This window comes from Paenibacillus sp. FSL R7-0652, from assembly GCF_038595045.1.
In the GTDB taxonomy this organism is placed as follows: domain Bacteria; phylum Bacillota; class Bacilli; order Paenibacillales; family Paenibacillaceae; genus Paenibacillus.
The window spans coordinates 2374116-2835488 of sequence record NZ_CP152001.1 but is presented as its reverse complement, the minus strand read 5'-3'; the positions used below and the strand labels follow the sequence as shown (position 1 = coordinate 2835488).

Sequence of the window (461373 nt, the reverse complement as noted above, 5' to 3'; positions counted from 1 at the left end):
CTTCGTCCGTCCAGTTGAGCAGGTCTTTGGAAGAATACACGCGTATGCCGACCGCAGGCCAGCCGCCTGTATGATGCTCCCCGTACCAGTAGTACTTTTCTGTCTGTTCATCGTAAAAGAAACCTGCGCCATGAGCATCAATCGGTTTGCCGTTCTGATCCGGCCACAACTGTCCAGGCGTAAAGCTTGTGCGCACCGTGGATATCCCCAGCGGTGCGGAGACAGGGGTATCCTTTCCGTCTACGCTGGCCTGAATGGTATAAAAATATCCCGTGCCCATCGTCAGCCCCGTGTCGTCTAAGGCAGCTGCACTTCCTGTGTAGATCTGCTGATAAGTACCTGAGGTACCTGCTGCCCTTGACACCTTATAGGTGACATCCGATCCGGGCAGCGCATCCCATTTCAAGGAAATCGTGGTATCCATCACAGCGGCAGCTGTAAATCCGGAGGGGGCGTCTGCGTCATACGTCTGTACTTCCGCCGTACGATATGGGGATTCCCCGGCGGCATTGTACGCGGTCACTCGATAGCTGTAGCTCTTCCCAGGTTCAAGTGACTGATCCGTGAAAGATACATCGCTGCCGTCGTAAACTAATTCATAGTCTTCTGTGCCTTGTTCGGCACGAACAATACGATAACCGCTCGCCTTATCTACTGCTTTCCAGGACAATTGAACACTTTTCGATGTTAGTGCCGCTGCCTGAACATCACCCGGAGCTTCCGGAGCTTGTGCTGTCGTTCTTGCTTCCAGCGGTATAGACCACTGGGACTCGGTTAATCCTCCATAGGCATAGGCAAGTCTGTAATAATAAACGGTGTCCGAGCTTAATCCTTCGTCCACATAATGGGCTGATGTCGGTTGACTAACAAGAGAGTAACCTCCTTCAAGCGTACTTGATCGATACAGATGATACCCCGCTGCCCCTTCGATATCAGGCCACTGCAGTGATATTGAAGATGACGTCTCCCCGTCAGCTGTAAGCAAAACTTCATTCGTCCGCGGTGGTTCCGCAATCACGACATCATCAATATGTACGGTCTGCCATTTGTTCCGAATGCCGACTTTACCTGTGGGAATCGAAGAATCGCTCAGATCAAAAACCAGCCGGTTCATTCCATTCTCCACAATGTAACCGCGAATTGAAGTGCCAGAAAGCACCACTTTAAGCGTATACCAAGTATTTTTACTAAACGAATAGTCCACCGTTTTCAGTGCTGTATCTGCGCCATTGACCTTTTTGCTGAAAACCAGTTTGTTATTGGGCACATGCATTTGAAAATAGTAGTAGTTATTTCGGTCCTGGAATCGCGGTAAAATGCCTGGAAACCCCTCACCCGCTCCTGTGTAAAAACGCATGGATACTGTCTTGTCTGCGGCAGGTTCTCCCGTCGTTATGAATCCTTCATCTGTATTGGTTTGGAAAAGAACCTGATTGCCTCCATCCGCAGGATCGGGTACTACCTCCCAAGTCCCTGAGATGACCTGCCATCCAGGTGAGGACGTATAATCGCCATCGGAAAAGTCATCTTGTATCCACGAGCCGGGCACAAGAGCTTCATCTGCGTGAACCTTGTCTTGATACATGAGTGGTCCTGAAGAGAATACAAGCACAGCGGATAACAGAATTGCAATCGGTTTTCTCAGTTTATCCAATATCGATTCGCTCCTTTACACTAAGAAATACATCATACCAATGAACCTTAAAAATACGATTCCAATGAAATCGGTTTCATTTTTGGATAAAAAAGAACCTGTCTTCTCTGCCAAGTGCAAACATCAACGTCACGAAGTACCGTTCTTAGCTGCCCATGTCATATAACAGGTTTTCTGGATAAAATATGTAACCGCTTTCTAAAATAGAATATCGTTTGTCTATCAGACTGTCAACCATCCTTTTTTCCTATTTCCCGCTTTCGCAATTTTGTGGCAAAAAACGCGTATCCAACCGCTAATGCAGGTCAAATACGCGTCATATCAATATTCGAACGGTCTCTCGAGTTTATACAAACAATCTGTTTTGCGGGCGTGTCTTGAAACACGCTGAAGTGCATCTTTTACCCCTTTTTCGCCCCCTGCAGCGTTACTTTCCCTTGACGTGCCCCTGCACGCCTGCGGTAACTTCCTGGCGTGGAACAAAAATTCGGTAAAATTGGCTTCCTTCAGCGTTTAAGGCATACATTAGAATACTTTGGTTGTCCAGGATTCACAGTTCCATGTCTCCGTCACAACATCACGGTAGAATTCCGGTTCGTGCGAGATCAGCAGAATGCTGCCTTTGTACGCTTGAAGCGCACGTTTCAGTTCGTCCTTTGCATCCACATCCAAGTGGTTCGTCGGCTCGTCGAGTACAAGCAGATTGGTTTCGTTGTTAATCAGCTTGCAAAGACGCACTTTTGCTTTTTCCCCACCGCTGAGGACAGCGACTTTACTCTCAATGTGTTTGGTCGTAAGTCCGCACTTCGCAAGGGCTGCGCGTACTTCAAACTGGGTGTAGGAAGGGAACTCCTGCCAAATTTCTTCGATACATGTATTGTAATTGGCATCCTTCATTTCCTGCTGGAAATAACCGATTTCCAGATGTTCTCCGCGCTGAACGTTTCCTTCCAAAGGCTGAATCTCTCCCAGAATACTGCGCATCAGCGTCGTTTTACCGATACCGTTAGCACCGACAAGCGCAATTTTCTGGCCGCGCTCCATACGAAGGTCAAGGGGTCTCGACAACGGTTCGTTGTACCCGATCACAAGCCCTTTTGTTTCAAAAATAAGCTTGCCGGACGTTCTTGCATCACGGAAATTGAACTGCGGCTTCGGTTTTTCCTTGGCCAGTTCGATCACGTCCATTTTGTCGAGCTTTTTCTGTCTGGACATCGCCATGTTCCGTGTAGCTACACTGGCTTTGTTACGCGCTACGAAGTCTTTCAGGTCCGCGATCTCCTGCTGCTGACGCTTGTACGCCGACTCCAGCTGCTGTTTCTTCATCTCGTAAACTTCCTGGAAGTGATCGTAGTCACCCACATAACGAGTCAGGTCCTGATTTTCCATATGGTAAATGAGGTTAATTACGCTGTTTAAGAACGGAATATCGTGTGAGATCAGAATGAAGGCATTCTCGTATTCCTGCAAATAACGCTTCAACCATTCAATATGCTGCTCATCCAGATAGTTTGTCGGCTCGTCAAGGAGCAGAATGTCCGGTTTTTCAAGCAAAAGCTTGGCAAGCAGCACTTTTGTCCGCTGTCCTCCGCTCAAGTCGTTAACGTCTTTGTCCAGACCGATATCGGTCAAACCCAAACCACGCGCGGTTTCATCTACCTTGGCATCAATCATGTAAAAATCCTGGTTCGTGAGCGTATCCTGAATTGTACCTACATCCTCAAGCAGCTGCTCGAGTTCTTCAGGTGTAACGTCTCCCATCTTGCCATACATTTCGTTCATTTCCTGCTCCATGTCGAACAGGTACTGGAATGCGCTGCGCAGCACGTCGCGGATCGATTGTCCCTTGCTCAGCACCGCATGCTGGTCGAGGTAACCTACACGCATCCGTTTGGACCATTCAACTTTACCTTCGTCCGGCTGCAGCTTGCCTGTAATAATGTTCATGAAGGTTGATTTACCTTCCCCATTCGCCCCGATCAGACCAATGTGCTCGCCCTTAAGCAGGCGGAATGAAACGTCGTTAAAGATAGCACGGTCACCAAAACCGTGACTTAATTTTTCTACATTTAATATACTCATTCATGGCACCTTTTCTATATAGACTTAATTCTTTGTATATTATAAGCGTTATCTTCCCTACAACTCAACGTCCTATTTTAAAATTAATGCATATTCACCTGTGTGTCTTCAAACTCATGCTCTAATATGCTGCAGCTGCATACGGCAGGCGAATGAAAGTGATGTTATAGTTGCCTTATCGCTGCGTATGAGTTAAAATTTTGCCTTAAACGAAATATAACCATTATATAGAACGGAGCTCTCCGAGAGAGCATCAGGTGAATGTCATGATTGAAGTAAAACAGTCCAAACTGGGTGATGGCGGCGAGTTTAATCGCGGAGTATTTGCATCAGTGGATATTGCCAAAGGTCAACTGATCCATCAGGCGCCCGTTGTGCCTTATCCGAATGAGGACCACGAACACATTGAAAAAACGATTCTGGAAGATTACGTCTTCGAATACGGAGCTAATCATACCGCCATCCTGCTGGGATACGGCAGTCTGATTAATCATTCTTATGAACCCAACGCCACATACGATATTAACTTTGAGAATCACACCTTTGATTTCTACGCATACAAAGACATCAAAGCTGGCGAGGAAATCCTCATTAACTATAATGGCGAGGAAGACAACATGGACCCGCTGTGGTTCCTCGATGATTATGAAGAGCGGATGCGCGAGATGCAGGAGAATGAAGAGAACCGGACCGAAGAGACAACCGATAAAGAAGATACCGAGACTAAATGACAGGCTGCAGTGAAAATGGTATTCGAAGGTTCATTCATTTAGATGCTGAACAGAAGCCAAACTAATAACATCTTCATAGTTAGTTACCCCGATCGCGCTGCAGGTTGGAATTACACATAATACTTTCACGCGTTAGATAGTGAATATCCATGGAAACGCACGTAAATATCTATGGTCTCGCAAGCAAATATCTATGAAAATGAACTTGTGAGCTTAAAAGATTGTTTCTGATGTTGATACTTACGAGCAGCTTATACGAAGAAGAAAAAAACAGAAGAAGCAGATTCCTCTTAGGAAGTCTGCTTCTTCTGTTATACATACCGTTAAGTTTTCAAACATGGTGTATACCTATCTGCTGATATTCTTCAAAATCAAGAATGCTCGTCCAGTCTTTAATCGTTAATGGGTGGATCGGTATGCAGGTCCACATCCGGAGCGGTATAGGCCCATTTTGTAAAAGCAACCTCAAACCCTGACCGCTTGGGAGCACACAGGAACGGGCCTGCGTGTTTGTCGGAAGGATAAGCGAATCTGGCTACCCGGATGGTCCGCCATGGATGCTCGTCAGTACGCGCACGAATGACAACGGACTCTTCATGGTATGACGCACGAATTGTAACCATTCGTCCTCCCCACTCCGGCACAGGTGAAAGCGACCAATCCGAGTACTGATCGGTTACAACAGCACCGACATGTACAACGCCATCATTGACTTCAACCCCGGCTTTGATCCACTGATTCTCTCCATGCCACAGCATTAACCCTGCTTGATCGTACAATTCCGTAAATGAACTCAGATCAAACGACACTTCAACCGCTTCCCTACCGTCCCAAGGAGCAAGCATGGCATGTCCATTTCGATGGCAGAAGCCATAGAACGTTTCCTCCCAGAAATCGCTGCCCTCCTGCGCTTGTACAATGAATCGTTCCCCGTCAAGCTTGGTATGAACAGGCTCAGTTGTCCATTTTCCTTCGTGAAGCTGCACGAAATTCGATGACATGGTGTTCTTCAACCCTTTCTTCTATAGCATAATTACCTATTCGACATCTGCTGTATATTTACCTCGTGTCTTTTAACTGCGGCTCCTTACCGGAATCATCCCTTGTTCAAGCATCCTGATAAGCATCAATCGAGAATCGTGAAGCCTATGTATATGTACATTCATAAGTATAAGACATGATTTAATTTTCGACAAAGTGGTATAATGGCATAAGAAGCACAGTACATTTTTTTCATTCGCCAAGAGTTTATTTAATAGAGGAGTGTAGCCCTATGCATATTCAAATTACTGATCTGGCAGCACAACGTTTGACGAAAAGTCTGAACGATCAGCCCGGTTATTTCAAAGTATTTTATGATATGGAAGGCTGCGGCTGTAACGGTGTTGTCGTGTTACTCATTGCAGACGAACCTGCCGCGCTCGATGAACAGATTGAAACCAACCTTGTTCCATTCTATGTAGATCCCAAACACCAGCTCAATCTGGAACCCAACATGAAGCTCGACGCACAAGAAAACTACCCTGCTTTCGTGCTGAGCAGTGATTCCGGTGTAATCAGCAGCAACCTCCGCCTCCGTGATGCACGCAAGGCAGCCGTCGGGACCCCGAGTGCATCCAACGCTTGTAACTTGTAAGCCCTTTGTAAGTCCACTCTTGTCATGAAACAGGCACCGCGTGCCGGGAGCTGCACGCGGTGAGAAATTACACTGCGACTTTACTCTTTGTGCTTCACTCCCACTTTCTTTTTGGCTTCTACTCCGGCCCAGTTGAACAGCGCCGCTATATGAGAAAAAGAGATTCTCGCTAACTTTGTTTACAAGTCGGAAACATTTGGAGAACCTATGGATATATTCCTCAAGTATACTTGGTTTATAGATTCATATATTCCAAGGAGGAACTTCCATAATGCCATCCTTTACTCGCAAATCGATTATATCAACACTTCTTCTCAGTTCGGTGCTTGCAGGCACAGCCTTTACTGGGCTGCCTATTAGCCAAGTGCTCAACCCACCCGCTTCTGCGGCAAGCTCAAGTTTCTCCCGTTTCCTGCAGGATAATGCACCAAGCCGTACCATAACGACCCCGAGCAAAGGCTTAGCGACGGTGACAAATCTCTCCAGCACGGTTGTGCTCGTCAATAAAAAGCGGAACCTGCCATCCACATATGAACCGAAAGATCTGGTTGTTCCTAACATCCCGTTCAGCTTCTCCGGCTCCAGCCCGAAAAAGCAAATGCGCAAAGTGGCAGCATCCGCCATTGAGAAATTGTTTGCTGCAGCCAAAAAAGACGGTATCGATATCAAAGCCGTCTCCGGCTATCGTTCGTACGCAACCCAAAAATCGATCTTTGACCGGAATGCGAGCATCAAAGGCGAAGCAGCTGCTAACAAAACGAGTGCCCGCCCGGGACAGAGCGAACATCAGACCGGACTTGCTATGGATATTTCCAGCGCTTCGGCTGGTTATGATCTGCAGCAAAGCTTTGGAAACACCAAGGAAGGCAAATGGCTGAAAGCCAATGCCCACAAATACGGTTTTATTATCCGTTACGGCAAAGACCAGGAGAAACTAACCGGCTATTCTTATGAACCGTGGCATGTTCGTTACGTGGGTGTATATATTGCTGGTGAGATCACCAACCAGAAGCTCACCTTAGAACAATATCTGGAGCGTGCTAAATAAACATTTAACGGTATTGATGCTTTGTTCAAATCTATGTTTTTTCTGTAAGCCATTTGGGCTGCACTTGAAGCTGATGCACTTTGTATCGGTAAAAGGAACCACGAGAAGGGGCATGTTTTGCTCCTTCTCATATCAAGTGCTTCAATGACTCCGCGAGTCTACTCGATATAAAGTCTGTTTGCACTCTTACGCTGCAAATGTATTCCAGACATGTCTTTCCTGGATCGCAGTTGAAAGCTTATACACCGTTACTCTACTCAAACTCCCACAATACGCCGAAACAAAAGCGGCAGCCGTTTCACACCTTCAGTACCTGCCCAAGAGCTTGCTCCTGCCAATAAATCATTGTGACACAGATAAAGGGCTATTTCGTATACAAGATACCCCAGTATGATTTCCACCACTACAAACCTTTTGAGCGAAGAGGATTCAAAGACATATACTCGAAATTCATGATGGTGGCGTGCTGATTTTAATCTGCGGATGAATGATATCATAGCTCACCTCTGCTGTTTTCTACTAGCGTATGGCGAGCATATCTTGTCTTATTCAAAAATAATACTTACATAAAGTAACCAAGTATGCTATATTCACTTTATAAGCAGGCAAACTATACATAAGTGAGGTACACATCCATGAGCGAATTAGACCATTTGATTAAGAACCGCAGATCGGCTGTTATTTTTGAAGAAGGAATTGAAATTTCGGAATCAGAACTGGAAGAGATGTTTGCCTTAAACAAATTTGCCCCGTCCGCATTTAATCTGCAGCATACCCATTATCTTGTTTTAACCGATGACACGCAAAAAGAGAAGATATATGAAGCTTCGCAGCAGTATAAAGTGAAAACAGCATCCGCAGTCATCGTAGTGCTGGGTGATGTTCACGCACACCATCATATTCGGACCATTAACGAGGGACTGCTTAACCTGGGAGCACTGACGCCTTTTCAATATGAGCAGGAATCACAGAGTGTTGCTGAATTTTACGAAACTCGCGGCCGCTTTTTCCAACGCGAGGATGCGATTCGTAACGCCAGCCTGTCAGCGATGCAGTTCATGCTGATTGCACAGGACCGCGGCTGGGATACGTGCCCGATGATCGGATTTGATGCGGAAGAGCTGCAGCAGAGCCTCAACATTCCAGACCACTACGTACCTGCCATGCTGATTACAATCGGCAAAAAGTCTGAATCCAAACAGCGCCCTCGCGGATATCGCAAGCCTATTCACGAATATGTCAGCTTTAATAAAATGAACGCCGAATAATTTATTATCGCATCATCTTCAATAAGACAGTTCTTAAAAAGCCACGAATCCGTGGCTTTTTGTCATTAACAGCAGCAGGTTGCCCACGGAATGGTCCCGAATGCTCTTCATGAATAAACCGTCTGCATAATTCGGTTTATTTATCATGAATTCTCTCTGCGCATTCTCAGCTGCTTAATCACGTCTTCTCAATCATGCATCACTGCATGCACTTCAATACATTTCATAGATCAATTCATCCGAAATGTGAAGATTGTTATCAAATGCAGCGTAGATATAGAGCTGTCCGGCTGGCGTGTCCCCTGCATCAAACCCGAGCTTTAGGCTGCCATCGGCTTCAAATGCCGCATCAGCCAAGAGCAATTCACTTACATCCTCCTCAGGATTAGCCTCGGCAATAACATGAAGTGCACGTTCACATAAATGGTCCCACTGTGTCCAGGCAGCTTCAAGGTAAGGAGATACAGCCTGCATGCCTGACTTCGTTGAGATCTGAACGTTGATCCGCAGCTCTCTCTTCTCATGCTGCAGGTTCATGTTCATGTAATAAAGTGTCGTTTCACTGTCATATTCAAACGTTCCCATACCCGGAACTTCATGAGCGGGTTCAACGATTAGATTATCTCCATACTGGATGTGCTTCAGCTTGGCATTCCGGCTTACATCCAGCGACTTCAGTTTATTTTCGGAACAATACAGCTCCACCAGCTCCGTAAGGGGATGAAGATGCAGTTCACGGATATGATTATGGAAACAGCGCACACTCTCCAGCCTAATATTGGACTGAAGGTCCAAGCTTTTGAGATGGTTGTGATGACAGCGAAGTTCGATCAGAGCCGGGCAGCCTGTCACATCCAGCTGGATAAGGTCATTGTTGGCACAGTCCAGATGAAACAGCTGGTTATGATCAGCCGTATCCAGCGAGAAAAGCGTATTGTAACTGCAGGCAAGTTTCTCTAAATAGGTTAGATGACCGACTTTCAGTTCGGATAACAGATTCCACTGGCATTCAATCGATACAAGCCTGTGATTATGGGATACGTCAAGTTTGCGCAGGCGATTGAAGCTGCAATCAAGTGTCTCCAGCTCCGTATTCGCATGAAGCTGCAGCTCAAGAAGCTGATTTTCTCTGCATAATAACGTTCTCAACTTCAGATTATGTTCAATCTGCAGGTTGGTCAGCGCGTTATATGCACAATCCAGCAGCCGAAGCTCCCTGAAATATTCAATCCCTTGAAGGCTCTTTATGCCGATTTTTGGGAGCTGCAGTGTCTCTACTCCACCTACATCCTGTTCCAGAATATATCCTCGTTGATCACAAAAATGCTCTACTATGTATTGTCTGAAAAGTTCGTCCGTAAAAGCATTCGTTATATCTATACTCATGTCCGAATCTCCTCTCTTAATGCTTACTTGTGAGTTTCCAGCATATGCAATCTATCCATATTATTCTATGAGTTCCAGCGAAGCTTTTCAATGAGACCGCGCTATCATTTCGGTGCTGCGACTGCATAATGCAGCGGGGTTACCACCTTTTCATGAAAAAGATTATGCAATTTTTTTTATAACATGTTAGCATGCTTGAGGTAGGCATTATACTTGAAAAGGATGATGATCATGGATAAGAAAAATGTATATCTGGAGCAGATTCAACCCGCTAGAATGGCTTATGTTCGCCAAACTGGACCTTATGGACCCTCCAACATTCAGACCATGGAAAAGCTGAAACAATGGGCGGACCAGAACAAGCTGCTGAATGAAGATGCTGTTTTGTTCGGTATTCCTCAGGATCATCCAGCAGCAGTCCTGCCCCAGCTCTGCAGATACGATGCGTGTATCGTGATTGAGGATCATTTTCATCTAGATAAGGATAACAGCAAGGATACTGGCTTTGAGATTAACGTCGGCAGGTTTCGGGGAGGAAGCTATCTCATTTTCACAGTTCCGCATACGGCCGAGGGCATACAAAATGCCTGGAACGATATGATTCCGCGATTACAGGCAGAAGGCTATCGCATGGATGATAAACCGGTTATTGAAAGATATCGTCCGCGGCTCCTGAATCAGCATTTATGCGAGCTTTGTGTTCCTGTAACAACCCAATAAAGCGATTTTTCAAACTCTGAAAATGGCCTTTATCCCCAAAAACAGAATGATCTCATCCAATGCCCCTGCTTCTGGATTGAGAAAAAAAGTGACTTCGAGATCGAAGTCACTTTTCGTCGGTTCAAATCATAGGTTCATATCATACCTTTTTAACAGGTACCATTCAACTTTATAATTTATCGTTCGTGTCTTTCTTACCAACTTCAATTTCTTCATAAACTCAATTAAAATGCCCAGTTTCCTTTACGGAATACAGGTTCAATCGTACCGTCCTGCAACTCTCCGTCGATGTCCAATTCAGCGGAACCGATCATAAAATCAACATGTGTAAGACTGACATTGCATTCATGTTTCAACAGCTCTTCATTCGACATCGTTGTGCCATTTTTCATATTGAACGGATATGCACTTCCAACCGCCAGATGGCAGGATGCATTTTCATCAATGCCGGTATTGTAGAAAATACGGTTCAGATTCGAGATTGGGGAATTATGGGGTACAAGCGCCACTTCTCCCAGATAACGAGCACCTTCATCTGTCGCAAAAAGATTTTTCAAGTGCTCCTCGCCAGAAGCCGCTGTATACGCAACAACCTGACCCTCTTTAAATGTGATACGCATCTGGTCTACCAACTGTCCATTCAGGTTCAGCGGCATCGTACTGCTCACATACCCGTTCACACCGCTGCGCTTAGGCATCGTGAACACTTCTTCTGTCGGCATATTGGCTACGGTGTAGACCCCTTGTTTGTTTTCGCTGCCACCGCCGCCCCAGATATGATCATTAACCAGTTCAATCTTCAGATCGGTACCAGGTGCACGATAGTGCAGGCTCTTGTAATTTTTCTCATTCAGCACTTCACTCATCTTATTCAGCGTCTCAAGATGATCTCTCCAGTTCTGTACGGCATCGCCGCCATCCACACGATTCATCTTGAAGATCGTATCCCACATAACGTTAATACGATCCTTCTCAGGAATATCGGCAAATACTTTATTTGCCCATGCTTTCGTTGGGGCCTTGATCAGACACCAGCTAATTTCATGGTTACGGGTGTACTTGGAATATCCTTTACGCGCTTCCGCCGCTGCTTTCGTTGCACGCGATACCTTAGCCGCTTCAATCCCGTTATACAGATCCGGGTCTGGTACTTTAATGGTCAGTGTCGCTCCCCCGGCTTCAGCGAACCGTTCCATCATGTCCCCTTTCCATGCCGGATAATAGTCAAAACTATCGTCCGATCCATGCTCAAACCGGCTGCGTGTAATGTGATCGTCCTCGAAATCCACTTGTACATAATGGGCCCCGGCTGCATAAGCTTTTTCAACGATCAGACGGGTAAACTCCAGCGTTTCGATTGGGGCTGTCACCAGCAGGTCTTGTCCCTTTTGAATGTTTACTCCGACTTTAACTACCAGTTCAGCATATTGTTCCAACGATTTTGCAAAAGACTGCTCAAATGAACTCATGTGAATATCAACTCCTGCTTCGATTAGATTTAGTTTGGCTGTACTCCAGAGATCCACACGATGTGAACTACCTGCTGCGTTTTTCCTGCTCACGCAGTTCGATCCGGCGAATTTTGCCCGAATTCGTTTTTGGCAGATCCGTCACAAATTCAATTTTGCGCGGGTATTTATAAGGGGCTGTCCATTCCTTTACATGTCTCTGCAGCTCATGCGCCAGTTCGGTGGAAGCCTGCGATGCATCTCGCAGCACCACAAACGCTTTGACCACATTACCCCGAATTTCATCCGGGCTTGCAACGACAGCACATTCCTTCACACTGGCATGTTTCATGAGTGCTTCCTCTACCTCAAACGGACCAATTGTATATCCCGAGCTGATGATGATATCGTCACTCCGCCCTTCAAACCAGAAGTAACCTTCCTCATCTTTGCTCGCCCGGTCACCTGTGACAAAATATTCTCCACGCTGATTCGCTTCCTTACGTCCTTCATCTTCATAATACGCACGGAACAAGGCCGGCATATCCTGATGCACAGCAATGTCACCCACTTCGCCGGTAGGCAGCGGTTGTCCATCTTCACCGATGATCTCGATGAGTCCCGGAGTAATGGACTGTCCCATGGAACCAATGCGTACAGGTGCATCCTTCAAACTGCCGATCAGCAGTGTGCTTTCCGTCTGACCGTATCCATCCCGGATGGTCAGATCGAAATGGCGCTGGAAGATCTCGATGACTTCCTGATTCAGCGGTTCGCCGGCAGATACTGCGCTGCGCAGACGGGATAAATCATAGCGGCCAAGATCATCCGTTTTGGCCATCAGGCGGTATTCGGTTGGCGTGCAGCAGAGCACGTTAATGTGATGCTCCTGCATCAACTCCAGATAACGTCTAGGCTGGAATGAGCCGTTGTATACGAGGCCTGTTGCGCCTCTTCCGAGTACGGACAGGAACGGACTCCAGATCCATTTTTGCCACCCAGGCGCTGCGGTTGCCCAAACCGTATCCGAAGGCTGAATATCCAGCCATAACGACGATGCAATGCGCAGATGAGCATAGCCCCAGCCGTGGCTGTGTACGACTCCTTTGGGATTTCCCGTTGTTCCGGAGGTATAAGCCAAAATCGCCATATCATCGCGATGCGTCTGTACGGCGGCCATTTCTTCCGGCTGATTCTGCATCAATTGATGTACGTTAACCCAGCCTTCACCCGGCACGGTATGGTCACCGTCAGGTGATGCCACGATACGATAAGCAAGCGCTGGTAAGTCGGCATTCATTTTTTCCACTTCGGATGTTGTCTCGGACCATACGATTACAGCCTTTGCTGAGGAATGCCGCAGACGATACTCCAAATCTTTTGCACGCAGCATCTCCGAAGATGGGATCACCGAGATGCCAAGTTTCAGACAAGCAATGTATATGACATAGGCAATAATTCGGCGTGGTACCATGACCAGCACCCGATCACCTTTCACCAGTCCAAGCTCACGCAGGCCTCCGGCCAGACGGTTGGCCTGCTTCAATAAATCACCATACGTAATCTCTTCCACTTCCTGTTGATCGCTGAGCCATCTAAGTGCAATCCGATCTGACGGGTGATTCTCCATCTCGGATGTCAAGTTATAGGTTTCAGGCGCAATCCACTGTTCAAAATTCACATGGAGCCTCTCCTTTATCATTCAAATATATACAAATTGAACCAAAGATGGTTTACACGGACACTTCGCTTTTTTTAGAAAGCTTTCAGGCGAACGCTTTGCTTTTTCAGCTTTTTTCTGTCCTCGTCGTTTCTTTGTCTAAAAATAGTTCAACTTATACAGCGTCATTATATTATACATCAAATCCTAGGACCAGGTACTATGAACAGCGCACTTTTTTGTAAAGAATATAAGAGAACGCTTTATTCACACACCGCTTCTCCGTTTTGGTCATTCACGTCTTTTTAGAAGTATCCTCCAAAATCGAACACCAAAACCCTCCGCTCATTCAGAAATTGGTTCTCTCACAGGCATGTGTACCGCAGGCGTTAATTCATCGCTCTCTATCACAATCGCCGTCAAGCCAGCTGCCGTTTTGGTTTCATGCCATTCTCCTTTTGCCCAGAAAACAGCCTCTCCCGCTTTCACACGAACCTCATTTCCGTTCCCGCTTCTGACTTGACCCTCCCCTGACATAATGATCATGAGCTGCGGTGAAACTGCCTGATGATACCCGACAACACCATTAGCCGGTAAATGCATGCAGCCTATATGTGCATCTTTGCTGGTTTGAATGAGGCGGGACATCACAAAGTTGGAGTCAAATTTCGTAATCTGCATGCCAACCTCTTGATCAAATCGATAAAATTCCATAAGACATTCCCCTTTCTCTTCCTGCTGCTCCCATAACGAATTATTCCAGTATAAACGTTAGACTGACGCTTATGCCAGTTTCCTCCCCCCGCACCATACAAAAAGCACCTCTTCTCCATAGAGAAAAGGTACTCGTTATACTTGTTATGACATTCACCAAGGATAATTTCCAATTCCATCCAAGATGGAATCGATCTCACTCAGCTCTGCCGCTGTGAGTTCAGGAGCTTTAAGCGCAGCAGCATTCTCTTCGATCTGGGATACCCTGCTGGCTCCGATTAATGCAGACGTAACCCGGTTACCGCGTAATACCCAGTTGAGTGCAAGCTGGGAAAGGGTCTGGTTTCTCCGCTCCGCTATCGCTTGCAGCGCTTCAAATTTAGCAATGCGTTCATCGGTATAAGACTCTTTTTTCAGCGTTCCGGTTGGATTGCTGCGTTCCGCTTTAATTTTGTCCACATATTTATTGGTTAATTGACCGCGACCGAGTGGGCAAAAGGCGATGGAGCCCACACCCTGCTCATCCAGTACATCCTGCAGCCCATCCTCAATCCAGCGGTTTAACATCGAGTAGTTTGGCTGATGAACCAGACAAGGTGTTCCGAGTCGACGCAAAATAGTCACTGCTTCCTGGGTCTGTTGTGCATTATAGTTGGACAAGCCCACATAGAGCGCTTTTCCTTGACGTACGATGTGATCAAGCGCCATCATCGTCTCTTCCAGCGGTGTATCGGGGTCTGGGCGGTGATGATAGAAAATGTCCACATAGTCCAGTCCCATTCGGCGCAGGCTTTGATCAAGACTGGCGATCAGGTTTTTGCGGGAACCCCACTCCCCGTATGGACCGTTCCACATATGATATCCCGCCTTGGAGGAGATCAGCAGCTCATCCCGGTAGGGACGCAGATGTTTGTGATAGATCACACCAAAGTTCTCTTCTGCCGATCCCGGGGGTGGTCCGTAATTATTGGCAAGATCAAAATGGGTGATTCCAAGATCGAACGCACGTAAAATCATCTCTTCCTGTACATCCTGCGTCCGGTTGCCGCCAAAATTCTGCCATAACCCGAGTGCAATCTGCGGCAGTTTAATGCCGGATTTACCGGAACGTACATAGTTCATGTCATCATATCGTTGTTCATTCGCAATATAAGGCATTCTTATTCACTCTTTTCTGTAAGGTTGGTCAAGCCATAACTCCCTTTCATCTTAGTCATTATCCTGTCAGAACGGTATGGTTTATCACTATAATGATATGGAACAATGATTGTTATGATCTCATTCACATTTGAAATAAAGTACCATTTCAAACCTTAGATATGTTAAAATGCAAGAATTGACCAACTAACACAGAGGTGAACGCCGTGATTACGTATATGTTCAAAAACAATCATTCTCAGGAGCTGCAGCTCCTTCATTATGGCACAGAGGCCTGTACACCTGGACACCATTTTGGCCCGGCGATGAGAGACTACTATAAAATTCATTATGTGCTGCAGGGCAAGGGTACTTTTGAAGTTTCGGGCAGGACGTATCATCTGCACAAAGGTCAAGGCTTCCTCATCGTTCCTCACTCCGTTGTACATTACAAAGCAGATCTGCATGATCCCTGGGAATACAGCTGGGTTGCATTTCAGGGTACCCACAGTGCTTCCTTTTTACAGCAGGCCGGTATGTCTGAGCTGCATCCTGTCTTTGATCTCGGTGATGAAGACGATGAGATGCGCTCATGTCTGCACCGGATTGTTCATTCCCGAACTGCACACAAAGGCTGGGAGATCAGTATGACGGGGTGGCTGTATCAATTTTTCGCGATTCTGATTGATCATGCTCATGCCGAGAACCTGCAGCCTGCCGTAGATTATGGTAAAGAAACGTATGTTACGCAGGTCATTGATTTTATCGAAATGAATTATGCTAACGCCGTTACCGTTCAGTCCATTGCTTCCCATGTCGGGCTGCAGCGCAGCTATCTGTGCTCACTCTTCAAAGAGCAGATCGGAAGCAGCATCCAATCTTATCTCGTCCATTACCGTATGCGCAGGGCAGCCGAACTGACGATGGATCTTAACCTGAGCATCGGCGATATCGCGCGTTCCGTCGGTTATTCAGACCAGCTTCTTTTCTCCAAAATGTTCAAAAAAGTAATGGGTGAGGCTCCAACCTATTATCGTAAAAACAAAACAGCACCTTCTCCGTAAACGCTATACAGGAAGATGCTGTCTATCATGATATGAAATTGGATAGAATCTCGGTGAAAATTACACGTTTTCAGGCATGGCAATGCCTACAACCTGCACTTTAACTTCTTTTACGATTACGCCTGCCATCTGCTCCACCGCCTGCTGTACATTATGCTGCAGTTCCTGGCAGACCTCGTGCATTTTGCGTCCGTACTGCACATTAATGCGCAGCTGAATCGACGCTTCATCATTTTGAATATGAACGTCGATTCCTTTTTGCAGACTTTTGCCGCTAATGCTCTTGGCAAGCCCTTCCGTCAATCCGACCGACATGGACGACACACCTTGAGTCGTTTGTGCTGCCATACCTACAAGTTTAGACACGACGTCATTGGAAATATGGATTGTCCCTAACTGAACCGCTGGAGGTGCAATATATTCTGCTTCCGGTACTTTTTTCTCAATCATTTCAGACATAAGTTCCTCTCCTTATGATCTTTTTTTGGGGATGTTCTAAGTATGGATGTTATCCCTTCTATTCTACCACGGTTTACGCACAGTTACATTTCTGCACTCTAAGTGCGTTAGCGAAGGGAGTTAGGCGTTCTGCCACTTCTCTTTGAAGAACATCTGATAGATTCGAACCAGCAATATTTTTACAATCATATACACTGGAATAATAACGAGAATACCGATAATTCCGCCCAGATCCCCGGCACCGAGGACAAGTATAATGGTCGTCAGCGGGTGGATATCCAGCTTTTTTCCGAATACGTACGGCGCAACGAGATTATCTTGAATCTGCTGGGATACGAGAATGATAACCAGTGACCAGATGGCAACCGATGGTGATACGACCAGCCCCATAATCACGATAGGAATGGAAGACACAATGGCTCCGATGAAAGGTACAAAGTTCATGACCACCGCCACCACGGTCAACAGCAGCGCATACGGAAGGCCAATGAGCAGAAAACCAATATACATCAGCACTCCAAGAGCAAGATTGACTAATACTCTACCTACAATAAATCCACTTAAAGCCTGATCGATCTCAAGCACCACTTCACGGCTGTCCTTCTGGAAACGTTTAGGGGCAATGTTCACCAGTTTACGTCCAAACAGCTTGTCCTGTTTCAGCATATAAAAGAGAATGATCGGAAATGTAAACAGGATGATTGCAAAACCGGAAATGAGCGAGATCAGTCCGCTCACATAATTGGTTACAAACGTAAAACCTTTATTGATGTACTCTGTAACCTGTGATAATGGTGTCGTATCGTTCGGGAACAGCGCCTGAATCGCTCCGTTCTGCTCCAGTTCTCTTAGCTGCAGACTGAGTGAGTTCAGCAGATTGGGGGCATTCTCTACCAGATTAACCAGCTGCTCACGCAGCGATGGCCACAACCCTACAATAAACAGGACGCCCAGTGCAAGAGCCACGACGTAAATCAGCAAAATGCTCAGTGTGCGATTCAAATATTTTAACTGCTCCATCGTTTTCACGAGCGGCCGCAGCAGGTAATAAAAGAATACGGACAGCATCATCGGCACGGTAATCACCGTAACCATTGTGACAAGCGGCTGAAAGATAAAGCTCACACGTGATAATAAATAGATATTAACCAAAATTAGGGCCAGTGCAATACTAAACCGGACAAACGAGCTGCCTTTAAACAATAATTTCCCCTCCACATCGCCATTCTTTATTCTGCTTCTATCTTGTGTCTATTTATTATTACTATATAACAACTCCCTTCATTCCTACTATTCCTTCTATCTTATGTGCTGCTTATATCTTCCTTATTTCGATCTTACCTAAAAAAGAAAAAGCCCTGACCTCCCGGCCAAGGCTGATAAAAGCGGTGAAGTATATTATGTGCACTGCTCATTTACACCAGCTTTGAATACATATGACGCAGATAACGCCAACGTACCAGTGCAAAGAATACAATCTGCATCGAGACAAACACCATGAAGATACGAAGGCTGTGCTCCAGAACGGAGAACTGAACCAACTGATAGAGCGCCGTAAATGCCACCGTGCTGTGAATTAATGCTACCAGAAGCGGCAGGAAAAACATAAGCAGCAGCTGTCTTGTTACGATTTTGCGAAGTTCCGGGCGGCTGAGTCCCATTTTCCCAATCATGCGATACTGTGCCTCATCTCGCTCCAAATCTGCATACAGCCTGAAATAGGTGAAACTCGCCGCGAAGGTGAAGAATACGATACCGATCAATCCACTTACGATGAGAATAATGCCATTGGTTTGTTTATTATTCAGCCAGTCCACGACAAGAGAATTGAACTGAACATATCCCTTCTCCGGGCGGTCTTTCTCAATCGTCTCCAGCAATTCCGGAGCAAAACTGCGCGTCGACATCCAGTCTTTTACCACAAAAAACGTCGTCTGATCGGAGTAAAAATCAATATCCATCTTAATCTCTGCAATGTATGCTTCTCGAATCTTGGAATACAGGTCATCAGAAACAACGTAGACGCCCGCCTCACCATCCATCGGAAACACGATATCGGCTGCCGGTGGCAGCATTTGCACTTGTATATGCTGCTGTTCACCAACATACAAGTCAGCGGAGTATGGGTAACTGTCCTCTTTCGTATCTAACAGTTTATTGCGTGCTGTAATATTGGGTGCTGTATTAAACGCCAGATCATTGCGATCCAGTACCCGTTCTTCATAACCAAGTGCTTTGGCGAGTCGGTTATATTCACTGAGTTTTACGATATAGTTGTTATTGTTCTCATAGAGTGGCTGATAACTACCTTTCACATATGGAACTTCGCGATTAACCAGGGTCTCTTCAATTTTTCGGATCTGACGATCAATGACCGCTGAATCCGTAAAGCCTGAGTTCGTATAAGTAAAAGCATATGGATTCGTCATGGAAGACAGCCTTGGATCACCTATAGTCAGCATGCTGCCAATGCCTGTAAACGCGGAAGCAGAGATAACACTGACCATAAAAAACATCACGGCATTATCTTTCATGCGATAGGTAAGCTCGGACAGGAAGAGCAGATTGGTTTTACGTAAAAATAACCCTTCATTCTTTTTCAGTGCCCGAATGACATACACGCTAAGCTGCGTAAACAGTAGATACGTACCTGCAATAACACTAAGCACACTGCCAAAAAGCAAAGGGAAAATATACGAACCCCAAGCAAAAATAAATACGCCGGTATATCCTCCACCAATCAACACTACTGAGAGAAACGAAAGCAAACGCGATGCTTTAGGTTCAGGCTTTGGTTTTTCCTCTGATTTAACGAGATCAATCAGCGTTCCCTTACGGATCAACAATGACGATGATAGAGCAATGACCACAAAGAGCAGCAGAAACGCTCCAGCTGTTAAGAGGATTCCTTTGAGAGGAAAATAAAATTTCAGACTATTCTCCACCGCAAGCATGGAACCGCAAATGAGCAAAACTAATTTACCAAATATGAGTCCAAGTCCGATACCTGCCACGATGGAGGCTAAGCCAATACACATATTTTCCATAAACAAAAGCCGGTTCATCTGTTTCCGAGTCATGCCGAGGATCAGGAAGATACCAAATTCCTTCTTCCGAGTCTTCAGAAATGAACCGACCGAATACAGCAGAAACAGGAAAGAGAATATGAAAATAATGATTTCGGCAATCATCAGTCCCTGGTTGGCAAGCACCGTCACCGTCTGTGACGAACCTTTCAAACCATCTTTTAAGTCTGGATGAAACAGCAGCAGGGCATAGATAAAAAAGATCATGACCGAGAATGTGCTGCTTAGAAAATGAGCCAGATAAATCCGTTTGTTTCGAACAACGTTATTAATGGCGAACTGGCGAAAATTCATGTCCGGAGCCTCCCATCAGGGATAATACATTAATAATTTTCTGATAGAAGGCCGCCCGATTATCACCGTAATGAATTTCGTTATATAACTGACCATCCTTAATGAAGACCACTCGGCTGCAGAAACTGGCTGCCACAGCATCATGGGTTACGAGCAGCATCGTCGCTTGATCCTCTCGATTGCGCTTTTCGAGAATCTCCATCACATCCTTGGCTGCCTTGGAATCCAGATTGCCTGTCGGCTCATCCGCTAGAATCAGCTTGGGAGAATGGATCAAAGCCCGGGCAATCGCTGTTCGCTGCGCCTGACCTCCCGAAATTTCATACGTGCGTTTGTTCAGAATACTTTCAATGCCCAGCTTGCCTGCCAGATCTGCTGCTCGTTCGTTCATCTCTTGAACTGAAACGCCATCCAGAGTCAAAGGCAGCACAATATTTTCCTTTACCGTCAATGTATTGAGCAGGTTGAACGATTGAAAGACAAAGCCCAGCTCTCTGCGACGGAACAAAGCCAGCTGATCCGAATCCAGCTCAAACGGGTTCTGACCTGCGATTTGCAGTTCCCCTGAAGTGGGATGATCAATCGTTGAAATCATGTTCAGCAGCGTTGTTTTGCCGCTGCCGGATGGCCCCATGATACCGACAAATTCTCCTTTTTGAATACTGAGGTCAATGCCTGATAAGGCTTCATAGGATACAATCCCTTTATAAATTTTGCTGATCTGTTTGACGGAACATATCTCCATACGTACAACTCCTTTAACGATTAACGTCTCATTTTAACTACTTCGTATTTATCTTCTAGCTAACCTTCTGACTTCAGTCTACCTGAAACCCCACTCATTCTCCTATGGGTTAACCTTTCACCAACGTGACAATATTGTAAGGTTCCGCACCTCTCAGAAATCACGAGAAAAAGACGCCTTCCTCGCATCTAGGCAAAAGGCGTCGTGATCATTCACATGCAGCTCATATTCAACTCATTTATAATTCTTCAGGATGACATTCATGATTTCTTCCGTTCATGTCGGAAATGTGATTCGCACGGTTGTTCCTTCCCCATACACCGATTCAAGCTCAATCTGATGATTCATACGTGTCAGCACTTCTTTCGCGATGTACAGCCCCATGCCTGTAGATTCCTTAAAATGCCTTCCGTTCTCCCCGGTGAAAAAAGGTCTGAACACCCGATTGAGGTCCGATTTGGGGATGCCAATCCCATGATCCTGAACTTCCAGTACAATGTTGTACTCCGCTCTGTAGGCGCGAAGATGCACTTTCTGTTCACTGCCTGCTGCATATTTAATAGCATTGGATAACACTTGTACCAGCACAAATCGAAGCCATTTTGCATCAGACTGCACCGCCAGCGAAGCATCAATCTGCATCTCGGGATACACATGGTTGCGAATGAAAAATCGTTTCAACTCATGGATCGCTTCTTCACCTACCGCCCGGAGTTCAACCGGCTCAACGCTGAAGTCCTGCTCGAAGGTATCCAGCCTTGCGACATATAGAACCGTTTCCAATCCCCGGCGCATCTGATCTGCTTCCTCACGAATACTGCGAAAACGAGCATCATCGTCCTCCTGCTCTTCCACCGTCAGCTCAATGACAGATAACGGTGTTTTCATCTGGTGTACCCACTGGTTCATAAACGTAAGATATTCCTGCTGCTTCTGTTCCAGACGGCTCAAATGTGCGTGATACTGCCCATACTGGGAATCCAGCAGTTTCTCCAAGGAGGCTGATAGCGGCGCTGTTTCATGTAACGCTACCAATTCATTTAGCGAATTCACCGGCTGTGTCATCCGGCTGTAAAAAGCTCGGTGTGACATGTAGCGATACACCAGATACCCGGCATACAGAAACAATCCTAGTCCCACAGCGTACAGGGCCGTCTTCCAATGATCGTATCCATCGTACCAGAAGACCGCTACCACAGTCAGCATCATCGCTACCACCCAGCACGTCAAAGCGAGATGTTCTCGGATAAACAGCTTCATAACGATGATGCTGCTTTCCAGTTATTAATCAGCCTGTATCCGGAGCCTCTCACCGTTTCCAGCGCATCGGTAATACCCAGTTCGGCAAGACGTTTGCGTACCCGAGTAATATTGACGCTAAGTGTATTATCATCCACAAACGAGTCATCCCAGAGCTTCTCCAGGATCGTTTCCCGACTGACCAGCTTTGGACTGCGGCGCATCAGCGTCTCTAGTAAAATTGTTTCCTTCTTGGTTAGCTGCACTTTCTGATCGCCGAGTTCAATTTCGAGCCTCTCCAAATACACCACAAGTCCGTTCAGTTCGACCTTACGCTCTTCATCATGGACAGCATAATCTCCATACACCCGGCGCAGCTGACTGCGAATTTTAGCCATAACAATCTCATGTTCGAACGGCTTGGTAATATAATCATCGGCCCCGTTCTCCAGTGCCATAACCTGATCCATCTTGCCGCTCCTTGCAGAAATAAACAAAATGGGACATGTCGATATCGTGCGGATCTGTCTGCACCAGTAAAACCCGTCATAGCTCGGTAAGTTGATATCCAGTAAAACGACATGAGGCTGGATCTGCTTGAATTGTTCCGCCACCTGCTCAAAGTCCTCAACTAATACAGCTCGGTCACCGTAACGTTCAATATGTGATTTTAGTAGTCCCGCGATCTTGGGATCATCCTCGATAATCATAATGGTATACATGAAAAACTCTCTCCTCTAACCTGTTATGATAGCACATTCCCCTCTACTCATAGCCAAATCATAACACAGGATAGATCAGCGGGCATCGACCTGCTTGCGCCAGCTTCGAATATCTGCGTTTAACTGTTTCACATCTCCGGCGGCCTGTTGATCGTCCGATAACTTGTAATGCTGCTTCAATGCCAAAATACGATATACACTCTGATCAATACGGGATTCCTTAATTTCGCCTGACTTCACGGCACTGATTAATGTGTCGAAAATCGTTCTGGCACTTTCATAACTGTGAGCCACCAGCAAAATATCACTTCCCGCTTGAACGGTTGCAACTGCAGCCTTGTTCAATGGGTAGTTTTTGGAGATCGCTCCCATGCTTAAGTCGTCTGTGATCACTACACCATCATACTTAAGCTTTTCGCGCAGATGATCCCCAATAATTATTTTAGATAAGGAAGCCGGATATTCCGAATCCAGCTTGGGAAATAAAATATGGGCAACCATTACCGCCTCGGCATTCTCTTTCACCGCCGCCTGAAATGGAATCCACTCCAGTTCCGCAAGCTGCTTTTCCGATTTATTCACCACGGGCAGGTCCAGATGGGAGTCTACTGAAGTATCACCGTGACCAGGGAAATGTTTCACTACCGGGATAACGCCTTCACTACGCAGGCCCTTCATCTCGGCAATCCCCATACGTGTAACAAGGTCAGCCGTAGTGCCGAAGGATCGATCCCCGATGACTGGATTCTTCGGATTACTGTTAATATCCAGTACAGGAGCAAAATCAACATTAAAACCCGCAAGTTTGATCTGTCTCGCCAGCAGTGTGCCCATCTCCTCAGCAAGTGCTGTATCATTCGTTTTGCCTACTTTTCGATTAGATGGAATGGACTCGACCGTGTCTGGCATTCGGCTTACCTTGCCGCCCTCTTGATCGACACTCATCAGGATGGGAACCGGATTATGCCCATTCGTCTGTTTGATCGATTGTACAAAAGCAGCCGTTCCCTGAAGCGTTGTTACGTTGCTCGCGTAGAAAATAATGCCGCCAATCTTCTGGTCAGCAATCATTTGTTTCGCCTGCTCATCCAGCGCCGTTCCCTGCACACCAGCAAGAATCATCTGACCCACTTTTTCTTCCAGCGTTAGCTGCTGCAGCTTCTTCTTTACCGGGTCTGTTTCGTCCTGGCTTGCTTCCTGCTGAGCTTCTTCTTCCCCCTCATCCTCAGAGGGAGCCGTATTCTCATCACGATTCTCTGAGGCTGTATTCGGACTCGTGTTAGACCCGTTACTAGAGCCTGCTTCAGGTACTGGTTTGGAGGCCTGTCCACATGCCGCCAATACGAGAATGACCGCTGTAAGCAGCACCAGCACCGGTAATAATTTGCTCTGTCGTTTAAAGCGTACATTTCTATATCCGTTCAAAGGATATTCCGCCTCCTCATCTATTGTGCATTATAGCGATTTTTCAGTTTTCCGTTTGTTTGGCCTAACCTTACCATAAGGTTAGTGATTTTCAAAATAAGTCTCAGGATCCAAACTTTTTCTGTCACTTCGTATTGAGGTGTGGTAGATATATTCGTTTTAACGTGAGCGAGTGCAGCTGTAGCACAATATCAAAATGATGCGCGGCATGGAAGTTTATTATTGTGAATTTTTCATATGTTGAAATAATCATCTATAGGTAGAATCAGCAGCAGTTACGCAAGTTACAAATTTAAAAATCAATTAAAAAAGCCGCCTTGCGGCGGCTTCATTGTGACATCTTACAAATTACTTTATTTACCATTTCAATAACTTTTATTAAGGTTTTGATACGTTTGTTTTGTGATTTTTATACGTTTGCTTTAAAATTTTCGTTGTGGCTGGTTATGGATTAAAGTAATCTTTTTGAATTTTCTTTTATGAATTTTTCATATGTTGAATTTTTAGGGTGTGTCTGAAAACGCTGAGGAAGCCAATTTTGCCGAATTTTCGTTCCCAGCCAGGAAGTTTACTGCAGGCGTGCCGGGGCACGTCAAGGGAAATTGACGCCGCAGGGGGCGAAAAGGGGGTAAAAGATGCACTTCAGCGGGCTTCAAGACACGCCCTAGTATAATTTCGATAACACTTCATTGGAGAACGGAATGATATCCGAGGTCCGCCCCTCCTGAACCTTGAGCGGCCATTCGGGATCACTAAGGAGTACACGTCCAAGCGCAATCAGATCAAATTCCCCACGCTCCAGCTTCTCATTCAACAAATCGAGATGTGCATCACCTGTTCCCTTGTTTTCAGCCGATCGCTCCACAAACTCCGACTCAAGGCCTACGGAGCCAACTGAAATAGCTGGTTTACCGGTGATTTTCCGGGTCCAGCCAGCAAGGTTAAGATCAGATCCTTCGAATTCCGGAAGCCAGAATCGGCGTGTGGAACAGTGGAATATGTCTACACCAGCAGCACTGAGCGGCTGCAGGAACTGTTTCAGCTCCTCTGGCGATTCGGCTAACTTAGCCTCGTAACTTCCCATTTTCCATTGTGAGAAACGAAGAATAATCGGGAAATCGGGTCCTACAGCAGCTCGGCAGGCTTCAATGACATCCACTGCAAACTGTGTTCGGCGTACCAGATCACCGCCATATTTGTCAGACCTGCGATTCGTCTGTGCCCAGAAAAATTGGTCAATCAAATATCCGTGAGCACCGTGAAGCTCAATGCCGTCAAATCCAATTCGTTTGGCATCAGCCGCCGCATGGGCGTACGCTTGTATTAGCTCTTGAATCTCCGCTTCAGTTAACGGTTCATATGCCGCTTCACCAGCCATGCTGATTCCGGATGGACTTACCGGCTGAGCATCTGCATTAGGCAGGTCTCCTGAGCGCCGCGCGGTGCCGACATGCCAGAGCTGAGGCATAATTTTTCCGCCTGCATCGTGGACAGCCTTGACAACTTCACTCCACCCCTGCAGTGCCTGCTCTCCATAGAAAAGCGGAATGCTCTCGCCACTTACCGAGGACGGATGGTTTATGCCCGTGCCTTCCGTAATAATAAGTCCCACGCCGCCAGCCGCTCTCCGGCGGTAATATTCAGCCACATCGGGCCCGGGTACACCGTTCGGTGAGAATCCACGTGTCATCGGTGCCATAACAATTCGGTTCGGCAAGGTAAGCTTGTCGGAAGTGAACGGTTCGAATAAAGATAAAGGTATGTTCATGATTTAGTCTCCTTTGCATTGGAAAGTAGATATTTCGCACTTACCTTGAGATGCAGCATGCTGTAATGAATCCGGCAAATCTCGGCCGCCTAGGACTGTCATGAGTCGTTTCTTTATCCATTTTATAGATTATTATTTTTATTTTCAAACAAATTTCTCACATGAACTTAGGCAAAAAAAAGAACAGCCTTGTAAAAGCCGCTGTCCATTGACCTCGATACTGCAAACTGCTCTGCATTTTATGCATATCGTCTGCATCTCTCCTGGTCACCAACAATGTGGATGCAGCATATAATATAATCCATAATCTTCCTGAATATTTAATTTGATTTTGCGGGAATATCATACCGATTGACCCGCAGCAGCTTTCCAGAAGAAGCAGAACCTACATCGGGGTCCGTTCCCAGACCAAAGTAAAAATCACCATCATGCTCTTCAAATGATTTCGCATAGGTATCCTGTGTAAAACGTAAGATTTCATCCCATGCTGTTAGATCGCTTGTTTGATAAACCCGGTTCACATAAACATTCGCCTGCTTCCGTGTATACGTCAGCACATACACCTTGTCGCTGCGCACGAGAAGATCCGTCGGCAGTGCATTGGCATCTGGCAGATTGACCCTTTTTGCCTGATTGATATCTGTCATCACATTTAATGATTTGGGCAGCAGCTGGCTGTCATTAAAGACACCACCCGCAATATACACCAGCTTATTATTGAAATTAATATTTTTGCCGATTTTATTGTACGGCACCGTACCTTGCTGATACGTCAACCCAGGGAGCATTTTACTGCCATAGATGACCACGTCTCTTTTTTCCAAGCGTTCATTAATCTCCAGAATATTCGTCTTGTCATTCCACAGTTTATTGGCAGGATACATCATGGCAGAAGCATACAATTTGCCTTGGATTTCAAAAAGCGTGTACGCTCTGAACCCAAATGTGTTGATCGTGGCAAAATGCTGCCAGCTCTCCCCTTCATTATGCGAGATTAGAACGGTTGGTTTCGTTTCCGTACCAAGTGCGGCAAACATTTTCCCTTTATAATATGCGAGATCATAGACGTGCACTCCTTTAGGCAGGTTGCGATACTTGGTCCACACTTCCCCATCCAGCCGGTAAAAGTTTCCCCAGTCCCAGCTCTCGCCATCGGAGTCATGGCCGGGAATATAGAGCTTTCCATTCATTACTTTAAAGAGATCAATCTGTTCTTCATCCACATACTTTCTCGTTGAAGGTACTATACTCGGGTTACTGTTAGTCACCGCCTGTGTCTCAAACTGGGCATTCGCAGTATCAAAATAGATGACAGGAATTGGCCCTGCGTTTTGTGCGGGTCCTACATTACTGCTGTTCCCATGACCCAGATAGATTTTACCGTTGTAGAGCTGCATGTCCCAGACGTTGTTGGCGTAAGGCGATTTCTTAAAAGGTTTTCCGAGCAGCTCCAGTCTATGGGTTACATCCACCGATTGGAACGGGGCGTTAGACACCTGGACAGTCCCTCGATCCGCTGTCTCAGGTCTTGCTGCCGGTGTGTTCGTTTTAGGCTTCGAGTTCCCCGTAAACATCCAGCCAGCACCAGCGACAAGAGCCAGTAAGATCGCTGTCCATGTAACTTTCCTTTGCATGTCCACATCCTCCTTTAACATGTTAGCCTGAAATCATTTGAAAACGATACAAATTGTATCTTTTTATAGTATGTAAAAGGTGCTTACACTGCAACAAATTTCGCCCTCTTTAAGCAAAAAAAGTAGACTCTCACATCCGAAGATATGATGTCTACTATAATAATGAAGATCTACTCTGCTTTAACCAGGATTTTCACCTGATTTTTCTCTTTCAACAGCGCTTCGAATCCATGTTCTACGACCTCATCCAGCACAATTCGTTTGGTCACCAGCTTGTCCGCAGGGAAAAATCCTTTTTCCATCAACCGAATGACAGCCGGGAACACATCACGATAACCGATGATACCATTCACAGTACGTTCTTTCATTACGATCGAGTTCGGCTGAATCGGAGCTTCCTGTTCGAAAATACTTACAATCATCAGCTCGCCGCCGATGCATGTTGAGTCAATAGCCTGCTGCAGCACACGTGGAACTCCGGTTACTTCATAAGCCACATTCACACCGCCATGGGTACGCTTGTGAATCTCCTCAACCACATTACATTCGGTTGGGTCAATCACAACTGCACCCAGCTCTTCTGCTTTAGCTTTGCGTTCCGGTGACAGTTCGACAACATAAATATCTGAAGCACCGGATGCTTTAAGCGCCTCGATCACCAGCAGTCCAATTGGTCCTGCACCGAATACCGCTGCAGTATCGCCAACGTTCAGCTTGCTTTGGCGTACTGCGTGAAGGGCTACTGCAGAAGGTTCAACGAGAGCACCCTGCTCGTAAGAAATTGAATCCGGAATCGCATGAACCATGTTCTCATCGGCTGTCACGTACTCGGAGAAACCGCCTCCGCCTCCGGCCAGACCCAAAAATCCCATCTTGTCACAGAGATTGTATCTGCCCTGTTTACAAGCCTCACAATGACCACATGCATAAATTGGCTCCACAACTACACGGTCCCCCGCTTGAAAACGACTTACCCCTTCACCCACTTCAACAATTTGCCCGGAGAATTCATGCCCCATCACAATCGGTGCTTTCTCCCCTGTTAGCGGATGCGGATCTTGAGCAGGGATAAAAATAGGTCCAGCTGTATATTCGTGCAGATCGCTGCCGCAGATGCCGCACCATTCCACTTTTATTTTCACCTTGCCCTGTTCAGGTTGAGGTTCAGTAATATGTTCCAGACGAAGATCTTTAACACCATGCCAACGCAATGCTTTCATTTCATTCATCTCCCAAATGATTATTACGTGTATATTCGGAAACGTTTCCGTAAATTAAATATGTCACATTTGAGATACCCTGTCAAACATATTTCTCCAGAAATATGTCGATCAAGTGAGTATTATTGCGCTGCAGCCTATTGTTAAATCAAAATTTAAACAGTATATAACAAAAATCTTGCATATAATCGTTCATTTTTAATGATTTATTAGGAAATTAAACATAAAAATGCATAAAATTACATGAATTTCAGTCCGTTGACGAGCTGCAGGCCTGCTCCAATGGTATAATCAAGTTATATGCCTACCTTACAAAACATACATCAGTCGAAAATACGGAATCGTTTCCGATGAAGTGAGGTCAACTATAACGTGAGTAAAGATCAGAAAATCACAATTAAAGATGTCGCTGAACGTGCTGGGGTGGGAATTGCGACGGTATCACGAGCGATTAATAATTCGGACGGGATCAGCAGCGCAACACGGGAAAAGGTGATGCAGGCTATCGAAGAGCTGGGATTTGTGCCAAACACTTCAGCCCAGAGTCTGAAGATCCGCCAAACACACCAAATTGCACTTGTTGTTCCAGACATCCGAAATGCAATCATTCCCGAAATCTCTTGGTCTGTTGAACAGACCGCGAAACAGCATGGATACCATGTTGTACAGATTAATACGGCAGGCAATGCCAGGACTGAGCTTGAAACGATACGTAACGTCAAGAAATTACACGTAGACGGTCTCATTTTTATGCCACTAGCATATCCCAAAACGCTGCCTGGATTAATCGACAAGGCTCCCCTCCCCATCTCCATCATTAACTACGGGAAAAAACTGGAGCCGGGCATCAAAGCGGATATCGTCTCCTTATCACAGCCTGAAGGGAAACTGGTCATGGATCATCTGTTCAAAATCGGAAGAACTCGGATCGCTTATGCCGGAGCCCCGAAAGATATCATCGAAGAACGTTATCGCGCTTATGAACAGGCTGTTGGACATGTGGATATTTCGCTTGTGTATTTCGGCGAAGATTTCTCACTCGCGACAGGAGCAAGTGCGGCGGACTATTTCTACGGACTCACACATATGCCGGATGCTGTTTATGCGATTAATGACATGGTCGCGATTGGACTTGTAAACCGCTTCAAAGCACTGGGTGTGCGCGTTCCCGAAGACGTCGCTGTGGTGGGGGTGGATAACAATCAGTGGACGACCGTTTCATCGCCTCAGATCAGCTCTGTATCAATCATGGGGGAGGAGGTTGCCCGGCTCGCGACTGAACTGCTGCTCAAGCGAATTCGCGAGATGAGCACTGTGGATTATGAACATATCCAGTTTGAGCCGCGCCTGATTGTGCGTGAGTCCAGCGTAGCCATGATCCGCTCTTCTTCAAGCTAGACAATCCAGCTTATACTGCTAAAAGGTGCTCACCAGGTCTTACCTGTGCGAGCACCTTCTTTGGTTTAACTCTATATTTTCATCATTGTTTCATTCTTGCTTCAATTTCTCTATGAATCTTTGTTTCTCACACACTGTTCCAGCATCACTTTGAGTTTAGCATTACGACTTTCCAGAAAAGCCTTCATGTATCTTTTTAATACAAGCCGTTCTGCTGCCCAGCCAAGAAATCCGAGCGGTGCTTCAAAGCGGAGTGTATCTGTCATACAGGTCCCCTTCTCCCCACAACTGCTGAAATGATGTTCATGCCGCATGCTTTTAAACGCTCCACGCTTCATCTCATCAACAAACAGAAAAGGCCGCTCGTAGGCAGTAATCCGTGATGTCAATCTCTGTCTTATGCCAAAATGCACGGCTTCGAACGTTACCGTATCTCCTGACCCAATTCGTCCGCTGGTTACCCCGGCAACAGCTCGTTCTCTTGTATGCTTCCATACCGTCTGTGTATGAACCTCAATGTCACGAGCCAGATCAAAACAATCTTCAATGGGAGCATAAATTTTCGTCACAGTAGTCACTTCGACCATCAGCTGTTACGCCTCCGCTCTTTACGAGTTGAATGGTTAAATTCGCGTTAGCCGTTAAAACGGGCCCATCACGGCTAATGATGCTTGGATGCTCTGCTCAATAAACGAACGCTCCGGCCCTGACTTCATCAACACCGTTAACCCAATCATGGAAACTACCAACGATTGGGCCATAAGCCCCGTGTCTGCATTACCTGCCAACTCTCCGCTCCGCTGGCCTTTTTCAAGAGCCTCTCTGAAAATAACCGCTAAATACATCTGATGCTCACGTGTTAAAACAGCAAATTTGGGATCATGTGGAGCGAGTTCAACCATCGTGTTGATACAAAAACAACCGTGACTGGGTCTGTTTCCATTACCTTCTGATGCAATCTGTTCAAATATTCCCCTAAAAGCCTTCTTTACAGAGTCACCCTGAGTAAGCTTTGCTCTTATTTGTGCTGCATGTGCAGACGTATACCTTCGCAGCACACGTTCAAACAAATCTTTTTTATCGCCAAAAGCTGCATACAAGCTGGGCCGTTGAATCCCCATTGCCGTCGTTAAATCCGTTAAGGACGCTGCCTCAAACCCTTTGATCCAGAATACGTGCATAGCAGCATCAAGTGCTTCATCTGTATTGAACTCCCTTTTCCTAACCATAACACCGCCCCTTTATTTATCGAACAGTATAGATTTATTCTAACTCAACAATGTAAAAAAGTCCAAACGGAAAGGCTCTTTTTTAATATCAGTCTAAAAGATAAAATTATATTTATAGTAAATTTCCATGCTACAAGCGCCTTGATCTTACATACGATCCTTCTTCCGAATTGTCCATCAAGTTCAAACTTTCGAGACTATTGACAATCCATTTCAAAAAATATATTGTTAATCCCGATTATATTATACTGATCAGTACATTAAAGAGAGGAGATACCAATGCACACATCACATCAACATTTACAAGCATCCAATCAAAAGAAAGAGGGCATGACCAGCGCACTCGCTTGGGTTATTGCCGTATGCAGCGGTTTATCTGTCGCAAATATCTATTACGCGCAGCCCTTGCTGGATTCCATTGCCCTTGAATTCGGACTGTCTACTGCTTCAATCGGTTCTGTGATCACGGTTACTCAGATTTGCTACGCCCTAGGTTTGCTGCTGCTTGTTCCGCTAGGAGATATCGTCGATCGTCGAAAACTGATCATTATACAGATGCTTTTCTCGGCTTTGGCTTTAATCTTTGCTGCAGCTTCTGATTCGTATCCCATACTGCTAATAGGGCTTGCAATCGTTGGATTGTTAGCTGTAATCACACAAACATTTGTTGCTTATGCCGCCCATTTATCGGCCGATTCCGAGCGAGGTACGATGGTCGGCCGAGTCACCAGCGGTATTGTGATTGGCATTCTGCTCGCGCGAACTGTGGCAGGTTCCATGAATGACTGGCTGGGCTGGAGATCGGTTTATCTATTATCTGCGAGCCTTACTTTGATAAGCATACTGGTATTAATACGCATACTCCCTCACCGACCCGTCACAGACAACAAAATAAGCTATTTTCAATTACTTGGCTCCACCCTGCGGCTGTATACATCGTTACGCGTGCTTCGCGTTCGCGGTTTACTTGCCATGCTGATATTTATGGCATTCAGTATCCTTTGGACTGCCATGGTGCTGCCGCTCAGTGCCCCTCCATTATCTTTGTCACACACATTCATAGGTGCCTTTGGACTTGCAGGCGCTGCGGGCGCCTTGGCTGCGGCTAAAGCAGGCAAACAAGCAGACCGAGGTTACGGGCAGGTGACTACCGGAGTTTCCCTTGTCATTTTGATATTATCCTGGATACCGATCGGATTGTTACATACGTCTCTATGGTTTCTAATCCTCGGTGTTATCCTGCTTGACCTTGCTGTGCAGGCAGTACATGTCACGAATCAGAGTTTGATCTATCAAGTCCGTCCCGAAGCTCAGAGCCGATTGACGGCATCGTATATGATCTTTTATTCGATTGGGAGTGCGGTTGGTTCTATCACTTCTACCCATGTCTACGCCTGGTCAGGCTGGACAGGTGTTTGCTGGTTGGGTGCGGCTGTTAGTACAGCAGCTCTACTGTTATGGATTGTCGATCGTCAGTTCGATCGCTCCCTTCAATCCAGGGTTAACCATAATCACCGTAACAACATGTGATTCCACTAAAAAACGAACCCCTTATCGAATGACGAGAGGTTCGTTTCCTATGACTTTTTTGCGGTTCAAATGAGCAGTTCATTAATGGAGAGGGTGCGCTCTTTGGACAGATCCCGATATTCTTCCGACTCGACTTTAATCAGCGGTTTGAAGATATCTGATGCATTGTTCATCACAATAACACCTTTTTCTCCATTGCTGAGCAGCACTTGTTTGCCAATAAAGTTAGGCAGCAGATGCTGCATTAACGCCTGAACCGGTTTCTCATTTAATTTGCCAAATCCCATGCTGTAGATATCTCTGAGGTTGTTAATCAGATTCGGATTGCTCGCGCCATGATTACCGGATCGCATACCTATGTATATATCTGCCACGGACACAATTTGGGTATACGGATGAATCTCGCCTTTTCCAAGCTGCATCGGAAAGCCTGAACCGTCTTCCCGTTCATGATGCTGCAGAGCGACCAGAGCTGTGGCCTCATCAGTCATCGAGTTTTTAATGATCTCGTGCCCATAGATGGTGTGACGCTGCAGTTCAAGCTGTTCATCCGCCGTCAAAGGTTCTGTTTTATTGCGAATCCGGTGTGAAACTTTACACTTTCCGATATCGTGCAGGTAACCTCCGCGGCTGATCAAGTAACTTTCTGACTGGGAATATCCCATCCAACTTGCGATATAAAAGGATAAAAGACCTACCTGAATGGAATGGGTGTAATTATTAACGTCATCCCGTTCCAGCATCATCAGGAGATGCACAACATCCTTCTGCTCATCAAGACCTTCGACCATAGGCTGCAGGGCATCATCCACCATTGTGGCATTAAACTTGCCTACCGTCAGCGCTTCCAGAAATGCATTTTGATAATTATGTACAGTTTGAAGGAATTGAGATTTCATCTCTTCTTCAGGAGGTTGTTCTTTACTGCTTGTGCCGTTTGTACTGCTGCTTGATCCCTGTGTCTGTTTCATTGAAGCAGCAAAAAATTCGGCTTCTGTAATGCCTTCGTCACGCAGTTCAATATCTACGTAATCTACACGATGCTGCATAAGCAGGGTGATATCATCGCTTCGAATGACAGTCCCCTTTCCGAGAATGTGCAGCCCTGCATCACTAAACGTATCCGCTGTCAGACGGTCTCCGTCCTGCAGGTTCATAATATGGATTCTCAATCGGAACTCCCCCTGGACAATTGTTTATAGTTAACAGCCCCGGATGGATCGGAGCCAAGACATACTTCTACTTCTTATATCGTTTGAATTCCAACTATTTTACATAGTCCAAATGACCTTAATCATTTAGGCAAATATGAACATCTAAGACTTTATTCTTATAATAAAAATGTTTGTTTGTCCCGGTTTCTGTACGGAATACATTATTTCAACCTACTTCAACATCTTCTATATACCGTTTTCTATAAAAAAGGAAGCCCATGCTGCTGATGGACTTCCTTGTCTTCATGTTCCATTTATACTCGTTCTTCATCTGTCTTATCCACCATGTAAAAAACGACATCCTATCGACGAGATGCTCTCCCTCGACAACAAAATACCGCTAGAGTTTAATGGATTCCAGACTTGCACCCTTCGCGAAAAAGCGTTCGATAGCCTTCTCAACAGATGCATCGGGAACAAGCGGCGGTGCCTGATGTGGTTTGACCCGCGCGTCAATAATGATCTGATCACAGCCCCAGTGTTTGTGATGATAACTGCTGTTCACACCATACATGTCGTGTGACGGGTTACTGCGCGTAAACGCAGCCCACAAGAAATTGCTCAGGTTGGCGCTCAGGAACGAACTGTCGTCACATACAATAATCATCGGACAACTTTCCAGTCCTCCACGTTCCTGCAACAGCTCCGTGAAGTCTTTCATTTCCTGTGCCGTATTTGCATAATTCGTAAAGGCAGCTGTCTGAATCGAAACCATACCCGGCATGATCAGCTGCGGATTGTCATAACCTTGAATACTTTTCAGCGCTTCCGGCACTTCCGTACACAGTTCACGAATTTTGTCACCATAAGCCGCCATAACAACCTTACTGCCGCTGTTCAGTCCGGTTCCCGAGTAATCCAGTGTATCTATCGTCGTATTCGTATAGAAATGAATGTCCCGCTGCAGGTTCATTCGCTCCAGAATATAAGTGAGGAATTCAACTTCTTTATGAGTGTCAAGCGGCTGCTTGTCTTCAGCAGTGATAAACAGATACTTCGCCAAACTGAGCTGTCCGGTTCCCAAAATACGGTTTGCAATGGTCAGCAGCTCGGTTGGCTGTTTCACATCCGTGTAAGGTGTATAACGCTCGCTGCCGATCGCAAACAGCAGTGGATGAACTCCGGCAGCATCAACGGCATGGACTTCCTTTACACCTGGAATTTCCTGTTTGATGGCGTCTCCCGTTATCTCATGAATCAGATCCCCGAATGCCGTGTCCTCTTGCGGCGGACGTCCCACAACCGTAAACGGCCAGATCGCATTGGGCTTGGCATACACTTTATGCACACGCATCAACGGGAATTCATGAGTCAGGCTGTAATACCCCAAATGGTCGCCAAACGGACCTTCCGGCTTCGTTTCGCCGGGATAGATCTCACCCGTTATAACAAAATCAGCATCATTGCTGATACAGTATCCATCCTTATAGCTGTATCTGAAGCGTCGGCCAGCGAGCAGACCTGCAAAGGTCATCTCGCTCAGACCTTCCGGGAGCGGCATCACGGCGGACAGCGTGTGTGCCGGCGGTCCGCCGATGAAAATGCTGACTTTCAGGGGTTCTCCTTTTTTCACCGCTTTGGCTTGATGGATGCCAATACCGCGATGAATCTGATAATGAAGCCCGATTTCTTTGTTCATCTCATAGTCGTTGCCGCTGAGCTGCACACGATACATTCCCAGATTGGAATTCATAATACCGGGTTTGTCGGGGTCTTCTGAATACACCTGTGGAAGCGTTATAAATGCTCCGCCATCCATCGGCCAGTGTTTAATCAGCGGCAGGTCAGAAATCCGGATCTCCTGTGCCGTTACAGGCAGGCTGATGGATTCCTGCTTAGGCAGCGCCTGCCACGCCGCAAGACCTGTACGAATATGTTTGAATGGCGTCTTGAGTGCCTTCATCGGGTCGTCTCGTACAGCCATAACCCGCTGCACACCTTCCAGTGTCTCGCGGAACATGAACTTGCTTCGTTCAACCGTGCCGAACAGATTGGAAACGGCTTTGAACCTGGAACCTTTTACATTCTCAAATAACAGCGCCGGTCCCTTCGCCGCGTGCACTTTCATATGAATCGCCGCCATCTCCAGATTGGGATCAACCTCTTCCTTGACCCTGATCAGATGACCATGCTGCTCCAGATCGTTAATGCAATCTTCCATATTTGAATATTTCATCGGATGGCTCCATTCTGTGTATACTAAATTCAAAGGATTATGTTCATATATTCACATAGACGCTTGACATGAAATACAGCAAAAACATATGTAATCCACTGCTGAACCTTGTCTGTAAAAAATCATCGGGGCGCCTCTTCTATTTTATCAAATGATCTGTCATGAAACAAAGCATTAGTTTAAACTCGAAGCTGCACGCCATCGCAAATATAAAAAACACCTGTCTTCCGTTTAACGATTAGGTTAAACGAAAGGCAGGTGTTTCATTTGGTCTAGATCAATCCGGCTTTGGCTAACAAACGTTTAACTATAGCTGCGGTCTGCGCGCGGCTAACGTCGGCGTCCGCCATCAGTTTGCCGTCTGCACCCTGCACCAGACCTTGTTTAATAGCCGATGCTGCCGGCTCTGCAGCCCACGCCTGAACTTTACTGCCGTCACTGTACGCACCAAGCAGTGCTGCCGTTTCGGAAGCATCCGCTTTGGCCAAGTCTACCAGCTTCATTGCACGTGAAACGATGGTCATCGCTTCAGCACGGGAAATCTCGCTGTTTGGACGGAAGCTGTTATCCGTGTAACCGGAGATCAGTCCGTACGAAACTGCCGTTTGAACTTCATTTTCATACCAGCTGTCGGAACTCACGTCTGTAAATGTTGTCGTTACGTCATTTTCCGGGGAATGCAGGCCCAGACCTCTCAGCAGTACAGCTGTGAATTCTGCACGGGTAATGCTGCGATCCGGTGCAAATGTATGATCCCCTTGCCCTTCTACGACCAGACGGGAAGCCAGATCTTCAACATCGGTACGGCTCCAGTGGCTGGAAATATCACTGAATGTGGTTGGATGGTAGATCAAAGCGTAGGTGCTGTTCGTCAAACTGTTGATGACTGCAGCATCGTTCACTTCACCTTTGATTACTTTGGTCGGCACATGCAGCATCGTTCCATCCGCCTGAAGCACAACTCCCGTTGTAATCTTGGAGCCATCTGTATCTTTAGGCAGCGTAATGGAACGTTCAACATACGCATTGAAACGATTTACGTCAACCTGCTGTCCGTTGTATACGGCTTTGACTTCGAAGTCTACGGGAGCGCCAACTACAGTGGTATTGCTCATTTTACTCGCTGCCGCTTCAAGTACCGCTTTCTTCGTATCACTGCTTGGAGCAATCGTAATCTGAATGGTTACGTCTTCCAAGGGAGCCGAGCCGCCAAGCTGTTTTACAACTTGATCAACTTTGATCTGGCTTGCTGGCAGGGTATATGTTCCTGTATCTGTCTGGATAATAACTTCAGCGTTACTGTCTTCCATAGTTTTAATTAATTTACCGTTCAATTCCCCTACGACTGCGTTAGTGCCAGTCCCCGTAACCGGGAGCAAGACGCTGCGCAGTCCACTGCCCACCTGATTGATCACTTTGTTATTATCCACATGAATCGTGGTCGTCACCTTATTCCCTGATGTGGAAGTAGAAGCGGTTGCGGACTGTTCCTTTTTCTGGCCATTCACATAAATATCTACTCCTTTGGCTGCCGCCGGAGTGGAAGATGTGGTTGGTGCAGAAGACGACACGGGTGAGGACACAGAAGATCCCCCGCCAGAAGAACTGCCCGTGTCAGGTGTCGAAGGTGAACCGGAATTGCCGCCACCCGAGCTTGCTGCTGTAATCGTGATTGTTCCTCCTAACATTTCAGAAGGTGGACTCTCATCTATCGTGTTAACACGCCAGTGCTCGCTGTCCGCTTGGTTAACGGTAAGCTTTGTTTTGCCTGGCACAGCACTGCTTTTCGCCTGAATCTCCAGATCAAACATTTGCTCGCCCGTATCAATGAGATGATTGTTTCCTGTTAAATCAACCCAGATAATGCGCACCCAGCCTTCTTCGTTATTAATATAGTATTGGAATTCAGGCGTCGTTTCTTCCTCAGGAGAAGATGCGATGGTGCTGTACGTTCTAGGTGTAATGCGTACAACTTCTAAAGCAGCTTTATCAAAATCAATCTGCATATTATATGCTTTTACCGGATATTCCGCATCTTTCAGCGTTACTGGCAAATGGACCGTTTTCCCCGCTTGTACGCTTACATCGGAAAATTCAACTTGAGAGTTCTTGGCAGTATAAGCACCAGCTAAACCAGGCGCAACAAGCGATGATAATAACGTCAGCATGATCAGACCTGACATTGTTTTTCTCATTTTTGGACGTTTCTTTTGGGGTTGAAGCATGTAATAACCTCCATATCTAAATTCGGGTGACTGACAAATTTAATGAGTAATTATAAACAGTGACATAAATATGTTCAGATCATGGCGGAGGTGGTGGACCCTCCACAGCTTGTGTTCCACGAATTACTAAAGTTTTCCCCTCTAACTGCTGATTCAAGTACGAGCGTGGTGTTACCTTGAGAATGAGATATTGATGTTCGTCTATGTCTCTTATCGTGTACTTATCCGAGGTTGCTCCTTGAATGATTTCTTCCCCATTACCAAGCTCATCTGTGGCTGTGTACCATTGGTACTTCGTATTAGGTGGGTAATTAATAGGATTGTATCCATCAATGTCCAGATGTGTATATGTGCCAGAAATGGTCTGCTGGGTTTGCATAGTGCCTTCTAATTTGCCGTTGAACGCATAAGGAGCATCATATACCTGCTGGAAAGTCAGCACATAGCTGTTATCCTTCGCTCCAAGGGCCCCGCTGGCATATCCTTTCAGTAACGCATTCATATCTTCCGCCGCAGGTTGACCGTTCCGATCGATGTCTGCCTGATTCATTTCAACATATGAATAACCACGACGGGACGTCATATCACGCAGATATCTGAACAGCAGCGCTGCATCGGCAGAATCAACCTTGTCGTCCCCGTTTAAATCCCCTTTTTTACTGATATAGAGTTCGATGTTATCTGTAACGGGTTCGAAAACCGGATCTAATGCCTCAGACAACCGATACTGCGCTTTTAACTCGATCTTGATATGACCACTGCGGAAGGGAACAACAACCAGTTTATTTTCATCATTTACATATGCTCGAGCCACTGTAGTATCATTTGAAATGGCGCTAAGTTGAGTAAACTGATCGGTCGGGAAATGAGTGCTCAAATCAATCATGACTGTGTTATCTCCTGCTTCAATGGCTGCAGAAGGTACCAGAGATGGATCCGATGTATAACTTAACCATTCGATACCATCATTAAGTACCGGGCGGGAAATTTTGATTAAGGGTTCAATTTCTCCTGCTTGAACCTGAGGAAGCGCGCCGACTGCGGGCAGGGCAATGCCAAGACTGAGTGCGGCCAGCATGCTTTTTTTCAATATCGGCTTTAATTGCTTATGTTTATTTTTTTTCCCCTTCAATTCATGTTCCTCCTCGTGTATATCTCATATTTGAACAATTACAGACTGAGTATAACGTTCTATTCTGAACCGATTCTGAACAGGTCTTACGAACTACTTCCAGTTGTAAATCGACAAAAAACGCCATAGGATAAGCTCCCACGGCGTTTTGATCCTTAAAAAATTCCCATTTTATATTAAATTCAAGAAAAAAATATTTTCAAATGCCTTCAACAATGCGTTTTGCACGCACATTTACCTCACGATACAGCTCATCCTCATCAATCGTCAGCAGCTTTCTGTCCTTCATCAGCACCTGTCCATCAACAATTGTCGTGTGCACATCTGCCCCGTTAACACTATAGGCCAGCAGCGCCTCTACATCATGTATTGGCTGCAGATGAGGTTTGGCGAGATCAATCAGAATCAGATCAGCTTTGTATCCGGGAGCCAGCATACCTGCTTCATCCTGAAGTGCCAGCAGTTCTGCACTGCCCCGGGTTGCCATCCGGAGCGCCCGAGCAGCAGGCATTCGTGTCGGATCACCGTAGTCCAGCTTTTGCAGCCAGCTTGCCGCCTTAATCTCTTCAAACATATCGAGTGTTGTCGCACTGCCTGCGCCATCTGTCCCGATTCCTACCGTAATCCCTTCGGCCAGCAGCGCTTCAACCGGTGCAGTGCCGCATCCAAGTTTCAGGTTGCTGACCGGATTATGAGCTGCACCGCCGCGCATACCTTTCAGTCTGCTAATGTCAGCGGCATTCAGATGAACCGCGTGAGCCAGCAGCACGTGCGACTGTTGAAACATGCCTGCCTCCTCCAAGTATTCTGTCGGAGTCATGCCATAACGGCTGCGTATTTTCTCCACTTCTTCTTTCGTTTCCGCCAGATGGATGTGGAGCGGTACATTCTGCTGCACGGCCATAGCAATCACTTCACGCAGCGGTTCGATTGGACACGTATAAGGGGAGTGCGGCCCGTACATCGTTGTAATTCGTCCATTCGCCGCACCGGACCAGCGCTGCACCAGATCGATCGCTTCCTGCAGCCTGCGTCCTCCGTCATCCTCCATAAAAACCATGCCGCGTGTCAGTGATGCACGGATTCCCGTCTCGGTGACCGCTTCGGCAATTTCATTCATATGAATGTACATATCCGCAAATGATGTCGTTCCTGAACGGATCATCTCCGCAATGGATAATTTTGCTCCCCAATAGATATCTTCGGGTGTCATTCGGGCTTCAGCAGGCAGCATTTTACGCTCCAGCCAGTCCATCAGCTTCAGGTCATCGGAAAAACCTCGCAGCAGGCTCATGGGCGAATGCTGGTGGGCATTAATCAGACCAGGCATCGCGAGTTTGTTCCGACCATCCATCACATCATCCCCCGGCTGGGGTCGGATATGGGCAGCAATCTGCACAATCCGATTTCCTTCAATACGAATATCACCCGTAAAGGGGGCTTCGGTTTCCTGCATTGTTAGAATCGTTGCTTGTTGAATTAAAATACTCATAATTATACACAGCTCCTCTGGATTGGATGTAGTTCTTCCAATACCAGCGTAAGCCTTTACGCAGCGGCAAGGTCAATCATTTTAATCGACCGGCAATCGCCACTTGGTGAAAGGTTTGGATGAACGGTCCGGGATCAATCTCCACCATATACGGATATACTCCTGTACTCGTATGCAGATAGAAAAATCCACCCTTCTCCCCCATTCGGCGGAAAGACATATCGAACACTTCTGTGATCAGAAACTCCCTGTACCTTGTCACGATCCGATCTGCATAAAGGGTCATGGTTCGGGCATTCCTCTCGACTTCCTGTGCAAGACCAGTCACCTCTCGCTGTACTCTGTAATAAGGCAGTACGGCGATCGCGTCCATGTTATCCCTCCAATCATGCATTGATTACTAGTTTCATCATAGCAGATTGCAGTCTCAAGACAAAAATGACTTTAGGTAATCTTGGTCATCACCTTTAACGGCTCGGAAAGTTCCTCCTGAATTTCCTGCAGGGAAAAACACTGCTCCACATGGTATACACCCGGTGCCTGGGAATGGCGGTATATACGCTTCGCCACAGCTGCAGCCACCTCTGCTGTCACAGCGGCTTCCTTTTCCCCAACCACGAGCTGTTCCACGCTCATTCGCTCTCCGTTTTTCCAGCCCGCCGCATCTACTTTCACTGCAAACATCGGCTCGCCACCCGGAACCAGCATAAAAGCCTTCACCACAGCGTTACGAATCCAGCCGAAACGCAGCAGCTTCAACAGCCCTGCTCGTCTGGCAATCGACAGTGTACGGGTTATCCAGCGAGAATCCAGACATAGCCGGGTTGACACCGTGGGAATGTGAAGCGTCTGAGCAGCCGCCAATTGATCCGAAAAAGCAAATCGATAGGCAGCCCGCCGCCCTAATTCCCCACCAAAATCAATCCATTTCCCATCGCTCAGGCTCTGTACTCTCGTCAGCTGCCCCTGCTGCATAACGTCATATGAAGTGTTCATCTGATCCACGGTCCATTCTACGGCGGCTTTGCCGTGTTTCTCCCCGAGTCCCAGCATCACCGTAATGTTCGCTTCTTCCGTCTTATCCATATGCATGGATGCTTCTCGTACGAGCAGGTTCGTTATACCAGGAGACAATCCGACACTAAGAATTGCTGTTGATCCGGAAGATTGCATTGTTGAATGCAGCCGTTCAACCTGCTTCAAAAAATCACCCTTGGCCGAAATATCGATATAATCTGTTCCAGCCTTCGCACAGCTTTCGACGAACCGTGTGTCGTTCTGGTCCACACACATAATGACAAGTTTCACGTTTCGCAGCACTGCAGGGTCTACTGCTTTCATGATATCCAGCCGCATTGGCTTCACAGCTCCACCTGTCTGGCGGCTGAACTTCTCGGCTCGCTCCAAGCGTGTACCCGCTGCCCACACTTTGCCGGGAAATACCTGTGCAAGCTGCGTGCAGACCATCTGTCCCACCTGACCATATCCACCAATGACCCAGATCTGATCCTTCATGCTGCCTTGTTTCATCTCAGTCTCTGATCGCATAATAAGCCTCCACCCATAAAGCTCCGAAATATCGGGTGATCTGAGAAAAACCACACTCCGCAAGCAGCAGCTCCAAGGTTTCAGATGACACCGGATCGGATTGCTGACCAAGAGAAGCGGCAAACCACTCCCATTCTTCAGCAAGCACACCCGCCTGCAGCATATAATCCTTCCACGCCTGCATCATGACCGCATAGGCTGGAGAAGCAGGGTTTGCATTTACCGCTGCAATAATTAGAGGTGAACCGGGTTTGAGCCTTTTGGCCAGATGCCTGAGAAACGTTTTTTTCGCTTCCAGTCCATGAATAAAATGCAGCATCAACATGCTCGTCGCCCCATCGTACATCAAGTCCACTGGCAGTTGTTCCATCGTTACGGGGAGTAGTTTGACTTTGTTCGTAATACCGGCTTCTTCTGCCCGTTTCTCTGCCAGCGTTAACATCCGGGGAGAAGTATCCATGCCTGTCAGCTGCCAATCGGGATGTCTCGTGCCAAGCAGACTAACCTCTTTGCCCCCTCCAGCTCCTGTTATAAGTATATTAATACTGTTGTTATGGGCTATGGATGCTGTAAGAAGCTTTTCCATCAGATCGTGCATGTGGGCATAACCTGGGATTTTAAGAGCTATGGATTGTTCGTATCGATCGACATCTGCAGTATCCCAGCTGTTTACGGCCGAATTCACCTGATTTCCCGTCTCGATTCGATCCGCTGCTGCACTCTCTTTATGTTTTGGCGTACCATTCCATCTATTGTCCAAGCTGTCGCTCATTGTTACTGCACCCCTCTGTTATGAAGTAAGACTTGACTGTCTATTCGTCTAATTTCATTATAGAAGGATACACACAGGCGACCATCCCACAAGTTTGGGATATAGAGCACTTGGAGAGGAGTTAACTCGTTTGGCTGGTTTATACGGACAACAACATGTACATCGAATAACTTCACTTGAAAAGGGAACCTGGACGTCCCGCTCTTACAGGGAAGCTGTGCTCAGGCACCTGCAGCCCGTCATTCCTTATGATGCATACTGTTTTACCACAGTGGACCCCTCCACACTGCTCTCTACAGGCGCGGTGACGGAAGATGGCGTCGAGGCCATTCATGATCAACTATTTATTAACGAATACATGGAAGAGGATATTCATAAATACGCAGATCTGGTCCAATCCGATCAGCATACAGCCATCTTATATGCCGCCGTTCACAGCAATCCCGAATCCAGTGTGCGTTATAAAAACATTCTGCTTCCGGCAGGGTTCGGTGATGAAATGCGCACGGTTTTTATCAGTAACGACTCCTGCTGGGGATACCTGACACTATACCGCAAAGCCGATCAGCCGGCATTTACAGAGCAGGAACGTTCCCAACTAGAAGAATGGACCTATTCTATTGCGAAAATGCTGAGAATAACCAGTTTGACGTTGATTGAAGAAATGAAGCGTGAAAGCCCTGCGGAACCAGGTATCCTGCTCGCATCGAATGCATTGAAACTCGTGTCCCTCAATACGTCTGCCGAATATTGGATTTCGCAGCTGCGTTTGATGGAGGGCATCTCACCGAATACTTTGCCGCGTCCCGTGCGAGCCGTTGCCTCCCATTTGTTGAGTCAGCTGCAGCTTGAACAGTCTGCAGCTTGCAAATCGTTATGTGCGTCCCCTTCTAAAGTGTGCATCCAGCTTCCGGATGGCCGGTATTTGATGCTGCAGGCAAGCCATCTGAAGCAGCTTGACGGATCTGATCAGATCGCGGTTATGCTTAACCAGGCGATGCCTCAGGAACTGCTCTCCGTCCTTGCAGAATGTCACGGTTTATCCCCACGGGAACGGGAAGTGTTAGGATATGTACTGCGCAGCTATTCTTCGAAGGAAATTGCCGCAGCCATGTATATATCCGCCTATACCGTACAGGATCATCTAAAATCGATTTTTGACAAGACGGGTGTATCCTCACGCCGGGAGCTTATATGGTATTTTGTATCTCGATTTCAGTTGACGGATGAACTAACGATAGGCTAGCGATGGTTTTAACCTTTAAATCCCCTTCGTTTTATGTACTTGCAGCCCAAAAATCCTCTTCACGCAAAACGCAGTGTGCTGCATGGACTGCGTTTTATGTAAGAGGATTTTGACTGAACGGTGCTGAGCTTCTAGTGCTGAATGTATTATGAACCTTGAATAGAGAACATAGATACAATATGTTTGCTCGTATATCACGCCCCCCTTTTTTTCAGACAAAACTTTTGGCGTCAGGCTGATTTTTTCTCATACGAAAAGCCACGAACTGTTCTTCATCAAAAATATTAAAATAGATGTTTCTTTCCAGAACAAGATAGAGTTTCTGCCCGGGTTCAACTCCAAACGAATGTGCCGGGTATACATGTACAGATGGATGGACTCGATTCCGTATGGTTTGCAAACTGTGATACATAAGTGCCGGGTCACCTCCGCGTTCAGAGCATATGCCGCATCCTTCTGCAAACAATGTATCTCCTGTAAAAATACAATTTTTCAATGAAAAACAGATAGAACCTGGTGTATGACCAGGCGTGTGTATGCAGGAAATCAGCGTGCTGCCTAATAAAATGGTATCCTGATCCTTTACAGCATGTAAATTCGCACACTGGTAATTGAAAAATTCAATTTCTGCAGCACCCATATACACTTTAGGATCAAAGCGATCCAATAAAGCCTGTACAAGATGTACATGATCAGGATGGGAGTGAGTCAGCAAAATGTGTGTAAGCTCCGCGCTTTCCGCTTCAAGAATATTGAGAATAGACGCCAGATCCCACGAGGGATCAATAACGGCCGCCTCTTGAGTTAATGCATCAATAACAATGTAACTATAATTAATAAAGACTCCATAACTTGATTTAATAGGATACACTTTGTATTCACTGGTTGTCATATGCAGTTCTCCTTAGTAGGTAAATGGGATAATTATATAGAGACACGGATAACCAACCCTCAGTGTCAGGCGTATCTGGTGAAAACAACTCTGCCAGTGCTGCTGTTATGTACATGAATAGAAAAAACTGAGATTGGATCAGCCTACCGATTAACAGTTAAATGATTGAGATGTGAAGAATTCGTTTTCAGAACAAGAAAATGATCGCTATATTCCTAAAACATTTCTACCAAAAACTTCTAAATGAAATGGTAATTGATGCATAAAATTTTGTCAACAAAACCCAAAAAATAATTTTTTTCATTTTTCTTTTATTATCTCATTCTCAGGATCAGGACAAAAGAAAACACCCTGTAAGCAGACGTTATATCCGCTTCACAGGGTGTGATATTTAATTCATGCAGAACAATCGGTATCGCCAGTCTTAAGACTTGACAGGTTTGACAGACTTGACCTTCATCGCTTCTGAAGAAGCAGTATCCTGCGGATGTTCTACGGGATACATTTTACGGAACAACAGCGTCTGTAATACCAGAAATGATCCCCCAACCGTCCAATACAGCGGCATCGCTGCCGGCGCCGATAAAGAGAAAAATGCCATCATGAGCGGGGAAATGTATCCCATAATCGCAAACTGTTTGCGCTGTTCAGGAGCCATATTAGCTTGTGACACCTTAGCCTGAATCAGATAAATAATCGCAACGACAATGGCCAGCACATAATCAGGCGCACCGAGCTTAAACCACAAAAAGGAATGAGATGACAGTTCAGGCGTCAGCCGGATGGCTGTGTATATGCCCGACAATATCGGGAGTTGTATAAGCAGCGGCAGACAGCCGATATTCAGCGGGTTGAATTTATGCTTTTTATACAGCGCCATCGTTTCTTCGGACTGTTTCTGCCGATTAGCCGCATCATTCTTACCCTCGTATTTTTTCTTGAGTGCATCCAGTTCAGGTTTCATTGCGTTCATGATCACGCGCGTTCCCTGCTGGGATTTGGCCTGGCGCATCATCAGCGGCAGTAGAGAGAGACGAATGGCTAATGTAATCATGATAATCGCAGTACCATAGCTTCCGTGAAATAGAGCGGCAATATGCTGAATCAGATATGACAGTGGGAAAACGATGTAGTGATTAAAGAATCCCGGCGTCGAAGAATTAATCTCCGATACATTGTTACTGCACCCGGCAAGCAGCATGACTGCGAAGAAGATTGCAATCAGGCCATAGATCCGTCCCCTGCCAGATGTAAGTGTGAACCCCTTGTTTGTCTTATGTTCCATATAGATCCTCCTCGTTGATTGGTTGATTCCAGTCTCAACGAGGAATGACAATCTGGTTCGTCTTCATCCGGTGCTTCTTTTCGTCTGACCATGCGGCTCCCATTATCCGTCCTGTACTGCCTGTGCAGGTCTACAGCCGGGAATACGGGTTCAATTCCGTTTCCAGCGCCGCTCCCCATCCAATACTCCGTCATACCGCAGTGAAGATGCGCAATATAAGCGTAACTGACGGTAAAGATCAAACCAATGGAGAAGATATACGGAAGCAGCTCATGTAATTCAAACAAGAGATTCACCCCCTTCATACGTTTATTTTTACATTATAGCACTTACATATTCGGTTTGCACAAAGGAACTCACTGCAAATCAAAACTTCCGTTAATTCCCTTCTTCATTCGGACAATTCCAGCCGGGCCCTATATCTCGCTGCATTAAAAGAAAACCAAGCTGCACCATCCGCATGCAGATCCAGATACTTTTTACGCTCCACTAGATTTGTTTTCAATTCCGGGTAATCATTTTCCGCAAAATCCTGCAGTAAAGGCAGGGCATCAGCAGATAAACTTGCCAGATAAGCAGCATCAATACTTCCGGTTTGATGATACCGTTCGATGTTCAGCTCCGCTATTCGGATATCCATCCCGATATAGTTGATGACTGTATACGCTGTCAGCCCAAGCACAATATAACAGCGAATCAGGGGCAGCTTGGTGCAGCGAATTCGCAGTGCAGCAATGACTAACAAAAGAGCCAGAAAAATCATAAATGCATGTACAAGGAATCGGATGTACGTATATCCGTAAGCCTGTTCGTACAAGTTCAGACGCACAAAGGCGGAACTTAACATCACGGCAGAGCAGCAGACCAGAATCAGGAGCAGCGCCTGCTGTACGATTACACCTTTTTTGCCTTTTGCATGTGTATACTGCAGTACAACGACCAGCATAAGAAAGTTTAGACTCGTAACCAGAATCAGTTCAGTAAAGCCGTTTCTTGCATACTCGGCGTAAGACAAATCCACCGGAAGATGTCCTTCCCCCGTCCCGAACAAGTATGAAAACTGTACGAGTACAAACAAAATATAAACACTGTTCATGACGGTTAATATCGTTCCCGTAATTACCGGATCGAGCCGGAACGGCTCACCGTCCGGCGAAGTCTGAATCCGAGAATCCACCGGCGTAAAGGCTGGTGTAATTTTCCTCTCCGTATCAGGGTTCGATGTCAACGGCTCGGCAGCGGGATGAAGCGGCGTTAACGGGGAGCCTGTACTATCTTTCCAATGCGCATTCTCCCGCTTCTCGGCTTCATACTGCATCGGATGCACATATCCCCACACGTAACTGAAAAATAAAACTCCTGCGACAATAATCCAGATAATTCTTGGCAGCATGGGAGTAACCGCAATTTGATCCAGCCACTCCGGAAAGCCTGATAAATACTCATTGAAGATACCGTCCGCAGAAGACAATAAAGTAAGTACTACGAGAAGCATAGGTACAGAGGCAAGCAGACCGATCAGCACTTTGAGTACAACCGCTTTTTGGGTTTTATCCATTTTACGGCCCCCGGCCTGCACCATCATCGACCCGATCGTTCCCCAGTGCCGGATGGTTTGCGGAAGGGCATGGTCTATCGCTGTACCGATCAAACCAATCTCCCACCATGCTCTCTTCTTCCTGCCCATTACATACGTTAGATGCGTCATAATCAGCCCCGGAATAACCATGAAGTTAAGCACTTGAAACAGAACATTATCGAACAGAAGATATGTCAGCGATAACAGCAGAATAACAGCTGCGATCCAGGCATCAAAAATCGTCAAAGCTCTCATGCGGTCTTTGGCAAACGTGTACATGAAGCAGTAAAACAAGATGACAAAGATCGGGTACGATACGCCGATATGGAAGTCGTAAAACAAATACTGATGCAGGATTGCAAGCAAAAAAGCACTGGTTAAGGTGATGAACGCACGATGCGGGGAAGACATTATTTTATCAATCATGGGAAATACCTCCATTAATCTATCTACGTTTTATTCTAGGTGATAAAATAGGAATATAAATAGAAAGATTGATCGATAAACTTTCTTATTTTAGATCGTGTACCGGATTCGGTCATCAAGGAGGAAGCTTTTAGATGAAACTTCATCAGCAGTATCTGCAGCTGCACAGTCAGTTGGGAGATACATCAGCACATACAATTACACTGGCGGAGCTTGCTGTACTGCTTGACTGTACCCACCGCAACACCCTCACTATAATTAAAAAAATGGCTGCTCTTGGCTGGATCCATTGGCATTCCCAGCGGGGACGCGGACGGCGTTCGACCTTGTCCCTGCTTGTTCCGGCAGATCAAATCGCCGCTGAATATATGATGGGGGCCATGAATCGCCGCGAGTTACAGGAAGCTGCCGATCAAGTTCGGGCTTTTTCTAATTCTACGTCGATGCATCATGCTCTGAACCAGTGGCTGCTTGGATACTCAGGTCATCATACTGAAGCTGGAGCCAACAATGAGCCAATTGACACGCTGCGTTTACCTGTACGTCAGCAGCTTCATGCGCTTGACCCGCTTTATATTAATCTGCTTGCTGAATCTTTTGTAACAAGCCATGTGTTTGATGGACTTGTTCAGCGGGATGAACACGGACAGATTATGCCCGCCCTGGCGCATACATGGGATGTTTCACATGACCGTCAAACATGGATTTTCCATTTGCGTAAGGGGGTTTATTTTCACGATGGGAAGCCTCTTACGGCTTCAGATGTCGTTCATACGTTTGAGCGTCTGCAGTCCACGAAACGACGAACACTGTACCGTGAGGTTGTTCAACAGATTCACTTGGTCGAAGTGTTAGGTCCCTTGGCTGTACGTTTCCGTTTAGAAAAACCTCAGGAATTGTTTTTGTCTTTTCTCTCGACAAGTCGGGCAGTCATCGTGGCTTCCCCCAATGGCGCTGACATGGCTGTAAAACAGGTTGATCTGATCCAGCCAATGACCAAACCCGTCGGTACAGGGCCTTTTAAAGTAAGTGTATGGGATAATCATCTGTGCAGGCTCGAAGCCTATCCAAGTTACTTTCAAGGCAGAGCTCTCATTGACCGAGTAGATATTTTGCAAATCCCTTGGGGAACGCCAGAGATAGAACGTCGTAAGGATCAACCTCCGGAAGCGGAGGAACATGTGGAATCCCCCTTCTTCCATCTCGTTCATAATCCGTCCAAAAAAGCAGGCACAGACTGGACACAAGCAAGTTCGGGGGTAACCGTTACGAAACTGCTTACGTGTAATACACGAAAAACCGGACCGTTAAACGATCCGGGAGTACGAGCGTATTTGCAGCAGTGCATCCAGCTGGCGAAAGAAAATGTTTCGAAGACAAGTAACGAAGAGAGCGATTCAGATATGGACTCCAATGTACTTGTTCGTGCAATCCCAATTTATGAAGGGGGCATTCCGTTAGACATCGCTACGATTCCACAGTATCGGCTGGACGCGGAGCAGCTGGCACTGGCTCTGGATCAAGCCGGTTTCTCCTGCACCATACGCACAGGCGGCATGGAGCAGTTCAAAGGAGATTGGCGTCTTGATTCTGATCTGATCCTCTTCTCTCTGATTCAGGATCGGGATGTGGAACTTCGCAGATATGATCTGTACGCCACACTGTCCGAACATCTGCAAACCCAGTCTAAGAAACAGGTACGACTCATGCTGCAAACCGCCGCTGTGACTGCACATGCCGCAGACCGAAAGCAAACGCTTGACGACATTCAACGCTATCTGATCCGAGAACATCTCATGTTCAGCTTGTCTCAAAAGCCTGTCGAAACAGCATATCTGCCTTCCGTGCGCGGACTATCGTTCAACAGCCAGGGGTGGGTTAACCTGCGTCACATCTGGTTCCCTTCTGAGAATGTCCAAATGTGGTAATCGATCGTGAACTTTCAGTTTATTTGTTCGATTATCATCTAGGTAAAATCATGCGCTCTCCAGTGTGATTACGTGTGCGACTGCCGCTTAACAATACTGTATCCTTGCGGCGGTAAACACCGAGAAGCAATCCGATCATGGCGTATTCAAGTATCACATGAGACGAGTATCCAATAAGAGGGAATCTAATACTCAAAATGGGCATGATTCCAGTAACGGCAGCAGCGGAATAGATGAGTTGAAGCGCAAGGACTGTCGTTACAGAAACGACGATAATTGAACCAAACGTTTCTTGGATGCGCGGCAGCATTTTAATCATCGTTCTAACAAGCCAGACGATGCCTACAATGAGCAGCACGCATGCTGACCAGCCAAACACTTCAACCAGCATTACGCCTGGAAAATCGAGATAATAATACCTAAAAGGAGAATTTTGTGGAATCGTTATGCCATTTCCCCACCAGCCTGCTGTTCTGACAATATCAATAATCGCGTTATTCGCGTAACCTTCTCCCTTCGAGGCATTATCCAGATTAAATAGAACAGATAACCTTTCGAATCGTCGGTACTCGTCTGTTAACAGGAATATAAGAACTGCCGCGACTCCGCAAGAACATGCAGCGATTACAGTGTACAGCCACTTTCTCGTAACCCAACCAAACAGCAGTAAAGCTGTGAAGCCGAATAAAGATAATCGAACCCAATCTGAGATTTGATAGATGAGCACCATAGGTAAAGCTGCTAGTGCAGTATAAGTACATATCATTTGCTTACTCGGAACCAGACGAAATCGATCCATCATGATTGCGCCGATTGCCAGCGGAAGTATCCAAAGGGCAGATGTAGTCACATCAATGGAAATGCCAAACGGTAAAAATAAGAATCGATTCGATCCGCCGTAAGCCTCTGCTAACATCGGGGTAATCCATAACATGACATTGATCAGAATATAAATCGGCCATGCCCATTTAATCCATTTACGATAATCAAAAAAGATGAAGAACAGCATGGTCATTATCCCCACACTTGTGTACATTAAATGAGTAGATGAATAATCAAACCCCAAGCCTAATGAGCTGTTGGTATAAATCCAGGTCAAAACCATGCCAATGACACCCATCATAATCACTGCAGCCAGCAATCTCCAGTGCATCCGGTGACGGTGAAGCTTATTCATCCTTTTGCCTAACTCGGCCGGATCACCCATCTGTTGAACAGCATAAGCTGCTGCTTCGTCGGGTTTATATCCTTCCTGCTTCTTATCACGTATCATCTCTTCCAAATGGCTGCCCAGCTCTTCACGAAGATCGTTATGTACTTCCTTCACCTTCACCTGACCGCAGATTTGATCCAGATATTCCTTAATCTGACTGTGTTTCTCATTCTGTTCTTCATGCTTGTTCTGGTTCATCAGGTTAAACCTCCTTCCCCGATCACACGATCTACAGCGCGGCGAAATAGAGACCACTCAGCTTTTTTGTGCTGCAGTGCCTGTATCCCCTGTTCCCGAATAGCGTAATATTTTCGTTTTCTGCCCTCCACTTCAGCCCAATAGGCCTCTACCCATCCTTCGATCTCCATCGCATGCAGTATAGGATACAATGTGCCTTCCTTCAAACTGAATACGCCTTCCGACTGGCGGTGCAGCTCTTTAATCAATTCATAGCCGTACATGGGCTGTGCTTGCAGCAGGGTCAGGATTAGCGTCTCTGTACTGCCTTTGATCATTTGTTTATTGATCTGCAAAAGTTTACCTCCTTTAAACTGCATGTAAGTATCTACATCAGATTTCACGTTTATATACCTTGGAAACCTATGCATAGTTAATCTAGGTATGATACTACCTTATTCATCCTTTTATGTCCAGCCTTTGGTTAATTAATTATGTTAAAATAATACTATCTTCGTTTGCTTCTCACGCGTATGAACCGTATTCATCTCGACAATCTTGGCAGTGTACAGATCGTTATCACGAATTAAAGGAGAACTACAAGTATGAGCAAAAGTAAACTTATTTTCTTTCTCGGCGGAGCGGGAAGCGGCAAAACTACGCTTGCCAAAGCGCTCTCCCGCAAATATAAAGCAGCCTTTCTAGACATGGATATCCTGCTTCGTCCTGCCGCGGAGGCCATTATGACGTTACAGGGACTTGATCCGTCAGATCGGGATTCGCCCGAGTATAAACGTTTGTGCCGTGATCTTGGATATCGCATCACCATGGATGCAGCGCTGGATAATGTGGATCTTGGTGTGGATACGATCGTCGTTGGGCCCTTCACCAAGGAGATTGAAACACCCGAGTGGATCGAGCAGGAGCTGTCTCGGATCGGGCGTTCACTTGGTAACACCGACGTTCGAGTGGCATATATTTATTTGCAGGACGAAGCGCAGTATTATAAGCGTATCACAGCCAGACATTCTCCATTAGATGAATGGAAACTTGCAAACTGGGACACCTTTATTACTTCTCTTGCTCGAAAAAAAGTAACCTGGCCGCTCCCGGCGTCATCCATTGCGTATATTGACAACTCTAGTGACAATCCTGCCGTGGCATTTGCTGAACTGGAACGACGAATATATGAGTGAAAGAACGATTCCTTTTATGATCATCTTGGTGCGTTTGCGGCAGTTCGTGTGAAGATACAGCGGGAAGGATGTCAGGTGCGCGGCGTCCAAACTCTAACGATTCAGAGAAGCCTTGTTTAGGCTTTTTTAGAGGATTTAAAGCTCTAACGATTTCACATAACGCTATTTTCCAAAAAACGGCCTAAATACCACTCAAAAGTCACTGTAACAGTGAAATAAGGTATCTGGAGATCGTTAGATTTTTATGTCATTTAATATGGAGGAAATAACGCTTCTGGGAATCGTTAGTGATTCGCCCCCTTGATATTGGACACCAGCTAGCTCGTTCTCAGATTGATTGGCGCAATATAACGCAAGCGATTTGGGATCAGAGGCTTCGCTCTGTATACTACCTCCCGTTTTCAATGTTACGGGGTACGAGGATGAAAAACTACAAAAAGAAAAGGATCGGTCTCATCCAACCTGTGAGGCTGACGATATCGATCCTGTTAGGCCCTGCTCTGCACCTCTGCCATTTTGTATTTAACATAACTTCATATCACTTTTCTTTGCTTTACTTTACTTTACTTCATTTCACTTAACATCAATTTATTTTCTTGCAGCAAATCACTTCCCGCACTTCCATGATCATTCTAGTCGCTGATTCCCAGTTCAAATCTCATCCGATTCTCGGACTTACCCGGGACATAACGGTAAATAATTTCAGCATAATCGGTATACATCAGCATGGTTGGTTCCGGTGCTTCTGTCTTCACCGTACAAGTCAGTCCCGGCAGCTCCCAGCGCTCTGGTTGTATATCCTGATGACGAATAGATGGTCCTTTGATTTCGAAATATACCTCAATCTCTTCCGCTGTATCCAGCTGCACATCAATGTTCAATGAGTCCGGTGTTACCTCTGCTTCAAATGTAATTCCACGCAAATGACTGTTCCAATCCCCGCCAGTTTCGCGCCGAATAAGACGCAGATAATAACGCTCTCCCGTCTCTGTCTGCCAATGAATGGTCGCCGGATGCATCTGACCGTTCGTATTACGGCTGCCTGACATCGCACCCATCATTCGATTTTCGCCAATCCAGGCCGAAGCCGTGCACAGATTTCGATTTGCTTTTGGATCATCGCGTTCACATAATTCCAGGAACTGTTTCTGCACAAGGCGATCTCCTTGATGAGCTTGGAAATACGGCACAGCCTCGGCAGGAACATCAATGCCAAGCAGCGCGATCATCGGGTCATGCCCCGATTCGCAATTCATCCCGGTTAAATGTTCGTACCCTTTTCCCAGCAAAAGATAGAGAAACACACCGATCGAACTGTGCTCCCGCATCTCCATATCATATGCCCGTGCGAATGGACCTGATAAATTCTCCAGCTTCGCATTGTAATACAGCGCGATATTATTCCACAATCCATGCTCAAGCCGATTAGCGATTTCAGTCATGCGCTCCGTGAATGCATACCTCCTGAACATGCCAAGTACAGCTAAATCAACCCCGTAGTAGGTCGTTGTATTAAATTCGGCAAACGTGCCGCCATACTGCTCGAATTCATGCAGCAAACCTTCGGCCTGTTCATCCGCATGCTGCATCCAGTCGGCACGCTTCAATCGATGTCCATAGTAATGGGTGATGAAGATATGCATCAGTTCAATGTTCGTGTTCATCGGGATTGCATCGGATAATCTGCGGTCCACGGAGCCTTGAACGGCACGTTCCATCGCTTCATCCATTCGCTGAATAAGTGCATCCGGCAGAAGCTCCGAAAATGCTGCGGAAGCAATGGCACACACACATGCGATGAACTCGCGCCAGTTTGGATCATAGCTAATCCAGACCGGAGGCAAAACCCCATGGACGGACGCATAAAACAGCTGTCTTAATTGTTTGACATCTGCTTCTTCCTTCAACAAATTATTTTCTTCCTGCAGCTTATGAATGAACGCTTCCGACACCTTCTCAAAGGTGCGTTCCAGGAAATATGCTGTTCCTGGGGCAAATGATTTCCACGCATAATGACCGGCGGGCGGATGCTCGTCAGTCGACTGGGTTGCGAAAGTTCCGTGATAGATTTCTTCGGGAGCATCATATTGGTAGTCAAGTACTTTATGAAGCACACGGACAGCTCGTTCGACATCACCAGACTTTTGACGAATCAGCAGTCCGAGCGCATAATGTGCGCTGCCTCGTGTGCCGTGTGCCGATGATTCCTCCCCAGAACTGCGGAGCAGGCCAAACTCTTCATCATAAAATCGGTCCATCATGTCCATCGACTGCATGACCAGATGCTGCTGTTCTTCCGACATCTTCTTGACCATGGGTTGTGTCATATTCTGAGACCTCCTGTAACGTTACCTTTTAGAGTATGATTGCCTGCCGTTACAACTGCCGTTATTTTTTTGTTGAAATCCAGCATTCATGCATAATATCTCTACTATCTTCCCGTTTACCCTGCTCTTCTCTCTGAACATTAGTTCTTGCCATGACTAAAGGAGTGGGTAAACCCTCCGCTGTTCTTTGGCCTGTCTGCTGACCATATACAAAATAACTGCACCCATCGCGGCACTAATGGTACAAGCCAAATACATGACCGACGGTCCCCCTGTGTCCAGTAAATAACCGTTAAGCATGCTGCCCACGATACCGCCAAGTCCTGCAAACACCATATTAAACAAACTTTGCCCCGTTGCCTGCATTTCACGTCCGGTGACGGAAGCCACATATTCTACAGCCGCGATATAGAAAAATCCAAAGGATAACCCGTGCAGCACCTGAACGCCGATCATCACTTCCGGACTAGGCCACAGCCATTGAATTCCCCAGCGCAGCACATAGGCACCAGCCGCAAGCAGCATGGTTCGCTCATGCCCCCACTTGCGAAGCACATACGCGGCTGCCAGCATCGATGGAACATTCGTGATGGACGCAATTAGAAGAGCTGTCCCCGTCCAAGCAGCCGACCCGCCAGCCATCTGAAATGAAATAACAAAAAACGAGTTAAACGCCGTCAGCGTTTGATTTACCAGGAAACAACCGGTAAGAAAGAGAAGGAACGTACGATTACGAAGCAGTCCTGCCAAACCTACAGAGAACGTTACAGAAGACGAGGAGATGCTCGTCTGTTTGGGGAGAGTGCCCGCCAATAAAGCACTTAAAATATTGAAAAAAAGAAAAGGAAGCCATAACATATGGATTGAAAACTGGGACAGATACATTCCTGCAGCAAATCCGCCAAGCCCTGTCCCCAGGCTTCCAAACAACCGGATCATCCCGTAAGAGGTATTTGCCGCTCTTGCTGCCGTTACCGCATAGGAATCCGCTGCAGGGATTTGTGTGACTTGAAATACAGTGCATAATGTATAAATCAGAATCAATATAATATACACCTGAATATTATAAAAGTAGGCTAGTGCCGCCGGAACAAGCAGGCTGATTACGAGTACAAGACGCGTCTTTTGGAATTTATCCACCAAAACCCCCCAGATTGGCTGGAGAATGACGGATATTAATGTTCCAAAAGCCATAATAAAACCGGTATCTTTACTGGAAAAGCCCTGTGAAACCAAAATCGGATTGATTTAAGGGTTAAAGATGCCTCCAGCAAGTCCCATGAACAGATACAGGCCCTGCAATTTAATTAATACGGCTTTTGCTTCATTATCATCGGCTTTTCTTTTTTTAGTATCAGCCTTCATATGTCTATCTCTCATCCGAATCTCCATCCTTCTATTTCGGTGTCTCTGCGTTCGGACCCTACCTCTATCTATCCGTCTGCTTCAGGCTGCGTCTAATGGACGCCAGTGCTCCGATTGCCCCTGCCCTATTACCAAGCTCAGCAATGACAATTTGCACCGGAAGTACAATATAACGTTTCAGTCTGGACTGAACTTCATTTAGATAAAAGCTCGGATTGGACGCAGCGACACCTCCGCCCAGCACAATAATCGACGGGTTCAGCAGCGCCGTAATATTGGCAAGTCCTCTTGCCATGTAGCGCATAGGAAGTTCCAGAATCTCAAGGGCTGTCACATCACCTGCTTCAGCTGCCTTAAAGACATGTCTTGCTTCAATTTGATCCGCCTGTCCTCCGGCGAGGCTCCATATCAGAGATAACGGGTTTCCTTTGCCTGATGTAAAATAACTCCTCGCGTGCTCCGTAATTCCCGTACCAGACGTAACTTGCTCAAACACTCCGAACGCATCGCCATCTGCTGCATATTCGGAAGTCAATCCTTCGTCTCCTGCAATGAAGTGTCCGATCTCACCCGCAGCTCCGTTCTGTCCGCTGTATAACGCTCCATTCAGAACCAGCGCAGCACCAATCCCTGTACCCACAGTTACCATTACACTATGACGATGCCCTTTCGCCGCACCCTGATCCACCTCTCCCATAGCTGCCATGTTTACATCGTTATCCAACACGATACCGCCGCTGTAATACTTTGCAATAACAGGACGGATGTCTTCTTCCGGCCATTGAAAAGCAGGTGCATTGCGCATCACACCTTCATCCTGCAGTACGACACCCGGGAATCCCAGTCCTACGCCAGCCAGCTGTTCCCACGGACATCCAATGTCTTCGCAGAATGTTTTTAATTCAGCAAACAGCCAGCGAAAAAACGATTCCGGTTGATCGGCGGCCTGGGTTTGCAGTTTGCGTTCGTGAATTTCTCCCCCCTCCTTCTGAGTGGACAGCAGCATCAGCGTTTTGGTACCGCCGATGTCCACACCTGCAGTCCATGAAGTCTGCAGCTCCATCCTTTCAACCTGCGCGTTTTCAGTGATGTTTGCGTCTAACTGCTGACCAGCTGCACTTCCATGATCTTTATTTGTCATTCCGATTCCTCCTTGGAGAATATCTTTTTTGGCCCACCTTTTAAAACGCTTTGAGAATGCTCGCTTTGTTCGATATAACCTGGAGAGTGGACGTAAAAGAGCTTATTGGCGTCTATTAAAACCATCTAAGGCACCTACCACATACAGTACCAGTGGTGACTACGGGGTTACTACGAATTAATTTGGACTTGCTTCTTACCTCTATTTCTTACTTTCTACCTCTTACCTTTTACCTCGATTCTACAAGCGCTTCCTGCTGCAGATTCTGCAATGTCTGCTGCAGTGCCACCTGCACAGCACCTGTGACAACTGCCCGTTCTCCAAGAGCGGAACAGATCAACTTCGGCTGCACTGGAAATTGCTCCCCAGCCATTTGCCTTAACAAAGGCAGCAATACATCCCCGTTCCCGCCAATTCCGCCGCCCAGCACGATCAGTTCAGGAGCAAGCACCGTGCTGATCTGTCGCAGTGCCGAAGCAATCGTCCGACTGTACTGCTTCATTACTTCCACGGCCTGAACTTCTCCACTGCGCGCGGCTTCAAAGATCACTTCCGGCGTCAGCAGGGTATCCGAAGTGTCCGATGTATCCAGATTATCTGGCGTCTCAAAACCTGCAGCTGACGAGTTCTCTATATCTGATCTAACAAATGTCTCCAGCCCATAATGCTTCGCCAGATGCATCAGTCCGTCTGCTGACAATACATCTTCCAGGCGTCGGCCATCCTCCAGCAGCATCTCGGCTACTTCACCCGTTAATCCGCTTAGACCATGAAGCAGTTGGCCCCGAACCATGATACCCGCACCTGTTCCCGCCCCAATCGAGAAAAAAACAAACAGTGGCGAGTCTGTCGCCGCGCCGCTCCTGTACTCACCAAGCGCAGCAAGATTGACGTCATTATCCAGAATGACATCGCATGGAAAAGCTTGAGCCAACGCATCGCGCGAGAAACTCTGTTCCAAGCCTGCAAGCGGGTCTACAATCCGGCTAATTTGTCCCGATCCCGGCAGGACAACACCAGGAATCCCAAACCCGATACAGCGAAGATCACCCCACTGCAGATCATTCTCCTGCAGCAGCTGCCCCACATAGCTGTACAGCAGGTGAAGTACAGACTTTTCACACGTTTGAGATGATTCTGACGTTTGGTACATCTCCTCCGCTGCTGCCTCTCCATTGAACTGATTTAATCCAGGTTCTGGACTTGGATATCGTTTCGACTTCGATTCTAACTCTCGTTCTGACTCTGATTCCGGCTCTTCCTTCTTTTCCGGAACAATCGGCGGGTAGACTGCATACGCCGTAATCTGTCCGCTCAGGTCTGATAGAGCAATCCGAATCCGTGTGGCTCCAATATCAACACCGCAGACATAATAAGCTTTTTCATTGAATTGAATAAGCGTAGCCTTGCGGCCTTGGGCATTATCAGCCCTGCCCGTCTCTTTCACCAGATTCCGCTCGATCAGATGTTCGACCGCGGATGACACCGTTGGTTTGCTGAGTCCTGTCTGACGGCTGATGTCCGCTCTTGACATGCTGCCTTGAGTAATCAGGGCATCCATAATCAGATTTTCGTTCAAATTGCGGATATATTGCGGCGTGCCAGCCATTGGATCACCTCCATTTTATAGTTTTTATAGTTAGTTAAGTTTCTTAACGAATTAAATTCAATATATCATTCACTTCGGAGTGTGTACAGCTTCTTTTCTGCCAAAACCTATCTTCATCCTGCCATCTGCAGCCGCGACCTATGAGATACGATAATCACTGAAGATCACTTTCATGGTGTAATGAAAAAACGACATACTTCATAAAAGCAAAGGACGAAGCAGTAATCTTGCTCTGCTTCGTCCCTGAACCGCGGCTCTATGGAAATGTTAAGACTTCGAAAGCTCGATAAAGCCTTCTCCGAATACGTCACGTACATCATGGATCGTGATAAATGCGATCTCATCTTCTGCCCGCACAATTTTTTTCAGCATCGGTACCTCTTGTTTACTGATAACAATATACAAAATCTCTTTTGGATTCTTAGTATAGTAACCATGCCCCGATAGAACGGTTACTCCGCGGTCCATCTTTTCAATAACCTGCTTCGCAATCTGATCCTGTTTGGATGAGATAATCATCACGGCTTTTTTGGGATTCAGTCCTTCAATAATAAACTCCATCATTTTTGTACCGACAAAGAGCAGCACAATTGTACACATCAAACCCTGTGGTCCAATAATAAAGTACGACGAGAATGCCACAATTAGGTCAAAAAACAGCAATCCATAGCTGATATTCCAGTCCAGATATTTGTTCGCAAGCCGCGCCAAAATAACCGTGCCTGCTGTGGTCCCTCCCACTCTGACAATCAAACCAATGCCCAGACCGGCGAACACCCCTGCAAAGATTGTATTAACCCACAGCTCATCTGAAGCAATGCTCCAGCTTTCTGTCAGGTGCAGGAACAGGGAATTAAAGATAACCGCTATAATTGTGTACACCGTCGTTGTTCGATCAAGAAACTTGTAACCTACAATTAACAAAAGACCATTAAGAATCAGGTTCATAAGCCCCGGGGACCAGTGGAACAAGTAATACAGAATGATGGTAATTCCTGTTACGCCGCCCTCTGCGAGATCATTCGGGATGACAAACAAGTTAACCGCCAGTGCAAACAGAAAGGCACCAGCCATAAGAAATAAAATATCCGTAATTCTTTTTTTCATGCAGCGCTCCACCCTATTCATCCAGAATTAAACTCTTACTTATCTAACCTTCGAATAAAATATTTGTGATCTAACTTCATTTAAATAAATCTGTTACTCAGCTTCATCTAAACGCACTGTCATATACACTCAAGGTTAGATTCTACCACGCTCTTCGCAAAATTTGTATACATAATACAAATTGTTGCATCATTTGTACAAAGGAAATTTGTAACCTCCCTCTTTTCGCAGCTCCGTATCATGAATTCTAAGCTATTAACCATGACAAATGTCATGGTCCATTATTGATATTTATCATTACAACAGGCTGACGTTTATGACTTACGATCAAGAACGCTTTCTTTTACAATGATAAAAACGCTTCCCAAAAGGAGAGTCCTGCCGGGAATCGCAAGATACATCTATTACCGTTGTATCGAATTAAGGAGGAACATACATGAGCAGAAGCAAAGAAATGGCTCTGAAAAAAGAAGTCACCCCTTTTGAAAAAAATGATCTCAAACTAAGCATTCGTCAACTAATCAATACATTGCTCCCGCTCTTCTTATTGTGGGCAGCCGCCTACTACAGCTTATCGATATCCTACTGGCTTACGTTTCCGATCGCACTTGTGGCCTCAGGATTTGTCCTGCGCACGTTTATTATTTTCCATGACTGCTGTCACGGATCATTCTTCAAGAGCAAACGGGCCAACGATATTCTCGGCACCATTACCGGTGTGCTAACTCTAACTCCCTACCAGCAGTGGAAGGCTGAACATTCCATTCACCATGCGACAAGCGGCAATCTGGACAAACGCGGTGTAGGTGACATCTGGGTCATGACCGTGGATGAATATAAGTCTGCCACACCATGGATGCGTCTCTTCTATCGTGTATACCGGAATCCGGTTATCATGTTTGGCATCGGGCCGATCTATGTATTCCTGCTTGCTTACCGCTTTAACCGCAAAGCGGCAAGACGTAAAGAACGAATCAATACCCATTTAACAACCGTTTTAATTATTGCGCTGTATGGCTTCATGTGCTGGCTGATTGGCTGGCAGGCCTTTGTTATGGTGCAGGCACCTGTATTTTTCTTCTCCGGTTTCTTCGGCATCTGGCTGTTCTATGTCCAGCATCAATTTGAAGAGACGTATTTCGAACACGAAGATGAGTGGAGCTATGTGAAAGCAGCCGTAGAGGGCAGCTCCTATTACAAACTGCCCAAACTGCTGCAGTGGGTCAGCGGAAATATCGGATTCCATCATGTGCATCACTTGAGTCCGCGTGTACCCAATTACTATCTGGAGGAAGCACATAATGCAACACCGCCTCTGCAGAAGGCAACAACGATTACGCTTCGTTCCAGCCTGGTTGCGCTTCGTTTCCGTCTGTGGGATGAGGACAGCAAACAGTTTATCAGTTTCAAAGACCTGCGTCGTAATACACGCAAAAGCTACGTTCCGAACCCAATTCGTGTAACTAATCAAGCGAGTCTGACAGAGAAGCCTTAGGCTCTGTCAGATTCGTTTTCTTGTATTCAGACGATAGTCATGCTACAGTCAGGCTAAAAGCTTATTACTATTGTAATGATTCAAGGAGGAGAATAATATCCAGAAGTGGTCACAGCTTTTTTATAAAAATACAGGCTTGAATCCGTACGTATGGCTCGTCTTTTTTATTCTGCCCTTCTATTACATCTCTCAATATTCTCAATTATGGACAATGGTGACCGGCATTATTATCATCCTTGTATTCTTTGTCTGTTATCTGCTGGCCTTCATCACCAAAGGATGGCAGGTCTACATGTGGATCGGACTGCTGATCGCTATATCCATAACGATGACGATTGCATATGATTATGCTTATTTCTCATTATTCCTAGCTTTTTTTATTGGCAATATAAAAAATAAAGCCGGTTTCTTCACACTCTATTCGGTGAATCTTGGTGCAAGCTTCCTGACGGTCAATTTTGGTTTTATCAATCAAAATTCCATGCTGCTTAGTCAGTTTCCATTTGTCTTTATCAGTCTGATGGCTTCTATCCTACTTCCGATCAGCACGTACAACAAAAACAAACGGGAACAGCTGGAAGGCCAGCTGGAAAGTGCCAATAAAAGACTGGATGATCTGGTCAAAATGGAAGAAAGGCAGCGGATCGCAAGGGATCTTCACGACACACTCGGACAGAAACTCTCTCTGATCGGGCTCAAAACCGATCTTGCCAAACGCCTGCTTCGCAAAAATCCGGACCAAGCCATCGTTGAACTGAACGAACTTCGACAAACAGCAAGTACAGCTCTCAAAGAAGTTCGCGAGATGGTTACGACGATGCGTGGAACGCAGCTGGTCGATGAGCTGTTCCGGGCGGAACAAATTCTGAAAGCTGCTTCCATTGAATTTATTTTAAAGGGCAGCTCGAAGCTGCAGGACACCTCTCAGTTGAATGAAAATGTGCTTGGTATGTGTCTGAAAGAAGCGGTCACCAATGTAGTGAAACACAGTCAGGCCTCGGTATGCACCATTACAATAGAAGAAACCCCTTCCCATAATGTTTTAACGGTCCATGATAACGGGATAGGTATCGAAGGTACGCGCAAGCAGGACCGCCGGGGAACCGGAATTCTCGGTATGAAAGAACGACTGGAATTCGTAAACGGATGTATGGACATTCGAACAGGTGCACAGCTGGAAGGCACAGCAGTAGTCATTCATGTACCCAAGCTGGTACGCAAACCTATGAAGGAGGCCGAAGAATGATCAGAATCGTCATTGCCGAAGATCAGCGTATGATGTTAGGCGCATTATCATCCCTGCTGAATCTGGAGGAGGATATGGAGGTTGTCGGACAAGCCAGCAATGGCCAGGAAGCCCTTGCACTTGTGCAGCAGCATGCCCCTGACATCTGTTTAATGGATATTGAAATGCCTGTGAAGAGCGGGCTGGAAGCTGCTGAGGAACTTAAGGGCATGAACTGTAAAGTCATTATCCTTACCACGTTTGCCAGAACCGGATATTTCGAAAGGGCACTCAAAGGGGGAGTTCGGGGATATCTGCTGAAAGACAGCCCGATTGAAGAACTGGCTGAGGCAATCCGCCAAGTGATGAATGGAAGACGTATCTTCGCTCCCGATCTGGTGGATGAAGCTTATGTGGAGGAAAACCCGTTAACTGAACGGGAACATGCCGTGCTCGGTCTCATGGCTGATGGAAAAAACACAAAAGAAATCGCTGGTCATTTGTTCATTACTACAGGGACTGTGCGGAATTACATTTCCATCATCCTGAATAAGTTAAACGCGAGCAACCGCATAGAAGCGATCACCCGATCTAAGGAAAAGGGATGGTTTAAGTAAGCGGAACGGAAAGATGCTGTAACGAATAGTAAGCTGAGCAGCAGCGATACCCGTTATAGATAACAAAAAAGCTTGGTCCAGGAGTCACTCCCCTGTGCCAAGCTTTTTGTGTTACTCACCTGAATTATTTTACCGACACAACCATCTGCAGTGCATCCAGCGGTACCTGCTCCGTTTTCAGCTGATGAATTTGCTTGCCGTCCTGCCATGAGATGGTCACGCGAACCGTTTTGCCCCCACTGGCATACTCCACGTTAACATATCCTTTGTCTTTAGGAGCAGGCAGCATATGTGTCTCCAGGTAGTCGACCATTTTCTTCGCGATCCCCGGGTTATTCATCTGATCTTCGGAGACGGAGCGAATTTGCATCGTCCACCGACCTTCCTGCCACGTCAGGTACTGACTTCCAGCGGCCCCTTCAACCATACCTTTAATACCGTGTCCAAGATCAACCGTCATATCCTCTGGAAAGTTGTCCAGATTCGTTTCCGGAAAGATATCCGTTTGATTCGGATTGGAATATGTTTTCACCTCGTAGCTGGCGAGCCAAGGCACTTTACTATTTGATTTGGTTAGTGATGGATCATTTAACCCAGCAGGTTTGGAAGCCTTGTAGAAGTTCACAAGAAATGCATCGGATGTGTTTGTCGTAATCACCGCGCCCAAATATCGGTCTTTGGGTAGTGGAAAAGAAGTTGGCAGCACAGCGCCGGACATCTTCAACTCACTGCGTACCGACTTAACAACGTCATTGACATCGGATAACTCTGGATGGGAATTACTTCCGTTTGAGTTCGATCCGGCTGTCTCTGTGCTCCCTGACGCGCCCGAATCCCCTGAATCAGAAGCAGCGGTATTCCCTTTTTCGGCCTGAGTAGAATCTCCGGCTGCTGCTGGGGGTGTGCTTCCGGCGGCAGATGTCTGATTCGAGTTTGTTCCTCCGCAGCCAGCCAGAGCAAGCAGAACAGCCGTCGTCACCGGAATCGTCATCCATAATGTGTGTTTTTTCATGATGTGCACCTCCTGAGTTAGAACTGAACTCGTTGTAACGTTAATACAATGTTACCGCTTGTCATTCCAGAAATTCACCGGCTGTACACTCTTCGTTAAAATCTCGAATTGATATCCTTCAGCCTTCAGTGTTTTCAACACTTGAGGCAGTACTTTCAATGTCGCTTCCTGATCATGCATCAGCACGATCGGAGTAATCCCGTTTTTGTTCACCTTGTGAACCTGCGACATCACGTTGTTGTACACTTTCTGATGATCTTTTTTGTATTTCCAATCCAGGGAATCGACGTTCCAGTCCCACAAATGGAATCCGCCTTGACCGAGAAGCGCATTGCGATAGGCCGTCTTGAGATATGGCTTGCTGCCATATGGCGTACGCACAAGACTCGTTTTAACTCCCGCAGCTTTGTTCAGGCTCTCATTAGCCTGCTGCATTTCTTTTAATCCACTATAAGCTGTTTTGTAAAATTTACTAACCTCATGTGTTACACCGTGCAGGCCAAGACCATGTCCTTCCTTTACAATACGCTGCGTGCTTTTTTTATATTGTTCCATATGAGGTCCGAGCATAAAAAATGTAGCTTTGACTTTATATTGATCCAAAATATCGAGAAGCTCTCCGGTATGAGCTGAAGGACCGTCATCAAATGTCAAGTAGATGATCTTGGCGTTAGCCTTGCTGACCGCTTTCTCCTTGGATGATGCAGCCGAGGCAGAATGCGGCATGAATAACAGTGGAAACAAAAGTAAGATGGCAAGTGTGGTAAGTAATGATTTACGAATGTGCAGCATAATAATAGTCTCCCTTATGTGTGTTTTTCCCCGGGTGTGTGTAATCGTTTCTACTCGTATCCCATGGCGATTAATTTTAATAGTATCAGAGACACGACCAGCTCTTCTCGCTTCAAAGGCTACGGTAGAGTTACACTTTTGTCAGATAAACTTAAAAATTAAAACGATTTTGATAGATTTGATCTTGTGTATGCGCCCGTAAGAATAGATCAATTCTGACATATACTCTATTACCCTATTTTAGCATTTTGATAGACTTCTATTTATTTTCATTCAGCACAGCAAAAAAAGCCTGCACGTATGCAGGCTTTCTTCCGTGAAGCCGCGACCTGAAGGGACGATGACCATTTTCTCAAACGCCCTCGCTGCTCTTCTTTAAATATTGCAGCTGGTATACGGTATGTACTGTTAATGAAGCATCCGGTTATCGAGTTATTAAGCTGTGCCAAAACCGTAACAGCCATGATATTCGGAAGTTCTGCTCTCCTTACTCCGCAGGAGCCGTAAATGAACGTTTGCCGAACTCTGCATCCAGCATGTAGAAAGCGTTGCTGTCATTTTCGATACGGCGGAGCTTTTGAATGATATTATCAAACAGAGCTTCCTCTTCGACCTGCTCATCAATGAACCACTTCAAGAAATACATTGTAGCGTGTTCACGCTCATTCAATGCGATATCCGCCAGGGCGTAGAACTTCTTCGTGTTCTGCTGCTCATGCGCATAACCGTGTTCAAATACATCCAGCATGGAGCTGTATTCGTTCTTCGGTTCAGGCATCGCCGCAAGGGTAGCGCGGTGTCCGCGATCATTCAGGAACTTATAAATTTTCATACCATGGAAACGCTCTTCTTCCGCCTGCACGATGAAGAAGTTGGCAAATCCATCCAGACTTTTGCTGGAACAATATGCAGCCATCGCCATGTAGACATGAGCGGAATAAAACTCAAAGTTCATCTGCTCGTTCAACGACGCAGTCAGTTCTTGACTCATGAAAAGCACCTCTTTCTTTCTGTGGGAATGCTTTTATTTTAACATAATATGAAAGCCGCTTGCACCCGCTTTTCTACATCATTCGTCAAGGATTGACGAGAACACGCTGGAATAAAAAAAGCTCTGCCGTGACGGCAGAGCTTCTTTTCATCATTTCGGGTAGAAATGATTATACCAAGAACGCTTTGGAGATGATTACCAACAGGATGAACAGAACCAGAATCGCGCCTACGGAAGTAAAACCACCATAGCCGTAACCTCTTGTTTCTCCACCTACAACTTCGCTCATTGACTGTACCTCCTCTGCAACAGGTATGGGTTATCTTATGCAGAGAAGGATACTTTGACAGGGCGAATGCCCTATTGTTTAAATCCTGTTTACCTATTTTTTAATCAGTAACGCGGCGACTGCACCTGCATAATATCCATAAATGGCACTTTCGCCGTGAATTCTTCTTCCGTATGCTCTACATGAACAAGACGCGTGCGGGAATCCATCTTTACAATAATCCCCTGCACCTGCTCTTCTTTGCCCCAGACCGTGAGCAGCACTTCTGAGCGTTCATGAAAAGCCTCTACTAATTGGTTCCCCAGTTCCTCCAGTTCAAACTCATCCCGTGTGGGTCTTTTTGCAACTTTTGCTTTCGCCAATGCGGCTGCCTCCTCTACTACGACGTCCCGATTCCACGGTTGTGTGCCGAGTGCATATTCAATCAGTATACCATTCATTTACGTTTGTGTAATGTCATGACACCTTTTTTCGGTAAAAACATTCGTATGTTTCCACTTGTATTCGCTCTCCATCCCCTACTCATCCTGGTCTTCTACCAGAATGCTGTATTCATTGGACCTGGTCTCTCCAGAACGCTTTTGTTCGTTCCACTCATACGTGTAGAGAGCCGTCAAATATCCCTGCTGTATACCGGTTTGTTCAGGGGCCAGCTGCACAAGGTAAGCAAGCTCCTTTTCCGAATTCGGACCCAGCTCGCCGATGTGAAGATACCTTGGTGTGGAATATTCCGGAACGTTCAGCTGCATCTGACCGTCCTCCTGTCCCACCCATTTGGCACCCTGAGGCAGAATATTCCCTACCTGCACGCGTGCAGGCAGCGAACCCGTGTTGCTGACCCTTACATTGAAAGTGACTGTTCCTCCCTGCTCTACAATGGCAGGAAAAACCTCCACATAAACGTGAATAACAGGTGCTCTGAATTCCAGAACAGCTTCATTCGAAACAAGTCTTCTCTGAACTACGCGAGAGTCCGGCAGGCGGAATGTATAGAGCAGTACCGCCCGATTCACGTAACTGCGCTGAAAATTATTAACTTCACCCTCTGTACCCGCTGCCCCTGCAAGTTGGGCTTCAAATTGAATATGCAGCTCCGAGCGGGCAGTTAATGTACCCAGATCTATCACTGTGTTCGGGTTTGTGCCTGGACGTTTAACTCCGTTCCAGCTGAGGCTTCCTTCAACAAAGAGCAGCGAGCTGGGAAGGACATCCTGAAGTTTTGCATCCACCGCATAATGACTTTGATTAGACAGAGTAATATGATATCGTACCCGTTCTCCAGGTGCCGCCGCTGCAGGCGCCACCGTTTTGACAATCGATATCCGAGGTTCAACAATAACCAATGTGACTTCGTTCGAATCAACCGTTTCCTGGGCGCCGGCTGTAGCTGTAAAATATCTCAACACAGCCGTACTTGTTAATTGATCCCCCACCTGACCACCTGTGACCTGTACCCGATACTGTACGCGAATAACACGACCTGGTCCAATGTCTCCAAGATCAATTCCAGCATCCGGTGTGACCTGCGGTGCGAACATATCGTTAATCGTCACACTCGCCGGAATAAAAATAACACCTGCTGGCAAAGCCACGATCAACACAGCATCTGCTGCCGCAGCAAAACCCGGATTATTCACAAGAACCGTGTACATTAATATATCTCCGGCAAATGTGTGAGTTCGGTCTACTTGAAGACTCACTTCGAGCCGCGATGTTTCGATGTGCACTTCAACCATGTTGGATCTCTCTGAGCCGCTAACCGTTCTGCCTTCTGTAGTAACAAACTCATAATTCACCTCTGCCTGGTTCAGCAGCTTGAGTGCAGATGGAACCCGCACAATAACGACCTGAAAGTGATAGTTCAGCACCGCACCCGGTGCAACTTCTGCAGGAGGCAGCCCCTGTACTGGAGAGACTCCCGGCAGGGGAATGCCGTCACGAAGTACACTGTTCGGTAGAAGTGATGTCTCCGAGGAGATCGGGTCCACTACACGGACAACGGCCGTGCGGTTTCCCGTATTTATAATTTCAATCTGGTACGTCAGAGATTGACCCAGAACGGCTGTTGTTACACTGCATCTTTTGCTTACTTTAATTCGAGGGCCAATCCATGGCGTGACGACCGTGTTGGAATATGCCACCTGTTCCAGTTCAGTCGTACCCGAGCTGAATCGAACCAGTGACTGATTCTTTAACCAGTGGGACAACGTACCTGGAATCTCGCTCATATCACCACAACCTCTACATTAAATGTAACGGTGGTTGAAGCTCCGGCAGCAATGGAACCCAGCGTAATTCCCGTATTCGGATTACCTGTGGGTCTCGCCACGCCGTTAACTACGACACTTCCCGGTACAAATACAGTACCCGCTGGCACAGGGTCAACCATGACCACATTGTTTACCGTTTCTATACCGCTGTTGGTCACCACTACGGTATATGTGATTACATCGCCCACGACAGCATCGATGGCACTGGTGCTTTTGACAACAACCACATTTGGAGCAGATACAGGAATGATCAGTACGTTGGACGATACCGTTCCCGTCAATACGCGTCCGTCTGGCGGACTGAATGTATAGTTCGCGACAGCCTGGTTGCTCAGCTGCTGGTTTTGAGGCAGTGAATCGACAGTAACGCCCAGAGTGACGGTTACATTCACAGAACCACCAGGAGGAATGCTGCCTACAACGATACCGGCTTCGGGATTGGCACCCGGCTGCGGTATACCATCAATCAGTACACTGTTCGGGAGCAGTACAGCACCAGCTGGGATGTTATCGGTTAAGGTAAGATCCGCAACCAGATTGCCGCTGTTATTGATCGTAAAGGAGTACACAATGTCGTCACCGATGGTCGCATTCGATGTGCTGGCTGTTTTGGCTACCGTAATAATCGGCTGGTAGATCGGAGTAACAATCGTATTGGAATACGCTGCACCAGAAAACACACCCGATGTAAAGCTTACAGAAGATTGACTGCTGACTTGCGGCGGCGATGGAAGTGAGTTGACACGTACAGCATATGAAACGGCGATGGACTCTCCAGGAGCCAGTGTACCGAGTGCAATACCTAGTGCAGGGTTCGCCGAAGCACGCGGTGTACCGTTAACCAATACACTTCCTGTAACAAAGGTGGTTGCAGGGTCGATTGGATCGGTCAGGACAATGTTGTTCACCGGGTCAATACCGCTGTTGGTCACCACCATCTCATAAACAATCGTATCGCCTACGACCGCATCTGTAGATGTTGTTGTTTTTACAACAGTCACATTCGGTGCAGAGACCTGAATAATCAGTGCATTCGATGTAATGCTCCCCCCAAGTGTTCTTCCGTCCGGCAGCGTATACGTATACGCAGCTGATGCCTGATTGGTAATGGACTGGCTTACTGGGAGTGTTGTGATAACAATGGAAAATGTCACGATTGTCGTGGTGGATACCACGCCAAGTGAAATACCTGAAGCAGGATCAACGCCTGGTGCTGATGCTCCATTAATAATGACACTATTAGGCACAAACTCTGTACCCGCAGGAATGGTATCGGTCAGTGTTACAGAAGCACCATAGTTTCCGGTATTCGTTACAGCAATACTGTAAATGACGGTATCCCCCACCGTGGCAATAGCTTGATCTCCTGTTTTGACTGCTGCCAGAATAGGTTGATATACCGGGGTCGAGACCGTGTTAGAGAACGTAGTGGCAGAAAACGCTCCGGATGTAAAACTCACTGTCGATTGATTGTTTAACACAGCACTCGACGGCAGACTTGTAACTCTTACGCTGAATACAACCGTAACTGTCGCCCCAGGTGCAATGGAGCCCAGTGTAATCCCCGTAGAAGGGTTGGCATTAGGACGCAGCACGCCATCCACAAAAACACCGCTTGGCGCGAGTACTGTACTTGCTGGCAAAGCATCCGTAAATATGACATTGCTGACATTCGCAATGCCATTGTTCGATACTGCAATGCTGTACGTTACGATATCCCCTACAGATGCTGCTGTAGAAGTGGTTGACTTGACAACAGCCACGTCAGGTGCGGATACAGGGATCGTCAGCACATTGGAAAGTACGGATCGAGTGATACTTCTTCCATCCGGCAGAGTGAACGATAGCGCAACTGAAGCCTGATTGACAAGCTGCTGCGGACTAGGGAGTGTCTCAATCACAACGGAAAAAGTGATGGTTGTGGTTGCTCCGGCTGCAGCTGTTCCGGCAGGAATTCCCGCCGCAGGACTTGCGGCTGGCAGGGGCTGACCGTTAACAATGACGCTGTTCGGCACAAGTGCGGTACCCGCTGGCAGATTGTCTGTCAGATTAATCTGTGCTCCGAAATTCCCCTGATTGCTCACACTGATCGTATAACTGACCGTATCCCCAACGGTAGCATTCTGTGTGCTGGCTGTTTTCTGGGCTGTTAATACGGGCTGAAACACCGGAGTTAACACGGTATTAGAGAACGTTGTACCCGAAAATGTGCCGGAGGTGAATGTAATGGTTGAGCGATTGCTCAGCTGATTGTTCGGAGGAATGTCGTTAACAATGATGCTAAACGTAACGGCTGCCGTCCCGCCTGGTGCAAGCGTCCCCAGCGGTATTCCGCCCGATGGACTGGCCGCCGGTTGTGATACACCGTTCACCGACACACTACCTGAAACAAATGAAGCACCGGATGGGATGGGATCAGAAAACTGCACACTGTTCACAGGTGCGATACCGCTGTTAGTGACCAGTACGGAATAAACGACCGTGTCACCCACGGTTGCGGCTGTAGATGCTGTGCTTTTTACCACACTTACGTTAGGCGATGAAACAGGAAAAGTAAGTGTGTTTGAAGTCGCCGTGCCAGTCAACGTTCGACCGTCAGGCGGTGTAAAGGTAAAGGTGGATGATGCAAAATTACTGAGATGCTGTGGAGATGGCAGAGAATCCACAACTACGGCAAACGTGACAACCGCTGTGCCTCCCGCCGCTACAGTACCTACCGGAATGCCAGTGCCGGGCGTAACTCCCGGCTGCGGCACACCCGAAACCACCACACTGTTGGGCACAAAGGTCGTCGCAGCCGGGATCGTATCCGTGACAGTAACATTCGCCTGAAGGTTACCCGCATTACTCACCGTTATGGTATACACGACAGTATCACCGACAGTCGCATTTATCGTGTTTGCTGTTTTAACAAGAGCAATCTGCGGCTGTATGACAGGGGTCTGGGTTGTATTCGAAGATGATGATCCCGAAAATGAACCGGAAGTAAAGCTGACCGTCGACTGATTGTTAATCTGGGAAGGAATCGGCATAGTTATCCTCACCTCAAAAGTTACGGTTACTTCAGCTCCCGGGGCCAAAGTACCGATTGGAATGCCGGCGGTCGGATTGGAGAGCGGTGATGCAGTGCCGTTCACCAGGACACTTCCGGGTATAAATGGGGTGTTCGAAGGCAGTGAATCAATAAATATGACATTGTTGACCGCGACTGTTCCGTTATTTCGAATCAAAGAAGTATAACGGATTACATCCCCGACCACGCCATAATCAGCGTTATCACTTTTAACGATGCTGACATTGGGCAGGGACACAGGGATCGCGACCGTATTGGATGAAGCAAAACCTGCAATGACCCTTCCGCTTGGCAGTGTGCAGCTGTATGAGGCAGCAGCTTGGTTAATCAATTGTCTTGGATCTGGCAGACTTGCAGCAGTTGCAAGGAAAGACACCGTCACAGATGCTCCGGCAGCCAAGGAGCCGAGACTGATTCCCGAATTGGGACTTACCCCCGGAGCCGGGTTTCCATTAATCAAGACACTGTTTGTAACAAATACAGCTCCGGCAGGAACCGGATCGGTCAATGTAACCAATGCCGGAATATTACCTGTGTTGGTGATTTGAACATTGTAATTAAATGTGTCTCCGACAGTCAGACTCGACGTACTCGCGGACTTCAATGCTTGAATGACCGGTTGGTAGATGGGGGTGTTCACCGTCACCGATGAAGACACACCGTTGAAACTGCCGGAAGTAAAAGCAGCGCTTGCCCTATTGCTCACTACACCTGATGCGGGAACAGCAGTGACCCGCGTCTGATAAGTTACCGTGACACTGGAGGAATTGCTTAAGGTCCCCAGGGCGATGCCTGCGACCGGACTGGCATTACTCTGCACCACTCCGCCCACTGTGACCGTCCCCGCTATGAATTCAGATCCTGATGATGGTGTGTCGGAGAGCACCAGATTTTGCACAGCACCCCCACCGGCATTTGTGATGACTACCCTGTACGTGAGTGCATCTCCGACTGTGCCATCTGTCGTGTTGACCGTTTTGGATACAGTAATATTGGGCGCGGAAGCAGGGATGCGAATGACATTGGAAACCGAGCTGCCGGATAAATTCCTCCCACTTGGAAGCTGATAGGTGTATGCGGCAGTCCCCTGATTCTCTAATACAGGTGGAGAAGGAATTGTAGTCAGAGTGGCTCGGAATATAACGCTTGCGCTTCCTCCGGGCGCAATACTTCCCAGTGTAATCCCGGTCAAAGGACTCGTTCCCGGTCTTGGAGTGCCATTAACGGTTACCGAATCAGGTACAAAAGTCAGACCCGCAGGAATGGTATCTGTTACATTGACTTGTGCAGCAAGATTTCCGGTATTGCTGACCACGAGTGTGTAGGCAAGCTGATCCCCCTGTGTTGTATTGGTTTGGCTTGCCGATTTCACAATGTTAATCACAGGCTGGTACACAGGTGTTGTTACTGCGTTTGAGTTCGAAATGCCCGTGAATGCTCCGGAACTGTACGAGACCGTGGCTCGGTTAAGCAGCGAGCCGCCCGCTGGTAGAGACTGCACACTGACCTGAAACGTCACCGCTGCGGAGGTCCCGGCATTGATGGTTCCCAGCGCAATTCCACTTGCCGGATTGGCTGAGGGTACACTTGTACCCCGAACCGTTACACTTCCAGGCACAAAAATCAGCCCTGACGGAAGACTATCCGTCAGAATTACACTGCTGATCGGTTGTATGCCTCCGTTCGTTGTGACCACCGAATACGTAAATGTCTCTCCAACTGCGACATCCATAACTGTGGCTGTCTTCAGAACAGTAACATTAGGCAGCGTTACCGGAATGGTCAATGTATTCGATGCCGCAGTCCCCGTAATCGTCCGTCCGTCTGGCGAGTTAAACGAGTAAGTCGCGGAAGCCTGGTCAACCAATGTCGGCGGTGTAGGCAGGCTGGTCACCAGTACCTGAAACGTAATTGTGGTTACACTTCCCGCAGCCAGTGTACCCAAATTCACCCCTGCAGCCGGGTTAGCTCCTGCAATAACCGTTCCATTGACACGAAAGCTGCCAGCGACATACGTACTTCCAGCGGGAATATTATCACTAATAGTGACATTTGCTCCTACATTTCCTCCGTTAGTCACCTGAAGCGTATAGGTCACCTGATCGCCCACTGTAGCATTCGTTGAGTTGGCAGATTTCACAATGGACAGGTTGGGTGAGTATACAGTAAGTGCTGCGTTATTCGAAGGAATAACACCACTAATGACGGGACCCCCGGCAACACTTTGAAACGTAAATGCTGCATTCGCGGAATTGAAGAGCTGCAGAATACCTGCATCATTTGCAATCTGGGCACGGTAGGTGACGACCACACTGCTGTTCAGATTCAAAGAACCTAAGGGTATACCTGATGTCACATCCAGCGTGGGCCTAGACACCCCGCCTACCGTAATACTGCCAGGCACAAACGTTAGGCCTGTCGGCAGCGTATCCGACAGCACTACACTGGCCGCACTTGCCGAGCCGCCATTGGTAATTGTTGCTGTGTACGTCACAATATCCCCGGCCACAGCCCCCGCAGCCGTAAAAGATTTCGCAACAGTAATTCGTGGTGCATTAATGTCCACTTGTATGGCGTTGGCATTGACGATATATGCATCACCGGATGTAGTAAGAGTTAACACTGCCGAAGACTGGTTGTTGATCAACCTGGCAGACACATCCACATTGGTGATATCCCAGCCCTGACGCCCTCCGACAATATTTGTTCCGGGTGCTCCATTGATCTGATTGCGGGTTCCAAACGTACCTGTAGTATTGAGCGCGCCTGTATCGCCATTAATTTGTGACGCAAAAAAGTTAGCCGCCAGATTATTCGGTCCGGAGAGTGCGACTGAGGCAGCTGAAGTCGGCCCAAACAACGCCTGATCCCCTGTCCGATTCGCATCCCCCTCCTGCGCACTGAACAGGGCTCTGCCACCCAGCGCTCCGGATATAGGTGTAGCAAAACCTGTAAGCGTAGTTACTACGGGCGCCGAAGAGGCTTGAACCAGTACCCCGCCCGCACGCAGGGACATATTCCGAAAAGGCAGATTTCCATTTTGGTAGATCACGCCCAATGTCCAGCCTGCATGATTGGCTGTTGAATCATTAGTGATGACGATCGTGCCTACGACTCCACCTGTGATATATGTACCTGCTCCTCCATTTTGTACAAGGGTGGTGACGTTAGCCGACCGCACATATCCTGCTGCGTTGCTGCCAAGATCGAACTGATTATATGTGGCTGGGTCTGGCGTAACACTGAATGTTCCCGCAGGGGTCGTAAACGAAACCGGATTGTTGATTGCCGAACTGAGGTTAACCGTTCCATTAATATAACTTCCGCCCCAGATCAGCTCCGCATACAGAACTGTAGTGCCTGCTGGCAGAACCAGAATTGCTGCTGAACTATTGCTCTGGTAAAGACTGGTTGTTCCCGCAGGATACGTCCCGTATGTCAAAGCTGTATTCGTGGTTGTAAATCCTCCGATACTGTCCAGAGTTCCTGGTACTCCTGCCGTATCGGAACGGCTTAGTCCAAGTGTGTTACCCGTAAACGTAATTGCCCCTGTAGCGTTGACGGTGGAACGAACGACAAGAGGAATGAAATTCACCTGCCCTTCAGCAAAATAATACTCCGGCACGGCAGTAGAGCTTGTTGTTAGTCTATGAAGCATCGCCCATAAATTTGTATGTCCACATCCGAAAGTTTGGTTGTCCTGTGGGTTTGGGTAACCTGTGGATGATTATGTAAGGTTAATTATCATACTTCACATTTTATCGCTTGCGTTTTGCCGATTGTATCTTATAATCAACTTATACGAGAGTTGTCTGTCGTATCATTTTGATGCAGTCAGCGGTGATATATGAACAATACATCAGAACAAAACAACTATATTCCAAGTGAGTATGAGATCAAACATTCCAAATGGATACGTAAAATGCTTCATGCGTACTGGGTTGTTATCGTTTCTCATTTTTTAATTCAGATTGGTTGTTATCTTTTTCTTAAATATGATCTCGCCCCCCTGGATTTTATAGTAAACGTCCTATTTTGGCCCACGGCTATAGCTGCGTTTTGCATCTTGTTTGCCAGCTATGTGGATCGAAAATTTCCTTCCTACTCGTTCTATACCATGTCAATAACCAGTACAGTGATCGCCTGGACCACTATCCATGTCAATTACGACATTCGGATTATGCTCGCCATATGCCTGCTGCCGATCTTTGCCTCTGTGCTGTTTTTTGACCGAAAGCGTCTGTGGTTTGTTTTCGGGCTGCAGATGGCAGGATATGGTCTGCTTTTGTTCGATTCGGCCTACCGAGCCTATCTGAACTCGTTCGACATGGTTTCAATTCCGGCCTTTTTGGTTATTGCAACGTATGTTGCACAGATCATTGTGACCAGCGGCGTCGAAGTGCTGGAAGATCTGCAGGCCAGTATGAATGCCGAAAATGACCTTATTGTCAAGAATGCGATTATCGCCAAACAGTCAAAAACAGACGGACTAACCAACCTATATAATCAAAGCTCCTTCAAAGATTATTATGAGAAGGCACTTGAATATGCGCATAATGGGATGAGCCTGCATCTGGCACTGATTGATATTGATGATTTCAAAATAATCAATGATACGTATGGTCACCGCGTTGGTGACATTATATTGGAGAAGGTGTCTTTGATTATTCAGGAGAGTATTACAGCGAGTGACATTGCTGCACGGTATGGCGGAGAAGAATTCGCTTTGTTAATGTTTGAACAATCCTTTGAGGAGGCCTATGGTCTGGTCGAACACATCCGGCAAAAGATTGCACTTATCAGGCATCTTGAACTCGGTGGATCTTCCATAACAGTAAGTATTGGTCTCAAAGGCTACCGTCTTAATCTGAGCAAAGACAAGTTGTTTGAAGAGGTAGATGCCTGCTTGTATGCGGCCAAACGTACGGGTAAAAATAAAACCGTAACATCAATGGTTTCAGCTTGATTCGATCCATCATCATTCCAGGAAATAAAGTTGTGCTGTATCCGATTTACCCGGGTCTACAGCACAACTTTTCTGTTTGCAGCGATCCGCTTTTTCCTCTGGATTCGCCTTTTTCCACTAATCTGCCCACTCCCAGCGGTGACGATATTGTTCCAACCTTGGGTGCATCTCTCCGGGTTGACCGTCAATGATAAGCCGCAGCTCCTTAATCCAGTCTGTGAAAGAGTCAAAGGAAGCCCATTGATTGGCCATCGCCGCAGTCATATATAGAAAAAGAGGTGCAGGGTATTCGGCTTGAATATGCCTAAGTGCTGTGTCCATGGGAGTATACTTTTTACGTTTCCCTTCCAGACCCTCTACACGGATCATGGAAGAGGACTGATCTCGCCGCCATTCATGAAGACGGTCCTCCCTTTTGTAATACGGCTGTACCGCATCTCGGCTCATTCGTCTCACTGTGCTCTCGTGTAACGGAAACAGCACCAGCTGTGCAAAAGCTCGCGCGTCCATGATCACCGCTGCTCGTTCAAGCTGCTCGTCCGTCACATGCTCAAACGAATCATAGAAGACCAGTGTGCCTTTACGGCTGGACGCAGCAGGTTCATAACCATAAGGTACATTCGTGTATTTTCCAGTCAATTGAAATCCCGCCCTCCGTTCAAACAGCGTTTGTACAAAATCTGAAGCTCGCTGAATTGAATAGTCACCGCTTTAGTATATGCTAAGGTGTCTCATCCAACTCGGAATAAAAGGTCACTCTGTTCTTGCCCGCACGTTTGGAACGGTAGAGTGCCTCATCGGCCATTCGTATAATATCACTTGGATTGGTACTATTGGTCGGATACTCGGCTCCGCCAATACTGCACCCGATGTGAACCCGTTCGTATTCGATAATAAAGGGTTTGTTCAGACTTTGAATCACGTCTTGGGCATACTGGATCGCTTCCTGCCGTGGATCATCTAAAGCAGAGCGAAATACGATCAGGAATTCGTCACCGCCAAGTCGGACCGTAATGCCATGCTCATGACTCAGAGCGGTAAGACGTTGAGCTACTTTTTGAAGCAGTATATCTCCGGTCTGATGCCCAAGCGTATCATTCACACTCTTGAAACCATCCAGATCCAGATAGAGAAAAGTAAGTGTGTGATCCTCACTTTCCATTTCAAGTGACTCCTCAAGATACACTTCAAGCGCTGTACGATTCTTCAATCCGGTAAGCTGATCATAATGTGCCAAATTTTGCATAACAACCAGTTCCGAGTCCTTATCCAGAATGGAAGATAACATGTTGCGCAGCGAACGTGACAATGCTTCAATCTCCGTTATGCCTTTATTCTCAGGGATATCTACATTCTCTCCAGCACCGAGACGGTCTGCAACTCTGGTCAGCCGAACCAGCGGGGCCGAGATCTTTCTGGATAGAAGCCAGCCAATCAGTGCAAACAGCAGTGTCACAATGAAACCTGAACATATGTTAAACCACATCAGATCCATAACAGAAGCAAATGCAGTCGATTGGACCTGTCGAATAACGATCGTCCACCCTAGTCCCGGATAATCTTTATACCCCTGACTATACGCAAATCCAGTAACATAATCTTTTCCATCCGGCCACTTCTCGCTTGACCAGCCGATTTTGCTCTTATGGCCTTCACCTATTCGATCCAATTCAAGGGGTTTACCTAACCAATCTTTGGGGCCGAGCAGAACCGTGTGCTCTTTCCTGCTAACGATAAAGAATTCAAGATCCTTCTCATCCCGTTCTAACGGAACGAGCACGGAGGACTCGACCTCCTTGGCCCATGCCCAGCTGAGATGTGCTGCTAATACACCACGAATCTGACCGCGGCTGTCCAATAGCGGAAAGCTGATATCCACGAACTGCAGCGGCTCGCCGGACGGGTTGGGCAGCAGTTTGGCCAGCAGCACCGCATTATGTACATCTCCAATAAATTTACCCTTGATTCCCTCCTGAAACACAGGCCGTTCGGACAAATTTTTCCCCAAAAGAATGCCATCGGTAGCTGCGAGCACTTTTCCTTTGGGGTCGATGAATCCAACCCAGGAGAATGAGGGAAAGCTATTCTGGAGCTGATCCAGCAGAATCTGGATATCTGCAGGTTTAAATTGATCATTCAAGGATGCCATGCTGCCCAGAAGATCCATTTCACCTGACCGGGCATACATGAAACGATCCAGCTTGTCTGCTGCCTGTGCGGCTGTACTCTCCAGTGAATGGCCGATTTCGGTTTCCACAGCGTCGAATGATTTTTGACTGAAAAGGGATCCGATTGTCAATATAACTAACAAGGATAATACTGCAAAAATGACGGTAAGCACCGTTCTAAGTTTGAATGACATACAACCTCCTGCATATACGGTGAACCGCTCTAACCATTTTACCAGTCAACTTCTGTTTGATGCAAAAAGGGAAAAACAGCTCTATCTTCTGTTGAACTAATATCGGTATTTTTCACTGCTTTATTAATATATGTATCCATACAATTTCGGGCCAAAACAGCACCGAGTTTCTTCCATTCAAAGAATAGTCACGATTCTGTATATACAAACTTGGGTTATGAATATAGAGAGCAAGCATATCCTTAGGGGATTGCGCCTGTATGTCACAGAGAGAACGACGAGAAAATAAACATTGGGGGTGTAATTATTTGAGCCTGCTTCACGCTGCTGTTATTTTGCCTTTTGCAGCTGGCATCCTTCTGTCCCTGCTGCACAGACTATTCAGTAAAATTCATCTGGGATGGCTGGTACTGCTTGTACCGGCATCGTTATTCGTTTATTTTGCAAATCTGATTCCTGCTGTATCCCAGCGCCAACCGGTATCCGGTCAGATCCCATGGATTCCTTCCTTGGACATCGGATTTAATCTATATCTGGACGGACTGAGCTTGCTGTTAACGCTTCTGATTAGCGGGATCGGTGTACTTGTCGTCTTTTACTCCATTTTTTATATGAGCAAAACAGAGGCACTGAACCGCTTCTACCTCTATCTGTTAATGTTCATGGGAGCGATGCTTGGCGTCGTATTGTCAGACAATATGATTGTACTGTATGCCTTCTGGGAGCTCACAAGTATTACTTCATTTTTGTTAATCGCCTTTCACTACAAGCGCAAAGCTTCAACATCCGGCGCACAAAAATCATTCCTGATTACCGTCTTTGGCGGGTTCGCCATGCTGGCCGGATTCATGCTGATGTATCTGATGACAGGCACCTTCAGCATCCGTGCAACCATTATGGAATGGGGACAGATTCAGGATAGTTCGTTGTTCCTGCCCGCCCTTGTTCTGATTCTGATTGGAGCGTTCACGAAATCGGCACAATTCCCGTTTCACATCTGGCTTCCCGATGCCATGGAAGCTCCAACACCTGTTAGTGCGTACCTGCACTCTGCCACCATGGTCAAAGCTGGACTGTACGTGGTTGCCCGCTTCACACCCATCTTTGGTGGTCAGGGATTATGGTTCTGGTTGGTAACCGGAGTGGGACTGCTCACATTGAGTTACGGATCATTTCTAGCTGTGAAGAAAAATGATCTCAAAGCCATTCTTGCCTATTCAACCATCTCTCAACTGGGTCTGATTATGTCCCTATTCGGGGTCGGATCTGCTGCTCTCTATTTCGGATATGGCGAATCCTCGGCATTGTATACCGCAGCAATCACGGCTGCGCTGCTCCATCTATTCAATCACGGGACATTCAAAGCCGCACTGTTTATGGTTGCCGGCATTGTCGATCACGAGACAGGCACAAGGGACATCCGCAAACTTGGCGGACTGGCAGCATTCATGCCGATCACGTTCAGCCTGGCTCTCATCGGCTCACTCGCCATGGCAGGTATCCCGCCTTTTAACGGATTTATCAGTAAGGAATTGTTCTTTCAAGCCATGGTACAAAGCACAGATCTCCGTATCTTTGGCTTAGGTTCATGGAGTATCCTGCTCCCTGTTATCGCGTGGCTGGCCAGTATATTTACCCTGATCTACGCTCTCATTTTCGTGTTCAAAACATTCCTCGGTCGTAGCCGAAATGAGCTTCCAGCCGAGAAATTACATGAAGCGCCTGCCGGTCTGCTCATTCCACCGATCATTCTGGGAACTCTCGTCATCACATTTGGACTCTTTCCAGACCTCCTGTCGGGGTCGCTGATCGAACCGGCGATGGCAGCCGTTCTTCCTTCCCTCGTGAATGGAGATGAACGCTTTGATGTACATTTCTCTTTATGGCATGGCTGGACTCCCGAATTGTTCATGACCATCGGTGTTGTTGTACTCGGTGTCATGCTTTACAAGCTGCTGCCACGATGGAGGAATATTTATGAGCACTATCCACAGGGATTGACGATCAACAACATGTACCATGTTGTTCTGGACAACGTACAGCACTTTGCACGCAGGTGGACCGAAGCTTATATGAATGGCTCCGTTCGTAATTACCTGGTTTATATTTTTTCCTTCACAGTCGCTTTGCTGGTCTACGCATTTTTCCGCTCTGGAGAAAATATTACCTGGAATGTACAGGATCATGCACCTTACTCGTTCTATGAAGTGGTGCTGCTGATTACATTGATTGCAGCTGCTGTCTCTATCCCTTTTGCCAAGAACCGGTTATCTGCCGTCATTATGACCGGCGCTGTCGGTTATCTGGTTACGTTGCTGTTCGTCCTGTTCCGTGCACCAGATTTGGCACTGACACAGATGATCGTAGAGACCGTCTCCGTAGCGCTGTTCCTGCTCTGTTTCTACCATCTGCCTGAGTTACAGCGTGGGAAGTCAAGTCCCCGTTATATAACGGTCAATATGATTGTAGCCATTTCTGTCGGAGTGGTGATGACCATGGTTGCTCTTGCTGCCAGCGGTACAGCTTCACTCGACAGCATATCCGCTTTCTTTCTTCAGGAAGCATACAGTTCAGCAGGCGGGAAAAACGTCGTGAATGTGCTCCTGGTTGACTTCCGCGGCTACGATACGATGCTGGAGATTATGGTTCTTGGTGTGGCCTCTCTATCCATCTATTCCATGATCAATCTGAACCTCGAAGCCAAAGATCTCGGAGCCAGACTGAAATTCCGTAAGAAAGAAGAAAAACAAGACGAAGAAGCCGAACTCGATGACGAGGCAGACAACACCAAAAAATACGGAAACCGCGAGCGCAGTACATTGTCTTGGGACACGGTACCCCTGCAGAGTAATGATGTGCTCCTGCAAACGACGACAAAAGTGGTTGTATTTATCATCCTGACCTTCGCGATGCATCTGTTCTTTGCCGGACACCATAATCCAGGCGGAGGATTTATTGGCGGCCTCGTCACAGCAGCAGCCCTTGTGCTTATCGCTCTTGCCTTCAGTACAGATACGATACGCAAAGCGCTGCCCATCGATTTCCGAAGTTTGACAGCCATCGGTTTGGGCATAGCCCTGCTCACTGGTGCAGGTTCATTCCTGTTCGGTGTTCCATTCCTCAGCCAGACATTCGGATATTTCGAACTTCCGCTGCTGGGTGAGACGGAACTTGCCACAGCGATGCTGTTCGATCTTGGCGTATATCTCGCTGTTCTGGGCGTCACCATGACTATCATTTTACAGATCGGGGAGGATCGTTGATATGGAAATTTTGATGTGTGTGGCCGTAGGCATTTTGTTCGCGGTTGCCGTCTTTCTCATCTTGTCACGGAGCCTGCTCCGCATCGTGCTTGGCATGTCCATTCTGACACACGGGGTGCATCTGCTGTTAATTACCATGTCTCGTCTCAAAACCGGTGCTCCTCCATTACTCGGAGAAATGGCTGAGAAATATGTTGATCCGCTGCCTCAGGCCCTAATTCTGACGTCAATTGTTATCAATTTTGGCCTGACTGCTTTCTTCTTTGTTCTGTCTTATCGTTCTTATCTGAAGCTGAAGACGGACGATATGGAAGAAGTAAGGAGGCGCCCATATGAATAATCTTGTCGTGCTGCCGATCCTGCTTCCACTGATCACCGGGGTTCTTGCCCTGCTGTTCTTCCGGAGAGTATATATACAGCGTTTCGTGAGTGTTGTCGGGCTGTTGGCTGCGGCTGCGGCCTCTACGATACTTATCATTCGTGTAGCTCAATCTGGCGTTCTGACGCTGAATATGGGCGGCTGGTCAGCTCCTTACGGCATCGTGCTTGTTGCCGACATGGTCGCAGCTCTGCTTGTGGTGGCTGCATCCATTATTGCGCTGGCCTGCCTGCTCTATGCGTTTCGAAGCATCAACAAGGAACGGGAGCAGCATCATTTTTATCCATTTTTTCATTTTCTGATTGCAGGTGTGAATGCCTCTTTTCTCACCGGTGACTTGTTCAACTTGTTTGTCAGCTTTGAACTGATGCTGATCTCCTCCTATGCACTTATCGTGCTTGGGGGAACGGAAAGACAGCTGCGCGAGACGATCAAATATGTATTGATTAATATAGTATCCTCCGCTTTATTTGTAGCTTCAATAGGCTTTCTCTATTCGATCACAGGTACGCTGAACATGGCCGACTTGTCGGTTCGAATTGCGGAAGTCGGTCAGAGCGGAGTTGTCACGCTGATTGCCGTCCTTTTCCTCATCGTATTCAGTATTAAAGCCGGTTTATTTCTATTCTTCTGGTTGTCCGGCTCTTATGCAGCACCGCCCGCTGTTGTTACTGCACTGTTCGCAGGTCTGCTCACCAAAGTTGGCCTGTATGCCATTGTGCGGACCTTTACTCTGATTTTCTATCATGATCCGGACTTCTTCCATGCCTTGATTGGCTGGATGGCTGGTGCAACGATGGTTCTGGGAGTGGTTGGTGCGATCTCGTATCGTGATGTGAACAAGATTCTGATCTATAACGTCGTGGCTGGTGTTGGATTCGTTGCATTCGGAATGGCCGCGGCCAGCCGTACTGCGCTGGAAGGGCTGCTGTTCTATATGCTGCATGATATGCTGATCAAAACGCTTCTTTTCCTGCTCGGGGGTGCTCTAATTGCCGTAGCGGGTACATCGAGACTCGACAACATGGGTGGACTGATCCAGCGTTATCCGGTGCTGGGGTGGATGTTTTTCATCAGCGCACTTGCACTTGCGGGCCTGCCTCCATTCAGTGGATTCCCCGGAAAACTGCTGCTTTTTGAAGGCGGCCTGGAGGCTGGATTATATGGTTTAACCGGTATAGCCGTGCTCTCAAGTCTGCTCATGCTGTATTCTGTACTCCGCATCTTCATTCAGGCATTTTGGGGTGAGCCTCCTGCGGGTATGGCCAGACGTCCTTACGCGGTGAACGGCCTGCTGATTCCTGCCGGAATTTTGTTTGCATTCATCATCGTCATGGGCCTGGGCGCTGAGGGCATGTTCCAGCTGACTTCCCGCGCTGGCGATATTCTGCTGCATCCCAATATTTATATTGATGCCGTATTGAAGGAGTAGATGTCTATGGCCTTTCAAATTGTACTCAATCTTATCATTGCCTTTGTCTGGATGTTTCTAAATAATGCCTGGAACGGTATTGGTTTTCTGATTGGATATATGCTCGGGCTGCTGTTGATCGGAGGTATGCGCCGTTTCTTCCCGCAGCGCTTTTACATTGTTCGGGTATGGGCGATCCTTAAGCTAATTATGCTGCTGTTTAAAGAACTCGTTCGAGCAAGCATCGGGGTTATTCGCGAGATTATCAAACCTAAGCTCGACATTCGTCCAGGCATTTTCACCTATCGAACCCAATTATCCTCAGATTGGGAAGTGACCCTGCTCTGTCTAATGATCTCATTGACACCAGGATCGCTGCCCCTCGAAATCTCGGGCAATCAGCGTAAGCTTTTTATACACGCACTGGACATCAAAGATGAAGAAAAACTGAGAAATGACATCCAGAATACCTTTGAAAAAGCAATCATGGAGGTGACACGTTAATGTTATCCTCACTGCTGTTTATCTCGCTGCTCATTCTATCTTTGGCGATTCTGGCCTGCTTGTACCGGGTTCTTCGCGGACCTTCCATGGCCGACCGCATTACCGCACTCGATACGATCGGTATCAATGTCATCGCCATTGTAGCCGTACTTTCCATGATGCTGCAGACACAAGCATATTTGGATATTATTTTGCTGATCGGCATTCTCGCTTTTCTAAGCACGGTGGCATTTGCACGCTATATCGAACGAGGGGCGGTGTTTAAAAATGAAGGAGATCGTTAGCGGAACGGCTGAAACAGCGATTGGTGTGCTTGTACTGCTTGGTGCCCTGCTCAGCGCTCTTAGTGCATTCGGACTCCTTCGCCTGCCTGACGTATACTTGCGTGCTCACGCTGCCACCAAAAGCATGACGCTTGGCGTGTTTTGTGTACTGAGTGGTGCATTTTTCTTCTTTTGGTACTTTGACAACTATATCAGTGCCCGCCTGCTGCTCGGTATTCTGTTTGTGTTCATCACAGCGCCTGTAGCCGGACATCTGAATGGCCGAGCTGCTTACCGAACCGATGTGCCTCTGTGGGAGCAAAGTGTGCAGGACGAACTCGAACCGCTGTTAAAAGGGAAAAAGATGAATCACGAAGCGAAGGACATGATGGAATAGCTTATATAAATTGATTAAACGGTTTACACGGAACACTCCGATGACAGAATAACCTTCCGACCGCTGTTATCCACAGATTTTTTTGATTCCCTTTCCAAAGGGGAAAATCCGGGGATAAAGGCGAAGTGTATGCTTCCGATGTTAGCTTTCTTTCAGAAAGCTTTTAGCTTCGCTTGTTCAGGTTTTTTCTGTCCTCTCCGTTAATTTGTAAAAAATAATTCAACTTATATCGTGGCAAATATAAAGTGAAACAACATACCCCGGAGGATGTATCGCTTCTTTAGCGACTTTCCTCCGGGGTATTTCTGATACCATTTCATTGGGTTAGTATACTCCGATTCAGCTCAAAAGTATCGACTCGTCATTCTTTTCTCAAAAGCCGTTTAAACCTTGGCGTTTCAAATCCGCAGCCACAATGCGAGCAAGCTGCGCAGCTCCCTGACGATTCGGGTGCAGGCTGTCGCCATTCATATACAGTGCCAGCGTTGCAGCCGGACCAATAGAAGTAAAGTATGCAGAGCTTAACTTGTTCAAGTCCATGAGAGTTACACCCTCTTCTTGTGCCAACGCACGTGTAGAGGCATTATACCAGCGGTTCTCCGCTTGATGCACATTTGCCGAGTTAAAGTCTGTGGCCCGGCCCTGAGGTGTAGAGAGAACCACCGTGGCTCCTTTACTCTTCGCCTGACGAACCATATCCCGCATAATTTCCTTGAATTGTGCTTCTGTTGTATTGTTTTTGGCATTGGTATCGTTAATTCCAAGCTGCAGTATGAAGTAATCACCCGGTTTGATATACTTCAGAATGGCTTCCATCTGTCCGTCATTACGGAATCCTCTGGCAATCTGCCCGCCTGTCGCCATATTACGAACCTGGAAGGTCGCATTATTCACATAAGATGGGAGCATCTGTCCCCAGCCTCCCTGCACGCTGCTGCCAAGCGGATAATAATTGCACACCGTCGAATCTCCGCCGATATAGATTGTGCGATTGGTCACGGGCTGGTTGGACAGTTTTCTTATTTCAAGTGCACTAAGCGTAAACGCGGTGCCCTCCTTGCCCTCGGTGATCAGCAGATTCAGCTGTCCGTCGGTCACCGGAATCTGAAATTGATCTGATGCTCCGTTTCCCGTCATATTCATGATCTGGTAGACCCCCTCTGCCGCTACACTGGCTCTGGAGGTATTACCCAGAATCACTTTGACCTCATACAACCCGTTCGGCAGATCAACATTAAAGGTGTTATCACTTTTTGTTCCAAACTTCAGGAATTGAACTGCATCACTACGAACACCACTGCCTGAAGCGGAAACATTCCTCATATTAGCAGGTGTGTTGAAACCAAAACCCTTTGAAGGGGTATAGGCGGTTGAGGCAGACACTCCGATATATCCGTTCTCTACTGCTCCAGCACCAAAATCAAATTTGTAGTGATCCGATGCAGCCTCGGCTATCTCTCCTTGATCACCGCCAAATCCAACTGCAAGCGTACATGCAGCAAGTACAGTACATAACATCATCCGTAAAGAAGTTGACCATTTCATCATCAAGCACTCCTCTCGAATTAAAATGACACGATTTGTACCCCTAAGGACCCTGATTGAGATAAAAATTATAAGACTTGCTGCAGCCAGTCATAGGCTCTTGCACCGCTAATCTCATGTCCTCCTGCAAAATAATCGGCATCCAGTGCCTGTCCAGCATCCGCATGTGTGTAGATCTTTTTCAAGCGTTCGTGAGCCTCCTGCGCCGAATGAAGTGGAAACACAAGGTCTTCACTCCCAATCTCCAGAAAAAGAGGTCTTGGAGCAATCAGACCGATGATATCCGGCAGCTCGGCTTCCTGTAAAATCCCCGGGATATAGTTATCAAGACAATGATTGCGATCCAGTATACTCCCGTGGAAAGTGCTTGCATAGCCGCTAACAACAGCAGCTTTACATCGTTCATCCAGAGCAGCCGTGAAAGCTGTAACCAATCCGCCGCCCGAAATACCCATACTTCCGATTCGCTCTGTGTCCACTTCCGGACGCGTCAGCAAATAATCCAGTACACGTCTGGTTTCATATACACGATGTCCTGCAAGAGTGTGACCTGACATAAGCAGATGCGCAGCGATCTTGGTGCATGAGCTTGTCCCTGGTGGCGCTTCACGGTCCTCCTCCAACCTTCGATCACCAAAACCCAGCAGTTCCGGCGCCGCAACGATGTAACCCCGCTTCACGAGAGCTAACGCGAAATCTTTGTGTAATCCTGGCTCTCCCTTACGCGGTGAACCATCCGGCTCCAAACCACAGATTTCCCGGCTTCCGTACCCATGGCCATGACAAGCAATAACAGCGGGTATCTCCTTGTAGGTAGCGCTTACATTTTGGGGTGTCAGAATATACACAGGCATACGCAACCCTGCATAGGTTGTAATTTCAATCCTTTCCCGGATGTACCCATCACATACGTTATGCTCCAGTACGACAGGATTTAATGCTGCTGTCACCGTCGGAGAACCACCTAGTCGCTCTTGTACATGTGTGCGCAATTCTTGCTGCCATAACGCCAAAGGCTGCTCCGCGTCATAGGCAGAACGACCCCGAAGATTGGTTTGCTGCTGCAGATAAGCTTCGATATCGGACATCGTCCAGTATCCCTCCTGTATGTGCTGGTATAATACAAATCTAGAATTGAAATATTTGGTAACCTCACTCTATTATAGTACTAGAAGTAAACTCCCCGCCACCTTTAGTTTATGACTTCAGACCACTTTTTCAACTTTAAAACATCGTGTCAGCAGGCTTGAAAGAAGTAAAGTTATGACCAGTACGCCGGCACTAAGTAAAGCATAGCGGAAGTCCAGGAAACTGAAATCCATCCGTAAATAGTTGACTGCTGGAAATGCGGCGACGATGCCAACCAAAATCATAACTCTATACATCTTCAGCACCATTTCACTCCCATTAGTGGCCCACACAACAGCATTGGCAAGGTAGAGAAATGCACCGATGCACAGTAATATGGTTAAACCGGAAGAAAAAAAATGGACTGATCCTATAGATCTGAACCCCAAAGCGGTAAATACAAACCAGATGAGAACACCATTAATCAATGCCATCGCGACCACACGAATGAATGCAAATAACCACACAGCAAGCATGATTTTATTAGGCTTCGACACTACTGCCAGCAGAAAACTCAGATTTTTTTCGGCCTTTTCTTTGGTAAAGAACTGCAGTACGTGTGGAATGCCTACATAAAGTGCAAACACTAGTGCAGACGATAGGAAACCGACCGCCATTATAGAATTTGTAAAGATCAAACGATGCTCCTGGCTTTTATTTAACTGATGCAGCAGCGGAATCATCCCATCGATAGACAGGCCCAGATCAGCTTCTATCTCCCCCAGCTGACCTAACGTAAACACAAAAAATATGCCGAACATCAACGCCTGCATCGTCAAAGATCTCTTCCAATTCAGGGTTTTTATATCTTTCCTTAATAATGCGAGCAAGAATAGCCCCTCCCTCTCCAGCAGATTACTTTAAACTTTAGTTTTGACGGCAGCTTGTTTGGTTTCCCTATAGAAATCCTCCAGCGAGCCTTTCTCCTTGAAAAACTCTTTTACTTCAATACCCTCCTGCAGGAGCAGCTGCAGCGGCTGTTTAATAAGCTCTGGCTGGATTACCAAGGTTACAGATTGCTCATCGTGACTCAGGACTTGGATTCCAACCATATTATGAAGAACATTTACCGCCTCATCTGGTCGACTGCATACAGCGATATAACGTTCGGTAACCCCGCTTATGGTCCCCAGTGTCTGATCTGCCACGATCCGGCCTTGATGAATCATCATAACGTGATCGGCAATTTTCTCTAAATCAAACAAATCATGAGAACTGATAAAAATTGAGGTTCCCTGCTTCAAACAGATTTCTTTCAGTTGATCCCGCAAAAATATTTTGGAATCCGGATCAAGTCCCGTAAATGGTTCATCAAGAACGAGCAGCTCGGGCTCATGCAGTAACTCACGTATAATCATCAATTTTTGTTTCATACCCTTGGAAAACCGTGCTGCCTTTAAAGTGGATTTCAGTTCAAAATGCTGAGCAAGGCTGCTGAATCGCTCTGCAATTGTCTCCTTGCGCATCCCGCGAAGACGTCCAAAAAACAACACATTCTCCCAAGCTGACATTTCCCCGTATAGTCCGCCCTCATCAAACACCACACCAAAACGGTTCCTGCTCTTCTGGGTCATATTATAGGCAGGTTCTCCGAACATACTGCACATTCCCTTTGTTGGAGGATAAAGGCCTGTAATGCATCGGATCGTTGACGTTTTGCCTGCTCCATTTTCTCCAATTAAGGCGCTAATCTGTGCCGGACGGATTGCCATGTCAACATGATCAAGTACAGGTCTGCCCTGCAGGCTCAGACTTAATCCACGTAATTCAACAACTGAAGATACCATGATTCCCCTCCTAACATTACAATAATAAGCAAATCATAGATTAAATAGGTTCGTGTTTTATGTAATATACATCACTTTTTTACTGAATAAGTTAAATATTGAAGTTAGTGATGTCTGTTTCAAAATGTCCGTTGAACTAAAAAGGATATTCCTGACCCGTGTACATGCAGCGGGCTGTGGAATATCCGTTCTTTTTAACATAAGCTTTGGAATGGATTCAATCTCAACATGTTTTTCCAGGTGAAGAACATTACTTCTGGCCTGGCAGCCACCAGTTCCACCTACCCATCAATTTCATTAAGGACGGGACAAGCACAAGACGGATTAAAGTAACATCAATGAACACGGCGGCCGTGATTCCGATCCCCAGCTGCCTCACTCCTTCAACTTCAGCAAAAGCAAAAGGGACGGTTACTGCGAGTAAAATACCTGCAGCAGATGTAATTAGACGGCCTGTTGAAGATAGGCCCTGCTGCACAGCCTTGTCACTGTCGCCAGTTCGTCTGTAAACTTCCTGAATTCGGCTTAACATAAATACGCCGTAATCCATCGATATGCCAAATACCAGTCCAGCAATGAACACAGGAATCATTACAGCTACAGGTGACGGTTCCACTCCCAAATGCCCTTCGTTAAATACCCATACCAGTATGCCAAAAGAAGCAGCGAGACTGAGCAGATTCATTACGATTGCTTTCACCGGAATCAGCATGGAACGGAATGCGAGCAGCAGCACCAGATAATTGCTCACGACTACAAATACAAGCACTTTAGGCAGCTGCTGATACATTTCATGCATGATCTCATCCTGATTGACCGCTTCCCCGCCATAACGGATCGGAATACCTTCGAGTCCGCCTGTTAAATCATTGGATCTCGTCTGCCGCAGCCAATCTCTCATCTCAGCCGAACCCGGTTCTCCGTATACGCCCACTGTTAATCGAATGAAAGAAGCAGCGTTAACCTGCGGCAAATGAATGCTAACGACTTTGGGGTCCTGTTGAAGCTCCTCTGCTTTGCGTTCAGCCTTTTTCCGGTGAACGGCCGTTAATGGTACTTCTTTTTCTCCAATGAGGATTTCGACCATAGAAACCCGATCCTGACCAAAACTGCGCTGCAGCTGCTCAGCTGCCTGACGTGACTCCATTCTGGATGGCAGCGAAGAAGCATCCGGAACAGATAGCTCCATCCGAGCCACCGGGGAGACACACCATAACAGAATCATCGTGCCTGTAAGTCCCATCCACACGGGACGTCTCATAATCATTGCGGACCAGCGATGCCAGAAACTTCGTTCAAGCCTATTATGATCTGCTGATTGTTCTGAAGCGCTGGCGTTTGTTAATTCCTCTCCAAATATTCGGCGCGCGCCCAGTGAAAGAACAGAAGGTAATAACGTCATGTTAAGCAGAAAAGCCAGCAGCAGCGCAATCATCGCACCAATAGATACACTGAGAAACATCGGCAGTCTGATCCAGAACAGCCCGAGCAGACCAAGGAACACACAGGCAGCCGAGAAGAGGACAGCCCGGCCAGCTGTGCGAAAGGTTTGGTCCAGAAGCTGACGCTGCTTAACTACACTCCTCGAGCCCCCTATCCCTGTCTGGCCTCCATTTCGCTTAAGTTCTTCTCTATACCTGCTCAAAATAATTAGTGCAAAATCGATGCTGAGTGCCATTCCCACCATCGGAATAACATTAATAATAAAATTGGACAACTCCAGGTAATGACCAAGAAAAGCCGTTACTCCCATCGCTGTAATTACTGAACCAATGCCCATCATCACTGCGATCCATGCTGCATACCAACCTCTGAATGCAAAGCACAGAACCATTAGAGCAATGGGAAGCCCAACAACCTCTGCACGTTCCAAATCCCGAAAGCTCAAGTCATTTACATCCTGCTGCACGACGGCTTTCCCTGTCAGGTGTATGGTTCCCGGAAGGTGAGCATGCTCGTCCCGTATAAGAAGTTCACGCAGCTGCTCCAGCGAAGGGCCTATTCGATAAGACTCGATATTCATATGAATCAGCGCGTAGGCCTGATCTTCACGCAGCATCATTCCCTGTGTATGAGCATCCAGTGGAGAAATAATCGACGATATGGCTGGCAGATTCTGAACTGCCGTGAGACGTTCTTTGATCCACTGCCTGAACGCCGTCAATGAAGTATCGGGATACTTCTGAAACAGCAGTATGACCGGATCAGACGGGGAATTAAATTCCTGCTCCAATATCCGCTCTACTGCTTGTGCCTGTCCCTGAGCAAGCTTTAGTCCGTGATCCTGTACAATGTCAGGCAGCTTCCATGCCCAGGCCCCTGCCACCCCAATGACAAACACCCAGAAGAGAATAATAAACCGCGAATATCGGCTGATAAAGGCAGCTAGGCTTCGGTACCCCATACCCCAAGCTCCTCTGCATATATATTGGAATTCTTGTTCCTTAAGCATAGAGCGACATGTTCATTGTGTAGTACAAGTCTATTCAGATCCGGACATGATTATGTTTACAACGAAACAAAGACGAGCCATCCATACCCTGTAGGCATGGGATGCTCGTCTTACTCGGTTGGCGGTCCTGATTTATTCTGGTCGGATTACGGTGAAGCGGTCTCCCAGTTTCGCATAATCGTTACCTGCCAGACGGCTGACCGGCTTCAGTTCATCCATCAGTATATAACCTTTGTCTGCGCGATAAACCTGTTTACTAAAATGATACTGCACAATGCGCACCAGCAGCAGATCGCTTACAGGGATACCTGCATCATTCGAGATCGGAATATGCTGATACAGTTTGCATTCCATTCGGATAAGAGCTTCCTGAACACCGGGTACAGAAACCATTGAACTAGGCACCGTAGTAAGTCTAGTTCGTTCCAGCTCACTTTCATGGGGCAGCAAAAGAGCTGCCGTTTCGTTTACCTCTTCAATAATACTCTCGTCACAGATGTGTACAACCAGTTCCTGGTGGGCAAGTACATTGCGAGCAGTATCTTTCATGACCCCATTTTTACGTCCAACCGAGATGGACAGCAGCGGGGGATCCGAGCTGACCACATTAAAGAAGCTGAACGGAGCTGCGTTAATGACACCATCATGATCTGACAGCGTAGTTACAAAGGCAATCGGACGCGGCACTATAGAACCGCTCATTAATTTATAATTATCTTTAGCCGAGAGTTCTTCCGGATTTAGTGAATACATATGTAAGTCCCCTTTTCTGCTCGCATGAAGTTCATTCCACTTTCCCTTATTTATATATTTCATCGTTATTATATCATCCCTTTTCGCTGAATCACACATAGGCGAATGCCATCATATGCTGTTTGCAGAATAAGATAAGATGACAGGAAGGATGTATCTGAACATGAATAACGTATATTCCCCTACAGGTTATTATGATGATCGCTATACAGGTTACGGAGATCAACGCTCTATTCAATTCCCTCCATTCTTTCCCGGTGGGGGCACTCTTCCGGGAGGGCAGACTCCGCCAGGCATCCCTGGAAGCCCCGGCTCGTATCCTCCTTTCATTCCAGGCGTGGGAACACCTCCGGGTCCTTATTTTCCGGGCGGTATTCCGGGCCCCGTTCCGGGTTCAACTCAAGGTGTACCTGCCCAGCTGGCTCAAGGGAATCTGCCATCCCTGCTCAGTGCCTACCCGCGCCCGGTTGGTCAGCCGCCAGCCGAAATGTTGTTCTTATATAACCTGATCAAAAGCAGCCCCGGCCTGCTGCCTCTTTTCCTTCAGCAGCAGCCTCAAAGCCTGACTCAAGCAGTTCAATTTGCGCAGACCGGCGCTGCCGCTCCACGTGACCAGGAGCAGCGTCTACTCCCCAATTTCTGTTATAACCGCTGGTCCCTCGTGTTTACGTATAATGATGTGTATTTGATGTGGCCTGCCATTAACCTCTTTGGTTTTGTCGTTGGCTACTTCTATCCATTCCAGACACCAGGAATTCTGTTGAATACCCAGATTTTATTTGCCCTCTGCTAGAGGCGACGCTCCACTTTTCCATGTTTTCTGTCCTGTTAAACAAAACACTGCCCGCACTCGGAAACTATGCTTCCATGCGGGCAGTTCGTGGTTATACCAAAAAACGTACTATGCAGATGTGTAGTTGTCCAGTTTGGACTTGCTTCTGCCAATCATGATGAAATATAGGAGTAAAGCCCCTAGGTCAGCACATGCGATCACAATTCCCATGGGTACAGCCGTATGATCGCCCCCAAGACCAACGAGGGGAGCGACAAGTCCGCCGAACAGAAAGGTCATGACACCAATGAGCGCTGATGCACTTCCTGCGGATTTGGCCTGATCCGCCATAGCTAATGCAAACGAAGCCGTATTAATCAGACCGACACTGGAAACCACCAAAAATAAGGGAATCAACACCGAAACCAGTCCGCCACCTGCCAGGATAGCAATAAGAAGGGATGTTCCTCCTGCAGCTGCTGTAATCAGTCCCGCAATTAACAGCCGGGTCTCCGACACTTTCCCAGCGAGGCGACCAGCGATCTGACTGGCGAGGATGATGCCAAGCCCATTAATCGCAAAACATATACTGAACAGTTGAGGTGAGACCCCGTATATTTTCTGAAGCACAAACGGTGATCCCGATATGTAGGCGAACATTCCTGCCGAAGCAAACCCTTGTGTGAGCGCATAACCCATAAACCGGCGATCCCTGGCCATTCTGCCAAATGTCAGTAAAGTCTGCTGCAGTCCCCCACTCGATCTTTTGGGTGCGGGAAGTGTCTCTCCCAGACCAAAGATAACCGCAAGAAGTGCCAGCACACCGATAAAGCCCAGTAAAATAAATACGCCCCGCCATGACGTATACGTAAGTATTTGTCCACCTATTATCGGTGCTGCGATGGGAGCCACTCCGTTAATAAGCATCAACAGAGAGAAGAAGCGGGTTAGTTCAGGTCCTTCGTACACGTCCCTGACCACCGCACGTGAGATGACAATGCCTGCTGCCCCTGCGAGTCCTTGAATGAAGCGCAGTACAACAAAGGAGCTCATGGATGGGCTGACAAGACATAATGCGGACGCGATCGTGTAGAGCAGCAGTCCAGCAATCAGCGGTGTTCTGCGGCCTCGTACGTCACTTAAAGGTCCTGCCAGCAGCTGTCCAAGCGCAAGGCCGATCATACATGCTGTCAAACTGAGCTGAGCATATGAAGCGGACGAGCCGAATTCATCCGCCAGCGTTGGCAGGGCGGGCAGATACATATCCAGAGACAGTGGTCCGAATGCCGAAAGTGTCCCTAGAATCAATGCCATCCTGATTCGGGGCGCAGCATGAGTGTGTAATGAAGCTGGTGTACTTTTCATTTAAAAAACATTTCCTTCATATTGCATACCGTTTCCGCTCCTTAATTCTCTCCATCTCCAAGCAGTCTCAGCAGATTGTTCGGCAGCGTAAACTGTTGATTATTAATAATAATCCGGCGCAGCTCCTCTTCATCCCGTTCGTTCTCGGCGTCCTTGATCTCCTGAATCTCGCGGTGAAGCCGTTCCATCTGGTGATCCAATGCATTAGCTGAGTCCGCCGCATTTTTCAATTCTCTTGTCAAATGTTCGGGAACATCTTTGTTGTATTTATAAAAAATTTTATGTTCCAAACTAGCCCAGAAATCCATGGCAATGGTCCGAATCTGAATCTCCACACAGGCACGTTCCTCGCCATTAGACATGTATACCGGAACTTCAACGAGCAGATGAAGGCTCTGATAACCGTTTGGCTTCGGATTTTGGATGTAATCTTTCACTTCAAGTACACGCAGATCGCTCTGATTGCACAGCATATCCTTGATCCGATAAATGTCGGAGATAAAAGAACAGGTAATTCGCACACCGGCGATATCCTTAATATTTTGTTTGATGCTTTCAAACGTCAGCTCGTGATTTTTGCGGAACATTTTGTTCATAATGCTCTCGGGGGACTTCAATCTCGACTTGGTATGCTCAATCGGACTGTAGTCGTGCAGGGACTGAAATTCCTCTTTCAGCACTTCTATTTTAGTTTCCATCTGATCCAGAGCAAATTTATAGATCATCATAAAGCGTGTGATTTCGTATTTGAATTTCTTGAACTGATCAATCGGATGCGGAGCATTCATCATTGGTTTCTTCCTTTCTTTTGACACGTCTTGAGTTTGTTCCTTGAAGTTCACTGCTGCATAAGGACACGGGCCTCAGCGCATCTCTTCTATCCCATTATAAAACATCTGAAACTAATAAACGAATTTTGGGCGTGAAGCGCACGGCTTCTTTTCATTTTCATTTTGATGAGAGCGTGACGATGGCTGTATACTGGAGGAGTTATGTTTGCCTGAAAGGACTGAAAAATATGAAGCAAAATCATCTGCAAAAATACGCTATGCTGCTGCTCTGTATGTCTGCCGGTATGGTCGATGTGATCGGATACCTCGGCCTTGGGCATGTACTCACAGCCAATATGACAGGGAACATCGTGCTGCTCGGGATCGCAATTGCCCGCGCTCAAGAATTTGTTGTACTGCGGGCCATGCTTGCACTTATTGGTTTTATAGCAGGAAATGCTATCGCGGCGCATATGATTGGACATGTCAAAACAAAAAATGGCTGGTCTTCCCGGGTCACCGCCGTCTTCACCGCAGAAAGCGTACTGCTTCTGCTGTTTGCTGTTATTATGGTCGGCCCGTTCTCCGGGCAATTATCTTATCTGTTAATTGTCATGCTGGCAATTGCTATGGGTATGCAGACAACAGCAGCTCGCCGAATCGGCATTGCGGGCATCTCCACTACCGTGCTGACTAATAATCTGGCAGCCGTTATTGAAGATATTACAAGCATTTTGCACCGTTTGAGGCATGCGGATATCCGCTCCCTGCTTAAAGCTTTGTCTCTGGATTCCTATCTTCGTGCAGGCGCAGTCGTGATATATCTTGGAGGTGTTATTTTGGCAGCCCTGCTGTTCCATCACATCCCGATGATCGCTGTCTGGGTGCCTGTTCTGGTCACTGCTGGTGTAACACTTCAGGCTCGCTTTGCTTCCCGGGCTACGACGGAGCACGCGCGTCACAATTCAGATGAGAAATAAGAGGCGCTGGGAAACGCTGAACATATGAATGTGCTCCTTCTGGCGAAGTCGTCCTTATTCATCGTGAATCGCAAGTGCCTCCTGTTTGATCCATTGAACCAGCTGCCCCGCTGCTGGCGACAGACTCTCTCCTGCCCGTGTACAGATCGCGATAACATTCTCCAGTCGAACATCTTGTACGAAGACACGGGCGAGTTTGCGCTGCTGAACGTCTTCTCTCACGACGAGAGAGGAGATGAAATTAGCTCCATATCCTGCCTTAACTGCACTAATTGTTTCATTCAATCCGTTAAACTGAAGCGCAATTCGCGGAGATGGCAGATTGCTGCTTGTGCACAAAGCAGCAAGCCGTTCACGCGTTGCGCTGCCTTTCTCTCGCATAATGAATGGTTCTGCTACCATCTCGCGCAGTTCGATTTTTTGATCTGCATATGGATGGTCTGGATGTACCACAAACCACATTTCATCCTCAAACAGCTTATCCCAATGCACGCCAGGATGGCTGATTCCGCTGCCTCCATAGATTGCAATTTCAGCCTCGTAAGACAGCAGTTGATCAAAAGCCGTCTGTGTATTGCTTGTGCTCACCACAAGCTCCACATCTTCATGGGCCTGTTTGAAACGGGCGATCCAGCTTGGCAGTAAAAAATTGGAGGGCAAATACGTCGCGGATAGACGAATCAGACCTTTCCTGCCCTCCCTCATATCCTCTACTGCTTGCTCTACTTCCTGCTCCAGCATAAACATACGCTCGGCATATTCCATTAATTGTTTACCGACATCGGTAAGGACCAGTTTTCGCCCTTCCGATCCAAACAGCTTCATATCAAGTTCACGTTCAAATCGCTTAACCTGTGAAGATACCGCGGGCTGGCTGATGTTCAGTTCCTCCGCAGCCCGGGTTACTCCGCCATACCTTACGATGGCATGAAACAATCGCAGACCGTGCAAATTCATATGTTCTCACCTCTTCTGCTTACTGAATACAGCTTACCAATTTTGACTTCCCATCAAGACACATAACTTAATTATATATTAACATAAAATATATATATTTTATTTATGCATTAGTTCCGTCTATAGTTGAATTACAAGAAAGCCCAATTCAGCTGATGGAAAGGAAGATGCTTGATGAGTCATTTGAACAACAGCAATACTGCACAATCCGCAATATGGGGGCAAGTCGATGATTATATGAATACACTGCTCATCCCGAATGACCCCATTTTTCAGGATGCCTTACAGGCCAATGCAGAGGCAGGATTACCGTCTCACGATGTCACACCGAATCAAGGAAAATTCCTTCAACTGCTGCTTCAGATCCAGGGAGCTTCCCGTGTACTTGAAATCGGAACATTAGGAGGATACAGTACGATCTGGATGGCCAGAGCCCTGCCGGAGCATGGACGAATCGTTTCCATTGAATCTGAACCCAAACACGCGGAGGTTGCACAAGCCAATCTAACCCGTGCGGGACTTATGCATAAGGTGGATCTGCGTACAGGTCCCGCACTTACGACCCTCCCCGATCTTCAAGAAGACTACCCTGAACTTTTTGATCTGATTTTCATTGATGCCGACAAACCCAGCAATCCGGATTACCTGAGATGGGCACTGCGCTTGACTCGCCCCGGCAGCTTGATTATCGGGGATAACATTGTAAGGGACGGTGAAGTGATCCGTTCGCACAGTGAGGATGCAAGAGTCCAAGGGGTTAGAACCTTTCTTGAATGTATCGGGAGTCACCCCAAGCTTGAAGCCACTGCACTGCAAACCGTGGGCAGCAAAGGATATGATGGATTTGTGATTGCTCGTGTAAAAGATATACCTGTAACAAAATAAACAGTGGTCAATTCTTCCGAAAATCTGCCTTTCCTGTTAAACTGGTATCACTGCAAAGGCAGACTGGAGGGAATCACTTGAGAGCTTTACGACAGATCCATGTTGAGATTCGCGGGTGGTCCCGCAATATTCAACTCTTCTTTCTGGCAAGTCTGCTGTATCAGATCGGAAACGGCATGTTCTCGGTTCTTTACAATCTTTACATTCAAGGCCTGGGGTACGATGACACCATGAATGGTCAGATTGTCAGTATCCAATCGCTAGCTACAGCAATCATGTTCATCCCTATTGGATTCAGCGGTGACAAATTCAGCCGCAAAAAGTTGTTGATTATAGGGGCATTATTCAGCGGCGCTTTTCTAATCGGGCGTTCCTTCGATTATGCCGCAAGCGGATTAATCTGGTTTGCCGTATTTTCCGGCCTGTTCGCTGGTGTATTTCAAGTGCTTGCCATCCCTTATCTGGCAGAGAACGTTAAAAAAAGCCAGCGCCTCAAAATGTTCAGCTATTATTCATCTCTCGTGCTGGCTTCACAAGTTCTTGGCAGTCTAGGCGGCGGCGTACTTGCAGACCTGCTTCATTCCGCCGGCATGGCCAAAGTCACCAGTCTGCAAACGGTTCTGTTTATGGGCGGCGCTGCGACACTTGCCGCATTTATTCCACTGCTGTTTGTAACCGAGAATCCGGTGTCTCAGACGGACGCAAATAAAGGGAGTACGGCAGAAGATGCATCGCTTCAAACCAGACATGCTGTACATGCACCATCCTCAGATCCTGACACGCTCCTAAAAAAAAGAGATACCAAGCTGATTGGTCAGTTTGTAATAACGCAGCTGCTCATCGGATTAGGCTCGGGCCTCGTTGTGCCTTATCTTAACCTGTATTTCACAAACCGCTTTGCGGTATCTTTGAGCGGCATGAGTCTGCTCATCGCACTCGGTCAAATTATGACTATTGTTTCGATGCTGATTGGTCCCACTTTAGCTGCCAAAGTTGGTAGTGTACGGGCTGTAGTCATTTTCCAAGTATTATCGCTTCCATTCCTGTTGTTAACCGGATTTACAAACCTGCTTATTATTGCATCCATCAGCTTTTTGTTCAGACAGGCACTCATGAATGCAGCCAACCCGATTCAATCCGCCATATTGGTGGACCGGATTTCGGATAGACGCCGAGGGATTGCCAACTCCATGATGCAGACCTCATTTATGATTGGCTGGGCCACGATGGGACCCGTGCAGTCTTATCTGGTTACCACATACGGCACGTATTGGGGATATGCTGTCACCTTCAGTATTACAGGCAGTCTTTACGTGATTTCTTCGTTAATGTACTTCTTCATGTTAAAGGAACCCCGGCCTGTGGCTGTACGGCAGTAAAATAAACATACAAAAAGAGCATCCTCCCATGCATGCATGGACTGGATGCTCTTTTTGTGCTCTATTTGTACTTTTATAAATTCGTTTTGCATATACCGTTGTTACCTAACCTCGCTTGGAGCGGTTTGCTCTTCCATTCGGGTCAAAATATCAAATGCTTCCTGATCGCTAAGGCCGCACATATCTTCAGCAGCCTGCAGTTCGCTGCATACAGCGGGGCGGTCTTCTCGCCCAAATATACCGCATCGGTTTTCCTCCGTCAGCTGTACACAGCGTATGCCTGCGGGTTTGCCTTCGGGCATGCCGGGAATGGGCGATGATATGGAAATGGCAATACAACATGCGGCGCATCCAGCTCTGCATTCCATGATGATCCTCCTCTGTGCGTTACATTGAACGGTTCACCCAAGTCCACGTCCTTGCCAGACCTTGTGCTATTCTACGATTCATGCTTTTACTGGTAAAGTAGCCTCCGTGACTCAGTGGATTCCAGCTGGTTACCGGACCGCCCACATGCACTTCAATATCTTCTTTTACCGCAGACGCATAGGCCGGGTCAATGGGACGCAGCGGATAACCTAAAATATCGTTACGTTCATAAAAGTTGATCCATTCCCCCTCCAATCCCGAGAAAGTTCGAGCCGCCTGAGAAGAGGGGACCTGAATTGGACTGCTGAAGTCATGATAACGCAGACTCCACAGCGGCAGGGTTGTACCAAAGGAGTAGAAGTTCGTCAGTGTATCCCCGCGCTCCAATGCCGAAGTGCTGTCAATAATGGCAGGTGTGCGGCTGGATGAAGGATACTGCAGGTCATAAAAGAAGTTGCTTGCGATGACAGCACCGAGACTGTGTGCGATGACACAAAGCGGCGTCTCTGGCCCATTGCGTCTGGAAAGCTCATGCATCGCCCGGTTTAACGTTTGATGCACCGCATCATATAGATGGCCCTGGTTCTCCACAGGCTGATAGGCAACGGCATCGGCGAGATAGTGTATGACAAAACGGCGCAGCGCCTGATAATTCAATCCCTGTGAACGTACCAGCTGTTGGAACAGAGCCTCTTCCCGCTCCTCGAACACATCGGCCCAGAACACGGGTTCTATATCCAGCATCTGTTTGGCGGCTCCCGGCAGCACCATTACACGATCCATTTCTCTGCTTAAACAAGTCATAAGCTTGTCAGCATAATTTTCTTTTTGCATACCCAGTCCATGAATGACCATCACCGCTACCCGAATCATGCCCTTCCTCCTTATCAATCGAATAGGAACGCTCCTTGTACAATTGCTATGGTTTACTTACAGCATGACAGATGTTTACATCAGGGCTGGCTGCCTCACAATGGGTGAATCGCATAAATTGCAATAACTTAGTTGATTTAACTATTTTATCTGATACGCCTGGAAAATAACACCTGCAAACAGCAAAAGAAGCTGCAGGTTGCGCAGCCTCTTGCTTGACATTCAATATATCCTTTAACCTTTCAAATGGATCTTCAGTACACCGTTCCGATTGGAAGTAACCTCTCCCGTCATCACTTCAACCCGTTCGACCATCTCTTGACCATCCGGGATAATAACGGGTGTGATGACTGGGAATCCTGCATCCTCAATCACTTTACGATCGAACTCAAGCAGCTTCTGTCCTGCTCTTACACGATCGCCCGTATTTACGAACATGGAGAAACCTTCGCCTTTAAGTGATACCGTATTAATGCCGACGTGAATTAATACTTGAAGTCCGCTCGCATGTTCCAGAATAACGGCGTGTTTGCTCTTGATAACATGGGCTACTTGTGCGTCAAATGGGGCGACGACCTGATTGCCGGAAGGTTCAATCGCTATACCTTCCCCCATCTGTTTTTCGGCAAAGGCCGGGTCGGGAACTTGTTCCAGCGGCACCGCCTCACCTGTTAATGGCGCCATGACTTCGAGTATATTAACACGAGAAGCCGATGACTTGGGGTTGGTAGAGCTGGCTGCAGACATGTCTTTGGATTTAGCGTCAGTAGAAGCAGCCTTCTGACTTTGGATTTCGGCGGACTCTCCGTTCGCCTCAAGCCGGTCTTCTTTTCTCAGCTTCGCCCGCCCAAAAACGACCGTCAGCAGAAATGGCACAACCAGGACAATGGCCATACCGATGAAGAAAACACCCCATTTATCCGGGAAAATAGACAGGAATCCAGGCACGCCGCCTACACCGATAGAGGTTGCTTGCACGTTATTCATCGTAAGCAGCACACCACCGATGGCAGAACCGATCATACCGAAGATAAACGGATATCGATAACGGATATTTACACCAAAGATCGCCGGCTCGGTTACCCCCAGAAAAGCGGATACGGAAGAGGTTGCCGCGAGCCCTCGCATTTTTTTCTCACGCAGCACCAGCATCATCGCAAGCGCCGCAGAACCCTGTGCAATGTTGGACAGAGCCAGCATCGGCCACAGGAATGTACCACCTTGACTGCCGATCAGCTGTACGTCTACCGCCAGGAATGTGTGGTGCATCCCCGTAATAACGAGCAGTGCATACAAACCACCATAGATCAAACCGCCCAGCGCAGCATAAGAATTATAGACATAGATCAGGCCGGAGGTGATGGCGTTTGCAATTGCAAATGTTACCGGACCGATAATCGTAAAGGCCAGAAAACCGGTAATCAATAATGTAACGGGAGCGACTACCAGCAGTTTGATGGAATCATGCACACGTTTGTTCAGGAAAATCTCCATCTTGGCCAGCAGATATGCCGATACCAGTACAGGCAGCACCTGACCCTGATAACCGATTTTCTCAATCTCCCAGCCAAACAGATTCCAGGTCGGAACCGTACCTTTGTTCACCGCATCAGCGTAACCATATGCACTCAGCAGATCGGGATGTACAAGAATCAGGCCCAGCACAATCCCGAGCAGCGGACTGCCTCCGAATCGTGTCACGGCTGACCAACCGATCAAAGCTGGCAGGAAGGTAAAGGCAGTGCTCGCAATCGTATTAATAATGGATGCGAGATCTTTCCAAGCCGGGTACACATCCACTAATGATTTTCCATCAAAGAAAATGCCTGGCCCAGTCAAAATATTGTTAATCCCGAGCAGCAAACCCGCTGTAATGATTGCCGGCAGAATCGGAATAAATATGTCCGAAAGTGTCTTGATTGCACGCTGCAGCGGGTTTTGCTTTTTGCCTGCAGCTGCTTTTACATCATCTTTGGAGGAACGCTCTCCTCCCGTAATCTGAATCATCTCATCGTATACTTTATCCACAAGCCCAGGGCCGATGACCACCTGAAATTGACCTTGAGAGGAGAATTGTCCTTTGACCAACTCGTTCTGATCAAGCAGCTCTGTATCCACTTTGTCCTCGTCATATAAAGCAAACCGCAGCCGTGTTACACAGTGTGTTGCTGCTTCAATATTCTCTTTGCCTCCGACCGCCCGGACGATCTCCTCAACCTGTTTTTTATCGATTGCCATAGTGTCACTTCCTATTTATAAAATGGAATTAGTCCTGCTGCTGTACCAGCCACATATAGGACGCGTACGGACTTAGCGAAATCTCCTGCGTCAATTCAGGCTTGGCATCGGTATTTCCAATAAGCAGTTCAGGTATTTTACCTGCAATATGATCATTCCAGACTGCATCAGGCAGCTGGAACACGGTATCCTGTTTACGGAAGTTTGATACGACAATTAACGTCTCGCTGCCGTTAGAACGTGCATATGCAAACACCTCCGGGTGAGCCTCATCCAGGCGTTCATACAAGCCGTCCGTCAGGACATCTACCTCTTTACGCAGAGCAATCAGCTTCCGGTAGTGATGATAGATCGAATTCGGATCGGCCATCTGTGCTTCCACATGAATGTACGGATACCTCTCATCCACCTTGAGCCATGGTGTTCCCGTCGTAAATCCGGCGCTCGCGCTTCCGTCCCACTGCATCGGTGTCCGTGAATTATCACGGGAACGCTCTTTTACGATCTGGAACGCTTCCTCAGCAGATTTACCACGCTCTTCCTGAAGCAGCCGATACATGTTCGTTGACTCAATATCGCGGAACTCGCTGATATCATGCCAAACCGGGTTTGGCATACCAATCTCCTCGCCCTGGTAGACATAAGGGGTACCCTGCAATCCATGCAGCGTTGTCGCCAGCATCTTGGCGCTCTCGGACCGATAATCGCCATCGTCAGCGAAACGGGATAACGCACGGGGCTGGTCATGGTTGTTTAAAAACAGTGCGTTCCATCCGCCCCCGGCCTGCATCCCCGTCTGCCAATCGCTGAACAGCTTCTTCATCTCTTCAAAATCGTACGGCATCAGTTCCCACTTCTGCCCGTTCGGATAATCTACCTTCAGGTGATGGAAGTTAAACGTCATCGAGAATTCTCGTGAAGCCGGATTCGAATACCGTATACAGTGCTCCAGCGTTGTCGATGACATTTCGCCTACAGTGACCATGTTGTAAGGTCCAAACACCTCTTCGTACATTTCAGTAATGTACTCATGCACGCGCGGTCCATCCGTGTAATACCTGCGCCCATCGCCCGGAGGCACGCTGCCGTCGTCGTTCGGAAAACGCTGGTCTTTGGAGATCAGGTTGATGACGTCCATACGGAAGCCATCCACTCCTTTTTCCGCCCAGAACTTGATCATATCTCGTACGGCCCTGCGAACCTCTTCATTTTCCCAGTTAAGGTCTGCTTGTGTTTTATCAAACAGCGTCAGAAAATACTGCCCGGTTTGTTCATCATACTGCCATGCCGGGCCGCCGAATTTGGATTGCCAGTTGTTTGGTACACCGCCGTCCGGCGCAGGGTCCCTCCAGATATAGTAATCCCGATACGGATTATCTTTCGACGATCGGGACTGCTTGAACCATTCATGCTCAGTGGAGGAATGATTGACAACGATATCAATCATGAGCTTCATATCACGCGCTTTTAATGCCGCAACCAATGCATCGAAATCTTCCATCGTGCCGTAGTCCGGATTAATTCGGTAGTAATCCGCCACGTCGTATCCGTTATCCCGCTGCGGCGAGACGTATACCGGCTGCAGCCACACGATGTCGATACCCAGATGCTGCAGATAATCCAGCTTCTCGGTTAGACCGCGAATGTCCCCCGTCCCCGATCCGGTTGTATCGTTGAAGCTCTTCGGATACACCTGATACACCGTAGACTTCTTCCACCACGATGACGGCTCTATATTGTTTAAATCCATGTTAACGCCTCCAATATGCTGTATTGCTCTAACCAGACTCCTCGGCTATTTTCATCATCTATATTACATAACTAAACATGTATATACAAGTTGAATCTAAAAAATGATTGTCCTATTTATTTTCTATGTACACACTGCACTTCGTTTCTTCTACTCATTCCCCATTAAAGGTTTCGCTGTAACATTTATTTTCGGAGTTCTATTTTGCAAACTCCATGATATCTGTATTAGATAGCCAAAAAAACCGTCTGTTCCTCCATACTGAGATGGGAAAACAAACGGTTATGTTTAAGGTCTTTCTTTATAATACCTCGGGCGCCAACAAGCTTTGGCCTTGTTTCTCCCGACCATTTAACTTTAATGCAGACTGTGCTGCCTTTTCTTCTGCTTCCAGTTCAGCGGCGCTAATCTCGCCGGAGAGCACAGCACGCATCCGTTTCTGATCCAGCAGACCTTCCCACTTCGCAACCACAAAAGCTGCCGCGCAGTTCCCCATCAGGTTAGTGAAAACACGCATCGTATCCATAAAGCGGTCTGCTCCAAGCAGCAGAGCCACTGCTGCTACCGGAAATGCATTCACTGCTGCCGCCGTAGCTGACAGAGCAAGAAAAGCTGAACCGGGAACACCCGCCATGCCTTTCGAGCTTAACATCAGCACCAGCAGAATGGTGATCTCCTGCCCCAAGGTCAGATCAATACCGACAGCCTGAGCAACAAAAACCGTCGCTAACGATAGATAGATGGAAGCTCCATCCAGATTAAATGAGTATCCCGTAGGCACCACCAGCCCAACTACTGCACGGTCACACCCCGCCTTAGTCAGCTTGTCCATCATGCGCGGCATCACAACTTCTGAAGAGCCTGTTCCAATCGCAAGCATCACTTCCGAACGAGTGTATCGGACAAACTGCATAAAGTTCAATCCCGTAATCCACCAGGCTGCCAGCGCTAACAGCAGCAGGAACAATAGAGCCGCACCGTAACAAGCCAATATTAGCAGTCCAAAGGACGAAAGGGTTGAAGCCCCGTACGCCCCTATGGTGTAGGCCATTGCACCAAAAGCGCCTACCGGGGCAAGCTTCATAATGTAACCGATCATCCGGAACACAATACCAAGCAGCTGCTCCACCAGATTCAGTACATTTTCCTTGGCCTTACTCTCCGTGGCTGCCAAGGCAACCCCGAACAGACAGGCAACAAGCAGCACTTGCAGCAGGGCATTCTGAGCAAAGGCATCCACGACACTTGTTGGAATAATGTTCATAATAAAATCAACCGTGTGCGGAAGCTCGGACCCCTTCGTTTTGGCTTCAATTCCGCTGGCGTCAATGCTGGCAGGGTCTACATTCATTCCCGCCCCTGGACGAAGCAGATTGGCTGTGCATAAACCAAGCACAAGTGCAACCGTTGTGGCAAGCTCGAACCACAGAATCGCTTTAAGCCCAATTCGACCTACAGACTTTAGATCGCCCATTTTGGCGATACCTGTAACAATGACCATAAAAATTAACGGTGCAATCAGCATCTTGATTAATTTGATAAAGCCTGTACCCAAGGGCTGCAAGAGACTCCCCAGATCGGGCCACAGAATACCTACTCCAATACCGATGATTACTGCTGCAATGATCTGAAAAAATAAAGATTTCACAAATGTCATGAACGCTCCCCCGTTTGCAATCGTTTCGGATGTCCGGTTGGTTTCCGTGTAACTTTTTATATCATTGCTGTCTTTGCAGCTACAATGTCATTCCATTCATTTTGTGATGATGACCAAAATTGCGCTCAAAATTGAATACTCAGCACAAAAAAAGCGAATGACGCATCATATTTCTTGACGCATCATTCGCCTTTTATATTTTTTATGATTATGAAACCTGCCTTAAATCCGCTTCCTTCTTACAGGGAGATGGAGTCGCCAGGTGCGAGCACGCGGCCCTCCAGTCCTTTCGCAGCCAGCTGCTGCACAAACTGCTCTGCATCCTGGCGAATCGCAGGGAAGGTATCATAATGTACGGGAATGGTCAGCTTGGCATTAAACCACTCTGCCGCCTGCAGTGCGTCTTCGGGTCCCATCGTATAGTGTCCGCCGATCGGCAGGAAAGCAACATCAATGTTATGACGATCCCCGATCATTTTCATATCACCGAAGAGACTGGTGTCTCCGGCATGCAGCACCGTTTTGCCACCAATATCAATGATGAATCCGGCAGGCAAACCTGCGTACATAATCCGCTGTTCCTCTTCCAGTACGATACCGGATGTGTGGAACGCCTGAATCATCTTTGCCTTGGCAAATTCAAGATCCACCGTACCGCCCATATTCATGCCAATGGTATCCAGTCCTTTCCACGACATATATGTGGCCAATTCCACGATTGCCACCACTTTGGCATCATTGGCTTTCGCAATCGGTTCGGCATCCAGAATGTGGTCCATATGTGCATGTGTTAGCAGAACCACATCTGTCTTGATCTCCTCCGGTTTGGTTACCGCAAGTTCATTGCCTCGCAGAAAAGGGTCAATAATAAGTGACTTTTCTTCCGTGCCCAGCTGTACACTGGAGTGTCCGTGGTACGTAATATTCAACAATTCGGGTCCCTCCTGACATCTGAATGATTTATTCCTGCTTTAAATTGATTATAATTCAGAACGCTCTGCGAGCGCAAAACTGTCACTTGCTGCTGCTCGAATGCCGATGAATAACCTGTCATCTCGCTGCAAACAGCCTACTCACCGCTCTCGCATTTCCTGCAGTATACCCTAGCTTCGTATGGCTGCAGCAAAATGGCACCTTCATCCGTAGAATAACGTCTGCTCACATTGCCAATCATTAATTTGGCTTGTTTTTCATTCCAACCTTCCGGCCAATTCATCTCGGGCTCATGACTGCTGAAATTCATCAGAATCAACCACTGCTCTTCCTCCAGTGTGCGTGTATAGGCGTAAATTTCCGGATCATCCGGCAAAAGCAGCTCGTACGCGCCATAGATCAGTGCCTGATTTTGTTTGCGCAGGGATATCAATTTACGATAATAATGGAGAATGGAATGTGGATCAACTTCGGCTTCAGCCACATTGATATCCGTATAATTGTGATTCACTTCGATCCAAGGCTCGCCATCGGTAAAACCGGCATGCTTTGAATCATCCCACTGCATAGGAGTGCGTGCATTATCCCGGCTCTTCAGCCAGATTGCCTCCATCACTTCATGCTTGGATTTCCCCTGACCAATATAGTGGTTGTAATAATTTTTGGTCTCAATATCCCTGTACTGGCCAATGTCAGGGAACGCCACGTTGGTCATGCCAATCTCTTCCCCCTGATAGATGTACGGCGTGCCTTCCAGCGTTAACATCCAGGTTGCCAGCATCTGTGCAGAACGCACTCTGTACTTACCGTCATCTCCAAAACGAGACACAGGACGCGGCTGATCATGATTCCCCATATAATTGGCGTTCCAGCCTCTGCCGTGAAGTACCGTCTGCCAGCGGCTCATAATCTCTTTCAGTTCTGTCAGCTTCCATGGCTTGTAATTCCACTTGCCAATGCCCGAAGACTCGGCATCGATAAACATATGCTCAAACTGGAACACCATGTTTAATTCATCCCGATCTGTACCTACATAAGCCAAGGCCTGCTCGGGTCCAAGTCCTGATGTTTCACCAACTGTCATCGGCCCATAAGGCTTGAGGATCATGTTATTCAGCTTGCGAAGGATGGAATGCACCTGCTCCAGATTTGAAAACAGCTCATACGCCTGCACGACAGGCAGGTTATTCGGATTATGGGCATTCGGCAGTCCATCAGCCTTGGCGATATGGGCTACTGCGTCAAAGCGGAAACCATCCACCCCTTTTTGCAGCCACCAATGCACCATCTCATACATCTCCTCCGCCATCTCCGGATTATTCCAGTTCAGATCGGGTTGATGCTCCGAGTATAAGTGCAGATAATATTCGTTCGTTTCGGGATCATGCTTCCACACTGAACCGCCAAAATAAGACTCCCAGTTGTTCGGTACCTGCCCGTTTTTACCCGTGCGCCAGATATAATAGTCACGCCTAGCATTCGTCTTGGAGGAACGAGATTCAGCAAACCAGGCATGTTCATCCGAAGTATGATTCAGCACAAGATCCATCATGATCTTGAGTCCACGTTTATGCGCTTCCGCAAGCAGGCGATCAAAATCCTCCATCGTGCCGTACTTTCGTAAAATAGCGTAATAATCACGGATATCATATCCGTTATCATGGCCGGGTGAATCATAGATCGGACACAGCCAGATCACATCCACGCCGAGGCTTTGCAAATAATCGAGCTTATCATAAATCCCCTGCAAATCACCGTATCCGTCTCCGTCAGCATCCTTGAAGCTGCTCGGATAGATCTGATAGACTACGCTTTCCTTCCACCAAACGATAACGTCCACCTCGCTTTCCTTTCTTGTGAAGCATTTCACCCGTTAATATGTTTTATCCGAAAAGAAACCCTTATAAACACCTGAGCCTGGGTTTTATGCAAAAACACAAAAAGACTCGTAAGCCTCAATCGCACCACGCGATCAGCTTCGAGTCTTTCCTCCCAAACCTGTAAATCGTCGAAATCCGCCAAATCCTATCCAGGCTCCAGCGGTATTGAGAATGATATCATCCACATCAAATGTTCCCACGCGTGTAATGAGCTGTAACGTTTCCACAAGCAGCAGGATGAGAACAACGATGGACGTCAACTTGGCCCAGGAACGATATCTGCGAAACAGCCACGGAATCCAGATGCCCAGCGGAATAAATAACACGATATTTCCAAACAGATTTTTGACCCAGGTATCCGTCGTGAAATGTTCTCTATGCCAGATCAGCGGGCCGATGGTCTCCATAGGTACGAGATTATACTGATAATTCAAGCCTTGTGACCTTCCCCTGAAAAAAAGAAGACTGCACATGATCAGCGCGTATATCACCGCTAATGTTATCATCACTGCACGCATCCGCTTGGAGTGAAGCCAGTCTCTTCTGCTCACGCATGATCCCTCCGACCTTATTTTCCGCCAAGTGAGCGGTAAGGTCTATTTTATAGGGATGTAGATCTTCATGTCCAGCCGCTCGGGCGTTGACTTCCACACATCGGTGACCTCAAAGTCCGGCCCTTCCCGGCGCTCGTATTTGGATGAAGGCAGCCAGCTGCCATAGATCATTTTGCGTACGTCCTGCTCGGAGCCTTCGGTTGTAAATTCCGCGTACAATCCGCCCGGAATCTCCAGACGAGTATATCCCGGCTCCAGCAAATCCCCATTTGCTGCGCTTTCTTCCCCGATAATAAACGAAAATACGCCATCGTCTTGGAAATGATCCGCGGCACCATAGGCCATATCCGGGCGAATCCGGTCTGGAATGCGCATGAACTTCTGTTCACGTCCAAACTCATCATAGAATCCAGGAACGTCCGCATAATGCTGATCATCATTGAGATTCGTCTTATATTCGTAACCGATAATTTGAATCGGCTCCAGCGTTACCATTCGCGGTGGGTTCATATGTAACGCTGTACCAAGCTGTGAACGGTATGCATTAAAGTCAATGCTCCGCTGCATCCGGGACTCGGCATCGGGCTGCTCTGTTTTACGAAACCGGGCGGGGGTGGTTCCAAAATGGATATCAAATGCCCGGGTAAATGCTTCCTGCGACTGATAACCATAGTTCAATGCAATCTCCAGTACACCCTTCGCTGTATTCCGCAAAGCAGAAGCTGCCTCCGTTAATCTCCGCCTGCGCACGTATTCCAATACAGTAAAGCCTGTAATCGCTTGAAACAAACGCTGGAAATGAAAAGCCGAGAAACTCGCTGCCGCTGACACATCGCTGATGTTGAAAGGCTCCTGCAGATGCTCTTCCAAGTGCTCAATCGCAAGTTGAATGCGTGAATAATGATCCATAATGGTCGTCTCCTGTTCATATGTAAGATACGTACTCTTTGCTTCTCTGTTTCTTCTCTTAGTATGACGGAGAAACGGCTTTGTTTTTTGATCTCGGGTGCGGACTTGATGTGTTAAAATGCTTTGGTTTCCTACGAAAACAAAAAAATCTTGTTCAAAGCCGCGCCCTGCAGCAATCCTAACTCACTGCAGGGCGCAGACATTGGAACAAGAGAGAAAATTTCTAAAGGTGCAGCGGGTCTTTGCGCGTACCGGCCTTCATGCTCACAACTTCTGTATACTAACCATTCCAGTGTCCGGACACGGGATGGATGCCCCAGATATCGGTGGCATACTCACTAATTGTTCGGTCACTAGAGAAGATACCTGAATGTGCCGTGTTGAGCACAGCTTTTCGGGTCCAGCCCGAGACATTACGGTATGCTTGATCAATTGCTGCATGTGCATCGGCATAGGCCGCAAAATCACGCAGTACAAAGTATTCGTCTCCATGGGCGAGCAGCGAATCATAAATATCCCAGAACTCCCCGTCTCGATCACAGAATGCCCCTGGATGTATTAACTGCTCCACTACCTGACGAATTCGTTCATCCTGATCGACGATTTCATTGGGTCTGTAGCTGCCGTTACGATAATATTCCATGACCTCATCCGCACGCAGACCATAGATGAACATATTTTCTTCACCTACCTGCTCCGCCATCTCGACGTTTGCTCCATCCATCGTACCAATCGTCAGCGCGCCATTCATCATGAATTTCATATTTCCCGTACCCGACGCCTCTTTACCCGCTGTTGAGATCTGCTCACTCACATCGGCTGCAGGGATAATCTTCTCTGCAAGGGAAACAGAATAGTTTTCCAGGAAAAAGACTTTCAATCGGTCATTTACCGCTGTATCCCGATTCACCGTGTCTGCCACCGTATTAATCAGTTTAATAATTTTTTTAGCAAAATAATAACTCGGGGCTGCTTTCGCTCCAAAGATGAACGTACGCGGTACCATATCAAACGAAGCGTCACTTTTCAGCCTGTTATACAGGTGCATGACATGTAAAATGTTCAGCAGCTGTCTTTTGTACCCATGCAGCCTTTTCACCTGTACGTCAAACACCGAATCAGGATCAATTGCCGTGCCGGTATGATCGAGAATGTAAGAAGCCAGACGGTTTTTATTATCCCGTTTGATCGCACGGAACTGTTCCTGGAATGCGGACTGATCGGCATACTCGGCCAGCTTCTCCAGCTTGCCAGGTTCCGTGATCCATTCATTCCCGATCGTTTCGGTAATGAGATCCGACAGTTTCGGGTTGGCATGCATTAACCACCGGCGATGGGTAATACCATTGGTTTTATTGTTAAAGCGTTCAGGATATAAAGCATAGAACGGCGCCATCTCCCGTTCTTTCAAAATCTCGGTATGCAGTGCGGCCACGCCGTTAACGCTGTGACTGCCTACGATAGCAAGATGGGCCATGCGGACCTGATCGTTTGCTACAATCGCCATATGCTCGATGCGATTCGAATCACCCGGGTAACGATCCAGCAGCAGCGCGCAGAAGCGTTTATTAATCTCTTCAATAATCATATAAATACGCGGCAGCAGCTTGCTGATCATGGCCACAGGCCACTTTTCCAGCGCCTCGCTCAGTGTAGTGTGATTCGTGTAAGATACGGTTCGCGTGGTAATGTCCCAAGCTTCATCCCAGCCGCAGCCCTTATCATCCATCAGAATACGCATGAGTTCGGGGATAACCAGCGTAGGGTGAGTGTCATTGATATGAAACGCCACTTTATCCGGCAGACGATCATACGGCAGCCCCAGCTTGTTAAATGTGCGCAAAGCACTCTGCACGCCGGCCGAGCACATAAAGTACTGCTGCTTCAAACGCAGCAGCTTACCTTCATACTGGGAGTCATCGGGATAAAGGAATTCAGAGATGGATTCAACCGAGCGGCTGTAATCCAGGTACCCGTAATAATTGGAAGGGGTATCCAATGACGTTTCACGTTTCGGCTCCGCACTCCACAGCCGCAGCGTATTAACATGAGGCTGACCATACCCGATAACCGGCACGTCATACGGTACGGCTACAACGGATTCTGCATCCTTCGTGACAAAATGGTAGTGTCCGTCCTGTTCATAGGCTTCGACGCGGCCCCAGAACTGCACTTCTACCTTTTTGTCGGGACGCCGCACTTCCCACTCATTGCCTTTTTCCAGCCAGTTATCCGGCAGCTCTACCTGATTGCCATTGATAATTTTCTGCTCGAACAGACCGTATTTGTAGCGGATACCGCAGCCATGTCCCGCATAACCGAGTGAGGCCAAAGAGTCCAGGAAACAGGCAGCAAGCCTTCCCAGTCCTCCATTACCCAGTCCAGCATCCGCTTCCTGTTCCTCAATACACTCCAGCGAAAAGCCAAGTTCCGCAAGACTGTCGCGAACCAGTTCCAGTTCGTTCACATTGAGCAAATTATTGCCGAGCAGACGTCCAATCAGAAACTCCAGCGAGAAGTAATACACCTGTTTATCCTGACGCTGCTTGAATCCCTGATTCGAGGCCGCCCAATCCTGACCCACATATTCACGAATCATACTGCCGAGTACATGGTACACGTCATCCTGCGTAGCTTCTTCAATTGGTTTGCCCAGTTTGCTGACGAGATTGCGTTGAAAGATCGACTTGAACGTTTCCTTGTTGTCAAACAAAAGTAGGTTCCTCCCGGTGAAACCCTGCGGGTTGAGGGCGGTTCGTGATGCTAAGAACTCAGTACTCAGGCGTTTCAGCAACGTGACCGTTTCGGTTACGAATCATTCTTTCGATCGCTGTTGTCTCTCCATTTCCTCATCACCCTTCACAAGGTAGAAATGGAGAGACAAAGGCGAGCGCTTCGCTTCTTCAGAATTGATTTCGTCCCCTGCACTACGCTGCACGTTAGCAAGAACGCGAGTCATGAGTTACTTCTAATGCATAAGAACCTGAAAACGAACCCGCAGGATTTTATTTTTTTATATCGTTATAGAAAATATCGGACGAATTTCTGCTTTAAATAATAGTGCTTTTCGCCAAAATATACGGATTGGACGGGTCGCCGATTAACGTCTGTCCGCCAGTCAGCTTCACGTCTTTATCCAAAATGACGTTCTCCAGCACCGTGCCTTCGCCAATATAACATTTCTGCATAATGATTGATCCCTTAATCTTAGCACCCTTCGCTACATGGACACCCCGGAACAGGATGCTGTCCTGTACCTCACCGCCTACGATGCAGCCGTTGGCAAGCAGCGAGTGTTTGACATCGGCCGATTCCAGGTACTTGGCAGGCGCTTCGTATTTAATCTTGGTCTGCACAGGATCTTCTTTGAACAGCTGTTCGTACTGTCCTGCATGGAGCAGGTCCATGCTGTTGCGATAGTAGCTGTCAACGGAATTGATCACCGCGTGATATCCTTCGTAAGCGTACGCTGCGATTTTCAAACCGCCCGGATTTCTCTGAATTGCGTCACGGAAGAAATGACTTTCCCCATGCTCAATGCATCGCTGCACCTGTTTGAGGAACAGTTCTTTTTCCATAATGAAAATCTCTGTATATATATTCGTGTGGTCCGCACATTGGTGAATTTCCACCACATTTCCATCCTCGTCATGGTCCACTTTAATGCAGGTGTCGTGTTCAGGCAGGAGTTGGTCTACCTTTTTGCAAACCAGTGTCACGTCGGCTCCTTTACTTATATGATACCGATAGACATCCTGAAGATCAGCTTTGGTCACATGCCGGCTGCCTGCGTGCACGACGTACTGCCCTGCGCCTCTATGGAAGAAGTCCAGATTGTTATGAAAATGCTGCAGGTCACCCTGTGACGTATCGGTCGGGTCGTTCCAGTCCGGTGGAAGGATAAACATGCCTCCGTGTCTGCGGTCCAGATCCCATGGCTTTCCATCTCCCAGATGGTCCATCAGTGAACGGTACTTACGGCGGACAAAGACGCCAATACTTTCAATACCCGCATTCATCATGTTGGACAGTACAAAATCAATCAGACGATAACGCCCGGCATACGGTACCGCGGCACCGCAGCGAAAGTACGTCAATTCCTTCAATTCTTCAAGCTCATGGTCAAGGTTAATTACTCCAATCAATGATTTCATCGCGCGCACCGTCCTTTTGAACCATATTGGAAAAACATAAAGTCGCATCTGCACAAAATGACTGAGGGACCTACGGATAACCTTAAATCAACCTTATTCCTTGAAAACACCATCTAATTCGTGATTCCTTGACGAAGCTGACGTTCCAATTCCTCCTGATCCACCAGTAAAATATCACTTTCGTCTCCCGGTGCAGGCGCAATCCGTGTTCCATCGGGAATCACTAAGCCTTCAGAGATGATCGATTTGTGAATAGATACGTTTTGGCCAATTTTGACCCTCGGCATCACAACCGAATCGATGACTGCACTGTTCTCTCCAACCTCGGTTCCATAGAACAGGACGGAATGATTGACTTCTCCATGTACGATGCTGCCCTCACTGATAATGCAGTTGCGCACCTTGGCGGATGGCGATATATATTGAGCGGGCTGGTTCGGATTGCGGGTAAAAATACGCCAGTTCGGATCATTAAGATTCAGGGGTGTCTCCTCGTCGAGCAAATCCATATTGGATTCCCACAGACTGCGAATCGTTCCAACGTCTTTCCAGTACCCCTCAAAAGGATAGGCGAATAATGATTTTTCATTTTCCAGCAGCAGGGGAATGATGTCTTTACCAAAATCGTAAGAGGTGGATGCCTGCTGTTCGTCCTGAATCAGGAATCGTTTCAGCACATCCCATTTGAAGAGATAGATGCCCATGGAAGCAAGCGTGCTTCGGGGCTGTGAAGGCTTTTCTTCGAATTCATAGATGCTGTAGTCCTCATGGGTATTCAGAATACCAAAGCGGCTTGCTTCTTCCAGGGTCACATCAATAACTGAAATGGTGCAGTCGGCATCTTTTTCCTTGTGATATTGAAGCATCTTGTCATAGTTCATCTTATAGATATGATCACCGGATAGAATCAGCACATGTTCGGGATCGAATTGTTCAATAAAATTCAGGTTGCGGTAAATGGCATCAGCTGTACCCCGGTACCAGTTACTTCCATCTTCCCGTTCATGAGGAGGAAGTACGTATACCCCGCCATTTTTGCGGTCCAGGTCCCAGTCACTGCCAATACCGATGTAAGAATGCAGAACAAGCGGTTCGTATTGCGTTAATACCCCAACGGTGTCGATCCCCGAGTTCGAGCAGTTGCTCAGCGGAAAATCAATAATACGGTATGTTCCTCCAAAATAAACAGCGGGTTTCGCCAGTGATTTCGTCAAACCCTTCAAGCGTTTACCCTGCCCCCCAGCGAGCAGCATTGCGACAACCTCTTTTTTTGCCATCATTACAGCCTCCTCCACGTGCATTCATTCTGATTCATCAGAGCCCATAATCGATATGCTGTTGTAAAACACGGCTGTCTTGATTAAGAGCATGCTGTACAGATGTGTAACGGAACAAGACATCACTCATATGTAACCGGACGTCTTTCGTAAGCAATAACTGGAATAGTGAGCTGGTCTTGCTGTCAAACCACGATGATGATTGTGTTGATGGACTGGATAATACAGATCATGCAGATGGTGTTGATGCTGTAATTCGCGTTGGTTATTCGGACTTCACTTGCATTGAAGACTGTTCAGTGGGTGCAAATAAACAATCCTATTACCCATTAAACAGGAATTCGATCGGGGAATCTTGCGGTAACGGCGACATCGAAATGTTTTAGGGCGCAGTACGTTTGAATCGTACTTTTTTTGCCCAGCCGCTGTTCTTTTAATCTATTCGATAAATAGGAATTAAAATCCTTTTGGTAATAATATGGTAAAATATTGCGGGAGGCAGGATCGGTTTATCCCATGCAAAAAGGCCGGATTTCTCCGGCTCCAAGCTTCATGCATTTATCAAGACAGGTTGGGAGCAGCTCCCGTAATTCAGTATGCATCCATTCCAAGTCATAAGCGATCATCTAGATAATTTTACGGAATAGCTCCATCACTTCATCCTTGGATGGCTGATGCGGATTGCCCGGTGCACAGGCATCCTTCATCGCATTGCTTGCAAGCAGCTCCACATCCGGATTTTGCACGCCGAGCTCGGACAGCTTCTCAGGAATACCTACTTCCTTCGTCAGTTCTCGAATCGCTGCGATAACATAATCAGCACATTCCTTGTCCGTGCGTTCCTTCACGTCCATACCAATCGCTTTGGCGATATGACGGAATTTGTCCGGCACATGTTTGGCGTTCATTTCTTCCACATAAGGCAGCAGCATCGCGTTGCATACTCCATGCGGCAGGTCGTACACCCCGCCCAGTTGATGCGCCATCGCATGAACATATCCGAGACCCGCATTATTGAAAGCGATGCCTCCCAAGAAGCACGCATATGTCATATATTCTCTGGCTTCCAGATCCGTGCCATCCTTCACCGCTCTTGGCAAATATTCAAAGATCAACTTGACCGCAGCTGCAGCTGTTGCACTTGTAACCGTAAAACCGCCAGGTGTAACCATCGCTTCCACCGCATGGGTTAACGCATCCATGCCCGTAGCCGCGGTCAGACTGGCAGGTTTGCTCAGCATCAGCTCGGGGTCATTCACCGACAGATCAACAAGACAATTTCGGTCTACCATTACCATCTTCACTCTTCGCTCCTCATCTGTAATGACGTAGTTCATCGTCACTTCGCTTGATGTCCCTGCAGTTGTATTGACAGCGACAAGCGGTACCGATTTAACCTTCGATTTATGCAGTCCTTCATATTCACGGATATGCCCACCGTTTGCAGCAACGATACCTATCGCCTTTGCTGCATCCTGCGGTGAACCTCCGCCTATCGATATAATGGCGTCACAGCCATGGTCTTGGAATACTTGTAATCCTTCATGCACATTAAGGCAAGTCGGATTCGGCTGTACCTCATCATATACGACATAATCTAACCCTGCTTTTCGCAGAGCAGACAATACACACTCAGCAGTGCCTGACGTAACCAGTGTCTGATCCGTAACAACAAGCGCCTTGCGTATACCCATCTGTTCAATCAATGGAGCTGCATCCTGCAAACATCCTCTGCCCATTAAATTCACGGGTGGAACATAATATGCATGTGTTGCCATCTGAACCAGCCTCCTGTAACCCTGATTTACTCCTTTTATTGTAACTGAATCCGTTTCCAGCTATAGTGAAATAAATCACAATTACTCTGATAAATGTTACAATGTTCCTTGGTGTTACAAAGATGTTCCGATTTCATCTGATTATTTTGCGTTTAATTTCGTGTGGATGCTGCTTCGTTAATCTGTTAACTTTCTGTACAAATAGCAAAAAGACGACTCGGATACCCGTAGGTACAAGCCGTCTCACATTTCTTGATTTTAATAGTGTTTACACCTCATAAGAGAATCATTCCGGACTGCGTTCCCTTGTCTTCCTGCTTACAAGGCTTTGTCGTTCACACCATCAAGCCATGCTTCAATCTCGCCAATTACGGACGACACACATCCGTCTTCAAACGGCGACTTCAAACCCGCAAGCTCTACCAGACCTGTGAAGGACAGGCTGCCGCCTGCTCTGCACAATGTCAGATAATCTGCCCATGCTGATTTCATATCTGCATTACTGCGTTTCCAGAACTGGAATGCACAGATTTGTGCCAGCGTGTAGTCGATGTAATAAAATGGTGATGAGAAGATATGGCCCTGTTTGTGCCAAAATCCGCCCTGCTCCAAATATGCATTGTCTTTGTAGTTGATGTGCGGCAGGTAGATCTTCTCAATGTTACGCCAAGCCTGTTTGCGTTCCGTCGGTGTCGCATCCGGATTCGCATAGACAAAATGCTGGAATTCATCCACAGCTACCCCGTATGGAATGAACAGCAGTGCTGAGGACAGATGATCGAACTTATATTTATCTGTATCTTCCTTGAAGAAAAGTTCCATCCACGGCCATGTGAAAAACTCCATGCTCATCGAATGAATCTCTGCAGACTCAAAGGTCGGCCAGTTGTATTCCGGCACAGCAAAATTACGGCTCTCATACACTTGGAAAGCATGTCCCGCTTCATGTGTCAACACGTCAATGTCACCCGACGTACCGTTAAAATTAGAGAAAATAAACGGCACTTTATAATCGTTCAGGAATGTGCAGTATCCGCCGCCCTGCTTGCCTTTTTTGCTAACCAGATCCATCAGCTCATTCTCGGTCATCATCTGGAAGAACTCATCGGTCTCTGGTGAAAGTTCGGCATACATCCGTTTCCCATTCTCAACAATCCAATCCGGATCACCTTTAGGTGTCGGGTTGCCTGTCTTGAAGCTGAAGCCCTGATCGTAAAAATAGAGCGTATCCACACCAATCCGGCTGCGCTGACGTTCTCTGAGTTTGGTAGCAGCAGGTACGATGTAATCGCGGACTTGAGCACGGAAATTAGCTACCATCTCCGCGTTATAATCTGTACGGTTCATACGGTCGTAACCCAGCTCTACATAGCTTGCATAACCCAGCTTCTTCGCAATCTGTGTACGCACCTTCACTAATTCATCGTAAATGCGGTCAAATTCTGCTTCGTGCTCAGCCATGAACGTGTAGCGTGCCTTCGAAGCGCGTTCCCGCATGGATCGGTCTGTGGACAGCTCAAACGGGTGGAGCTGAGGCAGTGTGCGCTCTTCCCCTTCAAACGGGATTTTGGCTGAAGCAATCAGCTGGTTGTATTCCGTCGAAAGTTTATTCTCCTTCTGGAGATCTTCAATGATCTCCGGGCTGAATGTTTTCAAAGAAAGGTCAGCGAGCTGGAACAGTTGGGTCCCCCACTTTTGCTCCAGTTCTTCACGAAACTTGGAGTTCACCAGTGCACGATAATAGTCGGTAATATATTCCTGAACAACAGGCTGACTTTCATCCAGGAACTCATTCTCTGCCTTATAGAACTCATCATTCGTATCAATCGAATGACGGATGTAGACCAGCTGTGCCTTCGTTTCAAAATCACTGCGCAGTGCATTGATCTTGTCCATGAATTCGCTCTGCTCTTCCACTGAATTCGCTGCTTCGAATCCCTTCAGCAGTTCACCGAAAGAGGTTTTGATATGTTCCAGATCGGGACGTGTATACGTATATTCGCTAAACTTCATTTATGTACACCCTTTCCTGTTTGACAAATTTCGGGCAATACCCGAGAAGCTATCCCCTATTATACAAAAGTAAAGCCTAAAAATCCCAACTTTACGAAAAATATTTGTCCATCGGTCAAATGGTTTCAAATAAGAACTGAACAGTTTACATCATTACGTGAGAGATCTAAATTTCCAAAAAAATAATAAAGCTGAACTAGACCAATACAAATAAGCCCGCTCCGCAGCAGCGAAGCCAGCTTATAGGCTTGTCTAATTTTCAAGTGTTTACAACAGGTTCGAAGATTAATGTTTATCCTCGTCAACGATCTTATAGAACCAGCCCATTCCAATCATACCCACAACCATAATAACAGCCAGAATAATAATATAAGTCATGAATGTACCCCCCTTGCCCGTATATTCATCTCTTTATCAGTTTACACGCCGAATAGCTGTTTGAATTGACCGAACATTGACAAAAATACGACATCTTTAATTTAAATCAAGGATATATGTCATATTGAATTGCTATTTTCAATTGTTTTTCACCAGATCATATGCTTGTTATGTCACCATCTGCCGTGCATTATACTTCATGTTAGCATCTGCAGATGTTCCGTTGTATACTATAATTCGGATTGGATGGATATGGGTAAACATAATTACAGCAGACATACACAGAAAGGCAGGAAACCATGTCAACTCGCATTCCTATACGTCAATTATTGCTCTCCTCTATGCTTGCCTTGATGCTCTTCATTTTATCCGCCTGTGCGGATGGAGAAGCTCATGTCACCGTAAATATGAACGGAACGGTAGACCTGAATCTCAATCTGAGTGTCACTGATGCAGCGCTTGGCAAGATTGGACAAGATAACCTTATGCCCCTGCTGGCTCAAAGTTTGGAACGAAATAACTTTAAAACGGAAGTTACGAAGCAGGGTGATCGAAACGTGCTGCAGGCAGCAAACCATTACGAAAAAGGCAGTATGACCGGATTTAACACTTCGAATATGCCTCCGGGAATCCGATTCGAACAATCCACGATTCCAGGGTTTTTCACCTCAAAAATGCATATTACTGCCGAGGCTGACCTTATGGAATCCATGCCGGATGGGGATATTAAAGAACAGATCAACAATGTCCCATCTTTTCTCAAACGGCTTTTGCTGAAGGATATGAATTTTGATTTCAAGTTGTCCCTCCCGATCAAAGCCGAAGATTCCAATGCAGATCAAGTACAGGACGGCGGTAAAACGCTGATCTGGAACATTGCTCCCCTGCAAAAAAATAAGATGGATCTCACGGTACAGATTCCGAATATCCGCAATATCCTGCTGGTCGCCGTCATCGGTCTTGTGCTGATCCTGGCACTGATCATCTGGTTCTTCGTTCGGCGCAGACGGACCAAAAAACAGCAACATCCGGGTTCGCATCGTAAAAATACATGACACTCCGCGGACAGTTGGATTTGTGACTTGCCAAACCGTGTTATGGATAGTAGAATACATCCGTACTGTGTGAACGGTTAACATGAAGATTGAGCAAAAGTTAAAGAGGTGAACAAGTTTCATGAATATTCGGGAATGCTCCCTGCCTGGTATCGGGGTAAAGTACCAATTTCATACAAAAGGCGGCAATCAGTTAGTCATCATCAAACATGAGGACGGACACCGGGAATTATATTCCGTGAATCCGCAGGATAACGAAGATCTCACGCTAATTGCCGAATTGGAAGATGATGAGTGTGTAACCCTCTCAGGGTTAATTGGTGGATGGTCTTAACTTCAAAAAAACCTTTATCTCGATGGAGATAAAGGTTTTTTTGAACAAATTTGTAATTCAACATAAACGCTCTACCCTGGTCAAGGGAGAAACCCCTGCTTTTTGTTCCGTTGTCATTTCACCCGCTGAGAATGAATGAAAGGTATCCACGTGTTCAAGACACGAATAATTTCTGCTGAATGGAAAGGTTTACTTATAAAGTCCTGCATTCCACACTGCAAACAAGCTTCCCGGTCACGATCCCCTGCAAAGGCAGTAATCGCAGCAATGACAGGAATCTCGGGATGCGTTTTTCTGATTTCACGAGTTGCTTCAATTCCGTCCATTACGGGCATCTGAACATCCATGAAGATCAGATCATACGGCGTGTTCGCCAGAGAATCTAGAGCCTGTGCCCCATTCCCCACGACATCGCATGCGCCTCCGAATCTGCGCAGCATCTCCTCCAGCAGATGACTGTTGACAGCTTGATCCTCGGCGATTAATATTCGAATCCCGCTTGCAAGATGGTTGCGATCCGGCAGCTCCCCTGCTGCGGCGACCTCATGTTCTGCATCTGTAGTTTCTTCGTTCCACTTCTCTAACACAAGGGTGAACTGAAATTCCGCTCCCTTGCCGATCTCACTCTGAACACCGATCGCTCCGCCCATTAATTCTACCAGTTTTTTGCTGATCGCTAGACCCAGCCCCGTCCCTCCGAATTTACGATTAATCGATGGATCCAGCTGCGAGAAGGACTGAAATAACTGATGCTGTTTATCCAGAGCAATGCCTATACCTGTATCCTTCACCTTGAACGACAGCATCAGATGATCTGGACCATGCTCTGGTGAATGATTCATTTCCGCACTGATCGTAACGCTTCCTTTTTCGGTGAATTTAACAGCGTTGCCGACCAGATTGATAAGAATCTGACGAATTCTTGTCTCATCTCCACCTACACGTTCAGGAATCTGCGATGAGATTTCGCTAAAAAGTTCAATGTTCTTCTCCGAGGCTTTAATGGAAAACAGCTCGATTACACTGTTCAGCAAGTCCCGGATATCTACAGGCCCCTGCTCCAGATCCATCCTGCCTGCTTCAATTTTACTGAAATCCAGAATTTCATTCAAAATGTAGAGCAGCGACTCTCCGCTATCAATCATGATTTCTGCGAATCCCCGCTGTTCCTCGTCCAGCTCTGTTTCCATTAACAGATGTGCCATTCCCATAATCCCGTTTAACGGTGTACGCAGTTCATGGCTCATAATGGCAAGAAACTCCGATTTCGCACGGTCTGCATGCTCTGCAGCTTCCTTCGCACGAATAATTTCTTTTACCGACGTCATATCGCGGAAAACCAGCACAGCCCCGCGTGTTTTCCCTTGATCCATAATCGGCTTGAGCTGGAATTCAGCAAGAAAGCTGGACCCGTCCTGACGCCAGAATACCGATTCTGTACGCGGCAGTGCTCTTCCTTCGCGAACGGCCTGCAGAATAGGTGTGCCTTTGGCAGGATAGGGTATGCCTTCACTCTGCATCTGAACCATCATTTTTTCCAAAAATTTGCCGTTCATCTCGTTTGGACAGATATTCATTATCTCTGCCGCCGCAGGGTTGGCGAAATTGACGTATCCATCCAGATTCAGTCCGATTACCCCTTCAGACATCCCATTCAAAATCAATGCTCTTTCATAACTCAGATTTTCAATTTCTTCTACATAACGTTTAGCTGCGGTTACATCACTTGTGATGCCGTAAACACCGACCACTTTGTCTTCCAGCAAAATGGGTACATTAATGACACTAGCCTCGATGCGCTGCCCGTTTTTGTGAATCATACCAATCTCGTAGCTCTGGGCTGCACCCTTTACCGACTCCTCAAAGTGGTACCGTGTCTTCTCCAGATCCACCGGATCAATCAGATGGTCAAAAGATCCGCTTAAAAGTTCATCCTTACTATGTCCTGTTAACTGTTCCTGTCCTATATTTGCTTTCAACAAATTCCCGTCCAAATCTAAAGAAGCTACTCCCAGCGGGTTGCAGTCGAACAAAGACTTGTACTCCTGTAAACTTAACTGCTGTTGTTTGCTTTCTGTAATATCACGCGTAACCGCAACCATCTCCTGCAGGCTGCCCGACTCATCACACACATAATGCGTCAATGTATCTGCCCATACTACAGACCCGTCTTTATGCAGCAGTCGATAACTGATTCGCTCGGGAGTGAGTCCTTCCGTCTGGCCGCGAATATAAGCCTGCACCATCGGGATATCTTCCGGATGAATACAGAACATTCCAGAGCGTCCAAGCATCTCTTCAGGTTCGTAACCGAGCATTTTTCTGCTGGCATCCGATACATATTTGAACGTGCGCTCGGCATCTGCTTCGTGAATGGCAATCAGATCCATGGAGGATTCCGCCAGAATGCGTGAAATACGACTGCTTTCTTCCAGCTGCTTACGCTGTTCAAGGAGTCGTTGTTCGGCTTCTTTTTGCTTGGTAATATCGGCGGCCTGTACAAGCAGGTACAGAGGCTCCCCTAATGTCTCATCCCTTACAATGCATGCTCTGATCGTAGCCCACAGCAGCGTGCCATCTTTTCGCTTCAGACGCACCTCCGTCTCATACATCGGCTGTTCGCCGTTTGTCATTTTCCAAAAATTGCTGCGAAATTCCTCGTACCTGAGATCTTCTTCATAAATCATATGTACAATTGAAGTGTGCAGCAGTTCTTCCTCTGTTGATCCAAGCATCTCGCAAAAGGCCGGATTCAACTGCACCCAAAGTCCATTAACGTGAGAAGCGACAGCAATGCCGATCGGCGCGTGTGTGTATAATTGTTCGAACAGAGACCGGCTCTGAGTGATGGAGTTCGACACTACATATCCTCCTTTATTAAAAGTATAAGATTACCCTAAAGAGAATGTAAAATTGCTCTAATGAGAATGTAAGATTTCTTTATTGAAAAAATGATGAATGCTGCTTTAATCATAATGTTACTCGTATGAACAGATCAACCTGAACATAACTTTATCTTATAGAGTAGTACCCCAAATGTCACGATAGTTAAACAATGCATCCATACTGCTTCTTACGAAACGAATACAAAATGTTGGACCGCAGTTGATGTGTTTGGATTTCACAGCGTTTTCATACGTAATGTTAATGATGAACGGAGGTTATGCCCCATGATTATTGTTGCGAATCAACCGATTCAGCTGTCGCCCTCCGAATGGTCTGCATTTGAATGGCACTGGTTACAGCAGCTTCAGAATCGCCCTACACCATATGTGTATCAATCCATGGAACACCTGCATTTTGAATGGAACTTACGTGAATCTCTCGTAGACGCTGCCGAAGGATTGAATCGAAGCGGAGTCAGCTTTGCCTCATTCGAAGACTCCAGGTGCAACCCTGCCTGCTGGAACCGTAATGCAGAAGGCGGATTTGAGCTGAGGCCAGATGTAACTCCCGCAGAGGGTATTCGAGATATATGGAGGAACGGGCGTTTATATGCATTTGAGTGCGCAACCGCTGCCGTCATTGTACTGTACGGTGGAGTACTTGGAAGTATCCGTGAAGAAGCTTTTAATTCATTATTTCGCAACCTGCTGCTGTTTGACTGGCATTACGATAGTGATCTTCGTTTGACCGAAAAGAACGGGAAGGAAACGGCACTGCCGGGGGACGTGCTTTATTTCAAAAATCCCGATGTCTCTCCGGAAACCCCCGAATGGCAGGGTGAGAATACAATTATGCTGCGTGAGAACGGGTACTACGGACATGGCATTGGCATTGCAAGTGCTCAGGAGATCATCCATACCTTAAACCAGTTTCGTTTTCCGGGAAGTCGGAACAGTGCGTATTTAATGGATATGGTTATATATCCGGACTTCCTCTACTTGTCCCGTTATGCCAAAGACCGACCTGACAGCAATCCAGACGTATCAACACCAGTGCTCCCTGGGCAGCTCTACGTCAGAGTGGGCGGAAGCCGTTATCTCCGTACTTGAATTGTACAGAAAAGCCCAATAGAAAGCAGCGATGAAGCTGTCTTGATATTGGGCTTGCTTCTATATGGAGGTAGGGACTGCTCTATGCCAAGTATCCATGTTGAATGTCGTCCCGACCACTCTGACTTCTCACCGCGTATGTTCGCAGCAAAAAAAACGGAGCTGCTCCATTTAAATCTCAGCAAGCGGGTCAAGCTGCACAACAACCTGCTTGCCGCTAACCTGTACTCCCGTTGATCTTCTGCCGTGTTCTTTCAGTGCGCTGCACAATGCTTCTGCCCAAGCTTTGCCTGCTTCTCCCTCTTTCGCTCCATGAACTTGAATGACAAACTTCACGGAGTCCCCCTTTTTCAGAATCCGCTCTGCCTGTGACTGCTTGACATCCCGATCATGATCTTCCATCTCCAGATGAAGCCGAATTTCCTTCACTTTTCGTTTCTCCGGGGCTTTGCCTGCTTTTTTCTTCGCCTGCTGTGCTTCTTCACGAGCGGCACCGGCACCGATCAATTTACATGGAGGGGGACTTGTCATAAGCGAAATGCAGACCAGATCCACATTGTGCTGCCTGGCCAGCGCCAATGCTTCCTTTGTTGGCATGACCCCCAAGTCTTCTCCATCCAGACCGGTGAGCTGCACCTCGGCTGCCTTAATTTTTTCATTTTTAATCATTTGAGCCATAACTTTTCCTCCTTGACATGAAAAGCCTGTCCTGATCACGCAAGATCAGAGCAGGCTTAAGTGAGGTACTCTATATTCATACATACGTTAAAACGTTAGATTACATTAAAGAAACGAGGCTTTCCTATAGATCATATCGGAGAACCTAATCCTAGAATTACAAAGTGTTAAATGCCTCTGTCAGAACCGGTACGATCTGCGATTTGCGGGATACAACGCCTTTGAGCAGTGCCTTGTTGTCTGCCAGTGTTACGTTATAGGCTTTCTCTACCGCTTTTGTAGAAGCACCATAAGCCAGTGCAACAGAATCGTTGTTCAAGATGTCGGTAACAACAAATACGAACAGATCAAGACCTTTACTGGAAATAATAGCTTCAATCGCTGCTTCAAGTTCTGGCTGTTTGACAAGCACATCATTGACGTCAACCGCATTTACCTGTGCAATTTCAACCTTCGCCGTACCCATAGCAAATTCCTTCGCATCCAGGGAGATCAGTTCAGCAATTGTTTTCTGACTTAGATCCGCCCCGGCTTTCAGCATATCCAGACCGTAACTGTCTGCATCTACGCCAGCAATGGCAGCCAGTTCACGAGCTGCAGCCACATCCTGCTCTGTGCACGTTGGAGATTTGAACAGCAAGGAATCCGAAATAATGGCGGACAGCATCAGACCTGCGATCGGTGCGCTGATTTCGATACCGTTCTCTTTGTACATTTTATTCAAAATGGTTGCTGTACAGCCTACCGGCTCGGCACGGAAATACAAAGGCTGGCTTGTCTCGAAATTGGCAATACGATGATGGTCAATAACTTCAACAACCGTCACGTCTTCAATATCACTTACGCTTTGCTGGCGTTCGTTGTGATCCACCAGAATGACTTTATTCACTTCGTTAGCCGCTGTTTTGATCAGACGCGGTGCTTCAACTTTGAATTGATCCAGTGCAAACTGCGTTTCGCCGTTCACTTCGCCCAGGCGCACCGCTTCCACTTCCTGGCCCAGCTTACTTTTCAGTTCTGCGTACGCGATTGCTGAACAGATCGTGTCTGTATCCGGGTTTTTGTGGCCGAAAATTAATGCTTTTTCCATATTCATAGCCCTCCGTCAATTCGAGTTTAAGTTCAATTCTACCCTTGTTTGAATCATACCTTACTGATTATAGCGCTTATACGTCTTAATTCCAATCCCTTTACAGCGAATTAATTATTCATCATGCAAAGAGCAGTTTTCTAAGCGGTAACCACCGCGAAGAGTATACGTCGTTCGCTGTATTCATCCATGTCTTGTCTATTCTAATTTGCAGTTGTATTAGCTACATTTGCAATTAGATGTTTGCCCAGTTTATCACCTTTACACAGCGCCTGAACAAGCTCGCGGCCTGATTCCGGGGTCATTTTACCGTACCAGTCTCCCTGCGGATACACAATCGTTACACATCCGTCATCACAGCGACCGTTGCATTTTGTACGTGTTGTATGAATGAATCCTCCAGCCTGTTGTTTTGCAATTTCGTCCCGCACCGCCTGAGTGACTTCTTCGCCCTCATTACGCATACATGTTCCACCGTTACATAGTAGAATGTGGTGCTGCAGTTGATCCAGATTATAGATAGCCAAACTCGCTTCATTCCTCTCACATCAATAGGATATGTATCTTCATATGATTGCACAGTGCTGCATTACAACTTTATAAATTAGCACATCGATCCAGGTTCGTGCAACGGATAACTTTAAACTACATCTCCGGGTTCAGGGTAACCTGTCCCCTTTTCACAAAAAACGTCTGCAAACAACCTTTATCATCGATCTCCAACAGGTTTAACTGCGCACCATAAGCACATCCGCCATCTATGCCAATCTTGTCTCCTCGCGGGTCCATCCAGACGCCAGACTCCTCATGCAGATGCTGCACAGGGGTATGTCCAAAAACAACCATTTCCTGAAGCGCTGTAGGTCTGCTGTAAAAAGGTTCACGAATCCAGATGAAATCCCGTTCAGATTGGTTTCTCCAATCCGCTTGGTCGGGGTTGATCCCGGCATGCACAAAGATATAGCCAGGAATTTCATAGTACAGCGGAAGCTCGTCCAGAAATTGAAGATGATTGTTATAATGTGAGCGCATCCATTGTTTGTCATGTGCATAAGCATGCCAGTTCATCTGGTCACCGTCATAGGAAACATCGAGATAGCTGGCTAGTGTCTGTAACCCTCCGTTGCGAATCCAGTGCAGGTCATACTCCTGCACATCATGAGTCAACGCTTTGACCATCATAGCATCATGATTGCCTTTGAGTATGATAATGCCGTGGTCCTGCTTTAACTTCATGATCTGCTCAATGACCTGCCTGCTTTTGGGGCCGCGATCCACATAGTCGCCCAGCAAAATCAACTCATCCTGCGCCGGGTTGTACTGAACCTGCTCCAGCAGTGCATTGAATTCATCATAACAGCCATGAATGTCACTCATAATACATCTGCGCAAGTGAATCTCCTCTCTTTCCGGGCGAGGCCCAACATATGGACCGGAACCGGAACCGACTGCAGCAGCTGCCCGCAAGCCAGGTTAAGTTCCAATCCCATCCATACTTATATTCCCGCTCCTATCGGCTCAGCCCTGCTGCAGTCCAAAAGCTTCTGCAATCAAACTAAAGGAACGAAGACGTGCCTCAAACGAATGAATCGCAGACGCAATAATCACTTCATCGGCTTCATGCCGTTCAGCCATCGTGATAATTTTGTCCTTTACCTGATCCGGCGTACCAATAATCGAGAAAGAGCGGCGCTGACGGATTTGTTCCATCTCCACAGCCGTGTACGGGTAGTTGTGAACCGTTTCCAGCGAAGGAAAGGAGCCCTGTTCCAACCCGCGTCCAAGCCGCAGGAAAAATAGTTCATTGCTGCGCGCCAGTTCAGCAGCTTCCTCTTCCGTATCTGCACAGAAAGCAGAGACTGCAATCATAGAATGCGGCTTGTCGTTTAGAATCGAAGGTTTGAAATGTCTGCGGTAATGCTTCATCGCTTCTTCGCCGCCCGGCGTTCCAAAAAACTGGGCAAATGCATAAGCTGTACCTTGTGCCGCAGCTATTCTGGCCCCTTCCGAGCTGGAACCGAGCAGCCAAACTTCGGGAACAGTAGGCACAGAAGGTCCGGCCACAAGTGAAGCAAAACGATGATCTTCAGGCAGCTGTTCGTGGAAATAACCACCAAGGTCCGCAATCTGCTGCGGGAAAAACTGTACATTCGACGATTTGCCCTCATTAAGCGCTCTGCTGGCAATAGGCATGCCTCCTGGGGCACGGCCGATCCCCAAATCAATACGTCCAGGATGCAGTGCCTCCAGCAGACGGAAATTCTCTGCCACTTTGTACGCACTGTAATGCGGCAGCATGACTCCTCCCGAACCTACCCGTATTCGTTCCGTATGCGCAGCCACATGAGCGATCATAATCTCCGGGCTTGAAAACGATAGTGCTCCCCCGCCGTGGTGCTCCGACATCCAAAAACGGGAAAACCCCAGCTGTTCGGCATGACGGGCTAACGTAACAGCCTCCTGCAGCGCATCCTGTACCTGGCGGCCCTCACTAATGTGTCCATGCTCCAGCACACTAAGTTTCATATATGTTCATTCCTCTCGTCCGTGAATTAAATATGCTTCAAACCGCTTTCTTCTCCATTGTAACATTATAAATTACAGTTTCAAACTTTACGCTAACCTTTCTTTATTACCCATACGTTTCGAAAACTATAAAGAAACACCGCCAGCATCCCTGCCAGCGGTGTTCCATTATAATGTTATTTCGTTAAATTCCATTATGGTGCTCGTTTGGGTAACAGCTTAACGTATTCGTCAGACAGTTTCATCAGGCTGAGCACATGTTCATAATCGGAACGGTAAGGTTCCAGATTGCTCACCGGTTCATAGGTTTTGAGCGAGTAGGCTGTTCCATCGTCAAAGCCCGCCCCAGGGATAAACATAATGTCATTGTTGACAAATGAACCTGTCGGCAAATAATAACGAATGCCGAACGCATTATGATCCATATTCAGCAGATCATGCCCAAATGCAGTGAACTTCTCCTGCTGCAGCGATACGCCCATCAGGTTCATGACTGTCGGCAGTATGTCCAGCTGACCTCCCGGCTGCTCAATCACCTGCCCCTTCGTTTGCTTTGGCGTATGAATCATCAGCGGAATATTGAACCGGCTCACTTTTCCATCATACGGAATGCCCAGATTGGCCTGAATCTGCTGTGTAATTTCCTCATCCTCAGGTAATCCGAAGTGATCTCCATAGAGCACAAGCGTGGTATTATCCCATAAACCATTTGCCTTCAGCTCATTAATAAGCTGACCGATCGCATAGTCTGTATAATTGATTGCCTGCAAATAATCATGCAGCAGTTGGTTTGTAATCGCCCCGGGAATCTCGATCCTCGCCCGGTCTGCAGGGACGGTGAAAGGCGAATGACTCGACGCTGTGATGAACTGAGCATAAAATAGCTGGTTCGCAGCGTGATGCGCAGTCATTTTTTCCATACCCACCCGATACAATTCTTCATCTGACGGCCCGAAATCATTAAATTTGTCATTCGTGAAGCTCGGCTTATCAAAGAATCTTGTGAAACCGAGGGCAGGATACATCTTGTTGCGGTTCCAGAAAGTCACATCGTTGACGTGGTATGTCTCGGACTCATATCCGTCTTTGGCCAGCAGCTTCGGCAGGCTTGGAAGGTCACGATCACTGTACCCCGCTGACATCGGCACAACCCCTGTAGGATATATAGACGTGTTCGACATAAACTCGGCATCCGACGTATTTCCTTGGCCGATTTGTTGGAAAAAACGAGTAAAATAATAGCTTTCTTTCGCAAGATTATTCAAAACGGGTGTTAATTCCTGTCCGTTCAGTGAAGCGTTAATCGGAAAATTTTGAAAGGACTCCAGCTGCAGCACAATCAAGTTACTGCCCTTGGCCTGACCAAAATATTTTGCTTTCACCGACGCACCATTCTTCGCTTTGTCCTGATAAGGATATTGACTGACCAATGCGTTGATCTTGGCAACCGTTTCGTTAATATTTCCATTCGCAATAGCTTCATTTTCCCTGCTTGTCAGAATAGCGGAAGACACTTGGTAGTTCAGAAAACCAAGATTTTCAGCCCGTACCAGTTCATTATCAATCGTTTCCCCTTTGACAATAAAACTGCCGGACAACACGATGCAGAACGCCGCTGTAAGCGCAACCCCCAGTTTGCCCCAGTAGCGGGAGCGGCTTTTGCCAAATGACAGGCTGTTATCGCTGAAGCTGCTGCGATATCCTGCCCGGCTGCGTCTGCTGCGCGCGATAAACCAGATGGGAACGGCAAGGATCATATCGGCAAAAAACAAAAAGTGCTGCGGCCGAATCAGCGGCCCGATACTTCCTCTGACCTGAGCTACCTGCCCCAGCTCACTCAGCGCGGTATACGTAGGAACCGAACTAAAATGTGCATTATAGAGCGCAGCTGCGAACAGAACCAGCGAGAAAAGCACATTAAATGCTCCGTATACCGTCCGCTTCCAGCTCATCGGCACAATAAGGTCAAGTACACATACAATCGTGAGCGCAGCGAGTGCATCGGTTAACAGCCCTACGCCAGATAATCCATTGAAAAAGAAATACCGCAGAAGAGATAACTTCAGCAGCATTAAAATAAATAAGACGGCAAATAAGACCCGTGAAGAAGTCTGCCTGCTTTTTGTAGTCGATGTAAACATGGCTGCGTTCAACCCTTATCTGAAATTTTTACGTTCATTTTACAAAACGCATATTTCAGTATAACAGTTTTCGGCTTTCTGTTCTATTGAGGTTATGCGGTTATCCCCGGATTTTTTGATCCATCTTCTCATTAAAAGGGAAATCCGGGGAAATACGCATGCTTCGGATGCACTTTATTTCAGAAAACTTTCAGGCAATCGTTGATACATCCTCATTTGCATCCTTCCTGTCATTGCGTAATGCTCGAATCACTGCCTGTGCTGCCGCAAGCCGGAACCCGGGAATCTGCTCCGGTCTGCAGCAAACAGCGTCCAGCCCGATATCATGTATAAATGCAATTGACCGACTGTCTTCGATAAGTTCACCGGATATGGATGTTTTCAGATGCGGCCTGCGGACTCGACCTTGAGCAGCAGCCGTCTTCACTAAGCTGCTGATTTCTTCTATATCAAGCTTGTGCAAAGCATGATATTCGGTGTGAGATATGTGGCCATAAAAATGTTCCTGCTCGTCTGCTTCTTCAAGGGTCCAGCCAAAGGTGGATTGTGTCATCTCATCCACAGCAAACGAGATGAAGTCCGCGCATCGTGCAAGCTGTGCTGCCATCAATGGCGATCTGGACGAAGCTATCGACACTCCCACTTTGTACACGCAGTGGCGTCTTTCTTCACCAAGCACTTGCTCTGCCACATGATCGACCAAATCCCTCATCTTCTGCATCTCATTCACATGTTCTACATGTGGAATCATGATCTCAGGACGCACCCACAGCCCTTCTCGGATGCTTTTGACAGCAGCCCGAAAGAGCGCCTCCAGCTGCATTTCATGGATTTCAGACAAAACCGCGTCCAGTTCTTCTTCATGTGCTTCCAGCGCATTTGGACCCGGAAACAACTCATGCAGCGGGAAATCAAATAATTGAATGGTCACCGGGCGTCCGTCCATCATTTCAAAGAGGCTTTCAATGTCCGACTGCTGCATCGGCAGCAACCGCTCCATCCCGCGTCTGCGGTCTGCTTCTGTATTCGCCATAATCATCTTTTGTACAAAGGGTTTTCTGGACGGACATAACAGCATCGTTTCTGTTGTGCAAAGACCGATTCCCTCCGCACCCCAGGCTCGTGCCTGCACAGCATCTGCTGCATGTTCCACCTTCGCCAAAATGGATAAGCCCTTCACTTCATCAGCCCATTCCAGCACAATTTTCAACTCTGGCATTTCCTGATTCATACACACTGCCAAATCTTCTGGTTTCAGCCGCAGAAGGGCATCTTCTTGATCTATCAGTCCCTCGTGTACCATGTCGACTGCACTCCTCACTGCAGCAATCGGACTTACATACGCCAGTTTCACAGAATGTATCCAGATTGAACCTGAGTCCACCGTATACATGATTTCCTGTACAGCTCCAGTACGCTTCTCCAGATCGATACAGATCTTCTCAAGATCTGTATAACGTGCTGGGTTATTTCTTTTTAAGTATGAGAGCGCATGCAGCATCCCCGAACGGCTTCTCGCGGGTAGGTAATCTCCAATTATGCCTTTTTGTCCCGTTTCGGGATTACGTGTATAAACGCTGCCTTTCCCCTTATAGTCAGTGTAATTACCATGTAAGAAGGACTGGATCAGCACTGGTGCTCCCGCTGTCTCGTTTTCTATATGTTTTTCTTTTTCTTTAGACCATTCCGTTCTATCACTCATCTTGTCAGGGGAAGCAAATACCGCCCGCACTGCTGCTTGAAGTTGAAGATTTACATCCTGGGGAAAAGCATAACCGCTTTTGACCTGGATCCGCTCTTTCCATTCAGCAATAAGCAGTTCAAGCTCGATCTCTGTAGAAACGAACCGTTTGGAATCAATGGAGTGCTCAGCGCTTAGATCAGGAATATCAAGGACCATTTGTCCATAATGCTGTAATGCAGCCAGATAACATTGAAGAGCATATAACCGATTGCCTGTCTGGCGAGCGAAACCTTCAACGGTACTGTCATTCAAACCTACATAAGGTATGCGGCACGCCTCAGCAGAAGAAGCAGTCACCGCCAGATCTGACTGGACCCCAAGCAGGAGCGGATCGTCTGGATCACCAAAATTCATACCGGTCTGCTGCTCAAGATACCGTACCGCGCTGCCCAGCTCTTCCATCATTTCACCGGAAAGAGGTCCTGAACGGGTACAGCATGCGCGGCAGCCATCCACTGTGACGACCATTCCCGCCGGAACAGACCATCCTGCTCGCTTCAGTTCTGCGAGAGCAGCTCCGATACTATGAGTCATTCCTTTCATCTCTGCTGTATCTTCCTCGATCAGCATTACCCGTTTAGTCATTACAGCTCTCCCATCTGCCGTCCATGGCTGTGTTCGAAAGTCAGCTTCGCTTGGAACCTATACTGCCTTCACTCTAATGTTATGTTGTAGGAGCGTATTCAAAGACTACAGGTTCAGCATTTTGTAATCGTTATTCCGCTTTTTTGTTATTGTTTAGATTTTTTTGCTGATCATTACTGCTTCGCTTCAAACTTATCAAGAAAAAAAGCCGTTCTTTTAAGAACGACTTTAATGAAATATGTAGATATAACCGCTGCTGCCCAAAAACATATGCTCCAAACCGCCTCAAAATCCCCTATACATTTTTGAATTAAGACATTCCAACATTTAAATTTCCCATAACGAATTGTATCACTTATGAATAAGCTGCAAAGGAAAATAGTAGCAGGAAAATAATACTAAAATATGTCTTCCCCATGACATACTTCCTGAAAACTTTAATTTTAATTAATAAATATTTACTATATCAACCCATTTTTAATTGTGTTAGCATAAAAACAGCACTAAATAAACCAGTTTTTAGGAGGTTAATATGAAAAGAAGAAATATACTGCTCAGCTTTTCGCTAACGACGCTTTTATTTTTAACTTCAGCTGCTGGCGCGTTTGCTTCATCTTCTGAAGTCGAGGTGCAGTCCATTCCTGATCGTCTCCCCGTGCCAGAAGGCTATGAAATAATTCAAGATTTCGAACCAAAGCAGGAAAGTGGTAAAAGCAATGTGCAAATTGAAGCTGCTGTCTCTGCTTCGCCAATGACCTTCGGAATTCAATCAACTGAAGCTGCTGATGAATCAGAACAGATTGATTATGAAGTCATCGAGAACACAACCAAGCATTATCAAGATTCGAAGAACGTTAAAACAAACGAAACTCTATCACAGTATAGAGCTGATGTTACTTTAGCAGCCGTTAATCGCCAAATGGGAGGCAACACTACGGACGCGAACCAATTAATAAAAGTAACGGTGACCGTCTTTTATCATGAAGTGACCAAGGGCTTACAGACTTTTGTAGGTCTAGATAAAGTGTATTACAGATACGATAAAGGAAGTAAATACAGCAGTTCTAAAGTGTTCTACGGGAATCGGTATGGTGGCGATCTGCTCCAAACTGGACCTGGAATTAATGGAACCGCCGTTCTTGAAAGAGAACCTCTCGTTTATATTATTGAAAAGATTACCTTGGGTAAGACTTATATGAGACAGCCATTCCCTAATGTAGATGAAGTTCTTGTAGGCGGACTGCTTACGGAGATGGGAGTGAAAACGCAATCCAGATGGTATGATCACAACTCCAAACTTTTGTTTAATCTTGATTTGAATGCCTTGATTCAAGGTAAAGTAACACCTTAGTTATTACGAGGCTGTTTCAAAACTCTTCAAACAAACCTTGGTGAAGAGCACTAACACGATACATCCAAACCGGACAAAGCAGAGGTTTATCCTCGTTTGTCCGGTTTGGATTTTTTTCTATTGCCGTTTCTTTGAATAGATTGTGAGCAGGGCAAAGCCACCCGACCTCTATGTTTTCTTTTTACAGGCCGCGAAGCAGGAATCTTCAGAAGCCCCGATTGTTATTAATTTGCCCAAACACACGTTCATGCTCAATCCTTATAGCCGGTTGAGCCTGGCTGGATTATTAGGGAAAGGCTCCACTCAGGCCTCCAGTTCCTCTTGGGTCCAGTGCAGCTGGACGCCAAGGGCAATCAGCTGCTGCTGATAGGCCTTAAGATGCGCGGCTGACTCCCTGACCTTAGCTGGCTCTACATGCTGCTTGATGGAATAGGCCGCGAGCGTTCCCGCCGCTTCGCCGATATTCCATTCGGTCGGATGCAGACGGTAGCAGCCGTTCGCAATCTGGGTCATGGATATGTTCTTGCAGGCCGGGAGCAGGTTCTTGACCCGCACCGGAATCAAAGCGCCCAGCGGAATCTCGTAAGGATGATTCGGAATATAGAAAGTCCGCTGGCTTACCGTGGTAGGATGAAGATCTAGATGATAGCTGCCTACGCCGACGCTGTCCTCATAACGCTTCGGTCCTTCCGGACCGCGCAGCTCCCTGCTCACATCCTGCTCGGCTATCGTGTACAGGCCGCGAATGCGCCGGGATTCCCGGATGTAAGGTGCCTTGGCCAATCCATCCTCTGTGCCGAGCACATCCCCGCGCAGCCGCACGCCCGGGTAGCCCTTCCCGCCGTCCAGGCGGGGCGCTTCGGTCTGAAGCCAGTACACGAGTGAGAGGGTGAGCTGCCGTGCTCCCTCCAGGTGCCGGTCCCGTTCCTCCGGCGATACGCCGATAATGGGTCCGGCATAATAATCGTTCAGCGCCCAGTTCAGCAGCGTGACTTCGCCATCATTTAACGGCTCGGTCCAGATGGCCGGGTCCACGATCCGGCGATAATCCCACAAAGAGACAATTCCCTGATCATTCGGGAACATCGTGAACTGCTTTAACTTGCTCGTATCATCAGCATCCGAAGCGAACCAGCTCAAGATCGGATACTGCGAAAACGATGGGACATATTCGCGCCAGTAATCATAATCTCTTGGGCGCGGAATCGTGTAGTCCCCGCCCGCCACATAGTCTACAGCCGCCACATGAGTGATAGACTGCATATCGAGCGGATCCGCTGCCTCCAATGCGTGAGGCTCCCCTGTCTCGCCGCGGGCTTCTGCGCCGCTGACATGCTCGACTCCAGCAAGCGGAAGCAGATCGCCGCATTCTGTGGCATCCAGATAGTAGTCTCCGCACAGCCGGATCAGGTTCCCCTCCATCCCCTGCCGGACAGTGACTCCAGTAATATGATCCCCTTCAGTATCAGCAGCCACTGGCACCGTATAATATAACACCTCGATCCGCCCGGTGTTCACATACGGAGCCAGCATCTCGTGGAGGACAGCCAGCGCCACCTTCGGTTCATGCGCCAACCGGCTGACCCAGCCGTTCCCGGGATTCAGCACGGGATTACTCCGAGCTTCATCCGTAAGCGGATAATTTCGCCTGTAATAGTCCCTGACCCTGCTTCGAAACTCCCGGTATGCGGCCGTGCTGCCCGATTGCTCAATCCAGCGGTGCTCATCCGGTGGTACAGCCTGCGAAGTTAACTGCCCGCCCAGCCAATCTGTCTCCTCCGTAACAAGCACGCGCAGCCCTGCCTTGGCAGCGGCCAGCGCAGCCGCCGTTCCGCCGAGGCCGCCACCGATAATAACAACATCCGAACGCTTCTCCTCTCCACTAGCCATGTTCCCTGTCCTCCTTGTCCCGGCAGGTATCCCCGCCTCTGCCTACCTCAATTCGGTGCAGCCGCTCCTGTGCCAGACGGACCGCGCCGAAGCATCCGGCCTGGCTGCCCAGCTTCGCCGGCACGATCCGGGCAGCCAGTTTTTCGCCTGCCTTAGCCACCAACAGCGGCCACCAGACGGCGCGGCTCTGGATAACGCCTCCGCCAATAATAATCGACTCGGGGTCTATAGCCGCCCCGATATTAGCTGTCACCTGCGCCAAATAAGCAGTAAATCGCTCCAGCACCGCCAGCGCAGCTGCATCGCCCTGCTCAGCTGCTGCCATAACCTCACGGCCGTGCGTATATTCCCGGCCGGTCTTCTCCTTTGCCAGCCGCAGCAGCGCCCGGCCGGACACATATTGCTCCACGCAGCCCCGCTTTCCGCAATTACAGGGGCAGCCATCCGGCACCAGCACCATGTGGCCCCAGTCGCCCCCGCTCCAAGCGGCCCCGCGCAGCAGCAGCCCGTCCGCCATATTGGCCCCACCGACCCCGGTGCCCAGAGTGAGCATGACCAGGTTCGGCCGTCCGCGGCCGGCGCCCAGCCAGGCCTCTCCCAGCAGCGCGGCGTTAGCATCATTATCGGCCGCCGCTGGACGGCCAGAGGCAGCTTCGGCCCACTGCGTAAGCTGCACTCCTTGCCAGCCGGGCAGATTATCGGTGGCGTAAACCACCTCGCCGGAGTCTGTGTTGATCCGGCCCGCCGAAGCAATCCCCACTGCCTTCACCCCAGGATGCCCCGCGAGCAGTTCCTCCACGAGGCTGTAGAGCTGGCCAAGAATCGAATCCCGGCCCAGCCGGGCCTCCGTATCGCGAACGGCTTCCGCTAGAACGGTCCCCTCTTCATCGGTCACAAGCCCCTTGATACTTGTCCCCCCGATATCCACACCTATGAATTGCTGCATTCGCACCGCCTCCACTACTGCGTCTGTATCCTGCAGAAACGGCTTTACAATCCTTTTGGGGATAGTACCGTTTCAGCTCTTAAGTGTCGTCATGAAGAGTAATGATACTCTTTATCCTATTTCTATTCAGTTTTCAGACTCTACGAACTCTAAATTTCTCACGCTGTTCCCTTAACCGGCCGGTATATTGGTGCATCATTTGTTATCGTTTCATTGCTCCCGCACTTTAATATATCCGGTCAATAACTGCCCGGGCAGTCAGCTCCTTCATCCGCTTGGTCTCTTCTCCATGCAGACGCTCCAGTCCCTGGCAGAGCAGGTCAATGATGAACAGTTGTGAGATCTTAGCCCCCACAGATCCGCCCTCCAGCGGCGACTCCTTCCCGGCGGTCAGCAGTACAATGTCGGCAATGGAAGCAATCGGCGACTTCGCATAATTGGTCATGGCAATGATCTTGGCCCCGTTCTGCTTCGCCTTCATCAGCATGTCATTCGTATCCAGCGTGCTGCCGGAGACACTGATCCCCACCGCAACGTCCCCCTCCCCCATCGTAACTGCCATCATCGACTGGATGTGGCTGTCGGAATTTGCTTCAACCCGCCGCCCGATACGCAGGAAGCGGTTCTTGGCTTCCAGTGCTGTAATTCCTGAAGAACCTACGCCGAAGAACTGGACAACCCGCGCCTGGTCCAGATCGTCTACGGCCTGCTGCAGCTGCTCCCGGTCAAGCATGCCCAGGCTGGATTGCAGCACACCAACCATCGAGGCATACAGATGGTCAGCATAGTCACCTTCGCCTGCCCCCTGCTCGCCATGATGCTGGGCCTGACGCTTTGGCAGTCCCTGGGCCAGCATAAGCTTGAAATCTTGATATCCTTTGAAGCCGATCTTGCGGCAGAAGCGCATCACCGTAGTCTCGCCCGTTCCGGCGAAGTCAGCCAACTCGGTGACTGACAGATAGATCAGATTGTCCGGGTGCTCCAGCACACAACGGGCAACCTTTTGTTCTGATTTGGTCATTGAAGGATAATACGTATTAATTCGGTCATTCATTTCCATTGCGGTTCATCCTCACTTTTCTCGCCGCTGCTGCGAACGGCTGGGTAATCAGCTGCGGCCGGGTAATGGCCGAGCCTACCACCACCGCGTAGGCTCCCAGGTCCAGCGCAGCTTCAACCTGGGCGGGCTGGCTGATCCGGCCTTCGGCAATGACCGGAATATTCAGCCGCCGGGCAGCCTGTTCCAGCAGCTCTAGATTCGGTTCCTTCTGCTGCCGCGAATACGGCGTATACCCCGACAAGGTGGTCGAGACACAGCTGACCCCCAGCTTTTCGGCATAGACCGCTTCCTCCAGCGTAGAAATATCCGCCATGGAAGCGGCCGGGCTTCTTCCCAGCAGGTCTATGATCTGCTCCAATGTACACCCCCCCGGACGCTTCTGCAGGGTTCCGTCAAAAGCAATAATATCAGCTCCGGCTTCCAACAGCTCTTCTATCTCCCGCAGTGTAGGCGTAATGTAGACAGCGGAACCAGGGTAATCACGCTTCACGATGCCGATCACCGGCAGCGAAACCGCCTGCTTGATCGCCCTTACGTCTGCCGCCCCGTTCGCCCGGATGGCGATAGCTCCTCCCTCCGCAGCCGCTGCGGCCATCCGGGCCATGATCTCCGACCCGTGCAGCGGCTCACCCGGCAGCGCCTGGCAGGAGACAACTAATCCGAGGTGCAGGCTTTCTATTATACTTTTGCTCAGGGTCCCCACCCTCTCTCTTATATTATAATCAGTCTGCTTCAACCGGACACATACTGTACAGATAAGCCCACCTCAAACATCCGGTTCCACGGCATATAGCAGTCGGTAATCTTTATGCTTCCCTCCGGACTGTCGATCCGCAGCGCCAATTCCTCGCTCAACCTTTCCTGTACACGGGCAGCCACACGGCCGCGCGGCCCGTCAAGCTCATATTTGCCGTAACCCATCTCCTGCACGGGGCCCTCACTAAGCTCTCCCCGCACAACCGAGCAGTAGCAGACATCCTCCGCGTATCGGAGTGCCAGAAAATCCAGATGCGCCTGTGTCCGACCGCATTGCAGATAGATCACCGCTTGGGAGATGACGGTTCCGAGTGAGTTCGAGCTTGTGTTCCAGCCAGCGTAACCGGCCAGGTCGAACAGTATGTTCTTCTGACGCAGCATTTTGACCAGCTTCTGGTCGCCTCCATTGGCATAGCCGACATCGGCTACAGCTACCGGAATCTTCTTGTGCCGCAGCAAGTATGCACCATATTCCACCAGTTCCATCAGGTTCCGGTGTATATCATAGCTGAAATAAGCATGATGCTGCGATACCGCCTCCGCCATCGTCTCGCCCGGTGTGCTGATCAGCAGGACCAGATCCGCCTCTGCAGCGCTGGACGCGATCAGCCCGCCTGCGGCCAGAATCTGATACTTCAGCGTCTCATAGAAGAAACGGTCCTCGAACAGCGGCGTCACGAATGCACCCTGCACAGCGGACAAACGCGGGTAGATCAGCGGCCTCCGCCCTTCGGCCATGTTCAACATCCGGGCAAGCAGCGTACAGCCCACCTCATCTGCTCCCGGATACATATACACCTTAAGCTCCAGATCAAGCGCCATGATCCGCGCCCGTACCTTCTCTTGATCTTTGGCGGTATGCCCGTATGGAGCCGAGTCATCTTGCGGCACAATCATGAAGTCAATCACTCCGTCCCGGACCAGTTCCAGCGCTTGCTTGTTGGCTTCAATATTAACGGCTCTGCGGCCGAGATAATCCTGCAGCACTGCGGCCGGGAGCCGCTGATCAATATCGGCCAGCTCACGGATTTCCTCGTCGGTGGCAATTCCAAGCTCCAGCCGGTGGCCGATAAAGCCTTTGCGGAAGATCTCCCGGCCCCAGTGGGCATAATAATCCGGCTCCTCGTCTGATAGAGAATACTGCGGACAGCGCATAATCAGCTGGAACGCATACAGCTTAAGCTGCGGATAGCGCCGCTTGATCTCCCGCAGCTGCTCCAGGCGGGCGTCCAGTTCATCGGGCTTCAGTCCATGCAGCCTTGACGGAATGATCCCGCCGTAGAGCAGCGTATCCAGCGCGACTACTGCGCTGTCCGCTCCTTCACAGGCAGCCTCGAACCAGGACCACAACTGTTCTACATCACCTGGTCGCTTCTTCAGCCCCATGATTACGGCAGGCGGGCGCTCCACTATATAATCTGTTCCCTGGGCCAGCAGATAAGGGAATTCATAATTGCAGGGCCGCTCATCCAGCGGGACCAAGATCAATTTCCTAGGCTTCGTCATGTCCGTTCTCCTCCTTTGTCTCCTCCGGCAGTTCGATCCCCAGCGCCTTAGCCGCGCGGACGGCCGGATCACTGCCAAGCCGTACGCCATAGCTGCGGCAGGCCTCCAGGCATTCATGGACTTCTGCTGCAGCCTGCGGCTCCAGCGGGTCCTCCAACTGCCTGCGGACCGCCCTCCAGAGCGCTGAATCTGCGATAGCCCGGCGCAGCCATGGCCCTGCTTCTTCGCCGAACCTGGCATTGTCTAATTCGCCAAGACGCATGACCGTCTGCTCCAGCCGGCTGAAATAAGCATCCAGCCGCTCGAGATCGCGCTCCGCCAGCGCATCGTCCAGCTCCGGGTAACCACCGGAGTACAGGCGGCTGTTCAGATTCTGGCGGCAGAAGAACAGCATTTCATCCGCCAGTTCCCCGGAGAATTCACGCACGGACAGCTCCCAGGACAGCTCCGGCATATAGCGCTCGCTGTTCCACATATAGTGGGACATGGTGGTGAGCGTAATTTTGGAGCATTCCCACTGGTTCATGGGATTAGCCACGACAGCTGTATGTCCGAGCTGGCCAAGCCGGGAGCTGCGCCCGCGCACCGGGTCAAGGAACAGCCGGTCCTTGTCGCAGTCATTTACCGGAATATTGTCCCACAGCCACAGCTCATGACCATAATAATTGAAGTTATCCGCCGCATGTTTGCGACCGATCTCCGGGGCGAAGACGAAGTAGCCGGTCCAGAAGACTTTGACTGCGGGATGAAGCTGCTCTCGGATATCCTTCTTGTACTCCGTATTCCAATACGACCAGTACTCTGAAGGACACATCGCCAGGGTGAAGTGCGGCAGACATCCGGCTAAGTAATTATAGACCCGGTTCGCCACATAGGCATGGGCTGCTCCGGAGCGCTCCAGGAACTGCTTGTTATCCCCCTTTAGCACATAATCAATGTCATCCATCAGAAGCGCGAAATGCCGCACCCCTATCGTGATCATCGCAGCAAGTTTCTCCTCCAGCTTCGCGAAGTCCTCCCGGCTGCGGAATTCCAGATCATTGCCCGGGCTGATACAATAGTAGAAATCTACCAGATGTTTGTCGCATTCCTGCTTCAGGTCATGAATCTTGTCGAACACATCGTCCGGGTACGGCTCACGCCACAGCTTCCGGTGATAGAGATCATCCTTCGGCGCGTACATGAAGGCGTTCATCCGGTGTTCACTGATGTATCTGACCGAATCCATACGGTCTGCGAAGCTCCATGGTACACCATAGAATCCTTCAATAATGCCCCTCACCGCAAAAGAAGGCTCATCCTCCACTGTAACCACCGGCAGGCGGCAGCAGTCCTCCTCCACAGTAAGCAGCCGCTTCAGCGCATCCAGACCGTATTTTAGCCCCCGTCGGTCCGATGCAGCAATGACTAGCTTCGCATCCTCTCCAATGACAAGGCGGTAGCCGTCTGCAGCAAGCCCGTCGTCGTACTCCAGCATCAGCTGTGCATTCCCCTTGTCGGCGGCAGCTGCACCCGGACCGGCAGGCTCCAGAATTACGATGCCGCCTTCCTCATGCAGCCCGTGGACGTCCTGATTCATCGCATACCGGGAAGCCAGCTCGCAGCGCAGCTGCGGACCCTCCACAATCAACTCTTTGCCTTGCGTATAATAGTCGCGGAACAGATACTGGCAGTCCCGTAACGAAATTCCCATTAAGTTGTTCCCCCTTAGTTACCCTTTAATTGCTCCGGCAATTCCTTCCATATAATACTTCTGTGTGAACAGGAACACGATGATGATCGGAAGCACCGAAATCATCGTCCCGGCGGCAATCCAGCCGAAGTTATAAGAGAATTGCCCGTTCAGATAAGTCAGCGCCGCGGCGAGCGGATACTTCTGCGGGTCGTCCAGGACAACAATCGGCCACAGGAAGTTGTTCCAGAACGCCATGACCTCCAGCAGCCCGATGACGGCAATCCCCGGCTTGACGAGCGGCATCACCAGTTGGATAAAGATCCGCAGCTCGGATGCCCCGTCCATTTTACCCGAATCCCGGATGTCGGCAGGAATGCCCAGGAACGTCTGCCGCATCAGGAAGATATTGAACACCGACACCGCTGCTGGAAGAACCACACCCAGGAAGGTATTGCCCAGCCCAAAAGCCTGAATCGTCAAATAATGCACAATCATAGCGGTAGCCGACGGAATAATCATGGTCGAGATCAGCAGCGTGAACACCAGATTCCGGCCCTTGAACCGAAAGACGGCCAGCGGGTATGCGGTCAGACAGGACAGCAAGATATTGAAGGCGACTCCGAGCAGCGTAATGACGACCGTATTCAGAATGTAACGCGGGAAATCCATGAAGTTCCACACCTGCACATAGTTCTCGAAATCGATGAAGGTCGGCAGAATGGCCGGCGGATTCGCAAACACGTTGCGCCCCGGCATTAGCGATACGCTGAGAAGCCATAAGAACGGCCCCATCATGAACAGGGCGAGCAGTATCAGCAAAACGTAATTAATCAGATAACGTAAACTGCGCGGCATCAATAGGAATTCACCCCGCCTCTTCGGTTGAGCCGGAATACGAGTAAGCTAAGCGCCCCCACCAGCACACTGACGATCAGCCCGAGCGCTGAGGCATAGCCGAAATTGAACTGCTCCAACCCTTTTTGAAAAATATAGACGCTTGAGGTCAGCGTGGACGTCCCCGGTCCGCCCTTGGTCAGTATGTAGACCTCATCAAATACCCGGATTGCCCCCATGACCGAGATCAGCGTGCAGAACAGAATATGCGGGCGCAGCAGCGGCAGCGTCACATGCACAATCAGCCTAACCGGCCCGGCTCCGTCTACTCTGGCAGCCTCATACAGGTCAGTTGGAATACCTTGAAGCCCGGCCAGGTAGAGCATCATGTAATAACCGAGGCCCTTCCACATCGTAATGAACATCAGGACATACAGCGCTGTGCTGCTGGTCGAGAGCCAGGAGACCTGCTCACTGAGAATTCCTACCTTCAACAGCAGATAATTGACCACTCCGTTATTGCCAAGCAGCCAGCTCCAGATCAGCGCCACTGCTACCATGGACGTTACAACCGGGATGTAGTAGGCGGCCCGGAACATTTTGACCCCCGGAATTTTACTGTTTACCAGAATCGCCATCAGGATTGAGAGGATCTGGATGACAGGTACAATCAGCACGTACACAAGTGAGTTCCATAGTGAAATCAGGAAATTAGAATCTTGGAAGGCCCGGGCGAAATTATCCAGACCCACGTAATGCGTCTCGGTAATGACCGAATAATCCGTTAATGAGAGCGGTATTCCGTATATAATCGGCCAAAAGGTAAACACCGCCAGAAACAGCAGGCCCGGTGCCATAAAAGCCCAAGCCGTAAACGTCTCGGACCGAATTCCTTTATACATCCGCTGCACCTCCCTCTCCTTCAAATAACCTCACAAAGTATGTCTTTAGCTTAGATGTTTACTCACACACTTTGCGGCGACCCCAAACGTATTATTTTTTTGAGGGGAATCCCTCATCCAGCTATGCTTAAGCAGCTTAGGAACCCTGACTTATGATGTTGTTAATTTCCTTCTCTACCTTGTTCAGCGTCTCTTTGATATCTGCGCCGTTCATCAGAATCTCCTGCAGTCCCCGCGTCAGCGCAGCGTTGATATCCGAAGCGCTTGGCACACCGACCATGTAATCAGTAGCCTTATCCAGACTCTGCGAGGATGCCACCTTCGCTTCAGCTTCCAGTGAGCCGTCCGAATCGGTGAAGAACGGGTCCTGAATTGAAGTCCGGCTTGACGGCAGTGTATTAGCGACTTTGGAGAAAGCCGTCTGGTTCTCGGCGTTCGTAATGAAGGCGGCGAACTCCACGGCTTCCTTCGGGTTCTTCGACTTCTGGGGCACGACCAGATTCATGGAGTTGGAGAGACGCAGATTTGCCTTGCCTGTCGGCAGCGGGACCGCAATGGTGTTCTTGTAGACATCCGGCGCGGAGGTTTTAATGAAGTTAATGAAGGTCGGTCCGGATAACTGGAAGGCTGTCTGCTCACCGGAGAAATATTGGATCTGCTTGCTGAAATCCGCGTCCTCCTTGAGCACCACGCCTTCCTTCATCAGATCACGCATCTGGGAAATCATCGCTTCGGCTTCCGGCGTATTGAACGCGGCGGCTGTCTTGTCTTCATTCAGAATCGGAATGCCATCGATCGGGAACAACTTGGAGACCAACTGCTGGGCATACCCGGCTGCTCCGGTCTTCTCATGAACCTGACGGGCCCACTCTACCAACTCCTCTCGGGTCTGCGGCGGGTTCGCGGGGTCGAGACCGGCTTTTTCCACCAGCTTCTTGTTCATGAACAGTACCTCGGTGCCTGTATACCAAGGAAGCGCATAAGCTTTGCCGCCGAGCACCGTAGAATTATAGATTCCCTCAAAATAACTCTTCGCTTGTTCATCCGTCAGATACTCACCCAGATTCAGCAGTGCCCCCTTGCTGCCTAACTGGCTGGCGAACTCGGTGTTCAGATTTACGACATCGGGACTCTTGTCGCTGGCCGTACTGGTCAACAGGCGCTGCGAGATGGCATCATACGGATAATCCTTCCACTCGACCTTCACTCCCGGGTGGTTCTCCTCATACTTGGCGATCAGATCATTGAAGTAATCATTGAACGTAGGCTGAAGTGCAATCGTCCAGAATTCGAGAGTCACGTCCTTCGCAGCAGCCGTTGACTGCCCGTTGCTTACTGTATCCGCTGCACCCTGGGTATTGCCGTTCCCTCCACAAGCCGCAAGCAGCATAAACATCGTCAGCAGCGCTGCCATAAAGCCCTTCCTGTTCGTTCTCACACAACATTCCCCCTTAGTATAAGTGTAAGGTGAGCGCTCTTCCCGCGTCAGTATTCCTGACTTGCTGCTCCTCTTCGCAATGAGTATAGCAGAATTTACATCAAAATAAAGTATTTTTTCTAAAATAAATTAAAAAGAGGAATATTTTTTCTTTATTGCGGTAGATTTTACCGCAGCAATTTCGCTAAAGGGTGAAAAATACAGAAAATAACGCAGCTTTCTTATGCCGCTTCTCAGCGTTGTCTCCCTTTTTCCCCGGATGCCTGCTTTCTGGCAGCATACATTCGGACCATGCGCACTCGCTCCCGCCGGCGCATTGTTTTCGATTTTTCGCATCTCGTTGATTCACCATATTGCTGATTTTCATCAGACGATTCAATGATTGAATGAACAGCAAAAAACTCCGTCTGCACCAGATACGTCTCCGGGCAAATCAGAGTTTTTAGATACGAGCCTCAGCATGTGCTTATTGAGCAGCAGCACCTGCTTGTTATCAAGAAATGAAAACTTACGTTCTTAATAAACGATAAAAAAACCATCAGCAATCAAATGCTGATGGTTCGTCATGCATACGTATGAATGGTAGATGAAGCTGAGGTGGAACGAGTCGGACATGACGACGCGAAAAGTACGCTTAATAAATTTGAACTCATGTGACCAACAAAATGAAAGAAACGATTAGATCGACTACAATTCTCAAGTGCATGTCGGTTGTGATTTTGCAGAGTATGTGTTTTTTCGGGACTTTCCAAAATCACATCCCCCAGTAATCTTGGCATAGTCTATCCGATAAACCGCAGGATATCGTCGATTTTCTTGCCATGAGAAATCACCCCGTAGTTCATCCAAGTCATAAAGTCAACCTCATACACGCAGCCGTACTTCACAGCAGAGAGCTGCTTCCATTCTTTTCTGTCCAGCAGTTGACGTTCTGCTCCAGCGGTTAAGGATTCACGGGTATCAAAAGTGATCAGCAGATGGTCCGCATCAAGCTGACTTAACTGCTCCAGTCCAATGCTGACTCTTCGCTCACGATGCGTCCACTTCTGTACATAGTGATGCGGGTTAAGACCGAGATCCCGGTAGATAACTGGCCCTACATAACCGCACTGATCGCCATAAAGCGTAATCCCCGAGGCTGAGATCCGAAGAAAAGCAACCGTTTGCTGCCGTACACGGCCATGCAGGTTCCTTCTGGCCTCGCCAGCTTTGTCTTCGTACATGTCAATCACTTCCTTCACCCGATTGGTTCTGCCAAGCACATCTGCGGCCGACTTCAAAATAGCACGCCAGTCTTCTCCGTTCTGCTTCACATAATATACGGGCGCAACCTGCTCAAACCGATCCAGATTCCATGTCTTGTATCCCATGTCCAGCATGATGAATTCAGGTACACGATCCGTCTGAAACTCGGCATCATGCTGACTGACATCGAATTCGGGGACATCGTCCAGCTGCAGGTAATGCTGTCTTCCCCAGGCATGATGTGAACCCTGCAGTACCGGCTTGACTCCCAGTGCCAGAAGGAAATCCTCCAGATAAGGAGCAAACACCCGGACCTCCTGTCGATGATGACGACGATACACGCCGGGTGTAATGCCAGCATATTGTTTGAAACGCCGGCTGAAATAATATTCATTGCTGAAACCTACATGACTCGCAATATCATGCAGACGGTCATCCGTTAATTGCAAAAGCTGCTTTGACCTCTCTAGTCGAACCGTGTTCACATAATCCAGTGGAAGCTGTCCTGTTAATCGCTTGAAATGCCTTGTGTAACTTGTTCTGGACAGGCCGGCTCTTAATGCCAACTCATCCACTGTAGACACTTGATCATAGTGAACATCAATATAATGTATAGATTGCCGAAGCCGAGTGCGGTCGTTGTGCAGCTGCAGCTCAGGATCATTTTGACGAATGATACTTTGAAACCACTGCTGGAATCGCATCTGTACATCCCATGTTTCATACAGGTCTGTGACATCCCGCTGCCGATACAGATGCTCCATACACTCCAAACATTCACTCCAAGGCGTATACGTAAATTCAAGTACCGACACAGCGTCCTCCAACTTAAGCTTACTTTCATTCATCTGCTGTTCCAAACGATCTGGTGTAGGCCTTGAACCCATCACCATGCGGTCAGACGCCATAGAAGCCCTATCCGCCATACTCATTGTGTAAAACTTCAACGCCTCTCCTTCCCCGCCATCAGCGGTTACAGAAAAAGAGACATCCGCCCGAACCAAACATATGGAACCGGGTTCCACACTTGTTTTGCCATTAGAATACTCCAATACACCCTTCCCCTTCACCACAATGATGAATGTATAAGCATTCTTCCGCTTGGCAGGATTCGTTGAACCTGTTTCCAACGGATCATCGACATATGTTATCCCTTGTAAGGAACAGAGCCACGGCTTGGTGATCATCTGCAGTATTGAAGCATACATTGTCCATCCATCTTCCTTATATGAGAATAGTTATCATTTAGATTCAGTGTAAACGAAAAAAGAAAGCTCTTCAAGCTGGGCTGAAGAACTTTCTCGATTTGAACAGCACCTTATGGCGTCATCTTTTCGAGCAAATCATCTATTTTCATTGAATTCGCGACGACTCCGCCGGACTGCCAGTGGGATCTTTCCATCATGTATACATGTTTATTTTTGACCGCAGGAAGTGACTGCCACAGTTTTCCGTCCAGCATCCGAACAGCCTCCTGATTTTCCTTGGAATCCCACGTTCCGTTGGATGGAAACACGATAATGTGGTCGGCATCCAGACTCGGAATGGCCTCTTCAGACAATATCTCTTGATATTCTTTCATATCACGTGCCAGGGGATGCGGTGTCAGCCCAAGTTCAGCGTAGATAAAACCCGTATATCGGTTGTTAAGCCCAAACAAAGCCAATCCTTTTTCAGCAACGTTTAACCTCACAACCGCCACCGTTTCATTCCCAATGGTCTGCTGTAATCTGGATTTTGCATCAGCAATTTTTTGTTTAAACTGTTCTTCAAACGCAGCACCCTTTTCCGGCTGACCTACAACATCGGCAACCGTAGTCAACACCTGATTGGAGTCCTGAAGAACGCTTTCCGGTAGACGGTAGGTTGGTGCCACTTTGCTGTATTGTTCGTACAGCGCAGCATCTACTCCACCATCCACAATAATCAGATCCGGATTGTACTGCAGGAGAGCCTCGGTGCTGCCCGTAATATCAAACTTCGGTACGTCGAGATTCAAATAGTCCTGTACTCCCCACGTGGGATGGTACCACTGCACAACGGGTTTAATATCCAGAGCTTTTAAATAATCCTCGACATATACACCCGCAATCCGCTGCGGATGAACAGGTATTGTCACTTCTCCATACTCATCCTGAACGACACGTGTCTCGGCTTTCGATGATCCCGTTTCGACATCGGTGTTCTTCTCCGCATCTCCCTGTTGTGCTGACGCTCCCGGTTTTGCACTGCAGCCCGATACCACCATGATAATGAGTAACAGCAGCACTAAGCACCCTTGAAACCCTTTACTCCGTCTTGCCATCATACGCTTCCCCCTATATGTAATCTGTAGATGTCATCATGAGAACACTTCAATTTATAATGATAATCATTCTCAAATAACTCTTTAGGTGAATTGTACATGATATGGACCTGGGCTCACAATACACATTTGAAGCCTCTTTTTTATACAAACGAAGCACCATGAACCAAACAACCCCCGCTATGAACGCAGGGGCAGTGTTCCTTGACGATAACTCTCCAGTAATTGATGCACAAAAGTGTCCTCTATTACTTCTTCCTGAAGCAAAAAATGGCCGATCAGTCCAAAATCATCGCTGACATAACCGGCTATCTCCGGGTCTCCTGTCAAGGATATCGTTTGTTTGAATGCAGTCTCCCTGATCTGCCGTAGCACTTCATCTTCGGCAGCTGCGGGTTCCCCGGCATATCGTTCATACGCCTGCATCCACTCATCTGCAAATGGAGCTTCATCACGCTTATCCAGATACGCCTCGATATCCAGTCCTTCGAAATGTTGATCATGAATCAGACGTCCATCCTGCAGCTCTTTCAGCCATGTGTTCACATCACTTCTGCTCATGATGTCACTCCTTCTTTGTCCTTCTTCAAATACATATCAGGGATTACAAAACGTTTCATCCGCTTGTTAGAAACGGCTGTGAAATGATCCAGTCCCCGTTCCTCGTATTCCTCAAGTACACATTCAAAAATTCGGGCAATGATGCCGCAATCGGCCAGAGCATCGTGTCTGTGGATCTCCATTCCCTCTATTTGCTATACCTCCTGCTCCGCCTCATTCCACAGTCTTGTAATCTGCAGCATATGGTTACCTGTATCCAAATCCATTCTGTATATATCGGGCATGGTGGTGCTCTCCCAGAACTCAAAACCGTATGCCGGATCATAATGCTGCAGAATCAGTGTCATCACATCCCCATGTGTGCCAATCACGATTTTTTCACCTGAGTGCTTGTGTAAAATTTGTTGAAGGATGTGAATGGCTCTGGCCTGAGCCTGATAACCAGACTCCCCACCTGGAAAAGCGAAAGAGGGGTCACGATAGAGCTGGCGTTTGGCTACATGAAAATGTTCATGTTGGACATGGGGGCCTGACAGGGCACGTTCACGTAAATCTTCCTCGGTCATGACAGGCTTTCCGCTTAGATCAGCCAAAGCTTGAATCGTATGCACAGCTCTGACATACGGGCTGGAGTAGAACACATCCATATCCTCCGAATATAACTGCTGGGCGATTTTCTCCGCATCCAGATATCCCTGCTCCGTTAGTCCACGCTCGCGTTCCCGTCCTTCGATGAACCTGGATTCCGCATGTCTTACCAAATACAAACTTGTATGAGCTGCTGTGCTCATTCCTCCACCCTTCCCTTCTTCTCAATCACAATCAGACAGGTACTGTCAGGCAGGGACACAGGTTCACCGTTTTCATCCATGAAAAGGACACGTTCTGCCAGCGCTTCGGTATAACCTTCCTGCAGGAAATGGCGCAGCATGATGATTTCCGCCTGCCGGCCCAGCGTTTCACGTATACACTGCTCATAGGCTTTCGGTGTAAATATGCCAAACTGCTCCTGAATCTCGTGCACATAGGCTTCTTCACCCCATGTATAGGTATAAAGAAACTCCATCGCGTCATTAATAGGCATCAGTACTTCCTGGTCCGAAAGACGTTCAAACGTAATCTCACGGCCTTTGAAATCTGCGGCATAACGTTCCAGCCAGCGCATACCGTCCGGCTCAAGGAACCGAATTCGACGCTTCTGCGTCTCCGGTTCGCTCATAATGCCATCCCGTATAAGGATTCGTCCGCCGGGGGAAAGCACCTGGAAAGCGCTCTGAAGCGCCGCCGCCACCGTATCTGTATTGAATCTGCGTCCATCCCGCTCGATATAAGAGTACAGCTCGTGCAGAATGGAGGAAAATATAACCGTATCCACGGAGCCCGGCTTTACCTCCTCTTTCAGCTGCAGCGCATCCCCTTTCATTACATGCCAGCGATGAGATTCCCGCTGTTTTTTGCGTTTCAGCGCTTCAATCACATTGGTCGAAATATCGATACCAATCGCTTCAACTTCCGGTTTCTCCTGCTCAATCAGATCCAGCAGCACACCGCCCCCCGGACCAATGTCAAGCACACGTCTGCCGACAATATAGTCCAGAAGCACTTTTTTATAATCCCCTGAACTGTTCATATCCGAGAGATATGTCTCTTCGTTGTGGAATCGGTCATAAGCATCCCGGCGCAGACCAAACAGATCAAATAACAGAAGTACAGCCTGCTCATATAGCGGAGATTTCTCTGCTTCAATACAAAAGGCAATCAGTTTCTCGGCCGCAGGCGAGAATTCAAAGGTTATAAATAACGTATCCGGCAGATCGGGATATCGCTCGATACGATGTTCAAGGTGGGGATAAGGCAGCCGTTCACCCGCAATAACCTGTTCCCAGCCATACTGTTCCAAATATTTTTCGATCATACGCTTCTTATAAATATTCAGTTTTTTGACACCCTTGTAGTCGTAATACATCGTGTTCATCAAAGGCTCGAAGCTGATATGACGTATATTCGTAAAGGAAGACATCCCAGCAGGATATTTATTTTCCACGCTCACTGCATTCCATCCTTCGCTGTGTAGGGCAAGCAAAAATACTTTCACCATCTCTTCCAGCGAAAAATCCTTCATGGCTGACTCAACATACCACAACGTGCGTGAAGCAAGAGGAGCCAGCTGCTGCTGCAACGGGAACTGCTGTTCAAGCTTGGCATATGTTTCATCCAGAGCCTCACCCTGCCGGATCGAACTGCTTCTCAGACGAGCTAATCGTTCTTTCACGCTCCAATCCGTATGTTCTACCCCTTCCACGATCCAATCTACAATCTGCTCCACTTCAAGCTGAATTTGTTTCCAAAGCCCGGGATCAACGGCTGAGATGATGCATTCATTCAAAGCCATCAGCAGGTTGCGAAGTTCGCTCCTGGTAATCCAGCCTTCGGTCATTAAAGACTGAAGCGGTGCATTCTCCGCAAACGGAATTTCCCCGCGAATATATTGTCCGATCAGTCCGTGTGTTGAAATTAAAATACGAGTGATCTCATGGCTTGGCGATACAATTTCAGCGGATGCGGTATCCTGTCCCTGAGAAGACACCTGCATCTCAGATGCTGCCTGCACCTGTGATTCCGGCACTCGCGCGAGTTCGTCTCCGCGTGTTTCGGCTGTATACAGGTCATACAGCTGCGCCGAGCCGATATTATGTACGAATAAATTAATGCCCTGATGCTGCCACGCTCTGCGCTGTTCTGGAGAACCCCCTTTTGCCGTTTCCGACCAGGCCAGTACAACTTCCAGCAGCTCACGCATCCAGAATGAAAGCTGAAGTCCATCCAGAACTTGAAGCGTACGCTCGGTGTAGTCCAATACCGCATTGGTATTCTGAAGCTCGGCGATCGAGTGAATGCGTTCCAGATTAATACGCGGCTTCTCAGCCGCCGCCAGGAGCTGAAGCCACTTCGGCTTGTTTTGTAACGACTGTTGTGAATCTCCTGATTGATAGCTTTGGATCGCTTTCAGCGCCTGCAGCATGGACCCTTCCCCCTCTTTATCTCATGATGTTATGGATATCGTTTCATTCAGCTGGCGGAGTCGGTCCCGCACATATTGAAGCAGCTCCTCCGCTTCCGCATCCGGCAGGCTTTCATCCAGCCGTGCTGCGGCTGCAGGCAGTACCCAAGACTCGATCTGTTCACGGGTGATGCCGGAAAGAGCGGTGTAATGCTCTATATAATGCTCCACCATCAGACTTCGAGCCCGTTCAAACCCTTCAAGGATCGCAGGTTCCGCATCGTCCGGGAGCTTGCCGCTCTTTAATATTACCCAGGTCCGGGCCACATCACCCGCAGGATCACCCGCCATTCCCGTCATCCAGTCGATAATACAATACTGCTCGCCATCCCTGCTCAACATCACATTATCAGGATGAAAGTCCCCGTGACAAACTGCTCGCTGCTCGGGCAAAACGGACAAGCAGTGCAGCAGGCGTTCCTGCTCCATATCAGAAAAGCTGCTTACACGTAGAATCGCATGCTCCAGAATCTTTTTCTGAGAAGGAAGTGTACTTCCTTCATCCTTTACAGAGTGCATCCTGTAATGATACGCCGCCATTCTGTGCGATAATAATTCCAGCTGTTCCGGCCGCTGCATCATCAGCGACAGCAGCGTTGTTCCTTCAAATCGTTCGAACACGATCCCTGATCGCTGCGCATCAACTATCCGTTTTACAGCACGAGGAACAGGCAGTCCCTTCGCATGTACCAGCTCACTGATGCAAAACTCATTCTGTACGGCCTCTTCCGAAAACCCTGCCCGGTATAATTTTAGAATCTGATCGTCTGCATAATGGTAGATTTCTGCCGTTCTTCCCTGTCCTATCCGTTCCATCGGTTTATCCCCCTGAGTAAAATCCCGTAATTAAGAACCCACGATTAAAATCCTGGCATCTTGTCATCTTGTATTTTTCTCACCATGTGCAGCTCACAGCACGCGTACACTGCTTTATAATATCTGCTTTATGACTAGAAAGGGCAGCTGTATGCAGCGATCATTCCGCTGACTTCAGATTTTTTCATGATATGAACTCGGTGCCCCTTACTTTGGAAAAAACCATCATATCCACCCCTGCCCCTGTGCGATCCTGCTTTATCCTGCGCAGTACCCCTTCTAGAGTGTATCCCGACCGTTCAGCCACCTTCACACTGCGTACGTTTCGGGCATCACAGCGAATTTCAAGCCGATTGGCCTGCAGGTGCTTGATGGCGAATTGTTCAATGCCGCGCACAGCTTCCGTGACCAAACCTTCGCCCGAACGGGAGGTCCTTATCCAGTAGCCGATTTCGAAGCAGCGCGCCTGCCAGTCAATCCGGTGCAGACCGCTGCTGCCGACAAACTCATCGGAAGCTCTATCACGCAGATGAAGCATCAGGTCACTGCGCTCCAGAAACTGCACTCTGGCTTTTCGAACATTGAATTCAGACTCTTCAATGGAAGGTATGTTCTCGGCAAAAGGAAGCCACGGCCGCAGCTGCTCGGCACTTTCCCGTATCGCTTCATTAACCTGTATGCCATCTCCGGGGCGTGGCGCACGGATCGTAAGACGTTCCGTGTGGAAACTTTCGGGGAAATCCAGCATAATCGGTCGAAATCCCGACGATAAGTCTGTCATGTAAACCTACTCCTCCACTTGAAAAATAGAATCGATAATCAGCGGCAGTTGATCTCTGACGGAAACGGCCCCAAAGACAGACCGGGCGTGCACTCCCTTTTCTCCAAAAACCTCTATCATTAGATCCGAAAATCCATTCAGCACCTTATGATGATTCTGATATGAAGCCGACGCGTTAATGAACCCCTGTACTTTCACTACTCGCTTGACCCGATCCAGTGAACCCAGCACATCCCGCACAGCAGCAAGCACCTCAATCCCCGTATTGCGGGCGAAGTCATACCCCTGTTCCGTCGTAAATTCCACGCCAAGTTTGCCGCGTTCATCCGTTTTTGGTCCTTTCCCTGACACATACATGATTCCGTTCACAATTACTGCATTCGCATATTTCCCAGCAGGAGCACTGGGCTGCGGAAGTTGGATTCCTAATTGCTGCAGCCTTGTTTCGATTGTATTCATAATCAGGACTCCCTCTCCATTTTCCAATAAAATGAAATGCTTCTCACTGTTATTATATAAAACTCTTCATTAAACAGGGAAGTTCTTCATTCTGTACAGGAAAGTTCTTCATTGAGTGAAGCTGGGTCCTGCAGCTCTTTCTTATATCATATTTTGTGAACTCCGTCCCGCTCATTGTACTCCTGTCTATATGTTCTTGGCGACATCTGCACCGTGCGTTTGAACATTTTGCCGAAATGCGAAAAATTGCCGAATCCCGCCAGCAGAGCAATATCCGTTATTGATGCCTCGCTTTCACGCAGCAGACGCTGCGCCTCCTTCACTCTTAGCAAATTCAGATAATCACTGAAGGTGAAACCTGTTGTCTGTTTGAAGAGCCGGCTTAAATAGTGTGGACTGATGCGAAATCTGCCTGCTGTTTCCGGCAGCGTCAGCGGATTTCGGTAGTTTTCATTCAGGTACCGGACAACAACTTGAATTTTGGGGTGCAGAACAGGGTCCGGATCATCCGTGTGGATCCGTCCCATGTGACGATGACGATACGTATGCAGCAGCAGCTCCAACGCCCGATGACGCAGCAGCATTCCGCTTCCCTCATCCGGCTGACGCATTTCTTTCACCATTTCGGCGACGATTGCCTCCGTCACCTTGGCGGCTTGGATTGGTAATCTCACAATCGGATTATCCCAGCAAAACGGCTCTATCAAACCTGCTGCTAAATCACTTGTAACCGCCATAGCTGCAAACAGCTCCGGCTGCAGATACAGCACAATTCGTTCATGGTCAGGCATACCGCTCTCCAGTGTTTTATGCACCGTATTGCGGTCTACGAATACCAAATCACCTGCTTTTACCCGATACGATCGATCCTTGATAAAATAAATACGTTCCCCAGAGAGCAGATAATACAGCTCATAATGATCATGAAAATGGTCAGCCGCCATAGAGTAGTACCCTATTCGTCGATCATATTCAATATGTAATAATTCCGCTGCATCATGGTACTCCGTACGAAGTGCTTCCGTCATATCCCTCTCTCCTTTTCACAATTATAGCAAAATATGCGGTATTTGAAAGCGGTTACGCATAAAACGCGGCGAAAGAAGTGCTTCCTTGTTATAGGCTGGATCTATATTCAAGGAGGCGATATACGTGGGTAACAAGAAACGTTATGTATTGGTCGGAACGGGCGGTCGTGCCGAATTTTTCTATGGTGCTTTGACCCGGGATTTCAGTGAAACTTCCGAGCTTGTCGGCTTTTGTGATATCAATCAGGTGCGTATGGATTATGCCAATAAGCTGCTGCAGGAAAAATATAACTATGCTGAGGTGCCTACCTACCTGGCAGACCAGTTTGACCAGATGATTGAGAACGAGAAGCCGGACTATGTTATTGTTACCAGCGTGGACCGGACTCACCATAAGTATATTATTCGTGCCATGGAACTGGGCTGTGATGTCGTTACTGAGAAACCGATGACCACAAATGAGGAGAAATGTCAGGACATTCTGGACGCCGTGAAGCGCACCGGACGGAACGTACGGGTAACATTTAATTATCGCTATGCACCGCATCACACCAAAATACGCGAGCTTATTCTGAATGATACTATTGGCAAAGTCACTTCCGTGCACTTCGAATGGCTGCTGAACACACGTCACGGCGCGGATTATTTCCGCCGCTGGCATCGGGACAAGCGCAACAGCGGCGGTTTGCTGGTACACAAATCCACGCATCACTTCGATCTGGTGAACTTCTGGATTGGATCACAACCAGACACCGTATTCGCTTTTGGGGATCTGATGTTTTACGGTAGGGAAAATGCCGAGGATCGCGGCGTTACTCAATTTTACAACCGCGCTACAGGCAATCCGCTCGCACAGGAAGATCCGTTTGCCCTGCACCTGGATTCAGATCCGCATCTAAAATCGATGTACCTGGATGCCGAGACCGAAGACGGATACCAGCGTGATCAGAGTGTGTTCGGGGACGGCATCAATATCGAAGATACAATGGGTGTACTTGTGAAGTACCGGAACAAAGCCATCCTGACCTATTCCCTGGTCGCTTATCAGCCTTGGGAGGGGTATCGCATCGCGATCAACGGTACCAAAGGCCGCATCGAGATGAATATTATCGAGCAGTCTTACGTGAACTCACTGGGTGACAAGAGCAAGGAAGGCGCCCTTATTGGCAAAACGCTGCGTGTACTTCCCATGTTTGGCGCACCTTATGAAGTGGAAGTGGAAGAAAAGGAAGGTGGTCACGGCGGAGGCGACCCGGTGCTGCTGAACGATCTGTTTGGCGAACCAGCTGAGGACCCCTTCCATCGTGCAGCGGATCATGTGGACGGAGCCCGTTCTATTCTGACAGGTATTGCAGCCAATCGTGCCATTGCAACCGGTCTTCCGGTTAAGGTAGATACGCTGGTCCAGTTCTAAATTTTGCTTTTCACCTTCTCAATTCGGTAGATGGATTCTGTTCTGAATTCGCTGCACGCCGCAAAGCACGACATAAAAAAGGCATAAGCTCTGAGACCTGAAATCTCTGATCTTATGCCTTTCCTGGTTTTCTGTCGATTGTACGTTTCTTTCTGTCGATTGTACGTTTCATATCGTTTCAAACTCGCGTAACATGGGCGGCCAAGTATTCACCTTCCGCCCTGCCCCGTTCATATACTAGGTATAAATGACGAACGGAGGATGACTTATGAGCTGGCAGCATCTTCGCACAGGTAAAACACTCCAGCAGCGCTTGGCCCAATTCCAGGGACATCTCGCTGAGCTTAACACCCCGCGTACCGGTTTGGAGCCAGGACGCATCCGAAAGGTGTTCCCCCGTAATTTTGTTAAAATCAATCATCAATTATTCATTCCACTCAGCCTGAATTCCATTAGAGTATTCAACGTTCCACGAACACAGCGGGGCATCCGGGTCGGCATTCGCACAACATTCCCTTCCCGAAATGCATTCAAGAGTATCAGACTGGTTGGTGTTGGAATTGATTATATTGAACTGCAGGGCAAAGGTAGAGTTCCCTCGCGAATTCTGTTTCCACTCTCCAGTGTGGAGTCGATCTACCGGCCTCGCAAGAAAAGTTACAAGCTGAAACGTCGCTGTGCCCGCCGCTATTAGTTGAAGCCAAAGTGAAAGCGGTGAGAAACGATGGTCTCTGCTTCTCACCGCGAGCCTGCCCCTGCTCCCCGTACAATCTGCCGATGAAGAGGCCTAAGCGCCTGCTTCATGATGCTTTACTTTAAGTTCGGCAGAATACAGTGCAGATATCCCAGCAGCGATCACAAGAACTGTCCGAGTTAAACGCCTGTCCAGACATCTTTGGCATAACGTCCCTGCTCCTGAAGCTGGTTAAGCCAAACATCCGCTTCTTGGGCAGTTTTACTCTGAATATCTGCATAAGCCTGCTTCAGTACGGCTTCTACATCCGGTGCCATTTTACTTCCATCTCCGCAAATGTACAGATGTGCCCCGTTTTCCAGCAGAGGAATCAACAGCTGCGCATCTTCTTTTATCCGATGCTGAACATAACACTTCTCTTTCCCTTGAATTCGGGAGAACGCCGTATGAAGCTGTACAAGCCCCTCCTCTTGGGCGGCTTCAAGCTCGTTTTTGTACAGATAATCATGCTCGGGATTGCGGCATCCAAAGTACAGATGAGCTTCGCCAACCTGTTCGCCCTGCTGCTTCATCACATGTCTCGCCTGCAGGAAACCGCGGAACGGCGCCACGCCTGTTCCGGGACCCACCATAATGATCGGCACTTCTGGACGATCGGGCAGCTGGAAACCGGATTCCGGTGTGCGAACAAACATCACGACTTCGTTACCAGGTTTCAGCCCGGACAGATAATTGGATGCAATACCTTTGTAGATTCCGTGTCCGCTCCATGCAGGCGCCTCTACTACACTTACCGTAATGCTCGCTTGTGCTGCCTGCACCCTAGGTGAACTGGAGATGGAGTAGTATCTCGCCTTCAATGAAGGCAGCAGTTCAAGGAAACGTTCAAATGGCAGTTCACATGCTTCGTATTTCTCCAGGTAGTCCAGCATGGATATCCGTTTACTGCGCACTTCCTTCATATATACCGCTTCATCCAGAAGCGCCTCAAGTTCCTTCTTATGCGGAGGGCATACCGTATATGCAGCAAGCTCTCTCAGCTGCGCACGGGTCGCAGCTTCCTGCAGCTCCACGCTGTGGCTGAGCAGGTCATACAGATTAACAGGCCGCTGCAGCGGAAGGTGAGCCGCACTTCGGCCTGATGTATCCAGTACCAGATGCTCCGTCCCGGTGAATCCATAGCGGTGAAGTACACGCTCCACAAGCTCTGGCGGATTTTGCGGCAGTACGCCCAGATGGTCGCCTTCCCGGTACGTGATACCATCAGGCAGTTTGATCTCCAGATGCCTTGTACTGCGTTCACTGCCTTCGTCATGAAGCTCCCGATTCTCCAGCACTTCAGCAGCATGCGCATCGTACGTTTCGACTAGCGGAGTCACAGCCATTCCGCTCACAAACTGTACAGACAAGGCGCTGCGTTCATTCGTTGAGCCCGTATGCAGCTTCAGTTCCAGCGTCCGCGCCAGATCCGGCCACAGCTGTTCGGTCCAATCCTCCACCTGCTTCTCGAAATCACCACTGGCATCCGATTCACCGAGGGATGACAGCCGCTCTGCCCCCCTTGAGGAGAGCTGTTCATCAATTAAACGCGGAATGCGCTGATACGTGCTGGCCCAGTTGTGATCACCACATCCAAGTACGGTGTATTTCACTCCATTAAACTCGTCTGCATCTGCATGCTGAATCCATTCCACGAATGCTTTGGCGTTGCTTGGCGGCTGACCATTATAGGATGCACTGACAATGACGACAGCTCCCTCCTTGGGCAGCCTGCCTACGCGGTCATCCAGTGCAGCAACTTCACTGCGAAAACCTTGGGCTCTTGCTGTATCCGCAATTTCACGGGCGATGCCTTCTGCCGTGCCCAGATTGGAGCCATACAGAACAAGCATCGGTGTATCATGTGCATCTACACTTTCCTGCTCACTCTTCTTCACGGCAGCAGGCGGCTCCTGAACGGCGATACCAGGCACAGCCATCACAGGCTGACCTCCGCGTGCGCGTACTCGGATGATAAATTGATCAGGTTTGAGTGTCAGGGTTTCCTTCACCTTCAACTGATAATTCGTATGGTCCATAAAATCAAAGTGTTTCAAAACCATGCCCAGCACCAGAGTGGCCTCCTGAAGAGCAAACTGCTGACCGATACATGCACGCTGACCGTTACCGAACGGTTTATAAGCGTTATGCGGTACTTTGCTTGGATCTTCGAATCGTTCAGGCCGGAATTCCTCAACGTCCTCGCCCCATGCCTCGCGGTCACGGTGAAGCTTGGGAATGAGCACGCTGACACTATCCCCTTTCTGAAGCGGATACTGACCACCAAGCATCGTATCTTCTTTCGCATATAAGGAGAATGCTGGCGCTGTAGGCCATAAACGCAGCGCTTCATTCAGCACCATACGTATATATTTCAAACGGCGAACCTGATTGTACGATGGCACCGGATCTTTCAGAATCTCATCGGCTTCCGCTTGAGCCTTTGCGAGTTTATCCGGATTTTTCATCAGATAGTATACCGCGAACGATAATAAACCACTTGTCGTCTCATGCCCGGCAATCAGGAATGTAATAATCTGATATCGGATGTTCTCGTCATCAAGAGTTTCGCCCGTTTCCGGATCTTTGCCGGTGAGCATATGAGAGAGCAGATCATCTGCCCCTTCCTGAGGCTGGGCTTTACGCTCTGCAATAATATGATCAACCAGGGAGAACATCGAACGAATGTCCTGCTCAAATTGTTTCTTTTTGCTGATCATCAATTTGTCCTGCAGCCGCAGGCGCTGTAAGGAACTCATCGATTCATCCAGCGCCCGGACCATGCTCGTAATAAACGGATGCGGTTCTTCCCGATAGAAGCTGTTAAAACGGTAGTTGAATCCGCATAGACCAATGGTATCCAGCGTCAGACGAGTCATATCGTCCGGTACATTTACTGTTTCGTCGGGATTAAGTCTGGACCATTTCTGAACGAGCTGCACCGCAAGGTCCACCATCTTGTTATGATACCCCTGCATCGCACGCTGGCTGAAGCTTGGGAGCAGCACATTATGCGCCTTTTTCCAGTTCGGCTCATCGGTCCAACTCGTAAAGAGACCATCCCCGGCAAAAGCACGTACCTTCGCAAGTGGTGCCCATACTCTTTTATCAAATTTAGACTCGTCTGTAACTTCGGCAACATACTTTTCATTTGAGATATAAAGCTCGCTTCTTCCCGGGTAATCCATTCGGAAAATAGGTCCATATTCGTCGGCCAACTTCACAAGGGATTGGGTCGGTTCATCAAAATTCAAATGCGGCAGATTGCCTAATGGACCGTACGTTTTGGGCTGAGGTACTGAAACAGGTGGCATGGTTCCTCACTCCTTCTTTTTTCTCAAAATGTAAAAATGTAAATCATGACTTCTGCAGCATGTCAGCTGGTTCGCATCTAAGCTCGCTTGCAAATTCCCCTTCGGCTCGCTTCATCGTGTGTTGACTCGGGCTTCATCCAACCCCGGCTTCAGCGATGTGTGTACATATGCCATACCCAAAACCGACTGACCACAATCGTAATCCGGTCAATCTTAAGCAAAAAAAATGGGTTTTTCTCTTTGTCTATCTTTACCATATCATTTCCAGTTCCAATCTTCAACTGTCCTAAAGTCATAGGACCTCGCACCGGGTGTCCCCACCACCTAACCAAATAAAACTGCCCTCAGCGAAAAACGACGCTTAAAGGACAGTTCCGTGTTTACCGTTTTTCTCTTAGCTTGAGACGGGTAACCTAACCTACAATTACACCGTAGACCACGCCCGGGCCATGGACTCCAATCGTGAGATCATTCTCAATATCGGAGGAACGGCTGGGACCTGAAATAAAATGAATACCGGCTGGGAGCTGTTCTCTTCCCGCTTCGTCAAAACGGTGCAGCGTTTCACCCAATCGGGTGTACAGCCGCTGCACCGGGATAATCAGGACCAGCACGGTTGGCAGCAGACTGACCGAACGTCCTTTCTCCGGGGAAGAAAGGACAGTCACCGAGCCTGTATATGCTGTGGCATAATCCGCCATCACAATCCCGATATCCGCTTCAGCTGCTCGTGCTTTCCAGTCCACTTCGGGAGCACTATTCCAGACGGAAATCTGTACATCAGGAAGCTGTTCCTCAAGTCCCAGATCGTTTAAAACCTGCTCATTCTGGCGTATCAGATATTTGGCACTTAATTCATGCGCTTTATTGGTAATGAACTGAGCGGCTTCTCCCAAATCCTGCACCCTTACAATATGAGCACCTACACTGACAAAGTTATCGGTAAAGGCCTGAATTCGCTGCTCTTCGTCCCATTCCAGCTCATGCCAGAAATCAGGGGCACCGCGAAAAACATGAGTTGGAGCATGGCGCAGTCTAGGTCGCTGCAGTTTGGCAGCGATATCGTCCATGAACTTCTCCTGTCTGCGCCGTGACTTCTCTTCCATGGCTTCAAGCCACTGCTGATGTTCACTTCCCATGCTTCAAGCCTCCCTTCTTGCGGTTACGAATAAGCTGCTGCATACGCTCACGTACTGCAGCATCCATCACGGTATGCTGCCCATTCAACTCCTGATCCAGACCGTCCCACTGCTGACGGAACGATTTTTTGGCAAGACTTGGAGCGACTCTGTACGAATTCCAGCCTTTTAGCGGGCCGAGCTTTAACGAGATGCCATTGTTCCTCACAACGGCCTTCTGTCCAATCTGTCCAAGCCGAATGGCAGCAGCAAAACGCCTGGAGTTTGCCGCAACCGCTGCAAAACCTTTCATACCAATCGTTTCTAGTTTACTCCCATGCCCTTCTTCCACTTTACGCCTGCGCAAATATACAAGCATGTCATGCAGTGGAATTTTGACAGGACACGCTTCATAACAGGCACCGCAGAGACTCGAAGCGCTTGCGATATCATTCCATTCATCAATATTGCCGTTTAATGCAGGTGTCAGCACCGCTCCGATCGGACCACTGTAAGTTCCGCCGTACGCGTGACCCCCGATATGCCGGTATACTGGACACGCATTGAGGCATGCTCCGCAGCGAATACAGTTCAGCAGTTCCTGGAACTCGGGATCACCGAGCTGTAGTGACCTGCCATTGTCTACGATTATGATGTGCATCTCATCCGGTCCATCCGCGTCTGCCGAGCGGCGAGGACCTGTAATACCCGACATGTACATCGTGAGTTTTTGTCCGGTGGCTGAACGGGGCAGCAGCGTTGCCATGACTTCGAGGTCAGACCAGGATGGAATGATGCGCTCCATACCCATCAAGGTAATCTGCGTTCTCGGCACGGTAGATACCATACGGGCATTGCCTTCATTTTCAAATAAAACCATCGAACCCGTCTCGGCAATGGCAAAATTGCAGCCGGTCAAACCAATATCAGCCTCCAGAAATTTCTCACGCAGCTTCCTGCGCACAAATCCGGCCAGCACAGTCGTATCGGGCTCCAGCATCTCTCCGGCTTCCTTGGATAACAGTTCGGCAATCTGATATCTGTTCTTGTGAATCGCCGGAATAACGATATGGGATGGTGCTTCACCCGCAAGCTGTATGATATATTCACCAAGATCCGTCTCTATCGTTTCAATACCTGCCGTTTCCAGCACATGGTTCAGATGCACCTCTTCCGACACCATAGATTTGGATTTGACTACGCTTGAAGCCTGTTTATGCACAGCGATATCAAGCGCAATCGACGCCGCTTCCGCTGAAGTATCAGCGAAATGAATGTGTACACCGTTTGCACGGGCATGGTTTACAAATTCATTCAAATAATAATCCAGATGTGCAATCGTGTGCAGCCGAATCTGTCGCCCACGCTCCCGCCACTCTTCCCAATTCCCATGCTCTTCCGAGGCTGTCTTCTTGCCATTCCGCAGACGTTCTGTCGTGAATTTCACAGCTTTACGCAAAAAATCATCATTTAGTGCCAAACCCGCTCGGGATTTGACCGTTTCATTCATAACTCCAGGTTGACTCATCCTGTCTGCACCCCCTCATATAACAGTTCGGCCAGATGCATCACCCGCACAGGTTCGTTTCTATACCGCAGATTACCTGCAATATTCATCAGACAGGCCATATCCAGCCCAACGAGCACCTCGGCCTGCGTTTCTTTGACATGATCTACCTTCTCAGTCACCATGGCTCCGGAGATTTCGGACATTTTGATGGCGAATGTTCCTCCAAACCCGCAGCAGTCCTCGGCATGAGGCAGCGGAACCAGTTCCAGCCCTTTGACTTGGGACAGCAAAGCCAGCGGTTCATCCTTAACCCCAAGCAGACGGCTGCCGTGGCAGGAAGGGTGGTACGTTACTTTATGTGGAAAATGTGCACCAACGTCGGTTACTCCGAGCACCTGCACCAGAAATTGCGTGAATTCGTAAGCTTTGGCTTCCAGCTGTTTCGCTTTTTCCAACCATTCCGGCTCATCTGCAAACAGTTCGGGATAATGATGAATCATATACGTGCAAGAGCCTGATGGACAGACCACAAAATCACTGTCATCAAACGCCTGCAATATCGTTTTGGCTGCTGTTCGCGTCTCATCCCAGTACCCGCTGTTGTAGGAAGGCTGACCACAGCAGGTCTGCACCTGCGGAAATTCCAAACGGACCCCGTGAGCGGCCAGCAATCGGACCATCGCCTCCCCCACTCGGGGATAGATCGCATCACTCAGGCAGGTTATAAACAAGGAGACTTTCATGATTACACGCTCCCTCAATTTGACATTGTATTTCTTCATATTCTTCTCATGTAAAAATCTGTTCACTGCTCCATGAATATCTGCACATTCATCACTTTTCTTATCTCCAATGGCTCGCTGCAGGCCGGCCTCCACTCTTTATCAAACCGGATGAACCCGCAGACCATACGTTCCGCATAACGAACGCTGCTCTTCATTCAATGACTGATCCGTAATCATGGTGTGCACGGCATCCAGCCCCGTCACACGAGCGAAAGCCCGAATGCCGAATTTGCTCGCATCCGCCAGCAGGATAACCTGATCCGATATCCCGACCATCTTCTGTTTCAATCTTGCCTGCAGTTCATTCGATTCACTGATACCGCCGCTTTCCAGATGTACACCTTTGCACGACAAGAACAGTTTGTCGACATGGTACGTCTCCAGAGATCGCTCCGCCAGCGGGCCCACAAAGGATAACGAACGGGCTGCCAGCAGCCCTCCGGTGGAGATGACCTCGATTTTGTCCCGACTGCTCAGCTGTGCAGCGACCTGAATGGAGTTGGTTAATACGGTAAGAGGGACATCCGGCATGTTTGCCGCCATATAACCTGCTGTCGTGCTGGCATCCAGCAAAATACGGTCTCCTGCTTCGATCAGCGCCAAGGCCGCATCAGCAATTCGTTTCTTCTCTAATGTCTGCGCTGTCTCCCTAATCTGGTAGGGGATCTCCGGCTGATCTTCCTTCACACTGACGGCTCCGCCGTGTGATCTGCGCAGCCGTCCAGCCTGCTCCAGTCGATCCAGATCCCGGCGGATCGTCTCCTCGGTTACCCGGCAGCGCTCACTAAGCTCGGATACACGCATGCTGCCTTTGATATTCACCAGTTCTACAATCCGGTCATATCGTTCTGCCGCGAGCATGTTTACACCCCGCTTCCGGTTTCTGAATCTGGAGGCACAGCCGTTATCTGCATAAATCGTTCATAAGCTTCTGTCCAGTCTGCTCGAAACTGCGGCTCATATTCCGTAATCGGAAAGGATGAGCGTATGGCGCTGCGTGCCTCCCAGATATCTTTGAACGCACCGCTCGCGATCCACTGCACAGCCATATTTCCGATGGCACTTCCTTCCGCAGGTCCAGCCCATACCGGCTTACCAATTGAATTGGCTGTCCATTGACATAAAAGCTGGTTCTGAATGCCCCCTCCTACCATATGCAGACCGCTGAATGACTGGCCTGACAGTTCTTCTGTCCACTCCAGAACGCTGCGATATTTCAAGGCAAGACTCTCCAGAATTGCACGGGCCGCACTGCCCTGGTCATCAGGTTCACGCTGTCCTGTCCTGCGGCAGTATTGGCGGATACGTTCTGTCATATCGCCCGCAGGCAGAAACAACTCATCATCCGGATCGAACAGGCTGGCAAACGGCGGCGCCGTCTCAACCTTCGCCAGCAAAGCTGCATAGCTGATCCCTTGTCCTTCGCGCTCCCACTGCCGCATGCATTCCTGCAGAATCCAGAGGCCCATAATGTTCTTGAGCAGACGATACGTGCCTCCTGCACCGCCTTCATTAGTAAAGTTCAGCGCCAGGCTCTTCGCATTGATAACAGGCTGATCCAGCTCGGTTCCCATCAGGGACCATGTTCCGCAGCTTAGATAAGCAAACGATCGCTCCGCTGCCGGAACCGCTACCACAGCCGATGCGGTGTCATGCTCCGCTACAGCAATCACCGGAATGGGTGCAAGACCGAATTCATTACGTATGCTGCTGCGCAGCTGCCCTGCAGTCGTTCCCGGCATCACGACTTCTCCGAACCATTGGTCAGAGATACCGATATGCGCGAGCAGCTCATGATCCCAATGCCCCAACACCGGATTGTATAATTGTGTGGTTGTCGCATTTGTGAACTCATTCACTGCTTCTCCAGTTAGAAAATAACGAAGCAGATCGGGAATCATAAGGAATCGCTGAGCCTCACGCAGTAACGGAAAAGCACTGCGCTTAAGCGCAGCCAGCTGATACAGCGTGTTAAACGGGAGAAATTGGATGCCTGTACGTTCAAAGATATGTTTTGCAGATAACTCCCGTAAGATCGTATCCATCATGCCGCTGAACTGTGTATCGCGATAATGATATGGATTGCCAAGCAGTTCACCGTGGCCGCTCAGCAGACCAAAATCAACACCCCAAGAATCAATTCCCAGACTCTCCGGCACTTCTCCCTGTTGTTTTACGAGGACTAATCCCTGAAGCACTTCATGATGCAGCCGCAAAATATCCCAGTGCATCCGCTCACCGATCTTCACCGGCTCGTTCTTAAACCGATGAATTTCACGGGTTTCTATCCCCCGATCATTCAGATGTCCAAGGATGGCTCTTCCGCTCCCCGCACCCAAATCATAAGCCAGCACACTCACTGCTTTCCCCACCTTTTCCACAAGTTATCGTGTTTCAACCTCATCCAAAACCAACCCAACCGGGATCTTAACGTGCAGCTTCACTTTTATCTTCACTTGGATGTTTACTTGGATGTTTACTTTTATCTTTATTTCATCCCCAATATTCTCTTTGTTTTCATTTGTTTAATACTGTTTGTTTTTATTTTTAAAGTATATCACTATTGTAAGCGTTTGAATACCTATAAATTCGGAATCTCATCCCACAGCAAAAAAACGGCTCTCTCCCTTTTGGGGAGGAGCCGCTGCATCCGTTTTATCTGTAGAATTGTTCGCCTTCCGCTCCGGTATATCCGGATTGAGGCTGAATAGCCCGCTCGAAGTGTTTGAAGCGTGTCCCTTGATAGGTCAGCATGCCCCGATCTTGTTCCACCAGCATGCCGTACATTTGGCCGCCCACGTTTAATTCCAGACGCTCTCCGTTATCGAATTCAAACGTCGCATAATAACTCGTTCGGGTTCTGCTATCTCCGCTTCCACCTCTAACCTCTGTTCGCTTCGCAACCACGCTGCAGTGCAGCGTCAATACGGCTGATGCGTTATTGGAGGACCAGGTTCGCACACCCGAGAAGATTGCGTATACGATGCCGCCTGCCACAATCAGAAATATGATGCCGATAAACATAGGGACGAACGTACCCATCGCACCGAACTCATTCAATCCGGAAAAAAAACCGCTCTGGTTTCCTTCAAATCCCGGCACGCTGCTCAAATCATCCACTCCACCGAATCCGTCCACACTCAGTCGGTTCGCAATTGTGAAGATGCCCGTTAGCGCCATAACTCATCGTTCCTTTCCCACATGCAAAATAACAGTTCACCCTCCCCGTCTAAGGGACGGGGCATGCACTCAGCCCGTCTGCCTTGTCCGTATACTATATGAACCCGTTTACGAATACAGACGTTCAAGTTCGTCGACAAGACTGCCGACGTAAGCGACTGCTGTCCGAATCGGCTCAGGTCCCGACATGTCTACTCCGGCAAGCTTCATCAGTTCCTGCGGTGCAAGACTGCCGCCGGACTTGAGTGCTTCAAGCCAGCGATCTACCGCAGGCTGTCCTTCCTCCCGGATTTTCTGTGCCGCTGCCGTTGAGGCCGTTAAACCTGCTGCATAAGTATACGGGTACAGTCCCATATAATAATGGGGCTGCCGCATCCACGTCAGCTTGGCACCTTCATCTACAACCAGCTCAGGCCCCCAGAATTCCGAGAGAATGGTACCCTTCAGCTCGCTTAACGTCTTAGCCGTGATTGGCTTATCTTCCGAAGCTAGTGTATAAACCCTCCGCTGCAGTTCACCCTCCAGCAGATGTGTTACGAAGTTATGATAATACGTATTCAGCAGCTGCAGAATGACCCAGCGCCGCATTCTTGGATGATCGGAACGCTTCAGCAAATGATCCGCCAGCAGCATCTCATTCATTGTCGAAGGCGCTTCAATAAAGTAGAGGGATGGCCGTGTATTCGTCAGCCGCTGATATTGACCAGCCAGCATAAAGTGGCCTGCATGTCCCACTTCATGGGCCAGCGTAAATGCTCCACGCATGTTATTGGCCCACGAAATCAGAATATAAGAGTGTGCTCCATAGATCGAGGAACAGAATGCGCCGGTGGATTTGCCTGCATTGTCCGCATAATCAACCCAGCGCTCACTAAAGGCACGCTCAACGATCTCTCCATATTCAGGTCCCAGTACTTCCAATGCCTCACGAATCAGCGTGCATGCTTCATCGTATGTAATGGCCGGACTGAACTCGGGATCAAGCGGGGCCTTGAGATCACAGAACATCAGCTTATCGAGTCCAAGCTCACGCTTTTTCAGCGCTGCCAGCCTGCGCATGTGCGGGGCAAGTTCCTTTTGAATAATATCGAGCACGTGATTGTACATCTCTTTACTGACCTGCTGCGGAGCCAGCAGCATATCTGTTACATCGTCATATCCCCGCAGACGTGACAGCACGACTTGTTTTTTCACTTCAGCAGCGTACCCTTCGGCAAACGTGTTCTTGTACTTATGCAGCGCTGTATTAAATGAAGCGTAAGCGGAACGGCGCAGTTTGGTGTCGGAAGACATCTCGTAGTTATTCTCGTAAAATGACCAAGATAACGGCCGGGATTGATCCTCCCCATCCAGCGCCTCATCAAAAGTCATATCCGCCAGTTTGCCGCGCTGATAGATTCGGTATGGAGAATCCAGCACTTCACTCAGTGAAGCAAGCACTTTCTCGGTTTCAGGCGAGAGCCGATGTGCTTTTTCCTCTAACAGCCTGTTCAGACTGCGTTTGTAGGGTTCCAGACCCGGAAGTTCTTCCAAATACCGCTCGATGGTGCCATCCGGCAGCGAAACGATCTCGGAGTTGACAAAAGACAGACGTGAAGACAGGCTGGACAGAATGTCACCAGCTTTAGCTGCATTTTCAATATTGACGGGGTTCGTGCTGTCCTCGGACTGTTTTAAACGTGCATAAGCGGCCGTCCTGCCGATCCGCTCCTGCAGAGCTTCACGGGCATCCAGACAAGCGAGCAATTGCTCGGCATTTTGACCCAGGGTGCCTTTGAATGTCTCGATATCTGCCGCAGCGTCCGGCAAGGATGTCAGTTCCTGTTCCCATTCAGTGTCTGATGCAAACAAATCCCTCAGATCCCAGGTTGCTTCCTCCATGACTTCGGCACGAGTACGTATCTTATCCATCTTAAACGTCATCCTCCCTGCGTTTCCAATTTCTCTCATCGTATCATAATCCACCACTCTATACATGACATCTTCTAATTATGAGACTTTTGGTTTACAAATGCAGAATTCAATCCGGCTTGAAACTAAAAAACGCCAAGCTCTGGCGTGTCCAGTTCACTTGACGTTTCGTTAGATGATTCATTTCGTCTCTTTCCAGATTACATTTTCTGCGTAGTTTTTGCCCCAGTTGTACATTGCGTGCAGCACAGGCATCAGACTCTGACCATGATCTGTCAGCGAATATTCGACCCGGGGCGGCACTTCGGCGTACACCTTGCGCTCCACCAGTTTGTCTTCTTCCAGCTCCCGCAGCTGGTTCGTCAGCATCTTTTGTGTAATATGCGGGATCAGACGTTTCAACTCACTAAATCGTTTCGTGCCTTCAAGACCAAGGTGCCACAGTATAATGAGCTTCCACTTGCCTCCAATCACCGCGAGAGTTAATTCCTTTTCACAGTTGATTTCTTTCAAATTAATACGTTCCTTGACTTCGGACGCCATGGCTCCAAGCCCCCTTTATCTCGCAACTATAGAAGTTGAACTAAAGAGTTACACAGTCCACTCCGCAGACGCAATAACGTGTAAAAGAATCGTTCAACTTCCTAACGTTTATTTTTATTTTTATTTCTATCTTGAGCCTGATTCCCCATCGGCCAACGCGTGCATGTGATCAAACCCTAATGCATCATTTTACTACAGCATGGACGGAATGCAAAGTTCCTTTACCTTTTTCACAGAAAAGACCGCAATCCCTGCTCACAGCAGAGGACTCCGGTCTACTTCTTCTTATATATAGAGAGGCTTGGTCAGCTCCACGGAGCTACTCCAGGTTCGCATGACGGCTAAACATGTCGGCTCCGGTCATGCCTTTTATCTCCATCATGGTCAGGATCAGAGCATCCATGCTCAGCAGCAAACTCTGCTCAAACAGTGAACCCATGGGCTGTATTGTCACATCTGCTCCGGCATCCGCTGTATCTTCTTTGGCTGAGGCAGGCAGACGAACGACTGCCTGTGCCAGCTGCGCAATCGTAGACTCCGGCTTAATTGTCATTAAGCCTACAGGAGCACCTGCTTGGTTGGCTTTTCGTGCCATCGCCGCAAGGCTGCCTGTCTCCCCCGACCCCGAGCATAACAGCAGGAAATCCGCCGAGCTGATGCCCGGGGTCACGGTTTCACCCACGACGTAGACAGCTAGTCCCATCTGCATCAACCGCATCGCAAATGCTTTTCCCATCAGTCCCGAACGACCCGCTCCAGCTACAAAAATACGTTCTGCTGCCAGCAGTCGCTCTGCCAAGACCTGCATCTCGGCATCGTCGATCTGGCTTAGTGTGCGTTCCAGCTCCTTCAGGATGGCTGCGGTGTATCGTGTGCCGCTCATAAGCTTACCCTTGTTTTACAAGGCGCTGCATTTCAGATGCCACAGCTGCTTTATCTGCTTGTCCTGTGATGCCACCGCCAACAATAACAAGATCAGGCTGTGCTTTGATTACTTCTGGCAGTGTGTCCAATTTGATGCCGCCAGCGACAGCGGTTTTTGCATTTTTCACCGCGCCTTTGATGGTTTGCAGGTCTTCGAACGGGCTCTGTCCCACAGCCTGAAGGTCATAACCGGTATGAACACAGATGTAGTCTACGCCCAGAGCGTCAACTTCACGCGCACGCTGTTCCAGGTTTGGCACGTTGATCATGTCCACGAGAACTTCTTTGTTTTGTTTTTTCGCTTCCTCGACTGCACCTTTGATTGTCATATCGTTGCTTGCACCCAGAACGGTAATCAAGTCTGCGCCGGCTTCAGCTGCTTTCATGATTTCATAACCGCCAGCGTCCATAATTTTCAGGTCCGCAAGCACCTGCAGGTTAGGGTAGGCTTCTTTCATTGCTTTTACGGCATGCAGACCTTCATTAATGATAATTGGCGTGCCAATCTCTACGATATCAATGTATGACTCAACCTCTTTAACCAATGCGATACCGTCAGGGATGTTAACCAAATCAAGTGCGAGCTGTAATTTCATGTTTTATGTCTCCTTTGTTATTCAAGTATAAGTAAATGATTTTGAATTAAAATATTTCTGCTGCTGCAGCCAATCCTCTGCGTTTTGGATGGTACGACGCTGTATTGCGGCTGCTAGTTCATTGTAGAGCCTGACTATCTATTCAGGAAGTACGCACTTTCAAGTGAGGTAGTTACTTGGGAGAAACTAATGATACTTATTCGTTGTTAGGTGAATTTTATTTCGATTTTATATATTCAATACAAATTCATTCTAACTTAGCCTTTTCGAGTAAAAACCGTTAACCTTTTTTCACATTAACGGTTTTACTCGAACATGATATATTCAAACTTCTTCTGCTACAGCAGTCTCTCCAAAGAAATTGACATCGTAATCGCTAGCAACGAAAGAAACTTTTCTATTAATACATAATTGTTTATAAATTTGAGAAAGGGCATTCTTAAATTCAAATAAAATTGAATCTTGATCTTCTGTTGCCAATACATTAGTTTCTTCTACTCTATCGCCCGAGTCGTTATAATAATAGTACCCAGATGAAACCATTTTAGTTTCGCATTTTTCAGGCCTGCTCATAAACTCTATAGCAATATCGATAAAATCTGCATTCTCTCTGCTATCAAATCTCATTTGAGCCATAGAAAAGTAAAAACCGTTATCTAAGGTTCCTTTTACAAATCTATTTTCGATAAGATTTACACCATCTATTAACGCGGAATTTATACCCTGCAACTGATCTTCTTCTACAGTGCTTTCTTCAGAATTATCTCCACGTTCGTCTCGTTTTACTTTCAATTTTTTTATTTCTGCAAACATCCACGATTGATGTTCATATTGAAAAAATTGATTGAATAATTGAATACGATTTTCACAAGATAACGCTTTTAAGCTAATTTCAGAGAAGTTCACTTCAATATCCTCGTTAGTACGTCTGAGATATTCTATAACTTGAGTTACTTTTTTATAATCATTACTTAAAATTGTATCAAAATCCAAACTGAATGTTTCTATTTGATCGTTCACTTTAACCTCGACTCTTCTAGCAGTTTGATCCAATAAATCAATCATGCCTGGTCTATAATCTGTATAATCAATCCTAAATTCCCAACCGTCATTTGGAGTCTCTAATACAGTTACTACTGTATTGTCATCATCGCCTAAAGGGCTACCGTTAATTTCTAACAAAGCATTTTTAAAATCTTCAATCTCTTCTTTCGGTATCTCAAGCCTACTCGTTTTTTTATAATTATGCTCTGCCTCTACCTTTTCTTTAAGTTTTATAAAGTTGTTTCTGGAAAAATAATGATCTGCAGCAATTTTTGCAACATCTTTTTTTCTGTAAGCTTGTACTAGTATTCCTTGCTCTTTAAAAACACTAATTGCATCCTTGCTGCTCATAAATTGTTCAATTACTTTTCTAACATGAAATCTATTTGGGTATTTCCTTAATTGCATATTTCACACCTCATTAATACTATTTAGAATACTGTTCTGGTACATCTGCAAGTCTTAGCATATATTCAATACTTAATTTTAGTTTTGAACCCTCAGTTCTCAAACCTTCACTCTTTGACCTTTTGAATTCTTCAATAGGAACTCTATATCGAGAATCATTATTATATAGATGAATTACGAGGTTATCTGCGTCTTCCAATTGAAAGGGTTGAATACATGAATACATAAAATTCAGTTCATCTAAAGTTGGTTCGGAAAAGAAAAATACATGACTCGTTTCTTCTGTATATGTTCCATTTCTATGTTCTATTGTCTCTTTACTTTTCCCAAAAACATAGCTTGAAAAAAGATGAATGATGTTGACATGATCTCTTCTAGAAGGCGAACTTTTTCCCCCACTGTAAGTATCACTTGGATAAAAATACTTAAACTCTTTTACTGAATGTTTAGCCTTAATTTCATTTACCTTTTGTATTAATGAACACCATTTAAGTATTTCAGTGTTGGAAGCAATATACAATGTAATCGGATTTTTCTTTGTTGTAAACCTTAATTGTTTAAGATAGTCTCTATACTTTAACTCATCAAAATTATGAGGTTCGTTACACCATAACATTAATAATCCTGTCTTTACAGATCTACAATTCATATTATGAAATAGCTCGTTAGTGTCTGAGCATTCAATAGACATCTGAAGCTGATTGATGAAACTCTCAATTTCAGCTTTATTAATTCCACTCCATTTCCTTTGTTTGGATTCAACTATAATTCCTGTATCCTTTTTCTTGTATGGATCATAGTACGAAAAGACCGTATCAATTCCATGTGGGTTAATTCGATCTCTATCTCGGGTTTTATGTGCTACTTTATTAACACAAATTATATCAAAATTTGCATCACCTTTCTGAATCCATCCTAAATTATGTAAAATATTCCGAGTTTGATTTGTCCATCTGTCTCCTTGATATTGCTGTTCTTCTGACAATGTTATTCCTCCTCAAAATAATCAATAATTATTTCTTTAACCAGTTCTATATTAGTAATTTCCAGCGTGTCATATTCTACCTTAATAGAACTATTCACTAAGTCAATATTGAAAGTACATTCTTTTTTATCAAAGAAAAGTTCTAAACTTGCTTTAGAAGGATTAGTAGGTATTCTTTTCAATATACGTTCAGCATCATGGTTTGTCTTAAAATCTAGTGATAACGAATTTAAAACTGTTCCTAAAAACTCAACATCTATATAATCTAATTTTTTCAAACGACATCCCTGTTCTGAAAGTTTATTTAATAAGCCACCTAATTCTATGAAGTTGGAGAAAAGATTAATTTGTGCTTTATTCTTTAAATATCTTTCAAAATTATTGCAGGCTACTCTGTTACCATAAATTAAAGCAATATTTCGTTTTTTAGAGATTATGCAACTGGCTTTATGAGCTTTATTAACAATTTCTGGAACTTCTACTTCTGATATAAAATCATAGAATAACTCTACAGATCGGATCGTACGATAGTAATCCATTGTTATGCCTTCTTCAGTTATTGATAGCTCAGTAATACGTTCAGAAGCTTCAGTAGGGGATGCCTGTAACAATTCACTTAGTAAGTCCATAGAAAAATCATCAAATTTTCTAAAAAGAGCGGTCAACATTATATATCCCCCTTTAATAATACATCCTCATTTGTAAATTAAAGAAAATGAGATCATATGTTCTGTATTATTATAACAAGGATTTTATTCGAACTGAACATTTATCTTAGATGATTATGATGCTTAGAAGCATATCATACATACTGAATAAAGTTTGTCGAATATTGTAGAACTAGTTAAAATGTAACTTATAATAGTTAGGTACAAAATAATATATTAAAAAAATATATTATAACTGAATGCCAAAAGACCTAGCCGTATGACTAGGTCTCACTCTTTGCTAATTTCAACTTAGGTTACAGATATACTGGTTTCACACATACCGGCTTGGATACACCTGTACTGTGACCTGTGTATTTCAAGCGTCCGCTTTCCTGATCTACGGTGAAGGTAACCATGTTGTTCGTATCACGGTTAGCTGCGATCAGCATTTTACCATTCGGTGTCAATGCAAAATGACGCGGGTGCTGTCCCTCTGCGGAGACATGCTCCACCAGTGACAGCGTACCTTTGTCAGCATCTACAGCAAATACTACGATGCTGTCGTGTCCACGGTTGGAACCATACACAAAGCGACCATCATTGGAAACGGTAATCTCCGCAGTTGTGTTCTCGCTGCCTTCATAACCGTCAGGCAGAGTTGATACATTCGAGATTTCAGTGAGCGTGCCCGCTGCCGCATCGTATTTGTACGTTGTGATGGACGAATCTACTTCGTTAATCACGTATGCAAATTGACCATTCGGATGGAATGTCAAATGACGCGGGCCTGCGCCTGGATGAGTCTTCGTTTCACTATGAAGCACCAATTCATTTTTGTCTGTGTTAAGGGTGTAAATCGCAATTTTGTCTGCACCGAGATCCTGTACCATCATATATTTGCCGTCCGGGCTGAAGAAGGCAGAGTGCACATGCGGCTTGTCCTGACGTTCAGGATGCGCCCCGTGACCTTCATGCTTCTTCTCGTCCAGCAGCGCTCCGACCTCACCATTGTCCGTGAGAGCCTGAAGTCCTACCAATCCACCGTGATAACTGGACAGGATCAAATATTTACCGGAAGGGTCGCGCTGAATGTGACATGGCGGAGCAGAGATCGAATCCTTGCGGTTAAGCAGTGTCAATTTTCCTGTGGAAGGGTCCACGCTCAGAGCCACCGCTTCCGACATTTTACTGCCTTCGGCAGACGCCGTTTCACCAATCGCATACAGTTTGTTTGCTTCTGCGTCCACATTCACAAACGTCGGGTTTTTCACTCCTGCAATGCCGTCCAGCTTCGCCAGACTGCCTGTATCCTCATTTAATTCATATGCGTAAATGCCCTCATTTTCAGCTTCGGCATAAGAGCCGACCAAGACGAGCAAGCGTTTTGATTCACTCATTACAGTTTCCTCCTCTATGTGTATGTAGTCTCGCTGTACCTCTTCTATAATAAATCTGTCATATCAAAATAGCAATCCAGCACCAGCTTACTCCCTTAGAGCCTAGCCATGTTGTAAGCAGCCTGTACGAAGCCTCACATCGAATTACACTATTAGCATTCAACTGCATAACTTTTCCTGCTATGATAAGATAGGTTTTTCATCCAGAAAGGACTGAACAGATTGTTGACCTCGTTTTTAGTTACACTCTACCATGTATTTCTGCCTATATCCCTGCCAGTGATCGGAGGAATACTGTTAAAACATTTCAGGGACTGGGATACTCGTCCGCTTTCGGCGTTTTCACTCTATATTCTAAGCCCTGCACTCATCTTCCATACGCTGCTGCATGCAGATATCACATGGACCGACGTCACAGGCACCTTTTGGTTCTCGATTCTGAACCTGATTGCTCTCTGGGCCCTTGCCGAGCTGCTGAGCCGGATTTTTGGTCTGGGTGCACCGGAAAAAGCAGGCCTTACCCTCGTCTCCACGTTTACCAACTGTGTGAATTACGGGCTCCCGCTTGTGCTGCTTGCCTTCGACCAGCTCGGCTTGGACAAGGCTTCTGTCTATGTCATCGGACAGATGATTATTGTGAATACGGTAGGTATTTTCTTTGCCGCAAGATCGGAATTCACCGTAAAACAGGCAATCCTGTCCGTATTTCGCATGCCTACTATATATGCAACGGTTATCGCAATCATCCTGCGGGCCTCTAGTATTCAGCTGCCTGAAGCACTCGATGGGGGCATCTCTATGATGGCTGCCGGTTATTCTCCCATTGTTCTCGCGATCCTGGGCGCACAGATGCTCCGCTCCAAAGGGGATGCAGCGCCTTGGAAGTCCAACGTTCGCCGTGCTTTCTGGGCCGGACTTGTCGTACGCCTGGTCGCAGCACCGGTCTTGTCCTGGCTTATTCTGAAGGCACTTCAGGTCGAGGGCATATTGTTCTCTGTACTGCTCATCCTTGCTTCGATGCCGACCGCAGTCAACGCGGTTATTTTGGCTGAACAGTTCGGCGCTTCCCCGCGGTTTGTTTCCCGCTGCATTCTTTGGACCACCGCTGCATCGATGGTCTTCCTACCGATTATGATTGTGATGTCTTCCTGATCAGTACAGGCGCTGTACCGGCACTGGAGGCGTTCGCCGCTTGGCGGCGCTTCTCCAGCCGGCGTTCATGCCGCCGATAAAGGGCTCTGACGTAGAAAAATTTGACGACGAAGTACGAAATGAAGCCGAGGATCAGACCAAGCACACTCATGCCTGCCAAAATATCGAGCCCGCCAAGCAGCAGCTCACTCACAGCAGACCAGTTCCCGTGAAACAATTCCATCCATGCACTCTCATGCATAGGTCCCTGACCCATACTGTGGGAAGGCAGCATCCATGATCCAATCTGCTTCGCAAGCGGCATTAGAATAATCGGCAGAAACGTTAACTTGCCCACAACGTTACCAACGATGGCCGCTGGCATAGAACCTCCCGAAAGGCGCACAATCGGGTAGAATACGAGATAAATCAAAGATGCAGTCGAGATCACGATCAATTCAAGACCGAACCCTATGGCAAATCCGGTAGATACTTTGTGAGCACCGCCCGGAGCACGTAAAAGTTTGAGAAAATTCAGTTTTATCGCACGAGTCAAACGTGCCATTCGATTGGGTTTGCGCTTCTGGTTCTTCATCCTGAATTTCTCCTTATTTTGCACAAATGACGAATAATGTCGTCTGCACCCATTATATCACACTGCGCCAGCTCCATTGGTTACAATCACAGGATGAGTTTCGATCGCCACATTGCCTGCCACAGCACGGGATATCATACAGGATTGCTCCGCCTTATGTGCCAGCCGCTCAGCCTTGGCCGCATCCGACTCGGACGCATCGACAGCAAGCACAATTCGCGGCCGGTGTACAATCCGCTCATACGTAAATACGTTATTCGTCACATCCACCGCAGCCTCCGATTCCAGCGTCAGCTCGTCAGGTGTGATATCTGAACGCTCCAGCATCGCGGCGAGGGTGATCAGGTAACAGGTTGCTGCTGCCCCCAGCAGCATCTCGTCGGGGTTTGTTCCTGTACCCGGACCGCCCATCTCCTGCGGGATGGAGATAACCGTTTTTAACCCCCCTGCATCAATCGTGCCCTCGCTGTTTCGACCGCCATTCCATACTGCTTTTAAGTGAAACGGATGTTTCATTGCCATCGATCCTTCCTATGATAAGTTGAACTAAATACTTTTACACGGAGACTCCAATGACAGAATAAACTTCCAATCGCTGTTATCCCCAGATGTTTTTTGATTCCCTTTTCCAAAGGGAAAAATCCGGTGATAAAGGCGAAGCGTATGCTTCCGATGTTAGCTTTCTTTTCAGAAGCTTTTAGCTCCGCTTTTTCAGTTTTTCTCTGTCCTCTCCGTTAAAGTGTAAATAAAGAGTTTATCTTATAAATATTCATTTGTAATATTCTGACGTCTGTTACGCTCACACACGTATACACGGAATTTGAAGTTCGTTCAATGCGTCGACATGCTCATCCTGTGCACCCAGATCGGTAATCACTTTACTAACACTTTCCATCGCTGCCACTCTTGTAAAAGCTTGAATGTTAAACTTGCTCGAATCAGCAAGCAGGATCACTTCATCGGCAATATGAATCATCTTCTGCTTCACGAGCGCCTGTAATTCATTCGACTCGCTGATGCCCTTGGTCAGATGCACCCCTTTACAAGATAGAAACACTTTATCCACATGGTACGCATCCAGCGAACGTTCTGCGAGCGGACCGACAAAAGACAAGGATTTGGGCGCAAGCTGTCCGCCTGCAGCAATGACACGAATCTGTTCTTTCGTGCTCAGCTCTGCCGCAACCTTCATCGAGTTGGTCAGCACCGTGAGCGGAATATTCGGCAGTCCAGCCGCCATGTACCACGCGGTTGTACTCGCATCGAGTGCAATCCGGTCGCCCGGCTCCACCAGCTTCACCGCCTCACCAGCAATGCGGCGTTTCTCGTCTGCATGCGCTACAGCCCGCTCGGGATAAGGGATCTCGGACTGCAGCTCGTCTTTGTATTTCACACTTACCGCTCCACCATGCGAGCGTCTGAGCCTGCCTGCCTGCTCCAGCTTGTCCAGGTCACGGCGGATCGTCTCCTCCGTTACTCCGCAGCGCTCACTAAGCTCGGTGACACGCATGCTTCCATGCGCATCGACCCATTCCACTATTTTTTCATATCGTTCCGCAACGAGCATCATCATTCACTCCAAACCGTTATTGTTCCAGCTAAATCTGTCATCCCATCATACCATAGAGCGGCTGTCAGGAGAATTTCACCATACGGAAACAGCATTCGTACATTTATGTAAAAAAGGAGGCTTTCGCCCCCTTCATTCAGTCATTTCCACTTTTTATTTGTCGTCTGCCATAGGGAACCAACCCGGTGTATGGATAATCGCATTCCACAATCCGTCAGGGATGACCAGACGCTCCTGATCCGCTTTCGTCAGAATTGTCTCAATGTCCTCTTCCCGTCCGCTTTCAATCTTCTCGACCCAGTCCGGCTCGATAATTAGCTCACGTCCAATAGCCAGCAGCGGGACCCCCGTCTCCAGAGCTGCTGCCGCCTCGTCTGCGGTGTGGATCGCGCCTACACCGATCACAGGCACTTTGCCGCCCACACGATCCAGAATATATTCGATCCGGGAACGTGTATCTTCTTCACCCCGTCTTGGCTTCGACCAGAACTCATTCAAGGAAACGTGCAGGTAATCGAGGTTTTTATCTTTTAAAGCATCGACAAGTGCATACGTATCCTCCATCGTCAGACCCGGCGTTTCAGGCTCTTCCGGGGAGAAGCGGTATCCCACAATAAACGGAAGCTTCGTATGCTCGGCAGCGACACGCTGTACTTCGTCTACCACCGCAAGCGGGAATGCCAGACGTTTCTCTACACTGCCGCCCCAGCGGTCTTCGCGACGGTTGGAGTGCGGAGAGAAAAACTGCTGGATCAGGTACCCGTTTGCGCCATGGATCTCAACACCGTCGAAACCGGCTTCAATCGCACGGCGAGTCGCTTCACCGAAATCACGAATGACGGATGTAATCTCTTCATCCGTCATTTCTCTAGGCTCCGGAGAGCCGGGACGTTCACTTGCAACGGCACTAGGTGCGACCACCTCACCTGCTGGAACGGCTTGTTCCGGTGTCAGACGGCCTGCATGAAACATTTGCAGTACAGCAGCAGAGCCTTGCTGTTTGATCGTTTCAGCCAGACGTTTCAGTCCGGGGATAAAACTGTCGTCGTAAGAACCAAATTGGGCAGGGAATCCAATTCCGTTAGGCGTAACATGAGTTACTGCTGTAACCGACATCCCCGCTCCCCCAGTGCGGCGTGCATAATATGCAAGCTCAGCATCGGATACCGTGCCATCTGAATTAGAGGACATATGAGTCATAGGAGCAAGCACGATCCGGTTTTTCAGCGTAATGCCGCTTGGCAGTGAAACTTGTTCAAACATTTTGGAATACTTTGGATTCATTCGTGGTTTCCTCCCGGTTATATATCTCTTTAAATAGATATATGGATATATGCATTCTTTTACTGTAATTATTATAGTTACGTTTTAATTCAATTGCAACTTTTGCTTTTTCAATGCTCCTGCCTGCACGCGGGAAAAATGACAAACATTGAAAAGGACAGAGCGTCCATCGGACTCCCCATCCTGTTCTTTTAACCATTTCGAAATCTCAGAAACAAGAAATACCACAAGCAGCCTCTGCATTACAATCCTCAGTAGCTCCGAACATATGCCAGCTTCTGTTCCATCTCTTCCACACATTCATAACAATCATGTTCATCATTAGCCACCATCGGTGTGACCGGATATAGATTCATATCTGTGCGATTGTAGGTTTTGAGCAGCGGCAGCAGCTGCGTTACCCGTGTATTGGCTGGATCAAGCCAAGTATTAATCTCGTCCTCTGCAAGAATCGCCGGCATTTTACTGCCGAACTCGCGGGTTACGAGATTAGCACCAGCCATAAGCATCGTGCAGGTACGCAGCGGCTGCTTACGGGTGTCTTTCCAAATCTCATACAGCCCCGCAATGCCAAATAGACCGCGATCCGGCATCACAACACGCACGGCATAACGCTTTTTCCCTTCTTGGCGCCAGTAATACAGCCCGTTGCATGGGATAACGCATCGTTTGGTTTCAACCAATTTGTAATACGCCGGATTTTCATGCACGGTCATCAAGTTCGCATTCACTGCATCCCGCCCCCAGAACGGTATAAACCCCCAACGGAACTCATCCAGAACCCGTTCTCCATCCTGATGCAGAATGATCGGCGTATGCTGCGTTGGACTGATGTTATAACGATTTTTATAGTAATACATGACCCGCTGTACCTTGAAATGATCCCGGACTTCATCCAGGTCCGCTGCGAGTGAAAAGCGTTCGCACATCATCATACACTCCTTTTTTCGTTCAGGGTTGAGTGTATTGTTTGTAAGTAAAGGGAATTTATGCATACTCCCTGGACAGAAAACGACTTGTTGTGACAAGCCTTCCGCTGCGGCACAAGCATTTCCTTTTTTTCACGACAAAAACAACGACTTGAGACTCATTCCAGGTTCGCTTTTCCTTGTTACTATAATAGAGAAAATATACATTTATTGGAGGTTTTAAGTATGAAAAGGAAGTTTTTGATGACCCTGATGCTGTTTTCTGCGCTTGCAATGTTTGGCAGCACGATCTACGCCGCAACCTTTTTGAATTACGGTTACCCAAGCTCCACCATTCCGATCCGTCCTTATACTTACGCCGCTGCATGGCAGGGTCCAATGGACACTTCTCTTGCCAACTGGAACAACGCAGGAGCCAAAGTACAGTTTGTCAAATCAAGCAGCTCTTCCAACACGATTACCGTCGGCAGCTTCAACAATACCGCATATGGTGTCAACTACGCTTCCGTCTCCGGCAATCAGGTCGTTAACTTCCGCATTGAGCTTAACACCTCCACGATCACCACCGATGCCTCCAACCTGACCAACTTCATTCAAAGCGTGTTCGTCCATGAACTCGGCCACTCCATCTGGCTCGGTGACAATCCAACAACCAGCAGCCCTTCGATCATGTCTTATACCCGTAACCGGAATTCTATGACCAAACCGCAAACCTTCGATATTAACAATGTCAAATCCAGATATTAATCCGCGTGACCTGTAATCTTACTTAAGCTGTACAGCCTATTACCAAGGAGGATTCCAATCTATGAAAAAGAACCGAGTATTCACCCTGCTCGTCTCGTCCCTTTTTGTTCTGTCTGTCGTGGGCTGCTCTTCAACATCACCTGCCGCTTCTCCCTCTGATGCGCCGATCACTGTCATTGCTTCCGAAGATTACCCGAATTACAGCAGTATAGATGCTCTAACTGACCGGGCCGATACCATCGTGAAGGGCCGTGTGATCCAGACCCGAATTGAAGCTTTGAATGACAAAGCTAAGACGGACTCTCTGGAACAAAATGAGCTGGGCACTGCTGAAAGCGCGGCGGATGAACAGATTTCTTTTGACAAAATCTATACCATCTATACGGTTCAGGTGGCAGAACCCTATAAGGGCCGTTACACAGCAGGAGATCAGCTTGAAGTCAAGCAGCTTGGCGGCCAACTGGGCAGTACCAAAGTGATTAATGACGATAATCTTCAGCTGTTGCCAACCAAAGACTACGTTCTGTTCCTTGAAACGTATGCAGACACGCCTGCAAGTCTGCTGAACAGCGTCCAGAGCCTTTACGTGGTGAAGCCCGCTCCCGAATCAAACCAGCCAAGTGAACTTTCCGAGACGGAAGTCATCGTCAGTGCACATCCGGAGAATAATCTGACGCTGAGCCTCAATGATCTGCAGCAGATTAAGGACGAGCAGTCGACTCCGTAACCCTTCCATGTTTTCATGCTTCTATATCTGTTCCATGTCCTGCCGCAGCATACTGCTCTACATAAAATAAAAAAACGTGCTGCCCGGGGAACCGATCAGTACGTTTTTTTGCCGCTCGAAAGATATCTGAATAAAGTTAGCGGCTGACATACACCGGAAGGGTAAACCAGAAGCAGCTGCCTGCACCCTTTGTACTCTGCACCCCGATCTCACCCCCATGCCGTTCCACAATCGATTGAGCAATGGCGAGCCCAAGTCCCGCACCTCCATTATTTTTACTGCGAGATTTATCAATGCGATAAAAACGGTCGAAAATACGTTTCGTTTCCTGCACTTCAATTCCCTCACCTTCATCCATCACCGCAATTCGTAAAAATGCTCCCTGCTCAGCTGCAGTAAGCATAATTGTGCCTTCGACAGGAGAGTATTGAATGGCATTTTGCAGTAAATTAGAGAGTACACGCTTCATCTGTGCAGGCACCATCATAACCGCCGGCAATCGATCAGGCAGCTTAATCTCCACGCGCAGCTGTCTCTCGGCAAGATGAAACGAAAAGCTCTCCAGTGTGCTGAGCACTAACTCATCAACATGGCTGGGCTGAGGATCGAACTGATCCCCCTTCGCTTCCAGACTGGATAGGTCAAAAAGGTCCTGAATCAGGCCTCCCAACCGTTTCGTTTCCAGACGAATCGTGTTCAAGTATCGTTGAAAGGTGACTTCATCCTTGATTACATCATCCTCCAGCGCTTCAACAAAAGCCTGAATCGAGGCCAGAGGTGTACGCAAGTCATGGGAAACATTTGCAATTAACTCTCGTCTGGCTGATTCGGAATGATGCAGATCGTCAAAGCTCTCCTTCAGCCTGGAGCTCATTTCATTAAATTGCTGTGCGAGCATCTTGAATTCCTGTGGACCGACGAGAGGGACTTCCGTCTGGAAATCCCCTTCGGCCAGTCGCTTTGTGCGCTCTGTAATACGTGCGATGGACTTCTCTAATGGCTTCGTTAATAAATACTGAAGAACAAAAGAAAGTAAACCTACTCCGCCCGTTACTGCCGACAATAGATAAAACTGTTCGATGGTAAGCAGCATTTTTGAATAACTGATCAATAAACAGATCAGCAGTACGCCAATGCCTGTAAGACTGGACAATACCAAATACGTACGCAGCTTCATGACGAGCCACCTGCAAACTTGTAACCAATGCCCCATACGGTTTTGATATATTTCGGATCCGAAGCATTCTGTTCAATCTTCTCCCTCAATCTCCGAATATGCACGGTCACTGTAGTTGTATCTCCCTCATAGCTGAAGTCCCAAATTTTGCTCATCATCTGGCTGCGTGAAAATACCTGCCCGGGGTGACTTGCCAGCAAATACAGCATCTCAAACTCGGTAACCGTTAAGTCAATGAGCCGTTCGCCGATCTTTACTTCACGTCTCGCAAAATCAATCATCATCCCCTCATAACTAATCGTATGTGTGGAGGCAGCAGATGAGGCCTGTGCTGTTCGCGTCCTCCGCAATACTGCTTTGATACGCAGGACCAGTTCTCTCGGACTAAAGGGTTTGGTCAAATAATCATCGGCTCCCATAGTCAGCCCCATTAGTCGATCCTGCTCTTCCCCGCGAGCAGTCAGCATGATAATCGGTACATCTTCCGTTTGCCGAATCTCATTACAGACTTCCCAGCCATTTTTATGCGGCATCATCAGATCAAGCACAATCAAATGCGGAGTCTGACTGCGCCACATCTCAATCGCCTCCAAGCCATCCCTAGCTGTTACAACCGTATAACCTTCCCGCTCCAGATACCTGCGGCATACGTCTGTAATATTGCTGTCATCATCGGCCACCATAATACGCTCATTCAATGAACTCACCCCATATTCAAAACAAGCATTTTGCAATATCATATCACAGGGTGATGGTCATGCATTGTCACGTTTATCTTCTTACTTCATTTATCTTCTTTTTATGCTTCCTCTATCTTCCTAATCTTACTTCATCGTATTCATAGGCATCATGTATTTGGAAACGACCATATGACTCACATACGTACTCCCCTCATGTATAGAAGGCATTGAATTCAGACTAACCTGCATGCCGTCGACCATCATTTTTTTAGAACCCACCCACACTTTAATGGTTTTAGCCGCAGGCATCATCATTTCTTCCTTCATTATCTTATCGTCCGTCATCATCATGTCATCGTCCATCATCTTGCTATCTGTATTCATCAAATCGTTATGCATCTTCATGTCGCTGCTCATTGTCATCTCGTCTTTCATCTTCATATCGTCCATCCCGCCATTGTACATCAATGTGACCGAACGATCTTGGCTGTCCCACATAATGCTGTAACCATACATATTTGCAGCCTGCCTCAACTGCACAAGTTCCATGCCATCCTTTTTGATCATTTTCATCTCTGCCGCGCTTGCGCTCGTTAATCCTGAGAACGTTAACGACATCACCAACATCGCTGCTGCAATCATCTTTTTGCTTGTGCCTGTTTTCATCATTTTTTATCACACTCCATCGTTTAGTTGCTTGCATGGACTACGATATAGCGAACAACTTACGATTCTCTAAGTAAAACATTACGAAACCATTACAATGTAAACATTTGGATCATACTGATATAAAAAAGGTTGAAATCCCCCTTTATGAGAGACTTCAACCGTTTAATTAATTTAACCCAAACTTGTTCTTCCCTTAACTTACCCTTTGTCTACTTGAATAAAATCAATCATGGATCGTACCTCAACGGGACCTGGATTCGAGATCACATCCTCACGCTGCAGAGCTTCTCTTGAAGTAAATTTCACCTTTACCGGAATACCAGGGATCAGATCGAAGAAATTGTCCGTGAATATTCCTTCGCTCTCCGAAGACATCCATACCTGCTTGGCAAGCTGATCACTCTCCAGCACCAGATATTTTCCCTCTTCATCAGTCACTTCACTGACTTTAATGTTTGCTTGCTGCAGTGCAAGATCTTTGGCGGGCACAAAATAATGCTCCTGCACGATATCAGCCGCACCGTCCTGATGCAGGTCCAAACGCAGCAGCACAGCTGCCGGATCAAGCCCTTTGAGCCAATCAGCATGCTGCAGCGAACCTAGTTTCTCACCTGAATTCGGTGCCAAGCTGACTTCAAGTGTTTCATCCCGATGCACCTGGCCATCGAATCCGATCAGGCGAAGCTGAAGCTGCCCTTTCACCGGATTCAATTGGTCCGAGATCACATAAATATCCGTGAAGTCTTTCTGTGTACCATCCGCAGATACCAGCACATCGCTGAAACTGCGTTTGGCATAATACTGCAGTGCTTTCCAGCGGCCAAGATAATCCATCCCTGCCCACGAAGCGACAGGCCAGCAGTCATTCATCTGCCAGTACAGCGTACCCATGCAGTACGGCTTGCGGCGTCGATGAGCTTCAATTGCCGTTTTCATCGCTTCTGCTTGAAGCACCTGGCTCATATAGAGGAAGGAAGGGAAGTCCTTCGATGCAGGCAAATACATATCCATGTACTGCTTGATCAGCCGATTGCCCGCTCCGTTCTTTTGATGTGCCAGCATGACCTCTGATTCCAGCGCCAGATCTGCTTCCTCCGCATACGTTCGCACCGACTTGTATTCCGGGAACGATTGGAATCCATATTCACTCATGAAACGACCGACATACACATTGTAATTCTCAAAAGGTTCAACGTTGTGCCATACACCCCAGTAATGGATGTCCCCTTCCGATGTCGACGGATGGGCATGCTGCTTCTCGTCTCCTGACAGCGATACAAGCGGTGACGAAGGCCAGTAATCCATACCTGGTGCGTAGGCTTCCACAACTTCCGGCAGCAGGTCATGGAAGATGGCCTCATAGTCTGCCCAGATGCGATCACGCTGCTCGGCGTTATAATCCTTTTTCCAGCCCCAGCCTCCGTTCTCAATATAATGCGCCCAAGCCGAATCAATCTCATTGTTTCCGCACCACAGCACAATACTCGGATGGTTGCGCAGTCGTTTCACGTTGTCGATGGCCTCATGCCGGACACTTTCCAGAAATGCTTCATCCCCCGGATACATGCTGCAGGCAAACATAAAATCCTGCCACACCATGATCCCATACTCATCGCAAAGATCATAGAACACGTCCTCTTCATAGAAGCCCCCGCCCCATACACGCAGCATATTCATGTTGGACTCGGCTGCCGAGATGATCTCATGCAGATATCGTTCACGCGTCATTTCTGTAATGAAGCTGTCATTTGGAATGTGGTTGGCTCCTTTGGCAAACACCGCGACTCCATTCAATTCAAAATAAAAAGTTGCACCGGCTTCGTCCGGATCACGAACGAGACGGACAGAACGAAGTCCTGTCTGGACTTCATAATACGCGACTGCCCGCTCGCCCTGAAGCACCTCGGCTGCAAAAGTATATCGGTAAGGTTCACCCAGTCCACGGCTCCACCAAAGCCTCGGATCTGGAATGGACACGGGCACTTCCACTGTGTGTGAACCAGGCTGCAGAGATACTGCTGTCTCCCAGCGCTGACCATCCGCACCAATGCGAATAACAGTATCTATAGGCTGCGAAGTTTCAACTTCGACCACGGCAGTCACTTGAGCCGATGCGGCAGTCACTTCGTTTTGCCGGATAAACAAGTCTTTAATGGTTACGTCTGTCCAGCCTTCAAGCCTGACTTCTCGCCAGATACCGCTGGTGACAAAACGCGGGCCCCAATCCCAGCCATAGTGATATGGCGCTTTGCGGGCAAAAATACTGACACGTTTATCCCCAAGACCGCCCACATCGGATTGATCATTCGAAGCAGGCAGAGCGTACCCCAGCTTCTCCAGCTTCGGCAAGTCCTCCTGGATGGGAGATCGAAAACGAATACGAAGCACGTTGTCTTGTTCTTTCACGAGTGCTTTTATATCTGCCTTCCATACCCGGAACATGTTGTCCGCAGACAGCACATGAGTGTCATTCACGTATACATCGGCATACGTATCCAACCCGTCAAAAACCAGTTCCAGCTGTTCCTGTGCATAGAGTGAAGCCTCAACATCAAAAGCCGTTTGGTACTCCCAATCCTTCTTGTCGATCCACTGCACTTCCTTCTCGTTCGTGCCGTAGAACGGATCGGGAATTTTGCCCAGCCGCAGCAGATCCGTATGTACACATCCAGGCACTTGAGCCGGCATCCATTCCTGATCTTCACAAGCCTTAAACGTCCAGTTCTCTAAAAGTTGCGATTGTATTACGCTCATGACAGCCTCCCATGTGTTTACATTAGTCAATTCATTTGTTAGGTTTTGTTAGTATAATAGAAAACAATTCACAAAACAAAATTAACATGTTAGCTGCTCGCCAGTCAATGAATTTTGTTAAAAAAAGAACTGTGCACTTAATTCGCAAAAAAAAGACACAGAGAACGGCTTCTCCATGTCTTTCCACTGCATTCCTTTTTCCATTACACACGAACTCGGATAAAGGTGAGCCGCCCCTCATTAAGTTTGTATGGAGTGATACTCATCCCTCATCATTAATGCCGCGTGAATTAACTTTCGTTCATGGGGGGCTTCCGGATTGTTCATCCGCCACAGCAGCTGATCTACAGCCCGCGCCCCGAGATGTTCTTTGGGAATATAAGCTGTAGCCAAAATAGGATCATCCGTCCGGGTATTATCAAACCCCGTGACTGCGCAGCGCTCGGGCACCTCAACCGCACGGTTCCGCAAAGCCTCCATAATGATAAACGCTGTATGATCGTTCGCACATATGACCACTTCTGGAATGTCTTCATGCTTCATGTCTTTGATCGTCTGCTGCATTTCGATATACTCCTGTACCAGCAGTCCCGGATGCTGCTCTGCCTTCAGATTCATCTCCTCCAGTCCCATCCGATATCCCAGCCAGCGTTCCCGGAAGCTGACCGCATCCGGCAGCTGACCGGCAAACTGGAACCGCTTGTATCCCTTCGCTGCAAGCATAAGCACCATCTCTTTCATACACTTTACGTTGTCGGCAAACACGGTATCGGCATGAATGGCCGAATCCTCGTGATCGACCATGACAAGCGGGATGCGCAGACGGTATATTTCGAGCAGTACCGATGTCGAGATCGTACCGACCGTAATTACTCCCCGAATCGCCTCGGGATTCAGAACTGAAAACATATGATCCGAAGAAGGTTCTGTCAGCGTTAAGATGTCCATCCCCATTTCATTCAACCGGGCTGAGATGCCGTCGAATACAGGGCCCCAATACAAAGAAGAACGATTTTGTGAGCGTATGTTAGGAAATAGAACCAGTATGGTGCCCTCACACTTCTTCCTTGGTTTTGCACTGACAGAAAGAGGGTCTGACACTGGATAACGCTTCGGGTCTGTTTTAAAATAACCCAGCTGCCCTGCAGTCCTCACAATCATTTCTCGCGTGTACTCACTAACCCCCGGCTTTCCCGTCAGCGCACGAGAAACAGCGAACTTGGATACCCCCGCTGCATCTGCAATCTGCTGCATCGTCACTCTTTTGCCCATCTGCTCACCCGATTTTCCTGATTTTCCATCCAGTGTAGCATAAAAACCCGGATGAACAAAACAAGTTTTGTTCATCCGGGTTTTGTTAGGCTTCATAATAAGCATCTATTGTATCCCGATCATGGATCGGATTAACATCCACATCCATATCCTTTTTCATAAACTCTGAATTTCAAAAAAATTCATGGAAGCAGGTACATGTTACAGTACCGGGCGTTTGCTGCGTCTGAAGATAGGCAGAGACACTTTGATCTCTGTGATCAGAACGCCTGCCAGCATCAGCGCTGCTCCAACGTATCCTTGAAGTGTAAGTGACTCTCCTTGAAAAATAAAGGCAAACGCTGCCGCAAACAGCGGCTCCAGCGAAAAGATCAGGCTGGTTCTCGTCGGCGATGCATGACGCTGCGCGAAAGTCTGCAGCATGTAACCAAGCCCGCTGCATAATATGCCAAGTCCCAAGATTGATGCCCATGATTCCGGGGTATCCGGCAGCTGCGGCGTTTCGAACAAAAATGCGGCTGCGGTTCCCCATAGTGCCGCAGTCCCCAGCTGAACAACGCCAAGAGTAAGCGGATCATGCTTTGGCGTGTATTTACCTGCAAGCATGATATAAACGGCATACGCCAGTGCTGCGAGAATACACAACAGATCCCCGAGGTGCAGACTCATTTCATGCTGCAGCGTCAATAATCCAAGTCCTGCTACAGCGACCGTAATGCTGATAGTCAGTCGTTTATCCGGCAGCCGCCAACGCAGGATCGTCGTTAATATCGGCACGAAAATGACAGCCAGACTGATCAGAAATCCCGCCTGGGACGCCGTTGTCCGCTGCACACCATAAGTAATGAAGACAAAAGCAGCAAATAAAGCTGTACCGAGAATACCTCCCGCTGCCAGTGTCCCACGATCCACTTTCCACAAACGCCTGTGGAACAGCAGCCCTGCCGCTGCAAAAGCTATGCCGAATCGCAAAGCAATTAGATTAAGTTCCTGAATAGAGGCTAGTCCTGATTTCATAAACAGATAGGAAGACCCCCATATAACGGTTGCGAGCAGCATCTGCACATCTGCTCTTCGTGATGCTTGAATTTGTTTTCCCTTTACCCCGTCCATCCTGCTTCTACCTTCATTCTTCTATATAGTCTGAGCTGTATTGTATGTAATACCAACTAACTCACCTTGGAAAGTATATACGATCTCTTTGCATTATAAAAATGAATATTTATAATAGTTAATATGAAATAAACTCATGTATAACAATGCATGCCGACACAGAAAGGAAGTCTCCCTTCAATGTCTCTGATCAAATATGAGATTCTGAATACTGTCGTCGAATACGGCAGTCTGACCAAAGCATCCGAAGTCCTGAACATTACACAATCTGCCGTAAGCCACGCTATCACAAGTCTGGAGAGTGACTGCGGCTTTTCTCTGCTGCATCGAAGCCGCGCCGGTGTAAGGGTCACTGCTGAGGGGGAACGTATTCTCGGTTATACACGGGAGATTATACGCTGGGCGGAGCTGATGAATCAGGAGATTTCCTTGATCCGCGGCGCCGAGATCGGTACAGTACGCATCGGTACATTTGCCAGTGTCTCCACCCAGTGGCTTCCCGGTATTCTCAAGCAGTTCCGGCTTCACCATCCCGGGATTGAGATCAAGCTGTGGGAAGGTGACTATGCCGAGATTGAGAACTGGCTGGCCAGCGGTGCCATCGACCTTGGTTTTTTATCTCTTGGCGAATCAACACCATTCGAAACCATCACATTGCAAAAAGACAGGATGATGTGCATCCTGCCTCTTGATCATGATCTCGCTTCAGAGGAATCGGTATCATTCGAGCTTTTACTGGAACAGCCCTTCATCCTTCCCAAGTGGGGCGGTGACAACGAGATTGAACGTTTGATCCGGCAGCACGCCGCCAAGTTGAACGTTGTGTACGAAGTTGCCGAGGATCAGGCGATTATGGCCATGGTCCAGAGCGGACTTGGTATCAGTCTGCTTCCGGAGATGGTGCTGCAAAATCATACGCATTCCCTCGCTATTGTACCGCTTGCGGGAGATCCCTATCGAATGATTGGTCTAGCGTGCGCTTCGCTTCGCAATCTGTCACCGGCAGCACGTCGTTATATCGAGGAAGTACAGCAATGGCTAGGCTCTGATCGAGGAATATCACATTCATAAGAGGACTGAGAGGAAAGCGAAGACACGTCCATACTTTTGATTTTGCTTCTTCGTTAATCCCAGACCCGATCCAGCTGATCGGCATAATAACGTATCGCCCGGTTGTAGTCTTTGATTCGCTGATCTCCAGAAGTATCCGCAAGTTGAACGAGCAGCCGCTGCATCGCTTCCGTATGCTCTCCAAGGTTGTAGAGCACCATGGCATAGAACACTTCGAATTCACGGTGCTCTGGAAACTCCGTAATCCCCGTAAGCAACCATGTTCTGGCCTGCTCATATTGTCCGAGCGTACGATAGGTGCTCCCTAGACCTAAAATAGCCCCAGCCCGATCTTCCGCGGAAAGTTTCAGCTGTAGTGCTTGTTCATAATAGGGTACTGCTTCCCGTTCCAAACCGAGTGAATCATGGGCCCAAGCGAGTTGATACCAACCTTCTCCATTTTCCGGCTCCCGTTCCGTAATCTTGTGCAGAAGCTCGATGGCTTCCTGCATTCTCCCTTCCTGACGCCAGTGTAAGGCCTGCTGCAGATCATTCATGCTGTCACATCCTATATCAAAAATGGGTATTCATATACATCCCTTACAATTTTTCAACCAAACGCCGCCTAAAGCCACGCAGAAAAGCACACGTTGAAATGACAGCAGCGCTGCGTTTGAGCAGCCGCACTCCAACATGTGCTTCCTGAAGAGCGTCCCCGCTCTTTTCTGTTAAGTCCAAGTTGTATTTACGACCATGACGATAAATATAAGCATCAAATAATTGACCGAGATCAAAAAGTTCACCTTCGCCCACTTCTCGTCATCCTGTGTGTTTAAACCGCTGAGTGTATGTACAAACCAGATTATGCTGCTGATCAGAGATATGATGAGGAAGATCAGCCCGACGTAATCAAAATAATACAGCAGGAATACCGCAGGAATGAGCAGAAACACATAAGGTATCATCTGGAGCTTGGTTCGTTTCACCCCTTTGACCACGGGTAGAAGCGGAAATCCCGCAGCTCGATATTCTTCAACGCGACGAATACCCAGAGACCAGAAGTGTGGTGGCTGCCACAAAAATAAAAATGCAAACAGCAGCCATGCACCTGCATCAATTTCGTCCGTAACCGCCGTATAACCAATTACCGGCGGCATCGCTCCTGCAATCCCCCCCAGGGATGTACTCCACGTTGAACTGCGTTTCAGCCACATCGTATAAATCACGATATAAGCAAACCAACCAAGCAGCGCCATCCAGCCTGACAGCGGATTCACCAGCAGAAACAATACGGCTAAACCAGCCGCGCCGAGTACCAAACCGTACCCAAGAACGAATCCAGGCTTCAGATGGTTAATGTAGTCCATTCTTTTTTTCGTTCGTTCCATCTTCTGATCCAGCTCACGGTCCCAATAGTTGTTGATGACACAGGCCGAAGCAATGACCAAAGTTGAACCAATTAGAACCATAAGCAGCAATCCCCATGCGATATTCCATTGTGAAGCGACCCAGAAACCGACGGCAACTGCAAATACATTCAGCCTTAACAGTCCGGGCTTGGTTAGTGCAATCATGTCTTTAAGCATCAGAAGCCTCCTGAACGATGTAAAAACGCCATTCCTATAATGATACATGTACCAACAACGAATTACAATCGCTTTCAAGCATTTGTCATAACAAAAAGCATTCTTCCCCTTCTTAGAGAGGAAGAATGCTTTAACTGGTTGGATTAATCTTAATCTATGATTTATTTAAGGGATATACTGCTGTACAATCTTGATGACTTTACCATCTTGAATTGTAAGGTGATATGGGAATACGGAAAGATCCATAATCTGCTTGTTTCCGTATAATGATTCGAATTTGGACAGTGTCACCGGCTCGTTCCACTGGATTTCTGTTCCTTGTACTGTACCATCGCGATCATACAGCTGCATGAGCACTTTGGCGTCAGCATTGACCTCAACCTGTTCCTGCTCTTTATTATCATTAATAATATAGTAACCGTCCGGCGCTCCATCTATGCCCGCATCGGGATTACGCTGTTTGAAAATCTCATCTGCTTCTTCGCCTTGATACCAGCCAATTTTGTCTATAGTCAGCATTAATTTTCCGTCTTCAACACGCATTCCGTCAATATAAGCTGTATACACTTCGGAATTTGCGGGCTGTGCTTTATTCGCAGCTGGTGACTGAACATTCGTACGCTCCTCTGCATTCGCAGGGGTAAGCAAATATGTAGTCAGCACGATGATGCCAAGCAGAGCTGCTGCTGCACCGATCATCCGTAATCTCCATTGTTTCGCCGCGTTCTTCATGCCCATCTCTCCTTCATTTACGTGACTTTCAATAACCTTTAATAAATTTCACTTTCACTAACCAACATTTCTCTTCTCCAATTATTAAACGAAAGCTTTCCTTCTCAAACGAACAACCTGTATTTTTACGAGTTCATGTGCTATGTACTCATCATACGTCATACCGTTTCTTCAAAAGTATCAGCCAGATTAAAAATAGTTACAATCCACGTCATCACTACCGCACCTGTTTACCTGTTAAGATTAGAGAAACCCCAAATGAGATGCATTCGGGGTTTCTGCTTCATCTATCTTAATGTATGCTTGTCCGGTCAGCTTATGCCTGAATATTTCTAGTGACTTGTTCTGGTATCTTGGGCCAAACGAACCAGCATATGAGCCAGCATATGGCGCTCCTGTTCTTTCCCTACATTCCACAGTTCCTGCAGCAGCTTCTCTTCACGATTGCGAGGTTCTTCGTTAGCCGCCAAGTGATCTGCTACTTTTTGTGCGATTTTAGCCATCTGCTCTTCACTTAAACCGATGGATTCACCCATGGCAATCCGTTTGCCGAGGTATTCTTTGAATGCATCAAAATTTTGTAAAATCTGATCTCTTTCTTCGGGTGCAATCTTTTCAATTGCGCTGTCTACCTGATCTGTCGAAACCTGTCCGTTTTTGTGGATCACATGATTTTGTTCATTCATTGGTGTTACCTCCTCAGTTTAATTGCTTATTTATATTGACTGTTTATAACGAGCTTGCTAAAAGCTTCACAAGCAAGAGTCATTTATAATATAAACGTACTGCTGAAGTTTAATCAGTATACGTCAATTTCGTTTTTTTTGAGAATTATATGCGAAAACAGCCGTTTCAAAAATGATCATGGGGTTAATCGTTTTACATATACCATCTGATGTCTGGTTATGTTAGTTAATATGGATAACGACGGAGTTTAAGGAGGAAATCATATGAATGACAAGCCCAAACATGAGAAAACAAAAGATGAACTGAAGCCTGGTGTGAACACCGTTATCGAACCCGATCCAAGAAATCCAGGACCAACGGACATGATTGAAGGTGTTGTCGGTGATATCGTGGATAATATTCGCAAGGATTTTACCCATGACAAACCTGATCGTTCTGCGGAAAAGAACAAAACAGACCATCCCGAAAAATAAATATACCTTTATATTCCGTTAAACATGAGAAAGAGTCCTCCTTTTGCCTGCTGTCCGGCTTTGGAGGACTCTTTTTTACTTGTTTTTATGATGGCGTAACGCTTAACCTTTGGCGATCTGCTGCAGCGTTTTATGAATCCAGATCGCGGCAATAGCGCCTTCACCCATAGCAACCGTTGCCTGCTCTGCATGAACACCAAGGTCCCCTGCAATCCACACCTGTGGTGCGGCCTGCATGCTGCGAGGGTTTGCTTCCACATGTTTATTGTCTGCTATGACAGCACCCAGCTGTTCGGCAAGTTCGTAATGAACCCGGTTACCGCCAAAAGCAATAAATCCACGTTCCGATTCGAAAATCTGCCCATCTTCGGTGAGTACACCAGTGATATGCCCATCCTCCATCTGCTGTACTTCCTGCACAGCCGCTTCCAGATAACGGACTCCCGCCTGCTTCATCTGACGATGAAGCTCGGCAGAGATCTCTGTCTGTTCATGATTGATATATAACAGATCCTCTGTGCGTTCAATCAGAGTCATCGCCATATTTGCTCCAGCTTCACCTGCTCCCAGCAGAATGGTCCGTTTCCCCTGTATTTCATATCCGTCACAATCGGGGCATACGTAGACGGTTCTGCCAAGGGTTGGCTTCAATCCGGGTATATCCGGCACGCGGTCCGTTAACCCGGTGGCCAGCAGCACCGTTTTGGCCTCATATAAGGTTCCCGAAGAACCTTTAAGCCTGATTTTTTCGTCCTTCACACGTACAGCTTCTATAATTCGATCCCGTTCAATAGACACACCTGTTCGTTCGGCCTGCATTCTGCCAAGGTCTCGAAGTTCTTGTCCCGAGATACCATCCGGGTATCCAAGAATATTATGGTACGTTCTACACAGCGTTGACCGTCCTTCTCCGGCATCCACAACCAGTACTTGATGCGCTGAATAACGTCCAAGCTGGATGGCAGCTTGAAGCCCTGCGAGCCCCCCACCCACAATAATGCAATCCATCTCTCGCATGCTTCTTCTCCTCCTGTATATCCAATACTTGATTTTATAGGGTATAACCTACAGGACCATCGTTGTCCTTCTATACATTAAACCGTACAAACAGGCTTAAACGCCCTGACTTATCCCATAGCTTATACCAAAAATAAAAGACCCAAACCTCCGGTTTCAGCCAACGAAGGTTCGGGTTCACTGCTCCATAAGAGCTTGAGCTTGGTCAGAACGTATACGATTCAAACTGCAAGGCGTTAGTAATCGCATTCCATACATCGGAAGTCTCTCCGCCCATGTACCAGTATGCGAGACCTGCAATGTTCTGTTTACGGCTCATCAGTACTTTGGCTGACAGCGATCGGCTATCTTCTGCCCAGATTGCTCTTGCCGTTTGGTTGGAAATATAGTTGATGATGTACTGGTTCAATCGGGTATCCCAGTGTTTGAAAGAACCCGATGCGGCTGCCCGCACCCCCTGCTCGCCCAGCGTAATATCCCAAGAAGCTCCCGCCGGATTTACAGCGGACCAGTCCCTCGTATACAACGGCAGTGCCATTATCGTTTTCGCCCGATCCACTTCAGACACCATCTTTGCCAGCGCGCTTTCCACCCACGGAAGCGATGCCACGGAACCTGCTTTAGGGTCACCATTCCAATGCTCCTCATAATTCATAAGCACCATGTAGTCCGATACCGCGCCCAGTTTAACGTAATCAAAGGCTGCCGTCCAATCTGAACCCAGATTAGGTGAAACATCGACCGATACGACAGCACCGAGAGTATGCAGCGAAGCCGTTAACGAGGTCACGAAGGAGGTGAAACCTTCCCGGTCGGCAGGGTCCACATTTTCAAAATCCACATTGATGCCGCCAAGTTTATATTTTTTAACCAAAGCACTTATCTCGCGAACAACCGCTTCCCGGTTCACGGAGCTGGATAACATCTGATGGGTCACGGCTGCGTTGGAACGATTACCGAGCATGGGCCAGAGCTGTCTGCCCGAAGCAGCTGCCCAGGAGATCAAAGTCGAATTGGCATGATTCGAAACACTCATATCCTTGTTCAGGAAAAACCAGCGCGGCACTACGGTGTTCACCGGGGACTGCTCTACTTGGTTGATAAACGCTGCCGCCGAAGAATTGTACTGCCACCCCAGTTGAATTCCAACGTCCGGTTTGCGCTTGATTTGCGCTGCCCAAGAAGGATTTTGTAATACGGAATCCAGCATAACCGCTGCTTCTTCACGAGTGACTTGGTCACCCGGTCGGAAAAGTTCACTGCTTCCGCGCATCAATCCAAGCTGGTGCACCTTCTGTACATATGGACGAGCCCAGTCTGAGATATCCGCTGCGTCCTTATATGTATAGAATAAAAGATTATTTTCTACAGGACGCTGTTTCAGCATACGAACAAGCAGAGCCGCCGCCTCTTCACGGGTAATGGAGGCATTAGGCTTGAACATATTCTGACCTTTCCCTTCTAGGATAGATAGATTGGTCATCGCCCCGACATTACCGTAATACCAGGCTTTCACAGGAGTATCCATGTAAGGAGAGATATTGTTCGAAACCGGTTTTAATCCGAGCAAACGTACGGCAAATGATGCAAATTCTGCCCGTGTGACCGCTTTTTTGGGTTCAAATGTATGCTGTGTCGTTCCCGCAACAATCCCTTTGTACACCAGGCGGTCGATGGCTTCTCTTGCATAACTTGTACGTGCATCTTGGAAAACAGGCTTCAAGCTCGTTTCTGCGCTTAGGGTGCTTCCACAACCCATCATCGAACCTAACACGATGGCGCCGCATAAAACAATCTTCCACATTGGACGATATGTTCTATTAACATCTATTATTTTCACAGTAAAAAGCCTCACTTCAATAGTTTACGATCTTCATCATCGTATCAAATTGAAGCGAGGCCGTATGTGGTTAAATGTTGGTAATGAAGGATTTACTTGTGTAATTTTAACTTGGTCTCGTGTACTTTCTTACTTGTGTATTTTAACACGCTCTTCGATCGGCTGGAATTCTTTTTCGCCTGGTGTCGCTGTTGGCTTACCAAATGGCATCTGAGCAATAAGTCTCCAGTTCTCCGGAATGCCCCATTCCTGCTTCACTTTCTCATCAATCAATGGATTGTAGTGCTGCAGGGAAGCCCCGAGTCCCTCTTGTTCCAAAGCTGTCCAGATGACCAGCTGCAGCATACCGTTGGATTGATTGGCCCAGATCGGGAAGTTGTCTGCATAGGCAGCAAAATTCTGCTGCAGCTGTGCAATCACATTGTTGTCTTCAAAAAACAGAACGGTACCGTATCCGTTACGGAAACCGGCCATCTTCTCCGCTGTAGATTGGAACGCCTCTTCATTTCCTACAACTTCACGCAAAATGTCTTCCGTGTGATTCCATAATTGATCATGCTGTTCACCGAGCAGTACAACTGCGCGGGAGGTTTGTGAGTTGAATGAAGTCGGTGTATACTTTACCGCTTCTTCGACGATTTCCTGAATCTTTGCATCCGAGATTGTAGATTCCTTACTGATTCCGTAATAGGATCTTCTGTTCTTTAACGCCTCAAAAAAAGTAGACATTCGCATACGCCTCCTAAATGATTTATAGTTCACTGCCAATACAGTAACTATAATATAGTAACCTACATTAGTCAATAAACTATTTTATTTTCACTCTTATCAACTTAATAGGTTTACACTTTCCTCTTTTTATGTTTCCACAGCCTGCTCATCTCATTCATCTCTCTTACGGTAATCTGCCCGGTACTTCTCTTCTGTAGAGGAATTACTTTTGGTCTGATCTTTATTTTTCTCTTCTTGCGCTTCCATATTCAGATCCTGCATCGGAATGGGATCTACGGTTTGTTCCTGCTCATATCGGTCCAGCATGCTTTCTTTTTCCGTCTTGTATTGATCTGGGCGGTCATGCATTTTGTCCTGCGTGCCATCATTTCGCTGCTGTGCTGGTGTCTGCTTTTCCATGATTCTTCGCCTCCTGCAGTTGATTTCTCATAATTCGGATGGTTAATGATCATTTCATCGCATCCATTCTTTACCTTTCTTTACCTGTTCGCCTGGATTTCTAAACATTTGCAGCTGCTGTAAAATAAAATCTAAAAAGCCGACCCCATCATTTGCTGGTCGACTTCTGAATAACATATTTACCTTCGCTGTCAAACTTCGTTTGGAAACCTGCCCGGTCCCTACAGCTGCCGATGTAGCTGACTTCGATACAAGTCGGGCGAGCAGCCCACACTTTGTTTAAAAATCCGGCTGAAATGAGACAGGCGCTTGAAACCGGACAATCGGCTGGCTTCCGTCACACTCATCTCAGGCTGAAACTGAAACAGCAGCTTCGCCTGATTGATGCGTCGATCATATAGATATTTGAATATGGTCAGTCCGGTCATTTCCTTAAACATGCCTGCCAAATAGGGCTTCGACAAATGCAGCTCCTGTGCGAGATCATCCAGTCCGATGTCATGCATGTAATGGGTATCGACATACCGGATGATATGCTGCACATGTCTCTCTTTTTCCGATGATAGACGCTGTTCCTGTACATGACCCTGACAGATTTCTGCCACACAATATAACAGATCACAGACCCGGACATGCATGCGTTCCTGCCTGAACTTGGAGGAATGGCTGGATAAGTGATGTAAATCGTGCAGCAGCGCCTCGAATTCCCTACGAATATCACCGGCAAGGTTTACCCGGCAGTTACCCAATTCATCAAACGGCTTCAGCACCTCTTGAATGCGGTCCGGGTGCAGACTGCTGCGAATAGCAGATGGGTCAAAATGAAGGGTTGTACGCACGTAGGGTTTGCCGACTTTGGGATGCGGCCGGTGCAGCGTCAGTCCATGCATTAATACCAGATCACCCGGTTCCAGGTTATATACCCGATCCCCAATAATATAATTACATTCTCCGTCATGAAAATAATAGATTTCATAGTGCGGATGCGAATGAAATCCGTCTGACTTCCCGGGATCAAACTGACTCGTGGCTTTATAGGTATACGCCAGTGGAGCGTTAAACTGCATCATGCTGGGCACGTCATCACCTCCTGTCCGTAAGAAAAGCAGGACTGCTCTTTCATAAGGTGCTGTCCTGCTCCTATTCCTCTTATTTTATAACAGTTCTCGGATGCTTGCTTTGATCTCGTCCATGGAATCAATCGGTTCAAAACGGCGAACGACCTGTCCTTCGGCATTAATCAGAAACTTGGTGAAATTCCATTTAATTGCGTCTCCATGCAGCCACTCTGGTGCTTTGTCCGCCACCATCAGCTTCAGCAGTTTGGCCTGAATATCGCTCTCATCAAAACCCGCAAATGGACCTGACTTTTTCAGAAAGTCGTACAGCGGATGCGCCGCTTCACCATTAACGTCCAGTTTGGCAAACATCGAAAATTTCACACCGTAGTTAATCTGGCAGAAAGATTCCGCTTCCGCACTGCTGCCCGGCTCCTGCTCAGCAAACTGGTTGCATGGAAAACCGATAATCTGCAAACCCTGGTCTTTGTATTCATAGTACAGTTTCTGAATATCATCGAATTGGTGGGTGTACTTGCACTTGCTGGCCGTGTTCACAATCAGTACAGGCTTTCCTTCATATTGATACAGCGGGAAGCGCTCTCCACTCGTTCTGGTCACAGTAAAATCATAGATAGTTGGCATAAGTTGAAGTGCACCTCGCAATGGTTATGTAACTGCTTATTTTCGTAGAATCACTTCTCATTATATACGAAGCATAGAGCCTAAGCTATGACCATTCCTGCCAGTGCTGTTCCAAAAAAATGACCTCTTTCTCATAATGAGCCAAATGACCTTCTTCAACCATCATTACAAACGCCGCGTCACCTGCAGCGGCACGATCTTTCAGTGTTTGGCACATAAAGCGGATGCGCGACACGACCCACTGCTGCAGATCGGGCGGAACATCCAGCCCGTAAGCTTCCATAAACAATTCAATCCGTCTCTTCCGAGCGACTGCATGCGATGCACAATCATATGGGATCACTGATTTCTCCCATCCCTCATCCAACTGAGGCGAAAAAGTCGCAAGTGGAACACAGGTATATAAGGTGTAGGCGATATCCCATAAACGCGGACCTGGACAAGCCAGATCAAAATCGATGATCCCCTTCGGTAAGCCATCCTTGAATACCAAATTGTACAGCGCAAAGTCATTATGACATATGACTTCTGCTTCCTCGTTTACAGCCTGTACGGATTCCATTTCTTCTTCCTTTTTCTTTACTCCTATCCCCGGATAGCTATTGCCGGGACGGGCCGTCGCGCTGAAATTCAGGGTGGCATCGTGATAATCTCTTAACAGGCGTGCGATTGCTGTTAATGCATCATCTGACCACATGTAACTTGCTATCTCTGGATAATCGTTACCCGAGACGTCTCCGTCAAGGTAAGAGAGGATTTCCCTGCCCGCTGCATCAATGCCGAGATACCGCGGCGCCTGATGGAAGCCCTCTTTTTCCAAATGCAGCAGCAGTTCATGTACATACCGATCCGGACGATTACTCCGGCGAACCGTATCTCCAACACGCACCACCTCATTCACATTACCGCCTGTTAACTTCTCCTCCTGCTGCTCGGACACTGGACTCCCTCCTTGTTACAGCTCTTTGGCCGTACCCTATTTGCGTTTATCTTTATTCTTGTAAGTTCCCGGGAAACCGGAAACCAGCAGCACAAATCCGACAAAAAACATGAAATATACGAGCAAACCTGTAGGCACATCCACCTTTCGGCTTACCTCCCTGAGAGCTTGTTCCGAACCGCTGCCCGCCTCCACCAGTGCCGCCGAAAACCGGATGGACATTCGCTCCAGCGTGGATATCAATACACTCGCAATCATTAATACGACACCCAAAATCTTGTTCATCTGATCCAAAACGTAAACCTCCTTCATAAATGTCCAAACGTGCTGTGCACATCAATTTAACAAGCACTCACGACGTAACTGACACACCGCCTTTATTCAAAAAGAACCTCACTGTACACTCCGGTTAACCATGTTTTGAGTGTTTGAGCGAGTGCATAATGGTTGGGCAGGTCTTTAGGAATGACTCCTCCGATATTTCCCGCCTCACCCTGCGTTAAGCAGGTTAGCTGCAGAGCATCCGAATGGCCATAGATGTACGAAAGCAAGTATTCGGTGTACTGACCTGTATGCTGTTCTGTATGCTGTTCTGTATGCTGTACCGTGTGATGTTCTGTCTCTTTCGTTCGTTCTGTCCGTTCCATCGGCTCAGTCTGCTCCATTGATGGCATGGGCATATTCGGCGAAATCTCAGCCATTCGAATTCGGGTCCCTGCCCAAATGGGCTGCTGATCCTTTATTTGATCCATGGGTATCCAGATCTCTTTTGTCAACAGCATGTACTCCTCTCTTTCATGTGCTTAACTTCTAGTATAATCCATGTTCTTCCATTAGGGAATTTCTACAGGACCTTAAATAATCGGTATACGCGCACATCAAACAGCGTCGTCATTACGGACGGCGCTGAGGCGTATTGTATTTTTGAGATGAAACTTGGAATTGAACCTTTAACTTAAAATAATAACCCGGATTAGCTGCTTCCAGCTTATCATGTAACCGCGGCAGGATGCAGCTCTGCACGGCTTTCGAGAAAAGCAGACCGCTCGACATGATATAGATCGTATATCGGATGCTTCACATTAATCGCCTCGGCAACCTGTGGATAAAGGTCATTCGCCAGTCTGACGTAAGATAGTTTTTCCACGGCTTTGCGGGAGCGCACATTTTGCCTGCGTATTTTCATAAAAACGGTCTGTATGCTTTGTTCAAGAAATAACTCTGTTAAGAAGACCGACTTTGCTTGTTGACTGTATCCACGGCCGAAGTATGGTGCACCGATCCAGGTTGCCAGGAATCCGGTGTTGTTCACGATGTGATACAGATCAATGGTACCGATGGCGGTTCCCGTTTCATCCATAATGGTACGCGAGATCACAGTTCCCTGCTCTTCCTCGGCGATCAGTTGCCGGGTTAAAAACAGCAATTCCTCTTGTGACTGACATGCATAACGAACATAAGGAGCAACCGCGGGGTCCATCATCAAGCTGTACAGTGATTGGCATTCATGCAGCTCACGCTTCTTCAACATTCTGTCTACCACCCAATCCTTAAAGTTCGCTAGATCAAAGCAAAATTAAGTATAACCAAGGATGTGCGGCATATTATGAATTCTGCTTGCTGCTTATGTAAAATTCGCAAACCAAACGTGAAAACTGTTCTCATTAGATGCGATACGCGTGAAACATATTGAAAACGGCATGTTCCTCATAGAGAAACATGCCGTCTGACCTTATGACTGATGATGTTATTACTGCATACCCTGCATAATCGCATTGATAATATTTTGCTGTGTCACCGTATTGTTAAACCGGTTAAACAAAGCAAACCCATGCTGACCGTTAAACCCGTTGTCCCAGTATACCGGAACCAGCTTGTACTTTTTCGCGGCTGCTGTAACAGCCTTGGCGTATACGGCACGATACGTGCTGCTGCTCGAATCATATGAGGATTTATCAATGGAACCGAACTCTCCCATCACGACGGGATAACCTTGTGTCACGAATTTATCGTGCATAGACTTAAACTGGGAATCCAGATAGTCCTCCTGTCCCCATGTTGACTTTTTGGCAGGATTGGTCGCTGTCGCTCCCCACTGCGTAATGTTTCCATTCTCTTCACCAGCAAAATCCCAAGGAGAATAATAGTGTGCCGAGATCATAATTCGTTTCTGCGAACTTGGGATCGCAGCGGATCTGAAATTATCACTTGGAACGACAAAGCCGTAATTTCCAACCGTGTAATCAATGTTTGTATTCCAGCCCGGAACAAGCAGCCATCTGGCATTGTTGTTACCGCCCGTCTTCCGAACCGTATCCACGAAAATCTGATTATACGCGTTCAAATTGCTGTAGTACGATGTATTCGGGTTGTTATAGTTACCATCGAATACTTCATTCATGGATTCAAATACAAGACGTTCGTTATAACCGCTGAACTTGGCAGCAACCTGCTGCCATACCTTTTGATACTTGTCCCGAATCACATTCTGATTGCCGCTGTTTACATGCAGCCACGAGCCGGGAATGGAGTGAAATCCATCTCCATGCATATTGATAATCACGTACAGGCCTTCGTTATACGCATAGTCTACAACTTGCTGTATGCGATTCAGCCATGCCGCGTTTACCGTGTAATTGGGAGCGCTTCCAATATAATTGAGATAAGAAACCGGAATACGAATCGTTTTGAATCCTGAGGCTTTTACCTTTTTGATCAGCTCTGGGGTAATCGTTGGATTGCCCCATGACGTTTCATTAGGTGTACCGTTTACCGTAGCTTCCAGCTGATTACCCAGATTCCAGCCTGCTCCCATCTCCGCAGTGATCTGGGCAGCGGTTAATGATCTCATGTCTGCCGCCGATGCTTTGGCGCTCCACCCAGTGAACGCTGCTGCAGCCATAAAGAGCAGGGCTAAACTCCCAATACCAAGTTTCTTCCATTTTTTCATCATCACTTAACCTCCGCTTATTTGATTTTGAACAAGCAGTTGCAGTTCCTTCAGATTAGTGATTCATCTGGATGAATTCGAATGATAGTATCATGGAATCGAAAAAGGCAATCCTCCCTTCTCTACGCTATGGATCCTGAAGCGAAAAAGCAGTCTAACAACAACATAATAACACATTTATGGAAAATAAAGTTCATTTTCTCGTTTGTTTTGACATGTTTCTGCATCTTTTTTTAATGCGATTTCAAATGTTCAACCAGCCAAGCCGCGAATTTTTCCTTCTCTTCAAATTGGGGGTAATGCGCAGATTGCTCAAAGATCACGAGTCCTTTCTCTGGTGCCTTCAATCTTTCCAGATAATCGCTGGCTGCCTTCAGGGTTGTCATATAATCATACTTCCCCATCAGAAAATACACCGGAATGTGAACCTGTTCTACAAGTTCGGGCAAAGGATGATCTAACGACTCTCGCACAAGACGATCTTGTGATCGGAGAATTCCAGTATAAAACCGGATCACATCCAGTCCATTGTATTCCGGACTTAACAGAAATCCGGCAGCATAATCGATATTTTCATGAATCATCCTGGCTGATCCACCATACTTTTGCACATAAGTTCGAGGTGTTAGCCCTTCACCCTGCTGGACGGAATCACGCAAAAGCTCCAATTGCTTCACATCTTTCCTGTTTCCTGCTTTCTCTGCCTGCTGTATTGTATAATCCAACGTTACCATTTCGCTCTGAATGGTGTCGGCTGTCTGTCCGATTCCAATGTATGCCTGAAATTGTTCCGGCGCTTTGGCAGCTGCTTTCATCCCGATATATGTACCAAACGAATGACCGACCAAGATCACCTGCTCCTGATCCAGTTCCTTTGTAATATGCTTAGTTAAAGCTATGAGATCATCGACGAGCGTATCTGTTGTCAGATCCGAATAATCTTCTGTAAAATGATACGACTTCCCGCTTCCGCGTTGATCATAATGCACAATTGTAAAATACTGCTCCAACTCACGCTGGTACTTTCTCACGTAAGGAATTTCAGAATATCCCGGCCCACCATGTACAAAAAGCAGCACCGGATTCGCTCGATCCGCTCCTCGAATCATCACTTCATGGCCTGTGCCATTAACAACAACCTGCTCCAGTCGGCTAATACTGTTCTCCCCTTGAATATTCGGAGTCCATGTAGGAAAGATGAGAGATAGCAGTATCATACCAATGATGATGAACATCGTGTACTTGCAAGCCTTGGCTATCTTCTTTCTCATATGCTCTCCTTTTACTTTAACGGATAAATCCAGTCAACCGCTTCATCCTGAAATTCATCATGAAAGATATAATTGTGGTCCGCCCCTACGATACAGAGGATTCGCTTACCTGTGTGATCCTTAATCGCGTTCTTCACTCGCTGCATCATAATTTGGTTGCGAACGAGCCAGCGAACCGTTTGCGATGTGGGGTTGATCTCATATAACCATTCGTATTTCATTCTGGTGATTTGGTCAAACTCATTGGAATTAAACGGGATGTTCCCATAGGTGCTCGTTTCCATCTGCTTCGCAAACCATGCATCATCCTGCTGCTCCAGTGCTTTTCGTGCTTCGGCATCATATCCGTTAAATGGATCAAAATCATTCCACACATCGAGTTCAAACCAATCGATCGGTACAAAGGGAATGCGCTGTTCTTCACACAGTGGAAAGATCATATCCCAATACTCACTTGCAGGTTCTCCCCAGTACCCCTTGTCCTCTGGATCATTCCTATACTTCAGCCAGCTCTGTGGATGCACTTCACCACAAATTACGTCTGGTTGGAAGTCGTTAATGATCCGCTTATATAAAGACAGGGAACAGCTGTACCGTTCCCTGAGTGCTTCATTATGAATCGTTCCTAATAATCCAACGGTTGTCATCAGTCAAGCTCCCTTTTTGCCAGATACTCATCCTTCGTTAATCCGAACAGAATAAAATCCATATATCTCCCATTAATGTACGCCACCTGACGACGAATTCCCTCCTGCACACACCCCAGTTTCTGCATCATTCTTGCTGATCCTTCGTTACCTTCCAGCACATAATCATTGAACTTGTGGAGTCTGCGCTCCAAAAAAGCATAGCTCAGCAAAATATTCATTGCACTTGTGCCGTATCCCCTGCCGCGATAAGGCTTATCAATGACAATGCCGATACTAAACGTTCCGTTACGCTCATCGATGCTGTTCAGATTAATTCCGCCTATGATATCCCCATCAAGATTTTCAACGGTAAACATGATCCGGCCATTCGTTGATGAGAACGCTGCATTCTGTTCCACGAATTGTTTAGCCCCAGATATGGTTGGCGGGAGCTCGACAGCACACTCAAGCAAAATGCGCGCAGGAGAATCAAAGCCTTCCGCATACACGCTCTCCCAATCCTCTTCCTCAATAGCTCGCAGCCGGACCTTGTCATCCTGCCAGTAATACTGACTGTAATCGATCGTTCTCATATGGATCGCCCTCCCTGTAAGCAGGTTTTGTATAACTCTGATTCAATTTACTTTCAGTCGATAAATAACCTCATCATCGGCATTCGTCTGATTCTCACTCACAAATGACACACTTGTATATAGGTGCTGAGCGATGTGATTATCTCGTTCAACAGTCAATGAAATGATACGGCAGGACGGATGCTTCCGGATGATGAAGTCGATCACGGCGCTCAAAGCCCGTTTCCCCATTCCTTGACCTTGAAACGACTTGTCAATCTGGAAGCCGCCGATCCAGTAGTTATCTGTGCTCCCAGGTGTATAACTCAAATAAAAGAAGCCGAAGACTCGGCCCTCCATCTCCAAAACGTAAGGATCAAACGCTTCATCCCACGGTTTGACATAAGCATAGGCGAGGCCCTCTATCACACTTGGAACCAGATGGGTCTGGTTTTCATACAGCGAAATCTGCAGTGCCTCTTCCCAATTATCTCGTGTAACAGGGTGAATCTGGATTATATTTGTTCTCATGTGATCTCCTCATTCAGCGTTCAATACTTTCCTGCTGTAAGCACCGATAATGCGGATTTTCACGGCTTACACCTCAATTGAAAATACCGCCACTTGTTTCCCGTTGATACCCACATTTTTCTCATGAATCATGCCATTCTTTTGCGCGATTCGCATAGAACCCGCATTCCCGTGTTGAATCAAAGATATGAGACGTTTATGACCCAGCCGCAGACCGTGTTCTTTCCACGCTTTAGCCTGCTCATATCCGTATCCCTGCCCCCAAAATGGCTCTCTGACCCAGTAACCTACTTCCAACTCTTTCATACCTTCAATGACCTGCGGGATTAATCCCGAAGTACCGATAAGCTGGCCATCTTCTTTGTTAAACGCCAGAAAAAGCCCTTGGCCGCTCTTATTCCACTGCACAAATTTCTCCAGCGACTGCATCGTCTCTTCCTTCGTCCAAGGACCACCATGCCGGATATATTTCATGACATTGGGCTCGCTTGTCATCGTATACAGATGTTCAAAATCATCTTTGGTATATTCACGGAACGTAAGCCGTTTGGTCTCCAGCATTCAGAACACTCCTTGCGGTAATAGTTTAACGTAAAATCGTCCGTTCTCGATCCACCGTTGAAGTGAAAAATTGCTGCCTTATCTCCTGACGAAACACTTCAGAGGATCGATGTCTTCCAAGCTGATCATATCGTTCCTGTACTCGCCGTATATGGTCTTGATCTGCCTTAATCTTTTGTTCAATCTCTTCATACTGTTCCATCGTATCGTATTCCCACATTGCAAAGATTTCACTGTTCTCTTCGTCCAGCTGCGTATGCCATCGGCCTATCAGTCTGGCTCCGTATTTCAGCTGCGCAGGAAGCAGAATATCATTAAAGAGCGCGTTAAATTCATCGACAAAACTAGAAGCAACAACATACGTTTTCCTGCGGTAAATCACCGGTATAACCTCCTCTCATCGAACGATGATTCCACTTTTGACACTCCCACCCCTAAAGGGGCAAGGTCACTAAGGTGACTGGGATTCTTAGCTATCTTAACGTCCTCATTTCATTTCTGCTTTGAACAGATGCTAAGACCAGGGTAAGCCATTACCCCTCCTAAGACAGTGCATATAGCATCTTAGGCTGATTGACTGTTACCGCCAATCACAGTTGCGCAGCGAATATTCATCGCCCCAACGATATCACGATGTTTCTTGAATCCACATGGGCACTTATATCTTCGATCTTGTGCCTTGTTCTTTTTTGAACATTCCGGGCAGGTTTGACTTGTATAGGCAGGGTTCACATATTCTACTTTAATCCCTGCCATATTGGCTTTGTATTCAATGAATTGTGCCAAACGGTTGAATGACCAGGTGTGTAGATTCTTTTCGTTTTTACGACTTGTTCTTGTCGTCTGCCTAATATTTGTTAGCTGCTCTAAGCGAATGACAGAAGCCTTATTCTCGACTGCGAAATGAACAATTTCACGACTAACTTTGTGGTCTTTGTCTTTCATCCATCGTTGTTCTTTATCATCTAACTTGCGAATAGCGTTCACTTTCTTTTGTTTTCCCAGCTTTTGACGAGCACTACGAAACTTCCGTTTCTTGTATTTGTTTTCTCGTCCATTCCCAAAAAAGCGAACTTGATCATCATCTGTGATGGCTACGGCAGGAACTTTTAGCCCTAAATCAACACCTAAAATCCGCACACCCGTTTTTTCAGTTGTTGGCATGGTGACAGCAATTTGGGCTACCCACTTCCCTGAGCTTTTCGTGACACGGAGCGTACCAAGTTTATGCTTCAAAAGGTCAGCGTTTCGATGGTCCCTGCCTATAAACAATGCACAAATTTTTACACGCTTGGATTTTCCCTCTACCAGGAATGGAATAGAAATGTGCTTGAAGTCAAAAGAATAGTTTTGGTTATTCCATACGCAAATCGGTTTCTTTAGGATCGGTATGATTGCGTATTTACTTTTCTTAACTTTGGTAGAGAACACACTATTCGCATCTTTAATCGCTTGATTTTTTACTGCACTTGGTAGATTACCAGGAACGTCTTTTGTTGTCTTCTTCAATCTTTTCTTTTCTTCTGCCATCTCGGCCACGAGTGTATTAACAACTCGGATATATTCATGACTGCTTTGTTGCAATAATCGGATCTGCTCTTTTGTCGGCAGCAGCTTTACCTTAACCGTTATGGTCTGAGACATAGGCTTCACCCCCTTGTCTTTTGTTGTTCAACATAACGCTTGATGGTCTCACTTGATACATTTCCAGCAGTAGAGACAAAATAAGAACGTGTCCACAAACTGGGCAAATGCAGAAGGTGTGGAAACTCCTCTCGTAGTTTTTTTGATGTGACTCCTTTTATTTTTGCCATGATTTCGGCAGGGCTTAAAGTTGGAAGTGCATTGAGAAACATATGTATATGGTCTTTGCCGCACTCCATGGCAACAATCACAATTTCAAGCTCTGTACATACCTCATGCACCAATTCCTTGAAGCGCTGTTCTACATCTGATTTGAGAAATAACTTTCTCCTGTATCGAGGGCAGAACACAAATGATAGTTCAACAAAGATACGGTTGTGTTTGTTATTCCATATTATTCCATATCTATATTATATCAGTTTACATAGATGAATTGAAACAAGCTTGCAAAAATTAAAAACACAGACATTTCGGATACTTGAAGCATCACAATAGTGATACTCCGTATCCGACCTCACTTTCATCCCACCTCTAAAGAATTGGGCTTTCTCGTTCGGGGATTCTGTAATAGAGCCATCGCGTCTTTCGCCGATACTCTATCTGGTTATTCCAATAATAATTAGACAACATTTATGCACCCCTTGATTTGTAACCGTATACATACCTACTAAAAATCCCCCTCAACTCCAGCTTTTCGCCTGCGCAGCATTCCAATTCCTTACATTCAATTGTACTCCTAAACTAAATATTGGTCTATCCATCTTCAGGATAATCGCGTCCCATACGGTCTGCTGCGTTTACCAGACAGATATCCGGGTTCGATTGTCGTTCTCATCGGTAATATAATCGAGCCTTTCACAGCCCAGTCGCTGCACATGATTGTATAATTCTTCTCGTATCTCAGCATCTTTCATGTAAACCGCAGTGTAACAACTGTCGATGACAAGAAGTGCGATCTGACAATCACTCTCTGCGTAATCTTTATAGGTCTGTACATCCGGTACTGCATCCCCTCTCGGGAAGGCCTTCAAATCCGCAAAGATCAAATAATACTTCTGATCTTCCACAATGCGCTGCAGCTCTTCTCCCGTCATGCAGGGAGCATGATTTGGGAAAAGACTTTCTCCCAGCGTATCATCAACTACAACATACGACTCTCCCCCGCCAACAAACCAGTCATAATTCGATATCCCGATCGGTTTAAGAATTTCTCCCAAAAAGCTGCCATAAGCATTAGGAATGTGGAATTGTATACCTCTCTTCATATTCAGATTGCCTCCTCAGCTCTTCAGCCTTTGACTTTCTGCAAAATCAGATCTACCACTCCACCCGTATCCAGATGATCCGTGGCAATGCGAGTTTCAAACTGATCCGCTTTGAATGCCTCAACACACTTGGGGGCCTGCTGATACTGCCAGCCGCCGAATGGATCTCCCCGTTTAGCCAAGCGCTCGTAGATTGTATCCAAAGACGCTGTCAGACAAAAATGATGCAGGTCATGGTCGATTTCTTTCAGCCCACTATAGATGTAATCAAAGTTTACATTTTTATAGATCGTCATGGGGATAATGAGATGTTTATTATATTTCTGCTTAATCTCTCTGGCCGTCTTCACTGTCAAAACTCTCCACAGTTCGATATCTTGAAAATCGTCTGTACACTCTTCCTCCTGTCGATGTTCCTCTGGAAGAAGCTTTCTCAGCATATAACCAATCTCTTCCGGATCATAGATCATGCTGTTTTCGATTTTTGGCTGCAGTGCCGCTGCAGCTGAAGTTTTACCGGAACCAAATGCGCCATTGATCATGATGATCATACGATCACTCCTCTATAACGATTATTATTAACTGCGTACTGCGTTACCTTCAATAATCATGCAAAATCCCGTCGGATTTGTCCAACAGGATTTCAACAGTTAAAATTTTCGATTATTCATCTCACGTTTGGCACTTTCTTTAGTAAATATATCCTCCCGGGGCACCATACGTTTGGGCAGCGTGCGTCCGGCAATGATCTCCTTGGTCGCCTGCATAAGCTGCGGCCCCAGCAGAGGGTTGCATTCCACCACTGCGTTAATCTGTCCATTCGCCAGAATGCCCAGCGCTTTTCGCGAGCCGTCTACCGAAACAATGACAATGTCCTCTCCGGGTTTCAATCCAGCCTCCTGGATCGCACGAATCGCACCGAAGGCCATTTCATCATTATGAGCAAAAAGAACCTGCGGCCTTTCCTTTTCCGACACTTGAAGAAAACCGTTCATAACCTGCCTGCCCTTGTCCTCTGTAAAATCAGCAGGAGCACTTTGTGAAAATAAAATATTTCCTTTGGAACCCAATACACTTCTAAAACCCTCTCCACGCTGGATCGACGGAGTTGATCCACTTGTACCCTGCAGTTCTGCAATGCGAATCGTTCCCGGCACATTTCGCAATCGGTCTTGAATATATTTCCCGGCCTTTACACCTTCTTCATAGAAGTTCGAACCAATCGTGGTTACAAATAGAGAGGTATCCTTAACATCTACAGACCGGTCGACGATAATTACCGGAATTCCCGCCTGCTTTGCCTCCTGAAGAATATCATTCCAGCCGGATTCCACGACCGGTGCAATAGCAATAACATCCACCTTTTGCTTAATAAAAGAACGAACAGCCTCGAATTGTTTCTTCTGAGACTGTTCTGCATTTTTCAAAATTAGTGTAATCCCGGATTCCTTAGCGGCATCCTGAATAGAAGTTGTATTGGCCATGCGCCAGGCACTCTCTGTACCCAGCTGTGAAAAACCCAGTATAATCGACTCTCTTGAAGGTGCACTGTACTCCCGCGACTGCATCCACTCCTCGACGGATGGCAGCGCATCAACGTTGGATGGAACAGGAAGGGGCTTTGGCTCAGGCTCGTATGCAGTGCAGCCCGCAATACACAATAGAAGCAGCACACACAACCAGCTCACAATATTCTTCATGTGTTGTTCCTTCCTCCATCCTGGTTGACGCCCCTCTTCAGTGCAGCGACTTGGCAGATACACGCCGCTCGCTCAGAAGGCGCTGAAATAAAATAAAGACAAACAGCATCAAACCGATCACAATCTTGGTCCACCACGAGCTGAGCGTGCCTTCGAAACTAATTATAGTTTGGATAACGCCCTGGATCAATACACCGAGGAACGTGCCTACCACATAACCGACACCGCCAGTCAGCAGTGTACCGCCAATGACAACCGCCGCAATCGTATCCAGTTCAAGACCCATCGCATGTAATCCGTAACCGGATAACATATAAAATGTAAAGACAACACCTGCAAGCGCGGAACAAAAACCGCTGAACGTATATACCAAGATTTTGGTACGGGCTACCGGCAGTCCCATCAGCACAGCCGATTGCTCGCTACCGCCAATCGCATATACATTACGTCCGAAACGAGTATAGTGAGCAAGGAAAATGGCGAGCAGCAGTACAATCACGGCTATGACCACATTAATAGAAAGGAAGCTGCCGCCCGGCAGCGGGATTTTGGCCTGGGCAGCATTCGTATAGAACGAGTTTGTAATGGTAATGGTGTCTGTACTGATAACATAACACAGCCCCCTTGCCAGAAACATTCCTGCCAGTGTGACAATGAAAGGTTGAATTTTAAAATAATGAATGATCGCTCCCATCAATGTGCCAAACACCGCACCCATAACGAGCACCATAGGAATGACCACGGCGGGCGACCAGCCCTGCTTCTCAACCAAGCTTGCACTAATAATTGTTGTCAGCGCAATGACCGAACCAACGGACAGATCGATTCCTCCGGATACAATTACGAAGGTCATGCCAATCGCCGTAATGATCAGAAAGGCATTATCGATCAGCAGATTGAACAGAACTTGCGTGGAGAAGAAACCGGTGTAACGGAACGAGCCAATGGCAATCATGACGGCCAGCAAGCCAAAGGTGACCAGGACCGGGAGAAGTTTTCGATTAAGATACATGACGATTCACCCCTTGTTCAGCTGGAAACTTCCGCTTTTTCAGTCGGTCTGCCATGGACTTGCGGAAAGCATCGGATTGAATTAAACATACGGCGAGTACAACAAAAGCTTTGACAACCAGCGTAACCTCAGGCGGTACGCCAATCATATAAATCGTTGTGGTTAAGGTTTGGATAATCAGTGCGCCAACCACCGTGCCCATCAAGTAGAAACGTCCCCCATTCAGCGAAGTCCAGCCGATCACGACAGCCAGAATGGCGTCCAGCTCATACCAGAGTCCCGCGTTGTTCCCGTCTGCACTCGAAACGTTGGAACTGAGGATAAGTCCTGCAATACCGGCGCAGAGACCGCAGAACACATAAACGGCGAGAATGACCGTTTTGGAACGAATGCCTGCCAACTGGCTGGCACGTGCGTTATTCCCGACCGACTCAATAAACAGCCCAAGCGCTGTTTTCCGAGTCAGCAGCACGGCAATGAGCAGCACAGTCAGTACGATGAAAATGGAAAACGGCAGGGCAGCAAGTGAACCTGCGCCAATATACCTGTACTGTTCATTGGACACTGTAATAATCTGTCCGCTTGTGATCAATTGGGCTATACCGCGTCCAGCTACCATCAGAATCAGCGTGGCGATAATGGGCTGAATCCGGGCAGCCGATACCAGTGCCCCGTTCCATACTCCCAAAACAATGGAAAGACCAATAGATAAAGCAAGAGCACTCAGGACGAGCCAGAACGAGCTTTGATCTGTTCCTTTGCTGATCGTCATACAAGCCATGGCACCCGAGATGGCAACAATGGAACCTACGGACAGATCAATGCCGCCAGTTGCAATCACCAAGGTCATTCCGATCGATACCAGGATCAGCGGTGCTCCAAAATTAAGAATATCGATTAAACTGCCGTACAGATTGCCTTCACGCATCACAAGCGAGAAAAAATCGGGCGAATAGATCAAGTTAAACAATAAAAGTAAACCAAGCATACACAGCGGCCAAAACAAATGATGTTTTCGCATTCTGCTGATCATTACGTCAACCTCCTGCCATCGCTTTCATAATTTGCTGCTGATGGATCTGTTCTCCGGTGAGTTCCTTTACTTTCTTCCGGTCTCGCAGTACAGCTACCCGATCACTGACCCGGATCACTTCCTCCAGCTCCGAGGAGATGAACAGTACACCCATCCCCTGCTTTGATAGTGAAAGCACCAGCTTCTGTATTTCCGCCTTCGCTCCGATATCAATGCCGCGTGTGGGCTCATCAAGAATCAACAGATCAGGGTTCATCAATAACCAACGTGCAAGCAGTACTTTTTGCTGGTTGCCGCCACTCAGGTTTTTGATCAGCTGTTCCGGGTTCTTAGGATGAATCTGCAGCAGGTTGATATATTTCTCAGCCAATTCATCCTGCTTTTTACGAGAAATCGGTTTGGACCAGCCCCGTGTCGCCTGATACGCAAGAATAATGTTTTCCCTGATCGTCAAGTCGTCGATAATGCCTTCCGTTTTGCGATTCTCCGAGCAGAAAGCAATGTGCTGATCAATGGCATGCCGCGGCGACTTTACTGTATTTCCGGTCTCGGCGACGAGCAGCCTGCCTTCATCCGCACGATCTGCGCCAAAGATAAGACGAGCGATTTCCGTTCGACCGGAACCGAGCAAACCTGCCAGTCCCACAACTTCACCCTTACGAATTGTCAGATCAAACGGCTCTATGGCACCTTTTCGTCCCAGTCCAGTCGCCGTGATCATGACTTCACCCGCGTCTGTGCCCTCCTCTGTCTCCGGTTTCCCTTCACCCGACTGTTTGGGGAGTTCCTCCAGAATCTCAAGCTCTTTGCCGATCATCTTGAGCACGAGCTCCATACGCGGCAGCGCTGCGGCAGTGTACTCGCCTTCAAGCTCCCCATTGCGAAGTACGGTCAGACGGTCGGACATTTCGTATACCTGATCGAGAAAGTGAGTCACAAACAGAATAGCCAGCCCTTCACTCTTCAGCTTGCGCATAATGTGGAACAGCTGCTGCACTTCATTTTTATCCAGACTGGATGTCGGTTCATCCAGTATAAGTACTTTGGCGGATATACTCAGCGCTCTTGCAATCGCGATGAGCTGCTGTACTGCTACCGAATACGTCTGCAGAGGCGCCTTCACATCAATTACGAGATTTAATCTTTCCCGCAAAAGTTTCTCCGCATCGTGGTTCATCTGTTTCCAGTTGATTCTGCCGAACTTCATCGGCTCGCGCCCGATAAAAATATTCTCTGCCACCGTCAAGTTCGGACAGAGATTCACCTCTTGATACACCGTGCTGATTCCCGCTCTTTGAGCTTCAAGCGGCCCGGATATCACAAGGACATGATTGTCCATGGTCACCGAGCCTTCGTCTATCGAGTACACGCCTGTAAGCACTTTGATCAGCGTTGACTTTCCAGCTCCATTTTCGCCCATCAGCGCATGAATCTCTCCTGGAAACAGACGAAAGCTGACGTTCGAGAGTGCCTTGACTCCTGGAAAACGCTTGGTGATGCCTGTCATTTGCAGTATGGGTGCATGCACAGCATCCATGTAATCCTCCCCTTTATATCAAAATCGCACAGCGAAGCACTCATCAGATGAAAAAGTCATGCCGGAAAAATGATACCGGATAGAAAAAAGTCATTTACGACAGTCAGGTCGAAAAATGACTTTTCGGTGTTAACCGCTTGTACTTATTAATATTCGCGTGTCGGGAGCGCTTCTTTGGCCTGCTCGGATGTGAAGGTCGTTTCATCCGTAACGATGCGGGCTTCGATCTCTTTACCGTCCACCACGGCCTGAACAGCTTCCATTAATTGAGGTCCGAGAAGTGGATTACATTCCACGATAAAATTGATTTTGCCATCGGCAGCTGCCTGCATGCCATCTTTCACAGCATCGACGGAGATAATGGTAATGTCTACGCCCGGCTTCAATCCTGCAGCTTCAATTGCTTGAATTGCACCCAGCGCCATATCGTCATTATGTGCATAAAGCACATCGATTTTTTTATGGGCTTTAAGGAAGGCCTGCATGACCTCTTTACCTTTTGCACGGGTAAAGTCACCCGTTTGTGAGGCAATGACTTTCAGTTTAGGGTTGGAACCGATGACCTCCATAAAACCTTCCTGCCGATCGTTCGCAGGTGCAGAACCCGTTGTCCCCTGCAGTTCAACGATATTGATCTCTTCCTGTGTATCCTTATATTGATCGCTCAGCCACTGTCCCGCTTTGCGTCCTTCTTCTACAAAGTCAGAACCGATAAACGTCTTGTACAGCGATTTATCCGGTGAATCCACAGCCCGGTCTGTCAGAATGACAGGGATACCTGCATCCTTAGCTTCTTTTAAGACCGTATCCCAACCAGACTCGACCACAGGAGAGAACGCAATAACCGTCACTTTCTGCTGAATAAAGGAACGCAGTGCTTTAATCTGATTTTCCTGCTTCTGCTGCGCGTCCGAGAACTTCAGATCATAACCGGCTTCTTTGGCTGAATCCTGAATCGATTTGGTGTTCGCTGAACGCCAGCCGCTCTCCGCACCAACCTGGCTGAAACCGAGTGTGATCGTTTTGGCGCTGGCCGGCGCACTTCCGTTTTCCCCTGCCGGTTTACCTGGATCTGTGCCGGCTGCCCCATTACCGCTGTTACAAGCTGTGCTGACCATCATAACCATCGCCAGTGCGATGGTGAGTCCCCACTTTTTTTTGCTTCGCATCATGTGATCCTCCCTTGTTATGTTCACCTTATGTGGTGTGACCACATTATAAAACGCTTACAACGTTCACGGACATGGAATGTCATGCGGAATTTATGTAATAATTTAGTAATTGTGGAGGACATGTTATGAAAATGTGTAATTTTTTTCGTTTATCGTGTACTATTTTGCGATGAGCTTCCATCGTTCAAATTCATGTTATAATAATGCTACCTTTTGATCCTGATCCCTTCAGATGGAGTGGAATATGTTGAAAATTGTTCAATGGATTGCTTCAAGCCTCAGGCTTAAATTACTCAGCATGTTCATCATCCTCAGCTCTGTACCGCTAATCATCGTTGGATTGATATCTTACCAAAAGTCCTATACTGTCGTTTCAAATCATAACAAAGCCTCCACACAGCTGGCTGCGGATCAGCTTGCCAGAAACATTGACATCATGTTCGAAGATACCGAGCGGCTGCTGGAATTGGGTAAAAATCCACAAGTTCTTCAGTATTTGTACTCCCAATCCGAGTCATATACCGAAGCCAAAGCCATCCTGCAGACCTACAATCTCTACCGGGAAACCTACAAATATGACAAAGTGCTCAATATTTCATTTGTTAACTTCTATGGCAAAGGGCTCAGTGAACGAAAAGGAGTATTCAAGCTGGAGCGCAACCCGCTTCGAAATCCCTATTTTCAGTATCTGGTCCAGTACCCTGATGCCATTTTGCGGATACCTCATGCAGCACCCTATGCCGAGCACAACCGGTTGGATGGATTCGCATACCCTAAACAGAATGCGCTTTCAATTATATCTACGGTCAAAGAACGCATTACTCACGAAGTGATCGGCTTTATTGTGATTGATATGAATGATGCATTCATTGATGATTTTTTGAGAACAACGACTATCAAAGATTCGGGTTTCTTTTATATTAATGATCAATATGGACAAACACTTTTTAAACCAGCTGCTGACCAGGCTTCTCTGGCTATCATCAACCAGATCAACTCATTTCCTCTCCACGCACAGCAGGACAGCTTTAATCTGTCTGCAGGGTCCAAACCTCAGTTTGTCGTATACAGCACGTCCAAGCAGACCGGGTGGAAAATTATCGGGGCTGCGCCCTTTCAAGAGATTATTGCCGAGGCCAACAGCATTCGCCAGTTAATTATTATCAGTGTTTCATTAAGCGCATTCTTTGCTATTTCTTTGTACTTTTTCCTGAACAACCGGCTTATTCATCCGATTCAGATTCTGATGAATAAAATGCGAAAGGCGGCGAACGGTTACCTTGAGGTGAAGGTTGCTCCCACGGGATCGGACGAAATTGCGGACTTAGGGCAAAGTTTCAACATCATGCTGGAGAAAATTAAAACGCTGATTGACCAAAGCATCAAAGAAAATGAACAAGTCAAAATAGCTGAACTGCGAACGCTGCAGGCTCAGATTAATCCGCATTTTCTATACAATACGCTGGAGTCGATTATCTGGATGGCCGAAGCCGAAAAAAAAGAAAGTGTGATCCAACTGGTTCAAGCCCTCTCCAGGTTCTTTCGTTTGAGTCTAAACAAAGGCTTTGACTGGGTATCCATCCAGACCGAGCTGGAGCATGCCCGAAATTATCTGGTTATTCAGCAGATGAGATATCACGACATTTTAACATACGAAATCAAAGTAGATCTTGAACTTCAGGAGTATCCGATTCTGAAAATGACGCTGCAGCCCCTGATTGAAAACGCCATCTACCATGGCATTAAGAACAAACGTGGTCAAGGGCTTGTGTCTATAGGAGGTTACGCTGACGATACGAGCATCGTGCTTACCGTTCAGGACAACGGCGCCGGCATGACCCCTGAACGATTGGCCCAATTGAGAGAAGAACTGGAACAGCCTGCAGGCTCTCGTTCGCTTCTGGGAAATGAACAGGAAGGCGGATTCGGTCTGCTCAATGTGCATCACCGGATTCGACTCTATTTTGGCCCGTCCTACGGTGTTGAGATGGACAGCACCTATATGGAAGGCAGTACATTTAAGATTCGCATTCCAAAAAGCAAGGAGGTTCGGCATTGAAAAAGGTGATGATTGTCGATGACGAAATCGGTATTCGTGAAAACATACGTAACGGCGTGGATTGGGAAAAGGAAGGTTTTCACTATTGCGGAGATGCACCGGATGGGGAACTTGCCCTGCCTTTAATCGAAGAATGGGCACCTGATATTCTCATTACCGACATCAAAATGCCGTTTATGAACGGGTTAGAGCTGGCCTCCATCGTCCGGGGGCAGAAGCCAGGGATCAAGATTATTATTATGAGCGGTCATGATGAATTCAGTTATGCTCAAGAGGCCATCCGCCTGGGGGTCACCGAATATTGTCTAAAACCCGTCAGCGGGGCAGATCTTCTTCACATTTTGCATCAAGTCAGCCAAAAAATCGATGAAGAGCAGCAGCAGCTGACAAGCCTCACGATGACCAAAGAAAGGCTGCTTGCCGATCTATGCGGCGGACTTATCGGTACAACCGATGCCATCGATTCAGCCAAGCGGCTTTCGCTCCCTCTTTCAGCCAAAGTCTACACCATCGCTATTGTGGATATCAGAACACAGGATGATGCTCAGCATCCGGAGCTGTTATTGAATAAAGTACGGCGTGTCCTTGAGGACATCTGCGGCACTCATGTCGAACTTCTTCCTTACATTCGGAGCCGAACCGAGCTGGTGCTGCTGCTCAAATCCAATGCGGAGGATCGGATCACGGCTTATCTGGAACAGCTTCGAGGGCAGGTACGCGTGGAACTGGAACAGCAGTTCCACTGCAGCATCACTATCGGTATTGGCAGTAATCAGGAGCGTCTGCAGGGGATTCATGTTTCGTACCTGGAGGCGGATGAAGACAAGTATTTTGCCCGTCTGACCCAGCAGAACAAAGCTTCGCTCCGTGAACTTCATCTGGATGAGAAAACCCATATTTTGCTTGATCGCAGTCGATTTCTTGATTTTCTGAAGATTGGCGACCCGCATTTGGTGCACAGCTTTATACAAGAATTCGCTGCTCCATTACAGTCGATTGACTGGAATTCCTCATCCTATGGCTTCTATCTGTTAAATGATCTAACCCTTGAGTCTTTTCGACTCGCAAATCAGCTGTTTCGAACGAGTGCCAACCCAGACGAAAATATCCGGAATCTGCAGCAGATCATTCAGAGGATTTCAAACTGGGAAAGCTGTACGCAGTATCTATGCTCACTGTTGAATCTATTATGGCAGTGGAGAGCCGAATCCTCTGGTAAATACAGTGATGTCATTGATCAAGTCAAAGCATATGTCTCGCAGCATTATAATAACGAGCAGGTGTCGTTAAAGATGATTTCTGCACATGTACGCATCAGCCCTAGTCATCTCAGTAAAATTTTCAGCCAGGAAACCAGTCAGACAATCACAGAGTACTTAACTCAGGTAAGAATCGGCAGGGCCAAGGAACTGCTGAAAACAACGAACAACAAGACCTTTGAGATTGCTTATCAGGTTGGCTATAATGATCCGCACTATTTCTCGAATATATTCAAAAAAACAACGGGATTTACGCCGAAAGAATACCGCACGCAGGGGGCAACCGTATTCAAGGAACCACAATCAGATCAGAGAAAAGAGTCCGTGTTATGAATAAAGTCAAACAGACCTGCTTGTTCATGCTTGTGATGCTGCTTCCATTAACCATAACTTCTTGTTCAATGGCAGCTTCCGGTTCAGTTGATCTGCATTCCAGGACCAAAGAGATTAATCTTCATGCGGCTTCTCCCGCTGAAAGGCCTGCAGAAAACAAAACATTTGGAATGATCTACCCGATGACACATAGGGCTTACGAGATGATCACGATGGATGCTGCGCAGTCTGCTGAGAAACATCAGATCACGCTGGCCGTGAATGCCCCCGATGAAGCGAGTACGGAGCAGCAGATTCGCATTTTGGAGAACATGATCAAGCAGCGGGTTGACGGCATCGCCATTTCACCTGTAGATGCCGCCGCGCTCACTCCTGCAATTAACAAAGCCAGAGAAGCCGGTATTCCTGTTGTCACGTTTGAATCCGATGCGCCTTCCAGCAAGCGGACTGCCTATATCGGAGCAGACAACTATCGTACAGGGCAGCAGTTCGCGATGACCACAACAAGACTGCTCCATGATGAAGGCATGATTCTGGTCGAAAGCGGTCTGGAAGAGATGCAGGGTCTGCAGCAGCGGCTGAACGGATTCGTTGATTATATTCGCAGTGAAACCGACATTGAAATTTTGGAGGTCAAGTACAATCAGGGCAGCGAAGATCGAGCCGTGAATGATATCGAATCCATGATTGACGCCCACCCCCATTTTAATGCCGTCGTTGGGCTGGATTTTATATCCGTCTCAGCCTCTGCCCTCGTCTGGAAAGCAAAAGGTCTGAATCGGCATCTTATTGCTTTTGGTGACAGCCCGATCAGTGAAAAAGGACTGCTGAATGGGCAGCTGTCAGCCGTCATTTCGCAAAATGAGCGGGTGTGGGGAACAGAAATCATCGAAGCACTACTCCGTGCAGCTGAAGGAATTCAAATCGAGGAATTCACGGATACAGGAATAACGGAAATTACAGAGGCAAACCAGAACCAATAGATCAATAGAAAAACCCCATAGAGCGACCTTAAAGAGTCCACTCTATGGGGTACCGTTTCATCCTTTACTTCATCATTTCCTGACACAAGATTCATCCATTATCGATTTCTGGAGCACGCAGTCCCTCAATCAGGATAAAAAGCGTAAGTGCTTGTCCATAACCCATTGGACTGATCGGTATTTCTTTATAAAACGCAGCATCCTGCCCTACAGGAGTTCCGTATGATACCTGCTGTACAACTCCAGTCGTATCGATCTGCCGCAGCACGGCTTCAAGTGCTCTCATACCGGTATTCCGATAGGACTCATCCAGGTAGCCATAACGGATTCCCTTCAGAATACCGTACCCGAATGCAGCCGTTGCCGAGGTTTCTTTATACGAATCAGGATCATCCAGCACCGTGTGCCACATCCCGTCCTCATGCTGCAGTTTGCTAAGTGCTCTGACCTGCGCCGTCGCTGTATCCAGAAGATAAGCCTTCAGTCCGTCTTCGATGGGAATGATATGGAGGAAATCCATAACTCCAGCCGTATACCACGCATTACCTCTTCCCCAATGAACCGCACCATAGTTATGATGCTCATTGAAATCCCAGCCGTGATAGAACAGCCCTGTTTTTTTATTGTATAGGTATTTAATATGCACAAGGAACTGCCGCTTGGCCTCTTCTACATACGATGCTTTCTTGAAGTGCACCCCTGCTTTGGCCAAAAACAGCACTGTCATAAAAAGCGTATCAATCAGAATCTGACCGTCATTGGCATCCCCCGTAATCATATGCTGAAACGCACCATCTCCGGTTCGCAGCAGTTCCTCCATAATCCAGCTGCTCCATTCTTCACAGACACGTTCGTATTCCTTGTTCCCGGTCAGCTGGCTTAGCGACATTAAAGTGAGAAGCGGAGCGCAGGTATTTACATTTTTTTCGGGCAGCCCTTCCTTCAGTCTTGCATCGTACCAAGATTCAAGAAAACGCAGCACCTCAGCATCTTGGGTCGTTTCATAGAGCTGAAGAAGGCCGTAAAGTCCAACCCCTTGCGGCCATTCCCATAGATGGATGTCGATTAGTCCAATGGGAAATTGTTCATTGATACTTGTGTTTTTCATCGATTTCATCGCATCGGATACTTTGCTTATTTTCTCCAGAAGCAGTTCTTGATTCAGCATGTTAGCCCTCACTCCCTAGATTTATTACGCAGACTTCAACGCGTCATGTTCTGGATCTGCAGCTGTCCCCTTACTCCGTAACCGCCATGTATGATTTCCTCTCCTTGAATAAGAAAAGGCTTGTTCATTCCCCACTCTATCGAACCATATACAGGATCAGTCAAGCTGAGCGTCAGAGAAGTACTGTCGAATTGTGGGCCTGCCGAACGAACTTGGTTGATAAAAGCATGAAATGATCCGAATTGCTGTTCGTTTCCTGCTCTTATGATCCAGGCATTACGCAATCCATGAGAAATAAGCTCACGCTCTCTCGTTACACCGTTCTTCTCCATACTCATCCCGTTAGCTGAATAGAGAGCCGCATATCCTTTATTCAGACGGGCAAAAACCCAGTTCTCATGCTTCACCCACTCTGTGAAAAAGCTCGTCGGAAAATAAGCATGTGTCCAATCCGCAGTCTGATCTGCCGGAATATCAAACATCATCAGAGCTATGCCCTCATGCTGCACAACATTGGGAAGGATGCCATTCCCGGCCCAGAAGCAAGGGCGGCCATCTCCATGCTTGTATATTTCGGCGGGATGATTCACCCAGACCTGCGCTTCAGGCGATAGAGACAGGTGGTTGACATGCTCCTGATACCCCGGCTTGCCTGCTCGAAAGCCTACAATGGAAGACAGGGCATATTCCGCTGTTCGATAATGATAGAGCTTGGCGTACCCTCCCTTACCCTGCTGATTGGTGAACGTCAGCTGCTGATTTTCCCCAAGCGTCAGATGCTCTTGATATGCCGCTGGAGGAATATAATCGGATAAACTTAGCGCCACATTGCTGATCGAATAATTATTGACATGACCGACTCCATAACCGATCCAGCACATGGAAGTTGTTCCCGCAGCATAACTTCCCAGCAGTTCCTTCTCATAGCTGCGGCCGAACGTTGTAGACATCACACCCTGATGCATCTGCACCGTTATATAATAAAATAACAAATCCATTGCCTTTTTCGCCTGCTGCCGGAGCTGTTCATTGTGTGCAAATTCATAGATATGCAGCAGTCCGACGGCATCAATCGGAATGTATGCGCTGGAGTTCCATTCTGCCAAGCCTTCATCCATGAAGCGCTCAAACCATAAGGCAAGCCTCTGTTCTGCTTTTTGACGGTGTACTTCACCGGATTCACCACTGTTCGTGAACACTTCTTCCCCGAACAGCTGTCCCGCTAACAGCTCATTCGTGTGGAACAACAGCGCATGGTTTTCGCTGAAGAACCACATGACATCATCGCCGGGTTCGTCAATCCAGTATCGATAGTTCAAAATACTCGCTTTTACCCGATTCCAGAACGACTCGCTGAACAAACCGCTGTTTCGTTCATCTCTCCATAGGCGAAACAACCCGACCAGATAAAAATCACTGCAATCCTTCCGCTGCTCAATGCCTTCTACACCTTCAAGCAGCATCTTCTCCGCTTCCTGCCTATTACCATTGGTTTTTAACATGGCAATCGCCGTATGAATGTTAGGACTGCCCTTCTCGGCAATACATCGCAGAGCCAGAGATTTGCGAGCTTCAATATCCGCAGCTTCCAGAGCAGCCTCATCATAACCGGTATCGTAGGATTGACAGCCGAACTTCTTCGTCAGTGTTACGTTTGAAACTGAAATGGTCAGCGTGAAGTACACGTAATGATGGCCTATTTCATTGGTATGGCCCAGAACCAGATCTTTCTCCTTCTCAGCGATCTGTATCGTCTTGTTTTCAGTGCCATCAAAGAAGTTCCCATACTGGATATCTATCTCTCTAACGGTATCTGGCAGAGGACGCGGAAGTCTAAGCTTAATCTGCTCGCCCCGAAAGAGATCTGAGGGAAAATGAGCCTGTTCCAAGGCACGCTCTGCGGATTGCACAGGCTCCACTAAATGAGAAGCAATAGGCAGCGAAATATGCAGTTCTTCATTGCCAAGATAATCGAGCGCAAAGGCATACATCGTATCTCGCTCGGCCAGGTCCTCCCAGCAGGCATAGATTTCATTGATTCCTGCGGAAAGCTCAGCATCTATAATAATCTCCTGCTCCTGGTTGCGAACGAGCGGCGCAAAGTCAGTCACCTGTTCTCCATTGATCCACAAGGAGAGACTTCCGTACGTTTTGATCCGGAATGAAGCCTTATGGCCGGTCGGAGAGACGAGACGTGTCGCCGCATAACTGCGCAGATGGGTGGGTACAAACCAGAATCCTGATTTCTCTACTCGCGGATTGCCCCAGGGAGAATAAATCTCCCATGGCATCTTAGCTTTCACTCCATTGAATGGGTCTCCCGGGCTCGGAAACTCACTCCATTGTTCAAAAAACCGGGGCGCAGCCTGCGATCTCCTCATTTCAACAAATTCCTGCCTGCACGGGTTCTCATGAATGGCAAAACCATCGATAAGCCAATCATTAATATCTCCCTCCATTGTAGTTGGAACAAAGGCTACAGGCTCTGTATAGATCCCGCTGGTTATCCAGTGATTAATGACCTGACTGCTGCCTATTTTCATTGGCTTGTAATTCAAAGTGTGCATCCCGCTGCGGGTAGATTCTAACATTCAACTCATCCTTTCATTCCTGAAGTAATCATGCCGCTGACAAAATAACGCTGGAAAACCATAAAAACAATCAATACCGGAAGCATCGTGATGACGGACATTGCAAGCAGGCTTCCCCAATCCACGTTGTATTCACCAATAAAATTAGAGAGCGCAAGCTGGATCGTATATTTGGATGGATCGCTAATAGCGATTAACGGCCATACAAAGTCATCCCATCTCCACATAAAAGAAAAGATGGCGAGTACGGCAAGGATCGGTTTGGCTATAGGCAGAATAATGCTCCAATAAATTTTCCATTCTCCTGCTCCATCCATGCGTGCCGCTTCCAGCAGCTCATCGGGTACGGTCAGCAAATATTGGCGCATAAGGAACACACCTGTCGGTGTGGCTGCAGGCGGGATAATGATTGCAAGCAGACTGTTATATAAACCAAGTGCACTCAGCACTTTGAAGATGGGAATCATGATAACCTCAATCGGAATCATAAGTGTTGAGATGAATGCAATTAATATAATCGAGCTTCCCCGGAATCGATACTTCGCGAGTGCAAAACCAGCCATGGAATTGATCAGGAGCAGCAGCAGCGTTGAGGACAGCGTTACGATGGTACTATTCATAAAATACAAACCGAAATCGCCTTTTTTGAAAGCCTCCTTGAAATGTTCGAAGGTGACTGGATCCGGCCATAACTTGGGAGGAAAACTGTACAGATCGCTATTCGTCTTCAGGGCAGAGATCACCACCCACAGCACAGGCAGGAGCCACAATACTGCGGCCGCACTTAACAAACTGTAGATTGTAATTTTGGCTATAGGTTTCATGACCATCAGACAGCTCCTCCTTTCGATAAACGGAATTGAAGTGCCGAGAACCCACCAATGAGAATAAACAGAATCACGGACATCGCGCTGGCCAGACCCAATTCCTGCCTGTTGAAACCAATCTCATAAATGTATTGAACAATGAACGTTGTCTCTTTGCCTGGCCCACCGCCTGTAAGCGCAAACATAAGTGGAAATGCCTTGAACGCATCAATGAGACAAAGCATAACAACAAGTAAACTCGTAGGCTTCAGAAGCGGGAGCGTAATGTAACGAAACACTTTCGAACCTGTCGCTCCATCCAAGCGGGCAGCCTCATAATAATCTGTAGGGATTGCCTGCAGGCCTGCGATGAAAATGACCATGAAAAAGCCCGCGCGTGACCATACTGTCGCAATAATTACAGCTGTGTTGGCCCAAAACGATGACGTTAAGAAACCTACCGGCTCCGCACCTGCCATCGTGAGCAGATGATTCAGAATGCCAAATGAATCTCCGAAAATCCACTTCCAGGTCAAACCTACGATGATGTAAGAAATCATCGTTGGCCAGTAAAATATGGCTCTGAAGAATCCGCGCATTCGAATCTCGCGCGCAAGCAGCAGGGCAATGCCTAGAGCCGCCGCATAAATGAGCGGAACAACTATGACGGCATAGACGCCAGTTCGTCCGATCGTTGACCAAAATTCCCGATCTGTCAATATCTTGAGATAGTTGTCCAGTCCATTGAACTTCATCGGATTCAGTCCATCATAGACATGAAAAGAATAGTACAAGCCCAATAACGATGGAAATACGATAAAGGTGCTGAAGATCAAGAGATTGGGAAGTATAAACAGATATGGAGCGATGACGAGCTTCCTGTTCTGTCCTGCCAATGTTTTATGATTGGATCGTTGTCTTTCACTCATCTGCGTGCTCCTTCCTTATGACTTCATTATGAGAGGGAGGCTTAACTGGAACTGTCAAGCCTCCTTATGTGATTCCGATGTGACTTTATGTTTTGTATGTGGCTTTATGTTTGGCTTGAGTCCGGCCTAGCATTTTATTGACTGCCAATGGCTTCATTAATCTGCTTAGCCATCTGATCCAGTGCTTCCTGTGGAGCTGCTTTATCGGATAACACGTCCATAATATGATTTTTCAAATCCGTTGAAATTTTGGAGATCAGCGTCTGTCTGGACCAGTCGTTCGCTGCAAGCGGCGAACTGTTTTTCAACTCGTCCGAGAACATTTCAAACATGTCCTTCCCAAATTCATAATTCAAAGCAGCACTGTCCTTCCGCGGACTCATGAAGAGCGACTCCTGATTATATTTGGAATTTACTTCTTTGGACGTTAAATATTCGATAAATTCGGCAGCCTGCTGCTCCTGTCCGCTTCCCTTAAAAGCCATAAGAAACTTTCCGCCCGGAACGGAAGAACGCTGTGTTCCTTTGGGCATGTAGGTCACGCCCCACTCGAAGTCGGTAATATCCTTGTAATTGCTGATCATCCAGTTGCCAGCCCAGTGAGCTGCTACCGTACCGGAACGGAACAAGTTATTCGGATTCTCTCCACCCAGCCATACCGAATCAGGCATGATCCCCTCTTGATGAAGCTGCTTGAACATCTCCATGGAACGGATTCCTGCCTCACTGTTAATCGCTGCCGCACTGCCATCCTCCGTTAAGATGCTTCCGCCATGCTGGTACAGCAGCGTGGACCACCGATGTGGAGTGACATCCCAAACCATTCCATATCGTGCTCCACCTTTGTCCATCACCTGTTTTAATGCAGCGATATATTCATCCCACGTCCATACCTCTTCCGGAGAAGTGGGTACTTTGACACCGGCTTTATCAAATAACGTTTTGTTATATATCAATCCATTTGCCGTGACATCCATCGGCGCTGCTGCCAATTTGCCATCCATAACATAATAAGGTTTGAGAGAGTCAATAAATTGATCCTGGAATTGTTCCACGTTCTCCACGTAAGGGGTGAGATCAACTGCCTGATTTGCAAAAGATCCCGTATCCGTCACCCGGGCCAGGGCAGGCGGCTTGCCACCTGATAACATCGTTTTCAATTTGGTCTGGACATCCTTGAAGCCGACTTCAATCAGATTGATTTTCACATTGCTGCCGCTCTGCTCGTATTCTTTAATGATTTCTTTGATCACTTCTCCTTCTTTTCCATCAGAGAACCATAAGAAATCGAGAGCAGCCCCTTTTCCATTTGCGTTGTTACCTGCATTACCGCAAGCAGTCAGCATCATGAGCACTACAGTTAATAGAACACTGATGCGTATTTTAAACTTCATTTTTCTATTCATATCAACATCTCCTTGAGAGGAATTAGTGGTTTTTCACTGCGCTAAGCAGTTCGTTTTTACGAAACAACTGTGGTGAAACCCCCACATATTGTTTAAAAGCTCTGCTGAAATACACAGGGGTATTAAAGCCCAATGTCTCGGAGATCGCCAAAATCGATGCATCCGTCGACAGCAGCAGCTTTTTGGCTTCTGCCACCCTTTTGCGTATGACATAATTGCTGATGGTATATCCCGTCGTCTCTTTAAAAGAATGACAAATGTAGTATTTATTCAAATGCAGTGTTTTGGACAGCTCATCGAGTGAAACATTCTCCGCATAGTTCTGGTTTAGATAATGCAGAACCCGGCTTACACTGGTCTGTTTCTGTGATGAGAGTAAGATGGGATCAACGGACTGCTCGCTGTTCATTTTCCGGTAAATCCGCAGCAGCAGCTGCGTAAGGATCAGTTTCACCATAGTTTTACATCCCGCGCTGCGGGCATCCATTTCCTCTTTAATTCCCTTAAATGTATTGGTAATGTACTCGCGCTCTTCAAGGGACCAGTGCACCAATAGTCCGTTTGGATGGTGAAATATGGATATCAGATTATCCAATTGACTAAGTTCAAGCAGGTCGAGCAGCAGCAGTTCCGTAAAATTAACAAAGCTCCGCTTGTATACAATCTCTCTAGAAGGGTTAATCCGGTGGGGTACGCCTCCTTTAAATATGAACATGTCTCCGGGCTTCGGCTTGTAGATTCGATCACCGATTAGAAAGGTCGCATCCCCTTGGATAAAATAGTGAATCTCATACCCGTTATGCGTGTGAACAGGCCATTCATCCTGAAAATTGTCTGCTTCCGAGCGCACATAAACTTCATTTTCCTGCAGTGCCATATTCGTCGGGGTGTGTATGGTTAACATTCATAAAGATCTCCCTTCTCAGAATATAAATAGCAATATAGTTTAATAATTTAAAATGATAGCGCTTTACAATGAATTGTATCACAGTTATTTCGAACTAATCTGAACAATATTGCTGTATTGTTGATCACAATTGTTGCAAATGAAAGAAAGAATTTCATATGGCGGCATGCCGGAAACAAAAAAACCGCTTTGCAGCCCTAAGGCTGTCAAGCGGTACTAAACTAATATGGACACAGATATTGAGATGGATACTGAGATTTAAGTTTTAGGTTGATATTCGATGCTGATCCAGATTAAGACAGAGCTTCTGTATGCAGTCGATGTTCATATTCGTGCTTCAAAATACTCATCACGATGCTGTCCCGATATGTTCCACTCTTATATATTTTGTTCCGATAGCGGCCTTCTTCTTGAAATCCGCATTGAACATAACACTTATGAGCCGACTGATTATACTCATACGCTTCAAGTTCCAAGCGATTCAGATTGAGTTCTTCGAAAGCGAACTTCTGGAGCATGCGGATCGCTTCGCTGCCGTATCCTTTGCCCAAATACTCTTTTCTTCCAATCACGATAGCTAACGAAGCAAAACGATTTTTCCAATCTATTTTATACAGGTCAATCTGACCTATATATTCAAGTGATTCTCTCGCTCCGATAACAAAACTTTTATTAGCGGCCTTCCCCTGAGCCATCGTTTGAAAAAAGGACTCGGTCTCATAACTCGAATGAGGGTACAAGAAATTGTCTGATAAATTTGCAGTAATGTCCGGGTCGTTGACCCATTGTCTCATATACTGCAGATCGTCATCCTGGTATTCTCTGAGTACGATTCGTTCTCCATATATACGAGCCATCGTCGTTACCTCCCCGATTGTCTTCTCGCCTTATCCTTCTTTATTAACGTATCGATGACCAGACCCAGTCCGGTCCAAAAAAGCAGATGCAATCCACAAATGAGCGGCTTAAACAAGTACGTTGTTTCCGGGTTCGTATTGATGTGAGTCAGCCATCCGTTTAGCAGGGAATTCATTGGATTCGTCAAATAAATCAAAATATTTTTATCATCATTACCGGATAGATTGTTGAAACACACCAGCAGCGAGAAAAGCACAAACCAGAAGGTCAGCTTTTTGAACAATTTCATCTTCGCCTGACTCTCCTTTCTAAAAACCTATCCCATGTGATATCATCAGCCTCAGAACTGTTATTCAGCTGTTTATATACGACAGCGGAAGGCTCGAACCACCTCACCATCGATAAGCTCTTCACTTACACGTTGGAAGCCAAAGGATTCATACAACGCACCTGCAGCCCGATTCTCAGGTCTATGTCCAATGATAATGCGTTCGCAGTTCAATGTCCTCTGCATCCACTGCACCAAAGCAAGGAGGCTTTCTTTTCCATATCCTCTGCCCTGATACTTGCTGTCGATCATCAAAGCTGGAAGCCAGTAGTCTCCCGCGTCATGCACCTGATCAGAGTACACTGCAAAACCGACCAGATTCGAGTCCTTATAGATTGCCATGGGATGAAAGTCTGTAACAAATCTGGATTCAGCCATCCAGTAAACAACCGGTGCCGGGAACCATTTTTTCTGTTCTTCACTTACCTCCAGCCGGGTACAAGCAAACCAATCATCCGTCGAAACAGGTCTTACCTGAATAGTCATTTGAAATTCCTCCTGAATGTTTTCTTATGCACGTATTCAACTGCCGTCTCATACCACATCACTCCTTTCAGGGAATTCAAACCATTTCAACGTCTCAAATCAAAGCATGTTTGCCATTAGTTCAAGCCAAAGCTGGTCTGCAGGGTCCATTTTAATCTTCGCAGCCATTCCTTCTTTCTTACTTCCTCATATTGACAGAAGTTCGCTTCTGGTTAGACTCCCAGCTGATCTTTAAGCTCAGAGAGTACAGGGCTGTGCTGCATAAGCTCAGAGATTTTATGATCATTGGCAGCTAACGTTTTTTGAACCGCTCTCGTCCCTTCCGCCTTCCAGACTCCATATATATACTTGGAAAAAGCATATCCATTCAAGGCATACCCGCTGTCCTGCAGCTGTCTAAACAATTTCACACTTTGCCCGGTCTTATTAATATCTGCCAGAATACATGCCAGATTATTTAAAGCAATATGGATATCTCTCTCTGAGTTTCTTGCAGTGTTAAGGTCTTCCCAGCTGCCTATAATATGATTGTCTTTGACCGGCTTTAATAAAGACCAGTCGATCTTGTCTACCAAATGCATTGTCTCATCCAGAAGCAGATCCGCTTCAGCTCTTTCATCATCACTTGAATGATACAGATAAGCCAGACGCTGTTTGTAATATGTAATCCGGGCAAAAAGAATATTGGACCACAGCTCATCTTCTTCAATGAGCTGTTTCATGTTTTCCAGTGCATCGGCCATCGCACTGTACCTCTCTAATACCCAGAAGGTCCCGCATAATGCCCGGTGGCTCTCAAATCGAACACCCCGGTTACATTCCAGCTTTGGTGCATGAGTACAAGCATACTGATACCAGTCAATCCAATAATCAAAATAATGACCTAGAGACAATGATAGCGCTTGCGTTGAATCGGAAACGATCCAGTGCAGCTGTTCGGGGGCAAGGTATTCTTTGCCCCATTCGAAAAAGGCCCGGTGATTAGCGTACAGCGGCTCCGGCTCTCTTAACAAGGCATAGCCGTCTGAAACATTCCAATATACCCATCCGCGTTCATTAACAGACAGTTTGCTGGATTGTTCATATTTTTTCAATAAGTCGATCATGCCCCTATGATCCCCTCGAACTACTGTATCTTGAAAAGCATGAATGATATTCATCCTGATCCTCCTTTTTATAGCGGCTTCATGCCGCAGGCGGTTATGAAATTCATCATGGCATAGGCTTCAGGCGAGTGATTGATTGCTTCGGAGGCCTGCTGCAGCTGGGCGAACTCCTCCGCGCTGATGATCCCTTTGTCAGCAAAATGTATAAAACGATCGAGATTAAACTGATGTTTGAAACCTTCAATGCCCAGTACATCACTGTGCTGCAGCACAGCATCGATGTCAACATCGACGTAACCATTCTCGGAAAGCAGCCGCGGCAGGCTTCTGCCAATTAAACGATTCCCGCCATGCTGTGAAACATAGTCCGAAATTTTCATTAATACCGTGTGGAGAGCCGGTACATCCGGATTTACCGCTCCAAAAATGCCATCATCCACATCAATAATGGCAAGGCGGCCGCCAGGCTTCAGTACGCGCAGTATCTCCTGTGCAGCTTCGGCAGGATTGTTCAAGTGAAGGAAGATAAGTCTTGCCACGACAAAATCGAAAGAATGATCAGGCAGCTCCATCTCATAGATGGAAGATTCCACAAACTGCAATCGCTCAGTGGGGACATCTTTCAGTCGTTCTTTGGCCTCCGCTTGTAAAGAACGATCAATCTCCAGCGAAGTAATTGCGCTGTGCGGCAGGCTGTTCAACAATTGCTCTGTGATGTAACCAGGTCCGCTTCCAACCTCTAATACGCGCATCCCATTTTTCAAACCATACCACTCTAAGTTCCGGAATTCTTTGGACCATCCCATGACTGCCTGCATCCTTAACCTTTCCAATTCCTCCTCAAAACCTAATACGGCTGTTTGAATATTATATGTTGAACGCTGATCACTCATAATATTTCTCTCTCCTTCTTCATTTGGAATGGTACAGAAATTAATATATCTATACTTTCTTCTTTCCCAGGAAAAGAGCAACCTTGTGCTGTTTATCTATCGTCCCACCTGCATGATCAATCGAATTTTTGATTCGCTCCAGTAGTGAACCCCGAACTTCCTCAGAAAGCTGCTGATGCTTAGAATTAGTATTTAACAGCGCAGCGTACTCCTCACTTGAACAAGACTGAGTCCAGTTGTACTCCTTAACGACAATATCCGTGAACCAACCGGATTGCTCTGTCATTTGTCTGCGCTCCTGAATGACTTCATCAGGTGATGGATACCGGGCATCATCGAGATGAGGAGCCAGTGCTGCGTAATGGGAACGAATTTCGTTGTGCAGCTGATCAAAGCCAGGTACATGAATCGTCCAAAAAAGGCCAATCCCCCCTGTATTCTCAAGCAGTTCCCAAGCACGACGATAACCTATTTCAGGATCAATGAAGTGAAAGGCTGTTCCTGATACGATTAGTTGAAATTGCTTTCCTTCGTTATTCCAGTCCTCAAAAGAAGTGTTAATCACTTGGATCGAGGGATATGCCTTGAATTTGTCTGCGGTGAACTTTGCGAGGTTACTGCCGAGTTCAATACAGGTAATGTTCGTATAATTCTTGCTCACTAATCCGCCTGTCGCTTGTCCCGTTCCACATCCGATTTCAAGTATAGGATCTTCTTTGTTCATCTGCAGGTATGTAAAAATGTCATCAAACATCGCACTTGGATAAACGGGTCTGTACCGATCATATTCACCTGCTACAAAATTAAACGTTTCCTTGTTTTCCATTCCAGCAGCCTCCCATGACTATCAGCTTTGTTTTATTTTATATTGACTAAACTTACCATATCTTATTATTCTTGAACATAAGAGAATAAATCTATTAATAATGGAATCAATCCGGTTAGCAGCATCATTTCGTGAAGAATAGGGGTGCTCCTGTGAAAAGTATTTTTAATCCCGTGCATGCAGCTGCAATTACTGCGCGTATTGATCAGCTTAAGGAAGATGCCGCACCTGAATGGGGAACGATGCAGGTTTCTCAAATGCTGGCTCACTGCTCCGCTTTTCATGATATTCCCTTAGGGAACACGTTTCCGCCTAGAGGACTGCTTGGAAGACTTGTTGGGCGGTTTGCCAAGCCGATGTTCTATAATGAAAAGCCATTACCGCATAATATGTCGACAATTCCGACGATCGTTGTGGATGATGATCGAGTGTTTGGGACAGAGAAAGAAAAACTGAAACAGCAGATTACCACTTTTCAAGTAAACGGCCGGGCACAATGCTCCCGCCACCCCCATCCTTTCTTCGGGAAATTAACCGCCGAGCAGTGGGGTCAAGGAATCTACAAACATTTGGATCATCACCTGCAGCAATTCGGGGTTTAACTGTTATCCCTTCTCCGTAGTCCTTTTCCAGATGCTCATCATCCCCTCCTATACTGTACCAACTTCACTATCTAAAAATAGGATAAGCTTCCTATTTTTTATTTTTATCGTTTATAGCATAAGAAGGCCTGCCTCGCTCCCTTCGTATCATTCCTGTTTACAAAATGATCATTCCGTTCCGCTTGACATTGATAATGATTATCAATAATGTGGAAGCAGTATCACACCATTACTCCAGAAGTAAACGCTAAGCACATTTGAAACGGGGCAGGTCATGTGAACATAGACGTTAATCAACTAGCAGAGCATTTTGCTCATACTCCTTTTCAGGTTAAAGGAATCTATCGGTATGCCCGAATCCCTGGCGTGCCGCACGCTGACTACACAGATTCTTATCCCGGATTTGTGTTTCCTCTCACAGGAAAGATCCAATTCCAATTTAATGAGATGCCTTATATTCTTTCGCCGGGAAAAGTCGTTCACGGTGGTGCCAGAATGAAACTGGCTAAAAAAACATTCCACAACACCCACTGGGAATACATTCTTGTTTTATACGAGACGTATGGTTCAGCGCTTGAAGGATCAAGCTTTTCCAACCAGCATTTTGAATTACCAACGGGGCAATCCCCTCGCCTTACAGAACTGATTATGCAGCTCTGGCAAGTGTATAATCAGCGTGGAGGTCTTTCGAAGTTTCAAACGGAAATGTTATTTCGTGATGTACTGAATGAAACCCTCGTGTCTGCTGTACATCGACAAACCAAATCTGACTCTTCTACCTTGTTTGAGCAGATCTCCCGTTACATCCATGAAAACTATTATTTAAATCATACCACTTCATCACTGGCAGAACAGTTTGGTGTTAATCGCAACCGGATCTCGTACGTCTTCACCAAACATTCGGGTATGGGTCCGGCAGCATATCTGTCCCAATACCGTATCAAGATGGCCAAAAAGATACTGCTTACGAGCCAAGAAGCGATACATCATATTGCACAAGCTGTTGGTATTCATGATGCATATTATTTCAGCAGAGTGTTCAAGAAACTTGTGGGCTGTTCTCCTGCCGTATATCGTCAAAGATTCATCAATAATCCATCCTGACTTCAGCAGCCGTCCATTTGAAATGAAGGAAGAGCTTCGTATACTTATAGACAAGCTTAGAGAACTTCAATGAACAGACAGAAAGTCTAGATAACAGAAGGAGGAATGATGATGCAGTATCAAATTATAAAACCGATGGAGGAACGAACTAAAATTACGGAATATTGGTCTCCAAAATATATTGGTGAGATGAATGACTATCAATTTAAACTCGTCAAAATGATCGGAGAATACGAATGGCATGCTCATGAAGAAACAGATAAATTATTCGTTGTGCTTGATGGAGTAATGATCATTGATCTGCGTGAGGGTCAAGTGAAAATTGCCAAGGGCGAAATGTTTGTGGTTCCAAAGGGACTTGAAATCAAACCTTCTGCCGAGAGCGAATGTCATATCATGCTGATGGAGCCTAAACAGGCATAACATAGAAAGGAGCTCACCATGCTCCTTTCTTTTTTTACTGGACATAACGTCTATATAAACACTCTAATCATTAATCATTTAGAAAACCATGACAAATACGGTTCAATACGCAGTGCTGCTTCTACCCAGCTTCATGATGTGACGATTGGTGTTAAACTTTAACTTTTACTTATACTTTTACTCTTTACTCTTTACTCTCTATTTTTTATGCACAGCCAGTGAGGGTCACAACGGATTTCCCCGGAATATTGACAATAAAAGACTGCTCTTCTTCCGCAGCTGTAATCCTCTCCTGACAATTTAGATCCAATTCTGCATTCGTCACATAGGACTCCATCGTGATAATGGGGCCTCTCAAACCCAGCTGATGAAGGTTAACCTGAATACACTTGTCCTGTTCACCGTGATTCACAAAAACAGCTGTGACTGTCTGTTCTCCCTCATGGATATAGGCCGAGCCGAGCAATCCGCTGTCCGCTTCTTCACCAAGCCCAGTTAAGTCTACTCGCTTCGCGCCAGGCCGAATGAATCTGCTGTAATTGCCGAGCACCCACAGCATTTTAGAAGTCAGTATATTTTGCTCGTCGCCAGTTTCCTTATAGTTCGTATAGATCAATCCATCCTTGTAATCTACTTTGGAAACTGCAGTCCACCACTGCCAAGCAGCTGCACTCGCTTCCACAAGATCAAAATGAATCGTTCTCGCAACATGCAGCGCAGGCTCGATACCCAAATCACGTCCAGGACCATAATCGCCCAGAATGCAGTATTCCGTTACCCAGTACTTGCTCTCTTCATCATAATGTTTCAGGTTGGTGTACAGCAGCTTCCTCAGTCTAACCAACCGATCGTCCCCGGGATTGCTGTAGTCAGACCAGTATGAGTGGGAAGCGATCTTATTTCCTATGGCTTCTTTCACCCGGGGATCACCGATCATGTCCTTTATGTATTCACGATACTTCCCTGTCCCGAGCTTGTTAGCTCCGCTGGAATACGTGCCGCTGCCCGCGAATTGACGATAATATTCATCGTCCAGCAGCGACGTGATTTCCACACCGTCTGGTGCACTGATCCGCGTCTGCAGCTCCGTCTGCTGCAGCTGGCGGTACAGTTCGAGAATCACCTGCTTCAGGTCATCGTTATTGTAACGATTCCCCTCCTGCCAAGCCTGATTCCAATCCCAGGTCGGCTCATTAATGGGACTGATGTAGTCGAAGGCAACCCCATTTTGCTTGAAGTGCTCTAACACATCAATGAGATAAGCGGCGAACTTCCCTTCATAACCTGGCTTCAGATTGGTTGAACCAACTTCAGGATCAGGCTGCGCATGACCATTTTTGGTCATCCAAACCGGAGGGCTGTTGACAAAAGCAATGAGTGTTTCGACGCCCCGCTCACGGGCAGCCTGAAGAAACCACTGCTGACCCGATTGTTTACTCCAATCATATTCATCTTCCTCCGACATTTTGAAAGCCTCTACCCGTCTCCACGGGTCAGGAATCTGATCCTGATCCGATTCTGTTGAGCCTGCGCCTATGTTGAAGCGCCAAGCGGACAACCCGATTCCTTTTTCTCTGGAAAATAACAGATCGGCAATCTGTACTTTGTTCTCCTCGCTCCAGTGTTTCCCGAGCGGTTCCATCGACCACGCATCCGACGCACCAAAATTGTCTACACTCTGATAACATGTCTCCCCATTGATCCTGACTTGTGCATCCAGCTTCACTTCGGATACATGCTTATCTCCCTGCATCTCTCATCCTCCTCTTTTCGAATCTACTTATTTAACATCTGTACCAGCGAGCCGCTGCATTGTAGTGAAATAGAAACCGATTAGAGACTGCCATATACTACTCAGACAGCCTCCTCTCAATTCAATGACCTTACAAATTAACAAGTAAAATCAGCAGTTCGTGACCTGTTCCGTCTGCTCTTATCCTACAAGCCCTGAACGTTCCACACTCTCAACAAAGTGACGCTGCACGAACAGATAGATGATAATAAGCGGCAGAATCGCCATCAGTACACTTGTATTCATCATCATGGACATGAAAAATGGATCCTGCGTATAGGATGCCGCGGCCTGCCCCCCGCCTGTCAGATACGTAGCAATCGTAAATCCGGAGGACGACATCATCGACGACATGACTTTCGGTTCGTTCAGGTACATGTTGGTGAAGAATGAGTCATTCCACTGCCATACGAACGAGAACAGCATGACCGTAACCATGGAAGGTATCGCATTCGGCAAAATAATACGTCCAAACGTTTTGAAATATCCTGCGCCATCCACGTATGCCGCCTCTTCAATCTCACGCGGAATACCTCTGAAGAACTGGCGGAAAATGTAAACATACAAACCTGTTTTCACGCCCATTCCGAGTGCTGCAGAGATCAGAAACGGCCAATACGTATTAATCAGATTAGCCGGACTGCCGCGAAACAGTTCGATCAAGCCCATGACGTCAAAATTTTTAAAATTCAGATAGAGCGGAATCATGATCGTCTGGGAAGGCACCAAAATGGTGAAGATTACGGCAGCAAACAGAAAACCGCTGCCTCTGAACTTGATTCTTGCAAACCCGTAACCTGCCAGCACACAGGTTATCGTCTGAAGCAGCATCACCGCAGAAGACAACCATAGCGTGTTCATCAGCACGCTGGGATAATTCATCGCCGTAAAGACCAGTTTAAAGTTTTCCAATGTAAACGTGCGCGGAATCCAGATCACCGTGGGATCATACAGATCGGACATGCTTTTAAAGGAAATCGATATTTTCAGCAAAATCGGATATAGAATGACAAATGATATGCCAAAGATCAGGACAAACCGAACCAGAATCCACGCCCACTTTTTAATCGCTTCAAACCAGTAGGCCGTGGAACCCAGGCGCTCCAGCCATTCCTTCTTCGCAGGCGGCTGTCCTGCTGCGGTTTCAGTCTTCATGTCAGGCCTCCTTTTTCTTGTTCAGACATCGCTAATTTTGATAAAAGACCTTGCGGGACACAAGAGCAGTCGTTACCCACAGGATCAGGGCAATCACGCCAAAATACATCCAGGACATCGCCGCACTGAGTCCAAAGTTAAAGCTCTTGAAGGCCGTATCCACCACCAGCCGACTCGTCTGATCACTGATGAAGCTGTCCACAATGGTGTAGACCAGATTCGTCAGAATTAATGGGCTCAGCATCGGGAACGTTATTTTCCAAAAGGCTTCATAGCCTGTTGATCCCTCAATTTTGGCCGCTTCATACAGTGATGGAGAGATCGACTGCAGACCCGCAAGGAAAATCAGAATCTGAACGCCGGACTGACTGACAATTTCGTAAATTCGGCTTACCGCACCTGTGAGATATTCTACAATAATGGGACTCATGCCGGATTCAAGCAGCATAATGGTCAGATCCAGATTTTTCATCACGGAAAGTCCACCGCCCGTCATGTCGTTGGCACTGCGCACAACGGATTGCATCAAATCCCCGTTTTCAATACTCGCAATAATTCCCGAGGCCAGAATGACCGGAAGGAAAAAAATCGCTCTCGCCAGCACTCTGCCATGAAACTTCTGGTTCAGAATCACGGCAAAAAACAGGCTGAAAATAATAATTAACGGGGTATTCACGACAATATTGATCACGGATTCCGTTAACATCCTCACATAGGATTCATGAGAGAACAGCGCCTCACGGAAATTAGCCAAACCGATATACTCGAGCGTAAACCCTTCATTGGACACCTGCAGATTGCTGAGACTGTATCGGAACGAAGAGATCAGCGGCACCATGAACAGAAGCAGAAAACCGATGAACCAAGGCAGGATAAAATACAAACCGTAATATCTGTTTTTTTGCTCTAGAGATAGTTTCTTCAGTTTCATTCCGGCATGTCACCTCCTACCTGGTAGCTCTTCGCTGCCACACGTATGCCGTTTAGATCCACAGCGGTGTCATTGTAATTCACAATGACTGTTTTGCCTTTTTCAAAAGTCGTTTGATAAACGCCCTTGCTCAGCTTCTCATGTTTAACGATGCTTTGATTCTGTACATCCTGCAGTACGCTGCTGAGTTCCTGATAGCGGGCAGCAGATTCCTGAATCCAGCGCCGATAATCGGCTGAAAATAACGCATCAAAACTTGTCAGTTTGATCGCGGATGGATCTGCATAAAACCACGTGTAATACGGTGCCGATCCGGTTTCGATGGCCCGCAGCATCTGCATATGGGAGTCCTGATCATCGGCCATGTTCCATGCTTTTCCTGTGTACTGTACATAGCCGTGATATACCATTTGGAAAAAAGGCACCGCTTCATCCGTGATGTTAAACCCACTGCTGCTCACAGGTGCATCCACAATATGTCTGGCATACGGACCTGCATAACTATTGCCGCCTTCCACAAGAAGGGCTGCCCCCGAACTCTGTATCTGCTCAAGCTGCTGCTTCACAACTTCTTTGGCCTGCTCGCGATTGATCACGTTAGCGCGGTTAAAATCGGAATTCAGCTGCTCACCTAAATCCCGAAGGGATAGACCCGAAAGCCCCATTTGCTTGTAATCCTGCAAAAATCCGCTCACAATGCCTGGCACCGCCTCCGGACTGATGACATATCCCGGAGAAACTTCATCATCCCGCGTAAAGGTGGAGATCCGGTAAGGAAACAACTGCGCAAGTTTGCCCGTAATTTGGCGTGAAGCATATGATTTTTTGAATCCTTTTGCTTCCGGGAACGCCTCCAGGAAGGATACATCCGGGTAGAATCCAAAACCATGCTGCTGTGCATAGGCCTGCAGGCTGTGCAAACCTTTAGTGCCACCAAGCTTCTTGTCAACATCGATAGACTTCGGCATATCGTGATGGATGCCTCCGCCAAACCATCCCGAGTAGCGAAGCTGGATGTCCTTCACACCAAGGCTCTGCATTTCTTTCAAAATATCCTGTGCCTCTTCAAACGTCGTCAGTGGTTCATAGGCATTGTACGGGATGCCGAGGAAAAATTTTTTCTTCGGAATACCCCCGATTAGTTCCACGTAGAAAGGCAGTTTAGTGTCATCAGCCAAACGGGTGAGTTTCTTTTGCTCCGTCAGATATTCCCGATAGGCAGCGGCCATGCCGGAATAGCTCGCATGATCTGCGCCCAGAAATTGATAGACCACGGCCATCTCGTTATGAAAAGGCTGCGCCTGAAACCGTTTGACTGTGCTGGAACGCCAGCCATTCGTAAGGGTAACCTCTTCCATGCTGCTCAGCGCAAAGCTTGAATGCACGGTGTTGTACTGATTCAATCTGCCGCTGACATCCGCCTCGACCGATGCGACCGCATCGCCTTTATCGATGACCGCAAGATACCCTTTATCTCCATAACTCATGCCAAACACTGGTATTCTCGCTATCTGTTCCTTCTGAATCTGGGTAAGCTGGTTCACGGCATGATCGCTGCCATACAGGGCTGTGCTGTATGGGGATACCGATGTTTTTTTATTATTAAAATAAATCAGCGATCCCGATCCGTCCGGTACCAGACTATATCCTTTGTCCTTTGGTCCGCTGGCTCCAAAAAACGGAAGTAGAGACAACGATTGAATCTTCATCGTATCCGGGTACTGGATACCGTTCTCCGGGATGGATACACGCAAACGTCCTTCCTCCAGCCGATAGTGGACAGGCACAACGACACTTTCGCTCCCGTTTTCCTCTTCACCGTAGGCCGCTTTGTCTATTGCGATCTGTGCCTCGTCATAGTTGATGGACTCAAAAATTTTGGTTACTTTGGATAAACCTACACCTTTCAGGGAAGAGTCCCGTCTTTCGTAGCGCTTATTCTGTTCATCATACTTAAAGCGCTTCTCGATCTCCTTCTGATCCTTCTCCTCCAGTTTCGCGAGAATCAACGTGTTAAATCGTTCCTCGCTAATATATTTAGGGATGGCTTCAATATCACTTTTGACTTCACCCAGCGTGTAAACGATGTTGAAGCCGTCCTCTACTTTTTCAACTTCAAACTGACCGCTTTCTACACTGTGCGTAAAATTATCGTATTTGAGCGCATTGCCCGTATTATCGTAATACGTCAATTCAAACTGCACATTCAGCTGGGACTTGTTATAACCGGTAGCGATGGCATCCTGTTCACGATCCTGCGGGTTGGAAAACCACATGGCTCCGTTCTGCTTATCCTTGATCGCAATCTCTGTCGTTTCCGGCTTTAAATACAGAATCAGACCGTCATTCTCTGCCGCAGCTTCCATCCCTTCAGGAACAGCTGCGGCTCCGTTCTTCTGTTGATTCGCAGACGCTGTATTCCCTCCCGAGTTGCTTGCAGCAGACTGCTCCTTTCCCTCGTGTTCAGGATTCGCCGCCGTAGACTCCTGCTCCGATGAAGCTTGTTGTGTTTCAGACGACTCAACAGATGTATTCTTACTCGTCTCTTGTGAATCGCCAGATGTGGCTGCCACCCGTTCCGATACGGATTCCGCATAGTTAACATTTTGAGACATGAACAAGCTTGCAGCGAGGATAGCCGCAGCCAATGCAGTACGCTTTTTTTTCATATCAGGCACCTCCTTTCTTCTCCTATTCGCGCAGTGTAATCTCCTGAAAGAGGGTATAACCGAAACTGATAATTTGCTGGATCAGGCTAAAGAAAAGCAGGCCCAGGAAGATGACAACACCCATCACAACCAGCGTAAGCAGCATGGTCATCATCGTTTTCATGACCGAATACTGATGTACCGTCTTGGTTCCGATAAAAAGCAGCCACACAAACCAGATGACACCGAACGAATCAAGCAGGTAATAAAAAGAAGATTCACGCAGCGTGATCACATTACTCAGCAAAATATTGGGAATGTTGACCAGTATAAGCGGAAGCATCGCATATCCCGCTGCAATGACGATGTCTTTGAATTTGCCTTCCCCGTCCATCAGTGTGGTCAGCGACCAATTGGAAATGCACCAGAGAAGGAATGGGAGCACGATATATTTGAACTCGTTAACACTGTTGAGCGAAAGCGGGTAGTTGTCATTGACAACATATCCGGCAAACTGCCGCTTCAGGATCATCGTTACGGTCACAGCAAGCAGCACCAGCAGTGCAACACGAAGTCTTCCTTTATTTTCATATTTCAAATCCCAGTATCCGTCGAAAGGACGCACCGCAACATGCAGCGAGTATTTGAGTTCTTTAATTAACGACATCTCCGATCCCCCTCTCGTTTCTTGCTCTCCATATTCGGCGCCAGAGGATCACACCGACCAGCAGCCCGATGGCTATCGTCATGTACATTCCGAAATATTCCCGCATGTACTCTCTCCGATATTTCGCCAATGCTTTGGAATAATATTCACGGTCATTCCCCAGCTTCAGATAGGTCATCGCTTCCTTGTATTTTCCTTCTCGCAGCATGGATTTGCCGATACCGACGTAAGCCATCTCATAGTTGGCATCAAGGCGCAGTACCTCCTGCCACAACTTGGCGGCTTCTGTATGTTTGCCCGAGCTGTAGAGCCGATTGGCTTCGTTAACCAAACTTCCAAAGGTGGTCGCCTTGAATTCCGTAATCCGGCCGAGATCCCGATCCAGCACATAGACCGCATCACCATAGCTTTCAATGGCAACCGGATTTTTAAACGTACCGATCTGATTGCCAAGCTGACCAATGACATACAGCAGATTGCCATCCTCGTTATACGTGAACACCCGTCCTCTTGTTGAATCCAGCGCGCGATAGACGCCGTTACTGGACACCTTGATATCTACGAAGGAAGAGCGATTGAAGGTCAAGTCTCCGACTGGTGCAAATTCACCGTTGACCCGAAGTACGTCAATACCGGACGGATTCAACCTTTTGACTGCTGAAGCTGTATTTTTGTCCGCTGTTGTGGTGTAGATAAACCCGCCATCATCCACGTCTGCGTTGTTGAACTCGAGCGGGATAAACCGAATCATTTTCTCGCGCTGCTCCTTGGTGGATACGGTTTTCCAGAACAGATCAACCGGATCAAACTGCACACGGTTCGTGCCCATAAATCCCGTAAATCGCCCGTCACTATCAAATTCAATCAGTCCTTCGAAGACACCCCGACCAACGACATAGATTCGTCCGGCTTTGTCCACGATGACCTTTCTAGGGAAATACTCAAACGTATCACTAAGCACTTCCGACTCTGGCGCACCGATGGCACGGACAAATGTACCATCCTGCTTCAGCTCTACAATGCGTCTGTTATCCGTATCGGCTACGTAAATTCGCCCCGCCTCCGTCACAAAGAGCCCTTCAGGATTGTTAAAGTTGTCCTGCTTCCCGTCATGTTTAAAATTCTGGATGACCCGAACCGTTTCCCATTTCTCATTTAAGACAACGATCCGCCCATTTCCAGAATCCAGAACATAGAGCAGGCCATCTTTCGCAGCATATAAATCCAGCGGAGACTGCCAAGCTCCTGTTCCGGCCTCATCACCTGTGATGACTCTAGAGGGAAGAAAAGCAATCGGTGACTTCACCGCATCTCCCCAATAGTTGTAGGTATACCCCTCATACGGTGCCGCATGAGCCTGGTTATGTCCGAGTCCGGCAATCAGCAGGGAAGCTGCCAGAACGATTAGCCATGATTTCACTCTCATCTCTAACACCCTCTCCCTTAATCCTTCATGCCGGATGAAGCCATCGTTTGAATGACATTGCTCTGCGACAATACAAACGTCACGATCGGCACCGTCATCATGATGACAGCAACGGCAGCTCCTACCCCTGCACGAGCAATTCCCCCTTGAACAATCTGTCCCATGGCGTAATGCATCGTTTTGAGCTGCTCACTGTAGATAAAGCTGCCGCCATCCGTTCCCCACAGCATCTGCATCATCAGGATGAGCAGGGTTAACCAGGCCGGTTTAACAAGCGGCATAACCACCTGGAGGAAAATCCGGTATTCGCTCGCACCATCCATTTTGGCCGCCTCCAGCAGTGCATCCGGAATCTGCTCCATAAACTGCTTCATCAGATATAAGCCGAGTGGATAAGCAAAAGCCGGAATAATGATCGCTTGATACGAATCAAGCCAGCCGAGCGTCGACATGATCATATAGTTGGGAATGGCCGTGACATGCGGTGAGAACATCAGGGACAATACAATCACGGTGAACAAAACCTTGTGTCCGCGAAACTTGTGTTTCGCCAGCGGGTATGCTGCCGCAGAGGCCAGAATGATATGACCGAATGTACCGGCTGCCGTAATGAACACCGTATTAAAAATGTATCTCGAAAAAGGAACCCATGAATTTTTCATTACCTGAAATAAATCAGAAAAGTTCTCAAACGTTGGATTCCGAACAAACAAAGTTGGCGGGAATATGAACAGCTCATCCAGTGGTTTAAACGCATTATTGATGACATAGATGAGTGGAACTGCCATAAATGCACCAAATCCGCCAAGCAGCAGGAACAGCAGGATATCGACCTGCCAAGATCGGTTGATTTTTCGTTTCATACGCAGGGCTATCTTCATCTGCTATTCCCCCACTCTCTTCAGAAGCTTTTGTACAAGCAGGTTGGAACCCAGCATCAGACCGAATAACACCGTTGCGATGGCAGACGCATAACCCATTTCGAAGCGGATCGTTCCGTAATCCATCAAGTGAGTGACGATCGTATGCGCACCATACTGCACACTTGGGAAACCGGCCAGCGCCGTAGCGACTTCGGCAACCGCCAAGGACGCGGTAATCTGAATCACCGCACCAAACATCAGCTGAGGCCGCATCGAAGGCAGCGTAATGTACCACAGCTCCTGCCAGCGATTCTGCACTCCATCGATGGCGCCTGCTTCATACAGCGTACGATCCACGGTCTGCAAACCGGCGATGAATGCCAGAAAACTGGTTCCCAAACTGAGCCACAGCTGCACAAGCATAATAATCGCCAGCATATATTTCGGATCCTGCAGCCATAGAATCGGCTCATAGAGAATGCCTGTTTTCATCAAGAAGCCATTCATAATACCGTACGAATCCCCGGAGAAAATAATTTGCCAAATAAAAAACACATTACCCGAAATCGAAGGCGCAAAAAAAATCAGGGTCATAAAGGCTCTCACCTTGGGATTCAGCTCATTGATCAGCCAAGCAAATACGAAACAGGCGATATAGCTGACAGGGCCGGTGACTACCGAGAAAATAATCGTATTTTTGAGACCAATTAAGAACACATCATCATTCCAGAGCAGCTTGGAATAATTCTCCCAGCCGACCCATTGTGGAAACTCCAGCATATTGAAATTGGTAAAACTGAAGAAAATGGAGATGATGACGGGAAACACCGTAAATAATAAAAATAACAACATATACGGAGATAGCAGCACATACAGATGCTTATCCCGCTTCATATCTCTGACAAAGAGTTCCCATTTCCCCGGCATGCCGGCAGGCGTGCGCTTGGGCTGAGAACTAGTTTTGGTCACCATGTCTGCCTTTTGCAAAAGAGTCCCTCCCTAGCGCATTCCGTCCAATTTAAACTCTTTTCGTTTCTGCTGAATTTCATAGTTGATTTCCTGCACGTAATCGTAGATTGCATCGGTCGAATTGGTACCGTTATTCACGACTTCACGCAGTGCATTGTCCAGATGGCGACCTGTAAAGTAACCTCCAGGAACCTCCGGAACACCCTGTACCCAATCCCACTGTTCTTCCAGACTGCGGTAATCGCGAATTGGCCAAGGTAACTCCTGCAGTGCTTCAATGTTGGCCGTCGGATAGCGCGCAGCAGCTCCCATCAGACCTTCCATTTCCCGTCCGAATCGAACCTGCGCATCCTTGCTGACCCACCATTTCATGAATTCCCATGCCGCATCCTTATGCTTGGATTGTTTCAGCATGACCGTCGCCGTGCCGCCGCTCGCCACATCGCGTTTGATGCTTCCATCCTGCTGCTTGATGCCTGGAACCGGGATGAACTCCCACAGCCCCTTGATCTCTGGAGCAGATACGGACAAATAGTTGTAGAAGGTATAATCCATAATGCCTACTGGCATTTCACCTGTTCTAAAACGCATCGGGAAATCAAAGGTGAGCGGAAGCTTATAACTCGTATAAAAATTCGTCCACTCTTTGAACGCCTCCAGTCCCGTTTCGGTATCCATACCACTTCGGGCACCCTGGTCTAAATAGAATGAACCGCCCATCTGATAGAGCAGCATTGCGTATGCCCGGTTCACTTCAAGCACCGGTACCCCTGTCGTTTGGGCAAGCGGCAGTGCCATTTCCATGTTGTGCTTCTGCAGCACCGGAATCATGGCGTACACGTCTTCCCACGTCTGCGGGGGCTCCAGATCAAGCTGCTCCAGAATATCTTTTCGGTAAAATAACATGTTGAAGATTTGCTGTTCCGGCAGCGCGAATACTTGGTCTTCAAATTGATAAGGTACCATGGCACTATCTCTGAACTGTTTAATCAACTCGTGATACCCCGGATAGGTGGACAAATCTTCTGCCGCATGACGCATCCCGAAGTTAACCGGCACATCATTGCCTACCTGCATCGCCACATCCGGGCCTTCTCCCGCAAGCGAAGCACGAAGCAGCACGTCCGCATTGACCAGTTTGAGATTTACACTTATGCCCGTTAGCGGGGTAAATGTGTCATCAATCATCGCTTTTAATACCTGCGCCTGGTCGCGACCTGTACCAATCCAGACGGTAACGGATTTATCCTCATCTGCTGTGCTGCCAATCGTATCGTAATCCTCGAAGAAGGAATGGAAGAAAGACGACACCTCATGTCCTGCTTTCCTGAACGCCGAATCATTTGCTTTTGGCAGCTTTTCATCAGGGGAAGCCAAGAGCAGATAGTCAATCTCCAGCGGCTGCTCCCGAACTTCCAGAAGCCAGGAACCGACGCTGCCGACGTTGATTTTGAACTGGGACAACCGTTTCTGAACGGTTTCCGGCTTGTTAGCGAGATCGGCCAGCTGATAAGCGGTTTTATTCAAAATCGCGGTTTTATCACTTTTTTCACCTGTTAGACGAATCAATTCTTCAGATACAGCATTCAGAATATCACTCTGCTCGTGAAACACATCCACCATATCTGGAATCTGCTTCTCTAATTGATAATCACGATACGGGTCGGGTACATTACCTGTGATCATCAGAATTTTTCGATACATCGCATTAATCTCAAGCACACTGGCTTCAACCTGACGGATCAGAGGCGCAATCGCTCCCAGACTGACCTCAAGCTGCAGGTCATGTTTTCCTTTGGTTAAGTAAAATAGATACGGCTCTTCTTCGCTGCCTAGGACGTTCATCTGCCAATCCGAATCATAGAAAAATGGAATCTGTGTCATCTCTTTGAATGGAATCTTGTTATCAATCTGCAGGGACCGGGTCGAGTAGATCCCCCTCAGCAGTTCCTGTCTGCCTTTGATCGCAATTTTATATAAACCATCCTCTGGTACCTCCATTTCCCATGCAATCCACTGCCCCGGCACACGCCAGTTGTTTCCGCCAATCGTGTTCATTCTAATCTTGGAAACATCGTACGGCTCCGTCGATGTGCTGGATCGATCTGTAATCGGGTACAGTGTCGGTGATGACTTGTAAGCGGCCTGCTCCCCTTGAACTTTGATCAAATGTCCGCTGGTTGCCGCGTATCCCTTCTGCTCGTACTCCTGCTTCAGTTCGGCATAGGATGGCGGTTCCTCATAATGATGAAGTTTGATCGAATCAATGACCATCGGTTCCCTCGTCGAGACGAGCTTTATGGAGTGTTTCCCTGCTGAAAAATAAAACTGGTACGGCTCTTCATAATAGCCTTCTTTATCTCTCAGGATGGACTCCTGCCACATGGGTGCTTCAATCTGACGCGGACGTAAGTCATTGCCTCTGTTGTCCTGTTCAATTTCGTCTTTTTCATTGACCCATACCCGGTGAAAGCTCATATTCCGCGCTGTCGCGAAGGGCAGATTCCCGTCGATCCATAATTCACGTTCGATGGCAGAGCTCTTGCCCTGAATCGGGTAATAGCGCAAAGTCATGTGATACATTCCTGATTCAGGAACATCCACTTCCCAGGCGACGGAACCACTCTCCTCTGTTCTTATGAACCTGCCCGTTTCGCCGCCGAGCTCCGTAATCATCTCGGGCTTCATCCCTTCGGCAGCTGTGTAATCAGCTCCCTTAATGATAATTTCCCTTGAAGGCCGCTTCTCGTTCCGATACTGCTGCAGGTAATAATCGTAACTGCCCTCAGCAGCCGATTCCGATATCGGCATCACACGGCTCAGATCTGATGTTCGATTTCCGGTTTTGGAATTACCACTTGCCCCGGAACTGGATATCGCATACACCACGACGAGCATTACCATGACGACAACAATCGTCACTCGGGATAATGTGAATTTCACCCAATGCCCCTCCTTTAACTGACTCTCGTAAACGTAATCAGATGGACGGCCCGCAAATTTGTTTCCCGGCTAACCGAGAACAGATATGAGGCCGTCAATTTTTTCAATCGCCTCAATTGATAAAAATTGCTGTATAAATTGAACTCAAAATGTTTACACGGAGCACTACGATGACAAGCGAATGCTTCCGATGCAGCTTTCTTTCAGAAAGTTCTCAGGCGACCGCTTCGTTTTTTCATAGTTCAACTTATACAAATTATTTTTTCTTGTCCTGCTCTCCGCTCAGCACTTTTTTCACTGCAGCCTGCGCAGGGGCAATGACTTGTGCAACACCTGTCGAAGGTGTAATTTCGCCTTTAACAAACTTCTCAGTTACACTGTCCAGCTGCTCCTTGATGCCCAGACCACCGAAACGTCCGCCATACAAGCGCTGCACTTTCCCATCATCGTTCATCGCATTCGCAATCGAAGTCTCATCCGGCAAAATATTTTCAAGGGATAGTCTGCGGTTATCCTGCCAGTTATCAAAGTCCTGGAGATCCTCCCAGATCTTCACGATGACATCCGCATCTTTCACACCCTTGGGAATCACATAAGCTGCCGTCTGACCAAATGGTTCATGATAGGTTTTCGCCTGCGGACCTTTCGGCATGTAGACATAACCCCACTCGTCCTTCATCTTATCGACAATCCGTCCTTCAATCTCCCAGAGCCCGCCTGGATACATCGCAATGGTACCTTCTCCGAAATATTTGGCCGGATCTTCCCAGTCGTTACCTCCATTGGCTTTGATCACTTTATGCTCGTTATACAGACTGTGCAGGAAGTTAAGCGCTTCCATCGCTTCGGGTGAATTAAACGTCACTTTACCTGTCTGTTCATCGTATAATTTAGCGCCGTTGCTTGCGATCAGCATCTCTGAAAGGACATAATGTGCTCCCGCCAAACCGTACTGATCCATTTTGCCGTCCCCGTTGCGGTCAACGGTTAGCTTTTTGGCGGCATCCAGCATCGTATTCCAGTTCCAGTTATCTTCATCCATCAACTGCTGCGGGTCTTTCAAACCTGCTTCTTTAAAAATCCGTTTGTTATAGAACATGCCGCTCTCATTCGGGGTATACCAGCTCTCCAGGCCATATACCTTATCGCCTCCAAAGCGCATGGAATCAATAACATCCTTCTCCACCCGGGTGTCTTTGAGATAATCATCCAGAGGTGTCAGGAATCCGCCCTGCATAAGTCCCCAGATGAAACCATCGGGAATACGGACTATTTCTGCAAAAGGCTCGTTAGCCAGTACCGAGGAAGACAGCTTTTCAGAAGTAGACCAGTATTCGGTGTTCAAATACTTGATCTTCACGTTATACTTTTCTTCCACCATTTTAATCCGCTCACGCGCAAGTTCATCGGACTCCGCATCCCCTTTTGGTGTGGCATCCCACCAGTGAGATATTCGAATGACCCGTCCATTTAAATCAGGTGCTGGCGCAGCCTCTTCCTTTTCTTCCTCTTTCGCTGGCGTTGTGCTCGTTTCCGTTTCAGCTGGTTTGGCAGTTGGCTCGGCTGGCTTGTCAGAACCGCTGCATGCAGACAAAATCGTGATCAATGCGGCAAATAAAACAAACATCATCATTTGGTTAGAAATCATTTTTTTCAACACGGGCTGCCTCCCTTAAATAAATGATTTTTTTACTTGCTCTTTTCTCCCTTGAGCACCTTCTGGATTCCAGCCTGTGCAGGTCCAATGATCTGAGCTACACCTGTTGAGGGCGTCACTTCACCTTTTACAAACTTTTCAGTCACACTACCCAGCGCTTCCTTGACACCTAATCCACCAGCACGAGCACCGTATACACGTTCAACCTGACCATTGTCATTCATCGCGTTAGCAATTGAAGCTTCATCAGGCAAAATGTTTTCTAACCACAGACGGTGATTATCCTGCCAGTTGTCAAAGTCCTGAAGCTCCTCCCAAATTTTCACGATGATATCGGCATCCTTTACACCCTTGGGAATTACAAAACTTTCTGTACTGTTGACTGTATCCAGATAGGTTTTGGCTTTTGAACCTTTGGGCATGTAAACATAACCCCATTCGTCCTTTAACTTATCCAGAATACGGCCTTCGACTTCCCATAATCCGCCAGGGTACATCGCAATGTTACCTTCAGAGAAAAACTTGGATGGGTCTTCCCAATCATTACCGGCGTTAGCCTTTACGACTTTATGATCGTTATACAGGCTGTACAAGAAGTTAAGCGCTTCCAAAGATTCGGGTGAATCAAACGCTGCCTTTTGCGCTGCCTCGTCATACATTTTGCCGCCGTTACTTCCAATCAACGTTTCATGAAGTACGTAGTACGCACCCGACAGACCGTACTGATCCATCTTGCCATCTCCGTTTTTGTCCACGGTCAGCTTCTTGGCTGCATCCAGCATCGTATCCCAGTTCCAGTTATCCTCTTCCAACAGCTGCTGCGGGTCTTTCAAACCAGCTTCCTTGAATATTCGTTTGTTGTAAAACATTCCGCTGTCATTCGGGGTATACCATCCTGTCAGACCATATACTTTATCCGTCCCGAATCGCATGGAATCGATGACATCCGGCTTGATCTGCGTATCTTTCAGATAGTCATCCAGTGGTGTAAGAAATCCGCCCTGCATGAGCCCCCAGATATACCCGTCAGGCACCCGGACAATCTCTGCAAAAGGTTCATTTGCCATCACCGATGAAGAAATTTTCTCGGACGTTGATCCGTAATCTGTATTCAAATAGGAAATTTTAACGTTGTATTTCTCTTCTACATTTTTGATTCGCTCACGAGCGCGTTCGTCTGCTTCCGAGTCTCCTTTGGGAGAAGCATCCCACCAGTTTGATATGCGGACAGCTCTACCTTTCAAATCCACTGCCGGCTCCTGTTTCTCCTGAACGGGTTCGACCGTCGCTTCTTTGTTTTCCTCCGCAGGTGCCTGTGCTGCTGTATCAGGTGGCGCTCCCCCGCTGCAGCCAGCCATGATGGTTACCAGTAAAGTGAGCATCACCAGCGGGCTAAACCTTTTCTTCCTCACAAACTTCATCTTACACACGCTCCCCCTCAAAGTTAGATAAAGATGAATCAAGCTTGCAGAACGCTTGGATGACTTCCTCGAATGACTTAACTCATCACAAGGCTGTCACGTATGGGAACTTGAAAACCTGCAGTCACTCCTTCAGCAGAAAGCGCTTACTAAGTTATCGGGAGTTAATGAAACGGATTTCATGAAACCCATTTCATTATAGTATCATGAAAAGCATCGGGTCAATACATATTCTGTTATTATTTAGAATATTTTGATCGCTGTCGTTTCATTCCGCACAATTTCAGGAAAACATAACACTTAAAGGGGGTAAATCAACAAAACCCTCTAACGTCAGATGAAATGACATCATAGAGGGTTTCATAACAGGTATAGAAAACCGGATTCAGGATGTGATGAACGCTTCCACTTCTTGAGTCCAATCCTCCTTTTCATAAGCCAATAACGTCTTCCAGCCAAGCTGCCGGGCAGCATGCAGATTTTTTTCCTGATCATCAATAAATAAAACTTTTTCCCCATCACCAAGATAGGTTCCGACCAGCTGGTATATCTCCATCTCCGGTTTGCATAAGCCCACTTGATTAGAGATGGTTACACTTTTGGTAAATGGTCTCAAACTTCGCAGATTCGGTTCAATCCATTCCTGACAATGATTGCTCAGCAGATGAATATCCGCAGACTCGCTCCATCGCTCTAGATATTGTGCAGCAGGTAAAGGAACGATCGAATCAAACAAAATGTCCCTCGCTCGGCTGATCGGTAACTCAGGATAACTTTCCCGTAATGTGTCCCAAAACTCTTCTTCTTTCATTGCTCCTGTCCAGAGCTGCCTTTTGACTCCTCCAAAATGCCCTTTTAATTGTTCTGCTGACAGGTTCGATTCCTGAATCATCTCTTTCCAGCACCTTAAAGATATATTACTTAACAGTACACCAGCGATATCGAACACGAGCTGTGGTCTATTCTGCATGGTATCCATCCTCCAAAACTATTTGTTTAATTTGTACTAAAGACCGTTTACGCCCTTATACGCGCACACGATTCAATTGCCCATTTCCTTTTCTCTGGCACCACAGATCTCCATTTATATAAAAGCATCATGCGGCAGAAAAGCATGCACACCTTTCACACCATTGACAATTTGCGTGATGCGCAGATCGATAACCGCACTCCCCAGCGCAATCGCCTCCACGCGCTGCAGGCCGTATAATTCTCCCATCAGGTTTAACATGCCATCCAATGCTTGAACCGTCGCCTCATTCAGATCCTCATGAAAACCAAAGGTAATCCAGCCAGTTGGCGTATGTGCACGAGGATTATCCAATTTCATATTGTCGATGACATTAACCGTGATATCTACAACCTCCATAGCACATTCGATAGCTTGACAGCTGACTTCCCCATCACCTTGTCGTGCATGACCGTCACCAAGTGCAAGGTAACCGCCATCTACTGGAACCGGTAAATACAGTTTACTCCCCTGAACCAATTCCTTGCAGTCGATGTTCCCTCCACAATAGCGCGGCGGCCAAGTGGTATGAATGCCTCCTGACTCCGGAGGCATCCCTATTACACCCATGAACGGGTTTAACGATACGGTATAGGATTTACCCTGCACTTCACAGGTACCTCTCATCGCTTGGCGATCAAGCACCCAATCCAGAGACAGTTCCTCCACCTGTGTTAGATGCAGCTTCTGATTCTGCCAGTTTGGATATCCACCAGCGGAAGTAAACCCGTAACTCCCGGGTACGATTTCATTGAAAATAATCTCCAGCGTCTTTCCCTGCTCCGCTTCTTCAATATGAATTGGACCGATTAAGGCGTGACCTCCATCTTTTTCACCTTGTCGCGGGAACGGTCTCAAACGTTCCGTATACCTTACGCCCATGCCCCAACCGGCATCCAGTGTCTGAAATCGGACTGAATCCCCCGACCGTATGTTCAATATGGGCTTGACCTCATTTGTAAACGAACCGATCAGATTTTCTTGCGTTAATTCAATGATATGTGTACTCACAGCCATTCCTCCCGGGCTTAGATCCATATTGTACGCAGCGCAGAGCAGCATTCCATTCCACAGCCTGCCTGACGCACCATTCCATCTACGTTTGAAGACGATCAAGATATTGTTTTAACGGTTTCATATGATGCTGATCATGCCATATAAAATCTTTGAGGTATTGAGGAATATAGAAGGGGTTACCTTCTGCGTCCAAATACGTTTGATGAAGCTGTTCATCCGTCAACGCTCGAATATCATTCATAATTTTATGGCGGTATGTGATCGCTTTGTCCACGATTTCCGCTGTTTCGGTGCGGCTGCCATACTCCACAGCTTTGCGATTAAACTCATCAAAATCCAGATGTCTCAATGTTACAGGCTGATGCAGCGCAATCTTTTCAATCGCTTCCTTGTAAAAATAACGATCCCATAACATCATATGACTTACGATGGATTTGATCGTCCACTTTCCTTTCTCCAGACTTGAATTCCAGATCTTTTCTTCGAGATGAGTCAACGTTTTGACAAACAGCGTCCATTCTTCAAATGTTTGAAGCAAATGTTCCATTTCTTTATTCACACCAAACTTCCCCCTTCTCTTTTTCGAAGATCCTTTACTATATCTCTATATTCCCTTCGGTTCCGATTCATCCACATCCCAAAGCATAATCCACCATCTCTCTTTGGGGTATCAAATAACTCACAGCCTCTCCTATTTCGATTGTTCATCATCTTGAATCATCACGATTCGCCTTTCTAGTAAGCAGCTGTTCAAGCGATTCTCTCGTCTTTGGATGCAAAATAACATCTTCCGAGTTCATCATGCGTTCTGCCAGATTGGAGTCTTTGACTCTACGGCCCCATTTTCTCGTAAAAGATCTCCAGTCACATACCATCTCTATAATATATTTTTGCGGCATAGGCAGAGCTTCTTTTGTATTTCTGTTTACAATCCAGTACTCCCAATGATGTTTATTATGATTCTGGTGATGCAGCCATGCGTTCTTCCATCTTTGTTCTGTCACTTCATTCTTATGTCCCGAATAAAATTTGACTGCATAAGGGAAAAATTCTTCGGGAGCAAACTTGGACAAATCATGAAGCAGCCCCTGTACATATAAACCTTCATGCCAGCACTCGATTAAAACATTCAGCTTATGTTCCGTTACATATAAGAAATACCTCCAATAGGCAGAAAGCATCTTCCTCTCCCCTAACCTTCTATTTTAATTTTCGGATCTCAACAGTTTCTTGGCATGATTAAAACGATGTATCCCAAATTCCTTGAAATCGGATTGTAATACCGCATCCCTCAAAGGATATAGATTGCTTGTCAGCCGCAGCTCAACACCTCTCGTCAAAAGCCTCTCTACCAGGTGATCTATTTTCTCTACGCAGCTTGGTGTAATCACCTGATCGGAAATGTAATATCCCGCTGTTTCATCAAAAAGTTGAAAAGAGGCTTCATCCAGATGATATCGATACAACGATTGGCCTGCGATCTTGGTGTACCACTCACGCTCAACCGTGACAATAATATCAGCTTCCGTATGTTTGAAAAATAATTCCTGATGTTCATTACTGATTTCGTTGGTTCTCTGAATAACAATACGGGGACAATTTCTCGGAAAATAATAGGTAAATTCATGCTGCTCATCAATCGCCCACACTACAGCCGGAAAATCAGGCCGATTCTGCTTCAATCTAGGAATAAAAATATCAATATCTGCATCTTCACTGAAATGATAGAGCACCCGATACACCTCTGTTCTGTTATGGCTTAAGCAAAGTGGACAACCCTTGTCTGATCTCGTACGTTAGATTGCCGTTATCTAACAGGCTGTTGAGGAGATGTTGATTCACGATTTCATTGTTGGTTTGTAAATATTCTAGGATCAAATCAGATTTTTCTTTTCTACCCATCATGTGATAGGCAGTGTACCATAACTCGGGGCTTGAAATATTCATCCCGTGCCATGTTCGATCAGGAATATGCGACAAAGGTAACTTTAATATGTTTGCTTCAACGCGAAAAGCAAATCCACCAATCACATCCACATTGCACGAACGGATCTCAATTCGGTATTCACTCGCAAAAAGCCCATCGCCACTTTCTTGCTCTGTCCATTCATATCCGTCTATCGCTTCAATAAATGTGGACTTCGGGCAATCTACCATCAGATCCCAATCATTCACGGATTGGGCAAGATTCAAGTAATACAGCATTCCGCTTCCACCCAGTGTAAATGAAATTCCCTTCTGTTCTAATTGTTTGACAAGCGGCATAATGACTTGAGGATTATTCATGGTTTACTCCTTCTGCAGTCGCTATTTGTGTTTGGATCAGTATAGAATTTCAATCTGTTTGTAAACAGCAGCTGGCTCATGATCGATCAGCATATTTACGCGGTTTTGCTCGGTAAGCAGCATATTCACAATATGTATCTCGTAGTACCACTCTCCCGTATCCTGATAGATATGCCTGCCATTGTAAAGGATTCTTCTATATTCGTTCGAAGTCAGTCCAAACGCCTGCTCGGTTAAGGCATGATTTCTTTTGTCATAGCGGACGGGTTTGCCGCATTCTTGGGAGTAAGAGAAGGTCACCTCATATTCGGATTCGAAACCCTTTTTAGCTATTTCAACGCATCCGACTTTCCACTTTTCTGCTCCTGGGTCCAAAATCACAATCTGATCCTGAACCGTCTCCAGACCCTTCTTATTTTGCACGATGACCACCTTGTGGTATGGCTGTCCATAGGACGTGTCATAACTGAACAGATTTTCCGGCAAACTTAGCGCTTTCTCCATGTGGTTTCGTACACCGGCAAAAGGAGCACCTCTCACTTCCTTCTCCCACCGCAAGGTAATGAATTGAAGAAGTAATCGTTCTTTATTCAAGTGCCCGTTCCTCCATTCCCATCAATAGTCAAGAAGCTGGAACATCCTGCATAGACGTCCCAGCTTCACTTTTTCATCATCTGAATCCATACATGGAGTGAACTATCACTCACTTTTTAAAAAGCGTGTTGATGATCCTGTCGGCACATTCTTTAGGCGTGTGCCTGCTCGTATCGATAGTATAACTGTATTGAATATCGGAAGCCATCATTCGGTGCTGCTCTTCCGACTGATCTTCTCTTCGGTCACCACGTTCAATATTGCGCTGACGACAGATCTCCAGAGGACAATACAGCTCCACAATATCCAGTGGATATCCTTCAAAAATCGTTTTGACTTGTTCATAATGCGGCGCAAGCTCCGGTCGTTCCACCAGAATTCCATCGATCAATACATGCTTGCCGTGGTCTGAAAACAGCTTGGCTGTATGATACATCAGCACTATGGCTTCGCTTAAATACTTCCAGTAATCGGTCTGGAGATGTTTGTCTCCGATTGTGTTCTCAAATAAATCATTCGCCACAACGTAGAAGAATGGATCATCGTAAGACTGCATCTCTTCTACGATAGACGTTTTTCCCGAGCTTGTTACGCCATTCAAAAAAATAATTCTGCCTTTGCCTTTTTCCATTATGTTATCTTCCTTTGCTAAAGTCTCATTTCCAAAACATTTCACAACCTACATTTTGCAGCAAACCCATTCTGTTTGGGTTCACTATAGTGAGTAGGTCAAGCGGCGCCAACCCATGGATTGTTCTCCATGATTTCTACGCAAGCGGCCTCATACTTTGATTAACCTGCTGCACAGTCGAGTACGAAGAATCTTGATAAATCAAACCATTCAGCTGCATTCCAAAAGCACATCCACCATCGATGCCAATCTTGTCTGCGGCAAACCAAACATCCGCTTTTCCATGAATATCGATCGTTTTGGTATGTCCAAAGACCACTTTTTTGTATAAATCTGTAAACGTATGCTGGATAAATTTATGTTTGATATACATAAAATCATGCTCCGGCTGCTGCTTCCAATCACTATAATCCGGGTTCAATCCAGCATGAACATAAATATGGTTTTCATCTTCATGGAATAGCGGCAGGCTGCTCAAAAAATGAATATGGTGGCTGTAGTCCGATTGAATAGATTTCCTCGCCTGCTGCAGCCGTGTATCCGAAATTTCATCTTTCAGCTGACAGTAACTTTCAAGCGTTGGAAGCCCTCCATGTTCCATAAATCTGGATTGAATAGCGGAACTCCCCTCTTGTATAAAATCTACGAACCGCTGGTCGTGGTTGCCTTTTAATGCGACCGCATGATGTTCGTGTACTAATTTCATCACCTTATCCACAACTTCTTTACTGCTGGGACCTCGATCTACATAGTCCCCTAGCAGCATTAACTGATCATAGGTCGAATTGTAATCGACATCATGTAATAACTGGTTAAACGTATCAATACAACCATGAATATCACTAACCATGAGCGTTCGATGCATCGAAAACCACCTCCATTTCATCTCTTTGAAGAAGCAAGGAATACCTGAAAGCCGCTGCATCTGCTCTATTAAATTAACTTTCTGATCTTCATACAATAAAAGCTGGCATTCGGGTACCGATTGAACTCTTCGATATGTACTAACTCCAACTTTAACTCATGTAATATTTCAAATAATTCTTCTTTTTTATGATATTTATCAAAATCCATGTACATCCATTGACCATTTGGTTTTAATACATCGGATATTTTTTGCAAAGCTTTACGGTATGCGCCTGTCTCATGAAGAGCTGAACCGATCATCGTGACGAGATCATAATGATGTTGAGGCAGCTTGCTTACTAAAAAGTCTTCACATATTACTGTAGAGGCATTGGGATGCCCCTCCCTATGCTGCCGGTATTTGAATATGTTACAAATATAAGAATCGATATCGATACTCGTCAAACAACCTGATCCGTTTATAAGATATCCGATATAATCATCCCATTCGCCTACGCCAATCCCTACATTAAGCGCATTCATCCCGCTGAACACATCAAAGTGTTTGGCTAAAAACTCCCTCGTCCCCAGTTCCAAATACAAGCCTGCAGGCGAGAGATTCCACTGATAGGCTTCCTTTTCTCTCATATTTAAATAAAAATTCAATAGATCTTGATCATTCATCCCTATCACCCGATCTCCAAATATAATAAAATACCCTCAGCGTACGAATGACTACTGCTGCTTGTACTTTTCATCAAACTCCTTATCTCTCATTTTTATTTCACTGATCGAATTGCGCAGGAAGGCCGACTGACAAATAAAGTAGACAGTACCCGTCAGAATGCAGATGCCTCCAACCCAATAATTCAGATTCAGATCCATCTCATAATCCGTCGGACTATAGCTCCCGGCTCCTGCAAACTGAAATACGGCGTATCCCAATTTCGGAATGACCTCTTCGACCGTTTTGGTAAGCGTGATCACAATAATTCCTACTATGATCAAAATGAACGAAAAAACCATCGGCATGCGTTTCAACTTTGGGCATCTCCTTCCCAAATGAATCTCGGATTGTTTTGAATATCTTCAATAATTTCAGTTAACTGTTCTGTGCTATAATGCTGCGTATAGAGTTTGGTTTGCTCTTTTAAGGTCGGACATGTTTCAAATTCCTCTAGTAAAACCAGACTGCGCTCGCCCATCCTCACTTCTTCGGCTCTCGATTGATCCCTACTCACCAAGGTATTCTGATCAACCAATAAAACGACATAAACGAGTCGGAATTCCAGATCAGTCAGCTGCTGTACAAGCCGCTTTACTTCTGAAGGAAAGGCAACATAGTCAATAACCACATCATAATCCTGTTCTAACAGATTCCGAGTTAAGCTGTATATATTTTTCCATGTTAAATCATACGTCTCTTTACACACCCAGGGTTTCCCTCGTCCATTCACTGGAATATGACTGATTGTATCCCCAGAAATGTATGCACTTTTACTTAATACTTGAACCAGTTGTTGTGAAGTTGTAGACTTCCCGACACCAGGAGGCCCCGAGATCACATATAATGTTCTGTTCATTTGGTTATCACCTTCTATTTATACATCTGGATGTACCACATATGAAATCCTAGTTCCTCGTAAAATGCCGCCGTATCTTTCCATCTTCGATTGGATGATCCAACCAAAGCCCTCTCCACTTGGTGCTCACACGCTTTATCGATTAGACATGTGACAAGCTGCCGGCCGATCCCTTGACTCCGATGTTGAGGGTGAATATAGACTTCATGAATCTCCAAATAAGCGTCTGACTGAGGAATGACCGGCACTGCATTACCCTGCCTGATCTCCCCAAAGGCATAACCAACAATCGCATCCTGCAGTTCGACGACGTAGAAGTAATCATTCAGCTTCTTTTCTAGTTTTTCTGGAGTCCAAGCCACATTCTCGTATCCCAAAGTGAGGTCCTCTTCTGTCCAACTGATCGTGAGATCGGTGACTTGAGCAAGATCTTTCTTCTGGCCCATCCGGTAGTGGTACATATCGCAGTCTCCTAACTATATGTCTCAAGCTTTACCAAAGATAAAACGATCATCGGGGTTCCACACATGCAGATCATCCGCAGCGTACCCACGCAACCACAGCTCGTCGTTTATACGTCTGAGATAAAAACCTTCTGGAAAATAATCATCTTCACTAATAGGCTGTGATGCAATGGTAACCGCCCCTGGAGGGGCCTGATTCCCTTTCGAGGCAGCTGCCGCATTTACTTCGAATTGATGCCAATACTGCATTCCAAGATAGGGGCCTAACTCCAATGGACATAATCTCAGTCCGAGGTCATCCGCTCTTTGAAAGAGCGGCAGCGTCGCAGCTCCCTCCCTAAATCCCAGATGTTTAACGGCTAATTCAACCGTAACCAATCTTTTCTTTGTATGAGATGTAATGAATTCCTCGCTACCTAACAATGTTTTTCCGTATTCATTTATTTGAATTGAGCACTGCCGCAGTTTGATTTGAAGCTCCGATGGGGTTAGGCCTCCAACTTCAACTACCCTTATTTTCACGGGACAGTTAGGGTATATTTCTTCCTGTTCAGGCACTTTCAGTCCCCCTAAAGGTTGATTTCTAAAAATTCAACTCACTATATTGCTTTATTCTAATTGACTCCCTTGTGACGCTTGAAAAGATGTAATTTGAGCAATATGATGCTGTCCATGCCATACAAAACGTTGTAGAGCAGTATCTAGTGAAATTGTACCCAATACTTCTGTCTGGAGTTTCCGACGAAACTGATCAGGATCTAACCCGCACAGCAGCGTATAAAATCGCTTATGGAGTATCTCCAGCAGCATAATCGAGTCCTCCAAAGGTAGGTCTGCATAGTCATGCAATGATGCCCAAGCATCTTCACGATAAGAGCCTGCCAGCGACTCCTCTTCAGTCAATGCTCTTTTGAATCGGATATAAGCGTTCATATCATTATCAGCAAGGTGATGGATAATCTGTGAGATCGTCCAGCCGCCTTTGCGATAAGGAATATGCAGCTGCTCATCATCGATATACTGTACACTCTCTCTTAATGACTTCGCGATTCCGGGAACTTGATCGATGATGTGCTTTCGACTCTTATCAGTGAACTTGCGAATAGGCTCAAAGTTCCCTATTGGATAACGGACCTTATCATTCAAGTTTCAGCACCTCACCATTCCTCTACTAGAGAACCAAATCATATCCAATATAACCCACAATGTTCCATTTGCGAAGGGTAAAAACAAAAAAAGAAGCAGGCTTCTCCTAAAGCCGCTTCTGCTGAAATTCAGTCCCCATTGTAATACTAACCATCAGAAAGCATCAGGCATAGTATCCTCCTTCTTTTATATACGTGCTTGTATTTACATAATGTTTATAGATTTTACTGAAAGCCCGGTTGGCTTTATGTTGATTTTCCCCATCACTTAAACACGGTTTGGTTACCCTGACAATTTCCTTTATATCTGTATCCATACTGACTTCACCTGATATAAGACGTTCAAGATTCAACTCAAACCGTCCCTCCAGATGCTCGGAGCAGTCTCCATATGCATATACTGCTGTACCAGCATTCACACCAATTAATTGAAAGTCTATACAAAATGCCATTGATCCGACCTCTTTAGTTTAAAGTTTAATGCAGCACTTATATCAAGCTGTTCTAACTGCCCGCTGAGCGGCTCTTTTTGAAATGGATCAGACAAGAGTGCCCCTGCTCGTTTTGTCCTCAATTTGACCTGATTATCGGGCTTCCGTGGTGATAAACCTTCCATCTTCGATGAGATTTTGTATCTCTGCACTCTTTTTTAGGATAATCATTTTCTTCTCGTACGGTTTCAAAAACATAAGGATATCCTGCTTAAATTGGTTCTCAAATTCGTGATTCCATTTTAGCATCTTCAATAAACCTGTAAACGTTTGTTTGTATACTGCTCTTTCCATTTTCAGCTTTTGTCTGATGAAACGCAGTACAATTCTTGCATCTCTCCGAAAAACAGGGATATCCAAAAATATAATTTGTTCAGCCCGCTCAAAACTACTTGCTAACCATTTATAATAGACACCCTCCACAATCCAGCATTCCCGATCAATGATGTCATGGAGTAACTGGTCCCTTTTCTCCGGCGAGTTCTTACCTGCCAATTCAGTCGGTCCGCTCCACATCACCGTATCCAGTTCCCCGTAATATAAGTTAAACTGCCTTGATAACTTCTCGGCTAAATATGTTTTTCCACTACCTGTAGAGCCAACAATATGAATTCGTTTAGGGATGGACATAACTCTCTCCGTTTCTTAAGTTAGAACGACTAACAGCTGGTGCAGTTGATTCGAGGCTGCTGATCTTATTTTTTCTCATTCGTCTTTCAGTATTTTCTCCATGATCAGATTTTCATCATTATTCTCAACGATTTGATAATTGAGTTTCGTATACAGCTTATTAGCAGGTTCATTGAATCTAAATACACTAAGTCTGAGCTTACTCATTCCTTTTGCTTTGGCATCCTTCTCAATCCATTTCATCGTTTCTGATCCATATCCCTTATTGCCTCTTCCTGATTGCTGCTCACTATGTTGGAAAACGCCTTCATAATCTACTCACAAATTGTATCTGCAGCATAGATTTTTGATTCTCTGTTCCAAGTATGATATCCATTAGTGATATGGGCCCAGCCATATTTCTCATAGTAATTTTCATGATCTGTGCATAAATACAGCTTTTGAAACCCGAGTTTATGTGCCTCTTTCCGAGCGTGATTTAACAGTATTTCTCCTAATTTTTTTCCTCTTTCTTCTTCCTCAACGTAAAGGTTAGATAAATACGGTCCTAAATCTTGTCTGCTCACAAAATCATTTGTCATTAGTGAAAAGCTGCCGATGATTTCATTCGATTTCATCATAAAATACCATCTAGGCAGCGAATGGTTTGTATTCATACTCGAAGTTATGCAATCCTCAAATATTTTTCTGTTTAATCCCCATCTTTGAGAAACATAATTAATACATTCTTCTAGCAAATTCGGATAATCCCTGAGATTAATGATCATATATTCCAATACATCACCTGATTTTTTTATTGTTTTAGGGTAAGATGATTCTTTATTCATTCAATGAGCCGCTGAAACGGTCCACTCTTTCTCCAACTTTACTACAGTTTCAAAATTCTCGATCATTCCCTCTAATTCATTAGTGAATATTAATATTTTGCTTGATTTCCTATCATCTAATGGTTTCATAAAAACAGCCATACTCTTCTCTTTGCCATTCATGTTGTAATCGGCTGCATCCATGATCGTTGTAAACGCAGCGTCTTTAATCGCTGCACGATCCATTCTTTCATCTGTACTCCATAAACTCACTTCTATTTTCCGATATGTTTTCACTTGTTCATTTGTATCCATTATTTTATCGTGATGCTCCGTCATAAAAAGGGTGTATGCTTCCCGAGATTCCCATAACCCTATAATTACAGCATCTTCTTTGTTCAGAAGATTCCATCCACCCCATTGGACAGCAAATCCACTTATGAATTCAAGCTCTTTCCATTTCGTTTGAGCCGCATGAAAAATCTCTTTGGAATCTTCATTCACTTCGCATTTAATCATTTTTATAAGCATTAGTTTTTCTCCCACTATGGCGCCATCGTATCACTTTAAGGACTGGTTATCATTAAGCGGTTAAGATGATCACTAATTTTGTTTGATGTATTTTTCGTAGAATACAATGGTCATACTATCATTAATCACTTTCCTCCTGCCGCCCCGCTTATAACCTAACTTCTCATATAAATAACAATTCCTCTGCTCCTGAAGGACGGTATCCAGTTCCCACTTCTTTGCATCATCATAAAGTTCTTCAATTATGGAAAAAACTTTCTGTGCAATCCCTCGGCCCTGGAATTCGGGTAAAATGAAGATTGGACTTACACGATATACTTTATTCTCTTTTCTGACAATTCTGATGGCGCCTACGTTTACTTCTGAATATTTAATTATGTAATAATCCGTAAATGATTGACTCAAACGAGCTGCGATTTGAGCAACAGTTTCGTTCGCAGGACTTGTCTCATAATCCTGATACTTATTTAATAAAGGTGTAAAAGACTTCACCTGCATCTCATGAACAGCAGCAGCTGCATCTACACCTGACTTCACTAAAGTAATGTCCATAAATAACCTCCTTCAATGAACCTAGCGATATAACAGGTTCCAGCAATCACACATGAAGTAAATATATGCACAAGATTGCACTTTGTTTCTATTCTTGGCTTCAAATCTCTTCTTAATATAACCTAAAATGTTCCATGTGCGAAGGCACGAATTGAAAAAACAGCCCCTGAACTGACCCTATGTTAGAATTCACTAACAATATGCATTCTTAGTACATCAGTGTTCAGTTCAGATATCGTGAATTTCGTTTCATTTGTATTTGTTCATACCAGCAAGTACCGCTGCAGCCAGCCCTGCGCAAAATAGTAAACTAATGCAGCTAAGTATGACCTGCGTTGTTGATGCGTCATAATAGCCAGATATCGTAAATACAGCTGTAATAGGATATAAAGCTTTTAGAGTATTTGATGTACTAGCAAATAATCCAATAAAAGAATAAAATTCAGTGATAACTAATGCAATCCAATACCCTTTTTTCATATAGGATACCAGAGCGATAATAGGGGAAATTGCAATAAATATACATACTCCATCCAGAAAATAAGCTTTCAAATAATTTATAATCATCCCCAGCGATAGATCAGAAAAATGTAAAGCTGCTTCGATTAAAAATGTTAGAACAAAGAGGAACAAGTAAAAAAGAACACTATAAACAAGAGTTATGATCATTTTTGCAGTCGTCAACTTCGCTTCGTTCACGGGGACTAGTCGAAGTGAATCGATTGTACGCTCCTGATCTTCACGACAAATCATATAACTTCCTAGAAGAGCTATAACCGCAGGAAGAACGAAAAATGTTGCCAGTGGTTGAGCCACAGCCATATACCAACCTGCAGTATCTATATCTCGAGTACCGTTATTTTCTTGTAATCCGGATAAAAAAACAATAACGGTAACCATAATCGTTGCGAAAATGGCGATCCAGACAAAACTTAGTCGGCGGATCTTTTGGCGCTCCGCCCAAAGTAGTGTTCCCATTCTTAATACCTCACTTTCTTCTTGCTAATACAGCGTTTGCCAGGAGTACAGAAGCAATCCCCCAGACCAAAATGCTAAAAATCGCCATAGGTATGTTGACTACCTGCGTATTGTTCAGTCCTGGAATATCTCCATTTCGAGCAACGATTACTGCCATGCTGGATAACGGGTGTATATACGTATTGATTGACACGATAATTGAACCAAGAAAAGCATAAACTAGTGTTACAGCAACTGGAAGAATATATCCGTTTTGCGCTGCAGCAATAGCCAGAATCGGAAGCATAGCAAAAGCGGTAATAACACCAATCTCCAAACACTTTCTTATCAAAAATAATACGTGTTGCCAATCAAATGCGATGTCTCCGAGAAGTATACTAAAGATAACGGAACCTATTGCTGTAACGATCATGAAGCAAACGGAATAAATCAAAACCACTAAAAATTTACTGAAGAAATAGCTCATTTTGCTAACGGGTACAATCCAGAGTTGTTTAAGCATGTCGTATTGATTTTCATTGTACATAAGCATCGTGCTTAATATCCCTAAAACAACAGGTAAAATAATAAAAAGTGTAAATCCGAACGCCGACCATTTATAAAACTGTACAGGATCGCCACCAGTATCCCATGCATATTTAAATAATAAGTAGGCCAGAAACGGCATGATAAGCGCTGAAAACATCATCATCCATACAAATGTTCTGCGCCGCAACTTCAGAAATTCAATCTGGAGAAGTTTAAGCAATGCCATCTCCTCCCGTAATTTTCTTAAAATAGTCCTCTAACGTATCATTACAAAGCTGAGAACTAATAACCGATACATCTCCCAATATTAGTGCCTTATTCATTGACCCCATATCCAGAGAATGATTAAAGATTTGCAGCGTATGATCGTCTTTCACAGAATAATTTTTCAGATCGAATTGACGTTCCAGGATCACACTTGCCTTAGCAGCATCAGATACTTGAAGTAAAATGTACTTGCCATTTCTTTGCTTGAGTTCCTGCATACTACTTTCTTCGAGCAGAATCCCATTGTCGATTATTCCAATGTCATCCGCAAGCAGAGAAATCTCAGACAGAATATGGCTGGAAATAAGTATGGTTTTCCCACGTTCAACACTAAGCTTTTTAATGAACTCCCTAACTTCTGATATCCCTATAGGGTCCAGACCGTTTGTAGGTTCATCTAAAATGAGAAGTTCTGGGTCATGCAGAATTGCATTAGCAATGCCCAGACGCTGTTTCATACCGAGAGAATACTCACAGAACAGCTTCTTATCCTTAAACGGTAAACCTACAACTTCCAATGCATTCTGCACAGCGTTAGGCGCAGCCGTACCACGCAGTTTGGAAAAAATAGTTAAATTTTCTGTTCCAGTTAAGTTTGGATAGAATCCGGGTGTTTCGATAATCGCTCCAATTCTGGGATATACCTTCTTTTCTCTACCTTTAATGGGCTCACCAAATACATTTATCTCACCAGAAGAAGTAGATGTTAACCCTAAAATCATTTTCATAATCGTCGTTTTTCCGGCTCCATTGCGGCCGAGCAAACCGTAAATACGTCCTTTTTCCACATGGATATTTACACTATTTACAGCTTTCTGATCTCTATAGTTTTTAGTCAGTTGTTTCGTTTCTATTATATACGTTGTCATATAAATACCTCCTTTATATAAAGGTTATCAAACAAATCTTGCCAGAACCTTGCCGAAATCTTGTTTATTTCTTGCAATTGAAAAAAAGCTCTTATAAATTAAAGAGCTTTCGAAAGTTTCACTATAAATGCTGCACCACCAGAAACTGATTTTTCAGCATGGATTGTTCCTTTATGCAGTTGAACAAGTTCTCGAGCAATTGCAAGTCCTAAACCATTTCCGTTCGTTGAACGTGATTCATCACTTTGATAAAGTCTATCGAATATATGGGGTAGGTCATTCGGACAAATCCCTTTTCCATTATCACTTACCTGAACCATCACGTTTTGTTCATTTTCACTTATTTGTAGATCGATTCTCGTTCCTTCACTGTGTGCAATAACATTTTGAATTAAATTATTAATAATTCTTATATAGGCATTAGAATCTAATCGAATAAAGCATTCTTTTTCGGAAATATCAATTTTATACTCTAAATGCTTTTCCTCAAATGTTGGTATCCAATTGGCTAATATATCACGAGTACATTCGTTTATATCCTGTTGTTCGAGTTTAAACACCTGCTCTTTTGCGTCAAGTTTAACCCAATCAAATAAAACTTCAACAAAGCTCTTCAAATGATGTGCTTTATTTAAAGCAATTTCAAGATATTCTTCTTTTTCTTTGCCTACAACAAATTTCTTTTGAACTGCTTCTAAATAACCAACTAAAGAAGTTAAAGGTGTTCTTACATCATGCGATAAACTCGTCATAAGTCGTTTATAAGCCTGCTCGGATTGCTTTAACTGTATAAGTTGAGTTTGACTTTTCATGGCGATATCATTTATGGAATAACATATGCTTTTAGTGATATCATCTTCATCCACCAAAATACGGCGATTCCAATTCCCCTTTTTTATATCCTCTAAACAGTCCTCAATGATTGAAATTTGTTTAGAAACCTTATTCTGTTTCGTGATCAAATAAGTAATGATCATAACAGAGAAAGCCAACGTCACAAGTAGAATATAGACCCATTCCATAATCAGGCCTCCTTATTAAAACGATAACCTACCCCATGTACCGTTAAAATATAAAATGGCTGTTCTGAACTCGGTTCTATTTTCTTTCTTAACTTACTTATAAAGGACATAATATTGTTATCATCAAATGAATAATCATCGTTCCAAACTTGTGTATAGATTTGTTTCTTCGTAAACACACGCCCCTTATTCGAAGCCAGAAATACTAATAAATCAAATTCCTTTCCTGTTAAATCAATTAGTCTGTCCTCGACCTGAACAGTTCTTGTTTCTTTATCGATAACCATGCCTTTAAGTACAAGAACGCTTACAGCATTCCCGGAATTAAAAGTGGTATATCTTCGAATCAGAGATTGCACTCTAGCAATAAGTTCATTGATACTGAAAGGTTTTGTTAAGTAGTCGTCTGCTCCAAGACCAAGGCCTGTGACTTTATCCGGCTCACTTCCTTTAGCCGTCAGCATAAGTACGGGGATATGGCTATACTTTCTTATCTCAGATAATACTTGAAAACCATCCATCTGCGGTAACATCACATCTAAAATAATAAGTGAATATGAGTCGTTTTTATTCATGATTTGAATTAAACCTGATTGCCCATTATATGCTGTATCGGCTTCCAGGTTAACTTGGGAAACACATTTTTTTACTAGTGAGCACAACTCCACATCATCATCTATGATGAGTATTTTATTTGACATGAGGTTTCTCCACCCCTTTTTTCAATCAACGTGTTGTTAATTTCAGCGGCCTTATTATTTCTGACCCATTCAACTAATCTGTCATAAAGCTCCAGGTCTGATATTGCTTTGGACTTTTTCTCCTCCAAACTCTTTACTATGATTTCAATATTATTACTTCGTGACTCTGCATGAATGAACGTTACTAATGATGGTTCTAACTGATTCATATATTTAAAATAAGCTCTTTGAGGCTTAATAAAATGCAAATGTCTTTCAAAATTATTTCGTTTACTACTTTTGTCGTTCTCCTTGCGTTTACGCAGCTCTTCTTCAGTCGTATACAGGTAAAAATATCGATCTGGAAATTGAATTTGTCCTTCAATGATCATTGCTCGATAAAACTCATCGATTGACTTCAATGAATCCCATCCTTCGAAATCATAGCACCAGTTGTACCAGAGAGGTTGAAATGGGTCTCCATCCAAAATTGTGATTTTATGATTATTATGCTTTGTTTTTGCAATCATCGTCCGCTCAACCTGTTTTTCCAAATACCAAGTACTGGCGGTTCCTTCAGCCTGTTCAAATAATTTATTTACTTCTTGAATGATATAAGCATTTAATCTCTCCTGCCTCCACATCGAAGTACTTGATTTACCTACTGCACTTGCTCCTTCTAAACAAATTATAGACATTTTATCTCCTTTAATGAAAAAGTTGTTGAATTATCACGTGCTTCGTCCTTTCCTCACCTTTCTGAACTCATGAAAGATCTCAACGATCAAAATAGCTTCTTCTTTGTACCTTTCAAGATCATTTAATTGAATCCATTCGGGTTCATCATTTCTATATTGATAGAATCTCAGTACGACATTTTCACCATCTGTTGTAGAACTTAAAATCAAAATAAATTCTCGCTTAGGATATGTAAATCTTAAACACTCCTCCCAATTCGAGATGAGCTTTAATCCGGTTTCCAAACTGTCGATATGATAATGATTAATCGAAGCCTCTAAATCCGTGCGATCCTGATAACCAGTCTCATCGATTGAACTTGTATTTTTTAAACTTGAGGCATCCACCAAGATGCAGCGGTCCCATTCATAAAATTCGGGATTAAACAAATTGAAATCCATTGGTTCATTCGACTGAATAGACTTATTCAATAAATTTCTCATCGCCATGTTTGTCTTCATTCTTATCATGCAACCAGCTTTCCAGCATAATAGTCATGTTTTGATATTCTTCAAGTGCATTAAGGGTGTGCATCACTTGTACGGTTCCCATCTCTTGTTCAATTGCATCTGTACATTCAATCCACAGTGAACGCTTAAGGCTGTATTCCAACCAGTTCAGTTTGCTTGAATACCCAAGTACCAAGACCGTTTTCCAATCTGCTTCCAGATCCCCGTATAGCTGCTGATATCCGCTTAAGAAAGCGTCGAACTTGCATTTGTTTACTTTACCCGATTCATCGATCGACCAATAAATGGCCGTTTCAATCAAATCATGTTTGGGATTGATCTCTCCAGCTGACTCCCAGTCAATCACAATGGGGTTATCTTGGACCCACATGACATTCTTAGGTTCCAGATCGCGATGGCTGAATACTTGTTCATCCTCCAACAGCATAACTGATCGGTTGATTTGTTCGGTCCAGAATGACAGCTGTTCGATGCGATTGGATAAGTGGTTTGCCCAAACAGCCCCCTCTGCTATCCCTTTGTGTAAATAGAACTTCCAAGGAATTTGATTTTCGTCGTTCCGAGTTCTCCGAATGCTATCGACCTGTGCAAACTTTGTTTGATGAATCTCAGCAAGGATAAAACCGACCTTCCTGCAGTGTACATCTGTAATTTCGAAAGGCTTTAAACTTCTCCCTTCAATCCAATCAAATACCATATAAAATTGATGATCAATCTCCTGCAAAAATGTATCTCCGTATACATTAGCCGGTTGAGCTGATATACGCTTAGATAAAATACTTACGACTCGTTCTGCTTCTATATAATTGTTCAGTGCAGCAGGTCTTGCCATAATTTTTGGGTTTAAAGCTTTAACTGCGTATCTCCCTGTAGTGGTCTTGATTGCAAAGACCCTATGTAAAAGCCCGCCTGATATCGGTTTCGGAGTTGTCGTCAATTCACCAAGCCCTAATTTCTCACACAATTTTTCAAACTGTAAATGATAAGAATCATTCATTTTAGGAGTCCTTTCCTACATGAATTTTGTTTTTCTAATTTCACAGCATGTTCGTTTCTGTATTACGAATTCACCATCTGGTGGCTCTTTAATAATTCTAGTACATCATTATATCTTCAACTTCTCTAAGCTTCAAAATGTCCTGAGATTCCTTTGTATTAATGGAACCCATTTCTTCATGTGCAGTTGTTATTAACCATTCTTCTCCATTCTTATAAAAACACAAATCTTCCAACAATTCAGGCTGCATCCAAGCATACAATCGATCTGCTCTGGTTAACAAGATTTCTTGCAGTTCATTCTTACAGTCCAAATAATAAACATCTGCATTGTGCCCAAACAGTTGTGTCCCTGGCCAATTATCCTGTTTTTTAATTTCTTTTATGTATGGTTTTATTTCTTTAAGAAACTCCTCTCCTTTCCCACTTAATTCAATTTGATCTCTTTTAACTAATATAAACTCATCACAAATGCTAAAAGCCAAAGATATTAATTGTTGATATGTTACTCCTCTTGGTTCTTCTAGTAATTGTATCATTTCATTCTCCTTTGTTAGATCTTGTATCCTTACTCTGGAATCATCTATCAAATACATCTTGAAAATACTTATCCATTAATCTTTTAGAATTAAATCTGTCTTGAATACATTCTTTAGCTCTTAAACAAGCATCCTCATATCCTTCACTTCTCATGTTGTCCGCAAGAAAAATCATCTCAATTATTGGATCACTTGGTTCCAACTCGTATGCTTTAGACAGCATGTTTTTCCCAACGCTTTCCCAATGCTCGTAGTCTCCAAAATGATGGGGAAACAATGTGATCATATAACCGAAAATCAATAAAAACTTCGTATCTCTCGAGAATTTACGTATCCCTTCCTCTGATACTTCTTTTAATGTCGATTCAATCATTTCATAATCGTTCTCGTTAAGCCCCTGAGTAATGAAGGGATTTCCGGATTCGACACTCAAATACCAAGATAAAAAACCTAAATTCAAACATGTATCCAAGTCACGCTTCCCTTGGTCCCAGTCACTTTTCGTTGAAATAAAGACTTCTTGATATTGTTTGGCAGTTTCAAATTCATCTCTTCGATCTCCATCAACCATGCTTTAGCTTCCTTTCAGTTTTGTCTCTGCGGCTTCAGGAGCCGCACATGGAATATGCGCTGGTGACGACTTCTTTGGCTTATTACTCAAGGTTCCTTATAGTAGTCTAATAATGTCTTATCGATTTCATTTATGTTATGAAAATCATCTTTTCCATTCCAGTATGCTATTTCAAGGGCTGCATCATTTTTGGTGAGTTCTCCAGTTTCCAAAATTCCAGCACTATATAAAGCACCATATTCGGTCTTTCCATTAAGTAAATTGAACTTCATGAGTCCATTAAAACAGATTCTCTCGGCCTTTTGGTTCGTTTCTTCAAACAGCTCTCTTACAGCACATTCTCTGCAGGACTCCCCTTCATCGATCATTCCGCCAGGAATTTCCCACTCCTTACTTTCCAGAAATATTTCATCTTGACCGAAGAGCGAATACCCGAACTCACAATCGAGTTTTTAAATCATTTATTGTATTTAACCAGTTCGGATATTCTTCTGATTCTTCCCATAACTCTTTTAGTTCTGAATCTTTCCTAATTTTCTTAACTGCTCGTTTAGCTTTTGAAATGAGTTTTTTTCCTTTACCTTTATGTTTATCGATCCAATCATATAGATCTTCTGTACTGCTTTGATTATTCAATATCTCTTTCCCGGGATTACCTTGTAGTGCCGCAAGGATCTCAATTGCGCCCAGAGCATTGGAAGCTAGATCAGACTCAATATATTCTTCTTCTAATACTTCTTCAATCGTCTCTTCAATCAAATCAATGCCATCAGAATCAAGTAAATCTGCCTTCCAATCTAATACATCATCGTTCTCGAAAATTCCAGTTCCCCATGCTCCCATCAACTAACCTCCTAGTTCTAATAAAAAACCATGAACTTACGACTTTCATTGTGCCTGATTCATTAAAAGATTGAGATGCATTCTTCATCTTTAAGCCTTGTCACCTTACAGTTCTCATTGCATTCAAATTCTACTATTCTCTCTTCAATTGTTTTATTACTCCTATCTTTAAATATGTCCTCTCGATCATAGTGAGGAAAGATAAGCTTGTCGGTTACACCTAATGCCCCAAAATCCGTTAAATTCATTGTATTCATCTCTGGCGTAAAGAAATTGACAATGTTAATATTTGGCCCCAGTAATAACGCTCCCGCACTTACTCCGACTATAATTACATTTTGTGCGGCCAGTGCTTTAATTATTTTATCAGCACCACTTTTCTTAGCGTAATACAGCAATGTAAATGGATTTCCACCATTAATATATATAACATCTCTATGTATAAGAACTTGCGGGTCATCAAATTCTATATCTACAAAATTAATATGCTGAAACCCCATGTCCTTGAAATCCTGCACAGCCCTTTGTGCATATCTATTATTTTCTTTCATAGGGGAACCTGTTGTAATGATAGAGACCTTTAATTGAGAAATATCTCTATCCATAAAATTCAGAAATTGATTTTTAATATGTTCAGTAATAAACCCACAAGAGGTTAGCAGCACGCTGCTCATTGAGATCCCCGTCCTTTAATGATGATTTATCTAATCTTTATCATTTTATTAACCATTTCCTGATTTCCGCTATTGTTACTGTATCTAAATATGTCCCACCGACTTAAGCGACCATTGGAAGTGTAGATACTCAATAAATAAGATCTTCACGTACTTCTATTCCCCTCTCATGGCAGTAATCCCTATACTTCTTCAATACAGTATAGATATCATCCTGACCAATCACGGAATCATTATTATCGAAATATAGGTTTGCGTTATTTCAGACGTCTTCTTGAATTAACTGACAAACGTTTGTATTTTTCTTCCTTTCTCGATCCGCTCTTCAAATTGACCTTTCGTATATTCATTAATTACTCTTTTCCAAAATATTTGTGCTCCTTGATTACTCTCAATTTGGTGCACTTCCCACGGTCCTTGATGTCGGTTAAATACATCGATTGCTGCTGACTTTCCTAGTCCTTCTCGTCTGTACTTCTTTAATATGAAAAATTCTGAAATTGAATAATGTGGAAGTTCAAGTTCTTCTATGAAGCGAACTAAAACAAAGCCTACATACTTTTCTTCTCGTTTAATCAAATAAGCAAATTGCTGGTTTCCTTCTTTAAAATAATCATCTAAAGGGTAAGGTCGATACTTTCCGTTCTCTTCTACATTAAAGTCAAGAAATTCAGAAAAATCATAAATATAAAATTGCATAAGATTATCTAACACTTCTCTATACGTTTGATTGACTTGAACGATAGCAACATTCATTTTATATCCCCCGCTCTAATTCTGATCTGCATGATACTATATTAACGGATGTAACCTACTTCTTGAATCACTCTACTAATAATTCTAGTTGTTTTTCTATTTTTTCAATTACATCCTTTTTTAATACAATATTATGGCCTGATATCCATGTTTCCATATCTAAATTTTTGTATATATTTATTGTTTCTCTATAGTGTTTTTTATCACAATTCAGAGCTAATTTCTTGGAGTCCATTACAAATTGACAGGAAAATATAATCGCATCAGGACTTATTACTATTGGAATTCCACATATGAAGCATACGAAATTGCAAATACGTTGTTTGGTTAGCTGGGCTGTAAAACTTGACCTAAACTGATCAGATTATACTTAAAGCAAAAGCGTGATTAATATCTAATCTTAAAATATACTTTACTTCTTTTAAAGTAAGGAATATTTTGGTTTAAAAGGTGATTAAAAATATAATATAAAAAAATCACAGGAGGAATCATGAACACTTCACATTGGATTACAATATGTATACTAATAGTACTCCTTTTACTTGCCTTAAACCTGATAATTAATTACATTAGCCGTAAAGATCAGGAAAAAGCACCTCCCATTATAGTTAAGATATGGCTTATCCCCGTACTTGCTGCACTAATTATTATCCCTGTGGCCGTTTTCACAATGGTATACAATCTGTTTTTTTATAGCATTGGGGAGATAAGCAATTTCCTGCATTTTGAGAATTTTGGGGATATCACTGTTTTTTCCATTCTCATCATTACCGGGTTCATCTTGTTCGAAACCTTGGTTCATCCAATCATCGTAACCCTACTAAATTACGGTATGAAGAAACAAGTTTCAATCTATACTCGTAACGCTATTACGATATTGGCTGATAGCGTCATTATTTACATTTTGGCTTCAAGTTTTGTCAGCATTTATATTGCCGATTTCTGGTCTGCCCTGTCTATATCAGTTTTTTATCATATAATTGAATGGGTATTAACACTCTGTTATAAATTATTTAAGAAGAAGAGTAAAAATAATTCCAACTGGATATAAAAACATGATCATATTGCTTTACAAGTTGACAGAATTGGCGGCCTATCTGCCTCATTCCTTTGTTTTAATGATTTATAAAAATCCGAAGAGTCTTATCAACTGATTGGTCAGTTTTTTCTTAGCCATTTACATCGAATTTCTCATAACGTTCTTGTATTCACGACCCAGCATATGCTGGGTGTCCGGCAACCTGCCGGATCAAGGGCGCATGCCCGCAGCCTGAAGACTGTTATTGATGTATCCGCCTTTCCTGGTTCAGCTTTCAAGTAATCTTTTAATTCGCAGTATTTGACTTATATGTCTCGCTTCATGTATATAAAGTAGTTCAATCCATTGTTTTAATGATAATTCTTCAAAGAACGGATGCTTTGCGGCCTTCCTATTAAATATAGTAAGGTCTTCTTCTCCTTCAATTACGTTCAACAAACTTCTTCTTGTTTCGGTCAATTTCTTATTCATGATCTCGTATGTTAATACTTCATCCTTCTGAGGTTTAGCAAAATCAGGTGATTCAAACTTCCTTTTCTCATTAGCTAGTAAATCAATTCGTCTTGAAGGAGCGTTCAGATCATCCGCAGCCAAACCTTGTTTTATAGCCTTTGTAAATAATAATTCAGTCATAACTAAATGCTGACAAACTTGACCTATACTCCATGCTCCTTCTCTCTCCGGAAGATTAAATAAATGAACCGGTACTTGTTCAATGATCTGAGTTAACTCATTTCGTGTCTGTTCTAGTCTTTTTAGAATATCCTGCATTATTGTTTCACCAGCCTTAAATAAGTTTTTTGCGGATATTTCTTATAACGTTGTTGTTTTCCTGACGTTTATGTGTCTGCCTGAATCCGCTTCCTTGAAATGCCACTGTCAGACCGAGCCGATAGCCGTGAAGCTGCAACATGTTGTTATACGATGTATGACACTTCTTTTAGTTACAATCCAAAATCAATTAAGCCTTGATCTTAACGTTTCAATAAATTCATATTCATTCTGTTCTATCCATTGCTTTCTAATAACCAATTGATGAAGTATGAATCGAAAATATTCTTCTATCTCCCGTCCTGAATAATATTGACCTATGTAAATACATAGCAATGATACATAGTACATCTGCATCAAAAAGGGAATCCATTTAATTTCTTCATCTGTTAATGTCATATGTTGAGAATACTCATCCAAAAAAAATTCTAGATTTAAAAGTGAACCATCATCAAATTGAAGAAGATGGTTCATACAAATAGCTAATTCTAATGCACGAACATCATATGAAGCAAAGTCAAAATCTAATACCCCACTCATCTTCCTTGTTTGGTTATCAATAAGCAAATTAAAAATTAATATATCATGATGAACAATCTGCTTTGGTAAATCGTCTACAATAGATTCATTTCTTTGAACAGCTTGTAATGAATGTAGTAATATAGATAATTGATTACTTTCAATCTCAAAAGGTGGCTGATCAAAAAAACGGTTTACAGATCTTTCGTTAGCTAATTGATGAAGATTGTATATTTTATAAAACTTAAATTCCTCCATTAATAAGTCACTTTTAAATTTCTTAAATGCAACCGATAGTTCACCAACGGTTTTTCCATATTCCTTAACATCTGATACCCGTGTTAGGTCAGGAACTTCTCCTTCAATAAAACGCATAACTGAACCTAATTGACCATTTGATAGCTGCACAAACCTCCCTCCTGTCTTGGCAATTAAAAATCCAGGAAGCTTAAATGAAAGATTAATATGTTGTTCAAGGAATGTCGTTAATTCAATTTCGAATTTTAATTTCTCTAGATTTTTTGAGTGGTTGTCATATATTCTTGCAACATATTTCTTATTGTTAACGGTTAATACTTGAGAGTAATTAGTAAGACCGAATGGCACTGATTCAATTTTTTCAACTGCCTCATTAAAATAATATGTAATCAGCTCTTTGAGTAAATGTTCCAATATAGTTTCCTACTCTCTTTGTCAAATATCGTATAACGTTCTGATATTCGCGACATCCATTCCCCTTAGATAGCTCTTATCCTAGGGAAATGGATGTGTTCAGGTGCTTCCTCTTCTTCGAAAAACCTCTGCCTGACCGGGGGGCGAATATATTGTTATCCGATGTTCATGCCTTCGTGAATAGCTTACAAATACTACTTGTTAGATTTCTTTTCTATAACTTTTAATATATTACCCACACTTCTATCATCCCAAATAATTACATGACACTTTTCTTTATTTAACTTTTGAAGAGCGCCAAGTCGATGATTACCATCCCTCACACTTAAAGAGCCTTCTCTATTTTCAGCAATTAATGGGGGCATATCCCATCCACTTTCTATACGATTAGAGATTTGATTAATGTTATAATTCCACCAATCTTCATCTTCTACATATTCCATATTTAATTCAGGACCAAGTGCTCTATTTAAATAACTAATATCAATTTCAATTGGCCCTAACCAAAATCGTCTTTTCATTTTTAGTCCTTCTGATAATCCAACATTGTTTCCTTCGCCATTTAAAAAAAGATGAATCCATGTTTCTATATCGTCATTTGCAGCGTACCCCATTGCAGTATCTAATGTGAATCTCGTCATAGCTACGTCCCGCCCCTAACTTAAATATTGTCTTCTTTTTTTTAAAAATACACTGCATGAATTTCGTATAACGTTCTTGTATTCATGAACCCCAGAGGGGTTGTCTGTTGAAATGCCTCTTCGAAATCCTTTTCGCAGACCAAGGCTCCATCGGAGCCGCAGCGTGAAGATATTGTTATCTGATTTCAGGATAATCTATGAATAACTTTCAACAATGTTTCAACTATGATCTTCAATCAGTATCAACTTCTTATCTTTCATTTGAAATATTGATTTCCCTTGAAGTTTTAATGTTTCTCCTGCCTTCATTCCATTAGGGAGATCACTGGATAATATTCCCTCATAATCAATGTCAACCTCTGCTTTATCTCCTGTGAAAGTAATGTTCTTTATTACTTGACGCCTTTGAGAAAATACCTGAATTGACTGCTCTGCTAATGTGCGAAATTCCTGAATCCCCTTTGTTTCCGAATTCACTTCACCTTTAGAAATGTTTCGAAAATGAATATTCTCATTCAAAACTCCTATCATTCCATCAATGTTAAACGTGTTATATGCGCTCAGGTATTTTTCAATAAGATCTTTTAAATTTGAGTTCTCCAAGTCGAATCACACTCCTAGATTTTGATATTACATATTTGTCCTGATTTCAGATAACGTTCCTGTATTCACGAACCCCAGAGGGGTTGTCTGCCGAAATACCTCTCCGAAATCCATCCCGCAGAACAAGGCTCCGCAAGGAGCCACAGCGTGAATATTATGTTATCCGATTTTAACCACCTCTTGACTTACTTTCACATTCTTTATAACCTTCAGGTTCTATACATCTTTATTGTTCTATTTTATTTATATTTTCTTTTGTAGTATTTGCTCTTCTTTCTTTATATAATTTGATTTTTCATATGTTTTTATCGCTGTTTCATTCCTTTTACCTGTCAGCACTTTCACCGATCTAACACCTTTTAATATAAGTTCTTTCTCAATAAAGTCTAATACCTTTGTAGCAATTCCCTTCCTTCTAGCGTCACCCATAATATACAATTCAGTTACTTCTGCATACAGTTCTGAATAACAGATTGATTTAAAATACTGAGCACATGCGAATCCAACTGGTAGATCATTGATTAAGGCTATTACAACAATCTCATTTGAATCAGACAAGCTTACAATAATTTCTTCTTCAGAAATTCCTACTCCATTAAATTCAACATTAAGTTTAGCGAGATATTTTGCATCTTTTGCTTCTGCTCTTCGAATTTGGATATTGGTTTCAATCAAAGATTTCACTCCAATAATAGAATTTTGTTTTTAATAGTTCTTTGTTAAGTTCGGATAACGTTCCTGTATTCATGAACCCCAAGGGGGTTGTCTGCTGAAATACTTCTTTGAAATACCTCCTGTAGACCAAGGCTCCAACGGAGCCGCCGCTTGAATATATTGTTATATGATGGAAAATGCTTCTTCGAGATTGCTTACCAACATGTTTTTACTCACTTCAATTATTATTTTAGCTTTGATTCATCTTTTCTCATGTGTTATCATATCTTTAAAGAAAGACCAAGTGCGGTCAACACTTGGTCAATACAATTGGCTTGGATGGTCTATCCCTTCTAAAGTCAAGTCAGGATAAAAACCCACCTTCGGCGGTCAACCTTGGGGTGGGTTTTTACTTTCTCTTGTTGTTATTGATATACGTCAAAAGTGCAAGAATGAATGTACCGAATAATAGCATTAGAGTCATCGCATCTTTCACTTCCATGGTTTCACCTCCTTTCGAAGGGAAACCATACCCACCCAAGATTCAATTGTATCTATATTTTACCTGTGTTTACATCTCCGTACAAGTGTTCTTATCTACTTTTTTTGTATTATTCCTTTATTCTATTTTCAGCCCATCATTTCTATCATATAACGTTCCCGTATTCACGACCCGACGCATGTCGGGTATCCGGCGTATGCCGGATCAAGGACGAATGTCCGCAGCGTGAATATTATGTTATAGGATGTCCATATCTTCTATGAATCACCCTAATAGGTTTTCAATTTGTTTCTTATGATGTTCATCATGGTGTACGAATATTTTTAGATATCTTTCATAGGTATAAGGTCGTTTATCATTGCCTATAAAAAAGTGAATTTCTGAATCATCTATCTCACGGAATTGGTTGACTAAATGGGTTCGGGTTTCAATAAAGGTTTTAATCATACTTTCTCTCTCTGTAAATTCTTTAGCCTTCTCTATTGCTTTTAAGTTATGGGTATCATGGTCGACGAACCCTGGGAGTTTCACTTGATCTTTTATGTGTGGAAGCATTGTATTTAAAGTATATGTATCCCAATTCCATAGATGGGTCACGACTTCCTTCACCGTCCACTTTTCAGGAGCAATCGGTTTTTCCCAAGTCACATCATCAATTGATTTTACAAATTCATTGAAATGTTCAAACTGGTCTACTAGTTTCTTGTTCATCTTCTTTAGTCCCTCCTGAATTGACTTCTCATGGATTTCCTATAACGTTCCTGTATTCATGAACCCCAAAGGGGTTGTCTGCTGATATTCCTCTTCGAAATCCTTCCCGCAGACCAAGGCTCCAACGGAGCCGCTGCTTGAATATATTGTTAAACGAATTCATTGCTTTGAGTATCCGCATTGCTAAATTCTCGTTGTAATATAATCCATTTTTTTGATAAAGTTTTCTCTCAGTTCATGATTACTCTCGTTACTTAGTCTCTCTAAGTACTCTTGGTATTCGTTAAGTAATTCATCTTTAAATTTAATTACATCTAAACTAATTCCGTTTTCAATTCCAATAATCATGTTTTCTTGTTCAAAAGTAAGCTGAGTATTTCTTTTTGTCTGCGCTTGATGCAATATTCCATTTCTAATATCTGAATAAAAAAAACTGGCTGTTCTTCGTGTAAAATAGCTCCCGAAATAATTACTTCTAGTCAAAAACTGTACAAATGCTTCTTTATGTCCTCTGAAAACTGTAACATCAAGCCCATTATAAAACTGATGAAGCGTTTCAATAAGCAAACTACATAATGCCATTGTGCTAAAACTATAATCAATATATCTATAATTTGCTGTTATGTTATCAGAATATTCTTGTATCAGAAGTAGAAACCTTCCTTCAATTCGATCTGAAAATATGTTTATCGCTCGCTGCCAAGTTTGCTCATCACTTGTCAAAGATAAATTCAATGCTAAGTAATCTTCACGATAGTATCTTGGTGAAATATATACTCTGTCCTTAAACATTTTTAATCCCTTTCCGTCTTTGATGATTTCGTTTAACGTTCCTGTATTCACGACTCGATGCATGTCGAGTGTCCGGCGAATGCCGGGCCAAGGACGAATGTCCGTAGCGTGAATATTATGTTATGTGCTGTTGCCTTCTTCATGAATATGCAATTTTAATTTTCCTTTATTATTTCATCAGCTATATATTCTACTTCTCTCATCATTGCATGTAATTCATCAAAGTTTAAAAAGGTTTGATTAGATTTAATTCCTTGATTGGTTATCCATATAGGTACGGTATTTAATTCTTCTAAGCTACCGCTACTTATAGAACTATCGTAGTGCTTGGCTACGTTATAAAGCTTGTTTAACCTCTCAATCGAAGAACCATCATTTTTCTCAAACAATTTAGTACCCCCACCGGCCATTTTGCTTCCTAACATGTATGCTTGATACAAATGAGAAATTGAAGTCTCAATGCAAACAACCGCTGAAAAATATTTAGATATGCTTTCCTTATCGTGATTTAAAAAGTCATCTAATAAAGCACTTCCAGCGTTATATTGATAAAATATAGATTCTATTCTTCTTAAAATATTCATTAAGTATATCCTTTGTTTTTCTTCATATTTATATTTAAGGGTAGAGTTTAATATAAATGCGCCGACCCAATGTCTTTCTTTATCAAATAAAATAGTGTTATTTTCAGTTAAGCTAGACAAATCAGCAGAAATAAAATTATCTATTAAGTAATTCGAAGGTTTAAAATCCATTATCATTATCCTTCTCTTTGTTTTGGCAATTGCACATAACGTTCCTGTATTCACGACTCGGCGCTTGCCGAGTGTCTGGCGAATGCCAGACCAAGGACGAATGTCCGCAGCGTGAATATTATGTTATAGGATGTCAACTTTTTTAGAATTCAATTTCGTATGTAGCAATTTTATCTTTACCTTGTTTAATTTTTTTGATTTTGATCTCTGATATTATTGAAGTTTCCGTATGTAAACGTCTTGGGTGTCTTGGCTGTTTCTTTCTGGTCAATCCCTTGTTTTTCTTATCCTCAAAAGCATAAATGCTTGATCTTTTTTGCATCTTGTATAACTCAGCTAATATTTTGTTAGTTTCACATTTATGAAGATTAACACATAAGTTTTCAGGACAGTTCCCCCAGCCTAAGATAATCCATTCACTATTTTCGGCCTCTTTTATAATTTCTGTTTGGTTACTATAAAGTACGTGATCAAGCTTATTTGTTTTTTGTAATCCCTCTATGATTGTTCCTAAAAAAGTTGATCTCGTCTCGTAAGTTGGGAAGAGATTCACAACAACAACTTCTCCAATATTTTCAAATTTGCTATTCTCTTTATTCATTAATTTTTCAATGAATTTCAGCACAATATTTACGGTATCATCTGAATTCTGCTTATCAGCCTTGCTGGGATTCATTAAACAAAAACAAATTTTTTTTGAGCCAGTAGCTTTCTTTAGGGGAAGTCTTAAAACCTTTCTTATAAAGAGTTCATTTTCAGCTATTTTTTCACTTTTATTTTTTTCAAAAGATAGAAAAGTTTTTACCTTTGCTATCTTTTCTTTATCTGAAAAAATATTTTCACGATCAATAAAATCAGGATACTGTTTATTAGTCATAATAATAACCTCATTCTAAATAAATTTTTCTGTAAACCATATTTAAACTCTGAGTTGATTTCCTATAACGTTCCTGTATTCACGAACCCCAACGGGGTTGTCTGCTGAAATTCCTCTTCGAAATCCTTCCAGCAGACCAAGGCTCCATCGGAGCCGCTGCTTGAATATTATGTTATTGGACGGTCTTGCCATCTTCGAATCTACTGCACATTTCTCTTCAATGTTTCTTCATGTATGTGTTTTTTGTTCTTTCATGGTTCTCATTTTTTATGTCATTTCATTTTCACTGGTCTTCGTTCTCAATATGTCCTTGATCCTCAATCTCTTTTGATCTTTTGAATGTTACTTGACCTTTTTTTAATCCGATTTTTAAAATCGCTTTTGTCCTTCAATGTCATTTTATCTCTTCTTTGATCCTTTTTTGTTAATCGATTTTTGACCTTTCAATTCTTTCATCCGATCCATTCAAGGCTTTAATCCATTGCAAGTCTGTTCCAATAACGTTTCTGTATTCACGAACCCCGAAGGGGTTGTCTGCTGAAATTCCTCTTCGAAATCCTTCCAGCAGACCAAGGGCCGAACTGCCCGCAGCGTGAATATTATGTTAGGTGGAGTTATTGCCTTCCTCGAATAATTGCATCAATTTTTCTGTTTAATCCATTCGTTTACTAATAAACAAATTAAAGATTTTGCTTCTGTTATATACATCGGTTCTTTAGGAGGTTCATAATCTAATGCATGTCTTGCTTCCATTCCAATTGCTTTATAGCTATTAGCAGTCCTAGTAAATCTCTTAAGGTTCTCTGAAGAAATTGAAGAAAAAGATTTTACATCAGCATCTTTAGCTATTACTTCAAAAATTTTATATAATCCTACCCAACTTTCATCATCGTACGATATCAATTTTATTACTTTATCAATTACCTCATGTTTTTCACACAGCTCTAACAAATCAGGTACAGAATCAGCAGGGTTAGAAATTTCAATTGTTCCATCAGCTTTTATTATTTGCGGAATTGCCGTCATACTTGAAGTACCAGAAAGCACCGCACTCATAAAGAAAGTTCGTCCTCCATTATCATTTAGAAGATAAATATCCGATACGGTAATTCTCCTGTGTGCTCCCAATACCAACTTTGTCAAACCATCGATTAGCTTCACTAGATTTTCTACTTTTTTTGAAACCTCTTTATAGTCGTCAGTAGAGGAGATATCTATTGATTTTAATCGATATTCACCTTCTTCTTTGAAAATTGTTAGCTTTGGGGTATTGAGTGACTTTGAAAGTTCATAAAGCTCTTTTTCATCTCCAGCTAAACATATAACCCACTTCATAGTCCACCTCATTTCATTTTCACAATAATTACACCTAACGTTCCTGTATTCATGAACCCCAAAGGGGTTGTCTGCTGAAATTCCTCTCCGAAATCCATCTAGCAGACCAAGGCTCCGAAAGAGCCGCTGCTTGAATATTATGTTAGCTGAAGATCTTGCCATCAATGATATTGCTAAACCGAATCAGTTTTCTTACTTATATATTTTGCAAGTCCTTCGAGGTCAGGATATATTGAAAAGGGATGAACACCTGAAAGTTCTAAAAACGAATAAACATCTTCTCTATATTTGATTTCAATGTCTATTCTTTCCAAGATTCCTGTAGTAATTAGTTCGCCATTAAACTCTTTATCTAAGGGTTCCAAGGTGTTTCCTTGAATTGTAAATACCCCTTGTTGTGCAACTATCCGTGAATTATTTCTTAGTGGATGAAGAGCTATTGAATTGTTTGGAAATCTATTATCACTACCTTTTTTTAATTTTTCTCGATATATCTGATCGTGAGTCGTAAAAAAATGAGCAGAGCCCAACGTCTTATGATTCAACTTTAATGGATTAAGCATCCAGATTGTAATTGGATTATCATTCTCCCAGTTACTTGAAGCAAAAAAAAGTGCAGTAGCAAATGATTCCGACCAATCAAGTAATCTTGTTTTCACTCCATGATGTTGCATGGTATACAAAAGACTCCAATCATCTTCATTATGATACATATGCCCTAAGTTTTTGAATAAATTATACTTTGTTCTTTCATTATTTAAGTACTGTTCAAGTGTCGAGAAAGATTGCCTAAATAGCGATGATTTTAATTGCCAATTTGAATCGCCTTGACCTCGAAACCAAACATTACGATTACTTTTTTTAAATTTTTTTGCCTTATCGAGAATGATCTCCCACGTCATAACAGTATCTCGCTTTCTATGTTTTTGATTTGCAAGAATTTCAGCTAACGTTCCTGTATTCATGAACCCCGAAGGGGTTGTCTGCTGTAATGCCGCTTCGAAATCCCTCCCGCAGACCAAGACTCCAAAGGAGACGCTGCTTGAATATGTTGTTATTTGATGTCGAAGCCATCTAGGAATATGCTTTGGAGTATTCATTTAGTTCTCACAAAATATGATGTTCTTTCTTTATAATGATTAAAATATGAACCTGTTGCTTCATCAACAAATTGTATTAAAGCTACCATATATTCTGAAAGTTTATTTATCATTACTTTATATTGTTCTTCTGTATAATCTCTAAAATCGAGATTAATTGAAATCTCATCTGCAAAAATAAGACTCAAATCTTTCCTTGAAGATCCATTTGACGATACCCTAGAATAAAAATCCTTCATTTCTTTGAAGTCCTTACAGAATGAATCGCTTGAATAGTGAAAAAAATTATCACGTATTGGTTTTACGATATCCTTTACAAAAGACCCTTCCCAAGGTGTACAAGATTCTAGTAACTTTTTATAGTTTTCAATACTCTTTGAATCAAGTAAATCAATAAAACTTTGAATTTTCCTTTCTTTTTTATGATCATCTATAAACTTAACGGCCTCTCTGTAGTGTGAAGCTGCAAGTCTAAAAAAATAATTCATTTCTCCATTTTGAAGTTGTTTATTAGCTTCGGCAATAGAAGTCAAGCTCTTGTGAACGTAATATAAATCATTCCGAATCATTGATATTTTTATTATCCATAGAGACAATATGTCATTCGGGCTAAACATATTTTTGATTTTAAAAACTGCTTCATTGACCATACTTTAATTCTCCTTATTAATAATTCGCCTCGATTTCAGTTAACATGATATCTACGAACTTCGTATATACCTATCATTTCAACTTCATATCCCAACTACATCTAATATAACCCAACTTGTTCCATCTGCGAAGTCACTAGTCGACAAAAAGCAGTCCCACAACTGCGTCGTTTGTTAGTAACGTACTAACAAGTGTACCTACAGTTACAATGAGACTGCTTTGGCTTATTTGAAACTGTACTCGTCACACCTAGAATCTTGCTTCCTGTAACTAAATCCTTACTTCCCGCCTACACTCCACACCACACGCTCGCTCATCGCTTTATGCTGTGCGATCAGGCAGAGCTCTGCCGCTTTGAATGCATGCTCCTGCGTCATTGCGGTCTCGGTACGATCCAGACAGTCGCGGATGAGCTGACCGAAGAACGGATAACCGACTTTGCCTTTTACATTGTAGCGGTACTCTCCCTCATGATTGACCAGGTACACCTGATCGCCCTGCGGCTCTCTTGCGATGTCGATGTACTTGCGCAGCTCGATGTATCCATCTGTACCGAGGATTACCGTGCGTCCATCTCCCCATGTGCCAAGGCCGTCCGGCGTGAACCAGTCTACACGGAAGTAACCGGAAGCGCCGTTATCACCGATCAGAGACGCTTCGCCGAAGTCCTCCAGCTCAGGGAACTGTGGATGATTGAAGTTGTTGACCCGGCTGAAGGCTACCTGCGCATCACTGCAGGACGCAAAAGTCAGGAACTGCTCAATCTGGTGACTGCCAATATCACAGAGAATGCCGCCATACTGCTCATGTTTGAAGAACCAGTCCGGACGCCCCCCGGCGTTCAAGCGATGCGGCCCGGTGCCCATCACCTGTACAACTTTGCCGATTGCTCCTTGTTCAATAAGCTGCCCCGCATAAATTGCACTTTCTACATGCAGGCGCTCGCTGTAGTACACCATATACTTTTTACCTGTGCGTTTCACTTCTTCACGTGCCAGATCTAATTGCTCCATCGTGGTGAACGGCGCTTTGTCCGTAAAATAATCCTTACCCGCTGCCATGACTCTCATGCCAAGCGGTGCACGTTCTGACGTAATGGCTGCACTTGCTACAAGCAGTACTTCGTCATCGGCGAGCACTTCTGCTTCCGATACGGCGATCTGTGCCTGCGGGAACTGCTTGCGGAATGCTTCCACTTTGGCCGGGTCCGGGTCATATACCCATTTAAGCGAGGCTCCAGCATCCAGCAAACCGCCAACCATACCGTAGATATGTCCGTGATCCAAAGCTACAGCCGCGATCGTGAACTCTCCCGGTTCACACACGACCTCTTTAGTCACACTTTTGGGTGCGTAGAACATTCCGTCTTTAGCCATGTCATCCCATCCTTTTTTATTGTATTTAATGTATTTCGATCAAGCCTTTTGATTATCCAAGAACCCATTTACACGGAAACGGAGAGGACAGAACCAATCTGGAAAAGCAAACGTTCGTCTAAAAGCTTTCTTACAGAAGCTGCATCGGAAGCATACGCTCTCACCGGATTTCCCCCTTCATAATGGGAATTCAAAAATCTGGGATCACAGCGAATGAAAAATTATTCTGTCATCGGAGTGTTCCGTGTAAATCCCTAGTCCAACCTTATATACATATCATTTAAATGTCTGGCTCAGATCGGCAGGCTGACCGCCCGTATACGCTTTGTCTTTCTTCGTCGTTGAATTCGCAATGCGCTCCTGCAGATGTTCATAAAACAGTTCTTCATCGATCGGCAGATTCACCCAATTATCTGTCCAGGTGGACAGCAGCATCGCGTTGGATAATGTTAAGCCATGAATGCCATCCTGACCGGGAGCGATAAGCGGTGCACCCGTGCGAATTGCATCCACCCAGTTGCGGATTAAACCCGGGTGGCCTGTCTCAATGCCTGTAATTGGCACATCGCATTTCCAGCATTCGGGCTGTCCGAAGCCTCCCGTAAAACGCTGATTGAACTCCGGCTCGGATTCGCGCAGCCGCCAGAAGGTGAGCTGTCCGTCTTCGATGACGATTTTACCGCGGTCGCCGCTGACCTCAAAGCGGTTTGTTCCTGGTGCTTCACCTGTAGTGGTTACAAACACACCAGTCGCTCCATTTTCATATTCCACATAGGCGGTCACGTCATCTTCCACTTCAATGTTCCGGTATTTACCGAAGGAGCAGAAGGCACGCATACGCACAGGCATCATGCCAATCGTCCACTGCCATAAGTCCAGCTGGTGCGGGTCTTGGTTAATCAATACACCGCCGCCTTCGCCTGCCCATGTTGCACGCCAACCGCCGGAATCATAATAGCTCTGGGAACGATACCAGTTGGTAATGATCCAGTTGGTACGCCTTACTTCACCAAGCTCGCCTGATGCAATCAGATCCCGCAGCTTGATGTACAGCGGATTGGTCCGCTGATTGTACATGATGGAGAATACTTTGCCGCTTGCCTCGGCTGCTTCGTTCATTTCCCGTACCTGCTTTGTATATACACCTGCCGGTTTCTCGATCATCACATGCAAGCCATGACGAAATGCCTGGATTGCTTGTTCGGGATGATCATAGTGCGGTGTAGCCACAATGACAGCATCAACCGTTCCCGAACTCATCATCTGCTCTGCATCCTGCCAATAGGTTACTGTGGACGGAAGATTACTCGTTACCCAGCTCCCCATCTCTTCTCTTACATCACACACGGCCACCAGTTCAGCACCCGGCACTTCTCCGGCTGTCAATGTTCTGGCATGCGCCGCGCCCATATTTCCTATACCGATAACCGCTACTCGAACGATACTCATGCCTGCTCCTCCTCATTTACACGACGCTCGATTTCATTAAATACATCTGCAAAATGCTGCAGCATTATCGTGGATTCCAAAACGCCGCTAAAATCTTCGATGCCGTAATAACCGTCATATCCAACTGCTCTCAGATCACGTACCATCTGCACCCAATCCACCATGCCTTCCGTCAGCGGAGCCCAGTTACAAGTCCATGATGTACTCAAAGATTGTCCAGGATGAATAGTTGAAAATTCTCCCTTCCGCTCAAGTGCCTCTCCCGTTTTCTCCTTGAACCATCCGGCATTTTTCACATGCACATGGGCGAGATAGGGTCCAAGCAGCTCAAGTCCCATGCGATGGTTCTCATACCCTTCATGCACCATATTGCCCGGATCGTAGAGCACCCCAACGTGCTCGGGGTCTAGAGATTGTACGAGGCGGTACGCAAGTGAAGCCGTTGGTGCAATCGTTTGATGATGCGTTTCAATGATGGCCTTGATGTTATACTGTTTTGCCATATCCTGAATTTCGTTTAAATAACGAAGGGCCTTCTCATATAACTCTGGATAAGCCGTACTCCGGTCATAACCCGGAACTCCCACTCGCATCATGGAAGCGCCAAGTTGGGCTGCAGCCTGGAAGGCTTGCTCGGATGCAGCCATGTCCCCACAATTCAGATACGGCACAAGGGCAATAGACTGTCTGCCTTGAGCAGCCGCTGCTTCCCGAAAAACAGGAACTTGTTCCTGCCACCTGCCCGGATCAATGGAGCAGCGATTATTTCTCCAGTATGAAGGCTGTTCAGACAACGCATCCTCCGGTATGCCGCGAAATCTCCATTCGATTCCGGCAATACCCGCCGCAGCTGCAGCAGAGGCCAGTTCGGCAGCACTCAGATCCGGAACAGCGACCGTGAATATAGACAGTTTCATGTTCAATAACCCCCTATATGTAAACGCATTCAATTCATGTCGTAAACGCATTGTATCACTCTCCCGCTCACATCCATAGAGCATAACGCAAACAGATGAATGACAGATAACATTCCGTGCATATTCCCCATCCAGAGATAACGTTTCCAGGCAAAATGAGAAGCTCCACACAAAAAAGCATCTCCAAATCAGATATCCATTCTGATCAGAGATGCTTTTCATACCAGCGATATACAAGTAGTATGCAGGCGGTGTTCAAACTGCTTGTTCATAAAAATCATTCTAGTCCCGGTCAAAAAACACATGCTCTGCCTGCAGTTTCCCTTCCGACACAGTCATAATTCCAAAGGAATATCGTTTCTGAAACCGGCGGTCCGTGGGTGAACCTGGATTAAATACAAGCAGGTTATCTACCGTATGCATCACCGGAATATGCGAATGTCCGTAGACCACCGCATCCAGCTGCTCATCTGCAAATGTCTGAATGGCATTCTGCTCTGTGCCCTTGGTTCCGCGGTGACCATGCACAAGTCCCAGCCGCATCCCTTCCGCCTCAACGATACGTGAAAAACCCAGCTTCTCACCAATTTCGGATGGATCCGTGTTGCCTGCAACGCCCTCGACCGGAGCATACTGGCTGAGCAGCTCGTACACGCTCCAGTCCGACCAGTCACCCGCATGAATAATGAGATCTGCACCTGATAATGCTTCAACCAGAGGTGCTGGCAAAGTGCGTGCTTTCTTTGGTAAATGCGTGTCGGAGATGACTATGATTTTCATGTGACAACCGCCTTCCCTTAATTTGGCTTTTGCTCCGCCTCTAACTGTGCTGCCTCCATCTGCTGCGAGCAGGAACGTTCCATATCTTCAAGTGTAATTGATGCAAAAAACTGCTCCACTTTGGACTCCGCAATCTGATATAGATTGGTCAGCAGTCCGTCCATCTGGATGCCAACCTCACAATTGGGATTGCAGTTGCCATGAATCGGAAACAAAGGGCCTTCATCTTTGGCTGCCTGATAGACCATATCCAGTGTGATTTCACTGGATGGTTTCGCCAGATAAAACCCTCTTGTGCCTGGTGAAGAATTGACCAGCCCCGCCTTTTTTAGTCCTCCCAGTATACGTCTGACTACGACAGGATTGGTATTTACGCTGCCTGCAATTTCAGCAGACGTGATTCGTTCAGGCGCGCTGAGAGACAATAACAACAAACAATGCACACTGACCGAAAAATGAGTACTCATGGTTAACCACCTTTATTTAATATAATCCCGAATGTACCATCGTTATTCTGTAAACAGATCCTTTTCAGGACGTGCTCTGGCTTTGAGCTGCCGTACGGTATATTCCAGCTGCTTCACGATGTCATCCAGTTGTTTGCGATCAATCTTGGTCGGATCATCGACAGGTTTGACCGAATTCTTCAGATCGCGAATGGTCAGTTGCTGTTCCTGCCATTTGTCCATTAAATCTGCAATATTGGCATAAAATCGCTCGTAATCCTTAATTACCAGATCAAGGTACGCGTCTACCTCGTCCGGGTCATAACCACGAAGTTTATAATTGAACTGTTTCTCATGAATTGATAGAGCATCCAGCTGTACACCCAGTTGTTTGAACAATTGTCTCTGTTTGTCCAATCTTCGTTTCATATGTTCATCCATCTTGACAACCCTCCATTATAGCCGAGCAGCGGTTCTTTTCATTCGAAGAGAACACACGGCAATTCTCTCTCTATTTTTTTATAACACATAATTCATCAGATATAAAACGAAACAGCCCGTTCCCGTGCAAAATGATTGCTTCGCTTCCTTTTCGGGTAAGAGAACACTACAAACCCCTCAAGCGGGAAAGGAGCATGCCCCTATGAGTACATTAACCGAAGATCAACGCAAAGAATTAGAGCAGGCGCTGCTGGAACAGCGTGAGGATCTACAGCGTCATTTCGAATCCAGCATGGAAGACGGTGCACCAGCAGAGTCGTTAAAAGATTCCACAGGGGAGCTTTCCTCTTATGATAATCACCCGGCAGACGCAGGAACAGAGACATTTGAGAGAAGCCGTGATCTCGCAATCGACGATACATTAACCGATGAATTCAATCAGGTTAATGATGCCCTCGAACGCATGGAAGAGGGTACATATGGAACCTGCATCACATGCGGTAAAGAGATTCCTTTTGAACGACTGCAGGCTATTCCTTACACAGCCTACTGTATCGACGATACACCAAACCGGGACGTAAGCAGTGACCGCCCTGTCGAAGAAGAGGTCATGACGATGCCGCCAACTGGCGCAGGAGAAGTGAGACAGCGCAATGCTGGCAAGTTCGACGATGCCGAGGCCTGGGAAGCAGTCGAAGAATATGGTACGTCCAACTCGCCTGCCATGGCGGCCAAACGTGATGTACAAGATTACGACGAAAATATGTAGAGCAGCAGATGACTGACTGTGTAAGTTATTCGGCTGCTCCAGCTGCCAAGCAGTTCAGGCGCTCCGAACTGCCTGCTCATTCAACAGTCGGGTAAACTTGGGCATTCGGCCTGATGGACATAGTCCATTCGTGATCTAACAACAAAAGCCGCCATTGGCGGCTTTTTCTCATGTCACAGGATGCTGCCTTATTGTACTTTTATTACTGGAAAATGAAATGATATCTCTTACTGTACATTCGTCCGTCCAGCAGCTTCATACTCTATTTTATTTCACAGAACGTTTAGAGGTCTTGACTGTATCCGATGTCTTGGCTGTACTTGATATTTTCGGTGTTTTCGGTGTTTCGCGGATCTCGGAAGCAGATGGATTCTTCTGCTCGACCTTTTTGTTTTTTATTGTCCCGGCTGCAGCTCGCGATTCAGCCTGTACCTCTTTGGACAGTGCCGTGAACAGCTGAAACACCTGCTGATCGGACTTCTGTCCGTCTTTCGTTAGATAAGGTTTGCAGAGCTCCACAATACGCTGATACAGCTCTTCTACCTCCTCTGCTGTGGCGTACAGCCTCAAATCGGAGATAAAACGCTTTTCCTCATCATCCTGCTCTGCATGATTCATAAAGCGCTGACGGCTCTGCTCAAACATTTCATTCAGCAGTTTTAATGTCTCTGAACGAAACACCTGCTTCAGCGGTGAATTCCCATTCTCTTCATCCTTGTGACGCAGGTGAATTTCACCTGCGAAGGGTTCGTAATATTTGGCAATAATGCCGTTGATCTCACGTGTGGATACTATGCTTAGAAGGCCGATTTTCTCCAGCTTTTTCACATGGTAATGCACCTTCGCCGGCACCTCCCCCATGAGATCCGCAATTTCTTTAACGGTAGAGGGTCTGCCCTGACGGTGAAACATATTCATAATCTGTATCCGGTACGGATCAGAATAAATTTTAATCTCTTCAATCGTTGAAAGCACTTTATGCTGCTGCATACTGGGTTCCTCATTTCCGGGAGACCTGCCTGCCCTTCGTTCCTTATATTATACCGTTCAGACAGGACTGCGGTCAAAACTGCATACACTCACATCTCCTGACGAAAACTTCTGCTGGCAAGCAGTAAAACCGCTGACAATCCAAGCAGTACACCAAAAACAATAAACAGGATCGGCATCGATAACCAGTCTGCAAACATCCCCGATAGGAAGCTGCCAAGCGGCGAAACACTTAATACCAGCATACTCTGCAGCGCAGATACTCTCCCCAGCATATGCGAAGGGGTAACCTCCATCAGGTATGATACCAGCGGAGTAGTCGCAAGCGGTATGCCAATCCCAATAAGCAGACAGAACAAACCAGCGGCCGGGACTTGGAATGACGTCATATAAGCCGGAAGTGCGGTCATTGCATAGCTGCAGCCAAGCATGACAATGCCGGTGATGATCAGCACGCTTTTACGATAACGTGTCCCTTGTTGTGACATCCACAGACCCCCAAGCACGATTCCTCCCACTAAAAGCCCACTAAGCAGACTTAAACCCCAAGCTCCTGCTTGCAATGTTTCCATCACGTAAGGTGTACGCAGCACGTTAAATGGCATCAGGCAGAAGTTAACCCAGGCAAAGAGTACAGAAGAAACCAGTAACAAAGTATGTTTACGCAGAAAATGAAAAGCTTCCGCCATCTCGGAGATCAGACTCCTAGCGCCAGATGACACTGCTTGCGGTGACATCCATTCTGGATAGTCCACCCGGCTCATAAAGATTGCGCTCAGTGCAAACAACGCGGCGTCAATCCAGATGGTCCACGCGATACCCACGGTTGCAATTAAAGCACCTGCCGCAGCCAACCCCGCCAGTTCGGCCAATCGAGTCGCTGAAGAGGTCATTGCGTTACCGGAGAGCAGCATGGACTGAGGCAGCAGCCTGGGAACACTGGATACCTCTGCAGGTGATGTGAAGCATTCCAGCAGGGAGTTCAAGATCGTGAATACGAACAAATGCCAAACTTCCAGCTGATCAAGGGCGAATAAAAGGGCAGTGATCCCCACGATAACGCCGCGTCCGGTGTTGGTCATTACAATCACTTTTTTCGGGGATAACCGATCAACCAATGTACCGGCAAACAGGCCAAAAACAATATTCGGCAGAAAATTAACGGCCAGCAGTGTGCCCATTAAAACCTTCGAACCCGTCAGGATGTATACCATCCAGCTGTACGCAATTGAATCCATCGAATCCCCGAATCGGGATACCATCTTGCTTAACATAAACTGCATATAAGGCCTGATTCGAACTAACTCAACAAGCCCTTGTTTCCCTGCCACAGCACCTTCACTCATGATTTCTCGACTCCTTAACGTTAAAATATTTTTAATGTTAATATTATTTTAACGTGGATCTTGGAAAAATCAATACATACGTGAAAATATTTTTATCGTTGAGATCCTGTAATGGGTTCTATCATATTGAGGTAGTGCTCAATGATCGACTTTTCAGAAAAATGTCCTGTTCGGGCCTTGTCTCCCCTGTGCCTTCATGAAATAATCTGGATAGGCCCTCCAGAGGCTGCTTTGCTGACCTGAACATACCAAAAAAGACTCTCATCAACATCGATGGAGTCTTTATAAGTAATAATTGGATAACTTCGGTTCCATGCTGCACCACTGCCGTTTTAGCCGTTATTCAATCGGACTGCGGTCTACCAGCACGCGCTGCCGGGTGCGGGCAGATTCGAGACAAGCATCAATAACGCGCATGTTCAAGATGGTATTGTCGGGACTGAAGGGTAGGGTTTCTCCCTCAAGAGCAGCCGCTGCAAATGTTTCTACCTGAAGAACATACGAATTGGAAACAGATACCCGTTCTTCCCGGCTGACAGAATCCGTATGAATGATGATCTGCGGCGGTATGTCACTGTTCTCCCAACCGAACACTTTGGGCAACTCAATTCGCCCTTCGGTTCCGAGAATCTCCATCTCGGCCCTTCCGGAAGCCCACATGCCGCAGTCGAAGGTAAGGGCTACCGAATTGGGAAACTCGATTAACCCCGATGCCATCATATCGACGCCATCATGTTCCTCCGAGAATAGGGCATGTACGGTAACGGCCTCCGGCTCCTGCCCCAGATACATCCTGGCAGCAGAGATCGGATATACACCGAGGTCAAAAATGGAACCACCGCCCATATCTTTTTTAAACCTCACATTTTCTCTGTCATCTGCGGTATTACACGTAAAGTTGCCATGGATCGCTCTGACCGTACCTATCTCGCCGCTCTCGATAATTTCCTGCACACGTCTGTGCTTCGGATGATATCGATACATAATCGCTTCGGCAAACAGTACACGATGACGCTCACAAACCTCGATCATCTCGGCGGATTCCTTGGCATTTAATGCAGCGGGCTTTTCACATAACACATGCTTTCCCGCTTCGGCTGCTTTAATCGTCCATTCCCTGTGCAGATGGTTTGGTAAAGGAATATAAACAGCCTGGATATCCGGGTCACCGATAAGTTCCTCGTAACTGCCATATGATCTGGCAATATTCATCTCCTCAGCCAGTGCTTCCGCCTTCTCCTTTGAGCGGCTGGCAATCGCCAGCACTTCACCACGTTCGGACTGCTGAATCGCAGGAATAATCGCATTTTTGGCAATCGTCGACGTTCCCAGTACACCCCACTGCAGAGGTCTGTTCATGCTCATCTTCCTTTCGTCCCGTAATTATCCGCTTCCGCCTTGTGTAAAATGCCAAGACAGCGATCCAGATCGGCTTTCACCTGCTTCTTGTATAATTCGGCTTTGGCCGCACCGTCATCCGTGAAGTGATAGAGAACAATCTCCTGAAAGTCCACCTTCGGATCATTGCCCTTTAATTTTTTCGTTCGATAAAAAATACCCTGCTGAACCAGCTCGTGTAAAGCCCGGTATACTTCGCTTTGCGGCGGCACGTAACCGTAATCTTTGAATTCCTGCTTCATCGCCTCCAGCATCTCGTAGCCATAGCCTCTGTGCTGCTCAACCATCGTTATAAGATAAACCTTGATAAATGCCCGCTGTGCAATCATAAAAGCCATGCTCGTTCCCCTCCTGTCAGAACCTGTCTACTTCTCATTATAAAACTTATGTTCGGGTTCTGCCATCTTGCTCCTGATCCCTCCTTTATAACATGCTCGCAGGAGGGCAAGCAGGATTAGCGATGGTTGGAAGCAGAATGAAGGAAGAAAATTAATATTTTAAACTATTGTGAATTTTTCATATGATGATATATTCACTCTTAAAGTGCAGCAGCATTAGTGACTCTACTAGTTGGATGCTGGCTTAATGACTTTACTGGCTTGAGTGTGCTTGGGCACTGCGCCTACAATCCATTTCCCCCATTTTAGACGAGAGATCAGCCAGGTCAGTACACACGACACCAGAAGTGCAGTGATCCAGGTGACAATCATACGCACGACCGGATTCCAGCCCCATGCCGCGTAAAACCATTCATCTGGAATGTAACTGTAACGGAGCACCAGCATATGCATCAGATAGCCTCCATACGACATCCCGCCGATCCAACCCAGCCAGTAAAGTGCCGAAGAATGCTGGAGCTTGCTGGCTAACTGATACATCACCATGATGGAGGCAACCAGGAAGAGGATCATATCGGGCCGAATCAGGCTGACCGTATAAAAACGGATCTGAATGCCTTCCGGTTTCTGAAATTCCAGCATTAATAGATAAATAAACCGCAGACCCAGTGTCATAAACACCAGCCAGTATATCCAGTGCAAACGAACAACCCATTCCTTCCAGCGCTGGACGGACAGTCCTGCTGCTGCACCAAGTACAAAATAAAAAAAGAAATAGATAAAATTGCGGTCTGCATAGGTTGTAAAGGCATCCGTCAGCACCGGGATTTGAAGCCGTTCCATCCAGGCAGCAATGCTTCTAAGCTGATTGGCCAGAATAAGGAATAACCCGCCTGAAAGCAGCAGTGCAATCATCTGTCCCTTCGCTTGGTAACGATGAAAGACGTAACGAACGACGCGCAGAAACAACGGGAAAAACAAGTAGAACTGAATCAGCATAATGATATACCAGAAATGCGAAGCCATTTTCCCCGTAATCAGCTTCAATCCCAGGTCAGGAATCTGCTGCCAGCCGAAACCCGTCCAGTTCTGCGGGGTAAGCATAAAATAGAGGAGTGACCACACCACATAGGGTACGATTACGTCCATCACTCTTTTACGCATAAACGATCCGTAATGAAATGATTCTCCTGTGTTGTAGAACAGGACCATCCCGGTTATAAATATAAACAGCGGTACGGCAAACTTGGCAAGCATCAGCAATATGGCCAGCACTACACCATCCTGAAGTCCAGCCTGCGGGACCAATGAATAATGAGCGATGGAATGCTGCAGCACTACGGCTGCAAACGCGATTCCCCTAAGGGTTTCAATTTCGATAATTCGTTCTTTGCGAGGCAAATGGACCAGCCTTCCTTTCTTTATTCATCTCTGCACTATGAAAACAAACCCTTTTACAAACTTCGATTGGAGGTGCACTATACTCATGTCCGACAAAGCATCCCGTATCCCCGAATCCAAATATGTCCAGCAGCATCTGGCGAACGAACGCACGTTTCTCGCATGGGTGCGTACAGGTATTGCCATGGCAGGAATCGGTTTTCTAGCTGCCGGATTCGGTTTTAATTCCTCCGCATATGATCGTATTGCTCACCTTGCTGCAATCATTACCGGAATAACCTCTCTGCTCGGCGGTATCTCTATCATTCTGTTTTCAGCCGCGGCTTATCACCGAAAACGCTCACAGATTAATGAGCAGACCTTTCAGGCGACCACCGGACTTATTACGTTTATCAGTCTGATGCTGCTCGTCATTGGGCTTGCACTTGCCGTGCTGTTGTATGTATTGTTATTCCCTGCCTGACAGGGGAACAAACGAAGCCTTCAGGATCATCCGGCAATCCGCTATTAAAATGGTTAGACTTTATGTTATGGGCAAAAACCGGCCTCCTCTGCGGAGACCGGTTAAAGTCCATCCTATCGAATATGATGCATTACAAGCAATCAATTACATAACAAGTACTCCAACACCCTATCACTTAACACCTATCATTCAACCCTGAACCAAGACCTAACCAATCCTGTCTTACTTTCCTCCATGTGCTGATTTTGCGATCTGCATGTTTGAAAAGCAGTTCGATATATCGGATCGGCTCGTTCTGTTTTTGGTTCGAGGGTATATGGATCACATTTACAAGAAAGTATTGTTACCGAACCGGGCGGCTTTGGTCTGGGCTTCCATTCTGCGTTCTTCCATATCCAGATCCGGACGTGCAGCATTCACATCTTCACCGTGTACTGCTTCCCGACTGGAATAAGCCTGACTGTTCAGGTTAAACACATCATATACGGCGCTGTCCCGATCGGTCGAATCCACGAGCAGCAGAATTTTGCCGTTCTGCACATATTCCTCATACTGTCTGGCATCCTCTTCAGGAATACCCAGTCCAACAAGTCCGCCTACCAGTCCGCCGGCTCCTGCACCTACGGCCGCTCCTGTAAACGCTGCGGCAATAGGTCCTGCAGCCAGAATCGGACCGATTCCCGGAATTGCCAGCGCACCGATCCCCGCAAGTAATCCCGCTACCCCGCCAAGTACACCGCCAGTGGCGGCTCCTGCTGCTACACCTTCCGGTGCTTTCGTACCCGTCTCTTCACGAATGGCTTTCAGTTCATCCCGATCCTGAGTAACGACGGATATTTCATCTGATGAGAATCCTTCCGCTTTCAAACTCTCAATAGCCTGTGATGCCTCACGCTCTGTATTAAACACACCAACGATTTTTTTCTTCATAGTGAATACCTCCTCATGGTTTTGAGTGGTTCGCTATGTTATTACCCGTGAACGCTTCTTTCAAACGGTCGGGGGGCGATAATCAGCCGATAATCATATGCAGTAATGCTAATTTGGGTCAAAAGAACGAGCAGCCCGAGGCTGGAAACGGAATAAACAAAATGGACAAGACAGAGCATTCTGATACGGGAAGATGAGCTGTTCCTATTCTTCCAAATGGAGAATACGAAAGCACCTCCCTTATCATGAAGCAGAACACCCGAAGCTGTACAGGACGCGACTGCTTGTTCAGCTATTCCGCGGTTTTGCCCGATGGGTTGCTGCAGCTTCAAGGGGGTTATCCGGCCAGTAATGCTTCGGATAACGTCCTTTCAGATCTTTTTTCACCTCGAAATATGTCTCTCGCCAGAAATTGGCCAAATCCCGCGTGACCTGAACAGGCCGGTGCGCCGGCGATAATAGATGCAGCGTGACCGGAACGCGCCCACCGCCAATGCGCGGAGTCTCCTGCTGTCCAAACATTTCCTGTAAACGAACAGCCAGGACGGGGGTCTCTGGATGACTGTAATCCACCGGAATGCGAGAACCACTTGGAACCTGAATATGAGTGGGTGCCTCCTCGTCCAGCTGCTGGCGCTGCATCCAGCTGATTCCGCCCAAGAGCACATCCTGCATCGACAGCTTTTTCAAGTCTGCTGCCGAACGCATGCCCGTCAGATAGGGTTCAAGCCGTTCAGCCAGTTCATCTGTGAGATGATCCTCAATCAGATCAGGCCATTCAGGCAGGTGCAGATGCAGAAAACGCATGCGGTCCGCAAGCTGCCGGGAAGATTTGGTCCAAGGCAGGCTGTCCAGCCCTTCCATTCGTATTCCTGATAGAAGGGCTTCCCGCACCTGATCTTCCGGCGGCTGCGCAATCGTACTTTCCTTAAGCACCAGCGCTCCGATTCGCTGCCGCTTGTGTGCCCGCACACTTTTGGTCGTGCGGTCCCAGGCGACCTGCACCTCTTCGTGCAGCAGATGCTGCGCGGCACGCAGCAGCGTTTCCTCCCGCAGCGGCGCAGCCAGCAGGATTCGCGCGTCAGCGCCCTGGTCGTCTGCCTCGGCTGCGACCAGATAAGCGGAACGGCTCAGCGACTCTGCCGCCGCGAGCCGAACACCCCGGCCGCTGCTCAGCAGATAGCGTCCATCCTCCCGGCGCTGCCCGATCCGATCCGGATAAGCAAAGGCCAGCAGCATGCCGCAGCTGTCCTCATCCGGCTGCACCGGATCGGGCGCCGGGCTGCCGAGCGCCGAGCGCAGCTGGCGGCTCTCCTGCAGCATGCGCCGCACGGCAGCGCCGTCTGCGCCTGCCGCTGGCGGCCTGGCGGCCGCCGCCTGCGGCCAGCGCATCTACGCGCGGGCGGAGATCCGTGCCCGCGCCGCCAGCACCTGCACTGCTGCCGCGGAGGCCTGCAGGCTCCTGCAGCAGTGCCGCCAGCGTGCTGGCGAAGCTGGCCAGCCCAAGCTCCGCCGCGCGGAGCAGCATGCTGGCCAGCCGCGGATGAACGCCAAGCGTGTTCATCCGCGGCCCAAAGGGCGTAATGCGGCCTGCGTCATCCAGGCCGCCCAGCTGGCGCAGCAGCGCCTGTGCCTGAGCGTAAGCCGCATCAGGCGGGATGTCCAGCCAGCGCAGCTCGGCAGGGGACTGGACACCCCAGGCGGCAAGCTCCAGCGCCAGCGGCGCGAGGTCCGCGGAGATGATCTCCGGACGCGCTGTTTCAGGCAGCGCCCCGTGAGCTTCCTCGCTCCACAGCCGGTAACACACACCCGGGGCCAGCCGCCCTGCACGTCCTCGCCGCTGATCAGCGGACGCCTTAGATACCGGCAGCGTAACCAGCCGGCTCATGCCCGTCCTTGGCGAGAAAGACGACGCCCGGCTCAGCCCGGCATCCACTACAACTTTCACACCCGGAAGGGTCAGACTCGACTCCGCAATGGAAGTGGACAGCACGACCTTGCGCCAGCCATCGGCAGCTGGACGAATCGCTTCATCCTGCTTCTCTGCGGGCATGCTTCCGTACAGCGTATGTATATTCACCTTTTCAGGAAGTATGGACTGTATCAGCTCTCGTTCAGTGCGGTGAATCTCTCGCGCCCCGGGAAGAAACACCAGAATATCTCCCTGTTCCTCATCCAAAGCACGAATGATCGTACGGGCAGTCCAGCTCTCCAGTTCGGCCGCGGCAGGTTTAGGTACATATCGGGTCTCCACCGGAAATGTGCGCCCGGCACAGTTCACGACGCGTGTATTTTCACCGAGCAGCGCAGAGACCGGAGCCGCGTCCAGCGTAGCTGACATGACAAGAAGCTTCAAATCCGGACGCAGCATCTCCCTGGATTCCAATGCCAGTGCCAGCCCCAGATCACCATGCAGATGACGTTCATGGAATTCATCAAAGATAATCATGGCTGTATCTTCAAGTCCCTGGTCCTGCTGCAGCATCCGGGTCAGCACACCCTCGGTGACCACTTCAATGCGTGTAGCCGGACTTACCCGGGTATCCATCCGGACCCGGTATCCGATCGTCTCTCCTGCTTTTTCTCCCAATGATGCAGCCATTCTCGATGCTGCGGAACGGGCTGCAAGTCTGCGCGGCTCCAGCATAATAATCTTTTTCCCATCAAGCCACGGCTCCTCCAGCATCGCCAGCGGTACAACCGTTGTCTTACCGGCTCCCGGCTCAGCAATCAGGATACCTGCATCCTGATCGCGAAACAACTGCCGTATTTCCGGAATCATCGCTTTTATCGGTAAATCATTGTACATATCATCGCTCCTATAACAAAGACTTCCGCATTCTTTCTCCAGCAGATATCCATGAAACCCCTAGATTCTGTATTCGAACGTTAGCATTATAACAAAAAAAGCCGTCCCGAAGGAACGACTATACGGCATCCATAGTTTTTTAATTGAGCGCGGTTCATCTTCATGCACGCGTCAAACCTTTATCGAGTTCTGTCTTATACGGTCTGCTGCTGTCTTTCATTTCAGATCAGCTCAATAGAGACTCTGCACCATCAATAACGATTTCTGCACCGGTAATGTGTCGCGATGCTCCAGAAGCGAGGAAGCTGACGAGGTCGGCAACATGTTCCGGTTGTCCAGGTCCGTCCGCAAGCGGCTGCTGACCTTCCGGGAATTCCATCGGAATGATAATGTCCTGAAGATCGTCGGTCTTGATCGTGCTTTGATCAATATTGGTTGCAATCGCACCCGGACAGATCACGTTGACTCTAATCTTGAACTTCGCCAGCTCCAGAGCGGCCATCTTGGCAAAAGCAACCTGTCCGGCTTTCGATGTACTATATGCCGACATACCGAAACTGGAGAAGCGCTGATTACCATTAATGGAGCTGGTAATGATGATACTGCCTCCACCGCGCTTTTTCAGATGCGGCAGTGCATACTTCACTGTAAAAAACGTACCGTCAAGGTTCGTTGTTATAATCTGCTGCCAGTCCTGCACCTGGATTTCCTCAATCGGCGCAGACACTCCGTTAATGCCCGCATTGGCAAACACGATATCCAGTCCACCGAACAATTCCACCGTTTCCAGTACAGCCTTCTCTACCCTTGCAGGATCGGATATATCTACATCGAATGCTCGGGCAGCCCCTTCATGTTTCGCATTAATCTCCGCTTCCGTTTGTGAAATTCGATCATTTACCAGATCAAACAGCGCAACATGCGCTCCTTCGTTCGCCAGCTTGAGGGCAGTCGCTTTACCGATTCCGGAACCTGCTCCTGTAATGATGGCCACCTTGCCTTGAAACTGTGGTTTGCTGCTGTGTTGTGTCATCGCCCATTCACTCCTTCGATTTGGAAATTATGTAGGAAGATTCGATCCAACTTGAAGTTCAATCAATTCTTCACAAGATTACCCAAAACGAGCGGCTTTTAAATCAACACCCGCAACTTTTTTCATTTTCTGGACCATTCTGGACGAAGGCCCAACGGAATGGACATTTTTCTCCAATGGTCCGATTTTACCATTCCAGCTCAATGAAAGCGGCATCATCCTCAAGCCCCCCTGTATGAGCGGCATCCAGCAGCACTTGTATGTGCTCATCTGGTATATACGTACCTATGGCATCCAGATCATTCAGTCCATCCGTATACAATTGAAGGCGAAAAGAATCACTGGCCGAACCTTTCATTTCAAAAACATGCGGTTTGCCGCCTACAGGACCTTCACGTGTAGACCAGCGTTCATTGGTTCTGCAATTTTGCTGAAAGCGCTCCGACTGCTCCTGACCGCTGCGCCAAAACCGGATCCGGGAATCCCCCTGCCAAGCCAGCCACATCCGGCTCTTACGTCCTCCGGAAGTAAGCTCAACGCGGCCGCATACATACATGGCTTGACTGCCCCGATTTCGCTTCTCCATCAGCACTTCGCGGAGCAAAAGGGGAGCATTATCCAAGGGCTGAAACTTATCCAGCTGTTCGGATGCAGTCCCCGTTAACTCATGAAGAAATTGTTCAACACCTTCAGCTGTTAAGGTTGAGGTCGTTTCAAGCCATTCCAGCAAGGAACTGCCGAGAAAGCGCGCAGCAAAGTCACCCAGATAACTCATACCGACTCCATCGCACAATACAAAATGACATACGTTGCCCTGCATGCGAATGGCAACGAAGTCTTGTCCTGCATCGCCTTGAGTCACTGATTCCGCTGCACGCCCATAGCCGTACCTGCATTTCAATTTCCCCTGATATCGAGTCAGCGGCTGTTCTCCAGTCTGCACGCTTACATAGCGAAAATTGTCATGCCGCTGTTTCGCATGACCTCCCCGATCACTGGCAGACAATGTCGCCATACGCATCGCTCGCATGATTCCCCTCCTATCTAACAGGTGTCGCGGCAGACATCTGGAATCCGATGGATACCAGTTCTGCACAGGTGCCAGGCAGCATCATGAGCGCACCAGGTGCAAGCAAATAATCCGCCTCCACCAACATCTCCCGATAGCTCTCAGGCAGCACAGATGACATATTACGCAGCTTCTCTCCATGCTCATCCTGCAGGTTGGTTTCTGGAGAGATGCCCTTCCATCGTCTAGGTTCTGTTATCGGCCCTTCCAGCAGATGATCACTAATAAATATATTTTCAACCAAAACGTTGCCGTCAGGCACACTCATGCCCATAATACGCTTAGCTATAGGCTCCGGGTCCTCTCCGGTTGCTACTCCATCGGTCATATGACATACAAGCGGAGCAGGACAGTCCTGCATATTCGGAATTTCCGCCTGCAAAATTTTTTCGGCCTGCAAAAACGCTTTTGCCGAATCTGAAAAACGTCTTGGTGTCAGATCAGGAAGCGAGCCTACAGCAGCGATTTCATCGATTCCTTTAATTCCGTTTAATACGTCATATACATCGTCACTGTATGCCAGAATGGCAATACGGTAACGCGGCGTCAGCCGATTTCCTTTCGTTGAACGAAACACCATCTGGCGAATCGCCAACGATAAAGCATCATAAACGATGTCAATTCGGCGGCGATTGTCCAAAACCATATTCATGGAAGCGCTGATATCAATTAAATAAATAATAAGTGCAGGTGTCCGCTGTGATGCTTGAATTGTGTAGTTCATCTAGAGTGTGTCACCTCTATTATTCATTATTAAGTTACAGATCGGGCAGAGAATACTTTGAATTGCCCAAAAATTTGTTAATTGCACTCATACGTGCTGCCACTTTCCCTACGCCTTTGAAGTACGAGGCATCGGTATTGTAGAGACTTTTGAAGTCTCGGGCATACGAAAGAGCATTATCCGTTTTTCTTCCTTTTTGTGCGTTGTACGCCTTGTTATAATGTGCGATCAATGTTACTACATTCTGCGCACGCTTTTTCTTGAGAGCTTCCTTCTGCGCCAGCTCCTGTTTACGTTTGGCTTCCGCCGCAGCTTTTTCTCTTGCAATCTTGGCGTCATTTTCTTTCTTCCAGGCTACGTAAGCTTCATATTTTGCCTGCTGGTCATATTTTGCCTGCAGCGCTTTTCGAGCTGCTTCTTTTTTCTGCTGTTCCTGTTTTGCCAGAAAAGCTTCATATTTTGCCTGCTTCTCATACTTGGCCTGCAGTGCTTTTCGCTCTTCTTCCTTTTTCTTTGCTTCCGCTTCCTTTTTCTTGGCTTCAGCGAGTTTTTTCTTCTCCTCCGCCTTAAGCTTTGCCGCTTCTGCCGCTTTTTGCTTTTCAGCTTCTTCCTGCTTGAGTTTGGCTGCTGCCGCATCCTCAGCAGCTTTAGCCTGAGCCAGGCGAGCTTCTTCCTGCTGTTTAACCTCCGCCTGATCAGCCAAAATCTTGACTGTAGGCACGCCGCCGGCAAGCAGCACAATAAGTACAGCCGAGGAAATCATAAACTTTTTGGAACGGTAAAATGGAACGGGCACCGGCTCTGTACTTTCTGTTTTGGCATTCATTTTGGCATCGAGTTCCTTGATTGCCGCCTCTACTTCCATCTGCATCGCACTGTTATTAGGAATGAAGTGATACAGAGAACGGTAGACCTCCAGTGCAGCAGCAGGTTTGTCTTCATCCTCAAGCGCTCTTGCCTGTAAAAACAAACGGTTCACAACGGCTTCCTGATCCGGGGCCTGCTTTGTACCCGATGTGCTGCCTGTGTCCGTATTTCCCTTTATGTCTGCATGTGCAGCGGCACTTTCTGTCACTGCACCCGGCTCGGATTCTGACGAAGCTGACGCATCCTCTTCCGGTTCAGCCTGGGCAGCCAGATAGGCTTCAGCCAGTCCAGTATCTGCAGCGGCCAGGGCAATGTACCATTCGCCAAAGGTTGGACAGCTGCTCAGATCATGACTTTCCCAAGCACGGATGAACAGATCCGATAATTTGGAACCCCATCGTTTTTCCAGAGAACTCCGCATGGCAAAATAACGCTCGCTCGCGGTCTGCATCTCATGCTGATCAAAATAGCTTTCACCCCAGGCTTTTTCTACAATGACGGGGTCCGACCAGCATAACATCTCTGCGATAATAACAGCCCCGGCAAAACGATCTGCATAAGAACTCCACAGGCCGCTGTGCACCGTTCGATGGGCAGCATATCCAGGCGAACCGGCAAGGAGTGCATCCGGCCGATCCATTTTCGAGCCGTACATCTGCTCCACATCTACCAGCTCAACCGCTGAAGTCTGGGCCGAGTTCTGCACTTCGGAAAAAAACGGAATCATTACATTGGGCGCGGACATATCACAATGTGCCAGTCCACGCTGCTCCATTGCAGAACCTGTACCGGCAAGTGCTCTGGCCAGCTTCAGACTTTCCTCCGCTGTCAGCTGCTTTTGATCACTGATTACATCGAACCAGGTTAGACCCTGTACCCATGGCATCAGTACCGCATATAACAGATCAGGATGTTCTCCAATTAGCGCTCCGTTTCTTTCCGGAGTGAGCACTTCACGCTTGCATACCTGAAGACCTGGAAGTTCACTATATGGCTCCATATGCTCAGATTGATACACCATCGCCGGGATACGGAATTTTGGAAAGAATACCTTTAGTGCTTTTGCCCCATGAACGGAGCCGTCGCGGGGTATTAATTGATACACAATCCCCTGCCTTCCGGCTTGGGCATAAGCAAGACCGGGCGCAGCCGGATGCTGACCAATTGTATAGGCCGTATCATTAATCACCACTTCATCCCCGGGATTCGGTTGAAAAGACATGCTCATCCCTCTCTCTGTCTTTGTGTCATAGTTGCAGCAAAAACCGGGTGTTAATACACCCGGTTTTTACTGTAATTGTGCAATCTTCAGCTTGCTGCCCGCATATATTCAGGGCGATCCCAAACATCCTATCGTCCTGAGCTATGTAAAGCAGATTAACGAGCTTGGTCTGCTGTGCGGAATTTATTCGCGATTGCTGAAAGTTCCACGCTAATGCTGTTCAGCGTTTGAACGAATGATTGCATTTGTTTGCTTGCTTCCTGGAACTCTTGGAAGAAACGCTGCTTCGTCATACCTTCCCATTGCCCTTCCATGCTTGTGATGGATTGTGTCAATGTAGATACGATTTGCTGACTTTGCTCTCCGCTTTGCTTGAACTGATTGGATACCTGATCGAGTTGTTCTGGGGTAACTAAAATACGTCCTGCCATTGTTAAATTCCTCCTTGATGTGTGCAATTGTTTTGGTTTGTTCAAATTGTACTATACAAGGATCAATCGGACAAAAGCCGAAGGACCTAATCCTATTTACCCCATTTTCAGCCATTGAAACTTCAACTAACAGACTATTTACAAATGATTTCACGTTCAGCTGTACTATCTGTAACTGGCACTTTTATGAAACTACAGGTTCAGTTCCTCTTCTATCCCGAAACGAGGGGTCTCTGAATCTCCAAGCCACAGGTTCAGGCTGCATAGCCTGAATGAGTGTAGCCGGAGAACCACCTGGCGGAGCAGTATCCTGTATCCGGTAAACAGCTGCCATAGCGGAAAGGGGGTCGGATACCACGGCTGCATCAGCCGCATGTGTAGGAAGAATCTCGTCCCCACGGCTGCTCTGAAGAACATTCAGCATATTGACCGCATTACCATAGGCCGCATTAACATGACTCAGCACGGAACGGTATTCCATATCTGCCTGTTGGAATAACAATGCCTTGCGACCCAGCTGTACACTTAAGTCCATCAAACGGCGAAGAGCTTCTTCACCCAGCCGTTTGCTGCGATTCCATTCGCTCATCACCGCTGCACGGGACTCCACTTCCCAATCCAGCGAATGAATCGCCTGATCCAACACTGTCATTTTTTGCTGTATTTGCTCCGCTGCATACTGAATCTGCCTGCTCAGTGCCCGAAGCACATCCGGTTCCACACGAATGCGCATTTACCATCACCTTTCCTCTTCCCCTGCAGGCTGTTTAAGCCAGTCCAGCAGCATTTCGTGAAACTGTTCTTTTGTTGTCAGCGCTGCAACAAGCCAGTCATCTGAAGCCTTTGTACTCATTCGGAATAACCAGTTTGAGGCTGCACTAGCGGTAAATGCCGCCGATTGTGACTGCCACCCTTCCTGCCCCCATACGAGTAATCTGAGCTCTCCATCCGATTGTTTGCTTACAAGGCAGCGTGCTAATGCGAGTGAGCCCTCAGGATCATTGGTTTCCTGTGAGAGCTCGTCGGCCACGGCCTGTACTTCACAGTCTTCCAGTCCATTCATGACATCATAAAACTTTTTCTTGGAACACATCAGTGCCGGTTTTTCCACCGGAGAATGCCCGCTCCACTTCATCCGCTCAATCAGGATATCAATGGCTTCACGAACATTCCCCAGATCACTTAAACGGAATGAATCAGGAACATCTGCAGTGCGGGTTACTTCAACAACCCGTTCATCCGTGCAGTGTATATAACTTTCATACGACTTGCCGCTAATCGTATAGCGGAGCCAGCATGCTCTGTCGGATAATCCGGCAATGGCTACTCTGGAAAAAACGGTTGGTGTCATGATCAGCTCATTGGTATCTTGATCCTGAATCAAGTAGCCCTTTTCCAGCAATGTGGTCTTAACGCACTCCCACTCCATAGCGATATCTTCAGCCATATAACCACGGAAGGGGTCTTCTACGCCGAGCAGCCGATCCGAACCTAGAATACCGGCAAGGAAAAATAGTTCCTTTTTCTGCAGCGTGACCACCTTTTGCTTAGAATCATGAACCGTCAACATTATGAGCCACCTCCCCTCAAACTACAACATGCCATCGGTCACGAATTTCTGAAATCCAATTATTCATTTTCCAGGTGCTATCGCATGGAACTGCACCTTTAACCCTGGAATATTTGCGTTTTATATAATAACCCTGACCCGGTGGCAGTACCTTAAGCCCACCTGCGGTGCCTCCAGATTCCGAATAAGGTATACGGAAGAACGAGAGATCGTTAGGGTCCAAAGTCCCGAGCAGCAATCCGCTCTGGGAAGCTTTCACGTCACTTACCCAATCGGAACCAAACGTTGGAAAGTCTGCAGGCACACCGGAGATAATAACATGAATCCCCCGGTCTCTCCCCTGGCGAACAATAACACCAAGTTGGTCTTTCACATTAAAATCAGTAAGCTGCTTGGACAGCGTGTCCGCATCATCAATGGCAAGCACGATTTCCGGTCCTCCCGTAATCTCGGCACGTTTCAGAACTTCATCGTACAACTCCTGAACGACAGACGCAAGCTGATCTTCACGGGATACATGTCCGCGGACATGGGGCAAACTGCTGATTTCACCCAAACCGCCTGAGCCGTATCTCATATCTACCGTGTATATTTGCACATCTTCTGGCGAAGCATGATAAGCCAGAGAAAGCATCCAGGTTTGCAGGAAGGTCGTTTTTCCACCTTCCATTGGACTTGTCACCATAAAATGCGGTCCTTCGCGCAGATTAAGCTCAAACGGTTCCAGATCATCGGTAAGCAGCCCCACAGGCACGCTGACCGTCGATGTTTCCCATGCTTTACCAAAGGAACCTGTTCGAACAAGCAGATCTTTAAGGCTGATTTCTTCCGGAAGTGGTGCAATCTGCGGTGCTTCCTCGCCAGTCCATTCTTGACGAATGGCTGCAATAGTCCGCCGAAGTGCGGAAGAGCGTTCTCCTTCATCCGCTCCGGAGGACGGCAGCGCAGCCTGGAACATCAGCGGAGGCACCTGGCCTTTCACCAAACCTCTGCCAGGCGGAAGCTGGCTTGGAGACTTGGAAGGGCGGCCTACAGCATAATAATAATCACTCGGGTCAGACAGTTCAAATGAGACTGCATTCGGAATGTTGCTTCTGAATTTCTCAAATACATCCGTTACGCGGTTGGCGGTGAGCACAAAGGTAATACCTAAACTTCCGCCTTCACGCAAAATAGTCTCCAGCGATTCATTCTCATCAGGATAAGCATTACGAAATGATAAATAACCGTCAATAATGACAATAATCTGTGGAACAGCGGCATGAGCAGTCCGGCGATATGCCGAGATCGTTTTAACCCCTGCCTCCGATATCAAATCTTTGCGCTGCGCTGAAATTTTGAGAATATAGCGGAACAACCGTTTGACCCGGTCTTCCTCCTCAGCCATCATCACACCGCCGATTTGCGGCAGTCCTGCAAAATCTTTCATCATTCGGCCCATATCAATAATGTATCCGTTCCATGGCTCCGTGCGCTCACTACATGCAAGTGACATCAAGAGCGTCTGAACAAAGGTTGTTTTACCAAGCCCAGGCATACCATATACTACGAGATGCCCTTGATCCATAGGCAGTGCCAACGGCAGCTGACGCTGATTTGGCAGATCATCCAGCATACCTACCAGAGGTTTGAGTCCGGCAGCGCCGCCATCAATCAGGTTCTCTTTTTTCCCTTCCTGCTTCCAGTCCTGAAGACTTTCCAGTTCAAGCGTTTCTGGCAGTGGAGGCAGCCAAGGGCCGGGTAAACGCTCGATTCCTGCTTCTGCAGCAGCCTTTGCCACATAATCAATAAACACCTGCAGCTGCTTCGGTACGTCCTCTCCTTTGAGAACAGCTCTTCGTTCTCCTGTCAGCAGCGGCTCACGCTTGCCGTTCAGGCGAACCTCCATCACAGGCAGCACCGTCGTGGTATCCTCCTGCTGGTTATAAGGTGCACCGCTCCAGGCAAACTGCATTTCTTCAAACACTTCGTCGCTGCCGACCTGAAAATAACCTCGCCCAGGCTTGGTAATCCAGGCTGCATTCGGAATTTTAATCATATCTCTGCTGTCTCCCTCGCTCTGTACACGAAGACAGATTCGGAAACGCGAGTTACTCCATATTTTATCATCCACAACGCCGGCAGGCTTTTGGGTTGCCAGGATAAGGTGAACTCCCAGCGTACGACCAATCGCTGCTATACTGATGAGTTCGTCCATGAATTCCGGCTGGTCCCGTTTCAGTTGAGCAAACTCATCGATGATAATAACGAGATGCGGCAGCGGCTGCTCATGTCTCGAACGCAGAATTTTATAATACTCATCGATATGCTGCAGATTCCCTGCATCATTCAAAATTTTCTGTCTTCTGACCAGTTCAGCCCGAAGCGAAATATTCGCCCGTTCAATCAGGTTGCCATCGAGATTCGTAATGGTACCTACAACATGCGGAAGATCAACAAAGGTATTCGACATGCCGCCGCCCTTGTAATCGATCAGCATGAAGGCCAGATCATGTGGATGGAACTCGGCCGCCAGTGAAGCAACGATCGACTGAATAACCTCACTTTTACCTGAACCGGTTGTACCTGCAATCAAGCCATGCGGACCATGGCCCTGTCGTTCGATTTTGTCGTGCAGATTTATCGCAATTTTTTTACCGCCCGCTCTTACACCCATAGGTACCGGAAGTGTATCCGGGTATCTGGTCTGCCCCCAGCGGGAGACCACATCCAGATCTTCCACACGTGAAGTGCTGAGCATATCAAATAACGGGAGTACTTGCGGAATTTCCGATGCAGATGAACGCTTTAGACGAATCGGTGACATGTAGCGGGACAAAGCTTCCGCTGTCTCTTTGGAAATGACATCCGGTTTATATGCCTGCTGGATAACATCCGCATCTTCCGTTTTTTTGAAGTACACCCCTTTACCCTTGGAGGCCTCCATAATTAACTGACAATGCATAGGCAGTGATTGTTTACGATTAGCCAGCACAATCGTGCATACATCAATTTCTTGTGCGGCTTCCAGCAGCAGTGGAAGTAACGGTTCTTCTTCAATCAGCTGCGTATCCGACAGAATCACAACATAACAAGGGGTTTGTACCGCTTTTTTGTAGCGATCTTCCTTATTGTTGCGGCGTCGGTTCAACACGGAAAACAAGCTGTCCGCCAATTGATGCGCACTGCTGTGCCTGTCAGCCATGAATCGCTGTCCCTGATCCTCATCCCAGATGTGAGGCAGCCAGCGGAGCCACTCCCACTCCTTGTTATCTCTCTCTTCATAAAATGCAGCCAGTTTCAACTCATCCGGAGAGTGCCTAACCGCAAGCTGTGAGACGATAACCCGAAGTGACGCCATCACTTCTTCCCGATCACCGACAAGCCCCATCACCTTGGATTCAAATAAAGGCAGGGTTATTGAGGCATCCGGCACGGTCTGAAACTCAGCGGCGAGTCCATGAGCTGCCTCAATTAATTCATCTTTTTCATAACCATCGATGCGCGGAACCTGAAGTTTGATCCGAAACGGAACCTCTCCTGTCCCGATGCGCACCTGCAGAAAATCGTCATCTTCCGGGGATCGCTCCCAGAGGGAACTGTTTCGATTTTTCACAATCTGCAGGCATACCGATGGCTCACCATGAATCTCATACAAGCTTTTCACCTGCTCGGCCTGCGCTTCCTTCAGCTCTTCACGATGTTTATCCAGCTGCGCTAGATACATCGCTTTACGTTCTTCAATCTTTTTGCGATAGGTTTTTTTGTTGCTGAGGTATACAAAGAACGGAATCGTATACGAGGTAAGCATCATCATGACCGTCATCATCTGAAACATCATATAACTGCTGTTGTTCATTTTGCCGGTCATGTTGATATATACGTAAAAACCGATGCTGACCATCGTCATCATAACGGGGACAACGATTGAAATCATAGAAAATGTAGGTTTGTTCGGTTCAGAAGGCGGCCTGAGAATTTCGAGGCTCTCTTCCTTCAGAACCGGTGTCATTCTTGGAGAACGCTGATATAACACATTCACGAAGAAAAGACCTCCTTTAGTCGTTCGATTAATGAATGATACGCCTCAAAGCGCTATTCGTTGCTCTCCTGCTGAAATAAGGATCGTCTTCCATAGATCGGCGCTTCTTCAGATGTTGTTGAAAATGCACGCTGCACACGTACACAGCTTCCCTGACGAAGGCCTGTTTCCATTAACTGCTGCGTGTTTTGCGGGGTAAACCACAGTCCCTCCGGAAATTTGGCCTCCAGTATATACTGTATGCCGTCTCCTGGCGCCTGCCCGAATATTCGTACACCGAGCAGTGTCTTCAGGTGTTCAATGGTACATTCATCCGGAACATCGATGTCGAACCATTCGCCTTCCTCACGGCCGGAATACACGGTTAATATCATGTGAATCCCTCCCAAGGTCTCATATGTAAATTGTCCTAATGTCAGATTAAATCAAAAAAAGGCGGGTGAAACGGTATTCCCCCCTATTTTCTTATATAAAACCCTTGTTGGCAACGTACCCGCTGTAATTTTGTTACATATGACCCACGTATATATTAAAATATCGTCCATTCGACTCAGAACTTTTGTGTCATTGTTCCATTTAAATTTTGCAACGATGCGAAAATCACACTCCTTTTCCCATTTTTTAGAAAAATAAAACAAGAAATATGGGACCTCGATTGCTTTGGACGCAATTGAATTGTGAACACTTTTCAAACTTTATCCACCTTTATGTTTTCATAAGCTGATTTTAAGGTAATTTTAAGCATTGGTATTTATTATTACCTGTATGAAATAACTCTCGTGAGGTGATTTCAAGTGAGAACTCTAATAACATTTCAAAACAAATCAATCCCTGTATATTTTAATCAAGAAAACAAACAACCTGTGCAAAAAACATTAAGACTGCTTAGCAGTGCCCTTGAGCATAAGATCAGCAACGGTAAACGTGCTCTGCAAAAATGTCTGCACTCTTTGATTAGTATTGAAATTGTTGGCGGCGAAGCTATTCTTCACAGCCGCAGTGAGAATGACTCTCTTGCTCTATCTTTATACTAAAGAAGAGTTCATTCTCCTTTGCTTATATGGGACATAAAAAAGGAAGCTTCCCTTCAGGGACAAGCTTCCTTTTTTGACGTGATCCAGCGCCTGGTTCCACACGGGAAGTCAACAGCTTTGCAGTGAGCACCACTTGTCATGCGGCCCAGCCCTATTCACAGCACACGCATACACTTCTTTACATTACTACAGCTTCTCCAGCACATAGGACACATCATGTTCTTCCGCAATCTCTGCTTTCCGGATCCGAATGACAAATAATCGGACCAGATTAGCTCGTGTATGTTCTTCCTGACAGGTATTTAATTTCCTTAGAATAAAACGGTCAATGGACATGAGTTCCAAGCCCCTTTGCCATAATATTTACGGAGCACTTCCTTCCGTGTATCCATAAATAACCAGAACCGGACCTGCCCAAACAGCTTTTTTTACTGTATTCAGCAGGTAACTTAAAATACCAGTGAAAAGATGCAAAAGCCCGTCTCAACAGTGTTAAGACAGGCTTTTGCATCTTTTGCCGTTTTATCACGAACCTGCTCGGATAAACACCTCACTGCATGACAGGATACACGTCTTTCCGACTTATTTCACGCCCGGATACTCCCTGAATCGATGCTGCAGACTGATCCAGCGGGTACGTGTGAATTTGTCAATCGCCCAGTCTCCTCCAAACCGGCCGATGCCAGACGATTTCTCCCCACCAAACATAACATGAGCTTCATCATTCACCGATTGATCGTTCACATGCACCATACCGGATTCAATCTGCTGTGCCACCTGGTATCCCCGCTCCAGATTGCCTGTAAATACAGAACCACTGAGCCCATAAGGTGTGCCGTTAGCCAATTGTACGGCGTGCTGCTCATCACTGGCTTTCATAATAATTGCCACTGGGCCAAACAATTCCTGCTGCACAATATCCTGTTCAGGCTTTACGTCTGCAAGCACCGTTAGCATGAGCACACTTTCCTGATGTGTTCCGCCAAGCATTAATCGTGCACCTTCATCTTTGGCTTGTTTCACCAATTCAAGCAGCCGCTCAACTTCCTTCTTGCGGATCAGCGGTCCCACTAAGGTTTTCTCTTCAGCCGGATCACCTGCTTGTATGTTTTTCGTTTTGCTCACAAAGGATTGAACAAATTGGTCGTAAATATCTTCGTGCACAATAATACGGTTCAGTGCCATGCAGATCTGACCCTGATGCAGGAACTTTCCGAAAACGGCAGCCTGTGCCGCATGCTCGATATCCGCATCGCCCAGAACGATCATCGCATTGTTGCCACCGAGTTCCAGTGCAGTTTCTTTGAGATGTTCACCGGCGAGTTTACCAATGCCCTTACCCACTTCTGTAGAACCCGTAAATGAAATCACCTTGGGAATAGGATGTGTGACAAAATAATCCCCGATCTCGCTGCCACTTCCGGCGACTACATTCAATACACCCTCTGGCAGACCCGCTTGTTCAAACAAATCCGCAATCAGCCAGCCTGCTGTGATTGGAGTATCTGAAGCTGGTTTGATCACCACACCGTTGCCGAGAGCAATCGCGGGTGCGGCGGAACGCAGACATAGATGCAGCGGAAAATTCCATGGTCCAATGACACCGATCACACCTTTAGGTTCACGGACTACCCGATTTTCTTTGCCGGGTGTGTTGGACGGAAGCAGTTCCCCTTTCATTCGGTAAGGAAACGAAGCCGATTCGTCCACAATCCGTTGGGCTGCAGCAAATTCTGCTTCAGCTTTGATTCGTGTACTGCCCGATTCCGTAATGAGAAGCTGGATAATCTCTTCTTTTCGTTCATCCATTAGGGAGGATACTTTACGGAGCACAGCTTCTTTAATGGAAGGCAGCGATGCTTTCCATTCCACTGCACTCTTTTTTGCAGACTCATAAGCTTGATCTATATCTTCATGACTGGAAGAACGCCAAGTTGCGATAACTTCACCCGTATACGGATTGATGTTCTCTATCATTTTCTCACCTGAACCGTCTACCCATTTGCCTGAAATATATTGTTTAGTCCATACTGCCCTTTTATGCTGGTTGTCCACTAAAGTCATTACGCACGCCTCCGATTCTTCAGATTAGAATGCACATAAAAAAACGATGTCTCATTCATTAACCTTGTTCGAAGTTAGGCAAACGAACAGAACAACCTACCCATACGCAGCAAGATCAGACCAGCCATAAGCAATCTCTTCCAGTTCCTCATTCCCAATACGAATCCACTGTGTATGAACAGGGCTGCCACCCATTTTTTCATAAAAACGGCACGCCGGATTTCGCTCCAACGCCCAAATGAGCATACTGCGCATCTGGCATTTCCGGAGGTGTTGAACCACACGCTTGACAAGCTCGCTGCCTATTCCGGACTGCTGATAAAACTGCAGCAGATAAATGGCGTACAGTTCGCCATCATAGGGCAGTTTTCCTTCTCGTTCCTTACCTCCGCAGGCAAAACCGACAATTTCCCCCTCCTCGTTCTCAGCGACGATCAAAATCTGATCTTCTTCGCTAGAACGTAACTGCTGCTCCCACTGAGGTAATCTGGATTCTGTAGTCAAATGATGCAAAACATGATCTGGCACAATTCCTCGATATGTTGTCTTCCAGCTCTCTGTATGTACATAAGCGATACCTTCTGCATCTTCTTCACGCGCCAGTCTAATTCGCATAAGACTCTACTCCTTTTCTCAGTTAGGATGAAATCTCCTTACATATAAAGAAGCACAATCCGGCCTATGGCCGGATTGTAACTCGGGTTCCCACGGATACCTTGGAGGACAAATCAAGCACGTCTGAATTGTACATCCGAATGCAGCCATGGGATACGGACTTACCAATCGACGAAGGATCATTCGTCCCATGAATACCATAATGCGGCTTAGAAAGGCCCATCCAGAGCACACCGAAGGGTCCTCCAGGATTCTCTTGTTTATTTACAATGGTAAACTCTCCACTTGGAGTACTGGTAAGCATTTTACCTATGGCTACCGGATAGCCCTTCACGACTTGATCTCCATCCAGCAGGTACAGCATGTGGTCGGACAAGTCTACGATGATTCTGTAATTTGGCATCAAGACATCCCTCCTGCCTTATCGTATGCAAGACAAACACGGATGGCCCGCTTTATATCAGTCCTGTTCCCAATCTTTGACCCGATGGACATGCTTGGCCTTGCGTGTTTTGACCGGTTTGCTTGAAGCTGTTCGTTTTCTCAAGGCCGATTCTTCCTTGCGCCGCTGATACTGCAGTTCCTTCTGCATTTTGAGGAAATTGCTCAGCCTTTTCTCGTCCAGCTTACCGTTTTCAACAGCCGCTTTAACCGCACAGCCTTCTTCCCTCGTATGGCTGCAGTCCATAAATCTGCACGTACCGGCCAGCTCTTCTATTTCACCAAAAGCTTGGGAAAGTCCGTCTTCCCCTTCGTCCCAAAGATGCAGTTCGCGCATCCCCGGCGTATCAATCAATACAGCCCCTTGCGGCAGCACAAACATCTCCCGGTGTGTCGTTGTATGTCTGCCGCGGCTGTCCCCCTCGCGAACCGATTGTGTGATCTGTACTTCTTTACCCATCATCCAGTTGACCAGTGTGGATTTGCCGCTCCCGGAAGAACCTGTGAGCGCCACGGTTACTCCTGGTTTCAAATAAGTTTCCAGCATGTCCTTCCCTTGTCCCTCTATCGCAGAGATCGCCAGCACTTCAACTCCTGGAGCAATCCCTTCAACCTTACTGACTTTTTCCTGTACGTCTTCACACAGATCGCTTTTACTTAGAACAATAACCGGTCTTACTCCCCCATTCCAGGCCATCAACACATATCTTTCAAGCCTTCTAAGGTTAAAATCATGATTAAGCGCTGCAACGATCAGAAGAGTGTCTACATTAGCAGCAATGAGCTGCTCCTTCGTTACTGGACCAGCTGCCTGTCTCGACACACGGCTCTGGCGAGGCAGCAGCTGATGGATAATCGCTTCATCACCCTGCTCGCGCGTCACCGCCACCCAATCGCCAACGGCTGGTGCAGCACCTGTCTCCAAACTATGATGACGAAGTTTTCCTGACACTTTGCCCCAACATTCTCCATGGGCAGTAATTAGACGCTGCATATGCCCATGATCTGCAATAATTCGGGCAGGCTGTCTCGTTCCCGCTTCAAATTCACCCTCCGCCCAACACTTCTCCCATGCCGCAGACCATCCGTAACTTTCAATTCCAACCTTTTCAATATGCTGATTTAAAATAAAAATTCCTCCCAAATTGGTTTGTTTGCATTTGTCCAATTCCCAAAATTAAATGTTACGTCTAAACATCTCGTTTCACGCTTTACATTTCCATCCTGCATTTCATGCTGCATCTCCGATTACAGACCTGAACAAAAAAAGCCGCGAGCATATACAGGCCCGCGGCAATATAGAGTTATCCGAATGAAAAGAAGATTCAGCAGTACACGGCATAACGGTTTTTATACTCCTGTCCGTTGTCCAAGCCCTGAATCTCCCGATCGGCACAACAAAAAAAAGCCGCGGGTGCGTCACCCGTGACTTTGTCTGAAGGTATAGTCACCACTCACCATGATTGGATATCTCTATCCAACTACAGCAAGAATGATCATCCTTGATCCGTTCCGGAGACGCTGTTCCTATTCAAGTCCACGTATACTGCCGTTAGATTTGTCATTAACATCGCCTCCCTTGTAGAATATGCCATCATGTTACACAGTCTGCTGCACAGTTGTCAAGCGATTTTTTTAATTTACTGCTGTCATTCCCTTTATTTCACTTGATCCCATCTGGTCCACATCTCGCGTGGGTTCAACTCATATTCCCCGTCTTCACGGTACATGAACTGATGCATAATAAACTCCCTGCGAAGGGTAGCGAAATCTTCGTGATAATTCTGAATAAACGTATTGATTTCTTTCTCGCTGTACTTGCGTCCGAACTCCAACTGCTCCACCAAATATTCAAGCACGACCAGCTTTTTCTTATACTGCGCAGGAATCTGACGAAGCCGGCCATCTTTGGAGAAAAAGTTTCGCATAATGGACGCTTTAAGGCTCTCGTTAATATCTGTCATATCGGACTGCTCCTTTCTGTTAAAAATAAAATCAACCGAAGCTTGAGCGTGTTCACGGATAAAATAAGGGTTCAGGGTAAAATAAACTGTATTTTTTTCTCGCCGTTCCTGAATTAACGCAGCTTCTCTCAGCTTGGCAGCATGATGTGTCACTGTAGGCTGCGACAGGTTCAGACGCTCCGCCAGCGCTTGGCCGTGCAGCTCCCCTTCAGACAGCAGCAGCAGCATACGAAGCCGGGTGGGGTCAGCCAAAGCTTTGTGATAGGCCACGATTTTCTCCAGCTGCATCACTTTTACACCTCACAATAAATTAGATGATCATCTAATTTGATAGTAATCTTTCTTCGTTGTGAAGTCAATTGATATTTAATGTTTGAACTTTTATCACATTGACGTTATGTCAGAACTGGCATTGAAGTGTTATTTACGGTAGGATTATATTGCCTGAAATGAAGGAGGATTAAGAACATGGAAGATGTCATTATTATTGGCGGAGGCCCATGCGGCCTGTCCGCGGCTATTGAATGTGAGCGGGTGGGATTGTCCGCTGTCATTATTGAGAAACACAATATCGTACAATCCATCTATCTCTATCCGACTCATATGCAGTTTTTCAGTACGGCTGAGCTGCTTGAAATCGGAAATGTGCCGTTCAGTACCCCGAATGACAAGCCGTTTCGTTACGAAGCACTTGCCTATTATCGCAAAGTAGCCGAACACTTCGGCCTGCGTGTTCATAATTATGAGGAAGCCCGTGAAATCCAGCGTAAGGAAGACGGCACATTCGAGGTACATACGGTTAATCGGCGCGGAGAAGCTGTTCGTCATCAAGGCCGTCATGTCATCGTCGCTACCGGCTACTTCGATCATCCGAATTACCTTGGAATTCCTGGTGAAGACAAAGATAAGGTAACTCATTACTTCCGTGAGGCACATCCTTACACCCGCACTCGCGTAGCCATCATTGGAGGGAGCAATTCGGCAGTCGATGCCGCCCTGGAGCTTCTCCGGGTTGGAGCTCATATCGATATGGTTTACCGTGGTACCGGTCTGTCAGAGCATATTAAACCCTGGGTTCGTCCGTTATTCGAAAGTATGGTGCAGAAAAATCACATTACGCTGCACCTCGGCTCACGTGTGAATGAAATTCTGGATGATTCGATCCGCATTGTTCATACCGATGGTTCAGAGAGCGTATTGGAAAATGACTTCGTGCTTGCCATGACCGGATTCAGACCAGACCGTCAGCTGCTGACTTCCATCGGGGCTGAGATGTCGGAGGATATGGATAAGCCGTTATACAATCCACAGACGATGGAAAGCAGCATACCTGGTATATACGTGGGCGGTGTTATCGCTTCCGGGCGGAATGCAAATGAAGTGTTTATCGAATCAGGCCGGTGGCATGGACGATACATTGCTGAACACATTATCAGCAAAGCACCATACCATAACGGCAAAAAACGCGCTCAGTCTGAGGAGCAATGAAGTCCATGGACATGACATCCCTCCTGCTGCTTGTGTTTGCAGCGCTCGGCATCATCAGCAGCAACACTCCTGTAACGGTTGCGATGGTATTTCTGCTGCTGCTTCGTGTACTGAACGTAACCCAAGCCTTTCCCTGGCTTGAAAAATACGGACTTACCGTTGGCATCATTATACTGACGATCGGGGTTATGGCTCCTCTCGCCAGCGGCAAAATGAGCCTGCAAACGATCGGTGAGTCGTTTCTGCACTGGAAGTCACTGCTCGCCATCGGCGTTGGTCTGCTTGTCGCTTATCTGGGGGGGCGCGGAGCTTCACTTATGAGCACTCAACCAACGGTTGTGGCAGGACTGTTGATCGGGACGGTTCTTGGTGTCGCTTTGTTTAAAGGGGTCCCTGTCGGACCGCTGATTGCTGCAGGTATCCTGTCTCTGCTGCTAGGCAAATCCTGAACTGTTCTGTCAGCATGTAAGCTTTTGCAAACCGGCTGTATTTCCCACCGTTGTGTGCTATACTTCTATTCATGCAAACAGATACATGCATCGGCACCAGAGAATGAGCATCTTTCTCTCATTGTCAGATGAACTCATCAAGCACTTCACGACGTTTATCGTCCTCAGGAGGATTCAGGAACCATGTCACGTCCCTTTGTAACCGAAGCCGTGATGGTGGCCATCTACGGTCAATTGCTTGCGCCGCCGGCGCCTGTGGAATATATCGTGCCTTATACCACCATCCTTGAACTATATGAATTTCAGAGCAGCGCTGATCCTATGATGGATAACCCGGCAGATGACCAGCACGTTAAATCCAAAATTAATGAATTGATCTCGTATTTCGAGGAACCGTTGAACAAGAAAAAAATCGAGCGTGCCCTTTCCGTCCCATGGACAAAAAGTCCCTCCATTCTGTTTGGAGATCAAGTATCGATTACAATTGTCAACGCAATGGATACAGCCCAGTATGGGGAGTATTTCGATCCGATTGAGACAGAGCTGATTTTAACATCCCAGCGACTTGGCATTCCTATCCTTACGGATCAAGTGGAGCTGATTGCCCGAATCATCGAGGCAGCATCACCTGTGCAGGTGTTTGATATTGATGATTTTGATTTTGCAATGGACGATGAGCCGCTGGATCAGGTGTAACTTGGAGAAACCCATGCGCAAAAGACCTCAACCTTCGCTTGGCAGCGGTGGTCGAGGTCTTTTGCGCATTCATGCGAGGCACTTGTTTCCTTCTGTGTCAGCATGACTTCAAACCGGATTGTGCCAGCAATGTCTGGCTGATCCTATTCATCGGAGGAAGCGTATCCGGATCGAAAAAGTTTAAACCGGCATCGCTGTTTACCCGTGCTTCTATAAGGGAATCCTGAATAATTTCTGCCTTGAACAAAGCAATAACATAATATTCTTCATCCCCGTTTCCGTGCACATGTCTAAGCTCTGGTCCAGAATACAGCGCCTCGAAGCTCATCGATGCTGCAGTCCATCCGGTCTCTTCCCATAGTTCTCGATGCGCAGCCCCTTCAATAGTCTCCCCAGGACGCATCTCTCCGAACGGCAATCGCCAGTGTCCCTGTTCGGCATGCTGGATGAGCAGCAGCTTACCCTGTTCGTTCGCAGCCATTACGGCCGCTTTGACCACAATATGTGCACGTTTGGCAATATATTGGCCTATATCTCTCGCCGGCAGATCCACTCCTCATCCCTCCTTCTTTAACAAAGACGGTGTCCCTTCCATTCGCAGTTCTGGACTTGGCTGTGTTTCATCCTTACATTGATGAATGGATATTCGGTTAGTATTTACTGTACTTCTGTGTATCGGTATTCAATATCCCGGCCTTCATCTACAACATCGACATGAAGTTGATGTCCTTTCAGATACCAGTAATCGTGATCTTCCATAAAAAACTGAATGCCGGACACTTCTGTTTGATCGGCAGGATGTCTCGGTTTTTCCACCGCAATACCTAATGAAAAACCAGGATGAAGACCTCCGCCAGAGCTGTAGCGGGCAAAAAAGCGGATGCTGTCCCCTTCATTCAGGTTTAATTCTTCTTTGTACCAGCGAGCAGCTTGATCGGTTACATGTATGGTACTCATCTGTTGTCAGCTCCTTTTGTATATATATGTTACATCATATCGCTCCAGGGGCCTGAATACAAACCCTGTTAATCCTAGAAGATCATATGATCTTGTGAAAAATGTTTGACAGATTACAAAATCGGGTGGTAAGATGCAAACATACGAGGTCTACATTGCATTTATTTCCATTAACAAGAAAGGGTGATTACGGTGTTTAACAGACATAAGTTGGTTCATATTCACGCACAATTAAATACCGGAGTATCCCCGAAATCATTTTTCCGTTCATAAGACAGCACTTGAGGTGTCTCTTTTTTAACAGACCCCTGCCAAGTTCGCTTACAACACCTTATGTACGGCGGTGGCTCTGCTCTCAGAGTCATGCTGCCGTATGAAGATATAAGACATACCGCCTGCGTGCGGTGTGTCTTTTTTTGTGAGCAATAACAGCCAAACTGAGCGAAAATCTGCATTTCTTGAACATCGAAAGGAAGGGATAACACGTGTTCTCTGTACTTAAAAACCTAGCCTGGTTCTTCAGGCTGGAACGCAAAAGATACCTGGTTGGTGTCATTTTGCTCATCCTTGTAGGCATTGCTGAACTGCTGCCTCCTCGCCTATTGGGGAACGCCATCGACGAAATCGTGCGCGGCTCCATTACCGGCACCTCATTAACGTTTTACATTTTACTGATTCTCGGAACAGTCATTATCATCTATCTGATTACGTACATATGGATGCACAAATTGTTTGGCGGAGCCAATCTCGTAGAACGGCTGCTGCGCTCCCGCTTCATGGACCACCTGCTGCGGATGACACCGCCCTTTTTCGAGAAAAACAGAACCGGTGACCTCATGGCCCGGGCAACCAATGATCTTCGTTCCATAGCAACAACCGCAGGCTTTGGTATGCTCACCTTGACCGATTCTACTGCATTTCTCTTAACCGTACTGTTTGCCATGGGTTTCCTGGTAAGCTGGAAGCTGACACTGGCTGCAGTCCTGCCCCTGCCTTTTATCGCGATCGCCATGATGATCTATGGTAAAGCCGTGCATCAGCGATACACTTTAGCACAGGATGCCTTCGGCGACATGAACGACCAGGTGCTGGAGTCGATTGCGGGCATCCGTGTTGTACGCGCGTACGTTCAGGAACGTCTGGATGAGAAACGTTTTGCCGATGTAACGGAAGACGTATATCGCAAAAATCTCGCGGTTGCCCGGATGGATGCCCTGTTTGAACCCACGATTCGGCTGTTTGTAGGACTCAGTTACGTTATTGCCCTGGCCTACGGCATTTATCTTGTATTCCATAATGAAATCACCCTGGGCGACCTCGTATCGTTCAACATGTATCTGGGGATGATGATCTGGCCGATGTTTGCCATTGGTGAATTAATTAATCTGATGCAGCGCGGCAGCGCTTCCCTCGACCGTGTCAACGAAACGTTATCGGTTGAACCGGCCGTGCAGGACAAAGAACATCCTGTTCATATTTCACAGCCGGATAAAATTGTAATGAAAGATCTCACCTTCCGTTATCCAACCTCCACGGTAGATAACCTCAGTCATATCAACATTACCCTGCAGCGTGGGCAGACGCTTGGGGTTGTAGGACGTACGGGAAGTGGGAAATCCACACTGCTTAAGCAGCTGCTTCACGAATACCCTGCGGGATCGGGTACACTAAGCATTTCGGGGCATTCAATCGAGGATATTGCCAAGGATGACCTGCACAGCTGGATTGGATATGTGCCGCAGGAGCAGGTGTTATTCTCCAAATCCGTTCGTCAGAACATTCAGTTTGGTAAGCCTGGTGCATCGGATGATGTCATTATGGAAGCCATTCGTACTGCTGCATTCGACGGGGATCTGGGGACACTGTCTGACGGTCTGGATACACTTGTGGGTGAAAAAGGTATTGCGCTGTCCGGCGGACAGAAACAGCGGGTTTCTCTGGCCCGGGCCTTTATCGCTGATCCCGACATTCTCATTCTCGACGATGCCTTGTCCGCGGTCGATGCACGGACAGAAGCCAAAATTATTGAAAATATACGCAGCAAACGTGCGGGCAAAACAACGCTGATCTCGACTCATCGCCTGTCCGCCATTGAACACGCAGATCGGATCATCGTGCTGGAGCACGGTAAAATTACGGAAGAAGGCACTCACCAGGAACTGCTCGCCAAGAATGGCTGGTACCGTGAACAATATGAACGGCAGCAGGTGGAGTCCAATCTGTCCACGTAGGAGGTCAACGAATTGAAGTCGAATACAGGTAAAAGGCTGCTGCAGTATGCCTTGAAAGCCAAAGGCACCTTTATTGCTGCCTTAATCATGCTGACGATTGGTGTCGCGGCTGAACTTGCCGGACCCTTTATCGCCAAATCTATGATTGATAACCATCTGCTCGCCATTGAGCAGCCATTTTACGAGACTGCTGCTTCGAAGGAAGCCGCAGTCTATCAAGGAAAAAATTATAAGCGTGAAGGGTTACTCGCACCAGACGAACCCAAAGGCGCCGAGGTTCGAGTGCTGCAGGCCGGCAAAAGCTTTTATTTTGTAAACGAGCCGGTCAGTGCCCCGGACGGCGACCGTTCCTACTCGAACGGAACCTTGACCGTGACTCGTGCGGGTGAAGTCACAGGACAGTACGCGGCAGTGCCGCTGTCTGCAGGCGAACTTTTTGCCTTTTACAAACCCGAGATGCCGAGCATCTATCAATTAATTGTGTATTATCTGATCTTCCTTGTCATCTCCGTTATTATGGAGTTCGGTAAAACCTTCTGGCTGCAGTCCTCTGCCAACAAGGTCATTCAGCGGCTTCGCAATGATGTATATGCGCACATTCAGCGGCTGCCGGTGCACTTTTTTGATAATCTGCCCGCAGGTAAGGTCGTCTCCCGGGTCACCAATGATACCGAGGCCGTTAAAGATCTTTTTGTAGCCGTGCTGTCCAACTTTTTCTCAGGTATCATTACAATAACGGGAGTGTATATTGCGCTCTTCCTGCTCGATGTACGTCTGGGTCTGATCTCCCTGTTCGTTGTACCGATGCTTATTGCGTGGATCGTATTGTATCGAAAATTTGCTACCCGTTACAACACCATCATCCGCTCACGGCTGAGTGAGATCAATGCGATTATTAACGAATCCATCCAAGGAATGTCCATCATTCGTGTATTCCGCCGCCAGAAACAGACCCGGCAGGAGTTCGAAGAATTGAACGAAGACTATATGAAACATCAGAACAAAATGCTGAACCTGAACGCATTTACCTCTCATAACCTGGTGAATGTGCTGCGGAATATCGCCTTTGCCGTGGTTCTGTGGTACTTCGGGGCAGGCGCAATCACCGGCACGAGCATTATTTCACTTGGTGTGCTGTATGCCTTTGTCGATGTTCTCGGTCGCTTGTTCCAGCCAATCATCGGTATGGTGAATCAGCTTGCGAATCTGGATTCCTCTCTGGTTTCCGCCGGGCGTGTATTTGAACTTATGGATGAAAAAGGAGAACCGGTTACGGACGGTTCCATGCCAAGATACAAAGGCAATGTTGTCTTTGACGATGTATCCTTTGCTTATAAAAAAGATTACGTGCTGAACAATATCTCGTTCAAAGCATCACAGGGTCAGACGGTGGCTCTAGTGGGTCACACCGGTTCAGGCAAAAGCTCCATCATTAACCTGCTTTTCCGGTTCTATGATCCGCAAAAAGGTAAAATTACAATCGACGGACAGAATGTCAAAGAGATACCCAAACAGTGGATTCGGGAGCATATGGGGATCGTACTGCAGGACCCTTATCTTTTCACAGGCACGATTGCTTCCAATGTCAGTCTGGGTGATGAAAAAATTTCCCGGGCACGTATTGAGCAGGCGCTGCGTGATGTGGGTGCAGAACGTATTTTGGCGCATCTGCCCCAGGGCTTTGACGAGCCTGTCGTAGAGAAAGGCAGCACGCTGTCTGCGGGACAGCGCCAGCTGATTTCGTTTGCCAGGGCACTCGCGTTTGATCCGGCGATTCTCATTCTGGACGAAGCGACCGCCAATATTGATACAGAGACGGAAGCACTGATTCAGAATGCTCTGGAGGTCCTGAAAAAAGGACGTACCACCTTCATCATTGCCCACCGCCTTTCAACCATTCGCTCCGCTGATCAGATTCTCGTTCTGCACCGCGGAAGAATCGTGGAGCAGGGTGCGCATGACGAACTGATGGAGCTGAAAGGTCGTTACTATCAGATGTATCAGCTGCAGCAGGGTGCTCAGGGCGAAGTCATCACCGATAAGTCTGCTCGTGAGGCGGATTCTTTCAGTACAGCTTCGGCATCGCTCGCAGGAGGGAATGTGTAAGAGAACTCGCACCTCTCTGGCCTGCTCCTGTACTGCTATGCTGTGCACTGACAGGAGTCTTCAAAACCCAAAAAAAACGCTCTGTGCAGCAGCCTTCCGGCTGCTGTCAGAGCGTTTTTTTATGATCCTAGAGACAGATTATGAAGGGTATCTCTTCCTTATTAATTCCAGCCTTTCAGAGTATATCCCATATACATTACCGTCTCTCTGACCAGAAAAGGGATCTTGCTGCGCCAGCTGCGGTATGCTGTCGTTTCTGTCGGTGATGGAACAGCATCCATGCCAAGTTCGCTCGCCATTTTCATCGATCTCTTCATATGCAGCGGGTCGCTGACAATCGTATAAGTTCGATATCCTTCCTTCTTTCCTATTTCAAGCGAGTACAGCAGATTCTCCCGGGTTATGACTGACTTCGTTTCGATAAGAATGTGCTCTGGTCTCACGCCATGTGAGACAGCATACTGGCGTCCTACCCATGCTTCCGTGGGTGTACTGCTGTCTCTGGAGCCTCCTGTAAAGATCAGATGACGCACCATACCGTCCTTATAGAGCCGAACAGCTTGTTCAATTCGCTCACGAAATACCGGTGACGGATTCTCCCCTTGTACCGCCGCACCCAGAACAACAGCTGCGTCCGATGGGCGGTGTGAACCTTCGTTCATGTAGGCAAGGATGCCTCCGGCTGTAAACCCTGCCCAGAAAATGATGGATAACAGGACAGCGCCTATTCCCCAATATAAGATTCGCTGCATTGGATGTTTAAGATCAGGTCTGATCAAAGGGCGGCTGCTCATTATTCCTCATCCAGTCTCTGTTCCTGAAAACTAGCGGCATGCATCCGTTCCAGAGCAGCCCATGCTGCGGCAGATTCATCCTTTAGTCCCAGTGCTGCAATCCAGGCGCTTGTATATTGCTGGAGTGTAATCTCCAGTTCCTGAGCACGCTCCTTGAAATCTTCCAGTTCCTTAATCATTCGTGTCCGTCCCTCGGGACTGAATGTTTCATGAATGCGTTCCTTGAAGTAATGATGCACGATTCGGTTTCGCTGCTGCCATAATTCATTCAATCTGGTCGTTTCTTCTTCCGAAAAAGTAAAATGGTGGCGCGCCTCATGGATAAGCTGTCCCAATGAACTGCTCATTTTCCGTTCGTACAGCTCCTCCAGTTCTTCCTCGGATACCACTTTGCCCTGAGACATCTTGGTTAACAAAATGAGATTAACCAGCTGCTGTTCCAGCGCCTGTCCATAATATACGGCCAAGCCGTAGTAGGCAAACAGTTCCTTGGAGTGTTCGCTGTCCAGCATGAAACCATCCTGGAAATCCGTGTTCTGCATATGCGAGCGCTCCTTTCATCCGTGCGTCTTGGCTGTTTCATATGACTCTATCGTAACCAAACCGCAAACAACATTCAAGCTGCCGGACAGGACAGCGCCTAACTTCGTTATTCCATGGATTTTCTTCAGGATCTGAACAAGGTCACATCCGCTCTGGAGCCTGCACGCCAAGCAAAGACAAGCTGTAAGCCAGACGTTCGGCAGTACGCGCTGCCAGTTTTACCCGAAAAGCTTTCGTGCCGGGAGGCGCGTCTGCAATTCGCTCGGCATGATAGAAGCGGTTAAACGCTTGAGCGACATCGATCGTATATTTGGCAATGACCGAAGGTTCACTGCGAAGCACTGCTTTTTCCAGATAGGATGGGTATTCAGCAAGCAGCTTCAGCAGCGCCCACGACGTATCTCCCACAGCATCCGCAGCAAGGTGATCCCTAAGATGCCTATCCAAATGTGATCCTTCAGCCTCAAGCTCTGCATTTACCTCAATGTTCTCCGCAGCAGACCCTTTCAACGGATCTGTCACCTTCTCCCGTTCATCACGCGACACATTCGCGGCTTTGGCAAGCACACTTTGAATCCGGGCATAGGTATACTGCACATAAGGCCCCGTCTCTCCTTCGAAACTCACCGCATCATCCAGCGAGAAATCGATATCATTCATGCGATTGCTGCGCAGGTCACCGAAAATAATCGCTCCCACACCAACGGCTTCAGCTACCTGTTCAGACTGTTCCAGATTCGGATTTTTATCCTGAATGATCTGCTGGGCACGCGCAACGGCTTCATCCAGCACTTCCTGCAAAAAGACAACCTTCCCCCGGCGTGTAGACATCTTCCGCCCTTCAAAGCGCATCAAGCCGAACGGAATATGTTCACAGTTGTCTGCCCATTCGTAACCCATCTTGGACAGCACCGTAAACACCTGACGGAAATGAAGTTTTTGCTCGCCGCCAACGACGTATAACAAGCGATCTGCCTGCATAATGTTCCGACGATAGATGGCTGTCGCCAAATCCCGGGTTGGATATATGGTTGTTCCATCCTTTTTTATGATCAGACATGGCGGCATATTTTCTTCATCCAACCTTACCACGAGAGCACCGTCGCTCTCCTCCAGCAGCCCTTTATCCTGCAGTTCTTCAACGACTGCACCCATCTTGTCATTATAGAAGCTTTCGCCCAGTGTATAGTCAAAATCAACATTTAATCGTTCATACATCCGGTTGAACTCCTGCATACTTACTTTTACAAAGAATGCCCATAACCGCTGAGCTTCATCATCTCCCTGTTCCAGTTTGCGGAACCATTCCCGGGCCTCCGTCTCCAGTGTCGGGTCCTGCTCCGCCTCGTCATGGAAACGAACGTACAGCTCCAGGGAATTGCGAATAGGGTCAGCCTGCAGCGCTTCTTCATTCCCCCACCGCTTATAAGCCGTAATTTGTTTGCCAAACTGAGTGCCCCAGTCCCCCAAGTGATTTACACTTATTGAGGTGTAACCCGCTTCTTGATAGAGACGATACAGCGCTGCACCAATTACAGTTGAACGCAGATGCCCGATGCCGAAAGGTTTCGCAATGTTAGGCGAGGACATGTCGATTAGTACACGCGCTCCTTGACCCAGCTGCAGTTTGCCAAATGTTTCGCTGCCCAGTTCCTGCAGCAGCTCAGGTGCCAGCACCTTCCTGTCAAAACGAATGTTCACATACGGTCCGGCAGCTGCGGCATCTGTTCCGGCAGCCTGCAGTGCAGCAGCAATCTCACCAGCAATAACAACCGGTGCCTTCTTGAGCGACTTGGCCAGTGTAAAGCAAGGAAATGCTGCGTCTCCCATCTGCTCCTGCGGCGGGATTTCCAACAATTTTAATACTTCTTCCTCTGTGAGCCCTGTGAGCGGGGCAATCTGAACTGCAGCCTGCTTCATTAACACGTGAAACACTCCTTCTCCGAATCGTATATAGTTAAAATAAAATGCAAAAAAGCTCTCGTCTCTAAAAATCAAGAGACGAGAGCTGTGTTTACAGTTCCCGCGGTACCACTCTAAGTGAATTGTCAGATGAAATGCTTAAGATGCATGTCAAAACTTACGATTCCGCTCGGTGCAAATAACGGCTGCAGGCCGGATTACCCTCAAATCCAAGATATACAATCCTGCAGGACTATATATATAGCTTCGGATAACCATCTCACGGGTGCGCTTCACTCAGGACATTCCATGCCGGCTTACACCTGCCCCGGCTCGCTGTTATGGTTGAATCTGAGCTACTCTCCCGATCATTGATACTGCTGTATTTTATTCATTGCAGATTATTATACATATCCTGGTATGCCTTGGCAACCTGATAATCTACCTGCCTGCTTGAACATGCACTTTTTCATAAAGGACATCCATAGCAAAAACCCCCTGAATGAACGAATGCAGGCGTCCGAATTCCTGCATTTCTGCTTATTCAAGGGGATCATTACTAACACCATATGTTATTTACATCTATATCCTACATGGTTAAACATGATTTCAATAACGTACAGATTAGGCCACGGCTGCCATTAAACGGCAGGCTTCAGCACATGCACGGCAGGCTTCTGCGCAGGCTTGGCAGTGGTCATGTTCGTGTTTGCCGCATTCCGCCGCACAAGCTTCACATGCTTTGACGCACAATTCACAGATTTCGCCGATAAAGTCACTTCCACGAGTCATCGCTTGTGCAGCAAATGCACATATGTCAGCACATTCGCGGTTAAGACGAATACAATCACGCAGCATAGCCAGATCATATTCTTTCAGACTTGATATGTAACATACATTGCAAGCATTCATGCACTCCAGGCAAGCATCGATACATTGTTGGTATTGTTGTTGTGTCATTTAAAGTTACCTCCCAGGCAAAGTTTGCTATGCTTCTTAATACCCATCCGGAAGGAACTTTGAACCATTACTCTTGTTTTATTGCTTCCAGTTCCAGTAACTGTTCACGAATGACAGTCTGATCAAAATGTTCACCAATGAACACGGCAACATTCGGTACTTCACCTTGCGGTGTGATCTTCATATAATCCGATTCACGATAGGCATATTGAAACCAGAACCGGCTTGCCGTATCACTAAAAGAGAGAATACCTTTTGCCCGGTAGATATCACGCGGCAAACCAGCCACAAACCGTTCAAACGCTTCGCTGTTCACCGGCTGGCTGAAATAATGCGTATATACCATCACATGTTCATGTGACGTATGAGGCCTGGAGGCAAGCTTGTGCTGAGAATCCGAAGAATTACTGTGATGTCCATGTTTATACTCATGTCCATGACTGCATCCATGTGTACGACAGGCATCTGTATGCACATGATGCTCAGCTTCATCGTTTGATTTTCCAATATCTGCACCAGACTGCTGCAGGTGAATCTCATTGCCGCTGTGAAGCAAATGTTCCATCTGCACTTCACATTTGACCGTAGGAATCACCGGGGCAAAGCCGTTCCACTTGTTCAACAGCTGTTCCAGTTCCCGCAGCTGCTCTGTTTGAACGCGATCCGTTTTATTCAAAAGAAGCACGGATGCACAGCGAATCTGTTCCTGCATCAGCTTGAATGTTTTACCCTTCTGCTCCTGATACAGACCCGACAGATGAGCTGCGTCGACCACGGTGATCAGACTTTTCAACTCCAGCCGCATATACAGCGAAGTCTCCGTTACGGCATCCAGTATTTCCATCGGATTGGCCGCACCGGTTGCCTCAATTACGATTACATCGGGCGACTCTTCCTGAACGAGGTCTGCAAGCTGCAGTCCAAGATCACCACGAACAGTGCAGCAGATGCATCCGCCTAACATTTCCGTCATAGGTACTTCCTCATCTACAATCTGCCCATCCAGATTCACTTCTCCCAGCTCATTCATCACGACAGCTGGACGAAGTCCCTGCTGCTTCCAGTATTCGATCAGTTTAACGAGCAGTGTCGTTTTGCCGCTTCCCAAAAAACCGGACAGGATATATACAGGAATGCTTTGTTTTTGCTCCTTAGCCATACTCATCTTACACACACCTTTCTGCCAATCATGCGGCCTAGCCTCAGTCTATTTAGCGAGTGTACACTATCCTGTAATTGTTGTGCAATACGCTCCCTCTGTTCCTCGATCGCAGTCGAAAACTTCATTGCCTCATTCCCATGAATGGTCTATGCTATGAGAACAAGTTATTCAAGGAGGATTTCCCCATGACCAATTCAGTTGAACAGCACCGGCAGGAGGCGCCGCAAACGACTGCCTGTATGATAGTCACGGTCTCTGACACACGTACCAAAGAAACGGACACCAGCGGTCAGCTTATACACGAGCTGCTGCATCAAGCCGGTTATAAAGTCGTGGAGTATCTCATTACACCTGACGAGACAGAACGGATTCAGAGCATCCTGCAGGAAGCTGCTGTACGGGATGATATCGAAGCCGTGCTGCTGAGCGGCGGTACGGGGATCGCTCCCCGGGACAACACGTACGAAGCTGTATCCTCTCTACTGGACAAAGAATTGCCGGGCTTCGGTGAAATATTCCGCTATCTCAGCTATACCGAGGATATTGGTTCGGCTGCCATATTAAGCCGAGCGGTTGCCGGGACAATCGGAAGAACTGCTGTGTTTTCCATGCCAGGGTCACGCGGAGCGGTCAAACTGGCCATGGAGCGTATTATTTTACCTGAGCTGCGCCATGTGATGCGTGAAATATACAAACCCGTCTGAACGATTCAGACGGGTTTGTCGCTTCCTTTTTTGCTTCCTTATTCTCGCTTACTTCCTTTATTTAACTTAACTGCGTGCCCCTCCTCTTTTATTTCGTCCAGTACATGCTGAAATACCTGAAGCACATCCTGTTCATACATATCTTTTTCCCCGCCGGACGCTGTGTAGACGAACGATACATGCCCCTTGCTGCGAATTGTCGTTCTGCCCATTACGTTTTCCAGCACCGCATTGTCTTTACGCTCGCCGTACATCTCTTCCATCTGAGCAGTCCGGGTGTCCGCATCACGGTAGATGTGTACTTTGACGATATGCCGTGCACTGCCATTTAATAAATACATGTAAGACATGCCGCCCTCGCGGTCATCCTCAAACATGTTATTCATTAGTTTAATGTTTTTGGCGGCAAAACCTGCGGTCAGCTCTCTGGCTAACGTTCCATTTAAACCGTGTCCCTGCTGTTTCGCCCTGAAGTTTCCTTCAGCCGCAGCTTCGCGTGTATAAACCTTTCGCTCCTGCTCTATGGATGCTGCCGTACAAGCTGTCAGAGACCCTACCATCACCAGCAGTACTCCACCTAATATCACGCTGCGTCTCGCTTTCCGAACAGCCGGACTCCGTTCCTTTTCATTCAAAAACATACCTATCCTTCCTTTCCATGAGCCCCAATATGGTAACTCTCTCAGGTAGAATTAGGATGTCTTGGAGGTAAACCTTTTATTCCATACACTATTCGGTCAGCATACGTACAACGCTGCGCCCTACCGCACCGCCCTGCAGTATGTTGGTTAAAGTGTGCGGCAGCTGTTTCAGCGTAATTTCCTGAACACCCAGCGCAAGAGCACGATCGGGTTTCCACTCACTCCCCAGCTTGTTCCAGATGCGTTCCCGACGTTCCATGGGACAATACACGGAGTCAATGCCAATCAGCTGAATTCCGCGCAAAATAAATGGATACACCGTCGATTCAAAATTATTTCCTCCGGTTAAGCCCGATACGGCAGCAGCTCCTCCATACTGTATCTGCTTCAAACGCTCCCCAAGTGCCGGTCCCGCTGTCGGATCGATGATTCCAGCCCACTTCTGTTTGCCCATGACCCCCTTAAGCGGAGCATCCGCTTCTTCGCGCGAGATCACTTCGGCGGCTCCCAAACTGCGAAGCAGTGCCTCTTCCTGCTGCTTTTTACCTGTGCTCGCCGTTACTTCAAAGCCCAGCTTCGCAAGAATAGCAATCGCCATGCTGCCCACCCCTCCAGTGGCACCTGTAACGAGAATTTTGCCCATTTGCGGCGTAATGCCAGCATGTAACAAAGCATCAACCGAAAGCGCCGCAGTGAATCCTGCTGTTCCAATCGCCATCGCTTCCTTCTCACTCAGTCCTTGCGGCAGAGGCACCAACCACTCACTCCGCAGACGAGCATACTCACTGTATCCACCGTAATGGGACACGCCTGGTTCAAATCCGGTACTAATTACTCGGTCACCAGGTGCAAAACGTCCGCTCACGGATTCTTCCACCGTTCCTGCCAGATCAATTCCAGGCACGATCGGGTATTCGCGAACGACACCTCCGTTTTCTTTTGACGCAAGCCCATCCTTATAATTCACACTGGAATAATGTACCTGTATGGTCACGTCACCGTTAGGCAGATCCTCCTTTTTCAACTGCTCTATATTAGCGGTTACTCTTTCTTGATCATCCTTACGTATTACATAAGCTTGAAATGGTTCTTTCATCCGGATCATCTCCTTTATTTTCGTTCGGTAAGCAGATAAAGTATCGGTCCTGCAAGCGGCAGCAGCCCTGCCCAAGCCCAGTTTGATGCTCGTCCATTCACTTTGGCATCCCGGAAGGTTGCAATCGTGGACAGCAAAGTTAGTACAACAAAATCAATCGTCATAATATGGACAAACGAAGATTCATTGAATGTTTGCTCGAAACGCTCCGGGTTCCCTAGAAGCAGCGCATAGAGCGCCGCTCCCAGTGTTAGTAACAGCAGGATCAGATGGGTCAGCCTATGTGAAGCCACTCGCGAAATGCCAGATTTGGACTGTTTCAGAGACGACAAAGAATCTGCTGATATCCCTTTTCCTAAAGGGGAGCTTAACGCAAAATAGGGCAGCAGCGCAAACGCCCCCAGACCAAAGGAAAACAAGACGAATGGCCAAGCAGGTATATGCCGGCCCTCACGCGTTTTCACCGGTTTGCGAAGTAACATGCAGGCATACACCGCCGGGAAAATACCCAGCCACGAAAAAACAGTCAGCACCCATGGTTCCTCGCTGCGCATTCTAAGCAGCTCTTTGAAAATCGGATCATTAGCGGGAGAATTTCCCGGTGCAAAAAACAATGCGTAAGCTGTGAAAGCGATCCAAATCAACCCTAGTATGTACCTCATATTGGCAGCCCCCTCTACCTTTCATCCCCTGCTGACAGGTTATTGAAACAACTCTTCTTCGCAGTCTGAATCAAAACGCTTCCTCCTCTCTCTCTTGATTTAAAGTACAGATCAGAACGTGGCGGGATTTGACGTTTCCTGCGGTTTCCCGAGAAATAATCGTTTGAATGCTGCAGCTGAGAAGTTTGGAGAAAAACATGTAAAATGAGGAGGAAGCTGCACTGCAAGCGCAAGTATATCTTAACAAACGAAGTGTACGCCTTCCTTCAGTCATTTTCTATGAAGCTGCACACATCTTGATTCGCATCGAAAGTCGTACCATATCAAAAAGGCACAAGCCCGGACTGACTGTCGGGTTATGCCTTCGTTGATTCGATATCCATTAAAGATGTTACTCTTCTGTTGATTTCACATGTTCAGCAATCAGCTTCTGTTTCATATTCCAAGCTGCCGGGCTGATGTTCACACGATAAATCTCCGGATTCAGCTTCCGCTGGTACTCAGGCCAGAAGAGATTCAGCTGCTCCTTATGGTATGCACGTATCTCATCCAGAGTAGGCAGATCATACACTTTACGTCCATTTACAAATATCGGTTCCAGCATGTTGACTGCCTCATAGCGGGTGACCGTCTTTTTCAGATATGGATGAAGCGGGTTGAACAGCTTGAGCGGACCGCCCTGAAGCGGCTGTTCCTCTTCCGGATAACAGATATAATCTGCAATGGCCTTGCCGTGCTTCGGATCAATGATGCGGAATACTTCTTTTTTACCCGGCGTAGATACCTTTTCGGGATTGGCTGATATTTTAAGCGTCGGAAGCATTTCTCCGTTCACTTCACGCTCTACCAGTTTGTATACACCGCCCAGTGAAGGCTGATCCGAAGCGGTAATCAACTGCGTACCAACACCCCATGTGTCGATCCGAGCACCTTGAGCTTTGAGGTTAAAAATGGTGTTTTCATCCAAATCATTCGAAGCTACGATTTTCACATAATGAAGTCCGGCTTCATCCAGCATCTGGCGCGCCTGAATCGATAGATACGCAAGGTCGCCGCTATCGAGACGAATCGCATTCATTTTTTTGCCCTGACTTTCCAGCCACTTGCCTGTTTTGATCGCATGAGGAACGCCGCTATTCAGCGTATCAAACGTATCTACGAGCAGTGTCACCTGATCCGGCAGTACTCTTGCGTAGGCATCGAAAGCCTCCTGCTCGCTCATGAAGCTCTGCACCCAAGAATGTGCGTGGGTACCCGCTGTGGGAATGCCGAATTGTTCACCTGCCAGCATATTAGATGTCGCATGAAAACCGGAAATATACGAAGCACGTGCACCCCAGATTGCCGCATCAGCTTCTTGTGCCCGGCGTGTTCCGAACTCAAGCAGGGTATCCCCCTGTGCTACCTGTTTAATGCGGGATGCCTTTGTCGCAATGAGGGTCTGATAATTCATGAAGTTCAGAATTGCTGTTTCCACCAGCTGCGTTTCCATAATGGTGCCTTCAACCCGAATGAGCGGTTCGTCAGGAAAAACAACTGCACCTTCCTTCATGGAATGAATCGTTCCCTGAAATGAGAACTGAAGCAATTCCTCTAGAAAGACCGGATCATAGTTCTCTGGTTGTTTGGATAAAAATTTGATGTCCTCCATGGTGAAGCGAAGCTGGCTGATATAATTTACAATGCGCTCCAATCCGGCAAATACGGCATAACCGTTGCCAAAAGGAAGCTTGCGGAAGTAGGCTTCGAAGACTGCCTTCCGTTTGTGTGTACCATTCACCCAGTGCGCATACATCATGTTGATCTGATATTTATCCGTATGTAAAGCCAGGCTTGTTGTCTGCATTTGTCTCATCCTCTCTGACTTCCGCTCGTTTTTCAGGCCACGCCTGAAAATACGGGCTTAAAGCTGATTACACCGCATTCACTGGTGACGAATCAGGCCAAAATCGTTTCGCTTGCCTTAACCACCTGCGCACCCATGCTTGAGCGAAAGTGTGAAAGTGCCCAATCATGTCCCGCGGGGTTAAAGCTCGCTACAGCATCCTCATAAATGGTAATATGAAATCCTTTGTTATAGGCATCAACCGCAGTGTGAAGTACACATATGTCCGTACATACCCCAATCAGAGCGATATCCGTTATGCCCCGTTCGCGCAGCTTTAACTCCAGGTCTGTTCCGCAGAACGCACTGTATCTGGTTTTATCCATCCAGCGAATCTCGTCCTTTCGCTTTTCCATAACCTCAGCCAGACGGCCGTACAGATGTCTTCCTTCTGTCCCCCGGATGTTGTGAGGCGGAAAAAGAACAGTCTCCGGATGGTACGGATCATTTCCTTCATGCAGGTCTACCGCCATAATCACTTCGTCTTTATTGCTGCAGTAAGCCTCTGTAATTGCCGCTACCGTCTCGTCAATCTCCACAGCGGGCTGGCCTACAGGCAGCGCACCTGTGACAAAGTCCCGTGTAAAATCAATAACAATCAATGCTTTCATCGTCCACACTCCCTCTTTTGAATGGGTTGAATGCATTAGCCAGAAATTTGCTTCTCACGCAGCGGATTGGAAATCATAAACCCTGATTTTACAAATTTCGCGTTCAACGATTGTGCGTATTACGTATAGATTGATAATCGAGGTACAAGCTCAGTGAACCGATACAGCTGTGCCGGTCGCTGGGAATATTGATTCGAGCTGACCAGATTGCCCTCATCATCGCGTACTTCCTCAACGATCCCTTTGCGACTGCGTGTGGATGTAATTTTACGAATAAAATTAGGTTCTTCAAAATCGGGTACGACGCTCTGGATCACCTGATATAATTCACTTAACGTGAAATCACGCGGCAGAAACTGTCTGGCAATCGTCGTCTCCAGCATCTGCTGTTGAATCCGTCTGTACGCATCTTCAATGATCGTTCGATGATCAAAAGCAAGTTCCAGTTCCTCCAGCGCTTCCTGGATTGTAAACAGCCCCACATCTTCAGCATCATCTGCTGCCTGACGATGTTCCAGCATCCATTCCTCTACAAGAGCAAAGAAGGCATGAGAGATAATCCATCCTCTCGGATCACGTCCCGGCTGACTGTAAACGTTCAGATATTCCAGATGTCCGCCGTCCACACCCGTTTCTTCCATCAATTCGCGCTTTGCCGCCCCGTAAATGGACTCATTCTCCTGACAGAATCCACCCGGCAAAGCCCATCTTCCTGCAAACGGCCAGCCCTTGCGTTTAATTAACATGACCTTCAACTCCCGAATCGGGAGGGTTTTGGTTACTGTCTTGCGTTCCCTCTTCGTCAGTGTGAACATGACGATATCAGCAGGAACCCCGTCCGGGGTGCGATATTTTTTGGAACTATAGTTACGTGCTTCAAGTTCATCATTCGCTGGTTCAGTATTAACGTATTTGTTATTTTCGCTCATGGGCACCACCGACTATTTTCATTTTGATAATCTCATTATGACATAATAATATCTTTTGTCAACCGTGGATTACAATGCCGCTCTTCAGACTCTCGGTTTCGCCACTCGAAATGTAGCTGTAGCCATACATCCCAAGGTTCCTGACGCGTCTCGAACCTCAGATTGAGTCGTGATGCTGCGTCCCGCCTGATGAAGCACGGTAGACGTTACCCGTAATTCACCCTGTCTCATTGGTGCAAGAAAATGTACATTGAGGTTTGTTGTAACACATCCGTCAACCTCCATGGCTGCTGCCGCGACCATGCCCATCCCCTGATCCATAAGTGAGGTCAGCACACCGCCATGAATGATCCCCATCGAGTTGGTATGCTGCTCACCTGCTGTTAGCGCGATCTGAACTTCCTGTTTGCTGCCCTTGATGTAACGGCATCCAAGGAATCCCCAAAACCGACCATCCCCGTCTTCCACCATTTTGTCCAAAATACTCATGTTTCATTTCTCCTTTGTTTCACATGTTGTCTCACGAACTCTAGATGTGATTATCAATTATTGAGTTGTCCACCGTTTTCAATTATTATGATATGCCCGCACGCTTATCCAGCGAACCCAAACCAAATAACTCCACAGCGTGGAGCCTCGCTTAAAGTACGTTCCCCATATGCCTGCGATTGCCGCTCCACTCCCTGTGTCCCATCATGTCAAAAAGGCGCGGACTGCGTCCGCACCCTTCCGTTCTTTTAACCGCAGCTGGTCGGAGGTGAATCCGTTCCCGCTTCGACGTTGACTTTTTCGGATACTGTATCTCGAATGACGGAGATGACAAGCTGAAGCAGATAATTGATGTCGCTCTGACTCTGCTGGAACTCGGTTACAAGTGGAATGCTGTCCAGTTCATTTTGCAATTCATCAATTTCCTGTTCTATCTTGCTCACCATTCCGCTGTTGTTAAAACTCTCAAAAGCAACAATTTCCTTTTGCTTCTTTTTAATTGTTGCGATCAATTGCTGAATACGCTCATGATCCCGAATTTTGGCTTCGGCCTGCTGGAACTGTTTTACTTCTTCGCTCGTACCGAGCATATCTGCCAATTCTTTGGCCTTTCCCATAATGTCGTCGCGTATGATCAGATTGCGCGTATCGTAGGTAGGCATTCCATAATGGTTGTACTGCACTTCTTCCTGCGCCACTGTGATCGCTCCATTCGTATGAGATGATTATAAGATGAGATTGCGGTTCAATAGATGTTAGGACATCTGCTCGAGCGGACGCTCCGGGTTCGGATCGTTCTTTCGATCGCTGTTATTCCCGGATTTTTTTGATCCTTTTTTCGAAAAAGGGGAAAATCCGGCGACAAAGGCGAACGCTAACGCTTCTTCAGAATCGATTCCGTTCCCTTCGCTGCTTGAGCAGCATGTCCAAACTTCACATTGAACCTTAGGAGATCTCATCTTAATAATGAGTGTTAGTCTATTACTGATTCGCAGCAACGGGCTCGGTGAGCAGGTTACCGCGAATATAAAACGTCATCGGATCGGTAATTTCCACCTGCACAAACGAACCGATCAGTTCCTTAGGCCCTTCAAAATGCACCAGCTTGTTGCTGCGCGTACGTCCAGCTAGGACGGTTGAGTTTCGTTTACTCTCGCCTTCTACAAGCACTTCAACAATCCTGCCACGCTGCTGCTCATTGCTGCGATGACTGTACTCGTTAACCGTTTCATTCAGGCGTTTCAAACGTTCTTTTTTCACTTCCATCGGTACATTATCTTCCATCACTGCTGCAGGCGTGCCTTCACGCGGAGAGTAGATGTACGTATAAGCAAAATCATAACCGACTTCGCGCACCAGCGAAAGCGTATCTTCAAACTGCTCATCTGTTTCACCAGGGAATCCTACAATAAAATCGGTTGTTAGAACCACATCTGGAATCGCAGCTTTGATTTTCGCTGCCAGATTGAGATAGTGTTCCCGGGTGTACTTACGGCTCATACGTTTGAGCACTTCTGTACTGCCCGACTGCACTGGCAGGTGAATATGCTCCACCAGATTGCCGCCTTTCGCAAGCACCTCGATCAAATGGTCATCGAAGTCGCGTGGATGGCTTGTAGTGAAACGCACACGTGGTATATCTATTTTGCGAATATCGTCCATCAAGTCTCCGAACGTATACTTCAGATCGGTAAAGTCTTTACCGTACGCATTTACATTCTGACCCAGGAGCGTGATTTCTTTGAATCCCTGTCTAGCCAGCTCTCTTACTTCTGCAATAACATCCTCTGGACGACGGCTGCGTTCTTTACCCCGAGTAAACGGTACGATGCAATATGTACAGAACTTGTCGCAACCATACATAATGTTTACCCAGCCGCGCATACCTTCCCGTTTCTTCGGCAGGTTCTCAATGATGTCGCCTTCCTTCGACCACACCTCAACAACCATCTCTTTACTGAAGAGCGCTTCCTGAATCAGATGCGGCAGACGGTGTACATTATGGGTCCCAAAGATCATGTCGACAAAACCATGTTTCTGCATGATCCGGTTAACGACGCCCTCTTCCTGAGACATACAACCACAGACGCCAAGCAATAAACCTGGATTTTCGAGTTTCAGCGCTTTGAGATGACCGAGTTCACCAAAAACCTTGTCTTCTGCATTTTCGCGAATCGCACAAGTGTTAAGCAGAATGATATCGGCCGCTTTGCGATCTTCTGTAGCTTGATATCCCATCGTCTCGAGCAGACCTTTAATCGTCTCGGAGTCATGTTCATTCATCTGACATCCATAGGTATATACGATATAATGCTTGCCTTTTCCGATCGTTTTCAATTCTTCAGGAACAGCCGTCTCATACAGAACCTGAATATCTTCCTTACCCCTTTGTTTCTCCTGACGATGGTTCGGTTCCGCTTTGATATTGATCTCACGGCCGCGAATTCTAATTTTTTTGCTGAATTCATCTTGCGAAATTACTTTGGCATCGGAGAAATCAAAATATTGGGAGTAATCCTTTTTTGAGTCTTTAGCCATTTCCTTCGGTCACTCCTTACAGCCTCTATTTCATTAAAAGCGTTCATTTCATCACAAAATACGTCCATTTCATTCTTCATACATCAAAAGAGCATTACAGCAAATTATAACATGAATTGGGCTGTAGTTCCACATGCAAACGGGGTCGCTTTCCGAATGGCCCTCGCCGCTTATATCCGCCCTCTATACAAAAAAACCTGAGCACGCTGATGGGCAGTTTAAACGAACTGCTGCTCTCAGTGTACTCAGGTGTTTTCTTACATATTGCCTTCAAGCACAGCAAACGAATACTGTACTTGAAGACGGCCTAGAGTCATTAGTCGATGATTTCAGCTGTATCGCCGTTACGGGCGCCTGCAGCATTTGCTTCATCTGTGTCGATGTGCATATCCAGCGCAAAGGAGTCGGATACACGCGCCAATACATTTTCCAATACCAGACCACGCGCTCCACCCAAACGGACTTTCAGCATTTGTTTGTCCTCAATGCCCCATTTTGCGGCATCAGACGTGTGGAAGTGAATGTGACGAGCCGCAACGATTACACCTTTGTCGATGGTAACTTCGCCAGCTGGTCCTTTAATCGTGATGCCTGGTGTGCCTTCGATGCTTCCGGATTCACGGACTGGTGCTTTTACACCGATCGCAAAAGAATCCGTCATGGAGATTTCCAGTTGTGTTTCCGGACGAACAGGTCCGAGGATACGCACTTTATCAAACTGTCCTTTGGAACCGATCACCGCAACAGTTTCGTTCGCAGCATACTGTCCGGGTTGGGACAGAGGTTTAAATTCAGTCAGTTCATAACCTTTGCCGAACAAAATGTCAACGTGCTCTTGGGATACATGAATGTGACGGGCGGATACGCCCACAGGTACTGTTTTACTCATCGTAAATTCACTCCTTGTTTATCTATGGCCTGTAGACAGGCTCTTAACAATCCAAGTGGTATTATACTCCTTTTTACTGTGAAATGAAAATAAACTTCCTGAAAATTCATGAAATACACTTATTTCAGCTAAATCATTTCCACTTTCAGGTACTCAACTTAAAAAAAGTGAGATTTATCACATCTTTCATCCTGCTTTATTTTACTTGTCTTCTCTTTCTCTTCTCTCATATTTCAAACTCATTCGTATCCACCCGCGTCCCCTCTGGCAAGTGTTCCCCGAGATAACGCATGGCATTCCCCCATAACCAGCCGCGCACCAATGTTTCGTCATAATGCTTCAGCAATATTTCTGTCAGCTTCGGATAACATCCAGCATGCTCCAGACCTTGGATTTTAGTCGAAATCCCGTCAAAATCAGATCCCATCATCAGATGATGAGCCCCGCCAAGGGAACAGATCTGCTCAATATGCGGCAGCAAATCCGTTATCCTTACCATGTTCTCTTCTTTGACAAACCAAGGCACAAACGTCAAGCCAATGCGCCCGTCCCTCGCAATGATGGCCTGAATCTGATCATCCTTTAGATTGCGTACATGCGGACATACGCTGTAGCTGTTTGAATGAGAGGCGATGAACGGGCGCTCGCTAAGATCGGCCAGTTCCCAGAAACCCTTTTCCGACAAATGAGATACGTCCAGCAGCATGCCGATCCGATTGCACAGGCTCACCAGTTCCCTGCCTTTCTCTGTCAACCCCGCACCGCGCTTCTCCATGATACCATCTGCAGCCCAGTTCGCATGATTCCACGTAAGACCAACAATCCGAACTCCCATCTGAAAGCACAATTCCAGATAGAACAGGCTGCCCTCCAGCCCGTCCACGCCCTCCAGCGTAAGCAGCCCCCATGGAGAGCCTTTTGGCTCCGTCTGCATCTTAAGTGCCTGTTCACGCCAGAGCAGTGTCTTAACCCCACTGGAGCGCTGTGCGCTGTGCGCTGCCTTATTACGATACAGTTCCAACTGCCCCACCACATGTTCAAACTTTCCTCGGCCCAGCACCTCTGGAAGATAGATCGCAAACGCCTGCAGACCCACTCCGCCCTCCTGCACACGCTGTAGGTTAACATCCAGCTCAGGAGCATCCTCAAAGGAAAGCTCAGGCCGCAGAAGCAGTTTGCTCAATGCATCACAATGAAAATCAGCTATAACCCAGTCCGTTCTCGACATACCTAACCCTCCCGCCATGTTTAATTACCCATATCTCTTATCATTCTTCGGAAAATAACGCAAAAAAACCTGTCTACTTCATTCGTAAACAGGCTCATACATACGTTTAATTCATGTATTATCTGGGCTCCACAATCAGCTTGATGGCCGTTCGGTCCTCACCGTCGATCACTATGTCTGTAAAAGCTGGAATACAAATCAGGTCAACTCCGCTTGGTGCTACAAATCCCCGGGCAATCGCTACCGCTTTAATAGCTTGGTTCAGTGCTCCCGCTCCAATTGCCTGCAGTTCAGCATTGCCGCGTTCACGAAGAACTCCTGCAAGAGCGCCGGCTACAGAGTTAGGGTTGGACTTTGCTGAAACTTTTAATACATCCATGGTAAGTACCTCCCTGGGAATGTTGAAAGTTTGTTTCCACTTACTAGATGTTATTCGCGGGAGGCAAAAAAATTCCTTCTTTTTAGCAGGGTATCCCGGCAAAATGGGACAATACCCCTATTCCATACGCCACTCGTCTTCCATTAACCGAATCTTCTCAATCTTTGTGGCCGCCCCGGTCGCTTCGTCAATATCAACGATTACGCCGTGAAAATGCCACTTGCCATCGTCTACCACAAACCGCACCGGAAGCTGGGTGTAAAATTTACGCAGCACCGCTTCACGCTCCATGCCTAGAATACCGTCACGAGGTCCAACCATGCCTGCATCAGTCAAGTATGCTGTACCTCCAGGCAAAATCCGTTCGTCGTTGCTCTGCACATGGGTATGTGTACCTACAACAAAGGATGCGCGTCCATCCAGGTGCCAGCCCATGGCAATCTTTTCGGACGTTGCTTCCGCATGCATATCTACGAGAATGCACTTGTAGTCCCTGCGCAGCTCATCCACAATTTCATCCGCTGCGCGAAAAGGACAATCAATTGCAGGCAAAAATGTTCTGCCCTGCAGATTAACGATCGCAAGTTCCCTGCCTTCGCCCTTAACCACGGTATAGCCGCGTCCAGGTGTACCTGGCGGAAAATTCGCCGGTCTGATCATACGTGGTTCATCATCTATAAAATCAAAAATATCCTTATTGTCCCATGTATGATTGCCAAGTGTGATACCATGCACACCCCAGTTAAAAAATTCATTGGCAATCGCGCCCGTTATACCGCGTCCTGCTGCTGCATTTTCACCATTTACGATGATCACATGTGGTTTATATTTTGATTTCAGGTATGGCAAATTTTCTTTGAGTGCTTTACGTCCTACATTACCTACAATATCACCAATAAACAAAACTTTCATGAACTGCTGCCTCCTCAATGCCTGCATGGCTTATGAACAGGAAAAGTGGCCCACTGAAGCGGCCACTTTTCCAAAATACTCTATTTTGCGTATTCAACTGCCCGGGTCTCCCGGATTACAGTGACTTTGATATGACCTGGATAATCAAGTTCATTCTCAATCATCTTGGTGATGTCACGTGCGAGGCGGAAGGCTTCAGCATCATCGATCTTCTCAGGCTGTACCATAACGCGAACCTCGCGTCCTGCCTGAATGGCGTACGATTTCTCGACGCCTTCGAAAGATTCCGAAATCTCTTCCAGCTTCTCCAGTCGTTTGATATACGTCTCCAGTGTTTCGCGACGAGCGCCTGGACGTGCTGCCGACAGCGCATCCGCTGCACCAACCAGCATCGCAATAACCGAAGTTGCCTCGCAGTCCCCGTGATGGGAAGCGATACTGTTGATAACCACTGGGTGTTCTTTGTATTTCTTCGCCAGCTCCACGCCGATTTCGACGTGTGATCCTTCCACTTCGTGATCCAGCGCTTTACCGATGTCATGCAGCAGCCCTGCACGTCTTGCCAAAGTTACGTCTTCTCCAAGTTCTCCAGCCATCAGTCCTGCCAGATAAGCGACTTCCATCGAATGTTTCAAGACGTTCTGACCGTAACTTGTACGGAACTTCAGGCGGCCCAGAATCTTGATGAGATCCGGGTGCAGACCATGCACGCCCACTTCAAAGGTAGCTTGTTCACCGTATTCACGGATACGCTCGTCCACTTCTTTACGGGATTTCTCCACCATTTCTTCAATACGCGCCGGGTGAATCCGTCCATCCGCCACCAGTTTCTCCAGTGCGGTACGGGCAATCTCACGACGAATCGGGTCAAAGCCCGACAGAATAACAGCTTCTGGCGTATCATCAATAATGAGGTCAATCCCTGTAAGGGTTTCAAGCGCACGGATGTTACGTCCTTCACGACCGATGATCCGGCCTTTCATTTCTTCATTAGGCAGCGTGACAACAGATACGGTTGTCTCCGCTACATGGTCAGCCGCACAGCGCTGGATTGCGAGAGTAATGATCTCGCGGGACTTTTTGTCCGCTTCTTCCTTCGCCTGCTGTTCAATGTCCTTGATCATTTGAGCCGTCTCATGACGGACTTCCTGTTCTACGTTGGACAGTATGATACTGCGTGCGTCTTCCATCGTGAGATTGGAGATTCGTTCAAGCTCCGTCACCTGGTTTTTGTAGATCATTTCGATCTGCTGCTGTGTTTCATCAATACGTTTCTCTTTGTTAGCCACTTGCTCTTCTTTACGTTCGAGTGATTCCAATTTTTTATCCAGCGACTCTTCTTTTTGCAGCAATCGTCTCTCTTGTCGTTGAATTTCGTTCCGACGTTCACGAGTGTCTTTTTCAGCTTCAGCGCGAATACGATGGATTTCATCCTTCGCTTCCAGCACTGTTTCTTTCTTCAGTGCCTCTGCCTCTTTCTTCGCGTTCTCCACGATTTGTACGGCAGCTTGTTCCGCACTTGAGATCTTAGCCTCTGCAAGAGATTTGCGAATAAAATATCCGACTCCGAACCCAATAACGAGCGCGGCCACAACGAGAACGATCGTGATAAAGATGTCCATACTGTTCACCTCCTCGTTGGTTCCTCCAAGGCACGCCTTGGGTCATTTGCTGTTTTCATACCTTACATATGTTTGGGAATAACGAATACTCACGGCGATCCCCCGCCGATTTTCATTTCACATGTACATGACTACATGTACTATTCACTGTTTCCAGTGAACCCATAATCAGGAATGGTATAAATCCGCAGAAACCGAAACCGCTTTTTTGGAAGGAAAAAGGGTTGTCCTTTTCTTACAGACTCATGTCCATTTTAGTATTTGACGAAAGAAATTGTCAAGAGAATGCAGTATGTTAGTCTTCTCGTCTAGTCCCATAACAAGGCTTCGTCATCTTCAGCGTCTTCCGCTCCATCTTCTTCTATTAAACGATTTACAACCCGGCGCACCAGTTCCATGCTAAAACCGCGCCGCATCAAGTAAGGGAACGTTTTACGTTTCTTCTCCTGCACGTCTCCCCGGACCTGTTTCCATTTTTTACGGCCCGCTGTTAATGCAGTGTCCAATTCTGCATCTGCACTCACATCGTCCAGCACCTCTGCAATGAGATCATTAGCGATGCCCTTTTGACGCAGTTCCTGCCTTATCCACAGTTTTCCCTTCCGCTGGCCCTCCATACGCTGTCTCGTCCATTCCTTAGCAAACAGATCATCATCTATGAGTTTTTCCTGTTCAAGCCTGTCCAAAACCTCTTCAATGATCGGTGCCGCGAATTCCTTTTGCTTGAGCTTCTGGCTCAATTCATGCCGGGTACGCTGCTTAAACTCCAAAAAACGTAAGGACTGCACGTACGTTCGCTGACGCTCATCAGCAACAACGATTTCCTCAAGGTCCTTCTTAAGAAAAACCGTGCCGCGTGTCATCCTGTACTTAATCATTACATCTTCCAGAACTGTAATGGAATAAATGCCAAATGAAATGCGGTACCGGGCTTCTCTGCTCTTGGTACGCTCTACCCGGGTAATTACAAGTTCTTCATCATCCGGAAATTGCGAGATGCCGTCTGATGCTGCGTGCTCATGAAGTTCTTCGTCGTGTTCATCATATTCTTGCTGACTTTGGTGAGGCCTCATTACAAACTTCACGCTCCCCGTTATATTTTGATCTTTACAGCTTACTATGGCATAGATGCTAACAGCCTCTGTCCGGAATGGACAGAGGCTGTTTAATTCGCTTCGCGAGAAACCGATCCTATTCAGCTAGATAAGCTTCAACACCTGTTTATTACAAGCGTAAGGACAGGCCAGAAGGCAGGAATCTGCCTCCGGACAGAAGATTACTCATTGATTTCAAATAATTCCTGTTCCTCAGCCGCTTCTTTTTCTTGTTCTTCACTAGTCGGTGCAGGAACAGCAGTTGTCAAATTGCTGGCCTCACGAATTTTCTGTTCAATGATATCAGCAATCTCTTTATGTTCTTTCATGAACTGCTTCGCATTCTCACGGCCTTGACCTAAACGTTCACCTTCGTATGAATACCAAGCACCACTTTTGTTTACGATGTCCAGATCTGTACCGATATCAATGATACTTCCCTCTTTGGAAATACCTTCACCATACATAATATCAACTTCCGCTTGTTTAAACGGAGGTGCAACTTTGTTTTTAACAACTTTAATACGCGTACGGTTACCCGTAATGTCATTACCTGACTTAATGCTCTCAATACGGCGCACATCCAGTCGGACGGTAGAATAGAACTTCAATGCACGACCACCTGGTGTGGTTTCCGGGTTACCAAACATTACGCCAACTTTTTCACGAAGCTGGTTAATGAAGATGGCAATCGTTTTGGATTTGCTGATTGCACCGGACAATTTACGCAGCGCCTGAGACATCAGACGTGCCTGCAAACCTACGTGGGAATCGCCCATCTCTCCTTCAATCTCTGCTTTTGGTACGAGAGCAGCTACGGAGTCAATAACGATGATATCTACTGCACCACTGCGTACAAGAGCTTCGGCGATCTCCAGTCCCTGCTCGCCTGTATCTGGCTGAGACAAGAGCAATTCGTCAATATTAACGCCCAGTTTGCTTGCATAGTTCGGATCCAGTGCATGCTCGGCATCAATAAATGCAGCTTGTCCACCTACACGTTGAACTTCAGCAATGGCATGCAGTGCCACCGTAGTTTTACCTGAAGATTCAGGTCCATATATTTCAACAATACGGCCTTTTGGTAAGCCGCCTGTTCCTAATGCAATATCCAAAGCCAACGATCCGCTGGGAATAATTTCTACATTCATGTGAGTCGACTCACCCAGTTTCATGATGGAACCTTTACCAAATTGCTTCTCTATTTGACGGAGCGCCATATCAAGCGCAGCACGACGGTCTGACAATAAACTCACACCCTTTACTGTTTATAATGTAATGATACCTTGTTTTAACTCGTTTGCCAAGCTTTTTTTCGAACATACATTCGTTTTTTTGTCCAGGCAGAGGCGCCTCTTCCTCATTGAAATCGATAAAAAAATAGAAAAAGAACCGTAAACAGGGCTGTTAAGCCACATTTTACGGTTCTTCCGTCTTCGTTCATTATACTTCGTTAATTAATCAATTGCAATCTGCTTCACACCGCTTAATCGATAGCCACTAATTTTTGCCATAAACGATACAGAATCGCCTTTGCCGAACGAATACGAACCGTTTCCCGGTTACCGTTAATCCGCAGCTCATGAATTTCAGTATCCTTCCCGCGCTCAGCCAAAGCTATAAACACAAGACCCGGCGGTTTGCGCTCTGAATATCCTGGACCGGCTACCCCGGTTACTGCCAGCCCGAAGTCGGCATCGCCGATCATGCGGACCTGCTCAGCAAGCACTTTTGCCACTTCTGGACTAACCGCGCCCGGTGCATCTTCACCTTCAAGATAACTGTGCGGAACATTGAGCAGCTTTTCTTTGATCTCATTGGAGTAACAGACGATGCCGCCTTTCAGCATCGAGGCACTTCCAGGGACGGAAGTGAGGCTCTGCATCACGAGCCCTCCAGTACAGCTTTCCGCCGCACTCAAGGTCAGACCCATATCAGACATCATTGTCACAATCGTGTATTCAATCGGTACATCCTCGTTGGCGTAGAGGTGTTCAGACAACCGTTCGCGAATCTGGACTTCCATGGCATCGAGCTTCAGTTTCGCTTCTCCTTCGCTTGGAGCCTTTGTAGAGACGCGTACCGTCACTTCACCTTCACTCGCGTAAGGAGCAATCGTAGGGTCTGTCTGCCCGTCAATCAGGTCAAGCAGTCGATCCTCCAGAGCAGACTCCCCAATACCTGCGAATTTCAGCATACGAGAATAAATCGGCATCTCTTCTGTAAGAGCATGCTGGAACAGCCAAGGCTTGACTTCCTGCTCAAACATCGGAATAAGCTCTTTGGGCGGCCCAGGCATCACAACATAATATTTATCGTTATCCGCAATCGCGTTGCCTGCAGCAAGTCCGGTTTCATTCGCCAGAGGCGTTCCACCCTCAAGCACAATGGCTTGACGTCGATTATTCTCCGTCATTTCAACATTCCGATCCCGGAAGAAACCTTCTATTTTGTCCATAGCCATACGATCAATATGGAGCTTTCGATTCAATACAGCGGCCAGTGCATCTTTGGTCAGATCATCCTGGGTCGGGCCAATGCCTCCGGAAAATAAAATAATGTCTGCACGTCCCTGCGCGATGCGTATCGCTTCACTGAGCCGATTCAGATTATCCCCGACTACCGTCTGAAAATATACGTCAATCCCCATTGCAGCTAGTTCCCGGGAAAGATATCTGGCGTTCGTATTCACGATTTGTCCCAGCAGCAGCTCTGTCCCAACTGCGATAATCTCTGCTTTCATTTCAGCTTCCTCCTGTGCACTTGTTGAGTAGTCAAAGGGCAATAGGATAAGCTCCTATTGCCCTTTGACCCGATAAGTCTTTCATCATTACCCGTTTAAGCATAATTCATTACGCTTTTGATAAATGAAGCAAATTTTTGTTTTTGATAAAGTAGTCAATTCCCGACCAGATGGTGATCAGAGCCGCTGCCCATACTGCAATCTCGTCGACATGAACGCCTGTGTATGAAAACGGAAAATTGTTCAGCAGCAGCAAAACAATCGCTATAATCTGCACGAATGTCTTCAGTTTGCCCCAGGCACTTGCGGCAACAACCGAACCGTCCAGCAGAGCAATCTGACGCAGACCGGTCACGGCAAATTCACGGCTGATAATAACAACTGCAATCCATGAATCCAGCTTGCCCATCTGAACCAATGAAATCAGAACGGCGGTAACCAGCAGCTTGTCGGCGAGCGGGTCCAGCAGTTTGCCCAAATTGGTGACCATATTGTTTTTCCTTGCAAGATAGCCGTCTATTCCATCCGTGCTTGCAGCAACGATAAAAATAAGAGCAGCAATTAACTGATTATACGGAAGCACAAAGCTCCCAAGATGTAACGGCTCTGGATAAAACGGAAAATCCACAAGCAGGAACACCATCAAAAAAGGGATTAAGCAAATTCGTGCAAGCGTAATCCGGTTGGGTAAATTCACAAGACGCCCTCCCTTTGTATCTCCATTACTTCAAACCTTCATCTTAATCCCGTATTCATCATCTAAAGCAAGTGATGAACGTTTGAAACGTCGACTTGGATTTAAGATCAAACCCTATGTAAAAGCGCAAAAAATAAAGTCTACCGCCCAAACGAAAAACCGCTTTAAACGCTCCGGTGACTTCCAGAAGTGTACTGCTTTTCACAAAGTCAGCAAACGATAAAGACTGGACTTGATGCATGACTGCCAGCAATGCACATTCAGTATAATATACGTACCAATACAGTGTCAAAAATACATTGCTGCAGCGGTACCTTTATTTAAAATTGGTATATTGCAGGTCCAGCGGCAGGTTGGCCCCATTAAGCAGCTGCATAACAGCCTGCAGATCATTTTTACTTTTACCCGTTACCCTAAGCTGGTCACCTTGAATCTGACTCTTCACCTTGAGTTTGGAATCACGAATAAGGATATTGATTTTTTTGGCAGCATCCTGATCAATTCCCTGCTTGAAATTCAAACGCTGACGAACAGTACCCGATGAAGCCGGCTCCACTTTTCCATAATCCATATTTTTCAGCGGCAGCCCCCGCTTTGCCATTTTGGACTGCAGTACCTCAATAACCGCCTTTAACTTGCTCTCATCATCTGACACAATCGTTAGAGCGTCTTTATCCAATTTCAAGCTGCTTTTACTGCCCTTGAAATCATAACGATTGCCAATTTCCTTTTCCGTTTGTGTTACGGCATTAGTCAGTTCCTGCAAGTCCATTTTGGACACGATATCAAATGAATTTTCTGAACTCAAAGCGAGTCACCCTTTCAGTTAATCATATGTTCTGTAACATTATAGAGTAAACTCCAATCAAAAGTCTAATATTAGCTGTGTTTAATCATAGAAAAAAGCATTTTTGGTGTACCTTCCGGTCACCAAAAATGCTTGCAGGTTCAGCTGCCTCTAATATCGGCTGCGGTTAGGCTGTCTGAACATATCGAGCACACCAAGAACGATATGCGCAAGTCCAAAGCCCAGTATTCCGTAGCCCCAGGCATTAGGAGTCAGATAATAACCCAGGAGGCTGACAATGATACCTAAACCCGTTACGATCCAGCTGACTGTCATAGCCATCCACCTCACTTCACCATAAGTTAACTGCAATTGAAGACAAACTTATTGTCTCCTCCAGTCAACCAGGTTATTCGCTTGAAGTACCCGCTTCTGAGGAGTCCGTGGTATTCGTACCACTTGTGCCTTCTGACCCCATCGTGGAAGCTGCGCTGTCCGTATCCAATTTAAGTCGAATCCGGTTTGTCGCTTTCCCGTCCGTTACCACTTGACCTCCAACATCAATTGTCGTGGCAGCCGCATAACCGGACTTAATGTACATTCCTGTACTGTCCAGCGTAAATGTAAATGTGTCACCGTCGGCCGTATTGCCATACTCCAGTTTCTCTCCGCTGGAATTTTCCCCTTTGTACACTTCAAGCCAGCTGTTTCCTGTCGCTTTAATTGTTACAGTAACAGGCTGCCCCGCACTTCCGCTAACTTTGAAGTTTGTAATGTTGCCTGATTTTCCATCCTGTGAGACAGTAACTGAGCCAGGTGTAGCCGGATTCGTTCCCTCTTGATTCTCACCTGTTTGCCCATCGGGTTGCCCTTCGGTTTTCCCATCAGTCTGTCCATCGGTTTGACCATCATTTTGTCCATCGGTCTGACCGTTTGTTTCAGTACCGCCGCCGTTGCCGCCCGCATCACCTTTATTGGGATCCTTGGAACCTGAATCGGTCGCAGGAGGATTAGCCGTCTGTCCTTTATCCGTCGAAGGGTCCGGTTTGTCGTCAGCAGGCTTCTGACTATCCGTAATTTTTGTATCATCCAGCCCCTGCGGATTCGCGTCATCTCCCTTGTTGTATGCCATATATACATACAAAAGGACCAGAATCAATATAGGAAATGTCCACATCAGAGCAACAGACATCCATCGGTTACTGCGCTCCGCCGGCCGGTTTGAGCGTTTCTGAATTACCGGCTCCATCGTTGCCTCCGCGGTTTCTGCAGGTACATCTTTTTTATGTCCTTCCAGCAGCTCATCCGGATTGAGTCCTACCGTTTCCGCATAGGTTTTTATAAATGCACGCACATAGAAGCTGCCGGGGAGTACTTTGTAATCCCCTGCTTCTATAGCCTCCAGATACCTCTTGCGAATTTTAGTCATTTCCTGTACATCGTCGAGACTCATCCCTTTTTGCAGCCGGGCCTCTCTTAACTGCTGACCCAGTTCAGACATGCCATCTCCTCCTTATGTTTATCTCTTTAGTTGTTGCTGATCTATTCCATGATTCCGTACGGGGCTTTACAGTTCGTCGGTGTAGCTTGCCGTAAACGTATCATAAATAATTTCTTCGTTAGGATTGTTGCGCAGTTCGATAATAATATCAAAATGATTATAATCATATTCTGATTCCTGTACAAAAATATCCGGGTGCTCAATCACTTTGGTACTCGGCATCGTCATAATGTCCTGAAGCAGGTTATAATGTCTTTCACTGGACCGAATTGTGCTGACGATTCCATCAATAATAAAAACATTGTTCGGATTCAACTCGTCTTCAGACATTTGACTGCGGATCGTTTGACGAAGGAGTGTCGAGGATACAAAAGTCCACCGCTTCATGGCACATACGCTGCCTGCGATGATCGATTCTGTTTTGCCTACACGCGGCATTCCGCGCAAGCCAATAACCTGATTGCCTTCTCTTTTAAATACTTCACCCAGAAAATCAACAAGTAACCCAAGTTCGTCACGAGTGAAACGGAACGTTTTGCGATCATCCGAATCCCGGTCAATGTACCTGCCGTGACGCACAGCCAGAATGTCTACCAGTTTAGGCTGACGCAATGCGGATACGGTAATGCTGTTGACTTTGCCAAGCATCTCTCCGAGCAGACGAATTTTCTCGTCATCATCCGATTCGAGCAGCATGCCGCGTGTTTTGCCTTCCACACCGTTAATGGTCAATATATTGACTTCGAGCATCCCCAGCATAGAGGCAATGTCCCCCAAAAGACCAGGTCTGTTCTTATGTATTTTATATTCCATATACCATTGTTTAGTTTCCATTTATACACCCCGTAATGCATTATTCCACATTATTCGACAACAGCAAAACACGTCCACAGAACGCAATTCTGAGTCATCTTCTAAAAATGGGTCACGTTAATGATATATAAAATGAAAATGAATTACAAGAACAGCTCTGTAATCCGTTTGTAATCATTAGAGAAAAGCCCCCTTGCGGGAGCTCTTCACCTCTTGCCTTATGCGTTTTGTTTGGCCAATTTGACCATCAGGCACGCAATCGTACGACGCTCATCTGCATCGCCGACATCCCATAGTTCCTTCAATGCCCGGTTGGAATGGTTCGCTGGATCAACTTTCTCATCAAGAAAGTCCCCAATCTCGTATGCCAGTTTGTTGATGGTTTCTTCACTCATTCCCATCTTCTCTGCTTGCAGTACGCGATCACCCAGAAACTTCTTCCATGTGTCAAAGTTGGAAACGACTGTTTTTTCTGTTGACATGATAAATCCTCCTTGGCTGACGCATGAGATTTAAAATCAACAGTTGTAATATGTGCTTTACGGGCATTTTATATACGAACTTTTGAAATAAATCACGGCCGTATGGTCAAGAAGAACAGTCCAAGTTACTTTACACGTCTAAATCCCCATACTTTAATAAAAACTTGTCCGTTTCACACTAAGTCAGCCAGCCGCCATTAGGGCTGATAATCTGACCATTAATATAACCGGATTCAGGCAGCGCAAGAAAATAAACCAATGACGAAATTTCGTCCGGCTGCGCCAGTCGGCCAGCCGGGATTTCCTCCTCCAGCATCTTTAATTCACTCTGATCCAGATGCTCCAGCATGGTGGTCTGAACAGCTCCCGGAGCTACAGCATTTACTGTAACGCCTGATGGAGCCAGCTCTTTCGCAAGTGCTTTTGTAAAGGCATTTACTCCGCCCTTGGTTGTGGAATACAGCACTTCACAGGATGCCCCGGACAGCCCCCAGATCGACGAGACGTTGATAATCCGGCCGTATCGCTGGGAGATCATATGCGGCATCATCTCCTGTGTGCACAGAAAGGTACCTTTTAAATTGATGGCCATCACTTCATCCCAAATTTCCTCGGTTACATCAGACAGCAGGCCATAGTGAGATATGCCCGCGTTGTTTACGAGGATATCCGGCAGAAGCTCATGTGAAGCCAGTTTTTCCCGCATGCGCTGAATCTGCTCTCTGCTGCGGAGATCAGCCGACACGGTCATAATGCGTCCATTGCCCTGCTCCATACAGCGTCTGGCCGCTTCGTTTGCAGCTTCGTGCGATTTCATGTAATGGAGTACAACATTCATACCAACGCTGGCAAAGCGCTCTGCAATCGCGGCTCCGATGCCACCGCTTGCACCAGTAACCAGCACGGTCATTTCCCCAATAGCTTTCATTGATCGTTCCCCCCATAAGCTCTCAATGCTGCTCCTCAAACCTCTTAAACAGTCCCGATTCCTCTCCTGATCAAGGACTCACCACGAGCGATACCGCCAGCTGATCCCAGCGAATATGATCCCGCAATCGTTGATTTACATCGTTCAGTGTAATTGCTTCATATAGCGAAAGCATGTTGAAAAAGTCTGCGCCGCGCAGCTGCAGACGCGTGAATTCGCTCGCAATATTCTCAGGTGAGTTCAGCATACGCAAATAACCACCGATCTTCTTTTTACGCGCACGTTCGAAATCGGAAGCCTCAAACCCCTTTTGCACAATCAAATCCACTTCTTCACGTATCCGTTTCAACAGTTGGTCCGGATCTTTGGTATCCCCGCCAACTGCGGAAAAAGCGTATTGAGGTGAGCTGATATAATCATGTCCAAAGCTGTCCGAGATTAAATCCTCATCATAAAGCTTCTGAAACAAGCGTGTACTGGAACCAAATAAAAGATCCATCATGAGCTGTGTAGTTACATCCCGGCAAGCCAGCTCCTCTCCCGAAAGCCCCACATCCGTCTCTTTGAACCCAAACAGACATTTGGGCAGGGAAACCGATAATCTGGCTTCACGTCTTGCCTCTCCCACCTTCTCGGGTTCAGGATCAAAAAATCGCTGAATTTGACCCTGCGGTTCGTAATTTTTCTGTTCCTGATTCGATCGAACCATGCTGATGACCTGCTCAGGGTCAACGCCCCCTACAACAAATAAAAGCATGTTGCTCGGGTGATAAAAGGCTCTGTAGCAAGTGTAAAGCATTTCTTTCGTAATCGTATTAATGGACTCCACCGTACCTGCAATATCAATATGCACGGGATGTTTTTGATACATCGCTTCAATTAATCCGAAATATACCCGCCAGTCCGGATTATCGGCATACATATTAATTTCTTGTTCAATAATGCCTTTTTCCTTATTAACATTTTGGTCCGTGAAGTAAGGGTTTTGCACAAAATCGACTAATGTTTGTATATTTTCGTTTATATTTTCAGTCGCCGAAAACAAATATACAGTCTGATCAAAACTTGTAAATGCGTTGGCAGAAGCACCATGAGAGGCGAACGTTGCAAAAATATCACCCGTAGGTTCCTCAAACATTTTGTGCTCCAGAAAATGAGCAATGCCGTCGGGCACTTTCACTTCTGCCTGTCCCTCCACTTGAAAGTGGTTATCTACAGACCCGTATTGGGTTGTAAATGAAGCATATGTTTTTTGAAAACCTGGCTTGGGCAAAACATAGACGTGCAGTCCGTTATCCATCACTTCATGATATAACGTTTCCTGCAGATGTTCATACTGAATGCTCTCCACGACTATTCCTCCTTCTCGTCCCGCAAGAAATATATCGTATCCAGACGGAACTGCTCTGCTGCCTCTCGAACATCCTGCTTGCTGATCTGTTCGATTTGTGCAAGCAGCTCTTCGGATGTTCTCTCCTTGCCGGACAATTGACGGTTAAAATCGTAGGCAATCATCTCGAATGCCGCATCCTGCATTTCCTTCAACAGGTTGCGGATCATCGCTTTGGTCTGCGACATCTCCAAATCCGTGATATTACCCCTGTTCATTTCCTCAAGCTGCTGCTTGATAATCGTGACTGCTTTTTCGTAATTAGGGATTTCAATCCCGGATTGAATGGTCGCAATACCTTTGTGCCCATCATATCTGGAAGATGCATAATAGGCGAGGCTTTCTTTTTCGCGAACATTTACAAATAACTTGGAATGCGGGTAACCGCCAAGAATACCGTTATACAACAGGGCTGCTGCATAGTTATCATCTCCATACGTAATGGATGTACGAAGACCCATATTCAATTTGCCCTGACCAATATTCAATCGTTCAATGACCGTATTTGGCTCCTTGTCCCCACGCACCGCCTTCTGCGCCTGATAGTCAGCGGAAGCCGTACGTTCCAGATTAAAATGACGCTGCACCAGCTGCTCCACTTCTTCAAGTGTCGTATCCCCCACCACATACAGGTCCATACTCGCTTCCCTCAGCCACTTTTCATAAGCAGACGTCAGTTCAGGAGGTTCTATGGTTGGCAGTGCATCTCGTTCACCTAGCGGGTGAAGTCTGTACGGCTCATGCTTGCACATTTCTTCAATACAGCGTTCAGCCGCATAACGCATTTTATCATTGACAATGGACTCCAGCTTTTTGCGAACCGTCTCGCGTTCTGCCTGGACATACGCTGTTCTGAATTGTCCATTTTCCCTGGCCGGTTTGGTCAATACTTCGCCCAGAAACGCAAACGAACGATCCAGAAGCTGTTCTCCTCCCCCGACAAAAGAATCGTTAATGGTATCCATACGGAACTGCACAATCTGGTAATCGCCCCGTTTATAGACGTCAAACCCAAAGCCGGCTCCGTACAAATGTTCCAACTGCTCTCGAAACTGCGTTGTTTCCGGATATGCTTCTGTTCCTCGTCTTAATACAAAAGGTGTAAGAGCTGTATGCGTAACTGAGTCCTCACGCAGAAGAACTCCGGCATACAGGGAAATCGCGAACGTTTTGAAACGTTTGGTCGGAAGTACATGTATTCGAAGCTGTTTCCCGCTCCCCCGTTCAAATGCTGCAGTATTCAAATGTCAAAACCCCTTTACGGCGTCATATTGATAACAGTCTTCATCAAGCCTAAACGCAACCACCATTTTAAACCATTCAAAAGCCAAGAAGCAACCGAAGTCGCTTCTCCTGGTTGCTTCCCGTTCCGTTACATACAGAATATATGCTGCCCGATGGTTTTCACCTGCGGACGTGTCCAGATCCATTTGGATGTAGCCGTTTTAGGGTTGAAGTAGTACAAGCATCCGCCTGAAGGGTCCCATCCGTTTAACGCCTGTTCTACTGCTTTTTTCGCCTGCGCGTTTGGTTCCAGATAGATCTGCCCATCCGCTACAGCAGTGAATGCCCCTGGCTGAAAGATAACACCAGAAGGAGTTGACGGAAAACTTGGTGAGTTTACGCGGTTCAAAATAACAGCGGCTACGGCTACCTGACCTTCAAACGGTTCTCCCCTTGCTTCACCATATACAGCATTTGCCATAATTTTAAGTTCGTTCTCCGTAAGCCCCAGCGCATTGGCAGAACCCATATTGTCCTGCTCTTTGTTTGCTGTACCTCCACTGCCGCCCCCATCTCCGTCAGATCCTCCTTTGTGAAGAGGGGGTTCTGTAGGTGACCACTTGGTGCTGGCATTGTACAGCTTCAGCTTTGTTTTGGCCCCAACCACACCGTCAGCTTTCATGCCAAATTCGGATTGAAACCATTTCACCGATTTGAGAGTGCTGCTGCCAAAGCTGCTGTCGATCTTGCCATTGTAGAAACCCAGATACTTCAAGCGCCCCTGAAGTTCGTATACGTCCTGTCCGTAACTGCCATATTTCACGGTGCTGCTGCTGAACGTCGGCATCGCTTTTTCCTCTGCCGGTTTGTCGTTATGGGCGGCACTTGGGGCTGCTGTGTGCTCAGGAAGCAAATAACGGATTCCCAGCACGGATATCAGCAAAATAGCCGTGAAAAGCCAAAGGTTCATTTTTCGCATCACTATGCTCTACCTTTCTCTTGTGGAATTTAACAGAATCGCTAAAGTTATTATGACAAGCAAGCTGCCTTCCTATGCACCAAATCATCCGATCTCTGGAGCAATTGGCAAACCTCAATGACCTGATTACAGCTAAAAGCCTCCAACCATAATGGTTGAAGGCTTTCTAAGGCTTTACTATGAGCTTATTTTGCTCTGTTGATACTGCTCCAGCGACACCAGGACTTCACGCGGCTTGCTGCCTTCGTACGGCCCGATGACACCTCTGGCTTCCATGGAATCAATCAAACGTGCGGCACGGGTGTACCCCACCCGCATCCTCCGCTGCAGCAGCGATACTGAAGCCTGCTTCGCTTCAAGAATAATCTGCACAGCCTGTTCGTACAGCTCATCCTGCACTTCTTCCGCAGCCTGATTGGAGTCGTCCACCTCGGGAACAAGGGACTCGTCATACTGCGCTTCACCTTGACCACGAACGTAATTCACAATATTTTCAACCTCTTCATCACTCATAAACGCACCTTGTACACGAATTGGCTTCGATGCGCCCATAGGCATAAACAGCATATCTCCTCGGCCTAGCAGCTTCTCCGCACCGCCCATATCCAGAATGGTGCGTGAATCAACTTGTGAGGATACCCCGAACGCAATCCTTGAAGGAATGTTGGCTTTGATTACACCCGTAATAACATCGACGGAAGGACGCTGCGTGGCAATGATAAGATGAATACCGGCCGCACGAGCCATCTGCGCCAGACGAGCAATCGCATCCTCTACATCTCCAGCGGCTACCATCATCAGGTCGGCCAGCTCGTCCACAATAACCACAATATAAGGCAGAATCGCCGCCGGATTATCCTTCATCAGATTATTGTAACCTTCAACGTTTCGTGTTCCTGACTTGGAAAATAACTCATATCTTTTTTCCATCTCGACCACGATCTTTTTGAGTGCCAGCGATGCTCTCTTTGGATCAGTTACAACAGGCGCCATCAGATGCGGGATTCCATTATATACATTCAGTTCGACCATTTTCGGGTCAACCATCAAAAACTTGACCTCATCCGGCTTCGCTTTGTACAAAATGCTGGTAATAATGCCGTTGATACATACCGATTTACCTGAGCCGGTAGCACCCGCGACCAGCAAATGGGGCATACGAGCCAGATTACCTATGATCGTCTGACCCGATATATCCCGCCCAAATGCAATCGTTACTTTGGATTCTGCATCCTGGAACGTTGCCGTCTCCATGACTTCACGCATCGTGACAACAGATACTTCACCATTAGGAACTTCAATACCAATAGCCGATTTACCCGGAATAGGTGCTTCCATCCGAATATCCTTGGCAGCCAAGGCAAGAGCGATATCATCCGTCAAACTGACAATTCGGCTCACTTTCACCCCGATATCCGGCTGAATTTCATACCTCGTCACTGCTGGACCCCGAACAACCTCCAGAACTTTGGCACGTACACCGAAGCTTTCCAGTGTTGCTTCCAGCTTGCGTGCAGTCTGCATGTAATCCTTCTGATCTGCACCTTTACCACCGTTATGGGGCTTGGAAAGAAGACGGAAGGAAGGCAGTTTGTAAGGCTTCGGGGGGGGTGGCGGTAGTGCAGCAGATGGAACACCTTCTCCTCCCGCAGTGCCCTGCTCCGTTCCCCCATCCACTGTATCACCTGGAACAGCTTCCCCATTGGATGCATCATGCTCAGCATTGGTTTGAGATATGTTGGCTGCAGCACTTGCATTAGGCCATTCGTCTTCTACCAACTCATCTGTAAATTTAATATCTGCTCTGTGCGTTTGATCTGTAGTGCTGCCATTCCCACTCAGGTCGGCCGGGAACGGATAAGCATCGTCCAGATCATCATCTTTGTCCGGGCCCTCTGCTCTGACATGTTCAAAAAAGTCACGGATGATGGGTGCAGAATCAGCCCTGGTCTGTGCTGCATGTGCTGCCGCACCTACTGCTGCTGCACCAGTTCCTTGGCTAACAGATTCTGATTCGCCATGCCATGGCTCGGATGGCAGTTCCTGTCCCGCACGATAAACGATCTGTTCTGATTCCAGTGCATCCATCTCGTGTGAATTGTCAGCAGATTTGGATGTCTGACGATGGGCTCCCCATTTTCCGAACAGCTGAAAAAAAATAGGTGCTTTACGTTTGGGTAAATGCCCTTCTTCAGAATCGTAATCGTCGTCTTCCTCTTCATCGTCAACCGGTACTGGCGCCAATTTCCGTACACTGCTTTTCTTGGTCCCTGCTGTCTTGGAAACTGATCTTCTCGCCGGCCTCGACTCGAGCTTCTTGTACATGGAGCTGCCTGCGTCCCAGACCTTGGTTCTGAATATACGTATCAAATCCACATAGGACAGACTCGTAATAAGCATGAAACTGATCACAAACATGACAATCATAATCAGTCTTGCGCCAAGACTGCCAAACAGCCACAAAAATAACGCAAACTGTCCTGCACCAATATACCCGCCGCTAATATCCTTGCCCAGCATGGAATCGCGCTCACCTGGTGCAGCAGGCGTCAGTAATTCAGTTTGCATATCATTATGTACCTGAGTCAGAACCGCACCTGGTTCAAGCGCACCAACCGGAATCAGCTTTTGGTGCATGGCGGATATGGTACTCATCAGGGTGAGCGCAAAGACCAACAGGACCAACCCGGTCTTACGAGTAGTCCAGCCAGTCGGCCACTTCCGGTGAATCATCACCATCAGCCCATAGTAAATCCCCACCAGCGGGATCGCAAAATAAAACTTGCCAAGCATGAGTCCAAACATCTTGGAAAGCGAACGTCCCACGGTAGCTTCACCCGATAGCGCTATGACGGCCAATGTGATTAGCACAATGCCATAAATTTCATATTTTAAGACGCCGCTAAATCCGGCACCCTTCTTTTTCCTCTTTTTTCTTCTGGCCAAAATCAGGTCACCCCCAGAAGAATATTATACCATACAAATATATTCCGTACATATGTTCTTTTTCTGCACCATTTGTCTAAATTCGTCGCGTTATGTTGGGCTTGTGTTACCCGAAAGCGGAACCGTTGAACCCGGTTGATTGGCCGGGTCCAGATACGCTTCAAGCGGGCACTCAAGTAAACGCACAATAACAGCTTCGGTATCATTTACCGGTCTGACCTGCATTAACAGACCGTTCATTCGGATCTCTTTCGTATCGCCGGCCTCAGTCCACATCCCCGACCACAGCTGCTCCGGTGGCATTACGGTATACATCGTTGTCATTGCGTGTATCCCCCCGCCTGTATCGTCTGTCTCTTGTCTCCCATTAACTTGTTCAATTGTGCGATTGCTTGACCAATGCCACCTACTGCATCCATAAGACCATATTTCACCGCATCTGCACTCCCTACAGCCGTACCGATATCCCGATTCAGCTCTCCTGTCTTGAACATCAGTTCTTTAAACATATCTTCGGAAATATTGGAGTGGGATGTTACAAACCGCACAACACGCTCCTGCATTTTCTCCATATATTCAAATGTCTGCGGCACACCGATCACAAGTCCATTCATCCGAATCGGGTGAATCGTCATTGTGGCACTTCCCGCTATCAGCGAATACGTTGAAGCAACTGCAATCGGTACACCAATGCTGTGCCCTCCTCCAATGACAACCGTCACCGTTGGTTTGCTTAAAGAAGCAATCATCTCGGCAATAGCAAGTCCCGCCTCCACATCGCCACCTACCGTATTGAGAATGATCAAAATGCCTTCAATCTTCGGATTTTGCTCTGCCGCTACCAGCTGCGGGATAATATGCTCATACTTGGTTGTTTTGTTCTGTGGGGGTAAAATCAAATGTCCCTCTACCTGACCGATAATGGTCATGCAGAAAATATTGGATTCGCTGGCTGGTGACTGTGTCTGCCCAAACTGCTGAATGGATTCTGTGACTGGAGAGAGCTGCTTCTCCTCCTGCACCGGAATGTCTGGAGCCTCTGTCTCCGGCTGATTGGATCGTGGTATCTGCTTGTCGTTCATCTGATCATTCATATCACTGCTGTCCCCTTCTCCTGTAAGATGTATTGGTTTTCCATTTCCTTAGTATGGGGAATCTGCCAACAAGCTTATACTTTCCCGGGACAATCAATTCCATTAAGCAGCCCTTAAAACTCATGCTATCTCTGAAAAAAGCAAAAAAAGCCCCTTCTCTACGAGGAACCGTCCAATATTACTCGTAGAAAAGGGGCGACTGTGTGCCTTAATATATGTTTTTCATGAAGCTTATTTTAAACTTCCATAATGATTGGCAAAATCATCGGTCTGCGACGAGTTTGCTCATACAGGAAACGTCCAAGTGCGTCTTTAACATTCGTTTTGAGTGAAGCCCACTCATTTACATTCTCGCTCATCAGCTTCTGCAGTGTGCTGCTAACAATACGGTTAGCCTCATCCAGAAGTCCTTCCGATTCACGTACATATACGAATCCGCGGGAGATGATATCCGGACCGGAAACGATTTTGCCATCCTGCTTGCTGAGAGTCACAACTACAACAAGAATACCATCCTGAGACAGCAGCTTGCGATCACGCAGTACGATATTCCCTACGTCACCCACACCCAGACCGTCAATCAGTACATTACCTGCAGTTACTTTCCCTGCTTTACGCGCTGCCCCGCCTTGGATTTCAACAACCTCACCGATATCTGTAATGAAGATGTTGTCCGGATCGATGCCTACCGATTCAGCAAGAACTGCGTGACGACGCTGCATCCGGAATTCTCCGTGAATTGGCAGGAAGAATTTCGGTTTCATCAGGTTCAGCATCAACTTCAATTCTTCCTGGCTGCCGTGACCGGAAACGTGAACTCCACTGTTGGCGCCGCTGTAGTGAACATTTGCTCCCAAACGGAACAGTTCATCAATCGTACGGCCTACATATTTCTCATTCCCAGGTACTGGTGTTGCCGCAATGATAACGGTATCTCCAGGTAGGATGTCCACTTTGCGATGCGTCGAACGCGCCATGCGTGTCAATGCTGACATTGGCTCGCCTTGGCTTCCTGTGCACAAGATGACAACACGATCCGCTGCCATCTTACCAACTTCTTCCGGTTCGATAATCATGCCATCAGGGATGTCCAGATAACCGAGATCCGAAGCAATACCTACAACGTTAACCATGCTGCGTCCGATAACTGCGACTTTACGCCCAGTGACCTCTGCTGCATTGATAACCTGCTGAATGCGATGCACGTTGGAAGCAAAAGTTGCAACAACGACACGCTGGCTCGCTTTGCGGAAAATATCTTCCAGCACGATACCCACATTTTTCTCCGATGGTGTGAAACCAGGCTTCTCTGCATTAGTACTGTCAGACAGCAGCGCGAGAACGCCGTTGGTTCCGATCTGTGCCATGCGCTGCAGATCTGCATATTGTCCATTGACCGGTGTATGATCAAATTTGAAGTCACCTGTGTGAACAACAGCACCTTCCGGTGTTTCTACACATACCCCAACGGAATCTGGAATACTATGGTTAGTAGCAAAGAACGATGCTTTCAGCGTCGAACCCAGCTCAATCTCCGAATCCGCATTGATGAGAATACGCTTCGTCTCACCCAGCAAATTGGCTTCTTTCAGTTTGTTCTCAACGAGACCAAGGGTAAGCTTAGTTCCGTATACAGGAACATTCAAGTGTTTGAGGACATATGGCAGACCGCCGATGTGATCCTCGTGACCGTGAGTCAAAATAATGCCTCTTACTTTGTCACGGTTCTCAGTCAAATACGAAATGTCAGGAATGACAATATCAATACCAAGCATGTCTTCTTCCGGGAATTTAAGACCGGCGTCTACGACAACAATATCGTTCGCGTATTGGATAACATACATATTTTTACCAATCTCGCCTACGCCGCCCAATGCAAAAATCATCAGCTTTTCGTTATTATTATTTTTCTTAGACAAATGAATCTGAACCTCCTATGGTAGTTGGACGTCGTACCTTATTTATTTATTGTAAGTTAAGAAAAGTAGTTCATACATTACACCCTTGAATAGGGATGAATGCAAAAGAACACCTTTATTCACGATATTTGGAAGAAGTTCTTCGAAGTTATTCCCCATCCCCAACATATTGGTTCCGAATTGTCCCTCTTAGCCGTTCCTTCCTTTTTCACCGTAAAGCCACACCACTGAAACGATGTCGCTTTCAATTTCAAAAAAATACCGCACCCAGTCACTTGACATCATTATACATGATTAAAAACAGAAAAAACAAGTCACTCTCTCGTTAACCTGTAGGTTTCCCCTTCCTTCTAAAAAAGAAACCTTACAGCACTCGGCAAAAAAAGAACCGCTGCCTCGACTTGAGAGGCGCGGTTCTTTCGCTAAACAAAGCGTTCATGCTTATAATTAATAAACGATTGCAAAATGCATCTGTTTATTTACAAATGCAGCAGATTTTTAATGTAGTTCTGCTCCTCTATCGTTGGAGGAATCAAAGGCAGACGCACTGAACCTACGTCCAGTCCACGTAAAGTTAATGCATATTTCACCGCTACCGGATTGGGTAATGGCTGCGGGCATTCAAACAGACCCTTGAAGAGCGGGAACAGCTTTTGATGAATACGTGAGGCCTGCAGAGGATCTCCGCCATAGAAGGCATCAATCATTTTTTTCATCTCCGCACCCACCACATGACTTGCCACGCTGACGATCCCGTGAGCTCCAACCGCAATAGCTGGCAGACCCGATGCATCATCTCCGGTATAGACTCTGAAGTGTTCCGGTGCACCCGCAGCAATCAAGGTAACCTGCTCCATAGAGGCACATTCCTTCGTCGCCACAATATTCGGGATTTGTGCAAGCCGTAATGTGGTTGCAGCAGACAAGTTGGCAGCAGTACGTCCAGGCACGTTATACAGCATTACCGGCAGCTTCGCTGATGCAGCAATGGCTTCAAAGTGTCTGTACATCCCTTCTTGGCTTGGCTTGTTGTAATAAGGAACAACCAATAATACACCGTCTGCCCCGACACGCTCAGCTTCCTGAGTCAGATGGATGGAATGCGCTGTGTTATTGCTGCCTGTTCCAGCTATAATCCTGCACCGTCCGGCCGCATGTTTCACTGCAAATTCGAATAATTGAACTTTCTCCGTATCACTAAGTGTCGGTGACTCCCCTGTTGTTCCAGAAACCACGAGAGCATCCGACTTTTGATCAACGATTAGGTAATCGATGAGACGTGCCGTTTCCTCCCAATGAATCTCTCCCTGTGCATTGAACGGAGTGACCATTGCTGTAATCAATCTTCCAAAGTCCAATTCGATTTCCTCCCTCAAAACAGGTCTGGCTCAGCTGACTTCGGTCATTTACAAGTGAAGTTCAAATGAGGCGTGAAGCGCCCTCAGAGCCTGAACCATATCTTCTTTTTTGACAAGCACCCAGATGGTTGTGTTAGAATCCGCTGATTGCAGAATCTGAATGTCAGCCAGTGTTAAAGACTCGACAATACGGGCCATGATTCCAGGCACACCGTTGATGCCTCCGCCAATGACGGACACTTTGGCACAGCCAGACAAACTTTGCGGCTTGAGTCCAATCTCCTGCAGGACATGTATTGCTTTCTCGGAATCACTGTCAAAAACGGTATATACTACCCCGGTAGGGGTAACATTAATAAAATCGACACTGATCGAATTCTCTGCCATTGTTTTGAACACTTTCAGCTGCAGACGATCTGCACCACCAGGTACATCCACCGTGATCTGCGTAACATTGCTTACATAAGCAATACCGGTTACATAACGGTCAATAATACCTGTCTGCACATCCTTGAATCCTTCCGGATGCGTAACAAGTGTGCCTTCCGTATCTGCAAAAGTAGATCTTACCCGTACCGGTATCTGGGACTGCATTGCGATCTCAACTGCTCGCGGATGAATGACCTTCGCCCCATGGTGAGCCATATTGCAGATCTCGGCATAACTCACTACCGTTAAAGGACGGGCATCTTCTACAATCCGAGGGTCAGCAGTCAGAATCCCGTTGACGTCCGTATAGATATCCACCATTTCAGCATGCAGGGCTGCTCCTAATGCTGTAGCAGATGTATCACTTCCACCGCGTCCCAGTGTCGTGAAATCGCCCTTTTCCGTCTGTCCCTGGAATCCGGTTACAATGACTACACGCCCCAGCTGAAGCTGTTCCAGCACACGAACAGGACGGACATCCAATATCCGGGCATTCCCGAAATTGTCGTCCGTCACAAAGCCCGCTTGTGCACCGGTCAGCACTGAAGTTGGAATGCCTTCATGTTCAAGCAGACTGCTGAGCGTTGTTGCAGAGATGATTTCACCACAGCACAGCAGTAAATCCTTTTCACGCGGGGATAGTGCATTTCCATTCTGCGCTGCCCAGTCAAGCAGTGTATCCGTTGCATAAGGCTCGCCGCGGCGACCCATAGCTGATACGACAATGACCAGATTAAATCCTGTTTCAAGCTCACGTTTAACATGTCGGAGCACATGCTCTCTCGCCTGAACGGTAGAGAGAGATGTGCCCCCGAATTTTTGTACCATGATACGCATCTTTATTCCTCCATTTGTGTACGCAAGAAGACTGGACACGGGTTAAATCAACAAATCGATCACCCTTGGGAGCGTTCCGATGCGATAATCTCAGCAATGTATAGGGCATGGTATGACATGTATTTTCAATACACCTCTCCTGCCTGCTGCTGGTTGCTGCTGCAAACAGGAATGCCCTTATGAACAGGAACGTATTCAGAGGTAGCTGAACAAATCAACTATCGTCCCCCATGATTTCTTTGTCTCTCGAACCCTTCTTCATATCTCCCTACGCATAACCGTTATTGCCCTACTGCAAGCCTCAGCCCTGTGAAGCACGCTCCACAATCATCGGCTGCAGCTGCCTGCCTTCCAGTGCACTCCAGCAGGCTTCTGGAATCAACTCCATTTTGGCAACTAACGAATTTGGTTTTTTTATTGGATCATCTTGACCAAAAGGCACAAAATACAAATATTTCGCCACCAGCAATTTCGCAATATTCGCTGCATTCAAACCAAGACCGTCATTCGTGGAAATAGCCAGCACAAGCGGACGCTGATTGCGCATCTGCGCTTTTGCAGCCATAAGCACCGGACTGTCGGTCATCGCGTTAGCCAGCTTGCTCGTTGTGTTTCCCGTGCATGGAGCAATAACCAGCACATCAAGCAGCTTCGAGGGCCCTAAAGGCTCCGCCTCAACAATTGTAGAGATGATATCGTTACCCGTTATATCTTTCAACTGTTTTTGCCAATTCTGCGCCGTTCCGAAGCGTGTATCCGTCGTTAGTACCGAGTTCGAAATAATCGGAATGACATTTGCGCCTTCGGCCACAAAGCGGCTAATGACCGGCATAACCTCTTCAAACGTACAATGAGACCCCGTAATTGCGTAACCTACCGTTTTACCCTGCCAGTTCATGATTTAACCTCCCGTGCGTTCTGTTCTTCCAAAAGCAAACGGATTAACGCGTCGGCAATAATGCCGCCAGCCGTTTTGGGAGCAACGATGCCGGGGAGGCCTGGTGCAAGCAGTGCTTTGATGCCGCGCTTGTCGGCATATCTGAAATCACAGCCGCCAGGGGCGGATGCAAGGTCAATAATGACTGCTTTTTGAGGCATTCTGGACAGGATTTGTGCTGTGATAATCATAGTCGGTATCGTATTAAAAAGCAAGTCAACTTCCCCGGTTTGAGCGGCCAAATCCGTTATCCTGAAAGGCTTCCACCCCATAATCACTGCCCAGGCTTCATCCTCATCCCGCCTGATTCCAACCCGTACATTAGCTCCCAGTCCCTGCAGTGTTTTTGCCAGCGTGAACCCTGTTCGACCAATGCCAAGTACGATGCATTCTGAGCCGTGAATCGTGAAATCCGTCTCTTTGATTGCTATGGCGATGGCTCCCTCCGCTGTCGGAATAGAGTTGTACAGGGCGATATCATCGCGGTCAAGCACTTCAACAAGCCGAAGACCGTTCTCCTGGCAAAGTTCACGCAAAAACGGCTTTGCCATCCCTGTAAACACGGTGCAGTGCTCCGGCAAGGCAGCTATATGTTCTTTTTTCAAAACAATGAGATCGCTGCTAAACGAAGAATTTACTTTCCCTTGATCATCGCAGCTTACTACAGGCAGCACAAGCACATCTGCGGAAGCAAACACATCATCTTCAAGTCCGCAGTGTTCAATGCCCGGAATATGTTGTTCCAGTTGGTCAAAACCTACCACACTTACCGCCGCATCCAGCTCGGCACACTTTTTAATGACCTCAAGCTGCCTTGCATCTCCGCCCAGAACGACAATCCGGACTCCAGTCAGCATCGGGACGTCACTCCTTTCACCACATGTATGCCTTATCGTATGCAGCGGCCCACATAGGGGTGAAAACAATAAATGCATGAGTTATAGATTCAGCACAAAAAAAGCCGCCCTGTGAAGGACGGCTGTGATGCTCGATACGTTTACTATTTTCACTGCTGTATACGGGAACATGCCGCGTGCTTATTTCCCCGTGTGACCGAATCCGCCTTCACCGCGCACGGTGTCCGAAAGTTCCGCTACTTCCGTTAACTCGATTTCAGGTACTGTTTGGAACACGATTTGGGCAATTCGCTCTCCGCGTACAATGGTAAAAGGTTCCTGGCCCAGATTAATGAGCAGCACCTTCACCTCGCCACGATAATCGGCATCAATTGTTCCAGGTGTGTTCAGACAGGTAATACCGTGTTTGAACGCCAGTCCGCTGCGTGGTCGAATTTGAGCTTCCAGCCCCGCGGGCATTGCCATCGCAAGACCCGTCGGGATCAAAGTACGCTGCCCAGGCTGCAGCACAACTTCTTCTTCCAATGCGGCCACAACATCAAAGCCGGCAGCCAGCTCGGACATTTTTTGCGGCAATTTGATATCCTCGTTACCCGGTAATTTCTTTATTTGAACGTAATGCAACCAAATCATCCCTTCTAAGTCCGGCAATCGTCTTGTCTGAAGCACCTACCATGGCAAGCGCAAACGGCTCAGCAAACATCAGATCAAGCACGGCGTCAATATCATTCATCGTAACCTGTTCAATTTTGGCAATCATCTCATCCAGCGTATGATGTCTGCCAAGCATCAATTCATTTTTTCCGAGACGGTTCATACGGCTGCCCGTGCTCTCCAGACTGAGAATCAGACTGCCTTTCAGCTGTTCCTTGCCTTTACGCAGTTCATCCTCGGATAAGCCATTTACAGCCAGATCATGCAGTACCTCTTTGGTCAGATCCAGCACTTCCTTCGTCTGTTTCGGAGCAGTTCCAGCATAGATTGTGAACAAACCGCTGTCTGCATGTGAACTGTGATACGAATAGACGGAATAAGCCAGTCCCCGCTTTTCTCGAATTTCCTGGAACAGTCTGGAGCTCATGCCGCCGCCAATGGCATTGTTCAGAACAACCATGGCGAACTGCAGCGGATCCCCAATTTTGCAGCCCGGGAACGAGATACAGATGTGATTTTGCTCCGTTTTCTTTTTGTGAAAGAGCTGTCCACTTTGGAATGCGGGCAGTTTCACTTCCTCCGTTACCCCTTTAACATCAAACTCACCGAAGTGTTTCTCCATCAGTTCAATCACACTGTCGTCGATGTTGCCCGCAATGCTGATGACGGTGTTTTCGATGGTATAATGTTCCTTCATATATGCACGCAAATGACTGGAATCCATTACTTTGAGACGTTCTTCTGTACCCAGAATTGGATATGCGAGCGGATGCTCGCCGTATGCGGCCAAAGCCATCAGATCATGGACCATGTCGTCAGGTGTGTCCTCATACATTGAGATTTCTTCCAAAATGACGTTTTTCTCCTTCGCCAGTTCACCCTCGTCCATTTTGGAGCGGAAGAACATGTCAGATAACACATCCACTGCGATTGGCAGATGTTCATCCAGCACTTTTGCATAATAACAGGTATATTCCTTAGACGTAAATGCATTCACATTACCGCCAATGGCGTCAAACTGCTCCGCAATGGCTTTGGCATCGAAACGATCCGTTCCCTTAAAGAGCATATGTTCAATAAAATGGGATACTCCGTTATTTTCGGTCCGCTCATTGCGTGAACCTGTTTTGACCCATATTCCAAATGAAACGGAACGACAGGTCGGAATTTGCTCCATCACAACTCTGAGGCCATTGCCCAGCTGAATTTTTTTCACGGTGGCCCTCCTACATCTCTATAATTGTCATGATCTCAATCTACGCAGATTGATATCGACATTTGGTTCCAACTGTTTGATATTAACAAAAAAACGGCGTTCACTCAACCGCATGGCTCTTTACGCGTTCCGAAGACAGCGTCTCACTTACCGTTCCAAGCACCAGTCCCTTGGCGTGAATGGAATCGATCATGCCTTTCAATGCTCCTGCAGAAGATGCTGTAGGATGCATTAGAATTAATGAGCCTGCTTCGGTTTTATTCGCTATTTTGGCAATGACAGAATCAGGACTTGGTTTGCGCCAGTCGACCGTATCCACTGTCCATAGAACCGTTTGCAAACCCAAAGAAGCTGCAATATCCACCGTTTTCTGATTGAAATCTCCCGATGGCGGTGCGAACCAGCGATTCTTTACACCTAGCGTTTGCTGCAGCAGATCCTCCGTTTTGCTGATCTCGAGCCTTGCCCGCTCCGCACTTAAACGGCTCATATTCGGGTGGGAATACGCATGATTGGACAGCTCATGTCCACGCTTTTGGATTTCTTTGGCCAGTTCAGCATTTTTGCTCAGCCAGCTTCCATCCAGAAAAAAAGTAGCCTTTACCTTTTTGGCATCCAGCGTGTCCAGCATCGGAACGAGAAATTCGTTCCCCCAAGCCACATTGATCATAAACGAAACCATCGGTTTATTCGCGTTACCACGATAAATCGGATGTGCTCCCAAGTCTTTCAATTGAATCTCAGGCTCAATCTGGCGGTAGACATACGGAATCTTAGTATTCAGCATTCCTCCCAGAGCCCTGCGATAAGTCTCCTCCACATCGATCTCCAGGCCGTTATAACCAGGAATGGCTTTCCATATTCGATCGACTCTCGCATTCACCGGTGCAATTCGAGTCTCGGCTGCCTTATCCTTAATCGCTGATAACAGTGATTCTTCTCCGGTCGCTTCCTTAAACATATCAAATGCATTCTGCGTGCCCGGGCCATCACGGATCTCCGTAATGTATGTACGTACACTGCCGACTTGTCCGATTAGCATGACCGCTGCCACACCCGCGAGAACAACCGCCAGTTTTTTGGATTGGTTTCTCACAGCTCCATCCTCCTGCCGTCTTTGTCCCCATCTTATGAGGACAAGGGCAGAAATATGATTAATAACCGCAATCTCTTGGTCAATAATCTCTCCTTTAAACGTTAAAAAAAGAGCCAGAAATTCGCATTCTGTCTCTTCTTCAATCTTGCATATGTTATTCGAGCGTCAGCCGCCTAAGATTGTGCAGGAGCTTCCGCTGTTAATACAGCTTTACGGGACAGGTTGATTCGACCTTGCGGGTCAATCTCGGTTACTTTCACCGTGATGGAATCACCGATCGCCACAACATCTTCCACTTTGGCTACACGTTCTGTAGACAATTGAGAAATGTGTACCAGACCTTCTTTGTTTGGCAGCACTTCAACAAATGCACCGAACTTCTCGACACGTTTAACTTTGCCGACATAAATTTCGCCAACCAGTACTTCGCGAACGATCCCTTCGATGATCGCTTTGGCTTTATCATTCATCTCCTGATTAGAAGAAGCGATAAAGACACGTCCATCCTGTTCGATATCAATTTTAACACCGGTTTCTTCGATGATTTTGTTGATAATTTTACCACCAGCACCGATCACATCGCGAATTTTATCCGGATTGATGTGCATAGTCGTAATTTTAGGCGCATACTGGGACAATTGCTCACGAGGTGTTTTCATCACTTCGGTCATTTTACCCAAAATGTGCATGCGTCCTTCTTTTGCTTGAGCCAGCGCCTCGGACAAGATTTGACGGTCAATCCCATCAATTTTGATGTCCATTTGAATCGCTGTTACCCCTTCAGGTGTTCCTGCTACTTTGAAGTCCATATCGCCGAGATGATCTTCCATCCCTTGGATATCACTCAGAATGGATACGTGCTCTCCATCTTTGATCAGACCCATCGCCACACCAGCTACCGGAGCTTTAATTGGTACACCCGCATCCATCATCGCAAGCGTGCTCGCGCAAATACTTGCTTGGGATGTAGAACCGTTGGATTCCAATACTTCAGAGACCAAACGGATGGTGTACGGGAAGTCGGTTTCAGACGGAATGACTTTCGACAGCGCACGCTCACCCAGCGCACCATGTCCGATTTCACGGCGTCCCGGCGCACGAAGCGGACGAGCTTCACCTACGCTGAACGGCGGGAAATTATAGTGATGCATGAAACGTTTGGTTTCTTCCAGACTGATGCCGTCCAAAATTTGAACGTCACCCAGTGCACCGAGTGTACAGATGCTCAAAGCTTGTGTTTGTCCACGTGTGAACAGGCCTGAACCGTGTGTACGCGGAAGCAGGGAGGTATCACACTCAATTGGACGAATCTCAGCCAGTCCGCGTCCATCCGGACGAACTTTATCATGAGTGATCAGGCGGCGCACTTCTTCTTTGACGATATCGTGCAGCACTTCTTTCACGTCTTTGAGCAGTTCAGGTGTTTCAATATACTTCTCTTCGAAGTGAGCAACCGTTTCGTCATTAACTGCATCAATAGCATCCTGACGAGCATGTTTCTCTGCAATTTTAACAGCCTCCACCAGACGTGCGCTTGCAAACTCACGAACGCTGCTGTTCACTTCTGCATTGACAGCATGCAGCTTCACTTCCATTTTTTCTTTACCGGCAACTTGTACAAGCTGTTCAATGACAGTCACGATGTTTTTGATCTCGTCATGTCCGAACATGATTGCTTCAAGCATCACTTCTTCCGGTAATTCATTCGCTTCGGCTTCAACCATCATGATCGCATCTCTAGTTCCTGCAACCACGAGTTCAAGTTCGCTGATTTCAAGCTGTGCAATCGTTGGGTTAATGATGAACTCTCCATCAATACGGCCCACCTTCACACCGCCAATCGGCCCGCTGAAAGGCACATCGGAAATGCTCAATGCTGCTGAGGTACCAATCATGGCTGCAATTTGTGGTTCGCAGTCCTGATCCACACTCATAACAATGTTCAGAACTTGTACATCATTACGGAAACCTTCCGGGAACAATGGACGAATCGGGCGGTCCGTCAGACGGCTGGCCAGAATCGCTTTCTCGGACGGTCTACCTTCACGCTTGATAAATCCTCCCGGGATTTTACCTACAGCGTACAATCTTTCTTCATAGTTCACCGTCAGTGGGAAAAAATCCAGATCTTTCGGCTCACTTGATGCTGTCACGGTACACAACACTACGGTATCTCCGTATGTTACCTTAACGGCAGCATTCGCCTGTTTGGCCAAACGCCCGGTTTCAAGCGTAAGCTTTCTTCCACCAAGCTGCATTTCAACACGCTGTTCCATGAAATCCCTCCTTTAATTCGTTCCTATCAACAATGGATTCTGCATATTCACAGTATTTCCTGCTTGTCCGGCATTCATTAGCTATGATTGGACGGGAAGCAGGCTGACTTGCAAAACAAAAGCTCCTTGCGGAGCTCTCAGCTACAAATATATGGCAACATGTTCATCTACAAAACAACCCGGCTGTAAGCCCCGCTTGTCCTTTTAGACAAAAGAAAAGCGGATAACAGCCAGGTTGATTTTGAAAACATGTACGATAATTAACGACGCAATCCGAGTTTTTCGATCAGTGCGCTGTAACGTTTAACATCTTTGTTTTTCACGTAAGCCAAAAGCTTACGACGTTGACCTACCATTTTCAAAAGTCCACGACGTGAGTGGTGGTCTTTCTTATGCGTACGCAAGTGGTCTGTCAAACTTCTGATGTTTTCCGTAAGGATAGCAACTTGCACCTCAGGTGATCCAGTATCGGACTCATGAGTTTTGTGCTCGTCGATCAGTTGTTGTTTACGTTCTTGAGTCAATGCCATCCTATTCACCTCCTTCATTATAATCGCCGTTAGCCTCGTCACCGCCGGTGAGAGCGTGTAACCAAGCTAAGGTTAATGTCATCTTAATCGACAACGTAGTACATTATATCATAGTTGCCCAGACAAAGTAAATGTAAACATCAACTTTGATAAAGTTTTAGGACAACAGACGGGCAGCGGTCAGTGCATCTTCACGGATCTGAGCAATCAAAGCGTCGATTGAATCGAATTTCCGCTCGTTTCGAATGTAGTGCACCAGTTCCACTTTCAGTTCCTGATCATAAATTTGACCGTCAAAATCAAGCAGATGCACCTCATACGTTGGTTTCATACCATTCTCATGAAAGGTCGGTTTGACACCCAGGTTCATCACACCTGCCAGTTCTTGATCCCCAACATTCACACGAACAGCATATACACCTTTAGCTGGTGTAACATAATGGTCCGCAAGTTCGAGATTGGCGGTAGGAAAACCGATCGTTCTTCCCCGCTTCTCTCCGTGAATAACAGTACCTCTGACACTATAAGGACGTCCAAGCCACTGGCTCGCCTCATCCATCTCGCCCCGCTTCAACAGGGCACGAATCAGCGAGCTGCTTACCTTCTCTCCACCAAGCAAAAACGGAGGAACCGTTTCTACCGTCATTTCTTGACCGCCCAAGGTGCGCAGCATCTGCTCGTCACCTGCACCTTTGTGACCAAAGCGGAAATCAAATCCGACAACGGCTGTGCGAGTCTGAAGAGGAAGTAACAGTTCATGAACGAATTGCTCTGGGGAGAGCTGTGAAAATGATTCATTAAATTCAACAACGTAGAGCACATCAACACCCATACCCTCAAGGATCTCTTCCTTGTCTCTGAGAGGAGTCAGATATCCCTCGTAATCGCCCTTACGCATAACTTCTTTCGGGTGTGGATGGAAGGTCATAACAGCCGCCTTCATGCCCGATTCCTGCGCAATGCGAACAGCGGATAGAATGACACTTGCATGTCCGAGATGCAGTCCGTCAAATTGACCAATAGCCAGCACTTGGGGATGTGTACTCAGTTCCGCGGATTGTAAAGTCTGCGGATAAGTTAGCATTACGGTTTTCACAATCATTCACCTGCATTTCACTTGATGGGCCAAGCTTGAACCTCGTCATCGCTCCAAGCCCGGTACCTCTTTATTCCGGTAAGAAGACTTTAACAGCCCTCACGGTTGGTTTCAATTCATCCCGTTCAAAAATCCCCAGAAACGTTCCGTCCTGAGCATACAAACGCAGCAGTCCCGGCTTCTCCACGGGCGGCTCCAACAGACGTGCAGACAACTTCTGACCCTGAAGGGCCCCTTTTGTCTGCTCTTCAGCAACTTTATGAGCCGGAATGGAAGAGATCGCTTCATCTACAGGAATCAGCGCCTCCGCCAGTGTGCCTTCCGCCATACGCTGCTCCACTTCTTCAATACGAAGACAATGATCCGCAGCTATTCCTGCAGAGATAGTACGCTCCAGCTTCACCATGGTGGACGGGAAACCGAGCTCGCGACCGATGTCCACACACAACGTTCGAATATACGTGCCTTTCGAGCACAACGCACGGAATGATATATCTGTGGTTCCATCGCTGACTTCCATTCCGATAAGTTCCAGTTCATAGATCGTCACTTCCCGGCTCTTACGCTCAACGGTCTTGCCTTCACGAGCAAGTTCATACAATCGTTTCCCATCTACTTTGACCGCAGAATACATGGGCGGAACTTGTGAAATAGTACCTAGAAACTTCTCCAGCACCTGCTGCACCTGATCCTGCGTCACTTCAACAGCAGACTCGGAACGTTCAATGACTTCACCCGTCAGGTCTTCTGTGTCTGTAGCGAGTCCCAGTCTGAGCGTTGCCAGATATTCTTTCGGAAGTTCCTGCATGTACTCCACGACTCGTGTAGCCCGCCCGAGGCAGAGCGGAAGAACTCCGGTTACCTGTGGATCGAGAGTACCCGTATGGCCAATACGCTTCATTTTCAAAATTCGGCGCATTTTGGCTACGACATCATGCGAAGTGAATCCCGCCGGCTTATATACCGGAAGCACACCTTCAAACGGTTTTACCATTGTGAGTTCACCTGCTTCAGTACTTTTTCTACAATGTCTTCAAGCTTGCCTTCCATTCGGCATCCCGCTGCGAGAACATGTCCGCCCCCGCCAAAGGTTTGTGCCAGTGCGGCTACATCAACCCTGCCCGCTGAGCGCATAGACACTTTAACCGCATTCTCATTGATCACTTTGAAAAAGATGCCTACTTCGACCCCGCGAATGTTGCGCGCATAGTTAACGATGCCTTCCAAATCTTCATTAGCTGCCCCGCATACCTGCATATCCTCTGGTGTGATAACCACCCAGGCAATCCTGCCGTCTTCTGACATTTGCAAAGAGGAAAGCGCCTTGTTCAAAACACGGACTTGAGGAAGAGTCACCTCTTCGAGCAGCGTTTGAGCAAGATTAGGCCCATCTACGCCATGCTCCAACAGGCGGGAGGCGACAGCCATCACATTAGGGCTGGTATTCGCATAACGAAATCCACCGGTGTCTGTCAGCAGGCCTGTGTATACTGCCGTAGCGATCTCTTTATTCCATGTAATATTGAAAAGCTGCAGGAAATCAAACAAAATCTCGGCAGTAGCCGCTGCATCCGATTTGATAATGTTCACTGCACCGTATCCATTATTTGTGGGATGATGATCAATATTCAGAATGACTGCATCTTCTTCAAAATAATGACGGGTAAGTCCCACTCTGGCAAAGTCGGCGCAATCAACACAAATGATCGCTTTATACTTGCGCTCCGGGGGATATTCGGTCATGTTCACAATGGCATCCGCCTGCCATAAAAAATGCATGCGCTGCGGAATTTCACCTTCATTGATCATCGTGAATGTCTTTCCCAGACATGACAGCAGCCAGCCCACCGTTACCGTCGAGCTGACTGCGTCACCGTCCGGCTGTACATGCGACACGACCAGGTAATCGTCATGCTCCAGCAGGAATTGTTTCCCTGCCTGGAGCGCCTGTTCATAAGTGTGCATTGCCGTCTCCTCTATTCTGTTACTGGGATTCGTTTTTGTTGTTGTCGGAACCAATATCACCAAGCAGCTTTTCAATCCGGCTGCCGTATGCAATCGATTCGTCAATCTTGAATATCAATTCGGGAACATGACGGAAACGGATACGTTTGCCGAGTTCCGTACGCAAAAAACCGTTTGCTTTGGCAAGAGCCTTAAGCGAGTTATCTTTCTGCTCCTGTTCACCGAAGACACTCAGATAAACTTTGGCTTGCGACAAGTCGCCAGTCACTTCAACTCCCGTTACGGTAATAAAACCGATACGAGGATCTTTCAGTTCTGACTGGATAAGCAGACTCAGTTCTTTCTTGATCTGCTCGCCCACTCTACCTGTACGAATCTTAGCCATTGTTGTTCACCTCATACTTCCCTGCTTATCGTTGTACGCTCTCCATGATGAAGGCTTCAATTACATCGCCTTCCTTGAGATCGTTGTATTTGTCCAATGTGATACCGCACTCGTAACCTTGTGCCACTTCTTTGGCATCATCTTTAAACCGTTTCAGGGAATCCAGCTTGCCTTCGTAAAGGACGATACCGTCACGAATCAGGCGTGCTTCCGCAGAACGAGTGATTTTGCCCGAGGTAACCATACAACCTGCAATGGTACCCACTTTACTGATGGAGAAGGTATTACGAACTTCAGCATGACCAATAACTTTTTCTTTGTAGATTGGATCAAGCATGCCCTTCATTGCTTGTTCAATCTCTTCGATAACACTGTAGATGACGCGGTGCAGACGAATGTCTACCTGCTCTTGATCCGCAGTGATTTTTGCCTGATTCTCAGGACGAACGTTGAAGCCGATCACGATGGCATTGGAAGCCGCAGCCAAGATGATGTCGGATTCCGTGATCGCACCAGCACCGCTGTGAATGATTTTCACGCGCACACCTTCGACTTCGATCTTCGCAAGGGAACCTTTCAATGCTTCAACCGAACCCTGTACGTCACCTTTGATGATTACGTTCAAGTCTTTGATCTCGCCATCTTTAATGTGCTGGAACAGATCATCCAGTGTGACACGTGTATTCGTGCCCAGATCGGATTCACGCTGCGTAATTGCACGTTTATCAGCGATGGAACGAGCTTTACGCTCATCTTCAAAGACCATAAACGGATCTCCAGCGCCTGGAACTTCCGTCAGACCTGTAATCTCAACAGGTGTTGAAGGTCCAGCTTCTTTCAGGCGGCGGCCCTTGTCATTGACCATTGCACGCACACGGCCGAAGCAGTTACCTGCTACGAATGCATCGCCGACTTTGAGTGTACCATGCTGCACGAGGATACGCGCAACCGGACCACGGCCTTTATCCAGTTCGGCTTCAATAACCGTACCACGAGCACGTTTGTTCGGATTTGCTTTGTACTCGTTCACTTCAGCAACGAGCAAAATCATCTCAAGCAGTCCTTCAAGACCCATTCTTTGTTTCGCAGATACGTTTACAAAGATGGTATCTCCGCCCCATTCTTCCGGAACGAGTTCATAGTTGGTCAGTTCCTGTTTCACTTTGTCCGGATCAGCACCCGGTTTGTCAATTTTGTTGACTGCAACGATAATCGGCAGACCCGCAGCTTTGGCGTGGTTAATTGCCTCAACCGTCTGCGGCATAACACCATCATCTGCAGCGACAACAATAATGGTCATATCCGTAACTTGTGCTCCACGTGCACGCATCGCAGTAAATGCTTCGTGGCCAGGAGTATCAAGGAACGTGATTTTCTTATTGTTAATTTCAACCTGATAAGCACCGATATGCTGCGTAATTCCGCCTGCTTCGCCGCTAGATACATTCGTGGAACGGATTGCATCCAGCAATGTCGTTTTACCATGGTCGACGTGACCCATAATCGTTACAACTGGAGGACGGGATTGCAGATCTGCAGGATCATCATTCTCTTCCACATTTTCAAAACGATCATCTTCAAGAACAATCTTCACTTCAACTTCAACACCGAATTCACCTGCGAGCAGCAGAATGGTATCAATGTCAAGTTCTTGGTTAATGGTTGCCATGACACCCATGCCAATAAGCTTTTTGATTACTTCGGAAGCATCCTTATGAAGAAGTTTTGCCGTTTCACCAACAGTCATATCACCGCGAACGATGATTTTCTTAGGTGTGTTATCGATTTTTTCACGCTGTACGTACTGCTGTTGATTTCTGTTGCGATTGTTCTTGCCTCCGCGATTGTTGCGGAAATTACCACCACGGTTGTCATCGAAGCGGCGTCCGCCACCACCACCGCTGTTGGAACGATTGCCGTTATTGCCGCCTGAACTGCCTTGGCCGCCTCTACGCTGGCCGCCTTGGCCTTGTCCCTGACTTTGGCCACCGCTGCGGTTACCACTGTTTCCAGTGCTTCCACCGCTGTTAGGTCCTGAAGATCTGCTAGGACCGCCGCTGTTGTTCGGACGTTGACCCGATCCTTGCGGGCGGGACCCTGTATTTCCTTGACCACCTGAAGCTGGTCTTGGACGATTGCCTGATTGTCCTCCCTGACTTGAGCCTTGGGAAGTTGTTGTTCTGTTACGGCTATCTTGGCCGCTTGGTCTTTGAGTGCCATTGTTATTGTTGGAATTTGGTCTATTGTTCATACCTACCTGCTTTTCCTGTTGTATTTTTGTTTGTACGGGACTGCCGGTTGTACTGCTGCTCTTCGGCGTGTTCACTCCGCCGCCCGGCTTGCTGCTGTCCGCTGGTTTGTCACTGCGCACGGCCGAAGTCGCAACAGACTTGGCTTCGCTGCCTTGTTTCGACGCGGCAGTGGATTTAATATCTTTAAAAAATTGTTCCACCTTACCGACCGAACCATTCTCCATTACACTCATATGATTGTTAACGGGAATATCCAGTTTTTTAAGGATAGTAATAATTTCCTTACTGCTCATGTTAAGGGACTTCGCATATTCATAAACTCGCAATTTTTCCTTGTTTTCCTGTTTACTCAATATACTCCACCTCCGACATTATACCGACTTGCTTGGAGATCATTTTTGCAAACCCAAGGTCTGTTACCGCAAGAACCACCCGCGTATCTTTACCGATGCTTGACCCTATGCGGTCGCGATCCAATCCGATAAGAAGCGGAACCTTGTAAGTAGCACATTTGTCGCGAAATTTCTTTTGTGTGTTTGCAGAAGCATCACCTGCAACAATAACCATCTTAGCTTCACCTGAACGGACTGCTTTGTGCACAATCTCATCACCTGTGAGCAGCTTGCCAGCGCGCATCGAGAGCCCGAGATAAGACAGCACTTTCGTATCACTCATCCTCATCACGCTCCTGTGCAGCCATAAATTCATCCTCTACTGCAATAAAATCAGCGGCCAGCTGTTCATAGATTTCTGGTGAAACTTTCCCCTTCAACGCCCGATCCAAAGCCCGGTTTTTAAGCGCAAGCTTAAAGCAGGACTCTTTGCCGCATAGATATGCGCCGCGTCCGGACTTTTTGCCAGTCAAATCAATCAGCACTTCATCCTCAGGTGTTTTAACGATGCGAATGAGCTGCTTCTTGGGCATCATTTCCTGGCATGCCACACATTTGCGCAGCGGCACTTTTTTTGATTTCATACGTCAGCGCCCCCCGTGCTTTCCTTTAGTCGACGGAGACGGAATCCTGATGCATTTCCGAAGAAGAATCTTTTTCTCTGCCGAATTCCTGCTCCGCCTGGCTCTCGCTCTTAATGTCGATTTTCCAGCCTGTCAATTTGGCTGCCAATCTGGCATTTTGACCTTTGATGCCAATGGCAAGAGACAGTTGATAGTCAGGAACAATCACCCGAGCCATCTTCTCCTCTTCGAACACATGAACTTCCAACACTTTGGAAGGACTCAGTGCATTAGCCACATATTCATCCACTTGTTCGGAATAACGAACGATGTCAATTTTCTCACCGCGCAGCTCACCCACAATGGTCTGCACGCGCATTCCTTTTGGACCTACGCATGATCCAACCGGGTCCACTTCCTCATTGCGGGAATGAACTGCAATTTTGGAGCGGAACCCTGCCTCACGGGCAACGGAGCGAATTTCGACTACGCCGTCGAAAATTTCGGGTACTTCCAATTCAAAGAGACGTTTCAAAAGCCCAGGATGAGTACGGGACAAAATGATTTGCGGCCCTTTAGTCGTATTCTCGACCTTGGTGATATACGCCTTGATGCGGTCACCATGAACAAACTTCTCGTTCGGCATTAATTCGGTGAGCGGAAGAGCCGCTTCGATTTTGCCCAGATCGATGTAGATATTGCGCAAATCCTGACGCTGCACTACTCCCGTAACGATATCTTCTTCCTTATCTACGAAAGCATTGTAGATCAGGCCGCGTTCGGCTTCACGAATCCGCTGGGTAACAACCTGTTTGGCCGTCTGTGCGGCGATACGTCCAAAGTCGCGCGGCGTAACTTCAATCTCCGCAATATCTTCCAACTGGAAGTGTGGGTTAATTTCCCGTGCAGCAGGTAGTGAAATTTCGGTGCGCGAATCCAGAACTTCTTCCACGATCAGCTTGCGGGCATACACCCGAATAACCCCCGTATTGCGGTTCATGTCCACACGTACATTCTGTGCAGTGTTGAAATTACGCTTGTAGCTGGAGATAAGTGCAGCCTCAATCGCTTCAAAAAGCACATCCTTACTGATCCCTTTCTCCCGTTCCAATTCATTCATTGCTTCAATAAAATCCATACTCATGAATGTTGATCCCCCTTTCAAACATGGCATCTCATACGTAAAACGGCGAAAGGCTCGCAACTTGTGAGCACCTTGCCGTTAACGTGAGATGTGTCTTTTTCATTAATCAAGTGAACAAGGCACTTAGAACAAAATAGCCAAACGCGCGCTGGCAACCTTTTCATAAGAAATGGTATGCTGCTTTTTGCCTGCTTCGATGACAAGTTCCCCGTTATCAAAGGATATCAGCTTGCCTTCGAACTCCTTCATTCCATTCACCGGCTCGTAGGTTGTAACAAAAACATTTTTGCCTACAGCTTTGGCAACATCCTCCGCTTTTTTCAGTGGACGTTCCGCACCGGGAGAAGACACTTCAAGGAAATAGACAGATGGAATCGGATCGTTCTCATCCAGCTTGGCGCTCAGCTTTTCGCTGATCAAGACACAATCGTCGATGTCGATTCCACCTTCTTTGTCGACATACACCCGTAAAAACCAGCTGCTGCCTTCTTTGACGTATTCGATGTCAACCAGCTCGAAGCCTTGTTCATTCAAGTAGGGTTGGATCATTTCTTCCACGGTAGATTTAATATTCGTTGTGCTCAAAACCGATAACCTCCAACTTAGGTTACACCAGCTAGAATCGCTGGCAGATGATTAGATACCCAAGATTCATGTATACCAAAGACTAAAGAGTGGGTTTCCCCACTCTTCAGAAATTCGTACTATCTCGTTCACTTCAAAAATTATAACATAGTCTGGTAATAGTGACAAGTAAGCGATCCTCTGCACAGCGGCCCCACTAATGAAGGAAAAATCAGATCGACCCCGGAGCTGTCATTCAAAACACGTTGATCACAGCTCGTCTAGAACAGGGAAAGCTGGTTGCTCTCAGGCAGACCTCGGAAACATCCCATGTTCGTAAGCAGCTCCACAATCGTTTTGGTCGCTTTCGATTTCTGCTGGAAATCCTCAATCGACAAGAATTCACCATGTTCACGGGCAGCGGCAATATTACGTGCCGCGTTATCCCCGATCCCTGCAAGTGCGGAGAATGGAGGAATCAATGACTTTCCATCCACGATGAACTTTGTCGCTTCCGAACGGTACAGATCAATCGGTTTAAGCGAGAAACCGCGGGCGGACATCTCCAGTGCCATTTCAAGAACAGGCAGCATGTTTTTCTCTTTTGGCGGTGCCTGGAAGCCGAGCTGCTCAATCTCTACGATTTTGCGATAGATGGCGTCATAACCTTGGCACACCAACTCGATGTCCAACTCGTCTGCACGAACGGTAAAGTAAGTTGCATAATATTCAATCGGATGATACAGCTTGAAAAATGCTGTACGTACCGCCGAAATTACGTAAGCAGCCGCGTGGGCTTTCGGGAACATGTACTGGATTTTGAGACAGGAATCAATATACCACTGCGGCACTTTGCAGTTCTTCATCTCGTCAATCCATTCCTGCGGCAGTCCGCGCCCTTTACGAACACTCTCTGTAATCTTAAAGGCCAGACTCGCATCCATTCCCGCCTTGTAGATCAGGAACAGCATGATGTCATCCCGGCAGCCGATAACGGTTTTGATGTTACATGTGCCGTTTTTGATCAGGTCCTGGGCATTGCCCAGCCAAACTCCCGTACCGTGAGATAGTCCCGAAATCTGCAATAAATCGGCAAAAGATGACGGCTGAGATTCGACAAGCATCTGACGTACGAATTTGGTTCCCATCTCCGGCACACCAAAGGTCGCAACAGGAGAGCGAATCTGCTCCGGCGTTACACCAAGGGCATCCGTGGAGTTAAACATGCTCATTACTTTGGGATCATTCATCGGAATGGTTGTTGGATCAACACCTGTGAGATCCTGCAGCATACGCATCATCGTCGGATCATCGTGTCCCAGAATATCAAGCTTCAGCAGATTTTCTTCAAAAGCGTGATAGTCAAAGTGGGTTGTTTTCCACTCGGCTGTTACATCATCTGCCGGATACTGAACAGGAGTGACATCTTCCACTTCAATGTAATCCGGAACAACAACAATTCCGCCGGGGTGCTGTCCTGTACTTCGCTTCACTCCTGTACAACCGGAAGCCAGACGATTCAGCTCAGCCCCGCGCCATTTCTTATGATGTTCTTCCTCATATTTCTTCGCAAAACCAAATGCTGTTTTCTCCGCAACCGTACCGATCGTCCCTGCACGAAATACACTCTTCTCACTAAAAAGTACTTTCGTGTAGTTATGGGCATGCGGTTGATAATCCCCCGAGAAGTTCAAGTCGATATCGGGAACTTTGTCCCCTTTAAACCCAAGGAAGGTTTCAAACGGAATATCCTGCCCTTCCCCTTTGAGGCTGCCCCCACAATTAGGGCAAGGTTTCTCCGGAAGGTCGAACCCACTCGGTACACTGCCGTCCAGGAACCATTCACTGTGCTTGCACTCCGGATTCACACAGATATAATGAGCCGGAAGCGGATTAACCTCTGAAATTCCCAGAAAGGTCGCTACAACGGACGAACCTACCGAACCCCTTGAACCTACCAGGTAACCGTCCTGATTCGATTTTTTCACCAATCGTTCCGAAATCAGGTAGTTGGCAGAGAATCCATATTTGATGATTGGCTGCAGTTCTTTCTCCAGCCGCGCCACAATGACTTCAGGCAAATCTTCGCCATAGATCGACTTGGCCGTATTATAACAAGTGTTTCGGATCTCTTCGTCCGCACCTTCCAAAATGGGTGTGAACAGCTTGTCCGGGAACAGCTTGATTTCCTCGAAACGGTCAGCCAGCTCGATCGTGTTTGTGACCACAACCTCATACGCTTTATCTTGACCAAGGAACTGGAATTCCTCCAGCATTTCGGCTGTCGTTCTAAAATGGGCATCAGGTTTGCGCTGATCTTTAAGCGGACTGAATCCTGTTATACCATGAATCGTAATATCCCGATAAATTTTGTCTCTTGGTTCCAGGTAATGCACATTGCCTGTAGCAATAACCGGTTTATTCAGTTTTGCTCCGATATCGACCACTTTACGAACCGCCAGTTTCAGTTCTTCAGGCGTGGCGACAAGTCCTTTGTCCACCAAGTGCATATACATGGTCAGAGGTTGAATCTCCAGAATGTCGTAAAATTCGGCAATCTCCTCCGCCTCTTCCACCGATTTGTTTAATACAGCCTCAAAGAACTCGCCTTTTTCACAACCGGATATGACAACAAGCCCTTCACGCAGACTTACCAATTTGGACTTCGGGATACACGCAACACGCTTGAAATATTCTGTATGAGACAGGGATACCAGCTTGTACAGATTTTTCTTGCCTACATCATTCAAAGCATAAATTCCACAGTGGAAAGGACGTGTATTAGATAAGTCCACACCGACAAAATCGTTCAATCGGTCCAGCATCGTCAGACCTTTTAATTGAGCAGCATCATTGATAAGGCCATTCAGGATACCTGCGAGAGCAATCGTATCGTCAATCGCCCGGTGATGGCTTTCCAGCGCTACTTTGTACTTGTCCGCGAGCGTATTCAACCGGTGATTTTTCATTTTTGGATACAAAAGCCGCGCCAGCTCTAGTGTGTCAAGTACCGGGTTTGGCATCTCAGGCATGTTCAGATTTTTGAGCGAGGCCTGAATAAAGCCCATATCAAACCGTGCATTGTGCGCGACCAATACTCCATCTCCTGCAAAGGTAACAAAGTCACGAATAACCGGTTCAAGCTCTGGTGCATCTTTTACCATCTCATCCGTTATGTTTGTCAGCTGCTGAATGTTGTACGGAATCCGTTCATGCGGATTGACAAAAGTGGCAAATCGATCTATCTCTTTCCCTTCATGCACCTTAACTGCCGCAATCTCGATGATTTTGTTCTGAGTGACCGACAGACCGGTAGTCTCAATATCAAATACGATATACGTGGCCGTTTTCAAATCAATCGCCTGCGGATTCAGAACTACGGCTACGGAATCATTCACCACATTGGCTTCCAGACCATAGATCATTTTAATCCCATTTTTCTTCGCTGCCTTGGATGCTTCCGGGTAAACCTGCACACCGCCATGATCAGTAACGGCAATCGCTTTGTGTCCCCACTCCGCAGCTGTTTTCACATATTTATCAATAGATGTTACGGCATCCATCGTACTCATTGTGGAGTGCAGGTGGAATTCAACCCGTTTCTCCTCGGCTGTATCCTTACGGGACGGCGGTGCCTTGATCTCTGTCAGATCCGAAGGAATCATAGCCAGTTCCGGAATTTGCATGAACCGATCGTACTCTACACGTCCGCGAACTTTTACCCATTTTCCATTCGCAAGCAGGCTGAGAATTTTGACATCCTCTTTGGTTTTGGCAAACATCTTCATCTGCATCGAATCCGTAAAGTCCGTCAGGTAGAAGGTGAACAGCGTATTTCCATTCCGCAATTCCTTGCGGTCCAGACCAAATATCGTCCCTTGAAGTGTGATTTTTTTCTCTTCATCCTGGACTTCCTGCATAGGCACAGCTGGTTCTTTGATCTCATAACCCATCTGCAGCCGCACATCGCCCTGTTCTTCATCTTCCGGCATTTCAGTCTCGATGACTTCACTCATCATCTTCTCGATAACCTGCCGCTCTTCGACCTTCTTCTGAGCCTGGAACTGTTCCATGGCCTCTCTATTGCTTCCTGCTTCACCTACCTGCATTTTGATGCGCAAAGGCAGGTGGAAGTACTTTTCATAGAACCTCGTTATAGCCTGGTCAATCTGTTTCTTGCGTGCCAGTTCCATTGAAGTAGAATCACTCATCGTCAGCTGCAGCAGATCCGCTTCACATTCGATGGTTGCCCGGTTCATCCAGCCATTTACGGACGGAATTTCACGCGTAACCCACTCCAGAAAAAGGTTCCAGTATTCATTCACGATATCGCCCGCGAGTACCTTTTCCGAATACTTAAAGGCAAACGTTATTTTTGCAATATGATTCATTTTCTCTTGAATATGCAGACTGAACGTTCGATAGATTGGTGCAGGCACGAGCGTATCCTTACCAATCTGAATATGCCATTCGCGATTCGTGCGATTTGTCTCGACCTGTTCAATCCAGCCATCCAGGAAATAAGGGTCTGTCAAACCTGACGGAAGCTCTGCCTGTTTCATCAACAACTCAAACCGTTTTCTCTTCTCCTCGAATCCACTCATTGTGTTCCTCCTGTACCCCCTTAAAACATGAAAAGCCCCTGTATTCAAAAATGTCCCCGATCCGAACCCGCACCGATCCATTTTATCCGACAGAAGCTCTTCATTCATGACTTAAACCAGTGAATAAGCTTTCTTTGTCAAGCTCTTCTGACTAGTACGCTCTTGCAAACACAACGGTGTGTTTCGCCTGTTCGCCACAAGCCAGACATGTGTGCTTTTCCTCAGCAGGCTGGAACGGAATGTTCCGGCTGGTTGCACCCGTAACTTCTCTAACTTTATCTTCGCATGATTCCGAACCACACCATCCGGCGAGGGTGAAGCCGCGTTTGTTCTCCATCAGTTCTTTCATCTCATCCAGGGTATCTACCGAATAGAAGTTATCCGACATAAATGTACGTGCACGTTCAAGCATATCAGCCTGTACCTGTGTCAGCATAGATTGAATTTCTTCCAGCAGATTCGCCTGCTCGACCACTTTCTTCTCTCCGGTAATCCGTGAAACGAGCACACAAACGCCGTTTTCCATATCACGCGGACCAATCTCCAGACGAATCGGAACACCACGCATCTCGTATTCATTAAATTTCCATCCCGGACGAACGTCACTGCGATCATCCATCTTCACACGGATGCCCGCTTTTTTCAGCTCCGCGAAGAGCTCGTCTGCACGTCCTACAACGGCATCCCGGGTTTTCGGTGGTCCAATTGGAATCATAACCACTTGAGTAGGCGCAACTTTTGGTGGAAGCACAAGACCGCGGTCATCTCCGTGAACCATAATCAAAGCTCCGATCAAACGAGTGCTGGTCCCCCATGAAGTGGTATGTGCCAGTTCAAGCTCATTGTTACGGCTCAAATATTGAATTTCAAACGCTTTAGCAAAGTTCGTTCCCATGTAGTGAGAAGTACCAGCCTGTACCGCCCGTCCGTCCTTCATCATCGCTTCAATCGAGAAGGTATCCACCGCACCGGCAAACTTCTCGGATTTCGTTTTCTGGCCTGTAATGACCGGAATAGCAAGGTATTCTTCAACCACCTCACGATAAATCTCAAGCATTTTCATCGTTTCTTCGCGAGCTTCTTCTTCCGTTTCATGCGCTGTATGACCTTCCTGCCACAAAAATTCACTGGTACGTAGGAACGGCAGCGTTCTTTTTTCCCAGCGAACGACGTTAGCCCACTGGTTGATCAATACCGGCAGATCGCGATAGGACTGAATCCATTTGGAATACATATGCCCAATAATGGTTTCAGACGTTGGGCGAATAGCCAAACGTTCTTCCAGCTTTTCTCCGCCTGCTTCGGTTACCCAAGGCAGTTCAGGGTTAAAACCTTCCACATGCTCTTTTTCCTTTTGGAAAAAGCTCTCCGGAATAAACATCGGGAAGTATGCGTTGCGATGGCCCGTTTCGCGGAAGCGGCGATCCATCTCATCCTTGATGTGCTCCCAGATTTCAAATCCGTCCGGTTTGAACACAATACAACCGCGGACCGGTGAGTAGTCCATCAGATCTGCTTTTTTAATAACATCAATGTACCAGCGAGAGAAATCTTCCCCCTGCGGTGTAATTTCAGTTACGAACTGTTTATCATTTTCCTTTGACATAAGACTCCAGCGTCCTCCCATAACGACCAGCACTGATTCCTCAGTGCGCAGTCAAACCGTAATTATCCGTTAATTAAACGTAGTATATCATTATATGTTACAGCCAGCATCAGTACAAAAAGCATCGCGAATCCAACAAAATGCACCATACCTTCCCGATTGGGATCAATCGGCCGGCCGCGAAGGGCTTCAATGCCCAAGAAAATAAGACGGCTGCCGTCAAGTGCAGGGATTGGAAGCAGATTAAATATCCCCAGATTGATGCTGATCATTGCACTCCAGTACAACAGACGATCCAAACCTGATCTAGCGACTTCGCCTGTTAACTCAATGGTTCTGACAGGCCCACCAATATCATCCAGCGCAAAGTTCTGCACAAGGTGCTGCAGTCCTTTGAAAATCAGCTTAGAAGTTTCAACCGTATACTTGCCAGAAAGCGCAAAGGTTTCAAAAAAGCCAGCTTGTCTCGTAGGGAACCCGAGTGAAACACCGACCTTTCCGCCCTCCTGTCCTGGTAATCCGGTAGGAGTAACCGAAACATCAAGTTCCTTCCCGTCCCGAATGATTGTCCAACTCATCGGTTTATCCTTCGACTCGGAGATTGAAGCAATAACCTTCTGCTGGTCTACTCCAACTGAGACACCATTGATACTCTTAATGATATCTCCATCTTGAAATCCAGCCTTTTCTGCAGGAGTGTTTGCTGAAACATCTGCTATTTTTATGTAGGAAGGATTCTCAACAGGAACACCACTCACCTGCACAAATATCGCGAATAATACAAATGCAAGAATAAAATTCATCATAGGACCTGCAAAAATGGCTAAGGCGCGCTGCCCTACAGTTTTACTGTTGAACCAGCGATCTTTAGGCGCAATCTGCATGCTAGAGTTTTTACTTACAATGACAGCCTGAGGATCGACCGAATACAGCGTACGCTCTCCGTCAACATCAAGCTCAATAATCAGAGCCTGTTCAAGATCTGCCCGCAAAACTTCACCTTTGATAACATTTTTGTACTTCTCAAGATTGCTTGTAAAGATCTTTTCGACTTTATCGTCTTTAACTCTTACACATATGGTTTGACCTGCATCAATCCCTAAAGTTTCCGGATCTTCACCCGCCATTCTAGCATACCCGCCAAAAGGCAGTAGCCGAAACGTGAATTGCGTTTCACCCTTCTTATATGAGAACATTTTAGGACCAAATCCGATTGCAAATTCTCGAACCAAAATGCCAGCGCGCTTAGCGAAATAATAATGGCCCCATTCATGAATTGCTACAATAGCAAAAAACATGATGAATATATAGATCGCAATTTTAAGAGTCTCTAACAAACACTACACCTCCTTAACTTATTATGCATGCTCTAGAATAACATTATTCTTAATTAATTACCAAGAAGTTTTTCAGGCTCCTTCCTATACATTAAGTTCTGGAATTTCCAGCGACAGAATAGAAGGAATCTCAGGATTATTCAATCGCAGTAAACCATAACCGAAGCCTGCCATTCCAGTCATAAGCCCTAATGGAAAATCCTTTGCTGAGATTTTATTATACTTCAGGCAAATTTCAAAGCCAAGCTCCTGCGCTGTTTTGGAATCTCTTGCTGAACCGAGTATGTTCTCCATAGATAATAAGATATCTATATTACCCAGACTCCCGTGGCACATAAATGGAGGCAAATGCAGCCCATCTTCTATTATTTTGGATTTTGCCGCATCAATCTCAGCAAGCATATCGGAGTCATCTATTCTTTGTAACATATGGAGCCTTGAGAGCCCAATACCAGGTGCTCCGTGACACCAATAAACCGCTTGAAATTCATTTGGCTGTTCCGATCGTTTGTCACGCCAATTATTATTCGTTCGACTGTAGTCTCTTCGCTCCATCTCCAGTAACAGCTTAGCAAAGCTTTTATACTCTTGCAAACCAGTAATGGCCCATAGTTCAACGAATGCCCAAGCATATCCACTTAGTCCATGTGATAGTCCGTTAAGCAGCACTTTGTTATTTTCCTTACGATCCTCTAATTCACGTTTAAGATGCTCTCCACATTCACAAGCCAGTAGTTTGAATTCGGCATTGGAGGTTTGTGAGTACAGTTGAGTAAGCAGTATTACAGCTCCAGCACTGCCACCAACCACATCAAGCTGCTTGTCATCTTTAATTATGGACCTTATTTTATCTATATATGTTAAAGCTTCTTTATAATATTTCTGCTCTTTCCATAGAAACGAAACCTGAATCAGCGTATACGCGTATCCCAACAAGCCGCTAAAAAGAGAAAGATTCTTCTCCTGCACATCCGTTATCGTATCAAGACAGGTTTGAAGCGCTTCTTTGGCAAAAGCGCTGTATCTTGAATCTCCCGATTCATTGCCGAGATAAGCTAGAAACAGCACAATTCCAAGAGAACCATCATATAAAGAAGGCTCTAAAATCCCGATGTAATGTCCACCATCTGTGATCGGTTTACGATCAACCCATATGATCGTTTTTTTATCCTGATCCCATGCTGCATGTGCAATTAACTCATCGCCAATCCTCATGACCGCTTTCAAAAAATCCCCATGGCTGTCTACCTGCTGCTCAACAGCATTTGAGTTCATCCCATTTAGAGATTTTCCAAACGAGGTAAGTGACATCTTTAAATATCTTAATTGTTTCTCAAAATCCTGTTTACTAAGTCTGTCTAACTGCTCGTGAACTCTTTCCAGCCCTGCTGCTTTGAAACCAAGGTGTACAATCTCCTTGCTGGACTGAATCGTGATATGTCGAGATTCCATGTCAAAGTTAAATACAGGAATCTCCTGCTGCAGTAAACAATCCATTTCATAAGGGACAATTTTGCTGTAGTAAGGCGTGTATACTGAACTCCTTTGAAAGTGTTCAAACAATTGAATTCTTTTAGACAGCTTTTGGAGGTAATCCGGATGTAAACTTGATTTAAGAAATTCCCCGTAGTCATTAGTCGATCTAAATATCATTCTCACTGAAACATCTTCAAAATCCTTCAACGGTCCATGAACTGATGCGAATTCATCTTTACATGCGTTAATGAATTGATACATCTCCGCAAAACCTTCCTGGATTTGGGTAATATACATCTCAAAGCCTATATACTGTCCTTGAAATTGCGGTCTGTTACGTCCGGGTTCTTTCGTTATTTTCTTGTTTACTAATTTCATTTCATCTGTGAAAGGAGAATCAATCACTTCACTGATCAACTCATTGTTCTGATCTCCCCAATTACCAAGACCGCTCGTGTCCGTATCCTCCTGCGGCGTCCGCTTGAAGGGAATTAACATGCTGCTGAACACTGAACGATCCATCTCATCAAGAAACACTTTCCGCCAATCTTCATTCGTTTCGGACACAACTCGATTGGAAAATAAGGTTTCCATATCGATGAGGATTGGAAACTCTCCATCGGCAATAATATTCTCAAAATGAAAGTCTCTCGAGCCTAAAACATACAATAAGGCCACATATCCTCCATATCGATGGTAATAACGGGCAACCTCTTCTTTGGAAGAACAACTTGTGTATTCTACGTATGACTGCCAGCCATATGCGCCGCAATCCACTGATTTCGTTGTTTTGTAGTTCATCGTATGATTGGTTTCATGGACCCAGTTCATCAGCTTTTCAAAACCTGTATCAATCTTGAGAGAGCGAGGCTTATAGATCAATTTATTTCCATCACCAAAGTAGAGTATGCTTACAGAACGACCCTTAGAATGGGTATCTCCAACCCCTGTTGAAATTCTCTCCAAGAAAAGATATTCTCTATTAAATTCATTTTGTAATGTATTTAAATCCTTATTCAGATTGGTAATGATTTCTGTATGATATTCAATGAATCTTGTCGTTTCTTCAGTCATTAATTTAGCTAACACCGGATACATCATAAAAACCGATTCGACATATGCTTTATCATTCAATAGTACCGTATTATAGTACTGATAGCGGTCACCAGGTGTATCCCCCTGCAAAATTCCAGATAATCTTGCGATATGCAGCTCCTGAATTAATGTTCGAACACTCAAGTTAAACAATTTTGAATAGAGCTCTTCATACCAGCCGTGCATCAATGAATCTCTATTGCGTTGAAGTGATTCGTATTTTAACAGCAAAGCATCAAGACGCATCTGAGCAAACGTGAGAAAAGATTGAAAAAATGAACTGAACAGCTTCTGGGTCTGATTCGGGTAATCTTGAATACTAGACAGATTTAATATCTTGTCAATGGTTTCCACCCAATCCTGACTTGCTTTCGTTCCAGCCTTGGCATCGGAGCCATATGTCTCTATAAGCTTTTTTCTGAAATCTATATTATTTGCACTACTATTCAACAGTAACCCTCCTAATATAACGGACTTATTATACCTTCTAAGGAGCAGATCTTCACATCGAAAGTCAAGCCTGGTCTACAGTGCACTCTGTACATAAGTAAAAAGGTCACTTTTAGATCAATTATTGATCTGGAAAAGTGACCTTTTTCGTTAATATAATACATATAAAATCCTGCTATAATCTCTCAAAAAAATTAGGCCATACATCCTACCGTTTTACAAGAAAGAACGGACTCACAAAAAAGAGACGGGCATCTGTAAATCGTGATTGAAATAAATTCAGGATCGTTTTCTTGGTCAGATACCATGTTAACGAGATTGGCTTCACTCACCGAACCAGACGGATGTTCGAAATCAGCAAAAGCAGCTCTGAACTCAGGATTACGCATAGCCATAATTTGTTCTTGTACGCTCATAATTATAAAACCTCCTAAGAAAGATATAATACACCCATAATATACCACAGAAAAAGATTAATAGCCAGTTTATTCAAACCTGCTGCATACAGCTCAAATAAAACGCAAAGAACTCGCTGCGCTGCGACAAATTTCGTCTGAATGGATGATTTGCTCTACACTAGGATTTTGGATAGTGATATGTTTTTCAAGAATTTCTTCTAAAATATATTCAATCTGCAAAAATGAAATTTCCCCTTTTAAAAACCTCGCCACTGCAACCTCATTGGCCGCATTAAACGCCGTCGTTGCCGTCCCCCCCATTTGCCCACATTCATATGCCATTCTCAAACAAGGGAAACGATCCAGGTCCATCTCTCGAAAATGAAGCTGTCCCACTTGGGCAAGTGACAATCGGTTAGCCGGAGAAGAGATACGATCAGGGTAGGTCAGTGCATATTGAATCGGGACACGCATATCTGGAGTACCAAGCTGTGCAATGATACTTGTGTCTTCAAATTCCACATAGGAATGAATAATGCTCTCTGGGTGAAGCAGTACCGTAATCTGTTCGTAATCAAGCCCAAACAACCAATGAGCTTCAATAACCTCAAGGCCTTTGTTAACCATCGTTGCGGAATCAATCGTAATTTTGGAACCCATAGACCAGTTTGGATGCTTAAGCGCATCCTCAACGGTAACATGCTGCAGCTGCTCTCGTGTAAGATGACGGAATGAACCACCTGACGCCGTCAGTGTAATCCCCGCCACACTTGAGCGATGCTCTCCGTTCAAACATTGAAAGATGGCCGAATGTTCACTGTCTACAGGTAAAATGGAAACCCCTTTTTCCGCAGCTTTTGCTGTAACGATATGGCCCGCTGTAACCAGAGTCTCCTTATTCGCAAGCCCAATCTGTTTGCCAGACTCGATTGCCGCAAGAGTAGACTCCAGTCCTACACTTCCTACGACTGCTGTAACAACGGTTTCTGCTTCCGTTCCTGCCGCAATTTCAATGAGTCCTTCCGAACCGTAATACAGCTTCGTCCCCGCTGGCACATATGGAGCAACCTTGTCAGCCAGTTCCTTGGAGCCTACTGAAATCTTTTTGGGCTGATAACGTCTCGCTTGTTCAATGAGCAGGTCCGTATTACCTCCGGCCGCCAGGGCTTCCACTTGAAAGCGGTCTGGATGCATATCAACAACATCCAGAGTTTGCGTACCGATTGAGCCTGTCGAGCCAAGAATCGCTATTTTTTTCATTGCTGCACCTCACCTCTAATGAATCCCACGCCTGCTGTGCCCGCGCCTGTAAATCCAGACTACTTGTGCTCTTCTAATAAGGCAGTAACATCAGAATATGTACAAATGGAAACACCACGATCCAACTGTCACATCGATCCAGAATACCGCCATGTCCTGGTAGAAGATTACCTGAATCTTTAATGTTGTATACACGTTTGTAGGCCGATTGGATCAAGTCACCCATCTGGCCAACGACTGCACAGGCTATTCCGATCACAATGGCTCTCTCCCAAGAGAGCAAGCCATCAGAAGACAGAGCAAATACAACTGAAGTCATAGTGGAAATGACAATACCGCCAATGGCTCCCTCTACTGTTTTATTCGGACTGATTGAAGGCCAAAGCTTGTTTTTTCCGATCCATTTCCCTACAAAATAAGCTCCGGCATCACTCGCCCAGATCGAGCCAAGCAGCAGAAATGTCCAAAACAATCCATGAACTAAATGTCTGGATTCTGCAATATAATAGAACCCTGTGCCAATATACAGCACCCCTATAAAAAGCATAGCGATTGTATTAATCGGTAGTCTGTTCTTGGTCACCACCGAAGCGGTCATCAGAACCAGCATGACAATCCACAATATTTGAAACAAGGATAACGGTCTTTCATCCCATACCATTTCCCAAGGAAATACGATAGAGATAATTCCAGCATATCCAATCAGGGCTGAACCAGAAAAAGGCCTCACCCCGGTCATTTTTACAAATTCATAATAACCGATGAGAGCCATAAGCAAGACCAACCCGTGATACCAAGGGCCGCCAAGCATACAAAACCCCAAAAACAACACACCTGCTATAATTCCAGTCGTTAATCGCTGTTTCAACGGCTTCATCCTCCATCTATTTCAAACCGCCGTAACGCCTTGTTCTGCGCTGATATTCGGCTACTGCTTCAAGCAGATGCTGTTTGCCAAATTCGGGCCAGTATATATCCGTAAACCATAATTCACTATACGCAAGCTGCCATAACATAAAATTGCTTAGACGCAGTTCTCCGCTCGTTCGGATCAACAGATCCGGGTCGGGCATATCTGCGGTCAGCATATGTTTGTCAATAAGTTCAGGTGTGATATCTTCTGCAGCCAGTTCCCCCGACTTCACCTGCAGAGCGATTTCTTTCACACATTCCGTCATCTCCCGGCGGCTTCCATAGTTCATCGCAAAATTCAACACAAGACCTGTGTTATGTTCCGTAAGACGGATCGCTTCCCGCAAAGCATTAACCGTATGCGAAGGCAAATGCTCCTCATGCCCCATCATGCGGATGCGTACATTTTTTTCGATTAGTTCATCCAGTTCTATAGCCAAAAATTCTTGCGGAAGTCTCATCAGAAAATCCACTTCTTCTTTTGGACGCGTCCAGTTTTCTGTCGAAAAAGCGTACATCGTCAGATATTTGATGCCCAGTTCATCCGCCGCGATGGTTGCACGTTTAACTGCCTTCATACCGTTCTGGTGCCCTGCTATACGCGGGAGACCCAGACGTTTGGCCCATCGTCCATTGCCGTCCATGATGATGGCGACGTGCTGCGGGATATTATCCTCGGATATAGTCAGCGTTTCCTGCTTGTCAGCCCCATTCCACCACGACCGAACCCGTTTGATCATTCCTGTTCCTCCAAAATCCCTGAAGTTTCTTCATCTGAAGCTTGGAAAAAGAGACAAAACCCCACCGTAATGGAGGGGCTGCGCTTGTCTTACACTTCCATGATTTCTTTTTCTTTGGCAGCAAGTACCTTATCGACTTCAGCGATATATTTATCGGTCGATTTCTGGATATCGTCTTGGTGTCTCCGGGATTCGTCCTCGGAAATTTCAGACTTTTCCATTTTTTTAATATCATCATTCGCATCGCGGCGAATGTTACGAATGGCAACTTTGCCTTCTTCGCCAAACTTTTTAGTGAGTTTGACAAGCTCAGCTCTGCGCTCTTCCGTCAGCGGCGGAATCGCCAAGCGAATCATACTTCCATCATTAGCCGGGGTAAGCCCCAGATCAGATTTCATAATCGCTCGTTCGATATCACTCATTGCGGATTTATCCCAAGGCTGGATCATCAGCGTGCGGGAATCCGGTGTACTGATGTTCGCCAGCTGATTCAAAGGCGTCATAGCCCCATAGTATTCCACTTGTACACGGTCCAGCAGAGCCGGCGTTGCACGACCCGCACGCAGAGTAGCCAGGTCACGGCGTAGTGCCTGAATCGCTTTTTCCATACGCTCTTCAGCATGTTGTTTCACTGCTTGTGGCATTAATCTACACTCCCTTTAACGATTGTTCCGATGCGTTCGCCCAGAACAACGCGCTTGATGTTACCCTGTTCTGTAATGTTAAATACGATCAACGGAATGTTGTTATCCATGCAGAGCGAGGATGCCGTCGAATCCATTACACCAAGGTTTTTGTTAAGTACATCCAGGTAAGTCAACTGCTCAAACTTCTCAGCTGTGCTGTCTTTGAATGGATCTGCCGAATAAACACCATCCACTTTATTTTTGGCCATCAAGATCACTTCTGCCTCAATCTCCGCTGCGCGCAGTGCTGCTGTTGTATCCGTGGAGAAGAACGGATTACCTGTACCTGCTGCAAAAATAACGACACGGCCCTTTTCTAGATGACGAATAGCCTTACGACGAATATACGGTTCTGCAATTTGCTGCATAGCAATTGATGTCTGCACACGAGTTGGCACGTCGATCTGCTCAAGTGCGTCCTGCAGCGCCAGAGAGTTCATCACCGTCGCGAGCATCCCCATATAATCTGCAGTTGCACGATCAATGCCGTTCTCACTCCCAGCAATACCGCGCCAGATGTTTCCGCCGCCACATACGATTGCAACCTGCACACCAAGTGCGACTACATCTTTTACCTGCTGAGCAATGGATGAGATCGTTGCTGCATCAATGCCATAGCCGTTTTGACCGGAAAGAGACTCTCCGCTCACCTTTAAGACAACACGTTTAAATACTGGCTGTTCCAATTGTTCACCCTCCACTTTGAATTGAACACCTCCCAGTGTCCAACCAACAAAACTTCTCGCGCATGGACTCCTGCTTAAAAAGAAAGGAACACAGAAGTGTTCCGCTCTTTAGGAAAAACGATTAACCGATGAGTCATTGTTTTCCTGAGATATAAGGGAGTTTGCGCTTCGAAGTTTCATCATTCTTATATCTTCGAAAAATCAAGGTTTGACTTGCCGGTTTGATAACCGTCTTATTTGTTCACTTGGGACATAACTTCTTCTACGAAGTTATCCACTTTTTTCTCCAGACCTTCACCAAGTTCGTAACGAACGAAACGACGGATGGAGATGTTTTCACCGATTTGGCTGATTTTTTCGTTCAGCAATTGGGAAATGGTTTTGTCTGGATCTTTAACGAAAGTTTGCTCCATCAGGCAGTATTCTTCGTAGTATTTACCGATACGGCCTTCAACCATTTTTTCAACGATTTTTTCTGGTTTGCCTTCGTTGAGTGCTTGAGCTTTCAAAATTTCTTTCTCTTTCTCCAGCTCTTCTGTAGGGACTTCTTCGCGAGTAACGAATTTAGGGTTAGCAGCTGCGATTTGCATAGCTACATCTTTAACAAAATCTTTGAATTGGTCTGTTTTACCAACGAAGTCTGTTTCGCAGTTAACTTCAACCAATACTCCGATACGTCCGCCAGCGTGGATGTAGGATTCTACAACGCCTTCAGTAGCTGCGCGTCCTGCTTTGCTTGCAGCTGCGGAAAGACCTTTCTCACGCAGCAGCTCAGCTGCTTTCGTGATATCACCGTTCGCTTCTTCCAGTGCTTTTTTGCAATCGAGCATACCTGCGCCCGTTTTTTCGCGAAGTTCTTTTACTGCACTCGCATTAACTGCCATTATAAATTCCCTCCAGATTAAGTATTGTACGTACACTCTAAAAAAAGGGCAGTGAGAGGTTATCCACCTACCAACCACCCTTTTCATTTAATTCATGAATGATATGTTCGAAAACTATTAGGCGGAAGTTTCTTCGCCTTGATTAGCTTCGATAACAGCGTCAGCCATTTTACCTGTCAGCAATTTAACAGCGCGGATCGCGTCGTCATTACCTGGGATAACATAATCGATCTCGTCCGGATCGCAGTTCGTATCAACGATACCAACGATTGGGATACCCAATTTGCGAGCTTCAGCAACAGCGATACGCTCTTTGCGTGGATCGATGATGAACAGGGCGCTAGGCAGGCCTTTCATATTTTTAATACCGCCCAAGAATTTCTCGAGACGATCTTTTTCTTTGCGAAGCAAGATAACTTCTTTTTTAGGCAGAACAGCGAAAGTACCGTCTTCTTCCCAAGCTTCCAACTGTTTCAAACGATCAATACGTTTTTGAATAGTAGAGAAGTTAGTCAGGGTACCGCCGAGCCAGCGTTGGTTAATGTAGAATTGACCAGCGCGTTCAGCTTCTTCTTTAACGGAATCTTGAGCTTGCTTTTTAGTACCTACGAAAAGAATAGTACCATTCTCGCCTGCGATTCCTTTAACGAAGTTGTAAGCCTCTTCGACTTTTTTCACCGTTTTTTGCAAATCGATGATGTAAATTCCGTTTCTTTCAGTGAAGATATAACGATCCATTTTTGGGTTCCAACGACGAGTCTGGTGACCGAAGTGTACCCCAGCTTCGAGAAGCTGCTTCATGGAGATTACTGCCATCTTCACACACCTCCTAATATGGTTTTTTATTGTGTCCTCCGCCAGCATCATTTTCCGCCAAGACTCTCCATCAGGAAAGCACCCTCAACAAAATTAGCACAGCGTGTGTTTTAACACCGTTAACTAATATAGCATAAGTGACAACCTGTTGCAACACTAACTGAATCTAAATTTTCATGGACGTATGATATCAAAAAGAACCGTGCAGTCCGAGCATGCGTGCTCAGCTAGACGGTTCTTTTGTAATCTTGGCCATGATCGACTTGAAACTCTCACCCTTTTCAAGAGAAAAGGTACCCACTTGGAGCTTCCTGTTAATGCCTTCTGTTCTGCCAGCTTTGATGAACGCTTGTGCATCTTCAACAATTCCGGCCTGCTTTAGGTTTTCAGCAACCATAGACAGACTGTTCCCTGAACGTATCCTAAACGTTACAGCCGCCCCTTTAGGCTTGTTTGGAGTCTCGGGTTCTGCTGTCTTTGGCTGATTCACTTGTGATTGTCCTTTAACATTACCGGACTCAGGCTGCTGCGGCTGCTTTGGTGCATCTGGCTGGGTCGCATTGGCTGCTTGGTCGGGACTTACCGCGGTTTTCCCCTGCAATTTGCTGCTTTCCTGCTTTTTCTTCTGGATCCACTCCGATTCGGTATAGAGCTCATCTTTAGCCCCGACCACTTTCAGATCCAGACTCTTTGCCGCTGTCTCCAGTTCTTCCTTCGTCCACTTGGCAGTCTGTACCGGTTCCAAATTGCTGTCAGACAGGGCCTTTTGCCCGACTGTGGCCAGTTGAAGCAGAACTGCCCCAACAATCATGCCGCTGCCAATACCAATCCACAATGATCGCTTGTCCATGGTCAGCTCTCCTCCCGCTCTGCAAGCTGCAGTATTAACTGCACTTCACCAAGCTGTATGCCTGTTTGTTTAGAAATAGCGTCCATAGACTTTCCTTCATCATGAAGTCTGAAAAGTTCTGTGTAACGATCTTTGATCGAGTCACGCTTTGACTCTTCTGCATCTTCTGTGACTTGTAACGCTGCTGATTCATGCTGCTGACTCGCTTCTGCTCTTACGCTGTCCAGAAGTCTTTGTGCCTGAAGCCCTTCAGATGCCTGTCCGGTCGTTCTAACAGGTCCTGGTGGTGAACCGACTTCAAAATCAGCCGTTCTTCCTTTTTGCTGCTCTAATTGATCGAGTCGCTCCTGCAGCTGCTGGAGCTGTGACTGCATACGCTGGTCTGCCGCTGCGGATTCCCCTTTTAGTTCAGCTACACGTTGAATCAGAGCGTCATTATCTTGTTCAATCTCTGTCATATAATGTTCGAGTGTTGACTCCATCTCCTGCACCAGTTGATGCGACGGCTGCTGCGGCTTGTCTTTTCGGGGCATAATGAATGCATAAGCGATTGCACAAGCTCCCAATATGACAATAATGATCCATGGTGACAAATTGCTTCTCTCCTTTTATTACGACCACCGGGGGGGCGCAATTTTCCAGCCAGTCTGAACTCTTTCACATTGACAGATCAATATGTTTCCCTTTGTAGGGATGCTCTGCAGGTTTGAGGTTCTCCTGTTCTTCCGCCGCATCCCCTGTATCCGTCCCACTGTGGTAGTGATCCCCTTCTGCATGACCGTCACGCACCGAAGTATGCGATGTCTCAGCCATAGCCTCACTGCGCTGCCCTGCCTCTTTTGCTTCTTTTGTTGTCTGTTCTGCGAGCAAATTCTGGTCAGAAATCGGCCTTTGCTGCGCCTCACTTTGATAACGTCCCGCTTCGCTGGTCCGCGGCACTGCAATCTGCAGCTCTACTGCTTTGAAACTCATACGCTCACCTCACGGTTTCGAATGGATTTCCTCAAAAGTCTGCTGCTGGTTTTATACGTACGGCACCATCGTGATATCTCCGTCTTGATAACAAAATGACATTCGACTGACCGGATCTTTAATAAATTTCGTGTATCTGCCGATAACTATTTTAGAGCCTCCATAAATCATCTTCAAAATATCAACACGAGCTCTACTTGTATCTTCAAGTACCTTTTCAATTTCTAAGATACGTGTTTTCATTTCTTCACTCTGACGAAGAGCTGATTTTTGAGTGGAGTTTAGTTTGATTCTCATCGCCATCTTATCTGGCGTCAGCTGTCCAGCTGCAGCCAGCTGGTCAAGCAGGGTCAGCGCTTTCTTCGTTTTGTCCAAAGAATCCATCTGCTCTCTGAGATCCTTGCGCAAATCGTTCATTTCGTTTCGAAGCCTTGGCAGCACGCCCACTTCAATTGAAGTTACTGTAGACATCGTGTTGCCCACAACACGTGCAGATACAAGCTCTCCGGCCTGCGTTGAACCTCCGACAATAAGTCCTTTGGTTCCTGCACAAATGACAGCACGGCCAGCACGAACGTTGGAGTGCATAATACTTTGCGTTACGAGCACATCTTCACCTGCATCAACGTTTCCTTCTTGGATAAATGTGCATTTCACATGATGACCAGCAAGAATCAATCCTTTATTGTAACCAATGATCCCGCCGGTAATCTCGATAGAGCCGCCTGCTTCCAGTTCTGCTCCTTCGACACCTCCGGCCACACGAATATCACCTGCCGCTTTTACTTTAAAGCCGGTTAGTACATTGCCGCGAATGACCACGTTGCCTACAAAGTCAATATTTCCATGCTTGTAATCGACGTCGCCATTGACTTCATATACTGGAAATACGTTTAATTTGTTACCTTCTGTTCTGCTAACCAGACCATCCAGTGCAGCATACATCGCAGATCCGTCAGGGCTGACAACGACATTTTTGCCGACTTTAAATCGGGCTTCCTTTCCTGGACGAAAAGGAATCTCCTCGCCGGTCACCGCCTTACCTGGCAGACCATCAACAGGATCAATGCGTTCCGCAATAATCTGTCCGCTTCGTACATTGTCTAAACGTATCAGCTCTTTGTAATCGACTCTTCCATCTTCCGCTTCCAGCGGCCGCTGCTCGCTGTCATCTTCCCCGCCAATCAAAACATGAATATATCCATCGATTCCCTGTACAGGAGCAAGCCCTTCAGCTATCTTGCATTTCTCTTTCAGATAGGCTGACGGATTATTCACAAAAACCAATAACGCTTCTCGCAGCAGACCATGTTTAATGCCCTTGCTCTCAACAAATTGTTCAAGCTCTTCCGTAGTAAAGGAATAACCTTCTTCTTCGCTGTAATATTCAAGGTAAGCCGTGCATTTATCGTCGGATAAAACAACGTTTAAACATTTTTCCATACTAGTCCGTTGTGTCAACGCGGATCTTCCTCCTTATTTGCCTGTCCACTCCCTGTACATTTGGTTAACTTCTGCTCTCTAGTCTTTACGCATCAGTAAATCTTTTTGTTTATCCAGTGTGCCGCGAAGCCGCAAAATGGCTTTGGAATGTAATTGGGAAATACGAGACGGCGAAAGGGACATGACCTCTGCGATTTCACTGAGAGAAAGGTCTTCGTAATACAAAAGTGAAACCACCGTTCGTTCTTTGACGGTCAGCTTTTCAAGCCCCTGCACCAGTGCTTCTTTCAAATAAAACTCATTAACTTTATAATCCGGATTTTTGGCTTTTTCATCTACCATCAGAGACAGACGCGTTTCCGACTCTTCTTCCCGGATCGGATCTTCCAGCGAGCAGAGCGACATCACGGCCACCTCCTGAAGCATATGTTGAAAATCCTTCGTTGACACGTCCAGGTACTGACTCATTTCTTCATCACTGACAGAACGCAAATAGGTCTGTTCCAATTGCTGGTATGCATCCTCAATCCGCTTCGCTTTCTCGCGAACCGATCGGGGCACCCAGTCCCCTTGACGCAATCCATCCAATATGGCTCCTCGTACCCGCCATGACGCGTACGTCTCGAACTGCAGCCCTCGTTCATAGTCAAATTTCTCCAATGCATCAATGAGACCCATTACGCCGTTACTCTCCAGATCATCTTTGGGAACGTTTTTGGGTAATCCCACGGCCAGACGGCCAGACACGTAGTTAACAATATGAAGATATTTTTCGATCAACATCTTTTTTGCTTCAAGATCTCCGTGTTCTTTCCACTTTTCCCACAGATCAGAATGGTTCAAATGTGAAGCTTTACGCTCGTTCAATTGCTTTCACCCTCCTTATTTGTCTGTCAGGTGACGAACGGCCTGCGCCAATTCCTCCGGGTCTTTGGTCCGGACGAGTTTAGGCGGATCCAAAGGGGCAAATCCCGTTGGAGCTTTCGTCTCAGATGGCGGAAGATCAGCCCCGGCGGAGCTGCTCTCTCCATTCTTGAGCAAATCACTCAGCTCTAGTCCATCGTCTTCGAGTTTGATGTCCACCTGTGAACCTCTTAGATCTTGAGCACCCTCTGAATCATAACCGAATCCATTCTCTCCACGAGGGCTTAACAATATCCCCAATCCCCAACGCAGACCATATGCAAGGACATACCAGGCTGCGAATCCTATTAATCCGCGTATTAAACTGGTCATCAACACATTGCTGCTGAATGCTACAAAAAAAGTCAGAACGAATCCGACTATGCCTGCTCCAAGATTAATGCGGTAGTTTCCTATCATTATATTATAATTCCTTTACACCCATTTGTACGCTGCGAATAGTTAACAGTCCTGTTTCACAATTCATTTCGATAGTCCGTCCGTAATTTCCTCCTGTATCTTCGGCAAGCAGAGGAATTCTGAGCTGCTGCAGCATTTCTCGGCAGGAATCGGCATTCCGAGGTCCAATTCGCATCGTATCTCCTGCACCCGAGAAAGCAAACATCTGCGAGCCTCCAGCCATTTTAGATACAATTCTAGCTTGAGATGCACCCATCTTCAGCATTTTTTCGAGCAGTTCCGGCAGTGCTGTATCCGCATATTTAGCCGTGTTCAGTTTGCCCTCCCGGGCAATCTCAGAACTTGGGAGCATGACGTGGGCCATTCCAGCCAGTTTTAACTGTGGGTCATACATCGTTAGTCCCACACATGACCCTAAGCCAGTTGTACGGATTACGCCAGGAAGTTGAGCGATATTCAGATCCGCCATACCGACTTTAACGATGCTTTTGTCCTCAATCATGGTCCAGCGGCACCCCTAGCGATTCGAAAATCTTGGCAAAAGAAGATGGATCGGGAATCAAGAAAAACTGCCCCTCTACCTGATCTTCACCCTCAAAGAAAGAAGTATCAATTAATAACGCAGCATCGCCCATCTCTCCGAACTGCAGCAGCCCGTAACTCAGGATTGCTCCGGCCATGTCAATGGCAAGTCCCGGAACTGTTGGATACATCGACAGCTTTGTGAAATCCGCCAGAGAAGACAGGTAAGATCCAGCTAGGATGTTGCCAATCTCAGACAGTGCGGAATATTCCATATCGGAAAAGATCAAACCTTCTTTTAATTCAAAACCGGCAAGGCGGTTTAACAACAACTTGGCTGCTTCCGGGGTCATCATAAAAAAGAGATTACCAGGGGCTTCACCTTCTACACGAAGAAATACAGTGACTACGATTCGTTCATCACCGCCCACTTTCTCAGCAATCTCCTCGAATGGGAGCATCTGAACGGTGGGTACACCCATATCAATCGGTCTGTTAAGGAGTTGAGACAACGCCGTAGCGGCGTTGCCTGCTCCAATATTACCGACCTCTTTGAGTACATCCATCTGGAAACCCTCAAATCGGTTAAACATCTCCACAGTGTTAGCCCTCAACACTTTCCAGCTGCACAATCTCGCTTTTGTTTAATACTTCGTTAAGATTGAGCATAATCAACAAACGGCCATCTTCCAATTTTGCAACACCACGCAGATATCTTGCTTTAACGCCCCCAACCACCTCCGGTGGGGTATCAATGGAGCTGCTTTTGATGTCGATGACGTCATTGGCTGAATCAACGATAAAACCAACCTGCATATCATCCACACCGACAATCACGATCCGCGTTTGATCAGTGTACTCCGTTTCCGGAAGGGAGAAGCGTCCGCGGAGATCAATGACCGGAATAACAACACCACGCAGGTTGATCACACCTTTTACAAAGGAAAGTGTTTTGGGAACGCGGGTAATCGGCATCATACGCTCAATCGTTTGAACCTTGTCTACCTCAATACCGTACTCTTCGGACCCCAATTTAAAGACGATGACTTTCAACTCTTCTTCCATGTAAAAAACCTCCCTATTCAATGTAAGACTCAAACAATATGCTTATTTGATAAAAGCGTTAGGATCAAGAATCAGAGCTACCTGTCCATCTCCGAGTATCGTCGCGCCAGAGATTCCTTCTATAGCTGGAAGATACGTTCCCATCGATTTGAGTACAATCTCGCTTTGACCAATGAATTCTTCAACCGCAACGGCTGCGAGACGGTCCCCTTTTCGAATTACAACGATCTCGGTTTCTTTCTCATCTGCATCGTTGAAATCGGGTACGCCGAAAACTTCGCTTAATGACAGATATGGAATCAAGGACTCACGGAACGTGATCATTTTATTTCCATGGATATTACGAACCTGCTCACGCTGCACGATTGCTGTTTCTACGATGGAAGAGAGCGGAACGGCATATTTCTCGGAACCGAGCCGCACAAGCATCGCTGCAATGATGGACAGGGTCAAAGGAAGCTGTACAGAGAAGTTTGTGCCTTTGCCCGGCGTAGAAGTGATGGTCACATTACCGCCAAGCGAAGTGATTTTCGATTTTACAACGTCCAAACCTACACCACGGCCGGAAATATCCGAAATTTTGTCAGCCGTACTGAAACCAGGAGCGAACAGCAGCTGATTCACTTCATCGTCACTCATTTTTGCACCCTGCTCCTCGGTCACAACGCCGCGTTTAATCGCCGTTTGCAGGAGCTTATCACGATAAATCCCTTTTCCATCGTCTTCGATCTCAATAAATACATGGTTGCCGCTGTGGAAAGCTCGCAGATTGACTGTACCCATTTCCGGTTTACCAGCAGCTGTACGCTCCGAGATGGATTCTACGCCATGGTCAACTGCGTTGCGCAGCAGATGCACAAGCGGATCACCAATTTCGTCAATAACGGTTCGATCCAGTTCGGTTTCAGCGCCTGTAATGACGAGATCAATCTTTTTATCCAATGTTTTGGCAAGGTCCCGAATCATGCGTGGGAAACGATTAAATACCGTATCTACCGGAACCATCCGCAGCTTCAGTACAATGTTCTGCAAATCCGTACTCACTCGGCTGAGGTGGGCAACCGTATCGGACAGATCATTGCTGCCTGTCTCGCTTGCCAATTGTTCCAGACGCGAACGGTCGATCAGCAATTCGCTGAACAAGTTCATCAGCACATCCAGTCGTTCGATATCGACACGGATGGTCCGTGAAGGAGCCGCCGCCTGTTTTGGTGCTGCAGCCTTTACCGGAACTGCTTTAACTTCATCTTGAGGCGCAGCTTCCAGAGCAGGTGCATCCTGGACAACCTCAGGGGCTGGCGCTGGTGCATCCTCTACTGCAGCCGCCGCGGCTGTCTGATTCGTCATCTGCTGCAATGTCTCCTGATCCAGCTGAATCAATTTTGCACTCTCAATTTCGGAGATGCTCAGAATGCCCTTTTCCAGTTCTTGCGCCTCTTTGGTTGTTATGTAATACAACGAGAAACTGCGCTCAAACTTTTCCTGCTCGATATCCTGAACCGAAGGATACGCTTTAACGACCTCACCTGAACGCTCAAGCATGTCAAACACCATATATGCCCGAACGCCTTTTAATTGACTATGCTCACTTACAAGAACGTCAACATAGAATACACGGTGTCCTTCTGCTATGGACTGATCAAGCACCGAATATTGAAACTCGTCCAATTCCACAGCATTAGAAGTTGTCGAACTCGTTTGTTTCTCCGCCTTAACCGCAGGAGCGCTGCCTCCGGTCCATTCACCGCTTTCAATAGCCTGGAGCGAAGCAACGATGGAGGTGACATCCGCTTTACCTTCTCCGCCCCCGGTAATATCCTGAACCATATTCTCCAAAGCATCCAAACTCTTGAACATGGTATCAAAAATGTAATCCTGCATTTTCAGCTTCTCGTTACGCACCATGTCCAGTACATTTTCCATTTTGTGTGTCAGTGAAGCCAAATCCTCGAATCCCATAGTCGCCGCCATACCTTTGAGAGTATGCGCAGAACGGAAGATAACCTGCACGATGCCCAGATCTTCCGGATTAGCTTCAAGTTGTAGCATGTTTTCGTTAAGGGATTGCAGATGATCATTAGACTCATCAATAAACATGGATAAATATTGGTTCATGTCCATTGTGAGGCACCTCCTCCGTAAGTTACACTCCGTTATTTCACTGCTTGAACAAGTCTTGGCGCAATCTCCTGCAGAGGCAGAAGATGACGCACGCATTGCAGCTCTACAGCTGAACGCGGCATACCGTAGACAACACAAGTTTCTTCATTTTCGGCAAACGTTGATGTGACTCCGGTATCGTACAATTTTTTCATCATACGTGCTCCGTCGCTTCCCATGCCTGTCAGAAGAACAAGATGTCGCTGTAAAGATGTAAACGGCAGAAGGGACTCAAACATCGTATCCACTGAAGGTCTGTGACCATTAACCTGTTGATCCTCACTCAGTTTCAAGATGAATCTTCCATCTGCTGCCTTGTGGACTCTCAAATGGAAACCACCCGGCGCAATATAAGCTGTTCCTTTTCGAAGTGCCATACCGTCTTCTGCCTCCACCACATGCAGGGGACTGAACGTATTCAATCGCTGCGCCAGTGAACGAGTAAAATTGGGCGGCATATGCTGCACAATAATTACCGGTGCCGGCAGATCTGCAGGCAGCTGTTCAAGCAGGGTCTTGAGAGCTCTTGGTCCGCCAGTCGAAGAACCGACAGCAACAAGTTTGTTAAACGATCCTTCCAAGCTCCCTGAACCTTTGTAAGCCGTGTTAAGCTTCGCAGGCTCTTTCACAGGTGCAGGCGATGGTACAGGCACTGAAGTGGCTGCTGTCTGTTTTGCCGCGGGCTTGGTTGGGTCCGATGTTCTGGCTTCTCTGCGGGCCTGCAGTGGACTCGCAGACGGCTTGACGGTTTTATCCGTACTTGCGGTGCGAGCCGGCTGATCCGGCTTAACTGTGCTTTCCTTTTTGTTAAACGTTCGATCTGTTTTCGGAAGAGATGGCGGTGCACTTGGCTTCTTCTTAATCTGAACAGCCTCAGTATGCTCTTTAACTGCAGGCTCACTGTTCGGGAGCGCAGACGGAGCCGCTTTATGAATGGATTCATTCATATCTCTTGCCGGAAGCTCTTTCTTCACCGGCTGCATGGGAGGAATCACAGCATTGCGGGAGGCCTCCATTTTTTTGATCGATTCTTTGCGTTCGGCTTTTCGCTTCACTTCGTGCATGGCCGCACGCATGCGTTCAACCAGCGCCTTGCCAACCTGAGCAATATCCTGATCATGCACGACAGAAGGTTTACGGATAAAATCGAACGCGCCGGCTTCCAGCGCCATAATCGTCTCTTTCATGCCTTGTTCATTAATACCAGATAGCATAATTACAGGAATGAAGGAATCTTCCATGATTGTTTTTAGCGCATCCAGTCCATTCATTTCAGGCATTTCGACATCCATCGTGATAATATCAGGCTTCAGCTCTAACGTTTTTTGAATGGCTTCTTTGCCATTCGATGCGGTAGCCGTAACCTTAAACTCTGGGTCCGTTTCAATGAAATCCGTCACAATTTTGCGCATAAAAGCGGAATCATCGACAACTAAAACTTGATAGACCGCCATATTGTGTCACCTCTGTTTCCTTTATTCAGAAATCATGTTGTTCGTTTAAGCCACTTTTTCATAAATCCCCTGATTCCTGACAAGGTTCCGGATTCCGGAGCTGCAGGTACAGCCAGATATCGAAGAGCAAGTTTTTGAATATCCTTGGAAGCTTTGCAATTCGGATAGGCCAGACGGTAGGGCATCTGCTTCTTGACTGCTGTAACGACCTGGGCATCCTCAGAGATATACCCCAAAAGCGGGATATCCGTTTGCAAAAACTTCCTTGCGACTCCAGCTATCTTATCCGCTACACGTTCCGCCTCCCTTTCGTCTTCGACCCGGTTTACGATCATTCGAAAAGGGGTAGCGTGCTCCTGGCTGTGCATCACTTTGACTAAGGCATACGCATCAGTTATTGAAGTCGGTTCAGGTGTAGTTACGATCAGGCACTCATCAGCAGCACTGATGAATCTCATATTTTCTCTGGAAAGGCCAGCCCCGGTATCGAAAATGACATAATCCATCTCCTGCGCAATGTCTTCTACTTGACTGGCGAAAAACTCCAAATCTCGATCAGACAATGAGAATAGTTCTTTCATTCCCGACCCCCCTGCAATATACGGCAGGCCATCAGCACCGAGTTGTATGATTTCCCTTATAGTTTTATGTCGGTATAATAGATGATACAGATTATAGGAAGACGAAGTTCCCATTAAAACATCGATATTGGCCATACCGATATCTGCATCAAACACCAGTACTTTTTTACCCATGGAATGCAGCGTCAGTGCAAAATTCAATGTAAAATTGGACTTGCCTACCCCGCCTTTACCACTGGCCACGGTGATAATTTGGGAGGAACGGTTACTCGCCCTGCTTTCATCGCTCCCCAAAGGTGCACCAGCCAAACTTCGGAGCGAAGCTGCCTGGTCCATCATTCTGCTCCTTCTCCCAACAATACTTTGCATAACCAATCTGCATCAGGCTTCAACAGATCATCAGGAACGTTCTGGCCGTTGGCCACGTAAGCCAGTTTTAGCGGGAAACGATGAAGCAGATTAAATAATGGACCACAGGTCCCTGTCTCGTCCATTTTGGTAAAAATCACTTTGTCCAGCCCGTATTTGCTGAAATGTTCTGTAATCTGTACCATATCCGCACTTTTCCCCGTCATACTCATCACCAGAAAGGTTTCACTGTTCTCCACTGGAGCAAGCAGACTCTGCAGCTCAGAGACAAGCAGTTCGTTTCTGTAGTTTCTGCCTGCTGTATCCATAAAGATCAGATCACAGTGTTCTAACCGGGAAATGGCACGCTGCGTATCTCCAGGCGACTGCACAACTTCCAGCGGCACATTCAAGATGGAGGCATACGTTCTGAGCTGTTCAACCGCAGAGATTCGATACGTATCTGAAGTAATGAAACCAACTTTACGCTGCTTTTTGAACATCTGTTCAGCGGCCAGCTTGGCAATCGTCGTTGTTTTGCCCACTCCCGTTGGTCCAGCCACGTACACGATCCGGGTGTCTGGTAAAATCCCTTCCTGGATACGATCGTTCAGAAAAGTTGTAACCTCTGACCGAAGAGCCTCTGCCGCATCAGGTTCGTGCAGCTCTCCTTCGGATAAACTCCGTTGAATCGGCGCGAGCCAGGACTCCCATACTTCCGGCCATATCTCCTGTTCTGCCATTCGCTCCTGAAACTTGACCAATGGTTCAGGAAGCATCTCCGCAGCCGTACCCTGCTTGGAAAGCTTGGTCATCATCTGCTTCAAATCCTGAATTTCATTCAACAGCATATCCTGCTGCTGATGGGGAGCGCGATCACCCATACTAGAGGTTGAACCCGAAAAATCCGCCCCTTGCGGTCGCGGTTTATGCTCACTGACAACGGGATCCGAGCTGTATTCCATCTTCTCATCTCGATCACTTGATTGGGATACAGATGGAACAGCCGCTGCATTCTCCTGTCCTTTTGGATCAACCGCAGCTGCAGCACCTTCTTCATTGGAAGCTGTTGCAAATGAACGAGCGGTTTGAGCATAAGCTTCGGGAACATACGCACGAGGCACGGGCGTAAACGGTTTTTGCACCTGCTTTGCAGCAGATTCCTTCGCCTGATTGGTCTGTTCCTTATCTACAGCCGCAACCACTTCGATCCGTTTCTTGCGGAACATCCCCAGCACTCCGCCCACCTTGATTTCTTTGGTGGACAGAATGACGGCGTCACTTCCCAGGTCTTTCCGAATCTGAAGCATAGCTTCGGGCATGGTCTCAACAACGTATTGTTTTACTCTCATAAGTTCACCACCCCGATACTTTGAATTTCAACATTCGGCTCCAACTCGCTATAGGAAAGCACCGGAATGTCCTGCATCGTTCGTTCAATCACCTGACGCAGATACATTCGAATGGTTGGAGAAGTCAGCACGATCGGCTGTTGTCCCGATTGTATTAACCGATTAACTTGTTCACTCAGCTTCTGATACACACTCTGAGTTGAGATCGGGTCTAAGGCCAGGTAACTGCCCTGCTCCGATTGCTGCACACTTTCTGCAATTTTCTTCTCAAGCCCTGGTCCAACTGTAATTACGCGAAGCGTTTCGCCTTTTTGGGAGAACTGCTGCGTAATCTGACGTGATAAGGATTGTCTGACATACTCCGTCAACACATCAGGGTCCTTCGTGTAGGTACCGTAATCTGCAAGCGTCTCAAAGATCGTTACCATATCTCGTATGGAGACTTTCTCACGCAGCAGCTTGGCAAGAACCTTTTGCACATCACCAATCGAGAGTACGGAAGGAATCAGTTCATCCACCAATGCAGCATAATTTTCTCTGAGGTTGTCCACAAGCGCTTTTGTTTCTTGTCTACCCAGCAGCTCGTGTGCATGTTTCTTGATCAGTTCTGTCAGATGCGTGGCAACAACAGAAGGCGGATCAACGACTGTATATCCAGCGAGCTCAGCCCGATCTTTCGTCACTTCGTCAATCCACAGCGCAGGCAGTCCAAAAGCCGGCTCTGTTGTTTCAATTCCTGTAACGGACTCTTCATCGTACCCAGGACTCATGGCAAGATAATGATTCAGAAGCAGTTCTCCGCCACCCACTGCATTACCCTTGATTTTGATTACATACTCATTAGGTCTTAACTGAATATTGTCCCGAATTCGAATGACAGGTACAACCAAACCCAGCTCAAGGGCACATTGTCTTCGAATCATGATGATCCGGTCGAGCAGGTCTCCGCCCTGCTGATTATCAGCCAGTGGAATCAAGCCATAACCAAACTCGAACTCGATCGGATCTACCTGAAGCAGGTTAATCACACTTTCAGGACTTCTCACCTCTTCAATCTGCTGCTCTTCTTCCAATTGCTCTTCCGCTTCCTGTTTTAAATTCAGATTATTCTGCATTCGCCAGGCGGCAAAGGCAAGCGCACCTGCCAGCGGGAGCGTTGTAATCACATGAATCGGTGTAAAAAATCCCAGCATCGCAATAACAAAAGCTACGATATAGATGAGTATCGGATATGTAAACAACTGGCCGGTGATATCTTCTGCCAAGTTTCCTTCCGATGAAGCTCTGGTCACAATCAGTCCTGCTGCTGTTGAAATCAGAAGAGCAGGTATCTGGCTAACCAATCCATCCCCGATGGTCAATACCGAGTATGTAGAGAGTGATGTTGCAAAATCGAGACCATGCACCGTCATACCGATGATAAAACCACCGATCAGGTTGATCAGGAGAATGATAATACTTGCTATGGCATCCCCTTTTACGAATTTGCTGGCACCATCCATCGCACCATAAAAGTCGGCTTCGCGTTCAATTTTGGAGCGGCGCTCACGCGCCTGCTGTTCATTGATCAAACCTGCATTCAGGTCTGCATCAATACTCATTTGTTTACCAGGCATGGCATCGAGGGTAAATCTTGCTGCTACTTCAGCTACACGCTCAGATCCTTTAGTGATAACGATGAACTGAACCACAACGAGGATCAAAAACACGATGAAACCTATAGCAATTTCACCTCCGGCAATCCAGCTTCCGAAGGTTGCAACTACCGCTCCCGCATCTCCCTTACCCAATATCAATTTGGTAGTCGAGATATTCAGTGCGAGTCGGAACAAGGTCGTAATGAGCAGCAAAGCCGGAAATATGGAAAACTGCAAAGCTTCTTTGCTGTTCATGGCAACAAGCAGGATCATCAAGGCAATAGAGATGTTGATAACAAGCAGCATATCGAGCAGCCAAATCGGGATCGGGAGAATCATCATCAACACGATGCCGATAATCCCCGCAAGTATAGCTAAATCTTTTGTTTTCAATGAATGTACGGCCTCCGATCCCTTTTATTTCGTTCTGCCCTTTAGTTTATATACATAAGCCAGCACTTCGGCTACAGCTTGGAACAAATCGGCTGGTATAGCGTCACCAATCTCAGCTCTCTGGAACAAAGCCCGTGCCAGTGGTTTGTTTTCCATCGTAATCACACCGTGTTCTTTGGCAATTTCTTTAATGCGCAGAGCGACATAATCCTGCCCTTTAGCAATAATCTGCGGAGCCTCCATCTCAGACCCCTCATACTTCAGCGCTACGGCAAAGTGAGTCGGGTTCGTGATTATCACATCTGCATTAGGTACTTCCTGCATCATACGCTGCATAGCCATTCGACGCTGACGCTCTCGAATTTTGCCCTTGATCAGCGGATCGCCTTCCATTTTCTTGTACTCATCCTTGATATCCTGTTTGGACATCCGTATATTCTTTTCATAATCGTACTTCTGGTACATGTAGTCGAATACGGCAAGCACCAGCAGTGCAACTGCAATTTTGACACCAAGATTCAAAGTAATCGAAGCAGCAAACTGTAAAATAGCATCCATTGAAAAATGGGATAATGAAGCAATATCAGCTTGATAACTGGTAATGGTGCTGTATACCAAATATCCGATAATGGACATTTTCAAAATGGACTTTGCAAATTCAACTAACGAACGAAGGGAGAAGATGTTTTTAAAACCTTTAATTGGATTTAATTTCTCAAGCTTCGGTTTTAAACCCTCACCAATAAGAAGGAACCCCACCTGCATGTAATTTACAATTAATGCAATCAAAGCTGCGCCAAGCAAAACAGGAGCGAGTAAAAGCATCACTTCAATCCCGTAACGTATCATCAGTGCCATCACATTTTCTTCGGTAATCTCCAGGCTGAGCCGATTAATGAAAATATCCGTAAACAACCTGACCATACGTTCTTTATAGAACGTACTGAAGATCATCATGATGAGAAATGTGAACAGGAGAATCGAAGCACCCGATAACTCCATACTTTTGACGACCTGGCCCTTTTTCCGTGTATCCTGTCGCTTTTTCGGGGTCGCTTTCTCCGTCTTCTCCCCTGAAAATAACTGGAGGTCGAGTTGAAGTTTCATCTGAATCCTGTCCTCCATTTCACTCATCCCGGCCGTTGTCCGATCGTTCCAAGCAGTTTTTCCATCGACCGGAACATCACCTCGAACAATTGGCCAAACACAAAGGCAAAACTGGGCACCAGCAGAAGCAAAATAGCAATTCCAACGAGCACCTTGAGCGGCATACCTACAGCAAATACGTTAAACTGTGGAGCCGTTTTTGCTAAAAAGCCCAATCCTACATCTGTCAGAAACAGCGCGACCACGATCGGAGCTGCCATCTGGAAAGCCAGCATGAACGATTCTCCTAATGTTCGTACAAGAAACTCTGCAACACTTCCATCTGCCATCTTCAAAAAGAACACGTTGGAGAGCGGAATCCATCGATAACTGTATACAATCCCGTCCAGCAGGTAGTGATGTCCGTTCATAGTCAGAAATAAAAGCACAGCAAAAGCATATTTAAAGTTACCTGTTAGCGGCGCAGAAGCACCTGTCATCGGGTCATACACATTCGCTATACCGAAACCAATCTGGATATCAATAAACGCCCCCGCTGTCTGGACTGCCGTCATCAAAAGATAGGCAACAAAACCCAGAAGCAGGCCTATCAGAATTTCTCTGATAATCAATAAGATGTAGCTCAAGTCGGTTGGAACGGTCTGATGAATGCCAAACGACATATATACCGTAAGCGTAACAAAGGCAGAGATCCCTACCTTAAACGAAGCAGGTACATTTCGAGCTGAAAAGACTGGTGCAGTTACAAAAAATGAGGCTATTCGACAAAACATAAGCAGAGCGACAGGGAAACTTTGCAGCAATGTCTCCATCGGCTAAAGCCTACCCTATGTATCTATATAGATTGTCGAGTATGTTATACGTAAAATCGATGAGTATATTCAAAATCCAGGGCCCAAATAAAAGTACCGCTAAGAGTACAGCAATAATTTTAGGCACAAAGGCCAGAGTCTGCTCCTGAATTTGAGTCGTTGCTTGGAAAATACTAATTAAAAGTCCTACAACCAGAGCTAGAATAAGCATAGGTGCACTGGCCAGCAATGACGTGTATACCGCTTTTCCGGCCAGACCGATAATAAACTCCGAAGTCATGACCGTCCTCCTTTAACTCTCCGGTTCAAGTGTTAAAACTCAGCAACAGTGACTTGACTACCAGATACCACCCGTCTACCAGCACAAAGAGCAGTATTTTAAAAGGTAATGAGATCATAACCGGGGGAAGCATCATCATACCCATGGCCATGAGCGTACTCGCCACAACAATGTCGATCACCAGGAAAGGAATAAAAATCATGAATCCCATCTGGAAAGCTGTTTTAAGCTCACTGATTGCATACGCCGGTACCATCACTGTAATCGGAATATCCTGATACGATTTGGGCTGTTCCGACTGATTGTATTTCATGAACAGCATAATATCCTTCTCACGCGTGTGCGTAAACATAAATTTCTTGATCGGATCTGCTGCCTTTTCAAGCGCCTGCGTTTGTGTTAAATCTCCCTTAAGATAAGGCTGCAGTGCAACCTGATTAATAGAAGACAGCGTTGGCGACATAATAAAAAGTGTCAGAAAAAGTGCAAGACCAACCAATACCTGATTCGGAGGCATTTGCTGCGTTCCGAGTGAGGTCCGGACAAAACCAAGCACGATAACGATGCGGGTAAAACTGGTCATCAGTACCAGCAATGCTGGCGCTATACTGAGCACTGTAATTAATAAAATGATGGACAATGAACTTGTACTTGGCGTGCTGCCGTCACCGTTTCCTATTTGAATATCAATGTTAGGAATCGGCTCGGCAAAAGCCACCGTAACGGATGCCAGGCTGATAAGTCCTATGAAACAACACGCTAACCAAATCTTTTTCTTCATGAATCCCTCGACCGATCTGTAGTATTGTCTTGATCCAGGAGCTTCTCCATCTTCTCTTTACGGTTTGGCATCTGCCGAAGTTTGGATTCGAACATCTCATGAAAAGAAGCGGTGTCCTCAATTTCCATTTCCCGAGGCGGTTCATCTTTGCGAAGCCGCTGAGTGAGCTTGGCAATGATAGGTGAAAGGCTGCCCTGCTGCGCAGCAGCGTCTCGTTCAAAAGAATCTATAATTTTCTGCGCTTCTTCCAAATCCGAGACCTTATCCAGCAGCTGTATATTCTCGCCCACACCAATCAAATAAACGTTTCCGCCAATCTCCAGAATTTGCAAAGACTTGTTTTGTCCTAATCCGACCCCGCCCAAAATGCGAACGGTTCCGCTTCGAAACCACTGCTGATTCCGTTTGTTCAAAAATCGAATCAGATAGACGATAAGAACCAGGATGACGGCCAGGACAACAATCACCCATACAAGCTGTAAATAATAATTGATTCCCGCGCCAGCTGGTTCTGGAGTATCACCCTGAGCCATCAACATGTTTCTTAAGCTCCCAGTGTTTTGCTGATTGCTTCGATAACCCGATCAGATTGGAAAGGTTTAACGATGAAATCTTTGGCACCCGCTTGAATGGCGTCAATTACCATCGCCTGCTGTCCCATTGCAGAACACATAATTACTTTTGCGTTTGCATCGATTTTTTTGATTTCTTTCAATGCAGCAATACCGTCCATCTCAGGCATTGTAATATCCATTGTAATCAGATCTGGACGAAGTTCCTTGAACTTCTCAACTGCCTGTGCCCCATCTGGTGCTTCTCCTACGACTTCATACCCATTTTTGGACAAAATGTCCCGGATCATCATTCTCATAAATGCAGCGTCGTCTACGACTAAAATTCGGTTTGCCATGTTGGTTCAAATCCTCCCTAGATTGTGCTTATTGTAATTTCTGAATTCGGTCCCATTGGCTTACGATATCTATAACACGAACACCAAAGTTCTCATCAATGACCACAACTTCTCCTTTGGCAATCAGCTTGTTATTAACTAGGATATCGACAGGTTCACCAGCCAACTTATCCAGTTCGACAATCGAACCTTGTGATAACTCCAATATATCTTTAATTTGCTTCTGGGTCCTTCCTAATTCTACGGTGACCTTAAGGGGAATGTCCATCAATAAATTCAAATTGTTCTCGTCTACCTGGCCATAAGTCCCATTTTGCAAATTGGCAAACTGAACAGGCTGTACATTCACATTCCTATTAGGTACACCACCGTAGTGCTGCGGCTCACCGTAAGCTGGCTGCGGCGGCATACTGTACGGCTGCTGCGGCGGCATGCCATATGGCTGCTGTGGAGGCATTCCGTATGGCTGCTGTGGAGGCGCCCCCATCGGAGCTTGTCCGTATCCACTATAGTCCTGAGCAGGCTGCTGTGGAGCTTGTGGAGGCATCTGCTGCTCCATAACCGGTGGCGGCGCTGGTGCGGCGGCTGGAGGTGTTGGTACTGGTGTCGGCTCAGGCTCAGGCGCTGCAGCTGCAGGTGCACTGGATGTTGACTCCTGAGCTCCTCCTATTAACATATCCACCATGTTTTTGGCGAAAGGTACTGGAAGCAGCTGCATCAGATTCGAATCAATCAGATCGCCCACTAATAGACGGAACGAAACTTGTATGAGCGTTTCATCTGGTGGCAGATTAGTAACGCCCTCTCCGCTTTCCAAGTTGAGAATATCAATCCCCGGAGGAGAGATATTGACAAAACGGTTGAAAATCGTCGACATGGATGTAGCAGAAGAACCCATCATTTGGTTCATTGCTTCCTGCACTGCACTGATATGAATTTCGTTCAGCTCTTCATCAGCCGGATTACCTTCACCGCCGAGCATCAAGTCCGCAATAATCTGTGCGTCTCTCTTTTTAATAACCAGTGAGTTAATGCCCTCGAATCCATCGACGTAATTCACATGAACAGCAACATGCGGTTTAGGAAATGCCTCCTCGAACTGCGTCCGGCTTATGATCGATACTTTAGGTGTAGTAATATCCACTTTAAGGCCCAGCAGCGTGGACAACGCCGTTGCCGCACTGCCAAATGTAATGTTGCCAATCTCCCCCAAGGCATCCTGTTCCAGTTCGGTCAGAAAGTCATCTACCGTTTTCTGAGCGGGTTCTGAACTCGCTATCGATTCCGATTGCCGAAGCAAAGCATCGATCTCTTCCTGGGATAAATAATCCTTACTCGTCAAATTCTTCAACTCCTTCGGTGACAACTTGATCTATTTGCACAGCCACACGGTCCTTAATGGTTCCCGGACTGCCGATATACTTCAGCCTGTCACCAACTTTAATGGAAAGCCCCTCTTCCACCGGTTTATTGAGCGTAATGACATCGCCAACCGATAATCCCAAAAACTCGGCTATCGAAATTCTGGATTCACCAAGTTCGGCTACTACAGGTAATTTGGCTTTGTTCACACGAGTTCTCAGCACTTCGTACTCTTCCGGAGCTCTCGTTTTCTTCTCCGAAACAAACCACTGATGCGTTGATAACCGGGACATTATAGGCTCAAGAACGACATGCGGTATACACAAGTTGATCATGCCCGTCGTATCGCCGATTTTGGTGCTGAGCGAGATCAAGGCAATGGTCTCATTGGGAGAAACAATCTGCATAAACTGCGGATTCGTCTCCAGTGCTTCCATTCTTGGCGAGATATCCAGTACCGTCTTCCACGCTTCCTGCAAACTTTCGAATGCACGGCTGAATATCCGCTCCATAATTGTTGTTTCAATCTCCGTCATGCTTGCAATTTTGGTCGGAGCACTACCGGTACCTCCAAGCAGACGGTCAAGCATCGCATATCCCACGTTGGGGTGAACCTCCATTACCATTCGTCCCTGTAATGGCTCTGCTTCGAAAATGTTCAAAATCGTCATCTTGGGAATAGAACGGATAAATTCGTCATAAGGCAACTGTTCTACCTGCACGACATTAATCTGAACGAACGTCCGCAGCTGGGCCGAAAAATAAGTGGTGAGAAAACGCGCAAAGTTTTCGTGAATACGAGTCAGACTGCGAATATGATCCTTAGAGAAACGAACTGCCCGCTTAAAATCATATGCTCTGATTTTTTTCTGAGTTTCTTCCTTTTTCAATTCCTCGGCGTCCATTTCGCCTGAAGAAAGGGCTGCTAATAGGGCGTCAATCTCATTCTGTGATAATACATCCACCATGTTCTCACCCCCTTACAGGTCTACAGCTTGTTCTGTTCACTACAATGGTGTCATTACAAAAGATGAAAAACTCGTGCTGCTCAATTTTCCTTCAGGTAAAGTTTCATTGATCAACCCTGTTAATCTCTCGTTGAATTGGATCCGGCCTTTTGCCGTAGACAATTCCTCAGGCTTGGTGTCGACAAGCGTCTGAATAATAATTGGCTTCACAATAATGTCTTTAATTTTCTCAAAATCTTCTTTGGCTTTCTTATCCGATAACTTGAAGGAGAAACTTACCATTACGATCCGATCTGTATCGGCCAGATTCGTTTTAATGTCTCCCAGCTCTGATGAAACCTCTACAATTTCATCCGCAGTCATCTTCTTTTCTTCAGCAGCCGCCGCTGTATGTGTATTGTCGTTCTTGTTCTGTCCCTGCAAAAATACAAAAACTACGACCACAATGAGTGTGATTGCAAGCAGTATCGTTGCAACCCAGGGCATCATCTTTTTCATCAGGACTCCTCCGTTTGCTGCACTTTGATCGTGGCTGCCTGAACTCCAATTTCACGGTTGTATTCTTTGATTTTGGAAATCACTTCATCGGCCTTTTCAAGAACGATCAGTCTTTTTCCCGTTACCAGAGTAATATACGTGTCCGGCGTCTCTTCCACGATCTCGACCATCAGCGCATTTAACCACATGGGAGAACCATTTAACCGCGTAACTGAAATCATGCTAAGCCCCCTCAATCAGAGTGGAGGAGCAAGCTCCCCCACCATTTCAAAATTACTAATCAGTTATTAACGTTTCAGGTTAACGACCTCTTGAAGCACTTCGTCTGATGTTGTAATGATCCGGGAGTTCGCTTGGAAACCACGCTGTGCCACAATCATTTCGGTAAACTCGTTTGTCAAGTCTACATTGGACATTTCCAGCTGACCGGGGATAATAGCTCCTGTACCTTCTTCTGCATTATTTGCCGTCACAGGCTCAAGCGCACCATCCGGATTGGCGTTCGTTGTCATGCGATACAAGTTGCCGCCAACCTTCTCCAGACCCGACGGATTCACAACCTTACCGATGCCAATCTGTACGCCAGCCTCATTTGTTCCGTCAGCCATCGTTTGGTTGATCGTTCCATCCTGACCAATCGTGAATGAAACGACATCATCTCCAATCTGGATGTTTCCTCCACCGCTATCCACTACAAACAAACCATCAGAAGTAACCAAGTTGCGATCTGCATCAAGCGTAAAGTTACCTGCACGTGTCAAGTATGGCACCTCTTGGTCCTCACTCAGACGAACCAGAAAAAATCCATCTCCATTAATGCGAAGGTCAGTAGGTCTATTTGTAGTCATAGGACTGCCTGCCAAGTGTAACGTGTCAATGGAACCTACCGACACACCTAGGCCAATCTGCTGCGCGTTAACACCACCCGATGGAGTATCCGTTGGAGCAGTGACGCCTGAAGTCGTTTGGCTCATAATATCCTTGAACATCACTCGGCTTCCTTTAAATCCAACCGTATTTACGTTCGCAATATTATTACCAATGACATCCAGCTTGGTTTGAAAACCCCGCATCCCGGAAACGCCTGAGTACATCGATTTCAACATTTTATTAAATCCTCCCAGCCTTAAATTGGTTGCCGCATCAGTCGGTCAGCGGCATTCCGGCTCCCGAGAAGGGCCAGCCGGCTAAGAAATAATGACAGCACTATCGATCTGAGTGAAGACATTGTCTTTCATACTTTCGCTATCCATCGCAGTAACAACAGTGCGATTTTTAACATTAACGATAAAGGCCATATCCTGCATCAAAATCAGAGACTCTTTAGCTCCCTTGGCGGCAGCTTTATCGAGTGCCGAACCAATCTGCTTCATCTGCTCTGTTTTCAACTCAATCCCACGCTGTTCCAGTCGCTTGGCCGCATGGTTGCTGAGTTTCAAAAGATTATCTTCAAGCACCTGCGCAAAAGGTTTAGCGGGGGCACTGGAGACTTCTCCCTGTTGGGGTTTGCGAAGCATATTTGGAGTAACGGGTCCAGTATACAATTGTCCAACCGTTATACGATCACTCATACCGTCTGCTCACGATCTTCAGACTCACTTGCCTCGTCTTTTACATCCGATGGCTCGCTTACATTAGAACCCGCAGCACCATCCTGTACGTTTTGCACATCCTGCACAGGCGTTTTCTCTTCTTCATCCTGCTTCGCACGGTTCACTTGAATAATTTCATCCAGCTTGATTTCGTCCTTGCCTACTTTCGCGTACTGCACACCGTCGCGCACAACAATAGAGTCAACAATACCTTGACGAAGTGCACCACTGTCTGCTTTATCAGAAGAGAGCCAACTGATCTCCATGCCAATCATGCCTGATACGGCCCCAAGTGACTGATTCAATGTTTTAAGCTGTGAAGAAATGTTTACCAGCTGCTCCACTGAACTGAATTGAGCCATCTGAGCAATAAATTCTTTATCTTCCATTGGCTGCATCGGGTCCTGATTCTGCAGCTGGGTGATCAAGATTTTGAGAAACTGATCCTTACCAAGCTCTTTGGTTGCAGCGCTGGTTGTCGCTTTATTCGCAGCCGAGTAGTTTGGCCAAACATTATTAGTAGAAACAATTTCGTTTGCCATATATTCACCTCATTCCTCTTTAAGCCTCTGCACTGAATGAATCGCGCTGCATTTCGCCGCCTTCTACTTGTTCACTGCGCCAGCTGCGCAGCTCTTCCTGAAGTCCGGCTGCGGTTACGGCTTCATCCGTATGTTCTCCCCGCTCACGTGAACGCCTCTGCTGCTGCGATTGATTACCTTGCTGACGACCGCCATCCTGATACATCTCGGACCCTAGCGAGCTGTTCTGAGTTACTTCCAGACGTTCTACCTGAATGCCTTGAGACTGCAGCGAGGAACGCAGCTGCATCATCTGCTGTTCAAGCATGTCTTTCGCCATGACATGTTCTGTCATGAACCTGGCGACCAACTGCCCGTTTTGTAACGTAATCTGCACATCCAATTTCCCCAAATGTTCAGGACGAAGTGAGATTGTTGCCTCGGAGAACCCTTTCTGCTGCACGATATCGAGTTTATCCACCACAAATTGCGTCATTTCCTTAGCAAAAAGCGAGGCCTGCATCACAGGCTGGGCCGGTTTGCCTGCGGTTGTGCCCGAGCTTCGTAAGGAAAGTTCTCCTGCAGTTACAATTCCGCCTTGTTGAATCTCTACATCTGCACTGGAAACTGGCGCTGCATCCGCTTTAGCTGTATTCGGCCCTGCTTTGGCTTCTACTAGAACAGTCTGGTCCTTCATGACAGAGATCGTATCCAGTATCGATTTCAGTTCAGACCAGCCTTTCTTGTCTTCCGTTTCAACTCCAGCTTTTTGCAGCTGAGTTTGAAGGTCCTGAAGCAGCTGTTTGAATTCAGGTGCAAGCTCCACTACAGCACGATTCGGATGTTGAACTTTCGCTGCCAATTGAGTCAACACATCCTGTAGAACAAAACGAATTGCAGCAGGATGTTGAGACAAATCAGCGGCAGAAGCAGCGTTAACGGTATCATCCGAATTGGAAACAGTTTCGCCTGCAGATGCTTGCTGATTGCTGTCAGCCCCTTTACCCAACAAAGCATACACTTGCTGGATCAACGTTTGGAGACCTGCAAGCAGTGATGGATCATTTTCCAAAGCTTCATCCAGAGCATCAAGATCACCGAACAGCTTTTTCAGCTTATCACTTAAACCCAACGCATCACCATCAGCAAAGAGTGAGGTTAACGTGTCAGTTAAAGATGTGTTTTCTCCTTCTTGTTCTGAAGCAAATGTAAACATAAACGGAGAAGCGGATTTGGCTGCTGTACTATTCGCTGTCTCACCTTCACCAGTTCCTCCAGCCATGGACTGTGCCAGTGTCTGCAGAAACTCACCACCTGTTTCCGTAACGGGACCGCTTGATTGTGATCCAGATGACGAAGCTGAACCGGAAGTTTTAGCCGGAGCTGTAGAGTTCATTTGATATACGAGTGACATTTTTTCACCTCCCCTCTATGCATTCACGTCCGTATCCTTACTTATTGCCCATCAGCCGATTCAAAACTTTGGCTGTTTCAACCGAGTCTTCCTTCGACATATTCTCAAGAAGTTGTGAACGAGTGGCATCATTTACTGAATTCAGTATAGTCAGTGTTTTATCCGGACTTATTTTATACGTTTCGAGCAGCAATTTAGCACCGCTGGATGCAGACATAGAGGCAAAAGTCTGACTCAACTGGGTTTTATCCAAATTCTTGCTGTTCGTTCCTGTAGTCGTTGAAGCTGCTGCTGTTTCCTTCTTTAATCTGGATTGGAGCGCATCCAGGGCAAGATCGCCTGAAGGTTTCGCATCCTTCATTAACATGGTTACATCCGCTGCCGTCTTGGGGTCCATCTTCTCCAGCACTTTCGTCCGGGCAGTCGACTGCATCGCATTTAACATGAGCACCATTTCTTCATTCGTCATATTTTGCAAAATCGGTGCAGCTTTACTCGGACTCATATCCGCATACATCTTAGCCAAACTTTTAATCTGCTTCTGATAGTCACTTTCGCTTTCAGGTTGTGCAGCTGCAGCGGTTTCAGCTGTTTGTTTGGCTTCATCCAATTTCTTCTGCAAATCAGCTGTTTTCTGCGTCTCTGCAGCTGCAGCTTCTTTGGCTGCTTTGAGCTCTGTTTCTTTAGCTGTAACTTGAGATTTCAGCTTTTCAATCGTTGCTTCAGCGCTCTCTACCTGCTTCTCGGAGTTTTTCAGTTTCTCCTTCTCAGGGTCCAGAACCGGTTCAGGCACCCAGTTCTTGACAAAAGGGATTTTATTGGCAAGTTCGAGAGCATTATTCCGAATATCCACGTTAAACAGTGTAAGCAGTACACCAAGCAGCACTACGGTAAATACGATCGGGATTGAAATCATGAGAAACTTTTCCCATCCGCTCCCGGATTCTTTTTCGATATCAGTGTCTTTTACAGCCACCGTTCATTCCTCCTTCACGAGACAACTTCGCGCCCGGCTCACATCAATTCGCTCGTCCGGCTTTGGCAGCGAAGCGTACAGTAGCCATCTCGTCCAGATCATTCTGTTCCCGGAGGAGCATCTCCTGTTGAAATCTGATTTTGGCCTTATCTCTCGCTCCAAGCCACACTTTTTCATCAATGACTTTGCCATTTAAAAAGCTCTGATTCCGCTGCACATTGACCCGAGCATGCTTGACATCACTGTTCTTACGCGATATGCACTCGTCAAGGTGATAAGCATATCGCTGCATTTCCTGCAAACTGGATACGGAAGCACAGTTCTCCGTGGCAGATTGGATAATATCCATCAGATTATTTCGATCATTAATCAACTGCAGCAGATGTTCTTCTTCTGTCTGAAGTTTGCCAATGGCTGTAGATAACATCCATTCTGCCTGTGTCTTCTCATTGCTTTTCAGGTCAACAACCTTCTGGAAATGATATCGAAATTTCATCGTTTACCCATTCATCTCCTTGCGAATTCAAGAATCAAACGCTCCTGCACTTCACTTAGCGTCACTTTTTCATCCACTTTTTGCTTTGTAAAATTCCAGATATGGTCAATCTGATCCATCGCTTCATCGATGGCTGCGTTTGATCCTCGCTGGTAAGCACCGATATTGATCAAATCTTCCGATTCTTTGTACACCGCCATCAACCGTTTCATATTGTTAACCGCATCAATCTGCTCTTCAGGAGCGATGTCCTTCATCACACGGCTGATACTTGCAAGCACATCGATCGCAGGGAAATGGCCCTTATTAGCTATGGCGCGATTCAGCACAATGTGACCGTCCAAGATCCCCCTGACTGCGTCTGCAATCGGCTCGTTCATGTCGTCTCCATCAACCAGTACAGTGTAAAAGGCTGTAATGGACCCTGTGGGACCAGTCCCCGCACGCTCAAGCAGTTTCGGCAGGCTTGCAAAAACAGAAGGTGTATAACCTCTCATCGCCGGTGGTTCACCTACAGCCAAACCCACTTCCCTCTGAGCCATAGCGTAACGAGTAACGGAATCCATCATTAACATGACGTTCATGCCCCGGTCACGGAAATACTCCGCAATCGTCGTTGCAATAACCGCTCCCTTGATTCGAATCAAGGCGGGCTGATCTGATGTTGCCACGATGACTACAGATCGTTCCAATCCTTCCGGGCCTAAATCTCGCTCGATAAAGTCACGAACCTCGCGTCCACGTTCACCCACCAGAGCGATCACATTCACATCCGCTGCGGTATTGCGAGCAATCATGCCCATTAACGTACTTTTACCAACACCTGAACCAGCAAATATGCCGACCCGCTGTCCTTTTCCTACTGTGAGTAAACCGTCGATCGCTCTTACACCAACGCTCATCGTTTCAAGCACACGCGGTCTGTCCATCGGATTTACAGGTGTGTTAGAAGTAGAATACGTCGGCATTCTGGATGGCAGCAGTGAACCGTCAAGCGGCTGCCCCAGTCCATCGAGTACTTTCCCCAGCAGCTCTGACCCGACCTGAACACCTAACGGTTTGCCTGTTCCCACTACGTCGCACCCAGGACCGATGGATTGAAGTTCTCCCAGCGGCATAAGCAGCACTTTGTTATCTCGAAACCCTACGACTTCAGCCTGCAGGGGCTTGGCAGATTTGCCCGGATAGATGTAACATACATCGCCGATACTGGCATCAGGTCCCTCTGACTCCACCATCAAACCGATGACCTGCGTCACTTTGCCGTTTATACGCACAGGGTCAAACTGCCGCAGATGTTCCATATAACGCTGTGAACTAAGAACCTTCATGTTGATTTCTTCGCTCCTCATCCTCAAGTGCTATGCGGATCAGTTCTTTTTTAATCTCGGCGAGCTGCGTATCAATTCTTGCATCCACACTTCCAAATGAAGAACGGATAACACAGCCTTTATCTTTAACCGTAGCATCTGGCAAAATTTGCAGATCTGCTTGCGAATCAATGGAAAGCGCCAGTTCTTCCCTAGCAGCTTGTACAAATGAAAACTGTTCCGGCGCGACACAGAGTGTGATCTGGCCTTGTTCTCTTTTCCTGGACAAGCTCTGACGGATCAGTTCCAGTGTATGTTCAGGCTCTACAGTAAGCTGTTTATCTATAACTTTCTCTGCAATACCGCACGCAAGATCAACAAGAAAAGGCTCTGCTTCCTGAATAATCTGGTCTTTGGCAGTATACGCTTCCTGAAGCACTAATTGCGCTTCTTTCATCATCTCTTCGATCCTCACCTGGAGATCCAGTTCAGCTTGTGCTTGTCCTTCTTCGAACCCTTGTTGAAAACCTTGGGCACGGAGAGCTTCTGTCAGATGTTCATCCTGCTCTCGCTGCTCCTGCCACCAGCGATCAATCTGTTCTCGGGCCTCCTGAAGCATTCGTTCCGCTTCTTCCGAAGCTTCGCGCACCTGCTTTTCCGCAAACTCCTTGGCATCTTCCAGCATTTCAGCAGTGAGACGTTCCGTCTCTTCATCCACACGTGCCCGAAGTACTTCTGCTTCGGAGATGGCCTCGCCATCCCCATGCATCCCCGTCTCTTCTTCACCCGCATAATGATGATGATTCTCGAGCTTTTTATGATCTTCAACCGGGACATACTGGAAAGATTTAATCAAATTAGACAATGATATCATCTCCTCCACCACGTGCGATAATGATCTCACCGGACTCTTCCAGTCTGCGGATCGTACCTACGATACGTGTCTGAGCTTCCTCCACATCACGAAGCCGCACAGGGCCCATGAATTCCATCTCTTCTTTGAATGTTTCAGACATCCGTTTCGACATATTACGGAATACAGCTTCACGCACTTCTTCGCTCGCCACTTTGAGTGCCAGCTGCAGGTCGGCATTGTCGATATCCCGGATAATACGTTGAATGGAACGATCGTCCACATTGACAATATCTTCGAAAACAAACATCCGTTTTTTGATTTCTTCTGCAAGTTCCGGGTCCTGAATCTCGAGGGAATCCAGAATCGTACGCTCCGTCCCTCGGTCGACACCATTCAATATCTGAACGATGGATTCGATGCCGCCTGCATTCGTATAATCCTGGGTCACGGTAGATGACAATTTCTGCTCCAGCACTCGCTCTACCTGTGAAATGACTTCTGGTGAAGTGCTGTCCATTACCGCAACTCTGCGAGCCACATCTGCCTGCTTTTCCTGCGGGAGGGAAGACAAAATAGCCGCGGCCTGCTCGAATTGCAGATAAGATAGTACGAGCGCGATCGTTTGCGGGCTTTCGTTCTGAATAAAGTTCAAAATCTGATTCGGATCTGCTTTACGGGCAAAATCGAAAGGTCTGACCTGGAGCGTAGCTGTCAAACGATTGATAACTTCAAGCGCTTTGGTGGAACCGAGTGCTTTCTCCAAAATTTCTTTGGCGTAGGTAATCCCCCCTTGAGAGATGTACTCCTGTGCCAAACAAATCTGATGAAACTCGGACATAATCATGTCTTTTTCGGATGCATCAACCTTGCGCACGTTGGCAATTTCCAACGTGAGCTGCTCAATTTCCTCGTCACGCAGATGTTTGAAGATTTGAGCAGACACTTCCGGACCTAGTGTAATCAACAATATTGCTGCTTTTTGTCTGCCAGTCAATCCTGCACTGCCTGCTTTTGCCAATGTGTTCACCTCTATTCGTCAGCCAGCCACGTACGCAGCAGATTGACGAATTCGTCCGGCTTTTTCTTAGCCAAACTCTCCAATTGTTTGCGCACCTGACTTTCGTTCGTCACACTGTCCAGTGTTATGGACGGGAACTCTGTTGCTACTGGAAGCGGAATATCTTCCTCTTCTTCAAATTCATTTTGTTTACGACGACGACGTACTAACAAAATAACGACCGCAGCGATCAGTACTGCTATCAAAGCACCGCCACCCCACATCATTGCAGGTGTTAGCTGGAAGCCTGTGTTCGTATCTGCAGCTGTCGCAAAACCTTGTGACATAACTGAAACTTTCTTTGTCAGGTCTGCGTCAGTTATTGTAGTGCCTGAATCTGCCAATGAAGCTCGAACGATGTTAACCAGAATATTTTCAATCGCATCTTTAACCGGCTGCTGCAGTTCCGTTTGTCCTGCAGGTGGTTCAACAGCCACATTGATGGTTAAGTCTTTTACAGTATATGGGCTTGAAATGATATCTTTGGCAATCCGATTCACTTCATAGTTAATTGTGCTTGATGATTCTTCTGAGTTTGCATTGCTGTTGGAATCCGAAGACGGATAACCTGGAACGTCCTGTTGGCCGGTTCCTGCAACACCACCTGTTGGGCTTCCCCCGCCGGTGTAACTCTTCTGAATCTGCTGCACACTGATTTCGATTCCCTTCATGTTCTCTTGATCAACAGGTGTAACGAGATTTTCTTTACTGGTCACTTTATCAAAGTTTAGTTTGGAAGCAACAAGTACGTTAACTTTATCCTCGCCTACGATGTTGGAAAGGAACTGCTTTACGTTGTTTCTTACATCACTCTCGAACTTTTTCTGTAGAGCCATGTTTTCCTGCACTTCAGATGACAAGCCGCCACTGCCACCGCGAGCCGTCGGAATGAGTTCAGCTTCATCCGTATTCGTGATGGTAATATTCTCGATCGGAAGATTTGGAACAGCTGTTTTAACTAAGTTAAAGTATCCGTCTACAGCCGCCTGATTCGGATGATACCCCGGTTTGAACTGCAGTGCGACGGAAGCTGAGGCTTTATCCTGCTCTTCCAGACCGGCAAAGATATTATCTTTAGGCATGTTAACAAGGACTTTGGCATCCTGGATGCCCTGCATACGCTGAAGCAGTTTCTCAACTTCTCCATTTAAAGCATTGTTATATTTCACATCAAACTCTTTGTCTGTCATACCGATCGGAGATGATGAACTCTCAAATGCTTTATAACCAAGTGAACCATTTTGAATGATACCTTGTGAACCGATATTTACTTTGGTCAGTGCAACATCCGTACTGGGCACAGAAATACTTTTTCCGTCCGCGCTCAGTTTGTATGGAATATTGGAAGAGTTCAGATAATTGATTACACCAGCCGAATCACTTGCATTTAAGTCAGTGAACGCAACCTCATATTCCGTTTTGGATAACTGCATGGTGAGAACCACTGCGGCCAAAATCAGAAATAGGAAGGTAGAAATAAATAATGTTTTCTGCTTCTTGCTAAAGCTATTCCAGTACTGTGATGCCTTATCCCTGTACTGGGCAATTCTCTCATTCACTCTGTCACCCCATCCGAAACTTTGCTTAGTCCGTCCTTGCACAAGCGTTAGCGTTCCATTGGCCTGTGTCAAGAGCAGCTTCGCAGCTGCTTGTCATTATGATCAGCGCTGCTGTCTGCGCAAACGATCCTTTACAACTGCGTACGCATAATCTCCTGATAAGCCTCAACCACTTTGTTTCGCACTTGAGTGGTAAGCTGCAGACCCAGCAGAGCTTGTTCCGAAGCGATCATCACCTGATCTACATTCGCTTTGCCTACCAAAAATTGATTTGACATTTCATGTGCTTGGGTCTCCTGTGCGGCGACAGACCCCAAAGCATTTTGTAAGTATGTACCGAAGCTCTGAATGCTTTCGGCTGGTGTAGATGGTTTATTTTCGGCAGTGCTCTTCATCTGCAGCGGCTGCACTCCTTGTGTGCTGAACATATTGTTCTGAATCATGAATGTCCCTCCCCTTATCTCCCGTTTTGTTTATTTGTCGAAGGATGCTGCAGTTTAAGCTCTTCCAATCTCCAATGCTTTAGAAATCATGGCTTTGGTTGAATTCAGTGCAGTTACGTTAGCCTCATAGGAACGCGAAGCGGAGATCATATCGACCATCTCTTTTGCAATATCCACATTAGGCATAAACACATAACCTTCTGCGTTCGCATCAGGGTGTGTTGGATCATAGACCGGTTTGAGTGGTGACTGATCCTCTCGAATTTCGGTTACTCTGACACCATCACCTGAGCCACCGCCCCGCATCTGGTTCTGCAGCATCGTACCAAAGGACGTTTTGTTCGGTTCAAGCACCACCATTTTCCTTTTGTACGGAACTGCAACCCCGTTTGACATGCTCGCGCGTGTAGTCTCTGCATTGGCAATGTTGGAAGAAATCACGTCCATCCTCAAACGCTGCGCAGTTAGAGCCGAAGCACTGATTCCAAAACTGCTGCTAATATTCAACGCTGTTATCTCCCTTCTACGCCAACTCGCATCATTTTGATCTGTTCGTTCACTTGCTGGATATAAGCACTGTAACGCAATTGATTATCCGCCAGAAGGCTCATCTCTCTATCGATGTCCACATTATTCTGGTTGTTATTCATGGAAGTGGACTGGTCCATATTAACTACTGGTGTCGGTACAGAAGAGGAAGGACCTATGACAAAATGCCTTGGATCCGTTACTTTGCCTTTAAGAACAGGCTGATCACCGTTCATCTGTCCCTGTAACATTTCTTCGAAAGAAACGTCCGAGCGCTTAAAATACGGGGTATCGGCATTCGCAATGTTGTCCGCTATCGTTCGTTGTCTGATGTTCGACGCATCGAGTGCACCTTGTAATCTTTTAAAGCTGATATCATTCAAAAGATTCACAATATCCCTCCTCTCTTTAGTATTTATGGAAAAAGATTGAATCTTTTCACGCGAAAATGATAATGTTTTTTCGACAAAAACATTCGTCTTTACACGGTTTTCTAGGACTTAAGTAGAATTAACTCTGATGTTGTCGTATAACATAAGTTTCTTCGAGTTTGGGATATATTACAATAAGAAAAAAGCCCTATCTTTTCTGAAAGAGAGAGCTTTTTGTGTATTTTCTGCAAATTTTGATTTTTTTCGTAAATATTCAGTCCCAAATCAAAAATGTGTTAATATTGCTGCAGTGCACCCTTACACATTCTTAAAATAAAACTCATTTTTACAGTCTGCGTTTCATTATTAATTGATTCAATTTCACACTGTTGTAAAAGCAATATCGGTTGTTAACTTTAGCATTTTTTACCGTCACATTAAGGTTTCAAGCCATCAATCAGCTGTAATTACTCGAAGTCATTTCTGTTTATCTCGCCATTTTATGTACAGGAAAAGACAGATTCTAAAATTTATTTCTCAACACTTTCTTAACAATTACACAGATGAATACTCATTTCGCTGTCTAAAACAATTGATCTCCGCTTCCAATTCCACCAAACAGCATTTTGCGCAAATGCGCAAGTTTTTCCAATCTCTATATTGAATGAAGATTAAGATTTAAATAATTAAAATTCTTTTAATGGAAATAGATGGATGGATAAAATGGGAATACCCACTAATCCGCTACCCTTTATAACGATGTTTATGCGGCACAAGTCCTATTTTCCGGTCTAATTTGCATCTCCCCTCTTTATCGGTCTATTCACAAGAAACTGTTATACCACTATAAAAATAAAAGGGCTGTACCGAAAAACACAGCATCTAACACAGCATGATCTGCAGGTTAATACAGAATCATGTTTGATAGATGCTCACTGTTCTTCAGTCCATACCCTTCGTTTTGCTGCTAGTAACTACTGTAGATGATACCGCAGCTCGTATTGAACACAATAATCTGCAGTTTAAAGAATATACTGGCTTAAATCACGATCTGTTGCAATATCGTTTAACTTCTCACGTACGTACTCCGGTGTAATGATCATATGCTCCAGCGTAAGTTCAGGTGCTTCAAAAGACAAGTCTTCCAAAAGCTTCTCCAGAATGGTATGCAGCCTGCGGGCCCCAATATTTTCTGTATTCTGGTTAACCGACTCAGCCAACTTGGCGATCTCCCGAATGGCTTCATCCGAGAATTCGATCTCGATATTCTCGGTACGCAGCAGATCGACATACTGCTTCGTCAGTGCATTCTGCGGTTCTGTCAAGATCGATACAAACTCATCCAGGCTGAGGCTGTTTAACTCAACACGAATCGGGAAGCGTCCCTGAAGCTCTGGAATCAGATCCGAAGGTTTGGCCACATGGAACGCCCCTGCCGCCATAAACAAAATATAATCCGTTTTAACGGGGCCGTACTTAGTCATAACCGTGGAACCTTCCACAATGGGTAGAATGTCACGCTGAACGCCCTCACGCGACACATCCGGACCGCTTCCACGGCCTTGACTGGCGACCTTGTCAATCTCATCAATAAAAATAATGCCTGTTTGCTCTGCACGCCGTATGGATTCCTGAGTTACATCATCCATATCAATCAATTTACCCGCTTCTTCCTGGGTAAGCACTTTACGCGCTTCCTTAATTGCCAGTTTACGTTTCTTTGTGCGGCGCGGCAGCAGACTGCCAAACATCTCCTGCATGTTCATGCCCATTTGATCATTGCCTTGACCCGCAAACATATCCATCATGTTAGGCGTATGATCCTCTACATCAATCTCAATGATGTCTTCCTCCAGCTTGCCTGAGAGCAGATCAAATCGGATTTTGCGGCGACGCTCCATCACACCTGTGTCCGGTTCAGGCTCCTCCTGTTCCTGGGCGGCATTTCCACTGCCGTTGTTGCCAAAGATCATTTCAAACGGATTACGCTGGTTTTTGGATTTGGACTGAGAAGGAGCCAGAATATGTACAATCCGTTCATTCGCCGCTTCTTCCGCCTTATCCTTCACTTTTTCTGTGCGCTCCAGTTTGACCATACGCAGGGATGTTTCAATCAAATCACGAACCATGGATTCGACATCACGTCCGACATATCCGACTTCGGTAAACTTCGTTGCTTCCACTTTGACAAATGGAGCCCCTACCAGTTTGGCAAGACGACGGGCGATTTCCGTTTTACCGACACCCGTAGGTCCAATCATCAATATGTTTTTAGGTACAATATCATCCTGTGTATGTTCTGGCAAAAGACTGCGTCGATAACGATTCCGAAGAGCAACTGCTACTGATTTTTTCGCTTGTTTCTGACCTACGATATACTTATCCAGTTCCGCAACAATCTGTCTTGGTGTTAAGGCTTGAGTATTCATATGCTTCCCTCCTGCACGTATGTTGGTGTCTGTTCACACAAGAACAAAGAATCTCCATAACGTAAACCGGAGCAGATGCAGCATCATGCCCCTTTACGGGAGATTTCCTTGTGATTACAACTCTTCCACGATAATATTACTATTTGTATATACACACAGCTCCGAGGCAACTTGAAGAGATTCGCGCGCGATGTCTTTAGCTTCCATTTGTACAGCGTGGCGTTTCAGTGCCCGCGCAGCAGACAAGGCAAAATTACCACCTGAACCGATGGCAATAATATCATCATCGGGCTCAATAATTTCCCCGCCGCCTGAAATAAGAAGCATGCCCGTTTTATCCATTACAATGAGAAGAGCCTCGAGTTTGCGCAAAATGCGGTCCTGCCGCCAGTCTTTGGCCAGCTCTACCGCAGCCCGCTGCAAATTGCCATGATGCTCTTCCAGCTTACCTTCGAATTTTTCAAACAGTGTGATCGCATCAGCTACAGAACCTGCAAATCCGGCAACAACCTGTCCACGATACAAACGTCTTACTTTTTTGGCTGTATTCTTCATTACAACGCTCTGTCCCATCGTTACCTGACCATCACCAGCAATAGCTGCCTTGCCATTATGACGAACAGCACAGATCGTTGTAGCATGAAATGACATATCCATAAAATCAGCCTCCCCCCACGAATAATTTATACGCGTTCCGGAACGGTTAGACCTTCTGAAGCAGCAAATTTGGCGATGCCGTCCAAGGCACGGTTCGCAAGTGCTTCATTTTTTTCTTTTTTATTGCGAATTTTCGTTTCCAGCTTCGGAAGCAGACCAAAGTTTGCATTCATCGGTTGGAAGTGTTTAAAGTCCGCAGTGGTAATATATTGAGCCATGCTGCCTAATGTCGTTTCTACCGGCAGTACAACCAGTTCCTGTCCCAGTGCTGCTTTGGCCGCGTTCATGCCAGCAATCAGACCAGATGCTGCAGACTCAACGTACCCTTCCACCCCTGTCATCTGACCGGCAAAGAACAGGTTTGGACGCTCTTTGAACTGGTAAGTCGGACGAAGCAGCTTTGGCGAGTTAATAAATGTATTCCGGTGCATAACACCGTAACGCACAAACTCGGCATTCTCAAGTCCAGGGATTAGAGAGAAGACACGTTTCTGCTCTCCCCATTTCAGATGGGTTTGGAATCCAACCAGGTTATACAGCGTTCCCGCTGCATTGTCCTGTCTAAGCTGCACTACCGCGTGCGGCAGTTCTCCTGTATGTGGATTAACCAAACCTACCGGCTTCATTGGACCGAACAATGCCGTTTGTTTACCACGTTTCATCATCACTTCAATCGGCATGCAGCCTTCGAAATAGATTTCTTTCTCAAATTCTTTGAGCTGAGCAACCTCGGCTGTAATCAGAGCTTCATAGAAAACATCAAACTCTTCTTCGGTCATCGGGCAGTTCAGATAGGCTGCTTCCCCTTTATCATAACGAGATGCAAGATATACTTTATTCATATCAATGGAATCTTTTTCAATAATCGGTGCGGCTGCATCATAAAAATAGAAGTATTCCTCACCCATCAACGCCTTGATCTGCTCGGACAATGCTGGTGAAGTGAGCGGGCCGGTTGCTACAACTACGATGCCATCCTCTGGCAATGAAGTAAGTTCCTCGTTCACCACTTCAATCAGTGGATGCTGATGCAGTGTCGATGTGATCTCGCCAGAGAATCCGTCCCGGTCAACAGCCAAAGCTCCGCCCGCAGGAACAGCATGCCGATCAGCCGCACCGAGAACGAGCGAATTCAGCATTCTCATTTCTTCTTTCAAAACACCTACAGCATTGGCCAGTCCATTGGCACGAAGTGAGTTGCTGCAGACGAGTTCCGCAAATTTATCCGTATGATGAGCCGGCGTTTTAACAACCGGTCTCATTTCAACTAATTTCACACGTACACCGCGGCTGGCGATCTGCCACGCCGCTTCAGACCCAGCCAGTCCTGCACCAATAACCGTTACTTGTTGTTCACTTGTCAAAATCATTTACCCCCATCGTATGCTAATCCGTTGATTCATCTTCCGGCTCTTCCACCGGCTCCTGATGATCACATGAAGTACACTGCAGTCTTGTTCCTTTTTTATTTCGCTTCTCAATCATTAAAGATCCGCAGCTAGGGCAGGGCTTCGCTGAAGGTTTATCCCATGATACAAAATCACATTCCGGATATTTGTCACAGCCATAGAATATACGTCCTTTTTTACTGCGGCGCTCCACGACATGCCCTTCCTTACACTTTGGACAAGTGACGCCGATATCTTTGATGATCGGTTTTGTATTACGGCAATCAGGGAATCCTGAACATGCGAGAAACTTTCCAAAACGGCCGAGTTTGTATACGAGCGGTTTGCCGCATTTCTCGCAAATCTCGTCCGAAACCTCATCTTCAATCTCGATCTCTTTCATTTCTTCTTCGGCAAACTCCAGCCGCTTCTCGAAAGATTCATAGAATTCAGCCAGAACTTTAACCCAGTCTTCCGAGCCTTCCTCCACATGGTCGAGGTCACCTTCCATGTTAGCCGTAAATTCAACATTCAGAATTTCCGGGAAAAACTCTTCCATCTGTTCGATGACCAGTTCTCCGAGTTCTGTAGGCATAAATTTCTTTTCTTCGATCGCCACATATCCGCGCTTCTGGATCGTCTCCAGTGTTGGCGCATATGTACTCGGTCTACCTATGCCCAGTTCTTCCAACGTTTTGACAAGACGTGCTTCCGTATAACGCGGCGGCGGCTGCGTAAAGTGCTGTTTCGGCTCAATCTCCTGCTTCTCAAGCACATCTCCGCTCTTCAGCGGAGGCAGTAAACGATCTTCTTCAGTGGTACCATCGTCATTGCCTTCAACATAAACTTTCATAAATCCATGGAAACGTACTTTCGAACCTGCCGCACGGAAAATCGTATCTCCAGCAGCTATGTCCACCGAAAGTGTATCCAGAATAGCTGAAGACATCTGGCTTGCTACAAAACGTTCCCAAATCAGTTTGTATAAACGGAATTGATCTCGGCTCATGAATGATTTGATCGAATCCGGTTCACGCAGGATGGAGGTTGGTCTGATCGCTTCATGTGCATCCTGAGCGTTGGAAGCCTTCTTGGAATAATTCCGCGGACTCTCCGGTGCATACGTTTCGCCATATTTGCCGATGATGTATTCTTTGGCTTCTTCTTGAGCAGAAGCTGCGATACGTGTCGAGTCTGTACGCATATAGGTGATCAGACCGACTGTACCTTCTTTTCCAAGGTCCACACCTTCATACAGCTGCTGTGCAACCGACATCGTTTTGGAAGCCCGGAAATTAAGTTTACGTGCCGCTTCCTGCTGCAGTGAACTTGTCGTAAACGGCGCAGAAGGGTTGCGAGTACGTTCCTTCTCTTTAACTTCCTTAATCGTAAAGTCCGCGCCTTCGATCTGTTTTAGAATCGCCTGCACTTCCGCTTCGCTGCCAAGTTCCGTTTTGGTACCGTTCAACTTATGAAATTTCGCTTCAAACGGGTTTCCATCTGCACTAAGCTTGGCCGTAATGCTCCAGTACTCTTCCGGTTCGAATTCATCGATTTCATTTTCACGATCCAGAATAATTTTGACTGCTACGGACTGAACCCTCCCCGCAGACAAACCCTTCTTTACTTTCTTCCATAGTAACGGACTGATCTTGTATCCAACGAGCCGATCCAAAATACGTCTTGCTTGCTGAGCATTGACCAGATCCATATTAATTTTACGCGGCGTTTTGAAAGCATCTTTAACCGCCTGTTTCGTGATTTCATTGAATACAACCCGGCAATCTGCCGTGTCATCCAGTTCAAGCGCATGCGCTAAATGCCAGGCAATGGCTTCACCCTCACGATCCGGGTCAGCTGCGAGATACACTTTTTTCACTTTCTTCCGTGCATCCTTAAGTTCTTTCAGTACTGAACCTTTACCGCGGATCGTAATATATTTCGGATTAAAATCGTTCTCGACCTCAACACCAATCTGACTCTTTGGCAAATCGCGCACATGTCCCATCGATGCCTTCACGATGAACTTGCTGCCTAAATATTTGCCAATGGTCTTTGCCTTTGAGGGCGACTCCACGATTACGAGTGCATCCGCCATAGGTTCATCCTCCTCTCAGTCATGAAACTGTTTCCTGCTATATAAGCTCTTGTTGTGTAAATCATCGTTCGACTTATATAGTTAAATGCTTCATATCATTCTTCTTATTTTATATTCTCCACATACTGCACAGACTGCAGCATCGTCATACCCTCGCATACTTGGTTCCTGGTAATTGGCTAATCTGCTTTTTTATGATTAAAGATAACAGAACTGAATGTAAATGTCCAAAATCCCAACCTAAACGGTCAATCAGCTGATCCAAAGATTGCTCTTCCTGCTCAAGTAAAACGATAATATGCTGTTCATCTGAAGAGAGTTTAATATCCGGAAACAAACCTGGCTCTGCAGATCCTGCTGTTTCTGCCGAACGTCCTCTATTGTAAGGAAGTTGTTCTGCATTTGGCAAGTCCAAACGATACTCTTCCAATAAATCAGCTGCACAAGTGACCAATTTTGCCCCTTGGCGAATCAAATTATGGGCCCCGCGACTTTTTGGAGACGTAATCGGCCCCGGAACTGCAAATACATCCCTGCCTGCTTCCAGTGCTGCATCTGCAGTAATAAGTGAACCACTTCGTATATCTGCTTCCACGACAAGCGTACCGAGTGTTAATCCCGCAATAATCCGGTTTCGCTCTGGAAAAAGACCTTGACGTGCTCTAGTTCCCAATGGATATTCTGACAAAAGAAGACCCGTTTCAGCAATCTGTTCTGCAAGGCTTGTATTTTCAGATGGATACACATGATCAATGCCTGTGCCAAAAACGGCAATCGTCTTCCCACCTGCCCGGATTACGGCTTCATGACAGACGCGATCTATGCCCCTGGCGAGTCCACTTACAATGGTTAACCCGGCATTGCTCAATTGCTCTGCAAGTTTTTCACCAACCTTACGTCCATATACTGTAGGCATCCGTGTCCCCACCATAGCAATCGAAGGCTGATGTAATAAACGACGATCTCCCCGAGCATACATAATCCAGGGCGGCTGAACGGTTTCCTTCATTAATATAGGATAATTCGAATCCAGATAAGTAATAACCTCAATGCCGCGATTATAAACCTGTTCTCTTCTGCTCTCAATCCAGCTGGTATCAAAACCTCTCGCCAAACGAGCTGCCTGATCTTTTCTGAGTCCCGCCGCCATCCAATCTGCTTCCTTATAATACAGAAGCTCCTGCAGTGAGGGCTGCGCTGCCATTAATTTCGCAATACTCTTCTTTCCAATCCCTTCCATCTCATGCAGTCCAAACAAAATCCAACGTTCTTCCATACGACCTGCCTCCCGTAAAAGAGGGGAAAAACTCCCCTCATATTGTGTGATAAGATACGATAAATTGCAAGCGTTTGCACCGTTTGTCCACTTAAACTCTTCTGCATTTTGTTAAAAAAACGCAAAAAAGCAACCCTTCGTCCTGTAAGGACAAAAGGTTGCTTACCTTTACCGTTTCCCTGAAGAAACCGCTCCAAAAATGAATGATTCAGGAGCAGTTTCTTCTATTATAACGGAATAGATTAATGCGTTGTGCACAAATTCAAAATACCGCGTTCTTCAAGCACGCTTACCAAAGTAGAGCCCATTTCGGCTGGTGTTGGAGCAACTTTGATACCGCAAGATTCCAGCTTCGCAATTTTCTCTTTGGCAGTACCTTTACCGCCAGAGATAATCGCACCCGCATGACCCATACGTTTGCCTGGAGGCGCCGTAACTCCGCCGATGAAACCTACCACCGGTTTAGTCATGTTAGCTGCCACCCATTCTGCTGCATCTTCTTCCGCAGTACCACCGATCTCACCGATCATGATCACGGCGTGCGTCTGTGGATCTTCATTGAAGCGTTTCAGGATATCGATAAACTCGGAGCCTTTAACCGGGTCTCCCCCGATCCCTACAGCAGAAGATTGACCAATGCCGCGTGTTGTAAGCTGATGAACAGCCTCATACGTCAGTGTTCCGCTGCGGGAAACGACGCCGACATGTCCTGGCATATGAATGTATCCTGGCATAATACCGATCTTGCATTCTCCCGGTGTGATAACACCTGGACAGTTAGGACCGATCAATACCGTATTTTTGCCGTCCATGAAACGGTCTACTTTGACCATATCAAGAACAGGGATACCTTCCGTAATACAGATAACAAGATCCAGCTCTGCATCGACAGCTTCCATGATGGAATCTGCAGCGAATGCAGGAGGAACATAGATGACGCTCGCTGTTGCGCCAGTCGCTTCCTTCGCTTCCTGCACCGTGTTGAATACCGGCAGGCTGACGACTGAACCGTCTTCCAGCGTGATGTCAACATTGGTTCCGCCTTTACCTGGCGTAACACCGCCTACCATCTGGGTTCCGTAGTCCAATGCGCCCTTCGTGTGGAACATTCCCGTTGAACCCGTAATGCCTTGCGTAATGACTTTTGTATTTTTATCAATCAAAATACTCACGTTGCTTCACATCCTTACGGTTATTTTTCAATTCCCGGACAGCTCCGGTACGAAGGAATGAACTTATTTTACGAGGGCCACAATTTTCTGTGCTCCGTCGGCCATGGAATCCGCAGGAACGATATTCAGGCCAGATTCGCCCAGAATGCGTTTACCCAGTTCCACGTTAGTTCCTTCAAGACGAACAACCAGCGGTTTGGTCAGGCCAAGCTGCTTCGCTGCTTCAACAACACCGTTGGCAATGACATCACAACGCATGATCCCACCGAAGATGTTAACAAAGATTCCGGCTACTTTGGCATCAGACAGAATGATCTTGAATGCTTCCGTAACTTTCTCTGTTGTTGCACCGCCCCCAACATCAAGGAAGTTGGCCGGGTCTCCACCGTAATATTTGATGATGTCCATCGTTGCCATCGCAAGTCCCGCACCGTTAACCATACAGCCAATGTTGCCGTCAAGCGCTATGTAGCTGAGGTCGTATTTGGAAGCTTCGATTTCTTTTTCATCTTCCTCATCCAGGTCACGCAGTTCTTGAATATCCTTGTGACGGAAGAGTGCATTGGAGTCGAAGTTCAGCTTCGCATCCAGCGCGATAACGTTTCCATCTCCGGTAACAACCAGCGGGTTGATCTCGGCGATAGAGCAATCTTTTTCGACAAATGCCTTGTACAAGGCGAGCATGAACTTCACAGCTTTGTTCACGAGTTCATTCGGAATATTAATGCTGTAAGCCAGCTTGCGTGCCTGGAACACTTGAAGCCCGATTGCAGGGTCAACAATCTCTTTGAAAATTTTCTCAGGTGTTGCTTCTGCGACTTCTTCGATCTCTGTACCGCCTTCTTCAGAAGCCATCATAACCACACGGCCTGTGGCACGATCCACAACTACACCCACATAATACTCTTTGCGGATATCGCATCCTTCTTCAATCAGAAGACGTTTCACTTCTTTACCTTCTGGTCCTGTCTGATGGGTCACTAATACTTTGCCCAAAATTTCGGAGGCATAGGCACGAACTTCCTCTGTGCTCTTTGCTACTTTCACACCGCCGGCTTTACCCCGGCCTCCTGCGTGAATTTGCGCTTTAACTACAGTCACCGGACTGCCCAGTGCCTCTGCGGCCGCAACCGCTTCATCGACTGTATAAGCAACCTTCCCATTAGGAACGGTAACTCCATACTGTTTCAGTACTTCTTTTCCTTGATATTCATGGATATTCATTCTCGAATCCTCCTATCAACATGACTGCAACAAGGCGGGCTGGTAGACGAACAAAAGACATATGTTGACTATTTTCACTTAAACCCAATTCATTGTAACACGTTTTTAAAACGCTTTCCTTAAAAAAGTAATGGTTAATAGACAGCTTTTTGATATGGGTATGATCCCTTTTTGTGAATGCTTGGATATATATGGAAAAAACCTCAGCCGAATTGGCTAAGGTTCTGTATGCGAGAATGCTGAAATTATTTTTTAGCAGTGTTTAGATTGGTTTCGTGAACCTTTGCCAGTAGACCTTTGAATTGACCAAGCAGTGCTTCAAACTCTGTACTGTTCAAGCAGGCATCTCCCTGAATGGCATCAGGTATAGATAATGCTTTATTTTTGAGCTCGCGTCCCGACTCAGTCAGTGTAATCATCACTTTACGCTCGTCTTGTGCAGAACGCTCCCGATGAATAAACCCGGCTGCCTGCAAACGTTTCAGCAGCGGAGTCAGGGTACCTGAATCAAGGTACAGTGCCTCTCCGATCTCCTTAACCGTACATTCTTGTCGCTCCCACAATACCATGAGAACCAGGTACTGAGAGTACGTTACACCAAGAACTTCCAAGTAGGGTTGATATAACTTTGTAATTTCACGTGAACAAGCGTATATGGCGAAGCATAATTGATTATCCAGCTTTAATCGATCTGTTTGCATATTATCTTTCTCACCTGCCTAATGTACGTTAAATTGCCTATTCCAGCTTTGCGGGAATCTGTATAGGCATTTCACCTAGCTTCCAGTGAAGTGATTCCCCCCTATTCCTATCTTATCACAAAATACATTAAAAAAAGAATAATTGAGCACAAATTATTTTACTTTATCATTTAATCACGTTAAATTAAGTTGTATAAAATATAATCATGATTTATCCAAGTGAGACGTGCGGATATATCTAGACGAATTCATCTAAAATAGATAACTCAGGATCGAAAAAACTGCTGCAGCGAAGATAACATAGGTTTAAAGTCAAAGATAACGAAGGTTTAATAATAAATATGATGACGTTTTAACACTAAAGGTAACAACGGGTTGACGCTCTGATTCCTTTTATATAAAATGCTAGTAGAAGCTGAGGAAGCACCTTAATTCGAGACTGGCTCGCCCTGTGCGAAGCTGATTACCCGAGTGAGGTGTTTCTTTGTTATGTACGGAAAATTGTATAGCTCATGTCTCTACGGAATTGACGGTGTATTGATTGAGGTGGAAACGGATTTATCCAACGGTTTACCCCTCACTTCCATTATCGGACTGCCTGACTCCGCTATCCGGGAAGCCGTGGAACGGGTTCGTGCGGCGATTAAAAACTGCGGATATCAATATCCGCTGCAGCGCATTACTATTAATCTGGCGCCAGCCGACCTGCGGAAAGAAGGTTCTTCCTTTGATCTTGCCATTGCAATCGCGCTGCTTACGACCAGCGGCCAGCTGATGCTTCCCCTACAGGAACGAACTTTGGTGCTCGGGGAATTGGCACTGGATGGTTCAATCCGGTCCGTGCCCGGTATTTTATCAATGGTTGACTTGGCCAAAAGACAGGGCTTTACTTCTGTTCTACTGCCTTACGATAATGTAGAAGAGGCTTGTCTGATTCGCGGAATCGAAATATGCGGAATTCGCCACTTGAAGGATTTGGTTCCTGATATGACGAGCCTATCAGATGCTTCCCGAGGTTCCTTGACCAGCACAGCTGGAACTATAACAAGTGCGGGGCCGATTACCTTGAAGGATTACAGCCATCTGCGAATCTCCGGACCGTCCAGTAGTGAAGCATGGAGTAAAAGAAAGAAAGACTCCTCCTCTTCCTCTGAAGACTACAGAGACGTACTTGGGCAGCACCACGTCAAAAGAGCACTGATGATTGCCGCTGCCGGAATGCACAACATTATGCTGGTCGGCCCGCCCGGTACTGGTAAAACGATGCTGATCAAACGTCTGCCTACGATACTGCCGCCTTTGTCGGAAGACGAAGCGCTTGAAGTAACCAAAGTGTTAAGTGCAGCAGGTCAGTTAAAAGAAGCTCCGCTAGGCTTAATTGCAGACAGACCTTTTCGCTCACCTCATCATACGATATCCACTTCCGGTCTGATTGGAGGCGGAGGAATTCCTAAACCCGGTGAGGTCAGTCTCGCTCATCGCGGAATATTGTTTCTGGATGAACTGCCTGAGTTTCAGCGTCAGGTTCTTGAAGTGCTCAGACAGCCGATGGAGGATCAGACGGTAACGATCAGCCGGGCAAGGGCTGCGTTCACCTTCCCGGCACAGTTCATGCTTGCCTGTTCCATGAACCCATGCCCCTGTGGGTATTTGTCGGCTCAAGCCGAAGAACAGCGATGCATCTGCAGTCCCGCGCGCGTCGCTGCGTACCGGGCAAAAATATCAGGACCGCTGCTTGATCGTATCGATCTGCAGGTCGAGGTACCTCCGCCAGGCGACTGGCGTAAGTCAGGAGCTTCCCCTTCTTCTGCCGAGATGCAGGTCAAAGTAATGGCGGCCCATTCCATTCAGGCCAAACGTTATGCAGCGCATTCCGTCCGATGGAACAGTCAGCTCTCCGGCACATTTTTACGAAAAACCATTCGGCTGCCCACTGACGCAGAACAGTTGTTGAACCAGACCCTGCAGACACTGCATCTGAGCATGCGTGCTCATGACCGAATAATGAAGATGGCGCAAACGATCGCTGATCTGGATCATGAAGGAGAGATACTGACCGCGCATGTGGCAGAAGCGATTCAGTATCGCCAGTTAGACTTGAATTTATTTTAATGCCGATATGCAGCTGCCTAAATAAAAAGCCGTATAACAGCTTTCTTTACATGCGTAAAGAAGAGCAAATATACGGCTTGGTTGTCGTTAGAAATACATTCACAAGTGGTGAAGCAGAATGAGGTTCCAAATAAACTTGAACTCCAAAGGAGGGGATATGAATGGTAACATCGAATCGTGAAGGTTTGACCTAACAGTTGATAGACCATTTAAAAGGGTTGGATTTTATAACCCGAATCGATGTAATTGGAAGTCTTGCTGAACAAACCTCAGACGTATACTCAGCTGGGCAAACTCAGTACTTCCCCTCTGAAGGCGCTTTTAATAACCAGATTTTACCGAAAAATTAAAAGACCACATGGATGTGGTCTTGAATAAAGTTTTTATTCAAATAAAGTCAGCTTGTCCTTGGCCGGCGTACGCTCTTTCGCTGATGGAATGACATCGGGGTATCCCATGTAGATCATGCCGACAATTTTCTCCCCGGCCTTGATGCCGAGCGGCTTCCGAAACTTGGGTGCATATAAAAATGGTTTGGTTACCCAAAATGTACCGATCTGTTCACTCCATGCTGCGAGCATAAAGTTCTGAACCATCGCACTGACTGCGGCAAAATCTTCATCCCAGATCGCTTGTCTCGGATCTTCCTCCAGAACTACAAGCAAAATGGCAGGTACCTGCTGCACACTCGCCGAAAATTTGTTATCCTCGCCCATCTCGGCTTCAATGGCCTCTGCCAGCTTTTTGCGCCCTTTGCCGTTGAACAATACAAATCTCCACGGCTCACGCAATTTATGGTTAGGTGCCCATACAGCTGTATCCAACAAATCGATGATCCGCTCCGTTGGTACAGGATCTTTTTTAAATTTTTTGACGGTGCGGCGATTCTGGATCGCATGGCGGACTTCGTTGGTTGTCTCCGTCGTTCTACTCATAGGTCATGCCTCCCAATCAACATATTACACGCCAAGTTACAGCTTTTATTATACACTCTTCCAATACACGGATTCAAAGGAATGGAGCATCCAGGACTGCTTAAACAAAGAAGATGGGCTTTAGACAAAGGGTATCTAAAGTCCATCTTCTTTCCAAATCATCAGCTAAAATGCATTTTCCACATGATGTACGGAACCAATATTCCCGGCATTGTCGATCATAACCCCAATGACATCAAATCGTATCTGACGATCATGCTCTCCGTTCAGCTGTATGTAAACCGCAGCCGTCGCGCGTACCTGCTGCATTTTACGCTGATTGACGGACTCTTGAGGCGTGCCAAATGCTGCTGCTGAACTTCGGCTCCGCACCTCAACAAAGATTAACAACTCTTCACGGGCTGCGATAACATCCACTTCCCCGCTGCGGCAGCGCCAGTTTCGCTGGAGGATGCGATACTCATTTTCTTCTAACCAGCGGCAGGCCTCCGCTTCCCCAATCCGACCTTTCTGCTGGCGGCTCAACCTCCCGTTTGGCTTCTGGCCTGAACCTGAATTTACCATGATTCGCTCTCATCACGGCCTGAGGCAAGCCGATCAGCCCGATACACATAGGTGAGCACCTCGGCCACCAACTGATACAATTCCGCCGGAATCTGTTCATCCAGATCCAACTTGGAAAGCACTTCTACTAATGCAGCATCCTCCTGCACGGGTACTCCATTTTCTTTGGCTTTCTCCAGAATGGCTTCAGCTACTTTGCCGCGGCCTTTGGCAGCAACGATCGGCGCCTCGGTCTCTCCAGGAACATATTTTAGCGCAACTGCTTTTTTGGATAACAGATCCGGCTGTGGTGATCCCTCTTTCATACTTTGAAATCCACCCCTTTATACCGCTCAGGACTGTAATCCGCTGCGGTCATTTTGCGATCCGTTCCGGCCTCCTGACCTGCAGGCCAAGGCTCTGCCCTGAAAGTTAACAGCTGATACCCCAATTTATCCAACGATTGGTGAATCATCTCACGTCCGCTCTCCAGCAAGGTTCCCATGCCCTCACGGTCATTCAACACGCGCAGACTAACAATGTTATTCACCACATGCACATCCACAAGGGTATGCCCCAAACTTTTCATGTCCAGATCAAACAGCAGGCGGCAGTTGGACGCATCCAACTCTCCGCGCTGGCCGCGTCGTGACTGAATCTGCACCGAAGCAGTCTGTTCTCCGTCTGGACCGGTGATGGGGATAAACCAGTGCATCTGTGCAAACGCAGCACTGCGATCCGTAGTAAGCAGCAGCTGCTGACCTGTCAGGTACTGCACCGCTTGAGCGGCAGCCTCTTTCAGCGCCGCCGGGGCACTGTCGCTGCTGGCAAGCTGCAGCAGCAGGCCCTTGAGCGTGTCCGCATTCGCCGGACTCGCTGCTTCCCCCACACGCGGCTGCATCGCCGCGCCGTGAACGGCCTGCTGCTCGTGCTCCGCACCGAGCAGCTTCAGCACGCGCCCCACCCACGGGTCTCCTCCGTGGGTGACAGGCGCGTGCGCCGCTGCTGCTCCCGCAGGTGCAGCGGCACTACCGCCAGCCGGCAGCATATCTGCGCCGGCTGACAAGGGCTGCGGCGAGCCTGCGGCAGCCGCAGCCCTCTGGCCGCCCTCCTGCGCGGCAGGGGCGGCTTGGCCTGCCGCACCCGGCTGTGCCGGTGCGGCCGGTGACGCGCCGCGCGCGCGTCCAGCGGCCGCCAGCGGACTTCGGCGCCAGCCGCGCTGGCGTTGGCGCCGCTGGCGCGGCCTGGCCTGCTGCGGACTGCGTCCCGGCAGCAGCAGGCGTGTCTGCGCGGCCGTCTGCATTCACGGCCGCACCTTCAAGCTGGCCCGCACCAGCACGGCCAGCCGCAGCCTCTGCCGCCCCTGGTGCACCCGGGCGGCTCACAGCCTGGCCCGCATCAGCACCGCGCGGGCCTTCCGCAGGTATTCCGTTGCCTGCCGGAATACCTGCGCTGCTTCTGCCAGCAGCCTCTGCACTGCTGGCAGAGCCCTTCGCTCCGGCCTCAGTTCCGGTCTGTCCGCCACTTGTCTGGCCTGCATCTGAAGGAATACTGACCTTCACCTGCTGCCCCGTAACACCTGCTCCATCTGGTGAGCCAGCTGTCGTTAATGGCACAGCTGTTCCCGGTATGTTCTGCTGCAGTGCAGCAGGAGATGATACCAACGTTCCAGCTCCTGGCCTAATCGTATGTGCGGCCGCTGCTTCACCGCCCGAAGCCGGTTTGCCTGAGGTCTGTGACAGCATGGACTCGAGCTGATCCGCAAGACTGCTTAACAGCTGATGAAGAGGTGGTCCAAACACCGTCTGATGTAATCCTTTGACTGTTTCCGCCGTAACGGGCAGGCCCCGCTGAAAAGCTATCCCTGCCGCCTGCACCCATTCCTCCACTGGGACCTGCGCAGGTTTGGCTGCCATCATATGCTGCACCATAGTTACGTTATCCTTGGTCAGCGGAAGGCCGCTGCGCTGCATTGCCAGAAGCAGATCCCGGTTGTCTTTTGTATCGGTCAGCCCTACCTCCTGCAGCAGCTGGTTCATCGAAGCCTGCGGCAGTTCTGCCAGAGAACCGGCCAAAGGTTTCATTACCGTCATTCCGTTCTCTCCTGGAGGCTGGACCTGCAGAAGAGTTGTCTCGCCGGGGCGGAGCGGAGTCTCCAGTTTGGCGCGCACCTGCACTCCTTGTATCTGCAGTACTGCCTCTCCGCCGTCGTCGGATACACTAACAACGGAGCCCCGGACAACCTGACCTTCCTTTAATTCAAGCTGCTTCGCATTTCCCGGTTTGCTGTCCCCCATAAGACCACGAATCATGGAGCTGATGTTCAATCGTTTTCCCTCCTTCCCATATCCGGTCCACTAAAACAATGTTTGCTGTTCTCCAAGCAAATTACCGAGAAAACTTCGCCGGTGCATCGGTGTTGCTCCCAGCGCCATGATCTGCTCCCGGTGAAATTGAGTAGCATAGCCTTTATGTACCGACAAACCATATTCCGGGTATAACGCGTCCCACTCTTCCCTGCACAGCCGATCTCTCGTTACCTTGGCAACAATCGAAGCCGCAGCAATGGATTGACTGTTCGCATCCCCTTTAATGATAGACAGCTGCGGGATATTCACATCGACCTTCTCTGCATCCACCAGCATATAGTGAGGTGTTTCTTCAAGCGCCTCTACAGCACGTTTCATCGCCAATCTGGCGGCTTGTTTAATATTCAGACGATCAATCGTTTCCGCATCTGCATAACCTACACCTACGGCCAGTGCGTTCTCCATAATGATGTCATACAAAGCTTCCCGCTTTTTCTCGGACAGCTTTTTGGAATCATTTACTCCTTCCAAAATAAGTCCTTGGGGCAGAATTACAGCGGCCGCAACAACATCTCCAAACAAACACCCACGCCCTACTTCGTCAATCCCTGCAATATATTCAAACCCGCTCCCCCAGTACTCCCGCTCATATGCTAAAAGATCCCGAGGTTCAATCGTTTCTTTTTTTCTTTTTTTCGGCTTGCCTGCCTGATTTGATAATTCCAACTCTGGAATTGCATCGTTTGCTGTCATTCTATTCCTCTCCCTCACACGTGTGTGTTATGCACCTGTGTAATCCCATCTCGTCGTATATACATTAGACGTAAATACTGCATTTTTTGTTCTGCTTAACCATATTCCTATACACCGTTTCATGTTAAAACGTTGATTAAAAAAGATCTTATGTCTTCATTTATCGGTCGAAATGCAGCTTAATTGAATACATCCAAACTTATGTTCTGCAAATTTACACCGTCATTTATCATATCATGATTTCAATACCCCTTATATACAGAACACATAATTCCACCAAGCGCCCTTTAATTTAATTATTTTCCAAACAAATTACCATTCCTATATTCCCTTCCGCCTGCAAAACACAAAAAAGACCGCTCCCGGTCACCCGGTAACGGCCGCTTCTTTCGGCTCTTGCCATACTTTTTGGGATTAATAAGGAGCTTCCATTGAGAAACGTCCCATCTTGCCCGCACGTAATTCCCGCAGAAACGCTCGAGATGCCTTCTCCAGATCGATCCGTCCACCGCTGATTACACACCCGCGGATTCGGCCGACCTGCTCCATAATGGCGATAACGCTGTCTGAATCGTCTGCGTCTCTGGAAAATTCCTGAAGACCATATCTCTCTTCCAGCGCGTCCCAATAATAACGCATCAGATAACTGATTCCAAAAAATGCAATATCTTCTGCATTCAGAATTTCCTCTTTGATCGCACCCGTTACAGCCAGGCGGTAACCTACGTTTTGATCTTCAAATTTCGGCCACAGAATACCTGGAGTGTCCAGCAGTTCCATTTCCTTGCCTACTTTGATCCACTGTTGACCCTTGGTTACACCTGGACGATCACCCGTCGCTGCGATGCTGCGTCCAGCCAGACGGTTGATCAACGTGGATTTACCTACGTTAGGAATACCGACGATCAATCCTCGGACAGCCCGGGGATTAATCCCTTTTGCCAGCTGCCGATCAATCTTCTCCTTCAGCAGCAGTCTGGCCTGAGCAGGAATATCTTTTACATTCGTACCTGTCGAAGCATCCACAGGAAAAGCGGTGATGCCTTCTTTTTTAAAATATTCGATCCACTCTTGCGTCACTTTGGCATCCGCCAAATCCGATTTATTCAGCAAAATCATACGGGGTTTATCCATCAAAATCTCGTCGATCATCGGATTACGGCTGGAGACAGGCAGACGGGCATCCAATAGTTCGATGACCACGTCAATGAGCTTCAACTTGTCCTGAATCTGGCGTCTGGCTCGGGTCATATGACCTGGAAACCATTGTATCGTCACCTTGTCTTCACCTCATTTAATACTTTCTTTGAATCTTAGTGGTTGATCCACTTAATTTCTCCAATTGGCCAGAAAATAACATCTGCGCGGCCAATAATATCTTTCAGCGAGACATAACCGATCATCCGGCTGTCCGTACTGTTCGGCCGATTATCCCCCATGACAAACACGTGCCCCGGCGGCACCTTACCATCAGGGAATTGTTCATTCGGGAAATCCTTCACGTTATACGTTCCGCCATTGGCCTCTGCAGCATCTATAGCGCCCTGAATATACGTTTCATTCACCTTTTGTCCATTCACCGTTACCGTGTCACCTTGAACCTGAACCGTATCTCCGGCTACTGCAATCACACGTTTAATGAAATCCCGTCCTTCGGAAGGTACATGGAAGACAATCACTTCGCCGCGTTTCGGCTCACGAATATCGTACAGAATTTCATTGACAATGACACGTTCTCCTGTCGAGAAATTCGGCTGCATGGACGGCCCGTCCACAACAAATGGTTTAAAGAGCAGCCAGCGAATCAGAATGACCAGCACGAGTGCAATGACAATGGCTTTCAGCCACTCTACAATTTCATTTTTCGCTTTTTTGGATCGGTTATTTTTTTCTTCGGCAGGTATGCCCTGGTCCTGTTGAACTTCTTGTTCCATTCAAGATCTTCCTCTCTTCACAGTACATGTTTACAGCAGTATACATTCAGCTTTTTGCATCTTCCCTGCACAAGGCCGAGAAAGCAAAATACCTAACTCAGTTATGTAATTCTTGCAGCCAAGCATTACAGTACATTTAACCACAAATCAAATGCCTTTAATAACTGATGTCACAATCCTCCCGGACTTTACGCCGCATATCCGCCATACCATTTTACTCGGAAGTGTACCTCCGGTTCAACTTTTCCCGGACAAAAACGAAAAGGGCTTGTCTCCAAGCCCTTCCGGTATCCGTTATATTAACGAATTTCTTTAATTCTCGCTGCTTTACCGCGTAGTTCACGAAGATAATAAAGCTTCGCACGACGCACTTTACCACGGCGAGCCACTTCGATTCTATCGATTTTAGGGGAATGAAGCGGGAAAGCTCTTTCCACACCTACACCGTAAGAAATTTTACGAACTGTAAAAGTCTCACTAATTCCACCACCACGGCGTTTAATCACAACACCTTCGAACAATTGGATACGCTCACGAGTTCCCTCGATTACCTTAACGTGCACTTTCAAAGTGTCACCAGGACGAAAACTCGGAATATCTTTGCGAAGTTGTTCTTGTGTAATCGCTTGAACGATATTCATCTATGACTCCCTCCTTCCGTACAGGCGTTCATACTTCTTCCAGAGATCACCTTGTCTCTTTCATTATCCATAGAGGACCGCCGTATTCCACACAACAGACTTATTGTATCATGCGGTATATCAAAACACAAGCATAATAAACAAATTCCGAACTTCAGCATAATTAAAATGTAAAATATTTCTTTTTAGTCCAATTTAAAAAATCAACCTCTTCTGTGGATAAAATACTGTAACTTTCCATAACCGAAGATCGTCTATCATGTAGTTATATGCCCATTTTCTTAGGCAGTTCATATTTTTAGGAACATCAATTAAGAAATAAGTGAATGTTAAAGGAGAACCAAGAGAAACATGAAGTATTCAAAAAAAATCATACTAGCAGCACTTGCACTGCTCACATGCACCATTACATTATACGCTTACGCTGTAAATCACCCCACCAATGCTTTATCCCACAAGGCTTGTACGTCCTGGAATATCGTACAGCGAAAAATGTTTACATTATCGCATCCTGACTTCTCCATGTATTCCAAGGTGGATCGCTCAAAGATTGTAATTAAAGAAGGCACAGCCGCCGAAGTTCCTGTACTTATGTATCATTATGTTACGCCTAAGCAGGACAATCGCGAGCCTAACAATAAATCTATTATTGACTTAGAAGTTTTTGAGCAGAACATGAAATATCTATACGAGAACGGGTACCGGACTGTTACTCTCGCCCAGCTTGAACAATATGTTAACGGCGAAATTTCGCTGCCTGAGAAATCTATTGTAATTACCTTTGATGATGGATACCAGAACAATTATACCCTGGCTTATCCTGTACTTAAGAAATATCATTTCCATGCTTCCCTTTTTGTAATCGGAAGTCGCATTCAGCCTACTCCAGTCGTCTTTGATCCCGCCAAAAAAAGCGATATCTCCAAGCCCGAGATGCAGGCCGGAAGCGACGTATTTGAATATAACAGCCACACCTTCAACCTGCATCACAAAGGTTATACGGTATGCGGAGACGATCTGCCCGTTACGCTGGATACCAATCTGCTGGATCACGATATTGAACAGATCAAACAGATCGGTATTGATACACCATATATCGCCTATCCTTATGGTTATTTCAGCGTACAGATGATCTATAAACTGCAGCAGCATGGGTATCGAATGGGTTTCACGGTTATGCCCGGATTTGTTCGTCCAGGTGATTCACCCATGGTTCTGCCCCGCTTGACTGTTACGAATGATACCGACCTGCCAACGCTGCTGCGAACGGGAACCAACACACACAGCAGCAGTGAAGGTTTGTAAAAGAACTGTTTCTAATTAAGGATAAGACCTCTTATCATACAGAAAGCCGATGGGTACAGCCTAAGCTGTCCTCTCGGCTTTTTTACATTTAGGTGATAACCTCATTTTGTATGACGAAAAAAACCAGCCTCAGGCGGCTGGCTTAATGATGAATCATATCACGGTAGTTCATTATTTATTAAAAAAAGCGCAGATGCGGCCTCAATCAGAGCTGCTGCGGTTGAATGAAACTTACTGCAGCTCTATTTGCTATTTACTGCGGTCTGGATCAATGCTGTATATCGCAGAGAGAACATCCCTATTTCTTTTCCTGCTCAGCACGGTACTGCTCCAGCCACTTGCGTTCTTTCTCTGTCAGGTCAGCCGTCTCCAGCAGTTCCGGCCTGCGCTCTAGTGTACGAATCAATGACTGTTCTCTGCGCCAAGCTTCAATATTCAAATGATGCCCGGATAAAAGCATATCCGGTACCTTCATGCCTCTAAATTCAGGCGGACGGGTATAATGGGGATATTCAAGCAGGCCTGTACTGAATGAATCCGTCACTGCACTTGTCTCATTGCCAAGCACGCCAGGAATCAGCCGCACAATACTATCGATAGCCACCATGGCAGGCAGTTCGCCGCCGGTCAGAACATAGTCCCCAATGGACAGTTCATCCGTTACCAGAAACTCACGGATTCGTTCATCATACCCCTCATAATGACCACAGATAAAGATCAGATGGTCTTCTTGAACCAGCTCTTCAGCTTTCTTCTGTGTAAAGGTCTCGCCTTGCGGGCACATCAGAATAATCCGTGGAGCTTTCATCGCTGCTGCAGCTTCACCACGCTGCTCCAATACATCTTCTACCGCAGCAAAGATGGGATCAGGCTTGAGAACCATGCCCCCACCGCCACCATATGGAGCATCATCGACAGTGTTATGTTTATTGGTCGCGTAATTACGGAAATTGACTGCCCTGAGCGACACAATCCCTTTGGCCTGTGCTTTGCCTAGAATGCTCGTTCCAAACACACCGTCGAACATTTCCGGAAATAATGTTAATACATCAACCTTCATGTTACAGCAGTCCTTCCATCAGGTGAATCTTGACCTGCTTCTGCTGCACATCAACATCCAGGACGACATCATCAATGACAGGGATCAGCACTTCTTTTCCTGCTGATGTTTTGACTACCCACACGTCATTAGCTCCTGGTGTCAAGATTTCCGAGATCGTTCCCAGTTGTTCTCCGTCTTCTGTGATGACTGTACATCCTACGATCTGGTGGAAGTAATACTCGCCTTCCTCTAGTTCAGCCAGGTTTTCCTTCGATACTTTAGCCATACCGCCCTTAAACTTTTCCACTTCATTAATGTTACCGTATTCTTTCAGACGAACAATATACATATTTTTATGCAAACGCGCAGATTCCACCGTAACAAGAACGGGATGGTTATCCGGTGTAAACAAAAACAGCTCGGCATCCTTAGCAAAACGCACTTCCGGGAAATCCGTCAAAGGCATGATCTTCAACTCGCCACGAATACCGTGAGTATTCACAACTTTACCTACATTCATAAACTCTGCCATACAATCCTCCTACGAAATTCAATCAAACTAACAGGTACTTCGACTCTCGCACAGCCGTTCCGGCGACGGTTCGTTCTTCCGATCGCTGTTACCCCTCATTTTATGAACTATTTTGAAAAGGTTAAAATGAGGTGATAAAGGCGAACGCTGACGCTTCTCCAGAATCGATTCCGTCCCCTCCACTGCTCCAAAGTCACTCATACCCCAAAATATTTTAATTTAATATCTAATCCAACATATTAAGTTCAGCATGCACGAAAAGGGGCTAGGACATGCATCCTAACCCCCTTTCGTATATCTTCAAGATATGATATCAACGGTAACCCGTTTATCCATCTTAACTGCTGCTGATGTGACGACCGTACGAAGAGATTTTGCGATTCGTCCCTGTTTTCCGATCACCTTTCCGACATCGTCGGGATGCACCGTTAACTCATAAACGACAAGCCGGTCTTTCTCAACCGTCCGAACCGCCACATCTTCCGGATGATCGACCAAAGCCTTAGCAATTATGCTTACTAATTCTTCCATAGATGACCCTCCGAATCAGCACCTTATTTAGATAATTTAGACTCGTGGAATTTCTTCATCACGCCCGCTTTGCTCAGCAAGTTGCGGACAGTGTCGGATGCTTGCGCACCGTTTTGAAGCCATTGCAATGCTTTATCTTCATCG

Annotated in this window: 433 protein-coding genes, 3 pseudogenes and 1 other annotated feature (2 of these 437 running past the window's edge); of the genes and pseudogenes, 54 read left to right on the top strand and 382 right to left on the bottom strand. The window is 46.7% G+C overall.

Annotation, left to right across the window (positions count from 1 at the left end; all coding sequences use genetic code 11):
- Both MKY97_RS13015 and MKY97_RS13010 read right to left on the bottom strand, forming a co-directional pair.
- Window positions 1–1654 carry the start of a fibronectin type III domain-containing protein gene (locus MKY97_RS13015; RefSeq protein WP_342555824.1) on the bottom strand. 1742 nt of this gene lie to the left of the window's left edge, so 1654 of the gene's 3396 nt are visible here — the first part of the coding sequence; its start codon is at window positions 1652–1654; its stop codon lies beyond the left edge, outside the window.
- Between the two features lie 525 nt (window positions 1655–2179).
- The gene (locus tag MKY97_RS13010) at window positions 2180–3736 is read right to left on the bottom strand and encodes an ABC-F family ATP-binding cassette domain-containing protein (protein ID WP_342555823.1); all 1557 of its coding nucleotides are present in this window, start codon (window positions 3734–3736) and stop codon (window positions 2180–2182) included.
- Window positions 3737–4002: 266 nt separating this feature from the next.
- Here MKY97_RS13010 and MKY97_RS13005 point away from each other — a divergent pair, with 266 nt between their 5' ends.
- Window positions 4003–4467, top strand: coding sequence for an SET domain-containing protein (locus MKY97_RS13005; RefSeq protein ID WP_342555822.1), 465 nt, complete (start codon window positions 4003–4005; stop codon window positions 4465–4467).
- Between the two features lie 392 nt (window positions 4468–4859).
- On the opposite strand, the gene MKY97_RS13000 is transcribed toward MKY97_RS13005, so the two are convergent.
- Window positions 4860–5468, bottom strand: a complete 609-nt coding sequence (locus MKY97_RS13000; RefSeq protein ID WP_342555821.1) for a DUF1349 domain-containing protein — start codon at window positions 5466–5468, stop codon at window positions 4860–4862.
- Window positions 5469–5740: 272 nt separating this feature from the next.
- Here MKY97_RS13000 and MKY97_RS12995 point away from each other — a divergent pair, with 272 nt between their 5' ends.
- Together MKY97_RS12995 and MKY97_RS12990 are read left to right on the top strand one after the other, a co-directional pair.
- Window positions 5741–6103, top strand: a complete 363-nt coding sequence (locus MKY97_RS12995) for an iron-sulfur cluster biosynthesis family protein (RefSeq protein ID WP_342555820.1) — start codon at window positions 5741–5743, stop codon at window positions 6101–6103.
- Window positions 6104–6374: 271 nt separating this feature from the next.
- Window positions 6375–7151 (top strand): M15 family metallopeptidase, encoded by a 777-nt coding sequence (locus MKY97_RS12990; protein ID WP_342555819.1) that lies wholly within the window; start codon window positions 6375–6377, stop codon window positions 7149–7151.
- A gap of 257 nt (window positions 7152–7408) precedes the next feature.
- Here the strand turns inward: MKY97_RS12990 and MKY97_RS12985 are convergent, their stop codons facing one another.
- Window positions 7409–7648 carry a hypothetical protein gene (locus tag MKY97_RS12985; protein ID WP_342555818.1) on the bottom strand — a complete coding sequence of 80 codons (240 nt, stop codon included), beginning with the start codon at window positions 7646–7648 and terminating at the stop codon, window positions 7409–7411.
- 138 nt (window positions 7649–7786) lie between these two features.
- Between MKY97_RS12985 and MKY97_RS12980 the strand changes: the two genes are divergently transcribed.
- The gene (locus tag MKY97_RS12980; RefSeq protein WP_342555817.1) at window positions 7787–8419 is read left to right on the top strand and encodes a nitroreductase family protein; all 633 of its coding nucleotides are present in this window, start codon (window positions 7787–7789) and stop codon (window positions 8417–8419) included.
- A 213-nt stretch (window positions 8420–8632) separates the two neighbouring features.
- Here MKY97_RS12980 and MKY97_RS12975 read toward each other — a convergent pair whose 3' ends face one another.
- On the bottom strand, window positions 8633–9805 hold the full coding sequence (locus MKY97_RS12975) for a leucine-rich repeat domain-containing protein (RefSeq protein WP_342555816.1): 1173 nt from the start codon (window positions 9803–9805) through the stop codon (window positions 8633–8635).
- Between the two features lie 231 nt (window positions 9806–10036).
- Here MKY97_RS12975 and MKY97_RS12970 point away from each other — a divergent pair, with 231 nt between their 5' ends.
- The gene (locus MKY97_RS12970) at window positions 10037–10525 is read left to right on the top strand and encodes a GyrI-like domain-containing protein (protein ID WP_342555815.1); all 489 of its coding nucleotides are present in this window, start codon (window positions 10037–10039) and stop codon (window positions 10523–10525) included.
- Window positions 10526–10749: 224 nt separating this feature from the next.
- Here the strand turns inward: MKY97_RS12970 and MKY97_RS12965 are convergent, their stop codons facing one another.
- The 4 genes from MKY97_RS12965 to MKY97_RS12950 all read right to left on the bottom strand — a co-directional run bounded on the left by MKY97_RS12965 (window position 10750) and on the right by MKY97_RS12950 (window position 15505).
- Window positions 10750–11994 (bottom strand): aminopeptidase, encoded by a 1245-nt coding sequence (locus MKY97_RS12965; RefSeq protein WP_342555814.1) that lies wholly within the window; start codon window positions 11992–11994, stop codon window positions 10750–10752.
- Between the two features lie 67 nt (window positions 11995–12061).
- Window positions 12062–13603 carry an AMP-binding protein gene (locus MKY97_RS12960; protein ID WP_342556318.1) on the bottom strand — a complete coding sequence of 514 codons (1542 nt, stop codon included), beginning with the start codon at window positions 13601–13603 and terminating at the stop codon, window positions 12062–12064.
- A gap of 375 nt (window positions 13604–13978) precedes the next feature.
- The gene (locus MKY97_RS12955; RefSeq protein WP_342555813.1) at window positions 13979–14347 is read right to left on the bottom strand and encodes a cupin domain-containing protein; all 369 of its coding nucleotides are present in this window, start codon (window positions 14345–14347) and stop codon (window positions 13979–13981) included.
- A gap of 153 nt (window positions 14348–14500) precedes the next feature.
- The gene (locus MKY97_RS12950; RefSeq protein ID WP_342555812.1) at window positions 14501–15505 is read right to left on the bottom strand and encodes an aldo/keto reductase; all 1005 of its coding nucleotides are present in this window, start codon (window positions 15503–15505) and stop codon (window positions 14501–14503) included.
- Between the two features lie 206 nt (window positions 15506–15711).
- Here MKY97_RS12950 and MKY97_RS12945 point away from each other — a divergent pair, with 206 nt between their 5' ends.
- On the top strand, window positions 15712–16548 hold the full coding sequence (locus tag MKY97_RS12945) for an AraC family transcriptional regulator (RefSeq protein WP_342555811.1): 837 nt from the start codon (window positions 15712–15714) through the stop codon (window positions 16546–16548).
- Between the two features lie 60 nt (window positions 16549–16608).
- Here the strand turns inward: MKY97_RS12945 and MKY97_RS12940 are convergent, their stop codons facing one another.
- From MKY97_RS12940 to MKY97_RS12895, 10 genes are all read right to left on the bottom strand, one after another.
- Window positions 16609–17007, bottom strand: a complete 399-nt coding sequence (locus MKY97_RS12940; protein WP_342555810.1) for an Asp23/Gls24 family envelope stress response protein — start codon at window positions 17005–17007, stop codon at window positions 16609–16611.
- A gap of 120 nt (window positions 17008–17127) precedes the next feature.
- Entirely contained in the window at window positions 17128–18210 is a 1083-nt protein-coding gene (locus tag MKY97_RS12935) for an AI-2E family transporter (RefSeq protein ID WP_342555809.1), read from the bottom strand.
- A 212-nt stretch (window positions 18211–18422) separates the two neighbouring features.
- Window positions 18423–20387: an ABC transporter permease gene (locus tag MKY97_RS12930; protein WP_342555808.1), complete on the bottom strand. Its 1965-nt coding sequence runs from the start codon at window positions 20385–20387 to the stop codon at window positions 18423–18425.
- On the bottom strand, window positions 20362–21132 hold the full coding sequence (locus MKY97_RS12925; RefSeq protein WP_342555807.1) for an ABC transporter ATP-binding protein: 771 nt from the start codon (window positions 21130–21132) through the stop codon (window positions 20362–20364). Before MKY97_RS12925 ends, MKY97_RS12930 begins: the two co-directional genes overlap by 26 nt.
- Window positions 21133–21408: 276 nt before the next feature.
- A complete protein-coding gene (locus tag MKY97_RS12920) occupies window positions 21409–22392 on the bottom strand; it encodes a sensor histidine kinase (protein WP_342555806.1) in 984 nt (327 codons plus the stop codon).
- A complete protein-coding gene (locus tag MKY97_RS12915; protein WP_342555805.1) occupies window positions 22389–23093 on the bottom strand; it encodes a response regulator transcription factor in 705 nt (234 codons plus the stop codon). The genes MKY97_RS12920 and MKY97_RS12915 overlap by 4 nt, the downstream gene beginning before the upstream one ends.
- 75 nt (window positions 23094–23168) lie before the next feature.
- Window positions 23169–24518 (bottom strand): beta-N-acetylhexosaminidase, encoded by a 1350-nt coding sequence (gene nagZ, locus MKY97_RS12910; protein WP_342555804.1) that lies wholly within the window; start codon window positions 24516–24518, stop codon window positions 23169–23171.
- Between the two features lie 664 nt (window positions 24519–25182).
- Window positions 25183–26286 carry an NADH:flavin oxidoreductase gene (locus tag MKY97_RS12905; protein ID WP_342555803.1) on the bottom strand — a complete coding sequence of 368 codons (1104 nt, stop codon included), beginning with the start codon at window positions 26284–26286 and terminating at the stop codon, window positions 25183–25185.
- Between the two features lie 320 nt (window positions 26287–26606).
- On the bottom strand, window positions 26607–27920 hold the full coding sequence (locus MKY97_RS12900) for a hypothetical protein (protein WP_342555802.1): 1314 nt from the start codon (window positions 27918–27920) through the stop codon (window positions 26607–26609).
- Between the two features lie 170 nt (window positions 27921–28090).
- Window positions 28091–29140, bottom strand: a complete 1050-nt coding sequence (locus MKY97_RS12895; RefSeq protein WP_342555801.1) for a 2,3-butanediol dehydrogenase — start codon at window positions 29138–29140, stop codon at window positions 28091–28093.
- Between the two features lie 372 nt (window positions 29141–29512).
- On the opposite strand from MKY97_RS12895, the gene MKY97_RS12890 reads away from it, so the two are divergent.
- On the top strand, window positions 29513–30538 hold the full coding sequence (locus MKY97_RS12890) for a LacI family DNA-binding transcriptional regulator (RefSeq protein ID WP_342555800.1): 1026 nt from the start codon (window positions 29513–29515) through the stop codon (window positions 30536–30538).
- A gap of 110 nt (window positions 30539–30648) precedes the next feature.
- On the opposite strand, the gene MKY97_RS12885 is transcribed toward MKY97_RS12890, so the two are convergent.
- Together MKY97_RS12885 and MKY97_RS12880 are read right to left on the bottom strand one after the other, a co-directional pair.
- Window positions 30649–31125, bottom strand: coding sequence for an SRPBCC family protein (locus tag MKY97_RS12885; RefSeq protein ID WP_342555799.1), 477 nt, complete (start codon window positions 31123–31125; stop codon window positions 30649–30651).
- 54 nt (window positions 31126–31179) lie between these two features.
- The gene (locus MKY97_RS12880; RefSeq protein WP_342555798.1) at window positions 31180–31767 is read right to left on the bottom strand and encodes a TetR/AcrR family transcriptional regulator; all 588 of its coding nucleotides are present in this window, start codon (window positions 31765–31767) and stop codon (window positions 31180–31182) included.
- A gap of 279 nt (window positions 31768–32046) precedes the next feature.
- Between MKY97_RS12880 and MKY97_RS12875 the strand changes: the two genes are divergently transcribed.
- Window positions 32047–33297 carry an MFS transporter gene (locus MKY97_RS12875; protein WP_342555797.1) on the top strand — a complete coding sequence of 417 codons (1251 nt, stop codon included), beginning with the start codon at window positions 32047–32049 and terminating at the stop codon, window positions 33295–33297.
- Window positions 33298–33362: 65 nt separating this feature from the next.
- Here the strand turns inward: MKY97_RS12875 and MKY97_RS12870 are convergent, their stop codons facing one another.
- From MKY97_RS12870 to MKY97_RS12835, 8 genes are all read right to left on the bottom strand, one after another.
- Window positions 33363–34469 carry an HD domain-containing protein gene (locus MKY97_RS12870; protein WP_342555796.1) on the bottom strand — a complete coding sequence of 369 codons (1107 nt, stop codon included), beginning with the start codon at window positions 34467–34469 and terminating at the stop codon, window positions 33363–33365.
- Window positions 34470–34851: 382 nt separating this feature from the next.
- Window positions 34852–36687, bottom strand: coding sequence for a UbiD family decarboxylase (locus MKY97_RS12865; RefSeq protein WP_342555795.1), 1836 nt, complete (start codon window positions 36685–36687; stop codon window positions 34852–34854).
- A 272-nt stretch (window positions 36688–36959) separates the two neighbouring features.
- Complete coding sequence (locus MKY97_RS12860) at window positions 36960–38912, bottom strand: S-layer homology domain-containing protein (RefSeq protein WP_342555794.1); 1953 nt, start codon at window positions 38910–38912, stop codon at window positions 36960–36962.
- A 79-nt stretch (window positions 38913–38991) separates the two neighbouring features.
- Window positions 38992–40044, bottom strand: coding sequence for a dockerin type I repeat-containing protein (locus tag MKY97_RS12855; RefSeq protein WP_342555793.1), 1053 nt, complete (start codon window positions 40042–40044; stop codon window positions 38992–38994).
- 199 nt (window positions 40045–40243) lie between these two features.
- On the bottom strand, window positions 40244–41536 hold the full coding sequence (locus tag MKY97_RS12850) for an amidohydrolase (protein WP_342555792.1): 1293 nt from the start codon (window positions 41534–41536) through the stop codon (window positions 40244–40246).
- Window positions 41537–41612: 76 nt separating this feature from the next.
- On the bottom strand, window positions 41613–41909 hold the full coding sequence (locus tag MKY97_RS12845; RefSeq protein ID WP_342555791.1) for a hypothetical protein: 297 nt from the start codon (window positions 41907–41909) through the stop codon (window positions 41613–41615).
- Window positions 41910–41980: 71 nt separating this feature from the next.
- Window positions 41981–43084, bottom strand: a complete 1104-nt coding sequence (locus tag MKY97_RS12840) for a saccharopine dehydrogenase NADP-binding domain-containing protein (RefSeq protein ID WP_342555790.1) — start codon at window positions 43082–43084, stop codon at window positions 41981–41983.
- Window positions 43068–43856, bottom strand: coding sequence for a class I SAM-dependent methyltransferase (locus MKY97_RS12835; RefSeq protein ID WP_342555789.1), 789 nt, complete (start codon window positions 43854–43856; stop codon window positions 43068–43070). The genes MKY97_RS12840 and MKY97_RS12835 overlap by 17 nt, the downstream gene beginning before the upstream one ends.
- Before the next feature lie 130 nt (window positions 43857–43986).
- Between MKY97_RS12835 and MKY97_RS12830 the strand changes: the two genes are divergently transcribed.
- A complete protein-coding gene (locus MKY97_RS12830) occupies window positions 43987–45102 on the top strand; it encodes a helix-turn-helix transcriptional regulator (protein ID WP_342555788.1) in 1116 nt (371 codons plus the stop codon).
- Window positions 45103–45313: 211 nt separating this feature from the next.
- Here the strand turns inward: MKY97_RS12830 and MKY97_RS12825 are convergent, their stop codons facing one another.
- From MKY97_RS12825 to MKY97_RS12810, 4 genes are all read right to left on the bottom strand, one after another.
- Window positions 45314–45994, bottom strand: a complete 681-nt coding sequence (locus MKY97_RS12825) for an MBL fold metallo-hydrolase (protein WP_342555787.1) — start codon at window positions 45992–45994, stop codon at window positions 45314–45316.
- Between the two features lie 424 nt (window positions 45995–46418).
- Window positions 46419–47279, bottom strand: a complete 861-nt coding sequence (yidC, locus tag MKY97_RS12820) for a membrane protein insertase YidC (protein ID WP_342555786.1) — start codon at window positions 47277–47279, stop codon at window positions 46419–46421.
- Entirely contained in the window at window positions 47216–47566 is a 351-nt protein-coding gene (locus MKY97_RS12815) for a hypothetical protein (RefSeq protein WP_342555785.1), read from the bottom strand. Before MKY97_RS12815 ends, yidC begins: the two co-directional genes overlap by 64 nt.
- Before the next feature lie 104 nt (window positions 47567–47670).
- Window positions 47671–49284, bottom strand: a complete 1614-nt coding sequence (locus tag MKY97_RS12810) for a DUF4173 domain-containing protein (RefSeq protein ID WP_342555784.1) — start codon at window positions 49282–49284, stop codon at window positions 47671–47673.
- 134 nt (window positions 49285–49418) lie between these two features.
- On the opposite strand from MKY97_RS12810, the gene MKY97_RS12805 reads away from it, so the two are divergent.
- Complete coding sequence (locus MKY97_RS12805; RefSeq protein ID WP_342555783.1) at window positions 49419–51212, top strand: ABC transporter substrate-binding protein; 1794 nt, start codon at window positions 49419–49421, stop codon at window positions 51210–51212.
- A 34-nt stretch (window positions 51213–51246) separates the two neighbouring features.
- On the opposite strand, the gene MKY97_RS12800 is transcribed toward MKY97_RS12805, so the two are convergent.
- Entirely contained in the window at window positions 51247–52623 is a 1377-nt protein-coding gene (locus tag MKY97_RS12800; protein WP_342555782.1) for an FtsW/RodA/SpoVE family cell cycle protein, read from the bottom strand.
- Window positions 52623–52958, bottom strand: a complete 336-nt coding sequence (locus MKY97_RS12795; RefSeq protein WP_342555781.1) for a helix-turn-helix transcriptional regulator — start codon at window positions 52956–52958, stop codon at window positions 52623–52625. The genes MKY97_RS12800 and MKY97_RS12795 overlap by 1 nt, the downstream gene beginning before the upstream one ends.
- A 249-nt stretch (window positions 52959–53207) precedes the next feature.
- On the opposite strand from MKY97_RS12795, the gene MKY97_RS12790 reads away from it, so the two are divergent.
- The gene (locus tag MKY97_RS12790) at window positions 53208–53798 is read left to right on the top strand and encodes an AAA family ATPase (RefSeq protein WP_342555780.1); all 591 of its coding nucleotides are present in this window, start codon (window positions 53208–53210) and stop codon (window positions 53796–53798) included.
- A 632-nt stretch (window positions 53799–54430) separates the two neighbouring features.
- On the opposite strand, the gene MKY97_RS12785 is transcribed toward MKY97_RS12790, so the two are convergent.
- The 6 genes from MKY97_RS12785 to MKY97_RS12760 form a co-directional block, all read right to left on the bottom strand.
- A complete protein-coding gene (locus MKY97_RS12785) occupies window positions 54431–56125 on the bottom strand; it encodes a hypothetical protein (protein WP_342555779.1) in 1695 nt (564 codons plus the stop codon).
- Between the two features lie 156 nt (window positions 56126–56281).
- A complete protein-coding gene (locus MKY97_RS12780; RefSeq protein ID WP_342555778.1) occupies window positions 56282–57361 on the bottom strand; it encodes an MFS transporter in 1080 nt (359 codons plus the stop codon).
- Between the two features lie 12 nt (window positions 57362–57373).
- A complete protein-coding gene (locus MKY97_RS12775) occupies window positions 57374–57505 on the bottom strand; it encodes a hypothetical protein (RefSeq protein ID WP_342555777.1) in 132 nt (43 codons plus the stop codon).
- Between the two features lie 49 nt (window positions 57506–57554).
- Complete coding sequence (locus tag MKY97_RS12770) at window positions 57555–58631, bottom strand: ROK family protein (RefSeq protein WP_342555776.1); 1077 nt, start codon at window positions 58629–58631, stop codon at window positions 57555–57557.
- 229 nt (window positions 58632–58860) lie between these two features.
- Window positions 58861–60240: an ROK family transcriptional regulator gene (locus MKY97_RS12765; RefSeq protein WP_342555775.1), complete on the bottom strand. Its 1380-nt coding sequence runs from the start codon at window positions 60238–60240 to the stop codon at window positions 58861–58863.
- A 267-nt stretch (window positions 60241–60507) separates the two neighbouring features.
- A complete protein-coding gene (locus MKY97_RS12760) occupies window positions 60508–61347 on the bottom strand; it encodes a YitT family protein (protein ID WP_342555774.1) in 840 nt (279 codons plus the stop codon).
- A gap of 436 nt (window positions 61348–61783) precedes the next feature.
- Between MKY97_RS12760 and MKY97_RS12755 the strand changes: the two genes are divergently transcribed.
- The 3 genes from MKY97_RS12755 to MKY97_RS12745 all read left to right on the top strand — a co-directional run bounded on the left by MKY97_RS12755 (window position 61784) and on the right by MKY97_RS12745 (window position 64684).
- A complete protein-coding gene (locus MKY97_RS12755) occupies window positions 61784–62842 on the top strand; it encodes a fatty acid desaturase (RefSeq protein ID WP_342555773.1) in 1059 nt (352 codons plus the stop codon).
- Between the two features lie 97 nt (window positions 62843–62939).
- The gene (locus MKY97_RS12750; protein ID WP_342556317.1) at window positions 62940–64088 is read left to right on the top strand and encodes a sensor histidine kinase; all 1149 of its coding nucleotides are present in this window, start codon (window positions 62940–62942) and stop codon (window positions 64086–64088) included.
- Window positions 64085–64684 carry a response regulator transcription factor gene (locus MKY97_RS12745; protein WP_154984201.1) on the top strand — a complete coding sequence of 200 codons (600 nt, stop codon included), beginning with the start codon at window positions 64085–64087 and terminating at the stop codon, window positions 64682–64684. The genes MKY97_RS12750 and MKY97_RS12745 overlap by 4 nt, the downstream gene beginning before the upstream one ends.
- Before the next feature lie 124 nt (window positions 64685–64808).
- Here the strand turns inward: MKY97_RS12745 and MKY97_RS12740 are convergent, their stop codons facing one another.
- From MKY97_RS12740 to MKY97_RS12710, 7 genes are all read right to left on the bottom strand, one after another.
- Entirely contained in the window at window positions 64809–65696 is an 888-nt protein-coding gene (locus MKY97_RS12740) for a hypothetical protein (protein ID WP_342555772.1), read from the bottom strand.
- Between the two features lie 51 nt (window positions 65697–65747).
- A complete protein-coding gene (locus tag MKY97_RS12735) occupies window positions 65748–66488 on the bottom strand; it encodes a polysaccharide deacetylase family protein (protein WP_342555771.1) in 741 nt (246 codons plus the stop codon).
- A 487-nt stretch (window positions 66489–66975) separates the two neighbouring features.
- Window positions 66976–67479, bottom strand: coding sequence for a ferritin (locus tag MKY97_RS12730; RefSeq protein WP_342555770.1), 504 nt, complete (start codon window positions 67477–67479; stop codon window positions 66976–66978).
- Window positions 67480–67648: 169 nt separating this feature from the next.
- Entirely contained in the window at window positions 67649–67768 is a 120-nt protein-coding gene (locus tag MKY97_RS12725; RefSeq protein ID WP_111272660.1) for a dihydroorotate dehydrogenase, read from the bottom strand.
- Between the two features lie 104 nt (window positions 67769–67872).
- Entirely contained in the window at window positions 67873–68130 is a 258-nt protein-coding gene (locus MKY97_RS12720; protein ID WP_090920584.1) for a YolD-like family protein, read from the bottom strand.
- A gap of 156 nt (window positions 68131–68286) precedes the next feature.
- Window positions 68287–69996 (bottom strand): DUF11 domain-containing protein, encoded by a 1710-nt coding sequence (locus tag MKY97_RS12715; RefSeq protein WP_342555769.1) that lies wholly within the window; start codon window positions 69994–69996, stop codon window positions 68287–68289.
- A complete protein-coding gene (locus tag MKY97_RS12710; RefSeq protein WP_342555768.1) occupies window positions 69993–76769 on the bottom strand; it encodes a hypothetical protein in 6777 nt (2258 codons plus the stop codon). Before MKY97_RS12710 ends, MKY97_RS12715 begins: the two co-directional genes overlap by 4 nt.
- 189 nt (window positions 76770–76958) lie before the next feature.
- Between MKY97_RS12710 and MKY97_RS12705 the strand changes: the two genes are divergently transcribed.
- The gene (locus MKY97_RS12705) at window positions 76959–78077 is read left to right on the top strand and encodes a GGDEF domain-containing protein (protein WP_342555767.1); all 1119 of its coding nucleotides are present in this window, start codon (window positions 76959–76961) and stop codon (window positions 78075–78077) included.
- Window positions 78078–78194: 117 nt separating this feature from the next.
- On the opposite strand, the gene MKY97_RS12700 is transcribed toward MKY97_RS12705, so the two are convergent.
- Both MKY97_RS12700 and MKY97_RS12695 read right to left on the bottom strand, forming a co-directional pair.
- Window positions 78195–78716, bottom strand: a complete 522-nt coding sequence (locus tag MKY97_RS12700; protein ID WP_342555766.1) for a hypothetical protein — start codon at window positions 78714–78716, stop codon at window positions 78195–78197.
- Between the two features lie 82 nt (window positions 78717–78798).
- Complete coding sequence (locus MKY97_RS12695; protein WP_342555765.1) at window positions 78799–80439, bottom strand: diguanylate cyclase; 1641 nt, start codon at window positions 80437–80439, stop codon at window positions 78799–78801.
- 308 nt (window positions 80440–80747) lie between these two features.
- Here MKY97_RS12695 and MKY97_RS12690 point away from each other — a divergent pair, with 308 nt between their 5' ends.
- The 6 genes from MKY97_RS12690 to mnhG are packed head-to-tail and all read left to right on the top strand — an operon-like array spanning window position 80748 to window position 86656.
- Window positions 80748–83702, top strand: coding sequence for a Na+/H+ antiporter subunit A (locus MKY97_RS12690; protein ID WP_342555764.1), 2955 nt, complete (start codon window positions 80748–80750; stop codon window positions 83700–83702).
- Window position 83703: 1 nt separating this feature from the next.
- Window positions 83704–84042, top strand: a complete 339-nt coding sequence (locus MKY97_RS12685) for a Na(+)/H(+) antiporter subunit C (protein ID WP_342555763.1) — start codon at window positions 83704–83706, stop codon at window positions 84040–84042.
- Window positions 84035–85513 (top strand): Na+/H+ antiporter subunit D, encoded by a 1479-nt coding sequence (locus MKY97_RS12680; RefSeq protein ID WP_342555762.1) that lies wholly within the window; start codon window positions 84035–84037, stop codon window positions 85511–85513. Before MKY97_RS12685 ends, MKY97_RS12680 begins: the two co-directional genes overlap by 8 nt.
- A 6-nt stretch (window positions 85514–85519) precedes the next feature.
- Window positions 85520–85996, top strand: a complete 477-nt coding sequence (locus MKY97_RS12675) for a Na+/H+ antiporter subunit E (protein ID WP_342555761.1) — start codon at window positions 85520–85522, stop codon at window positions 85994–85996.
- The gene (locus MKY97_RS12670) at window positions 85996–86280 is read left to right on the top strand and encodes a Na(+)/H(+) antiporter subunit F1 (RefSeq protein WP_110896037.1); all 285 of its coding nucleotides are present in this window, start codon (window positions 85996–85998) and stop codon (window positions 86278–86280) included. The genes MKY97_RS12675 and MKY97_RS12670 overlap by 1 nt, the downstream gene beginning before the upstream one ends.
- On the top strand, window positions 86264–86656 hold the full coding sequence (gene mnhG / locus MKY97_RS12665) for a monovalent cation/H(+) antiporter subunit G (RefSeq protein WP_342555760.1): 393 nt from the start codon (window positions 86264–86266) through the stop codon (window positions 86654–86656). Before MKY97_RS12670 ends, mnhG begins: the two co-directional genes overlap by 17 nt.
- A gap of 372 nt (window positions 86657–87028) precedes the next feature.
- On the opposite strand, the gene MKY97_RS12660 is transcribed toward mnhG, so the two are convergent.
- From MKY97_RS12660 to MKY97_RS12635, 6 genes are all read right to left on the bottom strand, one after another.
- Window positions 87029–88204 (bottom strand): GDSL-type esterase/lipase family protein, encoded by a 1176-nt coding sequence (locus tag MKY97_RS12660; protein WP_342555759.1) that lies wholly within the window; start codon window positions 88202–88204, stop codon window positions 87029–87031.
- Window positions 88205–88269: 65 nt separating this feature from the next.
- Window positions 88270–89289 carry an alpha/beta hydrolase family protein gene (locus MKY97_RS12655; protein ID WP_342555758.1) on the bottom strand — a complete coding sequence of 340 codons (1020 nt, stop codon included), beginning with the start codon at window positions 89287–89289 and terminating at the stop codon, window positions 88270–88272.
- 117 nt (window positions 89290–89406) lie between these two features.
- On the bottom strand, window positions 89407–90159 hold the full coding sequence (locus MKY97_RS12650) for a hypothetical protein (protein ID WP_342555757.1): 753 nt from the start codon (window positions 90157–90159) through the stop codon (window positions 89407–89409).
- A gap of 30 nt (window positions 90160–90189) precedes the next feature.
- Window positions 90190–91116, bottom strand: a complete 927-nt coding sequence (locus tag MKY97_RS12645) for an ABC transporter ATP-binding protein (RefSeq protein ID WP_342555756.1) — start codon at window positions 91114–91116, stop codon at window positions 90190–90192.
- A 250-nt stretch (window positions 91117–91366) separates the two neighbouring features.
- Entirely contained in the window at window positions 91367–93520 is a 2154-nt protein-coding gene (locus tag MKY97_RS12640; protein ID WP_342555755.1) for an MMPL family transporter, read from the bottom strand.
- A gap of 180 nt (window positions 93521–93700) precedes the next feature.
- Window positions 93701–94321 carry a flavin reductase family protein gene (locus tag MKY97_RS12635; protein WP_342555754.1) on the bottom strand — a complete coding sequence of 207 codons (621 nt, stop codon included), beginning with the start codon at window positions 94319–94321 and terminating at the stop codon, window positions 93701–93703.
- Window positions 94322–94484: 163 nt separating this feature from the next.
- On the opposite strand from MKY97_RS12635, the gene MKY97_RS12630 reads away from it, so the two are divergent.
- The gene (locus MKY97_RS12630) at window positions 94485–95114 is read left to right on the top strand and encodes a hypothetical protein (protein WP_342555753.1); all 630 of its coding nucleotides are present in this window, start codon (window positions 94485–94487) and stop codon (window positions 95112–95114) included.
- A 108-nt stretch (window positions 95115–95222) separates the two neighbouring features.
- On the opposite strand, the gene MKY97_RS12625 is transcribed toward MKY97_RS12630, so the two are convergent.
- Together MKY97_RS12625 and MKY97_RS12620 are read right to left on the bottom strand one after the other, a co-directional pair.
- Entirely contained in the window at window positions 95223–96458 is a 1236-nt protein-coding gene (locus MKY97_RS12625) for a multidrug effflux MFS transporter (protein WP_342555752.1), read from the bottom strand.
- A 41-nt stretch (window positions 96459–96499) separates the two neighbouring features.
- The gene (locus MKY97_RS12620; protein WP_184191058.1) at window positions 96500–97246 is read right to left on the bottom strand and encodes a GTP pyrophosphokinase family protein; all 747 of its coding nucleotides are present in this window, start codon (window positions 97244–97246) and stop codon (window positions 96500–96502) included.
- 230 nt (window positions 97247–97476) lie between these two features.
- Between MKY97_RS12620 and MKY97_RS12615 the strand changes: the two genes are divergently transcribed.
- Window positions 97477–98208 carry a YoaK family protein gene (locus MKY97_RS12615; protein WP_342555751.1) on the top strand — a complete coding sequence of 244 codons (732 nt, stop codon included), beginning with the start codon at window positions 97477–97479 and terminating at the stop codon, window positions 98206–98208.
- A gap of 54 nt (window positions 98209–98262) precedes the next feature.
- Here the strand turns inward: MKY97_RS12615 and MKY97_RS12610 are convergent, their stop codons facing one another.
- Window positions 98263–99165: a LysR family transcriptional regulator gene (locus tag MKY97_RS12610; RefSeq protein ID WP_342555750.1), complete on the bottom strand. Its 903-nt coding sequence runs from the start codon at window positions 99163–99165 to the stop codon at window positions 98263–98265.
- A gap of 174 nt (window positions 99166–99339) precedes the next feature.
- Here MKY97_RS12610 and MKY97_RS12605 point away from each other — a divergent pair, with 174 nt between their 5' ends.
- Complete coding sequence (locus tag MKY97_RS12605; protein WP_342555749.1) at window positions 99340–100050, top strand: O-methyltransferase; 711 nt, start codon at window positions 99340–99342, stop codon at window positions 100048–100050.
- 77 nt (window positions 100051–100127) lie between these two features.
- A complete protein-coding gene (locus MKY97_RS12600; protein ID WP_342555748.1) occupies window positions 100128–101429 on the top strand; it encodes an MFS transporter in 1302 nt (433 codons plus the stop codon).
- Window positions 101430–101530: 101 nt separating this feature from the next.
- On the opposite strand, the gene MKY97_RS12595 is transcribed toward MKY97_RS12600, so the two are convergent.
- From MKY97_RS12595 to MKY97_RS12525, 15 genes are all read right to left on the bottom strand, one after another.
- A complete protein-coding gene (locus tag MKY97_RS12595; protein WP_342555747.1) occupies window positions 101531–101797 on the bottom strand; it encodes a YkgJ family cysteine cluster protein in 267 nt (88 codons plus the stop codon).
- A 19-nt stretch (window positions 101798–101816) separates the two neighbouring features.
- On the bottom strand, window positions 101817–102671 hold the full coding sequence (locus MKY97_RS12590) for a chemotaxis protein (RefSeq protein WP_342555746.1): 855 nt from the start codon (window positions 102669–102671) through the stop codon (window positions 101817–101819).
- A 234-nt stretch (window positions 102672–102905) separates the two neighbouring features.
- Window positions 102906–104909, bottom strand: coding sequence for a PTS system trehalose-specific EIIBC component (treP, locus tag MKY97_RS12585; protein ID WP_342555745.1), 2004 nt, complete (start codon window positions 104907–104909; stop codon window positions 102906–102908).
- 28 nt (window positions 104910–104937) lie between these two features.
- Window positions 104938–106659: an alpha,alpha-phosphotrehalase gene (gene treC, locus MKY97_RS12580; protein WP_342555744.1), complete on the bottom strand. Its 1722-nt coding sequence runs from the start codon at window positions 106657–106659 to the stop codon at window positions 104938–104940.
- Window positions 106660–106960: 301 nt separating this feature from the next.
- Window positions 106961–108316, bottom strand: coding sequence for a C4-dicarboxylate transporter DctA (dctA, locus tag MKY97_RS12575; protein ID WP_342555743.1), 1356 nt, complete (start codon window positions 108314–108316; stop codon window positions 106961–106963).
- Between the two features lie 239 nt (window positions 108317–108555).
- Window positions 108556–109248: a metal-dependent hydrolase gene (locus tag MKY97_RS12570; protein WP_342555742.1), complete on the bottom strand. Its 693-nt coding sequence runs from the start codon at window positions 109246–109248 to the stop codon at window positions 108556–108558.
- Window positions 109249–109385: 137 nt separating this feature from the next.
- Window positions 109386–111089 (bottom strand): alpha-glucosidase, encoded by a 1704-nt coding sequence (locus MKY97_RS12565; RefSeq protein ID WP_342555741.1) that lies wholly within the window; start codon window positions 111087–111089, stop codon window positions 109386–109388.
- Between the two features lie 132 nt (window positions 111090–111221).
- Window positions 111222–111680: a VanZ family protein gene (locus MKY97_RS12560; RefSeq protein WP_342555740.1), complete on the bottom strand. Its 459-nt coding sequence runs from the start codon at window positions 111678–111680 to the stop codon at window positions 111222–111224.
- Between the two features lie 45 nt (window positions 111681–111725).
- A complete protein-coding gene (locus tag MKY97_RS12555; protein WP_342555739.1) occupies window positions 111726–112592 on the bottom strand; it encodes an effector binding domain-containing protein in 867 nt (288 codons plus the stop codon).
- Window positions 112593–112872: 280 nt separating this feature from the next.
- Window positions 112873–115305 carry a glycogen/starch/alpha-glucan phosphorylase gene (locus MKY97_RS12550; RefSeq protein ID WP_342555738.1) on the bottom strand — a complete coding sequence of 811 codons (2433 nt, stop codon included), beginning with the start codon at window positions 115303–115305 and terminating at the stop codon, window positions 112873–112875.
- Between the two features lie 102 nt (window positions 115306–115407).
- Complete coding sequence (locus MKY97_RS12545; protein ID WP_342555737.1) at window positions 115408–115551, bottom strand: hypothetical protein; 144 nt, start codon at window positions 115549–115551, stop codon at window positions 115408–115410.
- Between the two features lie 91 nt (window positions 115552–115642).
- Window positions 115643–116746: a glucose-1-phosphate adenylyltransferase subunit GlgD gene (gene glgD, locus MKY97_RS12540; protein ID WP_342555736.1), complete on the bottom strand. Its 1104-nt coding sequence runs from the start codon at window positions 116744–116746 to the stop codon at window positions 115643–115645.
- Between the two features lie 113 nt (window positions 116747–116859).
- The gene (locus tag MKY97_RS12535; RefSeq protein WP_342556316.1) at window positions 116860–118023 is read right to left on the bottom strand and encodes a glucose-1-phosphate adenylyltransferase; all 1164 of its coding nucleotides are present in this window, start codon (window positions 118021–118023) and stop codon (window positions 116860–116862) included.
- A gap of 626 nt (window positions 118024–118649) precedes the next feature.
- Window positions 118650–119801, bottom strand: a complete 1152-nt coding sequence (locus MKY97_RS12530; protein ID WP_342555735.1) for an iron-containing alcohol dehydrogenase — start codon at window positions 119799–119801, stop codon at window positions 118650–118652.
- Between the two features lie 318 nt (window positions 119802–120119).
- Complete coding sequence (locus MKY97_RS12525; RefSeq protein ID WP_342555734.1) at window positions 120120–121814, bottom strand: M3 family oligoendopeptidase; 1695 nt, start codon at window positions 121812–121814, stop codon at window positions 120120–120122.
- A gap of 677 nt (window positions 121815–122491) precedes the next feature.
- On the opposite strand from MKY97_RS12525, the gene MKY97_RS12520 reads away from it, so the two are divergent.
- Together MKY97_RS12520 and MKY97_RS12515 are read left to right on the top strand one after the other, a co-directional pair.
- Window positions 122492–123247 (top strand): hypothetical protein, encoded by a 756-nt coding sequence (locus tag MKY97_RS12520; RefSeq protein ID WP_342555733.1) that lies wholly within the window; start codon window positions 122492–122494, stop codon window positions 123245–123247.
- A gap of 121 nt (window positions 123248–123368) precedes the next feature.
- Complete coding sequence (locus MKY97_RS12515) at window positions 123369–123581, top strand: hypothetical protein (RefSeq protein ID WP_342555732.1); 213 nt, start codon at window positions 123369–123371, stop codon at window positions 123579–123581.
- A 113-nt stretch (window positions 123582–123694) separates the two neighbouring features.
- Here the strand turns inward: MKY97_RS12515 and MKY97_RS12510 are convergent, their stop codons facing one another.
- Complete coding sequence (locus tag MKY97_RS12510) at window positions 123695–126442, bottom strand: PAS domain S-box protein (protein ID WP_342555731.1); 2748 nt, start codon at window positions 126440–126442, stop codon at window positions 123695–123697.
- Between the two features lie 309 nt (window positions 126443–126751).
- Between MKY97_RS12510 and MKY97_RS12505 the strand changes: the two genes are divergently transcribed.
- Window positions 126752–127576 (top strand): protein-glutamine gamma-glutamyltransferase, encoded by an 825-nt coding sequence (locus MKY97_RS12505; protein WP_342555730.1) that lies wholly within the window; start codon window positions 126752–126754, stop codon window positions 127574–127576.
- 171 nt (window positions 127577–127747) lie between these two features.
- Here MKY97_RS12505 and infC read toward each other — a convergent pair whose 3' ends face one another.
- The 7 genes from infC to MKY97_RS12470 form a co-directional block, all read right to left on the bottom strand.
- Complete coding sequence (infC, locus tag MKY97_RS12500; protein WP_342556315.1) at window positions 127748–128245, bottom strand: translation initiation factor IF-3; 498 nt, start codon at window positions 128243–128245, stop codon at window positions 127748–127750.
- A 166-nt stretch (window positions 128246–128411) separates the two neighbouring features.
- Entirely contained in the window at window positions 128412–129344 is a 933-nt protein-coding gene (locus MKY97_RS12495) for a manganese-dependent inorganic pyrophosphatase (RefSeq protein WP_342555729.1), read from the bottom strand.
- Between the two features lie 203 nt (window positions 129345–129547).
- Window positions 129548–129871 (bottom strand): (2Fe-2S) ferredoxin domain-containing protein, encoded by a 324-nt coding sequence (locus tag MKY97_RS12490; RefSeq protein ID WP_342555728.1) that lies wholly within the window; start codon window positions 129869–129871, stop codon window positions 129548–129550.
- A gap of 118 nt (window positions 129872–129989) precedes the next feature.
- Entirely contained in the window at window positions 129990–130736 is a 747-nt protein-coding gene (locus MKY97_RS12485) for a metallophosphoesterase family protein (protein ID WP_342555727.1), read from the bottom strand.
- A 126-nt stretch (window positions 130737–130862) separates the two neighbouring features.
- On the bottom strand, window positions 130863–131870 hold the full coding sequence (locus MKY97_RS12480; RefSeq protein ID WP_342555726.1) for an LLM class flavin-dependent oxidoreductase: 1008 nt from the start codon (window positions 131868–131870) through the stop codon (window positions 130863–130865).
- 194 nt (window positions 131871–132064) lie between these two features.
- Window positions 132065–134011: an LTA synthase family protein gene (locus MKY97_RS12475; RefSeq protein WP_342555725.1), complete on the bottom strand. Its 1947-nt coding sequence runs from the start codon at window positions 134009–134011 to the stop codon at window positions 132065–132067.
- 190 nt (window positions 134012–134201) lie between these two features.
- Entirely contained in the window at window positions 134202–136340 is a 2139-nt protein-coding gene (locus MKY97_RS12470; RefSeq protein WP_342555724.1) for a putative PEP-binding protein, read from the bottom strand.
- 532 nt (window positions 136341–136872) lie between these two features.
- On the opposite strand from MKY97_RS12470, the gene MKY97_RS12465 reads away from it, so the two are divergent.
- Complete coding sequence (locus tag MKY97_RS12465) at window positions 136873–137691, top strand: hypothetical protein (protein WP_342555723.1); 819 nt, start codon at window positions 136873–136875, stop codon at window positions 137689–137691.
- A gap of 303 nt (window positions 137692–137994) precedes the next feature.
- Here the strand turns inward: MKY97_RS12465 and MKY97_RS12460 are convergent, their stop codons facing one another.
- The 19 genes from MKY97_RS12460 to MKY97_RS12370 all read right to left on the bottom strand — a co-directional run bounded on the left by MKY97_RS12460 (window position 137995) and on the right by MKY97_RS12370 (window position 158954).
- Complete coding sequence (locus MKY97_RS12460) at window positions 137995–139581, bottom strand: FAD-dependent oxidoreductase (protein WP_342555722.1); 1587 nt, start codon at window positions 139579–139581, stop codon at window positions 137995–137997.
- On the bottom strand, window positions 139574–140527 hold the full coding sequence (locus MKY97_RS12455; protein ID WP_342555721.1) for an ROK family protein: 954 nt from the start codon (window positions 140525–140527) through the stop codon (window positions 139574–139576). The genes MKY97_RS12460 and MKY97_RS12455 overlap by 8 nt, the downstream gene beginning before the upstream one ends.
- 226 nt (window positions 140528–140753) lie before the next feature.
- Window positions 140754–141587 (bottom strand): MurR/RpiR family transcriptional regulator, encoded by an 834-nt coding sequence (locus MKY97_RS12450; protein WP_342555720.1) that lies wholly within the window; start codon window positions 141585–141587, stop codon window positions 140754–140756.
- Window positions 141574–142281 carry an N-acetylmannosamine-6-phosphate 2-epimerase gene (locus MKY97_RS12445; RefSeq protein WP_342556314.1) on the bottom strand — a complete coding sequence of 236 codons (708 nt, stop codon included), beginning with the start codon at window positions 142279–142281 and terminating at the stop codon, window positions 141574–141576. Before MKY97_RS12445 ends, MKY97_RS12450 begins: the two co-directional genes overlap by 14 nt.
- Window positions 142282–142319: 38 nt before the next feature.
- Window positions 142320–143849 carry a DUF4127 family protein gene (locus MKY97_RS12440; RefSeq protein WP_342555719.1) on the bottom strand — a complete coding sequence of 510 codons (1530 nt, stop codon included), beginning with the start codon at window positions 143847–143849 and terminating at the stop codon, window positions 142320–142322.
- Window positions 143836–145542 (bottom strand): beta-N-acetylglucosaminidase domain-containing protein, encoded by a 1707-nt coding sequence (locus MKY97_RS12435; protein ID WP_342555718.1) that lies wholly within the window; start codon window positions 145540–145542, stop codon window positions 143836–143838. Before MKY97_RS12435 ends, MKY97_RS12440 begins: the two co-directional genes overlap by 14 nt.
- 18 nt (window positions 145543–145560) lie before the next feature.
- Window positions 145561–146379, bottom strand: a complete 819-nt coding sequence (locus MKY97_RS12430; protein WP_342556313.1) for a carbohydrate ABC transporter permease — start codon at window positions 146377–146379, stop codon at window positions 145561–145563.
- Window positions 146379–147260, bottom strand: coding sequence for a sugar ABC transporter permease (locus MKY97_RS12425; RefSeq protein ID WP_342555717.1), 882 nt, complete (start codon window positions 147258–147260; stop codon window positions 146379–146381). Before MKY97_RS12425 ends, MKY97_RS12430 begins: the two co-directional genes overlap by 1 nt.
- A 136-nt stretch (window positions 147261–147396) precedes the next feature.
- On the bottom strand, window positions 147397–148698 hold the full coding sequence (locus MKY97_RS12420) for a sugar ABC transporter substrate-binding protein (RefSeq protein ID WP_342555716.1): 1302 nt from the start codon (window positions 148696–148698) through the stop codon (window positions 147397–147399).
- Between the two features lie 782 nt (window positions 148699–149480).
- Window positions 149481–151151: a helix-turn-helix domain-containing protein gene (locus MKY97_RS12415; RefSeq protein ID WP_342555715.1), complete on the bottom strand. Its 1671-nt coding sequence runs from the start codon at window positions 151149–151151 to the stop codon at window positions 149481–149483.
- Window positions 151152–151261: 110 nt separating this feature from the next.
- A complete protein-coding gene (locus MKY97_RS12410) occupies window positions 151262–152251 on the bottom strand; it encodes an ABC transporter substrate-binding protein (RefSeq protein WP_342555714.1) in 990 nt (329 codons plus the stop codon).
- A 177-nt stretch (window positions 152252–152428) separates the two neighbouring features.
- Window positions 152429–152809 (bottom strand): hypothetical protein, encoded by a 381-nt coding sequence (locus MKY97_RS12405; protein ID WP_342555713.1) that lies wholly within the window; start codon window positions 152807–152809, stop codon window positions 152429–152431.
- Window positions 152806–152991: a hypothetical protein gene (locus MKY97_RS12400; protein WP_342555712.1), complete on the bottom strand. Its 186-nt coding sequence runs from the start codon at window positions 152989–152991 to the stop codon at window positions 152806–152808. Before MKY97_RS12400 ends, MKY97_RS12405 begins: the two co-directional genes overlap by 4 nt.
- A 12-nt stretch (window positions 152992–153003) precedes the next feature.
- Entirely contained in the window at window positions 153004–153600 is a 597-nt protein-coding gene (locus MKY97_RS12395; protein ID WP_342555711.1) for a histidine phosphatase family protein, read from the bottom strand.
- Window positions 153597–155831: a class I SAM-dependent methyltransferase gene (locus MKY97_RS12390; protein ID WP_342555710.1), complete on the bottom strand. Its 2235-nt coding sequence runs from the start codon at window positions 155829–155831 to the stop codon at window positions 153597–153599. Before MKY97_RS12390 ends, MKY97_RS12395 begins: the two co-directional genes overlap by 4 nt.
- A 21-nt stretch (window positions 155832–155852) precedes the next feature.
- Window positions 155853–156686: an aminoglycoside phosphotransferase family protein gene (locus tag MKY97_RS12385; RefSeq protein WP_342555709.1), complete on the bottom strand. Its 834-nt coding sequence runs from the start codon at window positions 156684–156686 to the stop codon at window positions 155853–155855.
- A 184-nt stretch (window positions 156687–156870) separates the two neighbouring features.
- Window positions 156871–157467 (bottom strand): GNAT family N-acetyltransferase, encoded by a 597-nt coding sequence (locus tag MKY97_RS12380; RefSeq protein WP_342555708.1) that lies wholly within the window; start codon window positions 157465–157467, stop codon window positions 156871–156873.
- 6 nt (window positions 157468–157473) lie between these two features.
- Window positions 157474–157926, bottom strand: coding sequence for a RidA family protein (locus MKY97_RS12375; protein WP_342555707.1), 453 nt, complete (start codon window positions 157924–157926; stop codon window positions 157474–157476).
- A gap of 146 nt (window positions 157927–158072) precedes the next feature.
- Entirely contained in the window at window positions 158073–158954 is an 882-nt protein-coding gene (locus MKY97_RS12370) for an AraC family transcriptional regulator (protein WP_342555706.1), read from the bottom strand.
- A 124-nt stretch (window positions 158955–159078) separates the two neighbouring features.
- Here MKY97_RS12370 and MKY97_RS12365 point away from each other — a divergent pair, with 124 nt between their 5' ends.
- Entirely contained in the window at window positions 159079–160368 is a 1290-nt protein-coding gene (locus tag MKY97_RS12365) for a Gfo/Idh/MocA family oxidoreductase (protein WP_342555705.1), read from the top strand.
- A 268-nt stretch (window positions 160369–160636) separates the two neighbouring features.
- Window positions 160637–161062, top strand: a complete 426-nt coding sequence (locus tag MKY97_RS12360; protein WP_342555704.1) for a hypothetical protein — start codon at window positions 160637–160639, stop codon at window positions 161060–161062.
- A 179-nt stretch (window positions 161063–161241) separates the two neighbouring features.
- Here MKY97_RS12360 and MKY97_RS12355 read toward each other — a convergent pair whose 3' ends face one another.
- The 15 genes from MKY97_RS12355 to MKY97_RS12285 all read right to left on the bottom strand — a co-directional run bounded on the left by MKY97_RS12355 (window position 161242) and on the right by MKY97_RS12285 (window position 179466).
- Entirely contained in the window at window positions 161242–164415 is a 3174-nt protein-coding gene (locus tag MKY97_RS12355; RefSeq protein WP_342555703.1) for a bifunctional cytochrome P450/NADPH--P450 reductase, read from the bottom strand.
- Window positions 164416–164828: 413 nt separating this feature from the next.
- Window positions 164829–165554: an LUD domain-containing protein gene (locus tag MKY97_RS12350; RefSeq protein WP_342555702.1), complete on the bottom strand. Its 726-nt coding sequence runs from the start codon at window positions 165552–165554 to the stop codon at window positions 164829–164831.
- The gene (locus MKY97_RS12345; RefSeq protein WP_342555701.1) at window positions 165544–167061 is read right to left on the bottom strand and encodes a LutB/LldF family L-lactate oxidation iron-sulfur protein; all 1518 of its coding nucleotides are present in this window, start codon (window positions 167059–167061) and stop codon (window positions 165544–165546) included. The genes MKY97_RS12350 and MKY97_RS12345 overlap by 11 nt, the downstream gene beginning before the upstream one ends.
- The gene (locus tag MKY97_RS12340) at window positions 167058–167786 is read right to left on the bottom strand and encodes a (Fe-S)-binding protein (protein ID WP_342555700.1); all 729 of its coding nucleotides are present in this window, start codon (window positions 167784–167786) and stop codon (window positions 167058–167060) included. The genes MKY97_RS12345 and MKY97_RS12340 overlap by 4 nt, the downstream gene beginning before the upstream one ends.
- A 141-nt stretch (window positions 167787–167927) precedes the next feature.
- Window positions 167928–168689 (bottom strand): DeoR/GlpR family DNA-binding transcription regulator, encoded by a 762-nt coding sequence (locus MKY97_RS12335; RefSeq protein WP_342555699.1) that lies wholly within the window; start codon window positions 168687–168689, stop codon window positions 167928–167930.
- 2 nt (window positions 168690–168691) lie between these two features.
- Complete coding sequence (locus MKY97_RS12330; RefSeq protein ID WP_342555698.1) at window positions 168692–170188, bottom strand: rhamnulokinase family protein; 1497 nt, start codon at window positions 170186–170188, stop codon at window positions 168692–168694.
- A gap of 295 nt (window positions 170189–170483) precedes the next feature.
- The gene (locus MKY97_RS12325) at window positions 170484–171008 is read right to left on the bottom strand and encodes a DUF2500 domain-containing protein (protein ID WP_342555697.1); all 525 of its coding nucleotides are present in this window, start codon (window positions 171006–171008) and stop codon (window positions 170484–170486) included.
- A 108-nt stretch (window positions 171009–171116) separates the two neighbouring features.
- Window positions 171117–172919 carry an oligoendopeptidase F gene (gene pepF, locus MKY97_RS12320; protein ID WP_342555696.1) on the bottom strand — a complete coding sequence of 601 codons (1803 nt, stop codon included), beginning with the start codon at window positions 172917–172919 and terminating at the stop codon, window positions 171117–171119.
- 180 nt (window positions 172920–173099) lie between these two features.
- Window positions 173100–173462 carry a helix-turn-helix domain-containing protein gene (locus MKY97_RS12315; protein ID WP_342555695.1) on the bottom strand — a complete coding sequence of 121 codons (363 nt, stop codon included), beginning with the start codon at window positions 173460–173462 and terminating at the stop codon, window positions 173100–173102.
- A gap of 319 nt (window positions 173463–173781) precedes the next feature.
- Window positions 173782–174345 carry a 6-phospho-3-hexuloisomerase gene (gene hxlB / locus MKY97_RS12310; protein WP_342555694.1) on the bottom strand — a complete coding sequence of 188 codons (564 nt, stop codon included), beginning with the start codon at window positions 174343–174345 and terminating at the stop codon, window positions 173782–173784.
- Window positions 174346–174349: 4 nt separating this feature from the next.
- Window positions 174350–174982 (bottom strand): 3-hexulose-6-phosphate synthase, encoded by a 633-nt coding sequence (gene hxlA, locus MKY97_RS12305; RefSeq protein ID WP_111269405.1) that lies wholly within the window; start codon window positions 174980–174982, stop codon window positions 174350–174352.
- A gap of 324 nt (window positions 174983–175306) precedes the next feature.
- On the bottom strand, window positions 175307–176434 hold the full coding sequence (locus MKY97_RS12300) for a hypothetical protein (protein WP_342555693.1): 1128 nt from the start codon (window positions 176432–176434) through the stop codon (window positions 175307–175309).
- A gap of 19 nt (window positions 176435–176453) precedes the next feature.
- A complete protein-coding gene (locus MKY97_RS12295; protein ID WP_342555692.1) occupies window positions 176454–177419 on the bottom strand; it encodes a hypothetical protein in 966 nt (321 codons plus the stop codon).
- A 2-nt stretch (window positions 177420–177421) separates the two neighbouring features.
- Window positions 177422–178087: a hypothetical protein gene (locus tag MKY97_RS12290; protein WP_342555691.1), complete on the bottom strand. Its 666-nt coding sequence runs from the start codon at window positions 178085–178087 to the stop codon at window positions 177422–177424.
- A gap of 296 nt (window positions 178088–178383) precedes the next feature.
- Window positions 178384–179466, bottom strand: a complete 1083-nt coding sequence (locus MKY97_RS12285; protein ID WP_342555690.1) for a lactonase family protein — start codon at window positions 179464–179466, stop codon at window positions 178384–178386.
- Window positions 179467–179688: 222 nt separating this feature from the next.
- Here MKY97_RS12285 and MKY97_RS12280 point away from each other — a divergent pair, with 222 nt between their 5' ends.
- A complete protein-coding gene (locus MKY97_RS12280; protein ID WP_342555689.1) occupies window positions 179689–180618 on the top strand; it encodes an AEC family transporter in 930 nt (309 codons plus the stop codon).
- On the opposite strand, the gene MKY97_RS12275 is transcribed toward MKY97_RS12280, so the two are convergent.
- The 5 genes from MKY97_RS12275 to MKY97_RS12255 all read right to left on the bottom strand — a co-directional run bounded on the left by MKY97_RS12275 (window position 180596) and on the right by MKY97_RS12255 (window position 184975).
- Window positions 180596–181192: a DUF2062 domain-containing protein gene (locus MKY97_RS12275; RefSeq protein WP_342555688.1), complete on the bottom strand. Its 597-nt coding sequence runs from the start codon at window positions 181190–181192 to the stop codon at window positions 180596–180598. The genes MKY97_RS12280 and MKY97_RS12275 overlap by 23 nt on opposite strands.
- A gap of 57 nt (window positions 181193–181249) precedes the next feature.
- A complete protein-coding gene (locus tag MKY97_RS12270) occupies window positions 181250–181708 on the bottom strand; it encodes an OsmC family protein (RefSeq protein ID WP_342556312.1) in 459 nt (152 codons plus the stop codon).
- Between the two features lie 283 nt (window positions 181709–181991).
- Window positions 181992–182759: a DeoR/GlpR family DNA-binding transcription regulator gene (locus MKY97_RS12265; RefSeq protein ID WP_342556311.1), complete on the bottom strand. Its 768-nt coding sequence runs from the start codon at window positions 182757–182759 to the stop codon at window positions 181992–181994.
- Window positions 182760–182915: 156 nt separating this feature from the next.
- Window positions 182916–184046 (bottom strand): NADH-dependent flavin oxidoreductase, encoded by a 1131-nt coding sequence (locus MKY97_RS12260; RefSeq protein WP_342555687.1) that lies wholly within the window; start codon window positions 184044–184046, stop codon window positions 182916–182918.
- 251 nt (window positions 184047–184297) lie between these two features.
- Window positions 184298–184975 carry an SOS response-associated peptidase gene (locus MKY97_RS12255; RefSeq protein WP_342556310.1) on the bottom strand — a complete coding sequence of 226 codons (678 nt, stop codon included), beginning with the start codon at window positions 184973–184975 and terminating at the stop codon, window positions 184298–184300.
- A 225-nt stretch (window positions 184976–185200) separates the two neighbouring features.
- On the opposite strand from MKY97_RS12255, the gene MKY97_RS12250 reads away from it, so the two are divergent.
- Together MKY97_RS12250 and MKY97_RS12245 are read left to right on the top strand one after the other, a co-directional pair.
- On the top strand, window positions 185201–185722 hold the full coding sequence (locus tag MKY97_RS12250) for a hypothetical protein (protein ID WP_342555686.1): 522 nt from the start codon (window positions 185201–185203) through the stop codon (window positions 185720–185722).
- A gap of 61 nt (window positions 185723–185783) precedes the next feature.
- On the top strand, window positions 185784–186449 hold the full coding sequence (locus tag MKY97_RS12245; protein ID WP_342555685.1) for a hypothetical protein: 666 nt from the start codon (window positions 185784–185786) through the stop codon (window positions 186447–186449).
- A gap of 136 nt (window positions 186450–186585) precedes the next feature.
- Here MKY97_RS12245 and MKY97_RS12240 read toward each other — a convergent pair whose 3' ends face one another.
- From MKY97_RS12240 to MKY97_RS12215, 6 genes are all read right to left on the bottom strand, one after another.
- On the bottom strand, window positions 186586–187626 hold the full coding sequence (locus tag MKY97_RS12240; RefSeq protein WP_342555684.1) for an ATP-binding protein: 1041 nt from the start codon (window positions 187624–187626) through the stop codon (window positions 186586–186588).
- The gene (locus tag MKY97_RS12235) at window positions 187623–188324 is read right to left on the bottom strand and encodes a response regulator transcription factor (RefSeq protein ID WP_342555683.1); all 702 of its coding nucleotides are present in this window, start codon (window positions 188322–188324) and stop codon (window positions 187623–187625) included. The genes MKY97_RS12240 and MKY97_RS12235 overlap by 4 nt, the downstream gene beginning before the upstream one ends.
- Before the next feature lie 126 nt (window positions 188325–188450).
- Entirely contained in the window at window positions 188451–188975 is a 525-nt protein-coding gene (locus tag MKY97_RS12230) for a stalk domain-containing protein (RefSeq protein ID WP_342555682.1), read from the bottom strand.
- A gap of 198 nt (window positions 188976–189173) precedes the next feature.
- The gene (locus MKY97_RS12225) at window positions 189174–191729 is read right to left on the bottom strand and encodes a glycoside hydrolase family 2 protein (protein ID WP_342555681.1); all 2556 of its coding nucleotides are present in this window, start codon (window positions 191727–191729) and stop codon (window positions 189174–189176) included.
- A 240-nt stretch (window positions 191730–191969) separates the two neighbouring features.
- Window positions 191970–193106 carry a LacI family DNA-binding transcriptional regulator gene (locus tag MKY97_RS12220; RefSeq protein ID WP_342555680.1) on the bottom strand — a complete coding sequence of 379 codons (1137 nt, stop codon included), beginning with the start codon at window positions 193104–193106 and terminating at the stop codon, window positions 191970–191972.
- Window positions 193107–193202: 96 nt separating this feature from the next.
- Complete coding sequence (locus MKY97_RS12215) at window positions 193203–194114, bottom strand: DMT family transporter (RefSeq protein WP_342555679.1); 912 nt, start codon at window positions 194112–194114, stop codon at window positions 193203–193205.
- A gap of 180 nt (window positions 194115–194294) precedes the next feature.
- Between MKY97_RS12215 and MKY97_RS12210 the strand changes: the two genes are divergently transcribed.
- Window positions 194295–195185, top strand: coding sequence for a LysR substrate-binding domain-containing protein (locus MKY97_RS12210; RefSeq protein WP_342555678.1), 891 nt, complete (start codon window positions 194295–194297; stop codon window positions 195183–195185).
- A 53-nt stretch (window positions 195186–195238) separates the two neighbouring features.
- On the opposite strand, the gene MKY97_RS12205 is transcribed toward MKY97_RS12210, so the two are convergent.
- The 4 genes from MKY97_RS12205 to MKY97_RS12190 form a co-directional block, all read right to left on the bottom strand.
- Window positions 195239–195721 carry a tetratricopeptide repeat protein gene (locus MKY97_RS12205; RefSeq protein ID WP_342555677.1) on the bottom strand — a complete coding sequence of 161 codons (483 nt, stop codon included), beginning with the start codon at window positions 195719–195721 and terminating at the stop codon, window positions 195239–195241.
- A gap of 171 nt (window positions 195722–195892) precedes the next feature.
- A complete protein-coding gene (gene cyoE, locus MKY97_RS12200) occupies window positions 195893–196750 on the bottom strand; it encodes a heme o synthase (protein ID WP_342555676.1) in 858 nt (285 codons plus the stop codon).
- Between the two features lie 165 nt (window positions 196751–196915).
- Window positions 196916–197482: a hypothetical protein gene (locus MKY97_RS12195; RefSeq protein ID WP_342555675.1), complete on the bottom strand. Its 567-nt coding sequence runs from the start codon at window positions 197480–197482 to the stop codon at window positions 196916–196918.
- Window positions 197483–197814: 332 nt separating this feature from the next.
- Complete coding sequence (locus tag MKY97_RS12190) at window positions 197815–198168, bottom strand: DUF3243 domain-containing protein (protein ID WP_342555674.1); 354 nt, start codon at window positions 198166–198168, stop codon at window positions 197815–197817.
- A 264-nt stretch (window positions 198169–198432) separates the two neighbouring features.
- Here MKY97_RS12190 and MKY97_RS12185 point away from each other — a divergent pair, with 264 nt between their 5' ends.
- The gene (locus MKY97_RS12185) at window positions 198433–198642 is read left to right on the top strand and encodes a hypothetical protein (protein ID WP_342555673.1); all 210 of its coding nucleotides are present in this window, start codon (window positions 198433–198435) and stop codon (window positions 198640–198642) included.
- A gap of 102 nt (window positions 198643–198744) precedes the next feature.
- Here MKY97_RS12185 and MKY97_RS12180 read toward each other — a convergent pair whose 3' ends face one another.
- The 26 genes and pseudogenes from MKY97_RS12180 to MKY97_RS12055 form a co-directional block, all read right to left on the bottom strand.
- On the bottom strand, window positions 198745–199659 hold the full coding sequence (locus MKY97_RS12180) for an NAD(P)/FAD-dependent oxidoreductase (RefSeq protein WP_342555672.1): 915 nt from the start codon (window positions 199657–199659) through the stop codon (window positions 198745–198747).
- 205 nt (window positions 199660–199864) lie between these two features.
- Complete coding sequence (locus MKY97_RS12175; RefSeq protein ID WP_342555671.1) at window positions 199865–201499, bottom strand: S-layer homology domain-containing protein; 1635 nt, start codon at window positions 201497–201499, stop codon at window positions 199865–199867.
- A gap of 129 nt (window positions 201500–201628) precedes the next feature.
- Window positions 201629–202228 carry a nitroreductase family protein gene (locus MKY97_RS12170; protein ID WP_342555670.1) on the bottom strand — a complete coding sequence of 200 codons (600 nt, stop codon included), beginning with the start codon at window positions 202226–202228 and terminating at the stop codon, window positions 201629–201631.
- 153 nt (window positions 202229–202381) lie between these two features.
- The gene (locus tag MKY97_RS12165; protein ID WP_342555669.1) at window positions 202382–202630 is read right to left on the bottom strand and encodes a hypothetical protein; all 249 of its coding nucleotides are present in this window, start codon (window positions 202628–202630) and stop codon (window positions 202382–202384) included.
- 221 nt (window positions 202631–202851) lie between these two features.
- A complete protein-coding gene (locus MKY97_RS12160; protein WP_342556309.1) occupies window positions 202852–203700 on the bottom strand; it encodes an AraC family transcriptional regulator in 849 nt (282 codons plus the stop codon).
- 84 nt (window positions 203701–203784) lie between these two features.
- Entirely contained in the window at window positions 203785–204333 is a 549-nt protein-coding gene (locus tag MKY97_RS12155; RefSeq protein ID WP_342555668.1) for a glutathione peroxidase, read from the bottom strand.
- Between the two features lie 85 nt (window positions 204334–204418).
- Window positions 204419–205273: an aminoglycoside phosphotransferase family protein gene (locus MKY97_RS12150; protein WP_342555667.1), complete on the bottom strand. Its 855-nt coding sequence runs from the start codon at window positions 205271–205273 to the stop codon at window positions 204419–204421.
- A 36-nt stretch (window positions 205274–205309) separates the two neighbouring features.
- Window positions 205310–205567 (bottom strand): hypothetical protein, encoded by a 258-nt coding sequence (locus MKY97_RS12145; protein WP_342555666.1) that lies wholly within the window; start codon window positions 205565–205567, stop codon window positions 205310–205312.
- Window positions 205568–205650: 83 nt separating this feature from the next.
- Window positions 205651–206049 (bottom strand): hypothetical protein, encoded by a 399-nt coding sequence (locus tag MKY97_RS12140; protein WP_342555665.1) that lies wholly within the window; start codon window positions 206047–206049, stop codon window positions 205651–205653.
- 215 nt (window positions 206050–206264) lie between these two features.
- Entirely contained in the window at window positions 206265–206804 is a 540-nt protein-coding gene (locus MKY97_RS12135; protein WP_342555664.1) for a GNAT family protein, read from the bottom strand.
- A gap of 219 nt (window positions 206805–207023) precedes the next feature.
- On the bottom strand, window positions 207024–208226 hold the full coding sequence (locus tag MKY97_RS12130; RefSeq protein WP_342555663.1) for a glycoside hydrolase family 5 protein: 1203 nt from the start codon (window positions 208224–208226) through the stop codon (window positions 207024–207026).
- Between the two features lie 230 nt (window positions 208227–208456).
- Window positions 208457–209494 carry an alpha/beta hydrolase gene (locus tag MKY97_RS12125; RefSeq protein WP_342555662.1) on the bottom strand — a complete coding sequence of 346 codons (1038 nt, stop codon included), beginning with the start codon at window positions 209492–209494 and terminating at the stop codon, window positions 208457–208459.
- An 11-nt stretch (window positions 209495–209505) separates the two neighbouring features.
- Window positions 209506–210141: a hypothetical protein gene (locus MKY97_RS12120; RefSeq protein WP_342555661.1), complete on the bottom strand. Its 636-nt coding sequence runs from the start codon at window positions 210139–210141 to the stop codon at window positions 209506–209508.
- Entirely contained in the window at window positions 210141–210716 is a 576-nt protein-coding gene (locus tag MKY97_RS12115; RefSeq protein ID WP_342555660.1) for a GNAT family protein, read from the bottom strand. Before MKY97_RS12115 ends, MKY97_RS12120 begins: the two co-directional genes overlap by 1 nt.
- A gap of 42 nt (window positions 210717–210758) precedes the next feature.
- Entirely contained in the window at window positions 210759–211226 is a 468-nt protein-coding gene (locus MKY97_RS12110; RefSeq protein ID WP_342555659.1) for a GNAT family N-acetyltransferase, read from the bottom strand.
- A gap of 66 nt (window positions 211227–211292) precedes the next feature.
- Window positions 211293–211787: a GNAT family N-acetyltransferase gene (locus tag MKY97_RS12105; RefSeq protein WP_342555658.1), complete on the bottom strand. Its 495-nt coding sequence runs from the start codon at window positions 211785–211787 to the stop codon at window positions 211293–211295.
- Between the two features lie 25 nt (window positions 211788–211812).
- A complete protein-coding gene (locus MKY97_RS12100; RefSeq protein WP_342555657.1) occupies window positions 211813–212169 on the bottom strand; it encodes an NIPSNAP family protein in 357 nt (118 codons plus the stop codon).
- Between the two features lie 182 nt (window positions 212170–212351).
- Window positions 212352–213431, bottom strand: coding sequence for a transposase (locus tag MKY97_RS12095; RefSeq protein WP_342555656.1), 1080 nt, complete (start codon window positions 213429–213431; stop codon window positions 212352–212354).
- Between the two features lie 5 nt (window positions 213432–213436).
- Window positions 213437–213819 (bottom strand): annotated as a pseudogene (gene tnpA, locus MKY97_RS12090) (IS200/IS605 family transposase).
- 409 nt (window positions 213820–214228) lie between these two features.
- Window positions 214229–214696: a DUF2691 family protein gene (locus MKY97_RS12085; RefSeq protein ID WP_342555655.1), complete on the bottom strand. Its 468-nt coding sequence runs from the start codon at window positions 214694–214696 to the stop codon at window positions 214229–214231.
- Between the two features lie 23 nt (window positions 214697–214719).
- The gene (locus tag MKY97_RS12080; protein WP_342555654.1) at window positions 214720–215247 is read right to left on the bottom strand and encodes an AAA family ATPase; all 528 of its coding nucleotides are present in this window, start codon (window positions 215245–215247) and stop codon (window positions 214720–214722) included.
- A 99-nt stretch (window positions 215248–215346) separates the two neighbouring features.
- Window positions 215347–216396, bottom strand: coding sequence for an ABC transporter substrate-binding protein (locus MKY97_RS12075; protein WP_342555653.1), 1050 nt, complete (start codon window positions 216394–216396; stop codon window positions 215347–215349).
- Between the two features lie 37 nt (window positions 216397–216433).
- Window positions 216434–217408 carry a galactofuranose ABC transporter, permease protein YjfF gene (gene yjfF, locus MKY97_RS12070; RefSeq protein ID WP_342555652.1) on the bottom strand — a complete coding sequence of 325 codons (975 nt, stop codon included), beginning with the start codon at window positions 217406–217408 and terminating at the stop codon, window positions 216434–216436.
- Complete coding sequence (locus tag MKY97_RS12065; RefSeq protein WP_342555651.1) at window positions 217398–218441, bottom strand: ABC transporter permease; 1044 nt, start codon at window positions 218439–218441, stop codon at window positions 217398–217400. Before MKY97_RS12065 ends, yjfF begins: the two co-directional genes overlap by 11 nt.
- A gap of 4 nt (window positions 218442–218445) precedes the next feature.
- Complete coding sequence (locus MKY97_RS12060) at window positions 218446–219978, bottom strand: sugar ABC transporter ATP-binding protein (RefSeq protein WP_342555650.1); 1533 nt, start codon at window positions 219976–219978, stop codon at window positions 218446–218448.
- Window positions 219979–220124: 146 nt separating this feature from the next.
- Complete coding sequence (locus MKY97_RS12055; protein WP_342555649.1) at window positions 220125–221150, bottom strand: ABC transporter substrate-binding protein; 1026 nt, start codon at window positions 221148–221150, stop codon at window positions 220125–220127.
- Between the two features lie 244 nt (window positions 221151–221394).
- On the opposite strand from MKY97_RS12055, the gene MKY97_RS12050 reads away from it, so the two are divergent.
- The 3 genes from MKY97_RS12050 to MKY97_RS12040 are packed head-to-tail and all read left to right on the top strand — an operon-like array spanning window position 221395 to window position 225784.
- Complete coding sequence (locus MKY97_RS12050; RefSeq protein ID WP_342555648.1) at window positions 221395–223209, top strand: sensor histidine kinase; 1815 nt, start codon at window positions 221395–221397, stop codon at window positions 223207–223209.
- 5 nt (window positions 223210–223214) lie between these two features.
- A complete protein-coding gene (locus MKY97_RS12045) occupies window positions 223215–224801 on the top strand; it encodes a response regulator (RefSeq protein WP_342556308.1) in 1587 nt (528 codons plus the stop codon).
- Window positions 224798–225784, top strand: coding sequence for a substrate-binding domain-containing protein (locus tag MKY97_RS12040; RefSeq protein ID WP_342555647.1), 987 nt, complete (start codon window positions 224798–224800; stop codon window positions 225782–225784). The genes MKY97_RS12045 and MKY97_RS12040 overlap by 4 nt, the downstream gene beginning before the upstream one ends.
- 91 nt (window positions 225785–225875) lie before the next feature.
- On the opposite strand, the gene MKY97_RS12035 is transcribed toward MKY97_RS12040, so the two are convergent.
- From MKY97_RS12035 to MKY97_RS11980, 12 genes are all read right to left on the bottom strand, one after another.
- The gene (locus tag MKY97_RS12035; RefSeq protein ID WP_342555646.1) at window positions 225876–226952 is read right to left on the bottom strand and encodes a glycoside hydrolase family 88 protein; all 1077 of its coding nucleotides are present in this window, start codon (window positions 226950–226952) and stop codon (window positions 225876–225878) included.
- A gap of 35 nt (window positions 226953–226987) precedes the next feature.
- Window positions 226988–229543 (bottom strand): hypothetical protein, encoded by a 2556-nt coding sequence (locus tag MKY97_RS12030; protein ID WP_342555645.1) that lies wholly within the window; start codon window positions 229541–229543, stop codon window positions 226988–226990.
- Window positions 229544–229548: 5 nt separating this feature from the next.
- Window positions 229549–230373: a carbohydrate ABC transporter permease gene (locus tag MKY97_RS12025; RefSeq protein ID WP_342555644.1), complete on the bottom strand. Its 825-nt coding sequence runs from the start codon at window positions 230371–230373 to the stop codon at window positions 229549–229551.
- Complete coding sequence (locus tag MKY97_RS12020; RefSeq protein WP_342555643.1) at window positions 230373–231278, bottom strand: sugar ABC transporter permease; 906 nt, start codon at window positions 231276–231278, stop codon at window positions 230373–230375. Before MKY97_RS12020 ends, MKY97_RS12025 begins: the two co-directional genes overlap by 1 nt.
- Window positions 231279–231412: 134 nt before the next feature.
- Window positions 231413–232684: a sugar ABC transporter substrate-binding protein gene (locus MKY97_RS12015; protein WP_342555642.1), complete on the bottom strand. Its 1272-nt coding sequence runs from the start codon at window positions 232682–232684 to the stop codon at window positions 231413–231415.
- A 22-nt stretch (window positions 232685–232706) separates the two neighbouring features.
- Window positions 232707–233588 carry an AraC family transcriptional regulator gene (locus MKY97_RS12010; RefSeq protein WP_342555641.1) on the bottom strand — a complete coding sequence of 294 codons (882 nt, stop codon included), beginning with the start codon at window positions 233586–233588 and terminating at the stop codon, window positions 232707–232709.
- Between the two features lie 296 nt (window positions 233589–233884).
- Window positions 233885–234448: a GNAT family protein gene (locus MKY97_RS12005; RefSeq protein WP_342555640.1), complete on the bottom strand. Its 564-nt coding sequence runs from the start codon at window positions 234446–234448 to the stop codon at window positions 233885–233887.
- Window positions 234449–234453: 5 nt separating this feature from the next.
- Entirely contained in the window at window positions 234454–234738 is a 285-nt protein-coding gene (locus MKY97_RS12000) for a hypothetical protein (RefSeq protein WP_342555639.1), read from the bottom strand.
- Window positions 234739–234810: 72 nt separating this feature from the next.
- The gene (locus MKY97_RS11995) at window positions 234811–235263 is read right to left on the bottom strand and encodes a GNAT family N-acetyltransferase (RefSeq protein WP_342555638.1); all 453 of its coding nucleotides are present in this window, start codon (window positions 235261–235263) and stop codon (window positions 234811–234813) included.
- A 212-nt stretch (window positions 235264–235475) separates the two neighbouring features.
- The gene (locus MKY97_RS11990) at window positions 235476–236423 is read right to left on the bottom strand and encodes a hypothetical protein (RefSeq protein ID WP_342555637.1); all 948 of its coding nucleotides are present in this window, start codon (window positions 236421–236423) and stop codon (window positions 235476–235478) included.
- A 14-nt stretch (window positions 236424–236437) separates the two neighbouring features.
- The gene (locus MKY97_RS11985; RefSeq protein ID WP_342555636.1) at window positions 236438–237262 is read right to left on the bottom strand and encodes a methyltransferase domain-containing protein; all 825 of its coding nucleotides are present in this window, start codon (window positions 237260–237262) and stop codon (window positions 236438–236440) included.
- 49 nt (window positions 237263–237311) lie between these two features.
- Window positions 237312–238088 carry a methyltransferase domain-containing protein gene (locus tag MKY97_RS11980; protein ID WP_342555635.1) on the bottom strand — a complete coding sequence of 259 codons (777 nt, stop codon included), beginning with the start codon at window positions 238086–238088 and terminating at the stop codon, window positions 237312–237314.
- Window positions 238089–238240: 152 nt separating this feature from the next.
- Here MKY97_RS11980 and MKY97_RS11975 point away from each other — a divergent pair, with 152 nt between their 5' ends.
- The 3 genes from MKY97_RS11975 to MKY97_RS11965 all read left to right on the top strand — a co-directional run bounded on the left by MKY97_RS11975 (window position 238241) and on the right by MKY97_RS11965 (window position 240217).
- Window positions 238241–238690 carry a DUF1569 domain-containing protein gene (locus MKY97_RS11975; RefSeq protein ID WP_342555634.1) on the top strand — a complete coding sequence of 150 codons (450 nt, stop codon included), beginning with the start codon at window positions 238241–238243 and terminating at the stop codon, window positions 238688–238690.
- 276 nt (window positions 238691–238966) lie between these two features.
- Complete coding sequence (locus tag MKY97_RS11970; RefSeq protein ID WP_342555633.1) at window positions 238967–239794, top strand: AraC family transcriptional regulator; 828 nt, start codon at window positions 238967–238969, stop codon at window positions 239792–239794.
- 111 nt (window positions 239795–239905) lie between these two features.
- Complete coding sequence (locus tag MKY97_RS11965; RefSeq protein WP_342556307.1) at window positions 239906–240217, top strand: cupin domain-containing protein; 312 nt, start codon at window positions 239906–239908, stop codon at window positions 240215–240217.
- Between the two features lie 205 nt (window positions 240218–240422).
- Here the strand turns inward: MKY97_RS11965 and MKY97_RS11960 are convergent, their stop codons facing one another.
- From MKY97_RS11960 to MKY97_RS11735, 46 genes and pseudogenes are all read right to left on the bottom strand, one after another.
- The gene (locus MKY97_RS11960) at window positions 240423–241970 is read right to left on the bottom strand and encodes a glycoside hydrolase (RefSeq protein ID WP_342555632.1); all 1548 of its coding nucleotides are present in this window, start codon (window positions 241968–241970) and stop codon (window positions 240423–240425) included.
- Between the two features lie 180 nt (window positions 241971–242150).
- Window positions 242151–243164, bottom strand: coding sequence for a carbohydrate ABC transporter permease (locus MKY97_RS11955; RefSeq protein ID WP_342555631.1), 1014 nt, complete (start codon window positions 243162–243164; stop codon window positions 242151–242153).
- Between the two features lie 31 nt (window positions 243165–243195).
- Complete coding sequence (locus tag MKY97_RS11950; RefSeq protein WP_342555630.1) at window positions 243196–244095, bottom strand: sugar ABC transporter permease; 900 nt, start codon at window positions 244093–244095, stop codon at window positions 243196–243198.
- A complete protein-coding gene (locus MKY97_RS11945; RefSeq protein WP_342555629.1) occupies window positions 244092–246764 on the bottom strand; it encodes a DUF5696 domain-containing protein in 2673 nt (890 codons plus the stop codon). Before MKY97_RS11945 ends, MKY97_RS11950 begins: the two co-directional genes overlap by 4 nt.
- A 22-nt stretch (window positions 246765–246786) precedes the next feature.
- Window positions 246787–247410 carry a Yip1 family protein gene (locus MKY97_RS11940; protein WP_342555628.1) on the bottom strand — a complete coding sequence of 208 codons (624 nt, stop codon included), beginning with the start codon at window positions 247408–247410 and terminating at the stop codon, window positions 246787–246789.
- Entirely contained in the window at window positions 247397–248836 is a 1440-nt protein-coding gene (locus tag MKY97_RS11935) for a gluconolactonase (protein WP_342555627.1), read from the bottom strand. Before MKY97_RS11935 ends, MKY97_RS11940 begins: the two co-directional genes overlap by 14 nt.
- A gap of 17 nt (window positions 248837–248853) precedes the next feature.
- Window positions 248854–249717 (bottom strand): carbohydrate ABC transporter permease, encoded by an 864-nt coding sequence (locus MKY97_RS11930; protein WP_342555626.1) that lies wholly within the window; start codon window positions 249715–249717, stop codon window positions 248854–248856.
- 3 nt (window positions 249718–249720) lie between these two features.
- Window positions 249721–250626 (bottom strand): sugar ABC transporter permease, encoded by a 906-nt coding sequence (locus MKY97_RS11925; RefSeq protein ID WP_342556306.1) that lies wholly within the window; start codon window positions 250624–250626, stop codon window positions 249721–249723.
- A gap of 72 nt (window positions 250627–250698) precedes the next feature.
- Window positions 250699–253611, bottom strand: a complete 2913-nt coding sequence (locus MKY97_RS11920) for an extracellular solute-binding protein (protein WP_342555625.1) — start codon at window positions 253609–253611, stop codon at window positions 250699–250701.
- A gap of 256 nt (window positions 253612–253867) precedes the next feature.
- Complete coding sequence (locus MKY97_RS11915; protein ID WP_342556305.1) at window positions 253868–255259, bottom strand: extracellular solute-binding protein; 1392 nt, start codon at window positions 255257–255259, stop codon at window positions 253868–253870.
- Window positions 255260–255300: 41 nt separating this feature from the next.
- Entirely contained in the window at window positions 255301–256689 is a 1389-nt protein-coding gene (locus MKY97_RS11910; protein WP_342555624.1) for an extracellular solute-binding protein, read from the bottom strand.
- A 385-nt stretch (window positions 256690–257074) separates the two neighbouring features.
- The gene (locus MKY97_RS11905; protein ID WP_342555623.1) at window positions 257075–257659 is read right to left on the bottom strand and encodes an HAD-IA family hydrolase; all 585 of its coding nucleotides are present in this window, start codon (window positions 257657–257659) and stop codon (window positions 257075–257077) included.
- A 114-nt stretch (window positions 257660–257773) separates the two neighbouring features.
- Entirely contained in the window at window positions 257774–258715 is a 942-nt protein-coding gene (locus MKY97_RS11900; protein WP_342555622.1) for an acetamidase/formamidase family protein, read from the bottom strand.
- A gap of 79 nt (window positions 258716–258794) precedes the next feature.
- Entirely contained in the window at window positions 258795–259274 is a 480-nt protein-coding gene (locus tag MKY97_RS11895) for a DinB family protein (RefSeq protein ID WP_342555621.1), read from the bottom strand.
- A 148-nt stretch (window positions 259275–259422) separates the two neighbouring features.
- Window positions 259423–259896: a DUF5662 family protein gene (locus MKY97_RS11890; RefSeq protein ID WP_342555620.1), complete on the bottom strand. Its 474-nt coding sequence runs from the start codon at window positions 259894–259896 to the stop codon at window positions 259423–259425.
- 24 nt (window positions 259897–259920) lie between these two features.
- Window positions 259921–260448, bottom strand: coding sequence for a DUF6886 family protein (locus tag MKY97_RS11885; RefSeq protein WP_342555619.1), 528 nt, complete (start codon window positions 260446–260448; stop codon window positions 259921–259923).
- 19 nt (window positions 260449–260467) lie between these two features.
- Window positions 260468–261001 (bottom strand): hypothetical protein, encoded by a 534-nt coding sequence (locus MKY97_RS11880; RefSeq protein ID WP_342555618.1) that lies wholly within the window; start codon window positions 260999–261001, stop codon window positions 260468–260470.
- A 36-nt stretch (window positions 261002–261037) separates the two neighbouring features.
- Window positions 261038–261595, bottom strand: a complete 558-nt coding sequence (locus MKY97_RS11875; protein ID WP_342555617.1) for a hypothetical protein — start codon at window positions 261593–261595, stop codon at window positions 261038–261040.
- 109 nt (window positions 261596–261704) lie between these two features.
- The gene (locus tag MKY97_RS11870; protein WP_342555616.1) at window positions 261705–262226 is read right to left on the bottom strand and encodes an AAA family ATPase; all 522 of its coding nucleotides are present in this window, start codon (window positions 262224–262226) and stop codon (window positions 261705–261707) included.
- A gap of 136 nt (window positions 262227–262362) precedes the next feature.
- Window positions 262363–263091 (bottom strand): metallophosphoesterase family protein, encoded by a 729-nt coding sequence (locus MKY97_RS11865; RefSeq protein ID WP_342555615.1) that lies wholly within the window; start codon window positions 263089–263091, stop codon window positions 262363–262365.
- A gap of 68 nt (window positions 263092–263159) precedes the next feature.
- Complete coding sequence (locus MKY97_RS11860; RefSeq protein ID WP_342555614.1) at window positions 263160–263756, bottom strand: class I SAM-dependent methyltransferase; 597 nt, start codon at window positions 263754–263756, stop codon at window positions 263160–263162.
- A 51-nt stretch (window positions 263757–263807) separates the two neighbouring features.
- A complete protein-coding gene (locus MKY97_RS11855; RefSeq protein ID WP_342555613.1) occupies window positions 263808–264113 on the bottom strand; it encodes a hypothetical protein in 306 nt (101 codons plus the stop codon).
- The gene (locus MKY97_RS11850; protein ID WP_342555612.1) at window positions 264110–264655 is read right to left on the bottom strand and encodes an AAA family ATPase; all 546 of its coding nucleotides are present in this window, start codon (window positions 264653–264655) and stop codon (window positions 264110–264112) included. Before MKY97_RS11850 ends, MKY97_RS11855 begins: the two co-directional genes overlap by 4 nt.
- A 14-nt stretch (window positions 264656–264669) precedes the next feature.
- Complete coding sequence (locus tag MKY97_RS11845; RefSeq protein ID WP_342555611.1) at window positions 264670–265116, bottom strand: GNAT family N-acetyltransferase; 447 nt, start codon at window positions 265114–265116, stop codon at window positions 264670–264672.
- A 24-nt stretch (window positions 265117–265140) separates the two neighbouring features.
- Window positions 265141–265677, bottom strand: coding sequence for a helicase (locus tag MKY97_RS11840; protein WP_342555610.1), 537 nt, complete (start codon window positions 265675–265677; stop codon window positions 265141–265143).
- A 51-nt stretch (window positions 265678–265728) separates the two neighbouring features.
- The gene (locus MKY97_RS11835) at window positions 265729–266265 is read right to left on the bottom strand and encodes a YfiT family bacillithiol transferase (protein ID WP_342555609.1); all 537 of its coding nucleotides are present in this window, start codon (window positions 266263–266265) and stop codon (window positions 265729–265731) included.
- 163 nt (window positions 266266–266428) lie between these two features.
- A complete protein-coding gene (locus tag MKY97_RS11830; protein ID WP_342555608.1) occupies window positions 266429–266716 on the bottom strand; it encodes a hypothetical protein in 288 nt (95 codons plus the stop codon).
- Between the two features lie 132 nt (window positions 266717–266848).
- The gene (locus MKY97_RS11825) at window positions 266849–267385 is read right to left on the bottom strand and encodes a DNA topology modulation protein FlaR (protein WP_342555607.1); all 537 of its coding nucleotides are present in this window, start codon (window positions 267383–267385) and stop codon (window positions 266849–266851) included.
- Window positions 267386–267460: 75 nt separating this feature from the next.
- Window positions 267461–267640, bottom strand: a pseudogene (locus MKY97_RS11820) (hypothetical protein); the annotation flags it as partial.
- Window positions 267641–267699: 59 nt separating this feature from the next.
- A complete protein-coding gene (locus tag MKY97_RS11815) occupies window positions 267700–268212 on the bottom strand; it encodes a GNAT family N-acetyltransferase (protein ID WP_342555606.1) in 513 nt (170 codons plus the stop codon).
- Window positions 268213–268722 carry a DUF4937 domain-containing protein gene (locus MKY97_RS11810; protein ID WP_342555605.1) on the bottom strand — a complete coding sequence of 170 codons (510 nt, stop codon included), beginning with the start codon at window positions 268720–268722 and terminating at the stop codon, window positions 268213–268215.
- 72 nt (window positions 268723–268794) lie between these two features.
- Window positions 268795–269274, bottom strand: coding sequence for a GNAT family N-acetyltransferase (locus MKY97_RS11805; protein ID WP_342555604.1), 480 nt, complete (start codon window positions 269272–269274; stop codon window positions 268795–268797).
- A gap of 249 nt (window positions 269275–269523) precedes the next feature.
- Window positions 269524–270252: an ABC transporter permease gene (locus MKY97_RS11800; protein WP_342555603.1), complete on the bottom strand. Its 729-nt coding sequence runs from the start codon at window positions 270250–270252 to the stop codon at window positions 269524–269526.
- 10 nt (window positions 270253–270262) lie between these two features.
- Window positions 270263–271006, bottom strand: coding sequence for an ABC transporter permease (locus MKY97_RS11795; protein WP_342555602.1), 744 nt, complete (start codon window positions 271004–271006; stop codon window positions 270263–270265).
- The gene (locus MKY97_RS11790) at window positions 270993–271916 is read right to left on the bottom strand and encodes an ATP-binding cassette domain-containing protein (RefSeq protein ID WP_342555601.1); all 924 of its coding nucleotides are present in this window, start codon (window positions 271914–271916) and stop codon (window positions 270993–270995) included. Before MKY97_RS11790 ends, MKY97_RS11795 begins: the two co-directional genes overlap by 14 nt.
- A gap of 98 nt (window positions 271917–272014) precedes the next feature.
- Window positions 272015–272938 (bottom strand): HAMP domain-containing sensor histidine kinase, encoded by a 924-nt coding sequence (locus tag MKY97_RS11785; protein WP_342555600.1) that lies wholly within the window; start codon window positions 272936–272938, stop codon window positions 272015–272017.
- 2 nt (window positions 272939–272940) lie between these two features.
- Complete coding sequence (locus MKY97_RS11780; RefSeq protein WP_342555599.1) at window positions 272941–273639, bottom strand: response regulator transcription factor; 699 nt, start codon at window positions 273637–273639, stop codon at window positions 272941–272943.
- Window positions 273615–274316: a chloramphenicol acetyltransferase gene (locus MKY97_RS11775; protein WP_342555598.1), complete on the bottom strand. Its 702-nt coding sequence runs from the start codon at window positions 274314–274316 to the stop codon at window positions 273615–273617. The genes MKY97_RS11780 and MKY97_RS11775 overlap by 25 nt, the downstream gene beginning before the upstream one ends.
- Window positions 274317–274349: 33 nt before the next feature.
- Window positions 274350–274805 carry a hypothetical protein gene (locus tag MKY97_RS11770; protein ID WP_342555597.1) on the bottom strand — a complete coding sequence of 152 codons (456 nt, stop codon included), beginning with the start codon at window positions 274803–274805 and terminating at the stop codon, window positions 274350–274352.
- Window positions 274780–275823 (bottom strand): aminoglycoside phosphotransferase family protein, encoded by a 1044-nt coding sequence (locus MKY97_RS11765; protein ID WP_342555596.1) that lies wholly within the window; start codon window positions 275821–275823, stop codon window positions 274780–274782. Before MKY97_RS11765 ends, MKY97_RS11770 begins: the two co-directional genes overlap by 26 nt.
- A 97-nt stretch (window positions 275824–275920) precedes the next feature.
- Window positions 275921–276361 carry a hypothetical protein gene (locus MKY97_RS11760; RefSeq protein WP_342555595.1) on the bottom strand — a complete coding sequence of 147 codons (441 nt, stop codon included), beginning with the start codon at window positions 276359–276361 and terminating at the stop codon, window positions 275921–275923.
- A 40-nt stretch (window positions 276362–276401) separates the two neighbouring features.
- Window positions 276402–276932, bottom strand: a complete 531-nt coding sequence (locus MKY97_RS11755) for a hypothetical protein (protein WP_342555594.1) — start codon at window positions 276930–276932, stop codon at window positions 276402–276404.
- Window positions 276933–277018: 86 nt separating this feature from the next.
- Window positions 277019–277312 (bottom strand): NUDIX domain-containing protein, encoded by a 294-nt coding sequence (locus MKY97_RS11750; protein WP_342556304.1) that lies wholly within the window; start codon window positions 277310–277312, stop codon window positions 277019–277021.
- A gap of 58 nt (window positions 277313–277370) precedes the next feature.
- Window positions 277371–277775: a DUF4259 domain-containing protein gene (locus MKY97_RS11745; protein WP_342555593.1), complete on the bottom strand. Its 405-nt coding sequence runs from the start codon at window positions 277773–277775 to the stop codon at window positions 277371–277373.
- Between the two features lie 62 nt (window positions 277776–277837).
- Window positions 277838–278449 carry a Type 1 glutamine amidotransferase-like domain-containing protein gene (locus MKY97_RS11740; protein WP_342555592.1) on the bottom strand — a complete coding sequence of 204 codons (612 nt, stop codon included), beginning with the start codon at window positions 278447–278449 and terminating at the stop codon, window positions 277838–277840.
- A gap of 279 nt (window positions 278450–278728) precedes the next feature.
- Window positions 278729–279205 (bottom strand): GNAT family N-acetyltransferase, encoded by a 477-nt coding sequence (locus tag MKY97_RS11735; RefSeq protein WP_342555591.1) that lies wholly within the window; start codon window positions 279203–279205, stop codon window positions 278729–278731.
- 490 nt (window positions 279206–279695) lie between these two features.
- Here MKY97_RS11735 and MKY97_RS11730 point away from each other — a divergent pair, with 490 nt between their 5' ends.
- Window positions 279696–280256: a hypothetical protein gene (locus MKY97_RS11730; RefSeq protein ID WP_342555590.1), complete on the top strand. Its 561-nt coding sequence runs from the start codon at window positions 279696–279698 to the stop codon at window positions 280254–280256.
- A 255-nt stretch (window positions 280257–280511) separates the two neighbouring features.
- Here MKY97_RS11730 and MKY97_RS11725 read toward each other — a convergent pair whose 3' ends face one another.
- From MKY97_RS11725 to MKY97_RS11635, 19 genes are all read right to left on the bottom strand, one after another.
- Window positions 280512–281015: a DinB family protein gene (locus MKY97_RS11725; RefSeq protein WP_342555589.1), complete on the bottom strand. Its 504-nt coding sequence runs from the start codon at window positions 281013–281015 to the stop codon at window positions 280512–280514.
- Between the two features lie 186 nt (window positions 281016–281201).
- The gene (locus tag MKY97_RS11720) at window positions 281202–282206 is read right to left on the bottom strand and encodes a phosphotransferase (RefSeq protein WP_342555588.1); all 1005 of its coding nucleotides are present in this window, start codon (window positions 282204–282206) and stop codon (window positions 281202–281204) included.
- A gap of 194 nt (window positions 282207–282400) precedes the next feature.
- Window positions 282401–282847 carry a ParB N-terminal domain-containing protein gene (locus tag MKY97_RS11715; protein ID WP_342555587.1) on the bottom strand — a complete coding sequence of 149 codons (447 nt, stop codon included), beginning with the start codon at window positions 282845–282847 and terminating at the stop codon, window positions 282401–282403.
- 219 nt (window positions 282848–283066) lie between these two features.
- The gene (locus MKY97_RS11710; RefSeq protein ID WP_209950154.1) at window positions 283067–283450 is read right to left on the bottom strand and encodes a nuclear transport factor 2 family protein; all 384 of its coding nucleotides are present in this window, start codon (window positions 283448–283450) and stop codon (window positions 283067–283069) included.
- A 243-nt stretch (window positions 283451–283693) separates the two neighbouring features.
- Entirely contained in the window at window positions 283694–284125 is a 432-nt protein-coding gene (locus MKY97_RS11705; RefSeq protein ID WP_342555586.1) for a GNAT family N-acetyltransferase, read from the bottom strand.
- Between the two features lie 388 nt (window positions 284126–284513).
- On the bottom strand, window positions 284514–284606 hold the full coding sequence (locus tag MKY97_RS11700; protein WP_007431380.1) for a putative holin-like toxin: 93 nt from the start codon (window positions 284604–284606) through the stop codon (window positions 284514–284516).
- A gap of 264 nt (window positions 284607–284870) precedes the next feature.
- Window positions 284871–285317 carry a DinB family protein gene (locus MKY97_RS11695; RefSeq protein WP_342555585.1) on the bottom strand — a complete coding sequence of 149 codons (447 nt, stop codon included), beginning with the start codon at window positions 285315–285317 and terminating at the stop codon, window positions 284871–284873.
- Window positions 285318–285500: 183 nt separating this feature from the next.
- Window positions 285501–286172, bottom strand: a complete 672-nt coding sequence (locus tag MKY97_RS11690; RefSeq protein ID WP_342555584.1) for a hypothetical protein — start codon at window positions 286170–286172, stop codon at window positions 285501–285503.
- A 92-nt stretch (window positions 286173–286264) separates the two neighbouring features.
- On the bottom strand, window positions 286265–286864 hold the full coding sequence (locus MKY97_RS11685; RefSeq protein ID WP_342555583.1) for a hypothetical protein: 600 nt from the start codon (window positions 286862–286864) through the stop codon (window positions 286265–286267).
- 142 nt (window positions 286865–287006) lie between these two features.
- Window positions 287007–287741 carry a DUF1643 domain-containing protein gene (locus tag MKY97_RS11680; RefSeq protein ID WP_342555582.1) on the bottom strand — a complete coding sequence of 245 codons (735 nt, stop codon included), beginning with the start codon at window positions 287739–287741 and terminating at the stop codon, window positions 287007–287009.
- Window positions 287742–288380: 639 nt separating this feature from the next.
- Entirely contained in the window at window positions 288381–289076 is a 696-nt protein-coding gene (locus MKY97_RS11675) for a hypothetical protein (protein ID WP_342555581.1), read from the bottom strand.
- A gap of 173 nt (window positions 289077–289249) precedes the next feature.
- Window positions 289250–290041, bottom strand: coding sequence for an FRG domain-containing protein (locus tag MKY97_RS11670; RefSeq protein WP_342555580.1), 792 nt, complete (start codon window positions 290039–290041; stop codon window positions 289250–289252).
- 131 nt (window positions 290042–290172) lie between these two features.
- Complete coding sequence (locus MKY97_RS11665; RefSeq protein WP_342555579.1) at window positions 290173–290826, bottom strand: hypothetical protein; 654 nt, start codon at window positions 290824–290826, stop codon at window positions 290173–290175.
- A 279-nt stretch (window positions 290827–291105) separates the two neighbouring features.
- The gene (locus tag MKY97_RS11660) at window positions 291106–292203 is read right to left on the bottom strand and encodes a Gfo/Idh/MocA family oxidoreductase (protein WP_342555578.1); all 1098 of its coding nucleotides are present in this window, start codon (window positions 292201–292203) and stop codon (window positions 291106–291108) included.
- Window positions 292204–292479: 276 nt separating this feature from the next.
- Complete coding sequence (locus MKY97_RS11655) at window positions 292480–293652, bottom strand: Gfo/Idh/MocA family oxidoreductase (RefSeq protein WP_342555577.1); 1173 nt, start codon at window positions 293650–293652, stop codon at window positions 292480–292482.
- Window positions 293649–294569, bottom strand: a complete 921-nt coding sequence (locus MKY97_RS11650) for a sugar phosphate isomerase/epimerase family protein (RefSeq protein ID WP_342555576.1) — start codon at window positions 294567–294569, stop codon at window positions 293649–293651. Before MKY97_RS11650 ends, MKY97_RS11655 begins: the two co-directional genes overlap by 4 nt.
- 282 nt (window positions 294570–294851) lie before the next feature.
- On the bottom strand, window positions 294852–295349 hold the full coding sequence (locus MKY97_RS11645) for a metallophosphoesterase (RefSeq protein ID WP_342555575.1): 498 nt from the start codon (window positions 295347–295349) through the stop codon (window positions 294852–294854).
- A gap of 17 nt (window positions 295350–295366) precedes the next feature.
- Window positions 295367–295816 carry an Rrf2 family transcriptional regulator gene (locus MKY97_RS11640; RefSeq protein ID WP_342555574.1) on the bottom strand — a complete coding sequence of 150 codons (450 nt, stop codon included), beginning with the start codon at window positions 295814–295816 and terminating at the stop codon, window positions 295367–295369.
- Between the two features lie 42 nt (window positions 295817–295858).
- A complete protein-coding gene (locus MKY97_RS11635) occupies window positions 295859–296236 on the bottom strand; it encodes a DivIVA domain-containing protein (RefSeq protein ID WP_342555573.1) in 378 nt (125 codons plus the stop codon).
- A 202-nt stretch (window positions 296237–296438) separates the two neighbouring features.
- Between MKY97_RS11635 and MKY97_RS11630 the strand changes: the two genes are divergently transcribed.
- Window positions 296439–297005, top strand: a complete 567-nt coding sequence (locus tag MKY97_RS11630) for a TraR/DksA C4-type zinc finger protein (protein WP_342555572.1) — start codon at window positions 296439–296441, stop codon at window positions 297003–297005.
- 267 nt (window positions 297006–297272) lie between these two features.
- Here the strand turns inward: MKY97_RS11630 and MKY97_RS11625 are convergent, their stop codons facing one another.
- The 5 genes from MKY97_RS11625 to MKY97_RS11605 form a co-directional block, all read right to left on the bottom strand.
- Window positions 297273–297995, bottom strand: a complete 723-nt coding sequence (locus MKY97_RS11625) for a helix-turn-helix domain-containing protein (RefSeq protein WP_342555571.1) — start codon at window positions 297993–297995, stop codon at window positions 297273–297275.
- A gap of 89 nt (window positions 297996–298084) precedes the next feature.
- Window positions 298085–299341 (bottom strand): MFS transporter, encoded by a 1257-nt coding sequence (locus MKY97_RS11620; protein WP_342555570.1) that lies wholly within the window; start codon window positions 299339–299341, stop codon window positions 298085–298087.
- 339 nt (window positions 299342–299680) lie between these two features.
- Window positions 299681–300700 carry a Gfo/Idh/MocA family oxidoreductase gene (locus tag MKY97_RS11615; protein WP_342555569.1) on the bottom strand — a complete coding sequence of 340 codons (1020 nt, stop codon included), beginning with the start codon at window positions 300698–300700 and terminating at the stop codon, window positions 299681–299683.
- Between the two features lie 2 nt (window positions 300701–300702).
- Complete coding sequence (locus MKY97_RS11610; protein WP_090921036.1) at window positions 300703–301077, bottom strand: helix-turn-helix transcriptional regulator; 375 nt, start codon at window positions 301075–301077, stop codon at window positions 300703–300705.
- A gap of 228 nt (window positions 301078–301305) precedes the next feature.
- The gene (locus MKY97_RS11605; RefSeq protein WP_342555568.1) at window positions 301306–302478 is read right to left on the bottom strand and encodes an acyltransferase; all 1173 of its coding nucleotides are present in this window, start codon (window positions 302476–302478) and stop codon (window positions 301306–301308) included.
- Window positions 302479–302563: 85 nt separating this feature from the next.
- Between MKY97_RS11605 and MKY97_RS11600 the strand changes: the two genes are divergently transcribed.
- Window positions 302564–302941 carry a DUF202 domain-containing protein gene (locus tag MKY97_RS11600; protein ID WP_342555567.1) on the top strand — a complete coding sequence of 126 codons (378 nt, stop codon included), beginning with the start codon at window positions 302564–302566 and terminating at the stop codon, window positions 302939–302941.
- A 327-nt stretch (window positions 302942–303268) separates the two neighbouring features.
- Here the strand turns inward: MKY97_RS11600 and MKY97_RS11595 are convergent, their stop codons facing one another.
- The 11 genes and pseudogenes from MKY97_RS11595 to MKY97_RS11545 all read right to left on the bottom strand — a co-directional run bounded on the left by MKY97_RS11595 (window position 303269) and on the right by MKY97_RS11545 (window position 317991).
- Window positions 303269–303871 (bottom strand): general stress protein, encoded by a 603-nt coding sequence (locus tag MKY97_RS11595; protein WP_342555566.1) that lies wholly within the window; start codon window positions 303869–303871, stop codon window positions 303269–303271.
- A gap of 288 nt (window positions 303872–304159) precedes the next feature.
- Window positions 304160–306680 (bottom strand): annotated as a pseudogene (gene hrpB / locus MKY97_RS11590) (ATP-dependent helicase HrpB).
- A 226-nt stretch (window positions 306681–306906) separates the two neighbouring features.
- Complete coding sequence (locus MKY97_RS11585) at window positions 306907–307713, bottom strand: SDR family NAD(P)-dependent oxidoreductase (protein ID WP_342555565.1); 807 nt, start codon at window positions 307711–307713, stop codon at window positions 306907–306909.
- Between the two features lie 187 nt (window positions 307714–307900).
- Window positions 307901–308743, bottom strand: coding sequence for a hypothetical protein (locus MKY97_RS11580; protein WP_342555564.1), 843 nt, complete (start codon window positions 308741–308743; stop codon window positions 307901–307903).
- Between the two features lie 10 nt (window positions 308744–308753).
- On the bottom strand, window positions 308754–309506 hold the full coding sequence (locus tag MKY97_RS11575) for a vWA domain-containing protein (RefSeq protein ID WP_342555563.1): 753 nt from the start codon (window positions 309504–309506) through the stop codon (window positions 308754–308756).
- A 34-nt stretch (window positions 309507–309540) separates the two neighbouring features.
- A complete protein-coding gene (locus MKY97_RS11570; RefSeq protein WP_342555562.1) occupies window positions 309541–311595 on the bottom strand; it encodes a hypothetical protein in 2055 nt (684 codons plus the stop codon).
- A 155-nt stretch (window positions 311596–311750) separates the two neighbouring features.
- Window positions 311751–312026 carry a WXG100 family type VII secretion target gene (locus MKY97_RS11565; RefSeq protein WP_342555561.1) on the bottom strand — a complete coding sequence of 92 codons (276 nt, stop codon included), beginning with the start codon at window positions 312024–312026 and terminating at the stop codon, window positions 311751–311753.
- A gap of 184 nt (window positions 312027–312210) precedes the next feature.
- Entirely contained in the window at window positions 312211–312759 is a 549-nt protein-coding gene (locus MKY97_RS11560) for a WXG100 family type VII secretion target (protein ID WP_342555560.1), read from the bottom strand.
- Window positions 312760–312765: 6 nt separating this feature from the next.
- Window positions 312766–313596 carry a hypothetical protein gene (locus tag MKY97_RS11555; RefSeq protein WP_342555559.1) on the bottom strand — a complete coding sequence of 277 codons (831 nt, stop codon included), beginning with the start codon at window positions 313594–313596 and terminating at the stop codon, window positions 312766–312768.
- A gap of 16 nt (window positions 313597–313612) precedes the next feature.
- Window positions 313613–317617: a type VII secretion protein EssC gene (essC, locus tag MKY97_RS11550; RefSeq protein WP_342555558.1), complete on the bottom strand. Its 4005-nt coding sequence runs from the start codon at window positions 317615–317617 to the stop codon at window positions 313613–313615.
- A gap of 53 nt (window positions 317618–317670) precedes the next feature.
- On the bottom strand, window positions 317671–317991 hold the full coding sequence (locus MKY97_RS11545; protein ID WP_111268942.1) for a hypothetical protein: 321 nt from the start codon (window positions 317989–317991) through the stop codon (window positions 317671–317673).
- Window positions 317992–318411: 420 nt separating this feature from the next.
- Between MKY97_RS11545 and MKY97_RS11540 the strand changes: the two genes are divergently transcribed.
- Complete coding sequence (locus tag MKY97_RS11540; protein ID WP_110892980.1) at window positions 318412–318651, top strand: hypothetical protein; 240 nt, start codon at window positions 318412–318414, stop codon at window positions 318649–318651.
- 186 nt (window positions 318652–318837) lie between these two features.
- Here the strand turns inward: MKY97_RS11540 and MKY97_RS11535 are convergent, their stop codons facing one another.
- The 6 genes from MKY97_RS11535 to MKY97_RS11510 form a co-directional block, all read right to left on the bottom strand.
- Entirely contained in the window at window positions 318838–318987 is a 150-nt protein-coding gene (locus MKY97_RS11535; protein ID WP_342555557.1) for a hypothetical protein, read from the bottom strand.
- Between the two features lie 246 nt (window positions 318988–319233).
- Window positions 319234–320715, bottom strand: coding sequence for an aldehyde dehydrogenase family protein (locus MKY97_RS11530; protein WP_342555556.1), 1482 nt, complete (start codon window positions 320713–320715; stop codon window positions 319234–319236).
- Window positions 320716–320811: 96 nt separating this feature from the next.
- Window positions 320812–321330 (bottom strand): GNAT family N-acetyltransferase, encoded by a 519-nt coding sequence (locus tag MKY97_RS11525; protein ID WP_342555555.1) that lies wholly within the window; start codon window positions 321328–321330, stop codon window positions 320812–320814.
- Between the two features lie 64 nt (window positions 321331–321394).
- Window positions 321395–321733, bottom strand: coding sequence for a L,D-transpeptidase (locus MKY97_RS11520; protein WP_342555554.1), 339 nt, complete (start codon window positions 321731–321733; stop codon window positions 321395–321397).
- Between the two features lie 57 nt (window positions 321734–321790).
- Entirely contained in the window at window positions 321791–322915 is a 1125-nt protein-coding gene (gene rsgA, locus MKY97_RS11515) for a ribosome small subunit-dependent GTPase A (RefSeq protein WP_342555553.1), read from the bottom strand.
- Between the two features lie 514 nt (window positions 322916–323429).
- Window positions 323430–324023: a metalloregulator ArsR/SmtB family transcription factor gene (locus MKY97_RS11510; RefSeq protein WP_342555552.1), complete on the bottom strand. Its 594-nt coding sequence runs from the start codon at window positions 324021–324023 to the stop codon at window positions 323430–323432.
- Window positions 324024–324203: 180 nt separating this feature from the next.
- On the opposite strand from MKY97_RS11510, the gene MKY97_RS11505 reads away from it, so the two are divergent.
- The 3 genes from MKY97_RS11505 to MKY97_RS11495 all read left to right on the top strand — a co-directional run bounded on the left by MKY97_RS11505 (window position 324204) and on the right by MKY97_RS11495 (window position 326368).
- The gene (locus MKY97_RS11505) at window positions 324204–325223 is read left to right on the top strand and encodes a YpdA family putative bacillithiol disulfide reductase (protein WP_342555551.1); all 1020 of its coding nucleotides are present in this window, start codon (window positions 324204–324206) and stop codon (window positions 325221–325223) included.
- Between the two features lie 5 nt (window positions 325224–325228).
- On the top strand, window positions 325229–325672 hold the full coding sequence (locus tag MKY97_RS11500; RefSeq protein WP_342555550.1) for a DUF441 domain-containing protein: 444 nt from the start codon (window positions 325229–325231) through the stop codon (window positions 325670–325672).
- A 183-nt stretch (window positions 325673–325855) separates the two neighbouring features.
- Entirely contained in the window at window positions 325856–326368 is a 513-nt protein-coding gene (locus MKY97_RS11495) for an ADP-heptose synthase (protein ID WP_342555549.1), read from the top strand.
- 97 nt (window positions 326369–326465) lie between these two features.
- On the opposite strand, the gene MKY97_RS11490 is transcribed toward MKY97_RS11495, so the two are convergent.
- Complete coding sequence (locus MKY97_RS11490) at window positions 326466–326921, bottom strand: NUDIX domain-containing protein (RefSeq protein ID WP_342555548.1); 456 nt, start codon at window positions 326919–326921, stop codon at window positions 326466–326468.
- A gap of 104 nt (window positions 326922–327025) precedes the next feature.
- Window positions 327026–327325, bottom strand: a complete 300-nt coding sequence (locus MKY97_RS11485; protein WP_342555547.1) for a HesB/YadR/YfhF family protein — start codon at window positions 327323–327325, stop codon at window positions 327026–327028.
- A 485-nt stretch (window positions 327326–327810) separates the two neighbouring features.
- Here MKY97_RS11485 and MKY97_RS11480 point away from each other — a divergent pair, with 485 nt between their 5' ends.
- Both MKY97_RS11480 and MKY97_RS11475 read left to right on the top strand, forming a co-directional pair.
- On the top strand, window positions 327811–329556 hold the full coding sequence (locus MKY97_RS11480; protein WP_342555546.1) for an ABC transporter transmembrane domain-containing protein: 1746 nt from the start codon (window positions 327811–327813) through the stop codon (window positions 329554–329556).
- Window positions 329557–329568: 12 nt separating this feature from the next.
- Window positions 329569–331662 carry an ABC transporter ATP-binding protein gene (locus MKY97_RS11475; protein WP_342555545.1) on the top strand — a complete coding sequence of 698 codons (2094 nt, stop codon included), beginning with the start codon at window positions 329569–329571 and terminating at the stop codon, window positions 331660–331662.
- Window positions 331663–331823: 161 nt separating this feature from the next.
- On the opposite strand, the gene MKY97_RS11470 is transcribed toward MKY97_RS11475, so the two are convergent.
- The 5 genes from MKY97_RS11470 to MKY97_RS11450 all read right to left on the bottom strand — a co-directional run bounded on the left by MKY97_RS11470 (window position 331824) and on the right by MKY97_RS11450 (window position 337026).
- Window positions 331824–332456 carry a YdcF family protein gene (locus MKY97_RS11470; RefSeq protein WP_342555544.1) on the bottom strand — a complete coding sequence of 211 codons (633 nt, stop codon included), beginning with the start codon at window positions 332454–332456 and terminating at the stop codon, window positions 331824–331826.
- Window positions 332456–332998 (bottom strand): hypothetical protein, encoded by a 543-nt coding sequence (locus tag MKY97_RS11465; RefSeq protein WP_342555543.1) that lies wholly within the window; start codon window positions 332996–332998, stop codon window positions 332456–332458. Before MKY97_RS11465 ends, MKY97_RS11470 begins: the two co-directional genes overlap by 1 nt.
- Before the next feature lie 142 nt (window positions 332999–333140).
- Window positions 333141–334919, bottom strand: a complete 1779-nt coding sequence (gene argS / locus MKY97_RS11460; protein ID WP_342556303.1) for an arginine--tRNA ligase — start codon at window positions 334917–334919, stop codon at window positions 333141–333143.
- 74 nt (window positions 334920–334993) lie between these two features.
- Window positions 334994–335282 (bottom strand) — a binding site (T-box leader).
- 243 nt (window positions 335283–335525) lie between these two features.
- Complete coding sequence (locus MKY97_RS11455) at window positions 335526–335861, bottom strand: four-helix bundle copper-binding protein (RefSeq protein ID WP_342555542.1); 336 nt, start codon at window positions 335859–335861, stop codon at window positions 335526–335528.
- A 67-nt stretch (window positions 335862–335928) separates the two neighbouring features.
- Entirely contained in the window at window positions 335929–337026 is a 1098-nt protein-coding gene (locus tag MKY97_RS11450; protein WP_342555541.1) for a GTP-binding protein, read from the bottom strand.
- 182 nt (window positions 337027–337208) lie between these two features.
- On the opposite strand from MKY97_RS11450, the gene MKY97_RS11445 reads away from it, so the two are divergent.
- Window positions 337209–337727, top strand: a complete 519-nt coding sequence (locus tag MKY97_RS11445) for a molybdenum cofactor biosynthesis protein B (protein WP_342555540.1) — start codon at window positions 337209–337211, stop codon at window positions 337725–337727.
- Window positions 337728–337765: 38 nt separating this feature from the next.
- On the opposite strand, the gene MKY97_RS11440 is transcribed toward MKY97_RS11445, so the two are convergent.
- From MKY97_RS11440 to MKY97_RS10915, 106 genes are all read right to left on the bottom strand, one after another.
- Window positions 337766–338368, bottom strand: coding sequence for a hypothetical protein (locus tag MKY97_RS11440; protein WP_342555539.1), 603 nt, complete (start codon window positions 338366–338368; stop codon window positions 337766–337768).
- A gap of 88 nt (window positions 338369–338456) precedes the next feature.
- Window positions 338457–339464 carry an acryloyl-CoA reductase gene (locus MKY97_RS11435; protein ID WP_342555538.1) on the bottom strand — a complete coding sequence of 336 codons (1008 nt, stop codon included), beginning with the start codon at window positions 339462–339464 and terminating at the stop codon, window positions 338457–338459.
- A gap of 14 nt (window positions 339465–339478) precedes the next feature.
- Entirely contained in the window at window positions 339479–340126 is a 648-nt protein-coding gene (locus MKY97_RS11430) for a hypothetical protein (protein WP_342555537.1), read from the bottom strand.
- 391 nt (window positions 340127–340517) lie between these two features.
- The gene (locus MKY97_RS11425; protein ID WP_342555536.1) at window positions 340518–341972 is read right to left on the bottom strand and encodes a nicotinate phosphoribosyltransferase; all 1455 of its coding nucleotides are present in this window, start codon (window positions 341970–341972) and stop codon (window positions 340518–340520) included.
- Between the two features lie 92 nt (window positions 341973–342064).
- Window positions 342065–342622, bottom strand: a complete 558-nt coding sequence (locus MKY97_RS11420) for an isochorismatase family cysteine hydrolase (protein ID WP_342555535.1) — start codon at window positions 342620–342622, stop codon at window positions 342065–342067.
- Between the two features lie 119 nt (window positions 342623–342741).
- The gene (locus MKY97_RS11415) at window positions 342742–343551 is read right to left on the bottom strand and encodes an NUDIX domain-containing protein (RefSeq protein WP_342555534.1); all 810 of its coding nucleotides are present in this window, start codon (window positions 343549–343551) and stop codon (window positions 342742–342744) included.
- Window positions 343552–343635: 84 nt separating this feature from the next.
- Window positions 343636–344040 carry a PaaI family thioesterase gene (locus MKY97_RS11410; protein ID WP_342555533.1) on the bottom strand — a complete coding sequence of 135 codons (405 nt, stop codon included), beginning with the start codon at window positions 344038–344040 and terminating at the stop codon, window positions 343636–343638.
- A 248-nt stretch (window positions 344041–344288) separates the two neighbouring features.
- Window positions 344289–344738 (bottom strand): YlbF family regulator, encoded by a 450-nt coding sequence (locus MKY97_RS11405; protein WP_342555532.1) that lies wholly within the window; start codon window positions 344736–344738, stop codon window positions 344289–344291.
- 283 nt (window positions 344739–345021) lie between these two features.
- Entirely contained in the window at window positions 345022–346578 is a 1557-nt protein-coding gene (gene miaB / locus MKY97_RS11400) for a tRNA (N6-isopentenyl adenosine(37)-C2)-methylthiotransferase MiaB (RefSeq protein ID WP_342555531.1), read from the bottom strand.
- A gap of 316 nt (window positions 346579–346894) precedes the next feature.
- Window positions 346895–347467, bottom strand: coding sequence for a phosphate propanoyltransferase (locus tag MKY97_RS11395; protein ID WP_110893030.1), 573 nt, complete (start codon window positions 347465–347467; stop codon window positions 346895–346897).
- Window positions 347468–347693: 226 nt separating this feature from the next.
- Window positions 347694–348695, bottom strand: coding sequence for a dipeptidase (locus MKY97_RS11390; RefSeq protein WP_342555530.1), 1002 nt, complete (start codon window positions 348693–348695; stop codon window positions 347694–347696).
- A gap of 118 nt (window positions 348696–348813) precedes the next feature.
- Complete coding sequence (locus MKY97_RS11385; RefSeq protein WP_007430104.1) at window positions 348814–349074, bottom strand: stage V sporulation protein S; 261 nt, start codon at window positions 349072–349074, stop codon at window positions 348814–348816.
- 117 nt (window positions 349075–349191) lie between these two features.
- Window positions 349192–349986, bottom strand: a complete 795-nt coding sequence (locus tag MKY97_RS11380) for a TIGR00282 family metallophosphoesterase (RefSeq protein WP_342555529.1) — start codon at window positions 349984–349986, stop codon at window positions 349192–349194.
- An 80-nt stretch (window positions 349987–350066) separates the two neighbouring features.
- A complete protein-coding gene (gene rny / locus MKY97_RS11375; RefSeq protein ID WP_342555528.1) occupies window positions 350067–351608 on the bottom strand; it encodes a ribonuclease Y in 1542 nt (513 codons plus the stop codon).
- Window positions 351609–351916: 308 nt separating this feature from the next.
- Window positions 351917–352681 (bottom strand): RecX family transcriptional regulator, encoded by a 765-nt coding sequence (locus MKY97_RS11370; RefSeq protein ID WP_342555527.1) that lies wholly within the window; start codon window positions 352679–352681, stop codon window positions 351917–351919.
- A gap of 203 nt (window positions 352682–352884) precedes the next feature.
- Entirely contained in the window at window positions 352885–353949 is a 1065-nt protein-coding gene (recA, locus tag MKY97_RS11365; protein ID WP_342555526.1) for a recombinase RecA, read from the bottom strand.
- A gap of 239 nt (window positions 353950–354188) precedes the next feature.
- On the bottom strand, window positions 354189–355445 hold the full coding sequence (locus MKY97_RS11360; protein WP_342555525.1) for a competence/damage-inducible protein A: 1257 nt from the start codon (window positions 355443–355445) through the stop codon (window positions 354189–354191).
- Window positions 355446–355554: 109 nt separating this feature from the next.
- A complete protein-coding gene (gene pgsA / locus MKY97_RS11355) occupies window positions 355555–356142 on the bottom strand; it encodes a CDP-diacylglycerol--glycerol-3-phosphate 3-phosphatidyltransferase (protein WP_342555524.1) in 588 nt (195 codons plus the stop codon).
- Between the two features lie 316 nt (window positions 356143–356458).
- A complete protein-coding gene (locus MKY97_RS11350; protein ID WP_342555523.1) occupies window positions 356459–356950 on the bottom strand; it encodes a YajQ family cyclic di-GMP-binding protein in 492 nt (163 codons plus the stop codon).
- 150 nt (window positions 356951–357100) lie between these two features.
- Window positions 357101–357265, bottom strand: coding sequence for a hypothetical protein (locus MKY97_RS11345; RefSeq protein ID WP_167375816.1), 165 nt, complete (start codon window positions 357263–357265; stop codon window positions 357101–357103).
- Between the two features lie 73 nt (window positions 357266–357338).
- A complete protein-coding gene (locus MKY97_RS11340) occupies window positions 357339–358430 on the bottom strand; it encodes a RodZ family helix-turn-helix domain-containing protein (protein ID WP_342555522.1) in 1092 nt (363 codons plus the stop codon).
- A gap of 66 nt (window positions 358431–358496) precedes the next feature.
- The gene (locus MKY97_RS11335; protein ID WP_342555521.1) at window positions 358497–359264 is read right to left on the bottom strand and encodes a DUF3388 domain-containing protein; all 768 of its coding nucleotides are present in this window, start codon (window positions 359262–359264) and stop codon (window positions 358497–358499) included.
- Window positions 359265–359461: 197 nt separating this feature from the next.
- Window positions 359462–359725, bottom strand: a complete 264-nt coding sequence (locus MKY97_RS11330; protein ID WP_110893047.1) for a DUF3243 domain-containing protein — start codon at window positions 359723–359725, stop codon at window positions 359462–359464.
- Between the two features lie 178 nt (window positions 359726–359903).
- A complete protein-coding gene (gene fabG / locus MKY97_RS11325) occupies window positions 359904–360653 on the bottom strand; it encodes a 3-oxoacyl-ACP reductase FabG (RefSeq protein ID WP_342555520.1) in 750 nt (249 codons plus the stop codon).
- Between the two features lie 70 nt (window positions 360654–360723).
- Window positions 360724–362004 carry a pitrilysin family protein gene (locus MKY97_RS11320; protein WP_342555519.1) on the bottom strand — a complete coding sequence of 427 codons (1281 nt, stop codon included), beginning with the start codon at window positions 362002–362004 and terminating at the stop codon, window positions 360724–360726.
- Between the two features lie 2 nt (window positions 362005–362006).
- Window positions 362007–363287, bottom strand: a complete 1281-nt coding sequence (locus MKY97_RS11315; RefSeq protein ID WP_342555518.1) for a pitrilysin family protein — start codon at window positions 363285–363287, stop codon at window positions 362007–362009.
- Between the two features lie 128 nt (window positions 363288–363415).
- Window positions 363416–364246 (bottom strand): spore cortex-lytic enzyme, encoded by an 831-nt coding sequence (gene sleB, locus MKY97_RS11310; RefSeq protein ID WP_342555517.1) that lies wholly within the window; start codon window positions 364244–364246, stop codon window positions 363416–363418.
- 177 nt (window positions 364247–364423) lie between these two features.
- Entirely contained in the window at window positions 364424–367192 is a 2769-nt protein-coding gene (locus MKY97_RS11305) for a DNA translocase FtsK (RefSeq protein WP_342555516.1), read from the bottom strand.
- 90 nt (window positions 367193–367282) lie between these two features.
- Window positions 367283–367516: a YlzJ-like family protein gene (locus MKY97_RS11300; RefSeq protein ID WP_342555515.1), complete on the bottom strand. Its 234-nt coding sequence runs from the start codon at window positions 367514–367516 to the stop codon at window positions 367283–367285.
- Complete coding sequence (locus tag MKY97_RS11295) at window positions 367513–368286, bottom strand: ATP-dependent Clp protease proteolytic subunit (RefSeq protein WP_342555514.1); 774 nt, start codon at window positions 368284–368286, stop codon at window positions 367513–367515. Before MKY97_RS11295 ends, MKY97_RS11300 begins: the two co-directional genes overlap by 4 nt.
- A 236-nt stretch (window positions 368287–368522) precedes the next feature.
- Window positions 368523–370205, bottom strand: coding sequence for a ribonuclease J (locus tag MKY97_RS11290; protein ID WP_342555513.1), 1683 nt, complete (start codon window positions 370203–370205; stop codon window positions 368523–368525).
- Between the two features lie 479 nt (window positions 370206–370684).
- Window positions 370685–371563, bottom strand: a complete 879-nt coding sequence (dapA, locus tag MKY97_RS11285; protein ID WP_342555512.1) for a 4-hydroxy-tetrahydrodipicolinate synthase — start codon at window positions 371561–371563, stop codon at window positions 370685–370687.
- 48 nt (window positions 371564–371611) lie between these two features.
- Window positions 371612–372829, bottom strand: a complete 1218-nt coding sequence (gene dapG, locus MKY97_RS11280) for an aspartate kinase (RefSeq protein WP_342555511.1) — start codon at window positions 372827–372829, stop codon at window positions 371612–371614.
- Window positions 372830–373130: 301 nt separating this feature from the next.
- Entirely contained in the window at window positions 373131–373727 is a 597-nt protein-coding gene (locus MKY97_RS11275) for a dipicolinate synthase subunit B (RefSeq protein ID WP_342555510.1), read from the bottom strand.
- Window positions 373724–374623 (bottom strand): dipicolinate synthase subunit DpsA, encoded by a 900-nt coding sequence (dpsA, locus tag MKY97_RS11270; protein WP_342555509.1) that lies wholly within the window; start codon window positions 374621–374623, stop codon window positions 373724–373726. The genes MKY97_RS11275 and dpsA overlap by 4 nt, the downstream gene beginning before the upstream one ends.
- A 180-nt stretch (window positions 374624–374803) precedes the next feature.
- Window positions 374804–375256, bottom strand: coding sequence for a dUTP diphosphatase (gene dut, locus MKY97_RS11265; protein WP_342555508.1), 453 nt, complete (start codon window positions 375254–375256; stop codon window positions 374804–374806).
- Window positions 375213–376493, bottom strand: coding sequence for a pitrilysin family protein (locus tag MKY97_RS11260; RefSeq protein WP_342555507.1), 1281 nt, complete (start codon window positions 376491–376493; stop codon window positions 375213–375215). The genes dut and MKY97_RS11260 overlap by 44 nt, the downstream gene beginning before the upstream one ends.
- Window positions 376494–376593: 100 nt before the next feature.
- Entirely contained in the window at window positions 376594–377589 is a 996-nt protein-coding gene (locus tag MKY97_RS11255; RefSeq protein ID WP_342555506.1) for a polysaccharide deacetylase family protein, read from the bottom strand.
- Window positions 377590–377762: 173 nt separating this feature from the next.
- Complete coding sequence (pnp, locus tag MKY97_RS11250; RefSeq protein WP_123064492.1) at window positions 377763–379865, bottom strand: polyribonucleotide nucleotidyltransferase; 2103 nt, start codon at window positions 379863–379865, stop codon at window positions 377763–377765.
- Window positions 379866–380125: 260 nt separating this feature from the next.
- Entirely contained in the window at window positions 380126–380395 is a 270-nt protein-coding gene (gene rpsO, locus MKY97_RS11245) for a 30S ribosomal protein S15 (protein WP_056700672.1), read from the bottom strand.
- A 157-nt stretch (window positions 380396–380552) separates the two neighbouring features.
- A complete protein-coding gene (locus tag MKY97_RS11240; protein ID WP_342556302.1) occupies window positions 380553–381479 on the bottom strand; it encodes a bifunctional riboflavin kinase/FAD synthetase in 927 nt (308 codons plus the stop codon).
- Between the two features lie 82 nt (window positions 381480–381561).
- Entirely contained in the window at window positions 381562–382485 is a 924-nt protein-coding gene (gene truB / locus MKY97_RS11235; protein WP_342555505.1) for a tRNA pseudouridine(55) synthase TruB, read from the bottom strand.
- On the bottom strand, window positions 382479–383456 hold the full coding sequence (locus tag MKY97_RS11230; protein WP_342555504.1) for a bifunctional oligoribonuclease/PAP phosphatase NrnA: 978 nt from the start codon (window positions 383454–383456) through the stop codon (window positions 382479–382481). Before MKY97_RS11230 ends, truB begins: the two co-directional genes overlap by 7 nt.
- A gap of 19 nt (window positions 383457–383475) precedes the next feature.
- Window positions 383476–383841 (bottom strand): 30S ribosome-binding factor RbfA, encoded by a 366-nt coding sequence (gene rbfA / locus MKY97_RS11225; RefSeq protein ID WP_342555503.1) that lies wholly within the window; start codon window positions 383839–383841, stop codon window positions 383476–383478.
- Window positions 383842–383866: 25 nt separating this feature from the next.
- On the bottom strand, window positions 383867–386446 hold the full coding sequence (gene infB / locus MKY97_RS11220) for a translation initiation factor IF-2 (protein WP_342555502.1): 2580 nt from the start codon (window positions 386444–386446) through the stop codon (window positions 383867–383869).
- Window positions 386439–386768 (bottom strand): ribosomal L7Ae/L30e/S12e/Gadd45 family protein, encoded by a 330-nt coding sequence (locus MKY97_RS11215; protein WP_342555501.1) that lies wholly within the window; start codon window positions 386766–386768, stop codon window positions 386439–386441. The genes infB and MKY97_RS11215 overlap by 8 nt, the downstream gene beginning before the upstream one ends.
- On the bottom strand, window positions 386761–387069 hold the full coding sequence (locus tag MKY97_RS11210) for a YlxR family protein (protein WP_342555500.1): 309 nt from the start codon (window positions 387067–387069) through the stop codon (window positions 386761–386763). Before MKY97_RS11210 ends, MKY97_RS11215 begins: the two co-directional genes overlap by 8 nt.
- A 25-nt stretch (window positions 387070–387094) precedes the next feature.
- Window positions 387095–388192, bottom strand: coding sequence for a transcription termination factor NusA (gene nusA, locus MKY97_RS11205; RefSeq protein WP_090923835.1), 1098 nt, complete (start codon window positions 388190–388192; stop codon window positions 387095–387097).
- A gap of 123 nt (window positions 388193–388315) precedes the next feature.
- The gene (gene rimP / locus MKY97_RS11200; protein WP_342555499.1) at window positions 388316–388777 is read right to left on the bottom strand and encodes a ribosome maturation factor RimP; all 462 of its coding nucleotides are present in this window, start codon (window positions 388775–388777) and stop codon (window positions 388316–388318) included.
- 260 nt (window positions 388778–389037) lie between these two features.
- Window positions 389038–393360, bottom strand: a complete 4323-nt coding sequence (locus MKY97_RS11195; RefSeq protein ID WP_342555498.1) for a PolC-type DNA polymerase III — start codon at window positions 393358–393360, stop codon at window positions 389038–389040.
- Between the two features lie 151 nt (window positions 393361–393511).
- A complete protein-coding gene (proS, locus tag MKY97_RS11190; RefSeq protein ID WP_342555497.1) occupies window positions 393512–394966 on the bottom strand; it encodes a proline--tRNA ligase in 1455 nt (484 codons plus the stop codon).
- Window positions 394967–395028: 62 nt separating this feature from the next.
- Window positions 395029–396264: an RIP metalloprotease RseP gene (gene rseP / locus MKY97_RS11185; RefSeq protein WP_342556301.1), complete on the bottom strand. Its 1236-nt coding sequence runs from the start codon at window positions 396262–396264 to the stop codon at window positions 395029–395031.
- 123 nt (window positions 396265–396387) lie between these two features.
- Window positions 396388–399324, bottom strand: a complete 2937-nt coding sequence (locus MKY97_RS11180; RefSeq protein ID WP_342555496.1) for a type 2 lanthipeptide synthetase LanM family protein — start codon at window positions 399322–399324, stop codon at window positions 396388–396390.
- 194 nt (window positions 399325–399518) lie between these two features.
- Window positions 399519–399740, bottom strand: coding sequence for a hypothetical protein (locus MKY97_RS11175; RefSeq protein ID WP_342555495.1), 222 nt, complete (start codon window positions 399738–399740; stop codon window positions 399519–399521).
- A 93-nt stretch (window positions 399741–399833) separates the two neighbouring features.
- Window positions 399834–400982, bottom strand: coding sequence for a 1-deoxy-D-xylulose-5-phosphate reductoisomerase (locus MKY97_RS11170; protein ID WP_342555494.1), 1149 nt, complete (start codon window positions 400980–400982; stop codon window positions 399834–399836).
- Between the two features lie 73 nt (window positions 400983–401055).
- Window positions 401056–401850, bottom strand: coding sequence for a phosphatidate cytidylyltransferase (locus MKY97_RS11165; protein WP_342555493.1), 795 nt, complete (start codon window positions 401848–401850; stop codon window positions 401056–401058).
- A 16-nt stretch (window positions 401851–401866) separates the two neighbouring features.
- The gene (locus MKY97_RS11160; RefSeq protein ID WP_342555492.1) at window positions 401867–402634 is read right to left on the bottom strand and encodes an isoprenyl transferase; all 768 of its coding nucleotides are present in this window, start codon (window positions 402632–402634) and stop codon (window positions 401867–401869) included.
- Between the two features lie 89 nt (window positions 402635–402723).
- A complete protein-coding gene (frr, locus tag MKY97_RS11155; RefSeq protein WP_342555491.1) occupies window positions 402724–403278 on the bottom strand; it encodes a ribosome recycling factor in 555 nt (184 codons plus the stop codon).
- The gene (gene pyrH / locus MKY97_RS11150) at window positions 403278–404006 is read right to left on the bottom strand and encodes a UMP kinase (protein ID WP_342555490.1); all 729 of its coding nucleotides are present in this window, start codon (window positions 404004–404006) and stop codon (window positions 403278–403280) included. Before pyrH ends, frr begins: the two co-directional genes overlap by 1 nt.
- Window positions 404007–404239: 233 nt before the next feature.
- Window positions 404240–404890 (bottom strand): translation elongation factor Ts, encoded by a 651-nt coding sequence (gene tsf / locus MKY97_RS11145; protein WP_342555489.1) that lies wholly within the window; start codon window positions 404888–404890, stop codon window positions 404240–404242.
- Window positions 404891–405007: 117 nt separating this feature from the next.
- Window positions 405008–405706 (bottom strand): 30S ribosomal protein S2, encoded by a 699-nt coding sequence (rpsB, locus tag MKY97_RS11140; protein ID WP_024630243.1) that lies wholly within the window; start codon window positions 405704–405706, stop codon window positions 405008–405010.
- A gap of 223 nt (window positions 405707–405929) precedes the next feature.
- Window positions 405930–406556, bottom strand: coding sequence for a hypothetical protein (locus MKY97_RS11135; protein ID WP_342555488.1), 627 nt, complete (start codon window positions 406554–406556; stop codon window positions 405930–405932).
- A gap of 2 nt (window positions 406557–406558) precedes the next feature.
- The gene (locus MKY97_RS11130) at window positions 406559–407149 is read right to left on the bottom strand and encodes a hypothetical protein (RefSeq protein ID WP_342555487.1); all 591 of its coding nucleotides are present in this window, start codon (window positions 407147–407149) and stop codon (window positions 406559–406561) included.
- 64 nt (window positions 407150–407213) lie between these two features.
- Entirely contained in the window at window positions 407214–407528 is a 315-nt protein-coding gene (locus tag MKY97_RS11125) for a hypothetical protein (protein ID WP_342555486.1), read from the bottom strand.
- Between the two features lie 51 nt (window positions 407529–407579).
- Window positions 407580–408989, bottom strand: a complete 1410-nt coding sequence (locus MKY97_RS11120; RefSeq protein ID WP_342555485.1) for a FapA family protein — start codon at window positions 408987–408989, stop codon at window positions 407580–407582.
- Between the two features lie 60 nt (window positions 408990–409049).
- Window positions 409050–409838, bottom strand: a complete 789-nt coding sequence (locus MKY97_RS11115) for a FliA/WhiG family RNA polymerase sigma factor (RefSeq protein WP_342555484.1) — start codon at window positions 409836–409838, stop codon at window positions 409050–409052.
- A 15-nt stretch (window positions 409839–409853) separates the two neighbouring features.
- Window positions 409854–410294: a hypothetical protein gene (locus MKY97_RS11110; protein ID WP_342555483.1), complete on the bottom strand. Its 441-nt coding sequence runs from the start codon at window positions 410292–410294 to the stop codon at window positions 409854–409856.
- Between the two features lie 4 nt (window positions 410295–410298).
- Window positions 410299–410796 carry a chemotaxis protein CheD gene (locus tag MKY97_RS11105; protein ID WP_342555482.1) on the bottom strand — a complete coding sequence of 166 codons (498 nt, stop codon included), beginning with the start codon at window positions 410794–410796 and terminating at the stop codon, window positions 410299–410301.
- Window positions 410789–411409 carry a chemotaxis protein CheC gene (locus MKY97_RS11100; protein WP_342556300.1) on the bottom strand — a complete coding sequence of 207 codons (621 nt, stop codon included), beginning with the start codon at window positions 411407–411409 and terminating at the stop codon, window positions 410789–410791. Before MKY97_RS11100 ends, MKY97_RS11105 begins: the two co-directional genes overlap by 8 nt.
- Window positions 411410–411419: 10 nt before the next feature.
- Complete coding sequence (locus MKY97_RS11095) at window positions 411420–411881, bottom strand: chemotaxis protein CheW (protein WP_342555481.1); 462 nt, start codon at window positions 411879–411881, stop codon at window positions 411420–411422.
- A 42-nt stretch (window positions 411882–411923) separates the two neighbouring features.
- A complete protein-coding gene (locus MKY97_RS11090) occupies window positions 411924–414002 on the bottom strand; it encodes a chemotaxis protein CheA (protein ID WP_342555480.1) in 2079 nt (692 codons plus the stop codon).
- A gap of 32 nt (window positions 414003–414034) precedes the next feature.
- A complete protein-coding gene (gene cheB / locus MKY97_RS11085) occupies window positions 414035–415495 on the bottom strand; it encodes a chemotaxis-specific protein-glutamate methyltransferase CheB (protein WP_342555479.1) in 1461 nt (486 codons plus the stop codon).
- A gap of 32 nt (window positions 415496–415527) precedes the next feature.
- Window positions 415528–416415 (bottom strand): MinD/ParA family protein, encoded by an 888-nt coding sequence (locus tag MKY97_RS11080; protein WP_342555478.1) that lies wholly within the window; start codon window positions 416413–416415, stop codon window positions 415528–415530.
- Window positions 416412–417776: a flagellar biosynthesis protein FlhF gene (gene flhF / locus MKY97_RS11075; RefSeq protein ID WP_342555477.1), complete on the bottom strand. Its 1365-nt coding sequence runs from the start codon at window positions 417774–417776 to the stop codon at window positions 416412–416414. The genes MKY97_RS11080 and flhF overlap by 4 nt, the downstream gene beginning before the upstream one ends.
- Complete coding sequence (flhA, locus tag MKY97_RS11070) at window positions 417773–419806, bottom strand: flagellar biosynthesis protein FlhA (RefSeq protein WP_342555476.1); 2034 nt, start codon at window positions 419804–419806, stop codon at window positions 417773–417775. The genes flhF and flhA overlap by 4 nt, the downstream gene beginning before the upstream one ends.
- 24 nt (window positions 419807–419830) lie before the next feature.
- Window positions 419831–420940, bottom strand: coding sequence for a flagellar biosynthesis protein FlhB (flhB, locus tag MKY97_RS11065; RefSeq protein WP_342555475.1), 1110 nt, complete (start codon window positions 420938–420940; stop codon window positions 419831–419833).
- Window positions 420937–421725: a flagellar biosynthetic protein FliR gene (gene fliR, locus MKY97_RS11060; RefSeq protein WP_342555474.1), complete on the bottom strand. Its 789-nt coding sequence runs from the start codon at window positions 421723–421725 to the stop codon at window positions 420937–420939. Before fliR ends, flhB begins: the two co-directional genes overlap by 4 nt.
- A gap of 10 nt (window positions 421726–421735) precedes the next feature.
- Entirely contained in the window at window positions 421736–422005 is a 270-nt protein-coding gene (gene fliQ / locus MKY97_RS11055; protein ID WP_342555473.1) for a flagellar biosynthesis protein FliQ, read from the bottom strand.
- A gap of 25 nt (window positions 422006–422030) precedes the next feature.
- Window positions 422031–422786: a flagellar type III secretion system pore protein FliP gene (fliP, locus tag MKY97_RS11050; RefSeq protein ID WP_342555472.1), complete on the bottom strand. Its 756-nt coding sequence runs from the start codon at window positions 422784–422786 to the stop codon at window positions 422031–422033.
- A complete protein-coding gene (locus MKY97_RS11045; RefSeq protein WP_342556299.1) occupies window positions 422783–423319 on the bottom strand; it encodes a flagellar biosynthetic protein FliO in 537 nt (178 codons plus the stop codon). The genes fliP and MKY97_RS11045 overlap by 4 nt, the downstream gene beginning before the upstream one ends.
- Before the next feature lie 11 nt (window positions 423320–423330).
- Window positions 423331–423696, bottom strand: a complete 366-nt coding sequence (locus MKY97_RS11040) for a response regulator (RefSeq protein ID WP_090923862.1) — start codon at window positions 423694–423696, stop codon at window positions 423331–423333.
- A gap of 28 nt (window positions 423697–423724) precedes the next feature.
- The gene (fliY, locus tag MKY97_RS11035) at window positions 423725–425038 is read right to left on the bottom strand and encodes a flagellar motor switch phosphatase FliY (protein ID WP_342555471.1); all 1314 of its coding nucleotides are present in this window, start codon (window positions 425036–425038) and stop codon (window positions 423725–423727) included.
- On the bottom strand, window positions 425028–426026 hold the full coding sequence (fliM, locus tag MKY97_RS11030) for a flagellar motor switch protein FliM (RefSeq protein WP_342555470.1): 999 nt from the start codon (window positions 426024–426026) through the stop codon (window positions 425028–425030). Before fliM ends, fliY begins: the two co-directional genes overlap by 11 nt.
- A gap of 39 nt (window positions 426027–426065) precedes the next feature.
- Complete coding sequence (locus MKY97_RS11025) at window positions 426066–426524, bottom strand: flagellar basal body-associated FliL family protein (protein ID WP_342555469.1); 459 nt, start codon at window positions 426522–426524, stop codon at window positions 426066–426068.
- Window positions 426524–426745 (bottom strand): flagellar FlbD family protein, encoded by a 222-nt coding sequence (locus tag MKY97_RS11020; protein WP_056700597.1) that lies wholly within the window; start codon window positions 426743–426745, stop codon window positions 426524–426526. The genes MKY97_RS11025 and MKY97_RS11020 overlap by 1 nt, the downstream gene beginning before the upstream one ends.
- A 66-nt stretch (window positions 426746–426811) precedes the next feature.
- On the bottom strand, window positions 426812–427630 hold the full coding sequence (gene flgG, locus MKY97_RS11015) for a flagellar basal body rod protein FlgG (RefSeq protein WP_342555468.1): 819 nt from the start codon (window positions 427628–427630) through the stop codon (window positions 426812–426814).
- Between the two features lie 81 nt (window positions 427631–427711).
- The gene (locus MKY97_RS11010) at window positions 427712–428095 is read right to left on the bottom strand and encodes a TIGR02530 family flagellar biosynthesis protein (protein WP_342555467.1); all 384 of its coding nucleotides are present in this window, start codon (window positions 428093–428095) and stop codon (window positions 427712–427714) included.
- Window positions 428092–428658 (bottom strand): flagellar hook capping FlgD N-terminal domain-containing protein, encoded by a 567-nt coding sequence (locus MKY97_RS11005; protein ID WP_342555466.1) that lies wholly within the window; start codon window positions 428656–428658, stop codon window positions 428092–428094. Before MKY97_RS11005 ends, MKY97_RS11010 begins: the two co-directional genes overlap by 4 nt.
- A 19-nt stretch (window positions 428659–428677) precedes the next feature.
- Window positions 428678–430051 (bottom strand): flagellar hook-length control protein FliK, encoded by a 1374-nt coding sequence (locus MKY97_RS11000; protein ID WP_342555465.1) that lies wholly within the window; start codon window positions 430049–430051, stop codon window positions 428678–428680.
- 37 nt (window positions 430052–430088) lie between these two features.
- Window positions 430089–431027, bottom strand: coding sequence for a kinesin (locus MKY97_RS10995; RefSeq protein WP_342555464.1), 939 nt, complete (start codon window positions 431025–431027; stop codon window positions 430089–430091).
- A gap of 43 nt (window positions 431028–431070) precedes the next feature.
- Window positions 431071–431523: a flagellar export protein FliJ gene (gene fliJ, locus MKY97_RS10990; RefSeq protein ID WP_342555463.1), complete on the bottom strand. Its 453-nt coding sequence runs from the start codon at window positions 431521–431523 to the stop codon at window positions 431071–431073.
- Window positions 431524–431534: 11 nt separating this feature from the next.
- Window positions 431535–432854, bottom strand: a complete 1320-nt coding sequence (fliI, locus tag MKY97_RS10985; RefSeq protein WP_342555462.1) for a flagellar protein export ATPase FliI — start codon at window positions 432852–432854, stop codon at window positions 431535–431537.
- Window positions 432841–433698, bottom strand: a complete 858-nt coding sequence (locus tag MKY97_RS10980) for a FliH/SctL family protein (protein ID WP_342555461.1) — start codon at window positions 433696–433698, stop codon at window positions 432841–432843. The genes fliI and MKY97_RS10980 overlap by 14 nt, the downstream gene beginning before the upstream one ends.
- Window positions 433691–434707: a flagellar motor switch protein FliG gene (gene fliG, locus MKY97_RS10975; protein WP_342555460.1), complete on the bottom strand. Its 1017-nt coding sequence runs from the start codon at window positions 434705–434707 to the stop codon at window positions 433691–433693. Before fliG ends, MKY97_RS10980 begins: the two co-directional genes overlap by 8 nt.
- A gap of 11 nt (window positions 434708–434718) precedes the next feature.
- Complete coding sequence (fliF, locus tag MKY97_RS10970; protein ID WP_342555459.1) at window positions 434719–436305, bottom strand: flagellar basal-body MS-ring/collar protein FliF; 1587 nt, start codon at window positions 436303–436305, stop codon at window positions 434719–434721.
- A gap of 131 nt (window positions 436306–436436) precedes the next feature.
- Entirely contained in the window at window positions 436437–436748 is a 312-nt protein-coding gene (gene fliE / locus MKY97_RS10965) for a flagellar hook-basal body complex protein FliE (RefSeq protein ID WP_342555458.1), read from the bottom strand.
- Between the two features lie 54 nt (window positions 436749–436802).
- On the bottom strand, window positions 436803–437255 hold the full coding sequence (flgC, locus tag MKY97_RS10960) for a flagellar basal body rod protein FlgC (protein WP_342555457.1): 453 nt from the start codon (window positions 437253–437255) through the stop codon (window positions 436803–436805).
- A 5-nt stretch (window positions 437256–437260) separates the two neighbouring features.
- On the bottom strand, window positions 437261–437668 hold the full coding sequence (gene flgB / locus MKY97_RS10955; RefSeq protein WP_342555456.1) for a flagellar basal body rod protein FlgB: 408 nt from the start codon (window positions 437666–437668) through the stop codon (window positions 437261–437263).
- Window positions 437669–438669: 1001 nt separating this feature from the next.
- A complete protein-coding gene (hslU, locus tag MKY97_RS10950; RefSeq protein ID WP_342555455.1) occupies window positions 438670–440076 on the bottom strand; it encodes an ATP-dependent protease ATPase subunit HslU in 1407 nt (468 codons plus the stop codon).
- A gap of 114 nt (window positions 440077–440190) precedes the next feature.
- Window positions 440191–440733, bottom strand: coding sequence for an ATP-dependent protease subunit HslV (gene hslV / locus MKY97_RS10945; RefSeq protein ID WP_111269998.1), 543 nt, complete (start codon window positions 440731–440733; stop codon window positions 440191–440193).
- A 26-nt stretch (window positions 440734–440759) separates the two neighbouring features.
- Window positions 440760–442097 carry an FADH(2)-oxidizing methylenetetrahydrofolate--tRNA-(uracil(54)-C(5))-methyltransferase TrmFO gene (gene trmFO / locus MKY97_RS10940; RefSeq protein ID WP_342555454.1) on the bottom strand — a complete coding sequence of 446 codons (1338 nt, stop codon included), beginning with the start codon at window positions 442095–442097 and terminating at the stop codon, window positions 440760–440762.
- Window positions 442098–442119: 22 nt separating this feature from the next.
- A complete protein-coding gene (topA, locus tag MKY97_RS10935) occupies window positions 442120–444219 on the bottom strand; it encodes a type I DNA topoisomerase (protein ID WP_342555453.1) in 2100 nt (699 codons plus the stop codon).
- A gap of 145 nt (window positions 444220–444364) precedes the next feature.
- Window positions 444365–445495, bottom strand: coding sequence for a DNA-processing protein DprA (dprA, locus tag MKY97_RS10930; RefSeq protein ID WP_342555452.1), 1131 nt, complete (start codon window positions 445493–445495; stop codon window positions 444365–444367).
- Window positions 445496–445737: 242 nt separating this feature from the next.
- The gene (gene sucD, locus MKY97_RS10925) at window positions 445738–446667 is read right to left on the bottom strand and encodes a succinate--CoA ligase subunit alpha (RefSeq protein ID WP_090923883.1); all 930 of its coding nucleotides are present in this window, start codon (window positions 446665–446667) and stop codon (window positions 445738–445740) included.
- A 63-nt stretch (window positions 446668–446730) separates the two neighbouring features.
- The gene (gene sucC / locus MKY97_RS10920; RefSeq protein ID WP_342555451.1) at window positions 446731–447891 is read right to left on the bottom strand and encodes an ADP-forming succinate--CoA ligase subunit beta; all 1161 of its coding nucleotides are present in this window, start codon (window positions 447889–447891) and stop codon (window positions 446731–446733) included.
- A 245-nt stretch (window positions 447892–448136) separates the two neighbouring features.
- Window positions 448137–448592 (bottom strand): MarR family transcriptional regulator, encoded by a 456-nt coding sequence (locus tag MKY97_RS10915; protein ID WP_342555450.1) that lies wholly within the window; start codon window positions 448590–448592, stop codon window positions 448137–448139.
- 489 nt (window positions 448593–449081) lie between these two features.
- Here MKY97_RS10915 and MKY97_RS10910 point away from each other — a divergent pair, with 489 nt between their 5' ends.
- Window positions 449082–450704 (top strand): YifB family Mg chelatase-like AAA ATPase, encoded by a 1623-nt coding sequence (locus MKY97_RS10910; protein ID WP_342555449.1) that lies wholly within the window; start codon window positions 449082–449084, stop codon window positions 450702–450704.
- A 383-nt stretch (window positions 450705–451087) separates the two neighbouring features.
- Here MKY97_RS10910 and MKY97_RS10905 read toward each other — a convergent pair whose 3' ends face one another.
- The 9 genes from MKY97_RS10905 to rplS form a co-directional block, all read right to left on the bottom strand.
- Window positions 451088–451639, bottom strand: a complete 552-nt coding sequence (locus MKY97_RS10905) for a nitroreductase (RefSeq protein ID WP_342555448.1) — start codon at window positions 451637–451639, stop codon at window positions 451088–451090.
- 165 nt (window positions 451640–451804) lie between these two features.
- Window positions 451805–452203 carry a YraN family protein gene (locus MKY97_RS10900; protein ID WP_342555447.1) on the bottom strand — a complete coding sequence of 133 codons (399 nt, stop codon included), beginning with the start codon at window positions 452201–452203 and terminating at the stop codon, window positions 451805–451807.
- Window positions 452197–452508, bottom strand: coding sequence for an EscU/YscU/HrcU family type III secretion system export apparatus switch protein (locus tag MKY97_RS10895; protein WP_342555446.1), 312 nt, complete (start codon window positions 452506–452508; stop codon window positions 452197–452199). The genes MKY97_RS10900 and MKY97_RS10895 overlap by 7 nt, the downstream gene beginning before the upstream one ends.
- The gene (locus tag MKY97_RS10890) at window positions 452505–453230 is read right to left on the bottom strand and encodes a hypothetical protein (RefSeq protein WP_342555445.1); all 726 of its coding nucleotides are present in this window, start codon (window positions 453228–453230) and stop codon (window positions 452505–452507) included. The genes MKY97_RS10895 and MKY97_RS10890 overlap by 4 nt, the downstream gene beginning before the upstream one ends.
- Window positions 453211–454509, bottom strand: a complete 1299-nt coding sequence (locus MKY97_RS10885) for a hypothetical protein (protein WP_342555444.1) — start codon at window positions 454507–454509, stop codon at window positions 453211–453213. The genes MKY97_RS10890 and MKY97_RS10885 overlap by 20 nt, the downstream gene beginning before the upstream one ends.
- 30 nt (window positions 454510–454539) lie before the next feature.
- Entirely contained in the window at window positions 454540–455244 is a 705-nt protein-coding gene (locus MKY97_RS10880) for a ribonuclease HII (RefSeq protein WP_342555443.1), read from the bottom strand.
- Window positions 455245–455658: 414 nt separating this feature from the next.
- Window positions 455659–456522, bottom strand: a complete 864-nt coding sequence (gene ylqF / locus MKY97_RS10875) for a ribosome biogenesis GTPase YlqF (protein ID WP_110893198.1) — start codon at window positions 456520–456522, stop codon at window positions 455659–455661.
- A gap of 35 nt (window positions 456523–456557) precedes the next feature.
- Window positions 456558–457178, bottom strand: coding sequence for a signal peptidase I (gene lepB / locus MKY97_RS10870; protein WP_342555442.1), 621 nt, complete (start codon window positions 457176–457178; stop codon window positions 456558–456560).
- A 299-nt stretch (window positions 457179–457477) separates the two neighbouring features.
- Entirely contained in the window at window positions 457478–457819 is a 342-nt protein-coding gene (gene rplS / locus MKY97_RS10865) for a 50S ribosomal protein L19 (RefSeq protein WP_024630190.1), read from the bottom strand.
- A 351-nt stretch (window positions 457820–458170) separates the two neighbouring features.
- Here rplS and MKY97_RS10860 point away from each other — a divergent pair, with 351 nt between their 5' ends.
- On the top strand, window positions 458171–459124 hold the full coding sequence (locus MKY97_RS10860) for a polysaccharide deacetylase family protein (RefSeq protein WP_342555441.1): 954 nt from the start codon (window positions 458171–458173) through the stop codon (window positions 459122–459124).
- A 298-nt stretch (window positions 459125–459422) separates the two neighbouring features.
- On the opposite strand, the gene trmD is transcribed toward MKY97_RS10860, so the two are convergent.
- From trmD to rpsP, 4 genes are all read right to left on the bottom strand, one after another.
- A complete protein-coding gene (trmD, locus tag MKY97_RS10855) occupies window positions 459423–460184 on the bottom strand; it encodes a tRNA (guanosine(37)-N1)-methyltransferase TrmD (RefSeq protein ID WP_342555440.1) in 762 nt (253 codons plus the stop codon).
- Window position 460185: 1 nt separating this feature from the next.
- Entirely contained in the window at window positions 460186–460698 is a 513-nt protein-coding gene (gene rimM, locus MKY97_RS10850) for a ribosome maturation factor RimM (RefSeq protein ID WP_342555439.1), read from the bottom strand.
- A 300-nt stretch (window positions 460699–460998) separates the two neighbouring features.
- Window positions 460999–461229, bottom strand: a complete 231-nt coding sequence (locus MKY97_RS10845) for a KH domain-containing protein (protein WP_024630185.1) — start codon at window positions 461227–461229, stop codon at window positions 460999–461001.
- A 23-nt stretch (window positions 461230–461252) separates the two neighbouring features.
- Window positions 461253–461373, bottom strand: partial view of a 30S ribosomal protein S16 gene (gene rpsP / locus MKY97_RS10840; protein WP_056700527.1) — the end only. It continues 152 nt past the right edge of the window; the window shows 121 of its 273 coding nt (coding positions 153–273); the start codon falls outside the window, past its right edge; it ends in the stop codon at window positions 461253–461255.

Excerpts from the sequence above, each read along its gene's own strand:
- MKY97_RS12615 (WP_342555751.1), top strand. The coding sequence starts at position 97,477 with ATGAAGCAAAATCATCTGCAAAAATACGCTATGCTGCTGCTCTGTATG.
- MKY97_RS12050 (WP_342555648.1), top strand. The coding sequence starts at position 221,395 with ATGTTGAAAATTGTTCAATGGATTGCTTCAAGCCTCAGGCTTAAATTA.
- MKY97_RS11690 (WP_342555584.1), bottom strand. The coding sequence starts at position 286,172 with ATGCATCGAGTCGTGAATACAGGAACGTTAAACGAAATCATCAAAGAC.
- MKY97_RS12240 (WP_342555684.1), bottom strand. The coding sequence starts at position 187,626 with ATGAAGCTGCGTACGTATTTGGTATTGTCCAGTCTTACAGGCATTGGC.
- fliJ (WP_342555463.1), bottom strand. The coding sequence starts at position 431,523 with ATGAAATTTCGATATCATTTCCAGAAGGTTGTTGACCTGAAAAGCAAT.
- MKY97_RS12495 (WP_342555729.1), bottom strand. The coding sequence starts at position 129,344 with ATGGAAAAAGCATTAATTTTCGGCCACAAAAACCCGGATACAGACACG.
- MKY97_RS11945 (WP_342555629.1), bottom strand. The coding sequence starts at position 246,764 with ATGAAAAAAAAGCGTACTGCATTGGCTGCGGCTATCCTCGCTGCAAGC.
- MKY97_RS11160 (WP_342555492.1), bottom strand. The coding sequence starts at position 402,634 with ATGATCAAACGGGTTCGGTCGTGGTGGAATGGGGCTGACAAGCAGGAA.
- MKY97_RS11770 (WP_342555597.1), bottom strand. The coding sequence starts at position 274,805 with ATGGCGATGAGAAATTTATTGAATAAGTCTATTCAGTCGAATGAACCA.
- MKY97_RS11810 (WP_342555605.1), bottom strand. The coding sequence starts at position 268,722 with ATGCTTATAAAAATGATTAAATGCGAAGTGAATGAAGATTCCAAAGAG.
- MKY97_RS11175 (WP_342555495.1), bottom strand. The coding sequence starts at position 399,740 with ATGAGCGTACAAGAACAAATTATGGCTATGCGTAATCCTGAGTTCAGA.
- MKY97_RS11575 (WP_342555563.1), bottom strand. The coding sequence starts at position 309,506 with ATGAACTACACAATTCAAGCATCACAGCGGACACCTGCACTTATTATT.
- dut (WP_342555508.1), bottom strand. The coding sequence starts at position 375,256 with ATGATTTGGTTGCATTACGTTCAAATAAAGAAATTACCGGGTAACGAG.
- dpsA (WP_342555509.1), bottom strand. The coding sequence starts at position 374,623 with ATGCTGACTGGAGTCCGGATTGTCGTTCTGGGCGGAGATGCAAGGCAG.
- tsf (WP_342555489.1), bottom strand. The coding sequence starts at position 404,890 with ATGGCAGTTAATGCGAGTGCAGTAAAAGAACTTCGCGAAAAAACGGGC.
- MKY97_RS10905 (WP_342555448.1), bottom strand. The coding sequence starts at position 451,639 with ATGAGTAGAACGACGGAGACAACCAACGAAGTCCGCCATGCGATCCAG.
- MKY97_RS11450 (WP_342555541.1), bottom strand. The coding sequence starts at position 337,026 with ATGAGTATGGCTAAGGAGCAAAAACAAAGCATTCCTGTATATATCCTG.
- MKY97_RS11335 (WP_342555521.1), bottom strand. The coding sequence starts at position 359,264 with ATGGAAACTAAACAATGGTATATGGAATATAAAATACATAAGAACAGA.
- MKY97_RS12455 (WP_342555721.1), bottom strand. The coding sequence starts at position 140,527 with ATGCAGCAATTCATAGGTGTGGATATCGGGGGGACAAGTATCAAGGGG.
- MKY97_RS12040 (WP_342555647.1), top strand. The coding sequence starts at position 224,798 with ATGAATAAAGTCAAACAGACCTGCTTGTTCATGCTTGTGATGCTGCTT.
- MKY97_RS12825 (WP_342555787.1), bottom strand. The coding sequence starts at position 45,994 with ATGACAACCAGTGAATACAAAGTGTATCCTATTAAATCAAGTTATGGA.
- MKY97_RS11300 (WP_342555515.1), bottom strand. The coding sequence starts at position 367,516 with ATGACAACGATGTATACCGTAATGCCACCGGAGCAGCTGTGGTCGGGG.
- MKY97_RS12680 (WP_342555762.1), top strand. The coding sequence starts at position 84,035 with ATGAATAATCTTGTCGTGCTGCCGATCCTGCTTCCACTGATCACCGGG.
- MKY97_RS11240 (WP_342556302.1), bottom strand. The coding sequence starts at position 381,479 with ATGCTAACTTATCCGCAGACTTTACAATCCGCGGAACTGAGTACACAT.
- MKY97_RS11780 (WP_342555599.1), bottom strand. The coding sequence starts at position 273,639 with ATGTCAAATAAAATACTCATCATAGATGATGATGTGGAGTTGTGCTCA.
- glgD (WP_342555736.1), bottom strand. The coding sequence starts at position 116,746 with ATGAAATCATTGATTGGAGTAATTAACCTTGACCATGAGCTTGAAGAA.
- MKY97_RS11395 (WP_110893030.1), bottom strand. The coding sequence starts at position 347,467 with ATGAGTAAAACAGTACCTGTGGGCGTATCCGCCCGTCACATTCATGTA.
- MKY97_RS12985 (WP_342555818.1), bottom strand. The coding sequence starts at position 7,648 with ATGATATCATTCATCCGCAGATTAAAATCAGCACGCCACCATCATGAA.
- MKY97_RS11640 (WP_342555574.1), bottom strand. The coding sequence starts at position 295,816 with ATGAGTACTCATTTTTCGGTCAGTGTGCATTGTTTGTTGTTATTGTCT.
- MKY97_RS12895 (WP_342555801.1), bottom strand. The coding sequence starts at position 29,140 with ATGAAAGCATTGCGTTGGCATGGTGTTAAAGATCTTCGTCTGGAACAT.
- MKY97_RS12465 (WP_342555723.1), top strand. The coding sequence starts at position 136,873 with ATGAAAAGAAGAAATATACTGCTCAGCTTTTCGCTAACGACGCTTTTA.
- MKY97_RS11680 (WP_342555582.1), bottom strand. The coding sequence starts at position 287,741 with ATGACTAATAAACAGTATCCTGATTTTATTGATCGTGAAAATATTTTT.
- MKY97_RS11445 (WP_342555540.1), top strand. The coding sequence starts at position 337,209 with ATGACCAATTCAGTTGAACAGCACCGGCAGGAGGCGCCGCAAACGACT.
- MKY97_RS12645 (WP_342555756.1), bottom strand. The coding sequence starts at position 91,116 with ATGGTATCTTCAGTTGTTGAATTACGTGGATTAAGTCTGAGCCTGCAG.
- MKY97_RS12675 (WP_342555761.1), top strand. The coding sequence starts at position 85,520 with ATGGCCTTTCAAATTGTACTCAATCTTATCATTGCCTTTGTCTGGATG.
- MKY97_RS12355 (WP_342555703.1), bottom strand. The coding sequence starts at position 164,415 with ATGCCACCTGTTTCAGTACCTCAGCCCAAAACGTACGGTCCATTAGGC.
- MKY97_RS12660 (WP_342555759.1), bottom strand. The coding sequence starts at position 88,204 with ATGATGAAATGGTCAACTTCTTTACGGATGATGTTATGTACTGTACTT.
- rny (WP_342555528.1), bottom strand. The coding sequence starts at position 351,608 with ATGGACATCTTTATCACGATCGTTCTCGTTGTGGCCGCGCTCGTTATT.
- MKY97_RS11905 (WP_342555623.1), bottom strand. The coding sequence starts at position 257,659 with ATGCAGAATAGACCACAGCTCGTGTTCGATATCGCTGGTGTACTGTTA.
- MKY97_RS11570 (WP_342555562.1), bottom strand. The coding sequence starts at position 311,595 with ATGTCTTTTCAACCGAATCCCGGGGATGAAGTGGTGATTAATGATACG.
- MKY97_RS12940 (WP_342555810.1), bottom strand. The coding sequence starts at position 17,007 with ATGTCTGAAATGATTGAGAAAAAAGTACCGGAAGCAGAATATATTGCA.
- MKY97_RS12165 (WP_342555669.1), bottom strand. The coding sequence starts at position 202,630 with ATGGAAAAGCAGACACCAGCACAGCAGCGAAATGATGGCACGCAGGAC.
- MKY97_RS12370 (WP_342555706.1), bottom strand. The coding sequence starts at position 158,954 with ATGACGGAAGCACTTCGTACGGAGTACCATGATGCAGCGGAATTATTA.
- MKY97_RS12385 (WP_342555709.1), bottom strand. The coding sequence starts at position 156,686 with ATGGAACGGATAGGACAGGGAAGAACGGCAGAAATCTACCATTATGCA.
- fabG (WP_342555520.1), bottom strand. The coding sequence starts at position 360,653 with ATGAAAGCTATTGGGGAAATGACCGTGCTGGTTACTGGTGCAAGCGGT.
- rpsO (WP_056700672.1), bottom strand. The coding sequence starts at position 380,395 with ATGGCATTGACTCAAGAACGTAAACAACAACTGATCGACGAGCACAAA.
- MKY97_RS11630 (WP_342555572.1), top strand. The coding sequence starts at position 296,439 with ATGAGTACATTAACCGAAGATCAACGCAAAGAATTAGAGCAGGCGCTG.
- MKY97_RS12230 (WP_342555682.1), bottom strand. The coding sequence starts at position 188,975 with ATGATGAAAACAGGCACAAGCAAAAAGATGATTGCAGCAGCGATGTTG.
- MKY97_RS12160 (WP_342556309.1), bottom strand. The coding sequence starts at position 203,700 with ATGATGCAGTTTAACGCTCCACTGGCGTATACCTATAAAGCCACGAGT.
- MKY97_RS11295 (WP_342555514.1), bottom strand. The coding sequence starts at position 368,286 with ATGAATGATCAGATGAACGACAAGCAGATACCACGATCCAATCAGCCG.
- MKY97_RS11340 (WP_342555522.1), bottom strand. The coding sequence starts at position 358,430 with ATGTCTGAACTGGGTCAGCAGTTAAGAGAGGCCCGGCTGCAAAAAGGG.
- MKY97_RS12340 (WP_342555700.1), bottom strand. The coding sequence starts at position 167,786 with ATGAAAGTCTCCTTGTTTATAACCTGCCTGAGTGATGCGATCTATCCC.
- rimM (WP_342555439.1), bottom strand. The coding sequence starts at position 460,698 with ATGGCAGAGTTTATGAATGTAGGTAAAGTTGTGAATACTCACGGTATT.
- MKY97_RS10900 (WP_342555447.1), bottom strand. The coding sequence starts at position 452,203 with ATGGTAAATTCAGGTTCAGGCCAGAAGCCAAACGGGAGGTTGAGCCGC.
- hslV (WP_111269998.1), bottom strand. The coding sequence starts at position 440,733 with ATGGATATGTCATTTCATGCTACAACGATCTGTGCTGTTCGTCATAAT.
- MKY97_RS12770 (WP_342555776.1), bottom strand. The coding sequence starts at position 58,631 with ATGACAAATAAAGATCATGGAAGTGCAGCTGGTCAGCAGTTAGACGCA.
- truB (WP_342555505.1), bottom strand. The coding sequence starts at position 382,485 with ATGGTAAAACCGTTTGAAGGTGTGCTTCCGGTATATAAGCCGGCGGGA.
- MKY97_RS12610 (WP_342555750.1), bottom strand. The coding sequence starts at position 99,165 with ATGAATTTGCACGGTCTGCGATTGTTTCATGCCATCGTAAGGTATGGC.
- MKY97_RS11760 (WP_342555595.1), bottom strand. The coding sequence starts at position 276,361 with ATGATACAATTACTAGAAGAACCAAGAGGAGTAACATATCAACAATTA.
- MKY97_RS11930 (WP_342555626.1), bottom strand. The coding sequence starts at position 249,717 with ATGAAGATAGCCCTGCGTATGAAACGAAAAATCAACCGATCTTGGCAG.
- MKY97_RS11735 (WP_342555591.1), bottom strand. The coding sequence starts at position 279,205 with ATGAATGTTGCTATCGTTCAAGTCAATCAAACGTATAGAGAAGTGTTA.
- MKY97_RS12930 (WP_342555808.1), bottom strand. The coding sequence starts at position 20,387 with ATGAATTTTCGCCAGTTCGCCATTAATAACGTTGTTCGAAACAAACGG.
- MKY97_RS12075 (WP_342555653.1), bottom strand. The coding sequence starts at position 216,396 with ATGAAGAATATTGTGAGCTGGTTGTGTGTGCTGCTTCTATTGTGTATT.
- MKY97_RS11685 (WP_342555583.1), bottom strand. The coding sequence starts at position 286,864 with ATGGATTTTAAACCTTCGAATTACTTAATAGATAATTTTATTTCTGCT.
- MKY97_RS12710 (WP_342555768.1), bottom strand. The coding sequence starts at position 76,769 with ATGCTTCATAGACTAACAACAAGCTCTACTGCCGTGCCGGAGTATTAT.
- MKY97_RS11655 (WP_342555577.1), bottom strand. The coding sequence starts at position 293,652 with ATGAGTATCGTTCGAGTAGCGGTTATCGGTATAGGAAATATGGGCGCG.
- dctA (WP_342555743.1), bottom strand. The coding sequence starts at position 108,316 with ATGACATTTGTGAAATCTTTATTTTTTCAGATCATTGCAGCAGTAATC.
- MKY97_RS12470 (WP_342555724.1), bottom strand. The coding sequence starts at position 136,340 with ATGACTAAACGGGTAATGCTGATCGAGGAAGATACAGCAGAGATGAAA.
- MKY97_RS11410 (WP_342555533.1), bottom strand. The coding sequence starts at position 344,040 with ATGAGTATTTTGGACAAAATGGTGGAAGACGGGGATGGTCGGTTTTGG.
- MKY97_RS11610 (WP_090921036.1), bottom strand. The coding sequence starts at position 301,077 with ATGGCTTTTATGATTGCACAGCGGGCATTTATCAAGGTTTATCTTATA.
- MKY97_RS11135 (WP_342555488.1), bottom strand. The coding sequence starts at position 406,556 with ATGGACAAGCGATCATTGTGGATTGGTATTGGCAGCGGCATGATTGTT.
- hslU (WP_342555455.1), bottom strand. The coding sequence starts at position 440,076 with ATGAATACTCAAGCCTTAACACCAAGACAGATTGTTGCGGAACTGGAT.
- MKY97_RS11950 (WP_342555630.1), bottom strand. The coding sequence starts at position 244,095 with ATGAAACTGAAGAAACTATCTCTAGAGCAAAAAAACAGATATTACGGT.
- MKY97_RS12475 (WP_342555725.1), bottom strand. The coding sequence starts at position 134,011 with ATGTTTACATCGACTACAAAAAGCAGGCAGACTTCTTCACGGGTCTTA.
- fliE (WP_342555458.1), bottom strand. The coding sequence starts at position 436,748 with ATGATTCAGAACAATATGTTCAGCACACAAGGAGTGCAGCCGCTGCAG.
- MKY97_RS11955 (WP_342555631.1), bottom strand. The coding sequence starts at position 243,164 with ATGAAGACTGAAACCGCAGCAGGACAGCCGCCTGCGAAGAAGGAATGG.
- MKY97_RS13005 (WP_342555822.1), top strand. The coding sequence starts at position 4,003 with ATGATTGAAGTAAAACAGTCCAAACTGGGTGATGGCGGCGAGTTTAAT.
- MKY97_RS12630 (WP_342555753.1), top strand. The coding sequence starts at position 94,485 with ATGAATAACGTATATTCCCCTACAGGTTATTATGATGATCGCTATACA.
- pepF (WP_342555696.1), bottom strand. The coding sequence starts at position 172,919 with ATGGATAAGATACGTACTCGTGCCGAAGTCATGGAGGAAGCAACCTGG.
- MKY97_RS12785 (WP_342555779.1), bottom strand. The coding sequence starts at position 56,125 with ATGACACAACCCATGGTCAAGAAGATGTCGGAAGAACAGCAGCATCTG.
- MKY97_RS11100 (WP_342556300.1), bottom strand. The coding sequence starts at position 411,409 with ATGTTTAACCGATTTGAGGGTTTCCAGATGGATGTACTCAAAGAGGTC.
- MKY97_RS12590 (WP_342555746.1), bottom strand. The coding sequence starts at position 102,671 with ATGATTCGGGTAGCGGTGATGGTCATTCATGGACTGGGTATGCAAAAA.
- MKY97_RS11880 (WP_342555618.1), bottom strand. The coding sequence starts at position 261,001 with ATGAATAATCCTCAAGTCATTATGCCGCTTGTCAAACAATTAGAACAG.
- MKY97_RS12290 (WP_342555691.1), bottom strand. The coding sequence starts at position 178,087 with ATGTTGACCGCTCTTTTTAGAAAATTTGATGATTTTTCTATGGACTTA.
- MKY97_RS12460 (WP_342555722.1), bottom strand. The coding sequence starts at position 139,581 with ATGGCTAGTGGAGAGGAGAAGCGTTCGGATGTTGTTATTATCGGTGGC.
- MKY97_RS12880 (WP_342555798.1), bottom strand. The coding sequence starts at position 31,767 with ATGGTTAGGAAAAGGGAGTTCAATACAGATGAAGCACTTGATGCTGCT.
- MKY97_RS11860 (WP_342555614.1), bottom strand. The coding sequence starts at position 263,756 with ATGAATGATCAAGATCTATTGAATTTTTATTTAAATATGAGAGAAAAG.
- MKY97_RS11625 (WP_342555571.1), bottom strand. The coding sequence starts at position 297,995 with ATGCAGCAGCATAAAGTGCTTTCAACGATTGAAGAGATTAAAATTTAT.
- fliR (WP_342555474.1), bottom strand. The coding sequence starts at position 421,725 with ATGGAGACATTGCTGCAAAGTTTCCCTGTCGCTCTGCTTATGTTTTGT.
- rplS (WP_024630190.1), bottom strand. The coding sequence starts at position 457,819 with ATGAATATCGTTCAAGCGATTACACAAGAACAACTTCGCAAAGATATT.
- MKY97_RS11420 (WP_342555535.1), bottom strand. The coding sequence starts at position 342,622 with ATGAAAGCATTGATTGTTATTGATTTTACACGGGACTTTGTCACAGGT.
- MKY97_RS12905 (WP_342555803.1), bottom strand. The coding sequence starts at position 26,286 with ATGAACATACCTTTATCTTTATTCGAACCGTTCACTTCCGACAAGCTT.
- sucC (WP_342555451.1), bottom strand. The coding sequence starts at position 447,891 with ATGAATATCCATGAATATCAAGGAAAAGAAGTACTGAAACAGTATGGA.
- MKY97_RS12685 (WP_342555763.1), top strand. The coding sequence starts at position 83,704 with ATGGAAATTTTGATGTGTGTGGCCGTAGGCATTTTGTTCGCGGTTGCC.
- MKY97_RS12800 (WP_342555782.1), bottom strand. The coding sequence starts at position 52,623 with ATGAACCAGAACAAGCATGAAGAACAGAATGAGAAACACAGTCAGATT.
- MKY97_RS11665 (WP_342555579.1), bottom strand. The coding sequence starts at position 290,826 with ATGGTCAATGAAGCAGTTTTTAAAATCAAAAATATGTTTAGCCCGAAT.
- MKY97_RS12110 (WP_342555659.1), bottom strand. The coding sequence starts at position 211,226 with ATGAGAACAAATATAATCCAGATTCACCCTGTTACACGAGATAATTGG.
- MKY97_RS12605 (WP_342555749.1), top strand. The coding sequence starts at position 99,340 with ATGAGTCATTTGAACAACAGCAATACTGCACAATCCGCAATATGGGGG.
- MKY97_RS12520 (WP_342555733.1), top strand. The coding sequence starts at position 122,492 with ATGTCAACTCGCATTCCTATACGTCAATTATTGCTCTCCTCTATGCTT.
- MKY97_RS11675 (WP_342555581.1), bottom strand. The coding sequence starts at position 289,076 with ATGAAGTGGGTTATATGTTTAGCTGGAGATGAAAAAGAGCTTTATGAA.
- MKY97_RS12425 (WP_342555717.1), bottom strand. The coding sequence starts at position 147,260 with ATGTATAAAGGAATTCGGTCCGAGACGTTTACGGCTTGGGCTTTTATG.
- lepB (WP_342555442.1), bottom strand. The coding sequence starts at position 457,178 with ATGGAACAAGAAGTTCAACAGGACCAGGGCATACCTGCCGAAGAAAAA.
- MKY97_RS11455 (WP_342555542.1), bottom strand. The coding sequence starts at position 335,861 with ATGACACAACAACAATACCAACAATGTATCGATGCTTGCCTGGAGTGC.
- MKY97_RS12850 (WP_342555792.1), bottom strand. The coding sequence starts at position 41,536 with ATGAGTATTTTAATTCAACAAGCAACGATTCTAACAATGCAGGAAACC.
- MKY97_RS12760 (WP_342555774.1), bottom strand. The coding sequence starts at position 61,347 with ATGAAAAAAAGAATTACGGATATTTTATTTCTTATGGCTGGTGCCTTT.
- MKY97_RS11370 (WP_342555527.1), bottom strand. The coding sequence starts at position 352,681 with ATGAGGCCTCACCAAAGTCAGCAAGAATATGATGAACACGACGAAGAA.
- yjfF (WP_342555652.1), bottom strand. The coding sequence starts at position 217,408 with ATGTATCTTAATCGAAAACTTCTCCCGGTCCTGGTCACCTTTGGCTTG.
- MKY97_RS12920 (WP_342555806.1), bottom strand. The coding sequence starts at position 22,392 with ATGAAGCTGTTTATCCGAGAACATCTCGCTTTGACGTGCTGGGTGGTA.
- MKY97_RS11890 (WP_342555620.1), bottom strand. The coding sequence starts at position 259,896 with ATGCTTTCTGCCTATTGGAGGTATTTCTTATATGTAACGGAACATAAG.
- MKY97_RS11595 (WP_342555566.1), bottom strand. The coding sequence starts at position 303,871 with ATGAAGAAAAAAATCGTTGGTGTGTTTAATACAGAGCGTGAGGCATCA.
- MKY97_RS12505 (WP_342555730.1), top strand. The coding sequence starts at position 126,752 with ATGATTATTGTTGCGAATCAACCGATTCAGCTGTCGCCCTCCGAATGG.
- MKY97_RS12035 (WP_342555646.1), bottom strand. The coding sequence starts at position 226,952 with ATGCTGAATCAAGAACTGCTTCTGGAGAAAATAAGCAAAGTATCCGAT.
- MKY97_RS11925 (WP_342556306.1), bottom strand. The coding sequence starts at position 250,626 with ATGCCGGGGAAATGGGAACTCTTTGTCAGAGATATGAAGCGGGATAAG.
- MKY97_RS12805 (WP_342555783.1), top strand. The coding sequence starts at position 49,419 with ATGAAACTTCATCAGCAGTATCTGCAGCTGCACAGTCAGTTGGGAGAT.
- rseP (WP_342556301.1), bottom strand. The coding sequence starts at position 396,264 with ATGTTTTTTGCTATTGTAGCAATTCATGAATGGGGCCATTATTATTTC.
- MKY97_RS11215 (WP_342555501.1), bottom strand. The coding sequence starts at position 386,768 with ATGAGTGATACGAAAGTGCTGTCTTATCTCGGGCTCTCGATGCGCGCT.
- MKY97_RS13000 (WP_342555821.1), bottom strand. The coding sequence starts at position 5,468 with ATGTCATCGAATTTCGTGCAGCTTCACGAAGGAAAATGGACAACTGAG.
- MKY97_RS12025 (WP_342555644.1), bottom strand. The coding sequence starts at position 230,373 with ATGGTCATGAAACCTATAGCCAAAATTACAATCTACAGTTTGTTAAGT.
- MKY97_RS12325 (WP_342555697.1), bottom strand. The coding sequence starts at position 171,008 with ATGGCGCTAACGGGCATCTTCACAATTGCGAACCGACTGAGTGTGGAC.
- MKY97_RS11345 (WP_167375816.1), bottom strand. The coding sequence starts at position 357,265 with ATGACAGTCAGCTGGATCGTAACGGGTTTAGGTATCATTGTCAGCCTC.
- MKY97_RS12625 (WP_342555752.1), bottom strand. The coding sequence starts at position 96,458 with ATGAAAAGTACACCAGCTTCATTACACACTCATGCTGCGCCCCGAATC.
- MKY97_RS12950 (WP_342555812.1), bottom strand. The coding sequence starts at position 15,505 with ATGCCTTATATTGCGAATGAACAACGATATGATGACATGAACTATGTA.
- MKY97_RS12480 (WP_342555726.1), bottom strand. The coding sequence starts at position 131,870 with ATGAAACTTAGTGTGCTGGAGCATGGACACATTAGTGAGGGCCGCCAG.
- MKY97_RS11440 (WP_342555539.1), bottom strand. The coding sequence starts at position 338,368 with ATGTTTTTGAATGAAAAGGAACGGAGTCCGGCTGTTCGGAAAGCGAGA.
- MKY97_RS11845 (WP_342555611.1), bottom strand. The coding sequence starts at position 265,116 with ATGTACCACTACCGGATGGGCCAGAAGAAAGATCTTGCTCAAGTCACC.
- MKY97_RS12155 (WP_342555668.1), bottom strand. The coding sequence starts at position 204,333 with ATGCCAACTATCTATGATTTTACTGTGACCAGAACGAGTGGAGAGCGC.
- MKY97_RS12315 (WP_342555695.1), bottom strand. The coding sequence starts at position 173,462 with ATGGCGTCCGAAGTCAAGGAACGTATTAATTTGAAAGAAATCAACTGT.
- MKY97_RS11940 (WP_342555628.1), bottom strand. The coding sequence starts at position 247,410 with ATGTCGTTAATTAAAGAACTCAAATACTCGCTGCATGTTGCGGTGCGT.
- MKY97_RS11765 (WP_342555596.1), bottom strand. The coding sequence starts at position 275,823 with ATGAATGATTCTTATCATTTACAGTTTGAAAAATTGTGTGAGAAATTA.
- MKY97_RS12265 (WP_342556311.1), bottom strand. The coding sequence starts at position 182,759 with ATGCTCGTTGCGGAACGATATGAAAAAATAGTGGAATGGGTCGATGCG.
- MKY97_RS12220 (WP_342555680.1), bottom strand. The coding sequence starts at position 193,106 with ATGCTTATTATGAAGCCTAACAAAACCCGGATGAACAAAACTTGTTTT.
- MKY97_RS11790 (WP_342555601.1), bottom strand. The coding sequence starts at position 271,916 with ATGACAACGTATATAATAGAAACGAAACAACTGACTAAAAACTATAGA.
- MKY97_RS11985 (WP_342555636.1), bottom strand. The coding sequence starts at position 237,262 with ATGAGTGATCAGCGTTCAACATATAATATTCAAACAGCCGTATTAGGT.
- MKY97_RS12740 (WP_342555772.1), bottom strand. The coding sequence starts at position 65,696 with ATGAAAAAACACACATTATGGATGACGATTCCGGTGACGACGGCTGTT.
- MKY97_RS12670 (WP_110896037.1), top strand. The coding sequence starts at position 85,996 with ATGTTATCCTCACTGCTGTTTATCTCGCTGCTCATTCTATCTTTGGCG.
- MKY97_RS12125 (WP_342555662.1), bottom strand. The coding sequence starts at position 209,494 with ATGAGAAAGAAGATAGCCAAGGCTTGCAAGTACACGATGTTCATCATC.
- MKY97_RS11535 (WP_342555557.1), bottom strand. The coding sequence starts at position 318,987 with ATGTCCATTGACCGTTTTATTCTAAGGAAATTAAATACCTGTCAGGAA.
- MKY97_RS11020 (WP_056700597.1), bottom strand. The coding sequence starts at position 426,745 with ATGATTTCAGTTACGCGGTTAAATGGTTCTCCCATGTGGTTAAATGCG.
- MKY97_RS11045 (WP_342556299.1), bottom strand. The coding sequence starts at position 423,319 with ATGGCTCAGGGTGATACTCCAGAACCAGCTGGCGCGGGAATCAATTAT.
- MKY97_RS11965 (WP_342556307.1), top strand. The coding sequence starts at position 239,906 with ATGCAGTATCAAATTATAAAACCGATGGAGGAACGAACTAAAATTACG.
- fliQ (WP_342555473.1), bottom strand. The coding sequence starts at position 422,005 with ATGACTTCGGAGTTTATTATCGGTCTGGCCGGAAAAGCGGTATACACG.
- MKY97_RS11435 (WP_342555538.1), bottom strand. The coding sequence starts at position 339,464 with ATGAAAGAACCATTTCAAGCTTATGTAATACGTAAGGATGATCAAGAA.
- flgG (WP_342555468.1), bottom strand. The coding sequence starts at position 427,630 with ATGTTGAAATCGATGTACTCAGGCGTTTCCGGGATGCGGGGTTTTCAA.
- fliM (WP_342555470.1), bottom strand. The coding sequence starts at position 426,026 with ATGGTGGATGTATTATCACAGAATGAGATTGACGCCCTATTAGCAGCC.
- MKY97_RS11800 (WP_342555603.1), bottom strand. The coding sequence starts at position 270,252 with ATGGGAACACTACTTTGGGCGGAGCGCCAAAAGATCCGCCGACTAAGT.
- MKY97_RS12755 (WP_342555773.1), top strand. The coding sequence starts at position 61,784 with ATGAGCAGAAGCAAAGAAATGGCTCTGAAAAAAGAAGTCACCCCTTTT.
- MKY97_RS11825 (WP_342555607.1), bottom strand. The coding sequence starts at position 267,385 with ATGTCCATCCCTAAACGAATTCATATTGTTGGCTCTACAGGTAGTGGA.
- MKY97_RS11745 (WP_342555593.1), bottom strand. The coding sequence starts at position 277,775 with ATGGGAGCATGGGGAACTGGAATTTTCGAGAACGATGATGTATTAGAT.
- MKY97_RS12860 (WP_342555794.1), bottom strand. The coding sequence starts at position 38,912 with ATGCTTCAACCCCAAAAGAAACGTCCAAAAATGAGAAAAACAATGTCA.
- MKY97_RS12215 (WP_342555679.1), bottom strand. The coding sequence starts at position 194,114 with ATGGACGGGGTAAAGGGAAAACAAATTCAAGCATCACGAAGAGCAGAT.
- MKY97_RS12765 (WP_342555775.1), bottom strand. The coding sequence starts at position 60,240 with ATGGCTGGCACGCCGCAATATATCCGCAATTTGAACGAAAATCTGATT.
- MKY97_RS12225 (WP_342555681.1), bottom strand. The coding sequence starts at position 191,729 with ATGAGCGTAATACAATCGCAACTTTTAGAGAACTGGACGTTTAAGGCT.
- MKY97_RS11600 (WP_342555567.1), top strand. The coding sequence starts at position 302,564 with ATGTCCGACAAAGCATCCCGTATCCCCGAATCCAAATATGTCCAGCAG.
- MKY97_RS11520 (WP_342555554.1), bottom strand. The coding sequence starts at position 321,733 with ATGCCAAATTACAGAATCATCGTAGACTTGTCCGACCACATGCTGTAC.
- rpsB (WP_024630243.1), bottom strand. The coding sequence starts at position 405,706 with ATGGCAGTAATCTCCATGAAGCAGCTTCTCGAAGCTGGGGTACACTTC.
- MKY97_RS12005 (WP_342555640.1), bottom strand. The coding sequence starts at position 234,448 with ATGGCTCGTATATATGGAGAACGAATCGTACTCAGAGAATACCAGGAT.
- frr (WP_342555491.1), bottom strand. The coding sequence starts at position 403,278 with ATGCCACAAGCAGTGAAACAACATGCTGAAGAGCGTATGGAAAAAGCG.
- MKY97_RS12845 (WP_342555791.1), bottom strand. The coding sequence starts at position 41,909 with ATGGACGCGATCGCCGTACTGCCTTATTACAGAGTACAGCGAGAGGTG.
- MKY97_RS11080 (WP_342555478.1), bottom strand. The coding sequence starts at position 416,415 with ATGATGGACCAGGCAGCTTCGCTCCGAAGTTTGGCTGGTGCACCTTTG.
- hxlA (WP_111269405.1), bottom strand. The coding sequence starts at position 174,982 with ATGAAATTACAGCTCGCACTTGATTTGGTTAACATCCCTGACGGTATC.
- MKY97_RS12120 (WP_342555661.1), bottom strand. The coding sequence starts at position 210,141 with ATGACAACCGTTGGATTATTAGGAACGATTCATAATGAAGCACTCAGG.
- MKY97_RS10910 (WP_342555449.1), top strand. The coding sequence starts at position 449,082 with ATGTACGGAAAATTGTATAGCTCATGTCTCTACGGAATTGACGGTGTA.
- MKY97_RS11005 (WP_342555466.1), bottom strand. The coding sequence starts at position 428,658 with ATGGCAAACGAAATTGTTTCTACTAATAATGTTTGGCCAAACTACTCG.
- MKY97_RS11380 (WP_342555529.1), bottom strand. The coding sequence starts at position 349,986 with ATGAAAGTTTTGTTTATTGGTGATATTGTAGGTAATGTAGGACGTAAA.
- MKY97_RS11415 (WP_342555534.1), bottom strand. The coding sequence starts at position 343,551 with ATGAGCGAAAATAACAAATACGTTAATACTGAACCAGCGAATGATGAA.
- MKY97_RS11495 (WP_342555549.1), top strand. The coding sequence starts at position 325,856 with ATGTCACGTCCCTTTGTAACCGAAGCCGTGATGGTGGCCATCTACGGT.
- MKY97_RS11805 (WP_342555604.1), bottom strand. The coding sequence starts at position 269,274 with ATGGACATTACTTTAGTGAAGTCAGGTGTAGATGCAGCTGCTGCTGTT.
- fliP (WP_342555472.1), bottom strand. The coding sequence starts at position 422,786 with ATGAAGAAAAAGATTTGGTTAGCGTGTTGTTTCATAGGACTTATCAGC.
- rbfA (WP_342555503.1), bottom strand. The coding sequence starts at position 383,841 with ATGGCTAAGATTCGTACAGGTAGAGTGGGCGAGCAGATCAAGAAAGAA.
- MKY97_RS12595 (WP_342555747.1), bottom strand. The coding sequence starts at position 101,797 with ATGGAATGCAGAGCTGGATGCGCCGCATGTTGTATTGCCATTTCCATA.
- MKY97_RS12350 (WP_342555702.1), bottom strand. The coding sequence starts at position 165,554 with ATGGGAAGTGAACATCAGCAGTGGCTTGAAGCCATGGAAGAGAAGTCA.
- MKY97_RS12715 (WP_342555769.1), bottom strand. The coding sequence starts at position 69,996 with ATGAGCGAGATTCCAGGTACGTTGTCCCACTGGTTAAAGAATCAGTCA.
- MKY97_RS12015 (WP_342555642.1), bottom strand. The coding sequence starts at position 232,684 with ATGAATAGAAAAATGAAGTTTAAAATACGCATCAGTGTTCTATTAACT.
- MKY97_RS12530 (WP_342555735.1), bottom strand. The coding sequence starts at position 119,801 with ATGGCAACACATGCATATTATGTTCCACCCGTGAATTTAATGGGCAGA.
- flhB (WP_342555475.1), bottom strand. The coding sequence starts at position 420,940 with ATGAGTGAAATGGAGGACAGGATTCAGATGAAACTTCAACTCGACCTC.
- MKY97_RS12695 (WP_342555765.1), bottom strand. The coding sequence starts at position 80,439 with ATGTCATTCAAACTTAGAACGGTGCTTACCGTCATTTTTGCAGTATTA.
- MKY97_RS11795 (WP_342555602.1), bottom strand. The coding sequence starts at position 271,006 with ATGGCATTGCTTAAACTTCTCCAGATTGAATTTCTGAAGTTGCGGCGC.
- MKY97_RS11660 (WP_342555578.1), bottom strand. The coding sequence starts at position 292,203 with ATGGCTAAAGACGGAATGTTCTACGCACCCAAAAGTGTGACTAAAGAG.
- MKY97_RS12885 (WP_342555799.1), bottom strand. The coding sequence starts at position 31,125 with ATGGTCGAAGTGACTACTGTGACGAAAATTTATGCTCCCATTGAAGAT.
- MKY97_RS12135 (WP_342555664.1), bottom strand. The coding sequence starts at position 206,804 with ATGTTGAAGAAGCGTGAGCTGCATGAATGCCAATCACTGTACAGCTTG.
- MKY97_RS11980 (WP_342555635.1), bottom strand. The coding sequence starts at position 238,088 with ATGGAAAACAAGGAAACGTTTAATTTTGTAGCAGGTGAATATGATCGG.
- MKY97_RS12980 (WP_342555817.1), top strand. The coding sequence starts at position 7,787 with ATGAGCGAATTAGACCATTTGATTAAGAACCGCAGATCGGCTGTTATT.
- MKY97_RS11525 (WP_342555555.1), bottom strand. The coding sequence starts at position 321,330 with ATGCGAATTAGACTGGCGCGTGAAGAAGATGCAGAAGGTATCGCTTAT.
- MKY97_RS12975 (WP_342555816.1), bottom strand. The coding sequence starts at position 9,805 with ATGAGTATAGATATAACGAATGCTTTTACGGACGAACTTTTCAGACAA.
- MKY97_RS11555 (WP_342555559.1), bottom strand. The coding sequence starts at position 313,596 with ATGTTGACGGTTCATGATTCTAAGCAAAAGGTGGTCACGCTGCAGAAA.
- MKY97_RS11025 (WP_342555469.1), bottom strand. The coding sequence starts at position 426,524 with ATGAAAAAGATGATGCCCTGGGTTGCAACGATACTGCTTGCAATCACA.
- MKY97_RS12205 (WP_342555677.1), bottom strand. The coding sequence starts at position 195,721 with ATGAATGATCTGCAGCAGGCCTTACACTGGCGTCAGGAAGGGAGAATG.
- MKY97_RS11510 (WP_342555552.1), bottom strand. The coding sequence starts at position 324,023 with ATGCAGCTGGAGAAAATCGTGGCCTATCACAAAGCTTTGGCTGACCCC.
- MKY97_RS11565 (WP_342555561.1), bottom strand. The coding sequence starts at position 312,026 with ATGGCAGGACGTATTTTAGTTACCCCAGAACAACTCGATCAGGTATCC.
- MKY97_RS12060 (WP_342555650.1), bottom strand. The coding sequence starts at position 219,978 with ATGGATGCTGTGCATGCACCCATACTGCAAATGACAGGCATCACCAAG.
- MKY97_RS10895 (WP_342555446.1), bottom strand. The coding sequence starts at position 452,508 with ATGAAAGAGGGATCACCACAGCCGGATCTGTTATCCAAAAAAGCAGTT.
- MKY97_RS12190 (WP_342555674.1), bottom strand. The coding sequence starts at position 198,168 with ATGAATGAACAAAATCATGTGATCCACAAAAACGGACAGGTTTCGACA.
- MKY97_RS11785 (WP_342555600.1), bottom strand. The coding sequence starts at position 272,938 with ATGGAATGGGTCTATATTCTACTTGTGACGTTGGCTTTCTCTGTTATG.
- MKY97_RS11580 (WP_342555564.1), bottom strand. The coding sequence starts at position 308,743 with ATGCGAGCGATGCGTATGGCGACATTGTCTGCCAGTGATCGGGGAGGT.
- MKY97_RS11815 (WP_342555606.1), bottom strand. The coding sequence starts at position 268,212 with ATGAATAAAGAATCATCTTACCCTAAAACAATAAAAAAATCAGGTGAT.
- MKY97_RS13010 (WP_342555823.1), bottom strand. The coding sequence starts at position 3,736 with ATGAGTATATTAAATGTAGAAAAATTAAGTCACGGTTTTGGTGACCGT.
- MKY97_RS12965 (WP_342555814.1), bottom strand. The coding sequence starts at position 11,994 with ATGAGTTCATTTGAGCAGTCTTTTGCAAAATCGTTGGAACAATATGCT.
- MKY97_RS12260 (WP_342555687.1), bottom strand. The coding sequence starts at position 184,046 with ATGAATCCAAAGTATTCCAAAATGTTTGAACAAGTTTCACTGCCAAGC.
- MKY97_RS11505 (WP_342555551.1), top strand. The coding sequence starts at position 324,204 with ATGGAAGATGTCATTATTATTGGCGGAGGCCCATGCGGCCTGTCCGCG.
- MKY97_RS12875 (WP_342555797.1), top strand. The coding sequence starts at position 32,047 with ATGCACACATCACATCAACATTTACAAGCATCCAATCAAAAGAAAGAG.
- MKY97_RS12990 (WP_342555819.1), top strand. The coding sequence starts at position 6,375 with ATGCCATCCTTTACTCGCAAATCGATTATATCAACACTTCTTCTCAGT.
- cheB (WP_342555479.1), bottom strand. The coding sequence starts at position 415,495 with ATGGCGGTCTATCAAGTTTTAGTTGTCGATGATTCCGCTTTTATGCGC.
- miaB (WP_342555531.1), bottom strand. The coding sequence starts at position 346,578 with ATGGCTAAAGACTCAAAAAAGGATTACTCCCAATATTTTGATTTCTCC.
- MKY97_RS11995 (WP_342555638.1), bottom strand. The coding sequence starts at position 235,263 with ATGACTATTCAGGTAAGACCTGTTTCGACGGATGATTGGTTTGCTTGT.
- trmD (WP_342555440.1), bottom strand. The coding sequence starts at position 460,184 with ATGAAGGTTGATGTATTAACATTATTTCCGGAAATGTTCGACGGTGTG.
- MKY97_RS12085 (WP_342555655.1), bottom strand. The coding sequence starts at position 214,696 with ATGAAGAGAGGTATACAATTCCACATTCCTAATGCTTATGGCAGCTTT.
- MKY97_RS11870 (WP_342555616.1), bottom strand. The coding sequence starts at position 262,226 with ATGGAAAAAGGCAAAGGCAGAATTATTTTTTTGAATGGCGTAACAAGC.
- MKY97_RS11585 (WP_342555565.1), bottom strand. The coding sequence starts at position 307,713 with ATGACACAACACAGCAGCAAACCACAGTTTCAAGGCAAGGTGGCCATC.
- MKY97_RS11915 (WP_342556305.1), bottom strand. The coding sequence starts at position 255,259 with ATGATTTCTAACCAAATGATGATGTTTGTTTTATTTGCCGCATTGATC.
- MKY97_RS11990 (WP_342555637.1), bottom strand. The coding sequence starts at position 236,423 with ATGAATATCATTCATGCTTTTCAAGATACAGTAGTTCGAGGGGATCAT.
- MKY97_RS11695 (WP_342555585.1), bottom strand. The coding sequence starts at position 285,317 with ATGAACAAGAAACTAGTAGACCAGTTTGAACATTTCAATGAATTTGTA.
- MKY97_RS12000 (WP_342555639.1), bottom strand. The coding sequence starts at position 234,738 with ATGAAATTGTTCAAAAAGCTGACCTTCTGGTTTGTGCTTTTCTCGCTG.
- MKY97_RS11645 (WP_342555575.1), bottom strand. The coding sequence starts at position 295,349 with ATGAAAATCATAGTCATCTCCGACACGCATTTACCAAAGAAAGCACGC.
- dprA (WP_342555452.1), bottom strand. The coding sequence starts at position 445,495 with ATGGAAGAACGTTGGATTTTGTTTGGACTGCATGAGATGGAAGGGATT.
- MKY97_RS10845 (WP_024630185.1), bottom strand. The coding sequence starts at position 461,229 with ATGGAAGAATTAGTAAGCATAATTGCTAAGGCTTTGGTCGATCATCCG.
- MKY97_RS12080 (WP_342555654.1), bottom strand. The coding sequence starts at position 215,247 with ATGATCATCATGATCAATGGCGCATTTGGTTCCGGTAAAACTTCAGCT.
- MKY97_RS11195 (WP_342555498.1), bottom strand. The coding sequence starts at position 393,360 with ATGAGTGGATTCGAGGAGAAGAGAAAACGGTTTGAGTTGTTGATGAAA.
- MKY97_RS12095 (WP_342555656.1), bottom strand. The coding sequence starts at position 213,431 with ATGTCTCAGACCATAACGGTTAAGGTAAAGCTGCTGCCGACAAAAGAG.
- MKY97_RS12380 (WP_342555708.1), bottom strand. The coding sequence starts at position 157,467 with ATGACAGACTTATCGTCGGGATTTCGACCGATTATGCTGGATTTCCCC.
- MKY97_RS12065 (WP_342555651.1), bottom strand. The coding sequence starts at position 218,441 with ATGATCAGCAGAATGCGAAAACATCATTTGTTTTGGCCGCTGTGTATG.
- MKY97_RS11330 (WP_110893047.1), bottom strand. The coding sequence starts at position 359,725 with ATGTCAACAGAAAAAACAGTCGTTTCCAACTTTGACACATGGAAGAAG.
- MKY97_RS11010 (WP_342555467.1), bottom strand. The coding sequence starts at position 428,095 with ATGAGTGATCGTATAACGGTTGGACAATTGTATACTGGACCCGTTACT.
- MKY97_RS11105 (WP_342555482.1), bottom strand. The coding sequence starts at position 410,796 with ATGATTGAGGACAAAAGCATCGTTAAAGTCGGTATGGCGGATCTGAAT.
- MKY97_RS11670 (WP_342555580.1), bottom strand. The coding sequence starts at position 290,041 with ATGAATACAGGAACGTTAGCTGAAATTCTTGCAAATCAAAAACATAGA.
- MKY97_RS11470 (WP_342555544.1), bottom strand. The coding sequence starts at position 332,456 with ATGAGCAGCCGCCCTTTGATCAGACCTGATCTTAAACATCCAATGCAG.
- cyoE (WP_342555676.1), bottom strand. The coding sequence starts at position 196,750 with ATGCTTAAAGACATGATTGCACTAACCAAGCCCGGACTGTTAAGGCTG.
- MKY97_RS12405 (WP_342555713.1), bottom strand. The coding sequence starts at position 152,809 with ATGAGCAGAAGTGATGTGAACACATGGCTGAAAGAGCTGCAGGATGGA.
- MKY97_RS12285 (WP_342555690.1), bottom strand. The coding sequence starts at position 179,466 with ATGAGTGAATCAAAACGCTTGCTCGTCTTGGTCGGCTCTTATGCCGAA.
- MKY97_RS12725 (WP_111272660.1), bottom strand. The coding sequence starts at position 67,768 with ATGAGCGAAGTTGTAGGTGGAGAAACAAGAGGTTACGGCTATGGTGGT.
- MKY97_RS12255 (WP_342556310.1), bottom strand. The coding sequence starts at position 184,975 with ATGTGCGAACGCTTTTCACTCGCAGCGGACCTGGATGAAGTCCGGGAT.
- MKY97_RS12995 (WP_342555820.1), top strand. The coding sequence starts at position 5,741 with ATGCATATTCAAATTACTGATCTGGCAGCACAACGTTTGACGAAAAGT.
- infC (WP_342556315.1), bottom strand. The coding sequence starts at position 128,245 with ATGATTAAAAATGAAAAAATTAAGGCAGCCGAGGTGCAGCTCACCGGT.
- nusA (WP_090923835.1), bottom strand. The coding sequence starts at position 388,192 with ATGAGTATGGATTTTATTGAAGCAATGAATGAATTGGAACGGGAGAAA.
- MKY97_RS11560 (WP_342555560.1), bottom strand. The coding sequence starts at position 312,759 with ATGCGCATTCGTGTGGAACCGGATGTGCTTCGGGCACTGAGCAGGCAG.
- MKY97_RS11500 (WP_342555550.1), top strand. The coding sequence starts at position 325,229 with ATGGACATGACATCCCTCCTGCTGCTTGTGTTTGCAGCGCTCGGCATC.
- MKY97_RS10860 (WP_342555441.1), top strand. The coding sequence starts at position 458,171 with ATGAAGTATTCAAAAAAAATCATACTAGCAGCACTTGCACTGCTCACA.
- MKY97_RS11910 (WP_342555624.1), bottom strand. The coding sequence starts at position 256,689 with ATGAAGTTTGTGAGGAAGAAAAGGTTTAGCCCGCTGGTGATGCTCACT.
- MKY97_RS12515 (WP_342555732.1), top strand. The coding sequence starts at position 123,369 with ATGAATATTCGGGAATGCTCCCTGCCTGGTATCGGGGTAAAGTACCAA.
- MKY97_RS10890 (WP_342555445.1), bottom strand. The coding sequence starts at position 453,230 with ATGCTGCCGGCTGGCGGTAGTGCCGCTGCACCTGCGGGAGCAGCAGCG.
- MKY97_RS12790 (WP_342555780.1), top strand. The coding sequence starts at position 53,208 with ATGAGCAAAAGTAAACTTATTTTCTTTCTCGGCGGAGCGGGAAGCGGC.
- MKY97_RS11430 (WP_342555537.1), bottom strand. The coding sequence starts at position 340,126 with ATGAGGTACATACTAGGGTTGATTTGGATCGCTTTCACAGCTTACGCA.
- MKY97_RS11960 (WP_342555632.1), bottom strand. The coding sequence starts at position 241,970 with ATGCAGGGAGATAAGCATGTATCCGAAGTGAAGCTGGATGCACAAGTC.
- MKY97_RS12130 (WP_342555663.1), bottom strand. The coding sequence starts at position 208,226 with ATGATGAAAAAATGGAAGAAACTTGGTATTGGGAGTTTAGCCCTGCTC.
- MKY97_RS12640 (WP_342555755.1), bottom strand. The coding sequence starts at position 93,520 with ATGGGGTACCGAAGCCTAGCTGCCTTTATCAGCCGATATTCGCGGTTT.
- fliI (WP_342555462.1), bottom strand. The coding sequence starts at position 432,854 with ATGAAGGTTCTTAGTTCACAGCGTTATATGGAACATCTGCGGCAGTTT.
- mnhG (WP_342555760.1), top strand. The coding sequence starts at position 86,264 with ATGAAGGAGATCGTTAGCGGAACGGCTGAAACAGCGATTGGTGTGCTT.
- sleB (WP_342555517.1), bottom strand. The coding sequence starts at position 364,246 with ATGCGAAAAATGAACCTTTGGCTTTTCACGGCTATTTTGCTGATATCC.
- MKY97_RS12900 (WP_342555802.1), bottom strand. The coding sequence starts at position 27,920 with ATGCAAAGGAAAGTTACATGGACAGCGATCTTACTGGCTCTTGTCGCT.
- MKY97_RS12955 (WP_342555813.1), bottom strand. The coding sequence starts at position 14,347 with ATGGAATTTTATCGATTTGATCAAGAGGTTGGCATGCAGATTACGAAA.
- MKY97_RS11230 (WP_342555504.1), bottom strand. The coding sequence starts at position 383,456 with ATGCACACTTATGAACAGGCGCTCCAGGCAGGGAAACAATTCCTGCTG.
- MKY97_RS11210 (WP_342555500.1), bottom strand. The coding sequence starts at position 387,069 with ATGAAATCAAAAAAAGTGCCGCTGCGCAAATGTGTGGCATGCCAGGAA.
- MKY97_RS12835 (WP_342555789.1), bottom strand. The coding sequence starts at position 43,856 with ATGAGCGACAGCTTGGACAATAGATGGAATGGTACGCCAAAACATAAA.
- MKY97_RS11465 (WP_342555543.1), bottom strand. The coding sequence starts at position 332,998 with ATGCAGAACACGGATTTCCAGGATGGTTTCATGCTGGACAGCGAACAC.
- MKY97_RS12705 (WP_342555767.1), top strand. The coding sequence starts at position 76,959 with ATGAACAATACATCAGAACAAAACAACTATATTCCAAGTGAGTATGAG.
- MKY97_RS11935 (WP_342555627.1), bottom strand. The coding sequence starts at position 248,836 with ATGAGAGTGAAATCATGGCTAATCGTTCTGGCAGCTTCCCTGCTGATT.
- MKY97_RS12020 (WP_342555643.1), bottom strand. The coding sequence starts at position 231,278 with ATGAGTGAAAGACAACGATCCAATCATAAAACATTGGCAGGACAGAAC.
- MKY97_RS11700 (WP_007431380.1), bottom strand. The coding sequence starts at position 284,606 with ATGGAAGTGAAAGATGCGATGACTCTAATGCTATTATTCGGTACATTC.
- MKY97_RS11730 (WP_342555590.1), top strand. The coding sequence starts at position 279,696 with ATGAACACTTCACATTGGATTACAATATGTATACTAATAGTACTCCTT.
- MKY97_RS11425 (WP_342555536.1), bottom strand. The coding sequence starts at position 341,972 with ATGCAGACAACAAGCCTGGCTTTACATACGGATAAATATCAGATCAAC.
- MKY97_RS12535 (WP_342556316.1), bottom strand. The coding sequence starts at position 118,023 with ATGGCAAAAAAAGAGGTTGTCGCAATGCTGCTCGCTGGGGGGCAGGGT.
- MKY97_RS12030 (WP_342555645.1), bottom strand. The coding sequence starts at position 229,543 with ATGTTAGAATCTACCCGCAGCGGGATGCACACTTTGAATTACAAGCCA.
- MKY97_RS11650 (WP_342555576.1), bottom strand. The coding sequence starts at position 294,569 with ATGAAACTGTCTATATTCACGGTCGCTGTTCCGGATCTGAGTGCTGCC.
- MKY97_RS12300 (WP_342555693.1), bottom strand. The coding sequence starts at position 176,434 with ATGCAATTAAGGAAATACCCAAATAGATTTCATGTTAGAAAAGTAATT.
- MKY97_RS12170 (WP_342555670.1), bottom strand. The coding sequence starts at position 202,228 with ATGTCTACTTTTTTTGAGGCGTTAAAGAACAGAAGATCCTATTACGGA.
- MKY97_RS12415 (WP_342555715.1), bottom strand. The coding sequence starts at position 151,151 with ATGTATGCTTCAATACTGCAGATGATCACCAAGCCGTGGCTCTGTTCC.
- MKY97_RS12970 (WP_342555815.1), top strand. The coding sequence starts at position 10,037 with ATGGATAAGAAAAATGTATATCTGGAGCAGATTCAACCCGCTAGAATG.
- MKY97_RS12195 (WP_342555675.1), bottom strand. The coding sequence starts at position 197,482 with ATGAAGAACGCGGCGAAACAATGGAGATTACGGATGATCGGTGCAGCA.
- MKY97_RS11090 (WP_342555480.1), bottom strand. The coding sequence starts at position 414,002 with ATGGACATGAACCAATATTTATCCATGTTTATTGATGAGTCTAATGAT.
- MKY97_RS12430 (WP_342556313.1), bottom strand. The coding sequence starts at position 146,379 with ATGCCGCGCAGTTTACGTTATCTGATTAATTACGTTTTGCTGATACTG.
- MKY97_RS12345 (WP_342555701.1), bottom strand. The coding sequence starts at position 167,061 with ATGAGTCAACCTGGAGTTATGAATGAAACGGTCAAATCCCGAGCGGGT.
- MKY97_RS11000 (WP_342555465.1), bottom strand. The coding sequence starts at position 430,051 with ATGTCACTCGTATATCAAATGAACTCTACAGCTCCGGCTAAAACTTCC.
- MKY97_RS11170 (WP_342555494.1), bottom strand. The coding sequence starts at position 400,982 with ATGAAAAAAATAGCGATTCTTGGCTCGACAGGCTCAATCGGTACGCAA.
- MKY97_RS12440 (WP_342555719.1), bottom strand. The coding sequence starts at position 143,849 with ATGACGAAGCCTAGGAAATTGATCTTGGTCCCGCTGGATGAGCGGCCC.
- MKY97_RS11635 (WP_342555573.1), bottom strand. The coding sequence starts at position 296,236 with ATGGATGAACATATGAAACGAAGATTGGACAAACAGAGACAATTGTTC.
- MKY97_RS12840 (WP_342555790.1), bottom strand. The coding sequence starts at position 43,084 with ATGCGATCAGAGACTGAGATGAAACAAGGCAGCATGAAGGATCAGATC.
- MKY97_RS12745 (WP_154984201.1), top strand. The coding sequence starts at position 64,085 with ATGATCAGAATCGTCATTGCCGAAGATCAGCGTATGATGTTAGGCGCA.
- flhF (WP_342555477.1), bottom strand. The coding sequence starts at position 417,776 with ATGAGAGTAAAACAATACGTTGTTGAGACCATGCCCGAAGCTATGCTT.
- MKY97_RS11390 (WP_342555530.1), bottom strand. The coding sequence starts at position 348,695 with ATGTCGAGAACGGACTGGGTTATAGCTGATTTTCATTGTGATGCATTG.
- MKY97_RS11775 (WP_342555598.1), bottom strand. The coding sequence starts at position 274,316 with ATGTCTATAATTTGTTTAGAAGGAGCAAGTGCAGTAGGTAAATCAAGT.
- MKY97_RS12360 (WP_342555704.1), top strand. The coding sequence starts at position 160,637 with ATGAGCTGGCAGCATCTTCGCACAGGTAAAACACTCCAGCAGCGCTTG.
- MKY97_RS11360 (WP_342555525.1), bottom strand. The coding sequence starts at position 355,445 with ATGAAAGCAGAGATTATCGCAGTTGGGACAGAGCTGCTGCTGGGACAA.
- MKY97_RS11715 (WP_342555587.1), bottom strand. The coding sequence starts at position 282,847 with ATGACGAGATTCACATTAGATACTGCAATGGGGTACGCTGCAAATGAC.
- MKY97_RS11830 (WP_342555608.1), bottom strand. The coding sequence starts at position 266,716 with ATGGCATTTTGTATAGACTTTCAATTAATTGGTGTGAATGCTGGTACA.
- MKY97_RS12400 (WP_342555712.1), bottom strand. The coding sequence starts at position 152,991 with ATGGAGATCCACAGACACGATGCTCTGGCCGATTGCGGCATCATTGCC.
- hxlB (WP_342555694.1), bottom strand. The coding sequence starts at position 174,345 with ATGAGCGGCACACGATACACCGCAGCCATCCTGAAGGAGCTGGAACGC.
- MKY97_RS11385 (WP_007430104.1), bottom strand. The coding sequence starts at position 349,074 with ATGGATGTATTAAAAGTTTCAGCAAAGTCCAACCCTAACTCTGTAGCC.
- MKY97_RS10915 (WP_342555450.1), bottom strand. The coding sequence starts at position 448,592 with ATGCAAACAGATCGATTAAAGCTGGATAATCAATTATGCTTCGCCATA.
- MKY97_RS11545 (WP_111268942.1), bottom strand. The coding sequence starts at position 317,991 with ATGATATTAACCGTGTATTCCGGCCGTGAGGAAGGCGAATGGTTCGAC.
- MKY97_RS12555 (WP_342555739.1), bottom strand. The coding sequence starts at position 112,592 with ATGGATCATTATTCACGCATTCAACTTGCGATTGAGCACTTGGAAGAG.
- MKY97_RS11110 (WP_342555483.1), bottom strand. The coding sequence starts at position 410,294 with ATGATAGGAAACTACCGCATTAATCTTGGAGCAGGCATAGTCGGATTC.
- MKY97_RS12435 (WP_342555718.1), bottom strand. The coding sequence starts at position 145,542 with ATGGGAATTTCGTTACGGGACTGCCAGTATCTGTTCCGCGACTATTAT.
- MKY97_RS12655 (WP_342555758.1), bottom strand. The coding sequence starts at position 89,289 with ATGTCCGATATCGAAGCTTATCTGCAGCAGCAAACCAATCTTCGGGGT.
- MKY97_RS11755 (WP_342555594.1), bottom strand. The coding sequence starts at position 276,932 with ATGGTTGATGGAGATCGAAGAGATGAATTTGAAACTGCCAAACAATAT.
- MKY97_RS12245 (WP_342555685.1), top strand. The coding sequence starts at position 185,784 with ATGAAAAAGAACCGAGTATTCACCCTGCTCGTCTCGTCCCTTTTTGTT.
- treP (WP_342555745.1), bottom strand. The coding sequence starts at position 104,909 with ATGGCAATCGATAAAAAACAGGTTGAGGAGATCGTCCGGGCGGTCGGA.
- MKY97_RS12210 (WP_342555678.1), top strand. The coding sequence starts at position 194,295 with ATGTCTCTGATCAAATATGAGATTCTGAATACTGTCGTCGAATACGGC.
- MKY97_RS11850 (WP_342555612.1), bottom strand. The coding sequence starts at position 264,655 with ATGAACAGAACATTATATGTGATCTCGGGGCCTCCTGGTGTCGGGAAG.
- MKY97_RS12810 (WP_342555784.1), bottom strand. The coding sequence starts at position 49,284 with ATGATTGATAAAATAATGTCTTCCCCGCATCGTGCGTTCATCACCTTA.
- MKY97_RS11040 (WP_090923862.1), bottom strand. The coding sequence starts at position 423,696 with ATGGCAAACCGAATTTTAGTCGTAGACGACGCTGCATTTATGAGAATG.
- MKY97_RS12545 (WP_342555737.1), bottom strand. The coding sequence starts at position 115,551 with ATGACTCGCGTTCTTGCTAACGTGCAGCGTAGTGCAGGGGACGAAATC.
- MKY97_RS12115 (WP_342555660.1), bottom strand. The coding sequence starts at position 210,716 with ATGAGAACGATCGATTACAGTCAGTATTACTGGCAGGATGACAAGGTC.
- MKY97_RS12185 (WP_342555673.1), top strand. The coding sequence starts at position 198,433 with ATGAATGACAAGCCCAAACATGAGAAAACAAAAGATGAACTGAAGCCT.
- MKY97_RS12395 (WP_342555711.1), bottom strand. The coding sequence starts at position 153,600 with ATGAGCACAGCAGCTCATACAAGTTTGTATTTGGTAAGACATGCGGAA.
- MKY97_RS11275 (WP_342555510.1), bottom strand. The coding sequence starts at position 373,727 with ATGAACTGGCAGGGTAAAACGGTAGGTTACGCAATTACGGGGTCTCAT.
- MKY97_RS11095 (WP_342555481.1), bottom strand. The coding sequence starts at position 411,881 with ATGGAAGAAGAGTTGAAAGTCATCGTCTTTAAATTGGGGTCCGAAGAG.
- MKY97_RS10880 (WP_342555443.1), bottom strand. The coding sequence starts at position 455,244 with ATGACAGCAAACGATGCAATTCCAGAGTTGGAATTATCAAATCAGGCA.
- argS (WP_342556303.1), bottom strand. The coding sequence starts at position 334,919 with ATGAAGCAGGCTGCAGTTCAGATTGCCCCGCTCACAGGGCTCACAGAG.
- MKY97_RS12180 (WP_342555672.1), bottom strand. The coding sequence starts at position 199,659 with ATGCGAGAGATGGATTGCATTATTGTGGGTGGGGGGCTCGCAGGGCTT.
- MKY97_RS12735 (WP_342555771.1), bottom strand. The coding sequence starts at position 66,488 with ATGCTGCACATTCGTAAATCATTACTTACCACACTTGCCATCTTACTT.
- MKY97_RS12250 (WP_342555686.1), top strand. The coding sequence starts at position 185,201 with ATGAAAAGGAAGTTTTTGATGACCCTGATGCTGTTTTCTGCGCTTGCA.
- MKY97_RS12525 (WP_342555734.1), bottom strand. The coding sequence starts at position 121,814 with ATGAAGTTTAGCGAATATACGTATACACGTCCCGATCTGGAACATATC.
- MKY97_RS12450 (WP_342555720.1), bottom strand. The coding sequence starts at position 141,587 with ATGGAAATGAATGACCGAATTAATACGTATTATCCTTCAATGACCAAA.
- proS (WP_342555497.1), bottom strand. The coding sequence starts at position 394,966 with ATGTCAAAGGAAAATGATAAACAGTTCGTAACTGAAATTACACCGCAG.
- MKY97_RS12055 (WP_342555649.1), bottom strand. The coding sequence starts at position 221,150 with ATGATGCGAAGCAAAAAAAAGTGGGGACTCACCATCGCACTGGCGATG.
- MKY97_RS12410 (WP_342555714.1), bottom strand. The coding sequence starts at position 152,251 with ATGATGGCAAGACGGAGTAAAGGGTTTCAAGGGTGCTTAGTGCTGCTG.
- MKY97_RS12925 (WP_342555807.1), bottom strand. The coding sequence starts at position 21,132 with ATGGAGATATGTTCCGTCAAACAGATCAGCAAAATTTATAAAGGGATT.
- MKY97_RS11125 (WP_342555486.1), bottom strand. The coding sequence starts at position 407,528 with ATGAGTTTCAAAGCAGTAGAGCTGCAGATTGCAGTGCCGCGGACCAGC.
- MKY97_RS12915 (WP_342555805.1), bottom strand. The coding sequence starts at position 23,093 with ATGTATACCATTATGATTATCGAGGATGATCCCAAGATCGCGGGACTA.
- MKY97_RS12375 (WP_342555707.1), bottom strand. The coding sequence starts at position 157,926 with ATGAATACAATCGAAACAAGGCTGCAGCAATTAGGAATCCAACTTCCG.
- MKY97_RS12105 (WP_342555658.1), bottom strand. The coding sequence starts at position 211,787 with ATGCTGGAGACCAAACGGCTTACGTTCCGTGAATATACCAAAGATGAT.
- MKY97_RS12335 (WP_342555699.1), bottom strand. The coding sequence starts at position 168,689 with ATGCTCGCGGCAGAACGATATGACCGGATTGTAGAACTGGTGAATATC.
- MKY97_RS11725 (WP_342555589.1), bottom strand. The coding sequence starts at position 281,015 with ATGCAGGATATTCTAAAAAGACTAGAACAGACACGAAATGAGTTAACT.
- MKY97_RS12390 (WP_342555710.1), bottom strand. The coding sequence starts at position 155,831 with ATGCTGCAGGCGCTGAAAGCGATCCAAAGCTATCAATCAGGAGATTCA.
- MKY97_RS12275 (WP_342555688.1), bottom strand. The coding sequence starts at position 181,192 with ATGAAGAACCAGAAGCGCAAACCCAATCGAATGGCACGTTTGACTCGT.
- MKY97_RS12270 (WP_342556312.1), bottom strand. The coding sequence starts at position 181,708 with ATGAAACATCCGTTTCACTTAAAAGCAGTATGGAATGGCGGTCGAAAC.
- MKY97_RS11615 (WP_342555569.1), bottom strand. The coding sequence starts at position 300,700 with ATGAACAGACCTCTGCAGTGGGGTGTACTGGGAACGTCGACGATTGCC.
- treC (WP_342555744.1), bottom strand. The coding sequence starts at position 106,659 with ATGGATTTAAACAATATAGAGCCGTCATCGTGGTGGAAGAAGTCTACG.
- MKY97_RS11530 (WP_342555556.1), bottom strand. The coding sequence starts at position 320,715 with ATGACTTTAGTGGACAACCAGCATAAAAGGGCAGTATGGACTAAACAA.
- MKY97_RS12775 (WP_342555777.1), bottom strand. The coding sequence starts at position 57,505 with ATGAGAGATAGACATATGAAGGCTGATACTAAAAAAAGAAAAGCCGAT.
- MKY97_RS11620 (WP_342555570.1), bottom strand. The coding sequence starts at position 299,341 with ATGAGTGAAGGTGCTGTGGCAGGGAAACAAGGGCTTGTTGAGTTAGTT.
- MKY97_RS12865 (WP_342555795.1), bottom strand. The coding sequence starts at position 36,687 with ATGAAATATTCAAATATGGAAGATTGCATTAACGATCTGGAGCAGCAT.
- pnp (WP_123064492.1), bottom strand. The coding sequence starts at position 379,865 with ATGGAACAGCGTGTTGAAATGCAGCTTGGTGGAAGAAAGCTTACGCTT.
- MKY97_RS12635 (WP_342555754.1), bottom strand. The coding sequence starts at position 94,321 with ATGTATTCACTAAATCCGGAAGAACTCTCGGCTAAAGATAATTATAAA.
- MKY97_RS11485 (WP_342555547.1), bottom strand. The coding sequence starts at position 327,325 with ATGAGTACCATACATGTAACCGATCAAGCTGCTCGCTGGTACAAAGAA.
- dapG (WP_342555511.1), bottom strand. The coding sequence starts at position 372,829 with ATGCGTATCATGGTACAAAAATTCGGGGGCACATCTCTCTCTACCGTT.
- MKY97_RS11865 (WP_342555615.1), bottom strand. The coding sequence starts at position 263,091 with ATGCATCGAACGCTCATGGTTAGTGATATTCATGGTTGTATTGATACG.
- MKY97_RS12010 (WP_342555641.1), bottom strand. The coding sequence starts at position 233,588 with ATGTTAACCATACACACCCCGACGAATATGGCACTGCAGGAAAATGAA.
- MKY97_RS11900 (WP_342555622.1), bottom strand. The coding sequence starts at position 258,715 with ATGGCTGTGAGTACACATATCATTGAATTAACGCAAGAAAATCTGATC.
- yidC (WP_342555786.1), bottom strand. The coding sequence starts at position 47,279 with ATGGAACATAAGACAAACAAGGGGTTCACACTTACATCTGGCAGGGGA.
- MKY97_RS12730 (WP_342555770.1), bottom strand. The coding sequence starts at position 67,479 with ATGAGTCAAGAACTGACTGCGTCGTTGAACGAGCAGATGAACTTTGAG.
- MKY97_RS12960 (WP_342556318.1), bottom strand. The coding sequence starts at position 13,603 with ATGGAGAATCACCCGTCAGATCGGATTGCACTTAGATGGCTCAGCGAT.
- MKY97_RS12620 (WP_184191058.1), bottom strand. The coding sequence starts at position 97,246 with ATGAATGCTCCGCATCCGATTGATCAGTTCAAGAAATTCAAATACGAA.
- MKY97_RS11740 (WP_342555592.1), bottom strand. The coding sequence starts at position 278,449 with ATGAGCAGCGTGCTGCTAACCTCTTGTGGGTTTATTACTGAACATATT.
- topA (WP_342555453.1), bottom strand. The coding sequence starts at position 444,219 with ATGGCGGATGCACTCGTAATCGTGGAGTCGCCCTCAAAGGCAAAGACC.